Raw genomic sequence first — 461,373 nt, 5'->3', positions numbered from 1 at the left:
CACCAAAGCGTTGAACCACGCCGAGCCCGAGGTGCCCCGGATGATAATGGCCGTAATGGCCAGCACGATGAGCATGGCCGGCACGTTGACCACCCCCGACACCACGCCCCCATCGGCCAGGGTGGCCTTTTCGAAGGGCGACATCACCAGCTGGGGCGGAATGTGGAGGTTGAACTTGTCGAGCACCTTGACCAGGTACTGCGACCAGCTGATGGCCACCGTGGCCGCCCCGACGGAGTACTCCAGAATCAGGTCCCAGCCGATAATCCAGGCGAAGAGCTCCCCCATCGTGGCGTAGGAATAGGTGTAGGCCGAGCCGGCTACGGGCACCATGGAGGCAAACTCGGCGTAGCACAAGGCCGAGAAGGCGCAGCCCACGGCCGCCACCAGGAAGGACAAGGTCACGGCCGGACCGGCGTTGTTGGCCGCCGCGATGCCAGTGAGCGAGAACAAACCCGCCCCGATGATAACGCCAATGCCGATGGCCACGAGGCTAAAGCCGCCCAAACTACGCTTGAGCGTACCCGCCCCCGTTTCGGCTGCTTCGGCGCGAAGCAGCTCCAGTGATTTTTTAAGCATACAAAGTAGTAGGAACCCGCCGCGGCGGGCTCAGAAGTGAAGAGGATTCCGGCTGCGGCCTACGCGCTGCTGCAACAACGACTGGCCCGCGCAACGGCGCCGGGCCCGGCCGCAACCGGAAATAGAAAAGAGTACGAGGAAAGGGCTCCGCAGACGCGGGAGCCGGGCGGCATCTAGGCCGCAGGGGCCAGCGCCCGGTGCTTTAGCAACAGCAACAACACCGGCCCATACCGGCTACGGCCACAACGGGCACAGGCAGCACAATCACAAACGGGCAGGCGGGGGAAGCGGTCCACGGCAACTTGTTTTTATATGGGCAGGAATTGGCACCGTTCCGCCAGGGGGCGGGGGGTTGCCGGCGCTTCGCGGAGCCTGTCTCTCAGCGCCTCTGTATAAAAACAATCCTTTGGGCAAAAGAATTGATGGCGCAAAGGTAGCGCGGGCCGGGCCGGATTTGCAACCGGGGCCGTAAATTCGCCGCCACGGGCCGGTCATGATGGGTTGGCAAGCCATAAGAACGTCCTGCGGAACAGCGCACGAGCCCTGGCGAATAGAACGTCATGCTGAGCGGAGCAACGCGCAGCCGAAGCATCTCTACCGCCAAAGTAAATAGGATTACCATTGCAGTAGAGATGCTTCGGCAGGCTCAGCATGACGGTTACTAGTGCCCGCGAGATGTCTCGCCTTGCTCGACATAACGTTCTTTTTGCATCATCAACGCCGCTCGGGCTGGTTGCGGCCCGTCCAGTCCACTTGGCGCCCAGCTCAACCTAATGCAGGTAAAAGCAGTAGGTGTCGGTACGGCTTCGGCGCCGGCGTGCGGCCTGCCCTGACGGCTTAACTTCCTCCCTTCTCCTTACCGGCCGGGTGGCCGACGGCTTTGTAGGCCGCTAGGCACTCGTAGAACCCAGCCCGGCCCTTCCCCACCCTATGCACCCCGGAGTAAAAACCGCCCTGAAAGTAACCGGCTACACCCTTGGCTCCCTCGTGGGCATTGCCGGCCTCTACGTCGCCTCCTCGTTTGCCCTGTCGCGCATTCCGGTCAACGCCCAGGACCAGGACCCGGCCGAAGACGTGGACATCTACATCCTTTCCAACGGCGTGCACACCGACATCGTGACGCCGGTGCGCACCCGCTACATCGACTGGACCGAGCTGGTGCCCATCGACAACACGCCGGCCCGCGACGCGTCGGCGCAGTTCGTGGGCTTCGGCTGGGGCGACAAGGGCTTTTACCTCGACACGCCCACCTGGGCCGAGCTCAAGCCCAGCACCGCCTTCAAGGCCATGTTCCACCTGAGCTCCTCGGCCATGCACGTCACCTTCCACCGCACCATGCGGGAATCGGAGAGCTGCGTCAAAATCCGCATCAGCCAAGAAGAGTACCAGCGGCTCATTGCCTACATCAAGGCCAGCTTCGACTACGACGCCCAGGGCCGCCCCTACTACATTCAGGGCCACAGCTACGGCCAGCACGACTCCTTCTACGAGGCCCAGCGTACCTACAGCTTCCTCTACACCTGCAACACCTGGGCGAATAACGGCCTGAAGGCCAGCGGGCAGAAAGCCTGCTTCTGGACCGCCTTCGACTCGGGTATCTTCTACCAGTACCGCCGCAAAGGCCCCAACGTGGTGCGGGAAGCGGCCAAGTCGGTGGCCTGGCACAGCTACGCGGCGGCCAGACCCAGGCGCAGCCGGTAGCAGTTCATGGCCGTGGTGCTGAGCTGCTGCATGAGCTTGTAATTGGCCACCGCCCCCACCGCCGCCCCAATGACGGGCACGAGCTGGGCCAGCTTGGCCAGGTCGATATAGTCGCGGTATTCCTGCTGAAACGTGCGCCAGTCGAAGGCCTGCGGGTCGGTGGGCAGGGTCTGGCGGTAAGCGGCCCAGTCGGCCACCCGGCGGTACACCTCGTTGCGGCTATGCTGGCTGGAAAAGGCCAGCTGAAACACGTGCAGCAGGTACAGCCGCTCGGTGTAGTCGTGGGCATCGAAGCCGTAAAGGGCCGCCACTTCAAACAAGAACTTGAGCTTGAGGCCCAGCAGCAAGGGGAAGTCGGCCAGGCCCAGCAGGATGCCGCCGGCCCCGGTTACGGCCCCTTCGGCGGCGGCCGTGGTGCGGTAGTACTGCAGGTGGCGGCGCACGGCGTCTTCGCGCGCCTGCAGCGTGCCCTCGGCTACTGGCCGGCGGCTCGTGTAGCGCGAGCCCAGCAGCACGCCCCGCACCATCTGCTTAATAGCCGCCGTAATGGCCTGATGGACCTTTTCGGGCAGCAGGTTGTTGAGCCGGATCTGGATTTGGCGGGCAAAGCGGTTCAGGTACGACGGGGCCCGCTGCATCCGCTGCTGCCACTGCCGTAGTTCTTCCTTGGCCTGCTCTTCGTAGGTGCTCATGGCCCCAAGGTAGCGCGAACTTTGTAGTTCGCGCCTCCGCGCCGTTAGAGTCGTTCTGGTGCACGAGCTACAACCGAAAGCCGGCGCAGCCAAAGTTCGCGCTACGGCACTAGTAGTTATAAGAAACGCCCACCGACACGCCCGTCGACCGGCCCAGGTTGCGGCCCGACACGTACTGGCTGGCACCCAGCACCACGCCCACGCCCTTCGTAATGGGCCGGAACACGCTGGCCCCGATGCGGGCATAGTTGACGCGGGTAGCGGGGAAGTACAAGTCGAAGCCGGGCTGCAGGATGTCGGTGCCCTTGCTACTCGACTGCTGGAACGAGGCCCAGGCCTCACCGTAGAACTTCAGGCCGGCGTAGCCCACCTTGGCGTCGGCAATAAAGGCGTTGGGCACCCGGCCGGTGCGCAGGCTGTAGCCGGCCTGCCCCGTCAGGAATACGCCCGAAGCCGTTTTGAGGTGGGCAATGCCCAGGGTGTTGAATTTGGTGGCCCGGTTGCCGATGGCAATGATGTACTCCAGGCCCTTGTTCGACTGGTAGTTGCTGGCCGGCGTCGTGACGCCCACCACGCCCAGCAGATCCAGCACGCTGTTGCCGACGGTTGTGGAGTAGGTCTTGAACTTGAGCAACCCCGAAATGTCCTGCAGGCCGCTGCGGCTATTGGTATAGCCCTGCCCGTTGCCCTGCCCCTCCGACTTGATGTACGGCAGGCTGAGCACGGCTTCAACTTTGTCACTGATACCGTAGTTAGCGTACACGCTCACCGAGGAAACCTTGATTTCCCGGAAAATCGGCACCTCCCCCACGGTTTCGGGCACCAGGTACACGCTCTTATAACGCTCGGCCGTGCCGGTAAACGAAACGGAGCCGTGGCCCTTGCCCACCATGAAGCCACTGACCAGGCTTTGGGCTTGCGCCTGGGAGCCGAACAACAGGGCGGCCGAGAGCAGAAGAGAAAACGAGTAGATTTTGTGCATACAGACAGAAAAAGGCAAAAAGGGGCGGGAAGATGTGCGCGGCCCCGGAAAAACAATACTAAGCCAATATTGTTCAGCTTGCCGGAGGCCGCAAATTTACGCGGCCGGTTTGCCGCCGGATTTCCCAGCCCGGGAATTATTTTTAGGGTATTCCCAACCCGGGAAATCCAGTGGCGGAGCCGGCTCGTTTGTATGCCCTACCAAATCCCGTATCCTCGCTCTTTTACAGCCGGCTGTTGCCCATGAAATACTCTCTACCCTCCCTTACTGCCGTGCTTTTTGCCACGGCCCTCACTTTCTCCGGCTGCTCCAAGAACACCGAGGCCGACCCCTCCATTGCCGGCATTGCCGTAGCCAACGACGACTTCAGCGTGCTCGAGGACGCAGCCATTCGCGGGGGCGTGGTCGAGGTATTGTCCAATAAAAACCCGGCGGACCCCCAGGGCAATTACACCGTTTTTGCACCTAATAACGCCGCCTTTGCCCGCCTGGGTTTGCGGCAGGCCACCGATTTGCAGGCCCTGCAAACCAGCTTTCTGACCAGCACCCTGCTTTACCACGTCACGGGTGGCACCCTGGCGGGCAGCGCCCTGCAGGCTGGTTCGTCGTCGGCCTCGGCCCTAGGGCCGGTGCGCCGCATTGTGAACCGCAACGGCAGCCGCTACGTGAATGGCTCCCGCATTGTGGCCACCGACGTGAAGGCCTCCAACGGCACGGTCCACGTCATCGACAAAGTGCTGCTGGCCACCGGCGCCGACGTAGTGCAGTCGGCCGTGGCCGTCAGTACGGGTAAGGTATTCGTCAAGCCCGACCTGCAGTACCTGGTCTACGCCGTGGTGTACTGCGGCTTGGCCGGGGCCCTGTCGGAAGGCAGCCCCCAGCTTACGGTGTTTGCCCCCAACGACCAGGCTTTCAAGGACCTCTACAAGCAGTTTGGCATTACGCTTACCGAGCCCAAGGACCTGGAAAAGCTACCCAACGCCAAGGAAACCCTGACCAAAGTGCTGCTGGGCCACGTGGTGCTCGGCTCCCAGGGCGGGCAATTCACCCAGTTTACCAGTGAACTACCCGCCAATGCCACGTTGCCTACGCTGGGCGGCGGCAGCCTATTTTTCGGCGACTTTAACGGCGGCCTGCTGCCTGTGCAGGGCGAGGGCAACGGCACCGCACAGGCTAGCATGACCATTCCCGATATCCTCTGCACCAACGGCGTGGTTCACATCATCGACCGAGTTCTGCTGCCGAAGTGATAAACTGAAGTAATATTCCTACTTTTGCGGCTATATTTCACAGGTATAGCCCTATAGATCAGAAGGCCAGCCTGTTCCGTTTCCCAGTTCCTTGCTCTGCCTGCTCTCCTATTGTCACTAGGGCTATGCTTCATTCCTGAGCGTGCCGTCCCTGCTTACTTCTTTTACATGAGTAACAAATTTGCCGGCTTGCTGTGGAGCTGGCTCCTTCTGCTCGCTTTCTCGATCGGAGCCCACGCCCAGGATCAACCCCCAACCCCGGCCGCGGTGCCGGCTCCGGCCGCTCAACCCGCTCCCTCCCCGGCAGCCGCGGCGGCGGCCCCCAAAATTGTACTGGATGGGCAGTGGAAAGGCGAGCTGCCGGTTCCCGGGGGCAGCTTACCCGTCGTTATTACGGTTACGGATCTGGCGGGCGGCGGCTATTTTGCCGTGCTCGACGTGCCGGCCCAGCGCATCAGTCACGCTATTCTGAACGTGGAGCAGCGCGCCGACACGCTGCTCTTCAGCTCCGATGAGCTGGGGTGCCGCTTCACCAGCCTGCGTTCGGCCGATGGCAAGCAGCTGGTCGGCCTCTGGAAGCTCCAAACGTATCAGACTCCGCTTACCTTGGTGTTTTCGGCCAAATCGGGCCCGTCGAAAAACTTCAAGTTTCCGCCGCCTTACCGGGTCGAAGAAGTATCCTTTACCAACCCGCAGGACAATATTCGGCTGAGTGGCACGCTGAGCGTACCGCCCGGGGAAGGTCCTTTTCCGGGTGTGGTGCTCCTCAGCGACATGGGCCCCCAGGACCGCGACGCAACGCAGGGTGAATTCAAAATGTTTGGCGCCCTGGCCGACTTCATGGCCCGCCACGGAGTTGCCGTTCTGCGCCTCGACGACCGGGGCGTGGGCCAGTCGCAGGGCGACTACACGACGGCAACTACCGCCGACCTGGTACGGGATGCGCAGCTGAGCCTGAATTATCTGCGGACCCGACCCCTGATTGACTTCGGGAAGCTGGGCCTGATCGGGCACGGCGAAGGTGGCAACGTAGCGCTGCTGGCCGCGGCTCAGCCCTTGCCCCCAGCCTTCGTAGTAACGCTGGCCGCTTCGGGCGTGGCGGGAAAGGATGTACTCAGCCAACAGGCCGCGGGCTTTTTGAAGGCCGGCGAAGCGGATACGGCCCAGGCCGCGCTGGTAAAAAAGCAGTTGCTCGACCAGTGGCTGCTCGACCAGAAAATTAAGCAGCTGCGAGCCAAGGGAGCTAATTCGGCCCAAATCCAGACCCTGGAAATTCAGCACAACATGCGCAAGCGCGAAGAAAGCAAGAAGCTGCAGGAGGCTATTGCCAAGAATCAGCGGGCGGTGCTGGACGTTATTCAGCAAACCACGGACAACACCCAGGCCCAGCCGATTGTGGCTAACATGCTGGCACAGTCGAACCCCGGCCTGGATGCTCCCCAGATCCAGACGCTCACGAACGTGCTGATCAGCCGCTGGTACCGCTCCTACCTTAATTTCGATCCGCAGCTGGAGTTGGGCAAAGTGAAGAGCCCGGTGCTGCTGCTGCACGGCACGGATGACCTCCAGGTAAACGTCAACAACCTGTCGTTGTTGGAGAAAGGCCTCAAAAGCAAGGGCAATAAGCTCGTGGAAGCCCGTCGTTTGCCGGGTATCAACCACCAGTTTCAGCCCCCGGCAACGGAATGGCCGCTGATGGGCGGGGAGCCCAAGCCCGTACTTTCGCCCCTGGTGCAGCAAACCATTCTCGACTGGATCAACCTTAAAGTGGCCAAATAGGCACCTGTCCGGTCTACCTCCGAAGCTCCCGGCCCGGCGGCCAGCTCGTTCCTCGTGTGGAACCAGCCGGCCGCCGGGCCGGGAGCTTTTTCGTGCCGGGGCGGCAGGCTACTTCAGGCTGTAAATACGCTCGATAATTTCTACCACTTTCAGGCCTTCCAAGGCGTTGGTGGTGGCAAAGCCCCGCTTTTGCACGGTATCCACCACGTTTTCAATCACCTGCACGTGGTTGGCGGCGCTGCCCTGGTAGGGACCATAGTCGTTGGCGGGGTTGGTGGGCGGCAGCGCGGGCAGCTGGTAGTCGCGCAGGTGGCAGTACTCCACCTTGTCCATGTACTGCCCCCCAATGCGCAGGCTGCCGTGCTCGGCCACCACGGTCAGGGAGCTTTCCAGGTTCCGGTCCCACACGGCGGTGCTGTACTGCAACGTGCCGCTGCCACCCCGCACCAAATCGAAGGTAACCAGGCCACTGTCCTCAAACTCGGTGACCTGCTGGTGGTTGAAGTCGCGGAAGCGGGCCGAAATGTTGGTGATGTCGCCGAAAACCCAGTAGAGCAAGTCGACGAAGTGGCTGAACTGGGTGAAGAGCGTGCCGCCATCCTGGGCCAGGGTGCCCTTCCAGCCACCGGCCTGGTAGTAGCGCGCGTCGCGGTTCCAGAAGCAGTTGATCTGGACCAGGTAAATCTGCCCCAGCCGGCCCTGCTCGTAGATTTGCTTGAGCCAGGAGGCGGGTGGCGAGTACCGGTTTTGCATGACCCCAAATACCAGCCGGCCGGTTTGCAGGGCCGTGTGCACAATGTCTTCGGCGTCGGCTTTGCGCAGGGCAATGGGCTTTTCAATCACCACGTGCAGGCCGCGGCGCAGGCCGGCAATGGCCTGGGGCGCGTGCAGGTGGTTGGGCGTGGCCACGGTCAGCACGTCGGCCAGCGGGCCCTGGGCAAGGTAGTCGGTGAGGGAGGTAAAGAAGGGCACGCCGGGAAACTCGGTGCTCAGCCGCTCCTGCAGCTCGGGCCGCGCGTCAATCAGGGCCACCAGTTCGGCCGCAGAGTGGGCTTGCACGAAGGAAGCGTGGCGGCGGCCAATATGACCCACTCCACAGATAACAAAACGAACGGGGGCAGCAGCAGTAGTACTCACAGACTGCGAATGTAGCGGAATGCACCGCGTGGCAGCTAGCCCAGCCCGAAAAAGTCCCTATCCTTCGCTCGGCCGCCTAGTTGCTCAGCCAGCAAACCCGAGCTTTCAGTATCCGGCCGCCGCCATTCAGCCAGCCGGCCTGTTTGGTAGTCAGCCTGAAAATAAGTTTGGAAAGTCGTGGAGCGCCTTAGTAGTGCGCCTCACGCTGGTACTTCGGCTTTCTGCTCCTGACTCATGCCTATCCGCCACGTTTTTGCGCTGCTACAATTCCTGCTGTTAGCCCTGGCTTGCCTGGGTGGGGCCTACGCGTTTAGCCGCCACACTCCGAGTCCGGCACCCCGCCAGGCTGCTCTTGCCCTTACGTACTCGCTCGGGGCCGCTGCTACGGCCGAGTAAAGCCATCGGCTCTGGGCGCGACGATGCCCAGCGGCAGCCTCTGGCCCCAGTGCCATCAGGAGGAACGGCCGGCAAAAAACGCTCGTACGGCCGCTGCAATGTAACCCTGTTGCTCCGGCATGAGCGAGGGGTGAATAGGCAAGGACAGCACCGTGCGGCACAGCGCTTCAGCCACCGGAAACTGCCCGGCCTGGTAGCCCAGGTACTGATACGCCGGCTGCAAGTGCGTGGGCACCGGATAATACACCACGCTGGGCACGCCCTGCTCCCGCAGAAACGCCTGCAGGGCGTCGCGCTGTCCGGCTTCTACCGTAACGGTATACTGGTGAAACACGTGGGTGCTGCGCGGGTCCCGCACCGGTAGCTGCACGCCCGGCACGGCGCCCAGGGCCTCATCATAATGCGCCGCGCCGCGCTGACGGGCCGCCGTCCAAACGGGCAGATGGCGGAGCTTGACTTGCAGCACGGCGGCCTGCAGGGTGTCGAGGCGGGAATTGAGCCCGATATGCTCGTGGTAATACTTGCGGGTTTGGCCGTGGTTGGCCAGCTGCCGCAAATACGTGGCCCGGGCTGCGTCGCGGGTAAACAACGCCCCCCCGTCGCCGAGTGCGCCCAGGTTTTTCGACGGAAAAAACGACGTGGTGCCTACTTCGCCCACCGTGCCGGCAAATGCAGCCTTTCCTTCGGTGAGCTGCCAGGTGGCGCCAATGGCCTGGGCGTTGTCTTCAATCAAGGCCAGCTGGTGCTGCCGGGCCAGCGCGGTGAGGGCCGTCAGGTCGGCGCACTGCCCGAACAGGTGGACGGCAATGATGGCGCCGGTGCGGGGCGTAATGGCCGCCGCCACGGCTGCCGGATCCAGGTTGAAAGTGTCGGGCAGCACGTCGGCGCACACGGGCCGCAGCCCCAGAATGGCCACGGCTTCCATGGTAGCCACGTAGGTGAAGGCGGGCACAATGACCTCGGCCCCGGCCGGCAGCCGCAGACTCATCAGGGCCAGCTGCAGAGCGTCGGTGCCGTTGCCGCAGGGAATTACCTGGGCCCCACCCAGGTAGGCGCCCAGCTCCTGGGCAAATTCGCCCACGGCCGGGCCCTGGATGAAGGCCGCTTGGCGGAGTACCTGCTGCAGGGCGGCGTCTAGCTCGGGTTGAATGGCAGCGTGCTGGGCGGCTAAGTCCAGCAGGTGAATGGGGGCAGTAGGCGTCGGCAACGGCGGAAGGAAAAGCGGGTTCTGGTCAAAGATAAAGCCTGCCATCAAACCAGGCTGGAAAAGCTCGGCGTGCAACCTCCGCCGGAAGCCTTGCGTTAAGCGGGCCAAGCGGCTGTATTAAAAGCCCGCTATATACTTCTCCCACCAACCGTTCCCTGCCATGTTCAAGAAGCACCTATCCATACACGCCCTCTCCGCCTTTCTGCTGCTTGGTGGGGCCACGTTCACCCAAACCAGCTGCTCCCAGGCCGATAAGAAAGAGGTTTCCCAGGACAGCAACCAGGCCTACGAAGACTTTAAAACCTTCGTCACCAGCGCCGAAACCAAGGCCGACAACGTAGCCGACCAGGCCGAAGCCGATTACGAGCGGGAAACGGCCGAAATGAAAAGCGAATTCGACGCCAAAGTAACGGCCGTGGATAAGTATGCCGACCAGTACGACGATACCCGCCGCCAGGAAATCGAGCAGCTGCGCACCCGCTACACCACGGCCTTCGACAAGCGCGACATGGCCTGGAAAAACCGGCCCAACGCGGTAGCCGGCACCGCTACGGGCGGCACCACCACGCGGCTCTATGAGCCGGCGGCCGGCAAGTACGGCGCCCTGACGGCAGCCAACATCCGCGGCACCTACGAGGCTTTTACGGCCCAGATCAAGGAAAATGAAAACCGCTACGGCATTGAGGACTGGCGCGCGGTAAATGCCGACTGGAAAGCCCTCGACGAGCGGTACGACCAAATCAAGAAGGACGTCAGCACCGCCGACCGGGCCGAAATTGCCAAGGAAAAGCTCAAGTACGCTGCCTTCAAGTCGTATGACAAAACCGAAGCCCGCGTGGCCCAGGGTGCCGATGCCGTGAGCGGCGAAGCCAAGGAAGTATCGGCCGACACCCGCGACGAGCGGCAGGCTGTGGGCACGGCCGCGTCCAATACGGCCACCGATGTGAAGGACGCCGGTAAAACCGTCGGTCAGAAAATTGGCAACGCGGCTAAGAAAGTCGGCGAAAAAACCAAGGAAGGCTACAAGGAAGTGAAGTCGGAGGTAAAGAACACCGATAACGACTAACCGCCCTTAACCCCTGATGAAAAAGCCCGTCTGCTTAGTGCAGGCGGGCTTTTTTGCGCTCTACTGGCTGGCCTAGCTCCTGCAGCAGCCAGTGCAGCTTCAGCAAGTCGAAGCGGCGCAGGTCAGGGCGGGCCGAGAGTAAGTTGCGACGCAGCGCGGGCAGCAGCAGGTGCACCGAGGCCTGCACAAATTTGCAGAGCTTGGTGCGGCGCACTTGCAGGGCCAGGCGCATCAGGCGGGTGTCGGCGCCGAGCTGCTCGTGCTGGTAGAGCAAGGCCAGGTTGCGCACGGCTTGGTGGCTTTTCTCCAAAAACACGGCGGCTGGCTCCAGCCCGTCGTGCAGTACGGGGTTGTCGAGGTGGCGCACCGGCACCTGGGCCTGGCGCAGCAGCCAGCCAAACTTGGTGTCTTCGTGGCCGTAGCGGGTCAGGTTTTCATCAAGGCCAAACTGCCGGAACACGGCCGCCTGAATCAGCAGGTTGTTGAGCGTAAGCTGGGCGTAGGGCTCTTTTTGCCGCTGCCGGGCCGGTCGGGCTTCCCGGGCGCGACCGTAGCGCCAGCGCAGGCGCAGCTCAGGCTCGGCCGGGGGCAGCGGGTCGTAGGTAGTGCCCCCCACCAGCACCGGCGCCAGGGCGCGGGCCTGGGCGTAGCGGGCCAGAAACTGGTCGTCGGGCAAGAGGCTGTCGTTGTCGAGCAGCAGCAGCCAGGGGTAGCGGGCGGCGGCGGCCAGCTGGTTGCGAATGGCCGAGCGGCCCACGTTACGGGGCAGCTCCTGGTAGCGCACGGCGGGCCACACGGTCAGCAGGCGGTTGAGCTCCTGGTAGTCGGGCGAAGAAGCATCGTCCAGGCACACGATTTCGGCGGGGCCGCCCCAGTCGGGCAACTGCTCCAGCAGCGTGCTGACCAGCGTCGTTACGTTGCGGTTATATACCGGAATCAGCACGGAAAGACCGGACTCTGGCATTGGTTATTCGGGCAAAGTCACCGTGGCGCGGGCCGAGTCGAGCAGCTGCCCATTCTCGCACTTGAGAATCCGCTTCGGGTACTGGCGGATAATCTGGTAGTTGTGCGTGGCCATGAGCACAGCCGTGCCGGCGTTGTTGATTTCCACGAACAGGCGCATGATACTGTCGGCCACGTCGGGGTCGAGGTTGCCGGTGGGCTCGTCGGCCAGCAGCAGCACCGGCTCGTTGAGCAGGGCCCGGGCAATGACCACGCGCTGCTGCTCGCCGCCGCTGAGCTGGTGGGGCATTTTGCTGGCGGCCCCGGCCAGGCCCACGCGCATGAGCACCTCGGAAATGCGCTGCTGAATCTTGGCCTTGCCACTCCAGCCGGTGGCCTTGAGCACGAACAGCAGGTTTTCGGCTACCGTCCGGTCGAAGAGCAGCTGAAAATCCTGGAAGATGATACCCAGCTTGCGGCGCAGGTAGGGCACCTTGTCGGAGCCCAGCTTCTGCAGGCCGTAGCCGGCCACGGTGCCCACGCCGCCGCCCATGGGCAGATCGGCGTAGAGCGTTTTGAGCAGGGAGCTTTTGCCCGAGCCCGTGCGCCCCACCAGGTAAGCAAACTCACCCTTGTCGAGCGTGAACGAGACCTTTTGCAGAATGGTGTTGACATCCTGCATCACGTACACATCGTGGAGCTCAATAACGGGCGCGGAGGAAGTGGGCATTCTGTGGTTAAAACGTAGAGCAAAGAAGTTAGGGCGGAGAACATAGGCGACTGGGACGTAGCCGTTTTGCCGGCCTTCGCCAGCGGCGTTTAGGCCAGCTCCAGCTTCTGCAGCTTACCGAACGAGAGGCCCTCAATCACGGCGGCCAGCGCCTCTTCCTTGCCTTCCAGCCCGTAGCGGTGCAAATCCTTCAGCGGCCGGTCGGCCCGGAAATAGGCAATGAGCACGAAGTTCTCGTCGCGCAACTGAATATAATCCGGAATCTTGGCCTTGCCCTTTACTTTGATGATGTACATCTCTCTAATGTGCTAATGTGAGCAATGTGCTAATGTGTTAGAATGAATTAAGCCACGCAAGCAGGTAGTGCATAGGACGCCTAGCTTATTAGCCCATTCACCCCACATTAGCACATCAGCACATTAATTAGGAATTGACCCGCTTGTGGTCGGCTAGGAAGGTGGCTAGGCCGTTGTCGGTGAGCGGGTGCTTGAGCAGGCCGGTGATGACGTTCAAGGGGCAGGTCACCACGTCGGCGCCCAGCTCAGCGCACTGAATCAGGTGGGGCACGTGGCGCACCGAGGCGGCCAGCACCTGGGTGGGGTAGCCGTAGTTGCTGAAGATATCCACGATTTGCTGCACCAGCAGCAGGCCGTCGTGCCCGATGTCGTCGAGGCGGCCCACGAAGGGCGACACGTACGTGGCGCCGGCTTTAGCAGCCAGCAGGGCCTGCCCAGCCGAGAAAATCAGGGTGCAGTTGGTTTTGATGCCTTTTTCGGAGAAGTACTTGATGGCCTTCACCCCGTCGCGGGTCATGGGCACCTTCACCACGATGTTGGGGTGCAAATCGGCCAGCATCTCCCCTTCCCGCACCATTTCTGCGAAGTCTACGGCAATGACCTCGGCCGATACGTCGCCATCCACGATTTCGCAGATCTGCTTGTAGTGAGCCATAACGTTGTCGGTGCCCTTGATGCCTTCTTTGGCCATCAACGACGGATTGGTGGTCACGCCGTCGAGTACGCCGAGGTCCACGGCATCTTGAATATCCTTGAGGTTGGCGGTGTCGATGAAGAATTTCATGCGGGAATTGGGTTAAAAAAGAATGCCCCAAAGCTAACCGTTTGCCGGCAAATGCGGCTACGCGGAAGCGTTGGGGACAGGACAAAAAAATAGCGAGCCAAAATCGCACCGCTCAACCACTTACCCTTGCTACCTTCCGGTCCTGGGGGAGTTCAGCAGGAGCTGGTCGTTCTGACTCGCCGCTGCAAATATACGCGGCTTATTTTCCAGAAAGCACAAATGGCGTCAAGATTTTTGTCTCGACGCCATTTACTGCCAGATACTCAGGCTATTTATTTTTCCCAAAAGCCGGTTTTTAGTTCTTCCAGGCCTTGTTGGCGGCCTTGCTTTGCTTCTTGAGCTGCTTCTGGTAATTCTCAATCGGGTCGAGGCGGAAGGTTGTGGGGTGCAGCGTATTGATGGGAAGCTGCATTTCCTGGTAACCCGCGTAGCTGGCCCGCAGCACCGGCGTGGCCGCCGTCGACTGAATCATGAACTGTCCGTCGGCGTTGGTAGTAATGACTTCGCCCTTCTCGGAAATGACCGTGGCGCCGGCCAGCGGCTTGCCTTCTTCGTTGAGTACGTAGCCCGTGAGGGTTTTAACGGCGTTTTTAGCGGGAGCAGCAGACTTTTTCACTACTTCCGCAGTGCTCGGGGCCGGGGCTACGGCGGCTACTTGCTCGGCCCCCGACTTGGCTTGGGCGGGCGCGGCTTTGGGTGCCGATTGAGCGGCTACGACCAGGGGAAAAACAACGCAGGCAAGGCTGCCAACAGTACGGATCAGGTATTTCATTCAGACTGGGGTAAGATGAAAAATACTCGCCACCCGGCTGGACCGGCCGGCAAATGACGCTCTTGTACGGTAATTCAGAAACTTTGGCGGGCTGGACCGCAGATAAAATTCGGGCGTAGGCCGGCGGGGAATAAACGTCCAAAAGCCCGCGGCCGGTATGGCCGCGGGCTTTTGAGAAATACAGACGGTGGCAATCAGCTAGTGGCGGCTGCTTTTTTCCAGCTTCTTGCGGTTGGCAGCCGGGAGCAGCTGCACGCTGGCGGGCAAGAAGTTGCTGGCTTTCAGCTGCTGATCTTCGTAGCCAGCGTAACTGAAGGTGAGCGTGTGTACCCCCGTGGGGGCTTCGAGGCGGTATTCGCCCTTGGCGTCGGTGCTGGCAAAGGCCGCGGCATCCTTGATAAAGACGACCACGCCGGCCAGGGGCTTCTGGTTCTCGTCCAGAACCCGGCCCGTGAGCGTAGCCATTTCAACTGCCGGAGCGGCGCTGTCGGCGGCGGGAGTAGCGGCCGGCTCCTCCTCGGTTGTGACGGGAGCTTCCGGGGTGGCTTCGGCGGCGGGCACGGGGCGCGGGGCAGCCTGCTTTTCTACCTGGGCCGCAATCAGCGAGGCGTTGGAATTCGTCGTCTGGGCCAGGGCCGTAACGGCGGGCCCGAGCAGGCAGAAAAGCCCAAATACGCGGAGAGTGTGGGACATGGGAGAGTTTTTTTAACCGAAAATATGCTCAAAGATGCGTCAACAGCCCGGCCCAGAAAAGGCTAAACCATTGGTAGCTGTGATGTTGACAATACGGATATTACATAGTAAAAAACCTATTTTAAGCTCGGTTTTGGGCTGTTTCCGGGTCGTTTGCCGTACCCAGACTAGTGAATTGTGACATTAATATTTCAGAGCCGCTATGTTAAGCTACCGGTGAAATGATAACACCCGAGCGTTTTGCGCACGTGGCGCCGGTCCGTACCTTTGCGCATGCCTCAACAGATTTTAATTCTCGATTTCGGCTCCCAGTACACCCAGCTCATTGCCCGACGCATTCGGGAATTGAACGTTTACTGCGAGATTCATCCGTTTACCCACGCCCCGGACCTCACTGAGGATATCCGGGGCGTTGTGCTTTCAGGAAGCCCCTGCTCGGTGCGCGACCCGGAAGCGCCCAACCCCGATTTGAGCCGCTACCTGGGCAAGGTGCCGGTACTGGGCGTGTGCTACGGCGCCCAGCTGCTGGCCAACCAGAACGGCGGCGAGGTGCTGCCGGCCACCATCCGGGAGTACGGCCGGGCCCGCCTCAGCCACCTCGACAGCACCAATCCGCTGATGCGGGAACTGACCGGCGGCTCCCAGGTCTGGATGTCGCACGGCGACACAATTAAGTCCCTACCCGCGGGCTTCGAAATCATTGCCAGCACCCCGGAAGTGGACGTGGCCGCTTACCACGTGCAAGGCCAGCCGACCTACGGCATCCAGTTTCACCCCGAGGTGACGCACTCCACCGAGGGCAAGCTGCTGATGCGCAACTTCGTGGTCGACATCTGCGGCTGCGACCAAAGCTGGACGCCCGAGCACTTCGTGGATAGCATGGTGCTGGCGTTGCAAAATACCATTGGCCCCGACGACAAGGTGATTCTGGGCCTTTCGGGCGGCGTCGATTCCTCGGTGGCGGCCCTGCTGCTGCACCGGGCCATTGGGCCGCGGCTGCACGGCATTTTCGTCAATAACGGGCTGCTGCGCAAGGACGAGTTTGAGAGCGTACTGCACTCCTATAAGGACCTGGGCCTGAACGTGCGCGGGGTGGATGCCTCCGCGGAGTTTTACGCCGCTTTGGCCGGTATCAGTGACCCGGAGGGCAAGCGCAAGGCCATTGGCCGCACTTTCGTGGAAATATTCGACCAGGAAGCTCAGAAAGTAGAGGGTGCCCGGTGGCTGGCCCAGGGCACGATTTATCCGGACGTCATTGAGTCGGTGTCGGTGAAAGGGCCGGCCGTGACCATCAAGAGCCACCACAACGTGGGCGGTTTGCCGGAGAAGATGAACCTGAAAATCGTGGAGCCGTTGCGGGCCTTGTTCAAGGACGAGGTGCGGCAGGTGGGCGACGCGCTGGAGCTGCCCCACAACATTCTGCACCGTCACCCCTTCCCCGGCCCCGGCCTGGGCATCCGAATTTTGGGCGACGTGACCCCGCACAAAGTGGACTTGCTGCAGCGGGCCGACGCTATTTTCATCGACGGCCTGCGCGAGTTTGGCCTCTACGAGCAGGTGTGGCAGGCCGGCGTGATGCTGCTGCCGATTCAGAGCGTGGGCGTGATGGGCGACGAGCGGACCTACGAGCAGGTAGTAGCCCTGCGCGCCGTAACCAGCGTGGACGGTATGACGGCCGACTGGGCCCACCTCCCCTACGACTTCCTGGCCCACGTGTCGAACAAAATCATCAACCAGGTGCGCGGCATCAACCGCGTGGTGTACGACATCAGCTCCAAACCCCCAGCGACGATTGAGTGGGAATAGCGGTGAATTGGTGAGCTAGTGAAATAGTGAGTTGATTCTATTGTCCGCAAAAAGGCTGTCCTGGGGTTCCAGGGCAGCCTTTTTCTATGAACTACCGGCCCCGAAAGCCGGGTATTGGTGGCGCGCTTACCTTTGCAGGTCACCTACATCTGGACGCTGATGCTCTTTATTGCCCTGCTGGTTGGTTTGGTAAGCTTGTGGATGGCCTGGCCGGGCTTGCGGCGGACGGCCGGCACTTCGCCCGTAAGCTACGCCCTGCGCTGGGGGCTGTTTGGCCTGCTACTGGGCAGCACGCTGTTTCTGCTGTACCTGTTCTACGGGCTGAAAACCGGGGCCGGAACGCACTAGCGCGAAGCCAGCGTTACTTCGTTAGCTCCAGTAATGCCTGGCCCCGGTATTCAAATGCAGTGCTGTCCTGCCTGGTTTGACGCATCAAGTAATTCAGATAGAGATGCAGCACCGCTTGGTTTCCCCGGGCCGTGAGGGATAATTCCGAGGGCGGAAGCGGTACACCCTCGACGTTATTCTCCGTATTCTTAGCATGTTGCCGCGCCAGCGAATCGGCCAGGGCTCCGACGGGCGCAGTCAGCAGCAACTGCCACTGGCCATTGCCTTGGAGCTTTTCCAGCCGCAGTTGCCGCTGCCCGCCCGTGCTGCGAAGGCGAAAAGAGCCTTCCGCCAACTGGTATAGGCCGAGCGTATCGTTGTTGTTTTGGGGGTAGTGCTCCAGCGCGCTCAACCAATAGCGCCCTTGGCCCAGTGCCTGGGCCGTGCGCTGCTCGCTATAAAAGGAGGCTATAGTTATGCTGTTATTCGTGTCCTCGTCGCCGTAGTAAAAGCGGCTTGCCCGCTCAAGGTGGCTGAGGGCAAACAGGCGGTCAGTCTGCCAGTTTTCCTGCTCGTGACGGCTCTGCTTGAGCACGGAGTCGGGCAGCTGCAGGGAAGCGGTGAAAAAGGGCTGGAGCTGGTCCACGGCCTGCCGGTCCGTAAAAAACTCGAAGATGGATGTAAGCCGCTTCCGGGCCGCCAGCGGCAGCTTGGGTACCCGCACTCCGGCCGAATCCAGCTTGCCGTTCTGCAGCAGCTTGTACTGCGCGGCCAGGCGCAACAGTTCGTGCTGCTGGCTGCGTTCGGCCACGGCCGAGGCGCTCCAGGGCCCCAGCAGGGTAAGCAAAGCCACTACCGCCAGGGACGCCGGAATCCAGATGATGCCCCGCCCCTGTCGCCAGAGAAAATACCCCAGCATGAGGGCCAGCCACCCGGCCAGCACCAGCACGTAGTACCGCTCCTCGGTGATGCCGTAGGCCCGGATTCGGGTGTTGATGGCCACCACCAACAAGCCCAGCAGCGGCAGCAACGCCCGGTAAAACCAGCGGGAGAAAGTCCGGATCCAGGTATTTTCGGCCGCGTCGCGGATGGGGTGAATGAGCAGCAAAGCAAAGATACCGGCTACTGAAAAGGCCAGAATCAGCAACGAAACCCAGCCTTTGGGCAACTCCCACTGCACCAGAATCCGGGCCAGGTACGCGTAGAGAATTCCCAGGTACAGCACCACCAGCGGCAGGAGCACAAACTGGGTAAAAACCTTCAGGCCCTTGGGATACGGTGCTTCCTGTTCCAGGGCGGCAAAGTCCTGGGGCACGCCGGCCAGGAAAAACCAGGTGTTGAACACCGTGGCCAGCACCGTAAATAAGTAGCCGTAGATGTTGTGGGGAAGCCTGACTTCAAACAAGTTCTGGATAGCCACCAGCGCCAGGGCACAACCGGCGTACAGCACGCCCGAGTAGAGGCCGGCGGTGAGAATACGCAGAAACAGGGTTTCGTTGTAGCGCCAGAAGCCGGGCGTATCGGCCTCGCGGCGCAGCTCAGGCAGGTAGGGCACCACGGCTACCAGCAGGTGCAAGGCCACCAGCAGCACGAACAGCCGCAGCCCCCACACCAGGTCGGGCTGGGGCGGGCAGGTGGCGTACCACAGCCCCAGCAGGCTCACCGCTCCCAGCAGGGCCGCCCGCTTGCCGGGCGTGGTCCAGCGGTAACGCTCGGCGGCCAGCGCCGTGCTGAGCGTCAGCGTCAGGCCCAGCCCGGCCGTGGAGAAAAGCGGGAATAGCCAGTCGAGTTTTTGCTCCTCCCGATAATCGAGGCTGATGGTAAAGATACCCGCCCCGCACAAAACCAGGGCGCAGAGCAACGTGAGCGGAAAACGGCGCACCACCCGGTCCGCTTCGGTCACCAGGTGTTGCAGGGAAGGCAGTTTCATAGGATATACTGAATATAGGCGGCAAGAAACGGCTTTCTGCTGAGTAAACTGGACCGTGGCACCGGCTCAACGGCCTTTATTTCCGAATTGCCCAACTGGCTAGGTCTGAACTCCCGCCGGGGCGTATCTTTGCCATGGTGCCGCTTATTGGCAATCCCCCGTTGTCCCTTCTGACAAATGCTTGTGAACCCGCTCCGGGTTGGGCCCCGCGCCATTCTTACCGCGTTGCTCCTCATCTGCTGCCTTGCCACCCAAGCCCAGCACCTCTACTCCCCCGCTGCCAGCCCCACTCCCGACCGGCCCAGCACCCACGGCATGCTGATCTTCGGCACCCAGCAGGTGTTTGCCTCTCACCTACCCATGTTTCACAGTCCGCACAACTACCAGGTGGTGCTGGAACTGGAGCTCGGCGACTCGGCCCAAACGTCGTACCGGGCCAGCCGCCAGCTTTTTCCCCAGGAAACGGTGTACACCCTGGAGCCCGAGCCGTTTGTATTGCCCGAGCTGGTGCAGCAGCCCCGGCCGTTTCGGGCCACGCTCTACCGCGGGCATTTCGAGCGGGGCGGCACGCCCATTGCCCGCCAGCTTACGGTGCGCATCAAGCAGGTGCTCTACTTCGAGCAGCTCAATCCCAAGGCCCACCCCCGGCCGGCTCTGCTGCTGCTGGGCCAGGGCTTCGAGCAGTTTGTGGTACACCGCGTGGCCGGCCGGCCCGATTTCGACCAGGTAGTGCAGCTGCGGGAACAAAGCCGGGTGGGCATCCTGGGCCGGCCCGAGCCGCCGTTGCAGGTATTTTTCATAAAAGCGGCCAAGCTCCCCCTCCAAGCCGGGCAGGAACTGCGGCTGCGGCCCGCCGCGGGCGGAAAACCAAGCTCCCGCCGGGTTAGCCACAGCCTTTACCTCGAACACGACGACCTGCGCTAGCCATGCGAATTCACTGTTACCAGCACGCGGCTTTCGAAACGCCGGGCATCCTGCTCGACTGGGCGGCCCGCCACGGCCACCCCTGGACCTACACCCGCCTTTACGAGCCCGACCCACAGTTTCCCGCCCCGGCCGACTACGACTGGCTGCTGGTGCTGGGTGGGGTGATGGGCGTGCACGAGGAAGCCGAGTATGCGTGGCTACGGGCCGAAAAAGCGGGCATCCGGGCGGCTATTGGGGCGGGCAAGGTGGTGCTGGGCATCTGCCTGGGCGCCCAGCTGCTGGCCGAGGCCCTGGGCGCAACGGTGTACCGTAATCCGGACCTGGAAATCGGGTTCTGGCCCCTGGCCCCCGACCCGGCCGCTACACGGCAGCCCCTGTTCAGCCATTTCACCCAGCCCCTGACCGTGCTGCACTGGCACGGCGACACCTTCGAGCTGCCGGCGGGTGCGGGGCCCCTGGGTTCGTCGGCGGCCTGCGCCCGGCAAGGTTTCGGGTTCGACAACCGGGTGGTGGGCCTGCAGTTCCACCCCGAACTCACGCCCGACATACTGGCTCAGATGCTGCACCACGACGGCCACGAGCTGCTGCCCGGCCCTTGGGTGCAGCCGGCGGCCGAATTGCAGCGGCGCAGCGCGGAGCTGGCGGCCGGCAACGCCTTTCTCCTAGAGCTGGTGGATAAGCTGGCAGCCTTGAATCGGTAAATCAGAGCCCGGCGGAGGCTATTCGGCCGGCGTGGTGCTCAGGCGGCCCATCAGGCGCACGGTGCTGTAGCCGATGAGTAGAAAGACGCCGAAGAGCAGCGTCACGCCCCAGGTGCGCGGGTGGGCGGCCGGGTGCAGCACCCGGTTCAGAATGTCGTAGAAGAGCGTGAGCGGGTTAGTCACAATGTCCCAGCTGTTGAAGCGCAGAAACCGGCCCAGGTAGATACCGAAGCTGCTCAGCAGCAACGCCACCACCACGAACACCCAGCTGGCGGCCGCGCCCAGGCGGCGCTGCACCAGGTTTTGCATGTCGAGCAGGGAGGCGTAGGCCAGCATCAGCCCGTTCCAGGCGCAGGTCAGAATCAGGGCCAGGTCGTACCAGTAAGGCACGCCGGCCCGGGGTTCGAGGTGGAATAAGTCGGTGAGGATGTAGGGCGCGTTGGGAAAAAACAGCAGCCACACGGCCCCCACCGGCAGCAGCACCCGGGCCCGCACCGGCCCGGCGGCCAGCCCCAGCATGGTGCTCAGCCCGAAGGGCACCAAGGCCAGAAACAGGTTCCAGAGCAGGAATACGAAATATACCTGGTGGGTCAGGAACACGCGGAACACGACCAGCACCACGCTCAGCGTGAGTGAGGCACCCAGCACCAGCAGCAGGTTGAGGCGCTGGCGGAGCTCGGGTTGGGAAAAAGCAGCGGCGGAAGTAGACATACGGCTCGTAACGAAAAGGCAGGGGCGGCAGTATGGGCCGGCCGCCGATAAGGCGGGTAAAATACAACCCAAATCGGACTCCTACATCTTCCCGCCCGATCCTACGTACCTTTGCCCGAATGTTGCCGGCCGAGGGTTTGGCCGGCAGCTCCCCTTCGAACTAATTCCCCGGCCCTCTGCTATGAGGCATCTTGTTGCTTTTCGGCTGGCAGCCACGCTGCTGCTCTCTTCTTTCTACTGCGCCGCGCTGGCCCAACAGCCAACGCCCAAGCCCACCGCGCCGCGCCCAACCAGCACCGCCCCAGCCGCTAAAAAGCCGGTAGCCACCCCCGGCAAAGTCCCGGGTGCCACGCCGGCCGCCACGCCGGGCAAAACCCCGGCCACCACCACTGCTGGCCCGGCCAAGCCCGGTACCGCTACTCCGGCCAAAACCCCGGCTTCGACCACCAAACCGGCGGCCCCGACGACACCCCCCGCCGCGCCTAAGCCGGCGCCGGTAGCCCCGCCGAAGCCCCAGGTGCCGCTACCGGCCAACATGGGCTCCGCCGACCCCAAGGTGCGCTACCAAAACGGCAAAACCCTCATTGCCCAGGCCCGCTACGACCTGGCCATGCAGGAGCTGGAGCCCATTACGCCGCCCGCCGCCCGGTTCGACCGGGGCCCGGAAGCCGCTTACCTGTATGCCGTGGCCGCCACCCGGGCCAAGAAATGGGCCGAGGCCGAGCAGATGCTCAACCTGCTGCGCAACGAGTATCCTACCTGGCCCACTATTGCCGAAGCCTTTTTCCTGCAGGGCCAGGTTTCCTTCGAGCTCGGCGAGGCCGACAACGCCCTGAAAGTGCTCAGCCAGATTCCGGCCGATAAGCTCCCGGCTGAGCGCGAAGCCATGAAAGCCACCTACCTGCCCCGGGTCAAGGACAAGGTGCTGTTTCAGACCCTGCTGCAGAATTACCCCCAGGATGCCGCCGTGGGCCGGGCCTACGCCGATAAGCTCGTGACGGGCGGCTGGTACACCGAGGCCGACAAAAGCACGCTCGACCAGCTCGTGACCCAGCTCGGCCTCGACCGGACCCGCTACACGCCCCGGCCCAAGGCCCAGAAGAAAAGCTCCTACAACGTGGCCGTGCTCCTGCCCTTCGAGTTTGACGACCCGAGCTGGGAAAAGCAGCGCAAAAACCAGTTCGTCACCGACCTCTACGCCGGCATGCGCCTGGCCCAGGACTCGCTGCAGCGCGAGGGCCGCCCCATTCAGCTCTACTCCTACGACACCGGCGCCGACACGCTCCAGCTCAAGCAAGTACTGGCTTTGCCCGAACTGGCCTCAATGGATATGATTATTGGCCCGATTTACAAGTCGGGCAGCAAGATTCTGGCCCGCTACGCCCAGCAGCGGCAGATTATCTGCATCAACCCCCTCTCCCAGGACGCCGATTTGGTGCAGGACAACGGCTGGCACTACCTCTTCGAGCCCAGCACCGTGACCCAGGCCAAGCAGGCCGCCCAGTTTGCCATTACCCGCTTCGCCAGCCGCACGGCCGTGGTGCTCTACGAGGACACCAAGGACGAGGCCGCCTTTGGGCAGGCTTACAAAACGGCCTACGAAGCCCTCGGCGGCAAGGTCCTGCAATTGCGCCGCGTCAACTCCGACGTGGAAGAATCCCTGGGCGCGGGCTTCGCCGGCCTCGACCTCAAAACGGTGGGCCACCTCGTCGTGGCTTCCGACCACCGCAAGGCCGGGCCCTACACCCTGGGCGTCCTGCAGGCCCAGGGCGCCCGGCTGCCCTTGCTGACCTACGCTTCCTGGCTCGACAACTCCCGCATCAGCCTGGGCCAGCTCGACTCCCGGGACGTGTTTTTCGTGCACCCCAAGTACCTCGACAAGCTCAACCCCGGGGTGCGGCGCTTCCGCCAGCTCTACATCCAGCGCCAGAACCTGCCGCCCTCGGTGTTTGCCTTCACCGGCTTCGAGCTGCTCTACTACTTCGGCTCCCAGCTCCACCAGAACGGCCCGGGCTTCCAGCAGAACCTGGCTTCCTCGGGCCCCATTTCGGGCGCCGTGTTCCAGGGCATCGGCTACCCCGCCGGCGCCCACGACAACCAGTACGTGCCCTTTACCAAGCTCGAGCGCCTCGAAGTGGAAGTCCAGAACCCAGTTGGCTTCCGCTAGGTTATAGTACAGACCGTCATTCCGAGCAGAGCGAGGAATCTCGCGTGCTGACGTTGCAATAGTAACTGTCATGCTGAGCGAAGTCGAAGCATCTCTCCCGCCAAAGTAAACTGATTACTACTGCGGGAGAGATGCTTCGACTTCGCTCAGCATGACGTTCTTTCTACTCGTTTTTCCCTCCTTCTCTTCCCTCCGCTGCCCATGGCCCACGATTCAGCTTTGACCACCGACCTCAACCTCTCCACTTCCGACGCGCTGTTTACCCGCGCCAAAGACCACATTCCCGGCGGCGTCAACTCGCCGGTGCGGGCCTTCCGCGCCGTGGGCGGCCACCCCGTGTTCATGCAGTCGGCGAAGGGTGCCTGGCTGACCGACGTGGACGGCAACCGCTACATGGACTTCATCAACTCCTGGGGGCCTATGATTCTGGGTCACGCCCCCGACGTGGTGCTGGAAGCCGTGCAGCAGGCCATTCCTGCTTCGCTCTCGTTTGGGGCGCCCACCCGCCGCGAGGTCGAAATGGCCGAGCTGATCAAGAAAATGGTGCCCAGCATCGAGAAAGTGCGGCTGGTGAATTCGGGTACCGAGGCCTGCATGTCGGCCATCCGGGTGGCCCGCGGCTACACGGGGCGCAACAAGATCATCAAGTTCGAGGGCTGCTACCACGGCCACGGCGACGCCTTCCTGATTGCGGCCGGCAGCGGGGCCCTCACCCTGGGCACCCCCGACTCGCCCGGCGTGACCGAGGGCGTGGCCCAGGACACAATCACGGTGGCCTACAACGATTTGGCCGCCACCCGCGCCGCCATCGAAGCCAACAAAGACCAGGTAGCGGCCCTGATTCTGGAGCCCGTGGTGGGCAACATGGGCCTGGTAGCTCCCGCCGAAGGCTACCTGCAGGGCCTGCGCGAGCTGTGCACCGAGCACGGCATCGTGCTCATTTTCGACGAGGTCATGACCGGCTTCCGCCTGGCCCGCGGCGGCGCCCAGGAGCTCTACGGCATCACCCCCGACATGACCACGCTGGGCAAAATCATCGGCGGCGGCATGCCCGTGGGCGCCTACGGGGGCCGCCAGGACATCATGGACTGCGTGGCCCCGGCCGGCAAAGTCTACCAGGCCGGCACGCTCTCCGGCAACCCCATTGCCACCGCCGCCGGCATTGCCCAGCTCACCTACCTGCAGGACCACCCCGAGCTCTACACCGAGCTGGAGCGCATTACCACCCGCATTGCCGACGGCACCCGCCAGATTGCCGCCGAGCTGGGCCTCAACTACACCGTGAATCAGGTGGGCTCCATGTTCAGCGTGTTCTTTACCGACAAGCCGGTGCACAACCTGGAAGACGCCAAGCACTCCGACACCGAAGCCTTCGGCCGCTACTTCCGGGCCATGCTGCACCGCGGCATCTACCTGGCCCCCGCCCAGTACGAGGCCCTGTTCGTGTCCACGGCCATCACCGACGAGCTGGTAGACCAGTACCTGACCGCCTGCCGCGAGTCGATGCGCGAAGCCCACGGCCTGTAGCCCCGGCTTCAACGCCCGCCCCACCTCCCATAACACCGCGACCCTACCCAGGGCCGCGGCGTTTTGCTTAGCGCTAGTCGGGCCCGGAGCCCCGCATTACCCGCCGCGAGCCTCCGAAGCGCCACCGCTTCCCTCCGCAACCCCGGCAACTCCCTTCAAAGCCCGGCCGCGGGTGGCCGAAACGTCGGCAAGGGCGGTAAAAGGCGCGGCGCGAGCGGTAGGAACGTCGGCAACTGTGGTAGGAACCTCAGCGCGTGCATTCGAAACGTCGGCGCGAGCCTATGAAGCCTCGGCGCGTGCATTCTACACGTCCTCCGCTGCCTCCGACACCTTCCCGTGAGCTTTCCACACGTCGGCGCGAGCTTTCAACACCTCAGCGCGAGCCTCCTACACGTCAGCGCGTGCATTTTCCATCAGTGCGGGAGCAAGTAGCGGGGCTTGGGAAGGTCTGGAGCCAACCTTGGCGGGGCGAAAAGCAAGAGGAGCGGCCGGGCCGCCTCAGAAGCCGTCAGAACGATGTAGAGACGCAACCTTGCGTCTCGTCGTTGAACGACAATCGTTGTAACATCAGCAACGATTGAGACGCAACTATGCGTCTCTACACTCCTATGCAGCTTTCTGTTCTGAACCGCCTCCTTCCGTCTGTCATGCTGAGGCGGAGCCGAAGGACCTTCCTCACCTACCCCACTGCTGCCTGTACCAACGCAAAAAAGCCCTTTACTACGCCGGTAGTAAAGGGCTTTGTACAATTAATTAAGCGTGTCACTGAGGTGAGGAAGGTCCTTCGCTGGGCTCAGGATGACAGGCGCAACAACGGCCTACAGCTTGATGGTCTTCTGCGAAACCACTTGGCCGTTGACCGCCACCTTGGCGATGTAGACGCCGCCGGGCAGGCCGGCACCATTCACGGGCACGCTGTGGGAGCCGCTGCGGAAATTCTGCTCGGCTACCACGGTGCGGACTTTCTGACCCAGCTCGTTGAAGAGCTCCACGCTCACGTTGGAAGGGGCGGCCACGGCGAAGGATACCGTGAACTGGTCCTTGAACGGCACGGGGCTCAGCTGCAAACCAAGGCCGGGAGTGCCGGGCGTCTCGGCGCGGGCGCTGAGCAGGAGTTGCTCGAAGGTCGACAGGCCCAGGAAGTTGGCCATGATGCCGGTCAGGGCGGTGTTGTCGAGCAGGCCCTGGCCGCTGATGCGGGCGGCGTGGGAGTTGGTGTTGTCCTCGGCGCCTACCCAGATGTCCTGGGGCGTGTGGTTGCCGGGGGTGCCGCCCTGGGTAGTAGTCCCGTTGCTGGCCCGGGTGCCGTTGCCGTTGGTGAGCGGGTTGGAGCCGTACGCCACCACGATGCGGCGGCCCGTGGGCGAGGCCGGCGTGGGGTAGTCCTTGCCCTGGAAGCTGGTCATGACGTAGCTCGGGAACCAGCCCCCGGCCCCACCGTCGCCGCGCACCAGGTTGGTGGGCGTGGCGTAGCCGGCCTCGGTGGCCACCGACTTGGTAATCTGCCCCGAGTAGGTCCGGATTTTGGTACCGTTCTGCTGGGCGTCGGCCTCGTCGTGCAGGCCCGTGACGGCGAAGCCGCCGCACTCGTGGTCGGAGGTGCTGAAGATGAGGGTGCGGCCGTTACTGGCCGTGTTCATGAAGGCCCGCCCTTCGGCCACGGCGTAGTCGAAGGCCATTACTTCCTTAATCATGTAGTCGGAGGCGTACACGTTGCTGGTGCGGGCGGTGCTGGGCGTGGCGGTGTAGTTGGCCTCGCCGCCCCCCACGTAGGCGGGCTTGTCGGAATCCACGGTGTACTGGTTGCCGTTGGTGCCGGCCACCACGCTGATGCCGCCGGTGTTGGCGTGCTCCAGGTGGTCGATGCGGCCGGCTTCCACAATCAGGAAAAAGCCCTTACCGTTGCTCTTGGCCTGCAATACGCGGATGGCGGCCTGGGTCATTTCGGCCAACGAAGGCTCCCAGGGGGCGCTGGTCTGCCGGTCCTGCTCGTAGTTCACGTGCGAGGCGTTGAAGAGGCCCAGCAGCTTCTTGCCGTTGGCGCCCGAGTACTCGCTCAGATTGAGGCCATTCAGCGCGTCGCGGCTATTCACGAAGTTGTAGCCGCGCTGGGTTACGGCGTAGCTCACCAGGTCCACGTCGTCGGCCCGGCGGCCCCGGCCCAGGGTGGCGGGGGCGCTGGTAGCGGGGTCAGTAATGGGGTTGCCGGCCGCGTCCCGGATGATTTCGTAGGTGCTGGCCACGTTACGGGGCAGGAAGTGGCGGGAGCCGCCCCCGAGCACCACGTCCAGCTCCACGCCTACTTTGGGCGTGGGCAGGGCCCAGTCGCGGGCGGCGGTGTAGCGGAACGAGGCGGTGGGGCTGGAGTTGAAGATGGCCTCGTACTGGGTCTGGGAAGCGGCAATGTACTGGGCGGCAATGTAGTCTTCCAGGTCGCGGTACCAGATGTGGCTGGCAAAGGCGGCTGGGGTGGCGTGGGTAATGCGGGCCGTGCTGACGATGCCCACCGCGAAGCCCTGCTGCTTGGCCGCCTCCAGGATGGTTTCAATGGACTGGCCGGTGGCGGGGTCCAGGGAAATAACCTCGTTGTCCTGCTTGCCGCGCTTGCCGCAGGCGTACACCGAGGCGCCCGGGGCCGAGTCCGTAATCCAGGAGTTCAGCGAGTGGGTCGTGACGGTGGCGTTGTACTTAAGCTTATCCAGGGCCAGCACCTGGAAGTTGGCGTCGGTGTTGAACCGCTTGCCCGTGGAGCCCTGGCCCATGGCCATGCGGGCGGCCGTCTTGGGCGCCAGCCCGAACCCGTCGCCGATGTACATAATGACGTTGCTGGTCTGGGCCGTTTGGGCTAGAGCCGGGGCGGCCCCAGCCAGGGCCAGCAGCGCCGTGCTCAGTAGAAGTTTTGCTTTCATGGGGGATGAAAATGGGATTTGGTTGCGCTGCCGGAGGGCAGCGGTTGTGGCCGTAAAAGTGGGCGTCTGCTGTGAAGCCGAGGTTAGAGCAGTGTCACCTCTGCATTAAGGAATGCCCATATTCCCCGGTATTTGGTAACGCAATGATTACAAACAGCCTGGCCCGGGCACTCTACCTTTGGCCCCTGGTCTAGCCTGCTTGTCCCTGATGAATCCTGCCCCCATTTCCGCCCGCGTATTCCGCCCCCTGGCCCTTGGTCTGCTGCTCCTGCTGCTGACGGCGGCCCCGCCGCTGTGGGCCGGCCCGCCCCGGCGCTACGCCCTGGAAAGCCAGGAGCGGCCGGTGGCTCTGCTCAGCGCCGGCCGAACCACCTACCTTATTACCGAGCACAGCATCTACCAGCGCCAGGGCCGGCAGTTTGTGCGCCGCTACCAGAGCCCGGCCCTCATCCGCTGCGCCCTGGCCACCGATACGCTGCTGTGGCTGGGCACTCAGGAGGGTTTGCGGCAGCTGCCCACCGCTACCTGGCAGGCTCAGCCGTTGCCCGCCGCCGAAACGGCCGCCCAGGCGCCCATTACCACATTGGTGCAGGACGCGGCCGGCACCATCTGGGTGGGGGCGGCCGGCTACGGCGTGTTTCAGCTCCAGCACGGCCACCTGCTCAGCCAGCTCAGCATCCCAACCATCAACGCGGGCCTGGTCACGGCCGACAGCTCGGTGTGGCTGGCTACTAACCTGGGCCTGCACCGCTGGCAGCACCAGCGCTGGACGCGCTACAACGAGGAGGGCGTGGCCAACCACGAAATTCCCGACAACATCGTCGAGAAGCTTTTGCCCGACAACCGCGGCAACGTCTGGGTCGTCATGTCCTCGGGCATCAGCGTGTTTGCCCGTCCCGGCGCGGCCGAGGCCGGCGAGGAGCATCTGCCCACGGTGCGCTTTATCGGGCGGCCCGGCAACGATATTTACAGCGTGACCTACGTGCCCGGGCAGGGCCACGTGTTTGCCACGGCCATGGGCCTGCTGCTGCTGCCCGCCCAGCCCAGCGGGGAGCTGGCCGGCCTGGAACCCGCCACCACCACCGACAAGATTGAAACCCCGCAGCTGCTGCACGCCCTGACGCTGGCCGGCGCTGCCACGGCCCCGGGCCTGCTGCAGATGGATGCCCACCGCCACCTCTGGGTGGTGCAGGCCGGGGAAGTGAGCGAGTGGAGCACCAAGGCTTTTCGCAAGGCCACTCAGCCCGAAGGCAACGCCAGCTTCCGGCGCCCGGTAACGGCCGGGTTGAGCGCCCAGTAGCCCCGGCGCAAGATGCTGGTTTGCCTCTCAACAAGGGCTGCCGGGTCAAAATCCACAGTTTTTTCCCGGGTTTTCCGAACCACGGCGGCAACTGGTTACCTTTGCGGCGAATCTGCCTTGCCGCCATGCGCCCATTTCGCCTTCTGTTCTCCCTTGTTTTCCTGCTTGTCGCCTCCCTGGGCCCCTTGCATGCCCAGGTAGAAGCCCCGGCCGCGGCCAACAAGCGCCTCTTCGACCGTACCGTGGACGAGCTCAACTTCCGGACCATGGAAACGGTGTACGACAAGTCGTTTACCCGCAACAAGTTCCCGGTTACGCTGCGCAGCCACCAGGCTCGCAAGCAGTTCGACGGCTTCGGCGGCAACGCCAACCTGCGCAAGCTGTTTCTGAACTACAACGACGTGTCGGAGCGGTTCAAAAACCGCTTCGGCAAGGGCCGCACCGACCTGGCCGAGTTTGATAAGCAGCTCAACGCCCTGCTGATCGACAAAAACTTCGAGTTCTTTATCCGGGTCTTGCCCCGCGACGAGCGGGTGGCCCTGATTCGCTCCCTGCAGCGCAACATCAAGCAGGCCTCGGCCCAGTTCAACGCCTCCGAGGACCCCAACCCCGAGGACGTGGCCGTGGACGAAGCCGCCGTGCCGCCCGCCGACATCGACGCCATTCCCACCACGACTGCCACGGTAGCCGAAGACCCCACGCCCCAGCCCGAAACGCCAGTCGGCTCCCTGCGGGCGGCTGCCGGCCCCTCGGTGCGCCCCCTGGACATCTCCGTGCGCCACGACTGGGTCGACTACCTGGCCCTGCTGCTCTCGGCCGTGTCGACGCTGCTGCTGTTCCACATTATTGCCAACGTGCTGCCCGACCTGCGCGCCCGCCTCGACGGCCTGGCCGAGGAGCTGGAGGAGCGGCAGCCCACCGATGCCAGCCGCCCGCGCAAGCGCCCCGCCAACTCCCTACCCCAGGACCGCTACGGCGACGAAGACGACCCGGAGTAGGGCTGATTGTTAGTTGTTGATTGCTGGGAGTTGATTGTTGATTGCTCACGCCCCCGGCAGTCTTCCCTATTCGCCAATCATAACTGTCCAACAATCAACATTTAACAACCAGCAATCAACAACTTCCCCTTCCATGATTCTTACCGATCAGCAGATCCTGGCCGAGATTGAGCGCGGCAACATCGTTATTGAGCCCTACGACCCCAGCTGCCTGGGCACCAACTCCTACGATGTGCACCTGGGCCGCTACCTGGCCACCTACCGCGACAAAGTGCTGGATGCGCGCAAGCACAACGAAATCGACGTGTTCGAAATCCCGGCCGAGGAAGGCTTCGTGCTTCAGCCCGGCGTGCTGTATCTGGGCGTCACGGAAGAGTATACCGAAAGCCACGCCCAGGTGCCCTTCCTGGAAGGCAAGTCGAGCGTGGGCCGCCTCGGCATTGATATTCACGCCACCGCCGGCAAGGGCGACGTGGGCTTCTGCAACACCTGGACCCTGGAAATTTCCGTCACCCAGCAAGTGCGCGTCTACGCCGGCATGCCCATCGGCCAGCTCATTTACTTCGCCGTGCAGGGCGACGTGCAAACCTTCTACAACCGCAAGGCCAACGCCAAATACAACGACCGCACCGACAAGCCCGTGGAGTCGATGATGTGGAAAAACAGCTTCTAATGTGCTGAGGTGGAGAATGTGCTGATGCTTGGGGAATATGTCGTTGCGAAGCAATGCACCCTCGCCGCCGGTAGTCACAGCCTTTACCCAGAAAGCCCTTTCCTGTACCAAACAGGAAAGGGCTTTTCGCTTTAGGAGCCTCAGTACATTTCAAAGGACGGATTGCTTCGCAAGCTCGCCATGACACATTCCCCCTCATTCCTCACATTCAACCACATTCCCCACATTAGCCCCTGAGCACATTACCCCGAACTCCCTGGCATAGTTTTTCGTTAGTTAATGACATCTGCCGGGTGCTGGGGTGCTTGCTTCAGCCAGTTGGCAGCCTTTCATTTGTTAATCTAACCGCTTCTATACCATGAGAAATCAACTTGCCACCGCCGCGCTGATTCTGGCCGCTACGCTGGGAACTCAGGCTCAGAAGAAGCCCGCTATAGTGCAGCCGCAGGATCAAACCAAGCCTTCTGCCCGCCTCAACCCGGTGCAGGAGCGCGCCAAGCGCCTCTCCGACCAGATGGCCCGTGACCTGCGCCTGAACGGCTACCAGTCGACCCGCCTGCGGGCCATCAACGAGGACAAAGTGGCCAAGATGGCCGCCATTGAGCAGAAAAACGCCGGCAACCCCCGCCTCATCGATGAGCAGTGCGGGGCCGTGTGCCGGGAACGGGACCAGGAGTTGCGTGCCGTGCTGAGCAACTCCCAGTACAGTGCCTACTACGATTCCCGCGCCGACTTCTACAAGTACGACAAGGACTACGCCAAGCAAACCAATGCCGTGTTCGTCAAATCGGTGCAAAACCCGCTGCCGGCCAGCAGCCGCGGGGCCACCATCGGCCCGGCCCGGACTACGCCGGCCGAAACCGGCCGCTAGGTTTTGCCAGCTCCCAGGTATAGAAAAAGCCCCGCCGGATTTGTCCGGCGGGGCTTTTCTGTTATTTATTGAAACAGCATACTTGCGTCTCGTCGTTGAACGACATGTTCTCACGTCGCCTAAGTAAACAACGATTGAGACGCGAATACGCGTCTCTACATCGTTCAGGCTTAGCGCTGCTCGGCCTCCTGCTTGTTGAGGTAGTCGGTCAGCTCGCGGCAGAGGTTGCGGATCTTGGTGGCCATCTCCGTGTCGTTGGTAGCCGTTACCAGGCTTTCGGCCATGGAGCCCATGTTGTCGACGCAGAAGCGCTTCATTTCATCGACGGGCATTTCCTTGGTCCACAGGTCAATTTTCATCGTGCCCCGCTCGTCCCGGTCCCAGAGGGCAATGTTGATGGCCTTGGCAAAGTGAATATCAGGACCCGCGTCGGTAGCCGTCCAGCTGATGGCCTCGGGCACTTTCTTATCGTCGAGGGCAATGCTGAAGCGGATTTCAGATTTTTTCATCGGAAGGATGTTCTGGTAAAAAAGTGTGTCATCCTGAGCTTGCGAAGGACCTTATACCTGTTGAACGAGAGTCGTTAAACCGATTCGTTCTAGTGTGATAAGGTCCTTCGCAAGCTCAGGATGACAGATGATTTTGAGTTGGCAAATGTGAGAGGAATGTGCTGATGTGCTAATGTGGTTGAATGTGAGAAATGAATTAACTTATTCAGCACATTCCCCACATTAGCACAGCAGCACATTAATTACACGTAGTTGTTCAGCATCACCGGCATCACCAGCATCAGAATGCTCTCGTTGTCGTCGGCGACGGTGGGCATGAGCAGGCCGGCGCGGTTGGGAGTGCTCAGCTCCAGGGTGATTTCCTCGGAGTCGATGTTGGAGAGCATTTCGGCCAGGAAGCGGGCGTTGAAGCCGATTTCCATGTCCTCCCCCTCGTACTGGCAGGCCAGCCGCTCGTTGGCTTCGTTGCTGAAGTCGAGGTCTTCGGCCGAAATGGTTAGCTCGGAACCGGCCAGGCGCAGGCGTACCTGGTGGGTGGTCTTGTTCGAGTAGATCATGATGCGCTTCACCGAGTTGAGGAACTCGGCGCGGCTGATGATGAGCTTGTTGGGGTTGCTCACCGGAATTACGTTTTCGTAGTCGGGGTAGCGCTCATCAATCAGGCGGCACACGAGGCGCATCTGGTTGAAGCTGAAGAAGGCATTGGAATTGTTGAACTCGACGCGCACGGTAGTTGCCTCGGAGGGCAGGGCACCTTTCAGTAGATTAAAGGCCTTGCGCGGAATAATGAGGTTGGCCGTCTGGCCCGCGCCCACGTCGGAGCGGCGGTAGCGCAGCAGGCGGTGGCCGTCGGTGGCCACGAAGGTGACCTGGGCGTCGGCCAACTGCACGAGGATGCCGGTCATGGCCGGGCGCAGCTCGTCGGTGCTGACGGCGAAGATGGTCTTGTTGATGGCCCGCTGCAAGGACGAGGAGGGAATCTCAATCGGCGAGGAGCCTTTTACGACCGGCACGCGGGGGAAGTCGGTGGCATTTTCGCCGGCCAGCTTGTAGCGGCCGTTGGCCGAGGCAATTTCGATGGTATAGGTTTCCTCGTCCAGGGTGAAGGTCACGGGCTGGTCGGGCAGGTTCTTCAGGGTATCGAGCAGGATGCGGGCCGGGGCGGCAATGCGGCCACTCTCGCGGGCTTCCACGGGCAGCTCGGTAATCATGCTGGTCTCCAGGTCGGAGGCCGTAATCGTCAGCTTGCCATCTTCGATTTCAAAGAGAAAGTTCTCTAGAATCGGCACTACGGGGTTGTTGGTCACCACGCCGTTGATGCTCTGCAGCTGCTTGAGCAAGGCGGAAGACGATACGATAAACTTCATATAGGCGGGGTTGGCTGTCGGGTTTTGTAGAGGACAAAGATAGGAAACCCAAGCGGGGTTTTCTAGCGCCCTAGCCGGGCGGGTTTGCGGCTACTTTATCGGCTCAGGAGCCCGCCCGGCCACGGTGTGGGCCGGGGCCCGGCGTATTTTATTCCAGCTCAGCCATTGCGTGCCCGCCGGAAAGCTTTTTACTTACTTGCACTGAGCGTATTTGGATTTGCACCGCATGACTACTACCCCTCTCTACCACCTCGTTTACCAGAGCAACGTAACGGCCCCGCTGAGTGAAACCGAGCTCGAAGCCCTGCTCGTGCAGTCGCGGGCCTGGAACCACAGCCACGACCTGACGGGCGTGCTGCTCTACTGCGACGCGAACATCGTGCAAGTACTGGAAGGCCCGCAGGATGAGGTCGAGTACATTTTCGGCCGCATCGAGCGGGATTTGCGCCACTACGACGTGACCAAGCTGGCCGACGGCCCCATACAGCAGCGCAACTTCTCGCAGTGGTCTATGGGCTTCAAGTCGGTGCACCCCGAGGATTTCATGTACCTGACGGGCTACGTAAACCCAGCCGCTCCCTCCTACCCGGCCCAGCTGGTAGCCGAAACCAAGGCCTCGTCGCTGCACGAGCTGCTGGCCGCCTTTGTTACCGACCAGAAGATTCGCTACTAAGGCCGAGGGGCTTATATTCTGTAAGGTTAAAAAATAATGCGGGCCATAGTGAAACACATTTGCCTGAAACACTTTAGATTGTTTCAGGCAAATGTGTTTCAACGCGTTTTAGCTTTTTACTGATATATGGCTGATGAGATTCGGGCGAAACTGGGGCTTTCGCAACAAATGATGGGCAGTTGGCTGGGCATATCCCGCAACAGTGTAGCCTTGGCCGAGGGCGTGCACCGTTCCTGGCCACTGGGCACGGCTGGTCAACTGATTCGGCTTACCCTGGCCACGCTGGGGCTGGTGTACGACCCGGCCGGTAACCGGCCTGCTCCTCCACCGCTGCCTTTGCCCCCACCCGAACCGGAGCCGTTGCAGTCCCGCCTGGCCTACTGTGAGCACCACGCGGGCCGCCTGTGCTACGAGCTGAACCAGCTACGGCTGAAAGCGGCTCCCTATGAGGCCCGCCTCGCGGCCCTGCCCGCCCTGCGGGCCTTTACCGGCCCCGTGAAGCACCCCGCCCGCGAAGAAAACTGGTTGGCCCTGCTGGAGAGTGAGACGGAAACTGCCCTACTCTACGACTGTGGCCGGGGCCCGCAGAAGCTGCTGGAAGCGCGCATTGCCGGGCTGGAGCGGGAAGCCGAGGTGCTGCGGGAGTTGGTGGAAGAACCAGCTGAACCTACTCCCCATGCATGATCTTGCGGCCCTAGCTGCCCGGTGGCAGGCGGCCTCCCTCCAGCTGCCTGTCCCGGCCCCGGTGGAAGCACTAGAGGCATTCCGAGCCACGACCCAGCTAGTACTGCCGGATGATCTGGCCCACTATTTCCGGACGCTTAACGGGGCCGGCGCCCTGGCGGACGAGAACTTCTTTTCCTTCTACTCTCTGGAGCACTTTGAAAGTGTGGAAAGGAAGCTTGCGAACTGGCCCGACAGCTCCGGGTACCGCGACTTGCAGCACGTGCTTGTGCAGCCCCACACCTGCTACGTCTTTGCCGACTACTTTATTTCGCTGATGGAGTACGGCATCCGATTGTACCCTTACCCAACCGAGCACAATGAGATTTATACGCTGTGCGAGGGAAAATACAAAGTAGTGGCGCACTCCTTCTCTGAGTTCATCGGCCTCTACCTTGCCGACTTTGAGCAGCTATTACAATGAGTAGGGTGCTACAGTCATTTGGCTGTTACTTGATATAGCTGTGCCACAATACCCCCAGGAGCACCCAAAGCCCGCCTAGAACCCAGGCCGCCAGGAGTACAACCAATATTCCTCGTATGGCACTTTCGACCAGGGCTTTTCCCGCGTTGCCGTAGCTATTCTGGTACTCTTTCGCCAGCACCAGCCGCCACTTATCCTGCTCCCGGTAACGCAGCCGCAGATATAAGAAGCCTAAGGGCACCAGTACCACCGCCCTCCAGACAGGGCCCACAATATCTACAGGCCAAGACTCAAAGAAATCGGACATTAGGTGGGCTGGCTGGGGAAACGCTACGGGAAGGTGGGCAAGTTAGTATTTAGAACGACGCGTAGCGCCGCTTGCGGCGCCAGGCCCGCACGGCCCCGAACACGCCCAACAGCACCAACGGAGCCGCCAGGTTCAGCAGCTGCCAGCGGCTTTTCTGCTCGATGACCTTGAGCTTGTCTAAGGGGCGCAGGGTGATTTGCTTGCCGCGCACCGAAATCAGGCCGCTTTCGTCGAGCATGTAGTCCACGGCGTTGAGGACCAGCTCGCGGTTGGCGAATTCGGTGTTGGCGAGGCGGTCGAAGCCCAGGCGGTAGGGGTTGCCGGTTTTGGGGTCCAGCTCGGAGCGGATAAAGTCACCGTCGGAGATGACCAGCACTTTGGAAGGCTTGGCATTGGGCGAAGTGGCGGGCAGGAAGGTGCTGGTGCCGGGCTCGGCGCGGTTGGCGTAGAGCGACTTAAACTGGCCTTCGAGCAGGTAGCCAACCGGCTTGAAGCTTTCCTTGTAGAGCTTCTGGTTGGGCTCCAGGCGGGCGTCGTTGAAGTTGATGGGCACGGGCGCGGGCAGCACCCGGGTGTAGCGGGAAGTAAACAGCAGCGGCGTTTTGCGGATGCCGGCGGCTTTTACCGTATCAATCGTGCTGACGAACTTGGTGTACACCGCGTCGAGGTTGCGGGTGATGGGGTGCTTGCTGAAGGAGTTGATCAGCGGGTAAAACTGCCAGGGCATGGGCTCCACCTTGGGTTTGTCGCCCTCGGTGCCCGTCACCAGCGGAATGACGCCCGAGTTAAGGTCGAGCAGCAGGTCGGGGTTGACGCGCACGCCGTACTTGAAGAGCTGGTCTTCCAGGTTCAAATCCAGTGGGAAAGAGAGCATGCCGCCGCGGTTGGCGCTGTCCAGGTTCACGCGCATGGCATCCACGAAGAACAGCGCGTTGCCGCCCTGGGTAATGAACTGGTCGAGCTTGAACTTCTCGGGCTCGGTGTAGGCCGTGGCGGGCTTGGCCACGATGATGGCGCTGAGTGTGCGCAAATCCTGAGGCCGGGTTTTGCGCAAATCCACCCGAAATACGTCGTAGTACTGCTGCAAGGAGCCGATGATGTCGCCGGCTTCGGCGTTGCTCAGCTCCCCGTGGCCTTCGAGCACGCCGATGCGCTTGCGCTGGCCGGGGTTGAGCTTGCGCACGGCGCTGGCCAGCTCGTATTCCAGCCCCTCGATGCTTTGGTTGAGGCGCACGTCGGAGGGGGCGGCCTGGTTGCCGCGCAGCAACAGCACCTGCTCTTCCTTGCCGCCGGCCGCTACCGTGGCCCAGGGAAAGATGATTTTCTCAACCCGCTTGCCGTTCTCGTTGGCCCCGAGGTTGGTCGGCCGCAGCCCTTTCTTCAGCAGGGAAGCATAGTACTCATTGCGGGCCTTTTCAGTGCCAGCCGCCGAGGGGTCGACGAAGACGTAGTGCAGGTTCGTGCCGCCGTAGACCTGCATTTCATTCAGCGTTTCGCGCACGGCCTGCTGCAGGCGGCGGAAGCCGGGCGGAAAGTCGCCGTCGAGGTACACCGTCACCGTCACGGGCTGCTTCAGATTTTCGAGCAGCTGCTTGGTGGCCGGGGCCATGGTGTAGCGCTTTTCCTGGGTAAGGTCGAGGCGGAAAAAGAACTGCTGGCCCAGGAAGTTGAGCAGCAGCAGCGCCCCGACTACCGCCCCAAAACGGAGCAGGTCGCGGCGGCGGCGGGAAGCGGCGGGAGCAGAAATGTCGGGTGTAGCAGAAGCCATAGAGTGGCGGCTATTTTTTAGAGCTATTGGAGCTAGGAGAGCTAGCAGCTCCCCTCCTTCCTTTAAGGAGGGGTGGCCGAAGGCCGGGGTGGTTGGCTAGAGCTAGGGAATTAGAGTAGGTGTCGTTCGTTGAAACAACGACTGAACCACCCCGCCCTTCGGGCACCCCTCCTTAAAGGAAGGAGGGGAATTCGTTCTTACTTGGTTACCAGTTGCGGCTTTGGAGCACCAATCGGGTGGCTACGAGCAGGCCGGCAATCAGACTAAGGAAGTAGGTCAGGTCGCGGGAGTCGATGAGGCCCTTGCTGATGTCGCGGTAGTGGGCGGCAATGCCGAGCTGGCTGATGTAGTAGGCCGGGGCCCCATCAAAGACCGAGGCCAGGGAGTCGAAGCCGGAGTACACCAGAAAGCAGCCGACTACAGCTACCAGGAAGGCAATGATTTGGTCCCGGGTGATGGCCGAGGCAAAGATGCCGATGGCCGCAAACACCGCCGCCAGCAGCGCCAGGCCAATGTACGAGCCCACCGTAGCGGCCGAGTCGATGTTGCCGATGGGGTTGCCGAGCTGGTACACCGAGTAGTAGTAGAGCAGCGTGGGCACCAGGGCCAGCAAAGCCAGCAGCAGGCAGGCCAGGTACTTCCCGCCGATTATCTGCCCGTCGGTGAGCGGGCGGGTGAGCAGCAGCTCGATGGTGCCGGCCTTTTTCTCCTCGGCGAAGGTGCGCATGGTAATGGCCGGAATCAGGAACAGGAAAATCCAGGGGGCCATGTTGAACAGCGTCTGCAAATCGGCATAGCCGTAGTCCAGCACCGAACTGTCGGGAAAGACCCACACGAACAGGCCGGTAGCGACCAGGAACACCCCGATAACCACGTAGGCCACCGGGGAGCTAAGGAAGGCGTTGAATTCTTTGCGAAGGATGGCTAGCATCGGGGAATGTGCTGATTAAGTACTTCTGGTAAAAGTTGCCCGTCATGCCGAGCCTGCGAGGAATCTCGCGTGCAATGGTAATTAGATTGCTACTACAACCTCAGCACGCGAGATTCCTCGCTTGGGCTCGACATGACGTTCAGTAGAAATGCAGCATATCACTTCGTCAGCGACTGAAACACCTGCTCCAAAGACTGCTCTTCCTGCCGTAGGCCCAGCAATATCCAGTCCTGCTGAGCGGCCAGGCGGGAAATAGCGCCGCGCATATCCGTGCCCGCCGCGGCCCGGATTCGATAGCGGTTGCCGGCTTCGGCCTCCACGCCCAGAATACCGGGCAAGGCCCGCAGCGGCGCCACGTCAATGGCTTGCTCGAACTCAGCACGGATGATAGTTTCGCCGGCGGCCTTAGCGCCTAGCTCCGATACGGGCGAGTCGGCCACGAGCTGCCCGCGGTTGATGATGACCACCCGGCTGCACAGGGCCGTGACTTCGGGCAAAATATGCGTGCTGAAGATGACGGTCTTGTCCTGGCCCAGCTCCCGGATCAGGGTGCGGATTTCGCCAATCTGGTTGGGGTCCAGGCCGGTGGTGGGCTCGTCGAGAATCAGCACGCCGGGGTCGTGAATCAGAGCCTGGGCCAGCCCTACGCGCTGCCGGTAGCCTTTCGACAAGGCCCCGATAAGCTTGTTCTGCTCCCGGCCCAGCCCTACCCTATCCACCATCTGCTGCACCCGGGTGCGGCGCGGCTGGCCCTTGAGGCCGTGCACCGAGCCGATGAATTCGAGGTACTCGTGCACGTACATATCCAGGTAGAGCGGGTTGTGCTCGGGCAAGTAGCCCACCCGGCGGCGCACTTCCAGCGGGTCGGTCTGCACGTCGTAGCCTTCCAGCTTCACCGTGCCGTGGCTGGGTGGCAAATAGCCCGTGGCCATCTTCATCGTCGTGGACTTGCCCGCCCCGTTGGGACCTAGAAAGCCCAGGATTTCGCCCTTGCCCACGGAGAAGGAAATATCATTCACAGCGGCCTGGGCCCCGAAGATTTTGCTGAGCTGTTGTACTTCAACCATAGAATGAGCGTGTCATTGCGAGCAAAGCGAAGCAATCCGTCCTCTGAAATGCACCTAGCCTTCTATTCTGATACGCCCTACCACTTAGGACTGTCTGGGAGAAGAGCAGGTCGTACTGCGCAGAGGACGGATTGCTTCGTGGCACCTCCTCGCAATGACAATTCTTTATTTTTTTGGCTGCAAGGGGCGCATTTCAATGTCCACGAGGTGGAAGTTGAAGGGCGTTTCCAGCGCGTAAATGATGGTATCGGCAATATCTTGGGGCTGCATCATCGAGGCGTTGGCCTCGGTACCGGGAATATCGTCGAAGAAGTTGGTTTGCGTCGAGCCGGGATACAAACACGTGACCTTGATTCCATCGTTCCGCACTTCCTTGTACAACGACTGCGAAAAGCCCCGCACGGCAAACTTGGTGGCGCAGTAGCCGGCCATTTTCTCGATGCCGGTGGTGCCGGCAATGGAGCTGATGTTGATGATGTGGCCTTCCTGCTGCAGTTTCATCTGGGGCAGCACGGCCCGAGTGCAGTAGAAAGTGCCGTGCACGTTGGTGTCGAACATGAGCTTCCAGTCGGCGGACGAAAACCCGTCGACGTCCCCCGCAATGCCCAGGCCGGCGTTGTTGACCAGCACGTGAATTTCGGCCCCCAGCTCCCGGCGGGTATTCACGTAGGCTTCCTGCACGGCCACTTCGTCGCGCACGTCGCACTCGAAAAACTGGAACCGCTCGTGGGTCAGGCCTTCGGGCGCAGTGCGGCCCCAGCCGGCCACGATGGCGCCCTTGGCCAGCAGGGCCTCGGCCGTAGCCCGGCCTATTCCTTTGCTGACGCCCGTCAGAATGGCTATCTTGCCCGTCAGGTTCATAGCGTAAAGATGTTTCGAAGTACCATTTGGCCGCAAGTTAAGCGCCCCTGCCGGGTTTTACGTGTTGGGGCCTTTGCCGCCGGGGCCCTATTGCTGGGCGGCTGCGGGGAAGGCCACGAAACGGACTGCCTCAAAAGCACCGGCAAGGTGGTAACCGAGCGGCGGGAGCTGGCCTCCTTCGAGGTTATAACGGCCTACGACAACGTGGACGTAACGTTGGTGCAGGACGCGGAAACCTACGCCGAGGTGCGGGCCGGCAAAAATCTGCAGGAAGACATTAAGCTGCGCGTGGAGCACGGGGAGCTGGTTATTCGCAATACCAGCCGCTGCAACTGGGTGCGCACCTACGACACGCCCCGGGAAGTGACCCTGCACCTGCCCCGCATCCACGACCTGTTTGTGCGCGGCTACGGTAACCTGCGCACGGCTGGCAACTTCCGCGCCGACACGCTGTTCTGCCACCTCGTGGGCGCCGGCGACATCGACCTGGACATTACCAGCCAGTACCTGAACATGGACATGTACGAGCTCGGCGACTTCCGCCTGCGGGGCCGGGCCGACGATTTTCACCTGCTCATCGGCGGCAACGGCAGCCTCTACGCCAGCGGCCTGCAGAGCCGGGAGTGCTACTTCACCTTCAACCACGACAGCAACGGCGACGCCCACGTGACGACCACCAACTACCTCGGCGGTACGCACGCGGGCACCGGCACGCTGTTCTACCAGGGCACCCCACTTAGCACCGGTATCAGCCTCACCGGCAAGGGCAAAGTGGTGAACAACTAGACATTTAACAATTACCATTTATCATTTAACACTCCCTAGCCGCCCGGTTTGGTGCTCCTTGTTAAATGATAAATGGTAATTGTTAATTGTCAAATGTCCCCGAGTTGGGGCCGGATCAGCAGCTCTTCGATGACGGCCTGGGGCGAGAGGGAATAAGCCCCGAATACGGCTTCGGCCACGTCTTCGGCTTTGATGAACCGCTCGGCGGGCAAGTCCACCCCTTCCCAGCTGGCGGTGAGCGTGGCCCCGGGCAAAATGGCCGTCACGCGCAAATTATGCTCTTTGAGCTCCTCGCGCAGGCCCTTGGTCAGGCCCAGCAAGGCAAACTTGGCAATGCTGTAGGAGCCGCCGTTGGGGTACGCCATGATGCTGGCCGTGGAGCACATGTTGAAAATATGCCCCCGGCGCCGCGCTATCATCTCCGGCAGCAGGGCCCGGGTCACGTCGTAGGCGCTGTAGAGGTTCACGTCTATCATGTGGCGCAGCTGGGAGCCGTCGGCGGGCTCATCCTGCAACCGGCCCGGGATGAAAGCTCCCGTATTGTTGACCAGCACCTCCACGGGTACGCCCAGGCTTAGCACAAAATCGGTGAAGCGCCGCGTGTGGGCGGCCTGGCTCAGGTCGGCGGCCAAGGTGTGGAGCACGGCGCCGGGAACATCCTGCTGCACAGCGGTTGTAAGAGCCTGCAGGTCCTGTCCGGAACGGGCGCAGGTAATGACGCCAAAACCGGCCTGGGCAAAGCGCCGGACAATGGCGCGGCCAATTCCTTTCGTGCCACCCGTGACAACGATATATTTTTGCATTCCTTTGATTGACGTTTTCGTTTTTACGTAAGGTAGCCCGGGCCTAAGCTGGGCGCTGGGCGTACTGCGCCCGGCGGCGCAAGTTTGAGCTTTTATCTTTTCTCCTCCTCTTTTTATGGTTAAAACCTTCGGTGAATTTCTGCTCTTCATGCAAAGCATGCTGGTGCGGAAGGAACGGCTGGGTACGCTCTGGCAACGCACCCTCGATGAAGCCATTCTCATCGGCATCGACTCCGTCTTTATCGTGGCCATCGTTTCGGCCTTTATCGGGGCCGTTACCTGCGTCCAGATTGCCTATAACCTGGTTAATCCCCTGATTCCCAAGTCCACCATCGGCTTCATGGTGCGCGAAATGACGATTCTGGAGCTGGCTCCCACCATTACCAGCATCGTGCTGGCCGGCAAAGTCGGCTCCAGCATTGCCGGCGGCCTGGGCACGATGCGCATCACCGAGCAGGTCGATGCGCTGGAAGTAATGGGCATCAACTCGGCTTCTTACCTGGTGTTGCCCAAGATTGTGGCCGCCATGCTCATGTTTCCGCTGCTGGTTATTCTGGCCATGGTTCTCTCCATTATGGGCGGTTACCTGGCCGGCACCTTGTCGGGCGCCATGTCGGCCCAGGAGTACGTGGAAGGCATCCGCACCGACTTTGTGCCTTACAACATTGTCTTCGCCCTGATTAAATCAGTAGTTTTTGCCTTCCTCGTGTCGGCCATTTCCTCGTACAAGGGCTATTATACCAAGGGCGGCGCCCTGGAAGTAGGCGCGGCCAGCACCGGCGCCGTTACCAATTCCATCATTGCCATCCTGCTGGCCGACTACGTGCTGGCGGCCGTCCTTCTTTAGTTAATGTGCTACTGTGTAGATGTGCTGAAGTGCTAATGAACTGTTCATTAGAACCAATTGAGTCAGCACGTTAATTATTAGCACATTCAACCACATTAGCATTTGAGCACATTAGCATGATTGAAGTTCATAACGTTCAGAAGTCGTTCAACGGCAACCCCGTGCTGAAGGGCATTACCTGCACCTTCGAGACGGGCAAGTGTAACCTGCTGCTCGGGGGTTCGGGCACGGGCAAAAGCGTGCTGCTACAGTGCATCGTGGGCTTGATGAAGCCCGACTTGGGCAGCATCACCTTCGACGGGCTGGTGTTTACCAACAACAAGGTGGACATCAAGCAGGAAATCCGGCGCAAAATCGGGATGCTGTTTCAGGGCGGGGCGTTGTTCGACTCGATGACGGTGTTCGAAAACACCGAGTTTCCGCTCAAGATGCTCACCCCCGAAATGAGCAAGGAAGAACGGCGCGACCGGGTCGAGTTCTGCCTCAAGCGCGTAGGCCTGGAAAATGCCGGCAACAAGATGCCCTCCGAAATTTCGGGGGGCATGAAAAAGCGCGTCGGCATTGCCCGCGCCATTGCCCCCAACTGCACCTACCTGTTCTGCGACGAGCCCAACTCCGGCCTCGACCCGGCCACCAGCATCAAGATTGACGAGCTCATCTACGAAATTACCCACGAGTATAAAATCACCACCGTCGTCATCACCCACGACATGAACTCGGTGGTCGAAATCGGGGACCATATCATCTACCTGCACCAGGGCCGCAAGCTCTGGGACGGCAACAAGGATGAAATCCTGAACACCACGGTGCCCGAGCTCAAGGAGTTTATTTTCAGCAGCAGCCTGGTGCGGGCCGCCAAGAAGGTGGACGAGGAAACCGAAGGCGGCCTGGCCGCCGCCACCGCCGACGACGCCTACAATATCTAAGCCTGGTTGGGTTAAAGTGTAAAAGGCCGGTTCACGCGCGTGAACCGGCCTTTTGCATGGTCGTCAAGTAAGTTAGTTAAAACCCTTCCCGCCGCCGCAGCTCGGTAATGTGGGCCAAATGGTGCTGCCCGTGCCAGGCGTAGGTGGCCAAAGCATGGTCCAAGCTGATATCACGCTTGGACTCCGGGTGGTGAAAGGTGCGCAGCCACTGCGCGTCGGTAAGTTGGCGCAGCAAGATGGTCCAGCGGATGTGCAGTGCCTCCAGCAGCGCCAACGACACGGCCACGGGCGTAGCCGTCACGTCGGGCAGCTCCGCCCACGCCTGCTCATCGTAGGGACGAATAGTTGGGTTTTCCTCGGTCAGGGCCAGCCGCATCCGGGTGTAGGCGTTCAGGTGGGAGTCGGGCAAGTGGTGAATAACTTGGCGCACCGTCCAGCCCCCGGGCCGGTAGGGCGTATCGAGCTGGGCGGGCGTCAGGCCGGTAACGGCGGCCCGCACCTGGTCGGGCAGCACGGCAATGCGGGCAATCAGGGCCAGGCGCGTGCCCTGGCTCAGGGGCTCGTCGGGCAGCTGAACGTGGCCAATCGGGTAGCGAAGGTCGGGGGCGGTGGTGGTTTCCATTAGCGCGGTTTGCTTGAAAGCGGCAAGGTACTAAAACCCGTTTGCCCGGCCGCTGCTCCGCCAGTCTCCGCCGCCCGACGGGCGCTGTCACCACCCGGGCCGGTCAAAATCCATGGGCCGCAGGGGCTCGGGCCCCCGCACTTTCAGCGGCAGATAATCCTGGTTCTGCTCCCGGGGCAGCGGGTCCAGCTCCACGGAAAAATTGTTGTGGCGAATCCGTTCCTCCTTGGAGGTGGCTTTGGGAGTGCGGTGGTCAGCCGACAGGTGTTTGCGTTTCATAGCTCAGAGCATTAAGGTTGGAAAGGAATGGACACCCCAGTTCCCCAGGGCTCCTTTTCAAACGCAGATAACTCGACGGAGTCTAGCAAAACGGCCTGCAGAGCCTATAAATGCGTATTTTCCAGGAGCACTTTATCGTAGAACTACGCAGCTGCCAGCGGCCAGTACGAAGGACTGAAGCCCCCCAATCCTGCTCCTTACTGCTCCTTGTGGTGTAGCGAGGGCACAAAAAAAGGCTCCTCCGTGCTGGAGAAGCCTTTCATAATGAGGCCAAACCTTAGCCGTTGCGCTTGTTGAGTTCGTCGCGGATTTTGGCGGCCTTTTCGTAATCTTCTTTTTCCAGGGCCTGGGCCAGCATCTTGGTCAGCTCGTCCAGCGAAACCTGCCCGCTGGGGTCCCGGGGCGTGGGCTCCGGCTTGGGCGTGCCGGCACTGTCGTCATCCTCGTCCTCGTCATCCTCGTCGGCATCGTCATCAGCGTTTTCGTCGAGGTCACTGAGGATGATACCGGCTTCGCTCAGCACGCTTTCCACCGTGAAAATCGGGACGCCGAAGCGCAGCCCGATGGCAATGGCGTCGCTGGGGCGGGCATCCAGCTCGAAGGTCGTGGCCCCGTCGGTGCACACAATCTTGGAGTAGAACACGCCTTCCTTCAGATCCGAAATCAGCACTTCCAGCACGGCCACGTGCACGTGCTCGGCAAACGACTTGAACAGGTCGTGCGTGAGCGGCCGGTTGGGGTTGATTTTCTCAATCTGAATGGCAATGCTTTGCGCCTCAAACATGCCGATGATGATGGGCAAACGCCGGTTACCGGTCTTCTCGCCCAGAATCAGGGCAAAAGAGCCGGACTGCGACTGGCTGGAGGAAAGGCCCAGAATTTCGAGCTGTATTTTTTTCAAGGTATCTAGGAGCTTAGGGTCTTGGGAGCTTGGGGTCTTGGACGCGTCAGAAGGACAAAGCTAGGCTTTCTCGTTTCTGAAACCCAAGACCCCAAGACCCTAATTCAATTCCTTAACGGCCTGGGTGAGTTTGGGCAGAACTTCGAAAACGTCGCCTACGATGCCATAATCAGCAGCCTTGAAGAACGGCGCTTCCGGATCTTTGTTGATTACGACAATCACTTTCGAGGAGTTGACCCCCGCCAGGTGCTGAATAGCACCCGAAATACCGCAGGCAATATACAGGTTGGGCGAAACCGTGATACCCGTCTGACCCACGTGCTCGTGGTGAGGGCGCCAGTCGACGTCCGACACGGGCTTGGAGCAGGCCGTAGCCGCACCCAGGGCCTTGGCCAGGTCCTCAATCAGGTGCCAGTTTTCGGGGCCTTTCATGCCCCGGCCACCCGATACCACACGGTCAGCCTCGGGCAGCAGCACGCCGCCGGCCTGATCCTGCATCACCACCTGCTTGGGCGCGTCGGCGAAATCGGCATCCGAGAGGCTGGCCGAGAAGGCCTCTACTTGGGCGGTTTTGCCGGCTTCGTGCAGGGCCTCAATTGAGTTTTTCTTTACGGCCAGAATTTTCCGGTCGCCGGTCAGCACCACGTCGGCAAAGGCTTTGCCCGAGAAGGCGCCGCGCTTCACGGTGAAGCTGCCGCCGTCGTTTTTGGGCAGTTCTACTACGTTGGTGGCCAGGCTGGCCTTCAGCCGCACCGACAGGCGCGAGCCCACGGCGGCGCCAATGTTGGAGTTAGCCAGCACAATTACCTGGGCGCCTTCCTTCTCGGCGGCGGCGGCAATGAGCTTAGTGTAAGCGCCATTGACGAAATCTTTCAACCGGGGCTCCGCGTCATACAGCACCTTGCTGATACCCTGCTCGCCGAGCTGGGCCAGGTTGGCTTCGGTGGCCTCCCCTACGGCTACGGCCGTGGCCGTGGTGCCGAGCATCTGGGCTACCTGGCTCCCGTAGGAAGCCACTTCCAACGACGACTTTTTAACCTCGCCGCCATCACATTCAACTACTACTAGAACGGACATTTCTTTGGTTTTTTGAGTTTGGTTTTTGGTTTCTTGGTGTTCAACGAGCTGATTTCTTGCTAATTTGACCTAAGCCAAAAGCAAAAAACCAACGACCAAAAACCAATTAAATCACCTTGGCTTCGTTGCGGAGCAGCTTGATCAAATCCCCGGCCGACTCGGCGGGAATGAGCTTCACGCCCTGCTTCTTGGGGGGCAGCGCGTACTCGGCTACCGCGGTGCGGGCACCTTCACCTACGGGCTCCACTACTTTCAGGGGCTTGGTGCGGGCCGTCATGATGCCGCGCATGTTGGGGATGCGGGGCTCGCACATGGGCTGCTGGCAGGAAGCCACGAAAGGCGTATTTACCTCCACGATTTCCTTGCCACCCTCGATTTCGCGCTCCAGCGTGGCGGTGTTGCCGCTCATATCGAGCTTCATGGCCGGGGCCACGGTCGGGATGCCGAGCAGTTCGCCCACCATGCCGTGTACTTGGAAGCCGTTGTAGTCAATGCTTTCCTTGCCCATCAGAATCACGTCGTAGGCGCCTTCTTTGGCAATGGCAGCAATCTGCTGGGCCACGAAGTAGGCGTCCGTGGGCGCGGCGTTGACGCGGATAGCGTCGTCGGCGCCGATGGCCAGGGCTTTACGAATGTTGGGCTCGGTGTCGGCTTCGCCAACGTTGAGGACGGTTACGGTGCCGCTGCCCTGGGCTTCTTTGAGCTCAATGGCGCGGGTCAGGGCGTATTCGTCCCAGGGATTAATCACGAACTGCACCCCGGCCTTGTTGAACTCCTTGTTATCGGGCGTGAAGGTGATTTTGGTGGTCGTGTCGGGAACGTTGCTGATGCAAACGAGAAACTTCATCTACGGCTGCTTGTGGATGGGAGATAAACTACGGGAAAGCCCCTAATTTCGGGCGAAGATACAGAAAACTCCCTCCCGATGGACACTACGCCGACCCGCCTGCAGCAGCTGCTGACCTTTTACAACGAAGACCCGAACGACCCGTTCATCATCTACGCCCTGGCCACTGAGTATCGGACGACGGAGCCCCAACGGGCTATGGAGTATTACCAGAAACTTCTGGATGAGCACCCGGACTACGTGGGTACGTACTACCACGCGGGCAAGATGCTGGAGCACTTACAAAATCCAGAAGAAGCCGAAAAGGTTTACCGGCGCGGGCTGCAGGTCAGCCGCAAAGCGGGCCAGATGCACGCCGCCAGTGAAATCCAGCAGGCCCTGAACTCGCTGCTCGGCCTCGACTACGAAGACGAGTAAGCGGCCGGGGCCTTTCCGGCACCGGGCGAAAGTCAGGGAACAGTGGCGGGCATGAGGCGGAACAACAGAAAATGGGTGAGTAACAGGCGCGGGGCGAGCCACCGGGCCCGTTCCTGATCCGGAACGGGCGGGTAGTTCGCTCCGCAAAATACGCTGCATGCCGAGCATTTTCAAGCAAAAGGCTGGAATAATTGTAACCTGTTAAGAGAAATTGCGTTTTAACGAGGCTTTATAGCCGTATTCGAACGATAAAGCGGTGGCGGGTGTCAACTGGGCATGCGTAAGACCACTCTGCTGACTACCGCCGCGCTGCTGCTCGGTGGCGCCGCCCGCACCCTGGCCCAGACCACTGACCCCAGCCTCGGCAACGAAGACACGCCCTTTGTGCGCAACATTCGCCCCGACCGGCCCGGGCAGACCATTACCACCAATATGCTCAACCCGGGCCAGTTTCAGCTCGAAACCGGCATTAGCAGCCAGCCCGACCCGTTTAGCCCCGGCAGCGCCACCAGCCGCAGTTTGAGTACCGGCCTGCTCCGGGTGGGCTTCTTCAACAACATTGAGTTGCGGGTGGCCCAGCGTTATCTGGCTCCGCTGCCCCCAGCCCTGGCCACCGAGCCTGGCAGTACGGAGGTGCGGCGTCCCAGCGGCTTGACGGCCACGACGGTGGGCGCCAAGTTTCTGGCCTCGACCACGCCCAATGCCCGCTCCCAGGTGGTGGTGCTGGCCGAAATGACCCTGCGCAACGGGGACCCATCTTTGCAGCCGACCCAGTACGAGCCGGCGGCCCGTCTGCTGGTGTCGCAGCAACTCGGGGAGCGGTTTGGCCTGGAAGCCAACTTTGGCTTTCGGCAGCGGGGCTTCAAGGCCGCCGATACCAAACTGGGCACCTACTTGGGGACGCTGGCCCTGAACGGCCCGTTGACCAAGTCAGTCGGGTTCTTTGCCGAAACTTACGCCACCTGGCAGCAGCAAAGCACCCTGGCCCCCGGCGTAACCTCGGGCCTGTACTGGCGGCCCTGGCCGGGCCTGCGCCTGGACGTAAATGCGGGCAAAGCCTTTTCCGGCGCCTACAGCGGCACCACGGTAGGCGCCGGCCTGAGCTTACGGGTCGGCCGCTAAGCCTTTCCCCGAATACTATTTATTAAGACACAAAGAATTGCTGAGCCTCGACAGCAATTCTTTGTGTCTTATTATTTGGTACTAATAATAGATTTTATTATACTTGTTTTATACAAACGATTTTCCTTCTGCTATATGAAAAACTACTACGCTCCCACTTTCGGCTTTTTTCTCCTCGTCCTGACTTCAGCCCCTGCGCAGGCCCAGATTGCGCCGGACAGCAACGGCCACTACCGGCCGGCCCGTGGTTTGAGCGACCCGGAGCAGCCGGATCCACGGTATGCCGGCGCGCTGGAGGTCAGCGAGTTGAAGGAGCAAATAAAGCTGCTTACCGACGCCTACGCCCAGCTCGTGGAGCAGCACAACCAGCAAGCCGACCGCCTCCAGGCGTTGGAGCAGCTCACGCGCACGGCCGGGCCGCCTGCTCCCCGGGAGCTACCAGCTACTATTATTTCCATCCGCAAGCTGTAGCCTGCCGTTGCCGTAACCGCTTGAAAAAAACGACTTAGCCCGTATGCCTCTCTAAAGCAGAAGCCCTGACCAGCAGTTGTTGGTCAGGGCTTCTGCTTTGGGGGCCGGCCGCGCTTAGGGCCGCTGCCCCACGGCTTCGGGGTTGATGCGGGTGGGCGTCTGCTGGCCCGACACGATGCCGGCCGAGCTGCGGGCAATGGCGGTAATGACGGCCGTCATATTGGGCAGGTCCAAACTTTCAATTTCGTCGTCGACGGTGTGGTAGCGCTTATCGGTCGGAATCTGGTCGGTGCTGATGGTGTGGGCCGGTACGCCCAGGCGGGCCAGGGTAGCGTTGTCGGAGCGGTAAAACAGGTTTTGCTCGGGGTACGGGTCGGGCTCGAAGCGGAAGGGCGTGCCGGTGAGGTTGCGCTGCAGCAGCTTGCCGAAGTCCGACTTATCGAAGCCGGTAATGAAGGCCGTGTTTGGACCGAACTTGGCCTGCTTGCCAATCATTTCGATGTTGAACATGGCCGTAATCTGCTTGGCGTCGAGCTGGCGGGAGAAGTACTGGGAACCAAAGCCCCCAATTTCCTCGGCCGTGAAAGCGGCAAAAACCAGGGTGCGGGCGTTGTCGTTCTTCTTCTTAAAATACTCAGCCAGGGCCACCACGGCCGTCGTACCACTAGCGTCGTCGTCGGCGCCATTGGCAATATTGTCGCCGGCCACGGGCTCAATCAGCCCCAGATGGTCGTAGTGGGAGGAGAAAACCACCATTTCGGCGGTCCGGTCCTTGTCTTTGCCCGGCAGCACGCCCACCACGTTGCGAATCTCAATGGGGCGCACGGTAGTGTTAGCGGCCACGCGAAACTTGATGCCGGCATTCGGGGTCGTCATCAGGGCCACTACGCAGGAGTACGGGCCGGGCTTGTCGGCCGAGAGTCGGCCGCGCTTGGTGTAGTTGACCAGGCGCTGAAAATCTTCGGCCCGGGCCGGATCCAGAATTACAATCAGGTTTTCGGTGGGCTGCAGAATCTGCTGAAATACCTGCCGGGGCATGGCTTGGGCGCTAATTACCATGACGCGGGCGGCGGGGTCGTCCTCGCTGGTCCAGTTGAGCTGGGGCTGCCCCGAGATGAGCAGGGTTTTATCGGCTGGCACGTTGGTGCCGTTGATAGTCACGTAGAGGGCGGCCGTTTTGGCTTCGTACACCGGAAACACTTGCTCGTAGCCCTTCACGCCCGGTAACGACTCCAGACCAAGGCGCTGGAACTCGGCGGCCAGAAACTGGGCGGCTTTCAGGCCGCCTGCCTGGGTGGAAGCCCGCCCCTGCATGTCGTCATCGGCCAGCGCCCGGGCCACCCGTTCTACCGTCGCAGCGGCAACTCCTGGCGTGGTAGTTGTCGAGGCTGGCTTTTTTTGCGCAATAAGTGGAACCGAAAGCAGAGCGAGAAATAAGACGATGGGAGGGAATTTTTGCATAACGCAAATTAAGCCTTTTGGCAACTCATCCCGGAATGCTTGGCGGCTTTTTGGCATTTTTTCTACCATTTTCACGGTTTTCGAACCGTTTATTTCGTTTTCGAACATGATTAAGCGACTATTGCCCCTATCCAGTGCAATTCTGATTTCGTTGCTGACTGGTTGCCGGGCCTCGGCGCCAGCGCCCCTGAGCCAGGCTGCTGAGGCGACTATACCGACGGCCGAACTGCGCAACACCCGCTGGGTACTACGCTCACTACAGAATCGTGCCATACTGACTCCGACCAACGGCGAGGCGTATTTGCTGCTCCGCAACGACGAGCAGCGGGCTGAGGGCAACGCGGGCTGCAACCGGTTTCGGGGCACCTTCACAGGAGCTCAAGCCGGTCAACTGCAATTTGGCCCGCTGCTGAGCACCCGCATGGCTTGCCTCTCGGAGCAGGATAACGCTACGGAAAAAGATTTTCTGGCCGCGTTAGCCGCTACCCGCACCTACCAGATTAGCGGCGACACCCTGCGCCTGTACAGTGCTGAAGCCAGCCAGCCCCAGGCCGTGCTGCACGCAGTGTATCTGCATTAACCCAGCTTATTTAACAACACGAAAAAGCCGGTTTGCTGCTGCAAACCGGCTTTTTTTCAGGTCAGGACCATTGGCTAGGCCAGAGTCAGCACCAAGTCGTCAGCGTTGACCAGGGTGCCCTCGGGGAGCTGCACGCCCTGCACGGTGGTATCGTCGGGGGCGGTGATGGTGGTTTCCATCTTCATGGCCTCGATGATGAAGAGCGGGGTGTTGCGTTTGACCTGCTGCCCGCTTTCGACCAGCACTTTAGAAAGCATGCCCTGCAGTGGAGCGCCTACCTGGCGGGGGTTGGCCTTGTCAATCTTCTGGTTGCGCACCGTCTTGACTTCCACCGACTTGTCGCGCACTTCCAGGTTGCGGGTCTGCCCGTTGAAGGAGAAGAACACCGTGCGGCAGCCGTCGTCGTTGACCTCGCCTATTGAACGAAGCTTGACAATGACCGACTTGCCGCGGGCAATGTCGATGATGGTTTCCTGACCGGGCTTGAGGCCGTAGAAAAACACCCGGGTGGGCACCAACGATACGTCGCCGTACTGCTGGAAGTGGGCCCAGTATTGCTCGAACACCTTGGGGTAGAGCAGGTAGCTCAGCAGGTCGGTGAACTTGACGCCTTCGCCGAACTTCTCCTCGAACTTCTTCCACTCCTTCTTGAAGTCGATGGGCTTGAGATGCTCGTTGGGCCGGTCAGTAAACGGCTTTTCGTCCTTGAGAATCAGCTTTTGCAATTCCCGAGGCCAGCCGCCCTCGGGCTGCCCAATGTCGCCGCGGAACAGGCTTTGCACCGACTCGGGGAAGCTCAGCGAATGGCCTTTTTCGAGCACGTCGGTCGTGGTCAGGTTATTGGACACCATGAACAGGGCCATGTCGCCGACGACTTTCGAGGAGGGCGTCACCTTGACGATGTCGCCGAACAGCTCGTTGACCTCAGCAAAGGTCTTTTTCACCTGCTCGAACTTGTCGCCGAGGCCCAGGGCGGCGGCCTGGGGGCGCAGGTTGGAGTACTGCCCGCCGGGAATTTCGTGCTGGAATACTTCTGAGGTGCCGGCCTTCAGGCCCGACTCGAACGGATAGTAGTACTCGCGCACGGTTTCCCAGTAGTTGGAGAAGTCGTTGAGGCTGTCCTGGTCGAACTCCCGGTGCCGGGGCGTGCCGCGGAACATTTCCACCACCGAGTTGAAGTTGGGCTGCGAAGTCAGGCCCGACAAGGAGCCCATGGCCACGTCGATGACGTCGACACCGGCTTCCACGGCCTTGAGGTAGGTGGCGGGCTGCAACGACGAGGTGTCGTGGGTGTGCAGGTGAATCGGAATCTTGACCGTGTCGCGCAGGGCCGTGATGAGCTCAGTAGCGGCGTAGGGCTTGAGCAGGCCGGCCATATCCTTGATGCAGAGGATGTGGGCGCCGGCGTCTTCGATTTGCTTGGCTAGGCGCAGGTAGTAGTCGAGCGAGTATTTCTGGTTGCGCTTGGGGTCCAGAATGTCGCCCGTGTAGCAGATGCTGGCTTCGGCTAAGCCCTTGGTTTTCTTGCGCACGAAGTTGATGCAGGACTCCATGCCCGGCATCCAGTTGAGCGAGTCGAAGATGCGGAACACGTCGACGCCGGTTTCCCAAGCCTGCTGCACAAACCGCTCGGTCAGGTTGTCCGGATAGGCCTTGTAGCCCACCCCGTTGGCCCCGCGAATCAGCATCTGGAGCAAGATATTGGGCACGGCCTCCCGGATTTTGGCCAGCCGCTCCCAGGGGTCTTCGTGCAAAAAGCGCAGGGCCACGTCGAAGGTAGCGCCACCCCAGACTTCCATCGAAAACGTCTGGGGGTGCATTTTGGCGTAGCGCTCCGCCACTTTCAGCATGTCGAAGGTGCGCATGCGGGTGGCCAGCAGGCTTTGGTGGGCGTCGCGGAAGGTGGTGTCGGTGTAGTGCACCAGCGGGTCCTGGCGCAGCCACTGGGCAAAGCCTTCGGGGCCCAGCTCGGTGAGCTTGTTCTTGGTGCCGGGCTGGTAGGCCGCGTCCTGGTCGAACCGGGGCAGAATGGGCTTGCGCAGTTCCTTTTTGGGGTCTATGAGTCCCTTCACGTCGGGGTTGCCGTTGACGATGATGTCGCCGACGAAACCCAGGATTTTGGTGCCGCGGTCCTGTCGGGGCTTGAACTTGAAGAGCTCCTGGTGGTCCTTGATAAAGTCCACGTTGGCCTGCCCGCTCACGAAAGTCGGGTTGGCAATGATATTCTGCAGAAACTGGATGTTGGTGCGCACCCCGCGGATGCGGAACTCGTCCAGGGTCCGGGCCATCTTGGAGGCGGCCCCTTCCAGCGTGGGCGCATGGGCCGACACTTTCACCAGCAGTGAGTCGAAAAACGGCGAAATCTTGGCGCCCTGGTACACCGAACCCTGGTCGAGGCGGATGCCGAAGCCGCCGGCCGAGCGGTAGGCCACGATGGTGCCGTAATCGGGCTTGAAGTCGTTTTCGGGGTCTTCGGTGGTAATGCGGCACTGAATGGCGTAGCCGTTTTTCATCGGCTTCCCTCCCACTTCCAGCCCGATTTCGGGGTCGGAGAGCCGGGCGCCGTCGGCAATGTAGATCTGGGTTTTAATCAGGTCGATGCCGGTAATCATTTCCGTCACGGTGTGCTCCACCTGGATGCGCGGATTCACCTCGATAAAGTAAATCCGGTCCATTTCGGGGTTCACCAGAAATTCGACGGTGCCTACGTTGTTGTAGTTCACGGCCCGGCCCAGGCGCAGCGCGTACTCATATAATAAGTGGCGCATGTGGTCGGGCAAATTCAGCGAAGGCGCCACTTCCACCACTTTCTGGTAGCGGCGCTGCACCGAGCAGTCCCGCTCGTAGAGGTGCACGATGTTGCCGTGGGTATCGGCCACGAGCTGCACTTCGATGTGCTTGGGGTTCTCGACAAACTTCTCCAGAAACACCGTGTCGTCGCCGAAGGCTTTCAGGGCCTCGTTGCGGGCCTCGAAGAAGCCGCGCTCCAGCTGCTCATCGTCGCGGATGACGCGCATGCCCCGGCCCCCGCCCCCACTGGCCGCTTTCAACATCACCGGGTAGCCGATGCGGCTGGCTTCGCGCTGGGCCGTTTCGAAGTCGTTGAGGTCCTCGATGCTGCTTTCGATGATGGGTACCTGGCACTGCACGGCCACTTTTTTGGCGGCTACTTTGTCGCCGAGGGCTTCCATGACTTCCGGGCGGGGGCCGACGAAGATGATGCCTTCCTCCCCGCAGCGCCGGGCCAGCGTCGCGTTTTCCGACAGGAAGCCGTAGCCGGGGTGAATGGCATCCACGCCGTTGGCCTTGGCTACGCGCAAAATACCTTCAATGTCCAGATACGGCTTCAGCGGGTCGTCGTCGCGGCCAATCTGGTAGGCTTCATCGGCTTTGTAGCGGTGCAGCGAGTAGCGGTCCTCGTAGGTGTAGATGGCCACGGTGGGAATGCCCAGCTCGGTGGCGGCCCGTAATACGCGGATGGCAATTTCGCCCCGGTTGGCGACCAGCAGTTTGCGGATGTTCATAGACGACGGTAGACGGATTTGGCAGTGGAAAGAGCGTTGCGGACGGAAAGCTAGGAAAAAGGCAGGTAAACCCTAGAATTCTGCAGCGAATTTTTGCTAACTGCTGCAATTCGCAAACAAACATTCGTTATTCTGGGCATTAAGGTTACAAGATATAAACCTTGGGCAGCCGGCTCAGTTGTCAGTAGCACAACCTCGGCATTACTCCACCCATGAATTTTTCAGAGAAGAACATTCTGCTCGTCGGCGCTTCCTCGGGCATTGGCCTGGCCACGGCCCACCTGCTGCACTCCCTTGAAGCCAAGCTCTTTACCATTTCCCGCCACCTTTCGCCCGAGCTGGCCGCGCTGAACACCACTCATCTGGAAGCCGACGCCACCCAGCCCCTGCCGGCCGAGCTACTGGCCCAGCTGCCCGAAACCTTGCACGGCGTAGTCTATTGCCCCGGCAGCATCAAGCTGCGGCCCTTCGAGCGAATTCCGCTGGACGACTTCCGCGCTGACTTCGAGCTGAACGTGCTGGGCGCGGTGCAAATCCTGCAGGCCACGATGAAGAAGCTCAAAAAGGCCGAAGGCGCCTCGGTGGTACTCTTTAGCACCGTGGCCGCCACCACCGGCATGAGCTTTCATACCAGCATTGCCACGGCCAAAGCCGCCGTGGAAGGCCTCACCCGGGCCCTGGCCGCCGAGTATGCCGCCAGCAACGTCCGCGTCAACGCCATTGCCCCGTCCCTGACCAACACGCCCCTGGCCGCGCCCCTGCTCAACTCACCCGAGAAGCTTGAAGCCGGGGCCAAGCGCCACCCGCTGCAGCGCATCGGACAGCCCGAGGACCTGGCCTACATGGCGTCGTTCCTGCTTTCCGACCACAGCGGCTTTATCACCGGGCAGGTAATGCCCGTGGACGGCGGAATGGGCCGGCTGAAGTAGTGTTTTTAGTTGGTAGTTGTTGGTTGTCAGTTGTTAGTTCGTTCTGACAACTGACAACCAACAACTACCAACTAGCAATTGACAACTGTATGAAAATCGTTCTGTTCTGGCACCGGCGCGACTTACGGCAGCACGACAATGCGGGCCTGACGGCGGCTTTGCAAAGTGGCCATCCGGTGGTGCCGCTGTTTATCTACGACCGGGAAATCCTGGATTTGCTGCCTGGCCGCCGCGACGCCCGCGTCACGTTTATTTACGACGAAGTAGAACGCCTGGCTGGGCAGACCGAGCAGGCCGGCGGTACGTTTCTGGCCTTTTACGGCAAGCCGCTGGAGGTCTTTGCCCAGCTGACGCAGCACTATGACGTGGCGGCTGTATACACCAATGAGGACTACGAGCCCTACGCCGCCGTGCGCGACGGGGCCGTGGCGGAGCTGCTCCGGGCTGGCGGCACCGACTTCAAGGCGTATAAGGACCAGGTAATTTTCGCCAAGAATGAAATCCTGAGCAAGTCCGGGACGCCGCCGAAGGTCTTTGGGGCCTACAGCAAAGCCTGGCTGGCGGCCCTGCGCGACGAGCATCTGGCGCCGTTTCCTTCCCGGGAATTGTTTACCAATGCTAACCTGGCGCAACTGCCCGACGCTGCGCCGCGGCCGACGCTGGAGCAGATGGGTTTTGTGCGGTTTGAGCAAGAGGTACCCGCCGCCGAGCTGCCCGCCGAAGAGCTGGTGCGCAACTACCACAACACCCGCGACAAACCCGGCTTGGTGAACAGCAGCACGCGCCGCTCGGTGCATCTGCGGTTTGGCACCCTGAGCGTGCGGGAGCTGATGCGGCAGGCCCGGGAGCTGAACCCCAAGCTACTGAACGAGCTGATCTGGCGGGACTTCTTCATGATGCTGCTCTGGCACTTCCCCTACACCGCCACCGAAAGCTACGATCCGCGCCTGCGCCAGGTGCCCTACCGCAACAACGAGGCGGAATTCCAGGCCTGGTGCGAGGGCCGTACGGGCTACCCGCTGGTGGATGCCGGCATGCGGGAGCTGAACCAGACCGGCTACCTGCCCAACCGCGCCCGGATTGCCGCCGCCGGCTTTCTGGTCAAGCACCTGCTCATCGACTGGCGCTGGGGTGACCGGTACTTTGCCGACAAGCTACTCGACTACGACATGGCCCAGAACGTGGGCAACTGGCAGTGGATGGCCGGCACCGGGGCCGTGGCCGCGCCCTGGTTCCGGGTGTATAGCCCCCAGAGCCAGCAGGAGCAGTACGACCCCACCTTTGCCTACGTCTGGCAGTGGATTCCCGAGTTTGGCACCTGTGAGTATCCCAAGCCCATTGTCGAGCATAAGTTTGCCCGGGAACGGGCCATTGCCACGTTTCGGGCCGCGTATCAGGCCCGGGAATAAGAGCCGCTGGCCCGGGCAATTAATCCACTCCAAAAGCAACTTACCAGCTCCGAAACGGTTATAGAACCATGGATAAGGACCGCATTAAACAGGCTTACCTCGACTACGTACTGCGCAAGGGCACTCCGCCGGCGTCGGTGTACAAGCTCACCAGCAAGCTGAACATTCCGGAAGCGGAATTCTACCAGTACTACGCCAATTTCAACGCCATTGACCGGGAAATCTGGGCCGACTTTGCCCGCCAGGCCCGGCAGCGCGCCGCCACCGAGCCGGTGTGGGAGCAGTACGGGGCCCGCGAAAAGCTGTTGGGCTTCTACTACACCCTGCTGGAGCTGCTCAAGCAGAACCGCAGCTACGCCCTGAACTCGCTGCGCCGCTCCCTGCACCGCATGCCCGGCCTCACCCCGCGCGTGCTCGACGACTTCCGCCAGGACTTCGAGCAGTTCGTGCAGGATATTCTGCAGGAAGGCAAGCGCACGGAGGAAGTCGCCGTGCGCCCGTTGGTGCAGGATCAGTACCCGCGTTTGTTCTGGCAGCAGGCCCTGTTCGTGCTGGGCTTCTTTGCCAAAGACGAATCCCTGAACTTCGAGCGCACCGACGCGGCCATCGAAAAGGCCGTGACCCTGAGCTTCGACCTGGTGGGCCGCAACACCCTAGACTCGGCCCTGGACCTGGCCCGCTTTCTGGTACACCGCCGCTAATGAGCAACGAAACCTTGAAGCCCGACCCGACGGACCAAGAGCCCGCCGAGAGCCGGCAGCTGGCTTCTCTGCCCACTACGAAAGTGGCCCGGGCGGCTCGTTTTGCCAAAACCGGCCTGAAAGTCGGGGCCAACTACGTGAAGCACTACGCCAAGCGCGCGGCCGGCGTCACGAGTGAAACCCAGGACCTGCACGCGGCCAACGCCGCCGAGCTGTACGGGGCCCTGAGCGAAATGAAAGGCTCGGTGCTGAAGGTAGCCCAGATGCTGGCCATGGAGAAAAACATGCTCCCCACGGCCTATTCCGACCTGTTTGCCCAGGCCCAGTACCAGAGTCCGCCGCTGTCGGGCCCGCTGGTAACCAAGGTGCTGCGCGACGCCTTCGGCCGCTCGCCCTTCGAGGTGTTCGACGAGTTTGGTATCAACGCCCGGCAGGCAGCCAGCATCGGGCAGGTGCATCTGGCCCGCAAAAACGGTCTGCAACTGGCCGTGAAGGTGCAGTACCCCGGCGTGGCCGACAGTATTCAATCCGACATCCGGCTGGTGAAGCCCATTGCCCTGCGCGTGTTGGGCCTGGATGAGGCTACCGTACGGCCCTACCTGGAAGAAGTGGAAGCCCGTTTGCTGGAGGAAACCAACTACGCTCTGGAATTGCAGCGCGGCACTGAAATAGCCACCGAGTGCGCCCACCTGGCCCATTTGGAGTTCCCCAAATACTACCCCGAGCTGTCGACCAACCGGGTGCTGACCATGGACTGGCTCAGCGGGCAGCATCTCAATGAGTTCCTGGCCACCAACCCCAGCCAGCAGGTACGTAACCAGCTCGGTCAGGCCTTGTGGGACTTCTACGCCTTTCAGCTCCACACCCTGCACCGCGTCCACGCCGACCCGCACCCGGGCAACTTCCTGCTGCGCGCCGACCACGGCGGCACCGTGGGCGTGCTGGATTTTGGCTGCGTCAAGGAAATTCCGGCCGACGTCTACGCCCTGTTTACGGCTTTGCTCACGCCCGAAACCCTAGCCGACGAAGCCTGCCTGGCTGATTTGCTGACCCAGGCCGGCGTGCTGCGGCCCGAGGATTCCCCGGCCCGCCGGGCGTTTTACCTGCAAACCATGCAGGCCTCGCTGGAGTTGGTGGGCCGCCCTTTCCGCCAGTCCACCTTTGACTTTGGCGACCCGGCCTACCTGGCGGCGCTCTACCAGCTCGGCGACGAGCTAATGCAGGAGCCCGAGCTGCGCAAGCAGCGGGAGCCCCGCGGCTCGGAGCACTTTATCTACCTCAACCGTACCTACGTGGGCCTCTACGCGTTGCTCACCGAGCTGCGCGCTGCGGTACAGACCGGGGCACTCGTTGGAGCATAGGCTGAAAACCATTTTCCAGCCCGGCAGTTCTTAGCTTCCACAGTGGCTTTTCGCGCTTCGTTGTTCTGAAAAGCCACTTTTTTATCCTCCACACTTCCCCTACCGTTCTGCTCCATGAAAAAATTATGGACTCTGTGCGCTGCCTTGCTCAGCGTGGTTTCCGTGGCTTCGGCCCAGGTAAGCCCCAGCCCGGCCAAGCTCACGTGCTGCTCTCGCCCTTCGGCCGGCGCCAATGCCACCGAAGCCTTTGCCATGCTGGCTACCAACGAAGACTTCAGCGGCGGCCACGACGCACCTCTCCCTTACGCCTACGAGGGCCAGGGCGAAATGATTGAGTTCAAGACCACCGACGGCCAGACGGCCAAGGCTTTTGAAATTAAGAGCAACGTGCGCTCCGACAAGTACCTGTTCGTGATTCACGAGTGGTGGGGCCTCAACGACTACATCAAGAAGGAAGCCGCCACCTACGCCAATGAGCTGAAGGGCGTCAACGTCATTGCCCTCGACCTCTACGACGGGCAGGTAGCCACTACCGCCGACGAGGCCGGCAAGCTGATGCAGGCCGTGAAAACTGAACGGGCCGAAGCCATTATCAAAGGGGCACTGCTGTATGCTGGTCCCAATGCCAAGGTTTCGTCCATCGGCTGGTGCTTCGGCGGCGGCTGGTCGTTGCAGACGGCTTTGCTGGCCGGCCCCAAGGCCGTGGGCTGCGTGATGTACTACGGCATGCCCGAAAAGGACGTGGCCAAGCTCAAGACGCTGAACACCGACGTGCTGGGCATCTTCGCTAGCCAGGACAAGTGGATTAACCCCGAAGTGGTGGCCCAGTTCCAGAAAGACATGGCCGCTGCTAAGAAGAAGGTGACCATCAAAAGCTACGATGCCGACCACGCCTTTGCCAACCCTTCGAACCCCAAATACAGCCAGAAGTATTCGGCCGACGCCCATGCCGCGGCCCTGGAATACCTGCGCAAGAACTTCAAGCTGAAAGGCTAAGCAGATCTTCACTAGGCTCGACAACAGAAAAGCCACTCCCCGGGGAGTGGCTTTTCTGTCGTCGAGCTTACGCTGCACGTGGGGTCCTTCACACCGGCTGCAGTTCCCAGCCGCTCGACAAAATGGCGGCCAGTTCGGCCACGCTTTCAGTGAGTTGTTCCCAGCCGTTGAGCACGAAGTAGTGGTCCTGAAGCTGGGCCTCGCTGTAGGGCGTGTGCAGCACCGTGGCCAGGTCGAAGGGCTGACGGTTGCCCTCATCGGCAATGCAATGGTGGATTTCGCCCGACGAGGACAGCAAACCGGCGCCGTACATGCGGGTGGCGCCGTCTTCCTGTACCAGCCCAAACTGCACCGTGAAGCCGTAGAGGCGCTCCAGACGCTGCAGGGCCGGGGCATCGTGCAGGTGCTGGGCGGCTACCCGGCCCAAAAAGTGCAGAAAATCGGCGAAGGCCTGATCCATCAGCAGCGGCACGTGGCCGAAGACGCCGTGGAACAGGTCGGGCTCCTGCACGAAGTCAAACTGGGCCATGGACCGAATCCAGACCGTGGCCGGGAACTTGCGCTCGGCCAGCAACCCGAAGAAAGTAGCGTCGTCGAGCATGCCGGTGACGGGCTCCAGCTGCCAACCGGTGGCTTTCTGCAGCCGCTTGCTGACTTCCTCGAAGCGCGGCAGAGCCTGGCGGTGCAAACCGGCCTTGGTGAGGCCCTGCTCAAATACCGTGGCGGCGCGTTTGTGCAGCAAGGCCGTTTGGCGGTCAAACAAAACCTTCCAAACCAAGTGGTCCTGGGCAGTGTACTGGTCGTAGTGCTGAGTTACCATGACGAGAGGCATAAAAAAAGCCCGGCTCCTGGGGCGGAGTCGGGCTTTTGCGATTTTCAGAGGGTTAGTAGCATGAGCTTCTAGCTTCCGTTCCGGCAAAATGGCCCGACTCCGTCCACCACGGGACGAATATTTAGGCAGAAGCATTTCGCGGTTTGGTTCATCATACTGAATGCAAATATATAGAAGAATAAAAACAACTTGTGTACCTAAGGGCTATATTTTTTTAAGTCATTTCTCAATAACTCAACTATAATTACAACTACACCCCCTATTTCGAAAGGCCTATAATCATACTTACATACGTTCTTATCCTTTTATACCGTAAAATTCAAGGTATACTTATCCACAAACAGACTCTCTTGCCGGATAATGGCCTTCCGGCAGAAACCGAAGCTTTATTTGCTGAACAAGTAGGTATTCCTGGTTATAAAGGCATAACCAGGCCCATAGCTAATTTCTTTTTTGACAGACACTTGCCTGGCCATAAGCTGTAGAGTCTTACGAATCAGACAGCTTTTCCCGTTGTCTTGCCCCTCACCTTCTAGTACCAATTGCCGGCTCTGGTCGGGGAGCACCGTATTTTGCCGAACCCGCAACGCTACTCCATCCCAGGTCACGGTCTGCCCATCAGCCGACAGCTCCAGCGTATCTGCGCCCGAGACCTGCTGGCCGTTGGGTTCCTCATAGGTGAAAGCCAGCGTCAGCTGCCGGGCCCCCGACTGCCGGCCGCTCAGCTTCGTGGGGAGCGTGACGGACTGCTGGGAGCGGTAATCGAGGTAGGTGAGCGTCCCACTCCAGGGCTGGGCCAACAGCTGCAGTTGCGGCCAGGTTACCGGTTCCGGTGGGTTTTGGGCCTGTACCGGGGTTGCGGCGGCTAGAAAGAGTCCGGCAAGAAGCGCCACAGTGGCTGCGGGGCGCCATGCTGGAGTAGTCCGGGCAGGGCGGGTCAGCCAATAGTCCAGGGAGTAGCGGCCCCCGCCCAGAGCCGCAGCCAGCACAAAGGCCCAGAACAACAGCTGCTGATAATACATACCCAGCACGGGCTCGGGCTTCTCGTACCAGAGGAAAGCCACCACAAAAAACTGAAACGCCAGCTGCAAGGCATTCAGTCGGGTGAGTAAACCCAAGGCCAACAGCAGGCCGCCCCCAAATTCGCCCCATACCGCCAGCGTGGCCCAGAGGTAGGGCGAGGGAAACGTGAAGCCCAATCCGGCCACTTGCTGCACAAACCAGTCGGGGGCCGCCCCGGCGGTACCGGTAAGCTTGGCCGCTTCCGTGGCCGTGTACAGCCCCACTAGCTTCGACCAGCCGGCGCCAAGGGCAATAGACAAGCCCAGGTGCAGGCGAAACAGCAGCCAAGCAACGTCGGCGGCGCGCGTGGGCAGGGCCGCAGCGCCAAACAGTACCTTTTTCATATTCAGAAACATGGGCCGGTTACTGTTGACCGGTGGGCTCATAGTCCATGCGCAGATTCGTGTCGCCGGTAATGCGCAGCCGCACGTTGGCGGTCTGGCCCGAGCCGTTGAGCAGCACGGCCGTGGAGCCAGCTAGGTAGCGCAGCGTAGCCGTCTGCCCCGGCTGCAGGGTAGTCCGGCCGAAAATACCGCCGTTGCGAGGCCGTTCCTTGAACTCGACGGCCACGTTGCCTACGTTGCGGGCCGTTACTTTAAAAGCGCCGGGCTGCCCGCCACCCAGGGCGAATTGCTTGCCGGGCTCGATGAACAGGTCGGAGTTGAGGCTGGCTTGGCAGAGGGTGAAAGTGCCGCTGAGCGTGAGCAGCAAGGCCAGCGCCGACACAGGCCGCAGGATAGAGTAGTAACGCATAGGAATGGGGTTGAAGTGAAACGATGTTCCAAAGCAACGCCCCCGGGCAGCCCCAAACGCCCCGATTTACGGCCTGGGACGTCCCAATGTATAGTTTGCTACTACCTCCCTCCTACTTCGGCCGGGGTACTTCGCCGGGGGTAGTGCCGCGCAGCTTTTTGAAAACCCGGTTGAAAGTCGACTTCGAGTTGAACCCGGCATCTAGGGCTACGGCCAGCAGCGTGTAGTGCCGGAAGCGCGGGTTCTGCAGCCGGACTTCGGCTTCGCGCACCCGGTACTCGTTGATGAAGTCGTTGAAATTCTGCCCGCAGCCCGTGTTAATAACCCGCGACAACCAGGAGGTATTGGTGCGCAGCTGGGCGGCCAGCTCACCCAGCGTCAGCTCGGGGGCTAGGTAGGGCCGGGCCGTTTGCATGTGCGTGAGCAGGCGGGCAGTCCAGCGCGTGAGCTCAGCCTCGGCCTCTGGCGCGGCGGGTGTCTGGGCGGCCATAGCAGCGGAAACTGCCGGCTCGGGCGCGGCTCCAGCCAGAATGGGTAACTCGGGTTCCGGCACCAGCTCCGGCTCATAAAGCGTGTCAGGCTCGGAGTCGGGTTCGGGCTCCGGGGCCAGACTTTCGGTGGTGGGCTGAAAGCGCAGTCCGGCCAGCTGGTGGCCGGTGAGCAGGCCGGCAATGCTCAGGTAGTAAATCAGCAGGCCGGTAAACAGATAATCGTACCAGGCCTGGTAGTAGCTGAGCGGGGTTACGAAGCTGTTAATCACCCCAAACCCCAGCGTGACGCCCGTGCCGATGAGCACGGCCACCAGCACATTGCGCAGCCACCGAAACCGAATTTGGTCGGTATCGGAGAAGTTGTCGTTGAGGTAGCGGGCATAGGCGCGGTATTCGCGCAGGGTGCGCCCAGCGTAGATTCCGATGGACAGGTAGCTGGCCACGTCCACGACGTAGTGCAGCGGCAGCTGGTCCAGCGCGGCCGCCCACGGACCCTTGGTGCCGAAGTGCGCCGGCAAGGGCTGGCCGCGCAGGCCATACCACCAGGCTACGTCGTACAAAAAAACAACCAGGTGCCCGGCCAGCAACAGCAGCACCGGCGCGAAATGCCACCAATGCCGCTGCTCAAACCGAAACTCCTGGTTGGTCAGGCTACGGAAATAAAAGTACAGCGCGGGCCCCACCGCCAGCCAGTTGCTGAACGGAAAGTAGAACATGAAGGTCGAAAACGCGTCGTGCGAGTCGTACCAGCCCGCGAAGCCCAGCATCCACTGGGCCAGCCGTAGCGTGTGCAGCACCAGTAGCAACGCCAGCCAGGCGTCAGCGGCCGTGCCGAGGCGCCGGCTCCGCCCCAGCAGCACCCCGCTCACCACCACGCCCTGCACGAAGAACGGCAGCAGCAAGCCGCTGTAGACGCTGAAGGTGAAGGGCATGGTGGTTAGTTATTAGTTGTTGGTTGTCAGTTGTTAGAAAGCAAGAGAGCCGCGTACTAAAGGTAGCGGCTCTAGTTGCTCCAATTCATCAGGCATAAGAAAGAAGGGCGCAAAAAATATGCGCCCCTCCTGACAACTAACAACTGCCAACTGACAACTGACAACTAAATTACTCCAGCTCCTGGCGCAGGGCGTAAACTTTGCGCAGGTTGCGGATCAGACGCTCCGACTCCTGGAAGTTCAGGGTCTGGGCGCCGTCGGAGGCGGCTTCTTCGGGCTTCTCGTGGGCTTCGTAGAGAATGCCGTCGGCGCCGGCCATTACGCCGGCCAGGGCCATGGTGGGCACGTAGTCCCGGATACCGATACCGTGCGAGGGGTCGACTACCACCGGCAGGTGGGTTTTCTCCTTCAGAATGGGCACGGCGTTCAAATCCAGAGTGTTGCGCGAGGCCGTTTCGAAGGTCCGGATGCCCCGCTCGCAAAGAATCAGTTTCTCGTTGCCACCCGAAAACACGTATTCGGCCGAGGATAGCAGTTCCTCAATCGTGCCCGAAATGCCGCGCTTGATGAGCACCGGCTTATCGACGCCGCCCAGGGCATCGAGTAGATTGAAGTTCTGGGTGTTGCGGGCCCCCACCTGGAACACGTCCACGTAGTCGTGCATTTCCTCCACCTGCGACACCTGCATGACCTCCGTCACGATTTTGATGCCGCGGGCCCGGGCCATTTGGTGAAACAGCTTGAGACCATCCATGCCCAGGCCGCGGAACGAGTAAGGCGACGAGCGGGGCTTAAACACGCCCCCGCGCATCAGGCGCACATCGTTGTCGACGAGGTGCTGCATGATTTTCTCCATCTGGGCCTCACTCTCGATGCTGCACGGGCCGGCGGCAATACTCAACGAGCCTTCCCCGATGCGGACTCCGTCGCCGAGGTCGAGCACGGTGGGGCGCACCCGCCACTTGCGGCTCACCAGCTTGTACTCGTCCGAGACGCGGTGAATGTCCAGAATACCGGGCAGCTGGCCCAGGGTGCGCAGGTCCACTTCGGCCTTGCCGGTACCCACCAGGTAGCTGGCGCGCTGGGTATCCACTTCCGTGACTTTGAACTTGGCGTCCTTGACGTGGGCAATGATGTCGGCTTTCTGTTCGGCCGAAATGTTCTTTTCGAGTTGAATTATCATGGGGGCGGGGTTATTTCTATGCTGTCATCCTGAGCTTGCGAAGGACCTTCCTCATCTATCCCACTGAAGTTGATTCACTATGAGGAAGGCCTTTGCGCAGGGCAACAGAGAGCCTGGTCACGTTGAATAAGCTTTTGTCACTTATCGAAGGAAGGTCCTTGGCAAGCTCAGGATGACAGACGAAAAAATACAGGCGAAGAAAAAATCAGTTGAGAATGGAGGCAACGAACTGACGGGCCGCGGCTGGCGCGTCGGGCGCGTCTTCCAGGGCCCGAATAAAGGCCGAGCCGATGATGGCGCCGTGGGCGTGGCCGGCGGCCTTTTGGAACGAATCCTTATTGCCGATGCCGAAGCCGATGAGGCGGGGGTTGCGCAGGTTCATGCCCGCAATCCGCTCGAAGTAAGCTTCCTGCACGCCCTCAGCCTGGGTGTTGGCCCCGCCCGTGGTGCCGGGGCCCGACACCAAATACAGGAAAGCATCCGTCAGCGTGTCCATGTGCCGGATTCGCTCGGGCGCCGTCTGGGGCGTAATCAGGAAGACGGGCTGCAGGCCGTACTTTTTGAAAATAGCCTGGTACTCTTCCTCGTACTCGGCCAGGGGCAGGTCGGGCAGAATCAGGCCGTCGACGCCGGCTTCGGCCGCGGCCTGGCAGAATTTCTCCATGCCGAACTGCATAATCGGGTTCAAATAGCCCATGAGCAGCAGCGGGGTGTCGGGCACTTTGGCGCGCACTTCCCGGAGCTGCTCAAACAGCACGTAGAGGTTCATGCCGTTGGCCAGGGCCACCGAGCTGCTCTGCTGAATCACGGGGCCGTCGGCCAGCGGGTCGGAGAAGGGCATACCGATTTCGATGAGGTCGGCACCGGCTTCGGTCAGGGCCTCAATCAGGGGTACGGTGTCGTGCAGCTTGGGGTAGCCGGCCGTGAAGTACACGTTGAGCAGGTTCTGGCCTTTCTTGGCAAAGGCTTGTTGGATACGGTTTTGCATCTGTTTTTGTCTGTCATCCTGAGCTTTGCGAAGGACCTTTCCACGCTAGCACAAGTCGTTCTAAACCTGTCGTTCCTATCCTATAAGGTCCTTCGCAAAGCTCAGGATGACAGGATTGACAGGCGGGAAATAGTTACTTGAGCTTGTCGGCGTACTTCATGTAGGTTTCCAGGTCCTTGTCGCCGCGGCCGGAGAGGTTGATAACCACCACGTCGTCGGGACCCGCGCCGAGCTGGCCCAGGGCGGCCAGGGCGTGGGCCGTTTCCAGGGCCGGAATGATGCCTTCCAACCGGCTGCACTCGGCCACGGCCGTCAGCGCGTCTTCGTCCTCGATGCTGATAAACCGCGCCCGGCCCGAAGCGCCCAAATAGGCGTGCAACGGCCCGATGCCGGGGTAGTCGAGGCCGGCGGAAATGGAGTATGGCTCGGTAATCTGCCCGTGCTCGTCCTGCATCAGCAAGGTGCGGCTGCCGTGAATAATGCCTGGCGTGCCCAGCACCGAGGTAGCCGCCGAGTGGCCCGAGTGAATCCCGTGCCCGGCTGCTTCTACCGCCACCAGCTGCACCGAAGGCTCATCGAGGAAATGGTAGAAAGCCCCGGCCGCATTAGAGCCCCCGCCCACGCAGGCCACCACGTAATCGGGCAGCTCCCGGCCGACTTTCTCCAGCAGCTGCTTGCGCATTTCCTCGCTGATTACCGACTGCAGCCGGGCCACCAAATCCGGGTACGGGTGCGGGCCGACTACCGAGCCGATGATGTAGTGCGTGTCGACAGGGTTGCTGATCCAGTCCCGGATGGCCTCGTTGGTGGCGTCCTTCAGCGTCTGGCTGCCACTGGTGACGGCCACTACTTTGGCGCCCAGCAGGCGCATGCGCTCCACGTTGGGTTTCTGCCGCTCGGTGTCGGTTTTGCCCATGTAGACGATGCACTCCATGCCCATCAGGGCGCACACGGTGGCCGTGGCCACGCCGTGCTGCCCGGCGCCGGTTTCGGCAATGATGCGGGTTTTGCCCAGGCGCTGGGCCAGCAGAATCTGCCCCACGGTGTTATTCACCTTGTGGGCGCCGGTGTGGCAGAGGTCCTCGCGCTTCAGATAAATGCGGGTGTTGTAGCGCGCCGACAGCCGCTTGGCCTCAAACAGCGGCGTGGGCCGGCCCACGTAGTCGCGCAGGAGCTGCTGGTACTCGGCCTGGAACGCGGGGTCGGCCAGAATTTGCAGGTACTGGTCGCGCAGCTCTTCCACGTTGGGGTAGAGCATTTCGGGGATAAAGGCCCCGCCGAACTCACCGTAGTAGCCGCGGGCGTTGGGTTGAAATTGGGAAGTCATGGTCTGGGATTTCACGCAGGGTTTCGCAGTGGGTGGCGCAGGGTCTCGCAGTGGTCTACGGCCGTTGGTAAGTAAGGAGATAAAGTCAGGGCCGCAGGCGTTGGAACATGCGGGCCAGCTTGAGGTCGTCTTTCAGGCCGGGCTTTAGCTCAAACCGGCTGTTCAAATCCACGGCGTAGAGGCCCGGTAGCTTGAGCTGGGCCAAGGCCTCGGCGTGCTGCTCATCGAGGCCACCGGCCAGGAAGTAGGGTACGTCGAGGGGGTAATCTTGCAGCAGCTGCCAGTCGAAAGTAGTGCCGTTGCCGCCCGGCTGCTCGCCTTTCGTGTCGAAGAGGAAGTAGGTGCAGTAAGGCGCGTAGGGCCGCAGGGTTTCGAAGTCAACGTTTGCATCGAAGGAAAAAGCCTTAATAACCGGCACGCCCGCGGCTTGCAGCTCCGCGCATTGCCGGGGCGTTTCGTGGCCGTGCAGCTGCACCAAATCCAGGCCGTAGCGGGTTACCTGCTGCTGGATTACCGCCGAGGTTTCATCCACGAACACCCCTACTTTGCGGCAGCTTTCGGGCAAGCTTTTCAGCTGCCCGGCATCCAGCGAGTCGGCCACGAAGCGCCCAGACTTCGGGTAGAAGATGAAGCCCAGAAAGTCGGGCTGCAGGGCCGCCACGGCTGCCACATTAGCCACCTCCCGCATGCCGCACACTTTGATGCGCAGCGCCGGGGCAGTGTCGGAGGCTTCAATAGGTGTGGAACTGGTCATACTTGAGGAAGATTCGAATGTCATGTCGAGCCCTAGCGAGACATCTCGCGTGCCCTGGTAATCAAATCACTCTGGCAACATCAGCACGCGGAATGTCTCCTGCTGGTCGACATGACAAACGGCGCGCTTCAGCCTAAATCAGCGTAATGGGCTCGGTGGCGTGCAGCTCCTGCACAAAGGAGTAGCAGGCTTTTTCGGGGCGGCTGTTGCGCATAAATGCCTCGCCGATGAGGAAGCCGCGGTAACCAGCCTCGCGCAGCATGAGGATGTCGGCCGCCGACGTCAGCCCGCTTTCCGTCACCTTCACAAACTCCTGGGGAATCTGCTCGGCCAGCTCTTTGCTGGTGTCGAGGCTGAGGCTGAAATCGTGCAGGTTGCGGTTGTTGACGCCCACCAGATTCACCGCGTCGGGGTGCAGGGTGCGGGTCAGCTCCTCGGCGTTGTGCACTTCGAGCAGCACTTCCAAGCCCAGGCTGCGGGCCAATTGGCCGAAGCGCAGCACTTCCTCGGCCGTCAGCACGGCGGCAATGAGCAGAATGGCGTCGGCGCCGATGCTCTTGGCTTCCAGAATCTGGTACTCGTCCACCACGAAGTCCTTGCGCAGAATCGGGCAGTAGTTGAAGCGCCGGGCAATGGTCAGGTCCTCGTTCTTGCCGCCGAAAAACTCCCCGTCCGTCAGCACCGACAAAGCCGAGGCCCCGGCCTGCATGTAGCCCAGCGTGGTGCGCTCCACCGGGGCGTGCTGGTTGATCCAGCCCTTGCTCGGCGACTTGCGCTTGAACTCGGCAATAATCCCGCTCAAATCGTCGCGCAGCAGGTATTTGCGCAGCGACAAGGGCTGGTTGTGAAAATACAGGCTGCGCTCGAGCAGCGTGGCGGGCACCAGGCTCTGGCGTTCGGCCACCTCGCGGCGCTTGTGGGCCACAATTTTGTCGAGAATGGTACCGGTCGTGGGGGAAGTACTCATAATAGAAGAAGGGCGCCGGTGATTACGCGGCCAAAAGTGAATCAGAGAAAGTAGAACCGCCGAGCAGGCAAAAAGGTACCCGGCAACCTTTTATAGAGGGCTTGAAACTTGTCACACTATTGATTTTTCTGCTGAAAAATGTGACAACTGCCGTCACCTGATGGGCAGTTTTTGAAAACGTGTGACAACTCCCCTACCCCAGCAACTTGCCGAACGCCTGCCGGGCCCGGCCCGAGTCCAGCGACTCGCGGGCTTCGGCCAGGGCGTCGGCAAACGTGAGTTCGGGCCGCAGACACTGGATGCCCAGAGCCGCGTTGGCCGTCACCACGTCGCGCTGGGCGGCGGTGGCCTGGCCGTCGAGGATGCTGCGGAACAACGCCGCCGACTCGGCTACGGTGCTCCCGCCGGCCAGCTCCCGCGGGTCGTAGGTGGTCAGGCCCAGGTCTTCGGCCGTCACGAACTGCTCGCCGCGGGCGGAGCTCAGCTTGGCCGCGCCGGTCAGGCTGAGCTCGTCGTAACCGTCCAGGGCGTGGACCACGGCGTAGCTCGTGCCGCTTTGCTGAAAGAGGTAATTATACAGGCGCAGCAATTCCAGGCTGAACACGCCCGCCAGCTGGGCCGTGGGCCGGGCCGGGTTTACCAAGGGGCCCAGGATGTTGAAGAACGTGCGGACGCCCAGCTCCCGGCGCACTGGTCCGGCGTGGCGCATGGCCGGGTGAAAGGCCGGGGCGTGCAGAAAGCAGATGTTGGCCTCGTCGAGCTGCCGCCGCAACGTGTCCGACGACGCCTCGAAGTCGTAGCCAAAGTGCGCCAGAATATTCGACGAGCCACAGATGCTCGACACGCCGATGTTGCCGTGCTTGGCCACCTTGTAGCCCGCCCCAGCCACTACGAAGCAGGCCAGCGTGGAGATGTTGAACGTGTCTTTGCCGTCGCCGCCGGTACCCACGATGTCGAGCACCTCGCGGGTGCCCAGCTGCGGGTCGCGGCAGAGGTCGAGCAACGCGTCGCGGAAGCCGGCCAGCTCGGGCACCGTAATGGGCCGCATGCGGTACACGGTCATGAAAGCGGCGGTTTCGGCCGGGTTGGCCGCCCCTTGCCCCAGCTGCGACAAGGCCTCGTGGGCTTGGTCCCGACTCAGGGTTTGCTGCTCAAACAGGGTGGTGAGAAACTTTTTCAAGGGAGGATGTCTGGAAAAGAAGGATATGCAACTCCCCTCCTTGCTTCAAAGAGGGGTGCCCGAAGGGCGGGGTGGTTACTCGTTGCTGATGTCGTTTGTGCGAGACTGATTCTTCAGCGGAGCGCGAAATGATATTCTGCTGAGTCGTTCTGACGGGGTCAACCACCCCGCCCTTCGGGCACCCCTCCTCATCTGAGGAGGGAAATTTTCGTTCTGTTCTACCCTTCGAGCCAGTTTTTGAGCATCTGGTGGCCGTGCTCAGTCAGGATGGACTCGGGGTGGAACTGCACGCCGCGCACGTCATATTTCCGGTGGCGGAAGGCCAGAATCTGGCCGTTGGTGTCGCGGGCCGTTATTTCCAGCTCTTCGGGAAATCCTTCCGGCGTTACAACCCAGGAGTGGTAGCGGCCCACTTTGAACCGCTCGGGCAGCCCGTGGAAGAGCCGGTCTTCGCCGGCCACGATGTCGGCGTCGGTGGCAATGCCGTGGAGCACGGCCGGCAGGTTGTAGAGCTGCCCGCCAAACGACTCGGCAATGCCCTGGTGGCCCAAACACACGCCTAGCATCCGCTTGGTAGGCGCGTAGCGCCGGATTACCTCCGGCATCAGCCCCGCCTCCGACGGCACGCCCGGCCCCGGCGACAACATGATGGCGTCGTACTGCTCAATGTCGTCGAGGTTGATTTTGTCGTTGCGCACCACGTCGGTGCTGTCCCCGTAGCCCAGCTCGCGCAGCAGCTGCACGAGGTTGTAGGTAAAGGAGTCGTAGTTATCGAGAACCAGGATTTTCATGGCGGTTGGTGTTTATTCGTTTAAACCGTGGCCGTGAGCTTCTCGCCTACTGCTTCGGCGGCTTCCAGGGCTTTGCGCAGGGCGGCCAGCTTGTGGTGCACCTCGTTGAGCTCCGAATTGATGTCGGAAGCGGCGACTACGCCGGCGCCGGCTTGGTAGTAGAGCTGGTTGCCGGTGCTCAGAAAGGAGCGAATCATGATGGCGTGGTTGAAGTCGCCGTTGAAACCCAGGTGACCCAGGCAGCCGCCGTAGTAGCCGCGGCCCGTTGGTTCAAGCTGGTCGATGAGCTGCATGGCCCGGTGCTTGGGCGCGCCCGAGAGCGTGCCGGCCGGGAAGGTATCGGCCACCACCTGCAGGGAAGCCGCGTTGGGCGCCAGCTTGGCATTCACCTCACTCACGAGGTGAATGACGTGGGAGTAGAACTGGATTTCGCGGAACACCTTGACTTTCACCTCGTCGCCGTGGCGGGCCAGGTCGTTGCGGGCCAGGTCTACCAGCATCACGTGCTCGGCGTTTTCCTTGGGGTCGGCGGCCAGCTTCTGGGCCAGCTCGGCGTCCTGGGCATCGTGGCCGGTGCGGCGGAAGGTGCCGGCAATGGGGAACAAGCTGGCTTGGCGCCCCTTAATCAGCAGCTGGGTTTCGGGCGAGGAGCCGAAAATCTTGAAGTTGCCGTAGTCGAAGTAAAACAGGTAGGGCGAAGGATTCACGGAGCGCAGAGCGCGGTACACGTTGAACTCATCCCCCACAAAACCCTGCTGGAAGCGGCGCGACAACACAATCTGAAATACGTCGCCGCGGCGGCAGTGCTGCTGGCCGGCTGCCAGCCGGGTCAGGAATTCCTCGTCGGTCTGGTTGGTTTGCTCCTCGCCCACCAGCCCAAAGCCAAACTCGGGCAAACTCGGGTTGCGGATCAGGTTTACCAAACGGGTCAGGCCGTCGTGGTCGGTGGGCTCGTCGGTAGGCGTGTGCTCGAAGACGAACAGCTCGTTGCGAAAGTGGTTGATAGCAATGACGTAGCGGTAGGTGCCGTAGATAATGTCCGGAATCTGGCCGGCCGCTACCTTCTCCTCGTTCAGCGTCAAGTCTTCGAAGTACTGCACGCCCTCGTAGCCGATGTAGCCAAACAGGCCGCCGGTGATGAAATCGAACTCCAGCTTCTCGGTTTGAAACGAGTCGGCAAACTCCTGCAGGCGGGTCAGGGCCAGGCGGGGCTGGGCCAGCGTTTCGGTGGTCACCGAGCCGTCGACCAGCGTCTGGCGCAGCTCCCCGCGGCTCACTTCAAAGCGGGCCAGGGGCTCGAAGGCCAGGTAGCTGAAGGCGTTTTGCTGGCCGTGGTAGTCGGAGCTTTCCAGCAGCAGGCAGTTGGTGTACTGGTCGCGCAGGCGCAGATACAGGCCCACGGGCGTCACGGTATCGGCGAGCAGGCGGACGTGGCGGGTTTTGAGGTGTACTGGTTTCATCAGCGGTTCCCGCGGCGGCGGGCTGGGTTTTGAGAAGTGAAACAGAAGCGGCTGACGCGGGCGGAAATAAAAAAAGCCCGGCGGGCGGCCGGGCTTTCCTTTGATATGCTTGATGCGAGGTGGAGTAAACTACGACCTTACCGCACGCACAGGTTTTCCCGTCCGGAGTTTCGGAGAGGCCACCACCATGCTTGCTGGGTTACGTGAAAGGTCATTGTCGATAGTGTTGAGCTTTTTTGTTGGGCTCTAACGCTGCAAAGATAGAAGCGGAATTCGGACTTGCGCAACAACTTTTTGGTTTTTCTCTTGCTGAATCCGCAACCCGTCTCCTTACAAGCTATTAATTCGGCAGTAAACCCTTCGTGCCATTGCCAACTTTACTCCTTTAGTAACGCCTGACTACCCTGCTGCTTACCCGCCGTCAGCCGGAGAAAGTAGGCACCCTTGGCCAGCTTGCTTACGTCCACGGTCTGTCCGGCGCGCACCTTGCCTTTGAGTACCACCCGGCCCGTCGAGTCCAGCACTTCCAGCTTGGCTTCTTTCACCGTTTCGGGCAGCTGCACGCTCACGGCCTCCTTAGCCGGCACCGGGTAGGCGCTGAAGGCCAGGGCCGTGTGCGGAGCCTTGGCGGCCGTAACCGTAGCCGCCGGCAGCAGCCATTGGTAAGCCGCCGCAAACTCCCGTTTCCAGAACCACTCGGCGTGCTGCCCGTCGGCGCGGGTGTTGAAGCTCAGGTTGGCGGCCGGCACCCCACCGCTCTGCAGGGCGTCGCGCATCTGCTGCATCAGGGGCACCATAGTCTGGCTTTCCTGGGCGCCGCTGACGAAGTAAAACCGGGTGGCGGGGTTGGCCGGGTGCTGCTGCACGTACTGAAACAGCGGCTGCTCAGCAAACCAAAAGGCCGGCGAAAACACGCCCACTTTGCTGTATACGGCCGGGTACTTCAGGGCGGCATACACCGAAATCAACCCGCCCATGCTGCTGCCGGCAATGCTGGTGTACTCCCGGCCGGTGAGGGTGCGGTAGTTGGCGTCGATGTAGGGCTTCAGGGTCTGGACCAGAAAATCCACGTACTGGTCGCCCTGCCCACCGCCGTACTGGGGGTTGTTCCAGGGTGAATACTCGTTCAGGCGCTGTTGCCCGTCGTTGTCGACGGCCACTACGATGCTGCCGGTAGCGTCGAGGCCCTGCTGCTGAAGCTGACTCAGGGTTTCATCCACGCCCCACTCGCCCGAGAAGCTGGTGCAGTTGTCGAACACGTTCTGCCCGTCGTGCATATACAGTACCGGATAGCGCTTGGTAGTAGTGCTGGCGTAGTCGTTGGGCAAATACAGCCATACGCGCCGGGTGCGCCCGAGCTGCGGAATAGCAAAGCTGGTGGCCATTACCCGCACATTCGGGCTCAGGGCCGACGAGCTGCAGCTGCTGCCCCCGGCCAGGTCTTCCCAGTTCAGGATGGCGTGGGTGACGGTAGCCGGGCCGCTGCCGAAGGTGTAGCTGCGGTTGGGTACGGAGCCATTGGTGGCGTTGGTTTCGACCGACGACCAAGCCCCGCGGGTAAACTTATACTCGATGGTGCCCGTGGCCTGGGGCAGGGTAATCTGGTAGCTGCCGTCCAGGTTTTTGGTCAGGGTGTGGGCCGCGCTGCCGGGATTCCAGCCGTTAAAAGAGCCGGCCATATAGAGTGTGGCGTTGGCCGGCGTATTGGCCGGTACGCTGGTCAGCTGGAAGGTGACCTGGGCCTGGGCCGCTAGGCAGGGTAGCAGAACCAGCAGAGCGAGGAAATATTTCATGCCCTAAAGTACCAGAATTAGCGCCCAAAAGCAGCTAAGAACTTGGGGCGGGCCGCGGACTTACGCGCTTAAGAGCCTAGCCTTCTTACCGATACGACGTTATCGTAACTGGCTAAAAAAAGCCGGGAACGAATTGTATTCCAACTCCGCCGCGACGAAAGTAAGTTTTCGGGCACGATTTCCTGGTTTTTCGGGGGATAAAATACACTTGTTATTTAGGACGAATTTAAGGTTTGCGTTTTGCCTCCCGAGCCTCTCTCACGGGTAGTAGGTGACTGCGCACTCACTGAATTCACAGATTTGATTAGGTCCAAGCAAAATGAATAGGGCTTATTTCGGGGTTTTAGGCAGTATACAGGAGCGGTAATCGGGCTGTTTTAGCCTGTGCAAACCTTTGCACTAGAAATAGGCTGAAAACTATTTCTACGCGAACCACGCCCCGTCTTGTATTTGTGAAATTCAAAACTTTATCTTGCGTAGTTTATTAACGAGAAAGGTGATGTTGGGCAGAGCTAAAACCAGACAAAATCGTGTTCCACGAACCCGACCACATGGTCCCCTGCCCCGCCCAGCCTTAGCCCGCCGCTGGTGTATCCAGTTAAAAAATTCCCTCTCCTAACCCATTTTCAATGAAACACACTTACCTAGCGAAACTACTGTTTCTGCTACTGTTCGTTTGTGCTGGTTTCACCAGCGCATTCGCCCAAACCGGGGCCGTGAGTGGCCGCGTCTTGGACGAGAAGAGCCAAGGGGTACCAGGCGCCACCGTGCTGATTGAAGGCACCACGCTGGGTAGCTCCACCAACTCCGATGGTACGTACCTGATTCAGAACGTACCGGCCGGGGCCCAGACGCTGGTAACCTCGTTTGTGGGGTACAATGCCAAGCGGCAGGCGGTAACCGTAACGGCTGGGCAGACAACCGCCCTGCCCGACATTTCGCTGGCCGAAAACACGACCTTGCTCAGTGAGGCCGTTGTCGTTGGGTATGGTACCCAGCGGCGGCAGGACGTGACGGGCTCCATTGCCACGATTTCGGAAAAGCAGTTTGTGCAGGGCCAGGTAACCAACCCCGAGCAGCTGATTCAGGGCAAAGTGGCCGGCGTACAAATCACCTCCGGTGGTGGTGCTCCCGGGGCCGGCTCCCAGATCCGCATCCGGGGCGGTTCCTCGCTGAACGCCAACAACGACCCGCTGATCGTAATCGACGGCGTGCCCGTTGACAACTCCGAGAACAAAGGTGTGTCGAACCCGCTCACGCTGGTTAACCCCAATGATATCGAAACCTTTACGGTTCTGAAGGATGCCTCAGCGACGGCCATCTACGGTTCGCGCGCTTCGAACGGCGTTATTCTGATTACGACCAAGAAAGGACTCTCGGGCGAGAAGCTGCGGGTAAACTTCAATTCGCAAGCCTCGATTTCGCAGAAGACCAAAAGCATCAAGGTCCTGTCGGCCGACGAGTTCCGTAACCTTGTTAATACCTACGGCAACGCCTCGCAAAAGGCCCTGTTGGGCAACAGCAACACGAACTGGCAGGAGGAAATCTTCCGCAAAGCCTACACCTTCGACAACAACCTGAGCCTGATTGGCTCGGTGGGCAAAGTCCCGATTCGCGCCTCGGTGGGCAACACGATGCAGGAAGGTATTCTGCTAACCAACAAGCTGAGCCGCAACACCGGCTCAATCAGCATCACTCCCACCCTGCTCGATAACCACCTGCGCATCGACATCAACGCCAAGGGTAGCTGGGTGGATAACACCTTCGCCGACGCTGGCGCAATCGGTAACGCCGCTCGTTTTGATCCTACGCAATCGATTACGACCGGTGACGACAGCCGTTTTGGCGGCTACTACGAGTGGCTCAACGGCGACAAGACCCTGAACACGAACGGCACCCGCAACCCGGTGGCCCAGCTCAATCAGAAGCGTGACCGCAGCACCGCCAAACGGGCCATCGGTAACATTCAGTTTGACTACAAGTTCCACTTCCTGCCCGAGCTGCGCGCCAACCTGAACCTAGGTTACGACCTGCTCCGCAGCAACGGCACGACCTTCGTACCCGCTTACTCGGCCCTCGAATTTTCGAACAAAGGCGCCAACAACATCTACTCCCAGAAGAAGGACAACAAACTGCTGGACTTCTACCTCGAGTACGCCAAGCAGTTCGGTGAGCACCGCCTGACGGTGCTGGGCGGCTACTCCTACCAGGATTTTATCCGCGACCAGCCCCTGGACTCGTACCAGGCTTCGGCCGACGGCACCATCATCAAGCCGGCTTTCCCCTTCAAGACCCAGAACACGCTCGTCTCGTTCTTCGGCCGCGTGAACTACAACTTCAAGGACCGCTACTCCCTGACCGCCACGCTGCGGGAAGATGGCTCGTCGCGCTTCCCGACCGGCAACAAGTTCGGCACCTTCCCCGCCATCGGCCTGGCCTGGCGCCTGAAGGAAGAAGACTTCCTGAAGAGCTCCAGCTTGTTCTCCGACCTGAAACTGCGCGTGGGCTACGGCATCACTGGGCAGCAGGACATTGAAAGCGCCGCCGGCAACTTCCCCTACCTGGCCCGCTACACCGTGGGTGAGGCTTCGGCTTCGTACCAGTTTGGTGACCAGTTCATCAACACGCTGCGTCCTGAAGGCTACAACACCAAGCTGAAGTGGGAAGAAACCACGACCTACAACGCGGGTCTGGACTACGGCTTCCTCGACGGCCGCATCAGCGGTTCGGTAGACGTGTACCTGCGCAAAACCGACGACCTGCTGGCCAAGATTGCCCCCTCAGCCCTGACCAACTTGACCAACGAGATTATTACCAACATTGGTAGCCTCGAAAACAAGGGTATCGAGTTTGCGCTGAACACCAACCCGGTGCGCACCAACGACCTGAACTGGAACCTGAACTTCAACGCGGCCTACAACGAGAACAAAATCACCGACTTGGGTAACACCCTGCCCGACTTCACCGGCTACGCCGTAGGCGGCATCGGTGGTGGCGTGGGCAACAACATCCAGATCAACTCGGTGGGCTACTCGGCCAACTCGTTCTACGTGCAGAAGCAGGTGTACGACGCCAACGGCCGCCCGATTCAGGGCCTGTATGCCGACTTGAACGGCGACGGCAAAGTAACCATCGACGACCGGTACCGCTACAAGACGCCCGCTCCGAAAGTAACCATGGGCCTGGGCTCGAACGCCTCCTATAAGAAGCTGGACCTGGCCTTCACGCTGCGCGCCAACCTGGGCAACTACGCCTACAACAACATCAACTCCCAGCAGGCCGCCCTGGCCGGCCTGTCGACCAATGGCTTCCTGCAGAACCTGACGCCGGACATCTACAACACCAACTTTACAACCTACCAGCTGTTCTCCGATTACTACATCGAGAATGCCTCGTTCCTGCGCATGGATAACGTGACGCTGGGGTATAACCTGCGGCCGGTAGCGGAAGGAAAAACGAGTGTTCGGGTAACGCTGGCGGTGCAGAATGTGTTTACTGTTACCAAGTACTCGGGCCTGGATCCGGAAATCAACACCGGCACGTCGACTGGTATCGACAACAACTTCTACCCCCGCCCCCGCACCTTCACGCTGGGTCTCAATCTAGGTTTCTAAATCGTACGTACGTACTGCCAAAATGAAAAAGACGTTTGTAAGAGGTTTCGCTACCGTATCGGTGGCCGCTTCTCTACTGGCCCTTGCTACTTCCTGCGTTGGAGACCTCGACCGTGAGCCATTCAACGAAGTTACTTCCGAGGTAGTGTATTCCGATCCGGCCAACTATAAGCCCATCCTGGCCAAGCTTTACGCGGGCCTGGCACTGAGCGGACAGACGGGCCCGTCCGGCAAACCCGACTTGTCGGGGGTCGACGAAGGTTTCTCGAACTATATCCGCCAGTACTGGTCGATTCAGGAGCTGCCCACCGACGAGGCCGTTATTGCCTGGGGCGACGATGGCCTGCAGGACTATCACCTGATGAACTGGACGTCGAACAACCCCTTCATCCGGGCTATGTACAACCGGTTGGCCTACCAGATTTCGGCCTGCAACGAGTACATCCGCGAAACCAAGGACGACAAGCTCAGCGGCCGCAACATCACTGGTGCTAACCTGGACAATATCAAGCGCTACCGCGCCGAAGCCCGCTTCCTGCGCGCTTTGAGCTACTTCCACTCCATGGACCTGTTTGGCAACCCGCCCTTTGCCGACGAGAACTTCCTCGTGGGCTCGGGCCAGCCCAATCAGATTTCGCGCGCCGACCTGTTCAATTATATCGAGTCGGAGCTCAAGGCCATCGATACGGAGCTGGTTGATGCTCGCAAAAACGAGTACGGCCGCGTGGATAAGGCCGCCGCATGGATGCTGCTGAGTAAGATGTACCTGAATGCCGAAGTGTATACCGGTACGCCCCGCTACGCCGATGCCATTACCTACGCCAACAAGGTGATTGGGGCCGGCTACGCCCTGCAGACCCAGAACTCGTCGAAGTTTTCGGCTTACACCCGCAACTTCCTGGCCGACAACAACACGTCGCCCGAGATTATCTTCCCCGTTACCTTCGACGGTGACTTCACCAAGGGCTACGGCGGCACGACCTTCATCATCCACGCTGGCGTGGGTGGCGACATGCCCGCTGCTTCCTTCGGCATCGATGGCGGCTGGGGCGGCACCCGTACTACCAAGCAACTGGTAGCCCTGTTCCCCGACACCGCCGCCGACAAGCGCGGCCGGTTCTACACGGCCGGTCAGAAGCTGGAAATCGACAACCTGACTGAGTTTAAGGACGGCTACGCCGTGGTGAAATACCGCAACCTGAAGTCGGACGGCAAAGTGGGCAAGAACATTACCTTCCCCGACACCGACTTCCCCATGTTCCGCTTGGCGGACGCCTACCTGATGTACGCCGAAGCTACCCTGCGTGGTGGGGCCGGCGGTAACCGGGCCACTGCTCTGGGCTACGTGAACCAGCTGCGTGAGCGGGCCTACGGCAACACCGGCGGCAACATTTCCGATTCGGAACTCACCCTGGACTTCATCCTGGATGAGCGCGCTCGGGAGCTGCACTGGGAAGGTCATCGTCGTACCGACTTGATCCGCTTTAAGAAGTTCACCACGAGCTCCTACCTGTGGGCTTGGAAGGGGGGCGTGAAACCCGGTCAGGCAGTAGCGGACACACGGAATATTTTCCCAATTCCGTCTACGGATTTGGTGGCCAACCCCAATCTGAAGCAGAACGCTGGCTACTAGTAAACTTTTTTAGGCTGGTTTCCCTTTCGGGGAAACCAGCCATTTAAAGCCTCATAATTCCCGCCTTTATGAAAAATAAATTCTCACTTTTGGCCGCCGCGGCTTTTTCGCTGCTCGCCCTCGGCTCTTGCGAAAAAGACGAGGACCAGCTGGTAGCTACGATCAGCCCGGCTCCGACGCTGACGGCCAGCACGGCTAATGCTGGTGTGCTGGCTAGCCCCGACGCAACCAAGGATGCCGTGACCTACACCTGGACGCCGGTAACCTTCGCCTTCTCCGACGGCAGCAAGAATACCGTTCCCGTGACCTACACGCTGGAGTTTGCTAAAACCGGCACCAACTTCGCCACGATTGGCACGGTGCCCGCCGGCGAAAACACCAGCAGCATTACGGTAAAGGTAGCTGACCTGAACACGGCCCTGGTGAAAGCCGGCCTCACGCCTACCGTATCGGGCACGGCGGATGTGCGCCTGCGCGCTACTTACGCCGGTAACCAAACCGAGATGCTGAGCCCCGCGTCGAAAATTACGGCCACGGCTTACTCGCGCGACCTGTTCGTGTTTGGCACCAGCATCGGTGCCTTGGGCACGGGCTCGCCCTACGTGCGGGAAATAGCCGGCAAGCCAGCCCAGTATGAAGGCTATATCTGGGTTCCGGCTGCCTCGAACACGTTCAAGCTTTCGAATACGAATACGGCTTCGGGGACGATCTTCGGCAACGCCGGCGGCAACAACACGATTTCCTCGACCGGCACCACCACCGAGTTTACCCTGGCTGGTCCGAAGATGTACCGCGTACAAATCAACTTGAGCGCCGGTACCTTTAAAGCCGACGTCACGGAGTGGGGTATCGTAGGTGCCGCTACCACTAACAACGGCGACGGCTGGAGCAAATCTGTTCCAATGACGTACGACACCAAAGACAAAGTATGGAAGCTGACGGGCGTAACCCTGCCCGGCGAGGCGGGTGGCAACCTGGAGTTCAAGTTCCGCGCTAACGACGCCTGGGACATCAACTTCGGCGGTGTAGACGGCAAGTCTGGTGAGCTCAGCTACGGCGGTTCTAACCTGAAAACCTCCGGCAGCGGCAAATACGACGTGACGCTGAACCTGAACGACCCCGAGAAGTACACGTACTCGATTGCCAAGAAGTAGTGCCTGGCCGCAAGCCTAACTACACAAAAAAAGCCTCTCCACACCGGAGGGGCTTTTTTGTGTTCTTCCCCTACCCCGCCTGTACCACGGCCCCAGCCACCAACCAATCCTCACCACTCTGCAGCCGAGCTAGGCTTCATCCAAGGTGCCTTGTAGCTGACAAGGTGGCCCCACCGCAAGCAACTCGTCTGGCGCTATCTGCTGCTGCCAGCTGCCTTATAGCAGTTAACGAAGGTCCGAGGGCGCAGCCCGACCGGTGGCTTGGCAAGCGCCCATTACCGTGTAAAACTTCTTCCCTTAGCTCAGCAAAAAAGCGCAGCTGCAAATGGTGTCGTCATTAGCGGGCACAAAAAAAGGCGAACCATAAGGTTCGCCTTTTTTGCGGGAAAGCCAGAAAGCTTACTCGACTACAACTTTACGGCTGGTCAGCTGCCCACCTACTTCGAGCTTCACCAGATAAGCACCGGCGGAGAGGTTGGCCAACTTGTATTCATGGTCGCCGGCGGTTTGCTTCTCTGCTGCTACCGAGCGCACCAGCTGGCCCATGCTGTTGTATACGGCCAAAGACACGTCCTGCAAGCCGCCCTGCACGTTGTAAGCCACCGTGGTGTTGGCTTTGGCAGGGTTGGGATACACTTGGAAGTTGAGGGCTTGCGCCACTTGGTTGCGGCCGGCCAGCACGCCGGTGCCCACTACGTAGGTAGCGTTCTGGGAGCCAGGCGAGGTAGTGGCGGCGAAGTTAGGCGACGAGCCCAGGTCGGCAGTTTGCCCTACGATTTGCGGAATAACGTCGGAGCTGAAAACGCCACCGTCTTTCACGTAGGCAGCCATCAGATTGATGCGGCTGCCGGTGGTGATGCCCAGCGCGGTCATATCCAGTTCCATTTCCAAACCCGAGCCGGCCGTAGCGGCGGCCGTCACGGTAGCCGAGCTCAGGTAGGCAAACTTGGCACCCAGTACCGGGCCGCTAGTAGCCGAAGCCGTCAGTGGAGCCCCGGTTTTGGTGCTGGAGCCCTGGTAGGTATCCGGCACGGGAGCCGTGTTGCCGTTGGTGTAATCTACGTAGCTGTAGTATACATCGGCCGAGGCTGAAGGCGAAGTGGTAGCGCGGAAGCCATAGTCGGTTTCCATGTCCATAGTCGGCGTGTGCTTCAGGGGGCTGTCGCCGGCGACGCCGCCCTTCAGCTGGGTGCCGGCGGCTACGCCGGTTTTGTTGGGCACGTTCAGATACACCACGATGCCGGGATAATCGGTGGCCGATTCGGCCGAGCCCACCACCATGATGTAGAGCTTGGTTGCCGAGGTACCAATGTACAACGACTGCAGCCCCTTGGTAGCCACCGAGTGCGTGCCGGTGTAGGTGCCGGCCAGCTGGTATTTGCCGGTTCCCGTACCAATTTCAGCGGCCGTTACTTTACCGTCAACCGTAATCTGGGCCTGGGCTTCGAAAGCCAGGGAGGAAAGCAGTCCAAGCGTTGCGAGAGTAAAGAGTTTCTTCATGGGGGGTTGGTGAGAAATGGAAGGGTATGGGAGAAATGAATGATTGGGCAACGTCTGCCAAGCCCTCGGGGGTTGGTTGGAAGTAAATATACTACGCAAATTATAAAATAAAATCAGCGTGAGTTATTACTTACTATTTGCCGAAATTCTATTCAAAAAAAGCGCAACTAAGCTTCAAAATCACCGTTTCGCCCAACTCTACGCCTGGTTACGGCGGAGCTTACCAGCCCCGGCACTCCGATTAAGTTGCCCGCTACTGCCGTCGGTTTCGGCGAACCTGCTAGCTTCGCAACCGAATAGCTTGCGCGTGGTCTGGGCCACGGGGCCTGCTAGGGGCTGAAATCAGGGTGGGCGTCTTGCGGGGCGGCTCCTGGCTCAGCTACTTTCTCCACATACCATTTCTACCTACCGTATGATTCTCATTGCCGACGGCGGCTCGACCAAGAGCAGCTGGTGTCAGCTCGACGAGACTGGCAACCGGGTGTACTTCAACACTGAGGGTTACAACCCCGACTTCATGCAAACGGCCGCCATTGCCGCTTCGCTCGACAAAAACCTACCCGAGACGCTGGAGCGCGGGGCCGTGCGCGAAGTGCACTACTACGGCGCGGGCGTTTCGTCCTCGAAGAAAGCCGATGTCATTGCCCAGGCCATGCGGCAGATTTTCCCCAATGCCAACGTCGACGTGGACCACGACCTGCTGGCCTCGGCCCGGGCCCTGCTGGGCCACAAGCCCGGCTTTGCCGCCATCCTGGGCACGGGCACGAACTCCTGCCTCTACGACGGCGAGAAAATCACCTATAACGTGGATTCGCTGGGGTATTTTCTCGGCGACGAAGGCTCGGGCTCGTTCATCGGTAAGCGCCTGATGCGCGACTACCTGCGCGGCCTGCTGCCCGACGGCCTGCAGGACATTTTCCGGGAGGAGTACAAGCTCACCCGCGAGGATATCCTGGACCGGCTCTACAACCAGCCCCTGCCCAACCGGTTTCTGGCCAGCTTCGGCAAGTTTGCCTACGACCACAACAACATCAGCTACTGCCGCGAAATCGTGCTGCAGGGCTTTGAGACGTTCTTCGAGAACATTGTGCTGCACTACCCCAACTACCAGGACTACACCTTCAACTGCGTGGGCTCGGTGGCCTACAACTTCCGCGACGCCCTGTTTCAGGTGGCCCGCAGCCACGGCATGGAAGTCGGCAAAATCATCCGCTCCCCTATCGACGACCTGGTGAGCTACCACGAGGAGCAGGTGTAGCAGTGGTGCAGTGGTGAGTTCTTACGCTAGGCTTAGCAGTACTTCCCACTAGCCACCACCGGATACGAAAAGAGGCCAATTCCTTGCGGAATTGGCCTCTTGCCTTTTTACGAACTTAGGCGGAGTTCTGAGTGCTAAGCTCTTGACTTAGTGCTGCACCACCAAGCGGGTGGTCTGGGTCAGCTGGCCGGTGCTGAGGCGGATGAGGTAGATACCGTTGGCCAAATCCTGCACGGGCAGGCTGAGCTGGTAGGCACCGGTGGGCTGCTTGCTGCCCGAGCTAACGGTGCGCACGGTGGCGCCCAGCAGGTTTTGCACGGTCACGGTGACGGTGGCGGGGGTGGTCAGCTCGTAGCGGACCTGGGCCGTGCTGCTCGTCGGGTTCGGAGCGGCCGTCAGGCGCAGGGCCTCGGTGGCGCGCAGCTTGGTGCTGAGCACGGTGGCCTTCTTGAGGCGCTTCGAGGTGTAGACGGCGTACTGGCCGGGCTGCAGCGTGAGCGGGGCCGTGGTGCTCGACACCGTGATGGAGTCGTCGGTCATGTAGTTGTACCACTTGCCGGTTTGCTGAAACTCGGGGTTGATGGGCTGGGCCGTCACGTCAAAGTTGCCGAGTACCGTTACTTTGAGGTTGGCGTCGGAGAGGTGAATCGACTTGGTGGCCCCGCTCAGCTGCTGGGTGTAAGTGCCGGTTTTGAACACCGCCTGGGTTTTCTTCAGCGCAATCAGCTCCCGGTAGGTGTTGTAGAGCTTGCGGCGGTTGGCATTCTGGTAGTACTCCCAGCGGATCGGCTTATTGCCCACGCGGCCGTTTTCATCGATGCTCACGTCGTAGCCCATTTCGCCAAACTGCCAGATCATCTTCGGGCCGGGCACGGTGAAGAAGAAGGCCGCGGCGGCTTCGTTGCGGGCCAGGGCCGTGTTCAGGTCGCGCACGTTGTGGGCGGGGTTGGCCTGGTTGCCGTAGGCCAGATTCTTGAACATGAGGCGCTCCTCGTCGTGGCTTTCCATGTAGGTCACCAGGTTGGGATTCTGCCAGCCCCGGGCCCCGAAGTAGCCCGAGCTGAAGTCGGAAGTGCTGACGTAGCCCATGGTGGCCTCGTTGTAGTTGTAGTTCAGGTTGCCCCACAGCATCATGCCGTAGTCGGCCAGCACTTTCTCCTCGGAATTGTCGGCGAAGTGCTCCAGGATGCAGTACACGTTCGGGTCCACGCTCTTCATGAAGTCGTAGTAATCCTTCCAGATGTCGATGCGCGACTGGTCGTAGGCGCCCCAGGCTCCCACGTTGGTGGGGTTGTTGCGCTGGGTAAAGCCTTTGGATAAGTCGAAGCGGTAGCCATCCACCTTGTATTCCTGGAGCCAGAACTCCATCACGCGCTTGGCGAAGTACTTGGTGAACGGGCTTTCGTGGTTGAAGTCGTAGCCCACGTTGAAGGGGTGGGTAGCGTCCTGGTTGAACCAGGGGCTGTTGGCGGCGGGCTTGTCGTTCTGGAAGTAGAGCTGCACCATCGGCGACTGGCCAAATGAGTGGTTCAGAACCATGTCCAGCACCACGGCAATACCGCGGCGGTGGCACTCATCGACAAGACGCTTGAGCTCATTCTTGGGGCCGTAGTACTTATCGGGGGCAAAGTAGAACGAGGGGTTGTAGCCCCAGCTTTCGTTGCCTTCAAACTCGTTGATGGGCATCAGCTCCACGGTATTCACGCCCAGGCGCTGCAGGTAGTTGAGCGTGTCGCGCAGGGTCTGGTAGTCGTGGTAGGCCAGGAAGTCGCGCAGGTGCAGCTCGTACACCACCATATCGGTGCGGGCCGGGCGGGCGAAGGTGCTGGTTTGCCACTGGTAGGCGGCCTGGTTGGTTTGCAGCACCGACACGATGCCGGTCGTTTTGCCCGTGGGGTAAGCCTTCAGGTTGGGATACGTGCGGGCCGGAATGCCCGGGTCATTGCTGGGGTCCAGCACTTTTTCCGAGTAAGGGTCGGCCACGCGCAGGTTGCCATCCACCAAATACTGGTAGGCATATTCCTGGCCGGGGGTCAGGCCGTCGAGCTGCACCCACCAGTTGTTGCCGTCGGGGGTCTGCTTCATGTAGTTGGCCTCCACGGGCTGGAAGTTGTTGAACTCACCCAGCACGTAGGCAAACTGCTTGTTGGGCGCGGTCAGCTTCAGAATCACCGAGGTGCCGCCGTTGAGGTAGGTAATACCATCTTTAGCCCCGGCGGGCAGCGCGGCTACCGTTACGGTTGGCCGGATGATGACGATGATGGAGTCGGCAACCGTGGTGCCGCCGGCGGTAGCCGTCAACCGGATGACGTTGCGGCCGAGCTGGGTCGGCGTTACCACGCCGTTGAGCGAAGTGGTGTTGGCTTGCTGGGTAATCAGGGTTTTGTTCAGGTACAGGGCCATCAGGGAGCTGGCCGAAGCCGTGCCACCCGCATTGAGCTGGCTGCCGGCAGTCACGAACAGCGGATTGCCACCGCCGGGCGTGGCCGGGGCCTGCAGCCGCACCGACAGGGCCGAGCCCTGGGTTACGTCCACGAAAATGTCGCCGCCGCCGGTAGCCCGACCGACTACGGAACCGTCGCCATTCTTGAAAATCATGGCCAGCTTCAGAATCTGGTCGGTAGCGGGCACGCCGTAGAAGGTCCGGGGCGTGAAGGTGATGGTGTACAGGTTGGCGTTGGTGGTGCTGCGCGTGAGCAGGGCCGCCGGGTCGGGCGTGTTAAACGACGGGCTCTTCACGTACTTCCAGTCCGAGTTGGAAGTGCTCTTGTCGGTAATCACGCCGGTCCAGATGTAGACCGGGCCCGTGAAGCCGGCCAGGGCACCGTTGCCCTGAGTGGCGTCGAAGGTGAGCGTGACTTGATCCGTGTCGCGGAAAAAAGTGGGCTGGGTGGTCACGACCTGGGCCTGGACCGCCGTAATTCCGCCACTCAGGAGCAACATCAGCCCCAGCAATAGTCGAAGTATTTTCATTGAAAATGTGGGAATTGGTGGAAGTTTTCGAGTCAGGAAAAGATGAAAATATTACGCAAGTTAAACACCGGATTGCCGTGGTCAAAGGGCTTTCCAATTATACTCACCCCGGCTCCACCGAAGCCGGGGCCGGGCTTTTGTGCGTAGCTTTGCCGCGCCGCTTTTTTGGCCCGCCGGATTTTCCTGAATGAGCCTGTTCTTTCGTTTGTGCGCTGCCCTGGGCGGCCGGCTACTGCCGGTATTGCTGCTGGGCGTCAGCCTGCGGGCTTCGGCTCAACAGCCCACCGGCCTGCCCACCACGGCCCCACCCGACTCCGCGGCCCGCTTTTCCGCCGGGCGCCTGCCCATTCTGGCCGGCGGACTGGTCGTGAGCTACACCGGGGCTATGTATTTGCTGAGCCAGGGCTGGTACACGGGGCCGCGCAGCCAGTTTCACTGGTTCAACGACCTGCCCGAGTGGAAGCAAATGGACAAGGCCGGGCACTTCTGGGGGGCCTTCCACGAAAGCCGGGGCGCGGTAGACATGCTGCGCTGGGCCGGCGTGCCCGACCGGCGTGCCACCTGGTACGGGGGCTTCGTGGGGTTTCTGCTGCAGAGCCCCATCGAGCTGCTCGACGGGCGTGACCCGGCCTACGGGGCTTCGGCTACCGATTTGGCGGCCAACTTCCTGGGCTCGGCCGGCCTGCTCGGGCAGCAGCTGGCCTGGAACGAGGTGCGTATCATGCCCAAGTACTCGTTTCACACCACGCGCTACGCCCCGCTGCGGCCCAACGTGCTGGGCAAAAGCCTGGGTGAACAGTACCTGAAGGACTACAACGGGCAGACCTACTGGCTCTGCGCCGACCTGGCCGCCTGGCTGCGGCCCGAAAGCAAGTGGCCTAAGTGGCTGCAGCCCGCCGTGGGCTACGGAGCCCAGGAAATGGTGTACAACGACCCCGACGCCAACGCCGCCCTGGGCCTGCACTCCTACCGCCAGTACTACCTCAGCCTCGACGTGAACCTGCGCCGCATCCCGACCCGCAGCAAGCTGCTGAAGCGCGTATTCTACGTGGCCAGCATCTTCCACCTGCCCGCCCCGGCCCTGGAGTACAACTCCCGCCGCGGCGTGGTGCTGCACGGGCTGTATTATTAGTTGTTCGTTGATTGTTGTCAGTTGTTAGGCAGGTTAATGGTCATGTCGACTAGCGGGCGGCATCTCGCGTGCCATGGTAATCAGAGAACTATTCCACCGTCAGCCGAGCGAGGTGTCTCGCTGCGCTCGACATGACGTTCTTTTCTCTGACAATCAACAACCAGCAAATTACGGGGCAAGGGCATGGGCGCAGCTGTTGCTTTAGCCGTAAAAGGCTGCCGGGGCAATTGTGCGTACCTTGCGCGCCTACTCCTCTGGACGCCCTTGCAACTGGCCGTTGTCAATTTGCTACTAACCCAAGTAACAATGGACCAACACCAGTCCGCTTCCAACACTCAACCACCCCGCAACTAACCTTTCCGATATGAACGTAGGAGACCGGGTCCGTTTACTAACCGGCCGCGAAGAAGGCATCATCACCCGCCTGCTCGATAGTGAGCTGGTGGAAGTAGCCATTGACAACGACTTTACCATTCCCGTGCTGCGCCGCGAAGTCGTGGTGGTAGCTGCTGAGGAAACCAAAACCTTTGGCCTAAGCGCCAGCGCTGCCGCCGCCGAGAAAAAAGCGGCTTCCAGCGGGGCTTCCCGCGCGGCCAAAGCCGCCGGCGTATCTGCGCCGGCCGCCCCCGCCAAGCAAACCGAAGGCCCCGCCGCCCCGCCCGCGCCGAAGGCCGCCCCGGTGCAGAAAGGCCTGTATTTGGCCCTGGTGCACCAGTCGCCCGAGCTGCTGGCCTTGCACATTATCAACCACACCGACCGGGACGTGCTCTTCACCTACGGCGAGGAAACGGCCGGCAAGTACCGCGCCCTGTACGCCGACAAGCTCAAGGCCAAGTCGGTAAGCACGCCGCTGGGCCACTGGCACCTCAAGGACTTCGACAAGTGGCCCGCCCCGGTGATTCAGCTGCTGCCCCACCTGCTGAACGACACCACCGCCTACGAGCTGCTCACCAAGCGGGTGCAGTTCAAGGCCAACAGCTTCTACACCAGTCGGCAAACCAACGTGCCCGTATTGCAGCGCGAGGCCTACCTGTTTCAGCTCGACGAAAAGCCCGCGGCCCCGGTAGCCGTGGCGCCCGAGAAGCTGGCCGAAACCCTGCAGCAGCAGCTCAGCGGCAACGCCCCGGCCAAGCCCGCCGCCGTGGCCCCCGCTCCCGAGCCCGCCCAGGCCCTGGTGGCCCCGCCCCACGAGGTGGATCTGCACCTGGAAGCCCTGGACCCCGAAGCCGCCAAAGCCGAGCCCCCACTCAGCAACACGGCCATTCTCAAGCTCCAGCTCGAAGCCTTCGAGGACACGCTGAGCCGGGCCCTGGCGACCAACATGCACGAAATCATCTACATCCACGGCTCCGGCAACGGCACCCTGCGCAAGGAGCTCCACAAGTTGCTGAGCCGTAACAAGGACATCAAGTTCTTTGAAGATTCGCAAAAGGAGAAATTCGGCTACGGTGCCACGCTGGTGCGCCTGAAGTAGGCTCCTGCTTTTTGTCTGTCATCCTGAGCCTTGGCGAAGGACCTTATTACCGCAGAACGAGTCGTAGCCACGATTTTCGTTCTAATCCCATAAGGTCCTTCGCTAAGCTCAGGATGACAGATATTTTTTAGCTACGTCTCTAATGCCCGCCGTTTTTGCCCAATCCACGCTCGTCACCCTGCCCGACCAGCGCCGTTTGGAAATAATCCGCTACGGTGACCCGGCGCACTGGCCGGTGCTGTTTCACCATGGCTACGCGTCCTCGGGCCTGAGCATTCCGCCCAGCCCCGAGCTGCTACACGAGCTGGAATTGCAGATTCTGGCCCCCAACCGGCCCGGCTCCGGCCAGTCCGACGTGCACCGTACGATGACGCTGGAATCCTTTGCCGCCGACACGCTTTTTGCCGTGGAAGCCCTGGGCATCCGCGGGCCGCTGACGGTGCTGGGCTGGTCGGCGGGCGGCCTCTATGCCCAGGCCCAGGCGGCGCTGTATACCAGCCGCGTGGCGGCTCTGCATTTGCTCAACACCTGCCTGCCGCTGGGCGAGCCCGAAACCTACCGAAACTTGCCGCCGCGCTGGAAAACCATCAAGTTTCTTAACGATTACGCCGCCGGCCTGGCCAAACCGGCTTTCCGCCGCCTCAGCCGGCAGTGGACCCGGGAGCCCGACCGGATGATTGACCGGTTTATGAACCTGCTGGGCCCGGCCGAGCAGCAGGAAGCCGGCAACCCCGTCTCGCGCATTGTCCTGCGCGACGCGGCCCAGCACGGCTTCACCCACCAGGGCCAGGGCGTGTACTACGACGGCCAGGCCCTGTGCCGCCGCCCCGAATTTACGCTGGCCGCCATCCGGGCCCCCACCACCATCTGGCACGGCACCGCCGACTTTATCTGGCACCCCGCGCCCATCTATTACCTGGCCTCCCGCCTGCCCCACGCCACCCTGCGCATGCTCCCCAATGAAGGCCACATGCTGTTTCTCAAGTACTGGCGCCAGATTCTGGAGCAGGTGCACCGGGAGTTGCGCTAGCGGGGATTACGCCTGTCATCCTGAATGAAACGAAGTGGAATGAAGGACCTTCCTCACCTACCCCACAGAGGATTTTGCCAACCTTACACAGCCTTTCTTCCCGCTTGACAAAGGGCTTCGTACGTTGCTCAGGGTCTGTCACTGAGGCGAGGAAGGTCCTTCGCAAAGCTCAGGATGACAGCTATACGTTTGCTTCTACTTCTAACTCTATGTACGACCTGATCGGTGACATTCACGGCCACGCCGACGAGCTGCGCCGCCTGTTGGCCAAACTCGGCTACGCCGAACAACAGGGCGTGTACCGCCACCCCACCCGGCAGGTAATCTTCGTGGGCGACTTCGTGGACCGGGGCCCCTACATCCGGGAAACCCTGCGTATTGTGCGGGCTATGGTGGACGGGGGCGCGGCCCTGGCCGTGATGGGCAACCACGAGTACAACGCCATCTGCTTCTATGAAAAACACCCGCAAGGCGGCCACCTGCGGCCCCACACCCCGCGCAACATTCTCCAGCACCTGCGCACCCTGGAGGAGTTCAACGGCCGGGAGCTGTACCAGGAGTGGCAGGACTACATTCAGTGGTTTAAAACCCTGCCCCTGTTTCTGGATCTGGGCGCGCTGCGCGTGGTCCACGCCTGCTGGGACCCGCGCCACATCAGCTTTCTGAATTCCATCCTCGTCGATGGCCGCCTCACCGACGCCGTGCTGCTGCGCGCCGCCGACCGGAGCACGCCCGAGTACCTGGCCATCGAGGAAACCCTCAAGGGCAAGGAAATAACCCTGCCGCCGGGCCTGAGCTTCCACGACAAAGACCAGAACGAGCGGACCAAAATGCGGGTGCGCTGGTGGTGCAACCCCCAAAGCTGCACCTACGCCGACTACTACCTGGAAAGTATTCCCAGCCTCGACCCGCACCCGGTGGACCCCGCCGCCCTGCCCGATGCCTACCACTACGCCGAGGAAACTCCGGTCTTCTTCGGGCACTACTGGCTGCGCGGCACTCCCCAGATTCTGCGCCCCCACGCCGTCTGCCTCGATTACAGCGTGGCCCGGGGCGGGCAGCTGGTGGCCTACCGCTGGAGCGGGGAGCAAACGTTGCTGGCCGACAACCTGGTGACGGCCTAGAGCCGTTGTCACAACTTTTCTGTCGGCCATTCTTTTTGTGACAAGCTGGTGTCACACTTTTTTTCATTCGCGGAAAGTTTGTGACAGTGGCTTGCTCATCCATTCTTCACGCAGCCCCCGGCCGAACCTCGTTACTTTGCAGTAACCTATTGCTCTTCTATGCCCTTTCCGCTTCCCCGCCTGCTGGCCTCGGCCGGCCTGCTGCTCATTTCCCTGCTGGCCTCGGCCCAAACGAGCCTGCCCGTTCCGCTCAGCCTGCAACGTACCTACGCCCAGGGCACCCGCGCCCAGAACGGACAGCCCGGCCCCAAGTACTGGCAGAACACGGCCGACTACGACCTCAAAGTCAGCTTCGACCCCAAAACGCGCCTGGTGGCTGGCACGGTCAATATCAGCTACGTCAACAACAGCCCCGACTCGCTGCAGCTGCTTTGGTTTAAGCTCTACCCCAACCTCTACCAGAAGGGCGCGCCCCGCTCCACGGCCTTCAAGCCCGAGGACCTGCACGACGGCGTGAAAATCTCGGCCCTGAGCGTCAACGGCCGCAGCGTGGACGTGAGCAAGCTGCGCATCGACGCCACTAATCTGCCCGTGCCGGTGAAGGCCATTGGCCCTAAGCAAACGGCCAAGGTGGCTATTACCTACTCCTACACGCTCAACAAAGGCTCCCACATGCGCACCGGCGAAATTGAGCCCGGCGCCGACTTCGTGGCCTACTTTTTCCCGCGCATTGCCGTTTACGACGACATTGACGGCTGGAACCGTTTTGCCTACAACGGCAGCCAGGAGTTCTACAACGACTTCGGCAACTTCAAGGCCGCCATTACCGTGCCCCGCAACTTCGTGGTGTGGGCCACCGGCGACCTGAAAAATGCCGACCAGGTGCTCACCAAAAAGTACGCTAAGCGCCTGGCCGACGCCGAGCAAAAGGACGCCGTGGTGCACATCATCGACGAGGGCGACCTGAAGCGCCAGGATATTACCGCCCCCAACGCCCAGAACACCTGGCTCTTTGAGGCCCGCAACGTGACGGACTTCGTCTTCGCCACCGCCGACCATTACGTCTGGCAAGCCACGAGCTTAGTAGTAGACCCGGCTACCAAGCGCCGCACCCGCGTGGATGCCGTCTATAACACCAAGCACCACGACTACAAGGAAGTTATCCACTTTGCCCGCCGCACGGTGGAGGCCATGAGCTACACGTTTCCGAAGTGGCCCTTCCCCTACGCCCACGAAACCATCTTCGACGGCCTCGACCAGATGGAATACCCGATGATGGTCAACGACAACCCCGTGGACTCGCGCGAGGACGCCATTACGCTCACCGACCACGAGATTTTCCACACGATGTTCCCGTTTTATCTGGGCATCAACGAAACCAAGTACGGCTGGATGGACGAGGGCTGGGCCACCATCGGCGAGTGGGTTATCAGCAACATCATCGACCCCAAGCTGGTGGATGAATACGGCGTGGAACCCTACGCCCGCGCCGCCGACTCCGAAAACGATTTGCCCATCATCACGCTCAGCACCCAGCAAAACGGCACGCCCTTTTTCCTTAACTCCTACCCCAAGCCCGCCATGGGCTACTACTACGTGCGGGATTTGCTCGGCGACGAGCTCTTCACCAAAGCCCTGCACAACTACATCCGGACCTGGAACGGCAAGCACCCGATGCCCTACGACTTCTTCAACTCGATGAACGAGGGTGCGGGCCAAAACCTGAACTGGTTCTGGCAGCGCTGGTTTTTCGACGGCGGCTACCCCGACCAGGCCCTGCAAAGCGTGACCAAGGAAAGCATTGTGGTGGAAGCCAAAGGCAGCAAGCCCATGCCCGTGGATTTGCTGGTCACCTACGCCGACAACACCACCCAGAAGCTGCACCGCACCATTGCCGTGTGGCAGGACGGCAGCAAGACCGTCACGGTGCCCCTGGACGGTAAGAAAGCCGTGAAGAAAGTGGTACTGGGCAGCACCTACACCCCGGATAACAGCCGCAGCAACAACGTGTGGGAGGCCCGGTAAATGCCCCGATACCTTCCTCTTACGCTGATGTCGTTGCTGCTCACGTTAATTGAATTGACGGCGTGCAGTACCGAGACTACCAGGGTAAAACCGAGCCGGGAAGCAACACTAGTACTTGCGTACGGCGCCCCAGCGGGGCGAAACGTCGGTAGTTATAGAAGCGCAGAAAGTACCCCAGCCCCAGCGGGGCGACACACTTAAGCGCAACGAGTTGTGTCGCCCCGCTGGGGCTTTGTCCTTCTTGAGCCATCTATTTCTACCGATATTCCGCCCCGCTGGGGCTTTATCCGTCAGGTTCATTACTTTACTACCGCTATCCTCTATTTCTATGGCTAATACTTACACTCAAATCCACCTGCATATCGTGTTTGCGGTGCAGAGCCGGGCGGCGCTTATTCCGACTCACCACGCCGATACTATTTACCGCTACATTACCGGCATTATCACCCAGCAGGGGCAGAAATTGCTAGCCATTAACGGAATGCCGGATCATCTGCACCTACTCATTGGCCTGCGCCCGGATAAAGCCCTGTCCGATTTGATGCGGGAGGTGAAGGCCAGCTCATCGAAGTTTATCAACGAGCAACCATGGATGACCACAAAATTTGCTTGGCAGGCTGGGTTTGGCGCTTTCTCGTATGGAGCCTCCCAATTACCGGCTGTTGTAAGGTATATCGAGCGGCAGCAGGAGCACCACGCTACGCGCACTTTTAGCGAAGAATACCGCTTGCTATTGGAACAATTTGGAGTGGACTATAATCCGCACTACCTGTTCCGGGCAGAATGAGGCACCACGCCCTATATTCTCTAATTCTGCTGCCCCGGGTTACTTCCACCGCTTCAGCCGCATAAACGCAGCACTCACCCCCCGCCGCCATGCGTCACCTGCTCACCTGTTTTGCCCTCGGTCTGCTACTCACCAGCTGCGACGGTCCGGCGGCCCGCTTCGATACGTTTGCCGTAACCCGGCCCATAAACCTGGCGCGGCAGCTAGGCTCCGAAGTAACCCTGCTGGGCCTCCAGGACACCCTGCAGCTGCGGCTCAACTTTGACCCGGGCAGCGGCACCACGCTGGTTACCCGCGCCCAGGACAGTACGGTAGTGCTCGAAGCCCGCATTTTCGCCCGGCGCGGCCTGTATTATGCCGTCGAAGACCTTAAATCGGGCTGCTGGGTGCACGCCCTACGCATCGGCAAAGGTCAGGTTCAGGGCCTGGCTACCGGCTACAAGCAAATGGAGGACCTCTCCACGCTGGTGCAGCACGGCAGCTTTCCGGAGCTGGTGCGCTACCGCAGCCTCAGCGACGACAGTATCCGCCTGCGCTTCGAGGCCCGGCCCCTGCGCCGCTTCTACCTCGCCGAGTTGGATAGTTTCCCCACGTACCGCCTGGCCCCTGCGTCGTCTGCGGTAGCGGCGGCCAAAGCTACTGCCGCCACGGCCGAACCAGACCGCCCCAGCCTCTACCCTAACCCGGCGGCCACAACGACCACGCTGCGCTGCGCCACCGCCGCCCCCCGCACCGTGCGGGTTTACAACCATACCGGCCAACTTGTTCACACTGTTGCTGCCCTAGAAGCTTACACCACGATTCCGGTACAGGACTTGCCGGCCGGGACGTATGTAGTGCGCGTAACGCAACCCGCGCAGCCAGCTTATACGACCCGGCTGCTGGTGCAGCATTAAGGTGAGTTTCGATTCAAAAAACAAAAAAGGCCCATCTGAAGCAGAAGGGCCTTTTTTACTATGGAAGCTACTTAAATTCTTACAGGTGGGCAATGGGGTCAGCGTTGCCGTCGGGGTCGTTTTTGACGGTGCCGCTGGTCGTGAAGGCTTTACCCTTCAGCAGCAGTACGCCCGCCATGTGCGGCGTGGCCATCGAGGTGCCGCTGATGGTGTTGTAGCCTCCGCTCAGCCAGGTCGATTGAATGTTGACGCCGGGCATGCAGTAGTCTACCGGCGGGTTACCAAAGTTGGAGAATGAGGCCCAGCTGTCGGTGCTGTTCATGGCCGAGATGGTGAAGATGTTAGCGCCATTCACCCGGGCCGGCGAGTGGTTGTTGGCGTTGTCGGTTTCGTTGCCGGCCGCCAGGGCGAAAAGTACGCCGCCCGCGGAAGCCCGGAGCACGGCATCATCCAGGGCCTGCGACACGCCGCCGCCCAGACTCATGTTGGCTACGTCGCCGGCTTTGCCGTTGGCGCCCACGTAGTCGACGCCGGCAATAACGCCGGAGTTGGAGCCGCTGCCCCGGGCATTGAGCACCCGCACCGCCACTACCGAAGCGTTGGCGGCCACGCCTACCACGCCAATCGTGTTGTTTTTGGCAGCAATGGTACCCGCCACGTGGGTGCCGTGCCCGTTACCGTCGTTGGGGTTGGTGTAATCGGCACCGCTGGTCAAAAACGACTTGCTGCGGGCTACGTCCACGTTCAGGTCGGGGTGGGTCAGGTCGATGCCCGTGTCAATAATCCAGGCGGTGCGGCCGGTGCCGTCACCGGTGCCCACGCGGGCAATACCGTAGGGCGTTACCTGGGCGGGCTGGGTGGTGGTGCCCCCGCCACCGGCCGTGGCCCCGGGCTTACCCAGGGAAATAACCTGGTCCTGCTCTACGTAAGCCACCCGCTCATCGGCGCGCAGCGCATTGGCTTCGGCCGCCGAGAGGGAGGCCGAGAAGCCTTTCAGGGCGTGGCCATAGGCGTAGCCCAGGGCCTCGGCGCGGGCCCCGCGCGACTTCAGGATGCCCTGGCCTACTTCCTTCACCTTCTTTACTTTTTCCGAGTAAGATTCCCCGGCGCTTAGCTCTACGGCTCCGTCCTTGAGCACCACGATGTACTGCCCGGGAATCGCGCCTTCCTCCGCTTTGGCGTCGGCAGCGGCAACGGCGCCGCTTTGGGCTACTCCCGCTTCGGCGGGCTGGGCTTCCTCTTTCGAGCAGGCGGTAAACATCGTGCTGGCGGCCAGGGCCGAAGCACTCACTAACCAAGCAAACCGGGCATTGTGTTGTTTCTTCTGCATTCTACTGGGGGTAAAAGGTGGAAAAGAAAAGAAGGCGAAGCGGTAGTAGCGGCCCAAGGGAGGTTAACACCCCAACTCAGGTAAGTTATATTCCTGCCCGCTGCTACCGATTTGCGGATTGTACGGGGCTAACTGGGTTTTGTCACAAAGGATTCCCTGGTTCATTGAAAAATTCGCAACGATATAGGACCTAAGTAGGTACGCATATCAATAAAACCACTGATTATCTGCTATAAAGCTGGCTAAGGAGATGTTTGTATATAATTATGTCAATAGGTTAAATTATATATCAGGATACAACAAAACCCTGACCTACGTACTTGACTAGGACGGTTTAGTTCTATTACCCAAGTGTAGCCGGATACAGCCCTACCCCGGCCCAAAAGTCCGGACGGCAAGCCCTGGTACGAATTCAGTATTGGGCTTCGGCCTAGTCCCAATCCCAATCCCAGTCCCAGTCTCAGTTGGGGTATGGAAAAGCAAACTCTTGCGCGGGGTTCCGTTCTCAGGCCGCTTCCCGACTCCCTGGTTAGGCTGGCAGCCCGGGAAGTTCTACCTTTGCCCGCAGTGATGGGTCGCCCCACCGCGGCAACGGAGGCAACTCCGGCGACGAGGAAAGTCCGGGCAACGCAGAGCACCCTGCTTCCTAACGGGAAGGACTGGCGCGCGTAAAGCAACCCAGGACAGCCAGTGCCACAGAAAAGTACCGCCAGATGGCGAAGTTGTCAGTTGCTCGTTGTTAGTTGTTAGCTCGTTCTAGCAACCGAATAACGGACAACTATAAACTGACAACTTCACCTTTGGTAAGGGTGAAAAGGTGCGGTAAGAGCGCACCAGCGGCTGGGTGACCAGGCCGGCTGGGTAAACCTCAGGGGTTGAAAGACCAAATAAGCTGGTACGCACGTCCTTCGGGAGGTGCACCGGGCGGCTCGTCCGGCGCCAGCGGGTAGGTTGATGGAGCCTTTCCGCGAGGACTGGCCTAGATAAATGGTGGGGCCGCTTCTGCTCGCAGGGGCGGACAAAACCCGGCTTACAGACTCATCACCGGCTTCACAAACGGCCGCCGCAGCTTCGGGTGCGGCGGCCGTTTTGGCGTTCGGGCCCGGCCAATCAATTCCTCACGGTCTTCCAACGATTGTTTTTAAGCCCTGAGGAATCCTCCCGGTCCGCAAACAATCGTTGGAAGACCGTGAGGATTCCTCAAGGCCTATATTTTTTTGTTTTTGCCCTGTGAGGATTCCTCAGGGCCTATATTTTTTTGTTTTTGGGCCGTGAGGATTCCTCACGGCTCGAAACCAATCGTTGGAAGACGGTGAGGATTCCTCACGGCTTAAAAACAAATGGTTTCGGGCAGGGAGAATATTGCCGGCCCGGTACTACACGAGCCAGCAGCGCTACGGGGCGCTACGGTCCCTTCCTACCGTTTTTCCCGTACGTCTACACTGTGCGGCTCACTCTTTTCGTTACATTCGCTCCCCTACACCTCTTTCAACCCCATGCCCAGAATCCTGATAATTGACGACGAGAAAGCCATCCGGAACACGCTGAAGGAGATTCTGGAGTACGAGAGCTACACCGTCGACCAGGCCGAGGACGGCCCTACCGGCCTCGATATGCTCATCAAGAACAAGTACGACGTGGTGCTCTGCGACATCAAGATGCCCAAAATGGACGGCATCGAGGTGCTGGAGCGGGCCCAGATTGCCGCCCCCGACGCCGCCTTTATCATGGTTTCGGCCCACGGCAACATCGATACCGCCGTGGATGCCACCAAGAAGGGCGCGTTCGACTTCATCCAGAAGCCGCCGGACCTGAACCGCCTGCTGGTGACCGTGCGCAACGCCCTGGACCGCACCAAGCTGGTGACCGAAACCAAGACCCTCAAGAAGAAGATTGCCAAAAGCTCGGAAATGGTGGGCTCCTCGCCCGAGCTCGAAGCCGTGCGCAAGCAGATTGCTAAAGTAGCCCCCACCGACGCCCGCGTGCTGATTACGGGGCCCAACGGCGCCGGCAAGGAAATGGTAGCCCGGCAGCTGCACGAGCTCAGCAACCGGGCCTCGGGGCCGATGGTGGAAGTCAACTGCGCCGCCATTCCGTCGGAGCTGATTGAGAGTGAGCTGTTCGGCCACGAGAAAGGCTCGTTCACCTCGGCCGTGAAGCAGCGCATCGGCAAGTTTGAGCAGGCCGATGGTGGCACGCTCTTCCTCGATGAAATCGGCGACATGAGCCTCTCGGCCCAGGCCAAGGTGCTGCGCGCCCTGCAGGAAAACAAGATTACCCGGGTGGGCGGCGAAAAGGAAATTTCGGTGAACGTGCGCGTTATTGCGGCCACCAACAAGGATTTGCAGCAGGAAATTGCCGACCGCAACTTCCGGGAAGACCTCTACCACCGCCTCTCGGTTATCCTGATCAAAGTGCCGGCCCTCAACGACCGGCGCGACGACATCGGCGACCTGGTGCAGCGCTTCCTGCAGGATATTGCCCGCGACTACGGCGACAAGCCCAAGAAAATCGACGACAAGGCCCTGGCCTACCTCAAGGGCCTCGACTGGCGCGGCAACATCCGGGAGTTGCGCAACGTGGTGGAGCGCCTCATCATCATGAGCGACGACACCATCACCGAAGCCGACGCCAAAGCCTTTGCCGGCAAGTAACTAGTTTTTCAACCTCTGATTGTGAGCTACCGACCTTGCTTTGCAGCAGGTTAGTAGCTCACAATTTTATGTAGGCGGGTTGCCCGCTCTCGATGGATAGAGCTTCGAAAGCTTCGTTGGTACTCCGCTACCATTGGCTGCTGTTTGCCTTTCTACTTCTTGCCGGGATTGTAGGGCAGCTAATCAGGTATCCGTCTTCCCTCACTGACCACAGAAACAGGTATGTATTCATGGGAATACACGGGGCGGTATTCCTCCTGTTTGTGGCGGCTACCTACCTGCGAAAAAAGGAGCTTTGGTACGTAGTTATCAGCGTTATACTAGTGAAAATTATCCGCCTGTATATGTTCTTTATAATGAATAAGGATGACGTAATGTACTGGCCGTTTCATAATGAGCATTACGCTAGCTTGCTGAAGCTAGCAGGTAAGTGGGGCTACTTACTGAGTGAGCTTTTCTTTGGCAACAACATTATCAGCCTCATTTTTCTGTCGGTGCTCTACGTCTATTGGCTAAGTGGCTGTCATCTAGCGTTAGTCGACTTGGCCGAGGCCTCGCCCCGGGTTTTTGTGGGCAGCAAGACGCACCCCGACAGCTAAGACACGCGGAATTTATTTACGCAAAAGCCCCCTCCTACCGCGTGTAGGAGGGGGCTTTTGCGTAGGGAGTTCTTGCTTGTTCCTTCAGTTACAAAACTCCTTTTACTTCATAAACTTCCGGGCCAGCTCGGGGGTCATCAGCCAGCACTCGGTGGCCTGGCCCAGCAGGCGGTAGCGGTTGTTGGCCACGAGGGTGTAGCAGGCGTCACGCAGGGCCCGGGGCAGCACTACGCCCAGACTCAGCAGCTTCCAGGGGAAACCCAGCTCCCAGCCGATGCGCATCACGGCATCCGACTTGGTCCAGGCCTGCAGCTCGTCATCCACCAGCACGATGGTCGACAGCGCGGCCGGGGCCAGGCCGTGGTGGCCCAGCAGGCGCTGCCCGGTTTCGGACTGCAGCGTGGCAAAGGTGAACTGGTTGGCCGCGTCGTGCCGGATGACAAACTGCACGAAGCCATTGCAGAGGTTACAAACTCCATCGAACAGAATAACCATAGTCGGGCGCTGAAGAGGTGAGAAAATGCGGCTGAAGCTCCTGCTGCTCGGGGCTAACCGCCGCACAGCTCAGCGGCCTACCAGCCCGAGCGGGTTGGGGCTGCCGCCGCGAAAAGAGCGGTTAGGCGCTTTACCTAAAGCAACATTACATTCTTTAGTGCCGCCCGCACAGATTATTACACCAAGGCGGACTTTCTAAGGACCAACCCCCACTCTTCGGGTCTGCCGCCGGGGCTACACCATCTGGTTGCAGCCGCGCACATCCGAATTGTCGAGGCGGCCCAGCACCTCGAACGAGCCATCCGGGTACTGGCGGGCCAAATCCTTGGTTTCGATAAAGGCGCAGGAATCAACGTTGGCCAGGTCGATGACGTTGATGGCACCGTCGGGGCGGGTGGCCGATACGGCGAACGGGTCGGCGGGGTCGCGCAGCAGCACGCGCAACGGGGCGGGACAGTGGAAGCGGCCGTTACCAAGGCTGTAGGCCTGGGACAGCAGCTCGGTCATGCCGTACTCGGAGTGAATACCGGCCGGCCCGAAGGCCTGCTGCAGCTCGGCGTGCAGCTCCTCCCGAATCATTTCGCGGCGCCGGCCCTTCATGCCCCCGGTTTCGAGCACCGTCAGGCCCTGCAGCTCGGGCGCGGAACCGTACTCGGCCGCCAAGTCCAGCAGGGCATACGACACGCCAATGAGCATGACGCGGCGCGTAGGATCCTGTTTGGCCGCGGCCAGCGCCTGTAGCAGGGCGGCGTGGTCGTGCAGAAAAAAGGCGGGCTGCGCCTGGCCCGACTCCCGGGCAAAGTACTCCACCATGGCCACCAGCGACGAATGCCCCTGTTCGAGGTAGGACGGCAGCAGGGCCAGAAACGTCCACTCCCGCAGGGGCCGGCCGTACACCTGCTCGAAGATGCGGGCGGCATTGCGGCGGTAGAGCTGCGGGTCGCGCAGCAAGTGGCGGCTGCGCTGCTGCTGGGTGGTTCCGCTGCTCAGGAACACTTCCCGGGGCTCCCACTCGGCCGGCGCGGTGCGCACCTCGTGGGTTTTGAAGAACTCGATGGGCAGGAAGGGAATGTCGGTGAGGCGGGTAATGGCTTCGGGCTGGCGGCCCAGGCTCTGCAGCCACTGCTGGTAGGGCGGGCAGTGCTGGGCTTGGTGGCGAAACAGCCGCAGGGCCGCCGCCTCAAACGTGGCAGCCGTCAAGGTCGGCAGCGTCAGGATAAATTCGTCGCGGAAACTCATTGGGCGGCGGTGTGGTTAGCGAAATAGTATAACAAACCCGGCGGCACTTCGTTGAGAAGTTGTACCTTCCTGCCCTGGGTACGCCCCTCGTTTTGGACCTCTACTGCTGCTTTCTATGACCATGTTTCGTACGCTGAAAATTGGCGCTGCCGCTGCGGCAGCAGGCACCGCCGGCTTGCTGACATCTTGCTTGCAGGCGCCGGACTACCCCACCACGCCGCACATTGATTTCAAGGAGGTGCAGGCCAAGCGCTACACGTTCGGGGGGGGCCAAACGCCGGTCGATACGGTGCGCATCACGATTGACTTTACCGACGGCGACGGGGACCTGGGTCTGAGCCCCGACGAAAAGCAGGCACCTTATAACCCGGCCGACGCCAACGGCAATTATAACCGCACCACCGACAACTACTTCATTACGGCCTACAAGCGCAGCAATGCCAACCTGCCCTTCGAGCCCGTAGTGACGGGCAGCGCCCAGGGCTACAACAGCCGCTTTCCGAAGCTCTTTAGTACCGATGCCAAGCCCGGGCCCCTCAAAGGTAGCCTCACCCTGACGCTGCCCTTCTTTCTGGGGAGCCCCTTCCGCCCCGGCGACGAGGTCCGCTTCGACGTAAGCATTATGGACCGCGCCCTGAATGAGAGCAACAAGATTACCACTTCCAGCTACGTGGTCCAGAAGCCCTAACGGCGCTTGATACCCCTACAAAAAAGCCGGCCGGACGCTCAGCATCCGGCCGGCTTTTTGGTTTGCCGGGATTAGTAAATGGCCGGAAAACGCTTGGGGTCGGCCTCGTGCATGAGCTCGTAGACGGCGTCGAACACGTCTTCGGCGTTGGGTTTGCTGAAATAGTCGCCGTCGGAGCCGTAGGGAGGGCGGTGGGCCTGGGCCGCGAGGCAGCGGGGCTGGGAGTCGAGGAAGCGGTAGGCCTGCTGCTCGTCGAGCACGTGCTGCATCATGTAGGCCGTGGCCCCGCCGGGTACGTCTTCGTCGGCAAACAGCACCCGGTTGGTTTTGCGCAGGCTGTCGGCAATGACGTGGTCAATGTCGAAGGGCAGCAGGGACTGCACGTCGATAATTTCCACCGAGATACCCACTTCGGCCAGCTGCCGGGCCGCGTCCTGCACAATGCGGCACATCGAGCCGTAAGTGACGATGGTAATATCAGAGCCTTCCTGCAGGATTTCGGGCACGCCCAGGGGCAGGGTAAATTCGCCCACGTTCTGCGGAATCCGCTCCTTGAGGCGGTAACCGTTCAGGCACTCAATTACCAGGGCCGGCTCGTCGGAGCGTAGCAGCGTGTTGTAGAAGCCCGCGGCCTGGGTCATGTCGCGCGGTACCAGCACGTGCATACCCCGGATGCTACTCAGAATCATGCCAATGGGCGAGCCGGAGTGCCACACGCCCTCGAGCCGGTGGCCGCGGGTGCGCACAATCAGCGGGGCCTTCTGCCCGCCCTTGGTGCGGTACTGCAGGCAGGCCACATCGTCCGACAAAATCTGGATGGCGTAGAGCAGATAGTCCAGGTACTGAATTTCGGTGATGGGCCGCAGGCCGCGCAACGCGGCCCCAATGCCCTGCCCCACGATGGTGCACTCCCGAATCCCGGTATCCGTCACGCGCAGCTCGCCGAATTTGTCCTGCAAGCCGGCAAAGGCCTGGTTTACGTCCCCGATTTTGCCCACGTCCTCGCCGATGGCAAAGATGGTCGGGTCGCGGCGGAAATTGGCCTCAAAGCAAGCCTGCAGCACTTCCCGGCCGTCGACCTGGGGCGCATCGGGGGCAAATACGGCGGGCACGGCTCCCATATTGAGGGCCGCCTGCTCACTCTGGCTGTAAAGGTAGGAGTTGTAGCGGTCGGCGTTTTCGGCCAGGGCCTGCTCCAGGTGGTTTTGCAGGCTGCGGCGGGCTCCGCTGCGGGTGTCGCGCACCAGGCGCAGGGCCCGCTTGATGGTACGCACAATGTCGGCGCGGATGGGCGTGGGGTTGTGGCGCAGCTGCTCCACCATCTCGTGGAGGCGGTTTTCCTCCCCGGTTTCGGCCACCAGCTTTTCCAGCAGGGCCACGGCTTCGTCGCGCTCCTGCTTGATGGGGTTGAAGAAAGCATCCCAGGCGGCCACGCGGGCCTTTTTCACCACATCCTTGGTTTCGTTCTCAATCTGGTCGAGCTCCTCAGCCGTGGCGTGGCCTTCGCTGAGTAGCCACTCGCGCATCTTGAGCAGGCAGTCGTGGGCTTCTTCCCAGCTCAGGCGCTCCTTGCTCTTGTACCGCTCGTGGGAGCCGGAAGTGGAGTGGCCCTGGGGCTGGGTAACTTCCGTGACGTGAATCAGCACGGGCACATGCTCGCGGCGGCACACCTCGGCGGCCCGCAGGTACGTGTCGACCAAAGCCGGGTAGTCCCAGCCTTTGACCACGAAAATCTCGAAGCCCTGCTCGCCGGGGGCGTTGCGCTGGAAGCCGGCCAGAATTTCGCTGATGCTTTGCTTGGTGGTCTGGTACTCGGCGGGCACCGAAATGCCGTAGTGGTCGTCCCAAACCGAAATCAGCATCGGAATCTGGAGCACGCCGGCGGCGTTGATGGCCTCGAAGAACATGCCCTCCGAGGTGCTGGCGTTGCCGATGGTGCCGAAGGCAACTTCGTTGCCGTTCACCGAAAACTGGGTCAGTTCGCGCAGCTCGGGGTTTTGGCGGTAGAGCTTGGAGGCGTAGGCCAGGCCCACGAGGCGGGGCATCTGGCCGGCGGTGGGCGAAATATCGGCCGAGGAATTTTTGAGCTCCGCCAGGTTTTTGAAGTTGCCGTCCTCGTCGAGCAGACGGGTGGCGAAGTGGCCGTTCATGGCGCGGCCAGCGGTAGCGGGCTCGGCTTCCACGTCGGGGTTGGCGTAGAGTTGGGCAAAGTACTCCTGCAGGCTCAGCTCACCGGCAGCCAGCATGAAGGTCTGGTCGCGGTAGTAGCCCGAGCGGAAGTCGCCGGGCTGAAAGGCGCGGGCCATGGCCAGCTGGGGCAGCTCTTTGCCGTCGCCGAAGATGCCGAACTTGGCTTTGCCCATGAACACTTCCTTACGACCGGCCAGGGAGGCCTGCCGGCTTTCCCAGCCCAGCCGGTAGTCGCGGAGCAATTCTTCTTTGCTTAGGGCGGCGGCGGCCGCTACGAGGGGTTCAGCAGTGGGCATAGGAAAAGGAAGTAGGCGGGAATTGGAGGCAAAAAATCGGGGTGGGAACGAAGGCCGGCCGGAGCAGGCGCACAAAAGTACGGATTTGGGCGCGAGCTTTCACGAGGCAGCTTGCTGGCACCCCTACGAATCAGGCGCGTTTTTGTCTATCTTTGGCTGACGGGCCGCTCCGGTAGCCGCCCGTTTTGGCCTCGACTATACCTTACCTGCCTTACCTATGAAAAACCTCGCCTCCTTTTTCCTGGCTCTGGTGCTGGGAGCTGCCAGCTTCGGGGCCCGCGCCCAGGGCGTGATGACCTTCGAGAAAGACGCCCACGACTTCGGTAACGTGGCCGAGGGCACTATGGCCACCTACGAGTTCAAGTTTAAAAACACCGGCAACCAACCCATCGTCATTGCCAACGTGCAGGCCAGCTGCGGCTGCACCACCCCCGACTGGACCAAGACGCCGGTACTGCCCGGCAAGAGCGGCATCATCAAGGCCATGTACAGCAGCGCCGGCCGGCCCGGGATTTTTAACAAAACGGTAACCGTAACCAGCAACGCCACCACGCCCAGCACGGTGCTCAGCATCAAGGGCAACGTGCTGAACAAAGACCAGGTGAAGGCCACGCTGACCCCGGCCCAGCTGGCCCAGTCGCCCCGCCTGGTGCTGGACCGCGCCTCCCACGACTTCGGCAAGATTGAGGCCGGGCAGCAGCCCGTGGCCAAATTTACGGTGCGCAACACCGGCAAGCAGGATCTGCAGCTGGGCACCCTGACCTCATCGTGCAACTGCGTAGGCTACAAAGCCACCCCAGCGGCCATCAAGCCCGGGCAGAGCGCCACGGTGGAACTGATTTACGCCCAGCGCACCGTGGGCAATATGAGCGACGTGGTAACCATCGGCTCGAACGACCTTAACGGCGACACCAGGCTGACGCTGAAAGCCAACGTGGTGCGCGACCTGAACGCGGCCAGCATGGTCAAGGAAAGCGGCGTGGCCGTACCCTTCAAGTAGAACCGAATCTGTCGTCCTGAGACGCAGCCGAAGAGCCCTCCTCGGTTACCCCACTACGGGTTGTACCAACACGAAAAGCCCTTTACCGCACAATCGGTGAAGGGCTTTTTCGTGTTGCAGAAAGTTTGCTACTCAGGTGAGGAAGAGGCTTCACTGCGCTGCGCTCCGTTCGGGAGGAAAGTCGAGCAAAACGGTCCAAAACCGGAATAGCTGCAACCCGGCGGAACCTTCCTTGTCAATAGCCGCATTTTACACCCACGAAGCCGGCTTCTTTTGTATCTTTGCGGCCGTTTTCAGCTAGTATTTCTCCCTCCACCCACTCTTTAGCTCCTGCCATGATCATCGGCGTACCGAAAGAAATCAAAAACAACGAAAACCGTGTTGGCCTCACCCCCGCTGGCGTGGCTGAATTCCGCAAGCACGGCCACGACGTGTACGTGCAGGCTACGGCCGGCGAAGGCAGCGGTTTTCAGGATGCCGAGTACGAACAGGCCGGCGCTACCATCCTGCCCACCATTGCGGCCGTCTACGAAAAGGCCGAAATGATTGTGAAGGTAAAAGAGCCGATTAAGGAGGAATACAACCTGATCAAGGAAGGCCAGCTGCTGTTCACCTACTTCCACTTTGCCTCGGGCGAGGAGCTGACCCACGCCATGATTGAGCGCAAAGCCGTGTGCCTGGCCTACGAAACCGTGGAGCTGCCCTCGCGCGCCCTGCCCCTGCTCATCCCGATGAGCGAAGTAGCCGGCCGCATGGCGCCCCAGGAAGGCGCTAAGTACCTGGAGAAACCCCTGAAAGGCCGCGGCATTCTGCTCGGCGGCGTGCCCGGCGTGAAGCCCGCCCACGTGCTGGTGCTCGGCGGCGGTATCGTGGGTACCCAGGCCGCTAAAGTAGCCGCCGGCCTCGGCGCCCAGGTGACCATCATGGACATCAGCCTGAACCGTCTGCGCGAGCTCGACGACTTCATGCCCAAGAACGTGGTGACGCAGTACTCGAACGAGTACAACATCCGCGAAGCCATCAAAACCGCCGACCTCGTGGTGGGTGCCGTACTGATTCCCGGCGCCAAGGCCCCTCACCTCATCACCCGCGAAATGCTCAAGACCATGCGCCCCGGTACGGTGCTCGTGGACGTGGCCGTGGACCAGGGTGGCTGCATCGAGACCTGCGTGCCCACGACCCACGAAAACCCGACCTTCATCATCGACGACATCGTGCACTACTGCGTGGCCAACATGCCCGGCGCGGTGCCCTACACCTCGACCCTGGCTTTGACCAACGCCACGCTGCCCTACGCCGTGAAGCTGGCCAACCTGGGCTGGCAGGAAGCCTGCCGCCGCGACGCCTCGCTGCGCCTGGGCCTGAACGTGGTACACGGCGAAGTAGTGTACCCCGGCGTAGCCGAAGCCTGGAATCTGCCGCTGGTAAGCGTGGATACCGTGCTGGAAGGCGCTACGGCTTAAGCTTGTTCTTACCTGAAAAAAGCCTTCCTGACCTGACCGTCGGGAAGGCTTTTTTTCTGTAGCGCGACGCTCCAGCCTCGCGCTTCGTTGCACCAATTTCGGAGGCTCCCCGTTGAGATTCCGACGACTCAGGAAGCTGGAGCTTCGCGCTATTTTCATGAAAGGAATTCTGTATACCGGCTCCGAGCTGACCGATTTGGTAAGCTTTGCCCGCCTTCCCTCCTACTTGCAGGCGTTTTTGCGCGAGCAAAACGGCGTGGTAGCCTACTTCGGTGGGCTGCACCTGCGCGGCTGCGTACAAGAGCCGACCTGGCACGCCCTGCACACGGCCTGGCAGAGCGAAACGGCTTTCTGGCGCACCTACGCCCACGTACTGGAAACCGACATTCCCTTTGGCCAGGACTGCGTGGGCAACCAGTTCCTGCTGCGCGGCGACGCGGTGCTGTTTCTGGACACCGAAACCGGGGAGCTGGCTGATCTGGAAGTTGACTTCAAACATTTCCTATTTGGGGTCGAGAAGTTTCCCTTGGACGCCCTGGGCATGGAGCCGCTGCGCGCGTTTCAGCAGCGGGGCGGCAAGCTCGAGCCGGGCCAGTTGCTGAGCGTGGTGCCCCCCTTGTGCATCAAGTCGGAGGTGAAGCCGACGCTCAAGCCCGAGCCGGCGGCCGAGCGGCTGCGCTTTCTGGCCGGTTTCTACCAGCAGATCAAGGACTTGCCCGACGGCCAGAATATTCACCTCAAGCCCAGCCAGGACTAACGCCGTTGACTGCCCGCATGATTTCCCCGCTGTTGCGTTTGATGCTGCGCCGCCTGCTGCTGCTCATGGGTGCCTACGTATTGCTGCGCCTGGGCTTTTACTGGGCCAACCGGGCAGCTTTTCAGGAGGCTGGCACCGAGCAGGTACTCTGGGCGTTCTGGCACGGCTTCCGGTTCGATATTTCGGCTATTCTGCTCCAGAACGTGCCGTTTCTGCTGCTCTCCCTGGTCCCAGCTTTCGGCCGGGGCTGGCAACGGTTTCTGCGCGGGGTGTACCTGGTGCTGAATGCTCCGGCCCTGGCCGTGAACATCATCGACAGCGTCTACTTCAAATTCATCGGGCGCCGCACCTCCGATGAGCTCTTTACCATTACCGGCGACATCGAGCGGCAGGCCGGGCAGCTGGTGGGCCACTACTGGTTTCTGCTGCTGCCCTTCGGCGCGCTGTTTGGGCTTTTGTGGTACTTCTACCCCCTGCCCACGGCCCGGGACGCCGAATTTTACGCCCGGGAGCCGCGCACCATCCGCCGCTTTGGCCGCGTGGTCCTGGAAGTGGTGCTGTTGGCCGCCTTTACCGTGCTCGGCATCCGGGGCGGACTGCAGCTCAAGCCCCTGCGCACCGGCCACGCCTTTATGCAAACCTCGCCGCCCATTCTGGGCCACGTGGCGCTGAACAGCACGTTCACGTTCCAGAAAAGCTTTGGCTACGAGCCCGTGGAGCGGCGCAACTACTTCGCCACGCCGGCCGCGCTGCAGCAGGCCCTGGCCGTGCATAAGCCCAAGCCGCGGCCCGGAGCCCCGCGCGACAACGTGGTAATTCTGCTTATCGAAAGCTTTGCCTCCGAGTACAACGGCATTGAAAACGGCGGAAAAGGCTACACGCCGTTCTTTGACTCCCTGGCTACCCAAGGCCTGCTGTTTCGGGACCATTACGCCAACGGCCGCCGCTCCATTGAGTCGTTGCCGGCGGTGCTGGCGGGCCTGCCGGGTTTGATGGAAAGCCCGTTCATCACCTCCAACTTTCAGACCGACGAGCTGCACGGCCTGGGCGAGCTGCTGGGCCGCCACGGCTACTCGACTTCCGTCTTTCACGGGGCCGAGAATGGCACCATGGGCTTTAATACCTTCAGCGGCATTGCCGGCATGCAGCGCTACTACGGCCTAAATGAATACCCCGGCGGCGCCAAAAGCCCCGATTACGACGGCCACTGGGGCATTTTCGACGAGCCCTATCTGCAGTATTTTGCCCAACAGCTAGGCCAGCAGAAGGAGCCGTTTTTGTCTACCGTCTTTACCCTGACTTCGCACGAGCCGTTTCCGGTGCCAGCCAAGTACAAGGGCAAGTTCGCGCCCGGCGAGCTGCCGATTCACGCCTCCATTGGCTACACTGACTTTGCCCTGCGCCAATTTTTTAAGGCCGCCAGTAAGCAGCCCTGGTTCAACCGCACGCTGTTCATCATCCTGGCCGACCACACTTCCCAAACCCTGCGCCCGGAGTACCAAAACGTGCTGGGCTCGTTCAAAACGCCGCTGCTGCTCTACCACCCCGGCGGCCCGCTGCCGGCTGCCGACGTGCACCGCATCACCCAGCAGGCCGACGTAACGCCCACCGTCATCGACTACCTGGGCATTCCGGCCGACAAGCAGCTGCTGCCTTTCGGCTACTCGGTGTTCGACTCGACTACTACCGGCCGGGCCATTTTCCTGCGCGACAATTCCCATTTCCTCGTGCACCGCGACTTTGTGACCGAGCTGACGGCCACCAACCAGCTGCGGCTCTATCCCTACCTTACCCACAGCATGCCCGCCGAGCCCATCAGGAACCCGGACCCGCAGAAGCTCAAGCAGTACGGCGACGAGCTCAAAGCCTGCCTGCAGCTCTTTACCAACGGCTTGCTCGACAACTCCCTCTACCGTACTCAGTAAGCCAGCCTCATTCGGCACCGGGCCCGGCCAGGGCCAGCAGCTCCAGGGCCTCGGCGTAGGTCGGGATAAACGACAAGGCCTGGTTGGTGCGGTTCACCGAGTGCACCCGCCAGCAGTAGTGCTGCACGCCGTTGGTGACCAGTAGCAGCGGGGCCCCGATGGTTTGGTTGTAGGTCCCGATCTGCATGGCTACGGCGCTGGTCAGGGGCACCGATGGCCGCTTGCACTCCACCAGCAGCAGGGGCTTGCCCGTGGCGTCGAAGGCGCAGAGGTCGGTGCGCTTCTGGCGCTTGTTGTAAGCGTGACCCCGCTCGAGGCTGAGCAGACTTTTGGGATAGCCCAGGTGGTCAATCAGATAATGCACCACGTGCTGGCGCACCCATTCCTCGGGCGTCAGCACCACCTGTTTGCGGCGCAGAATATCCCAGATTAGCAAATTTTCGCCGGATTGGGTAACTTTGTACTCGAAAGGCGGCAGATTCAGTTCTTGCATCACCTACAAAGGTACGGCCCGGAGCCTCTGCTACAGCTTTTCATCCGGGTACCGTCGTACAGTTGTTCGACGGTTTTTTTGTACCCGAGCGGTGAGGTGGTGAAATGGTGAAATAGTGAGTTGCAGTTGAATTTGCGCCACTAAAACATCAACTCACCATTTCACCACCTCACCATTTCACCATATTCCTCCCATATGAAAACCAAAGCCGACATTGTCGAGAACTGGCTGCCCCGCTACACCGGCGTGCCCCTGAACGAGTTTGGCCAGTATATTCTGCTGACCAACTTTATCAACTACGTCACGATGTTCGCCGAGCAGTTCGGCGTTGAAATCCGGGGTATCGACAAACCCATGCAGACGGCCACGGCCAACAACATCACCATCATCAACTTCGGCATGGGCTCCCCCATGGCCGCTACCGTGATGGACTTGCTGGGGGCCATTAAGCCCAAAGCGGCGCTGTTTTTGGGCAAGTGCGGCGGGTTGAAAAACAAGACCAAGCTCGGGGATTTGATCCTGCCCATCGCCGCCATCCGGGGCGAGGGTACTTCCGATGACTACCTGCCGGCCGAAATTCCGGCTCTCCCCTCCTTCCGTTTGCAGCGGGCCGTGTCGTCGATGATTAAAAAGCACGAGAAAGACTACTGGACCGGCACGGTGTACACCACCAACCGCCGCGTGTGGGAGCACGACGAGAACTTTAAGGACTACCTGCGCCAGATCCGGGCCATGGCCGTGGACATGGAAACGGCCACGATTTTCACCGTGGGCTTCGTCAATGAAATTCCCCACGGCGCCCTGCTGCTGGTATCCGACAACCCGATGACGCCCGAGGGCGTGAAAACTTCGGAAAGTGACAAAAAGGTAACCTCCGACTACGTGACTTCTCACCTGCAAATCGGCATTGATTCGCTGATTGAGCTGCAGAATTCGGGCGAATCGGTGAAGCACATGCGCTTTGAGTAGTAGAAATACTCTATTTTCTATCTTGGGTTAAGTCCGCACAAATCCCCGGTACCGTAGGCACGGTACCGGGGATTTTTCGTAATCTGCGGCTTCAAATCCGCTTCTTCTCCCTTCTTTCCCGCACAGACTCGTTCCGATTATGGCCCTATTCTCTACCGCGTATCTGGAAATTACCTACGATGCCGACCGGCACGTGCTGGTGGCGAAATGGCTGCGCGGGGTGATGCCCTTCGAACTGCACCGCGGCTACCACGCCCTGCTCGAAGCGGCCGTTGAGCACGACTGCCGCTTCTGGCTGCTCGACGTGCGCCGCCGCGCCGGCATCGACTCGGCCGACATTCTCTGGACCCTCAACGACTTTCTGCCCCTGGTGCAGCCCCGCCTGAAGCGCACCACCTACCTGGCCTTCCTGATGCTGCCCCACCACCTGGCCGGCGACCTGTCGGATGGCCGCGTGCCCGACTCGGCGTACTACGACAACCGCCCCTACCGCAACGAGCGGTTTACGGACGCAGAGCCGGCCCTGGAGTGGTTGCAGCACTGCCAGAAGCACGAAACCGTGGCCCGCTAACGACTAGGCGGGAACGGCGGCCGGTGCGTACCTTCGCCGCATGACTTCCATTCGCCGCCTCGCGCTGCTGCTGCCCCTGCTGGGCGCGGTGGCCACCTCCTGCTCCACCTCCTCCCGCCAGCCCGCCGATTTGCTGGTTTACAACGCTACGGTTTATACCGTGGACTCCGCTTTTACCAAAGCTCAGGCCTTTGCCGTGCAGGACGGCAAGTTTGTGGCCGTGGGCTCGGCCGACGAGCTGCGCCAGAAGTTTCAGGCCACGCAGGAAGTCGATGCGCAGGGTCAGTTCGTGTACCCGGGCTTCTACGACGCCCACTGCCACTTCTACCGCTACGCCCTGGGCCTGCGCGACGCCAACCTGGTGGGCACCACTTCCTGGGACGACGTGCTGCAAAAGCTCCGGCAGCACCGGCAGCAGTACCCGCAGGCCGCCTGGCTCACCGGCCGCGGCTGGGACCAGAACGACTGGCCCACCAAGCAGTTCCCGACTAAAGACGAGCTGGACCGGCTGTTTCCCGACGTACCGGTGTTCCTGACCCGGGTCGACGGACACGCGGCCCTGGTCAACCAGAAAGCCCTGGACTTGGCCGGCGTCACGGCCGCTACGCCCATCAGCGGGGGCACGATTACGCGGGATGCCCAGGGCAAGCTTACGGGCTTGCTGGTAGATAATGCTACTCGACTGGTTAGCGCCAAGATTCCGGAGCCGACGCCCGCCGAGGCCGACGCCGCCCTGCTGCAGGCCCAGCAGCTGTGCGTGGCCGTGGGCCTCACCAGCCTTGCCGACGCCGGCCTCGACAAAGCCAATATCGACCGGATGGCAGCCCTGCAGCAGCAGAACAAGCTTAAGCTGCGCCTCTACGCCATGCTCAACCCGACGGCCGCCAACAAGGAGTTCTACTTCAAGAACGGCCCCGTGTTCCAGGACCGCCTCACGGTAACGTCCTTTAAAGTGTACGCCGACGGGGCCCTGGGCTCCCGCGGGGCCTGCCTGGTGGAGCCCTACGCCGACCGGCCCAAGGAAACGGGCTTTCTGCTGTCAACTGAGAAAGAATACCGGCAGTTGGCCAAGGACATTGCCGCCAGCAAGTTCCAGATGAACACCCACGCCATCGGCGACTCGGCCAACCGCATCATTCTCAACATCTACGGCGAGGCTTTGAAGGGCCAGAAAGACCGGCGCTGGCGCATCGAGCACGCCCAGGTCATCACCCCGGCCGACATGCCCAAGTTCGGGCAGTTTGGCATCGTGCCCTCGGTGCAGCCCACGCACGCTACGTCGGATATGTACTGGGCCGGCGGGCGGCTGGGTAAGGAGCGCCTGAAAACCGCCTACGCCTACCAGGAGCTGCGCAAGCAGTACGGCCAGGTGGCCCTGGGCTCCGATTTCCCCGTGGAAGACATCAATCCGCTCTTCGGCTTCCACTCGGCCGTGGCCCGGCAGGATGCCAAGAACTACCCCAGCGGCGGCTTTCAGATGGAAAACGCCCTAAGCCGCCCCGACGCCCTGCGCGGCATGACCACCTGGGCCGCCCACGCCGCCTTCGAGGATAAGCAGAAAGGCAGCATCACGCCCGGCATGGCCGCCGACTTCGTCATTCTCAACAAGGACCTGCTGCAAGCCCCCGCCACCGAGCTGCGCGGCGCCCAGGTGCAACAAACCTGGATTGGCGGTGAACAGGTGTATAAAAGGTAATGTGCTCAAGTGCTAATGTGAGCAATGTGCTATGTTTAATGTGGTTGAATATGGGAAATGAGAATAATGTGTCATTGCCAGGAAGCATGATATTGCGCGCTTCAAGCGGCGTCAATCCGTCCTCTGAAATGTACTCCGCCCTTTAAAGTGAAAGCCCTTTATCGAACTACCGATAAAGGGCTTTCTAGTAAAAGAACGAGTCGTACTGCGCAGAGGAAGGATGGCTTCGGCTATGCCTCGCAAGGACACATTCGCCCCCATTCAACCACATTTAACACATTCCTCACATTAGCACATTAACCATTAGCACATTACTTCGCCGGGCCTTCGTCGGCGGAGCTGCCGTAGATGGCGGGCACGGGAATGTCGAGCAGGCGCAGGTAGACGCTGAGCTGGCCGCGGTGGTGAATCAGGTGGTTCAGGACCAGGGTGCGGGCCACGGCGGCGCGGGGCAGCTGCATGATGGTTTGCTCGCCGCGGCGCATGGTCCACAGGGCATGGAAGGTTTCGTCATCCACGTCGCCGAGGGCCTTGTGCAGGTTCTCGCCGTTGAGGTCGAAGCGGCGCAGCACCTCGTCGGTATCGGTCGGCGACGGGGGCGCCTGCCGGGTCAGCATGTCGGTTTCGGGGCCCTGCAATGACATTTCCAGGAAGCCGACCAGGTTGGCCATGTGGGAAGCCAGGGTGCCCAGCTTCATGGACTTGGGGTGGGGCTGCCAGCCAAACTGCTCGGTGGGCACCCGCTCGAGCAGGCGGCGGGTGAGCAGCAGTTCGCGCTTGAGCTCCTGGCTCAGGGCGGCTTGCAGGGAAGGTTGGGTGGTGGCTGTCGACATACGCGTGGGGGTTTGGTGAGCGTGAGAAGTGAACTGATAAGTGAAACGCCGGCTAAAAGTTATTCCTCTCCCCTCTTTTGCACGCAAAAGCCCTGCACAGCGGCAGGGCTTTCGACAAAGTTACTTCACCGAAGCGGGCATGCCCACGTTGGGCGTGGCCGGCGGGGGGGCCAGCGTAGCATCGGCGTCCGGGGAGCCTTCCCGCAGCTTACGGCCTCGTAGCTGCAGCAGGAATATCAGTCCCAGAACGAAGAATACAATCAGGGCCAGGATGCTATAGCGCATATTGCCGTCCATAAGCTGGGATATACCGCCGAATACGATTAGCCCGATGACGATACCAACCTTCTCGGTCACGTCGAAGAAGCTGAAGTAGGCCGCCGAGTTAGGCGTATTCTCGGGAATAATCTTGGAATACGTGGAGCGCGACAAGCTCTGGACCGCCCCCATCGTCAGGCCAATGATGGCGGCCAGCAGGTAGAAGCTCCAACCAGCCTGCACGTAGTAGCCGGCTATACAAATCAGCATCCAGATAAACACGGCCCAGCTCAGGGCCCGGGTGTTGCCGATACGCTCCGAAAGCTTGGCAAACAGATAAGCACCCAGGATGCCGACAATCTGGAGCAGCAGAATGGTAATGATGAGCGACTTGCTATCCAGGTGCAGCTCTTCGTCGCCGAAGAGAGTAGCCACGTACATCACCGTTTGAACACCCATGTTGTAGGTGAAGTACGCCAGCAGGAAGCGCTTCAGATTAGGCTGCTTCTTGGTTTCTTCCCACACCTTGCCTAGCTCCCGGAAGCCGTTGAGCAGCCAGCCCGACTCGACGGCCGCCCCGGCGGGACGGCCCCGGTCGGCGGGCAGGGTAAAGAAGGGAATCTGGGCGAAACCAGCCCACCAGATGCCCGTGAGCAGGAAACTGTAGCGGGTAGCCTCGCCAGCCGTCAGCCCAAACATAGGCGTGCCCGACAGCGTGGGGCCCTGAATCAGCATCAGGCACAGGATCAGCAGCAGCACCGACCCGATATAGCCCATGGAGAACCCCCGGGCCGACAACGAGTCGAACTTTTCCTCCGAGGAAATATCCGGCAGGTAAGAGTTGTAAAACACAATGGAGCCGGAGAAGCCTACCGTCGCCATAATAAAGACAAACACGCTGATGGTGAACGTGCTGGGCTCGAAGAAGTAGAGTCCGGCGCAGGACAAGGCGCCGATGTAGCAGAAGATTTGCAGGAAGAGCTTCTTCCGGCCTGAGAAGTCGGCCAGGGCAGTGAGCAGGGGGCTAATCAGGGCAATGATGAGGAAGGCCGCCGATACGGAATAGTTCTGCAGGGAAGTGCCCGGAACGTGCATGCCCAGAAACTCAACCGGCGTTTTGCCGCTGTCAGTATTCGTAACGGCTTTTACCATAGAGCCCCAGTAAATAGGGAAGATGGAGCTGGTAATCACCAGCGGATACACCGAGTTGGCCCAGTCGTAGAAGGTCCAGCCGCGGGTAATGCGCTTGTCGTCCTTGGGAATAGCGGAGAAGGAAGCATCGGGCGCGGCGGCCGGAGCAGAGGAAACGGTCGTCATGAAAGCTAGGGGTTGGCGGTGTGGTGCTGGGCAAGATAACGGGAATTCCGGGGTGTCGTTGCCGAGCTTGCCGTTTAATGCCGGGCGAGGTGGCCCGGCCCCAAAAATAACGGGCCTGCCGGGATGCAAACTCTCAGGGGCTTTCTTTCGTGACATAGGTATGTCACCGAGGTGACATACCTATGTCACGGGCATGACATCAGGATGTCACGGTAGCCTTCTGCCGGGAGCTGTAGCAAAGCAGTAGCGCGAACTTTGTAGTTCGCGTACCAGAACGACCCTCGGCAGGGCGACTTGTTCTGGCACGCGAACTACAAAGTTCGCGCTACGGTAGTGGCGGGCCAGTAAGCTCTAGGCTCCCTTGCGCGAGGACGCTTTGACCTTGGTATTGGCCAATACGGTAGATACCCGCCGCAGGTCGGCGCCCTGCATAGCCGAGGCGAAGAGCTTACCGGGGCGGAATACCACCTTCACGTTGTCGATGAGGGCGGAGTTAAACTCCTTTTCGGAGGCGGCCCCCTGGCCTTGCAGGCTCACGGAGAAGGAGCCGAAGTCGCCGAAGCGCACGATGCGGCCGGCGGCCAGCTCCCGGGGCACGGTCTGGAAAAAGGCTTCGAGCACGGCCATCACGTCGACGGTGCTCACGGTACTCATCTCATTAATGCGGCCGGCCATGTCGCGCACACTGGTGTCGCCCTGGGAGCGGGCCACGGGATAAAACTTTTTAGCCTCGTTGGGCTTGGCGGGGTTGCCGCGCTCGGCCAGGGAATATTCGATAGGCATACTAGAATGGGTTAAGGATGAGGAAGTAATATAGTGGAGCTTGTTAACAAACTCGTTGTATTATGCTCTTTATTTTCAAATATTTATAATACCTATACAAGGCCGCCCGCACGCTGTAGAGACGCAACTTTGCGTCTCCTCGTTGAACGATTTTAGAACGATTACCTGTAAAAACGGCCCTAGCGGCGCGGACGATGAGACGCAAATATGCGTCTCTACAGCGTGCGGGCGGCGGCTAGTAGAGCCGCGTACTGCTCTGGCGTGTCCACGTCCACGGCGGCTTCGGCGAAGGGCACGGCGGCAACTAGCTCGGGGAAGCGGCGCAGCAGCTGAGCAGCCCCGGCGGCCGGGGGCAGGGCGCGCAGCATGGGCAGGGCGGCCTGGGCAAACAACACCGGTACGCCCCGCACCCCGTCGTACTCGGTGGCCACGATGGGCTGGCCGGTAGCGGTGTGCGTGGCGTGGAGCTGCCGCAGTAACTCGGGCGTCACGTGGGGCTGGTCGCAGAGCAGAATCGTGACGGAAAGCAACGGGCTGGCCGTTTCCAGGGCGCTCAGGCCGCAGTGCAGCGAGGCGCCCATGCCCTGCTCCCACTCCGGGCAGCGCACCGCCTGCACCGACAAGCCGGCTAGCTCGGGCAGCAGCTCCTCGTGCAAAGCCCCGGTCACGACGACGACCGGGGCGCCCTGGGCGGCGGCTACGGCGGTTTCGGCGGCCCGGCGCAGCAGGGTTTGGCCCTGGTAGGGCAAGAGCTGCTTGGGCCGGCCCAGGCGGGTGGAGGCGCCGGCGGCCAACACCAGCAGGGCGGGCCGGGGCAAACCGGCGGGCAGGGCTAGAGGCTGCACGAGGGGTCGGCGGCGCCTTCCACCACCAGCGGGGCGTTGGAATGCAGGGGCGGGTGAATCGGGTGGGGCGAGTCGCGCAGGAAGCCCGCGGGCCGCCCGGCCAGCACCGCCTGGATTTCGGCCACGATGGAGAGGGCAATTTCCTCGGGCGTTTCGGCGCCCAGGTTCAGGCCAATCGGGCTGTAGAGCCGGCCCCGGAGCTGGGCGGCGGCATCGGGCACGTCCTGCTCAAGGTCTTCCAGCAGCCGGTCGTACTTCTTGCGCGGGCCCAGCAAGCCGATGTAGCGGGTGGGGGCGGGCAGCAAGTGGCGCAGCACGGCCAAATCGTAGTAATAGTTGTGGGTCATGAGTAGGGCAAAGCTGCCGTCGTGCGGCTCGTCCGGCACCTGGGCCAGGGGTAGTACCCGCACGGCTTCGGCCTCGGGAAAGCGCGAAGCCTGGGCCTGGTTGGGCCGCCCATCCACGACCTGCACCCGCCAGCCCAGGCCGGCGGCCAGGCGCACCAGTGGCTGCACGTCGTTGCCGGCCCCGTACACGGTCAGGCGCACCGGGGGCCGCAGCAGCTCCAGACTCACCCGCACCGTGCCGGCCGGGGCGGGGTAGTGCCGGGTGGCGGGCTGTCCGGCGGCCAAAGCCGCCCGGGCATCGGTCAGAATAGCGTCGTACAGCTCCGAATCGGCGGGCAGACTTCCTTCTACGCTTCCCTCAGCGGTAAGCAGCAGCCGCTCGCCCATTTGAGCCGCCGCCCCGGTACCGGCCATGCTGAACACGGTGGCCACCACGGCGGGGGCCGCCACGCCCTGGGCCCAGCGCCGCAGCAGCTCCAGGGGGTTGTCGGGGTTGGCGAAGTCGAGCGGTTCGAGCAGAATCTGTACTACGCCCTGGCAGCCCAGGGCGGCCCCGAACTGCAGGTCGTCGTCGGGGTCGGTGGAGTCGTAGGTTACCACCGTGGGGCGGCCCTGCTGTATGGTTTGCCGGGCCCGGCGGCGGGCGTCGCCTTCGAGGCAGCCCCCACTGATGGCCCCGGTCAGCTGGCCTTCCTCCGTCACGAGCATGCGGGCCCCGGGTCGGCGGTAGGCCGAGCCGGCCACGTCCACCACCGAGGCCAGGGCGCAGGCCCGCCCGGCGGCGCGGTGCTCATCGTAGGCAAGAATCAGGCGTTGTAATTCAGTCATTGCAAATAAGGCGTAGCAGCTAGGTAGTACGCAGCCGAAGCCGCTGAGGGTACGTGGGCAGTGGTTAGGGCTAAGGTGCTAGGAAGCTTAGGTGTTAGGGTTAGAAAGCTTAGGTATCGGGACTAGGAAGCTAGTTCCCCTCCTTCCTTCAAGGAGGGGTGCCCGAAGGGCGGGGTGGTCTAATCGTTGAACGTCCTAAAAGAACATCACAAAAAGAACGTCATGCTGAGCTTGCCGAAGCATCTCTACCGCAATGGTAATTAGTTATTGTAGCAACGAAGCGGTAGAGATGCTTCGACTTCGCTCAGCATGACAACGACATCGTTCAACGATTGAACCACCCCTAGCCCCTCCTCATCTGAGGAGGGAACTAGCCTTCTAGTCCTGATTTCTAACTCCCCTGCCGCTTAGCTTCTGGTAAAACACCCTAAACGGCCAGGCTGTTCATCACCTTATCCGGGGTAATGGGCAGGCTGCGAATCCGCTTGCCGGTGGCGTGAAATACGGCGTTGGCCACGGCGGCGGCCACGCCCACCATCGATATTTCCCCGATGCCCTTCACGCCCATAGCATTAATATACGGGTCGTGCTCCTCAATGAACTCCACGGTCATGTTGGGAATGTCGGCGTTGACCGGAATGTGGTACTCGCCCAGGCTGGCGTTGGTGTAGCGGGCCAGGTTCGGGTCACGGAAGGTTTCCTCCATCAGGGCCGCGCCGATGCCGAAGATGCTGCCGCCGATAATCTGGCTGCGGGCCGTCTTGGCATTCAGAATCCGGCCGGCCGCGTGCACGCTCACCCAGCGCGTGACGCGCACGGTGCCCACCTCGGGGTCGACGCGCACCTCGCAGAAGTGGGCGCCAAACGAGTGCATGGAGTGGCCGGCCATATCGTCCTGGTGGCCGGAGTCGGCGGGCCCGGCCGCCAGGCCCGACTCGTAGCCGGCCCCGTACTTGCCATTACCCATGCCCTCGATGTCGGCCATTTCGTTGCGCTTCATCAGGGCCATGAAGTCCTCCCCTTTCGTCTTGTCGGCCTTGAGCACCAGGCGGTTCTTGTCCACCACCACGTCGGCCGGCTTGGCCCGGTACAGCGGCGACTTTTTATCCTGAGTCGCCAGCTTGGTCAGCTTCTGCCACACGTCCTGGGCCGCCATGTAGATAGACGACGACACGGTGCCGGCCGCCACCGAGCCGCCCGAGTTGGGAGCCGTGGGCAGGTTGGTGTCGCCCAGCTCAAAGCGGACTTTATCGGGCGCCAGGCCCAGCGAATCGGCCGCTACCTGGGTCATGACGGTGTAGGTGCCCGTGCCTAGGTCGGTAGCCCCGGTTTGCACCACGGCGTGGCCGTCGGCGTAGAGGCGCACCCGGGCCGTGCCCTGGTTGTTGTGCACCGGGTAAGAGGCCGTAGCCATGCCGTAGCCCACCAGGTAGCGCCCGTCGCGGGTGGCACCGGCCTTGGGGTTGCGCTTGCTCCAGCCGAAGAGCTCGGCGCCGCGGGCGTAGCACTGCTTCAGGCTTTTGCTGCTCCAGGGCTTGCCGTTGCTGGGGTCCTTGTCGGCGTAGTTCAGCAGCCGGACCTGGAGCGGGTCGAGACCGAGCTGGGCGGCCAGGTCGTCCATCGAGCACTCAATGGCGAAGGAACCCGGGGCCTCGCCGGGGGCCCGGGTAAAGGTGCTGGTCATCACGTTGGCCCGCCCCAGCTGGTAGGTCGATTCGAAGGCGGGACAGGCGTAGAGCAGGTTGATGATGCGGCTGTTGGGCTCGGCGTAGTTGTCCCAGGGTGAGGTCGTGGAGGTCTTCTCGTGGATCAGGGCCGTGAGCTTGCCGTCCCGGGTGGCACCCAGCTTGAGGGTCTGATGCTGGTCTTCGCGGTGGCCCATGCTGGTAAACTGCTGGGGCCGGGTGAGCGAGAGGCGCACGGGCCGGCCCACGGCCTTGGCGGCCTGCACCGTCAGGATGGTGTGGGGCCAGGTGGAGCCCTTGCAGCCGAAGCCGCCGCCGAGGTACTTGGTTATCACCCGCACCTGCTCGGTGGGCAGGCCCAGCATGGTGCTCAGCGCCTTTTGGGTGCGGGTCACGCCCTGGGTCGACTCGTAGACCGTCACCCGGTCGGGGCCTTCCCACACGGCGGTGGTGGCCCCGGGCTCCATGGGGTTGTGGTGGTTGATGGCATGCTCGTAGGTAGCGGTGAGTTGCACGGGCGAGGCGGCAAAGGCTTCCTGGGGGTTGCCGCGGCGGGTGTGGCCGGGCGTTTTGCCGTCCTGCACCTTCTCGGGGTCAAAGAGCTTGGCCTGGGGGTCCAGAAACGAGGTAAAGGGCTTTTCCACCGCGTACTGCACCTTCACCAGGGAAGCCGCGTGCACGGCCCGATCGTAGGTATCGGCCACGACCAAGGCTACGGGTTGCCCGGCGTAGTGCACCTGGTCGGAAGTGAGCGGCAGAAAGCCCATGGGCGCCCCAATGGCCTTTTTGCCTTCCGGGTCGTTGGGCGTCTTGGCCAGCTTGGGCAGGTTCAGGTGGGTCAGGATGGCAATAACGCCGGGCTCCTTGGCCGCCGCGCTGGTGTCGATGCTCTGGATTTTGCCCCGGGCAATTTCACTGGTCCGCAGCACGCCGTAGGTCAGGCCCGGCAGCTTATACTCGGCCGAGTACTTGGCCTGCCCGGTCACCTTGGCAAAGCCGTCGACCCTGTCGAGCGGCTGGCCCACTACCCCACCCGTACCGGGCCCGTTGGTTTCGAAGAAAGCTGGTTCGTTATCCATAGATACTGGGGTGTAAAGGCGCGGATTCGCGTCTCAATCGTAACTGACGCTGTACTAACCGGGTCGTTTATTTGTAAGTCGTTCATTAATAGCAACGCCAATTCGCGCCCCTATTCGCAGTTATCAAGCAACCAGCTCCTGCAGGGCCTGCACCAGGGTTTTCTGGGCCATTTCCACCTTGAAGCGGTTGTGCTCCCGGGGCTGGGCCCCGCGCACGGCCAGGGCGGCAGCGGCCCGGAAGTTCTCCTCCGTCGCAGCCTTCCCAACCAACAGCTTTTCCGCCTCCTGGGCCCGCCAGGGTTTGGTGCCCACGCCGCCCAGGGCAATCCGGGCCGCCCGGATGGTGCCGCCCTGCACGTCGAGCCCCACCGCCGCCGATACCAGGGCAAAGGCGTAGGAGGCCCGGTCGCGCACCTTCACGTAGTGCGACTTGCGGGCGTGGGCCGCGGCGGGAATGGTCACGGCCACGATAAGCTCGTCGGCCTCGATGATGGTTTCGCGCTGGGGCGTGGTGCCGGGCAGCAGGTGAAACTCGAGCAGCGGCACCCGGCGCTGCTTGCCCTTGGCGTTTTCGAGCACCACCACCGCGTCCAGAGCGACCAGGGCCACGGCCAGGTCGCCGGGGTTGGTGGCAATGCAGGCGTCACTGGTGCCCAGAATGGCCAGGTTGCGGTTGTCGCCGGTTTGGGCGGGGCAGCCCGAGCCGGGGTTGCGCTTGTTGCAGGGAAAGGCCGGGTCGCGAAAGTAGCCGCAGCGGGTGCGCTGCAGCAGATTGCCGCCAATGCTGGCCATGTTGCGCAGTTGGGGCGAGGCGCTCAGCAGCAACGCCTGGGAAACCGCCGGGTACTGCTGCACCACCAGCGCGTTTTCGCCCACGTCGCTCATCCGCTCCATAGCCCCGATGCGCAGCCCGTCACTGGTCTCCTGAATCCCCGTGAAGGGCAGCATATTGATGTCGACCAGCTGCGGATGCTGCTCCACGTTGGCCTTCATCAGGTCGAGCAGCGTGGTGCCGCCGGCAATAAAGGCCACGTCTGGTTTATCCTTGCGAATTCCACTGGCCTCTTTGGCAGTCGAGGCTTGAGTATAGCTAAAGTTATTCATTTGGTTGAGAGCTTAGAAGAGAGAACTCAGAACTTAGAAGCAAATAAGAAGAGCAGAACTTCTCAGTTCTAAGCTCTTGGTTCTGAGCTCTAACTCTTGCCTGCTACCTCGCGCACGGCGGCTACGATGTTGGGGTAGGCGCCGCAGCGGCAGAGGTTGCCGCTCATCCATTCCCGGGTCTGGTCGTCGGTGGTGGCGTGGCCTTCCCGCACGCAGGCCACGCCCGACATAATCTGGCCGGGGGTGCAGTAGCCGCACTGAAATCCGTCGTGCTTGATGAAGGCGGCCTGCATCGGGTGCAGCTCCTCGCCTTTCGCCAGGCCTTCGATGGTGGTTATTTCCTTACCCTGGTTCATGATGGCCAGGGTCAGGCAGGAGTTGACGCGGCGGCCGTCCACGAGCACCGTGCAGGCCCCGCACTGCCCATGGTCACAGCCTTTCTTGGTGCCGGTCAGGTCCAGATTTTCGCGCAGGGCGTCAAGCAGGCTCACCCGGGGCTCAGCTTGCAGGGTGCGGACCGTGCCGTTCACTTTCAGGCTCATGCTGGTCACGCCTTCCACCGTTTTGGAAAACTTCGTGAGCCGCTCAGCCTGGCTGAGCAGCGGCGGGGCCAGGGCTAACCCCAGAATGCCGCCGGCCTGCTTGATAAAGGAGCGGCGGGTGCCGTCTTCCGGGGTAGCGGCTGAATCAGCCGTAAGATCTTGACTCATAACAAACCTACATTCGAATGACCAACGGGATACATATACACGGTAGCAGGCGCACCACCACCAAGGCTCGGCACGACAAGAAACGCCTCATACAAGGCTCCGAATCAGCAGTACTTCGTTACGCTAACCACCAACTGCACGGCAGGTTTGCAGCCGCCTTCGTTTCGGCGCTGCGGCCTGCCCTACTCCAACCGGTAGCTTACGCCAGGGTACGGCTCAGGTTACGAACTCCGCAGTAAAAGCCCTAGCGGCTTGCTCACTTTGGCCGGCGGCAACTCCCTGCTGTCCAGCTAGCCTGAATAAAGCAAAAAGGGGCGCAGCTGCTCGCTACGCCCCTTTATCAGGCCTTACTGGGTATTTAAACGCCCGGCGGCAGCTCCGAAGAATCGGCGTACACCACCAGCGGCTTATGAGTAAACGGATTGATAATGATGCGCATCGAGAGGCCAAATACTTCCTCCAGCGTCTGCTCGTCCAGCTCACCGGGGTGAGGCAAGGTGCGGTGCACCCGGCCCTGGCGAATGAACACGAGCTTGTCGGCGTAGGCCAGGGCCAGGTTGATATCGTGGAGCACGGCCACCACAATGGTCTGCTGCCGGGAAAAGTCGCGGGCAATCTGCAGCAGCTGGTGCTGGTAGCGCAAGTCGAGGCTGGAGACGGGCTCATCGAGCAGTAGCACCCGGGTGCCGTGCGCGGGGGCTTCCCAGATCTGGGCCAGCACCCGGGCCATCTGCACCTTCTGCGCCTCGCCGCCCGACAACGTGGAATAGTCCCGGTCGGCGAAGTCGCTCATGCCCAGCTGGGCCAGGGTGAGGCGGGCAATATCCTGGTCCTGGGCCGAGGGGCTGCGCTGAAAGTGCGGGTAGCGGCCCATCAGCACCACGTCGGCCACGCTGAGCGGGAAGGCCAGCTGGATTTCCTGGGACAGCACCGCCCGGGACTTGGCCAGCTCGGCCGCCGAAAACGTGCTCAGCGGCTTGTCGTGGTAGAGGACCCGGCCCGCCGAGGGTTGGTACAACCCGGCTAGCAGGCGCAGCAAAGTCGTTTTGCCCGCCCCGTTGGGCCCCATGAGCACCGTAAACTCGCCCGGGCGGCATTCCACCGAAGCTTCGCTCAGCAGCACCTTATCCTGTACCCGGAAGCTGACGTTATCGGCTTTAAGCATAAAATCCGCCCCGCTGGTTGAGTTGCTGGTAGTGGGAAAGCATCCACAGAAAGACTGGCGCCCCGATAAAGGCCGTCAGCACGCCAATGGGCAGCTCGGCCGGGGCAATAATGGTGCGGGCCACGGTGTCGGAAATTATCATCAGAATGGCGCCCAGCAGGCTGGAGCCCAGAATCAGCAGGCGGTTGTCGGCAAAGCGCACCAGCCGCAGCAGGTGGGGCACCACCAGGCCCACAAACCCGATGACGCCGACGGTAGACGTAGCCACGGCCACCAGCAAGGTGTTGAGCAGCAGAATCCGGGTTTGGAGCTGCCGGGTGTTCACGCCCAGGTATTGGGCTTCGTTTTCGCCGAGCTGCAGGGCATTCAGCGCCTTGGCGAAGCGCAGGGCCAGCCCCACTCCTACTACCGTCACGGTAAGGACCATATAAAACGAGGGCCAGTCGGCGCTGCTGAAGCTGCCCAGGTTCCAGAAGGTGATGGAGCGGGCCTGCGGGTCGCGGGCAATGTAGGCCAGAAAGCCCGTGCCGCCGGCCGCCAGGGCATTGACGGCAATACCAGCCAGCAGCATCGAGGCCACCGTAACCCGGCCCTGCACCCGCGAGAGGCGGTAGACGAGGCCGGTAGCGGCCAAAGCGCCCACAAAGGCGGCCGCCGGCAGCACGAAATTGCCCAGGAAGGTCGAATTCACCCAGCTCATCGAAGCGCCGAGCACGAAAATAACGGCCGCGCCCAGCGCCGCCCCGGCGGAAGTGCCAATCAGCCCCGGCTCCACGATGGGGTTGCGGAACAAGGCCTGCATCAGGGTGCCGGATACCGACAACGCCGCGCCCACCACGGCGCAGAGCAGCACCCGCGGCAGGCGAATCTGGAAGAACACGCCCTCGTGCAGGGCCGCCGTGGGGTCGGTGCTGGCGGCGCTTAGGCCCACGCTCTGGGCCAGGTAGCCCCCGATTTCGCCGAAAGTCAGCACCACCGCGCCCAGCCGAGCCGACACGATGATGCAGACTACCAGCAGGGCCAGCAGCAGCCCAAAGTACGCCCGGACCCGGCCCGCGCTCAGCCTCACAGCTGGGGTGCGGGCTGGTGAATCAGCTCCATGAGGTGCAGCACGTTCTTGCCCGTGCGCGGCCCGAGGTACACCATATCGTGCTCCTCGACGCGGTAGATACGGTTGTTCTTGGCCGCCGGCGTCAGGGCCACGCCGGGCAGGGTCTTGAACTTCTCCAAACCGCCCATCCGGTCGTAGCCGAAGTCAGTGGCCAGGATTACGTCGGGCTGGGCGGCAGCAATCAGCTCGGGGCTGATGGGCTTCATGCCTTCGGTAGCGTCGATGGAATTGACGCCCCCGGCCCACTCCAGCATCTGGGTGCCCGTGCTTTTCTGGCCCATGGCCAGGTAAATGTTTTTCTGCAGGCCGTAGTGAATGATAACCACCTTCACGGGCTGGTCGCCAAACTGCTTGCGCTTCTCGGCGGCCGTGGCCATGTCGGCCGTCAGCTGCTGGGCCAGGCTGTCGGCGGCTTTGCGCCGGCCGAACCCGTCGCCGAGCTGCTGGAGCAGTTGGCAGGCCTCCTCGATGGTCTTGGTTTGCTTGAACTCCTTGATGGGAATTCCCACTTTTTGAAGCTGGGTCATGACGGCCGCCGGGGCCACGTTGCCGTCGGAATACACCACGGTGGGCTTCAAGGACACAATGCCTTCGGAGTTGAGCAACCGGTGGTAGCCCACGGTGGGCAGCTTTTTGGCCTCGGCCGGGAACGTGCTGCTCAAATCCACGCCCACGAGCTTGTCGCCGGCGCCGAGGGCAAAAATCATTTCCGTGAGCTGCTTCGACACCGACACAATCCGCTCCTTGCCCGGGGCGTCGGCGGCAGTTTTATCTTCGTTGCGGAACCGGTTGCAGGCCACCGAAGCCAACAACAGGGTTGCGTACAGGACTTTTTTCATTGCTTGGAAGTCTTAGAAAACGTCAAAGGAAAACAGAACGTCATTCCGCGCGGGGCGCGAAATGACGTTCTGCCTACATGCTACATTTTGAACTTCTAGAAAGTGTAGCTCAGGTTAGCGCCGCTGTACCAGTTGCGGGGCATGCCGGGGTTGTAGAAGGTCGGGGCCTTCACGGGCGTGGCCTGGTTGAGGGCAATAGACACGGCGTAGTGCTCGTCGGTGATGTTGTCGAGGCCGGCAAAGACGTCGTAGCTCAGGTGGCCGGCAACCTTACCGCGGGCCCCTACTTTGCTGTTGAACAGCCAGTAAGAACCGGCGAAGCGGTTGTTGCTGTCGGCCATTGGCGTTTTGTCGGTGTACTGCGAGGTCAGGTTCAGGTACACGCCCACCTTGGTTTCGAGGTCGAGGCCGCCGGTAAAGAGGTTCTTGAACGTGCCGGGCACCTGCTTGCCGCTGAAGTCGTTGGCGGCCAGCTGGTAGGATTTGAACTCGGCATCGGTGTAGGTGTAGCTCACGAAGGGCCGCACCTGAGTTAGCACGCCGGCTTTGTCGGCATCCACCAGGTTGCCCGACAAGGCCACTTCCACGCCCTTGTACTCCGATTCGCCCGAGTTGACGAAGTAGGTCACTTTATCGGCGTTGGTCTGCGACACCAGGCCGTTTTTGACCTGCATGCGGAAGGCCGTCACGTCGTAGTTGAGCTTGTTGCCCAGGATGCTGCCGCGGGAGCCCAGCTCGAGGTTGTTGTTGCGCTCGGGCTTCAGGTCAGGGTTAATCGGGCCGGTCGACAACGAAATCTGGCTGCTGATGGGCGGCGAGAAGCCGGTGCTGTACTGGGCAAACACCGAGAACTGGTCGTTAAAGGTGTGAATCAAGGCCACCCGGGGCGTGTGCACGGGCTTGAACTGCTTGTAGCCGGTCAGGCTCAGGGCCGGGGCCGTCTTGGGAATCAGGTCCTGAATGTCGTAGGTCACCACGTTGTAGCTGTCGCCCACGGTCAGGGTCGTGTGCTCCGTAATCGACACCTCGGCCTGGGCGAAGGTGTTGAGCTGGGTCGCGCGGATTTCCTGGTCGGAAGTAATGGCCGTCGAGGCGCCCAGGGCCGTAATGCCGTAGCGCTTGTTGTTGTCCTGGTTGGAAATGTACTCGGTGCCCACGGCAAAGCGCGTCTGCAAACCGCCCAGCTCGGGCGAGTAGGTAAACACGCTGCGCACGCCACGCTTGCCGCGCTGGGTGTGGGCAAAGTTAGGCTCCACCGGGCTCAGCGAGTACGAGGTGCTCATAAACAAGGTCGTGGTGTTCACGAAGTTACCAGTGAAGCGGTAGGTATGCGTCAGGCCCAGGCGGGTAATTTCAGCATCCACGCCCACGTCCTTCAGCTTGTAGGCCGGGGCCAGCTTGGTGTAGTTGGTGAAAAAGTCAGTGCTGTCCAGCTCCCCGGCGTAATTGTCGTGCTGGTTGGTGTAGGTGCCCAGCACGCTCACCGTCTGCTTATCACTCACGTAAAAGTCGCCGGCTACGGTCACGAAATCCTTGCGGCTGTTGGAGTGGTCTTCCCGGAAGCCGCGGGTTTCCTGGTGGCCGTAGTTCACCAGCAGGTTCACCTTATCGGTCCCGATGCCGATGCCGGTATTGGTCCGGAACAGGCCGTATTTGCCCACCACGGTGCCCAGGTTGATGCTGGTGCCGGGCGCGGCCTTGCGGGTCTGGAATGACACGACGCCGCCCAGGGTAGCCCCGTAGATGCTCGAAGCCGGGCCTTTAATAACGTCCATCCGGCCAATCGTGGTGAAATCCAGGTCGTCGAGCGAAGTCGTTCCATCGGCTTCCGACAGCGGAATACCGTTCTGATACAGCTTGATGCCGCGGATACTGAAGCGCCCGTAGGTGCTGCCGATACCGCGAATCACCAGGTTGGACTGGGAGGCGGCGCTGCGCACGTTCATCCGCACGCCGGGCACCTGGTTCAGGGTGTTCTGCAGGAAGATGGAGTTGTTGCGCTGAATGTCCTTTTCGGTTACCACGCTCAAAGCCACGGGCGTTTCGAGGAGCTTTTTCTCGGTAGCGTAGCCCACCACCTGCACTTCGCTCAGGCCCGTATTCGAGGGTTCCAAAGCAATGGTCAGGGCGTTGGTAGTACCGGCTTTAATGGTCACGTCCTGGGCCAGGTAGCCCAGGTACTGCACCTTCACGGTGCGCAGCTCTTCGGTGGAAGTCAGCTGAAACCGACCGTCCTTATCAGTGGTGGCGGCCGTAGCGGTGCTGGCCGCTACCACGGCGCCCACCAGGGGCTGGCGGGTCTGCTGGTCAACGACGGTGCCCGACGTAGTGAATTGCGCAAACGCGCTGGTGCTCAGAAAGAGGGCGCCCCAGAACAGGAGTACCCGGAATAAAAGTGGTTTCATGAAATGCGAATAGGTTGTGGCCCTGCGTTGAGTGGGGCCATGGGTTAGCTCCCTCCAGGCTAAGGCCGGCGGGGCAGGTGTCATGATGGAAAAAATGCCGCGGCTACTAGCCCGACTGCATAGTCGGCCAGTGGCGGAGCGAGGGGCTGACTGCCGCAGCCCGCCGAGTAGGCAGTAACAAACCTGACGCGCCATTCTTCAGCCGCCGGATTCGGGTCGTCTACCTACTATACTATAATGAGTGCTCCAGCACTGCAGCTCGGGTTTGTTGCGGTAGCTAAACCGGCAAAAACACCCGCCCCAGCGCCGGAGCGCCTCCGGCCCGCTCCGGCGGGGGCTGCACTACGGCGGCGGGCAAGACGGGCAGCGGGGCCCGCAGCGGCTGATAGCGCCGTTGCATCGGGAGCAGCGTGGCTACGAGCGTCGGGTAAGAGTCCGAGCTAAGCAAGGCCAGCTTAAAAAGGTGGTCGAAGAGTTTTTTAGCCGTTTTTCCGGCCGAGGCATCCGGATGAGTCAGCTGCTCTACGTGCTCCTGCAAGCCCGCCAGCAGCTTTTCCTCGCCCTGGTCGTGCCAGCACAGATAGGTAATGCTGTCGGGGGCCGCGTGCTGGCGCACCACGTCGTAGAGCTGCCCGCGCCAGCGGAATTCGTGCTCGTCCTGCCACTGTAGCGCCGGGGTAGTGGCGCTGTGCCGAGCCACCCGCACCTGCACCAGAGCGTGGTCGGGCAGCTGGGCCCGGCGCTGGTGTTCGGCCTGCTTCCGAAACTGGTGCTGCCGCCAGGTATACGCCGGATAGAATCCTACCAGGTTATACGCAAACAAGCACAGGAGCACAAGGGAAGTAAGCTGCTTCAAGGAGCAAATGGGGCCGGTTGTAAAAACAAAAATACCGCAAAAGCCCTCACCCGACCTAGCATTTTTTTAATACCACTTTAATAATAGAGAGCCCAGCCCCTGCGCCCCCACCAAAGCGCCCCGCGGCCCCTTATTCACGGGCTTCCCGGTTTTTGGCATCCAAGTTGTAAAAGTGCTACCCACCCGCCCCCGGGGGCGGGCTACTCCTCTTTCTTTCCGCAACTTCAACTTTACTGACATGCATAAGACCCTCATGCTGCTGGCCGCGTTTTCCCTGACGATAGGCGCTGCCACGGCCCAATCCACGGTGAAAAAAGCCAAAGTAAAAACCGAAGCCGCCAAGCCCAAGCACGCGCCCAAAACGCCCGAGCAGCAGGCCGACCACTTCGCCCAGCACCTGACCCAGAAGCTAGCCCTATCCGCCGACCAGACCCAGCAGGTGCGGCAGCTTAGCCTGGCTTACCATTAGGAAGAGCAGGCGCTGAAAGCCAAGTACGGCACCACCCCAAAAAGCCCGGCCAAGCACCAGGAAGTGAAAGCCGCCCGGGCCCGGTTCGAAACCCAGCTTAAGCAGGTGCTCAGCGCCGACCAAGCCGCCAAGTATGCCCAACTGCGCGAGGAAAAAATGCAGAAGCACGACAAAGGCAAAGCTAAGCTCAAGGCCAAAGGCTAGTTCACCCTAACCTTTACCAAAACAGCCCCGGCCAAAAGTCGGGGCTGTTTTTTGATACTACTGGCAGTATTATTCGAAATTATTACCAGCGTAAAACTACCTATTGCTGCCTTCCCCAGTCAACGGGCAGTGGCTGACTGCCCCAATTGTTAACTAAAGCTTATCGCGCCGCCGCTAATATCACACCGGGGGAATCCTGCGGGGCCTTCCGTTCTCACTTGCAACTTGCGTAGTTTTGCGGCTCACTAGCTACGGAAGCGTATGTCGGCTGCTACTATTGCTCCCTGGATTGCCCGTGCCCAGCAACTACCCCAGCCTAATCAGCGGGTGCTCGTTTACGTGCCTACGGCTTGGCTAGAAATAACTGTGGCCGTCTATAAGCCCAGCAACGCCTCCAAATCCGCGCATATGTTTGTCACGCCGGATCCGCACGGCGTCGACCGGTACGTGAAGGGCGTCACGCACTGGATGCCCCTGCCCGCCCCTCCACTAGCGACCTAAGGCAACCTAACAGCCGTAGCGGCGTATATAGGGCCCGCTTCCTGCCGGTACTCTATTGACCGGACGGGAGGCCACCATCACAAGGCAGAAATCCTGGCTTATGAGCGTCACAGGGCCTAAACTGTCCTGGCAGAACCGCTGATTTCCCACACTGGTTAGACAACTGAATTGCAGTTTTACTAGTCGCTAGTGCCATAATACCAGGAAATACTCCGTCTGGCCCCTCAAATTGGTCAATACAGTATCATAAGTGGCAAAGATAGTAGTGGAAATCTCTGCGCCAGCCCCCTACCTTAGTATTATAGAACAACGCACAAAAACACTGCTGCTGGGTTCTCTAGTTTGATAACCGCTCAGCTCAAATGGAGCTTTGGGATTCGGACTACATACAATACAGAAGTAACCCGTGGCACAACCGGTTTCCGGAAGCTGCTCACGGTACATTGATAAAGGATCGGACTGGCGTTGGGTGGGAATTTTCGCCGGTCACGATTCATTGAAAGGGCGTTCCGGGTGGGGCGCCTTTTTTTGTGCCCTTACTTTTTTGGCGGCTTCCTGTAGTTCTCAGCTCTGAATGACCTAGTAGCCTTTATTCTAGCAGTCCTTACCCACCAACTATGCCCTATGCGCTGACAAGCATCAGCTTAGTGGGCCGCTGGTTTTCCGGCCTCTTGCAGCTTTGGCCTACCTGATGCGCAATAGTCACTCAGCTACCTACGAGCTGGATAAAAAAACCGGCCGAACCAGTGGAACACCGGTTCGGCCGACTACAAATTTTGGGATACCGATAAGTCAACTTGCTGAGTGGGAGAGCCGGTTGATTTCTCAGTAGTACTCGCCAGATGGGGTGGGGTTCACCTGGTAAACAGAGTGTGGGAATTTTAATTATCAGCTGGCCGGGGGGATTAGCCGGCTGATAACTGGGACAATATTAAGCAAGAGGTTTTATAGTTGCACTATCGCGCTTAAAATTTTTAGTAAGTGCTTACTCACCTTTTAAGTACCGCCTTGATTTACAATATTTTACTGTTGTCTCTAAAAATAACTAAAGAAAGCAGCTTGGCTTTGGGAAAGGCCAAGCGGGCAGAAAGCCTTGGGAGCAGAGCGCCACGAAGGCTCAATTTTCAAGTTACAGCCTAAAGAAACGCCTCGTAGTTTAAGAACTTGAGCTGGTAACCGAGGGCAAAACGGGTAACCTAGATTTAGCATCCCTACCAGACCATTCTCAAGTCATCGGCCCGCAACGACGCTACCGCCAGCCTGAAACGCACGCAGTAGGGCAGTAGATAGTGAATTGTGAAGTCCTGTTAAGGCGAGCAAGGCGAAGTAATCCGGCCTCTGCCAGTGGCCAATGCCCTATTACCAGCAAGCCCTCAACCGTACCACCGATTGAGGGCTTTTCAGTTTAGGGGACTGAGCTCATTTCAGCAGAAGGGTGACTGCGCTGCATCATTTTGCCTTGCCACGATGGAGCTTTAAACACTTCTGACGTCAGCCGAACATCAACTCACCAGTTCACAATTTCACCATTTCGCCTTTCCAGACCGGGGCGCGCTGCTCCTGGGCCATAAGCAGCAGGTAGACCGCGCCCGAAACGAAGAAGCCGACAAACCAGGCGTAGTCGTAGAGTGCAATAAGGCCCGACCAGACGGCCCGCTTGTCGAGCACGCCGATGGCGGCCAGAAAGCCGGGAATGTTGGGCAGGATACCGATGATGAGGGCGGCCACCGCCCGCAGGTTATAGCCGTTGCGGTAGGCGTACTGCCCCCGGTACTGGTAGAGCTCGGGCACGTCGAGGTGCTCTTTGCGCAGCAGGTAGTAGTCGGCCAGCATGATGCCGCCGATGGGCCCGAGCAGGCCGGAGTAGCCCACGAGCCAGGTGAAAATATAGCCCGAGGGGTCGGCAATGAGCTTCCAGGGGAAAATCAGCAGGCCTAGCACTCCGGTAATGTAGCCGCCGGTCTTGAACGAAATCCGCTCCGGCGACACGTTAGCAAAGTCGTTGGCGGGGCTCACGATGTTGGCCGCAATGTTGGTAGCCAGCGTGGACAGGGCCACGGCCAGCATGGCTACGCTCACCAGCAGCTTGCTGTCGAACTTACCGGCCAGCACCACCGGGTCCCAGATGGTTTTGCCGTAAATCACGAAGGTCGCCGAAGTTACGACCACGCCCACGAAGGAAAAGACCGTCATGGAAGAAGGTAAGCCCAGGGCCTGGCCCAGCAGCTGGGCCCGCTGGCTCACGGCGTAGCGGGTGAAGTCGGGAATGTTCAACGAGAGCGTGGCCCAGAAACCGACCATGCCGGTGAGCGAGGGGAAGAAAAACGCCCAAAACGCCGCGCTGGACGTGAACTTCGAGGGTTGAGCCAGAATCGGACCCAGGCCGTGGCCGGCCGAAATGGCCCACCACAGCAGGGCCAAGGCCGCCACGGGCAGGAAAAAGGCCTTGAACACGAGCAGTTTACGAATGCTCTCCACGCCCAGGTGCACCACGTACATATTCAGCAGCCAGAACAGCACGAACGTAATGGCTGGCCCCGTGGCCAGCCCCCAGGAGGCCGGAAACACGGCCGGCAGCGTGGCCAAGCCCGGCAGCCAGAGTATACCCATCTGGTATAAGGCGTAGCCGCCAATCCAGGTTTGGATGCCAAACCAGCCGCAGGCAATCAGGGCCCGGAGCAGGGCCGGAATGTTGGCTCCCCGCACCCCAAAACTAGCCCGGGCCAGCACCGGGAACGGAATACCGTACTTGGCCCCCGCCCGGCCGTTGAGCAGCATGGGCACCAGCACGATGGTGTTGCCCAGGAAAATCGTCAGCAAGGCCTGCCACCAGTTCATGCCGCCCTCAATCAGGGAACTGGCCAGCATGTAGGTCGGGATGCACAGGCTCATGCTGATCCAGAGGGCGGCGTAATTGCCGGTTCCCCAACGGCGCTCGGCCGGCGCTATCGGGGCCAGATCTTCACTGCTGAGGCCGGGGGCGGCGCTGGGTAGAGGGCTAGTCATGGGTGGTGCGTTGTGAAATAACGTTGCTCCCACTGCCGTAATAGGCAGCGTTTTCCCCTTAAAGCTAGAAGAATTAGGCACTTGCCCGCACTCCCAACCCACTTTTTACAACATCATACCGGCTCCCGGCCGGCTGGCCCCGCGGAGCACTTACGGCACGAAGGAGCTGGTGAAGCTTTTGGCCACCAGCGCCGGCTCGGGCTGGCGCACGGAGGAGTTGCGCACCAGCAACTCGGGCCGGAGCGCCACCTGCCGGGGCGTAAACAAGGCGCCGTCGGCCGCAATGACCTCCAGCAGCAGGCGCACGGCAGCCTGGCCCATTTCCTCGCAGCGCTGGTCGATGGTGGTCATGGCCGGCTCGGTGATAAGGGTAAAGGTCTCGTTGCTGAACCCGGCAATAGCCACGTCCTGGGGCACGCGCAAGCCCTGGCGGCGGGCTTCCTGCATGGCCCCGAGGGCGCCGTAGTCGCCGGCGGCAAAGACGGCGTCGGGCGGCTCGGGCAGGGCCAGCAGCTGGCGCATGGCCGCGCTGCCCTGCTCCTGGCTCATATCGGCGTAGTAAATCAGCGACTCGTCCTCGGCAATGCCGGCCTCGCGCAGGGCATCGAGGTAGCCCTGGCGGCGATTTTTGTAGATATTCAAATGCTGGGGGCCGGCCAGGTGGGCAATGCGGCGGCAGCCCTGGCTTAGCAAGTGCCGGGTCGAAACGTAGCCGCCCTCCTGGTCGTTGAGCACCACGGCATTCACGTTGTCACCCTCCACAATCCGGTCGAAAAATACCAGCGGCAGACCGCGGCTGCGCACTTTCTCGAAGTGGCGCACGTCGAGCGTGGTGCGCGACAACGAGACGAGAATCCCGGCGACTTGGGCGCTGAGCAGGATTTCGAGGTTGCGCCGCTCCTGGGCCACGTCCTCGTTCGACTGGCAGATAATTACGTTGTAGCCCGCCTTGCTGGCCGCCGTTTCGATGCCGTGGACCACCGAGGGGAAAAACCGCCCCTCGATGTAGGGCACGATAATGCCGATAAGCTGACTTTTGCCCTTGCGCAGGGCCGAAGCCAGGCGGTTGGGCTGGTAGTTGTACTTCTTGGCCAGCTTGAGCACCTTCTGCTTCATGGCCGGCCCGATGCTGTGATGGTCGCTCAGGGCCCGCGAAATCGTCGTCATCGACACGCCCAGCTCCCGGGCCAGGTCGGCCATGGATACGGGCGTGGTGGGAATTTGGGCCGGGGCTTGTTTTTTTCGGGGCGCCATAGAGGAAGTATACTACACAATGCTTTGTGTAAAGATAGTATTATATAGTATCCGGCAACACGAAAAGGCGTTTGGGGCGTGCATTTCCCGAATTTGGGGCTGCTAAAACCTCTTATCAACTAACTACCGGGAACCATGCTCGTCCGGCTTTACAGGAAATTTTCCTCCCAAAGCAGCGCATGTTGCGAATTTCCTATTACTTTACACAAACGATTGTGCAGAACCTTTGCGTACTCTCGCCTTGCTGGCCAAGAGTAGCCGTTGGTAGCGGCTTTTCCTCTCCTTCTGCTGGCTTTCGCAGGGGCCCGCATTTTCTTCGCTCACTTCACTCCTCCCTCCCATGCCCACCTCTTCCCCCTCCCGAATCGTACGGTTCGCCAGCAGCGTAGCGCTTAGCGCACTGGGCTTAGCCCCCGCCCTGGCCCAAACCCAGCCCACGGCCGCCACTACGCTTACCGTGCAGGTCAACAAGCCCGGGGCGCCCGTGTCTAAGAACATGTACGGCCTGTTTTTCGAGGACATCAACTTTGCCGCCGACGGCGGGCTCTACCCCGAACTGGTCAAGAATAAGTCGTTTGAGATTCCCGGGCAGCACTTTATCGGCTGGAACGCCATTGGCGGGGCTGCGGCCCTGGCGGCTTACACGGTCAGCAGCGAAAAGCCGATTAGTGCCACCAACAACCATTTCGTGCGCCTGACGGCTGCTACGGCCAGCCCCGACGCGGGCCTGATCAACGAAGGATTCCGGGGCATGGGTATCAAGCAGGACGCGGAATACACCTTTTCGGTGTACCTGCGCCGCGGCCCGGGCAGCGTGAGTGGCCTGCAGGTCACGCTGGAAGAGGAAGCTCGCCGCGGCGCCGGCCCCGAAGTCGCGCCCTCGGGCCGGGTGCTGGCCCAAACCACGATTACGGGTCTGACCGGGGAGTGGAAAAAGTATACGGCCGTACTCAAGGCCTCCGGCACCGCGCCCAAGGCCCGGCTCAAGCTCACGCTGGAAGGCGCCGGCACCCTGGATATGGACGTGGTGACGCTGTTTCCGAAGGATACCTGGAACAAGCGCGAAAACGGCCTGCGCACCGACTTAGTGCAGCTGCTCAAGGACATGAACCCAGGCTTTCTGCGCTTTCCCGGCGGCTGCATCGTGGAGGGCCGCACCCTGACGGAGCGCTACCAGTGGAAGGAAACCATCGGCGAGGTGAACTCGCGCGTGCCGCTGGTCAACCGCTGGAACATGGAGTTTCGCCACCGCTCCACCCCGGACTATTTCCAGTCGTTTGGCCTGGGCTTTTTCGAGTACTTCCAGCTTTCCGAGGATATTGGCGCCGAGCCCGTCCCGATTCTGAACGTGGGCATGGCCTGCCAGTTCAACTCCGCCGAGCTGGCCCCGATTACGGCCGCCGGGGGGCCCAGCGTCAGCGAGGCCACCGGTCATAACCACGCCGACGACGACCCGACGCTGGAAACCTTTATTCAGGATGCCCTGGACCTAGTGGAGTTTGCCAATGGCCCGGCCAGCAGCCCCTGGGGCGCCAAGCGCGTGGCCATGGGCCACCCGGCTCCGTTCAACCTGAAGTACATCGGCATCGGCAACGAGCAGTGGGGCCCGCAGTATTTGGAGCGCTACGAGCCGTTTGCCAAGGCCGTGAAAGCCAAATACCCGGGCATCAACATCGTGAGCAGCGCCGGCCCGGCCCCGGCCGGCGACCTGTTCGACAAAGCCACGGCCCGCCTGCGGGAGCTCAAGGCCGAGGTAATTGATGAGCACTACTACGCCAGCCCCGAGTGGTTTCGCCAGAACGTGGGCCGCTACGACAACTACCCGACCACCGGCTCCAAGATTTTTGCCGGGGAGTATGCCGCCCAAACCGTGGGCATTGCCAGCCCCGACAACAAGAACAGCTGGGATACGGCTATTTCCGAAGCGGCCTTTATGACCGGGCTGGAGCGCAACGCCGATAAAGTAGTTATGGCCTCCTACGCGCCCATGCTGGCCCACGTGGACGCCTGGCAGTGGACGCCCAACATGATCTGGTTTGACAACCTGCGCTCCTACGGCACGCCCAACTACTACGTGCAAAAGCTCTACGCCCTGAACAAAGGCACCACCATGCTGCCCGTGCAACGCGCCGACAACGGCAAGAACGGGCAGGACAACCTGTTTAGCAGCGCCGTGGCCGACGATAAAACCGGGGAAATCGTGGTGAAGCTGGTGAACTACTCCCCGCAGGCCCGGCCGGTGACGGTGAACCTGCAGGGCGTGAAAAAGCTGGGCAAAACCGGCAAGGCTACCGTGCTGGCCAGCAATGACCTGAACGCCGTGAACAGCCTGGACCAGCCCCGCAACGTAGCGCCCAAGGATGAGTCGTTCAAGGTGGGCTCAGCGGCGGTGGTGACGTACACGCTGGCCCCGAATTCCTTCACGGTGCTGCGCATTCCCGGCAAGCATTAAGCTTCGACAGCCATGACGATACGCAAGAACCTACTGCCTGGCTTATTGCTGGCCGCCGTTCCGGCTCTGCTGCCGCTAACGGCGCGGGCCCAGGCCCGGCCCGAGCCCGTGGCCGGCAACCCCATTATCAAAGACAAATACACCACCGACCCCGCCGCCTTGGTCCACAACGGTACGGTGTACCTTTACACCGGCCACGACGAAGCCCCGGCCCGGCAGGAACGCTACGTGATGCACGAGTGGCTCTGCTACTCCTCGCGGGACATGGTACACTGGCGGGAGCACCCGGCGCCGCTGAACGTCAAGGCTTTTGCCTGGGCCAAGGACGACGCCTGGGCTTCGCAGGTAGTGGAGCGGGGCGGCAAGTTCTACTGGTACGCCGCCGTGGAGCACGGCTCGATTCCGGGCAAGGCCATTGGTGTGGCCGTGGCCGACAGTCCCACCGGCCCGTTCAAGGATGCCCGGGGCTCGGCCCTGATTACCAACGACATGACCACCGAGGCCAAAATCAGCTGGGACGACATTGACCCCACGGTGATTATGGATGACAAGGGTCAGGCCTATTTGTACTGGGGCAACACGATTTGCTACTGGGCCAAGCTCAAGCCCAACATGACCGAACTCGACGGGCCCATCCACAAGGTGACCACGCTGCCCCGATTCACCGAGGCGCCCTGGGTGCACAAGCACAAGGACTGGTATTACCTGTCGTACGCCTACCAGTTTCCCGAGAAAATTGCCTACGCCATGAGCCGCAGCATCGAGGGCCCCTGGGAGTTTAAGGGCATTCTGAACGAGGTGGCCGGCAACTCCAACACCAACCACCAGGCCATCATCGACTTCAAGGGCCAGTCCTACTTCATCTACCACAACGGCAGCATTCCCGCCGACGGAGGCTCGTTTCGCCGCTCGGTCTGCATCGACAAGCTCGAATACAACAAGGATGGCACCATGAAGCGCGTCGTGATGACCACCGAAGGCGTGCAACCGGCGCAGTAATCCCTCTTCCCCACCCTTACACACAATCGTTTATGTTTTTGAACTGGCGGCAAGGGCTCCTGCTGCTGAGCTGTTGGCTGGCAACCCGTCAGACCGAAGCCCAGACGCCCACCCCGGCCCTGATTCCGGCCCACGACCCGGTCATGATCCGGCAAAACGGCACGTACTACATGTTCGGCACCGGGCCGGGCATTGCGGTGTGGTCGTCCCGGGACCGGCAACACTGGACGCCGGAAAAGCCCGTGTTTGCCCAGGCGCCGGCCTGGGCCGTGCAGGCCGTCCCGGGCTTCAAAAACCACATCTGGGCGCCCGATATTTCCTTGCACGACGGCGTGTACTCGCTGTTTTACTCGGTGTCGGCCTTCGGCAAAAACACCTCCTGCATCGGGCTGGCTACCAATAAAACCCTGGACCCCAAGTCGCCCGACTACCGGTGGGTCGACCACGGGCGGGTGGTGCAGTCGGTGCCGGGGCGGGATATGTGGAACGCCATCGACCCCAACCTGATTCGGGACGAGGCCGGCACGCCCTGGCTCACGTTTGGCTCGTTCTGGGAAGGCATCAAGCTAGTCAAGCTGCGGCCCGACCTGACGGCGCCGGCCCAGCCCGAGCAGTGGCGCACCCTGGCCCGCCGCCCCCGGGACCCGCAGCTGAACGACTCCTTGCCCGGCGACGGCGCCATCGAAGCCCCGTTTATTTTCCGCAAAAACGGCTTTTACTACCTCTTCACCTCCTTCGACTACTGCTGCCGCGGCCCGCAGAGCACCTACCGCATCGTGGTGGGCCGGGCCAAGAGCGTGACGGGTCCCTACGTGGATCAAGCCGGCGTGGCCCTGGACCAGGGCGGCGGCACGTCCGTGTTGAGCGGCGACAAAAACTGGTTCGGCCTGGGCCACAACTCGGTGTATAGCTTCGACAACCAGGACTACCTCGTCTTTCACGGCTACGATGCCGCCGACAAGGGCCACTCCAAACTGCGGGTGGAAAAGCTGACCTGGAACGCCGCCGGCTGGCCGCTGGTGCAGCCGTAAGCGAAGTGGAACGAAGCCCGTTGCCGTAGCTTTAGCGCACACTAAGCCCGAAAAAGCCCGACCGTGACTACCACGGCCGGGCTTTTTCAGGCCTAAACAAACTCGTTACTTGCCCACCGTTACCGGTTGGGGCTGGCGCGAAATCAGGTCCACGTCGGTGAGCTGCTGGGGAAACCAGACGGTCATTTCGCCCTTGCCGCGGTTGGCCCAGGCGTAGTACGGAATGGCCGTCAGCATCTGGCGGGTGGTGCTGACAGAGGAATTGGCCGCGTCGAGCTGCACGGCGGGCACGGTGGCCTGGAGCTGCATAATGCCGTTGAGCAGCTCGGGCCGGAAGCTGGCCGTGAAGGTCGTGGCAGCGGGTACCAGCAGGTTGCTGGCCTTGCCCTGGTTGTCCTTCCACTCGGCGCAGTATACCACCGGACCGCGCTGCAGGGCCACTTTGCCCAGGTCGTCCGCCACATTGGGGTTGGCCAGCACCTGGCGCACGTCCATGGGCAGCAGCACTTCTACCACGTCGTTTTTGCGCCACTTGCGGCTGAGCACCGCGTAGCCGTTGCGGGTGGTATACTCCGTCGGCTTACCATTCACGCGGATGCTGATTTTGGGCTCGGCAGCCGGAGCAAAGTGGTACAGATCCGACGGCACGGCCTCGCCCCGGGCCCAGCCGGGCAGGCGCACGAGCAGGTTAAAATCCGCAGTAGCGGCCGAATTGACGGTGAATTTCAGCTCGCCCTGCCAGGGGTAGTTGTTGAGCTGGGTGATGCGCACCGGCTTGCTGTTGACCAGTAAGTCCGTGGTGCCGCTGATAAAGAGGTTGGCGTACACGTCGCGGCCGTTCTGGGCGTACACGTAGCCCGGCAAGGACGGCATGAGGCGGGCCAGGTTGGTGGGGCAGCACGAGCAGTCAAACCAGCCGGCGCGCTGGGGCTCGGTCTGGGGGAAGCTGGCGCTGTTCTTTATCTGCAGGGCGTTGGAGTAAAAAAACGACTTCCCATCGAGGCCCACGCCCGCAATCAGGCCGTTGTAGAGCACCTTTTCCAGCACGTCGATGTACTTGGCCTCGCCGTGGAGCTGGAACATGCGCTGGTTCCAGTACACGTTGGCCACCGCGGCGCAGGTTTCGTTGTAGGCCGTGGTGTTGGGCAGCTCGTAATTCTGGCCAAACCGCTCCCCACCCGGCACCGCGCCCGTGCCGCCGGTCACGTAGAGCTTCTTGCTGACCATGTTCTGCCAGATACTGTCCACGGCGGCCAGCAGCTGCCGGTCGCCGGTGAGGGCGGCCACGTCGGCCATGGCCGAGTAGAGGTATTCGGCCCGCACGGCGTGGCCCACGGCCTCTTTCTGGGCTACCACGGGCTTATGGTCCTGCCAGTAGGAGCCGTTGCGCCACGGGTCGTTGCTCTTGGGGTCGTACTTAAATTGACCGCGCTGGTCGAGGAAAAACTTGGCCGTGCTCAAATACTCCGGCTTGCCCGTGACGCGGTAGAGCTTGACCAAACCCATTTCCACGATTTCGTGCCCCGGCGCCACGGCCCGCTTGCCCGGCCCAAAGACGGAGCATACCAAATCGGCATTTTTGAGGGCAACGTTGAGCAGGTTTTTCTGGCCGGTGGCTTCGTAATGGGCCACGGCGGCTTCGTAGAGGTGGCCCGCGTTGTAGAGCTCGTGGCTCAGCTCCCGCTCCTTCACCCACCGCTCGGGGCCGGCCCAGTCGTGGGGGTGGGCCGGGTCGATGGTGCGGGCCGTGTAGAGGTAGCCGTCGGGCTCCTGGGCGGCGGCCACTTTGCGGATCAGCTCGTCCAGGTACTGGTTTAGCTGCGGGTCGGGGTAAAGCTTGAGCGAGTACGAGGCCCCTTCGATGGTTTTGTAGATGTCCGTGTCGTCGAAGGGAAAGATGGTGGCAAACTTACCCTGCCGGGCAGCGGCCATTTCGAAGTTCTTGACCCGGTTAGTGGCCTCGCAGCGCTGAAACGAGGCCGGAATGGTCACGTCGGTGTTGGTCTTGAGCCGGGGCAGCCAGAAGTTGTCGGCCAGCTTCACGCGGGTAAACGACACGGCCTGAATCGGGTAATCCGAGCGTTTGGCGGTTTGAGCCCGGGCTGGCACAGCCAGCAACCCAACGGCGGCAAGGGAAACGAGAAAGTATTTCATGGCAAAGGCAAGAGTTGATAACTACAATCAGAGCTAGCTCAAAATTTTTCCTTCTTCGGCAGCAAGGAACACCGTCGGCAGGCTTAGGTTCCGGCAACTAAAAAGGCGGGCTGGTACATACCGGCCACGTACTTCAAACCACTTTTACTTCTATATTTGGCCGGGCAGGCAGCCGGAGGCCTCGGCCCTTTCCCAGCCCCAGGCCTACCGGCAGATTCACCGCTGCAGCGCTTTGCACGACGCTACGGCGGCTAGCTCCGCAACACCCGCAAGCACCAAAGCCGCAAACAGTCACTAGGTAAAAACTTAGTCGAAACGTTGCAGATTCCGAGCCTTTTGTTGCGGACCAAAACCGGCGAATACTGGAAAACCCTTCCGCAACAGCCTGGCTTCAGCCCGCAACGCTTATCTACTGCAGCACAATTTTCTGGCTGTAGCTGCCCTGAGTGCTACTCACACTGAGCAGGTAAAGCCCCGTGCGCAACCCGGTTTCCACGGGTATGGCTACTCCCCCCGCGCTGCCGCGGCTATACACCGTCCGACCCTGGGTGTCGGTCAGGGTAATGGTTACGGGCGTGTTGCGGAACTCCTCGCTGAGGTCCAGGACGAAGCGGCCCTGCTCGGCCGGGTTGGGAAACACGGAAACGTTGCGGAGTGCGGTAGTCTGGGCCGCCAGCACGCCCCGGGCCGCTGGGGCCGGCACAATACCCCACTTCTGGCAGTTATTGGCCAGATAGTCGTACAAAGCCAGCTGCACGCCGGCCGTGGCGGAGCAGCCCGGCACTTCCACCACCCGGCCCCCGTTCACCGACGATACCACGTAGCTGCCCGCGTTGGTCCGCTCAATTTTGAAGCGCTGCCCGGCAATGCCGCTGTAGGCGTAGAGCTGCAGCTTGGCGCCGTTGCCGGGGTTGTTATTGACCACGTCGGCGGCTAGGCCCGCACCCACGGCCGAGGTGATTTTGTACTCGCCGTTGTTGTCGGGCGTCAGGTTCCACTGCTGGCAGGCCAGACCGGCGCTGTAGCTGCCCTGGGCAATGGCCTGACCCGAGGCCCCGGTGCAGCCCCAGGCATCCCAGACCAGGTTGCTGCTTTGGTTGCGGAGCGTGTAGCGGCCGGCGGCCAGCCAGTCGCGGGTGAGGAAGGGCCAATTGGCGCCGTCCCAGCCCATATTACCCACGCTCAGGCGGGCCCGGCCGTTCTGGTTGCTGTCGTAGTAGTGGTGGGTGAAGTAGTTGGCCCCGTTTTCCTGGTACAGGCCCACGTGCCCGGGCCCCACGTACTTGCCCTGGGTGGCCAGCAGGGTCGTGCCGCCGTTGCGGTTCAAATCCACCCCGTTTTTGTCGACGTAAGGGCCGGTGATGCTGGTGGAGCGGCCCACCTGGATGTAGTAGGTGCTGCTCGAGCCGTTGCAGCAGGCGCCCTTGTTGATAAACAGGTAGTAGTAGCTGCCGTTGCGCACGATGTAGGGCGCCTCGCTGCCGCTGTTGCTGCGGCTCACCCCATCGGCGGCCACGTTGCCGGCCAGCCAGGTGAAGCTCGTGCCGGACCGTTTGCCGGTGCTGCCATCGAGCCGGATCAGGCCGATGCCCTTGAAAAACGAGCCGTAGCTCATCCACAGCCCGCCGCTGGCATCCGTCACTACGGCCGGGTCAATGGCGTTGCAAGCGCTGCCCGCGCCGCTCGACACCACTTCGCCCTGGTCCACCCACTGGTAGCTCGGGCTCGTGGGGTCTAGCGTCACGTTGGTGGCCAGGCCGATAGTCGACACGCTGGAGCCAAAGGTCGAGACGGAGTAGTAGAGGTAGAATTTGCCGTTGCGAAACACGCACTCCGGGGCCCAGAAGTCGCCGGTGAAGCCGGGCACTTTGGTCTTGATCCAGCTTGGGTAGGCGCCGGCCGCAAACACCGGCCGCGGACCCGACTCCCACTTCACCAAATCGGTGGAGTACATGCCGTAGATGCCGGTGCCGGTGGTAAAAATCCAGTATTTGCTGCCGTCCTTGACGATGCTCGACGGGTCGTGGCAGTTGTCGTTGCCCTGCAAAGCCCAAGCGTCAGGACTCAACCCGAGCAAGCCGATTAGCAGCAGAAGCAGCAGGCGCAGCGGGCGGCCCCCGGAGTGGGCAAAGCCGGCAAAGCGCCCGACGTGTAAATCAGGCCGGAGGGTGGTAGTAAGCGTGTTTTTCATGGTTGTGGGAATTGGTTGGAAAGAAGGAAGAGCGAGGGAGCAGAAGCCAGGACGGGGACGCGAATCCTGTTCACGTCCCCGTCTTGGTGGAATCAGCGGCAACTCTAGGAGTTGCGCAGCAAGCTGGTTTTCAGCAGTTCAGCAGGCAATAGGCACTAGTGGCCGCTACCAGAACCGCACGTACAAAGCCGTGAGCAGCAGCATGGTCACCACGATGAGCGACATCGTCTGCTGGCTCACTCGGAACATGCCCGCCGGCAGGCTGATGGCGCGGGGGTTGAGTGCCGGCCCGGCCAGACTCACTCCCACCATCAGCACCATGGTCATGGCAAATGAGAGGCCCATGCAAATCAAAAAGGGTATTTCGTAGACGCCGGCGCTGTTGCGGAAAGCCGTGTAGAGCACGGTTTCGGGCCCGAGCACGGCCGGGGCGTAGTTGTTGAAGAACACCGACAAGGCAAAGCCGGCCAGAATGCCCACGATGCCAGCCGTGGCCGTGGTGCGCTTCCAAAACATGCCCAGCAGGAAAATGGCCAGGATGCCGGGCGAAATGAAGCCGGTGTACTTCTGAATAAACTGGAAGCCCCCTTCCCCCCCGATGCCCAGCAAATCCTTCCAGGTGAAGGCCACGCTGAGCACCACGGCCGCCAAGATGGTGAGGCGGCCCACCCAGACCTGCTTTTGCTCGGTGGCGGCCGGGTTGAGGTAGCGCTTGTAGATGTCGAGGGTAAAAATGGTCGAAATCGAGTTGACCTTGCCCGCCAACGAGGCCACAATGGCCGCCGTGAGAGCCGCCATGCTCAGCCCTTTCAGGCCGTTGGGCAAAAAGGTCAGGATGGCCGAGTAGGCGTTGTCGGAGTTGAAGGCGCCGGTGCTCGACATTTCGGCCTGCAGCCCGCCGTTCTTATAGAGCACGTAGGCCGCTATGCCGGGCAGCATCACGATGACCGGCATCATGAGCTTGAGCAGGCCGGCAAACAGGATGCCGGTGCGGGCCGTGTGCAGATCGGCGCCCAGGGCGCGCTGGGTGATATACTGGTTGCAGCCCCAGTAGTTGAGGTTCACAATCCACTGGCCGGCGAAGTACATGGCAATGCCGGGCAGGGCCAGGTACTTATCGACTTCCACCTGCGGAGTATTGGCCGTCGGCTTGTCGAAAATCATGTGGAAGTGGTCCGGGGCCTTGTCCATCAACGCATTGAAGCCCGCCAGCGCCCCGCCGCCCAGGCCAAACTGCTCACTGACCAGCGTCAGGGCAATGTAAGTCGTGACCAGGCCGCCCACTACCAGCACCACCACTTGCACCACGTCGGTGTAGCCCACCACCTTCATGCCCCCGATGGAAATCAGCAATGAGAAAATGGCCAGCAGTACGATGATGAGGTGGAAACTGTCGCCGCCGATGAGGTTGCTCAAGGCCAGGGCCCCGAGGTAGAGAATCGAGGTCAGGTTGACCAGCACGTAGAGAAACAGCCAGAAAATGCTCATAATCAGGCTGAGCGTGCTGTTGTAGCGCTGCTCCAGAAACTGGGGCATCGTGAAGATGTGGTTCTTCAGGTACACCGGCATAAAGAACACGGCCACGATGATGAGCACCACGGCCGCCACCCACTCGTAGGCCGCCACGGCCACGCCCACCTTAAAGCCCGAGCCCGACATGCCAATGAACTGCTCAGCCGAAATGTTGGAGGCAATCATCGAGGCTCCAATGGCCCACCAGGTCAGGGAGCCTTCGGCCAGGAAGTAGTCTTTGGTGCTTTGCTCGGCCTTTTGCTTGCTCCGGTAGATATAGAAACCGTAGGCCGAAACCCCGATTAGGTACACGAAGAAGACCAGCAGGTCGAGCGTAGTCAGGTTATTACGCATGAAAGTGGGCGGGGAATTTGGAGGTAAAGAAGCGGGTGTAAAAGGAATTCCGGGCAAAAAAGAACGTCATGCAGAGGCGTAGCCGAAGCATCTCGCTCGAATCGTTGCAGTAGTAATCAGGTTATCATTGCAACGTCAGCACGCGAGATGTCTCGCAGGGCTCGACATGACGTTCTGGTTGGTTTAGAGCAGCATAAGCCAGTCTTACCGGCCACCGAAGGCCACGTCGTTGTAGCGGAGCTCGTTTTTGAAGGTGCGCAGCTTGGTTTCGTCGTCGATGATGACGTACTCGATGCCGGCCATTTCGGCGAAGTCTTCGAGGTATTCGGCGGTCAGGTTCTGGCTGTAGCCGGTGTGGTGGGCCCCACCGGCCAGAATCCAGGCCGCCGCGCCCACGCTCAGGCTGGGCTTCACCTGCCAGAGCACCCGGGCCACGGGCAGCTTGGGCAAGTCCTGCTCGGGGGCCACGGCTTCCACTTCGTTGACCACCAGCCGGAAACGGTGCCCAAGATCCACGATGGTGGCATTCAGGGCCGGGCCGGCGGGGCAGTTGAACACCAGGCGGGCCGGGTCGGCCTTGCCACCGATGCCCAGCGGGTGCACTTCCACCCGGGGCTTGCCCTGGGCAATGGTCGGGCAGATTTCCAGCATGTGGGAGCCCAGCACCAGCTCGTTGCCGGGCTGGAAGTGGTAGGTGTAGTCTTCCATAAAGGAGTTGCCCCCGGGCAGGCCGGCGCCCATTACCTTCATGGCCCGCACCAGGGCCGAGGTTTTCCAGTCGCCCTCGCCGCCGAAGCCGTAGCCCTCGGCCATCAGGCGCTGGGTAGCAATGCCGGGCAGCTGGGCCATGCCGTGCAAATCCTCGAAGGTGTCGGTGAAGCCGATGGCCTTGGTGTCCTGCAGAAACTGCCGCAGGCCCACCTCAATCCGGGCCGCCTCGCGCAGACTCTCCCGCTGCTCCCCGCCTTCCTTGAGCGAGTCACCCAGCTCGTATTCCTGCTCGTAGGTGGCCAGCAACTCGTTTACCTGCTCGTCGGTGGCGGCGTTAATCACGGCCACCAAATCCCCGATGCCGTAGGTGTTGACCGAGTAGCCAAACTTGAGCTCGGCTTCCACTTTGTCGCCTTCCGTAACGGCCACGTAGCGCATGTTGTCGCCGAAGCGCACGATGCGGGCTCCCTGCCAGTCGGCCCAGGCGCAGGCGGCGCGGGCCCAAATGCTCAGCCGCTCGTGCACGTCGGGGCTCTGCCAATGACCTACCACTACCTTGCGCTTCAGCTTCAAGCGGGCCCCGATGAAACCAAACTCCCGGTCGCCGTGGGCCGACTGGTTGGTGTTCATGAAGTCCATGTCGATGTCCTGCCAGGGAATGTCGCGGTTGAACTGGGTGTGCAAATGGGCCAGGGGCTTCTGCAGAATCTTCAGCCCGTTGATCCACATTTTGGCCGGTGAGAAGGTGTGCATCCAGGCAATCAGACCCACGCAGTTGGGCGTCGTATTGGCTTCCTGAATCAGCTTGGTAATAGCGTCGGGGCCGGTCAGTACGTCTTTGTACACGATTTTAATCGGCAGGGCCGAGCCCAGGGCCTCAGCAATCTGCTGGGAGTGCCGGGCTACCTGCTCCAGGGTTTCGGGGCCGTAGAGGTGCTGGCTGCCGGTGATAAACCAGGCTTCGTAGGTGGAAATGTCAATCATGGTATCGGAGGTGAAAACCTTGGGTGGTTTAGAGTTATGATGGGAGTTGGCCAGCTAGAAAGCTAGTCGAGTTCCCCTCCTTCCTTCAAGGAGGGGTGCCCGAAGGGCGGGGTGGTCAGCTAGAGCTAGAAAATCGTTGGGTGAGTTGGAAGGATTAGAGCTAGTGCTTAAAAGTCGTTCAGTCGTATCAACCACCCCGCCCTTCGGGCACCCCTCCTCATCTGAGGAGGGGAACTCGACTAACTCTAAAATTCTATTTCCTAGCTCTGGCCGTAGTAGGAATGCAGGCCGTGCTTGCGCTCGTAGTGCTTCTGAATTAAAGCCTGCTTGAGGCGGGGCACGTCGGGGCGCAGGGTGCAGCTGAGGTAGGCCATGCGGGCCACTTCTTCGAGTACGGCGCTGTTGTACACGGCTTTTTCCACGGTTTTGCCCCAGGTAAAGGGCGCGTGGTTGCTGAGCAGCACCATTTCCACTTCCTCCGGCGAGAAGCCGCGGCGCTGAAACTCGTTGATGATCTGCCAGCCGGTCTGGTGCTCGTAGTCGCCGGCTATCATCTGGTCGTCCATGGGCGGGGCGCAGGGAATATCGGCCGTGAGGTGGTCGGCGTGGGTGGTACCCAGAATCGGGATGTCGAGCTGGGCCTGGGCCCAGGCCGTGGCGTAGGTGCTGTGGGTGTGCACGATGCCCCCGATATGCTCCCAGTGGGCATACAGCACGGCGTGGGTTTTGGTATCCGACGAGGGCCGCTTCTCCCCTTCCACTACCTTGCCGCTGAAATCGACGATGACAATGTCCTCGGCCTTGAGCGTGGCGTAGGGCACCCCGCTGGGCTTGATGGCAAACACCCGGTTCTGGCGGTCCACGACGCTGGCGTTGCCGAAGGTGAAGAGCACCAGCCCCAGTTCGGGCAGCTGCATGTTGGCCGCGTAGCAGGCCTGTTTAAGTTCTTGGTAGTGGCTCATAGCACTGATTTATAGCCGTTCTGGTAGGCTCAGTAGCCGGTTTATCCGGATTGACTAGGCTAGGGAGGTTGTCGGAATGACCATTTCGGTGATTCGAATCACTGTTTTGGCGATTTAAATCACCGAAATGGTCATTCGAATCGGTGTTTTGGCGATTTAAATCACCATTTCGGTCATTCCGATCGGTATTTTGGTCATTCGGATGACCATTTTGGTGATTCCGATCGGTGTTTTGCTGATTCGGATGACCGAAATGGTCATTCGAATCGGTGTTTTGGCGGTTTAAAGCACCAAAACAGTCTTTGCGAAGAACGTTTGAGGGCTTTACCGCGCTTGGCGGCGGGTGCAGCTCACCGGCTAGGCCGATACTTCGGCTTCTACCGGCTCACGTAGCGTGGCTTGCTCCACGTACTGCCCGAAGGCCTGATACTGCTCGTAGCGGCGCTGGTAATCGGCCACGCGGGCGGGGTTGGGCTCGTAGCTTTCGGCAAAGCCGTTGCCCATTGCCTTCTGTGCCGAAACCACATCGGGGTGCACGCCAGCCGCTACGGCTGCGTACATGGCCGCGCCCAGGGCCGGGGCCTGGTCCGACTCGGCTACTTTGATGGGGCGGTTGAGCACGTCGGCCAGGGTTTGCATCATGAAAGCCGATTTCTTGGCCACCCCGCCCAGCCCGATTACTTGCTTGATGGGCACGCCATTCTGCTCGAAGCGCTCCACGATTTGCTTGGAGCCGTAGCAGATGGCTTCTACCAGGGCCCGGAAAATGTGCGGGGCCGTGGTGCCCATCGTCAGATTCATCAGGGCGCCTTTCAGGGCCTGGTTGGCGTCGGGCGTGCGGCGGCCGTTTACCCAGTCGAGGGCCAGCACGGTGGTTTCGGCCGGGTCGATGGCCGCGGCGGCCTTGGTGAGCTCCACCAGCAGATTGTCGTTCATTTCCTGGCGCAGGGCCTGCTGCATGGCCGGGCTCAGCACTTTCGAGGAAGCCAGCATGGTGCTCAGCGGCCACTCAATGACCTGCCGGAACCAGGCCAGCAAATCACCCACCGCCGACTGCCCCGCTTCCAGGCCCAGCATGCCCGGAATCACCGAGCCGTCGACCTGCCCGCAGATGCCGGGCACGAGCTTGTCGCCGACTTCATCCATGGGAGCCACCACGATGTCGCAGGTGCTGGTGCCCATTACTTTCACCATCGAGTAGGCCTCGATTTCGCCGGCTACGGCCCCGGCGTGGGCGTCGAAAGTACCCACGGCCACCACGGTTTTGGTGGTGAGGCCCAGGCGGGTGGCCCATTCCTCGGAGAGGTGGCCGGCTACTTCGTCGGCCGTAAACGTGTCCTGGTACAAGTGGCCGCGCAGCAGGGTGAGCTTGGGTTCGAGCTCCACGATAAACTGCTCCATCGGCAGGCCGCCCCAGTTGTGGTGCCACATGGCCTTGTGGCCGGCGGCGCAGCGGCTGCGCTTGAAGGTGTGTAAATCGGCGCCGGTGAGCAGCAGCGTGAGCCAGTCGCAGTGCTCCATCCAGGAGTAGGCGGCCTGGGCCACGGCAGCATCCTGGCGGGTCACGTGCATGATTTTGGCCCAGAACCACTCCGAGGAGTAGATACCGCCCTCGTAGCGGGTGTAGTCGTCGCCGCCCCAGGTGCGGGCCTTCTGGTTGATTTCGGCCGCCTCGGCCAGGGCAGTGTGGTCTTTCCAGAGCACGAACATGGCGTTGGGATTCTCGGCAAATTCGGGCAGCAAAGCCAGGGCCACGCCCTGCTCGTTCACGGGGCCGGGCGTCGAGCCGGTAGTGTCCACGGCCAAACCCACGATTTGCTCGGCGGGCACGTGACTAGCGACCTGACGCACGGTGGCTTCCAGGCCTTCGATATGGTCGAGAGGGTGCTGGCGAAACTGATTTTGGGCCGCGTTGCAGTAGCGCTGCTCTTTCCAGCGGGCGTACGGGTGCACGGCCTGGGCAATTTCGGCGCCGGTGCGGGCATTCACCAGCAGGGCCCGCACGGAGTCGGTGCCGTAGTCGATGCCAATAACGTAGGAGTCGGAGGTTTGCATAGTAGGGGCGCCTGGCAGGCACCCGACATTAAGTGGATGAAATACGAAGACCGGCCCTGTGCCCGCCGCGCCCGGAAATGAGGCAGGAGTATTACTAATTCCCCTCTTCCAAGGTTGGTCTGGGGTTGCGGAAGCTTACTGCCGAAATAGGCGGCTCCTTGCAGCGGCGGGGACGGGCAACAACGCTCGGCTACGTGGTTATGGACAGGAAAAACAACGACCCGGCGCGGGCAACGCGCCCCTACCAGGAAAACCTGTAGCTGGTAGTCGACTGCAGAGTCTGGCCGGGCTGCAGCGTGGTGCTGGGGAATGTGGGCTGGTTGGGCGAATCGGGGAAGTGCTGGGTTTCGAGGCAGAAGCCCGCGTGCTTACCGTAGACCGTGCCGCCCTTGCCCGTGAGCGTGCCGGCCAGGAAGTTGCCGGTGTAGAACTGGATGCCGGGCTCGGTGGTCGTTACCGTCATGGTGCGGCCCGAGGTGGGCTCGTGCACCGTGGCCGCCGGGTGCATCCCGGTGGGTTGGTTCAGGACCCAGTTGTGGTCGTAGCCACCGGGCACCTGCGCAATCCGCTCCCCAATGGCGTGGGGCGTAGTAAAGTCGAAAGGCGTCCCCTTCACGGCGCGCAGCTCCCCGGTCGGAATCAGGTCGGCATCCACAACGGTGTATTTGTCGGCGGCCAGGCGCACTTGGTGGCCTAGCACGTCTTTGCTCTGGCCGGCGCTGAGGTTGAAGTAGCTGTGGTTGGTCAAATTGACGGGCGTGGCTTTGTCGGTGGTGGCGGTGTAGTCGATGCGCAGCTCGTCGGTCGTGGTCAGCGTGTAGGTCACCGTCACACGCAGGTTGCCGGGGTAGCCTTCTTCCCCGTCCTTGCTCAGGTAGGTCAGCTTCAGGCTCTGGCCCTGGGCCGAGGTGCCGGGCTCGGCCTGCCAGATAACCTTGTCGAAGCCCTTGAGCCCGCCGTGCAGGTGGTTGGGCCCGTTGTTCTTGGCCAGCGTATATTGCTGGCCCTCCAGGGTAAACTGCCCCTTGGCAATGCGGTTGCCGTAGCGCCCGATCAACGCGCCGAAGTAGGGCCCGGCTTTCTGGTACTCGGGGCTCTGGTAGCCACTCACGTTGTCGAAACCCAGCACGACGTCGCCGAGCGTACCGGCCTTGTCGGGCACGAGCAGGCTGGTCACGATGCCGCCGTAGGTGCTGATGGTGGCTTTCAGGCCGTGGGCGTTGGTCAGCGTGTAGAGCTGCACCTCGGTCCCGTCCGAAGTTTTGCCGAATGATGCGGAAGTGGGAGCCGCCGGTGGCGTAGCCGTCGAGTCGGCCGCGGGGGTAGACGCACCAGCGGCCGGCTGCTCGGAAGAAGTAGTTTGGTTGCAGGCGGCCAGGGTCAGCAATCCGGTCACGGCAATCATGCCCCCGAGCATTCGGCCGGCCGTATTTTTAGCGTTAGTCATGAGTGGGGAAAAAGGTAGAGCGGAAACAGAACCATGAAAACGAGCACTAGTACTCCTTAGGGACATTATTCAAAACAAAGGATTGTGCAACCCTTACCCGCGTATATCATCTTCACAGACAACACACTGCACCAACCAAAGGCTTTTCACCGGTGCGCTGTTCCGGGTTGGTGCAGCGTGATTAGGTGCGTAAAGTAGATAAAGTTTTCGGATTCACACAATCGTTTGTGCGAGTATTGTGTTCCGTCATTCTGCCTCCTTCTCTGCGGCCAGTCATCTAGTTACTGCACCATCACTTTCTGCGTTGCCGTGCGGCCGCCGCGCTCCACGCGCACTACATACAAACCAGCCGGCAAGGCCGCGGCCACCGTCAGCCGTTGCTGCTGGGCCCCAAACTCGCCCTGGTACAGAATGCGCCCCGCCACATCGGCTACGCTCACGCGCGTGGGGCCGGCTTCCGTGGTGGCCAGCGCAATGGTGAAGCCCGAACGCGGGGCCGGCACCGGGTACAGGCTCACGCCGGACAGCTGCTGGCTGCCGGCCGTAGCCAGGGTGCCGCCCACGGCCGTCAGGCTCCAGTGCTGGCAGGCGCAGCCGTTGTAATCCCACAACCCCAGCTGCTGCCCGGCCGTGGTAGCCGCGTTGGGCACCTCCACTACCCGGTTGCCGTTGGCCGAGGCCAGCACCAGGGTACCATCGTTGGCCCGGTCGATGCGGAAACGCTGGCAGTTGGCCCCGCTGTAGGCAAAGAGCTGGAGCTTGGCCCCGGCCACGGCCGAGCAGCCGGCCACGTCGGCGGCCAGCCCGCCCAGGGCATTAGTAATTTTGTACTCGCCGTTGCCCAGGGCCGTGAAGTCCCAGCGCTGGCAGTCGAGCCCGGCCGGGGTGCCCTGGGCAATCATCTGGCCCGAAGCGCCGGTGCAGCCCCAGGCGTCCCAGATCAGGTTGCTGTTCTGGTTCTTGATTTCGTAGCGGCCCGCCGTCACCCAGTCGCGGCTGACTACGGGCCAGCCGGCCGCGCTCCATGTGAGCCGGGCCAGGCTGAGCTTGGGGGCGCCGTTATCGTCGCCGTCGTAGTAGTGGTGGGAAAAGTAGCTGACGCCGCCCTCGGTGAAGATGCCCGCGTGGCCGGGTCCGATGTAGCGGCCCCCGCTGCCCAGCACCAGGGTGCCGCCGTTACTGTTCAAATCGACGCCACTCTGGTCCACAAACGGCCCGGTAACGCTACTGGAGCGGCCCACCCGAATGTGGTAGGTGCTGTTGAGGCCATTGCAGCAGGCTCCGCGGTTGATAAAGAGGTAGTAAAAAGCGCCTTGCTTGGTCAGGCAGGCGGCTTCCACGTCGCCGTTGGCCAGCGCGTAGGTGGTGGTGCCCAGGGGCTTGCCGGTGGTGGCGTGGAGCTGAGTGCTGCGCAGGCCCCCGAAAAACGAGCCGTAGGTTAGCCACACGTCCCCGTTGGAATCCTGGAAAACGGCCGGGTCAATGGCGTTGGCGGCGCTGCTGGAAGTAGAGGAAACGACCTCGCCCTGGTCTTCCCAGCGGTAGTTGGGGCTGGTGGGGTCCAGCGTCACGTTGGTAGCCAGCCCGATGGCCGACACCTTGGAGCCGAACGTGGAGCAGGAATAGTAGAGGTAGTACTTGCCGTTGCGAAACACGCACTCCGGGGCCCAGAAATTGCCGGTAAAGCCCGGCACCTTGGTGTTGATCCAGCTCGGGTAGGCGTTGTTCACGAACACGGCCCGCGGCCCGGGCGTCCAGTTGACCAAGTCGGTGGAGTACATGCTGTAAATGCCCTGCCCGGTGGCAAAAACCCAGTATTTGTTGCCTTCCTTGACGATGGTCGACGGGTCGTGGACGCCGGTGAGGCCCTGCAGAGCCCGGGCCTGGGGCCGGGCCAGCAGGGTGAGCAGCACGATAAGAAAAGTCAGCGCCCGGCCGGTATGCGGGCGAAATCGGAGTAGGGGAAAAAGCATAGCCAGTGGGAATTTGGGGAGAGGAAAAGGAAGCGGGTCGGGCGGCGGGGTTATTCGCCGCCGGGCTTGGGCAGGGCCGTGTTGATGGGCGCGGGCACGCCGAAGTTGGGGGTACCGTCGGGGTTCCAGGTAAACTTCTGCATGCGCGGGTTGCGCTTTTCCACGCAGCCCTCGTTGGGGTTGGAGTTGGCGTGGTAAATAATCCAGTCTTCAAGCCCGTCCTTCGACTTGAAGAACGAGTTGTGGCCCGTGGCGTAGGCCCGGGCGGCGGGGCTCTGGGCAAACACCGGCTTGGCCGACTTCGTCCAGGAGGCGGGCCGCAGCGGGTCGGCGGTGGCGGCGGCCGTGAGCATGCCCAGCGCGTACTGGTCGGTGCCGCAGAAGCTGGCCGAGTACACCAGAAAGGTTTTGTCGCCGTGCTTGAGGATTTCGGGGCCTTCATTGACGAAGGGCGGGCCCACATTTTCCCAGCTGTACTCCGGGTGCGAGAGTTCTACGCGCGGCCCGGTGAGCGTCCAGGGGTTGCTCATTTCGGAGATGTAGATGCGCTGCACGCCGTCCTGCCCGTTGTGGCCCGACCAGATGAAGTAGCGTCGGCCATTCTGCTCGAGTACCGTCCCGTCGATGGCCCAGAAGTCGGCCGCGGGGCTGAACAGGCGGCCTTTGTCGGTCCAGGTGCCGGTGGTGGGGTCGGCGGCCGGGTTTTCCAGCACCCAGGTCCGCTGCTGGCCCAGGTCGGGCCCGGCGGGGCCGGCCGAGTAGTAGATGTACCACTTGCCGTCCAGGAAGTGCAACTCGGGGGCCCAGAGGTTGCCCGAGGCCGGTCCGCTGGGCGGCGGGGCCCAGGCCTGCACGCTGGAAGTCTGGCCCAGGTCCGACATCTTGGCCGTTTTCCAGATGCGCAGGCTGGTATTGGTCGTGTGCAGGTAGTAGTAAAAGCCGTCTTTCTGGTACACCCAGGGGTCGGGGCCGGAGGGCAGCAGCGGGTTGGTAAAGGTGGAGGCCGTAGCCGGGGGCGGCGTGGGGCCCGAAGCAGGAGCTTCCCCGCTTGTGCAGCCCAGTCCCAGCAGCAGCAGCGCCGGCAGCAGCCGCCCCGGGTTCAGGTTCAGATTTATCATTGGCAGCAACTGGTCAGATCCATAATTCTTGTGCGCCGGCACCGGGCCCCGAAGCACGACAGCCGCTCCCAGCGCGGGGGCAGCGGCTGTCGGCCGGTGGGGTTATAGCCTCACTTGGTTAGTAGCCCGGGTTCTGCTTCACGCTGGGGTCAATGTCCAGGTCGCGCTGCGGAATGGGCAGCAGCTTGGAGATACCCAGACGGAAGTTGGTGAAGTCCGGGTCCCGGCCCTTGAGCTCGTCGATGCCGGCCTGGTTGTCCAGCAAGCCCCAGCGCAGAATGTCGAACCAGCGGGTGCCCTCGCCGGCCAGCTCCTTGGCCCGCTCACTGCGAATCAGGGGCCGCAACGATTCCCGGGTGTACGTGCCGGTCAGCGGGGCCAGGTTTACGGAAGCCCGTTGCCGCACCCGGTTCACCAACGGCAGCGCGTCCTGGGGCCGGCCCAGCTCGTTGAGAGCCTCAGCCTGCATCAGCAGCACGTCGGCGAAGCGAATCACGCGGTGGTTGATGCCGGAGGTAAAGTTCTCGTCGGTGCGGGTCCGGTCGTTGAGGTACTTGCGCCAGTACTGCTGGCTGGGGTTCCAGTTCCACTCGGCGAAGGTCTTGCCGTAGAAGCGGCCCGGGTTGCCGGCGTGAATCAGGCTGATGTCGCGGCGGGGGTCAATCAGGTGCTTGGTGCTGCTGCCGGGCGCCAGCGCCACGGTCGAGTCCTTGTACTCGTCGAGCAGCCAGCGGCGGGGCTGCACGTCGGCGAAAGTGGGGCCGGGAGGACCGAAAAAGTTGGGCCGGTCGTGGCTTTCCGAGGAGGAAGCATTGTCCTGCCCCTGCCCTACTTCCAGCACGGCGCCCGTAAACTGCACCTCGAACACCGATTCGCGGTTATTTTCGTTGGCGTCGGTGAAGTTGTCGAGGTAATTGGGCACCAAATCGTACTGCCCCGAGCTCATTATCTGGGCAAACAGGGCCGAAGCCTCGGTGTACTTGTGCTGCTGCATGTACACCTTGGCCAGCAGGGCCTGGGCCGCCCCGCGGGTGGCGCGGCCCTTCTCCGCGTCGGAGTACGACACCGGCAGGCTTGGAATGGCGGCCTGCAGGTCGGCAATAATCTGGGCCTCTACCTGCTCCGGCGGGGCCTGCGGGGCGCGGGTCGTCACGGTGGGCTCGGTCAGAATCAGCGGAATGTTGCCGAAGAAATACACCAAATCGAAGTACGACAAGGCCCGCACGAAGCGCGCCTCGCCCAGCAGCTGCTGCTTGAGCGTCTCGTCCATCGGAATTTCCGGCACGTGAGTCAGCACCTGATTCGTGCGGAAAATGGTCCGGTAATAGTCGTTCCAGGCAAAGGACGAAATGAAAAAGTTATTGTCGGGGGTAATGAAGCGGGTGAAGTTGGCCAGCTCCACGAAGGGGCTCTGGCTGTAGGACTCGTCGGAGCGGTGGGCCATAAAGTGCCAGCTGCGGTAGTAGCAGGCAAACTGCTGCAGGCCCGAGTAGCAGGCGTACACGCTTTTCACGGCATCGTCCTGGGTTTTCCAGAACTGGGCCGTCGATGGGGCGTTGGGGTTGGTTTTATCGAGCAAATCCTTTTCGCAGCCAGTGGCCACGAGCAGGCTGCCGGTGAGCAGCAGCGCGGGTAGTTTGGGGAATTTCATACGAAAGGCGAAGAAAAGTCGGGTGAGCCGGGACCGGGGGTCCCGAACAGTTTAGAAGTTGACCTGCAGGCCGCCGGTGAAGCTGCGCACGTTCGGGTAGGCGCTGTTGTCCACGCCGCGGCTGTAGAAGCCCGTGCCGGTCGTTTCCGGGTCGAAGCCGGTGTACTTGGTGAAGGTCACCACGTTGCGGCCCGTCACGTAGAGGCGCACACTGCCCAGGCCCGAGACCTTGCTGGTCAGGCTCTGGGGCAAAGTGTAGCCCAGCTGAATGTTTTTCAGGCGCAGGTAGGAGCCGTCTTCCAGCCACCGCGTCGAGTTGAAGCGGGCATTGGAGGCGGCGGCCACACCCAGGTCACCGAGGCCCCCACCCTGCAGCAGGCGGGGCGTGGTGGAGCTCGGGTTCGAGGGGCTCCAGGGCGTCACGTCGGCGTTGTAGTTGTTGGGCCCGTTGTAGCTTTCCAGGAATACCCGGGCCGTGTTATACACCTTATTGCCGGTGGCACTCTGCAAAAACAGCGAGAAGTCGAAGCCCTTGTAGGCCGCGGTCAGGTTCAGGCCCATCTGCAGCTTGGGAATGGCCGAGCCCACGTAGGTGCGGTCGGCGTTGTCAATCTTGCCGTCGTTGTTCACGTCGCGGTAGCGCACGTCGCCGGGCGAGGCGTAGGGCTGAATCACGGTGCCAGTGGCGCTCTTGTAGTTCAGCACTTCCTCTTTCGACTGGAAAATGCCCTCGAAGGGAATCAGGAAAAACTCGCCCAACGACGTGCCCAGCTCGGAGCGGGTCACACCCTCGCCGCCCTCGAAGGCGGTGCCTTTCACCGGCACGGCCGTTACCCGGTTGCGGATGGTGGTCAGGGTAAAGTCGGCGCCGTAGGTGAAGGCCTGGCGGTTTTCGTGGTAGCCCAGGGCCAGCTCAAAGCCCCGGTTTTCGATGTTACCGGCGTTCTGGTACAGAATGTCGCCGAAGTGACCCAGGTAGGTTGGCACCTGCACCGGGGCCAGGGCCTTGCGGGTTTCGGCCACGTAGTAGTCGGCCGACACGCTCAGGCGGTTGTCCAGCACGCTCAGGTCCAGGCCCGCATTCTTGGTGTAGCGCTCCTCCCACTGCAGGTCGGGGCTGGCCAGGGCCAGCTGGGTCGAGCCGTTGACGATGCGCTGGTCGGTGCCAATGACGTAGTTCACATTCTGCCCGATGATGGGCGTGGTCAGGTAGTTGCCGCCGTAGGAGCCAAACAGGGCGTCGTTGCCGTTGCCGCCGTAGCTGGCGCGCAGCTTCAGGTTGTTGACCATCGGCAGGGCGTTCTTGAAGAAGTCTTCCTCGCTGATGCGCCAGCCCAGGGAAGCCGCCCCGAAGTTGCCCCAGCGGTTTTCCGACCGGAAGCGCGACGACCCATCGCGCCGCCCGCTGAGCGAAAACAGGTAGCGGTTCTTGAAGTCGTACGTGGCCTGGGCAAAGAAGGACCGCTTGGAGTTTTCCGTCGACGTGCCGTTGATAATGCCTTTGTCGCGGCCGGCGCTGAGTTCGAAGTAGTACTGCGGCACGCTGGTAAAGCCCTGGGTGCCGGCCTGCACGTTGTGCTGCAGGTAGCGCTGCTCGGAGTAGCCCAGCACCACATTCACGTGGTGGTCGCCGAAGGCCCGGTTGAAGTTGAGCGTGTTTTCGGCCATCAAAAACACGTCGTAGCCCAGAAACTCGTTGAGCGAGGAGGTGTTGATGCGGGTATTCTGCCGGATAATGCCCGACTGCTGGGCGTCGGCGTTGCTGTAGGTGTGGCCGTCCATGGCCGCGTTGAGCCGGTAGCTCAGAAAGTCGAAGATGGACACGTCGGCGCTGACGTTGCCGGCCAGCCGGTTGTCCGACTGGGTGCGGCGCAGCAGCTGCTGGGCCCCGATGGGATTGGTGGCGAAGGTGTTGAGCGTGGGCGAGCCAATTCCGAAGCCGCCCTCGTTGGCCGGGTCATACACCGGAATGCTGGGCAGCATCGTCAGCACGTCGATAAACGGCACCCCGTTGAGCAGGGTCACGCCCAGGTGGGTGAACTGCGCGTTTTCCTGGAATTTGAACCGGCCGCGGGTCAGCCCCGAGTTCAGGCGCAGGCTGTAGCGCTTGAAGTCGGGCCCCTGCACAATGCCTTCCTGGTGGAAATAGTCGCCCGAAATCAGAAAATTGCTGGCGCTTTTATCGGCGCTGGAGCCGCCCGAAAACGTCAGGTTGTAGTCCTCGATTTTACCGGTCTGGAAAAACTCCTGTTGCCAGTCGGTGTCAATTGCGGGGTTGAAAGCTCCGCCCGGCCCCTTCACGGCCCCGGCCAGGCTGTTCTGCCCGTTGTTGAGCGGGTCCAGGCCGGCGTTCTGGTAGGCCTGCACGGCCCGGTCGGCCCAGTCGCTGGCGTTGGTCAGGTTGTAGCGCTTGTACACCTGTTCCACGCCGGTGTAGCCGTTAAAGCTAATGGAAGGCCGGCCCGATTTGCCCTTTTTGGTCGTAATCAGCACCACGCCGTTGGCCCCGCTCGACCCGTACACGGCCGTGGAGGAGGCATCCTTGAGCACGGTCAGGGTTTCGATGTCGTTGGGGTTCAGGTCCCGGATGTTGCCCGTCCACAGCCCGTCAATGACGTAGAGCGGGCCGCTGCCGGCCGCGCCCAGCGTGCCAATGCCGCGAATGGTCACCACGGGCGCGTCGCCGGGGCCGCCGGAGCTCTGCACTTGCACCCCCGACACCCGGCCCTGGATGCCCTGGGTGATGGTAGCCACCGGGGCCTTCACAGTTTCCTTCACGTCGAGGCTGCTCACGGCGCTGGTCACGTTCTGCCGGTCCTGGGTCAGATACCCCACCACCACCACTTCCGACAGGCTTTTCGCGTCGGGCACCAGACTCACGCTCAGCGGCGCCGATCCGCTGATGGGCACTTCCCGGGCCGCGTAGCCCACGAAGGAGAAAACCAACGTGCCCGTGTCGGGGGCCGTCAGGCTGAAGCGGCCGTCGGCATCGGTTTGGGTACCAATGGCGGTGCCCTTGACCAGCACGTTTACCCCGGGCAAACCCGCGCCGTTTTCATCCACCACGCGGCCGGTCACGGGAATATCCGCCGCGGCCGTTACGGCGCGGGCGGCGGGCAGAACTACCCCGGCCGCTTCTGCCAGGGCAGCGTGCAGGGGTAGGCAGCAGAGCAAAGCCGGAAGGGTAATCCGACCCATTTTGGGTACTGGCTTTTTCATAGAAAAAAGAGTGTGGGAATTGGAGAGATAGTAACACAATCGTTTGTGCGTAAATCAATTTCACAAACGATTGTGTAAAGAGGCAAAAAAAAGAGTGATGTTAGAAAACCCGTTCCTGAGCTCAGCAGAGGCCTTTTTGCTCCGCCAGAGCCGCCATCAGCCGATGCGCCGCCGAAGATTGCTGAGTAAGGTTACTGAAATCATAGCAAATAACCAACAAATTGTTGCCGCTACTTTATCCTCCTTTGGCGTCGAAGCAGCTGGCGACAACGCTGCTGGCCCTGCCGTTGCCAAGGGCGTAAACGGCAGCCGCGGGCATGAGCTACCCTACCCGCGGTTGGTACGCTTGGTGGCCGGGCCCCACTGCCCAGCTCACATTGGCGGCCGCCGCAACAAGAGTAGGAAATAACCATTTTCCTATTATATTAGACTTTACATATACTTACCCGATTCGCTTGATACCTCCTTATGAATAGCCTGCTTATTCCCAGTAATGAATCGGCCCGGCTCCGGGCCGTGGCCCGCTACCGCTGCCTGGGCAACCTGCACGAGCAGGTTTTCGACGAACTCGTGGCCCTGGCCGCCTCCCTGTGCCGGGTTCCCATTTCCTTTCTGTCCCTGGTCGAGGCCGAATCGGTGTGGTTTCGCAACACGGCGGGCTGGACCGGGGCCGAGCACCTGCCCCGTGACTACAGCCTGTGCTCGGTGGCCATTCTGCAGGACGAAGCCACGGTGTTTGAAGATCTGCGAAAGGAGCCCTGCCAGTTGATTCAATCGGCGGAAATCGAGCTGCTCAACCTGCAGTTTTTCGTCGGCATTCCGCTTAAGACTGCTGATGGCTTCAACATCGGCGTGCTGGCCATTGCCGATCATTGCCCCCAGGCGCCCAAGCCTGAAGATCAGCGGTTGCTCGAAGCCTACTCCCGCCTCACGGTCAGCCTGCTGGAACTCAACCGGGCCGAAAATCAGAGCGCGCCCATTGCCTCCGGGGTATACGAGGCCGTCGAGGATGCCATCCGCTGGATGCAAACCCTGAGCGCCACCCTGCTGCGAACCACCCTGCCTACCGTGGCCGAGGTAAGCCGGGTAAAGCAGATTATCGGGCAGGAAGCCGACGACACGGCCCGGCGCGTGCAGGATTTGCTGGGTCCCTGGCATACCTCGCCGGGAGCGGCCTAGGGCGGCCCGCCGCCTAGCTGGGCTCCACGCCGGGACGGGCATCCTGCAGCTCCACGTTCAGGTGGGCAATCAGGCGTTGCAGCACGTGGCTGGTGCGGTCAATCAGGGGCGTGAGCTGGGCCTGGTCGAAGGCGCCGCGCCAGGTATCGAGCTGCTGCACTACGGGCAGCAGCAAGTGCACCTGCAGGTGTTCCAGGCTAGGCTTGAGCTTGTGGGTGGTGGCCCGCAGCAATTCCACGTTCTGGGTTTGCTGGGCCTGGCGCAAGTCGCGCACCGCTTCTTCGGCCCCCTCGATAAAGGATTCGAGCATGAGCACCGTAAAGTCGGGGTCGCCCTGCCCAATCTGGTAAATCAGAGCCAAGTTGTAGAGCGGGGCCGTCAGGGCCGGGGCGCCCGGCTCCTGCGCGGTATTGCCCACCAGGGGCTCGCCCAGGGTCCAGTAGCTGATGACTTTGAGCAGGTCATCTTCCTGGAAGGGCTTGGACAGGTAGTCGTTCATGCCGGCCCGCAGGCATTTTTCCCGCTCCCCTTTAATGGCGTTGGCCGTCAGGGCAATAATGGGCGTGGTCAGGCCCAGCTCCTCGCGCAGCTGGGCCGTGGCCTCCAGCCCGTTCATGACCGGCATCTGCACGTCCATCAGAATCAGGTCGAAGCTTTGCTGGCGGGCCAGTTCCACGGCCACGGCGCCGTTTTCGGCTTCGGTCACGAGCAGGGCCGCGTTTTGCAGAAAACCCTTGGCAATCTGCCGGTTGAAGGCGTTATCCTCGGTGAGTAGCACCCGCTTGCCGCGCAGCCGCTCCCGGATGTCGGCGGTAATGGGGGCCTTCTGGGGCATGTCCTTTTCCGAGCCGATGGCGAGCCGCAGCGTAAACGAGCTGCGGGTGCCTTCGTTTTTGCGGCTCACAATGTCAATTTCCCCACCCATCAGGTTCACCAGGCTGCGGCTGATGCTCAGGCCCAGGCCGGTGCCCCCAAACTTGCGGGTCACCGACGAGTCTTCCTGGCTGAACTCCTGGAAGATGTTGCCCAAAAAGTCGGCGTCGATGCCGATGCCGGTGTCGGCCACGGTGAAGCGCAGCTCCACGTGCTCCGGAGTGTGGCCGACCAGCTCACAGATGATGGACACCTGCCCTTTTTCGGTGAACTTGATGGAGTTGCCGGCCAGGTTGAGCAGCACCTGGGTGATGCGGTACGGGTCGCCGAGCAGCACCGGGGGCAGGCCGGTATCGGCCTGAATCAGGAAGCGCAGGCTTTTTTCCTCGGCTTTGAAGTGCAGGCTCTTCTCAATCTGTTGGAGCAGGGCCGTCAGGCTGAAGCCGATTCGCTCGATAAAGAGCTGGCTGGCCCCGATTTTGGACAAGTCCAGAATGTCGTTGATGATGACCAGCAGGTTTTCGCCGGAGGTGGCAATGGCCCGCAGGTAGTTTTGCTGCTCGGCGTCGAGCGGAGTTTTGGCCAGCAGCTGCCCCATGCCCAGAATGGCATTCATGGGCGTGCGGATTTCGTGGCTCATGTTGGCCAGAAACAGCTCCTTGCTGCGCGCCGACTCCTCGGCGGCCTCCTTGGCCCGGCGCAGGTTGTGCTCCAGCTCCTTGCGGTCGGTGATATCGAGGGTGATGCCAATGGAGCCGTACACTTCCCGGGCGTCGTTGTAAACCGGGGCCGCACTGATCAGCAGCCACTTGCGCTGCCCGCTCTTGCTGGTAATAGTCAGCTCGTAAGTGTCGGAAATACCCTGGGCCCGGTCGGCATTCTTCTGGGTGAGCAGCTGCAGGTTATCGGGGCTGACCACGCGCTGCATAGCCTGCTGGTGCAAAAACTCGTCGAAGTCGTAGCCGGTAATATCGCAGAACGCCTGGTTGACGTAGGTAATAACCCCGTCCATGCTCGTCTCGACCAGGCCCAGCTTCATGTACTCGATGATGCTGCGGTACTTTTCCTCGCGGCGGCGCAGCTTGTCTTCGCTAATCTGCCGCTCGGTGATGTCCTGAAACTTCCACAGGTAGCCGATGTACTGCGCGTCGATGTGGATGGGCACAAAGTCGCCCTGCAGCACGCGGCCGTCCTTGAGCACGAAAGTTTCGCCCGTGGCGAGCTGCTGCTGCTGAATCAGCCGTTGGTAGCGGGCCACAAACTCCTGCTCGTCGCGGAGGCGGTTTTTGGCCTGCTCCCCAAACTGCCGGGCGTCGAGGCCCACCAGCTCCGGGCCAGTGATGGTGCTGTTGAACAGCCGGCAAATGGCCTCGTTGGCCAGCATCACCCGGTGGTCCTCATCAACCAGCAGAATACCCTCCTGGAAGTTGGCAATGGTGGTCGACAGGCGCAGGCGCGAGGCTTCCACGGCGGCATTAGCGGCCTTGATGGCCGAAATATCGGTGTGGACCCCGGTCATGATCAGAGGCTTACCCTCAGCATCGGATTTGGTGACCAGGCCGCGGGTCAGCACCCATTTGTACTCACCGTTGCGGCAGCGCAGGCGGCGCTCCACGGAGTAAATTGGCTCCCGGCCGCTTAGGTAGGCGTCGGAGGCCTGCAAGCTGACGGCAACGTCGTCGGGGTGCACGTGGGTTAGCCAGCTTTGGTGCTCCCGGGCAAATTCGGCTTCCTCGTAGCCCAGCATGGCCTGGTAGGCGGCCGAGAAATACTCCTCCCCGGTTTGATAATTAAACTCCCAGGCTCCGTCGCCGAACCGCTCCATGGCCAGCTGCCAGCGCTGCTCGTTGGCTCGCAATGCTTCTTCGGCCTGCTTCAGGGCCGTAACGTCGACCAGAATACCGCTGTGCAGGCTGCCTTCAGCATCGGAGAGGGAGCGAATGGCCGTGCCCCGAAACCAGCGCAGGGGCTGGCCCGGCACCAGCAGGCGCCCCTCGAAAGCCCAGCTGCCATCCTCCTTACCGGCTTGCTGCAGGGCAGCTTTCCAGCGCGGCCGGTCGTCAGGGTGAATAAACTCCTCGAGCTGCTTGTCGTTGTCGAGCACGATGCCGAACAGCTCCCGCAGGCGCGGACTGATGTAGACCAGGCCCGAGGGTGTGGTGTGGTTGTGGCGCCACTGAAACAATACGCCCGGCACGTGCTCGGTCAGGTAGCGAAACCGCACCTCATTTTCGGCCAGGGCCTGCTGGGTGGCGCTGGAATCGGTGAGCAGCTCCACCAGGGCCACAAAGCGGCCGGGCGCGGCCGAGGCCGGCAAGGGCTGCACCCGCACGCGCACCCACTGGGCGGAGGTATTGGAATGCTGCAGCAGCGCCTCGTAGCGGAAGGCAGCTTCGGCCCGCAGCTGCGCCTGCACGTAGGTTGCCGTCACCTGTCCGGCCCCGCTGCCGCCCAGTACCGCCCAGACGGTGCGCTGCCGCAGCTCGGCCGGCGGCTGGCCCACCAGGCTGGTCAGGCCGTCATTGCCCCACAGAATATGGCCCTGCGGGTCCAGCACGGCCACCGCGTCGAATACCTGCTGCACCAACTGCACGTCCTTCTCCCAGGGGTTGGTGGAGTTAATAGAATAGTGCTCGTTCACAACAATCGACGAATGGGAGGTGTAAGGGCAAGTAGCATAATTTTCCGGAACCCTAGGCAACGCAGCATTCAGCCCGGCGGCAGCCCTACCCCGCCGAGCTGCCCCAGCTAGGGCCCCAGCATAGTTTGCACCCGGCCCACCGCGGCAGCAACTCGTTACAGCTCAGCTCTTCCGCAAATTTACAACTAACGCTCAAAATTGGCTAAATCCGGCCTGGCCCGGCCCCGCGCTGCCCCTACTTTCGGGCCCTAAATGCGCACCGGCTTGCAACCTTTGGGCGGCGGCCTTCCTCTTCCCAGGGAACCTGCTTAGCTACTAGCTATGAAAACTTCGCTACTTAAGTTGCTGATCAGCCCGCTGCTCCTGCTGGGCGCCGCGGCCTGTGAGAAAGAATCGGCTGGGCCGGAAGTGGTGCCCGAGTTTTACGTCCGGGCCCAGAAGAACGACCAGGCCTGGGTGGTGGAAGGCACGGGCGTGTATGAGCGCGCCACCAAGAAATTCTACGTATTTGGCTACCAGAGTCAGCCCGAGGCCTACTTGCGGCTGCATTTCGACGCTCCCACCCAGAGTCCCGCGGGCCCAGCCGAGGCGGGTTGGTCGGATCTGGTGGGTGGCGACGTGCTCGTCAACAGCTATTCCTCGACCGGCGTAGCCGAGCTGCCCAGTGTGGAAATCACCCAGCTCGATACCGTGCAGCGCATTGTGGAAGGCCGCTTCCAGACCACGCTGCGCCGCGACCAGCGCTGGAGCCAGCAGGGCGAGCTGCTGCAGTTTCGCAACGGCTCCTTCCGCGTCCGGTACACCATCCCGCGCTAAGCCCGGCGCAGCCTGAGTGCTTCCTCGAAGCCCGATTCCCGGCCGGAATCGGGCTTCGGCATTTGGCCCTTTTCGTCGGCCGGTACTTAGCCGCACAGGAACAAACTCATAACGGACAGCCTTTCAGCAGTTGATTGGGGCGGGCCTAAGCTCGGGGAGCCATATTAATACCGTTCTTCGGCGCGCACTGAACTAAGCTCGATCAGATACTCGCAGGCCCGGCGAAATTTATCACCCTCGTCGGGCGACTTTCTACTGACCATGTGATAGGCGTTTGCCTGGTGGGCTTCGAGCAGCCATTGGGCCCCATCTAGCACAAAGGCGGGCTGACAACTCGGCAGCTGCCAGAACTGGGCCTGGGTCAGCAAATTTTGAAAGGCCTGGACCTGCTGCGCCGTCAGGCGGCTTGTGGTTTCTTCGGCCACTACTTGTCGGGCCCGCCGCTTCGCCTCCGCTACTTGGGCCTGGAAGGCCGAGTCCGCCATTGTTTCCTCATAGAATTTCTGGGCGCGGGCCCTTTGTTGGGGCGTAGCATCCGCCGCTAGCTGGTCGGGGTGAAATACAGTTAGCGTGTGAAAACCCGGATACTTATCCAGGAGCTGGGTGCGGAGCGTGGCCCCGTGCGCATCTTGCCGCAGCGTCAGGAGCACGGGCCGATGAAAGGAGCGCAGCCACAGGAAGCGGTAGATGTCGGCGTCCAGGTAATAATTCGACAGCACGGGCGCGTCAAAATACGTCAGGCAATACGACGCGCTTACTAACTCCGCGGTACAGTTTTCCACACGCTCATCCATAACATACTCCGCGGGCCGCTGGGCTTTGGGAATGTAGGTAGCATGCAGGGAGTCGGCGGCCGGAAAGTAAAAGACGGTGGTGTCCCGGGGACTCCCCTGCCGATCCGACAGCGCGGGATTTTGGGGATATGGCCCTTGCTGATTTTTCGGCTTCGCGCAAGCCAGTAGGGCAAGCAGCACAAGGCACCAGTTCTTCATCCCAATGTAATTCATAGCAATACGTAGGCCTACCGACTGCTACCGCTACAAGCAACGCAAGAAGCCCAGGGGCTCAATTTACTGGATTATTTCCCTGCTTTATTATTTCGCCCGGGCGGCTAACCCAGCAGCTTCTGCACCAGCGGCTACGGCCGGCGGCCGGCGCCGCGAGTTTGGGCCGGAGCCGGGCGCCACTAACCACGCGCCCACTTATGCACCTCGAAAAAGCAAAAACCCCGTTTGCGGGGTGCAAACGGGGTTTAGTGCAGAGAGGATGGGATTCGAACCCACGATGACCTTTTGGGCCATACACACTTTCCAGGCGTGCTCCTTCGACCACTCGGACACCTCTCTGGGTCGGTAATCGGGTGCAAAGTAACGGCCCTTTTTCCGGATACACAAGCCCCGGCAACTTGGAATTAGCCTAAAGATATTTCGCCCCGTAGGTCCTGGGCCAGCAAACGGGCCGTTTCGTGGGGAGCGAGGCCCAGGCCCAGCACAAACATGAGCTTGGTAATGGCAGCCTCGGCCGTGATGTCCTCGCCACCAATGACGCCCAGGTCAGTGAGTTGGGAGCTGGTTTCGTACTGGCCCTGAATTACGCGGCCCTCCTCGCACTGGCTCACGTTGAGAATCTGTACGCCGCGGGCGTGGGCGTCGCCGAGGCAGCGCAAAAACCAGGGCGCGGTGGGCGCATTGCCCGAGCCGTAGGTTTCGAGCACGCAACCGCGCAGGCCTTCCACCTCCAGCACGGCCCGCACCACCCGCTCGGTAATGCCGGGAAAGAGCTTCAGAATCACGACCTGCTCGTCGAGGTGGCGGTGTACGCGCAGGCGGGCCGAGGGCAGGTGGCGTACCTGCTGGTCGTTGAACTCGACCTCGATGCCGGCCCGGGCCAGGGGCGGGTAATTTTCGCTACGGAAGGCGTTGTACTGCTGGCTTTCCACCTTTTTGGCCCGGTTGCCCCGAATCAGCAGGTCGTTGAAGAACACGCACACTTCGGGCACGCGCACGGTGCCGGCTTTGGGGTGGCGGGCGGCGGCAATGTCGAGGGCCGTGAGCAGGTTGCGGCGGGCGTCGGTGCGGATGCGGCCCACGGGCACCTGGGAGCCGGTAAAGACGACCGGCTTGCCCAGGTTTTCGAGCAAGTAGCTCAGGGCCGCCGCCGAGTAGGCCATGGTATCGGTGCCATGCAGCACCACAAATCCGTCGTACTGCGCGTAGTTTTCCTCGATAATAGCGGCCAGCCCCAGCCAGTCGGAGGCCGTGACGTTAGACGAGTCGATAATCTGGGGCAGGCTCAGCACCGAGAGGTTCATGTTGAGCTGCCGCAGCTCGGGCATCTTCTTGCGGATTCGCTCAAACTTCATGGGCACCAGCTCCCCGCGCCGGTTGTACTCCATGCCCACCGTGCCGCCGGTGTAGATGACCAGCACCGACGTAGCGGGCCGGGCGCCGTGGCCGGCCGGCGTAATATCAACAAGGGGCAGCGTGACGGACATATTGGTTAATGTGGAGAGTGTGCGGAATGTGGGAAATGAGTCCTGGCGAGGCCTAGCCGTGGCAACCGAAGGACAGCGTAGCTAATCCGTCCTCTGCGAAGGTAGGTACACCCTTTGACCAGCAAGCTCTTTTACTTCACAACGCGTCAGGCTTGTCAAGAAGGTAGAAGGCTGAGCCCGTTTCAGAGGACGGATTGCGTTGTTTCTCGCAATGACACGCATGTTGCCCCTGCCGAACAGCAAGTTTACCATTTCACAACTTAAACAGCGCCTGGGCGTTGCGGGTGGTGGCTTCGGCAATTTCCGCGGGGTCTTTGCGCAGCAGCTCGGCTACGCGGCGGGCAATCAGGGGCAGGTAGGACGGCTCGTTGCGCTTGCCGCGGTGGGGCACCGGGGCCAGGTAAGGGCAGTCGGTTTCGAGCAGCAGGTGCTCCAGGGCAATGTCGGGCAGAAACTTGTCGGCCCCGCCGTTTTTGAAGGTGGCCACCCCACCAATGCCCAGCTTAAAGCCCAGCCGCAGCACCCGGGCCGCTTCTTCCGGGCTGCCCGAGAAGCAGTGAAACACGCCGGTGAGCGTGCCGTCCTGGGCCGCCTCGATGATATCGGCCGTTTCCTGGAAGGCGTCCCGGGTGTGGAGCACGAGCGGTAAGCCGTGCTTTTTGGCCAGCGCCACCTGCACCCGCAGGGCCTCCTGCTGCTGGGCCAGCGTGGTTTTGTCCCAGTACAGGTCGATACCGCACTCCCCTACTGCCGCAAACGGGCGCTTGCCCAGCCATTCTTCCACCAGGTATAGCTCCCGCTCGAAGTCCTTGCCCACCGAGCACGGGTGCAGGCCCATCATCGAGAAGCACTGCTGGGGAAAGCGGGCTTCGGTTTCGAGCATACCGTCGATGCTGGTGTGGTCGATGTTGGGCATAACGATGGTCGTGACGCCGGCCTCGTAGGCGCGGTGCAGGGCTTCGTCCCGGTCGGTTTTGAACTGCTCGGAGTAGATATGGGCGTGGGAATCGGTGAGCTGCATGTAGTTGTTCGTTGTTCGTTGCTAGTTGTCAGTTATTCGTTTATTGACAACCGACGGTTTTTACGCGGTAGGAAAGCTTACTTATACGCCCGGCCTTTCCAGTCGAAGGACAGCGGCAACAAGCGGAATACGCTCAGGCCGACGGTGAGGGCAATGGTGTAGAGCTCAAAGGCGGGCAGCAGGTGCCAGGACAGGCGGCGGCCGGCGCGGTGGTAGCAGGCGGCAGCCAGCAGGCCCTGGAGTAGCATTTTGCCCACCAGTACGCTTAGGGCGGCCAGCGGGCTGGCTACCCAGGCCAGCACCAGCAGCAACGGGTAAAAGCCGGCGTAGAACAGCAGCCCGCCCTGCAGCCACCACGGCAGGGCCTCCACACCCCGCAGCCAGCGCCGCCGCTGGTGCAGCAGCCGGGCCGGCGTGCTGATGGGCAGCGAAACAGCCAGCACTTCGGGCCGAAACACGTTGCGAAACGTGAAGCCCCGCCGTAGCACGGCCTCAAACAAGGCGTAGTCCTCGGTGACCGAAAACGGCAGCTGCTCGTAGCCCCCGGTGGCCTCGTAGGCCGCCCGCGTGACGAGCATGTTATTACCCATGGCCGTGACGGGCCGCCCGAAGTCGGACACGACCTGCACCAGACCCAACGACTGCAGCCAGTCGAGGCCCTGAAGCTGGTCGAACAGGCGCGGGCCCTCCACCACGGTCAGGCCCGTGACGGTGCCGACGCCGGGCTGGGCAAAGGGCAGCAGACCCTGAATCCAGCCGGTGGGCACGGCAATATCGGCGTCGGTGATACAGAAATACTCGGTGGTGGCGGCCCGGGCCAGGTGGGCCAGCACGTTGGCCTTGCCCCGGGCCAGGCCCAGCGGCTCGGTGATGGTAAGGCAGCGAAACTGGCCGGCGTAGCCCTGCATTGCGGCCTGGGCCACGGCCCGGGTCTGGTCGGTGGAGGCGTCGTCGCCGAGCAGCACCTCCACCAGCTCCGCCGGGTAGCTCAGCTGCCGGATGGCTTGCAGGCAGCGGCCAATGGCGGCTTCTTCGTTGCGGGCCGCAATGAGGATGCTGACCCGGGGCCAGGGCTGGGGCAAGGGGGCCGGAGCCGGGCGCCGCCGCACCCAGAACAGCAGCGCGGAGGCGGCCAGAACCAGAAACCAGAGGGTAAAATAGGCGGTGAGCAACAGCATTGGGGCGGGACTACAGCAGCTCGAACTGGTAGCCCTGCTCGGCAAAGTGGGCCAGGTAGCGCGGCAGCACGTAGCGCATATTGCGGCTGGCCTTGATACTGTCGTGAAACACCACCACCGAACCGGGCCGCGTCAGGCGCAGGGCGTCGCGCAGGCACTTTTCGGGGGCGTAGTCCTTGTCGTAGTCGCAGGTCAGCAAATCCCACATTACGATGCGGTACTTAGGCTCCAGCTGCCGGTTGAGGCCCGGGGTGAGGCGGCCGTAGGGCGGCCGAAAAAAGCGCGGGGCGGCTTCGTCCAGCACCGCGTCGAGGGCCTGCTGGCAGTGGGCAATGTCGGCGTGGTAGTCGGCCGCCGGAGTGCTCCAGCCGCTGAGGTGGTGAAAGGTATGGTTGCCGAGCTGATGACCGGCGGCCAGAGCCGCGCGGGCAATGTCGGGGTGGCGCTGCAGGTTGTCGCCGACGCAGAAAAACAGGGCTTTGGCGTTGAACTGGGCCAGCTGTTCCAACACCCAGGGAGTTTCCTCCGGAATCGGCCCGTCGTCAAAAGTCAGGTAGAGCGTCTTGGGCCCGCCCTGGGCGTGCGGCCCCCGCCAGATGGTATTGGGCAGCCAGCGGTGCATTACTTCGGGCAAACGGTGAAGATGCATGCGGGGACGGTGAAATGGTGAAGTGGTGAAATAGTGAGGGTTCTACCGGTTTAGCTGGCCGGCGGTGACTTCAACAATATTCTGCCAGATTTGCTCCGCGCTGCGCACCCAGGAAAAGCGCTGCACGTTGGCCAGGCCTTTCTGCACCAGCTCGGCGCGCAGCCCGGCATCGGCTTCCAGGCGGGTCAGGCCCGCGGTAATGGAAGGCACCGACAGCGGGTCGACGAGCAGGGCTGCCTCGCCGGCCACCTCGGGCATGGAGCTGCAGTTGGAAGTCAAGACCGGGGAGGCGCAGGCCTGGGCCTCGATGATGGGAATGCCGAAGCCCTCGAAGTAGGGTACGTACACCGTGGCCCGGGCCGCCGCGTAGAGCTGCACCAGCTCCACATCCGTTACGCGGCCGGTGAGGTGCACGGCCCCACGGTGCTGCATCTGCTGGTAGGCGTCGAACATGGCTCCGGCTTTCCAGGCCGTGCGGCCCACGATGAGCAGCTTGGCCCCCGAGCCGGTGCGGGTTTTGAACTCGTCGAAAGCCCGCAGCAGGTTGACCAAATTTTTGCGCGGCTGCAGGGCGCCCACAAATAGAAAGTAGGGCTTGCCGGCGCTGAACCGGTCCCGCACGTCCTGCTGCTCCTCAGCTCCCAACGGCCGAAAATGGGCGTCGGCGGCGTTGTACACCACCCGGATTTTGTCGGCCGGGGTACCGTAGGTCTTTACCAGATCCTGCCGGGTGGCTTCCGACACGGCCACGATGCGCGCCGAGGCCCGCACGAATTTCGGGGTAAAATAGTGGTAGTACTTGCGCTGCAGCCAGTCCACGTCCTGGGGGAAATGCTCGAAGGCCAAATCGTGAACCACCGTCAGGCGGGGCACTTTGGTGCGTAGCGTGGTAAAGCCGTCGGGGCTCAGAAACACGGCCGGGCGGTGCTTGCTGAGCCACGCCGCCACGGCGCCCTCAAACCAGGCCACGAACAGAAACGGGTGGCGGGCCGGGGGCAGCAGCACGTGGGGCACCACGTTGTCGGCAAACAAATAGCGCGGGTCGTAGGCCCTATCGAAGAGGAAGTGAAAGGTGTGCTCGGGGTGCTGCCGTACCAGGCGGCTGAGCGTTTCGAAGGTGAAACGGCCTATGCCTTCGAGCTTGTCGCCGGGCAGCAGGAAACGGACGTTAACGGCAATATTCAACGGCAGCGGTAGGTTCGGAGGCGCTAAGATGCCCGTTTTTTGAAAAAGATTCCGGCTCAGCGGCGCAGGGCCTTGAGCTCAGCCACCCGCACGATGCCGGTGCCAAACAAGATGACCACGAAGGCCAGCCCCGCCCCTACGGCCTCCAGCAGCCACTGATTCAGCAGCAACTGCAGGCCCCAGAACACGCCGCACAGCAGTCCAAACGCCAGCAGCAGCCGTACAATAGTAGCCCAGGGAATGGCCACGCCCGCCCGCCGGCTCACCAGCCACAGGTAACCGCCCGAGACGAAGACCACGCACAGCAGCGTGTTCAGGGCAGCGGCGGCGGCCCCGTAGCGCGGCAGCAGCACCACGTTGAGCAGCACGTTGAGCCCGATGCTGCCGGCCACGAGCCAGCTCACCGGCTTTTCGTGGTTGGTACTGGTGAGCAACGTGCTGTAGATGGCAAAAAAGGCGTGCACCAGCACGTTGACAAACAATATCTTCAAGCTGAGCGTCATCTGGCTGAGCTCCTGAGCCGAGCTGTGGGTAAACTGCCAGAACAGCACTTCCCCCCGAAACAGCACGAAGGCGCACACAAACAGCAGCGGCACCGTCACGACGCGCTGCCCGAACCAGAGCAGCTCCTGCTGCTCCTCTCGCCGGCCGGTGGCAAAGGCAAACTTGGCAAAAAACAGCGGCAGCACCGTCCAGAGGTACATCATAATGGCGTCGACCCAGCGGTAGGCCGCCGCGTAGTAGCCGGCCTGGGCCGGGGAAGCCAGTCGCTCCAGCATCAGCATGTCGACCCGCTCGTTGAGGCCGTAGACCAGCGTAATCAGGGCCAGGGGCAGACTGGCCCGGAGCAGGCGGCGGGCGTGGTCCCACCGCAGCCGGTAGCGCACCCGCCCGTAGAGCCGCGTCACCAGGGCGTAGAGCACCACGAAGGTAAAGAGCACCGCCACGGCCCGGGCGCCTACGTAGCGGTCCAGGGTAATGCCCACCGGCAGCAGGGCCAGCACCAGCCCCAGCAGCAGAGCCTTTTCCAGCACCGACAGCACCGCATCGGTGTTGAAGCGCTGGTGGGCCTGCAGGGTGCCGCGCAAAAACTGGGTGTACTGCGTTACCAATAAGGAGGCCCCGGTGAGGGCCAGCAGCGTGAGCGTGTGGCCGTGGTAGCCCAGCAGCCAACCGCTGCCCACCATTATGACCAAAAACAGCACCGACAGCCAGCCTTTCAACGGCAGCAGGGTGGGAAAGTACTCGGCCAGGAACTCCGGGGTGGCCGCTACCCGCTTGGTGGTGAGCTGAGTAGTACCGAGGTCCGACACCGAGGCCACAATCAGCGTCCAGTTGAACAAGGCCGTGAACGTGCCGAAGGCGGCGTGGCCCAGCCGGTCCTGCACCAGGTTTTCGATGACCACCCAGCCCGGCTTCACCAGCAGGTTTAGCAAGACGACAAAACTGATATTTCCGAAAAACTTTTTGATACAGCCAGGGCCTAGATGGAGGCCAAAATTACGCAAAAACCGCCGTCCGCGGCCGGTCAGCGGGCCTGGGTACGGCAATAACTGGTTTTTGCCCGATTAAACCGGTGAATTCCGCTGCCAGTCGGACGGGCAATAGCGTCGGGCTAGTTTTCGTTGGTTTCGGCGCGAAGCCGCCTGTTCAATGCGCAGAATTTGGAGTAGCTTTGCCCCAATGCAGTGTGCCGAAAACCGGTGGAACCTGCCCCAGTCGTCCTTTTACCCTTTGCATGTCATCCCGCTCTTATTCGCTACTGGGCTTGTGGCCCGTTATTAACCGGTGGAAATATTTAGTAGCTGCCGCCGTGGCGTTAGCGCTGATTATCAGCGTAGTGGTAAGCCTGGCCCTGCCGAATATCTACAAGTCGACCGCCGTATTCTACCCCACCAACCCCAACACCACCGACCCCGACCGAATTGTGTCGGACGGGGGCAAACTGGAGCTGGGCGGCCGGGCCGAAGACCTGGACCGCGTGATTACCATCGGCGAGTCGCAAACCCTGGCTGAGCTCATTATCAAGCGATTCGACCTGCACGAGCACTACAAGACCGGGGCCGCCGGCGACGATGCCGCCGATCAGGGCGCCCTGGACGAGTTCAACAGCAACTTCACCATCGTCCACAACGACCGAGACGCTATTGAAGTCAACTTCCAGGACCGCGACAAGGTGCTGGCCGCCAAGGTGGCCAACGCCATTGTGCAGGCCATCGACTCGATTAACCAGCAGCTGACGTTCGAAAACCGCCGCAAAATCATTGACCTCTACCAGGGCCGCAAGGAGTTTCTGGAGCGCGAGTACACCGCCGCCCACGACTCGCTGCTGGCCGGCCGCCGCCGCTACGGCATCTACGGCATGGAGAATGAGTCGCGCTACCTGGGCCGGGCCATTATCGAAACCGAAACCAAGCTGCGCCAGGCCGAAGGCGAGGGCAACAGCAGCAAGGCCGCCGGTTACCGCAAGGCCCTGCGCGGCCTCACCCAGGCCGAGGGCGGCAACGTGCTCAACCTGGAAAACTACGTCAAGGGCACCGACCGGATGGCCACCGCCTACGCCCGCTTCGCCGACATTCAGGGCCGCCTGATTGGGGCCCGCAATGCCTACGAAACGGCCAAGCTGGCCATCAGTGGCAAGATTTCCTCGATTTACGTGGTCCAGAAGGCCTTCCCGGCCACCAAGAAGACCAAGCCCGTGCGCTGGCTGATTGTGGTTTCGTCGGTGGTCGTGACCCTGGCGCTGTCCATTATTCTCATCACCCTGCTCGAACTCTACCGCGGCAACCTGAGCGTGGGGCGCCCGGGCTCGGAGCCGCAGTTTTAATCCGTTCTGCTAATGGCCGCTGTTGCTTCCCTTCTGGCGCGCCTGCGTCCCCAAGATTCGGCCCAGCGCCTGTTTATCGGCTTTATTCTGCTGCTGCTGCTCAGTGGCTCGGCCGCGCTCCTGCTCCAGACCCCACTGTGGCTAGCCCTGCCCTTTGCCGGCGTGGGCGTGGCCGTACTGCTCGTCGATTGGCGCTGGGTGTATTACTTACTGCTGCTCACGCTGGCCTTTTCGCGGGAAATTCCCCTGCCCGGCGGCCTGAGCATGGACGTGCCCTCCGAGCCGCTGATGCTGGTTCTGCTGGGCTGCTTCGGGGTGAGCGTGCTGCTGGGCCGCACCCAGCTCACGGCCCGCATCTGGACCCATCCGCTGGTGATTATCATGGGCCTGGCCCTGCTCTGGTCCACGGTGTCGATGCTGTTTTCGGTGAACACCATGAAGTCGGTCAAGTACCTGCTGGCCAAGACCTGGTACATCGTGCCCTTCGTGTTCGTGACGGCCTCCATCGTGCGGCGCCCGGCCGACGTGTGGCGGCTGGCGGCTTTTTACGTGGTGGGCGCCACCATTACGGTGGTGTATACCACCCTGCGGCACGCTACCAAGGGCCTGAGCTTCGACTCGATTAACTGGGCCATTCAGCCGTTTTACATCAACCACGTTATCTACGCCGTGGTGCAGGCCCTGCTGGTGCCCTACGCCTTTTACGCGGCCAAGGACAGCCAGGGCACCAAGCGCCTGCTGTGGCGCGTGGCCCTGGCGGTGCTCGTGTTCGGGGTGCTGCTGTCCTACACCCGGGCTTCCATTATTGCGCTGCCCATTGCCGGCCTGTTCTACCTGGCCGTGCGTCTGCGCCTGACCCGCCTGATTCTGGGCGCGGGGGCCATTGCGGCGGCGTGTGGTGCTTTCTACTTCATGCACCAGAACAACTACATGCTCTACGCCCCCGACTTTGAGAAGACGGTCTTCAACGGCCACAACTTCGAAAAGCACCTGGAGGCTACCTACAAGCTGGAGGACGTGTCGGGCATGGAGCGGGTGTACCGCTGGGTGGCCGCGGCCCGCATGATCAGCGAGAAGCCCATTACCGGCAGCGGCCCCAGTACCTTTTACCCCGAATATAAGCGCTTCACGGTGAAAAGCTTCCGCACCTACGTGAGCGACAACCCGGAGAAGTCCACAACCCACAACTACTTTCTGCTGCAGCTGGCCGAGCAGGGCTTTCCGGGCTTTCTGCTGTTCGTCATTCTCTTCGGCACGGCCCTGGTGATGGTGGAAAACCTCTACCACCGCAGCCGCTCAGCCCAGAACCGGCGCGTGGTGCTGGCCGCGGGCCTGTCCCTGGTCATCATCGTCTTCCACCTGCTGCTCAACGAGCTGGTCGAAGTCGACAAGGTCGGCTCCTTCTTCTACATTGCCCTGGCCCTGCTCATGCGCGCCGAAGGCTGGATAGACAGTGAGGTGGTGAAATCGTGAACTGGTGAGTTGACGGTCGGCTGGCGCGAACGGTGCGTTGCATTTGTCCTTGCGAGGAAGCATGACATTCCGCGCATTAAACGGCATCAATCCGTCCGCTGAAAGGGACTAAGCCTTCTACTATCAAAAAGCCCTTTCCCGTAACAACGAGAAAGGGCTTTCTGATAAAAGATTGTTTGGTGCTAGCAGAGGACGGATGGCTTCGGCTGCGCCTCGCAATGACGGAACTCGCCAGTCGCACCAGCCGAACGTCAACTCACCAGTTCACGATTTCACCATTTCACTTAAACCGGCAGCTGAGGATGGTGATGTCGTCGGCGAAGTGGTTTTTGGTGACGCTGAACTCCTCGATTTCGCGCAGCATTTCCTTGTGCAGAGCCCCGAGGGGCAGGTAGCGGTTGCGCCGGATAAGCTTGATAAGGCCTTCCTCGCCGTACTCAGCCCCGCTCTCGTCGAAGACTTCGGTCAGGCCGTCGGTGTAGCTGAGCAGCAGGGAATGGGGCGGAATGTCGGCCTCGCCCACGGTGAGCATGGGCAGCTTTTCCATAATGCCCAGCATCACGGTGCCTTCCTTGAGGTACTGAATCGGGCCCGAATCGGGGAGCAGAATCGGGTCGTTGTGGCCGGCGTTGACGTACTGCAGCTTCCGGGTGGCGCGGTTGTAGATGCCGAAGAAGACGGTGATGAACTTCTCCCCGCCCGAGTTGCGAAACAGCAGGTGGTTGAGCTCGTGCACGATGGTGGCCAGCTCCACATTCTGGCGCAGCAGGGTGCGCAGGCCGGCCTGGAAGTTGGACATCAGGAGCGAAGCCGGCACGCCCTTGCCCGATACGTCGGCCACGCAGAACAGGAACCGGTCCTGGTCGATGCTAACCACGTCGTAGTAATCGCCGCCGATGGCCGTGTGGGGCACGTAGCTGGCGTGCACCGCTACCTGATTGTCGTTGGGCAGCTTACTGGGAAAGAGCAGGTTCTGGACTTCCTGGGCAATTTCGATTTCCTTGCGCATGGCCGCGGCTGAAATCCGCTGGCGGTTGAGGCGGCGGTTTTCAATGGCCCCCACCAGGATGTTGCTCAGCGTTTCCAGGAACTTGATGGCCTCCTCGTCGGCGTAGTCGTCCTGCACGTTGCCAATCATGACGTAGGCCAGCACCGCGTCTTGCTGGGTCACGGGAATCACCGTATCCAGCTTCTGCCACTCCGCGCCCAGCTTCAACGAGGAAATGGAGCAGGCCCCCGCCACGCAGGTATCAATGATTTCGTCGGGCAGCTCGATCTTGCGGAAGTCGGCCAGCTGGAAGCCAAACGAGACGGTGCACTGCCAGCGCCCCTCATCCTTCACGTAGAGCACGATGCGCCGGATGTTGAGCTGCCCGAGCAGGGTAAACTGGAAGATCTTGTAGAGCGTCTCCTCGGTCGTGTCCTGGTTGATGGCCTGGGTGATTTCCAGCAGAGCGCTCAGCTCCTGCTTTTTCAGCAGCAGCACCTTGCGCAGGCTCAGAACGTCGGGGTGCACGTGGCTCGTATCAGGCATCGGTTGTTCGTTGTTAGTTGTTGGTTGCTGATTGTTGGTTGTTAGTAGTTGATTGTTGGTTGTTCTCTGAATTTTAAACAATCAACAATCAGCAACCAACAACCAGCAACTACCCTCCCAGCGGGGTTTTGGGGTCGTAGGCGTCGCGCAGGCCGTTGCCCAGCAGGTTGAAGCTAAGCACCAGCAGGCTGATGGCCAAGCCCGGCAGCAGCGTGAGCCACAGGCCGGCCTGGGTGCCCAGCAGCTGGAAGCCTTCGTTCACCATCAGGCCCCAGGACGGGGCCGGCGGCTGCACGCCCAGGCCCAGAAAGCTCAGGCCGGCCTCCAGCAGAATGGCCGCCGCAAAGTTACTGGTTGCAATGACTATCAGCGGGCCGGTCATGTTGGGTAGCAGGTGGCGGGCAATCAGGCGGCTCTGGGGCAGGCCCAGCACCCGGCCGGCTTCGACGAAGGTTTTCTCGCGCAAGCTCAGCATCTGCCCCCGCACCACCCGGGCCACGTCGACCCACATGGTGAGGCCCACGGCCACGAAGGAAGTCCAGACGCCCTTGCTATCCAGGGCCAGGGAAATGGCAATGACCAGCATGATGCCCGGAATGCTCCAGACCACGGTCATCACCCCCATCAGCACACTATCGACCCAGCCGCCCACGTAGCCGGCCACGGCCCCGATGAGCATGCCCAGGGCCAGGGAAATGAGCACCGCCACCAGGCCAATGCCCAACGACACCCGGGTACCCAGCAGCAGGCGGCTCAGCGTGTCGCGCCCGGCCTTGTCGGTGCCCAGCCAGTAGGTGCGGGTATGCGGGTCCTCGTACTTAGGATTGATGGCAATGCTTTGGGCGGCGGCGCGGGGGGCATCGGGAGCCGTCCAGGGCCGGAAGCTCACCGAGTCAAACTTCATATGCGCCACGCTACCCGTGGCAATGGGAATTTCCCTGAACTCCTGGGGCTTACCCCGGAGCCAGGTGCCGAACAGATTGGTGGCCTGGTACGAGGAATCGGGCAATGGGATGCGCAACAGCTGCACCCGCAGGCCCGGGGGCTGCTTTTGCAGCTGCACGATGCTATTGTTGGCGTCGGGCGAGTTGTCGGGCAGCACCCAGTAGCCCAGCAGGGCCACCAGGGTGCAGAGCACGATAAAGCCCAGGCCCAGCATGGCGGGCCGGTTCTGGAGCAGGCGCCGGCGCACGTAGTAGCCCGGCGGCCGGGCCGGCGGCGCGGCGGCCGGACTAAAGGAAGTGAGGCGGGTGGCCACCCTAGCGGCTGTTGTGGGCCAGCAGGCCGGGCTTGGTGGCCAGGAAGTAACAGTCGCGCACGAGGGCCCCGAAGGACGTGACTTCGTAGGCCAGCTCGGTGTCCGGGTCGGGGTAGAAGCACTTGATGTAGTCCTGCTCGAGCAGGCCGCGCAGGCTGTTTTCCAGCTCAGTGGCCGGCAGCTGGGTTTTCTCGCGCAGGGTGTTGAAAGGAGTGACGAAGTAGAGCTCGTCGAGGATGTCGTATTCGGTATCAGTCACGGGGAGCGGGGCAGGTGAAGTAAGCAAATGTAGCTCCGCGCGGCGGGAAAGGGAAATGCGGGGGCGGTTTTGGGCGGGCCTCCCCTGTTTCCCTTTCCTTTCCCTCCGCGGCCCCGAGCTGACCAGCGCCGAAAACGCGCGCCGGCGGTTTCTAGCCCAGGTCGGGAATTAGGCGAAACTGTTCCCAGGAGTATGCTCCAAACTGGCCATTGGCAGTACCAGCTCCTGAAGCGTGATATTCCTTACTAATCCTGCCGTCCAGCCGCAGAAAGACGCCCGGAAATTCTGCTGACTCTATCGTAAACGTACCATCTATAGCCGGCGTGAGGCGAAAACGCTCCCAGGCATAGGCCCCGAACTGACCGTTAACGACCCCTACTCCCACCGCATTCCGCTCCGTGATGTTGCGGCCGTCGAGTCGCAGGTAAACGCCGGGAAAAGCAATTGAGCCAATCGTGAAGGTGCCGTCGGCTTGCTTGGTGAGCATGAATTTCTCCCACTGACGGGTACCGAATTGACCGTTGGCCAGGCCTGCTCCCGCCCCAACTCGCTTAGAGAGCCGTTGGCCATCAAGGCGCAGATAAACGCCAGGGAAGGCAACTGAGCTAATGGAGCAGATAAAAGAGGTATTCAATGGGGTGTAGTTAAAGGTGAAGATCTTGCTACGATGGATGGACTGAAATGAGTTGAGAGCGGCAAGCCGCTTTCAGCACCAGGCTTTTAGGGCAACGACACGACCCCGGCAACAGCCATTGTGCCCATTCCCGACTCCACTTCAATATAGGCCATGATACTCTTGATTTCCTGGGCCGAAAGCTGGAAGCTGGGCATCTGCTGCTTCTGATACTGGTTGAAGAGCTTCACCGCGTACTCGTCGCCGCTGGCCACTACTTTACTGGAGTTCTTGACCCAGGGCACCAGCCAGGCAATGGAGCGGCGCTTGTGCACGTCTTTGAGGGCCGGACCCACTACCACTTCATTGATGGCGTGGCACTGGGCGCAGTTGGCTTCAAAGATGCTTTTCCCCTGAATGCTGGCGGTCAGGGTCAGCGAGTCGATGGCGGTGGGGGCGGCGGCCAGCTGCCGCGAGTCCAGGGGCTGGATTTGAGCGCTGTCGGCGGTGGCGAGGGAGGGCGCGGCCGCTGGGGGTACGATGGCAATCAGGCCGGCCGCACTCAGCAGCAGAGTTCCCATAGCTACGACAATAGCCAGCATACACACCGGCAACATCCAGGCAAAATCGTACTTCCGCATGAGGCTAGAGGCGTTTTACGGCCCGTTGATTCAGTAGATAAGTACGCTCCGGAATAGTGGAGAAACAACCGCCTACACCCTGTTTTACCGACTATTTCTGTCGTAGCTTGGCCGCCTTTTGCCCGGCCCCGAACGCGCAACGCCCCCGGCCTGCGGGGGCCGGGGGCGTTGGGGAAAGCACAACTAGCAGACGAATACGGGACGCCTCGTAGCGACTAGTAGCATGATCTTACTTTTGAGCTGCTTCCACCGCCCTTGAGAGCGGGGCTGTTAGTTGAGTTTTCTTTTCTGCCTTAGCGGCGGCCTTGCGGGCAGCACGAGCCGGGCGGTATGGTTCACAACCTGGCTTAGGCTGACATAATGCGTGGTTTGTGATAATCTTGACGTTCGTTTTACCACCACATCCATCAGCAATATACTCCTCTGCCTGCCCACTAAGACAGCCTACTTCATACTCTAGGCAGTTACTAATGACGGTACCCGCTGGAGGAAAGGTATTTTGCTGATAAGAAAGCGTGACTGTATGCGCCCCCATTACATTCGTAGCCATCAGCTGGGTACCGGCCAAGGTGAGCTTAGTACCATCCGGTAACGTATAAGAACCCGTCCGACTAATTCCGTCACCATCCACAATAAAGGATGAGTTAAGCGTGTAAGTGCAATTTGTCGCAGTGAAAGAAAACTTCGTATCCTCGCCGGCTACTACCTGGCTCATGTTTGAGGGAGAAGCAGACCCGCCGGCGGGGTTCGTAGCAAAGTTCACGCTTATCGGATACTGCCCATTTCGAGCGTAGTTATACGCGTACTCCTTCACCAGCTTAGCGCCCGTTGCCACGTCATCAGCGCGGTCAAACGTTTCCTTGTACACCCGGTAAAGTTTGCCGGCAGGATCGTACTGATAGCGAGTGTATAAATTTTCGTTATCCAACGTATAGGTAACCTTGTTCGGCCGAGGGTCAAATACCTGGCTGGTCATAGTGGACGTAAGCGGGCAAAACCGGAAATCGTCGAAATACACAGAGCCGCCACCGGTATTCTTGCAGCCAAACTCCATCTGTTGCCCAGCAACTACGGTCCCCGTCAGAACGAGGCGGTACCAGTCCCCGGCCTTCTTGGTCTGGGCCGACGCGACAGTGGCCTGAGCGGCTACGGTTCCATTAGCCGACGCGTAGAGCTGCGCGGCTTGGGCATTGTTCTTATGTACCCATACACTCACGCGGTAAGTCTTACCGGCCGTGAGGTCAGTACCTACGTGGGCCCGATATACAAAGCCTGATTGGTTGCTATTTAGCTGGTTACTGAATGTACCAGAGTGGGCAACCGTATTTACCTGGGTACCACCCACGGCCACTCCTCCGCCAAAATAGGCCGGGTTAGAGCCCGTTACCAGATCTTCTGCTCCGGAATACGCGAGTTCCTGGTACTTCGCGTTTGAAGCCGAAGCAATAGCCTGTGATTGGTTATAGCCCATTTTAGTAGTAGCATACAATCCATTCATGTCCTGCCCTTCCAAGGGATGAGAAAAATGGTCGTAGCGCAAAGTCTGGAAGCCTTTCAGCCACCGGCTGTCAGGAGTGCCGGCCCAGTTGAAGGCCACAAAGTCACGATACGACCCATCCGGATTCAGCACCGGGGCCTGCCACGCGTACGACGACTCTTCCCGCCACATAGGTTGGTGCGGACCGGCTTCGTCCATTGGGGCACCATTCGCATCTGTTCCTGGATAGTTGCTCCAGGTGTTTTTCCACGTTTTTACCTGTGCCGACAACATGTGCGTGGTTCGCGGATCGAACGGGTTCAGCGGGTTGTAGGCCGGGCCACCGGCTACTTCACTGTAGACATAGCTAGCCGCCTGCTGCATGAGCATGTGGCTATTGGCTGCGTCATTGCCTTTGGGCCCCATGGAGGCGTAGGCTGCAATAGTATAAGCCGGTACGGTGCGCGAATGAATGGTGGTGCCCAACGCATTCTTGGAGGAAGTTTCTAGTACCTGGCCGGTATAGAAATCGTAGAGCACATTGTTATTCTCAATGCTAATGCCATTGCGGGTACTGCGCGACGACACCATTACGGAAGGCACATATTCCTTGGTCGTTCGGTTGATGCGGTAGAAATGCAAATCGAGCAGTTCATTCGTTAGCACGCCTTCCGTATAGTGCCCTTGTTTGGCAACGCCCTCGGTATTGGCCACTTCGTTGGCATAGCCAAAATCCGTACTCAATTCCTGATGCCCGGCTTTATTATACACTGCCACTGATTTAGGACGGCCAATCAAACCTGTCTTAATCTTTACGTTGTTATCATAAAACTCGACGCTCTTACCTTTCAACTCCCTCGACCCTTTCGGCAAAGTGCCATACCCTTCCCGCAACTGGGTAGTTAGCATAGTAGAACTCGGCGTAAAAAACGCGTATACCTCGCGTTGCTCTATGTCTGATTCATCATTATTGCGGAACTGCCCACGTAGCACAGTAACCCGACCATAGATAACCGGGGTAGAAGGGTAATCGAAATTCTGCTCAAACGGGTACTCTGTTTTCTGTAGAAAGCTTGGTTCTTTGGCTAATACTCCGGAGCTATTTACGCCCGGTAACAAGTCTCCCTCTCTGGTATATTTATACCGCACCTGATATGCGTTTTTGTTCTCATCCCGGGTTGTAACGGATGCTACGCGTATGTCGCCACCAGGCCGATTAACTGCAACCAGCGCACTTACTCCTACACCTGAGGCCTCTATATCCGAACAAGTGGCATTCGGTTTTTCACCGGGCACCGGAGCATCTTCCGGTATCAATTCAATCGTATTCCCTGTAACTTCTTGAATGGTCACCTCACGGTCCTTGTATTCATCATTACAAGGGCGGGGAACATTCTCTATTTGAGGACCACTGGGATACTCCACCAATTCCTCACAATAGGAAGTATAATACGCGGCCCCGGTTACTTTTATTTTATCACCTTTTTTTAAATAATGGGTAAGGTCGCCAGCAAGACCAGCCATGCTGGCGGCGCTCACTGTCAATAATGTAGAACAGTCTCTATTAGAAAATTCGAATTTAACAGTACTAAACTCTGACACGTGTGCGTAGGTATCCCGCTCATAAGCAATTTCAACAACGCCACCCAAGGGAGAAGTTATCCGCGTAAGCGACCAAGGAGCCCCGTATCCTGATGCAGAGGGCTTATGACTAGTGGTATTGTGTGCTCCAGCAGGATTATACATGCCGAATCCATCCCATTTCTCCTTTCCGTAAGCAGGGTTGGTTTCCGCAACGGTATAGGCCTCATTATCATACCCAAATTTAAAATCCGGGATAATCTTAGTAGGGACCCTGTTAATAGCAGGCCCGAAAAAGGAGAGACTTTTAAGCGTGAGTTTGCCCCCTCTACCCTCCGAAGCCTGAGCTTCCGTCATAGGTGGTAAGCTCCAGCCAAAAGTAGGCTGGTACTGAAAAGAGTTAGGGGTGCCTACGCATAGTTCGTAGGTATAATTGAACCGAACTCGTTTGATGGCATTTGCCTCCAGGTACTCTTTAATGCGGACGTCGGCATTAATATCCTGCGCGTCCAATACCTGCGTCATGTCATCACCACAATTGCAGGAATTAGCCGTTGCGTTATTATTGGTATTGTTGCTTAAGGCAGGTATCGTATTCGCATCATTCGGTACAGAAATGCCATTTACGGTTTGTAGCCGCTTTAGTGTGGCATTGTCCAGCAGAACAATTTCATCTAAGCGCAGGGAGGAAGCAGGCATCCGCTCATCTATGCCCAAGTGAGAGACTTGGTTATAGTTATTGGGCTGAGTCCAGGTATTAGAGAAGTGGCCTCTGGCATCTTCCCGGATGCTTTTCACAAATAGAGCGGTGTGCGTGCGGGTGCTAATGGAGTTGAGGTAATACGTTTCCTTATAGCCTTCCGTAAATCCTTCGTAATCTATCGGGGTAACTTCATCGGAGTAGGAAGTACCGATGTAGGGCTGCCGCCATTTGTAGTGGGATGAGAACTTGCCGTAGCTATACTTCACCCAGCCTCCCCAGTCGCCTTCATCCACGGTACCGGAATTATTACGGTCGATATAATCCGACGAGGTTACCGCGGTGAGCAACCACGTAGTAGCATAGCCCCCGTGGGGATTATTATCCGAAGGCATTCCTTCTATCTTAATCGATTTGCCAGCCTCTCCCATGGTCACTCGCACCTCATTGCCTTCGCTGTAGGTTTTATACTCGTACATCGGCAGCGAGTAATGATAAGTCGTTCCATCTTCAGCCGTTACGGCGAAAGCACCGATACCATTTGGGGGCAATCCATACCGGAAGGTGTCTTTGATTAATTTTGCGAACTTGTTTGTAGCAATCGGCTGCTCAAAGTTTACAAAGCCATTGGTATAGCCCTGAAAGGGCAAAGTGGCCATAGCCTGTATCTCGGCGTTGCTATACCACACCACGTGTTTGCCGTGCACTAGTTTGCGCACGGCCGCGCTGACTTCCGTAAGACCTTTCCGGGTTGGCTCGATGCGCTCAGTGGGGTTCGATAAGCGAGGATCAGAAATAATAACGGCATTGCTCGCTGCATTCATCTCTAAACCCGTGCCGCTGTTACCGTTGTTAGGATCGTTCTTATGATAGTTATAGGTGTTTGACAAGTCGTTTTCGTAGCGAAACCCGACTTTGTAATTATCCTGGAAAGGAACCACCATGTACTTCTTGTGCTTGGTGCATTCGCTTCTCCCCAACTTGGGATACGCCACACTCCCCACGTCTAGGCGATATGGCCGCATTCCTCCTGATACTCCCTCACCTTGTACCTGGAAGTTGTCATGGGCAATACTTACTGGCCGCAAGCTACTGGCGTAGTAGTCGCCGTATTTCATATCCCCAAATTGGTGAATGTCGGCGGCGGTTTCGTAGGAGAAATAACCACTGCTAGCACAGTCGCGCGAGCAGCCAAACTCTGGGGCTCTGCTGCCCGGGGCAGGGTCTGTACCAGAGAGGACTTGCTGGCTCATTTTCCCGAAGTAGAGCGAGCCATAGGCATTTTCGGTCGTTCTATTATTATAGAAAACGCGCCACCACTGTTCTGCCCAGTCGGAGTATTCCTGCTGGGTAGGTTCGTTATTAAAACCCGCAACTCCGCCTTGCCGCCCGAGTCCTAGGGAGCTAATGCCAATACCTACGCCTGCACCTATGGCATTACTGATTATACCACTAATGCCCACTTTAGCTGCTACCTGGCCACCAAAAGAGCCCCCAGCTGCCACGGAAAAAGCGCTAGTAGCCTCTGCAGTGGCAACAGCGCTACCGGCAGATGCAATAGAGGCTACCGCCAAAGCCATTCGAACGGGATTGACCCCAATTCCTTGCCCGGGTTGATACCCAATACCGATTATATCACCACCAATACCATCTTTGCCCCAATTGATGCTGGCAATGCCCAGCAAGTCAACCGAGCCGCCCCGCCCATCAATGGAGTTGTTTTTATCCCGCCAAATTCCCCAGATAACCCAATGCTCATCTCCGTCAGCAATCTTCTTGTAAAAGCTGGTTTGCACCGGCTCTCCCATAGCGTCATCAGCATAGCCATTGACGGTACGGTTGATGGCGCCCGGGTTTAGCGACCAGCCCAACCCAACCCACGACGCTTCCTGTTCAAGCTGAATACCCGCTTGATAGCTCAACGGCAGTGAAACACTACGCTCGGGCCCGGGAACGTCGAGTACCGGAATACTGTAACTCATGTCGCCGGTACTCAGGTTAACCATATCGGTGCCACCCGCACTCTGGTAAGCGCTAAACTCTGGCTGGCTAGGGCCAGACATTGCCCAGCTCACTGTGGGCAGGGCAATATTGCCCAGGGTTTCGAGCAATAGAAAACAGGCCAGGACCCGCGCCACGCGGCGATTCCGAAATAACATATGCTGAATGAAGTAGAAGTTGAGTCGAAAAAGGACAGGGCTTAGTTGTATTTTAGAACAGGAAGGGCGGCTACATCGTCAGCTTTAAACACGAAGCGTGGGCTGCCCAGACCGAAGTACTGGTCGCGGAAAGTGAGTTCAAAGCCCTGCCGTATATCCCAGGTGTGCGTATCGAATACCAGCAGCAGGCTGGAGCGCCCCGTGTTTCCGTACTGGCGCGGGTAGCTGGCCGCCACGGCTGCCACAGGCTGTTGGCCCGGCCCCGTGAGCAATACATCGGCCGCAATACCCGTGTTGAGGTAGGTGACGGCCTGGGTGAAGCGGGTTTTGTCGTTGACGAATTGGTTTTCGATTTCAGTGCCCCCTAGGGATAGGTCGAGGGCAATGTAGGTCTTGCCCGCGTAGGCGCGCCGCAACGAATCCAACACCTGAGTGGTAGCCGGCAACTCGCTACTGTGCAGTTCCTGGGCCACCAGCAGTTCCGTGGGGCGGTAGGTGCAGGTAACAGTGGCGGCACCTGCTGTTGTTTGCTGGGTAAGCCCGTGCTCAGGGTCCAGGAGGTAGGCCCTGTAGGCTGGCTCATCCAGCGGCTGGGAGCAACCGGCCAGCAACAGCCCGCCGGCTAGGCCGCACGCAATGGCAGTATTCGAAACGAGGTAGCGAAGAAAGCGCATCAGAGCTTAGGGCTTCTGGGGATGGAGCGCGTCGTACTGCTTGTTGAGTCCCTCCAGGATTTCATCCGTCAGGTCGGTCCCTTCCGCAGCGTACACGATGTTGCCCTGGTTGGTAGCCCCCAGGATGAAGCGGTAGCCTTTTTCCTTGCCGTACTGCTTGATGTAGGCGTTGACTTCCTCCATAACTCCTTTAGCCAGCCGCTGATCTTCCTGCTGGGCCTGCTGCTGAATGGCATCCCGATACCGCAGTAGCTCCTGCTCTCTGTAGGCCCGTTTAGCCGAACCATCCGCAGGCAGGGCATCCAACTCCGTTTTGAGGGAGTCAATGCGCTGCTGCCACACTTTCGCTTTGGCTTGGAATACCTGTTGCTGCGCAGTAGCAGCGTGGTACTCCTGCATGAGTTTTACAGGGTTGACGTAACCTACTTTCTCTTGAGTAGAGCAAGACAAAATTAGCGTAGAGGAAACTATACTTAAAATGAAGTTAAACTTTGTCAAGGCTAAAGAAGTGAAGCGTTATACTTTATGTTAATTCACCAGAATTTATTTCTTACAGATTAAGACTATCCCTATTTCTCCTAGATAAAAAATGCAAGACTTGAACAAAACCATAATAAGGCAATCCAGCTTCAAATTTTATTATCTTCGCGGCTTTATTTATATCAATAATAGCCACTCTTGTAAATAAATTTTTATCCCTTACCCCATGTAAAAACTCTTCCTTTAAAGCCATATCAACATCAACTATATCAGCAATTTTAATCACTATTTCAAAACCTTTATTTGCACTTATTATTCTGTCGTTTGTCAAAATAGTCCAATTTAAATTGTCTTTTAAAAAAATTATTAGACCTTCTTCATTATCGTTCAAAAATGGTCTAATAAAATCTATATCATGCTTGTTATTACTGGAAATCACCCTAGTATACAATCCTTCACTCCCTTTCCTTTTAAAGATTGATAGTACTGTTGCAGAGTTTAATTTTGAATCCATTACTAAGGCTTTAAAACTTTTTGCAAGATAACTCCTTGACCCGACTCTTCAAGAGTATATCCGAGAGCAGCAGCCAGCTTAGGATTAATGATTTTAGAATTTATTACTGAAGCACCATAAATAGATATTTTTTTAGCCCCTGCTTCTACTGCTTCTTTCTCCATCGCTCCTAATAAAGACCGAACACCACCGAATGAGGGTTGGGCTGATTTTAAATAGAAAATATTCCTATTAAAGGTCTCGCCAACCAATCCTTTTGTCCCATATACTTCAACTTTTCCTATATATTCAACCCCCTTGAATAATGCTTGTTCAAAAGTTTCTTCAGCCATGGGCACTAAAGCTCTACTTGCCCTTCGCAAAGCAGCTCTTTCTAATGCTGCTACTCCTAAGCTAAGTCCGCGCTCTGCTAATCGCCCGATTGGGGGACCAGGCATAAAGTTGTGCTCCCAGAAAACTGGCTCTATACCATCCGGAGACATTCCGGCAGGGCGAGGTGGCCATGTCCCTGGTGCCCATCCTGAAGTTGGCGCTGTTACATATGCTGGAAGAGTTGTAGGAGGTTGGGTTGCCATCCAAGCGCTAACGCTACCCTGCATGGCGCTAACAATATTAGGAGCCATAGAAGCGTAATGAGTTACATGCACTTCTCCCAATAGATTTCCAACTATATGGGATGGGTCTCCTGGTCCGCTAAATCCTCCATTTGTATCTACACTATTTATAGGATCATTCCCCATGCCCACATAAGGCGAAAAGAACTGTCCGTAAGGATCAGGGGCCGTCCAGCGGCCGATGCGGCTATTGTAGAGGCGCAGTTCGAAGCTGTCGTAGCCGGTTTCTTCGTCTTGCTCGGCGTACTGGCCCTGGTAGCCGTGACGGTAGCGCTTGTTGCCTACCACATAGTTGAGGCCGGTGAGCGGGGAGCCAAACGCATACTGGTGCTGCTCCTGCACAATGGTGCTGTTGGTATGGTCAACTTCGATGTGGTCGAAGTAGCAGGTATAGTCTAAGCCTATGTTCTCCGTCGTCAGCTCGATTCGGCCAGCTTCCGGGGCGCGGAAGCCTAGCTCCAGCTTTTGCCAGGCTTCCGGGCTGCCACTGAACGGCTCTACCCCTTGGGCTTTCAGCTCGTTGTTGCTGTTGTAAAAACGGTAGCGAATCAGTATTTCCGGAGCGCCAGTTGTAGAGTTAGGTAACGGCTGCTCTTTCCCGCCAAACATAGTCAGGCTTATCCCGAAAGATAAACGGCTCAGGAAAGAAGGCTTAGTCGAACTACGCTCCGTGCCGGGAGTCGTCGATTGGCCGGGTAACGGGGCCAGGGTGGCGCCGCTGGTTATGAGAGGCATAATCCGCAAGCCGTTGCTCGCCGTTGCAGAAGCTCGGCCGCCGGTCGGCGAATAGTATAAAGCTTGAGCCGAGAAGGTAATCGTGTCTCCTTTCTCAACCGTCAGCGTCTTTTTAGGACCCTGTCCTGGCGTAAAGAGAGCAGCAACGTGGGCGCCATCGTAGGCTCGGGCTATATCCGCGTAACGCGTAGCAGGCAGGTTCTCAAAGTCCTTCTCTTCCTCGGTGGCCAGGTTCGCATTTACCGTTGCCAGGTACTTGGTGGAGGTTGGCTTGCGAAATACCACCCGAGCATTACCAAGTTGGTCATTTAGCTCATAGCGGGGCTCCAAGGTACCTGCTTCATCATCGAGGCGGGTGATGGTACCTAGCCGACTGGAGCCATATAGTGGAATTTCTGCCAGCTGCAACTCCTTGCCCGGGGCTTGCTCGTACACACTAAGCACGTTGCCGGCGGCATCGGTGACGTAATACGTGGTGTTTTGCACAACGCCAGAAGCGTTGTAGGCCACTTTGCTATTGCGGAAGCCCCGGTCGTCGTAGGCGTAGGTGGCAATTGGGTTGGTAAGGTCCGCATTCCGATACACGCCGCTTACTTTGCCCGTTACATCGTAGCGCATGTACTTCGTGCCCTTACCTTCCTCAGCCTCCCACTTCATCTGCCCGTTGAGGTCGTAATCGTAGCTCAGCACTTTCGCGCCTTCCGGCGTGTTTACGGCCTGCAGCTTATTGGTCCCGGCGAGGTACTGGTACTTGAAATTGTCACTGACGGTACCTTTGTCGTTGGTGCGCACCAGGCGCTCAATGTTGCCGTGGGCGTCGTAGCTCAAGTTGCCTTCCGCAAATTGCGGCAGCTGGCTCAGGGTGTTTGCCGCTAGCTGCCCGTAGGTTGACTGCAGCAGTTGGCCTTTGGCATCATAGGCATAAGTGTAGCCGTGGATGGTGGGCGCAGCAGCGGTTTGCCAGGTACTGGCGCGCACGGTGCCATCGTAGCGTATGTTACTCGAATTGGCGGGAGTAGCCAGGTTGGGCGCCGTGAGCTGACGGCTGCTGTAGTCGCCATTGAAGTAGTCCAGGCGCAAGCCGAACAGATCTTTCAGCACTCCGTTGGCTTTCAGGTTATCCTGTCCCGGGTCAAGGCGCTTCTCCACGTTGTTGATGCTTTTCAGCCAGCCTTGTACCGTGTAGGCGTAGTCGATGCCCTGCAGGCGGCCGGCCAGCTCTACGCGCTTAAGGGAGCCGTGCAGGTAGTAGTAGTACTGGGCCTGCAGGGTCCGGGTCAGGTCATTCCGGCTGGTATAGACCCGGTTCAGGCGCTGGTCCTTGTCGTACTCGTAGTAGTGGTAGAAGGCGTCCGGCTGCTCTTTTTGGTAGGCAACCTTCAGCACGTTGCCCGTGAAATCGTAGGTATACTCCACGGTTTTCTTGCCTAGGCCCCCAGCCTGCTGCACCATCCTGGTTATGCGGCCCAGTTCGTCGTAGCTGTACCACGTGACGTTAGTTTCGTTCCGGGTCTTGGCTACTGCGCCGAGCACAAACTCCTGGGCCGGACCGGCCAGTGTTTCGTCGGCCAGGTCATACCATATTTCATTGCGCTGCTGGCAACGGCCCACATCCAGGCCGCCGGTGCGGGTTCGGTCTTCCAGCAGGGTGAGGACGCTGTTGGTACGGGGCGTTTCGGTGAGTTGGCTTTCAAACACAAATCCGGCTAGCCCATCGGCACTCATCGTATACTCACCCGATTCTACCACCCGCCCTAACTCGTCGTAGTTGGAATACGAGAAACGGCCTTTATCATGCTGGACGGCACTTTGCGAAAAGCGAATGCGCCCATCCCGGGCGTACACATACTCCGTGCGCCCTTCGTCCGTACTCTCGGTGCTCAGCAAGGTGCCGGCACCACTGTAGGTATTGCGGGTAACGAACGAAGGATAAGCAGTGCTGGCCAGTACGACACCGCGAGATGCTACCGAGGCGACGCCCCGGCCAGCATTATCGTAGTACGAATAGCTGAAATCACCGTAGTGCGCCAAGTAAGACAACTGCTGCTGCCCGCTAATGGAAACGACCCGGTAAAAGCCCGGAACAAGGCTAATACTGGCTGGTAAGGCGGTTGCCGTCCCGGTTGGATAGGTAGTAACCGCTTCGGTCACCAGATCTATAATCTGAATACTCCCTGTGCCGCCCACGGTGACAACGGCATCACCAGCCGCCGGGATATGAATATCCTGATAGGGAGGTAAGCCGTTGGTGTTCTGCGTATTCGCATCGAGTGCGAAGCGGAGTGTTAATCCGGGATAATCCTTCCCGCTCAGACAGGAAGCCAGCAGTTTGCCATCCTGATCGGCAAAGGCAATACTTTCAATCCCATCCGGATTAACGCTGACCTGCTTCACGCCGTGGTTGTAGAGGGCAGTAGTGGCAGATGTGGCATCCACGAAATGGGGCCGCAGGCTTAGATAGTGCTCTAACTCATTGAGCAAGGGAAAGCTGCGGCTGCGCAATTCATGACCAGAGCCTATCCGGAAAGCATCACCGGGCCCTGCGCTCCGCTTGACACCTCCCAAAGGGCCGGAGTATTCCTGCTGCAAGCTAAACGGGTACTGAGTCGTTGCCGTTTGGGGCTCCAGCTCATTAGCCGGGCCGTAGTAGTACCCAACAGTACCCTTCGAGGTAGCAGCTACTGCGCTCGGACTGTTTGGGTCCGTCTCAAAGTTGGCGTAGTTGTAGTCAGTTGTCGAGCTGGCCGGCTGTAAAAACCCGTTTTTAAATTTGAACTCCTGGTTGAATGTCGGCGCGGCCAAGGTGCTCAGAACTGGCTTCCCGTCGGAGCTGTAGACTGTTTGTGTAGCCAGCACGTGCCCTTGGCTTAGGCTCTTGACCTGCGCTTGGGTTCCACGCCCGAGACCATCCGCAAAGTGCTTCGTTTCCCCGATTAGTTGATCTTCCCCACTAAATGACCGTACCAGCGACCAGTTTTTGGTTAAGTCCGGATCCGCATTGGCAGGGGGCATATCATCGACTGGCACGACCTGTACTACCAGCCCGGCCTGGGCTTCGGCACAATTCTGCCCCACGGATGCCGAAGCAATGTAGCTTGTAGTGCTGGTTGGCCGTGCTGTTACCCGGGTACCAGTCGCAGCCGATAAGGAGGTGGCCGGACTCCAGCGTATTGCCGGAGTAGCAAAAGGGACGGCAGATGCTACCCATTGCGGCAGAGAGGCGGCGGAAAAAGAACCAACAGAGGCCTTGCCTACTAAGTCAGAAACGACTGTTCCGGCCGATTCATCAAACCGATAATACCCTACTAAGCCTTCCGTGGCTTGCTGGAGCAATTGAGAGTAGCCCGTACTGATTTGTACTGGTGCCAATGCTACATTCCACCACCGCAGCTCATCTACCCGACCACTATAATAACCATAGTCGCCTCCCCCTAGAACGGGTGACAAATGCAGTTGCTTAAGGCTGGCAAGACCTGTGGCTGCCAGCTTCCCGTTTACATATAAGCTAGGAGTGCCCTGGTTGCAAACCACAGCGAGGTGCGTCCATGCCGTCAACGGCGTAGGCGATTCCCAGACCAGCAACGCGGGAGTCTCTGCGCCACTACGCGCATAGATACTAATGCCATTTGTGCCAACTGAAATCCCGAGCCCTGCATGATTGGCGCCCCACTGAGCGGCCCCATCAACAGGGTGGAGCAGATAGCGTTGCCCAGTGGCGCCACTGGTACCACTGCTTTGCTGAGCATCCACTTCGTGTACAGCAGTGGGCAGCACCCAAGCCTCCACGGTGAAAGTGTTTACTCCCTCGGAAGCTGGTTGAGGAAAGTTAACCTGGTCTTTTATTCCATCGAATTGTAAGGCATTACCTGCTACCGTCACAGTTGCCTGTAAGGTTGTGCTAGCCCCAGCGGCAATTCGCACATCTGACGAGGCCTTTATAACAAGTGGAGGACACCAGCTTAAGCTGGTTACCATCGTGGCCTTTACAATACGTGTGTACAAGACCATGTTAAGCGACGTGAAATCGTGCTTAACCCAGTCGTTGGTAATCCGCGCCCGATAGGAACCTTCATTAGCAGCTCCCGCGTGCGCAATAGAGAGAGTCGGTGAATCAGGATGAACTAAATCTTGCCATTCCTCAGTGGCCAGCCCCTCATTCACCAGTTTTTGCCACTGGTAGTGATTCCGCTCCCCTCCCATAGGTTGCGAGCTGGTCAGGGTCTCACCTTGTGAGAAAATTACCGCTTCGGGAGGAGTCGGATTAATCTGAAAGAAATAACTAAACGGGTACGGAACAGGCTGTTTAGGCCCCGAAAAGTTTGGCTCGATGGCACCAAAATCAAGGTAGTTTTCATTTACATCGATACCAGGTACCCGTGTTACTCCGGCAGCCTGCCAATTAGGGATACCCGTTAGTTTGTTACGGCTAAACCTTAAAGCATTTATATGTTTTAAAGATGTTATTTTAGAGGGCAACTCACCTTCCAAAAAGTTGTCAGAGGCATCAAATGTTGAAAGAAAGGAAGCGTTGAATACCTGCTCAGGAACTACTCCACTGAATTGATTATGAGACAGATAGCAGTAGGTGAGCTGCGACATACTTCCTATTGCAATAGGAATAGTGCCTCTAAGCTTATTATAGCTGACATCTAAAGTCGCGCATTCCTTCAAATTCTCGATGGATGCAGGTATCGTACCGCTGAGCTGATTATTATTTATCTTAATACCATACGCTGGGCTCATTTGCCCAATTGAAGCAGGTATACTTCCTGAGAACTGATTGTTAGACAGATCAAAGTAAGCAATGCCTTGGAAGCGCTCCAAATTATCCGGTAAGCTGCCAGTAAGGGCATTACCACTTAATTGCAGGTTCCAGATACTGGTAAGGTCAGTTAGAGAGGCTGGTAGCTGGCCTACTAGATTGTTGGAGGGCAGACTTAGATAATATACATCCCCCCAGGTAACATTGATCCCATACCAATTTTTAAAATCCAGGCTAGTGAATGCCGGACGCTTGGGATCATTCCATTCGCTACTAGAAGGCCAGCCTGTATGATTAGTCCAATGGTCACCATCCGTGGCTAAATAGAAGTCCCGAAGAGCTTCAACCTCTACCGCGTCAGGCACATTACCTTGGGCCTTAGCTTCTAATGAAAAATATGAAAGCAGCAGAACAGAAAGAATTCTGGTAGCCAGCAGCCATTGGCGGATCAGTAACGGTTTGGGCATAAGAAGAGATAAAAGTATTGAGTCCAGCAGGTTCGGCACCGGCTGCAATTAATCAGTAGGTAATAAGGGAAATACTATACCTTATGAAGAGAATACTTCTCCCTAACTATCTATAAGATACATTCACTTATTCTCCCAAAAATATAAAATTGGAAAATGGTATATAACCACTCTATAGACATAACATATATATTAAACAAGTGATATAGATTATTTTTTCAAGAGCATTCCAAACGTCGATAGAAACTCAATAGCCAAAAATATAGGGGCAATATCATACAAATGAGATACTAAATTATAAATATCAAATATTTTATAGCATAAATCACAAGTTCCACCCTTCCGTAATTCAATCAACAAGTAATTATAGGTGCCGCCCTTTCCACACGTAGCTCCCGCGCAGGCCCAGCAACCCCGTAGCCAGGGCATACGGTGCGTAGAGCAGCTGGAGCACCGGCAGCCACCGCCGCCACTGCGGGCGGCCCAGGAAGCGCAGTACCGGGGTCAGAAACCACCAGTCGGCGCCCAGCTTCAGGGCCCAGGCGGCCAGGGTCCAGGGCCCGAGAGCGGGCAGGAGCATAGTCAGCAGCAAGCCCAGGAACAAGGCCACATTGGCCCCGAGCACCAGCACGGCCAACTGCTGGGAGGCCAGGTGCCGGTAGTGCCGCCACTTGCTGGCCCAGCGCACCCGCTGCCGGAGCAAGGCGCCCAGCGTGGCCGGGGCGGCCGTGGACACCAGGGCGGTGGGGCTGCGGAGGAAGCGGATGCTGCCGGGAAAGGCCGCGTGCAGCTTGTGGAGCAGGAACTCGTCGTCGCCGCTGGCCAGGTGCTCGTTGCCGGCGAAGCCCTGCACGGCCGTGAAGGCGGCGCGCTGGTAGGCCAGGTTGGCCCCGTTGCACATGGTAGGGCTTTGCCGCCCGATGCCGGCCGCCCCCACGCCCACCAGCCCGGCGAATTCGAGGCCCATGAGTTGCTGCCAGGCCGTATTGGGCCCCGTCAGGAGCACCGGGCCGCTGATGAAGCGCACCGCGGCGTCGGTGGTCACCAGGGCGGCATAGGTACTGAGCCAGTCGGGGCCGAAGCGGCAGTCGGCATCGGTGCACACTACCCAGGGGGCCCGGGCGTGGTGCAGGGCGGCTTGCAGGGCGGCTTTCTTGCCGGTTCCGGCGCCGGGCAATTCCCGGAGCGCCACCAGCCGCAGCGGAAACGGGCAGTGCCGGGCCGCTTCGGCCACAAGGCGGGCGGTGGCGTCGGTAGAATGGTCGTCGGCCAGGAGCACCTCGAAGCGGCCGGGCGGCAGGCTTTGGAGGGTCAAATCGTGCAGCAGGCCCGGCAGGTTATCGGCTTCGTTGCGGGCGGCAATGAGGACGGAAAACAGCGGACCTTCGGCGGCGGGCGGCGCGGTGGAGGGCGTTACGGCCGGCTCTACTGTAGGCAAGGCCTCCCAGCCCCGGCGCAAACCCAGCATCAGTGCCGCGTACACGGCGGGCAGCACCAGTAGCGCCCCTCCCAGCCACGGCGTACTCATGGCTGCGGGGTTTTGGGGGCCAGGTCCTTCTTGCGAAACACCTTCAGGCGCAGCACGAACAGCAGGCCGGCGGCGCTGGGCAGGGCAATGTTGATGACCCACAAGCTCAGACTGGCGCTGAGCACGGGCAGGGCCGGCTCGTGGAGCAGGCCAAACAGGTGGGTGGCCGATAGTTCCCGCACGCCCACGTCGGCCAGGGCGTTGAGCGAGGGCACCAACGACTTGAGTAGAAACGTGCCGGCAATGGCCGCCAGCCCCGGCCCCACCGGCGGCGAAGCCCCGTAGGCCCAGAGCAGCAGCCCGAATTGCAAGCAGAACACCGCGTAGCGCAGCATCGAGAGGGCCAGAATCCAGTGCAGGGCCCGGGCCGGGTAGGTGGGCATCACGGCCAGAAACCGCCGGAACCGCCGCAGGGGCCGAACCACCGTCAGGGCCGTGAGCAGCAGGCGGGAGCGGTAGAGCGGCAGAATCACCCCGGCGTTAATCAGGAGGGTAGCCACCACTAGGCCCAGACCGGCGGAGGGGTAGCCCTTCAGGTAAAACGTGAGCAGAAAGTAGAGCAGGCCCCCCGTGCCGGCCACCACCGTAGCCACCAATTGGCAGTAGCGGCCCAGAAACACCGCGCCCAGCGCATCGAGGCGGCGGCTTTTGAGCTCGATGATGCGGCCGGCGTAGTCGCCCACCCGGTTGGGAGTCACGAAGCCCAGAGTGAGGCCCACGAGCACCGCCCGGAAGCAGCGCCGGAACGAGACGGGCTCCAGGTGCCGGGCCAGGCGCCACCACTTCCAGGCTTCCAGGCCCCAATTGACGGGCACCAGGGCCAGGGCGGCCAGCACCGGTCCCCGGCCCGAGCCGCTGAGCGTGGTGCTAAGCAGCTTGCGCCAGGCCGCGGCCGTGGCCCCGTCGGCGTACACCGAGTTGTAGAGCAGCCCCAGGGTGAGGGCCGTAATGAGCAGCTTGCCACCAATAACCAGCAGCCGGCGCCGGGAAGGTGCCGGTGGTTCCGGGTTTTGGACGTAGTTTTGTAAGTTGGGCGGGGGCAAAACGGCGGCGTGGTGATTAGTTTCGGCAAGTTACCGATGAAAACAGCAACGGCCCTGCTGCTCTTGTTCCGTCTTCGCCTCCTCTCCTACCTATGCTTCTGCCCCACGCCGCTTCCCAGGACCTTCTCCCCAAAATTATCATGGGCGTCGACCCCGGCACCCAGATTATGGGCTACGCCGTGATTGAGGTGCAGGGCTCCCGCGTGACGGTGCTGCGCTACGACGTCATCGACATGAAGAAGATTGGCAACAACCACGCCCTCAAGCTCAAGAAGATCTTCGAGCGGATGCTGGAGCTCATCGACGAGTTTTTGCCCGACGAGCTGGCCATCGAAGCCCCGTTTTTCGGCGTCAACGTGCAGAGCATGCTCAAGCTGGGTCGGGCCCAGGGCGTGGCCATTGCCGCCTGCCTGTCCCGCCAGATTCCCTACGTGGAATATGCCCCCACCAAGGTCAAGCAGGCCGTGACGGGCTCGGGCTCGGCCAGCAAGGAGCAGGTGGCCAAGATGCTGCGCCAAACCCTGAAGCTGCCCCCCATCGAGGAAGCCCCCAAGTTTCTGGACGCCACCGACGCGCTGGCCGTGGCCCTGTGCCACCACTACCAGAAGGGCAACAACGTGAAAGCCGGCACCAAGAGCTGGGACAAGTTCCTCACCGACAACCCCGACCGGATGGCCAGCGCCTCGGGCACGAAAAAAGCCCCGGCCAAGGCCAAGGCGAAATAGAGTTAAGCGGCGGCGCCGTTGTTCTGAGAATACGCCCGGCCCGATATCTTCTTAAAAAATATTTTCAGCAGCTCTTTTCCTACCGTAAAAAGGCCTCAATTTCGGTTAGCATCTGCGCCCTACCCCGCTCCGGTCGGTCCAGAAAAACGAAGTGGGTAGCCTGGGGCAGGGTAACGGTCTTGTGCGGAAAACCAGCCGGCAGCTCGGCCGCCAGGGCCGTCAGGTCGGCGGGGCGAGACCAGAAATCCAGCTCGCCCCGCAGGGCCAGCACCGGCAGCCGCAGCCGCCGAGCCAGCCAGTACGGCCGCCCCAGGGACTGATAGAAGGCTTCTTCCCGGTAGCCCCCAGGCACCCGCATCGTGGGCGGCTGGCGCTGCAGGGCCCCGCTGTCGGCCCGGAGGGCTGTTTGCCCATAGGCCCGCTGCACTGCCGAGTCGCGCCACTGGTTTTTATCGGCCACCGGAATAGACTGTTCCCAAGCGCTGGTGAGTGACGTGGCCGTGGCACTGCGCCAGGGGCCCAGTGCTTTGTTGTAGCGGGTAGAGTCGTGCGGATCGGCAAAGGCGGCGCGTAGGCCCCAGGGTGCCCGCACCCCGTAGAGCGAGTTTAAGCTGATGAAGTGGCTCACCCGGCGCCGGTGATGCGTGGCATAGTAGCCGCCCCAGTGCCCACCCGTGGCCCAGCCAAATAGCACCACCTGGGCCACTCCCTCCCGCCGCCGGATAGTCTGGACCACCCGATGAATATCCTGACTGGCCTGGCGGCAGCTCCCGTTGACTGGCTGGCTGGTGACCGACGGCACCACGGGGTCCGGGGACCCGCCCCACCCCCGGACATTGAGCACATACACGATAAAGCCGCGCTGCGCCAAATCGGCAGCCAGGGAGCCACCGGGTACGTCCAAATCGAACGAGGCTAGTCCGCCCGGGCCCCCGCCGTGCACCAGGACCACGACTCGCCCCGGGGCGGCCGGCCGCGCCACCCGCCGGACGGCTAGTGGGCGGTGCGCCGGGCCGCTTACGATAAAATCTGCCCGCTGCACAGGAGCCCGCGGCGGAGCCGTTTGCGCAGCGCTTCCCAAGGAAAGCAGCCCTAAGCTGATGGCAGTGCTGTAGGTCAGAAGCGGATATCTGGACATCGTAATCTACTTTGCAGTAAGCGTATTTAACTGTGCCCTTGTGGGCTCGGCCTTACTGCCCCCCGCCGGGGCGAGGGGTAGCTCCCTGAGTTCCTATCAAGCGGATGGCTACGGAGCGTTAAGATATAGCGGGAAAGACCAAGTTAGCTTCCCGTGCGCAGAGCGAAGTAAATTCGGAAAGAGTAAGCTCTACTCGCCTGGCCCTACCGGCTTGAGTGCTCGAGAGCTGCGGAATACGCTGCCCAGGACCGCTGGTATCGGCTATGCAGTGGTGCGGGGCAGGAACTCAGGCAGCGGGCGGCTATTCCGAAAAAAGACTTTATCTATGCTTTTTTACAACCCTTAAAAAAAGCTCATACTACAAATGCCGGCAGCTTATCAGGCCACGCTATCCATACTTGCAGCTCTTTGCGCTGGTGTACTCTTGGGCTGTGAATCCAAGAACACTACGCCGACTATTACGCCGACCACTGCGCCAACCGCTACGCCGCCGCGCCCTCGGCCGCCAGTACCGGCACCCAACGCAACCCTTTACAAAGACAGCACCTACGAGCTGACTGGTCCGGCACAGCATTACGCCACCATTGTTAGGAAAGGCCAACCAGACCCGCCTCCGCGGCCCGGGGCTGCCATTCTCTTTCAGAATGAGGCCCTCTACGTGCTGGGCGACACGGCCTTGCGCGGCGAGTTCGAGCTGACTCAGCGCTTCACTTACCGCCACGCGTTTGCGGATTTTCCCGCCTCGCCGGGCCGTGGCCCACACCGGCGGCCCGACTTTACAACCAACCCGCAGGCCAGGCTGTACATCACCCGGATAACGGAGGGCGCCAAGGAGCCCGCCAACTTTGCGGGTCACTACCGCCTTGTTACGTGGGGCTGCGGCAGTTCCTGCCAGATGTCGGCGCTGGTCGACCAGCACACCGGCCGCATCTACGACGTGCCGGAAACGGCCTTAGGCCTGGAGTACCGCCTCAACAGCCGGCTGCTCATCACGGATCATCTTACGGACGAAGGCTATTCCAGCACTTTTGTGGTAAACTCCATGTATCCGGCCCCGACTTTCTACCTCTGGACCGGCAAGCAGTTTCGAAAGCTGGAGTAGGCCTGTACGCCGGCAGTAAGCAGTCAAGCCTTTTGCTGCTTCGGTATCCTGGCTTCGGCTTACGCCTCACAAGGACAAAACGTCAAGCTCACCATTTCACAGTTTCACCACCTCGCCACCTCACCATTTATAAGCTTCCGACCATTCCTGGAATTCCTTGACCTCGCTCGGGTGTTGGTCGAGCCACTGCTGGGCCTCGGGCTGGCCGGGGCGGGCGGCCTGGATGAGGTAGGTGAGCGTGGGCAGGTAGCCGGCCTTTTTCAGGGTGAGGAAGTAGGGCACGTAGTAGTTCCAGGCAAAGCCCGGGTGGCTGGCCTCCTTCTGCTCTTCCAGGCTCTGGCACAGGGAAGTCAGCTTTTCGGCCAGCCGCACCGTCGCCGACTTATCCTTGTTCTTGTCGTCGTAGTCGTGGGCCGAGGCCATGGTGAGCAGCATATCGGCCTGCCCGAAGTTGTCGGGCTGGTTTTTCTTGCCGTTCACCTGCTTGAGCATATCCGGGGTCATGCTCAGGGTCACCGCTTTGTCGCCGGTTTTGCGCACGCCCTTACCCATGAGCTTATCCAGCAGCTCCAGGCCGCCGGTGGCGCGCGGGCTACGCGGCTCCAATTGCAAAAACCGCACGCAGGCAAAGACGGCCGGCACCCGGTTGCTCTGGGCCGTGAGCAGGGCCAGGGTGCGGTGGGCGCTGGCGTGACGCGGGTTTTTGCGCACGGCCAGCTGCATACTTTCGGTGGCTTCCTCGTAGCGCTGCACCCCGGCCTGGGTTACGCCCAGGTTGTAGTAGAGCAGGCCATTGTCGGGAAACTTCTTGAGGCCGGTTTGATAGATACGGATGGCTTCCTGGGGCTTTTTCAAATCGTCGAGGGCCGTGCCGTAGGTGATGTACACGTTGGGGTCGGCCGGCTCACCTTTCAGCAGCCGCTGGCAAAGCTCCACCACTTCCTCGTTGCGGCCCAGGGAGCCGTAGGTCATGGCCAGCTCGTACTGGGCCGTAAAATCATCCGGGGCCAGCTTCAGGGCCTGTTTGTAGCGCAGCACGGCCTCGTCGTACTTGCCTTCGTCGTAGAGCGTAACACCTTGCTTAATAAGGGCCTTGACTTCGTCGGGCGCCTGGGCCTGGGCCGTGGCAGTGAGGCCGGCCAAAAGAAGCACTACGAGGAGCTTGCTACTGGGGTAACGCATAAAGAGCGGGGAATAGGATGAGGAAGCAACGGGTAGCTTAAAGCTAGAAATTACCGCCAGAACACCAGTAAAAAAACACCCGTCAGGTAGCTCCAGAGCACGATAAAGGCCGCGTGTACCGTCGTTTCAAACCGTTTGCCCCGCCACAGCTCGGCCGAGTAGCCGACCAGCTGCACCACGAGCCGCACCAGCCAGAACAAACCCAGCCCCAGCGCCACCACCCGGCCCAAATGGGTGTGCACCAAGTCGGCGGCGCTGCTCAGGCACAGCAGGCCCATGAGCAGCACGGTTAGGGCAATGAACAAGGTGTGCACGTACACCATCTGCCGGTTGATGAGGCGTAGCGGTTGCAACTCCCCGGCCCAGTTGAAGTAGCGCGGAAAGCCGGCGTGCAGCAGCGCCAACCCCACCAGCAGGGCCCCAACAATCCTAAGTTGCGTTTCCATAAACCTGAAGCGTAAAGGCCGAGACGAAGGGCGTTATTTTTTGTTCCTGCACCACTTCCAGGCCCGCCGCCCGAAACACCCGCCGCCAGGTAGCGCGGGAGTAGAAATGGAAAAAACCGATGGTGTAGGCCAGGAAATTGGCCGGGTCGCGCAGGTGCTCGACGACGATAATGCGGCCCTGGGGCGTTAGGGTGCGGCGCACTTCGGCAAAGAAAGCAACCCGCTCCCGCTGCTGCCTGATTTCGTGGGCCGAGAGCAGCAGCAGGGCGTAGTCGGTGCTGGCGGCGGGCAGCGGCAGGGCCCCGGGCTGCACGGCCACGGTGCCCGGAAACGGCGGATACGCCGCCCGGGCCCGCTTAATGGAAACTTCCCGGTGCAGCTGGGGGTCGTAAAAGTCGAATACCCGCAGCTGGGCCCGGGCAAACCGCTGCTGCAGCAGGCCACTGGTTTCGTCGAAGCCGGCGTGGATGTTGACCAGGCGCCCCCGGCTGGCGGGGTCAATGGGCAGCCAGCCCAGCCGGTAGAGCTCCGACACGTCGTAGACGTAGTACGACACCAGCAGCGAGATGAGCACCGGCGCCGCGCCCAGGGCCAGCAACCCCAGCAGGTAAGGCCGCCAGGCCGCGGGGGCGAAGCCCGCCACGGCGGCCAAAACCAGCAGGCTGCCCCCGGCACCCACGTAAAAGTGCCAGTTGAAGCGCACCACGTTCCAGACTCCTTCCAGCGGCCTTCTCATGCGGGCCAGGGCTCGGTACGCCCCTTTTGCCAGCGGTAGGGAATGTCGGTCATGGTAAAGGCGCTGGCCAGCCGGCAGCCGCTCAGGCCCAGCTCTTGGATAAAGCCGACCTCCGCGGCCAGCACCCGCACGGGCTGGGGCTGCCAGGCTTCGCGCACTCCTTCCACAATGACCACCTGCCGCCGGGCCTGGTCATAGGAGAACGTGAAGGGCAGCGGGCCCGCAAACCGCCGCGCCTGCTGCCAGCTCGAAAACGGGGAGCCGGCCGGCAGGGCAGGCTCGTCGGCCGCCAGCAATTCGACGGCAATGGCCAGGTTCGCCTTGGTAGAATCAAAGTGCAACTGCCCTTCGGCGGCGGCCTGCCGGATGTCGATGGTGCTGTACCCGTAGCTGGTAAACAGGTTGCCCAGCCACTGCATTTTCACTTTGTCGGTTTGGGACTGGAGGATATACAACCCGCGCAGGCGCTTGCCGGCCCGGGTGGTGTAGCGCACAAATACCCGGTAGCCAATCAGGAAAAAGCTGTGCCCCAGCCAGGCCGGCAGGCCGGCGGGCCGCAGCTCCCGGGTCTGGACCAGGGCCACGGCCACGAAGCCCCAGGTATCGTCGAGGGTATCCAGGGTGAGGCACTCGGGAATCAGGCGCTGCAGCGCGGCGGCAGGCACGGCGTAGGTGAGCACCGTGGTGCGGGTCAGGCGGGCTTCCACGCCGAAGGGATGATGGGCGAGTAAGGCCATATCAGCGGGCCGAAGCAGGAGCGGCCGGCAGCCGGAAGCCGTAGTAATACAGCAGCAGCGCAAACAGGCCGGCAAAGACGATATTGAGCTGCTGCCAGAGCAGTAAGTCCCGGGCCAGCAGAAACTCCAGCACGTTCATGCCCAGCACCAGCGCAATCTGCAGGCCCACGCTGAGCCGCTCCCGGTACCGGCTCAGCACCCAGCCGGCCATGACGATTTCGGCCACCCCGATAAGCACCGTGAGGGGCGCGGCAAACCGCGGCCCGAGGATGCGGGCCACAATGGCTTCGTGCCGGGGCACCAGGTGCAGCACCTTGCACAGCAGCCCGTTAGCCAGCCACACGGCCGCAATACCGAAGCGCAGCCCCGTCCGCATCACCTCCCCGCCCGGCATTAGGCGCCCAGCTCAATTTCGCCCTTCAGATACGTCACCGCGTAGCCGCTCATCAGGGCCCGGTCGCCGCGCAGCTCGCACCACAGGTCGCCGCCCCGGGCCGACACCTGCCGGGCGCGCAGCTCGGTTTTGCCCAGGCGCGCGGCCCAGAACGGAATCAAAGAGGCGTGGGCCGAGCCGGTCACCGGGTCTTCGGGCACGCCCACCCGGGGGCCGAAAAAGCGCGACACGAAGTCGATGCCGTTGGTGCCGGGCGCGGTGGCAATGACGCCGATGTATTCCAGGGCGGCTACTTTGGCCATATCCGGGTGCAGGGCCAGCACATCGGCTTCGGAGTTGAAGAGCACGACTAAGTCGCGGGAGGCCAGCACTTCCAGCGGGGTGGCCCGCAGCGCGTCGAGCAGGCCGGTGGGGTGCGCGGCCAGGGGCTGCGGGGGCCGCGAGGGAAAGTCGAGGGTGAAGCGGCCGTCGGCGGCGTGGCGCACCCGCAGCGGGCCACTTTTGGAGTGGAAGGTTATTTCCTCACCCTGGAAATTGAGGTGGCGAAACAGCACGTGGGCCGAGGCCAGGGTGGCGTGCCCGCAGAGGTCAATTTCGGCCGTGGGCGTAAACCAGCGGATTTCGTAGTCGGCGCCGCCGCGGGGTACGAAGTAGGCGGTTTCGGCCAGGTTGTTTTCGGCGGCAATGGCCTGCATGGTGTCGGCCGGCAGCCATTCGGTGAGCGGGCATACGGCGGCGGGGTTGCCGGCAAACACCCGGTCGGTAAAGGCGTCGATTTGATAAATGGGAAGCAGCATGGCGGAGGGGCGCGTTGCCCGCGCCCGGCAGTTTGAAGGAGTGAGGAAGTAGGCGCTAAAGGTAAAAGAAGAACCCGAAGGCACGGTAGCGGAAGTACGGCCGAAATTGCGGTTTTTTAGAACCGGATTGCCAGGCCGCCCACCCGGCGCAAATAAATTCACCGCCCACGCAACCCTTCCCCACCGGCCGCCGGTCATGGGGGCAGAACGCTAGCTGATTCTATTTCTACCCGCTTATCTTCTGCCCTGCCTATGGCCGAATCAATTGACTCCCTCGTAGATAGCTGCCGCCGGGGCCGGCCCGCCGCGCAACGACTTCTCTACGAGCGGTTAGGCTATCAGCTCATGGGCGTGTGCTTGCGTTACTGTCCGTCCCGGGCCGAGGCCGAAGATGCGCTGCAGCTCACCTTCGTCAAGATTTTTACCCGGCTCGACCAATTCCGCAACCAGGGCCCGTTTGAGGCCTGGGCCCGGCGCATTGCCGTGACCACCTCGCTGAACCTGTGGCAGCAGCACCAGCAGCGGGGCCTGCACCTCGACGCCGAGGAAGCGGCCCACGTGCAGCACCCCGACGGCACCCCCTTCGACCAGCTTTCGGCCGATGATGTGCTGCGGCAGATGAACGCCCTGCCCCTGGGGTACCGCACGGTTCTCAACCTCTACGCCATCGAAGGCTACACGCACGCCGAAATCGGCGAGCTGCTGGGCATTTCGGAAGGCACCAGCAAGTCGCAGCTCTCCCGGGCCCGCCGCCTGCTGGAAGAACGCCTGCACCAGCAGGCTCAGACTCCTTTAGCATCATGACCGACCACGACTCAGAACAATTCTACCACGACCTGCGCCAGAAGCTCCAGGGCTACGGCAGCGCCCCGCCCGAAACGGTGTGGCGCGGCATCCGGGAGCAGGTGCCGGTGCGCAAGCGCCGCCTGCGGCCCGTGCTGTGGCTGCTGCTGGTGGGCGCCCTACTAGTGGGCATAACGGTGGGCACCCGGCAGTGGGGCCCCGCCGTGTTCGGACCCGGGACTTCGTCCCCGGCGCCCGTAGCGGAGGCCGGCCAAACTTCCGGCCGCTCTGCCGGAGCCACCGGGAGCCGAGCAGTCGGCCAGCCCAACGGCGCGGCACCCGCACCCGCACCCGCGGAGCCCCGGGCCAGCGTTACGACCCAGCCTGACAACGGCACTGGCCGCGGCAATTCGTCTTGGGCAAAAGGCAAACCGGCCGCCCCGGCGGCCGGCGCCATCAGCAGCGCCCGAAACGGGCCGGCGGCGGCAGCGGCTAAGCAGGCCGTATTGGCCAGCGTTGACACCCGCGGCAAACGGTCGGCCCGGATTGGGGCTTCCCGCCGCTCCGCGGAATCTTCGGCCCCGGCCCAGCCCGAGGAAGAAACCACGGCTACAGCTGCTTCGGCTACGGCGGCTTTCGAGTCGGCCTCGGCCACTACCACCATTACGGCCACCCGACGTAGCTCCCGCCGCCATGCCCGGCTTTCGAAGCAGCTCTTGGCCGCTACGGCGACTCGCGCCGCGGCTCTTCCGACCCGCCGGCGTACCTCGGAACTGGCCCGCCCCGCCTCGCTCGACCCGAGCCGCACGGTAGCCGCCGGCGCGGGCAGCCGCCGGCTGGGGCTGAGCCGGACTACCAGCGGCCGGCCGACTTCGACCACGCCGGCCTTGGCCGCCGCCGAATTGGGGAGCTACCCAAGCTTAGTCCGCCCCGAAAGTGCCGCCGCAACCCGGCGCGCCCGGGCCCGGCAGGCTAAGGTCAGTAATGCGCCGCTGGCCCTGCTGGTGGTGCGCCCCCGGGTGGCTGACACACCCGAGCCGGAAGTAGAAGCCGTGAAGCGTGCCCCGCGCCGCCGCCCGACCCGGCAGGAAATCAGCCTGCGCAACTGGAGCGCCCAGCTGCTGCTGGGTTCGGGGCTGACGTACCGGGCTCTGGGCGGCTCAGCTTCCCAGCTCGAACGCCTGGAACGGCCGGATGTGGGCTTTAGCGGGCAGGCCTCGGCCACCTACTCCCTGTCGCGGCAGCTGGCCGTGAGTGTGGGCCTGGGCTATTCCGAATACGCCACCAGCCTGAATTACCAATTGCAGAAAACGGCCCCGGACTCGGTTACCCGGACCCTGGTGCGCAAGGAGTTCCGGGACGTGTACCGTTTCCTGACCATTCCGCTGCAGGCCCAACTGACGCTGGCCGGCAACCCACGCTGGCGCTACGGCGTGCAGGGCGGCGGCACGGTGGCCCTGCTGGCCGATGCCAAAACAACGGAGGGCTCGGCCTGCAACTGCCAGCAGGTGCAGTGGAGCAGCTCCGCCCGTACTCAGCCCTTCAACCGGACCAGCGTGATGCTCACCGGCGGCGCGTTTGCCAGCTACCAGTTTGCCCTGGGCCAGTGGTTTACCATTAGGCCCCAGGGTCAGATTTTCCTTAACTCTCTGTCGACGGCCGCTAGTGGCCGGGCCCCGCGCCGGCCCTGGAGCCTGGGTGTGCAGGCCGGCTACAGCTGGGACCTGGACCCGCGCAAGCACTAAGCCGCCAGCCTTTTCTTCTTTTCCCTTCCCGACTTTCCTTCCCATGAATAAATTTCTGCTTTTCGCCCTTGGGGCTTTATTGCTGGCGCTGCCCGCCTGCCAGTTCGACTCCGGCGTGGTTATCTGTGAAGACGGCAAAACGCCCGGCCCCGTCGTGACGCTTCCACCCACGATCAGCGCCCTAACGGCCCAGCTTGGGGCCCCGGTCCAGACGCTGACCTACGACCCGAGCCGCGTCAACTCGTTTACCAGCCTGAAGGGCACCCGCATTACGATTCCGGCTAACGCCTTTACCAAGTACGGGCAGCCTGTGACGGCGCCCCTGGAGCTGGCCTTTCGCGAAGTATTCAGCCGGGCCGACATGGTGCTCAGCAACATGCCCACCATTGCCGGCGGCCAGCTGCTCGAATCGGCGGGGGAAGTGTACCTGCGGGCAGCCAAGGATACGGCCGTGCGCATGACCCCGGGTGCCAAGCTGGTTCTGCAGGTCCCGACGCCCGCCACGGCCTCCCGCGACTCCATGAGCCTGTTTGTGGGCGGCTGGGGCGGCGGCACGACCTCCACCTGCTTCGAGTGGACGCTCAACCGGGACACGGGCGCCTCGTCGCGGCCGTTGAACGGGGGCAACAGCAACCTCGTCACGGTGAGCAGTACGCTCTACAACGCGGGCCTGAACTGGCTCAACTGCGACAAGTTCTACACCAACCCCAACCCCACGACCACCGTGAAGGTCACGGTGCCGGGCCTCAACATTGACCCGGCTACCAACACGATGGTGTTTGCCGTGTTCCGCACCATCAACGGGGCCGTGCGCATTTGCAATTTTAAGGGCCCCAACGATTTTGAGATGCCCGGTATTCCCCAAACGATGCCCCTAAGCATTGTCGTTATCCGCACCGTGGATAGTAAGCTGTACTACGGCCGCCAGGATGCCACGGTGCAGGCCGGCCTGGTCATAACGCCGGTGCTCCAGGAAACCACGGCCGCGGCCCTGGTCGACGCCCTAAACCAGCTGTAAGCAAGCCCGCAGCGGCCCGGCTTGCTTCACCCGGTAGCCCTGGGGCCCAGCCGGAAGTGACGCCTAGTGCCGTAACCCGGCGCTTACTGCTTACTTACGAAGGCAAAAAAATCCGGAACGTAGTGCCTTCGTTGACCACGCTTGCCACTTCGAGGTGGCCATTGGCCTGGCGCACCAGCCGGTTGACCAAGTACAACCCCACGCCGGAACCGGGCACCTCGGGGTGAAAGCGGCGAAACAGCTGAAATAAATCCTGCCCGTGGCGCTGCAAGTCGATACCCCGGCCATTGTCGCGCACGGTCAGCACCAGGCCGCCGGCGGCCGGGGCCGAGCGGACCCACACCTGGGGCCGGCGCCCGGGCAGGGCGTACTTAACGGCGTTGCTGAGCAGATTGTAGAGCAGACTGTGCAGGGCCGGGCGCGGCATCCGCAGGTGGGGCACGGCCCGAAAATCGAGGCTAAAGTCGACGGCAGCGGCCTGCAGGGGCTGCAGGTTGCGGATTATTTCCTCGGTAATAGCCTGCAGCGCAATCTTTTCCCGGGGCACCTGGTCGAGCTGGCGCTGGAGCTGCACCACTTCGGTCATACCCTCGATGGTGCCCAGAATCTGGCGCAGGGCGTCGTCGAACATGGCCAGCATGGGCGCCGCTTCGGGGTCGTGAAAGGTGGCCGTGCGCTTGAGTTCCTCAAACAGGCCCTGCATGTTGCTGGCCGGCTGCTTGAGGTCGTGGGAGGCGGTATAGACGAAGTTGTCGAGCTCCCCGTTGATGCGGGTAAGCTGCTCATTCTTAGCCGTGAGCAAAGCCCGGTGGGCATCGGCTTCGGCGCGGGCCCGCAGCAGCTCCTGCTCGTACTTGCGGCGCTCGGTAATGTCGAACAGCGTGGCCCGGATGAGCAGGGGCTGCCCATCCGCGTCGCGCAGCAGCTGGGCATTGAGCAGCACCGGCAGCGTGGTGCCGTCGGCCCGCCGCAGCTGGTAGCTGATTTCACGTACTTGCCCCTGCAGCAGCAGCAGCGGGGCACAAAACGACTCGTAGTGCAGCCTTCCGCCCACGGTAAATAATTCCTGTAGGCAACGGCGGGCTACCAGCTGTTCGCGGGCGTAGCCCAGCCAGCTCAGCAGCGTCTGGTTGGTCTTGACCAGGGTTCCGTCGGGCAGGCAGGAGCAGTAGCCGCAGGGCGCCTGTTCGTACAAGTCTTCCAGGTTTTCGGCCGTGAGCCGCAGGTCGAGGGCCGGCAGCTCTTCTTCCTCAGCGGCGCTCATCGGGCGGCGGGGCAGCAAGGCCCAGAAAGTGAAACATGGCGGCCACAGTAGCCTGGGGCGCACTCAGGTGGGGGCAGTGGCCCGAGGTGTCGAGGATGACCAGCTCGGCAGCGGGCAGATGCTGCTGCAGGTAGTAGCCCACGGCCAGGGGCGCCAGCGCATCGTGGGCGCACTGCAGAATCAGGGCCGGGGTGCTGACCAGGGGCAGGTCAGCCCGGTTGTCGGCCAGAAACGTGACCCGGGCGAAGTGGCGGGCAATGGTGGGGTCGGTACGGCAGAAGCTGTTGTTGAGCTCGGCGCTGAGCTCGGGCCGCTCGGGGTGGCCCATAATAACGGGCGTAATGGCTCCCGACCAGCCCAGGTAGTTGCTGTCCATGGCCTGCAGCAGCTCGTCGATGTCGGCCGGCTCGAAGCCGCCGGTGTAGCCCGCGTCGTTGAGGTAGCGCGGCGAGGGTGCCACCAGCACCAGCCGACCAATGCGGGCCGGCTCCGCAATGGCGGCCAGCACGCCAATCATGGCGCTGACCGAGTGGCCCACGAATACCACGTCGTGCAGGTTCAGAGTTGCCAGCACCTGCAGCACATCGGCGGCGTGGGCCGCCAGCGTGTTGTAGTGGGCCGGCTCGTAGGCCGCCAGCTCCGACTGCCCCGCTCCTACCAGGTCGAGCAGCACCACGCGGTAGTGGGCCTCGAAAGCCGGGGCCACCAGACGCCACATGTGCTGGTCGCAGCCGAAGCCGTGCACCAGCACCATGGCCTGAGTTCCAGCTCCGGAAACGGTGACATTGTTGCGCCTTAAAACATCCATACGGGGCAGCTAAGGTAGTACGGGTAAGCCGGCCGACTCGTCACGTGCCGGTCTATACTCCACTTTGAAGTTAGCAGTTTCAGCCCAGGCGGCCAATTCCCGCGGCCCGGGGACCGGTTTTGGTCTTCCACAACCGCCCACTGAAAAGCTCCGTTAGCTGCCCGAGGAGTCGTATCTGGGCGGGCGGGCCGCTGCTGCCCAAGGCAAACCTGGTCCCGACCAGTACATTTACGGCTTCCGCCTTGGCCTAACTTTTTCTGCCGTGTCCGTACCCGCTGCTTTGCCCGCGTCCCACATCCTGCTGATCCGCTGCTCCGACGAGCCCGGCCTGGTGTTCAAAATCACCGGGGTGCTGTTTGCCCACGGCCTCAATATTATCCGCAACGGGGAGTTTGTGGAGCGGGCCGACAACACGTTTTTCATGCGCACCGAGTTTGCCGGGCCCTTCGAGGCCGAGACCCTGACGGGGGAGCTGCGCCAGGCCCTGCCCGCCGCGGCCGACATCCGCCTGTCCGACAACCGGCCCAAAAACATTGTGCTCATGGCCACCAAGGAGCACCACTGCCTGAGCGAGCTGCTGGTGCGCCACGCCTTCGGGGAGCTCAACGCCCGGGTGCTGGCCGTCATCAGCAACTACCCCAAGCTAGGCGACATCACCCGGCAGTTTGGGTTGCCGTTTCACCACGTCAGCCACGAGGGCCAAACCCGCGAGGCCCACGAGCAGGAAGTGCTGGCCGTGCTGGCCGGCTACCAGCCCGAGTTTGTGGTGCTGGCCAAGTACATGCGGATTTTGTCGTCGGAGTTTGTGGCCCACTACGCCAACCGGCTCATCAACATTCACCACTCCTTCTTGCCCGCCTTCGTGGGGGCCAGCCCGTATGCGCAGGCGTACGCCCGGGGCGTAAAAATCATCGGGGCCACGGCCCACTTCGTGAACGAGCAGCTCGACCAGGGCCCCATCATTGCCCAGAGCGTCATCCCGATTGACCACACCCAGAGCGCCAGCGAAATGGCCCAGGCCGGGCGCGACGTGGAGAAAATCGTGCTGGCCCGCTCCCTGCAGCTGGTTTTTGCCGAGCAGGTCTTCGTGCACCACAACAAAACCATCATCTTCGATTAAGGGGCTCTACATCAACCGAGCCCCGGCCACTTTGCCCCACCATAAATAAAGTTGCCAGCCCACGCAACGCCGGCGCCGGCCGAACGGTCATCGGGCCGTGGGCCGATGCGGAGTCGGCACTTATTGATTTTCGCCTTATTCATTTCTTTCGATGAAGTATTTACTACCCTTGGCCCTGCTCGGAGCCTTATTGAACGGCCTGACGGCCACGGCCCAAACGGGCTCCATCACGCTCACGCCCGCCAACTTCCCGGCCAGCCCCACGGCGGTAGACCGGTATCGGCCCGCGCACGGCGTTTCGCACCCGGGCTTCGTGTTGCCGCAGCCCGGCGCGGGCCGCGTGTGGGACTACAGCAGCCTGACGGCCGACTCGGCCGCGTTGGAGCAAACCTACCAGGCGCCGCCGGCCGCCGGCCCCTTCCCGACGGCGCAGCGCCGCTACGCCCTGGCCACCACCACTCCCGAGCGGTTGGCCCTGCCGCAGCACGGCCTGTGGCACAGTTTTACGGGCGAGGTTTACGAGGACGTCAGGGCCGATGGCCGGCGCCTGCTGGGTCAAACTTTTGATGAGCAGCAATTTGCCCTGCCGAGCACGAATGGCACCCCCGGCAACTTTCTGCGGGTACCGGCCCAAACGGAAACCGACTACAATTACCGCACTCCCCTGCCCCTGACGGCCACCACCAACAGCCGGAGCAGTGCCTACGAGCGGATGTTTCCGGAAATTACGCTGCGGGAGCTGGGCCTGAACGCAGTCCGGGTACGCCTGGTGCACTACACGGTCATCCAAACCGACGAGGTGGTGGGCTACGGCACCCTGCAGCTGCCCAAGCCGACAGGCGGCAGCGCGGCTTTCCCGGCCTTGATGGTGCGCACTCACCGCCAGGAAATTGACAGTGCTTACCTTCAGGGCCAGCCCGCTCCGGCCGCGGTGCTGCAGGCCCTGCAGATGGAGCAAGGCCAGCGTCAGGACGTGTACCAGACGGCTTTCTACCGCGAAAATTCGTCCCAGCCGGCTCTGCTGCTCTACCACACCGACGCTACTTTCAGCACGCTGCGCAACTGGTTTAGCATCTGGTTTTCGGGCGAAGACAACCTGAGCACCATTACCGGGGTGCGCCCGGCCCAGGCCCGCGCCGGGGCCCTGCAGGCCTACCCCAACCCCACCACGGCCGGCCAGCTGACGCTGGTATTGCCCGGGGAGCGGCAGGCCCTGCAAGTGGTGGTCCGTGACCTGCTGGGGCGGCAGATGGCCACTGCGGCGGCCGTTTCGGGCCAGCCCACGCCGGTGCTGCAAGGCCTAAGCGCCGGCCTCTACCTGGTGGAAGCTACCACCCCGGCCGGACTGCGTAGCACCGTGCGGGTGCAGGTCGAATAAAGCCGGCTCGCGCGGCGTTCCGGGGGTTGAGCTGGTCCCGGCCGGTATTGCTTTCTACTGAGCAATACCGGCCGGGACCTTGGTTTGCCGCCCCGGCTGAGGTGGCCCGCTTACCAGCCGTTTGGTCCGGGCTGCGTACTTTTGCGCGGCCTTATGCCGTACTGCTCCACTGCTGCTTTTACGCTCACCCCACCCTGAGTACTGGCCCGCTTCCTCCGTGCCGCCGCTTTCAACCGAGAGTGCGCGGCTTTTCTTTGGCCTCTTACTCAGCTGCTTATGCTTGCTACTTTCTCACTGCGGTCGTACCTGGCGCAGTATGGAGTTAATCCCAAAAATGAAATTCTGGCCGGCCTGACCACGGCTCTGGCCCTGGTGCCCGAAGTGGTGGCTTTTGCGTTGCTGGCCCATATCAGCCCGCTGGTCGGCATCGGCTCGGCTTTCGTCATTTGCCTTATCACCAGCCTTTTCGGCGGCCGGCCCGGCATGATTTCCGGCGCGGCCGGCTCGGTGGCGGTGGTCATCGTGAGCCTGGTGGTGCAGCACGGGGCCGAGTACCTGTTTGCGGCCGTGCTGCTGATGGGCCTGCTGCAGGTAATCATTGGCTTGCTGCGCTTCGGCAAGTTTATCCGCCTCGTGCCCCAGCCGGTGGTGTATGGCTTCGTCAACGGCCTGGCCCTGATTATCTTTATGGCTCAGCTCGAACAGTTTAAGGCCCCCGGCACCAGCCGTTGGCTGACAGGCCCACCCCTGCTACTGATGCTGGGCCTGGTAGCCCTGACGATGGCCATAGTGTACTTTCTGCCCAAGCTTACCAAGGCCGTGCCGGCTTCGCTGGCCGCCATTGTGGTAGTCTCGGCCCTGGTTATCGGGGGTGGGCTCGACACCAAGTCCGTGGGGGATATTGCCTCCATTGCCGGCGGCCTGCCCCAGCTGCACTGGCCCCAGGTGCCGCTTACCGGGGCCACGCTGGCGCTGGTATTTCCCTACGCCCTGATTATGGCCCTGGTGGGCCTGACCGAAAGCCTGCTGACGCTGACCGTAGTGGATGAAATGACCGATACCCGGGGCCGGGGCAACCAGGACTGCGTGGCCCAGGGCCTGGCCAACATTGCCTCCGGCCTGAGTGGCGGCATGGGCGGCTGCGCCATGATCGGGCAAACAATGGTCAACCTGGAGTCGCGGGGGCGGGGGCGGCTGTCGGGTGTGGTGGCGGCCGTAGCCCTGGCCTTGTTCGTGGTGGTGGGCGCGCCCATCATTGAGCGGCTGCCGCTGGCGGCCCTGGTGGGCGTGATGTTCATGGTTGTTATTGGCACTTTCGAATGGGCCAGCCTGCGGATTCTGCGCCGCATGCCGCGCACCGACGTGCTGGTGATGCTGCTCGTGACCCTGGTAACGGCCATTTCCCAGAACCTGGCCCTGGCCGTGCTGCTGGGCGTGGTGGTGTCGGCGCTGGCCTTTGCCTGGGAAAACGCCAAGCGCATCCGGGCCCGCAAGTACCTGGACGACGCCGGCGTGAAACATTACGAGCTCTACGGTCCGCTGTTCTTTGGCTCGGTACAGGCCTTTACCGAGAAGTTCGACGTGCAGCAGGACCCGGCCACCGTCGTCCTTGATTTCCGCGACAGCCGCGTGGCCGACATGTCGGGCATCGACGCCCTGCACAAGCTCACCGAGCGGTACCAGCGCCTGGGCAAAACCCTGCACCTGCGCCACCTCAGCCCCGACTGCCGGCAGCTGCTGCGCAACGCCGGCGCCCTGATTGAGGTCAACATTCTGGAAGACCCCGAGTACCGGGTGGCCACCAGCGCGGGCTAGGCCACGGTTTCGGGGGCCGCTTCGGGCTTGGGCGCGTAGGTCAGCACGTAGGCCGGGGGCAGGTTGAGTAGTACCCGCTCCTGCTGCAAAGGCCGAAAAAACCGCTCGAACAGCCGGACGTTCTGCAACGTGTATTGAAACAGCACGAGCTTGCCGGCGGGCTGGAGCAAAGCCCGGGTGTGCTCCAGAATGCGCCAGCCCAGGCGGCGCGACAACGACCGAAACGGCAGCCCGCACACCACGTAGTCGACCTGCCCGATGCCCAAGGGCCGCAGATATTCCCCCGTTTTATCGGCCGAACCGTGGATGACGTGCACGTGGGGGTGGGCGGCGTAGCGCTCCTGCAGCAGCTGGCAAAACCGGCGGCTGACTTCGATAAGTACAATGGCCGTTCCGGGGCGGCGCCGGGCCATGAGGATGTCGGTAAAAACGCCCGTACCGGGCCCGTACTCCACGATGCAGCGGGCCGTGGCAAAGTCGATGGGCGCCATGACCTGCTCGGTCAGCTCGCGGGAGCTGGGCACCAGGGAGCCCACGGTGGCGGGGTTGCGAAAAAACTCTTCAATAAAGGGCGGCAGCATAGCACAAAAGCGGTTGGAACGAGGCCTGAACCGGCCTGACGGCCGTTGTACGGCCACGGCGGGGGCTAGGGCTGTGGCTGACTGAGCTTCGCCGGGCCTTAGCCGTTGAAGAGCGGATGCCGCCGCAGGGGCCGGCCGCGGCGCACCTGCCAGGCGTGGTAGAGCGAAGGCACGTCGGTGGCCCAGGTGCGCAGGGTACACAAGATACCGATGATTTCGAGCCGGCTCAGCACGCCCAGGCCCACGCAGGCCCCGAACAGCCAGCTGGTGTGGCCACTCAGGATCAGCTCCAGCAGCAGGGCCGTCAGCACCAGGGTCCAGAGCTTGGCGCTGAGCGTGTGCAGGGCAATTTCCTTGCGGAAGCGCAGGTAGCTTACCACGTACGTCAGTGCCTCCAGGGCCAGCACCACGCTGATCCACAGGGCGTGCTCGGGCAAAAAGCGCGGGCAGAGCAGCACCACGCCCGCCAGCACGCAGAGCCAGAACAGGGTATCCACGCTCGAATCGAGGCGGCGCAGCGCGGGAGTAGCCACGCCCAGGCGCCGGGCAATGATGCCGTCGAAAATATCGGAAACCAGGCCCAGAACCACCAGCGCGGCCAGCAGCTGGCGCAGCGCCGTTGTGGCAGCAGCCCCGCCGCAGAGGCCGAGCACGACCAAGCCCAGCAGCAGCCGGCAATAAACGAGGGTAAGGGGCAAATAGCGCAGCATCAGAGCAGTCAGGAAGGGTGAGCAAGGCCCCAAAGTAGCGGCAGCCCGTCTGGGCACCACCCCACTTTTGCATGCACCCAGACTTTCAGGCCCGCCCTACCCGCCGGCTAACTGCTTAGCAGTAAGAATTCTACCTGCGCCAGCGCCCGACTTTTAGAACGACCACCTACTCCCTAGCGGCCACTCTTCACTTTTACCGCCCCTGAAACCGCTTCAGATAGGGGGCCGTGCGGCTTTCCCGGACCTTGGCCACGGCCGCGGGCGGACCCTGAGCCACAATCCGGCCGCCTTCGTCGCCGGCCCCGGGCCCAATGTCCAGGACCCAGTCGGAGCCGGCCACCACGCGCATGTCGTGCTCCACGACGATGACCGTGTTGCCGGCTTCGACCAGGCCGTCGAGCTGGGTAAGGAGCTTTTCCACGTCGGAGGGGTGCAGGCCGGTGGTGGGCTCGTCGAGGATGTAGAGCGAGTTGCCGCGCTGGGCCCGCTGCAGCTCGGTGGCCAGCTTGATACGCTGGGCCTCGCCCCCGCTGAGCTCAGTGGCGGGCTGGCCCAGGCGCAGGTAGCCCAGACCCACTTCCCGGAGCACCGTCAGGGCCCGGTGAATCGTGGGCTCGTCGGCGAAAAAGGCCCAGGCATCGTCCACGGTCAGGCCCAACACCTCGGCCACGTTCTTATCCCGGTAAGTTATTTCCAGGGTTTTGGCGTTGTAGCGGGCCCCCTGGCACACCGGACAGGGCGCGTACACGCTGGGCAAGAACAGCAGCTCTACCATCACGAAGCCTTCGCCCTGGCAGTTCTCGCAGCGGCCCTTCGCCACGTTAAAGGAAAACCGGCCGGCGTCGTAGCGCCGCTTCTTGGCCGCGGGTGTGGCCGCAAACAGCTTGCGCACGTGGTCGAACAGGCCGGTGTAGGTGGCCATATTCGAGCGGGGCGTGCGGCCGATGGGCTTCTGGTCCACGCGCACCAGGCGCTTGATCTGCTCCATGCCGGCCACAATCCGGCCCCCGGTCTGGGTCGGGGCGGCCTGCTCCAGCGGGTCGGTTTCTTCTTCCTCGGCGTCCACGGTTTGGCCCAGGCTTTCCGCCACCAGCTCCACCAGCACCTGGCTCACCAGGCTCGACTTGCCCGAGCCCGATACGCCCGTGACGGTGGTAAACACGCCCAGCGGAAACTCCACGGCCAGGTTGCTGAGGTTGTTGCGCGTGACGCCCTGCAGCTTGAGCCAGCCGCTGGGTTGGCGCGGGACGCGGACTTCGGCGGCAGTTTCATTGAATAGATAACGCTTGGTTTGGGATGACTCGACCTGGGCCAAACCACTCGGCACGCCGCTGTAGAGCACCTCCCCGCCCTGCTCCCCGGCGGCCGGGCCCACATCCACGAGCCAGTCGGCCTGGCGCACCACGTCCAGGTTGTGCTCCACCACGAAGAGGGAGTTGCCAGCCTTTTTCAAGGTGTGCAGGGCGTTGAGCAGGGCTTCGGTATCGGAAGGGTGCAGGCCGGCCGAGGGCTCATCCAGCACGTAAACCACGCCGAAGAGGTTGGAGTACAGCTGGGTAGCCAGGCGCAGGCGCTGCAATTCACCCGGCGACAAGGTGGGCGTGCTGCGTTCCAAGGCTAAGTAGCCCAGTCCCAGGTCGAGCAGCACGGTGAGGCGGGCGCAGAGGTCTTCGGCAATGCGCTGGGCCACGATGGTTTGCTCGGGGTGGGCCGCGTCGTGCTTTTTGCGGCCCGCGGCAGTGCCGTCGGCGTAGGGTTTGAGCAACGCCGCCACCCGCTTGAGCGGCAGCCGGGCCATATCGGCAATATCGAGGCCGGCGAATTTGACGGCCAGCGACTCGGGGCGCAGGCGCTTGCCCTGGCAGGTGGGGCACTCGGTGCTGAGCATGTACTGCAAGGCCCGCTTTTTCATCAGCGGGCTTTGGGTCGTGGCAAAGGTGTGGAGCACGTGGCGCTTCACCCCAGTAAAGGTGCCCATGTAGTTTGGCGGCTCCTTGCGCTTGAGGGCCCGCTGCGTTTCCTGGGGCGAGTAGCCGGGGTACACCGGCACCACCGGCTGCTCGTCGGTAAAGAGAATCCAGTCCCGGTCTTTCTGGGGCAAATCCTGCCAGGGCGTGTCCACGTCGTAGCCCAGGGTTACGAGGATGTCGCGCTGGTTTTGCCCGCCCCAGGCCTGGGGCCAGGCCGCAATGGCCCGTTCCCGGATGGTGAGCGTGGGGTCGGGCACCATGGTTTGCTCCGTCACTTCGTAAATCCGGCCCAGCCCGTGGCACTGCGGGCAGGCGCCCTCGGGCGTGTTGGGCGAAAACCCTTCGGCGTAGACAATGCCCTGGCCCGCGGGATAGTCGCCGGCCCGCGAATACAGCATGCGCAGCAGGTTCGACAGCGTCGTGACCGAGCCCACCGACGAGCGGGTGGTGGGCGTGCCGCGCTGCTGCTGCAAGGCTACGGCCGGCGGCAGCCCGTCGATGCTATCCACTTCGGGCACGGCCATCTGGTGAAACAGCCGCCGGGCGTAGGGCGACACGGATTCGAGGTAGCGGCGCTGGGCCTCGGCGTAGAGCGTGCCAAAGGCCAGACTCGACTTGCCCGAGCCCGAGACGCCAGTAAAGACCACCAGCGCGTCGCGGGGAATATCGACGTCGACGTTTTTGAGGTTGTGTTCCCGGGCGCCGCGCACGCGCACGAAGCCGGTAAAATCAGGGGAAGAGGAAACGGGAGGAATGGGCGGGGTGGTGGTCATGCAGCGGGAAAGGCGGTGCGTGGATATGGAGCCATTAAATACGCAAGCGGCGGTCCGGCATCCGAAACCGAGGCAAAAAAACTCAGCGGTGCGCCTATTCTGCGGTTTTTCTCTCCGGATTAATTCAGCCCCAATGCGGGCTTGTACGGAGCGAATTGAGTAGTTATCCGGCCCTTGAGCTGGCGGAAGCTCACGTATAAACCAGCCTGTAGTTCCACGCTGCTTTCCGCTACCAAACGCCCTTGCCCATGCCCACCACCCACGCTTCCGCCACCCTGGATACCGTACAGCAAATTCTCGCCCAGGGCTACCCCCTCGACCAAATTCGCCGCGACTTTCCGGCCCTGCAGCAGCAGGTCAACGGGCAGCCGCTGATGTACCTGGACACGGCCGCCTCCTGCCACAAGCCCCGGGTGCTGGTCGAGCGAATCCAGCAGCTTTACTTGGAGCAGTACGCCAAGCCCCACGAGAAACACCCGATGAGCCAGGCCATTACCGGGCAGCTGGAGCACACCCGCCAGCAGGTGGCCGATTTGCTCAACGCGTCCAAGGAGGAAATCGTCTTCGTGCGGGGCTGCACCGAGGGCATCAACCTGGTGGCTACCGGCTTCGAACGGGCCCTGCTGCAGGAAGGCGACGAGGTTATCGTGACCATGATGGCCCACCACTCCAACTACCTGCCCTGGGAGCTGGCCTGCCACCAAACCAAGGCCCTGCTGAAAGTGCTGCCCATCACCGGCTCGGGCGAAATTGACCTCAACCAGCTGGCCGACGCCATTACCGACAAAACCCGCCTGATTGCCGTGGAGCACTCTTCCCACGTGCTGGGCACCATCAACCCCATCCAGCAAATTGTGGCCCTGGCCCACAAGAGGGGCAACATTGCCGTGTTCGTGGACGGGGCCCAGGCCGCGCCCCACATGCCGGTGGATATGCGGGAGCTGGGCTGCGACTTCTATACCTTCTCGGCCCACAAGATGGGCGGCCCCAGCGGCGTGGGCGTGCTGTACGGTCGGCAGAAGTGGCTCAAAAAATTACCGCCCTACCAGCTGGGCGAGGAAATGGTGGACAAAGTCAGCATCGCGCGCCGCGTTTCCACCACCGAGTCCACGTTTCAGGACCCGCCCAAGCGCTTCGAGGGCGGCACCCCGGCTTTTGTGGAAATCATCGGCTTCGGGGCCGTCATCGACTACCTCAACGGCATTGGCCGCGCCAAAATCCAGCAGTACGAGGAAAGCCTGCTGCACTACGCCCAGGAACAGTTGGAGCCCCTGGAGCGGGTGCGCATCGTCGGCACGGCCCCGGAAAAAGAGCCGCTGGTGTCTTTTACGCTGGAGGGCATCGAGGCCACAAAGGCCGAAAGCTGGTTTAACGAGCACACCGGCATTGCCCTGCGGGCCGGAGAGCTCAGCGCCCAGCCCCTGATGAAGTCGTTGGGTTTGAAGGGAGTGCTGCGCATTTCGTTGGGTTATTTCAACACGGTGCAGGAAATCGACCAGTTTACGGACGCCCTGCAGCAGTGCATTCGGGAAGAGGGGTAACGGTCAGACGGTCAACGCTGGGCAACCGGCGGCTTAGCGGCCGGGGCAGCTTGCCGCTGCCGCTAAGCCGCTATATTTCGCCATGCATCTTTCCGTAAAATTCTTGGGGTGGGGCGTTTTGCTCGTAACGGCCTGCCAGCCGGATTCGCCGCCCGCCACTACGCCCGCGCCGCCGCACTCATCCACGTTGCCTGCGGCCACCCCGGATTCAACGCCCGCCACCCCGCCTACCGCCGCGCAGGTCCCCCTGGATTCAACGCCCGCCGCCGCCGCGGCGGCCGCCGTTTCCCTCGAGCCGCCGGCCGACGTAACGGCCGCCGATCCGGCCCTGGCAGCGTTTGTCCGGCAGCTAATGGGCTACGCGCAGCGGCGGCAGCGCGAGCAGTTACTGGCCGCGGCCGACGACAACATCGTTATTTCCTACGGGGGCGGGGTGCACGGCAAAAAGGAATTCGCGGCCTACCTGAACGACCCGGACACCAACGGCTACGGCGGCATCCGCCGGGCCCTGCAGCTGGGCGGCGCCCCGGATGACCCCGACCAGGAGCTGGCGCCCCACGCCCCGAGCTACGCCTTTCCCTACTTCCAGTCGACCCGGTACTGGAAAAATATCCAGGCCGATGAAGACGTGGACCCCTACTCAACCTACGTCGGGCTAACCGGCCGGGTCGAAGTGCACGCACGGCCTGGTGCGCAAAGTCCGGTTCGGGCGGCGCTGCGGTATCCCCTGCTGGTAGCCGCCTCCGATTCCACCTTACCGGCCCAAACCGACGACTGGCTCCTAGTGCAAACGGCCGACGGAAAAACCCGCGGGTTCGTGGCCGCTTCCACCGTGTACTGCGCCGCCAACATGAAGCTGGTCATTGCCAAAAAGCGGGGCGCCTACAAAATCCTGTCGGTAGCGCCCTTCGATTAAGCCGCCGGTTCACCCACCCGCACCAAGCTCTCGGAGTTGATGCAGTAGCGCAGCCCGGCCGGGGCGGGCCCGTCGGGGAAGACGTGGCCCAGGTGACCGCCGCACCCGTTGCAGCGTACTTCCACCCGCTGCATGTTGTACGTGTCGTCGAAGTGGTAGCTGATGGCCTGCCGGGCCACCGGCTGGGTAAAGCTGGGCCAGCCGGATATGGCGTAGTACTTCGTGCTGGAATCGAACAGCGGGCTGTGGCAGCCGGCGCACTCGTAGCAGCCGGGCTCGTAGCTGCGGCAGTAGGCGTTGCGGTAGGGCGGCTCGGTGTGGTGCTCCCGCAGCACCCGAAACTGGGCGGGCGTGAGCTGGGCGGCCCACTCCGGCGCGGTTTTTTCCACCCGCCGGAGCGGTTCGGGGTTGCCGTACTTGGCAAAAGTCAGAATGTCAATCCAGCGCAGCATACTCGGGGCAAACGGCCGCGGGCCGCTTACGGGTTCATGAGCAGGAACAGCAGGTTGTGGTAGAGAATCCCCACTTCCCCGTCGTGGCGGCCGAAAAGGCCGGCGTCTTCCAGCAGGTCTTCCACCTCTTCGTAATCCTGCACGAAGTCCAGCTCGACCTCGTCCGAGGAGTCGTCTAGGAAGGTGTAGGTCACGTAGCGGCGGCGCGTTTCCAGGGTCACGAACAGGCGCTGGCGGTGGGTCTGGGCAATGAGCAGCGCGTCGTGGGGCTCCAGGTCGCCGTCGGGCGTCTGGGTGTAAACGGTGGTTTTCTCCTCGTCGGCGGCGTGGTGAAAGAAGGTGGCGGGGTCGAGGCTCATGGGGCAAGTATACGGGTTCGGGGCCGGGTTTGCGCCACACTCCCCGGAACCCGGCCTAAAGTCACGGGCCTCGGGCGGCGGGGGCACGGAAAGCCGGTGTAGAGCCAGGGCTGCAGGTAGACGCCGGTGCCCGGCGTTTCGGCTCTGTGGTTAAAAGCCCAAAAACGACCGGCCGCCGCGCCGGGGCCCGGCCAGATTCCAGGCTTTTCTTTTCTTGCACCAGCACCGCGGCGCGCCGTGAATTCGGCCGCCCGGGTTTCGGCCTCGGGCGGTGCGGCCGCCGTATGTCCCCTTCTGTCCCGCCTCTTCTGCCCACCCCATGCAAGACTACTTCCAGCAGTTTCAGCGCCTCACGGAGGCCGGCCACTACGACGAATTGGCTCGGCTGCCCGTGCCCAAGCCCGAGTTTTTCAACTGGACCACCGACATTTTCGAAGGCCTGCACGCGGCCCGCACGCCCGATAAGGAAGCCCTGGTGCTGGTCGGGGACGACGGCACGGAGCAGCGCTTCACTTACGCCGAGCTCAGTGCCCAAGCCAACCGCCTGCTGGGTTTCTGGCGCGGGCAGCAGGTCCAAGCCGGGCAGGCCGTGCTGCTGATGGTGCCGGTGGTGCCCGAGCTGTGGCTGACTTACCTGGCCGGCATCAAGGGCGGGCAAGTCCTGATTCCGACGGCCACCATCATGGCCGTGCCCGACCTGGCCTACCGCTTCAGCCGGTTGCTGCCCACCGTAGTCATTGCCGACGCCGAAAATGCCGAAAAAATTGACCAGGCCGAAGCGCTGCACGGCCAGAAAATCCAGTTGAAGATGTTGGTCGGCCCCGACCAGCGCCCCGGCTGGGTGAGCTTCCCGGCCGCTGATGCGGCGGTGGCCGCCGCCGAGCCGGCCCCCACCCGCGCCGACGACCCGCTGTTTTTGTTCTTCACCTCGGGCACTACGGGCCTGCCCAAAATTGTGACCCACACCCACTTTTCCTACCCGGTGGGCCACCTGAGCACCGCCGCCTGGATTGGGGTTAACTCCTCGGATATTCACTGCAACATCTCCCAGGCCGGCTGGGCCAAGTTTGCCTGGAGCAGCTTTTTCGCGCCCCTGAGCGTGGGCGCCACGTTGCTCGTGTACCGCCAAACCGGCAAATTCGCCGCCCCGCCCCTGCTGCGGGCCCTGGCCGAGTACGGCGTCACCACGTTCTGCGCCCCGCCCACGGTGCTGCGCCTGCTCATTCTGGAAGATCTGACCCAGTACCAGTTTCACTTCCGGGAGTGCGTCAGCGCCGGCGAGCCGCTGAATCCGGAGGTAATTGAGGCCTGGCAGCGCGGCACCGGCCGGCTGATTCGGGACGGGTACGGGCAAACCGAAAGCACGGCCATGGTGTATAATTTGCCCGGCCGCCGGGTGCAGCTGGGCTCCATGGGCCAGCCTTCGTTTCTCTACGAGGTGGTTATTGCCGACGACGAAGGCCGCGTGCTGCCCGACACCGAGGAGGGTCACATTGCCGTGCGCCTGGATACGGGCCGGCCCAACGGCATTTTCAAGGAGTACTTCGGGGAGCCGGAGCGCGGGGCCAGCGTGTTTCGCCACGGCCTCTACTACACCGGCGACAAAGCCTACCGCACCCCCGACGGCTACCTCTGGTTCGTAGGCCGCGACGACGACGTTATCAAGTCCTCGGACTACCGCGTGGGCCCTTTCGAAGTGGAAAGCGCCCTGGTAGAGCATCCGGCCGTGGTGGAAGCCGCCGTGGTGGGCTCCCCCCATCCCATCAAAGGTCACGAAATCAAAGCCTACATCATTCTGCACCCCGATTCGGCGGCCGGGGAAGGCTTGGCCGCCGAGCTGTTTGCTTACTGCCGCACCCAGCTGTCACCCTACAAGATGCCCCGGATTCTGGAGTTTGTGCCGGAGCTGCCCAAGACCATCAGCGGCAAAATCCGGCGGGTAGAGCTGCGCGCCCAGGAAGCCCAGCGCCGCCAGCAAGGTGAGCAGGGTGCGCAGGAGTATTTTTACCGTAAGCCGCAGTAGTAGCGCGTACTTTAGCTGCGCCGACCTCCGGTTGTAGTTCGCGCAGCCTACGCTGAATCAACGACTGTCGTTCGGGCCCGCTAGACAGTTCGCGCTACTATTAGCTGTTGCTCTCGCATACATGACCATATACTTTGCTCCTCTGGCTGCTTTGCTCTTGCTGGCGCCCTTCACTTCCTCGGCCCAAAGCTTCCAGGGCCGCTCGGTAGCCGGAGAAGCGGCGGCCCGGAAGCATGTGTAGGCCGTATTGCGCACAAAGCCCGGCTTGCAAGCAGTACTGCTTCCCGACCAAGCCACGGCCGTTACGGTAGTCGAGCCCCTGCTGTTCCGAATTTACGGCAAGGACAACATCGTTCGGCAGCGGCCTTACGAGGCCTACCTGATTGATGGGTTCTGGTACGTCAGCGGCACGTTACCGAATGGCTGTGACGGCGGCGTTTTCGAAATTATTCTGAATGCCAAGGACAGCCAAGTACTCCAAGTAACGCACGGCAAATGAGCGCCGGCATAATTACTCTCATGACCAATTCTCTCGCGCTGGCAGTAGCCTTATTTAGCCTAGTCGCCTTCCCGGCTCCCGCCCAACGTTTTCGGGGCCGCCTCGTGCTCGGCGAGGAGGTGGCCCGGCAGCGCGTAGCTCAAGCCCGACTGCCGAAGCTGGCCGGTGCCTCGGCCGCAGCGCCCGACACGGCCACGGCGCTTGCCGTAGCCGAAAAAGTGGCGTTTCGGGAGTTTGGCCGGAAGAATATTATTGCGCAACGACCGTACGAAGCCTACTTGGTGGACGGCTACTGGTGCATCAGCGGCACCTTGCCCTGGGGCTACGAGGGGGGCACCTTCGTTGTCCTACTCAACGCGGCCACTTACCAGGTTGCCAAGGTCAGCCACGGCCAATAAGTAGTTTCTAGGCGGAGGCAGCTGTTTTGCGCGTAGCCCACAGCCCCAGCACCGGCCCCGGAGCCAGCAGCAGAAACAGATATTGCCCAGCCACCACGCTTTGCAAGGCCCCAAATAGTTGCAGGCTCACAATGGTCAGGGCAAAGCCCAGGCAGGTGACCAGCGTGAGGGCCGTGCCCTTGATGGCCGTCGGGGCCTGCTGGGCCACCAGAGCCGAAAACTGCGGCGAATCGGCCACCACGGCCAGGCCCCAGACCAGCACAGCGGCTATAAAGAGAAACGGCGGCAACTGGAGCAGCACCGGGCTCAGCACGCAGCACGCGCCGGACACCCACAATGCCAGCCGGGCGGGCCGCAGGGAACCCCAGCGCTGGGCCAAATAGCCACTGCCCACGCAGGCCAGGGCTCCGCTGGCAATGACCCCAAAGGCCAAGCCAGCCGGCAGCTCAGCTGGCCCAGGGTGTAATTGTCGATACACGGTCAGCAGCAGCGGCACGAAGGCCCAGAACGTGTAAAGCTCCCACATATGCCCGAAGTAGCCCAGGGCCGCGGCCCGAAACGGCGGGTGCTGCCAGATACCGCGCACGGCCCCGGGCTCCAGCCGGCTGCCGGGCCGCCGAAACGGACCGTTGGGCACCAGCAGCCAGAGCAGGATTCCACCACCCGCGGCCAGGCCCGAGGTGGCCAGCACCACCGCCGCCCAGGGCAGCCCGGTTCCGAGCCAGCGCAGACCGTGGGGCAAGGCCGTGCCCAGCACCAGCGCCCCCACCAGAAACCCCAGCGCCTTGCCCAGCCCCCCGGCGTAGTAGTCGGCCGCTATTTTCATGCCCACCGGGTAAATTCCGGCCAAACACAAACCCGTGGCAAAGCGCAGCCCCAGCAGCCCCGCCGCGGATAATTCGGGCCAGAGCAAGCCCAGGTTGGTCAGGCTACCGAGCAGGGCGCTGAGCAGAAACAGACGGGCCGGCGGCACCCGGTCGGCCAGCGTGAGCAGGGCAAAGACCAGCGTGCCGGCAATAAAGCCCAGCTGCACCGCCGACACCACCCCGCCCAGACTAGCGCCCTGCAGGCCCGGGCGACGGAGTAAGTCGGGCAGCACGCTGTTGCCGGCAAACCAGAGCGAGGTGCCGGCAAACTGGGCGAAAACAAGAACGGGCAGAATCCAGGGGCGGGGCTGGCGGGGGGCAGGTTCCAAGAAACGGGTGGGTAGTGGGTGGCACCAGCGGAGCGGGTACCCAGGGCGGATGGGAGTTCAAAGGTAGCCAACTGCACCGATGCCCGTTTCAGTTGCTTTTATGTAGTCCGTCTAGTCCTCACCTGTCATCCTGAACGCAGTGAAAGACCTTCCTCCCCTAGCTCACCGAAGATTGACCCAATGAGTAAAGCCCTTTACCAACACGCAGCAAAGGGCTTTACTCATTTACTCGGGCTTGTCGCCAAGGGGAGGCAGGTCCTTCACTCCGCTTTGCTCCGTTCGGGATGACAGGTGACATTGAAGGACGCCCGCACAACTCACTCATTCACTCATTCACTCATTCATCCTAAGCTCGGCGCTTGCGGAAGGCCAGGTAATCCAGATAATACAGCACCTTCACCGAGAGGGAATTATTGTGGGGCGTGTTGATGGTGTTGGTCAGGTTGCGGAAGTAAAGCGGGGTAAACTCGTTGGCCTGGATGTTGGGGCTGTTGGCATTTTTCCAGACCACGCTGATCTGGGAGCCGGGCGCAAACCACCAGGAATACACCGCGTCCACGTTGAAGGCGTTGTAGGTGTTGTCGCGGCGGCGCTGGTAATCAGCCGGCGTTTCCGGGCCGCCGGGCTGCAGGGTGGTGAAATCCTGGTAGCGCACGGTGCTGGTGTAGTGCCGGGTGCGCAGCGTAAACGACATGCGGTTGGTGAACGTGTAAGCCACCGACAGCACGTTGGAGACGGTGCTCACGTCGCGGCGGCCCAGCAGAATCTGGCCCCGAAACGGCTGGTCCAGCGGCTCATCGTCACTCAGCCCGCCGTTGACGTAGCCAATCTGGTTGTGGTTCTGGCTCCAGTCGAGGCTGTAGCGGAAGGTCAGGTGGTTGTTGACGCGGTAGCGCGGGTAGGCCCCGAAGCTGTAGCGGGTGCGCCGCGGCCGCCCAGGCTGCCCGCCATCCTGGGCGTAGTACTGCACGCCGGCATTGAGGCCGTAGGAAAACTGCTTGCGGGTGTCAGAATTGACGAAAGCTACAAAATCGGTGTAGGCCGGCACCCGCACGAAGTACTCGCCCAGCCGCTCGGTCCGGGGCTCGAAAAAGTCGTGGGTTTTGGCGTTGTACTGCAGGTCGTAGCCGATTTGCAGAAAGCTCTTGGTAAAGGTCGTGTTGAAGCCGTTGTAGAAATACAGGCTCTGGTAACGCGTCGGTTTGTAGAGCAGCGAATGGCCAATCTGCCCGAAAAAGGCCATGTTGTTCACTTTCCAGAACGGCTGGTACTTGCGGTACGCCACGCTGGCCGACTGGGTAATATTGTTGTTGCCGAACAGAATGCCCAGGTCGTTGGGGTTGTAGGAGTCCGACTCGATGCGGTGGTTCAGGTCCCAGGTGAAGTTGCCGCTGATTTTGCCCACGCCCACCGTGTACTTGTAGCCGTCCTGGTCGTTGATGGGCTCATCGTTGCCAAACCCCTGCCCGCGCCGCCGCGAGTACACCACGCTGCCGTCGAGGGCGTAAGCGTTTTTCTGGTCGTTGAAGCGAAACAGGCCGCCCGTCACGTTGGCGTCGTAGGTGCGGCCGGCCCGGGTTACGTTGGTGTTGATGAGCGAGACGTAGGAGTTGTTTTTCAGGCTTTGGTCGAGCACGGCAATGCTGTAGTTGCTCAGCGGCTGGGTCATTACTTCCCGCTCCTGCCCCGTCTCGGTGTTGCGAATGGTGGCGTGCATCTCCCTGGACACGGCGTTGAACACGCCCACGCCCAGCCCCTTGCTCGTGCGGCCCGATACCTTGGTGGCGTTCAGCAGCTGGCTTTCCGCGGGGTTGCGCACGATTTTCTCGTTGGCGCCGGCCTCTACGTCATAGAAGCCGATGGGCGTGGCCCCCACCCGGCGGGAGTAGAACAGGTTGCCTTTGCTGAAGAGCTCGGTGCCCTCGGTAAAGAACTGCCGGTTTTCGGCAAACTGCACCTCAAACGGGGACAAGTTCAGCACCTGGTTGTCGCTCTGCACCTGCCCGAAGTCGGGCACCAAGGTGGCGTCCAGGGTGAAGCTCTCGTTGATGCCCCACTTAATGTCGGCCCCGCCGTTGAAGCTGGTCGTGGTGCGGCGCGTGCCCTCGGCATTCAAGGGGTTGTGGTTTACGTAGCCCGAAATGTAGGGCGTCAAAGACAAGCGCAGCGGGGGCTGCACGTCCCGGATGCCGCGCAGCTCGCCCCACTGGTTCACGAAGCCATTGACGGCGGGTTTGACTTCGTTCCAGAAGTATTGGGCGTTGTCGCGCTTGCGCTGCCGGGCAAAGTTGAGCCCCCAGAGCTGCTCGGGCGCCTTGCTGAAGCGGATGGCCGAGTAGGGAATCCGCATTTCGGCCACCCAGTCGGTGCCGCGCTGGGTGGTGCGGGCATCCCAGACGGCGTTCCAGTTGAAGTCCTCGCCCCCGGCGGGCGAGTAGCGGGCGTCGAGCTGCACGCCGGCGGGCGTCACGGTGAAGTTATAGCCGTTGAGCTGGTCGTGGTAGGTGTCGAGGAAAATGCTGAACAGGTCGGAGTTGCCAAACTGGTCCCGGGCCGTCATTTCCCGCAGAATGGAGTCGGGCGAAATGTCGTGCATGATGGCTCCCACGTAGAGGTTGGCATCGTCGTAGAGGACCCGCACCTCGGTTTTGTGGCGCTCGGGCACGCCGGGGTTAGGCCGCTGCTGCACAAAATCGGTAGCCACCGGGGCCTGCTGCCACACGGCCTCGTCCAGCACCCCGTCGAGCTTGATGACTTCGGTGATGCGCTGGGCCTGGAGCTGCTTTTTGGGCGCGGCCGTGGCCGCTATGGGCGTGGCGCCCGGAGTGGTCTGGGCCCGGGCCGGAAGGGTGAGCAGAACGCACAAACCGAGCAGCAGACGGCGCAGTGTAGCAGTACAGGGCATAACTAAAGGGTTTTGGCAGAATAAGGGCGCGAACAGCAAGGGCCAGGCGGAGCCCGGCAGCCGAAAATCGGCGCGGTGCAGGCGGGGACAGCAGGTAGTACAAGGCCGGGTCCCGCTCAGGGTTGGGCGGCAGTGAAGGCGGGCAGTAGTGGGCGGAGACACTGCGGCCCGGGCGGAAGGTTACAGCGCAACTAAAAATAATTTCCCGAGCCCTGGTTGCGGGTGGCCGCAAAGCAAAAAAGCCGGGCCTCCCGGGCGGGTTGCACGACTTTTCGCGCCACGGCCGGGCGGGTAGCAGGAGGCAGCAAGTGGGCCGGGCCGCTTATTTGCCGTCCATCAGGTTATAAACAATCCAGATCAGGGCTATAACTGCCATGGCGTACCAGCCCCATTTGCTGTAGTTGTCTTGGGGAGAACCGTCCCGGGGAGGACGCATTTTCAAGCCGGGAATCTTCATACAATCAACCGCTGGTTTGCTGCGCGGGCCTATTCTATACGCATACCAGCCTGCTGATTGTTCCCACGGCCGGGCTCCCGGCCCAGCTTTACGCCGTTACTTCCTCGGCCATGAGCTCGGCCAGATCCAGCTCTTCCACCGGGGGCACGGCGGCAAAGCGGCTCTCGTGGAAGTTGGCCTCCGGAAAGCCCGGCGCCACGCCCGCGTTGTTGATTTCCTCGAGCGTGATGCCAAACCCGCGGTGGGTGTCGAAGAGGCTGCGCACGGTGTAGATGGGCCCGCGCTTGGGCGTCTGGATGGCCGGGTTCTGGACCAGCAGCAAAGTGAAGTCGTCGTTGGTGCAGACCACCGGCTGGCCGATGTGAAACAGGGGAGCATTCATAAACACAAAGATAAGGCAAGCCGGCCGCGGAAAGTCAAGGCCAACCGGAGCATTTTGCCCGCAAGGGCTCCTGCTCTACTCCAACGCCGCCAGCTCCCGCTGAATTTCGGCAAACAGCGGCCGGGCTGCCACCTGCGGACTAGCACACCGCTGCTGCAGATGCCGTAGCGCTTGCAAAGCCTCGGTAAGCGGCTCGGCAGTCTCGCAATGAGCCAGCAGCTCTGCCAGCAAACAGCCAAAGGCCCGCACTTCCAGGCGCTGCAACGCGGGGGCCGAAGCCGTGGCGGAATCGAAGAAGCTGGCGGCCCCGAAGTCGCTGAGAAGAGCTTCGCCGGCAGGGGTCGTTAGGATATTGTGGGCGTACAGGTCGCCGTGCAGAATGCCGCGCTGGTGCAGGTGAGTAGCGGCGGCAGCAATGCCCCGGGCAATGCGCAGGACAGTTTCCCAGCCGAAGCGGATGCCAGGTGCGTACACGTCGCGGGTGCAGGTCTCGAAGCTGGGCGGACCGGCCAGAATCCGGAACTCGGGCTCAATCAGCGCCAGTACCAGGCCTTCGGCTCCGGTTGGGTGATCCGCAATTTTGCCTTCTACCGTAGTCAGGCTGGGGTGGGCCCCGGCGCTGATGCAGGCCACCATTTCGCTGTGGGGCAGCCCGTCACTGGTCACTGCGCCCTTGAATACCTTCACGGCCACTTCCCGGGCCGGCGCGGACCCGGGCTGCCAGCGGGCCTGGGAAATTACGCCCGAGGCCCCTTCACCCAGCAGCCGGCCTACTTCCAGCTCGGCCCAGGCAATTTCCCGGATGGGGTGCTGAACTTCGGCCCGGGCCTGGGCTGCGTCGCAGAACGGGTTGCCGGCGTAGGCCAGCCAGCTCAGCCGGGGCAGCTCCAGCAGCCAGGCAGGCAGGCCCGGCAGGCGGTTGGCCGCCAGGCGCAGCAGCTCCAAACGGGTGCAGTAACGCAGCGTGTCGGGCAAAGCCGTGAGTTGGTTACCGGCCAGCATCAGCTTCTGCAGCTCGGTGCACTGCCCGATTTCCGGCGGCAGTTCCCGCAGCTGGTTGTCGGTCAGAATCAGCCAGCGGAGCTTGGGCGGCAGGGCTGCGCCGGGCAGGGTGTGAATCTGGTTGGCCTTGAAGCCTACCATGCTCAGCTCCGGGCACTGACCCAGCACGGCTGGCACTTCGGTGAAGCGGTTATCGGAGCAAAACAGGATGCGCAGCTTGCGCAGGCGGCCCAGGTCGGTGGGCAATGTGGAAAGCTGGTTGCCGGTCAGGTTTAGAATTTCCAGCGTGTCGGCCAGGTCGAATATTTCGCGGGGAAATTCCGTGAGGCCAGCGGCCAGGTCGAGGCGGGTGGCGCCGGCTAGCTGGCCGGCGCGCAGCTGTTCGAGGGTGTGCATGCGGGCAAAGGTCGGCAAGGGTCGCCACATCGGGCCTATCGGACCGGCTCTTTGCGTTGCCGGGCCCTGCTACTGGCCACTTTCCGGTTTCTTCCTGGCCTCGTTTGCCCGGAGTAGTTGAGCGGCCGTGGCGTAAGCAGCCAGCGCCAAGGCAATTGTTGTCCTGAGCCAGTCGACTTTTACGGTCATTTGGGGGCCAGCTTGTCGATGGAAGCCATACACAAGCCGCCAAAGAACGTCGCAAAGTTGAGGAGAAGCTTCCCGGGCACTTGCCTGACGATTGGGTTGCTGACCAGACCTCGTAATTTTTGTGGCATAGCTAAAGTGGGTATTCTCTGGCCGCGCCCCGCCAAAGCTACGCTATTTCGTTTGCCGGAACCGCGGCGGCCCGACTCTCCGGGGGTGGGCGGCAGCCGGGGGTGAAGCTTCGGCGGTCGGCCCGGCCCCAGCGGCTCCACCCGGCCTGCTACGCAACCCAAGCCATTTTTCCGTGTTATCTTCAGACTTCCAATCATCCTCCGACCGGCTTTTTGCTTATGTCCAAAATGTCCCCGTCCAGCAAGTTTTTGCTGGCCAATACCTTTCTCACTCTCAGCCTGGCTGCCTTCGTGTATCCCACTTCCAGCGTTGCCCAAACTCCGGCCTCCGCTTCGGCGGCAGTAGCCAACCCGCTGCTCATGGCCTGGGAAGGCCCCTACGGCGGCGTGCCCCCCTTCGACAAGGTGCAGGTTTCGCAGTTCAAGCCGGCCCTGGAAGCCGGCATGGCCCAGAACCTGGCCGAAATCCAGGCCATTGCCAGCTCCAAAGAGGCCCCCACGTTCGAGAATACCATTGCCGCCCTGGAACGGGCCGGCCAGCGCCTCGACGAGGTCCAGACCATCTACGGCATCTGGGCCGGCACTTTGAGCAACCCCGACGTGCAGGCCATCGAGCGGGAAATGTCGCCGCGCATGGCCGCCTTCCGCGACCAGATCAGCCAGAACGAGGCCCTGTTCAAGCGTATCGAGGCCGTGTACAACTCGCCCGACAAGAAAAAGCTCACCCCCGAGCAGCAGCGCCTGACCTGGGTGCACTACAACAGCTTCGTGCGCGCCGGGGCCAAGCTCGACGCCAAAGCCAAAACCCGCCTCTCGGCCATCAATCAGCAGCTGGCCGGCCTCTTTACCCGCTTTAGCCAAAACGTGCTGGCCGACGAAACCGACTCGGTGCTGGTGCTCAAAACGCCCGCCGACCTGGCCGGCCTGCCCACTTCCCTGCGCGACAACGCCGCGGCTTCCGCCACCAGCCGCAAGATTTCGGGCGCCGCCGGGGTCATCACCAACACCCGCTCCAGCATCGAGCCCTTTTTGACCTACTCCGACCAGCGCAAGCTGCGCGAGAAGGCCTGGCGCATGTTCTACAACCGCGGCGACAACGGCGGAACCCACGACAACAACGCCATTATCAGCGAGATTCTGCAGCTGCGGGCCGAGCGGGCCCAGCTGCTGGGCTACAAAACCCACGCCCACTGGCGCCTCGATAACACGATGGCCAAAACGCCCGAAGCGGCCATGCAGCTCATGGAGCAGGTTTGGACGCCGGCCGTGGCCCGGGTGAAGGAGGAAGTAGCCGACATGCAGGCCCTGGCCCGCAAGGAAGGCGCCGGCGCCGACTTCAAAATCGAGCCCTGGGACTACCGCTACTACGCCGAGAAAGTGCGTAAGCAGCGCTACGACCTCGACCAGAACGAAGTGAAGCAGTACCTGCAGCTGGATAAAATGCGGGAAGGCATGTTCTGGGTGGCCGGCGAGCTGTTCAACTTCTCGTTCGCGCCCGTAACCAACGTGCCCGTGTACCACTCCGACGTGAAAGTGTGGGAAATCAAGGACAAGACCTCGGGCAAGCACATCGGCCTGTGGTACTTCGACCCCTACGCCCGGCCCGGCAAACGCTCGGGGGCCTGGATGAATGCCTACCGCAACCAGGAGCGCATGAACGGCGAGGTGACGACCATCGTGTCGAACAACTCGAACTTCGTGAAGGGCAAGGACGGGGAGCCCACGCTCATTTCCTGGACCGACGCCACCACCCTGTTCCACGAGTTCGGCCACGCCTTGCACGGCCTGTCGTCGAACGTGACCTACCCCACCCTCTCGGGCACCAGCGTGGTGCGCGACTACGTGGAGTTCCCGTCCCAGCTGCTCGAAAACTGGCTGCCCACGCCCCAGGTGCTCAACCGCTTTGCCCTGCACTACCAGACCGGCAAGCCGATTCCCCAGGCCCTCGTCGACAGGATTGAGAAGGCTTCGACCTTCAACCAGGGCTTCGAAACCACCGAGTTCCTGGCCAGCGCCCTCATCGACATGAAGCTGCACCTGGCCGGCTCCCAGAAGATTGACGCCGACAAGTTTGAGCGCGAAACCCTGGCCCAGCTGGGTATGCCCCGCGAAATCGTGATGCGCCACCGCACCCCGCAGTTCTCCCACGTGTTTTCCTCGGATGGCTACTCGGCCGGCTACTACAGCTATTTGTGGTCGGTGGTGCTGGCCTCGGATGCCTACTCGGCCTTCACCGAAGCCGGTGGCCCCTACGACAAAGCCGTGGCCAAGCGTCTCACTGACAACGTCTTTTCCGTGGGCAACACCATCGACCCGGCCGACGGCTACCGCAAGTTCCGGGGCCGCGACCCGAAAATTGACGCCCTGATGAAGGAGCGCGGCTTCCCGCTGAAAACGGCGGCCAAGCCGGCCCCGGCCAAAAAAGCACCAGCCAAGAAAAGCTAGCTTTTCAGCCTAGGACCCACCAGAACGTCATGTCGAGCCTAGCGAGACATCTCGCGTGCCGTAGTAATCAGGTTACTATGGCACGCGAGATGTCTCCCGCTGGTCGACATGACGTTTTAGTTTACAGCCAGTTATTTAGACAAGCGTTTCACCTGCCTCCGGCCCATTTACTCGGGCAGCAGGCCGTGCTGAGCGGCGTATACCACCAGGCCGGCGGAGTTGGGGGCGCCGGTTTTTTCCAGCAGGTTTTGGCGGTGGCCTTCCACGGTGCGCCGGCTCAAGAACAGCTCCTCAGCAATTTCGGCGGCTTTGCGGCCCTGGCAGATGCGGTGCAGCACTTCCAGCTCCCGCGGGGTAAGCTGCACGAGGTGGGGCAGCGTGGTGGGCGTTTGGCGGGTGGGCTGCTGCACGGCCCGCATCAGGGCCCGCGAGATATTGGGCGTGAAATGGTGGCCCGTAAGCAGTACCGCCTCGATGGCCTCGCGCAGCAACTCCTGGTCGGAGTCCTTGGGCAGGTAGCTGCGCACGCCGAGCTTGATCATCTGGGTAATGAACTTATCGGCCGAAAACATCGACAGCACGATGATTTTCAACTCCGGAAACTCGGCCAGCAGCAGACGGGTGGCCTCGGCCCCGTCTACTTCCGGCATCTGCAGATCCAGCAGCAGCACGTCGGGCAGGCGCTGCCGGCACTGGACCAGCAACTCGGCAAAGGTGGCCGCCTCCACCACGGCTTCGACGTAGGGCCAGGACTGCAGAATATAGCGCAAACCCTGGCGAAACAGGGCGTGGTCGTCGAGCAGGGCAATCTGAACGGGACCCGGAATAGTAGCCATAGCACGTAAATAATTTATAGAATAATACGCCCCGGTAAACCGGGGCAAGCGCACTGCAATAGTAGCACAACAATTCGGCACTAGCTATTCCGGTCGAGCTTCGAGCTCAACAACCATGCGCGCGCCCTGCCCGGCCGCCGCCTCCCGGCTTAGGCGGCCCTGCAGCATCTGTACCCGCACCTCGATGCTGCGCAACCCCGCCCCGCGGCCCGGCGCGGCCCCGAACCCGCAGCCGTTGTCTTCCACGACCAGCGTAAGGCGGGCCCCCGTTTGCTGGAGCTGCACCAGCAGGCGGGTGGCCCCGCGGGCGTGTTTGAAGGCGTTGTGCACTAGCTCCTGCCCGATGCGGTACAAGGCCAGCTCCTGGGCCAAAGTCAGGGGCCGGGGGTAGTCGATTTCGAGCACGACGGGCAGCTGCCCGGTTTCGTTGCTCACGTCCACCAGGTGCTGCAAGGCCTCAGCCAGGCCGAAGCGGGCCAGCACGGCCGGGTAGAGGCTGTGGGAAATGCTGCGCACGTCGTGCACGGCGGTGCTCATAATCTCGCGGATGAGCTTGAGCAGGCCCTGGGCATCGTCGGCGTGGGGCGGCAGGGTTTCCAGGCGGTTGAGCAGCAGCTTGGCCGTGGAAATAGTGGACCCGATACCGTCGTGCAAATCCCGCCCGATTCGCTCCCGTTCCCCTTCCTGAGCCTCAATGATGGCCGTGAGCAGCTGCTGCTGGTGCTCGGCCTCGGCCAGGCGCAGGTGCAGCTGCTGATGGAGCAGGCGCTTCTGGTAGGTGACCAGAAACACTACCAGACTGCCCCCGGCCAGCAGCATAAAGGCAATGCCGGCGAAGAGCAGCTGTCCAAACGCTACTTCTGGGGGCGCAGCCATAACGCGTAGCTAAAGCAGCCGTGCAGCACTACGTAGAGCAGGGAATGCACGGCCCAGATGTTGTGGTTCAGCTGTCGGGAATAGTGCAGCAGGTAGTTGCTGAACAAGGCAATCTGCAGGTACCCCAGAAAGTAGATAAACAGCCCCGTCGACACCCAGAACATGGGCTCCCGGGTGGGATGGGGCACCTGCAGTTCGTTGAGCAGCTTGCGGAAGTACAGCCCCACGAAGCCCAGCACCAGCACGGCCTGCAGCACCTGCTGGCCCGGCCGAAACCGAGTCAGGTTTTCGGCCCACAGCGTATCGGCCACGGCGTACAGGGCAAAGCCGCCCACCACCCAGGGCATTAGGCGGTTGAAAAACCGGGACTGCAGCGTGTGCCGGTACACCAGCCCCAGCAGCGCGGTTTCGCCCACCATGTAAATGGGCATCAGAAACAGGTTGTTGCGGTGCAGTATTAAGAGCACGAGCCCCAGAATTTCGATGGGCAGGACAAACCACACCAACCCGGCCAGGTAGCGCAGGTTGAGGGGCAAATGACGGTAGCGGATAAAACCAATGATGCCCGCCACCAGGACGGGCACCAGGGTTAGCCGCATAAGGAGTTGCTGCAGCGTAAGAGGCATAGGAGTGGAAAGCGCGCTATGAGGCGCGGCGCAAAGAACGGCTTTTAACGAAATGAAAATCAGGTGCCGGGCGGGCAGGGCGTCGACAGATCGAAGAAGGGCGAGGTAGCCACGGCCACAATCCGGCTTTCCGTCGAACTACTGGCCGTGGTTTGGGGAATCGATAGGCGCAGCACCAGGCCAAAGGTCTGCTGCAGGGAAGTATTTTTTGCTTCCACCATGGCCGGGTAGTACTCGTGCAGCGCCAGGTCGATTCGCACGTCCATGCCGCTCATATCCCGGGCATCGAACAGGGTCTGCAGGAAGTCGTCGGCCTTGAAGGTGTAGCCTTCCAAGGTGCCAAAGCTGGTTGTAAACATGTCGGACTTCAAGTCCTTAGGCAGCACCCGCGCCCAAGCATCCGTCCAGGCGTTGACCAGCGCATAGGGCGCCTGGTCGGTAGCCATCGCCGAAACGTCGATTACCTCCGTGATGGGCGTCGTCCACCACGAGTAGGCCTGGAAGTAAGCCGAGATACGGACGCGGTTGACGTCGGCGGCGTACAGGGCAATGGAAAACTGGTCATTGCCGCCCGTTTTCGAGGGAATAACCAGAAACCGGGCCTCGATGTAGTGCACGCGCACCGTGGAGAGCAGGGAAATAATGGCGGCCATGGGAAAGCTCACGCCCGTGAGTTGGCTGCCGTTTACCTCAAACACCGTGTACGCGGTGGGGGCGGGCTGTTCAATGGTTTGCACCCAGGCCAGGGTGGCGCTCCGGTACTCCTCGGGCGCCAGCAGATGCAGATCAGTCATGGAAGGCAGAATGGTAGACATGAGTAATAGCAGAGAAGGTAAATGAGGGGAAATGAAGGGGTTGATTGGTTGCTAAAAGTACCCGGTTCGGCCACTGCTGCTGCCGCGTAGAAACACTGGAAATCTAAAATCAGGTATTTCTACCTGGTTTTTCGGCGCCCAGCCACGACCTGCTGCGCCGCGCCGGCAGGTAGAAATACCTGCTTAGCGAAATCAGGTATTTTTTCGCGTAAACTACTCCTGATCAACGCCTTCCTTTGCCTTATTCTTTCGCCGCGCCGTCCCCGAGCCTTACCGCCCCACTCCCCTTTTACTCCGTGAACCGGGGGCGGGCACTCCCACTCCTATTGGCTACTCACCTATTGCAACGCGTCCTGGTCTTATCGTTAACCCTTTCCCATTACGCCAATGCCCACGCCATCAACCACCTCCGCCGGAATCTTTGAGCTGCGGTTCCAGACTGAGCAAAGCTTCCTCCAGTTTGGCCAGCAGTACGCGCGCTGCTACGCCAACCTCGCCGTGCCCGGCCAGCTAAGCGCCCCGGCCGAAACCGGCCAGCAAACCTACTCCATCGACTTTAGCCTGGACTGCGGCTGCGACGCCGTGCTGACCGAATTTCGCCAGGCCTACGACCTGACCTTCCCGGCCCCGGACACCGCGCCGGCAGCGCCGGGACCGGGCCGCGACTGGACCGGCGAGTTGCGGCTCTGCCGGGTGGTGCCGGCCACCCCGGCGGCCCAGCGGCCAGTCCGGGACTTTACGAGCCGTATTCCCCGGGCCCCGTTTGAGAGCAGCAGCACCACGACGCTGGTGGCCGACCTGGCGGGCCAGCCCTGGCTGGATGGCTACGCCCTGGGCAAGGGCGTCAATGCCGTGACGGGCAGCCTGAGCGCCCAGGCCCTGGCCCCCTTCGCTACCACGCCGGCTACCACCACCAACTCGGCCACCAACTACTCCAACATCAACTCGACCAGCGCCGTCGACCAGTTGATTGACGTGTCGGCCAGCGGCAGCTACAACCTCGACGGGGTAACCATCAGCGCCTCGGCCTCTTACCTGAGCGAGATTAAGCAGTCGGAACTGGACATGACGATTCTGGCCACCTACCAGGTGGAGTACACCGACTACGACACGATTACCATTGCCGGCCTGCACTTTACGCCCCAGGCCCAGCAGCTTATTGAGCAGGGCAATTTTACCGCCTTTCGCAACCTCTACGGCGACTACTACATTGCCGGCACCAAGCGCGAGGCCTCGTTTCAGGCCGTCTACACCATCAGCGCCGACTCGGAGCAGACCCTGACCCAGGTGCAGGCCGCGCTCGGCGCCTCGGCCCCGGATATGTTTACGGCCCAAGGCGAGGCCACCTTCAAGCAGGCCACTTCCGCCAGCAACGTCTCGGTCAACTTCTACCTGAACATGCAGGGGATGCCGAGCAACGCCCCGGGCCGGCCCACCGCCCCCATCGGCATCGACACGGTGCAGGAGTACCTGACCTGGTTTCAGGACAACAACGTGCCCGAGCCGGCCCAGGCCGAGCTGATTCACTACAGCCAAATCAACCCCAACATTCCCAATACGCTGCCCATCAACCCGAGCGTGTTCAGCGCCGTGGGCAGTTTGTACTTTAACACCTACCTGCTCCAAATTACGCTCAACTCCCTGCCCGACAGCTGGCAGGGCTCCTACCCCCAGCAGGTAAACGCGCTGGTAAAGCAGGTAACGGCCAACCAGCAGACGATAGTAAACGACCCGGCCACGCTGCAAAGCCTCACGAGCCAGGTCAATGCCCTCTACAACGAGCTCAATAACCTGAACCAACGCTACATTTTCATCCAGAGCATTGCGGCCCTGCAAGCCTCCGAGCCGAGCGTGGGCAGCCGCCAGTCGCAAACCCTGACCTACGGCTCAATTACCTACCCCAACGCGGCCAACGACCCGGATTTCGTCATTCAGAGCACCCATCAGAACTACGCGGAAAGCGGCCACGTGGGGCACAAGGAACACGACTTCAACCTGGCACCGGGCGGCGTGATTGTGCAGTGGCAGCTGCACCAGGTATGGGCCGACGGCACCGATGGCAGCTGGTGGAAAAACAGCCAGCGCAACAACTCGAACTACATTTTGCTCAACACCAGCGCCAACGTGCACTGCGAGTCGGCCTACGACCGGGGCTTCGACAACACGCTCTGGGTCTGGTACGTGGACAGTGCCCTGCTGCCCGGGCCCGTTTCCAACACCACCCAAATGGCCGCCGCAACGGCGTAAGTCAAGTATTTTTTCCCGGTTCGGCGGGTTCTGACAAAAGATTCTTAAAAGCTCCCGGCCGCGGCCGGGAGCTTTTTTTATCGGCTTTCGGCGGCCGGGCTTTATCTGGCCTAAACAGATTGGCTTGCCTATCTTCGCCGGGCGTGCGGCCGGCCCCGGCCACCCAGGGCACGGCTCTTCCAGTATCCCGTTTTGATTTGTGTATGCTAGTTCATAAAGCCGTAGCCTTGGCGCTGGGCGCCGCCCTGACTTGCTTGAGCTTCACCAACCGGCCCGCCGCCGAGCTGCCGGCAGCTTTTCAGCGCCAACTGGCGGCGGCCCACATGCAGTTTCGGACGCCGGGCGGCACAGTGCCGGTGCCCGTGGTGGAAAATGCCCAGATGAATTACGATTACGCCGTGCGCTACCCCGGCCGCCACCTCGAAATCCGTTACGCCATCCGGCCGCTGCACGACCTATTGGCGGACTTTCGCAAATCCAAGGGCAAGAAAAACACGGTTATGGCTGACCCCAACGAACTATATCCCAGCCTGCTGACGGCCATTGCCCTCAACGTCTCCGGCGGGCAGATGCCGCAGGTCAACCAGTTTCCCACCCAGGCCGTGGGCCGGGAGTTCAACGCCGACTGGGGCGGCACCACGGTGGTACGGGCCGGGGAGGAGTTTGCCAAAGGCTACGCGGCCTGCATGGTTGTGGCCCTGCACAAAAAGAACGTGGCCGACGCCTACTGCTTTTACCTCTTTGACAAGCGCGAGGATATTGACCCGCTGCTGGTGGTGCCCACGCCCGATACGGCGGCTTTTCACGCCCTGCGGTTTCAGTAAAGTTGGCTTTCCGGCCACGGGCCGGACCTTTTTATAAGCTTCGGGCCGTTTGTTGGGCGGTTAGCTTTTTGCGTTGATGACTGAATATTCGCCTTCGTGGCCTCCCTTGGCGGAGCCGGCCGGCTCCCACCACTTTTTGCTCGCCGGCCCGCTTGCGGCCCTGAGCAGTGCCGACGTGGAGCGGCTGGCTCCCACCCTACCCCCGCCCGACCACCGCACCCTGACGGCCATTCAGCCCACCACCCTGCGACTGAACGCGGGCACCTTTACCAGCTCGTCGCCCGGCCGCGGCGGCCAGCCGTTTCCGCCTGTGGCCGTGGAGCAGCAAGCCCAGGGCGCGCTCTTGACCTGCAGCTGCCCGGCGCCCGGCGGCGCCCTGTGCGAGCATCAGGCCCTGGTGCTGCTCAGCATTCTGCAGCGCAAGGAGCTGCGCGTGTTCTTCGACGCCGCGCCGCGCCACGAGCTGCTGCGCGCCGCCGCCCGCGACTATGGCCTTAGCCACGCCACCGACCTCGACGCCCACTTCGAGCTGACCTATAACCGGCCCCAGGTGCTGATTTCGCCCCGGCAGGCGGGCCTGTTTGCCGTCACGGCCGCCTCCACCCAGGAGCTGGTGAGTCAGCTGCTGCCCGAGGCGGGCGGGGCGGTGGCTGCGGCCGGCAGCCGGCGCATCGTGGTGCTGGGGCGGCACAAGTACTACGGCCACCTCACCGTGCAGCTGGCCGAGGCGGGGCTCACGGCCGCGGGCAAGGTCAAAAACCCGGTGACGGTGCTCAACCCGCTCGACCGGCTGGGTACCAGCGACAACCTGGCCGAGCTCAGGTTCTACTCTGGCCTGGCCCGCTTTCAGCACAACTACGACGAGCAACGCTCGACGGCCACGCTGCAAGCCCTGCGCGCCATTGTCGACAACCCCGAAAACCTGCCGTTTTTTGCCCACAACCCCAGCGTGTCGGACAAGCTGACCGGCCCGGCCCTGACTCCGCTCACGCTGCGCTGCGCGCCTACTGATCTGCATTTGCACGTGAGTGAGCGGGCCGAGTTTTACGAAGTGACGGGCCGCCTGCTGCTCCACGACCAGCCCGTGGATTTGACCACCGCCCCCATCCGCTTCGAGTATTTCGTGGCCTTCAACAAGGCGCTCTACCTGCTCGAAGATTTGGCCGTGTGGCGGGTTATCCACTTTTTCCAGCGCCGCAACAACACCCTGCTCATTCACCAGAGCAAGTTTCGGGAGTTTCAGCAGCAGGTGCTGGCCAACCTGGAAGACAAGCTGCGGGTGAGCTACTCCTTCGTGCGGCCCGCCACCTCCGAGCAGCGGGTGAGCAACGGCTTCGACCAGGCCCCGGAAAAACTGCTCTACCTCTCCGACCACCGGGCCGGGGGCGTGGAAGTGCTGCCCGTGATGCGCTACGGCACCCGGGAAGTGCCGGTACTCTCGAAACGGCAGCTGCTGGGCCACGACGAGCTGGGCCGCCCCTTTGCCCTGGAGCGCGACACGGCGGCCGAGGCCAGCTTTCTGGCGGCCCTGCTGCGCCAGTATCCGGCCTGGCAGGAGCAGCTCCACCAGGGCGCTTTCGACGCGCCCCGAGCGGCATTTCTGGATGAGGAATGGGTGCTGACGGCCTTTGAGGACTGGCAGCACGCGGGCATCACGATTCTGGGCTTCAAGCAGCTCAAGGACAACACGCTGAACCCGCACCGGGCCCGGATTTCGGTGCGCGTCACGGGGGAAACCAACTGGTTCGACACCCGCCTCAACGTGCGCTTCGGCCAGCAGAAAGCCTCGTTGCGGCAGGTGCAGCAGGCTATTCGCAACCGCCGCCACTACGTGCGCCTCGACGACGGCACCCGCGGACTGCTGCCCCGGGAGTGGGTCGAGAAGTTTGCCGAATACTTTGCTGCCGGGGAGGTGGAGGAAGACCGGATTCGCACGCCCAGCGTCAACTTCCGCCTGATTCGGGAGCTCTACGACCCGGCCGCCCTCGACGAGGCTGCCCGCACCCGGTTGGCCACCTACGAGGCCGCCGTGGCCGACTTCACCGGCATTGCCCCGGTGCCCGCCCCGGCGGGCTTGCAGGCCACGTTGCGCGAGTACCAGCAGCAGGGCCTCAACTGGCTTAACTTCCTGGACAGCTTCCATTTCGGTGGCTGCCTGGCCGACGACATGGGCCTGGGCAAAACCCTGCAGGTACTGGCTTTTCTGCTGCACCAGCGCCAGCAAGTTCCCCGGCGCCCGGCCAGCCTGGTGGTGGTGCCCACGTCGTTGGTGTTCAACTGGCGGGCCGAGGTCGAGAAGTTTGCCCCGGCGCTGCGGGTACACGTGCTGCAGGGCAGCTTGCGCCGGGCCGAAGCGGCCCAGTTCGATGCCCACGACATTGTGCTGACGACCTACAACACGATGGTTTCCGACATCCGGGAGCTGCGTGGGTATGAGTTCAACTACGTATTCCTGGACGAGGCCCAGGCCATCAAAAACCCGGAGTCGCAGCGCTACAAGGCGGCCCGGCTGCTGCAGGCCCGCAACCGGGTGGTGCTGACTGGCACGCCGCTGGAAAACAACACGCTGGATATTTACGGGCTGCTATCCTTTGCCTGCCCCGGCCTGCTGGGTTCCCTCAAGCACTTCAAGGATGTGTATGCCGGGCCCATCGACAAGTTCAAGGACGAGCGGCGGGCCCGGGAACTGCAGCAGCGCATCAGCCCCTTCGTGCTGCGCCGCACCAAGGGCCAGGTGGCCCGGGAGCTGCCCGACAAAACCGAAATGGTGCTGTATTGCGAAATGGGCGCCGAGCAGCGCCGGGTGTACGAGGCCTGCAAAAAAGAGTACCACGACCTGCTGCTGGGCATTCACGAAGACGCGCCCCGCAAGGAAAGCATCCACATTCTGCAGGGCCTGACCAAGCTGCGCCAGATCTGCAACTCCCCCGCCCTGCTACCCGACGAGGCCGACTACGGCCGGGCCTCCAGCAAGCTGGACGTGCTGCTGGAAGAAGTGCGCAGCAAAGCCCCGCAGCACAAAATCCTGATTTTCTCCCAGTTCGTGACCATGCTCGACCTGATTCGGGACGAGCTGCAGGCCCACGACATTCCCTTTGCCTACCTCACGGGCCAGACCAAAAACCGGGCGGCCACCGTGGCTCGTTTCCAAATGGACGACTCGGTGCGGGTATTTTTGATTTCGCTCAAAGCCGGCGGCACGGGCCTCAACCTGACCGAGGCCGACTACGTGTACCTGGTGGACCCGTGGTGGAACCCGGCCGTGGAAAACCAGGCCATTGACCGCAGCCACCGTCTCGGGCAGGACAAGAAAGTGGTGGCCGTGCGCCTGATTTGCCCCGACACCATTGAGGAGAAAATCATGAAGCTGCAGGACGCCAAGCGCGAGCTGGCCCACGAGCTGATTCACACCGACGCCACGCTCATCAAAACCCTGAGCCGGGACGAGCTGCGGGAGCTGTTCCGCTAAGCAGCGGGGTGGAATTCAGCAGATTCGTCGGCATAAGTTTCGGGTTGTTGATTGTTAGTTGTCGGTTGTTAGTTGTTAGTTGTTAGTTGTTGGGCATCTGTCATCCTGAGCGGCGCGAAGCAGAGCGAAGGACCTTCCTCGCCTACCCCACTGCGGCTGTTGCCAACGTGCTAAAGCCTTTTCCCACACGAGCCGGAAAGGGCTTTGTCACGTTGAAGAAAGCTTGTCACTCAGGTGAGGGAGGTCCTTCGCTTTGCTCAGGATGACAGATGCCCAACAACCGACAACTAACAACTAACAACCAACAACTAACAACTAAAATCACCCCACCAGCTGCTGGTAGAGCTGCTCTAGCGTAGCGGCGGCGTTTTCGCAGAGGCCGGGGTGGGTGGGCGAGGTTTGGACGATGGTGCTACGGGTGGCCGTGAGCCAGCGGAACCGCTCGGCCAGGGCCAGACGGCCGATGGTGCCGCCTTCGGGCTTGCCCCGGCAGATTTTCTCGAAGGCCTGCAGGCGCTGACGCAGCTCGTCGAAGTCCAGCTCGGCGCCGGTAAAGGCTTGCAGGCGGGCTTCGGGCAGGTGGCAGCGGGTTTGCAGAAAGCCCTGGGCCCGGCAGTAGAGAATCACGCCGACGTTCAGAAACTCTTCGCGCTCCACGCGGGGCACTACGCGCAGCACGGCGTACTCAAACAAGTGCTTTTCGGGCATCTTCGGCTTCCTGAACAAAGGTTTCGGATGCGGCCAGGCGGTGGGCCAGAAAGCCGACGTAATTGGCGCGCTGCTCTGCGGCCGTAGCATCGCCGGCGGCAGCCTCTTCCAGCCAGGCGTCGGGCACCAGGGCCAGAATATCGTGCAGCACCTGGGTCGTGAGCCGGGGGCGGTACTCGGCATCCACGGCCCGCAGCTCGGCGGCCTGGGGCAGCAGCACGTGGTCTTTTACCTGCGGAAACGGCCGGGGGCGCGGCGTGGCCCAGCCCGGGCCGGCGTGGTGCACGTAGAGGGCCGCGCCGTGGTCGATGAGCCACAACTCCTTGTGCCACATCAGCAGGTTAGTGTTGCGGGCGGTGCGGTCCACGTTCAGGGTCAGGGCATCGAGCCACACGATTTGCGAGGCCAGCCGCGGCTCGATGGTCGTGACCAGCGAATCGAAGGTGATGGCGCCGCTGAGGTAGTGCAAGCCCAGGTTTTGGCCGGTGCTGGCTTGCAAGAGGTCCTGGATTTCCTCGTCGGGCTCGGAGCGGCCAAAGGCTACGTCGAGCTCACAGAACACCAGTTCGGGCACGCGTAAGCCCAGCACCCGGGCTATTTCACCCACGACCAGCTCGGCAATCAGGGCCTTGATGCCCTGGCCCGCGCCCCGGAACTTGACCACGTACATAAAGGTATCGTCGGCCTCGACGAGGGCCGGCAAAGAGCCGCCCTCGCGCAGTGGCGTGACGTAGCGCGTCACGTCCACGGTGCGGAGCGGGGCAATGGTTTCGGACATAGAGCAGACAGTGGAGCGGACTTAGGCCCGACAAAGAAAAGGGAATCGGGGCAGTTTACGGGCCAAACAGCCTCCGCGGCCACCGTATGCGAGTAAAGTGCCAGCTGGAAAGCTGCCCCAGGCCGCTTTGATTGTTGGTACTAACCAATAATGAACAGGTATACAATTGAAGCATAAACCGCTAATGTATACCAATGGGAGGTATACATTTATCTATGATATAAAAAACATCATACCTAATTAGAGTATACAATCAGTGCTATTAAACTGGTTTGTATACATAAAGTCAGCAACAAATTAACTGGTAAAATGAAGCTGGCGTAGCTCGGCGGCTTCGCTTTTTGAAAGCCTCTCCTGCTTATGCAAACCACGATTCTTGCACGCAGAAAGCCCTTTCCCGTTGGTACGGGAAAGGGCTTTCTAGTTAAAGGATGGGACTATCTGCGCAGAGGACGGATTAGCTGCGCTGTCCTTCGGGTGCCACGGCTGCGCCTCGCAATGACACATTCCACACAGTTCTCACATTCCACCACATTAGCACTTGAGCACCTTAAATCCCGGTGTGGCCCAGCATCGGGAAGCGGCGCTGGTGCCAGTAGGGGTAAATCGGCTCGGTGGCGCTGGCGGCGTCGAGGCGGGCAACTTGCTCGGGGGTGAGGTTCCAGCCCACGGCGGCCAGGTTCTGGCGTAGCTGCTCCTCGTTGCGGGCCCCCACCACGATGTTGACCACTGTGGGGCGCTGCAAAAGCCAGTTTAACGCTACTTGGGCCACGGTTTTGCCGGTTTCAGCCGCCACTTCGTCCAGGGCATCCACGATGCGGAACAGCAGCTCGTCGGGCACCTGCGGGCCCTGGCCCCCACCCTGGGCCAGGCGGCTGCTTTCGGGCACGGGCTGGCCCCGCCGAAACTTGCCCGAGAGCAAGCCGGCCGACAACGGGCTCCAGACGATGGTGCCCACGCCCTGGTCGAGGCCCAGGGGCAGCAGCTCCCACTCAAACTCGCGGGCGGCCAGGGAATAATAGGCCTGGTGGCCCACGTAGCGCGCCCAGCCGTGCCGCTCCGATACCGACAAGGACTTCATCAAATGCCAGCCCGAGAAGTTGGAGCAGGCAATGTAGCGCACCTTGCCGCTCTGAATCAGGGTATCGAGGGTGCGCAGGGTTTCGTCGACGGGCGTGTGGGCGTCGAAGCCGTGCATGTGGTAGATGTCGATGTAGTCGGTGCCGAGGCGGCGCAGACTGTCGTCGCAGGCCCGGATGAGGTGGTGGCGGGAGGAGCCGTAGTCGTTGGCCCCGGGGCCGGTGGGGAAAGTGGCTTTGGTGGAAATCAGCACCTCGTGGCGGCGGCCGGCCAGGGTTTGGCCCAGGATGGTTTCGGCGGCCCCGTCGGAGTAGCCGTTGGCCGTGTCGAAGAGGTTGACGCCGGCTTCGAGGCAGATATCAATCAGGTGGCGGGCTTCATCGACCTGGGTGCTGCCCCAGGCTTTGAAAAACTCGTTGCCGCCCCCGAAGGTGGCGGTACCAAAACTCAGCACGGGGATGCGCAGGCCCGAGGCCCCTAGTTGGCGGTATTCCATGGTAGTCGGAAGGGAGTAGTCAGTAGTCAATAAAGAGAGTGGGAAAGCAGCGCCGCGGCGGACCAGCGGGCGGCAGGCGGTTGGTCGTCTTTTACCGCGGGCCCGCGGCCGATGTTGCCCTGTAAGACAAGCCAGACCCGCCGAAGTTTTCGGGCGCGGCCGGTGGCGCCCGGTACGGTTAAGCTTAGGCATTTGACGCTAAAAGCTCGTCCGGAACGCTCCGGGGGCACTTTCGTAGGGTAGTAGAGCCAAGCAATTTTTCACCCTTCTCACCCATTGTCTTATGTTCGATAAACTGGAAACGCTCGACGACCTGTTTGAAATGCAGCTCAAAGACCTTTACAGCGCCGAGAAGCAGCTGGTCAAAGCTCTGCCCCTGATGGCCGAAACGGCCAAGGACGGGCGGCTGCGGCGCGGCTTCGAGAAGCACCTGCGCGAAACGGAAAACCAGGTGGCCCGCCTCGAAAAGATTGGCAAGGCCCTGGACCTCGACCTGAGCGGGCACACCTGCAAGGCCATGGAAGGTCTCATTGCCGAAGGTCAGGAAACCATGTCGGAAAATGCCACCGAGGAGGTAATGGACGCGGCCCTGATTGCGGCGGCCCAGCGCATCGAGCACTACGAAATATCGGGCTACGGCACGGCGGCCCACTTTGCCCAGCGCCTGGGCCACACCGACGCCGCCGAGCTGCTGCAGCAAACCCTGGACGAAGAGCAGCTGACCGACACCAAGCTCAACGACCTGGCCAAGAACTACCTCAACGCCAAGGCCGAGTAACCGGGGTTGAGTGAAGAAAAACGGGCCCTTTCCGCCGCGGCGGAAAGGGCCCGTTTCGTTTTTTCAGGGCGGTTTACGCCGCGCCTAATGCTTCATGTGCTCAGACTGGCCCGGGCCGAGCTGGTCGAGGGCGGCGCGGAAGCCGGCGACCAGCTGTGCGGCCGGGCCCCGGCCGTAGTAGTGCAAAAACACCATCCGGGGCTGGTCGAAGAGCATGTGGTTGTGCACGGCCACGACTTCCAGTCCGTGGGCCCGCAGCGCCCGAATCACCGGGTTGACTTCGGGCTCCAGCATGGCAATGTCGCCGGCAATGTGGGCGTGGGCCTGCTGGCCGGCCAAGGCAGCCCAGGAATTCAGCCCCATGGCGGCCGTCATGTCGGTGTTCATCATGAGCACCTGCAAGTCGGCCCGGCCGATAGTGTACTTGTAGGTTGGCCCGTTCACGACGCCCGTCGCGCCGACGACTTTATCCAGGGCGGGCAGCTCGAACTGCTCTTTGGCCGTAGCTGGGGCGGCGCTGGGCGGGGCAGTGGTGGCCGCGCCGCCGGCCGGGGCCGGAGCGGGCTGGTTGGCGGGCAGCAGCCGGGAGTTTTTCAGGGTAGCGGCAAACTTGCGGGCCAGCTCGGCCGGCGTGCCCATGCCGTGCAGGTGCATGTAGACGATGCGGGGCTCCTCGTAGAAAAAGTGGTTGTGCACGGCCCCGATTTCCAGCCCGTTGGCGTGGGCCGCGTCCATGAGCGGCGCCACTTCCTCTTGCAGCAGCACCGTGTCGCTCATCAGCATGGCCGTTGTGCCGTCCAGCGTGTGCTTGATGGCTACCCAGCCGCCGAAGCCGAAGGAAATCGGGACGGCCTCGCCTTTGATACTCACCTTTAAGTCGTTGCGGGGCAGGGCCGTGGTGTGCGTGGCCTGGGCCTCGACGTAGCTGCCTTTCTTGCCCAACGCCGCCTCAATGGCGTTGATATCGGCCGCACGCAGCGGGGGCGTTTTGGCCGCGGCCCGCGGGGCTACTCCCGCCGGGGCGGCCCAGGGGCCCAGCAGCACCGGCACCGTAGCCAGGGCCGTAGTTCTGAGCCAGCGGCGGCGGGAAAACTGGAAGTTGGGGTCAGTCATCGGAGTCGGTGGGTTAGCCCCGGAAAGGCAGCAGGGCGTAATACAGCAGGCCGATGGCGGCGCTGATGCCAATCCAGAGAATCATGTTGAGCTTGAAGCGGTACAGGGCCAGCAAAGACACCAGCAGCCACACCAGACTCGGCCAGTGCAAGTGCAGGCCGGGCCCGGCAGCAGGCCACAGCACGGCCTGGCCCAGGTACACGGCCAGGTTCAGGACCACGCCCACTACGGCGGCGGTGATAATGCTGAGCACGGCCTTAAGGCGGGCGTTGTGCTGGGTGCGCTCAATGATGGGCGCCCCGGCCAGGATAAAGAAAAAGCAGGGCAAAAAAGTGTAGTAAGTCGTCAGCAGCAACCCCAGGGCGGCCAGGGCCAAGGAGCCGCCGAAGTGGGTGTAGCCGCCCATGAAGCCCACGAAGGCCAGCACCATAATCAGGGGCCCAGGGGTGGTTTCACCCAGGGCCAGGCCGTCGAGCATCTGCCCCTGGGTAAGCCAGTGCAGCTGAGCCACGCTCACCTGGGCCACGTAGGGCAGCACGGCGTAGGCCCCGCCGAAGGTGACCAGGGCGGCCTTGGTGAAAAACCCGCTCAGGTGCTGCCAGAACGGTAAGTCGGGCCCGGTGAAAGCCAGCACCAGCAGTGGTAGCGCCCAGAGTCCCAGCGTCAGCAGCAGTTGCCCCACCAGGCGCCGGGCGCTGAAGCCCGTGCCGGACACTACCGAGCGGGTGGTCAGGAAGTAGCCTTCCTCGGCCAGCTCGGCCCGGGCCTGGGCGGCGGCCGTGGCGGCCGGGGCCGGGAAGAACCGCTGCACCAGCAGCGCCACCAGGGCTGCGCCCACGATGAGCAGCGGAAAGGGAATATTCAGCCAGAAAATACCGACGAAGCTGGCCGCCGCCACGGCGTAGTGCAGCGGCCCCAGCAAGGACTTCTGCCCAATCTTGACCAGAGCCAGCAGAATAATGGCCACCACGGCGGGCTTGAGGCCCGCAAATACGCCCTGCAGGGCCGGCAGCGTGCCCACCGTAACGTAGAGCAGGCTCAGAGCCAGCAGAATAAACACCGAAGGCAGCACAAACAACACGCCGGCCGCCAAGCCACCCCGGCGGCCGTGCAGCAGCCACCCGATGTAGGTGGCCAATTGCTGAGCCTCGGGACCGGGCAGCAGCATGCAGTAGTTGAGGGCGTGCAGAAACTTGGCGTCCGAAATCCAGCGCTTTTCCTCGACCAGCACCGTGTGCATGATGGCAATCTGGCCGGCCGGGCCGCCGAAACTGATGAAACCCAGCTTCAGCCAGAAGCGCAGGGCCTCGCCAAAACGGGGCTTGGAAACGGGCGGCAGGAGCTGGGGCATGGCTGGCAGCGGGTTGCGGGATTACGAGAAGAAAGCTACGAACCGCAATGCTACGGCCGGCCGCCGAGGAAAAATAGAACGGAATTTTCCCTTGGAAGAATCTTTACGTGGGGCGCCACTTTTTGCGGTAGGCCGACGGGCTCTGACCGGTGTGCTGCTTGAAGATGCGGGTGAAGTGGCTCTGGTCGGAAAAGCCGGTGAGGTAGGCAATTTCGGCCAGCGGATAGGTCGTGGAATCCAGCAGCCCCAGGGCCTTTTCAATGCGCAGCTTGCGGATGTACTCACCAAAAGAAAGGTTGTCGAAGTAGCGGGCAAACTCCCGGGACAGGTAGGTGGGGTTGACGTGCAGCACGTCGGCCATTTCGGTCAGGCGCAAACTCAGGTTGGTGTCGAGGTGGTCCTGAATCAGCTCCCGCAGCTGGCTGGTCCAGGCCGGGGCGGGCGAGCTGCGGCCCCGGCTTTTCTCCAGGTAGGCGGCGTACACCTGGGCCAGCAGCAACTCCTCGGGCTGCTGGGTGTGGGGCTGGTGCTGCAGGTGCCGGGCCCAGCTATAGAGGGCATCGTAGAGCACCATACCCTGCTGCAAGAGCTGCTGGTCGTCGTCAATGTTATAGGCCAAGCCCGCCGAAATTGCCCAGAGTCCGGCGGCCTGCTGGGCCAGGGCGTGGTTGTCGGTATCGGCGCCGCGGATGATGGGCGCCAGCGCGTGCAGGGCCGGGTCCTGCAGCTCGTACTTTTTGAGGAAGTAGTCGAAGGTGCACTCGGGGCCGTGGTGGGAGAATTCCACGCCGGGCACGTCGAAGGGAATGGCGCCGGTGCGGGCGGCCGTGGGCAGCACCTCGGCGGCCGGCACGTAGAGAATTTCGGCCTGGGCATCAATAAAGCGCCGGATCAGCCAAGGGCAGGCCAGGCGGTCAATCTTGGGTTTTTCGCGGGTAATCCACTGCATAGGGTCCGGGTAGTGGTGCAAAGATTAGTCGCCGCCGCAGCCGCCGCAGCCCCCGCCGCAGCCCGAGCCTCCGTCGCTGCTGCCGGAATCACCGCCGCTGGAGTCGCCACCCTGGCTGGGCGGCACCAACAGGATGGCCAGGTGATTCAGACCCAACCCGTTGAGGCTCTGCACCCCGAATAAAGCCACGCTCAGGGCCACGTACTCGGCAGAAACGGACTCGCTATGCTGCTCTTCGCCCACCACGGCCGTGGCCTCGCGCAGCACCCGGGCCCCGCGGCCGGTAGCCCAGGCCCGCTGGTGGTAGCAGTAAACGGCCACTACCACCAGCCCTAGTAGCGTGGCCACCAGGAAGCCCACGGGCCGCTCCCGGGCCAGGCCAACGACAACCTTGGCCAAGCCAAACAGGCCCAACAGCACTAGGGCCAGGATAACCGGCTTATTGAGACGGGCCCGCTCCGCTTCGGGCAGCAGCCAGCCCTGGGCTTCGAGGCCGGCATCGAGGGCCTGCACTGCTTCAATTGTGGGCTGGCTGGCCCGGCGCCGCACCGCGTCGAGGGTGGTGCCTTCGGGGGGCACCAGGCTCCAGACGGCCAGCTCGTAGGCATCGGTGGGCGGCGGGGCGTTGAGGGGGCGGCGCACTTGCTGGTCGGGCAGCAGCTCCAGCTTACCCGCGTGGGCCAGGGCCGCCAGGGCGCTGTCGGGCAGCCGCTCACCGTGGGCGGCCAAGCGCACTACTTCGTAAGTGGAGGGCCGGGCGTTGGCCGAAGCTTCTGCGGGGCCCCGGCCCCGGTGCCGCCACCACAGGACCAGGGGCAGCACGGTCAGGCACAAGAGCCAGTATAAAGCCAGAAACTCCTGCCCGTACCAGTTCAGCGGGTTCAGGGGCAGGCGGGCCGTGCAGCCGACTAGCACCAGGGCCGCCAGGATCAGGAGCCAGGCCTGCTTACGGCCCAGGTGCGGCCACTGGGGCCGGGGCAGCAGCCAGTGCCGCCGCAGATTGACGCGCCGGAAGTGGGGCGCCTCCCCGAAGCGGACGGCCGCCGGGGGCCAGATGTCGGCGGGGGGTACGGAGCCGAAGGCGGCGTAGTAGGCCTGCAGGGTTTTGGCGTACCAGTCCCGGAACTTGTGGCCCTCGGCGGCGCCGCCCTGGGTGGGACCGTGGTGCAAAGGGAAGCCCAGCACCTGCCCGCAGAGCTCGTCCCAGTACGAGCGGGTGTAGACCAGGTGCAGGTGCCAGGCCTGGTCGACTTCGTCGGAGGGCGTGACGGGGTGGTTGCAGGTGGCGGCCAGAAACACGAACTTCTTGTATTCGAGCACCACGCGCCGGGCAAAATCCGGGGGCCAGGCATTGTCGCGGGCGAGGCGGTGGGTGAAGGACAGCGGGGTGGCCGCGTCGAGGTCCAGGGCGTCGAGCCGGGACCATAATTCCGAGTGATTCGCGTGGGTCGAGTCGGGATGCATAGCGGCGGAGGCTAAACGCGAGTCAGGAAGAATGCCCCCAAGGTATAAAACCGGCTGCACTTCCCCACCTCCTTTCCCCTGAGCCGCCGGCCGATAGATTGTGCGGCTGAAGGGGGCAGGAAAATCAGTCCTCCGTCAAGGTAGAAAGTTGCTCCGTCGGGGTCGAAACCTTCTCCGTCAGGGTAGAAAGCTTCGCCGTCGTTGTTGGAACCTGCTCCGCCGGGGTCGGAAGCATCTCCGTCGGGGTGGAAAGCATCTCCGTCGGGGTTGGAACCTTCTCCGCTGGGGTTGGTAGCTTCTCCGTTGGGGTTGGAAGGTCCTCCGTCAAGGTAGAAAGCTTCTCCGTCAAGGTAAAAATCCTTTCCCTCAAGGGGAGGCGGTTCTCCGTTGGGGTTGGCAGCCCCTACCCCACGGGCGCTTAGCCGCGGTGCAGGGGCGGGGGCTGGAGCCCGAAAATGTCGCGCAGGGCCCGGCTGGCGGCGTGGTAGCCGCACATGCCGTGCACGCCGCCGCCGGGCGGGGTGGCCGAGGAGCACAGGTAGAGGCCGCGGCGGGAGGTGCGGTAGGGCGAGGCGCGCAGGGCCGGCCGGGTAAAGAGCTGGCCGATGTCGAGCCGGCCGCCGTTGATGTCGCCGCCCACGTAGTTGGGGTTGTAGGCCTCCATTTGGGCCGTGTCGAAGGTGTGGCGGCCCAGGATTCGGTCCCGGAAGCCGGGCGCAAACCGCTCGACCTGCTGCTCAATGGCCTGGGTCATGTCCTGGCGGGAGCCGTGGGGCACGTGGCAGTAGGCCCAGGCCGTGTGCTGGCCGGCCGGGGCGCGGGTGGGGTCGAAGCGGCTTTGCTGGGCCAGCAGCACGAAGGGCCGCTCGGGGTGCTGGCCCCGGCTGGTGGCTTTTTCGCCGGCCGCAATTTCTTCCAGGGTATTGCCCAAATGCACCGTGGCCGTATCGGCGCATTCGGGGGCGGTGAAGGGAATGGGCGCGGCCAGGGCCCAGTCGACCTTAAACACGCCCATGCCGTAGCGGTAGCGCCGCAGCTGCCACTGGTACACGGCCGACAAGCTGTGGCCGGCAATGCGCAGGATCTGGGCGGGCGTCACGTCGAAGAGCACGGCGCGGGCCTCGGGCAGCTCACTCAGGGACTTGACCATGGTGCCGGTTTGGACGTGGCCACCCAGGGCCCGGAAGTGGGCTACCAGGGCGTCGGCAATGCTTTGGGAGCCGCCTTTGGGCAGGGGCCAGCCCTGGCGGTGGGCGGCAATGAGCAGCACCAGGCCAATGGCGGAGGTCGTCAGGTTTTCCAGGGGCTGAATGGCGTGGGCGGCCATGCCGGCAAACAAACCCCGGGCTTCCATGGTCTGAAACCGCCGGGCCAGCAGCGTGGCCGGCTGCAGGGCCGAGAGGCCAAACTGGGCCATGTCGAGCGGGTGGCGGGGCAGCTGCAGCGGGGCCAGCACGTCGGGGGCAATGCCGGGCCACTGGGCCACCAAAGGCCGCATAAGCTGCTCGTAGGCCCGCGCATCGGGGCCCAGACTGCGGGCCGTAGCGTCCAGGGAATTGACCACCGTAGCGGCCGTGCCGTTGTCGAAGGGGTGAGCAGCGGCCACCGGCGGCGTGATATACTCCAGGCCGTACTGGGCCAGGGGCAGGGTTTGGAGGTAGGGCGAGGCGGCCGCCAGCGGGTGAATGGCCGAACAGATGTCGTGCCGGAAGCCGGGCAGCGTCAGCTCGGCCGTGCGCAGGCCGCCGCCCAGCTCGTCTTTGCCTTCGAGCAGCAATACTTGCAGCCCGGCCTGTTGCAGCACGATGGCCGCCGCCAATCCATTGGGCCCCGAACCCACCACCACGGCATCGTATTTCATTTAACAATTATCATTTAACAGTTAACAATCCAAAGCCCGCATTCCGACTCTAAACCTAACAACTAACAACTAACAACTAACAACTAACAACTAACAACTAACAACTAACAACTAACAACTAACAACTGCTTACGGCTCTAGGCGGATGATGAAGTTCTTGAGGGGGTTTTTCTTGATGATGGTGGTTAGCTGGCCGTTGGCGTAGCGGTACTCGTCTTCGCGGCCGGCCCGGGTGGCCTTGAGCTGGCCGGCGGCGGGGCGGACCAGGGTGAAAAAGTCGCCGAAGTACTCGGCGTAGGCGCGGCTGATGCCGGGGGGCTCACTGAAGAACAGGTCCGTGACGGTGCAGGTAATCGGCTGCCGCTCGGTGGCCTGGTAGTGGTGCTTGTACTGGTCGGCCACGATGTCGTAATGGTCGCCTTTCCACTCGGCGCGGGAGGCGAAGTTGCCCTGGTTGGTGTGGGCTTCCACGGTGGAGAGCAGCAACTGGCCCCGGCGGCTGCGGTTGACGACCTTGTAGTAGATCTTGAGGTGGTAGAAGAGAAAATCGACCTGCACGTCGCTGACCAGGGTGGCTACGACGTCGGCGGCGGGGTCGGGGCCGGGCTGGCGGGTGGCCGTCATGGAGCCCACGCGCAGACCGGCCACCTCAATGGCGTAGCGCCGGATTTCGGCTGGGGCCGGCCGCGTTTGGGCCGAAACTAGGCGTGGCAGGGCCAGCAGCAAAGCGGCGCCCAGTCCGGCAGAGCGGAGCCGGCTCATGGCCGGGGCCCCGCTCCGGCCCCACCGCGCCCGGCGGCCCGCTTACTGCTCATTGAGCTGCCAGTTGTAGTCCAGAAAGCTGATGGCGGCGTTTTTATCGAGCTTGGTGGTGGCGTACTTGTTTACCCAGCTCGTCACCGACTGCCCGTTTTCCGACCAGTCGCCCTTGTACCAGTCGAAGTACTTGGAGAGCTGGGCGCTGGTTTTGCCGGGCTTGTTTTTGGCCGGGTTGTTCAGAAAGTCCCGGCCCTGGTCGTCGAGCTGGTCGTCGAGCTTGGCGGCGGTGTAGGCCTCGGTGCGCAGGCGGGGGCAGGAAATAGAGGCGCAGACCAGGGCGAAGTGAATGCGCGGGTCGTTGTACTTCTTGCGCAGGATGCCGTGCTCGATGTTGTCGAGGCTCATCTTCTCGCCCCCGATGCTGAAAAACTTCGCGGCCCAGGGCGTGGTCACGAACGGAATCTGGATTTTGGTGCCGATATCCTTGATGCTTTGCAGCGGGTAGTGGTCCAGAATCAGGCGGATGGTGTAGGCGTTGTAGGCGTTGATCCAGAAGGCCATCTGCTCGGCCTTACTGGCGCCGGCCGCCGGCGGATTCTTGCTCAGCTGGGCCAGGTACTGGTTGAGCGGGCCCTGGTCGGCCTTCCAGGCTTTGTAGTTGACCAGGCCCTTTTCGGTGACGTACTTTTTCAGCAGCTTATCGAAGGCGCCGTGGTCAACGGTAGCCGCTGCCGGGGCGACTTTGGCGGCGGCAGCGGCCCGGGCGGGCAAGGGAGCGGCGCCGCCGACAAGGGCGGCCAGGGCGGCGGTGGTCAGCAGGCGGGGCAGGCGGGAGAAGCTCATGAGGAGGGGCGTTAGCCGGCATATACGGGGCCGGGCCGGGGGAAAGATTGGCGCGGGGCAAACTCTATGCCCACCGCACTTCGTAGGGTTGGCAAATTACTCGTTCTGATGCTGCTTCTCACCGCCGCCCTGCTCGGTGCCACCGCGCTGGCCCCACCCGACAGTCTGCCGCGGCGGCGCCTGACGTTGATTCCGCTGCCGCTGGTGTACTACACCCCCGAAACCCGCCTGGCCTACGGGGCCGCCCTGACGGCCACGCTGCGGTTTCGGCGGGATTCCGCCTTTGCCGAGGCCCGGCCCTCGCAGCTCACGCTGGGCGCGGCCTACACCCAAAACCGCCAGCTGCTGCTGTATGTGCCGTTTCAGCTCTTTTACGCCCGCAATACCTACTACGCCTACGGCGAGGCCGGCTACTACCGCTACAACTATTATTTCTACGGCGTGGGCCAGCAGGAAGTACCCCGGGAGCTGTACGGCGTCAATTTCCCCCGGGTGCGCCTCAACGCGTTTCGGCGGGTAGGGCCGGCATTGCGCCGGGGCAAGCTTTACGCCGGCCTGCGCTACCAGTACGAGGAGTACGACGTGACCAGCACGGCCGCCGGCGGGCTGCTGGGCAGCGGCACCGTGCCCGGGGGCCGGGGCAGCCGCCTGCGCGGGGGCGGCCTGGGGTTGTTTTTCGACTCGCGCGACAAGGTTTTCTTTCCCAGCAAAGGCGTGGTGGCCGACCTGACCTACCTGCACCGCAACCGGGCCACGGCCCCCGACGGGCCCACCACCCGCTTCAGTCGCTACGTGGCCGACGTGTCGTCGTACCACCGGCTGCACCCGCGCGCCATCCTGGCGTTGAACTACTTCGCTAGTTTCACGGCTGGCACGGCGCCATTTAATGCGTTGTCGTTGCTGGGCGGCACCCGGCGCCTGCGCGGCTACTACGAGGGCCGCTACCGCGACCAGCACGCGGGCCTGGTGCAGGCCGAGCTGCGGCTGGCCGCGTACCGGCGGCTGGGCGCGGTGGCCTTCGGCGGCGTGGGCGCTCTGGGCGACTCCGGGGCCCTGCTGCGCCTTGACAGCCCGAAAGCGGCGTACGGGGGCGGACTGCGCTTCGTGCTCAACCGGCGCGACCAGCTCAACCTCCGCCTCGACTACGCCCTGGGCCACGAATCAAGTGGCTTCTACCTGACCATCGGCGAGGCTTTTTAGCCGAAAATCTTCGTAAACTGCTTACCTAAATACCGTTCCTTCCGCTCCCTCCTCCCCTCCCCCATGGTTCTCAGCGTCATCATTCCCACCTGCAACGAAGCGGCCAACATTGGCCGCGTAATCGGGCAGCTGCGCCAATACGCTCCCGCCGGGGCGGTGGAAGTGCTGGTAGTGGATGCCGCCAGCCCCGACGGCACCGCCGAGCTGGCCCGGCAGGCCGGGGCCACGGTACTTACCGCCCCCAAGCCGGGCCGGGCCGCCCAGATGAACCACGGCGCCCACCACGCCACGGGCGAGATTCTCTACTTCGTGCACGCCGACGTGGGCATTCATCCCGACTACGTGGCCACCATCCGGCAAGCCGTGACCGAGGGCTACGAGGCCGGCTGCTACCGGTTCCGGTTCGACTCCCGCCACCCGCTGCTGCGCCTCAACAGCTACGGCACCCGCTTCCAGGGCATTATGAGCCGGGGCGGCGACCAGACCCTGTTTATCACCCGCGCGCTGTTTGATCAGCTGCAGGGCTTCGATGAGCACTACTGCATCATGGAGGACTTCGACATCATCCGGCGCATCCGGCGGCAGGCCCGCTTCCTGATTGTGCCCCAGGACGTGGTGGTGTCGGCCCGCAAGTACGAAACCAACAGCTGGCTGCGGGTGCAACTAGCCAATCTGACGGCCTTTTCGCTGTTTTTCCTCAACGTGGCCCCCACCCGCATTGCCCGCACCTACAAGGCCATGCTCAACTACCGCTGATGCTGCCCCGAGTTCTGGTAACCGGCGCCGGCGGCTTTTTGGGCCGCCACCTCGTGGAGCAGCTCCTGCGGCAGGGCTACCCGGTGCGGGCCCTGGTGCGTGGCGCGGCAGCTTCCTCGCCGTTGCCGGCGCTTTCATCCTTGCCCATCGAGGTCTGGGAAGGCGACGTTACCCAGCTTGCCACGCTGACGGGCTGTGCAGAAGGCTGCGGGGCCATACTCCACGCCGCGGCCCTGGCCCAGGTTAATCCGGCCCGGAACCCGGCCGTGTGGGCCGCCAACCTGACGGGCACCCAGAATGTGCTGCACCTGGCCCGGCAAGCCGGCGTGGGCCGCTTCGTGTACGTGGGCACGGCCAACGTTTTCGGCTTTGGCTCCCGGCAGCGGCCCGGCGACGAAACCCGGCCCTTTGCCGGCCGCCGCTACGGCCTCGACTACATGGACAGCAAATGGGCCGCCACCAAGCTGGTGCTGCAAGCAGTAACCCAGGAACAGCTGCCGGCCGTACTGGTCCACCCCACCTTCATGCTCGGCCCCGGCGACGCCAAGCCCACGTCCAACGCCCTGCTGCTGGAGCTCTACCGGGGCAAGCTGCCGGGCTACCCACCGGGCGGCAAAAACTACGTGCACGTGCGGGACGTGGCCGTGGCTACGGTGAATGCCCTGACCCGGGGCCGGGTGGGCGAATCCTACATTCTGGGCAATGAAAACCTGAGCTACCGGGACGCCTTTGCCCGAATCAGTCGGGTGCTGGGCGTGGCCCCGCCGCGCTGGCCCATTCCGGCCGGCCTGGCTACCCTCTACGGCCACTTCTGCGACCTGCAGACCCGCCTCACCCGCCGCCCGGCTCAGCTCAACGCGGCCATGGCAGCCGTGGCCAACGACGGGCATTATTTCTCGGTGCAGAAAGCCCGCACCGAACTGCACTTACCCCAGACAAACCTGGAAACGGCCGTGGCCGAAGCCCTGGCCTGGTTTAAAGCCCACCACTATGTCTGATTCCGCCCCTGCCGCCGCCACCGCTCCGGCTACTTCCGCCCCCCCAGCTGCCGCCGGACTGCCCCGGCCGGGCGCCCCCGGCGTATTCGCGGGCCAAGTGGCCATTGTCACGGGCTCCGAATCGGGTATTGGGCGCGAAACGGCCCGGCGCCTGGGCCAGCAGGGCGCCGCCGTGGTGCTCAACGGCCGCAATGCCGAGCGCCTGGCCGCCACCCGCCAGGAGTTTGAAGCGGCCGGCCTGGCCGTGGCCAGCTGCGTGGCCGACGTCACCGACTACGCGGCCTGCGAAGTGCTGGTTGACACGGCCATCCAGGCATTCGGCCGCCTCGACATCCTGATTACCAACGCCAGCATTTCCCAGCGCGCCTACTTCGCCGCCATGCAGCCCGAGGTGTTCCGCCAGGTGCTCGACAGCAACGTCTACGGCTCGGTGTACCCGCTCAAAGCCGCCCTGCCCCATTTGGTGCAGAGCCAGGGTTGCGTCACGTTTATTTCCTCGATTTCGGCTCTGAACGGTATGCCCAGCGGCTCGGCCTACTGCGCCGGCAAAGCGGCCATTGCCAACCTGGCCCACACCCTGCGCCTGGAGCTGGCCGAAACCGGTATTCACTTCGGCGTGGTCCACATCGGCTTCACCCAGAACGACCCGGAAAAGCGCGTGCTCGACGCGGCCGGCCAACCCGTGCCCATTGCCCACCGCCCGCCGCGCTGGCAAAAGTCGCAGGCCGAGGTGGCGGCCATCATCCTGAGTCACATCCGGCGGCGGCGGCAGCGTACCGTTATTTCGGCCCTGGGCCGGCTCATCGTGCTGGTCCACACCTGGCTGCCCGCCCTCGGTGACTGGATAGTGCTGCGCACCATCCGGCGGATGCGGCATTTTTACGAGTAAGATTGAAGCCCGCAGCCCTTAGAGGCATTTGTAAAAAGTCGGCTGTCCTCCTGAGCTTTTGCGAAGGATCTTCCTCGCCTACCCCACTGCGGGTTATACCAATGTAAAAAGCCCTCTACCAGCAGTTGGTAAAGGGCTTTGAGCGTTGAATCGGGTTTGTCACTCAGGCGAGGAAGGTCCTTCGCAAAAGCTCAGGAGGACAGCCGAAATAACCTGGATGCGGAATACCTTGGTCAGCGGAATACCTTAGTTAAACGAGTAGCGCAGCCCCAGCTGGCCCTGCCAGCGGGAGCTGATGGGGTCGGTTTGCCAGGGCGTGCCGGCGGGGTTCTTGAACTGGTACACCGGCCGGTTATTCTCGATGCGCACGAAGTCGAGCAGGGCGTAGCCGGAGTTATTAATGTTGGGCACGAAGTACTGCCGGCCCCAGCTGTTGCGCAGCAAGTTGCCCAGGTTGATGACGTCGAAGGTGACTTCCAGGCGCTGGGCCCCGCTGGCGGTGAGCGGCAGCTTGGCCGTTAGGCGCAAATCCAGCTGCTGGGTCCAGGGCGTGCGGGCGGCGTTGCGCTCGGCGTAGCGCCCGCGCCGGCTCGCCAGGTAAGGGTCGTTGGCAATGTAGGCGGCCAGCTGCTCGTACTGCTGCTGAGCCGACACGAGCACGGCCCCGCCGGGCCCGGTAATGTTGGCCAGGGTAATATCGGCGCTGGAGGCGGGCACAAACAGCACGTCGTTCTTAGCCGACCCGTCGCGGTTTACGTCGCCCTCGTACACGTAGGAATACGGGCTACCCGAGCGGGCAATGTAAATCAGGCTGGCGCTGAGGCTGGCCCGCTCCCGCACCTTGAGCGTGTAGTACAGGTTGCCGATAAACTTGTGGCGCAGGTCGAAGTTGGAATACGCCAAAGCCGGCGAGTTGGCCACCAGGGCCTGGTTCCACTCGTAATTGGCCGCCGGCGACACCCGCACCCCGTTCACGATGTCCTTGCTCTGGCCGTAGCTGTAGCCCGCGTAGGCCTCCAGCTTGTCGGCCACGCGCTTGGTGAGCGTGAAGGTGGCGTTGTAGTTGTAGCCCTGGCGGGTGTTGCTCATCACGAAGACGTTGGTAAAGGCCGGATCAATCTTGGCCGCGTTGCCGGTGGCGGCAAAGTAGGGTCGGTTGTCGGCGCCCTCGAAAGTGGCCTTGTTGTCCTTGAAGTTGATGGACTGAAACAGCACCCCCGCCACCACTTTCGACACCAGCCCCTCGGCCGTGAAGGTCAGCTCGTAAGGCAGCTTCACGTCGAAAGCCAGGGTGGATTTCCAGTCCCGGGGCAGCTTGAAGTCGTTGTCAATCAGGTTGATTTCGGCAATTCCGGGCTGCACCGCCTGCAGGGTCGAGAGGTCCTGGGCAATGGGCAGCGCCCCGGTGGGCCGGTAGTCGATGTTGTTGTAGCGGTTGCCGGAAATGTAGTGGGCGTAGGCGTACCACACGAACGGAATCCGGCCCGTAAACAGGCCCGAGCCGCCCCGCAGCTGCATGGTGCTGGCCTCGTTGAGCTGGTAGTTGAAGCTCAGGCGCGGGTTGAGCTGGGGCACGCCGCCAAACTTATTCTGGTACTGGCCAAACTCCGGATTCTTGAACACGGCCGGGTTCAGGGGCACCTTGTCGGGGTGCAGCTGCATGTCCAGGCGCAGGCCGGCCTGCACCGTCAGGCGGGTGCTGAGGCGGTAGTCGTCCTGGGCGTAGAGGCTCAGCAGCATAGCCCGGAAGTCGGCCGAGGGCAGGCTTTTGTTGTAGGCCGGGTCGTTGCTCTCGGTGTTGTACACGCCCCGCACCCGGTTGGGCCGGCTGTTGAGAAAGGCATCCACCGACGAGTACTGCCAGCGCCCGTTGAAGGCCGTCAGAAAGCGGTACTCAATGGCGTTCAGCTCGTTGCTGGTGCCCAGCGTGAGCGTGTGCTTGTCCCGGAAAATGGTCAGGTTGTCGGTGAGCTGGGTGGTGCTCAGGCCCGAGCCGTACACGGCCGCCTCCCGGTAAGTACCCGCGTAAATGACGGTGGAGGTGTTGTAGTTGATTTCCAGGTGCGGAAACAGTGGCCCGTCGTACGTCCGGTTTTCGTTCACCGTGTTATAGCCCACAATCAGCTGGTTGGAAACCCGGCTGGTAAACGAGCTTTTGAGCTCGGCCACCAAGCTGTTGGTGCGGCTGTGGTGCCGAAAGCCCTGGTTGCCGAAGTTGAGCACCGTCGGGGAGCGTTCCAGGTTGTCGGCAAAGCCCGTGACGTAGTTGTCGCGCAGGCTCAGGCGGTGCTTGTCGGAAATATTGTAGTCGAGGCGGAGCAGGAATTTGTCGCTGTTGCGCTTAATGGCCACGTCGCCCACGGTGCCGGGGTCGTAGCCGTACTGGGTTTGCAGAAAGTCGCTGATTTGCCGGGCCACTTCCCGGGGCACGTTGGCCCCGGCCGCGCCGGGGGCGTACGAAACCGGCTCCTCCCGGCGCTGCAGCTCGTAGTTGCCGAAGAAAAACAGCTTGTTCTTCACAATCGGCCCGCCCAGGCTCAGGCCCGACTGCACGTCGTAGTAGCTTTCAATGGGCGTGCGCAGGCCGTCCACGCTCTTGCCAGTAAGGGCCTGGTTGCGGGCGTAGCTGTAGGCGCTGCCGGCCAGCCGGTTGGTGCCGCCCTTGGTTACGGCGTTGATGTTGGCCCCGGTGAAGTTGCCCAGCGTGACGTTGAAGGGCGAAATGACCACCGATATTTCGTCGATGGCGTCGAGGGAAATGGGCTGGGTACCGGCCAGGGCCCCGGGCGTGCCGGCCGCCACCGTGCCGCCGGCCCCGCTGGCCGGTTCCTGAAACCCGAGCACGTCGTTGGTGGCCATACCGTCGATGCTCAGGTTGTTGAAGCGGTAGTTGGAGCCCCCAAACGAGTTCTTGTTGCCCTGGGGCATGAGCTTGGTTAAGTCGCCCAGGCTGCGGTTGACGGTGGGCGTGTTGCGAATGGCCTGCTGGCTGAGGTGGTAGGCCTGCCCGTTTTTGTCGGCCGTAAACGGGTCACTTTTGTCGCCGGTAACTTGCACGCCGGCCAGCTCGGTGCTGGCCTCGACGAGCGTAAAGGTTTGCCGCGTCACCTTGCCCAAGCTCAAATACAGCTCGTCCCGGGTTTGGGAAGTGTAGCCCACGAAGCTGACCACCACCTGGTAAGGGCCGCCGGGCTTGAGGTTGTTCAGCAGAAACTGCCCCCCGCCGTCGGACTGCGTGCCGCTGCGCGTGCCGGTAGGCAGGTGGGTAATGACGACGGTGGCCCCGGGAATAGCTCCGCCCGCCGCACCCACGACCAGGCCCTCCAGGGCGCTGGTCGTGACCTGGGCCCGGCCGCTAAACGACAACAAAAGAACGAATAACAGGACGGGTAAGCATTTTTTCATGCGGGGACCTGGAGGAGTTAGAGCAGGTAAGAGCGGCTGAGCCGGGGCGCCGCGTGGGCCGACCTACGTAGCGGACCGGGCCCAAGGATTTAGCCGAACGGGTGAATATAGCTGGCTCGGCAGTAGCTTCCGGGCGGCCTGGCCTGGCGCCCCGCGAAACTTCTTGCCGAACTGGCGCTTTATAAAGGCCGGCGCGGCGGGCCCGAACTCCGGCGAATGGGTTAACTTGCTTGCCAGGTCGCTTTTTTGCCCCGCCCGCTCCCGGCCCTAATCCGGAAGCCTCCTAAATTTCGTAGCTGCCCCAGGCCCCGCCCGGCTTCCACTCACTTTCTACTTCTCCCTTTTTCTCATGGAGCAACACATTCAGGCCCAGGTCCAGGACTACTACGGTACCGCGCTGCAAACCAGCCACGACCTGAAAACCAACGCCTGCTGCACCGACGACATTCCGGCGGCCCACAAGCGGATTCTGGCCCAGCTGGAGACGGAAGTGCTGGAGAAATACTACGGCTGCGGCGTGTGCATCCCCTCGGCCGTGGAGGGCCTCACCGTGCTGGATCTGGGCTCGGGCTCCGGCCGCGACGCCTATTTACTGTCCAAGCTGGTCGGCGAGCGGGGCCGCGTCATTGGCGTGGATATGACCGAGGAGCAGCTGGCCGTGGCCCGGCGCCACGTGGCGGCCCACACCGCCACCTTTGGCTACCAGCAGCCCAACGTGGAATTCCGCCACGGCTTTATCGAAGACCTGCACTCGGCGGGCCTCGAAGACAACAGTGTGGATCTGGTCGTGAGCAACTGCGTGCTGAACCTGAGCACGGATAAAGTGGCCACCTACCGCGAGATTTTCCGGGTGCTCAAGCCCGGCGGGGAGCTCTTTATTGCCGACGTCTTCTCGGACCGGCGCGTGCCCGAAACCCTGCGCCAGGACCCGGTGCTCTACGGCGAGTGCCTGAGTGGGGCCTTGTACATCGAGGATTTCCGCCGCCTGCTGCGCGAGCTGGGCATCCGCGACTACCGCCTCACGGCCCAGCGCCGCCTCACCATCGACAACGCCGAGATTGAGCGCAAGGTCGGCAACATCAAGTTCTACTCGCTCACGGTGCGGGCCTTCAAGCTCGACCTGGAAGACCAGTGCGAGGACTACGGCCAGGTGGCCACCTACCTGGGCACCGCCCCCGACGAGCCCCACAGCTTCACCCTCGACGACCACCACGTGTTCGAAACCGGCCGGCCGGTGCTCGTGTGCGGCAACACCGCCGACATGCTCACGCGCACCCGCTACGGCGCCCATTTCCGCGTGGATGGCACCAAAAACCAGCACTTCGGCTTATTCCCCTGCGGCCCTGCTCCCACGAGTACCGCTGCCGCCACCGAAACCACTGGCAGCTGCTGCTAACCCGGCCCGGCCCTCATTTCCCTTGTATTGAGCTCATGACTAAGTCCTTAAGGGCCACTGGCCACCAGCTGGCCGATTCGTCGTTCCAACTCACCGTGCTGCGCCAGGAAGTAGCCGAAACGCTGCACCTGCCCCTGTTTCACGAGAAGCTCGGCGCCGCGGGTCTGTTTCCGCTTACGCCCGTGGCCCCGGCCGTGCTCCAGATCAACGTGGGCAAGATGTGCAACCAGGTGTGTAAGCACTGCCACGTAGATGCCGGCCCGGACCGCAAGGAAATCATGACCCGGCAGACCATGCAGTACTGCCTCGACGCGCTGGCCCAAACCGATATTCCGACGGTGGACCTCACCGGCGGCGCCCCGGAAATGAACCCCGACTTCCGCTGGTTCGTGGAGGAAATCAGCAAGCTGGGCCGCAAGGTGCTCGTGCGCTGCAACCTGACCATCATCGTGGCCAATAAGAAGTACTACGACCTGCCCGAATTTTTCAAAAAGCACGGCGTGGAAGTGGTCAGCTCCCTGCCCTTCTACAGCGCGGCCAAAACCGACAGCCAGCGCGGCGACGGGGTGTTTGAGGACTCGATTCGGGCGCTGAAAATGCTCAACGCCGTGGGCTACGGACAGGCAGGTTCGGGCCTGGTGCTCAACCTGGTGTACAACCCGGCCGGGGCGTTTTTGCCCGGCGGACAGAAGGGCCTGCAGGACCAGTTTAAGCGGGTGCTGCTCAAAGACCACGGCATCGTCTTCAACGAGCTGTTTGCCATTACCAACATTCCCGTGAGCCGCTACCTGGACTACCTGATTGAGTCGGGCAACTACGCGGGCTACATGGAAAAGCTGGTCAACGCCTTCAACCCCGTGGCCGCGGCCGGCGTGATGTGCCGCAACACGATTTCGGTGGGCTGGGACGGCGGCCTCTACGACTGCGACTTCAACCAGATGCTGGACCTACACGTGGCCAGCACCGTGCAGCACATCCGCGACTTCGACGCCGCCACGCTGGCCCAACGGCCCATTGTGGTCAACCAGCACTGCTACGGCTGCACGGCCGGCGCGGGCTCCAGCTGCGGCGGTACCGTGGCCTAGCTCTTTTACGTTTTGAACCACTGCGCAGTACCCGCCTGATGGCCGACCACCTGCTACTTTTTGCCCGCCACCCGGCCCTGGGCCTGGTCAAAACCCGCCTGGCGCATACCGTGGGCGACGAGGAAGCCCTGCGCGTGTACCAGGAGCTGCTGGACCACACCCGCGCGGCGGCCGACGGCGTGGCCGCGGCCAAAACCCTGTGGCTGGCCGGCGAGCCGGCGGCAAGCCCGAATTTCTTCACCGATTGGCTTGGCTACGAGCAGCTACCCCAGCCCGCCGGGGAGCTTGGGCAGCGGATGCAGCACGCCTTCGAAGCCGCCTTTGCCGCCGGTGCCACCCGGGTCGTCATCATCGGCACCGACTGCCCGGAGCTGACCAGCACGCACTTACGGGAAGCTTTCGACCAGCTAGCCCACCACGAGGTCGTCGTGGGCCCGGCCCTGGATGGGGGCTACTACCTGCTGGGAATGCGCACGGTAGTCCCCGATTTTTTTCGGAACAAAGCCTGGAGTACTGACTCGGTACTGACCGACACCCTGGCCGACGCCGCCCGCCTGGGCCTGCGCGTGGCCCAGCTTGTGCCCCTGAGCGACGTGGACACCGCCAGCGACCTGCTGGCCTGGCAAAGCCGCCGCGGCTAACGTGTTGTTTGAACTCAAAACCCATAAAAACGCCTGCATTGCGCAGGCGTTTTTCGTTTACCGTAAAGTCAGCGGTCAGCTACACGGCTCGGGCCTCGAAGCCGGCATCCTCTACCAGGGCAATTACCTGAGCTTCGGTTAGCTCCCCGCTGATGGTCAACACCTTGTCGGGGTTAGCCGTGTCGACTTGCCAGGCGCTGATGGCCGGCTCGCCGTTCAGAGTAGGCGTTACGGCCTTGATGCAGCCGCCGCAGTTGATGTTGGTTTTGAACTGGAGGGTTTTCATAGAAGTAAAGTTGAGCCGCCCGAAACCAGACCGGGGTTGGCAGAATAAACGCCCAAAAGTACGGCGGGGTGCTGCCCGGCGGGTACAGAATTGCGCCGGCAGCTTGCAGGATTCTGCCCGCCTTCGTTTGAAACCGGCGCGTGACCAGGCCTGCCAACGGCTTGGACTTGAAGCGCGGGTTAGGCTTTCTTTTCCAGGTCCATGCCGCATTTGGGGCACTTGCCGGGGGCGTTGCTGCGGCCTCCGTCGCCCATGGGGCACTCGTAGAGGGCCGCGCCGGGCTTAATCTGGCCGGCGTGTTTCACCTGCCACACCTTGAATTGCTTGATTTCCTGCTCCTGAGCCGAAATTATTTGCTGGGCCAGCTGCTTGAGCTTGGAGTCCTGGCCGTGGGTTAGCTCCGCCTGGGCCATTGCCACGGCGCTCTGGTGGTGAGGTATCATCAGGGCGGCGTAGTCCTGGTCGACGCTGCCGCTGGGCTCGCCCAGGTTCAGCATCATGCCGTCCATTGAGGCCTTCAGCTGGCGGGTAAACGGGTCGGCCGGGTCGGTGGGCTTGTAGTTGGCCGGGGCCGCGTCGAGGCGGGTGGCTGCTTCCTGTAAAACCAGGATTTCCTGCTGCTGGTCGGCGCTGATTTTCTCGGCCATGGCCCGCAGTGTAGCGTCGGTGCCCTCTTTGAGCTCCAGGGCCGACATTTCGACGGCGCCTTTGTGGTGGGCCATCATCATTAGCGCAAAGTCGCGGTCGGTGTTGCCGGCAGGCTTAGCGCCCTCCATGTTCGTCATCATGGTGTTCATCAGTCCCTTCATGTCGGCAGTGGCCGGCCCATGGTGCATGGCCGAGTGGTCGGTGCTGGCGGTGGGCGCTTTGGGGTCGGTAGTGGTTGCGGCAGATTTTTGGTCGCCGCAACCAGTAAACAGCAACGTACCAGTGACCAGGGTGGCGAGCAGGCGGGCGGAGGAGTTCATGGAGGGGTGGGAATAAGGCCAAAGAAAAAGCGGGGGCAGCGCGTCAACCCGCTGGAAAAGACCAGCTAGCATACAAAGCCTGGGCCGTACGCTACCCAACACAACACAACGGGCCACCAGCGAGTTTGGAGCTTCTGGCAAAAGTAGAAACTCGGGGGTACAAAGGGCCGGCCGGTTTTAATCGGCGCCCACCAACCCCGGCCGCGGGTAGCCGGCCTGAATGAGCTCAAAACGTTCGGCACGGAAACCAGCGCGCCCTTTTCCCCGGTTTTACCAACGCAGTGGCCCCAGATTCAGCAAGTACGGGGCGCAATTCGGCAAGCTGGCGGCGCAAGCTGCAACTCAAATTATGCAAGAATGCGGCAGGATTCCGTACCAACTTCCGGCCGGGGCCCTTGTTCCTTTGTAGAGCCGGAAGACGAGCCGCGGCTGGCCGCCAACTGGGCCTTTTTGCTTTGTATTAGCTGTTTTGCAATGAATACGGTTGCTCCCGAAACTACTACCCTCGACATCGAAGGCATGACCTGCGCCTCGTGCGCGGCCTTTGTGGAGAAGTCCCTGACCCGTACGCCTGGCGTGCAGAGTGCGTTGGTCAACTACGCCACCGAAAAAGCCACGGTGCAGTACCTGCCCGACCAGGCCTCCCCCACCACCCTGAAGGAAGCCGTGGTAAAAGCCGGCTACGGCGTGGTGGAGCGCGCCCCCGACACCAGCGCCGCCGACCGCCAAGCCGCCCTCGACGAGCAGAAAGCCCGCACCTACCAGCAGCTCAAGCGCCGCTTCTGGGTGGCCGTGGGCTTGGCCGTCGTCATCATGCCGCTGAGCATGCTTATGCTCTGGCCCGCTTTGCTGCAGCGCGTCAACATGCAGGGGCTCAATTATATCTTGCTGCTGCTCACGCTGCCGGTGCTGCTCTACAGCGGGCGGGAGTTTTACGTCTCGGCCTGGAACGGCCTGCGCCACCGGGCTGCCAACATGGACACGCTCATTGCCGTGGGCACCGGGGCCGCGTTTGCCTACAGCCTGGCCGCTACCGTCGTACCGGGCTTTTTCACCAGCCGCGGCCTGATGCCCGAGGTCTATTACGACACCACGGCCACCATCATTGCCCTGATTTTGCTGGGTAAAGTGTTGGAGCAGCGGGCCAAAACCCAAACGTCGGCGGCCATGAAGTCCTTGCTGGGCTTGCAGGCCAAAACGGCCCGGGTGGTGCGCCCCGGCGGCCAGGAAATCGACGTGCCCCTTGAGCAGGTGCAATTGAATGACGTAGTGGTGGTGCGGCCCGGCGAGAAAGTAGCCACCGACGGCGTACTGCTGGAAGGCGCCTCGGCCGTGGACGAGGCCATGCTGACGGGGGAAAGTTTGCCGGTGGAGAAAAAGCCCGGCGACGCGGTGTTCGGGGCCACGCTCAACACAACCGGCTCCTTCCGTTTCCGCGTCACCAAAGTCGGGGCCGACACGATGCTGGCCCAGATTGTGAAGCTGGTGGAAGATGCCCAGGGCAGCCGGGCCCCGATTCAGCGCCTGGCCGATAAAGTCAGCGCCATCTTCGTGCCCACGGTCGTGGTTATTGCCCTGCTCACCTTCGTGCTCTGGTTTGATTTGGCCCCGGTGGAAAGCCGCCTGCCGCTGGCCTTGGTCAACTTCGTGGCCGTACTCATCATTGCCTGCCCCTGCGCCCTGGGGCTGGCCACGCCCACGGCCATCATGGTCAGCACCGGCAAAGGCGCCGAGCACGGCGTGCTGATTCGCTCGGCCGAAGCCCTGGAAAAAGCGTACCGGGTCGATACCGTGCTGCTCGACAAAACCGGCACCATCACCCGCGGGGAGCCCGCCGTTACCGACTTCATCGTTGCCCCCGGCCAGGATGCCCGCCGGGTGCTGCAATTAGTAGCGGCCGTGGAGCGCCAGAGTGAGCACCCGCTGGCCGCCGCCGTAGTCCGCTACGCCGAGGCACAAGATGCCGCCGCGCTGCCCGCCACCAGCTTCCGGGCCGTGGCCGGACACGGGGCTGCCGCCACCGTCGAAAGCCAAGTTGTACTTATCGGCAACCGCCGCCTGCTGCAGGAAGAAGGCGTTGTACTACCTCCGGAGCTGGAAACCCCGGCCGCAGAGTTGCTCAGCCAGGCCCAAACCGTGCTCTACGTGGCCGTAGCCGGCCGGGCCGTGGGCGTGCTGGGCGTGGCCGATACCGTGCGCAACACTTCGGCGGCGGCTATCCGGCAATTGCAGCAGCAGGGCATTGAGGTGGTGATGATGACCGGCGACAACCCCCAAACGGCCGCCGCCGTGGCCGCCCAGGTGGGCATCACCCGCTACTTCGCCGAGGTCTTGCCCCCCGACAAAGCCGCCAAGGTCCAGGAGCTGCAGGCCGAGGGCCGTACCGTGGCCATGGTCGGCGACGGTATCAACGACGCTCCGGCCCTGGCCCGGGCCGACATCGGGCTGGCCATCGGCGCGGGCACCGACGTGGCCATGGAAGCGGCCGGCATCACGCTGATGCGCTCCGACCTGCAGGGCGTGGTTACGGCCATTGCCCTGAGCCGGCAAACGATTCGCGTTATCCGCCAGAACTTGTTTTTTGCCTTTATCTACAACTCGCTCGGCATTCCCGTGGCAGCGGGCCTGCTCTACCCCGTCTTTGGCTGGCTGCTCTCGCCCATGCTGGCGGCCGGGGCCATGGCCCTGAGCTCGGTGTCGGTGCTGACCAACTCGTTGCGCCTGCGCTCTTTTCGCGCCAATTAAGCTTTGTAACTTCTGATGGATACTGCCGAAATTTTCGTGACGCTGGGCGGGCTGGGCCTGGCCGCGTTTGTCATCTGGTACTTCTTCTTTTCGGCCCGGCAAACGGCCGCCGCTGCCTCTACCGCGGGCGGCGTGCAGCAAGTCGCCATTACCGTCAAGGGCGGCTACTCGCCGGAGGTGATTGAGGTGGAGCGGGGCCAGCCCGTGCAGCTTAGCTTCTATCGGGCCGAGGAAAACAGCTGCTCCGAAGAGCTGCTGCTGCCCGATTTCAGCATCCGCCGCGAGCTGCCCGCCTTCCGGACGACGCTGATAGAATTGCTGCCCCAGCGGGCCGGCGAGTTCGAGTTTACCTGCGGCATGGGCATGCTACGGGGCCGGCTCATCGTGAAATAGCGCCGCCCCGGGCTGGGTTGGCGGCCGGGGATTAGCCACTTTTGCAGCCGCGGCCGCCGGCATCAGCGGCGGCCGCCCCCCTGCATGAACGATACTCCGACTCCGCGCTTTACCCTGCCCCCCCTGCCCGCCGTGCTGCTTGCCATTGTGAGCGTGCAGGCCGGGGCCGCCATTGCCAAAGGTCTGTTTCCGGTGCTCGGCCCGGCCGCCACGACCAGCCTGCGCATCGGCTTGTCGGCCCTGATTCTGCTGGTCACGGTGCGGCCCCGGCTGGGGCAGCTGCAGGCCGCGCAGTGGCGGGTGGTAGCGCCCTACGGCCTGGCCCTGGGCACGATGAACTTTCTGTTCTACGAGTCGCTGGCCCGGATTCCGCTGGGCCTGGCCGTTACGCTCGAGTTTATCGGGCCGCTGAGTCTGGCCCTGGTTGGGGCCCGCCGCTGGTTCGACTTCGTGTGGGTGGTGCTGGCCGCAGCGGGCATTGCCCTGATTGCGCCCTGGTCGGGGCAGGGCATCGACTTGCTGGGCATGGGCCTGGCGCTGGCCGCGGGCGGCCTGTGGGCAGTGTATATCGTGCTGGGACAACGCACGGCCGCGGCGCTACCGGGTCCGGTGGCGGTGGCCGTGGGCATGCTTTTCGCGGCGCTGCCGGTGCTGCCGTTTGGGGTGGCCAGCGGCGGCCTGCTGGCCCTGACGCCGTATTTGCTGCTGCTGGCGGGTCTGCTGGCCTTGTTTTCCAGCGTGCTGCCCTTTTCACTGGAAATGCAGGCCCTGCGCACCATGCCCACCCGCACGTTCAGCATTCTGATGAGCCTGGAGCCGGTGGCCGCGGCCGTGTCGGGCTGGCTGCTGCTGGGCGAAAAGCTAACCTTGGCCCAATGGCTGGCCGTGCTCTTTATCGTGGTGGCCAGCGCGGGTGCTACCCTGACGACCAGTCGGCCCCAGCCCGCCCACGGCGGCGAGTAAGGGGGCCGAAAAAGCTCCCCCGTTCGTTCATGGCCCGGCCTGATTTGCCGGGTCAACTATTGCCGTGGTTTTCCGGCCCGGCCGCCTACCTTTGGTTACAGCCTGATTCTTTCTGCTTTATCCGCCCCCGATGCTGCTTACCATTACCACTACCCACCAGCCCGCCACCGATTTGGGCTACCTCTTGCACAAGAACCCGGCCCGCCTGCAAACCCTGGAGGTAGCCGGCGGCCAGGTCCATATTTTCTATCCCGAAGCCACCGCCGAGCGGTGTACGGCCGCCGTGCTGCTCGATATTGACCCCGTGGCGTTGGTGCGCAACCACCGCGGCCCGGCCGGCGAAGGATTTGCCCTGGAACAGTACGTCAACGACCGGCCCTACGTGGCTTCGTCCTTTCTGAGTGCGGCCCTGATCAAGGCCTTCAACACGGCCATGAACGGCACCTGCAAGGACCGCCCCGAGCTGCCCGAGGTGCTGCTGCCCCTGCAAGCCACCGTGGCCGTGATGCCCGCCGCCAGCGCCGAGCAGCTCGTCCGCCTGTTTGCGCCCCTGGGCTACGAAGTCGAAACCGCGGCCCACGTGCTGGACCCGACGGTGCCGGAGTGGGGCCACAGCCGCTATTTCACCCTGCACCTGCGCCACCCGGCCCTGCGCCTGCGCGACCTGCTGAGCCACCTCTACGTGCTGATTCCGGTGCTCGACAACGACAAGCACTACTGGGTAAACGCCCAGGAGGCTGAAAAGCTGCTGCACCGGGGCGCGGCCTGGCTGCCCCAGCACCCCGACCGAGAGTTCATCACCCGCCGCTACCTGCGCAACCTGGCCGAGTACGTCAACCCAACGTTGGAGCGCCTGCTGGCCGGCGACGAAGCCGCCTCGGACGACTCCCTGGAAGCCGTTCTGCCGCCGGATTCCGCAGCGGAGGACGTTGCGGGCAGCACTGAACCGGCCGGACCGGACCACGCCGAGCCGGCCGCCGAAAAGCAGAAGCTCCACGACGTGCGCCTCGACCGGGTGGCCGAGGAAATCCGCCGCCTGGGTGCCAAGCGCGTGCTGGACCTGGGCTGCGGGGAAGGCAAGCTGGTGCGCCGCCTGCTCCGGCTCCCGCAGGTGGAGCACATCCTGGCCATGGACGTGTCGATGCGGGAGCTGCAGCGGGCCCACGAGCGGCTGCACGTGGCCGAAATGCCCCCGCGGCAGCGCGAGCGGCTCACCCTGGCGCAAGGCTCGGTGCTCTACCACGACCCGCGCCTGACCGGCTACGACGCGGCGGCCGTGGTCGAAGTCATCGAGCACCTCGACGAAAACCGGCTGGCGGCCTTCGAGCAAGTGGTGTTTGCCCGCGCCCAGCCCGGGGCCGTGCTCGTGACCACGCCCAACGCCGACTACAACCAGCGCTACGAGCAGCTCTCGGCCGGCGACTTCCGCCACTCCGACCACCGCTTCGAGTGGAGCCGGGCGCAGTTTCTGGCCTGGGCCATGGGCGTGGCCGAACGTAATGGCTACCGGGTGCGCATCGAGCCCCTGGGGCCGGAAGCGGCGGAAGTCGGGGCACCTTCGCAGCTGGCCGTGTTTGAGCGGTAAGGAATCTAGCATACTAAGGTACTTTAGAACGTCATGCTGAGCTTGCCGAAGCATCTCTACCGCTTCGTTGCCACAGTAATTTGATTACCAAGGCGGTAGAGATACTTCGACTCCGCTGCGCTACGCTCAGTAGGACGACCTTCTTCGCTAAGGCCTTTTTACAACCACACCCGCGGTAAATACCTCATTCTGAACCATTATTAGTCTTCTCGCTGAATCTAAGTTGACAGCCGACTTTTCAGCCTTATGACTTTCCCTATTTATGCCCTACACGAATCTTAAGCTGCCCGAACTCTCCCTAGTGTTGCTCATCGGCACGTCCGGGGCGGGTAAGTCCACCTTTGCCCGCCGCCTGTTCCGCAGCTCCGAAATCGTGTCGTCGGACCAGTGCCGGGAGCTGGTGGCCGACGACGAAAACGACCAGGCCGCCACGCCCGATGCCTTTGCCCTGCTGCACTACCTGGTGGGCTTACGCCTCAAGCGCGGCCTGCTCACGGTGGTCGATGCCACCAACGTGCAGCCCGAAGCCCGCAAAACTCTGGTCCAGATGGCCCGCGACTACCACGTGCTGCCCACGGCCATCATCCTCGACGTGCCCGACCGGGTAGCTGAGGACCGCAACCGGGCCCGGGCCGAGCGGCAGCACATGGGCCGCCACGTGGTGCCCCAGCAGCGGCAGCAGCTGCGCCGTAGCCTCAAAACGCTCAAGCAGGAAGGTTTCCGCCACATTTTCCACTTGCGCGGCCCCGAGGAAGTGGACGCCGTGCAAACCATCGTGCGCGACCCGCTCTACAGTAACCGCAAGCAGGATACCGGCCCCTTCGACATCATCGGCGACGTCCACGGCTGCTACGACGAGCTGCTGCTACTACTCGAAAAGCTGGGCTACGCCGTGGAAACCGAGCCCGCGCTGGACGCCCGCGACCTGGGCCTGCGCGTAACGGCGCCCGAAGGCCGGCGCGCGCTGTTCCTGGGTGATTTGGTGGACCGGGGCCCGGCTTCGCCGCAGGTACTGCGCCTGGTCATGAGCATGGTGCAGGGCGGGCAGGCCCTGTGCGTGCCCGGCAACCACGACATTAAGCTGCTGCGCTACCTCAACGGCAAGCAGGTTAATGACAAGCACGGCTTCGCCGAAACGGTGGCCCAGCTAAGCCTGGAATCCGATACGTTTAAGAGCCAAGTGCGGCAGTTTCTGGACGGGCTGGTGAGTCATTACGTGCTGGATGGCGGCAAGCTGGTGGTGGCCCACGCCGGCATGCGCGAAGAAATGCAGGGCCGGGGCTCGGGCGCCGTGCGGGCCTTTGCCCTGTTTGGCGAAACCACTGGTGAAATCGACGAGTTCGGCCTGCCGGTGCGCTACAACTGGGCCTCCGAGTACCGCGGCCGGGCCACGGTGGTCTACGGCCACACGCCCGTGCCCGACCCCGAATGGCTCAACAACACCATCGACGTTGACACCGGCTGCGTATTCGGCGGCCGCCTCACCGCCCTGCGCTACCCCGAGCGGGAGTTGGTGGCCGTGCCCGCCGCCCAGGTGTACTGTGAGCCGGTGCGGCCGTTGGTTGTTAGTTCTCAGTTGTCAGTTGTTAGTGACAACGGAAACCAGCAGAACGACCTAACAACGAACAACCAACAACGAACAACTAATGGCCTGACCGCCCAGCAGCAGCACGACGATTTGCTCGACATCACCGACGTGCTGGGCAAGCAGATCATTAAAACCCGTTTGCTGCCGTCGGTGACGATTCGGGAGGAAAACGCCACGGCGGCCCTGGAGGTCATGTCGCGCTTTGCCCTGAACCCGAAATGGCTGCTGTATTTGCCGCCCACGATGAGCCCTTCGGAAACCAGTGCCCTGCCCGACTTGCTGGAGCACCCGGCCGAAGCCTTCGACTACTTCCGCCGCCAGGGCCTGAGCCGGGTGGTGTGCGAGGAAAAGCACATGGGCAGCCGCGTGGTGGTGGTTTTGGCCCAGAGCGAGGACGCGGCCCGGCGCCGCTTCGGCGTAGTGGGCGAAGGCCCCGGCAAGGTGTACACCCGCACCGGCCGCAACTTCTTCAACGACCCGGCCCTGGAAGCGGCCTTCCTGACCAAACTGCAGCAGGCCCTGACGACGGCCGGCTTCTGGGAACGGTTCCAGACCGACTGGCTCTGCCTTGATGCCGAGCTGCTGCCGTGGTCGGCCAAGGCCCAGGAGCTGATCAAAAACCAGTACGCCGCCGTGGCTGCCGCCGCCACCGCCGCCCTGCCCGAAGCTGCTGCGGTGCTCACCCAAGCCGCCACCCGGGGCCTCGACGGCGTGGAAGCCCTGCTGGCCCGGACCACGGCCCGCCAAACCGCCGCCCAGCACTACGCCGAAGCCTACCGCCGCTACTGCTGGCCGGTGGAAAGCCTGGCGGATTTGCGCCTGGCCCCGTTTCACCTGCTGGCCACTGAAGGCAAAACCTACTTCGACAAAGACCACGCCTGGCACATGGAAACCCTACGCGCCCTAAGTCAGGCCGACGAAAGTCTGCTGCGGGCCACGCCCTACCGGGTAGTTCATCTGGCCGACATTGCCGACGTGGAAGCCGCTACCCAGTGGTGGACCGACCTGACGGCGGCCGGCGGGGAAGGCATGGTGGTGAAGCCCTACGACTTTATTCCCGAGGGCAAAACCCTGGTGCAGCCGGCCCTCAAGTGCCGGGGCCGCGAGTACCTGCGCATTATCTACGGCCCGGATTATTTGCTACCCGGCAACCTGGAGCGCCTGCGCGAGCGGGGCGTGAAAGCCAAGCGCAACCTGGCTTTGCGCGAGTTTACCCTGGGTGTGGAAGGCCTGGAGCGGTTTGTGGCCGGGCAGCCGCTGCGGGCCGTGCACCAGTGCGTATTCGGGGTGCTGGCCCTGGAAAGTGAAGCCGTCGACCCCCGTTTATAGTTGTTAGTTATTGGTTGTCAGTTGTCAGAAACAGCCGTCAGCACGAACTACCAACTGACAACTACCAACCAACAACTAACTATGCAGACCCGCATTGCCGCTGCTCTTACCCGGCTTGAGGCGGACCACGACATCCGCATTCTGTACGCCTGCGAGTCGGGCAGCCGGGCCTGGGGCTTCCCCTCCCCCGATTCCGACTACGACGTGCGCTTTATCTACGTGCGGCGGCCCAGCTGGTATCTTACGCTCGACGAAGGGCCCGATACGCTCAACTTCCCCGTGGATGCGGAGCTGGATTTGGGTGGCTGGGATTTGCGCAAAACCCTGAAGCTGCTGCGCGCCTCCAACGCGGCGTTGTTTGAATGGCTCCAGTCGCCGACGGTGTACCACGCGGCACCCGAGTTTCGGCCGCTGCTGCAGCCGCTGCTGGCGGGCACATTCAACCTGCGGGCCGGCCTGCACCACTACCTGGGCCTGGTGCGCCGGGGGTTGGAAACGGACCTGACCGGGGAAGAAGTGCGGCTCAAGCGGTTGTTTTACGCCCTACGCTCGTCCCTGGCCGCCCGCTGGATTCGCACCCGCCACGCGCTGCCGCCGATGGAGTTTGCCCTGCTGCGGGACGAACTGCCCACGGCTTTGAATCTAGAAATAGACGAACTGCTAATCCGCAAAGCCCAGGCTACCGAAAAAATGACCGTGCCCCGCCCGGCGGCGCTGGTCGAGTTTCTGGCGCAGGAATATGCCGCCGGCCAGGCCGCCCGCGATGCGCTGCCCGTGCCCACCGGCCCCGACCCGACGCCCCAGCTCAACGCGGTATTCCACCAGCTGCTGGCCGACTCTTTTCCCGTCTAGCGCTTTTCCCTTTTGCTTTCTTATGACTCCGAGCGACACCAGCCTGAGCATCGACTACCTGCGCCAGCACGGGCTTATCCTCTTCGAAGCCGTGAGCGGCAGCCGGGCCTACGGCACCGATTTACCCCACTCCGACACCGATTTGAAGGGCGTCTTCGTGTTGCCCGAGGCCCTGTACTACGGCCTGGACTACGTGCCGCAGGTGGCCAACCCGACCAACGACGAGGTGTTTTACGAGCTGCGTCGGTTCGTGGAGCTGCTGCTCAAAAATAACCCCACGGCCCTGGAAATCCTGGGCACGCCCACCGACTGCGTCCGGTTTGAGCACCCGCTGTTCCGGGCGTTTCGGCCCGCCCAGTTTCTATCCAAGCTCTGCCGCCAAACCTTTGCCGAGTACGCCGTAGCCCAGATTCGCAAAGCCAAGGGGCTCAATAAGAAAATCAACAACCCCGAGCCGCCGGCCCGTAAGTCGGTGCTGGATTTCTGCTACGTGACGGTGGGCGCCGGGGCCCTGCCGGCCGACAAGTGGCTAGCTCGCCAAGGCTACACGGCCGAGCAGTGCGGGCTGGCCAACGTGCCCCACCTGACGGATCTGTACGCCCTGTTCGTGGATCCGGCCGCCGTGCCCACGCTCGGTTACCGGGGCTTGGTCAAGGACGCGGAAACCTCCAACGACGTGCTGCTCTCGGCTGTGCCCAAAGGCGAAGTGCCGGAGGCGTATTTGTCGTTCAACCGCAACGGCTACTCCACTTACTGCCGCGTGTACAAGGAATACTGGGACTGGGTGGGCCGCCGCAACGTGGAGCGCTACGAAAACACGGTGCAGCACGGCAAAAACTACGACGCCAAAAACATGCTCCACGTGTTTCGGCTGCTGCGCACGGCCCTCGAAATTGCTACTACCGGCCAGCTCCACGTGCGCCGCCCCGACCGGGACTTTCTGCTCCAAATCCGCCGCGGCGAGTTTGAGTACGAGGCCCTGGTAGCCGAGGCCGAAACCCTGGTGCAGCAGGTCGAAGCCGCCTTTGCCGCCTCCACCCTGCCCGAGGCCCCCGACAAGCAACTGGCCGTGGACCTGCTGATTCAGACCCGCCGGCAATTCTACGCTGGGCAAGCCGGCTAGCGTGGTTACTGGTAAATATAAAAGCCCCGTTCAAACCCATATCTTCCCAAGAGCCAGGAGTTCAGGAAACTCATCCCAATGCTGCATTTTCTGAACTTTGCAAGGTGAACTAGTTTCTTGAACTCACTCTGGGCCGTAGGGATACTTTGCCACGCCAGTAAACGTGCATGAGCAGAAGTCCAGGAAAAGGAGCGAATTAATAGTGGCTATTGCTTACCACCCAAGCTCCCTCCCATGATGGCGGGGCCTAAGTAGGTACCGGAAGGAACGAAATCTACGGCCTCCGAGCGTTTGAGGCGGCCCGCTTTGTCATAGGTGAGCCGGGTCATCACCCGGTCCCCAGCAGCATTAGGCACTTCTTCGTTTACCAATTGCCCCTCTTTGGTATAGGCGGACACCTTAGACGCTAGGTTGCCTTGGTGGTACTGCGCCTGCACCTTCAGCGCCCCGGTGGGGTAGAATACGGCATACCGCCCTTCGAGCTTGCCGTTCTGGAACGTGGCTTGAATGGATTTCGCACCCTGGTAATAAAAGACCCAGGGCCCGTCCAACACGCCGTTTACGTAGCCGATTTCCCGCTCTAGGCGCCCTTGTTTATCGTAGGATTTATACAAGCCATGGGGCCGGCCCGCCAGAAAGGTCATCTCACGGTCTACACGCCCTGAGGGGAAATAAATAACCCAGGGGCCCTCTAGTACTCCGTTGACCCGCGTGTAGGATTCCAGCAGCCGGCCGTTTTCGTAATAGCGCCGCACCTGCCCGGGGAGCGTGTCGGCCGGTGCTTGACAATACCGACGCAACGCTGGCTTTCCGACGGCAGCCGCGTGGTGAGCTCCTGAAAGGAACCCAAGGAGGAAAAGCCCGCAGAACAGGTGCCGACAGCAATTGGCCATACTCAATTATAAAGATTGTTCACGAAAACGGTCGTTTCATTAAAATAGGATTGGTGCCGGGCCCTGGGCTATGCCTTCCGTTGTTGAGAAGTCACCACTAATTACGAACGAACAGGCCCGGCACCTACGCGGAAGGCAGCAGGGCCAGCGTGGCGCGCAGGCCGGCCACGCGGGCGGCCAGCAGGCGGCCGGCGGTGGCCGTCGCTACCGGGTCGGGGTCGGCCCAGGCCAGGTCAGCCGTCAGCTCGTCGAGCCAGCGGGCGTAGTGGGCGGCCTCGGTGGGGTCGGGAGGCGGGCTGATGGCCCGCAACAGGGCCAGCCCCCGGCGGCGGTGGGCCAGGGCGGCGGCCTGCCGCTGCAACAGAGCCAGCTGCTGCCCCAGCGTGAGCAGCTGCAGCCGGTAGCGCCGCCAGGGCTGGCGCAGGCTTTCGGCAGTGGCTGGTCCCGGTGGCGGTAGCACGGCGGGGTCGGGGGCGGGCAGGGCCGCCAGCGGGTCGAAAGGAGCGGGCGGCTCGGGTGCCGCTGGCGGGCCCTGCCCTAAGGGAGGGGGCAGCACGGGCGTGAGCCGCAGCAGACGCGGGGCCAGAGCCGGCGAGAGGCCCCGCCGCCCCGCTTCCAGGTGCGACACCAGCCCCGCCGACACGCCCAGGTAGCGGGCCAGCTGCCGCACCGTCAGCCCGAAGTGCGCCCGGACGGCGGCGGTGAGGCTCAGCAAGGGTTCGGGAGCAGGCATATAAGCAGGGACAAGGGATAGGGAAGCAGGCTGAAAGAAGGTTAGGCTTGAAACCCTCGAAAAGCCGTTGCCCAGTACTATCCCTAGGTAGACAAGTCCGGTCAATTTAGCAAGTTTGTCTACGTAACCGCGTAGACAGACTTGCTAAATTGACCGGACTTGTCTACGCATCTACGTAGACAAGAAGCATAAAAGTAAGACGTTTGTCTACGCACCTAATTCAGGCGGCTACGCTCTAACTCGCCGCGTTGATGGCTGGGCCACGCCCCGGCGGCGGGCCAGCAGTACGGCGCGGTTTTGCTGCTGGGCCAGGCGCTGCCCGTACTGCAGCAGCAGCTGCTGGCGGGCGTCGCGCAGGCGCTGGCGCAGGGGCTCAGCGGCGGGAGTGGTAGCGCCGGGCAGCTCGGTATCCTGGAGCAGCGGGTCGGGGGCCGGCAGGGGGGCCAGCGTGTCGTAGGTGGCCGATTCGGGCAGTTCGGGGGGCGCCGGCGGACCCTGGCCCAGGGGCGGGGGGCAGCAGCCCGCAACTACACGCGCTTGGCGCAACAGGCACCCTAAAGCGACACCCTAGCCACCCGTGAAGCAACTACCCTGAGTTCTGCAACAGCCACCACCGTTTACGTTAAAATGAGCAATACTTGCGACTAACCCAATTACAGTTTCCGTTTTACCAGAGGCCACCAACAATACTAAAAAAGCGTTCCGGCCATAAGCCGGAACGCTTTAGAAAATTTGGGTAAGGACCAGGCCCTAGCTAGGCCGGGGCTTTTTAGCGAATTACAGAAAGCGGGGGCGCGGGTTACTTCCAGCCGCCGCCCAGGGCCCGGTACACGTTCACCGTGGCGTTGAGTTGCTGCATCTTGGTTTCGACCAGGTCGAACTTCGATTCCAGGGCGTCGCGCTGGGTGAAGAGCACCTCGGTGTAGTCGGCGCGGGCCGAGCTGAAGAGGCTGTTCGATATCGTGCTCGACTCGTTCAGGGCCTGTACTTCCTTGGCCTTCTCACTGTAGGTTTTCTCCAGGTTGCTGATGTTGGCCAGCTGGTTGGCTACCTCGATGTAGGCGTTGAGCACCGTCCGCTCGTAGTTGTACACGGCCTGGGTCTGGCGGGCGTTAGCACTGTAGTACAGGGCTTTAATACCGTTCTTGTTGATGAGCGGGGCGGCAATATCCCCGGCCACCGACAGCAGTACCGACTCGGGTAGCGTGGCCAGCAAGCCGGGCTGGAAGGCCGCCGAGCCCACCGCGCCGGTGATGCGTAGCGAGGGGTAAAAATTGGCCCGGGCCACCTGCACGTCCAGCTTGGCGGCCACCAGGTTTTGCTCGGCCTGGCGCACGTCGGGGCGGTTTTGCAGCAGCTGGGCGGGCACCCCACCCTGAATGGCTTTCGGCACCAGGTCGTTGAAGGTGGCGTCGTTGCGCACAATGGGCTGGGGGTAGCGGCCCACCAGGAAGTTGATGCGGTTTTCGGTTTCCGTGATGCGCTGCTGAATCAGGAACTGCTTGGCTTGGGTGTTGTGCACCTGGGCTTCGAAGCGGCGCACGGCCAGCTCGGTTACCCGGGCCGCGTCCTTTTGCAGGCGCACGGCCTTCAGGGCGTTGCCCTGAATCTGCAGGTTCTGCTGGATAATGGCCAGCTGGTTGTCCAGAGCCAGCAACTCGTAGTACGAGTTGGCAATTTCGGCAATCAGGTTGGTCACCGTGAAGTTTTTGCCCTCCACCGAGGCCAGGTAGCGCGCGGCGGCGGCCTTTTTGGCGTTGCGCAGCTTGTGCCAGATATCCACTTCCCAGCTGGCGTAGGCGCCCACCTGGAAGTCGGTCAGCGGGTCGGGGGTGCGGCGCTCGGGCTTGATGTCCACGTTTTCCTCCGTGGCCCCGGGCAGGGTGTAACGGGCCGCTTTTTCGACGCCGGCCGCCGCGCCCAGGCCCACCGTGGGCAGGTATTCGCCCTTGCGGGCCCGGATTTCCTGGCGGGCAATTTCGATTTCCTGGAGCGTGATGTTCAGCTCCTGGTTGCGCTGCAGGGCCGTATCAATCAGGGCCGTCAGGTTGGGGTCGGTGAAAAACTCCTTCCACGTTACCCGGGCTATGTTGTTGGTCGAGTCGGCGGCGGCGCCGGTGAAAGTGGCGGGGACGGTGCGGTTCTCGTTTTTCTGCACCAGGGTGGGCGTTTTGCAGGCGCCCATGGCCAGGGCTAGGCAAGCTGCGCTCAGGCTTTGATAAATGCGTTTCTTAAGCATGAGTCTCAACTTCTTCTTCAACTATAACGCGGGGTTCAAACTCCGACAGGGGATTTTCGTTCTCGTCGCCAATGAGGCGGCGGCCGGCGGCCAGGGTGCCGAAAATGTAGTACAGGCCCGGCACGATGATGACGCCGAACACGGTGCCGAACAGCATGCCGCCCAGGGCCGAGGTACCGATGGTGCGGTTGCCGATGGCGCCGGCACCGGTGGCCAGCACCAGCGGAATCAGGCCGGCAATGAAGGCGAAGGACGTCATCAGAATGGGGCGGAAACGCACTTTGGCGCCTTCAATGGCCGCGTCGCGCACACTCATGCCCTCCTCGTGCTTCTGCACCGCGAATTCCACAATCAGCACGGCGTTCTTACCCAGCAAACCTACCAGCATCACTAAGCCTACCTGGGCGTAGATGTTGTTGGCCAGGCCCAGGGTTTTGATTAGCAAAAAGGAGCCGAAAATACCCGCGGGCAAGGACAGAATAACGGCCAGCGGCAGCAGGAAGCTTTCGTACTGGGCCGCCAGCACCAGGTACACGAAGGCCAGCACCACGAGGAAGATGTAGATGGCCTCGTTGCCGCGGCTCACCTCGTCTTTCGATAGGCCGCCCCAGTCGATGTCGTAGCCGCGGGGCAGGGTTTTGGCCGCCACTTCCTGCACCGCCTTGAGGGCCTCACCCGAGCTGTAGCCCGGGGCCGCGTCGCCGCGGATGGAGGCCGTGGGGTACATGTTGTAGCGGTTGATTTCGTTGGCACCCTGGCCCTTCACGATTTTCATGAAAGCCGAAAACGGCACCATCTCGCCCTTGTCGTTTTTCACCCACATGTCCAGGATGTCCTTGGGCAGACGGCGGTACTCGGGCGAGGCCTGCACGAACACCTTGAAGAAGCGCTGGTACTTGATAAAGCCCAGCTCGTAGGTCGAGCCCACCATGATGCTCAGCGTGTTCATGGCGTTGCCGATGCTCACGCCCTTCTGCATGGCCAGCTGGTTGTCGATCTGCAGCTCGTACTGCGGATAGTTGGCCGAGAAGAAGGTAAACAGCCCGGCCAGCTCCTTGCGCTTTTTGAGCTCGGCCATGAAGTCCTCGTTGACTTTTTCCAGCGCCTTATAGTCGCCGGTGCTGGTTTTGTCGAGCAACTGGAGCTGGAAACCACCCGCGGCGCCGTAGCCCGGTACTGCCGGCGGCTCGAAGAACTCGATGGTCGCGCCGGGAATTTCCTTGGCCTTTTTCTCCAGATTCTCCACGATGTCGTGGATGGATTCCTTGCGTTCCGACCAAGGCTTGAGGTTAATGAGCAGCGTACCGGCGTTGGAGCCCCGGCCCTCGGTCAGGACTTCGTAACCGGCCAGCGAGGAAATGCTCTCGATGCCGGGCACTTTCTCGGCCAGGGCCGAGAGCTGCTGCGACAGGGCGTTGGTGCGTTCCAGCGTCGAGCCGGGCGGGGTCTGGATAATGGCGTAGAGCATGCCCTGGTCCTCGGCCGGAATAAAGCCCGTGGGCAGCGTGGACGAGATGCCGAAGATGCCCACCCCGAAGGCAATCAGAATGGCGAAGGTGAACACGCGGCGGTCCACGACTTTCTCCAGGAAGGTGGTGTAGCGGCCGGTCAGGCGCTCGAAGCCGCGGTTAAACCAGTCGATGAAGCGGTTGATGGGCGTCTTTTTGCGGGGCTGGCCGTGGGTGTTCTTCAGAATCATGGCGCAGAGCACCGGCGTCAGCGTCAGAGCCACGATACCGGAAATAACGATGGACGAGGCCATTGTAATCGAGAACTGCCGGTAGAAAATACCCACCGGGCCGCTCATGAAGGCCACGGGCACGAATACGGCCGTCATCAGGATGGTAATGGCAATGATGGCGCCGCTGATTTCCCCGACTACTTCGCGCACCGCGCCGTAGGGCGAGAGGTGCTTTTCCTCCATCTTGGCGTGCACCGCTTCTACCACTACAATGGCGTCGTCGACGACAATACCGATGGCCAGCACCAGGGCAAAGAGCGTAATCATGTTGATGGTCATCCCGAAGGCCTGCATGGCAATGAAGGCCCCGACCAGAGACACCGGCACGGCAATAATGGGAATCAGCGTGGAGCGCCAGTCGCCCAGGAAGAGGAACACCACCAGGGCCACCAGGATAAAGGCGTCGCGCAGGGTGTGAATGACGTTTTCGGTGGAGGCGTCGAGGAAGTTCGACACGTCGTAGCTGATCTTGTAGTCCATGCCGGGCGGCATGGTTTTCTTCAGCTCTTCCAGCTTGGCCTTCACGCTCTTGATGACGTCGGAGGCGTTGGAGCCGTAGGTTTGCTTGAGCATGATGGCCGCCGAGGGGTAGCCGTCCAGGTTGGAGTAGATGTCGTAGAATTCCGAGCCCAGCTCCACGTTGGCCACGTCCTTGAGGCGGAGCGTCTCGCCGTTGGCGTTGGCCTTGATGATGACGTTCTTATACTCCTCCACGTCGTTGAAGCGGCCTTTGTAGGTCAGCACGTACTCCAAAGCCGAGGCTTCTTTGCCATCCGAGCGGCCAATCCGGCCCGGGGAGCCAATCACGCTCTGGTCGTTGAGGGCTTCCATCACGTCGTCGACGGACAGGTTGTAGGCCCGCATCCGGTCGGGCTTGAGCCACACCCGCATGGCGTACTGCCGGCTACCCAGGATGCTGGCCCGGCCGATACCGTCGATGCGCTGAATCTCGGGCAGCATGTTGACCCCGGCAAAGTTGAAGAGGTACCGCATGTCGGTATTCTTGTCCTTGCTGTAGAGGTTGACGTACATGAGCATGTTGGGCACCACCCGGTTTACCACCACCCCTTCGCGCTGCACCAGCACCGGCAGACGGTTCAGGATCTGGGCAATGCGGGTGTTGACGTTTACCACCGCCTGCTCGGGGTCGGTGCCCAGCTTGAAGACGATCTGAATGTTGGCTTCCCCGGCCGAAACGGCGTCGGAAGTCATGTATTTCATGCCCGGCACGCCGTTGATGGCCTGCTCGAGCGGGATGAGCACCGATTCGGTCAGCACCTTGGCGCTGGCACCCGGATAGGCCGTGCTCACCATTACCATGGGCGGCGAAATCTCCGGGAATTGGGACGTAGGCAGGGTATTAATGGCCAGAATACCCAGGAACATGATGACCACCGATATGACGATGGCAAAGACGGGCCGGCGAAGGAATCTACTAAACATAGCTGATGAGTTTAGTTGTCCGTTGCTGGTTGTCAGTTGTTAGGGTAAAAACCGCCCTAACAACTGACAACCAACAACTAACAACTATTCTGAATACACTTTCAGGTGCGAAATGACCGACTTGGGCTCCTGGTAGGTGAAGCTGATTTTGTCGCCGTCCTTCACTTTGCGGATGCCTTCGAGCATGATTTTGTCGCCCGGTTTCAGGCCCGCGGAGATGATGTAGAGGTCGGGCATTTCGGAGGCCACCGTGACTTCGGTCTGGTGCACCACGTTGTTCTTATCCACGACGTACATGAATTTCTTTTCCAGTACCTCGAAGGTGGCTTTCTGGGGCACAATCAGGGCGTTTTTCAGGGGCACGGTCATCAGTACCGAGCCGGTTTCGCCGTTGCGCAGCAGGCCTTTGGGGTTGGGGAAAGTGGCCCGGAAGGCAATGTTGCCGGTTTCGTTGTTGAAGTCGGCTTCGATGGTTTGCACAATGCCGGGGTAGTCGAACACCTCGTTGTTGGCCATGCGCAGCTTCACGTGCGGGGCGTCGTTGGCCTGGGCGTGGGCCCGGTAGGCTAGGTATTCAGCCTCGGGCACGTTGTAGTACACCCACATCTTGCTGTTGTCGGAGAGCGTAGTCAGCAGGTCGCCTTCATCGACCAAGCTCCCGAGCCGGGCCTGGAAGTGGTCCATAATACCGCTGAACGGGGCCCGGATGGTGGTAAAGCCCAGGTGAGTCTGGGCCAGGGCTACTTCGGCCTTGGCTTTTTCAAGCTTGGCCTGGGACAAGGCCAACTCGTTGGGCGACACGATGTTGCCATCGGCCAGCTTCTTGGTATTCAGGTACTCGATGTTCACGAACTTGGCCTCGGCCTCGGCTTTTTTCAGCTCGGCCTGGTAGAGCAGGGGCATGATCTGGAACATGAGCTGCCCATTTTTTACCTGCTGACCTTCATCCACGAAGATCTTCTGCAGGTAGCCTTTTTCCAGGGCCCGCACCTCAATGTGCTGGAAGGCGTGAATCTGGGCCACGTACTCCTTGGTGATGGTCGTGTCTTTTTGCAGAGGACTAGTGACCAGGAATTTAACTTGCTCTTCCTTCTCCTTTTCTTCTTTCGAGCAGCTTGTAGTGCTATACAAGACACCCAAGCTCATGGCCATGAGCAGGAACGTTCTTTTCATAAATACCGTGACAGGCAGTTGGTGATTCGAGGTAAGGGAATTAGGTCGGCAGAGCGGCGTGCGGCCCGTGGGCAGCAAAGAATTAGAACTCAATTTCAAGCGGTTAGCCCAACGACCTTTTCGTTGAGTAGCACAAAGCACTTGACTCGACATGAAGTCGATATGAAGCCAAACTTTATTTTCGCTTCAGCAGGGCTCTTTTTCCGCCGATTTTGGCGGCCCTCGGCGGCCTAAAAGTGGCTGGCTGAGCCGTTGCCGGACCGGGCTTTTTGGCGGTATTCTGCTGGCTCCAGCATCGGCCCAGCCGCATTTTCCCGGGGTGTCGCGGGCTCGGGGTTCATCCTGCACGCCGGTTGTTTCGTTTACTGTGGGTGGCTCCGCTCCTACTCAAGGGCGGCCGCTCATTTTCCCTAGCAATTCACGCCCTTGGTCATGCCGACTGTACTGCTCCATGCTCCGCTGTAAATCAGACGAATTGCCCGGGGCGGCTGGGACTTTTCTGCTTCGTCAGCGGGAATCTGGCGTCACCGCGTGCGGTGGAGGCGTATATTCACGGTTCACTTCGCGCCCCCATGCCCGCTGACTCCCCGTTCCAGGCCTTCGACCTGTTTCCCACCGAAGCGTTGCTGCCGACTCTGCTCGACCTGGCCACGAACGGCATCGTGCTCTGCACACCCATTTATGCCCCGGCGGGCACCCTGGCCGACCTGGCCCTGACCTACCTCAACCCCGCGGCGCAGCGCCTGCTGCGGCTGCCGGCGCAGCCGTCGGGCACCTTCACCCAGCTCTTTGCCGACGGCCGCCCGAACGGCAGCTGGCCGGCGCTGCACCACGCGCTACAAACCGGGGAGCCGGGTCATTTTGCCGTAATTCATGCTCTTGAGGGCACTCCGCACCACCTGCACGTCATCAGTCAGCGCGTGGGAGGCGGCTTGCTGCTCAGCTTCACCGAGGCTGCCCAGCCGCCCGAGGGGTGTGACCCGAAGCTCGGGACCGAAGCGGCCTTGCGCGACAGTGAAGCCCGGTACCGCACCCTTTTTGAGAGCATCGACCAAGGCTTCTGCCTGATTGAGGTGCTGTTTGAGGGCGCGCAGCACCCCGTGGATTACCGTTTTTTGGAAGTTAACCCCGCCTTTGAGCGGCAAACCGGCCTGCAGGAGGCCGTCGGGCGCACCATGCGGGAATTGGAGCCCCTGCACGAGCAGCACTGGTTCGACATTTACGGCCAGGTAGCGCTCAGCGGCCAGCCGGTGCGCTTCGAGCAGCGCGCCGAGCAGCTGCACCGCTGGTACGACGTCTACGCCTTCCGGGTGGGCGAGCCGGAACGGCACCAGGTGGCCATCCTGTTCAGCGACATTTCCCAGCGGCGGCAGGCCGAAGAGGCGCTGCGCCAGCGCGAGCAGCAGCAAGCTTTTCTGCTGCGGCTCAGCGACCAGCTGCGTCCCCTGGCCGACCCGGCCCATATTCAGTACCAGGCCGCCTGCGCCCTGGGCCAGTACCTGGGCGCCAGCCGGGTGGGCTACGCCGAAGACCAGGGCGACCAGGCCCACCTCGTCGTCACGTGCAACTACACCCAGCCGGGCGTGCCCAGCATCGAGGGGCGCTACCTCTACGACGACTACGGGCCGGCGCTGCTGCAGGCCTTTACCGCCGGCCGCACCGTCGTCCGCCCCGACATTGCCCACGACCCGACGCTCACCGATCAGGAGAAAGGCGCCTACGCCGCGCTGCAGCTCGGGGCCACCGTCGACGTGCCGCTGCGCAAAGACGGGCAGCTCATTGCGGTATTCTTTATCCACTATGTCCACCCCCACGCCTGGACCGACCACGAGCTGAATTTGCTCGAGGAAACTGCTGAGCGCACCTGGGCGGCCGTAGTGCGGGCCCGCACCGAAGCTGCGTTGCGGGAAAGCGAAGAGCGGTTCCGGGTTATGGCCGACGCCGTGCCGCAGATCGTCTGGATTACCGACGGGGAAGGCCGCACGGAGTTTTTCAACCGGCAGTGGAGCCGCTACACCGGCGTGCCCTACGAGCTGAGTTCGGCCGCCGCGGTGGCTACCGCGTTTGTGCATCCGGCCGATGCAGCCCACACGATGGAAGCTTTCCAGGAAGCGCGCCGCACCGGCACCGTTTTTGAAGTCGAGCACCGAATTCGGGCCGCCGATGGCTCCTACCGCTGGTTTTTGGTGCGGGCCGAGCCTTTTCGGAACCCGTTGAGCGGCCAGATTACCCGTTGGTTTGGCTCTTCCGTCGATATTCACGACCGCAAGCAGGTGGAAGAGGCCCTGCGCCGGAGCCAGGAGCGGCTGCAAAAGGCCCTTTCCATCGACACGGTGGGTATCCTTTTCTTCGACATGCAGGGCTGTATTCACGACAGCAACCCGGCCTTTGAGCGCATGAGCGGCTACGCCCACGCCCGGCTGGCCAGCAGCCAGGTGTATCTGGACACGCTCACGACGCCGGAGTTTAGTGCCGTTACCCGCCAGTCGCTGCAGGAGCTGCGCAGCACCGGCGAGAGTACGCCCCTGGAGAAGCAGTACCGGCGCCCCGACGGTACCCACTGGTGGGGCTTGTCGGCGGGCAAGCGCCTGAGCGAAACCGAATGCGTCAAGTTTGTCCTCGATATTACGGAAGCCAAGCGGGCCGAAGCCGCGCTCCGGCATTCGGAGCAGGAGCTGCAGCGCTTCAACAAGCAGCTCACGCGCACCAACCAGGATTTGGACAACTTCGTGTACGCCGCCTCCCACGACCTCAAGCAGCCCGTCAACAACCTGAGCGGCTTGTTTGAGGAGCTCTACCGCAGCATCCGGTTTCTTGATCCGGAAGAAGAGCAGGTACTGGTGCCCCTGATTCAGCAGGCGCTGCAGCAGCTGGGCAGCACCATCGACGACCTGGCCGCGCTGGGGCAAGCGCAGCAGGCCGGCCAAGCCCCCGCCGAAACCGTGGCACTGGTGGAGCTGACGGAGGAGGTGCTAACGCTGCTGGAGCCCCAGATGCGGGCCGCCCGGGCCCGCATCACCACCGACTTTGCAGCCTACCCCACCGTCACTTTTCCGCGGGTCAATCTGCGCACGGTGCTGCTCAATCTGGTGAGCAACTCCCTGAAGTACGCCGACCCGCAACGCCCGGCCCGGATTCACATTTCGGTCTGGGTGGACGACGGGCTGCCGGTACTGGTGGTGGAAGACAACGGCCTGGGCTTCGACGCCAACAAGTACGGCGAGGAGCTGTTCCACCTATTTCGCCGCCTGCACCAGCACACGGCCGGCTCCGGAGTCGGGCTGTACCTGGTCAACCGCATCGTGCAGGCCAACGGGGGCCGGATCGAGGTCGACAGCCAGGAAGGGGCCGGCGCCACATTCCGGGTGTGGCTGGGTCGGCTGCAGCCCGGGCAGTAAGCAACTCATTGAGAGCAGGATGCGGCAAGCAAGTTTCGGCTTGCAAGAATGGAAGTACGGGCCTGATTTACTCTTCTGACTGCACCACGGCGTAGTTATCGGTTTGCTTCCAGTCAATCAGCAACTGGCGCGGGTCAACGCCCACGGTAGCGGGCCGGCCGGGCAGGGCCAGCGTAATGGTCTGCCGCCCGGATTTGAGGCGGTGCTTTTGCCGGTAGAGCAGCTTACCGAGCTTCTCTCCGGCTTTGGCGGGCGCAAAAACGCCGATTTCCACCCAGTCCCGCATGGGCCGCTTCGTTTCGGTGCCGGCACTGTCCACGACTAGCTTGCGGGCCCGCAGGGTGAGCGTGACCTGCCATTTGCCCGCTCTGAGTTGTTTGGCGGTGGCATTGTCGGCGGCGAGGTCCCAGAAAGTATTGGCTGCGAACAGGTCGTGGAGCAGCGGCTGGACCGAGTCGGGCGCGGCCGCCTGCAGCTCCCGGTAGAGGTCCAACGACGTAGGCCGGGGCAGCGTGCCGGGGCGGTGTTTGGCCAGCAGCTGCCGGAGTGCCCCGTTGACCCGGTTTCGGCCCATATACTGATTCAGCGCGTACAGCGCCAGGGGGCCTTTGCGGTAGTTCTGGTACCAGTCGTCGGCCCGCAGCAGCGGCAGCGCAGCGCGGGTGCGCGGAACTTTGTTTTCTTCCCGCAGAAAATCTAAGAGCCGCCGCATGTGTTCCGGTCCGTATTGCTCCTCCAGCACGCCCAGGGCCGAATACCAGGCCAGGCTTTCGGTAATCAGGCCCGCGCCCTCCACGTAAGCGGGTTTGAGCTGGTTGCCCCACCACTGGTGTGCCACTTCGTGGGCCACCACGGCCGTTACTAAGTCAAAACCCCGCTTATCGGCCTTGGGATTCAACAGGAAAAAGCCTTCCTCCGCCGTAATGTCGATGGGCGCGGCGTGGTGGCCGAAGTCGTAGCTGGGATGGGCCACGAAGCGGAGCTGCCGGTGCGGATAAGGCCCAAACTGCCGGGTGTAGTAGTCCAGCGACGCCTGAGCGCTCCGGATCATGCGCGCGGGGTTTTGCGGCAAGCCCGGCGGATAGAAAATCTGGATGGCAACCTCCGGCCCCGGCCCGGCCGCCGGGTTGCGCCACTTACCTTCCTGCCCCGCGTAGTAGGCCGAGAAAATGGTGTATTCATTGCGAATGGGGGCCTCCGTGGCGTAGTGAAAGTAGCGGCGGCCGGCGTGGGTCCAGGTCCGGCGCAGGGTGCCCGGTGCTACTACCTGCTGGCCCGCCACCGTCCCCACCGTAGCTGCAAAGCGGATTTGCTCGGGAAACGGGGCGTAGCGGCGCGCCGCCTCGTCGTAGACCGAGGCCGTGGCGGGCCGGGGGGCCAGGCCATACGCTTGGCGGGCACCGGCCTCGTCCAGCTCCCGGTAGGGTTCGTACCCAATAACGGGCAGCCACTCGATGTTCCGGAAGCTGCTGCTTTTTTCAGTTATCTGGGCATCGGCGCCGCCGTTGGCAAAGCCTTGCGCTTTGTAGCTCACCCGAAAGCGCAGGCGCAGCGAATCCCCAGGCAATAGGGGTTTTGATAGGGTATAAATGCGGTGGCCCAGCGGCTCGTCGACCAGGGCTACCTGGGCAGGCTGGTGGAAGTGAATGGCGGTGGTTTCCACGCCCGCCCCCGTTCCCAGGTGCACCGAGTCGATGGGTACCCGGGTGTTGTTGACCAGCAGATACGTGCCCTGGATGTCCACTTTCCGCTGCTTGGGATACATTTCCACCAGCAGGTTTACCCCCGTCAGCACGGGCTGGGGCACGTTCCGGTAGCGGCGGTAGCGCTGTTCGTAGGCCGCCCGGCGCGCGGTTGCCGCGGAGGCGCTGGTGTACTCATGCAGCACGTTGGTATTATAGAAAATAAAGCCGCCGGTTGCCAAGACGCCGCCCGCTGCCGCCGCGGCTACCCAGGCCACCAAGCCCGTGAAGCGCCGCCGGGCCAGCTGCAGCCGGGCCGCCACGCTACTCTCCCGGCCCCGGCCCCAGAACAGCACCGCCACCACGGCCAGCACCAGCGCCCACGCCGCCCAGTAGCCCTTAAACCACAGCCAGGGCGCCAGCGTGGGCCCAAAGCCGGCTAGGTCGGTATACGTCCAGGGCGGACTGGCGCCGTATACCAGTAGCTTGTGCTCAACGCCCAGGCTAGGTGCAAAGGTAATGCCTGCGTAGGCCAGCAGCGCCACCAAGTGCCCCACAAACTTCTGATTTACCAGCACGTGCACGCAGAGAACCAGCAAGGCAAAAAGCAGGCAATCAACCAACTGCAGCCCGAAAAGAATTTGCAGGTACAGTCCGATTTCGGGAACAGCGCCGCCGATGGCCGCCTGCGCCATCAGGCCGGCCGTCAGCAGCAGCGCCAGCCACAGCACCAGCACTAGGGCCAGGGCCAGAAACCGACTCAGGAAGAGCACCCATTCCGGCACCGGCGCCGCGTTGGCAATGTCGCTCAGGCCGGCCTCCCGCTCCCGCCACACCAGCTCCCCGGCGTAGAAAATGGTAAGCAGGGCAATGAGGGGCCAGAAACGCTCCAGCTGCGCCAACGGCGCGGTCAGATAGTCCAGCACAAAGTCGGTACGGGGCAGCAGGGGCACGCCCCGGCCTTCCAGATTAGCGGGAATGGTCAGCCCCACGAGCAGGGCCAGCACGCCTAGCAGCGGCAAGCCGGCCTTGCTTCGGGCCAGTTGCCGGAAGGCTTGCCCGGTGAGCAGGCGCAGCTGCCGCAGCTGAGTGGCCGGGCCAAATGCGCCCCGGGCCGGTGGCAACGCAACCCCGCTGCTCCAACTCAGGCTTACCCGGGCCGGGGCAACTGGTTGTGGCAGTTGGCTGGGTTTCGGTGGTCGGGCGGTTTCGGGTAAAACAAACTGAAACCGGAAATACGTAAACGCCAACAGCCCCAGTGAAATGCCGAGCCACAGCAGACGGTTGGCAAGAAAAGGCCCTTCCAGCAGCATTAAGCGGCTATTCTTCTCCAATGGACTCCAGTCGTTGTCCATATGGCTTAGCACCGGACCCAAGCTCATCGGGTCGGCCAGATTTCCCCATTTGGCTCCTTGCTCCAGCAGCGGCCAGCAGAGGTAGGCGGCCGCAAACAGGGCTGCCCCGGCCAGATAACTGGTCAGGGCCCGGCGACTCAGCGTGGCCAGCGAGAACTGAACAGCCGTGGCGAAAAAGGCGTTGGGCAGCGCGATAAAGCCAAAAGCCGTCAGGTAGGCGGCCAGCCGGAATGGCCCGAGCAGCTCGGTTTCGATTCCGGCCCCGTACAGGGCCAGCAGCAGGCCCCCTGGAATGGCCAGCAGCACGAGCACGCTGAGGGCAAAGGCGGCCAGAAACCGCCCGCCCAGGTAAGCGGCCTTGCTGGCCGGAGCAACGTAGGTAAGCATCTGCATCCGCGTCTGCACGTCGCGGGTGCCCGCCTCGCCCGCCACGGAGGCGCCAATCAGCAGCCACTTCACGCTGCAGATAGCCGTAACGGCTGCCAGCACGATAGGCGCGTTGAGCAAGAAATACCCGTCGCGCGCATCGTCGGCATAATTGGCCACGACAATCAGAAAAGTCAGCGCCAGCAACGCGCCGAAATACAGCCAGGTAGTGACCCGGCGCAGCTGGTAGCGAAACTCCAGCGCAAAAATCCGTCGGAACTTCATGGCCCTACCTCCTCCCTCTCCAGCGGCTGCCTAGCCCGGCCAACGCAGCCCGTCAGGGCGCTGAAATACACGTCCTCCAGGTCGGGCTCCACCGGTTCGAACCCCGGGCCGGGCCGGTCGGGGCTGTACACGTGGATTAGGGTGCGGCCGCTGAGCAGCTTGGCCGAAATAATCTGGTGCTCCCGTTCCAGGGCGGGCAGGGTGTGTTTATCAATCAGCTGGCGCCAGACGTGGCCCTGGAGGGCGGCCACGGCGGCCGGGGGCTGGGCTTCGAGCAGAATCCGGCCCTGGTTGATAATGGCCATGGTGGTGCACAATTCCGCCACGTCGGCCACAATGTGGGTGGAGAGAATTACTACGCTGTTTTCGCCCAATTCACTGAGCAGATTAAGAAAGCGCACCCGCTCGGCCGGATCCAGGCCCGCCGTGGGCTCGTCCACTATTAGCAACTGGGGGTTGCCGAGCAGGGCCACGGCCACGCCAAAGCGCTGACGCATGCCGCCGGAATAACCGCCCAGCTTCTGCCGGCGCTTGTCCCAGAGGTTGGTTTGCCTAAGCAAGGCCTCGGTGGTGGCGCGGCGCACGGCCCGGTTGGTCAGGCCCTTGAGCACGGCAAAGTAGTCGAGCAGCTCCTCGGCGCGGGCGTTCGGATACACCCCAAACTCCTGGGGCAGGTAGCCCAGCGTTTGCCGCACGGCTTCTTTCTGGTGCACCACGTCGATGCCGCCCAGCAACAGCTGTCCGGTATCGGGTTCCTGCAGCGTGGCCAGGGTACGCATCAGCGTTGATTTGCCCGCGCCGTTGGGGCCCAGCAGCCCGTACATGCCCGGCGGAATGGTTAGCGACACATTAGTCAGCGCCTGCACGCCGTTTGCGTAGCGTTTCGAGACGTTGCGGATGCTCAGGCCCAGCGGCGGCTGGGCCTGACTATTGATTTGGCTGCGGTTCATCTTCGGAAACGAGACAAGCCCCGCACCTGACCGGATGCGTACTTGCTCGATGGTAGGCCGAAGCAATGGTTACCGACTTGAAAGCCGAAACCCGATATGCTACTGGGCAGAATTACTCGACCAAGCCAGTCGTTGCGGCCACCAACACCCTGGCGGGCTCGATTTCAGGACTCGTAGATCAGGACTGGCAGCTGGTCGAAACCGTGGCTTCGCCAGGGCTGGAAAACGCAACTTTGCGCAATGGAGCGAATCAAAAAAATCTTCCGGCTGGTTCACCTCTCCCTCTGGGTCTTACTCACTTTTCTGGTGGCCTTCCAGCTGGGCAGTGAAGGTGACACCCACTGGCGGAGCACCACCGCGGGGTTTATTGCCACTTGCTTGTACGTCTTTTACGCGCACTTCCACGTCCTGACGCAGTATACCGGCAAACGGAGCGACGGGGGCTATTGGCTCCGGCTGGCCGGAATTGTGCTCACCGGGCCTCTGCCTTTTATGCTGTTCTACCACAAAGAACCGGATATTGGGTACTATGGCATGCACCTGTTTTCGGTCGTCCTCTTTGTCTTCCTGAGCTGGCTGGCCCGGGTCACCGAGAATCTGGTGCTGAATACCATCCGGAAAGAGCAGCTGGAAAAACAGGCCGCGGAGGCCGAACTGCATTATCTAAAGTCGCAGATCAACCCGCACTTTCTCTTTAACACCCTCAACAACATCCATACGCTGGTTTACAAACAAGCGCCGGCCGCGCCGGAAGCCGTGATGCAGCTGGCCTCCCTGATGCGCTACATGATTTATGAGTCGAATGCGGCCACGGTGCCGCTCAGCCGGGAGCTGGACTACGTGCGGGATTATGTAAGCTTGCAGCAGCTTCGCTACAAGCCCAGTCCGGTGCTGGATTTGCACATAACCGGCAACCCCGAAGCCTGCTCCGTGGCTCCTTTGCTGTTTATTCACCTGCTGGAAAATGCCTACAAGCACAGTCCCGCCCGGCTGGAGCCCGGCGCCCTGCGGGTAGAAGTGCAAGTCCAAGCCGATACCCTGGTTTTCCGCGTGCAGAACCCCGTAGCGCGAAAACCGGCCAACCCGCTGGAAGAACCCGGGGGCATCGGGCTGCCCAACGTCCGCAAACGACTGGCGCTGCTGTACCCTGGCCAGCATACGCTGGCCATTCACGACTCCGGCCTAATTTTTACCGTCACGCTTACCCTCCACGGACTTCACTCCCCGGCTCATGAAAGACAAGCTCACCTGCTACATCATTGAGGACGAGCATCTGGCCCAGGAAATGCTGGAGGAATACATCCGCAAAGTTCCCTTCCTCGAGCTGCGCGGCACCTACACCAGCCCCCTGGAGGCCGCCGCTCAGCTACGGGCCGATAAGCCCGACCTGCTGTTTCTGGACATCAACCTGCCGGATGTGGATGGGCTCAGCTTTATTCCGATGCTCAATCCTAAGCCCCTGATTATCCTCACCACGGCCTACGACCAGTACGCGCTGCGGGCCTACGACCTGGAAGTGAAGGACTACCTGCTCAAGCCCTTCACCTTCGAGCGGTTCTACAAAGGCGTCTTACGACTCTACCAGGAGCAGAGCCGGCCGCCGGCGCCGAAGGCTGAAAAAGAGGCTCCAAAGCCCGGGCCGGAGTATATTTTCCTCAAGGTGGGTCACCGCATTCAGAAGGTGGCTATCCGGGATATTCTCTTTGTGGAGGGCATGAAAGACTATTTACGGATTCATACCCGGGACGAGAAAATCCTGACGCTGCTCAGCTTTGCCCGGCTGGAAGAGCTGCTGCCCACCCAGGATTTTGCCCGCGTGCACCGCTCCTTCCTCGTGGCCCTCGACAAAATTGACCACATCGAGAAAAACCGGATTCAGATTGCCGACCAGCTCATTCCCATCAGTGACACCTACGCCGAGGCTTTTTATAGAATGCTGAAGGGGTTGCAGTAAGCCGAGCGTAACTGGCTTTACCGCAACCCCTTCATTATCAACAAGCCCGGGCCGGGTTAGCACACCCCGGCGGCGGGCTTACTGGCCCGCGGCGTACCAGTTGCGCAGCCGGACATCAATTTTCTTGTTGGCCGCGTTTACCGTTTTCTTGAAGGTTTCCACGTCGCTCAGGCCGTTCTGCCCCCGGTAGTGGTAGGGGTACACGATGCCCGGTTTGAAGGCCAGCACGCCCTGGGCCGCTTGGTTCACGTCCATGGTGTAGGGCAGGTTCATGCACACGAAGGCCACGTCGATACCCTTCAGGGCGCGCATTTCGGCAATGTCCTCGGTGTCGCCGGACAGGTACACGTTTTTGCCGCCCAGGTTCAGCACGTAGCCATTGCCCCGGCCCTTGGTGTGCATGGCGTCGGGGGCTTCGGGCAGGTTGTACATCGGAATGGCCGACACCTGCATGCCCAGCGTATCGAGCCGCTGCCCGTTGCCCAGCACCCGGACCTGCGCTTTGTACTCGGCCGGCAGCTTATCGGCCACGGCCTGGGGCACCACCATCAGGGCCTTGCCCACGGAAAGCCCGACCAGCGTCTTGGGGTCGAGGTGGTCACCGTGAATGTCGGTAATCAGAATGACGTCGGGGGCGGCCAGGCCGGCGTAGGCCGCCGCCCCGCCGTAGGGGTCCACGTAAATAGTCTTCCCGTTCCAGGTAAGCACCACGCTGCCGTGGGTAATGGGCTGCAGCGTCAGCGGGCCTTTTTTGGTGGCAATCTGGTCGGCGGCCACGCGCGCAGGGGCCGCGGCAGGCGCCGTCTGGGCCAGGGCCGGAATAGTCAAAGCGGCCAGAGCGGCCGAGAGCATAAGGGTAGACTTCATCAAGTTGCTGTCTGTCGAGGATGAGGTATGAACGATTTTTTCAGCAGCCTAACTCCCAAAAAGTAGCCGCCACTGAAAAGCTAGACAATAACCCGCTGGCCCCTTACAAGTTTCGGCGCGAGCGGTCCACCTACCCGGCCGGGCCTAGCCGTTTAGCAACGCCCAACCTGCGCAAATCCCCGGCCCGGCTTGCCACGAGGTGCTACTGCGGCGGCTGCGCCCGCGCCTCTTCCAGTAAATGCCGCAGCACGGCCGAGTCGTCCTCGCGCCGCCACACCGAGTACACGGCCGACTGCTGGGGCAGCTCGATAAAGCGCAATCCTGGCAGCGGACTGCTGGCGTACGTCAGGGGCAACACCGATACGCCCAGGCCGGCGGCCACCAGGTGCAGCATTGTAGTGCCAAAATCGGAAGTAACGGTGCCCCGGGGCGCAAACCCGTACTGGCTGAATAGGTCGCGCAAGGTTTGCACGTAAGCCGAAGAGCCTTTCAAATCCGGCAGCACGAAGGACTCGTCGCGCAGGGCTGCCAGGGAGGTAAACGTTTCGGCCTGCGCCCAGTGCTGCTCGGGCACTACCAAGGCCAGCGGCTCCACAAACACGGGCTCCGAAACCAGGGCCGGATTGGTGGCCGGCTCCCGCCAAAAGCCCACGTCTACCTGATACGTCAGCAGCGGGTGCTCGGCCTCAGTGGCGCTGACTTCCAGCAAATCGAGGTGGACCAACGGGTAGCGGGCCGTAAAGCGGGCCAGCAGCCGCGGCAGCCACCCGTAGGCCGCCGCCCCGATGTGACCAATGCGCACACTGCCCACCTCCCCGGTACTCACCTGCCGGGCGTGCCGGTGCACGGCATCCAGCTCCCGCAGCAGCCTGGTCCATTCGGTGCGCAGCAGCTGCCCGGCCGCCGTCAGGCGCACCTGCCGCGGGGTGCGCTCCAGCAGCCGGAAGCCCAGTTCGGCCTCCAGGCGCTGCATGTGCCGGCTGAGCGCCGATTGACTCAGGGGCAGCTGCTCGGCGGTCTGCCAGAAGTGCAGCTTGTCGGCCAGCAGTAGAAAGTAGCGAATCTGGTCCAAGTTCATTGATGCAAGAAACGCATCAACCGGCGCACTATTAGCATTGGAGCGCATAAACTCGCTCCTTAGGTTTGTACCCTGAGTAATGCTGACTGCGGTAACCTATTTTCGTTCGGTAGCAGCTCGCTCTGCGGTCCGGACGCTGCGGCGCTGCCTCTCTCCTTTCCTACGGGCCACGCCGGTCTTTACCTTCCACCTTCCTTCCACCTCCCGTCCCATGAATTTTCAGCAGCAACCCTTTGAACTTGCCGTCGTCGGACTGGGCGGCGTTGGGGGCTATTTTGGCTTCAAGCTGGCTCAATACTACGCCGAATCGGCCGCGGTTCGGGTTACGTTTATTGCCCGCGGGGCCACCTATGCCGCCGTGCGCCGGCAGGGCCTCACGCTGCTCTCGCCCGAGCACACCGATTCCGTGGCCCATCCGGCGCAGGTGCTGGCCACGGTGGCCGAGCTGCCCACGGTAGACCTGTTGCTGCTCTGCGTCAAGGAGTACGACCTGGAAGACCTCTGCCGCCAGCTCCGTCCCGAGCTGCCGGCCGGCACCGTAATTCTGCCCCTGATGAACGGCGTAGACATCTACGAGCGGATCCGGCGGCAACTGCCGCAGGTCATCATCCTGCCGGCCTGCGTGTACGTGGCGTCCCATCTGCAAAGCCCGGGCGTGGTAGAGCACCGCGGCAATCCGGGCAGCATCATTGTTGGCCAAGACCCGCAGCATCCTTCCTTCAATCCTACCCCCCTGCTAAAGCAACTCACGGCCGCCGGCATTCAGCTAGAGTATCAGACGGATGCCTTTCCCGCCATCTGGACCAAGTTTTTCTTTATTGCCAGCTTTGGCTTGGTCTCGGCCCGCTACAACCAATCCATCGGTCAGGTTCACGAAAACCCAGTGCTGCACGCCCGGGCCCGGCGCCTGATGCAGGAAATAGCGGCCATTGCCCAGGCCAAAGGCATTGCCCTGCCCCCCGACCTCATCGAGCGTACGTTCCAAAAAGCCGCCACCTTCCCCTACCACACCCCTACTTCCCTGCAGCTGGACGTGCACGCGGGCAAGGCCCGCACGGAGCTGGAGTTGTTTGCCGGCGCCATCCTCTCCTACGGCGCAGCCCTGGACCTGCCCGTGCCGGAAACCCGGACCATTTACCAGGAAATTCAGGCGCAGTTGGCCGCCACAGAGCCGCCGCAGGCGCCAGTCGCGCCCAGTTAGTTGCCCCCAACGCCCGGCAAGGCAGGTTCTAGCGCATTGTAGCAGCTAGGCCAGTGCTGCAAACCCGGCGGCTGTGCTTGCCGTGGAAGACGCTGCTAATCGGCTCCTTGGCTTTGGTAACCGACAACCGGCAAGGCTTGGTGCACCAGGCCAGACCCGAAACTTTCCGGAATTGTTGCAGTTTTAGTACCGATTGGTATATTTGCTCCGATTTCAATTTTCTCATGTCCAAAGCCGAGCGCACCCGCCAGTTCATTATCGAGCAAACTGCCCCGATTTTCAACCGTCAGGGCTACGCGGGCACGTCTTTGAGCGACCTGACCCTGGCCACCGGCCTGACCAAGGGCGCCATCTACGGCAACTTTGAAAACAAGGAAGAAGTAGCCCTGGCGGCCTTCGAGCACAACCTATCCTACGTAACCAACGGCCTGCGCGCCAGCGCCGCCAAGTCGGCCTCGGCCCGCGAGAAGCTGCTGGCCGTGCCGCGCTTCTACCGGCACGCCTACGCCGAAATACGCGCCCGGGGTGGCTGCCCCATTCTCAACACGGCCGTGGAAGTCGACGATGCCCCGCCCAGCCCCCTGCGGCGGCGCGTGGAAGAAACCCTGCGCGGCTGGCGCGGCAACCTGGTGCGTATCATCGAAGCCGGGCAGCAAACTGGGGAGCTGCGCCCCGAAATCAATGCCGCGCACTACGCCACGGTCTTCATGGCCCTCATCGAGGGCGGCGTGCTGCTGGCCAACACCACCGGCGACGCCCAGGCGCTCTACACCACTCTCGACCACCTCGAGCACGTCATTGAAACGCAGTTGGTGACCTGACTTTTTTTTGCCTGTCAATATACCGAACGGTATAAAATGTTAAACAGCCATTCGCAAGCGCTTCTTCTACCATCCTTACTTCTCTGCCCATGAATGCTTACCTGCTGGATTTTGCCCGCACTCCGTTTCAGTTTGCCCGCAAAGGCGCTTTTGCGGCTCTGCCGCCGGCCGAGCTGGCCGCCCAGCTGGTGCGGGGGCTGCTGGCCCGCCAAGCCTTTGACCCGGCCGAGCTGGAAGATGTGCTACTGGGCTGCGCCTACCCCGAGGGCGAGCAGGGCGACAACCTGGCCCGCATCGTGGCCTTGCTGGCCGGGCTGCCCGACCACGTGGCCGGGGCCACCATCAACCGCTTCTGCGGCTCCTCGATGACGAGCATACACGCGGCGGCCGGCAGCATTGCCACCGGCGCCGGCGAGGCTTTTCTGTGCCTGGGCGTGGAATCGATGACCAAAGTACCCCAGGGCGGCCTCCACCCCGCGCCCAACCCGCGCCTGCAGCAGCTGCGCCCGGAAGCGTATATCGCCATGGGCCTGACGGCCGAGAACGTGGCCCGGCGCTACAATATCAGTCGGGAGGCCCAGGAGGAGTTTGCTGCCGCCAGCCAAGCCAAAGCCGTCGTGGCGGCAGCCGACGCCTTCGCCGACGAGCTGCTTCCGGTGACGCTGCCCGACGGCACCCTCGTGACCCAGGACGGCTGCCTGCGCCCGGCTACGTCGCTCGAAGGTCTGGCGGCGCTCAAGCCTGCCTTTGCCGCCGACGGAACCGTAACGGCGGGTACCTCGTCGCCGCTGACGGACGGGGCGGCGGCCGTGCTGGTAGTGAGCGAGGCGTTTTTACGGCGGCACAACCTTACGCCCCTGGCCCAGCTGCGGGCCGTAGCCGTGGCGGGCGTAGCCCCCGAGGTAATGGGCCTGGGCCCGGTGCCAGCCACGGGCAAGGCGCTGGCCCGGGCGGGGCTGGGTGTGGCCGACATCGACGTGGTAGAGCTCAACGAGGCGTTTGCCGCCCAGGCCCTGGCCTGCCAGCAGGAACTAGGCCTCGCGCCAGCCAAGCTGAACCTGGACGGGGGCGCCCTTGCCCTGGGGCACCCGCTCGGGGCCACCGGGGCCCGCATTACGGGCAAAGCCGCGAGCCTGCTGCGGCGCACGGGCGGCCGCTACGCCCTGGCCACGCAGTGCATTGGTGGCGGGCAGGGCATTGCGACGGTGCTCGAACGCTGCTAAGGGCCAGTCCTGACCGACGGCTTTTTCCTGTTATTCTTTTCCCTTCTCACTTTCTTCATGCCTGAATTAAAACGCGTAGTCATTACCGGAGTGGGCGCCGTGACACCACTCGGCAACACCGCCGAATCCTTTGGCCGGGCCCTAGTAGCGGGCGTCAGCGGGGCGGCGCCCATCACCCGCTTCGACGCGGCCAAGTTTAAAACCCGCTTTGCCTGTGAGGTTAAAGGCTTTGACCCACTCAACTTCCTGGAGCGCAGCGAAGCGCGCAAGTATGACCTCTTCACCCAGTACGCCCTGGCCGCGACGGAGGAAGCCGTGCGCCACGCCCAACTGGATTTCGACCGGCTGAACCGCAACCGTATCGGCGTCATTTGGGGTTCGGGCATCGGGGGGCTGTGCACGCTGCAGGAGCAAATCACGGAATTTGCCCGCGGCGACGGCACGCCCCGCTTCAACCCGTTCTTTATCAGCAAGATGATCGTAGATATCGCCGCTGGGGTCATTTCCATCAAGTACGGCCTGCGGGGTCTGAATTACGCCACGGTGTCGGCCTGCGCTACCTCCACAACGGCGCTGATTGACGCCTTTACCTACCTGCGCCTGGGCAAGGCCGATATTTTGATTTCCGGGGGCTCGGAAGCAACCGTGAACGAGACGGCCGTGGGCGGCTTCAACGCCTCCCGGGCGTTGTCGACCCGCAACGACGAGCCCACTGGCGCCTCCCGGCCGTTTGACGTGGGCCGGGACGGCTTTGTGCTGGGTGAAGGCGCGGGGGCCCTCGTGTTGGAAGAGTACGAGCACGCCCGGCGGCGCGGGGCACCCATCCTGGCCGAAGTGGTGGGCGGGGGCATGGCCGCCGATGCCTACCACCTGACCGGCACCCACCCCGAGGGCGAAGGCGCCTACCTGGGCATGCAGGCCGCCCTGGACGACGCCGGCCTGCAGCCCGAGCAGATTGACTACCTCAACGCCCACGCCACTTCCACCCCCCAGGGCGACACGAGCGAGCTGCGGGCCATACGCCGCCTGTTTGGTTCGGACTCGGAGCTGCGCATCAGCGCCACCAAATCTATGACCGGCCACCTGCTGGGCGCAGCCGGAGCCATCGAAGCCATTGCCTGCGTGCAGGCCGTGCGCGACGACGTGATTCCGCCCACCATCAACACGACCACCGTGGAGCCGGAATTTGCCCAGGGCCTGCACCTGACCCTGAACCGCGCCGAGCACCGGCGCGTGGACTACGCGCTGAGCAACACCTTCGGCTTTGGCGGGCACGTGGCCTGCCTGATTGTGAAGAAATATTCGACCTAACTGTGCTGGCAGCTCGCTACTTGAGTTTCGCAGCAAGTTGAAAACAGATACATTTCCGGTCACCGCCCGGTGGCGCCAGTGCTGACGGATTTTGGCCCACCTGGCTCCGGCGCCCGCCACCCGGGGCTGGACCAGACGGCCACCCTGATGCTGGGGGATTCTATCCGAAGCAAACGGCTCGGGCCCCGCTGGTAGTGTACGGGCAGCGCCAGGCGGGCAGTTGCTGGTCCCGGCCGGCAACTGTGTTGGTCGGTTAAGCTCAAAACTGCCTCTGTTTTGAGGGCCCCGCGGCCCAGATTTTTGTCGGGTTGCTGTCCATCCTGTGCCACTACTTTTCCTTTTCCCATGAGCCCCGAACAAGCCGCCGAATTTGCCCACGACTGGGTAGAGAGCTGGAATGCCCACGACCTGAACCGCATCATGGCCCACTACGCCGAGGAGCTGGATTTTTGCTCGCCGCTGATTCAGCAGCTCGGCGCCGATGCCAGCGGCACGCTCCATTCCAAAGAAGCCCTGCGCGCCTACTTTGCCACGGGCCTGGACCGCTACCCCAACCTGCGGTTTGAATTGCAGCAGGTGCTGCCCGGCGTGCAGTCCGTGGTGCTTTACTACCGCAGCATCAACGACTGGCCCGCGGCCGAATACATGGAGCTGAACGCCCAGGGCCGGGTGCAGCGGGTGCGGGCCCACTACGCCGCCCCAGCCGCCGGCCATTAATCCCTGCCCGTCTCGGTACCTTTTCAGGTGCTTATTATCCACTTCCCATTGGCCTGCCATGAACTCCACCTTGACCGTTGCTGCTGCGCCCCACAAGTACCAGGTGGTAGCCAATCACCTGGCGGCCCAGATTCGGGGCGGCGCCCTACGCCCCGGCGACAAGCTGCCTTCGGTGCGGGTGCTGAGCCGGGAGCAGGGCCTGAGCATAAGCACTATTCTGCAGGCCTACTACGCGCTGGAGGCGGGCGGCCTGGTGGAAGTCCGGCCCCAGTCGGGCTACTACGTGTGCTTGCCCGGCCGCGCCTCGGCCGCCCTGCCCACGCCCACGCGGCCCTCGGCCCAGCCGCCGGAAGCCACTGCATTCAGTGATACCGAAGACCTGATTGCCGAATACGCCGCCCACATGCACCGTCCGGATTTGTTGCCGCTTTCCCTCTCGGTGCCCCACGCCTCGGTGCTGCCCGTGGCCCGGCTGGCCGAGGCCGTACGGCGGGCCCAGCAGCAGCTGCCGCAGGCCGGCACCCGCTACGAGCCGGCGCAGGGCAACAGGCTGCTGCGGCAGCAGATTGCCCGCTACAGCGTGCTCTGGGGCGGACAGCTCACTGAGCACGATTTGCTCACCACTGAGGGTTGCATAGCGGCTATTTCGCTGTGCCTGCTGGCTATTACCAAGCCCGGCGACACGCTGGCCGTGGAAAGCCCGACCTACCTCGGCGTGCTGCAGTTGGCCCGGGCCCTGGGCCGGCAGGTGCTGGAGCTGCCCACCCACCCTGTGACGGGCATCGAGCTGGGCGCGCTGACCGAGCACCTGGCCGCGGGGCGCGTGCAGGCGTGTTTGCTTACGCCCAACTTCAACAACCCCATGGGCAGCTGCATGCCCGAGGCCCGCAAGCGTGAGTTGGTGCAGCTGCTGGAGCGCTACCAGGTGCCCCTCATTGAAGACGACCTCTACGGCGACCTGCACTTCGGCACCCAGCGGCCCAAACCCTGCAAGGCCTTCGATACCAGCGGACTGGTGCTTTGGTGCGGCTCGGTAAGTAAAACCCTGGCCCCGGGTTACCGCGTGGGTTGGGTGGCGCCGGGCCGCTACCTCGAGCAGCTCAAGCGCCTGAAACTCTACCAGCAGGTGGCCTCGCCCGGACTTACGCACCAGGCCATCGGGCACCTGCTGGCTACCGGCCGCTACGAGCTGCACCTGCGGCGGCTGCGGCGCTTCCTGCACGACAACTACCGGCGCTATGCCCGGGTCATCGAGGCGGAGTTTGCGGCCAGCAAAGTCAGCCAGCCCCAGGGCGGTTTTCTGCTGTGGGTGGAGCTGCCGGCAGCAGTTAGCGCCACGGCCCTGTTCCGCCGGGCTGCCGCCGAGGGGCTGAGCATTGCGCCCGGGCGCATGTTTACCCTGCACGAGCAGTACCACAACTGCTTCCGCCTCAGCTACGGGCTACCCCTCACGGCGGAGGTTGAAGCGGGGCTGAGACGGCTGGGCGCACTCGTGCGCGAAGCCCTTGCCCAGGCCGGCCAGCCTCCGGCCGAGGCGGAATGATGCGCCAATACGAATCTGTCCTTACCTGCTTACCTCCCTACCTCCTAATCCCACAACTGCATGGAACAACTGAAATGGTTTGAGCGCGAATTTACCCAGCCCACCGATCCGCGCCTGCTGCCTTCGCTGCTGGAACGCCTGCTGGGCACTGCGGCCCGGCTGGAAGAAAAGCTGGCCACTATTGCCCCCGAATGGCACACGACGCGGGTAGACGGCACCTGGACCATTCAGGAAAACGTGGGCCACCTCGTGGACTTAGAGCCCCTGTGGCTCGGCCGGCTGGAGGACATCGTCGAGGGCAAGGCCGAGCTGCGCCCCACCGACCTGAACAACGAGGCCACAACCCGGGCGGGGCACAACGATGCGCCCCTGGCCGCGCTGCTGCGCAGCTTCCGCCAGCAGCGCCTACGCACAGTGCAGCGCCTGCAGGAGCTCCCCGGCGACGTACTAAACCGCTCGGCCCTGCACCCGCGCATGGGCACCCCAATGCGGCCCGCCGACCTGTTTTTGTTTGTGGCCGAGCACGACGACCACCATCTGGCCCGCATCAGCGCCCTGACTCGCCAGCTGGCCGCGGCCGGGCACGTGGCTTCACCTTCCGCTTCTAGCCCCGCCCACGCATGAGCCGCCTCTTCGCTACCAAACCCCTGGCCGTGCTCCTGGGCGAGGCCAATTCCACCGGGCACGGCGCCCTGAAACGCACCCTGGGCGCGGGCAACCTGGTGGCCCTGGGCGTGGGGGCCATCATCGGCTCCGGCCTGTTTATCCGCACCGCCAACGCCGTGTCGCAGGCCTCGGGGCCGGGCGTGACGCTGGCTTTCGTGCTGGCGGCGCTGGGCTGCGTGTTTGCCGGGCTGTGCTACGCCGAGTTTGCGGCCATGATTCCCATTGCCGGCTCGGCCTACACCTACGCCTACACCACCATGGGCGAATTCGTGGCCTGGGTTATTGGCTGGGCCCTGATTATGGAATACGCCCTGGGCGCGGCCACCGTGAGCATCGGCTGGAGTGAATACCTGAATAAGCTCTTGCAGGCCTTCGACGTGCACCTGCCCTACAGCCTGACGCACTCCCCGCTGGAAAGCGCCGTACTGGACGGCGTGGCCCAGCACGGACTGATTAACCTGCCGGCCGTGCTGGTCGTGGTGGCGCTGAGCCTGCTGCTGGTGAAGGGCACCCAGGAATCGGCCGTATTCAACTCCGTGATGGTCGTGGTGAAAGTGGCCGTCGTGCTGCTTTTTATTGGAGTCGGCTGGCAGTTTATTGAGCCCGCCAACCACACGCCCTACCTGATTCCGGAAAACGCCGAGCCCGTGAAAAACGCGGCCGGGGAAGTAGTGCGCGAGTACTCGGCCTGGAACAAGCACGGCTGGGGCGGTATCCTGGGCGGGGCCGCCATTGTGTTCTTCGCCTTCATTGGCTTCGATGCAGTGAGCACCGCGGCCCAGGAAGCCAAGAACCCCAAGCGCGACATGCCCATCAGCATCCTGGGCTCGTTGGCCATTTGCACGGTGCTCTACGTGCTGTTTGGCCACGTGTTGACGGGCGTTGCCAACTGGCGCGAGTTTGCCGACCCTTCACTTGGAGCGGAAGCCTCGGTGGCCTACGCCATCCGGGCCCACATGCCCGGCTACGGCTGGCTGGCCACGGCCGTGACGCTGGCCATTCTGCTGGGCTTTTCGTCGGTGGTGTTGGTTATGCTCATGGGCCAGAGCCGGGTGTTTTTCTCCATGGCCAAGGACGGGCTGATGCCGAACGCCTTTGCCGAGCTGCACCCGCGCTACCGTACGCCCTACAAGTCCAACCTGGTGCTCATGGGCTTCGTGGGCTTGTTTGCCGCCTTCGTACCCGGCTCCCTGGCCGGTGACTTGACCTCCTTCGGTACCCTGCTGGCCTTTGTGCTCGTGTCAATTGGGGTGTGGCTGATGCGCCGCTCCCACCCCGAGCAGCCACGGCCGTTTCGGGCGCCGCTTTCCTCGCCGCGCTTTCCGCTGGTGCCTTTCCTGGGCGCTTTGCTCTGCACCTTGCTCATTGCGGCCCTCGATGCCTTTACGCTGCAGGTAGCCGCCGTCTGGATGCTGTTGGGCTTCGTGGTGTACTTCCTCTACGGCAAGAAACACTCTAAGCTGCAGCAGGGCATCGTGGTGGTGCCCACCGAACTGGAAGAGCCCGTCAACAGCTAGTCCTTCCGATTTCTGCACTTCTCCCGCTTTAGCCGGCTGCTTACGGTGGCCCTCTTGCCCATGCCCAAACCTCTGCCCCTGGCCCTGCGCGCCCTGCGCTTTTTCTATCGGTTTCTGAGCCCCGTGCTGCCGGCATTGGGGGTGCGGCTGCTGTGGCAAACTTTCCGACCCCGGCGCCGGCTGCTGCGCGCCGAGCAAGCCCAGTTTATGGCCGGCGCCGCGCCGTTTTCATTTTCCAGCACTGGTGCCCTGACCGGACAGACCATCCGGCTGCAGGGCTACCGCTGGGGCAGCGGGCCGCGCACGGTGCTACTGGTACACGGCTGGGAAGGCAGCCCCGCCGACTTTCGGGAACTGGTACCCGCCCTGCTGCGCCAGGGCTACGCCGTGGCCGCCTTCGACCAGCCGGCCCACGGCCATTCCGAAGGCGCCGAAACCAACCTGGTAGAAATGAAGCAAGCCCTGGTGGACTATACCCTCAGCGTGGGCCCGCCCTACGCCGTGGTGGCCCACTCCCTGGGCGGCACGGCTGCCGCGCTCTTCCTACGGGACGCCGCCGCACCAGTAGAGAAGTTTACGTTTGTGGCCAGCCCCTTGTCGGCCCGCGACACGTTTGAGGTGGTCTTTACTCCGCTGCAAGTGCCCCAGGCGGTGCGCAGCCGGTTTTATGAGCGCCTGGCCCGGCACCTGCGCCAGCCGGTGGAACATATTGCCTTTGCCCCCGCCGCCCAGCTAAGCGCCCACCGGGTGCTGGGTGTGTACGACGCCACCGACGAGCAGGTGGTATTCGAACGGGTGCAGCAGTACCTGACGGCCAACGCGGTGATTGAGCCGCTCGTGGTCCGTGGCGTGGGCCACACCCGGCTGCTGCGGCACGCGCCCGTGGTGCAGCGCATCGTGAATTTTATCGACGCTTAACCCGCCGCCCGCCCTAGCCCGCCGGCAACGGCTGCTTTGCTTTTATTAACTTCTTACTGAGCCGCTCATGCCCGCTACTGCCAATGCTCCTCTGCGCCGAAGCGCCCCACTCAAGCCTCTTCCGGGCCTGGGTACGCCGTCACGGGCCGCCGTGGGGCTGGCTTTTGCCGCCATCTACCTCATTTGGGGGTCGACGTACCTGGCCGCGCTGGTAGCCCTGGAAACTTTGCCGCCCTACCTGATGATGGCCGCCCGGCTGCTGGTGGCAGGCTCCCTACTGGCGGCCCTGGCCCGCTGGCGACATCCTACTGCCTCCCTGCGGGCCGGCTGGACGCGCAACGCGGCCAGTGGGGTTCTGATTCTGGGCCTGGGCAGCAGCTCCACGGTGTGGGCCGAGCAAGTGCTGCCCAGCAGCCTGGCCGCCATTCTGGCCACTACGGTACCCCTGTGGCTGGCCGTACTCGACTGGCCGCGGTGGGCCCGCTACCGGCGCGAGAAGCTGCGGCTGTTCGGGCTGCTGTTGGGCGGTCTGGGGGTGGTAGGCTTGTTTGGGAAGCAGCTGGCCGCGCCGGCGGTGCTCAGTCCCGGGTATTGGTTGGCCGTGGGCGCCATCGTGGCCGGCAGCCTGTGCACGGCCGCCGGGTCCTTGCTGGCCCGCTACCGCGCCGCACCGGGGCCGCCCCTGGCTAATGCGGCGGTACAGCTGCTGGCTGCCGGGCTGTTCTGCGGCCTGGTCAGCGCTGGGGCCGGCGAGTGGACGCACTTTACGCTGGCCCGGGTCAGTTTCCGCAGCGGCTGGGCCGTGGCTTACCTGGTTGTTTTTGGGTCGGGAATAGCTTATCTGGCTTACCTGTGGCTACTGCAAGTCCGCCCGCCGGCCGTGGTGGGCACCTACGCCTACGTCAACCCCGTGGTGGCCGTGCTGCTGGGCGCCGGCCTGGCCCACGAGGCTATTACCTTGCCGCAGGTACTGGCCCTGGCCATCATCCTGCTCGGGGTGTGGCTCATTAACCGCCCGACGGCCAGCCCCGGCCCGGCCGAAACGCAACCCTAATTGAAGTCGGCGACCCAGCGGCTTTGACGAGGATTTTCAACTCATTTTGTCCCAGGGGCGCTTCTGCGGCCTGCAAGACCATTGTTCCACCTTTACTTTCTTTCCCATGGCACCCGACTACCTCAGCAGTGTTCGAAAACAATTTGAGTACTATAAGCTGCTCGGCGACAAGACGTTTGCCCAGCTGCCCGACGACGCCCTGTTCTGGCGCTACAACGCCGAAAGCAACAGCATTGCCGTCATCGTGCAGCACCTGTGGGGCAACATGCTTTCCCGCTGGACCGACTTCCTGACCTCCGACGGGGAGAAGGAGTGGCGCAACCGGGACGCCGAGTTTGAACCGAAAATCCAAACCCGGCCCGAGCTGCTCGCCAAGTGGGAAGCGGGCTGGAGCTGCCTGTTCACCGCCCTGGACTCCATCACCGAAGCCAATTGGGACACCACCGTCTACATCCGCAACCAGGGGCACACCGTTACCGAGGCCCTCAACCGGCAGCTGGCCCACTACCCCTACCACGTCGGTCAAATCGTATTCATCGGCAAGATGATTAAGGACGGCCAGTGGAATTCACTCTCCATCCCGCGGGGAAATTCACAAGGCTATAACGCGGAAAAGTTTGCCCAGCCTAAACGGAAAGTGCACTTCACCCAGGAGTATCTACCGGGCCACAGCGCCGCTCCGGGTACTACCGAAAGTGCGGGAAGCCAACAGAAGAAAGCCGGGCAAGCTACGGCCAGGCAGCAGCAGCCAACAGCCCAGCAGGTGCACATCCTGCCCTACGAGCCGCGGTACGCCCCCGATTTCAAGCGCCTGAACGTAGCCTGGATTGAAAAAGACTTTGTGCTGGAAGAAGCCGATTTGAAGATGCTGGACCACCCCGAGGAATACGTGCTACAGCCGGGCGGCCACATCCTCTTTGCCGAGTACCAGGGGCAGATAGTGGGTACCTGCGCCCTGGTGCGCATGGGCGAAGGCACGCTGGAATTAGCCAAAATGGCCGTGGCCCCGGCTGCTCAGGGTCTGGGCATCGGTCGGCAGCTAGCCCAGGCCGCCCTCGACAAAGCCCGGCAGCTGGGCGCGCGGCGGGTATACCTGGAAAGCAATACCAAGCTCGAATCCGCCCTTCAGCTCTACCACAAGCTGGGCTTCCAAACGATTGAGCCCGACCGGCCCTCGCCCTATGCGCGGGTCAATATTCAGATGGAATTGCTTTTTGCCGACGCGCCGGCCGAGGCTCCCAAGTTCTAGCAAAGCGGTTATTTCGAACGTACCACGCGGATGGAAATCCACACCGTAGCTTCGTTTCTGGACTACCACGAAAGAATCCGCCAACGCACCGATAAGCTCGTCGCGCTGGTGCCCGCCGACCAGCTGGAGTGGCGCTGCCGGCCCGGTAGCTTCTCCATCGGCGACACTATCCGCCACATCGTCGCCATCGAGCGGTACCTGTACGCGGAAGTTGCAGCCGGCCGGCCGAGCACCTACCGGGGCTGTGGCCGGGACCTGGCCGATGGCCCCGCCGCAGTGCTGGATTTCTACTGGCGCCTACGCGCCGAATCGACCGGCATTTTCCGCGCCCTGACCGACCAGGACCTGCCCCGCAAGTGCCTTACCCCGGGCCAGGGGCCGATTGCCTTGTGGAAATGGCTTCGCGCCCTGGTTGAGCACGAGATTCACCATCGGGGCCAGCTCTACCTCCTGCTGGCCATGACCGGTGTGCCCACGCCGCCTATTTTCGGCCTTACTTCCGAAGAAGTAATTTCTTTGGGTACTCCCCGCAGCACCGGCTCAGATGCAGCTCATCCCCTCTAATAAAAACGGCTTTAACCTTAAATTACTGGCAAAACTGTTGGCAGCAAATAAAAAAGCCGCTTGCTACTAGTAGCAAGCGGGGTTTTGGTGGGCCTGAGGCGTGAAGTATCGAACTATTGGCGCCAGGATTTAGAAGCTATTGCGGCGTTTAGCCACCAGGTTGAGCTTAGCTCAATTTCTGCCGATCAGCAGGAGGACCTTGCCTAATGAAGAAGGCCTCCTCTCCCACCGCTAAGTTCTAGATCCCTAATACACCTGCTGAGATATTGACGCTTGAAAGCATTGCCTTATGGCTAAACTCATGCGAGCAGACGTCATCGACAGTTATAAGGCCAAAAAACATGTCTGCGCTAGCGACAATACATTGCCATCCAGTTCCTAACTTACTATAACTAAATAGAGCTTTTATTGGAAGTGTTTTGTATAGTTCAGCTACTTTGAGCACGCTCTGTTAGCAAAGAGCTCTTTTTATTAATCGCCAGGTACATAGGTCCCTTTTTCTTTAATCACGCATCTATGAATTCTATTCCACTAGATATAGCTGATGATGCCGCCGGCCGGCCAGCACTCGCAGTAGGTCCAGGGGCGGGGATGATAATGGCAAAACATTGTTTGCCTCAAGCTAAGGATACAATTAGGCTGGCTAGCGTATATTTTTCGTTGACAGGTTATGACTTAACGCGCCATCTTATGAGTGGCGGTGCTACGCTTCGAATACTTATTGGACAAGATGACGAACCCAAAGCCCACCGGGCAGTCCTTAAGGAAATTTTAGCGGACCTAGGTCAATGCGAACGTCCGCTAACAGAGGCGATTGAAGATTTAGTACACCGTATGGAAGCGGGCCAATTCTTTATTCGAGAAGCGAGGGGCTATACCACAAGCTATGGCTACCATTGCAAGTTTTATCTAATGGATGGGTCCATAGGCTGGCATGGCTCAACTAATTTTAGCGGACGAGGGCTGCGAGACTCGGCAGAGCAGGCCAGTTTGCTAACTGACCCTCAACAAATAGCCTTACTGGCGCGCTGGTTCGATGAAGTTGCCGCACATGGCCGTGACCTTCTGGCAGAGCTACTAGCTCGCTTACAGGCATGGTTACGAATGGCCATGCCTTTTGAAATTTACTTGAAGGTGCTAGCTGCCGTACGTCGCTTAGAGGAGCCTTCTCGCCGTCCTCAAGCAGATTTGCCAACGCATTACCAACAGTTGCTGATAAGTCGAGCAGTACGGCAGCTCACAGAGTTCAGTGGCGCTTTAGTGGTGGCAGCCACCGGATTAGGAAAAACAGTGCTAGGCGCTGAGGTGGTTGCTCATTGCCGCGCTCGGGGTTTAACTAGGCGTTGCATCGTAATAGGTCCAGCTGGGTTACGCAAGCAGTGGCTGCGGCATGTGTGCGAAGACCGTGACATCAAGGCAGACTATTTTAGTTTGGAGACATTGTTTCAACCTAATTCAGAAAATGAGGAGCATCAGATAGAATTACTCCGCCAAAAGCTGCAAACAGCAGACACACACACTTTACTACTAATTGATGAGGTGCACACCTACCGCAATCAGTGGCTACGAGAATCATTGCAAGCAGAATCGAGCCGAGTATTTACGCGTTTAGTGCCGGCAATACAGCAGCAGGGGCTACACGTATTGCTACTTACAGCTACTGTTTACGGCACTGACTTTGGGAATTTAAAAAGCCTGCTGCATATGCTACCCTTGCAGCCCAAGTCAGCTGCTCAGCCCGGCACAGAGTGGGAAGCTCGTACAGCGGCCCAGTTTGCGATGTTACCAATAGTCACCGTGTTTGGAATACCACACGTTTTGCAACTGGCCCGCGAACGAGGCGACGTAGACGAATTAGAGCGGGTGTATGTAGAATTTAACAAGCAACGCTGCTATCTACCTCCAGAACTGCATTTATATGCTCCCCGTTATCAATTGCCTTGTGAAACCGCAATGCAACGAGCATTAGATGAAGAGCGCTTCGCTTCTACTAAACACGTATTACACGCTTACTTTTCAGAACAAATGCGCCTTGAAAAGGGAACAACTAACTCCCTCTTCAATGATGCTATTGAAGCTTGGCTTAGCTCGCCATGGGCGTTGGCGCAAAACCTGGCTCGAAATTTAGCAACTCCTGGCCAGCGTGACCCGGTTCCAGATAATCTACCGGATGCTGAAGCTCCCCGACCTTACGGATACGCACTGAAGCAGAAACAATCTACACGCTATCAAGTGTTAGCACCCCTATTGGATCAGTGCACGCAGGAGAGCTATACACACAATCATAAATTCGGGTTATTGCGTACAATCGTACAGCGTGCTTGCCTTGACTATACTGGACCTTCTACAGGCAAGGTATTGGTGTTTGTAAACCGCTGGGCAACGGCAATCTATTTAGTGAAAGGGTTAGCATACATTTTCGGAGCGAATTTACGGGTTGCGAGTACTGTAATAGAGCTTGCTAATGGAACAGCTGAATTATTGTTGTCCAGCAAAAGGAATAAAATCCTGCGCGATTTTGCTCCTGTAGCGCACAAGCGGCCAGCAGGAAGCGGCTTCGATTATCATGTGCTAATATGCACTGATGCTGATGGCAAAGGTGTGAACTTACAAGATGCCGATACGCTGGTTCATTACGATTTGCCTACAGCGGCTGATGAGCTTTATCAGCGCGTCGGGCGATTATTGCGACTGACCCCTAATCCTAACCGGCGCATTTCAATATATACACTAGAGCCTGCGCTGGGTTATGCCAACCAAGGAGAGTTACTTACAGTCGCGTCAAAGTCGCAGCAGAAGATTGCAACACTACTAAACCGCCTACAGCGAAGGCATGACCATTCACAAAGCATTATGGCGACAAGTGTACGCGGACGCCAGGAATACACACAGGAGCCGCTGGAAAATGCTTCCGTAATTATGACTGTCGACTTGATGACAGACCCCACTTTTATTGAAGCTACTGATGCGCCTGCACAGGCTGAATTGCGCCATTTATCAGTGTTATCACGTTATCGTGATATAGCTAATAATCTTCCTGAGAATGGACTACATAGTGCGCGTGCATATCAGGGTAGTCAAGCACGAATTATTGTTCTGCTACTAGTGGCGGGACATTATAACCTGTTCCGCTATAACCTCAAATTAGAAAAATTAGAGAAACCAACAGAGGAAGAAATGCTGGAGCAACTTGCTTGTGAAGTAGATACTGAACGTGTAGCATTACCTACTAGCTTGGTTGAGAATAGTGCTAATGTAGCGATTCAGGTATGGTGCAGTATGAATGGATTGCCACTAGAAGGAGCTATAAAGGTTTGTGCCCTTTATTTGGACCCAAGAGGCATGATAAATCGAGGCCCCAATCGATTATTTTCCTGACTTACAAGCAAGAATAAGTACACACCATTAGATAGCCTCTGTCTGTAGTGCGGCCTGCATCCGTTAGCAAGGTAGTGGTGACGAAATTCTACCAGCAAACACGGTCTGAAGCGCAAGCTATGCGTGTACTATAATTTAGAAAACCACTGCAAGCTTAAAATTTTAGTTTGAAAAGAAACGGGAATTAACCTAGTCTCCTCTTATTCTATCCTGATGCGACATCTATGCAGCATAAACAAAAAAACCCTGTCAGCTAACTGCTAACAGGGTATTCTGTGGGCCCAACTGGAATCGAACCAGTGACCTGCTGATTATGAGTCAGCTGCTCTAACCGATTGAGCTATAGGCCCGGCTAAAACCTTCCGGAGTTGGTTTCGGCAGTGCAAACTTCGAAGTTTGCAGCCGGATTTCCAATTCTTAACCGCGGGACACTCGCCGCCAGTCACCCCTTGGCTGGCGCAGAAGCCTGCTATTGAAGCGTATGTCAACAAAAAAGCCTAACCTGCTCTTCGATTTTGGCGGGGTCATTATCAATATCAACTACCAGCTGACCGTGGACGCCATGCGCAGCCTGAGTCGGGCCAGCAGCACCATCGAGTTCAACCAGCAAAGCCAGTCGGAGCTGTTTGACCACATGGAAACTGGCCGCCTCACCCCACCGGAGTTTCGGGACGGCCTGCGCCGGCATTACGACCTGGAAGCCACCGACGAGCAGCTGGACGCGGCCTGGAACGCCATGCTGCTCGACGTGCCGGCCGAGCGGCTGGCTTTTATTGCCGAGCTGCGCGCCCAGGGCCACCAGACGGCCCTGCTCAGCAACACCAACCAGATTCACATCGAGGAAATCAACCGGCGGCTGCAGCAGCAGTACGGGCTGGTTCACGGCATTGCCGACTGCCTCGACCGGGTCTTTTACTCCCAGCAGGTGGGGTTGCGCAAGCCGGGCACCGAGATTTTTGAGCACGCCCTGCGCGAAATGAACTGGAAGGCCGAGGAAACGTTGTTTATTGAGGACAGCATCCAGCACATCGAAACGGCCCGGCGCCTGGGGCTGCCCACGCTGTTTCTGGCCCCGCCCCTTACCCTCACCGACGCCCTTCCCGCTGCCATCCGTGCCTTCCCTCCCGCTGCCTGAAGTCCCCGCCCCTGAGTCGTCGGCGCCCCTCCTGGAGTTCGACCGCTACGAGCGGCCCGAGCCCCCGCGCTGGCGCGTATACGCGCTGCACCTGCTGCTGTTTGTGCTCACCCTGGCCACCACCACCCTGGCCGGGGCTGAATGGAGTACGAACAAGTATTTTTTCACCCAGTACTCGATTGACGACCCGCGGGCCGTTTTCCGGCTCGGCGGCTGGCTGAGCCAAGCCGAAATTCTGCGCGGGCTCTGGTTTTCGGTGCCGTTTCTGGGCGTGCTGACCGTGCACGAGTTTGGCCATTACTTCACGGCCCGCTACTACCGGGTGCGGGCCACGCTGCCCTTCTACATTCCCTTTTTCACCGGCGCCTTTGGCACCATCGGTACGTTCGGGGCCGTAATTCGCATCAAGGACCGGATATTCTCCCGGCGGGAGTTCTTCGATATCGGGCTGGCCGGGCCGCTGGCGGGCTTTCTGGTGGCCGTGCCGGTGCTTATCTACGGCTTTACCCACCTGCCGGTCCTGCCCCCGCCGGGGTCGGAGCAGCTGCTCGACCATACCGACTTCGACTACGCCCTGACCCTGAGCCGGCCCCTGCTCTACCACCTGCTGGAGTTTTGGTTTGCCGACCCCACGCGCCTGCCCGCCCCCATGGACTTGCCCCAGAATCCGGTGCTGCTGGCTGGCTCCCTGGCCTTGTTTTTCACGGCCCTCAACCTGCTGCCTATCGGGCAGCTCGACGGGGGGCACATCTTGTACGGGCTACTGGGCTTCCGGCGCTTCAACCGCCTGTCGGTCATCTTCTTCGTGGGCTTTATCTTCTACGCGGGCCTGGGCTTGTTCACCTTCGAGCGGGACTGGCAAACCTGGCTCTACGGCGGGGTGCCCTACCTGATTTACCTCTACCTGGTGTTTCGCCGGGCCGTGCCCACCGTGCGGCGCACCCTGCTGCTGCTGCTGAGCGTGCTGGCCGGGCAGCTGGCCCTCACGCTGGCCGTGCCCGGCATCGTGGGCAACCCCGGCTGGCTGGTATTCGGGTTGTTGCTGGGCCGCTTCACGGGTATTTTTCATCCGCCGGCGCCCAATGAGCAGCCCCTGAGTGTGGGCCGTAAGGTGCTGGGCTGGCTGATGCTTGCTATTTTTGTGCTGTGTTTTTCGCCTTCGCCTTTTACGTTTTCCTAATCCGGCTGAGGTCGGTAGTACCTAGCGTAGCTTATGTTTATTGAACAACGCCGGTTTGGGCGCACCACGCAGCTGGCCCTGCGGCCCCACGGCTTGTATGTGTGTGAGCGCAACGGCCAGGGCCGCACCGTTCTGGAATTTGAAATGCCCTACGAGGAGGTGCTGCCCGTGCGGGTAGAGCGCACCACGACCACGCCCCAGCTTAAGTGGCTGCCGTTTGCCTTGTTCTGGGTGGCTTCCTCGGTGCTGCAACATGCTACCAAGCGCCCCGGTGGGCTGACCAACCTGGAGTGGGCCGCCGCCTTTGGGGCAGGTCTGCTGCTGATTGGCATCTATTTCTATGGGCAAAACAACTGGTGGAAGCATTTCACCCTGGGCACGGCCCGGGCCACCGTCCACCTGCTCGACCGGCCCGGCCAGCGCCCCGCCCTCGATTTATTTGCCCAGGCCCTCGACCAGCGCACCAAAGCCTACCTCAAGCAGCACTACGCGGCCGTCAACCCCCTGGGCATCATTGAGCCCCAGCTCCAGCGCCTGCACTGGCTCCGCCACCTGAACGTGGTCAGTGAGGCCGAAGCCCGGGCCCTGGCCACCCGCCTGACCGGCCAGATCGGCAGCATACCGCTTAAAAGCATGGGTCAGGAGCTGGATTCGCCCTTTGTGAATTAACAGCAACCGACTCGGACGCAAAAAGAACGTCATGCAGAGCGCGAGCGAAGCATCTCACGTGCGGATGTTGAAATAGTAATTCAACGACTCCACGCGAGATGCTTCGGCCGCGCCTCTGCATGACGTTCTACTTTTACTCAGGAAACCCCCTCGTTCTAGCGGCCTTCCAGGGCAGCTACGCCGGGCAGTTCCTTGCCTTCCATGTACTCGAGCAGCGCGCCGCCGCCGGTGGAAATGTAGGATACCTGGTCGGCGAAGCCGAGCTGGTTGACGGCCGCCGCCGAGTCGCCGCCGCCGATGAGGCTGAAGGCGCCGCCAGCAGTGGCTTGAGCAATGGCGCGGGCCACAAACTCGGTACCCACGGCGAAGTTTGACATCTCAAACACGCCCATCGGGCCGTTCCAGAGGATGGTTTTCGACTGGCGGATAATATCGGCAAACGTCTCGCGCGACTCGGGGCCGATGTCGAGGCCCATCCAGCCGGCGGGAATGTCGAGGTTGCCGGCCACGTCCACGTCGGAATCGTTGGCAAACCGGTCGGTAATCATGCTATCCACGGGCAGTACCAGCTGCACGCCTTTCTGCTTGGCCTTCTCGATGAGGTTGGCGGCCAGCTCCACTTTGTCGGCCTCCAGCAGCGAGTTGCCGATGCTGCCGCCCTGGGCCACGGCGAAGGTGTAGGCCATGCCGCCGCCGATGAGCAGGTAGTCTACTTTATCGAGCATCTGCTCGATAATGAGGATTTTGTCGGAAATCTTGGCCCCGCCCATGATGGCCGTGAAGGGCCGCTCGGGGTTGGTGAGCACCTTGTGGGCGTTGTCCAGTTCGCTTTGCAGCAGGTAGCCGGCCACGCGGTTTTCGGGGGTAAAGTACTGGGCCATAACGGCCGTGGAGGCGTGCTTGCGGTGGGCCGCCCCGAAGGCGTCGTTCACGTACACGTCGCCGAGCTGGGCGAGCTTCTGCGCAAAGCCGGCGTCGCCTTTTTCCTCTTCGGCGTAGAAGCGCACGTTGTCCAGCAGCAGGATTTCGCCGGGCTGCAAATTGGCGGCCAGCTGGGCCGCCTCCGGCCCGATGACGTCGCCGCCGAAGCGCACCGTGGTGCCGTACTCCTGCTCGAGGCGGGCCACCAGGTTGCGCAGCGAGTTCTTGGTATCGGGGCCGCCCTTGGGCCGGCCCATGTGCGAGAGCAGCACCACCGAGCCGCCGTCACTGAGGATTTTGCGGATGGTCGGGGTGGCCATCCGGATGCGGGTGTCGTCGGTGATGCGCAGGTCGGCATCGAGGGGCACGTTGAAATCGACGCGCACCACGGCCCGCTTGCCGGCAAAGTTGTACTGATCCAGAGTTTTCATGGAAAAGAATAGGTTGGAAGAGGTCTTACTACGGAGCGAATGTAAGCAGGGCCGGCATTTGGTCCTCTAATCGACCCGAATTTGCGGCCAAACGACGGCGCAGTGCCCTACAAAGGGCATTCGGCCCGTGGAAAGCCCGGCGGGCAACTACCCAACCGCTGGAATTCCGGAATTTTGCCCGTTGGGTAGTTGCCCGCCGGGCCGAAATCCTGCAAAAACAGGGTTGGGTAGCTACCCAACCGACGGAAATCCGGTAGAAAGCGGTTTGGGCAGCTACCCAAACGGCAGAATTCCGGAATTTTGCCCGTTGGGTAGTACTTCCGGGTCATCGCGAGGCGCTAGCCAAAGCAATCCGTCCGCTGCGAAGTGACAAACGCTCTGGCAGTCGCTCGGCTGTGCCGAGTGACGACTATGCTTGAGCAGCTGTGCTGCGAATTGAACCGAGCCGCTTGTTTAGTTGAGGCACGAATGGCGCGGGACGCTCGGGGCACAGCCCCTCCGCATAACGGTCACTCGGCATAGCCGAGCGACTGCGGGAGCTACGGGAGTGCGGAAAGGGCTTCGAAGGACCTTACAAATGACTTTTTACTTGCGGAAACTGGTAAGGTCCTACAAACGTCTTTTCACCTGCCAAAAGTGGTTTGTGGGGTTCTTCAACCACGTTGCGGCCTGTCAAAACTGCTCCGGGGTGCTTGTAGCGCGAACTTTGTAGTTCGCGTGGCTGAACGACTAGCGTGCAGGCCCGTGAACTACAACCGGAGGTCGGCGTAGCCAAAGCTCGCGCTTCGTTGCGCTACCACTCGGCGCGTCGTCAATCCCCCAATCACTCGTACCTTTGCCCTACGTATGAAAATAGGCATCTTCTTCGGCGGCCCGTCGCGTGAGCGGGAAATTTCCTTTGCGGGCGGCCGCACGGTATATGATAACCTGGACAAGGCTTTGTTCCAGGCCGTTCCCATCTTCGTGGACAGCCGCGGCAACTTCATTCTGCTCGACTGGCACTACATCTACAAGGGCACCATCCGCGACTTTTACCCACCCGTTTCGGCCCTGCCCGACTCCCGCCACAAGCTCCAGGTGTACCTGGAAAGCCTGGGCGAGCTGAGTTCGGACGAGCAGGACAAAATTATCAGCGAAGTAGGCCGGCGCGTGCAGCCCGCGGAGCTGCGCGAGCTGATGGACTTTGCTTTCCTGGCCTTGCACGGCCCCGGTGGGGAGGATGGCGCCATTCAGGGCCTGCTCGAATGGTACGGCATCCCCTACTCGGGCTCCGGCGTGCTGCCCTCGGCGTTTGGCATTGATAAGATTGCCCAGAAAAAGCTGCTCAAGGCCCTGAACCGCCCCACCCCCGACTACCGCGTGCTGACCGCTGAGGAATGGGACTCGGCCGCCAGCCAGCCGGCCATTCTGGACTACCTGGTGCGCGAGCTGGGCTTGCCGCTGGTGTTCAAAGCGCCGCGTCAGGGCTCCAGCATCGGTATCAGCATCCTGCGCGAGGCCAACGCCGCTGCGTTTGCCCGCGCCGTGGAGCGCAGCCTGTTCCGCAAAACCGTGACCCGCGAGGAGTGGGCCCGCCTGGGCGAGCAGGACAAGATTGCCTGGGTCCAGCACCTGACCGACATCCGCGACGGTATCGGCCTGCCGGTGGTAGTTGTTAGTTCTCAGTTGTCAGTTGTTAGTGAAGGAGTAAATCAGAACGACCTAACAACTGACAACCAACAACTAACAACTATCTACCACCCCGAGGCGCTGCTGAACACGCTCACCGAGCGGCTGCAAACGGCCGATTCGGTACTGCTGACCAACGTGGACGGCGAGGCCCAGGTGCTGGTCGAGTCGTTCGTGGCCGGCCGCGAGTTTTCGTGCATCGTGGTAGAAGACCCCAGCGGCAACCCGCTGGCCTTGCCGCCCACCGAGATTGTGAAGGGCGAGGAAATGTTCGACTACCGCTCGAAGTACCTGCCCGGTTTGTCGCGCAAAATCACCCCCATCGATCTGCCCGAGGCCGAAATTCAGCGCATCCGGGAGGCCTGCGAGGAAATGTTCCGCACCTTCGGCTTCCAGGTCTACGCCCGCATCGACGGATTCATTACTGGCACCAACCAGCACGACCTAACCACGAACAACCAGCAACCAACAACTAATATCTTCCTCAACGACCCGAACACCACCTCGGGCATGTTGCCGGCTTCGTTCTTCTTCCACCAGGCCGCCGAAATCGGCCTGAATCCGTCGCAGTTCCTCACCTACCTGATTCGTACCTCGTTGGCCGCCCGGCGCCGGGCCGGCATGAAGCCCGTGCACCTCGGCGGCCTGCTCCGGCAGCTCGACGAGGCCGTGGCCTCGCGCCAGCATGAGGAAAAGCAACGCACCAAGGTGGCCGTGATTATGGGCGGCTACTCATCGGAGCGCCACATTTCGGTGGAGAGTGGGCGCAACATCTACGAGAAGCTCAGCTCCAGCGTGAAGTACGAGCCGGTGCCCGTCTTTCTGACCGGCAACAGCCAGGAGTTCCGCCTTTATGTGCTGCCCATCAACGTGATGCTCAAGGACAACGCCGACGACATCCGGGAGAAAATAGAGTACGCCGAGGCCGGGCACGCCCTGCACCCGGTGCTGGAGCGGATTCGCCAGGAGGCCGGCGCCATTACCAGCACCTACGCCGGGCAGGCCACGGCCCAGCCCCGCCGCCTGTCGTTCGAGGAGCTGGCCCACGAGGTGGATGAGGTCTTCATTGCCCTGCACGGCCGCCCCGGCGAGGACGGCGCCCTGCAGAAGCAGTTGGAGCAGTATGGCCTGCCTTACAACGGCTCGGGTGTGGAAAGCAGCAGCATCACCATCAACAAGTTTGAGACGAACCGCCGCCTGCGCGAAGCCGGCCTGCGCGTGGCCGAGCACCGCATGGCCGCCCGCCTGGAGTGGGAAGCCGACGCCGAAAGCTTCTATCGCAGCCTGGAAACGCAGTTTGCCTATCCCTTCATTGCCAAGCCCGCCGACGACGGCTGCTCCTCGGCCGTGAAGAAAATCAAGAACCGCGCGGAGCTCGAAGCCTTTTGCCAGCTCATCTTCCGCGACCAGGAAGACCTCATGCCCGAGCCCGCCACCGTGCTGAACCTGGGCTTCAAGGAGGAATTCCCCCAGAAGGATGCTTTCCTGGTTGAAACCCTGATTTCGCGCGACGGCGCCAAGCACTTCCTGGAAGTAACCGGCGGCCTGCTCACCCACTGGAAAGAAAACGGCCAACTGGAAATCGAGGTATTTGAAGCCTCTGAAGCCCTGGCTGGCGGCGAAGTACTGAGTCTGGAGGAGAAGTTCCTGGCCGGCGAAGGTCAGAACATCACCCCCGCCCGTTACGCCCCCGAGGCCCAGGAGCGGCAGCGCATTTCCGACGAGGTGAAAGCCGAGCTCAAGCGCGTGGCCGAAGTGCTCAACATTCAGGGTTACGCCCGCATCGACGCCTTCGTGCGGGTGCGCGAAACCGGTGCCGTAGAGGTTATCATTATCGAGGTTAACTCCCTGCCCGGCATGACGCCCGCCACCTGCATCTTCCACCAAACAGCCCTCAACGGCTACACGCCCTACGACTTCATCGACCGGATTCTGGAATTTGGCAAAAAGAGAGCTGAGAACTTAGAACTCAGAGCTTAGATATATTGCGTCACTCATTTCTGCCTTCTGAGTTCTAAGTTCTCAGCTCTAATCTCTAAGTTCTAACCTCTCCAATGTCATTTCTTAAATCAGATACGCCCGTTGACGTTCTCAAGCACCTGCTGGTGATTGGGGCCGCGGGGGCGCTGCTGCTGTTCGGCTTCTTCTTCGTCTACCTGCCCATCACTACCAACCACGGCGAAACCATCGTGGTGCCCAAGATTACGGGCATGAAACAGGAGGCCCTGGAAGACTACCTCGACGAGCGGAACCTGCGCTACTTCGTCGACGACAGCAGCTACAACCCCAGCATTGCGCCCTTCACGGTGCTGACTCAGGACCCAGCCCCGGGCGAGCGGGTTAAGGAAGACCGCAAAATCTACATCTCGGTGAGCATGAAAAACCCGCCGGTGATAAAGATGCCCAAGCTGGTGGACGGCTCCCAGAAAAACGCCCAGATGATTTTGAGCAGCTACGGCCTGATGGTGGGCAAAATCATCAAGGTGCCCGATTTGGCCCAGAACGCGGTGCTCAAGCAGATGGTGAACGGGAAGGAAATTGCTCCCGGCGCCCCCATTGCCAAAGGCACCAGCGTGGATCTGGTGGTCGGCGACGGACAGGGCAACCAGGAGTTCCCGGTGCCCAACGTGGTGAACATGCCCCAGGATGAGGCTGCCACGCTGCTCGTGGGCCAGGGCCTGCAGGTAGGCGAAATTTTCTATCAGCCCGCCGAGGAAGGCCAGCTCGAAGGAACTGTGGTGAAGCAGCGGCCCGTGGCTACGCCCGGCGCCACCATCCGCATGGGCCAGCTCGTGGACCTCTGGATTGCCGGCGACGCCCCGCTCAAAACGGTACAGTAAGCCCCAACGGCAAAGAAAAACCAGTAGAAAAGACCTTTCCGGAACAACCGGAAAGGTCTTTTGCTTGTAGGCTCAGAAGGCCGCCTGGCTCATTGACCAAACGGGCGGCCCGGGCTTGAAATATTCACGCCCTTGCCCTCGTTTGGCTTCCGTAACTTGCCCGTATGACCCGTTCCTTACGTCTTTTATCAGCCCTGCTGCTCGGCGCCGGCCTATTACCCCTAACAGTACCGACGACGGCCCGGGCCCAGGTGCCCGGCGCCTTGCCCGCCGACCCCAGCCGGAGTCCGGCGCCGGGTAGCGCCCCTGCAGCGGCCCGGCCCGCCGCGCTCAGCCTACCCTTTTTCGACGACTTTTCTACCCAGCCCGAAGGGGCCCCCAGCCCGCAGCGCTGGGAAGCCGGCGGCGGCGTACTGGTCAACAACCGCTTCGTGCTGGCGCCCCCGTCGCGCGGGGCAGCTACCTTCGACGGACTCAACGCCAAGGGTTTGCCTCGGGGCAGCTTTTTCAGCGACACCGACACGCTCACCTCCCTGCCCATCGATTTGAGTGGACTCAAGACGAGCGACAATGCCTACCTGAGCTTTTTCTGGCAGGCCGGCAACATCGTGTCGGCCCCGACGACGGCCAGCAGCTCCCGGCCGGTGTTTATCCAGCTCGAATTCCTGGGCAACGGTGGGCCCGACGACTGGCAGCTGATCTGGACCCAGCGCAGCCAGGGCCGGCGCACGGGCTTCCAGCAGTTGCTCTTCCCAGTTACCGACCCGCGCTTTCTGCACGCGGATTTCCGCTTCCGATTTCATACCTCCGGCAACCAGAGCAACGTGGACAACGACGACGCCTGGAGCATCGACTACGTGCGCCTGGACCGCAACCGCTCGGCCACCGACTCCACCAACCGCGACATTGCCACGAGCCGGCCGCTGGGCAGCCTACTCAAGCGCTACACCAGCATGCCGGTGTGGCAGTACAACGCCAGCGCGAATCCCAGCGCGGAGCTGAACGACGTTATCAGCACTACCGTCAACAACCTCGGGCCCGGCCCGGCCAGCACGCCCGTCGACTGGCTCGGCACGCTGCAAGTGCTGCCCGGTGGCCCGGTAGCTACCACCGCCAAAACGGGCAAGCCCCTGGACCCCGGTAGCCGGCAGACGCCAGTGGTCGTGGATGCCCGCCCGCTGGCTATTCCGCTGACGCCGGAGGAAAAAGTGCTGCGCCACTCTATTTATCTGCTCACCGGGGAAGCCGCCACCGCCCCAACCGTGCGCAACGACACCATTTCGCGGCTTACCGAGCTGCGTAATTACTACGCCTACGACGACGGCACCCCGGAAGCCACGCTCAGCATCGAGCGGTTTTCGACCACCGGCCTGCGCTACCGGGCCCACCGCTACGACCTCAACAAGCCCGACCAGGTCCGCAGCCTGCGCCTCTACCCGATTCTGCCCGCCGCCGCCGGCCGCGTGATTACCGTCAACGTCTGGGATGACCAGGGTGGCAAGCCCGCCGCCCAGCCCAAGGCTACCCAGAGCTTCACGATTCCGGCCGCGCTGCCCGCCGGCCAGAAGTTTATGGAAATCTTCTTTGCCGCGCCGGTACCGGTATCGGGCGCCTTCTACGTGGGCTACGGGCACGGGCAGTACGGCAATTCAGTAGTGCCCTTCGGCCTGGATTTGAACAATGCCCCGCCCGAAGGCTATTTCCTCAAAAACACATTTGGAGTGTGGGAAAACGCCTCGTTCGACTTCTCCAGCGTGGGCGGCGCCCCGGCCGGGGCCGTCATGATGCGTCCGGTGATGACCAACAACGTAGCCGTCAGCGCCACCGCCGACGCCCAAACGGCCGCCGCCTACTCGCTCTACCCCAACCCCAGCCGCGGCCTAGTGCAAGTGCAGGGTAGCTACCGGCAAGCCGCCGTACTCGACGCCCTGGGCCGCACCGTCTGGACCCAGCCCGCCGCGGAACTGGGCCAGCCGGAACTGAACCTGCAGCACCTGCCCGGCGGCGTTTACGTCGTGCAGCTTACCTTGCCTAGTGGGCTGTTGGTCAACAAGCGCCTGGTGCTGGCCCGCTAACGGGCAGAATTCACCAATTCTTCAGTTGAATTGGCTATTGTTGCGGCTCAGTTGCCTTTGTTTCTTATTTACTTTTCTTTTTTATGAACGACATCACCCCCGAAGAGCTGAAGCAGCGGCAGGCCGCCGGCGAAACCCCCATTATCCTGGACGTGCGCGAGCCTTGGGAAAATGAGGAAGGCCGCATCGAAGGCAGCCAGAACATTCCGCTCGGCACCCTGCCCGATAAAATTGCCGAATTGGAAGACCACAAAGACGCCGAAATCATTGTGCACTGCAAGGGCGGCGGCCGCTCGGCCACGGCCAAGGCTCTGCTCACCCAACACGGTTTCAGCCACGTGCGCAACCTGCTCGGCGGCTACAATGCCTATAAGGCCCAGTAGGCTCCAACCACCGGTTTCTGCCACTGCCGGCTCCGCTCTTGCGGGGTCGGCATTTTTTATAGCTCATTATCAATAACATATTGGAATGAACTAAATTTAATTGTACACAATTAAACATTACACAATACAACCCGTTATACTTGCACAACCCAATGAGCAACCCCGCCGCTTCCTCTTCTTCCGCCGATGCCCTGCTGCAGCTTGATAATCAGCTGTGCTTCCCGCTGTACGCCGTGTCGCGGATGCTGACCAAAGCCTACCAGCCCTACCTGCAGGCCCTCGACCTGACCTACCCACAGTATCTGGTGTTCCTGCTGCTGTGGGAACACGACGAGCTGACGGTCAAGGAGCTGGGGGAGAAGCTGCTGCTCGATTCGGGCACGCTCACGCCCCTGCTCAAGCGCATGGAGCAGAAGCAGTGGCTCAGCCGCCGCCGCGACCCGCGCGACGAACGGTCGGTGCTTATCCGCCTCGAGCCAGCGGGCCGGGCCCTGCGCGAGCCGGCCTGCCACATTCCCGAGCGGCTGTTTCAGCACCTGGGCATGACTTCGGCTGAATTTGACACCCTGCGCGCCCAACTCAACACGCTTTTAACCCGGCTGTCGTAACCCGGCCGGCTTTTCTACCCAATTCACTTTTTTTCTCTGCTCCGATGAAAATCGAAAAAATCTTCACCGCTCAAGCCCTGGCCAAAGGTGGCCGCGACGGTCATGTAACCACCAACAACAACGTGCTGGACATCGACCTGAGCACGCCCAAGGAAATGGGCGGCCCCGGCAAGGCGGGAGCTACCAACCCTGAGCAGCTGTTTGCTGCCGGCTACGCGGCCTGCTTCGAAGGCGCCCTGGGGGTGGCCGCCCGCCAGGCCAAGGTGAAGCTGGAAGGCGTGACGGTGGAAGCTTTCATCGGCTTCGGTAAGGCCGAAGACGGCGGCTACGGCATTTCGGCCGACCTGCACGTGAACATTCCCGGTATCGAGCAGGCCCAGGCCGAGCAGCTGGTGGAAGCCGCCCACGGCATTTGCCCCTACTCGCGCGCTACCAAAGGCAACATCGAGGTAACGCTGAGCACGACGACCAACGCGTAGTTTTAGCGCAGTGCTGCCAACTGTCATTTCGGGCCGGACCACCGCCCGGAATGACAGTTTTTGGTTTCTATCCTTTCCCGCTTCCCTTCTACGTCTATGAAAACCCAAACCATTCTGCTGGCCAGCCGCCCTCAGGGCCTGCCCACGGCCGCCCAATTTCAGTTCGAAACCCGGGAGCTGCCCGCCCCGGCCGCTGGCCAGGTGCTGCTCCAGACCCGCTACGTATCCGTGGACCCCTACATGCGGGGCCGCATGAACGAGGGCAAGTCCTACATTGCGCCGTTTCAGGTGGGCGAGCCAATTGCCGGCGGGGCCGTGGCCGAAGTCATTGAAAGCCAAAACGAAGCCTTGCCGGTGGGCAGCGTGGTGGTCGGCAATCTGCCCTGGCAGGAGTTTGTTCTCTCCGACGGCAAAGGCCTGAACCGGATTCCAACCGACCAGGCGCCGGTGAGCTACTTCCTGGGGCTGCTGGGCATGCCCGGGCTGACGGCCTACTTCGGGCTGCTCGACATCTGCCAGCCCAAGCCCGGCGAAACCGTGGTGGTATCGGGCGCGGCCGGGGCCGTGGGCATGGTGGTGGGCCAGCTGGCCAAGATTCAGGGCGCCCGGGTTATCGGCACGGCCGGCTCCGCCGAGAAAGTAGCCTACCTCAAGCAGCTGGGTTTCGACGAGGCTATCAACTACAAAACCACGCCCGACATGGCCCAGGCCCTGGCGGCAGCGGCTCCCGGCGGCGTCGACTGCTACTTCGACAACGTGGGCGGTGCCATTACCGATGCCGTCTACGATTTGCTCAACAAGCACGCCCGTATTGCCCTCTGCGGGCAGATTGCCAGCTACAACGATACCGAAACGCCGGTGGGCCCGCGCCCCGAAACCAAGCTACTCAAAAGCAGCGCCCGGCTGCAAGGCTTCATCGTGGGCGACTATTACAGCCGCTGGCCCGAGGGCGTGCAGCAGCTCACGCAGTGGTACCGCCAGGGCAAGCTGCAGGCCGAGGAAACCATTACCGAGGGCTTCGACCAGATTCCGGCGGCTTTTCTGGGCCTCTTTAAAGGCGAAAATACCGGCAAAGCCCTGGTGAAAGTCAGCTAACATCTATTGCCCGCAGGGTTTCGCGCTGGTTCTGTGTCTCCAGAACAGCCACTGCGCGACCCTGCGGTTTTACCCCCCGAACCACTGCGTGAAACCTTAAACTCCCAACCTTATGAGTACTGAAGCAGATATCTATTGCGTAGCGGCCGAGTGGCTGGTGCAACCTGGGCACGAGGAAACGGTGGGCCGCCTGCTGCGGGAAGCGGCCCAAGCCGTGCGCGCCAACGAGCCCGGCAACCTGGTGTACACCGCCCATCAGTCGACCGAGGAGCCGGGGCGCTTCTTCATCTACGAGCAGTACGTGAACCAGGCCGCTCAGCTGGCCCACCGCGAAACGGCCGACTTCAAGCGTATCGTGCTGGGCCAGATTGTGCCCCTGCTGGCCGAGCGCAAAACCACTTTCTACCGGCTGCTGCTGTAAGGCCGCGCCGTTTCTTTTTCACTCTGTACCTAATTCATCATGAACATTCTGATGGTATTGACTTCCCACGACGAGCTGGGAAACACGGGCCACAAAACCGGCTTCTGGCTGGAAGAGTTTGCCGCTCCCTACTACGTTTTTAAAGACGCCGGCGCGACCCTGACCCTGGCCTCCCCCGCCGGTGGGCAGCCACCCCTCGACCCCAAGAGTGACGACCCCGGCGCCCAGACCGATGCTACCCGGCGCTTCAAAAGTGACCCGGCTGCCCAGCAAGCCCTGGCCAGCACGGTAAAGCTCGCCTCCGTATCGGCTGCCGACTACGACGCGGTATTCTACCCCGGTGGCCACGGCCCGCTCTGGGATTTGGCCGAGGACCAAAAGTCGATTGAGTTGATTGAAAGCTTTTACGCCGCCGGCAAACCGGTGGCGGCCGTCTGCCACGCGCCCGGCGTCCTGCGCCACGTGAAAGCCGCCAACTGCGAGCCGCTGGTGAAAGGCAAGCAAGTAGCGGGCTTCACCAACTCCGAAGAAGCCGCCGTACAGCTCACCGACGTGGTGCCGTTTTTGGTGGAAGACATGCTGGTAGCCCACGGTGCCAACTACTCCAAAGGCGCCGACTGGCAGCCGTATGTAGTCACCGAAGGCCACTTAATTACGGGCCAGAACCCGGCTTCCTCGGAGCCGGCTGCCGAAGAGCTGCTCAAGCTGCTGAAAAAGTAATTCCGTCAACTTTTCGAAAACAAGCCGCCCCGGCCGCCCTAGTCTCAGAGGCAGCCGGGGCGACTTGTTACTTAAACCGCACGTCAGCTTTACCCCAACCGCCCGTCGGGCGCGTAGCGCAGCTGGCCCAGCTCGACCAGCTCCCGCAGTTGCTCGGTAACTTCGGTGGCTTGCCCGGGCGCAAAATGGGTCAGCACTTCCCGGGGCGTCTGGGGCGCGGCTTTGAGCAGTTGCACGAGTTGCTCGCGCAATCCGGCCGCCGGCGCCGGGGCCTGCTGGGCTTTTTTCTGGGCCAGGCAATAGTCGCACACCTTGCAGGGGACGGCGTCCAGCTCCCCAAAATACTCCAGCAGCAGCTGCTGGCGGCAGCGGCCCCCATCAGCGTAACGAATTACCGACTCGGTTTTGTGCAGGGCTAGCTCCCGGGCCTGGTTGAGGCGCTTCTGGTCCAGGGGCAGCTTGTCGGCGTCGTAGCGGCCCGTCGTGAACAAGGCCTGGGGTGATTCGTGCTTGGGCTGGTACTGGATAATGCCCGAGCGGTGGAGGAATACGAGCATTTTGCGCACGTCCAGCACGCTTTTTTTCAGGTGCTGGGCCAGGCTGTTTTCCGAAATCCGCTGAAAGCCGGTGAACAGCTCCCCACCGTTGAAGCGCAGCAAGCTTTTGATGAGCTGGTCGTGCTGGGCATTGGCCACCTGAAAGCGGTACAAATCGGTGTGGTCGATGGGAATGTGCACCCGGGCGGGGTTGTTGACGGCCTCGTTCACCTGCACGAAGCCTTCCCGCTCCAGGGTCCGCAGGCTGTTGTGTGCGTCCAGGGCCTTGATACGGTAGGTTTCGGCAAACTGCTGCAAGTCGAAGTCGAAGGCTACCAACTCGCCACCGCCCACGGCCGTGCGCGAGAAATTAGCCAACGCCTGGTACACCCGCCGCACCGTATCGAGGGGAGGAAAGGCCTGCTGGGTGCGGCGGCGCAACTCGTCGGCATCATTGGGAGCCTGCAAGAGCACGGCAAAGGCGTACTTCTCGTCGCGCCCGGCCCGGCCCGCTTCCTGATAGTAGGCCTCCAGATTATCCGGCGCGTCGAGGTGCACTACCAGGCGCACGTCGGGCTTGTCGATGCCCATACCAAAGGCGTTGGTGGCCACAATGCACCGGATGCGGTTCTGCATCCACTCCTGCTGGGTGCGGGTGCGCTGCTCGGAGGGCAAACCGGCGTGGTAGGGTGCAGCTTTTACACCCGCCTGCTGCAGAAACGCCGCTGTATCCTCCGTCTGGCGCCGGGTGCGGGCATACACGATACTGGTTTTGTCGGCCCCCACCCCGCGCACTACTTCCTCCAGCCGCCGCAGCTTGTCTTCGGTAGCCAGCACCGAGTACGACAGGTTCGGCCGGGCGAAGCTCTGCTGAAAAACGCGGTGGTTGACCCCAAAATGCAGCTTTTCCACAATATCCTGGCGCACTTGCTCGGTAGCCGTGGCCGTGAGGGCAATGCAGGGCACGCCCGGCAGCAGCTCCCGCAGCTCGGCAATGCGTAAGTAGGGCGGCCGGAAGTCATACCCCCACTGAGAAAGGCAGTGCGCCTCATCCACGGCCAGCAAACTCACCTTCATCTTCTTGACGCGGGCCTGAAACATGTCGGTCAGCAGCCGCTCCGGACTTACGTACAGGAACTTCACCGGCCCGTACACGCAGTTGTCCAGCGTCTGGTCGATTTCAGTGTGGCTCATCCCCGCGTACACCGCTTCGGCCTTGATGCCGCGCTTGCGCAGGTTTTCCACCTGGTCTTTCATCAGGGCAATCAGCGGGGAGACGACCAGGCACAGGCCCGGCCGGGCCAGGGCGGGCACCTGAAAGCAAATGCTTTTGCCGCCACCAGTGGGCAGCAAGGCCAGGGTATCCTGCCCAGCCAGCACCGAGCGGATAATGTCTTCCTGCATGGGCCGGAAAGCCGAGTGGCCCCAGGTCTGGCGCAAGACCAGCAGAATATCGTCGGTAGGTAGGTCTGACAAAGCGTAAGAATCCGGGCTAGAATAAGGAAAGGCGAAGGTAGCGCCGCCCGGCGGGAAACGGAAGCGGCGGTTGGGCATTACCGCTCATCTGCCAGCCTTCATCTGGCGTACGCTTGCGAAGGACCCTTCTCTCCTACCCCACTGCAGTTCAGTGCCAATGTAAAAACCCTTCAATTATGCTGTTGGCAAATAGCTTTATCGGGTTGAATCAAGCTTGTCACCAAGGCGAGGAAGGTCCTTCGCAAGCGTACGCCAGATGAAGGCTGACAGCCGAGCGGGTACAAAGACAAAAAAGCCCGGCTCCATACGGAACCGGGCTTTCGATATAAATAAGGATAGATAAATCCTTAGGCGGCAGCCGACTCGCCGTTTTCACGGTCGTCGATGGCCTTCTTAAGCTTGGCAATGGCCTGGTTAGCGCGCTCTTCGTCCAGACGGTTGATGTTGAGGAGCATCTTGGTCTTTTCCTGACGGGTAATCACCGGATGGTTGAGCAAGCGGATGATTTCCTCTTTCTGCGACGCCGTGGCGTAGGCTACTGCGGGAGCAGCAGCTTCGGCTACCACTGGCTCAGCGGGTACGGCCTTCATGGCCGCGGCTACCTGGGCAGCGGGAGCTTCCTGAGGAGCCGGAGCAGCGGCAACCACCTTCGCATCGGTCGTGTTTCCGCCGTAATCCATTTCCTCAGCCGGGGTGGGCTCGTAGCCCGCCGCCCGGATAATCCAGGCCAGAATGTTACGGTAGGCCTTCCCAATAGCGCGCGTCTGAGCCATGCTCATGATGGCAAACTCCTGGTAGAACTTCTTGCCCTGCTCCTTATTCGAGCAGATGGCGAAGCCCGCGCCCACCGTGTGGCCGCTGCGCAAGTCGAACAGCGTCACTTTGGCCTGATACTTTATTTCTGTTTCGGTGCTCACATTGATGACGTGGTCCACGATGGGCACGATGCCCAGTCGGGAACCGGCATACTGCCAGCCCTCCACATTCACAAACTCTTTGCCCTGCACATTCGTGGTGAGCTTATTATCCTTGATGAACTTGGCCAAATCCGTGGCCAAGTGCAACGTCTCATCGGAGCGCGAGATGTCGTAGCTCTCGATTTTGGTCTTGTTGACCTGGGTTTTAGGGGCTTTGGTGGCTTCGTTCATGGCGGTTTCCATAAGTGTCCTGTAGTACGTTCTGTTGTTCTATTACTAAACTAAAGTACGGGGTTTTTGGTGCAAAAAACCAGGGCTTTTTTAGTAAATTTTTGTCTTGATTATCAGGTAGTTACAAAGTATTTTCAAATACCCTATTTCTAACCTGGTTAGCACAATAGCAAACGTAAGACATATACTATGTGTTCCTATTCGCTTAAACATTGGCTAAAATATTTAGCCGACTACTGAGCGTCGGCGGCCGCAGCGGCGGGCAATAAAAAAAGCTCTGCCGGACCCAACGTCCAACAGAGCCTATAACGTATTTAAGCTTAACCAGTTATCTTAGCAATCTTTGCTAGCCTGCCTAGCCTTCCCAGATGTTGCCGTCGCGCATGGTAATCTTGCGGTCGGCCATTTCGGCCAGCTGGTCGTTGTGGGTCACAATCACGAAGGTTTGACCCAGCTCTTTGCGCAGCAGAAAGAAAATCTGGTGCAGCTCCTGGGCATTCTGGGAATCGAGGTTGCCGCTGGGCTCGTCGGCGAAGATAATTTCGGGGGAGTTGATCAGAGCCCGGGCTACGGCCGTGCGCTGCTGCTCCCCGCCGCTCATTTCGGAAGGCTTATGGTCGGCGCGGCGTTCCAGGTTGAGCATACCCAGCAATTCACGGGCCCGCACCCGGGTTTCCTTTTCCGAGCGGCCGGCTAGGTAAGCCGGCAAGCACACGTTTTCCAGGGCCGTGAACTCGGGCAGCAGGTTGTGAAACTGGAAGATAAAGCCAATGTGGCGATTACGAAACCGGGCCAGGTCGGAGCGACCCAGCGAGCTGACCGAAGTACCATCGAACAGCACCTCGCCCGAGTCGGGGTTGTCCAGAGTGCCCAAAATGTGCAGCAGCGTACTTTTTCCAGCCCCCGAGGAGCCGACAATCGACACGATTTCCGACTTTTCAATTGTCAGATCGATGCCCCGGAGCACTTCCAGCGTGTTGTATTTCTTCCGAACGTTGATGGCCTGCAGCAAGGGAAAGCAGAATTGAATGGGCGCGTATTAAAAACAAATCTACGGAATGTAGGGAGTTGTCGGGTTTGAATTGCAGATTAGCCCTTAGTTGCCGACTAGCTTCCCGGCTTGCTACGCAGAAAACCCGGCTAGTGCTGCCAGCAAGCCTACTTTCTTTTTTCTCTCCTCCCCTTTCCCGACGCATGGTTGCTTCGTTTTCTGCGCGCCATTGGCTCTGGGCCGGCCCCGCAGCAGCCCTGGGTCTGCTGCTGACCGTGGCAGCGGCCTGGTGGTACTGGCCCCACTCGCCCGCCCCCCGGCCCGCAGCTGCCCCCCCGGCCCGGCCCCTGGCCGAGCTGCTGGCCGATGACCGCTTCCGGGGCGTGAGTTGGGTAGCCGGCGATTCAATTACGGCCGCCGATCTGGAGCCTCTGACCCAGGCCCACGTCACCTGGATAGCTCAAACGCCCTTTGGCTGGCAGCCCAGCGCCACGGTGCCCGCCGTGCAGCTGCATACCGGCACCCGCACCGGGCAAAGCCGGCGGCGCGGCCTCTGGGGCGAAACCGACTACGGCTTGATCTATACGGCCCAGCTGGCCCAGCAGCGCGGTATCCAGACTTTGCTAAAGCCCCACCTCTGGGTGCGGGGCCCCGGGGCTTGGCCCGGCAATATCGACATGGCGACGCCCGCCGCGTGGCAGGCCTGGTTTGCTTCCTACTCCGTTTTTATACTGCACTACGCTCAAATGGCCGAAGAAAATCACTTTGGCGCGCTTTGCATTGGTACGGAGCTGGGCAAAACTGTGAGCCACGAGAAAGAATGGCGTACTCTTATTAAAGAGGTACGCCGCGTGTATCACGGCCCGCTCACGTACGCTGCCAACTGGAGCGGCGAGTACGAGCAGGTCCGGTTCTGGGATGCGCTGGACTTTATCGGCATCCAAGCCTATTTCCCGCTGAGCAAGAACTCGAGTCCGCCCCCGGCTGAGCTGCGGGCCGCCTGGCAAGCCCACCAGGCGGCCATCGAACGGGTACGGAAGAAATACCGGAAGCCTGTAGTCTTCACCGAAGCTGGCTACCGCAACACTGCCGACGCGGCCATTGAGCCCTGGACTTGGCCCGACCGCACGGCCGTATTCTTCACTTCTGATGAGCAAACCCAGGCCAACTGCTACGCCGCTTTGTTTGAGACGTTCTGGCCCCAGCCCTGGTTCAAGGGGCTGTTTGTCTGGAAATGGTACCCCGGCCTAGCCCCCGACGGCCCCGCCCGCCGCCACGCCGATTTCACGCCCCAGCACAAGCCCGCCGAGCAGGTTATGGCCCGCTGGTTTGGGCAATAAAGCGGGTTTCAGCGTTGGGCGGCAGCAAGACGCGGGCCGAACTCCAGGACAACCGATTGTCCGGCTAACAAAACTGGGTGCTGGCGGTTGAAAGGGCAATTTTCGCCGTCTCCCGTCCGGAATCCGGGGCCTTACTCGCAATGACAGCGAATAATGCCTACTTTCGTGGCCTAGTAGAACACCACCCCGTCAACCCCCATTGAACTGACCCTCTATGAACATTCACGAGTATCAGGGTAAAGAAATCCTCAAAAGCTACGGCGTCCGCGTGCAGGAAGGCATTGTGGCCGACACCGCGGAAGAAGCTGTAGAAGCGGCCAAAAAGCTGACCGCCGACACCGGCACCAGCTGGCACGTGATTAAGGCCCAGATCCACGCGGGTGGCCGCGGCAAAGGGGGCGGGGTGAAACTCGCCAAAAACCTGGAGCAGGTAAAAGAAATTGCCGGCCAGATTATCGGCATGCAGCTCGTAACCAAGCAAACCGGTGCCGAAGGCCGCAAAGTGCACAAAGTGCTGGTAGCCCAGGACGTGTACTACCCCGGTGCTTCCGAGCCCAAGGAATACTACATGAGCGTGCTGCTCGACCGGACTTCGGGCAAGAACGTCATCATCTACACCACCGAGGGTGGCATGGACATCGAGGAAGTAGCTGAGGCGCACCCCGAGAAAATCCACAAGGAAATCATCGACCCCCGCGTGGGTCTGCAGGGCTTCCAGGCCCGCAAAATTGCCTTCAACCTCGGCACCGAGGGCGAAGCCTTCAAGGAAATGGTGAAGTTCGTAACGGCCCTTTATAAGGCCTATGACGACACCGATTCCTCGATGTTCGAAATTAACCCCGTCCTCAAAACGTCGGACAACAAGATCCTGGCCGTGGACGCCAAGGTAACCCTCGACGAAAACGCCCTCTACCGCCACAAGGACTTCGTAGCCCTGCGCGACACCAACGAGGAAGACCCGCTGGAAGTAGAGGCCTCGGCCTCGAACCTGAACTACGTGAAGCTCGACGGCAACGTGGGCTGCATGGTCAACGGCGCCGGCTTGGCCATGGCTACCATGGACATCATTAAGCTCTCGGGCGGGGAGCCCGCCAACTTCCTCGACGTAGGGGGTGGAGCTAATGCCCAGACCGTAGAAGCCGGTTTCCGTATCATCCTGAAGGACCCGAATGTGAAGGCCATCCTGATTAACATCTTTGGTGGCATCGTACGCTGCGACCGGGTGGCCAACGGTGTGGTAGAAGCCTACAAGAACATCGGCGACATCAAAGTGCCGATTATCGTGCGTCTGCAGGGTACCAACGCCGAAGAAGGCGCCCGCATCATCGACGAGAGCGGCCTGAAGGTGTACTCGGCCGTATTGCTGAAAGATGCCGCTCAGAAAGTAAAAGAAGTTTTGGCCGCCCAAAACGCTTAAGTACCAGTCGTTTCCTGACGCCAGGAAACGACAAAAAAGCCCGCCCGAATTATCGGGCGGGCTTTTTTATGTGACATAATCATGTGACCACAGCCATTAGTCTAGATTTATAACAAAATAATATTGTTATTGCAATATGATTTGACAAAAACCTAGACTAGCGAATCACGTTAGAACCCTGCCCTCACCTTTACCCTACCCCCTACTTGCATACACCTCTACCCATGATATCTAAGGCATTTGCAGGATTTGCGTTGTTTGCGGCATTAAGTAGCAGTTTTTTTGCCCCGGCCCAATTATTGGCGCCGCCGACCAAACCCCTGGAGTACTCGCAGGCGCCGGACCCAACTCCCTGCACTTTCCAATACAGCTCCGCTGATGAGCCTTACCTGGTTACGCTCCGCGAGAATTACGCCCTAAATGATATTGTGGCCGGCAAGACGACCGATCTGGACAAAGCCCGCACGCTCTGTACCTGGGTACACAACCGCTGGGTGCATGACGGCCACGTGCGCGCCAAAAAGCCCGACCCACTTTCCATTCTAAAGGATGCCGACCTGGGCCACAACTTTCAGTGCATCGAGTACAGCATCGTGCTGAGCGGGGTGCTGACGGCCATGGGAATGCCGGCCCGGGCCGTGTACCTGAAAACCGCCGACTCGGAAACCCGCCGCGAAGGCGCCGGCCACGCCGTGACGGAAGTCTGGCTGCGTGACCAGCAGAAGTGGGTCATGCTGGATGGTCAATGGGACGCGGTGCCTTTTCTGAACAACGAGCCCGTAAACCTGATTGAACTGCAGAAGGCCCTGGCGGCCAACGACCCGGGACTACGCATCGAAACCGCCTCCAACACCCGGACTAAAACCTATTTCAACTGGCTTAACCCCTACCTCTATTACTTCGACACGGTCTTGGACAACCGTTTTGGGGTGAAGACTCAGCCTAGCGGCATTATGCTGGTACCCCTGGGCGCCAAATGCCCTACCGTGTTTCAGCGTGACACGCCCATTCGCCGCATGCGCTACACCAATTCAGTAACCACGTTCTATTCCCGTCCAGTCGACTTTATGGCCGGGGAAGCCAACAAGCCCCATGCGCCCGAAGGCAGCGGTTCTTACTAAGCCAACCGAGCAGTTACCCCACAAAAAAGCCTTCCCGCCAAAACGGGAAGGCTTTTTTTATGCTCTGATCTGACTGCAGGCTAAGCGTTATCGGCTGCCACGGGAGCCGCTTGGCCGGCTACTTTCAGCTCTACTTCCATATTGCCGCGCGTACCCACCGAATACGGGCAGATCTGGTGGGCTTTGTTCACGAGCTCAAAGGCCTTTTGCTGGTCCATATCCTTCAGGTCCACATCCAGCACGGCGCTCAGGCCGTAAGCTTCGCCGTCCTGGAATAGCGTCACGGCGCATTGCACGGTGCTATCGGGGCTCAGCTTAAGGTTTTCCCGGCCGGCAATGACAATCAGTGCCTGTTGGAAGCAGGAGGCGTAGCCGGCGGCAAAGAGCTGCTCGGGGTTGGTAGCTCCCTTCTTGCCGCCTAACCCTTCCGGCACCGACATATCCATATCAATTACGCTGTCGGAGGAACGCACGTGGCCGCTGCGGCCGCCAGTAGCCGAAGCTTCGGCCGTATACAGATTCTTTTTCATGGGTAGGTGTTGGTTGACGAGTAATCGGTTGTGTATCTGTCTTAACTGACTTCCGCCGGATTTGGTTATGCTCCTGCGCCACAGAATTATTGGGCCGCCAGCATCAGCAAATGCATTTTGCGTTTGGCAGGGCATATTTTTCTCTCTACTTTTGCCCCATATCCGCTCCGGACTGGTCGCGTCGTACAACGGATAGTATAAGAGTTTCCGAAGCTCTTGATCTAGGTTCGATTCCTAGCGCGACCACCAAAAACGCCCTCACGGTATCGTGAGGGCGTTTTTCATTATAGTCAGTGGCAGTTTCAGTGGCAGATTTATCCGATTTGCTTCATTTTTGCCCCTCTTCCAGCTTGCGGCGAGGCACGCTTTCGGCCAGGCAGGTAAAAAAATTTGTACCAGCGTCCCTGCACCTTGTGCCACCGGGTGCGGTAGCGCTTCATTTTCGGTTGAGGTGCCGAGTTTACGGCGGCTACGGTACTCCCGAGCGTGAGAGCTACGGCGAGTAGAACAACGAGCAAACGTTTCATAAAATGAGGTAGAAAAGAATGAGGTCTCAAGTACCTCCCCTTTCCTACCCTCGAAAAGGACACGAAAAGACTGGCTGCTCAACCTTGTCCTTCCCCCAATCTCACCGTTCTTGCAGATTGAAAATAGAACGTGATATGCTTTACGAAACCATATTACTAGGTAGTGGTGCCGGAGCTGGCTTCCTGTCTAGCAAAGCTGGCTTGGCTCTGATCGAAAAATGCAGCGAGGCCATGGGCGGCCTGCTCAAACCTTGGCAGATAGTGCGAATGGCTAAGGCTGAGGGCCAAGCCAGCATCATTAAAGCCGAAGCGGATGAAGCTATAAAGGAACTGGCTTTACGCACGCAGAACCGCCTAATTGCTCAAGGAATGCAAGAGCAGCAAAATATTGAGACCACAATTTTAAAATCACTGCCTAATCTACAGGAGTCAGCCACCCCTGAATATATTGATCAAGATTGGTTGGCTCATTTCTTCGATAAGACCCGGCTCGTTTCCAATGAACAGATGCAAGACCTCTGGGCCCAGGTGCTAGCAGGAGAGGCAAATGCACCGGGCTGCTACTCCCGTCGAACCATTGAGTTCTTATCCACCATGTCTCAGCAGGAGGCCATGTGGTTTCGTCAAGCGTGTTCCTTTATCTGGAAAGACCTTGACACACAACAGCTATACGTAATAGCTGATCTAAGTCAAGAAGAACCATTACCAACTGGTATAACAGTTGAAAACTTTAAACACCTAGCTGATATCGGACTTTTTACTATTGCCGCTTTTGGGGCAAACGTCACCCCATATTATCTAAATAAGCCAAGCGTCAGAATAGAGAACAACGATGTTAGATTGGAAGTCAAAGCTCTTGTAGCTCTGCCTGTCGGAGATGCGCAAATGACTAATATCGGGCGTGAGTTATATACGATATGCCGCCCAGAAGCCGCGCCTGATCTCCTTGGATACACCCGCAGATACTTGAGCACGAAGTCTGCAGGTAATGTAATTTGTGAACTATAATCCCGGCTACTCGGCAGGGTTCTCTTCTTTAATGAAGTACTTGTGGACCGTACCCACCGGCACGTCGACGGCCGCACTGATTTTCCGGACGCTGAGGCCTGCTGCTTGCAGCTCTCGGATCTGGGCGACTAGCTCTGGAGCCAGGGCGCGTCGGCCGTGCACGTAAACCTCTCCTTTCTCAGTAGCCTTGAGCTTCTTCCGGGCCAAGCCCTGCTTGACGTTTTCGCTCAACCGCTCACTGTAGTAGCCGGCAGCCCAGCTGAGCACCGCTTTCATAAAGTCTTTCATTGGGCCGGCCGTATTGAGCATCGGCTCGGAGTAGCTCCAGAAGCTCACCCCGCACTGCTCCAGCAGCGACGTATACTCGAACACCTTCTCGACTCCTTCGCGGCTAAAGCGGCTTAAGTCCCACACACGCACCAGGTCGAACTTGCGCTTGCTGGCGTCGGCCAGCAGCTGCTGGAAGGCCTTCCGGCTGGACTTGCGGCCCGAGTCCTCATCGACGTACTCCTTTACGACTACGTCGCCTGCGCGCTCGGCTTCGCGGCGCAGCACCAGCAGTTGGTTTTCCGGGTCCTGGTCTTTATCCTGGGTTGATACTCGGGCATATAGGGCCACTCTCATTGATTCTCTACTCCAATGTGCTTATGGATAATGTCCTGTACTATCTGAGAAGACGTTATAATTCTCTTAGCAGAATCATCTAAAGTAGGCCGTAACTCCTTGAATTGATTTTCAAACTCCTCAAACGTGATGGCATTATTCAGGTGCTTACTTATCAACATGATAAAAGCCATGCATATATTCGAAAGCGTATCATTGAACTCAGCCAGAGGTCCTATGTCAGCAAGTGGGATAAAGAACGAAACGCATACGTAAGTACTTGTCAAGTTCTCGTGTGCGGCTAACAGCCCACCCACTAACTTTTCTAGCTTTTCATCATCAGTGTTGATTACTACTGGAAGGGTGTTTAGTCTGGCAAACATTACCCCAACAGCATTGGAGTAGTGCTTTATTTCTGTGTTGCGGATTGCTAACAACCCATTGTACCGAATCTCTTCTCGCTTAGTACGCCTGTCTAATACAATCTTCACTATGGCAACTGGAATACTTGCCAACACTACAATCTGAGACCAGTACTTAAATGCGTAATTGAACACCTCTTTTGCTGACATGGGACAAATATGTGCAATATGACAAGTATCTCTTTCAGTAGAAGAGAATCAATGCCTCATTATTGAGCATCTACCGGTGTTCAGAATACCTGTCCGAAAAAGCCCCCAAGAAACAGCGTTTTTTGGGCTTCAGGAGGGTCGCTAAAAGTGTTCAGAAAAGAACTCTAATCCGAACACCACTTAGCCGGTAATTCCGTTGCCGCGCTGGATCTGTTTCACCACATCGAGGTCCTTGTTCAGATCAACTAGGTCCTGCTGCACCACCTGCAGCTCGCGAGCCCAAGTGCCGACTTCGTTGGCATAGTGCTCTTGGCCGGCCACCAGCTGCCGGAGCAGGCTCACCACGTCGCCCGAGCCCAGCAGCTCCACGTCCGGATCCACGGCCTGGCTACTGCCCTCGGTGGTGGGGCCACCGGTGATGAAGCCCCGCTGGCGCCGGGCCTCCAGCCACTGCTCCATCTGAGCTACCTGCGGGTCAGCCCGCATCCACTCCGGAATCACGTACTCATTCTCGTGCACCACGCCGGCCACGGCGAAGCCATCCTGGTCGATGAGCTTGCCGTTGGGGCCCACCTGCAGGCCGGCCAGATCCAGAGGCCCACCCCCGCCGCTGGTGCGGCCACCGGAGCGGAAACCCATGCCCATGATTTTACCAATCTGCACGGCCGCCACGCCGCCGGCGAATAAGTTAGCCCCGATGGTATAGGCCGTGCCGATGGGAATCGACACCGGCGGGGCCATGGCCGAAATCTTGGTGCCCGTTTCGGTATTGACGGCAATCTGCTTGGCCAGGCTAATGCCGACCTCAGCCGCCGCCATGGTCTTTTGCACGACCACGGCCGCTTTATAGATGGCGGACTTCTTGCCGAAGATTTCCGCCAGCAGGTTTATCTCCCCCTCACCCAGCACCTTTTTCACGGCACTCACCAGCTGCTCCGCCTTGACCAGGTCCTGGTCGAGGTTCTTTTTCTTGGCGGCATACTCGGCCTGCTCCTTGAGCTTGTTGGCATTGGCTTTCTTATACTCGGCCGTTTCGGCCCCACTTTTCTCCTTGAGCAGCTCTAGCTCCCGCTCGTGGGCGGCCAGCTTCACGGCGTACACCGCATCCTGGTAGGCCCACTCATCCAGTACGCCGTTGGCCAGCTTCAGCTCCAGCGCTGCCAGTTGCTCCTCCGCTTCGGCCGCGGCCAGCTCCAGCTTTTTATCGATAGCCTCCTGCCGGCGTTTCTCCTCTTCCTCGGCATGCTTGTCGGCCAACTCGCGCAGCTGCAGGTCCCGCTCCTCGACGATGGCTTTCACTTGCTCCGTATAGTCCGCTTCCGAACCTGTGAGCTTCCGGACCCGGTCGGTGGCGGCATCGAAGATTTTCTGCTGCTCCAGTATGCGCCGGGCCTCCGCATCGGAGACTTCCCGTTCCCCCAGTTGGTTGAGCAGGGCATTGCGCCCTTCCATTTCCTTACCCTCAGCCTGAACGAAGCGCTTGATATCATTCAGGCGGTCCTGATCTACCTTGTCCCGCGCCTCCTTGGCTTTTTTTCGGGCTGCTTCCGCATCCTTCTCGGCCTTGGCTTTGTCCGACTCGGTCATGCCGTCGCCACCAGCCGCCTTCGTAGGGCCCTCCGGAGCCTCGGCCCCACCCGACGTCGACGTGCTGCTGGCCGCGGCACGCTTGGCCGTCGCATCGGCAAATGCCTTGGTATAGGCATCGCCGGCCGCCTTGCCGATATTCTTGAACTCGTCGGCTGCGCCGCCGAAGTCCCGGTCGAGGATTTTGCGCCAGGCCCGGCCGATGGTACCGAACGAACTCTCAGCTGCAGCGGAGAAGCCGGCGAAATACGCCGGGCCGTTGCTGAGCAGCTCAAACAGGGTGCGGATAGGCAGCGTCATCACCGTCAGCGCAGCCCGGGCCACCTCCGACGACTTGGCCCAGTCGACGAAGCCGCGCACCAGGTCGGCCACCAAGCCCCAGAGCAGCTTGGTGGGTACCATCAGGAGCCGGAACACATTGCCTAGGGCCTCGCCCATGGATTTGGCCGAGAGGCCCTCTTTCGAGACCAGGCCCAACGACTCGCCCAGCTCGACAAAGGCATCCCAGATTTCCTGCACCGGGGCAACCAGCTCCTTGAAGGTAGCCGCCAACGAACCCAGCAGCGCATAGAGCACCGTCAGGCCCTTGTTGGTCAGCGTGTCGAGCACGGTGCTGCTGCCTTCGAACTGCTTGGCCAGGTCGTTCTGCACCGAGGCCAACTCCTTCTGGCTGGCCAGTAGGACCTGCTGGCGCTGGGTGTACACGTTGGTGCTGTCGACCAGGCCGTCGACGCCGGTCGACACGTTGCGCAGGGACTTCAAGTACTCCAGGCCCGCATCTTCGCCCGGGCCGCCGAACACGTCGGCAATCACGGTTTGCAGCTGCGAGGCCGGAATCTTGGTGTCGTTCATCTGCTGCGACACCTTGCGCAGGGCCTCCACCGAGCTGAGGCTGCCGTCGTTAACGCCGTCGAGGATTTCCTTGGTGAATTCGGGCCCGAAGGCGGCATACATGGCGTCCTTGGTGGACTTGGTCTGCTCCCGGATCCGCAGGCCGAACTCTTTGACCACGTCGGCGCCCTTGTCGGAGAAGATGCCGGTGGTCACCGACTGCGAAATCACGCCGATGGCTTCGTTGGCCGAGAGGCCGGCGGCCTTGAACTGCGGCGCGTACTCCTTCACCTGGTCGAGGAACTCGCCCGAGGCGTCGGCGCCGCTCAGGAAGCCCTGCTCGATGAGCCGGATGGCCTCCTGCTGGGAAATACCCATCTGCTTGCTCAGCGTGTTGCTGGCTAGGAGCACTTCGTTGAAGTCCTTGTCGAAGGTCTTGGCCACGGCCGCCACGCTGGTGCTCAGCTCGTCGAGCTCCGCCCCAGTGGCGCCGGTCAGCGTGTTGATCTGGCTGCGCAGGTCCTCGAACTCCTTGACCGTCTGGGCAATTTCGGCGCCCATTTCCTTCACCACGTCGACGGCGGCTTCCAGGCCGACGCCGACGCCGGCGAAGGTCAGCGCGTCCTTCATCGTGAAGCCCTTCTCGGCCGTTTCGCCCATTTCCTTCTTCACACCGTCGATGCGCTTTTGCAGCTCCTGGTAGTCCCTGAGCAGCTTGGCCCGGCCCGGGTCGTCGGCCGACAACTCGTGCAGCTGCTGCTCGAGCAGCGCGCCGGCGGCCTTCATGTCCTTGAATGAGGCCGACACCTTCTGCCCATTCAGGACTACCTCCCGGTTTTCCTGGTTAAGCTTCTCGGTGGCCAGTTGCAGCTGACGCTGCTCCTCGGCCAGCTCCTCGGTCGTTTTGATAATGGTGCGCTGGGCCATGCGGGCTTCCGTAATGCGGGCCGTGAGGCGCGCAAAATCATCTTGGAGCTTGGCCCGGCCCGGGTCGTCGGCACTCATTTTTGCCAGCTGGTTGTTCATCAGGCTGGCACCGGCGGTCATTTCCTTAATGCTGGCGTTGGGCTGTACCGCATCCAGCAGGATTTTTATCTTCCGCTCTTCGCTATTGTCTGCCATGGTCTTAGAGGCTCTTGCGGCCGTTTTCTAGCTCCGAAATCTTCCGACCGACCTCCAGCAGCTCCTGCACGGACTGGTCAAACTCATCGGAGCCTACTTCGATCTGCTGCAGGTTTGTGGTCAGCACCTTCTGGGTGATGCGCAGGCTGCGCAAGGATTGGGGGTGTGGATGTTGGTTCACGACGTCACTTAAAGGTTGATGTGGGTAGTTTCAGGCAGCGCATCGGTCACGGCGCTGATCAGGATGGTGCCGTGCAGCTCACTCATCAGCTCGGCCAGGCGCTTGGTCTGGTAGGCCAGCTCCTTCGAGTACCACTTGCGGGCCTTGCGCTCGTGGCGCTTCAGCCGGCCGCGGCTGGTGCGGATCCGGTCGTAGCCGTCATCGGCCTTGCGCACGCCCTGGCCCATGCCCCGGCCCACGCCCATGTCGACGAACTTGCCATACAGGGCATAAGAGAGCTGCAGCTGCAGGCGGCCGTCCGCCGAGCCGATGACCTGCTTCTTGAAGCTGGCCAGCAGCGCACCGGTGTCCTTAATCTTGAGCTGGCGCATGTTGGCCTGGAACCGCTCGACAGTGATGTCGAGCCACTGCAGAGCCAGGGCGTGCTCGGAAAGGTGCAGATCTGGGGCGGTGCTCATAAGCGAATGGATCGGTAAGTGAAGCGGGCCGTCTCCAGCCGGCTGGCGGTGGGAATGCTCAGCGAGATTTTCTGCCAGAGGTACTTGCGCATCCCGACCATTTCCTTGCGCGCCGGCGTGAGCGTGAGCAGGTCGGCCACGTCAAACTGCATGGTGCGCTCCGACGTGCTGGCGCTGTCCAGGAAGCTCAACCAGGCTTGGTGGTGGCGCTGGTAGAGCCCTTTTGGGCCCGCCCAGTGCAGCGTATCGGTGCCGATGCTGGTACCGGCCCAGGTCTCGGCGCCGCTGGTTGCCAGCGGGTAGAGGGCCCCGGTCGAGTCGGGCTGCAGGCCGCGGTCGAAGAGCAGCATCAGGCTGGCCCGGCTCTCCGGGCTCAGCTCGTACACGTCGCCGGCGCCCGGGGCCGACACGGCCGGCGTGAGCCACTGGCGCACGGTGGGCTGGAGCAAGTCCTTGCCCTTGACCATGTGCAGAGTGCCGGCCCCGCAGTCGACGACGGTTTTGCCGGCGCCCACCTTGAAGGTGCTCCAGCTTGTGTCGAGCGTTTTATTGAGCTCGTCGTCGAGCAGCTCCAGCTTGAGCGTGAAGCCCAGGCCCTCGGCCGGCGTCGTGCGCGCTACGCCGCCCACCCGGTCGATGTAGCTGTGGTCGGCCACCACGTCGCTGAGCCGGGTGATGAGCAGCTCGTTGCGCACCGGGTTGAAGTCGTAGCCCAGGCCCAGCAGTTTCTGCAGGGCAATCAGGAATTGGCCCGGGCCCATGTCGGGCACGTGCCGATTCAGCTGCAGCTTGCCGAAGAGCGTGGGCGTGGCCACCCGGTCGGAGTACACCACCAGCTTCTGGGCCTCGGCCGAGTCCAGCCAGGGCCCGCTGACCGAGTAGCCCAGGGCCGCCATCACCCGGCGCAGCAGCGGAATCAGCCGCAAAAACGGGGTCAGAAAGTGGGCGTTCGGGTCGGTGGCGGCCAGGTAGGCGCCGTTGCGGTAATAGTTCAGATAGCCTTTGTAGAGCGGGTTTTTCTCCCCGAAAAAGGCCGTATTCTGCACTACAGGCATGGCATAGTCCGCCGCGGTGGCCGTCACCACCCAGGGCACTTCGCCCAAGTCCATGGTGGCCAGTGACAGGCCCTCGATTTTGCTTTGCAGGTCGGTGGCGTCGGCCACGAAGTGGTACTGGAGCAGCTCCTTCTCCTCGTCGAAGTCGCGGTACACCAGGCTGCCCCGACGCCAGAGCAGCTCCTCGATGAAGAACAGCACCGGCTCAGGCTCCACCTTCTGCCCCTGCTCGGCCCGGATGTGCGGGAAGTTGAGGCGGATGGCGTTGTTATCCGTGAGCGGGATGGTGAACGGGTACGTAGTGGTGCCTGGTACCGAGTCGAAGGAAAAGAAGGAATTGGCCAGCTCCAGGGTGATGCTGCCGGCGGTCAAGTCCAGGCCGCCGGCAGCCGTTTCGAGGCGAATCATAACGCGCCCGAGTCTGGCCCCACCGGCAGCACCGGCTGGCCCGCCGGCACCTGCGGCAGCAGGGGCGTGAAATAACTCTCCCGGGGCAGGTAGAACTCCAGGTCCAGCGTCTGGATGGTTTTGCCCTCCGATACGATGGGCACCTGCTTGGCTTTGAGGTAGCCGGCCACCCAGCGCGAGCCGTTGCGCAGCAGCACCCGCCGGCTGAGCAGCAAGTCCTGCAGGCCCAGCATCGTGGCCCGGGTCAGGTGCACGCCGCTGGCCAGCTTGAGCACGGGGCGCAGCTGCCGCTTCTGCACGGCCGTGTCGCCCTGTAGTGGGTCGTAGTCCAGGGCCAGGGCCAACTGGGCTTCCTCACCGGTTACCTCGGCTTCCTGGTCGGCCTCGCCGGTGGCCACGTAGGTGTTATTGCCGCCCAGCGAGTTGGCGTACAGAAGGTAGCGCCGCTGGGCCACCGGTAGCCGGTCGAGGACATAGTGCCGTTTTTCACTCAGTGGCACGCCATCTTCATCGACGACGGACACCTCCCAGCGCACGACTTGCTTGCCCAGCTTGTCGCTCAGGCCCAGCTGCTGGTAGCCCGCCGGCAGGCAATAGATTTCAAACAGCCCGGCCCCGAACACCGTGTCGAGCAGGAAGGACTCCTGGCTGTTATCGGTATAGGTCACGACGACGCGTGGGGCAAAACTGGTCACCTCAGCCGAGGGCACCAGGTAGTAGAGAAACTCGGGCTGGTCCACGGCCGCCGGCTTAGGATTGACGTCCCAGGTCAGGAAGGGCTTGACGCCACTGAAATAGCTATTGAACCAGGTGCGGGTCTGCTGCTCGGTGAAGTTGAGGCCACCCAGGGCCACGTAGTTCCGCGCCACCGTTACCGAGCCGCTGCGCACGGGCGGGTTGCCGTACACCTGCGCGTGCTTGAGGTAGAAGCGCCGAAACAGGCTGTCGGCCCGGGTCACGGTGTTCTGGCCCGGAGCCGGCACGTGCGGCTGCAGGAACTTGGCCAGCAGCTGTTGCACCTGGAAGGTCGTGCGGCCGTCGCGGTCGGCGGGCTGCTCGAGCACGGTGCCCACCAGCTCGAAGTTCTCGCTCAGATACTCCTTTTCCAGAAACACCTCACAGACAAACGAGAGGTTAGGCTTGGTGCTGGGGTTGGCCCGGTAGGCGGCGCCGGCATCGAGCTTCAGCGTGATAGGGTTGCCGCTCCAGAAGAAGTTATTCTCGATGATGGTGAACGTCACCGTCTCGGCCGTGCAGCCCTGGGCGTCGGTCACGATGCAGGCGTAGGAACCGGCGCCTAAGTCCGGGCGGTCGGGCGTGGTGGGGCCGTCGTCCCACAGGAAGCTGTAGGGCGGCACCCCGCCGGTGACTTCCACACTGGCCGAGTTCGGCGTTTTACGCAGCAGCACCAGCAGCTGCGGGCTCTGCCCGACGACCACCTGCACCGTGACCTTGCTGCTGTTGGCATCAGTCACGGTAACCACGTAGGTGCCCGCCGTGACCAGGCTGCGGTCCTTCGTCGTTGGGCCATCGGCCCAGGCATAGGTCCACACACCAGTGCCGCCGCCAGGCGTCACAGTGATGGCGCCCGTGGCGCTGCCAAAGCAGATGGCCTTGGTGGGCACGGCCGTAGCGGTGAGCACCACTTCCTGCACCGTGAAGCCGCCGGCGCCATCGTGGAAGTAGCCGTACCAGGTGGCTCCAATTGCCTCGGAGAAGAAGGGCACGTCCAGCGGCCAGCTGAAGTCCTCGGGTGGGGCTTCGCCGACGGCATCGTTCTGGAAGAAGGTGTTGCGCCCCTGATCGGTGACCTGGTTGGTAAAGAGGACCTTTTTGGAGGCCGTGTTGAACTCGTAGCGGTCGGCAATAAACTTGCTGCCGTAGTCCGCTCCGTTGTCGCCCTGCCAGGTGCCGTCGCCGAACCACTGCAGTTTTATGCGAATCATTGCCATCGGTTAGAAAGTAAAGGCGTCTGGCTTGTAAGCCAGCGCGGCCGTTGCCGGCGTGGTGAATTCAAAATCCAGGCGGGTGCCGTACCAGGTGCCGTCGCCGAGCGGGCCCAGCGACTCGCTGGCCAGGCTGCCGGGCGTGATGCGCACCTTCACCTGGCCCTGCAGGGCATGCTCGATGGCGCCCATGATTTCCTCGGCCGTCTGCTCCGTGTCATCCAGCGCCAGCTCGATGGCGTCGTTGTCGGTGGCGCTGGGCACTTGCTGGAGCACCATAAAGGCACCATGGCGCACGCGCTGGCGGTTGTCGCCCTGGTTGTCGCGGTAGTCGGTCACGCAGGACTCGGCCACGAGCACATGGCTGCCCGCCGGCGGCTTGACCTTGCCGGTGCGGCCGATGACCTTGGTCAACTCGTGCATTTCAGCCTGGCGCTGATAGGGGTCCTGCGCGACGATAATGCGGGCAAAGCGTGACAGCGCCGCCGTGTGCTGGATGCGCTTGTGAGTCATGGCCAGCTGGCGAAGCAGGCCCACGTATTGGGAGTGGCGTAGAAGCATATTCTTAGCGTTTGGCGTCTTTGAGCTGTTTTTTGTAGTCGCGGGCCGCGTCCTGCATTTCGGCCATCAGGGTGCGCAGGTGCTGGCGGGCGGTTTGCTCCAGCGTGCCGAAGGCGCCGCCACTGAGCTTGCGTAGCACCCGGCCCCAGTCGCCATCCTGCTGGGCGCCGACCTCCTGCTGCTGCACATCGAAGACTTCCGGGAACTCCAGCTCGAGCTGGGCGCGGCAGCCGCGGTACCAGGTAGTGATGGCCAGCTTCTGGTCGTCGGGCAGGCGCTGGAGCTTCTCGGCGAAGTACTCCAGGCGGTGCTCGTTAAAGGCTTCGCGCTGGTCGCCCTGCCAGCGGGGGTCGCTGGGTCCGAGCCCAGGCACGACCGGCCGGTAGAGAGCCGCCAGGAACAAGTGCAGGGCCTCAGCCGATTGGCAGGTAGCCCAGGCCCGGAAGTAGGTATCGGCGAAAATGAACTCGCCGAAAAGCACGTTGCCCAGGCTGCTCTTTGGGCCCGCATACCGGGTGACGCCCACCCGTACCACCGGCAGCAGCTGCTGGGTGAACAGCTGCTGCTCGTCGAACACGAAGTCGGTGACGCTGTAGAGCTGCACGCACTGCACGGCCGGCAGCTGGAGCAGCGTGGCTAGTGGCGCGCCGCTGAGCACGTGCAGCAGCTGCAGCGGCCGGGGCAACTTGCCCTCGGGGCCGTAGAGCACGCGCACCAGGTGCAGCAGCTGGGCCCGGGTGAGCTCATTCCAGGTGGTGGGCACTTTGTAGGTCGTGCCCCAGATTTGCAGGGTATCCATGGGGCAAAGCTGCCGCCGGCTACCTCGGGTAAAAAGGACACAAAAAAGCCCCACAGCGCGGGGCTGTGGGGCTTGTCATTAGCCAGATCTTCCGAAAAGCGAGGAGTTCACGAAACTCATCGCAACTCTAGGTTTTCTGTACTTGAAAGGTGAACCAGTTTCTTGAACTCAAACTGGGCCATAGGACCACTTTGCTATGCCCGTAAGAGTGCATGAGCAGTAGTTCAGGAAAAGGAGCGTCTGATAGTGGAATTACATAGTTACGAATAGCGAAGAAGCCCCACTATTCTTGCAGTGCAGCACTATTACTCCACTTTGTAAGAGTTGTTGTCGAACATTAAATCGACAGAATTACTCCACCAGGTCTTCTTACTATCCTTATCCTGGATGCCATGCATAGAAGAAGGAAAATAAGGGACTTCCTTAAATCCGAAGCGAACGGTACTGACAAGGCGCTTATAGGACCCTGCTGCATACGCAGCAAGCTGCTCGGCCTGGGTACGGATAAGGGCAGCGTCCTTTGATATAAACCCGTAAAAAACGAGCTTCTGATAGGGGTTGAGCTGTATTTGAGTAGGGATGTTCTTATCGCATTCACTTCCCCATAAGTATATTCCCTGCCTATTCGTTACCCAATTCTCATCCCAGCCGCAGGACATGATCCAGAACTCCCTCAGGGTGCCGGATGTGTTGCGAACGGTCAGCTTCACAAAATACCCCTCGTCCCCATAGTTTTTCTGGAACGAGAACATAGAAGATTTTCCTTCTCCCGTTATTTCTGCTGTTACAGTCAGATCTTGTGGTAGGAGTACTTGGGCTTGTATTGCCGGGGTAGATAGCCCGATGAATAGTAAGCTTAAGAGCAGCCTGTATAGGAGGGGCATTTTCATCAAATAGCGAAAGGCTTCCACTTTATGGAAAGGGTCCGCTCAAATAAACGCAAAAGCCCCGATATGCAGTTGGGCTTCTTCAGGCAGAAAATTATGTTAGCCTAAATGGTCGTTTAGATCTAAACGAGGACATCTGCTAGGCTGGGGCCTCCCCTATTCGCCCTCGTGCCGAGGCTCGTACTTATCCAAAGCCAACTCCAGAGCCGACACCACTTGCAGCAGCTTACTCTCAGTGTTGCTGAGCGGCGTCAGCGGAAAGATGTCGTAGGCTTGCAGGATTTCCAGGGCCTCTCCGTCACCCACGTAAGCTGGCACTACTCGGGGCAGCCGCAGTGGCTTGAGCACTTCTTCCGCCGCAGTAGGTTCGTCCACATCGCCGAGTGAGTACCGGAACCCGTCGCCGGTGCCGTTGGGGTCTGGATCCGGCTTGCTCTTGAAGCCGATGGGGTTACTGGTTTTCTTGGCCATGGGCGTTCAGCAGTCGGCGGCAAGCCGGGGAAATTGCTGCGAACACCAATGATTCCTAGGAACCCTAAGTATGTGGCTCATCCTGCCACTCTTCTCCCCGGCCGTATTTCGACGGCCAAAGATTCCCAGGCTTCAATCATTCATTGGTAGTTCGCGGTGCGAAGGTAGCAAAGCAAAACGCCCCAACCAGCACGGTCGGGGCGTTTATTTTAGAGCAGCCAGCGGCCGCGCAGCCACTTGTTCAGGCAGAGCAACGTGGCCAGTACTGCCAATACGATAACCAACCAGGGCAGGCCAGACTTCGTGACGGCCGCAGCCTGGGCTCCGTCGCCGGCCGCCAGGGCCCCACCCTTCTGGGCGGCCTTGCGTTGGTCGACGGCGGCAGCCAGGCTGCCGGCGGCCACCGGTGCCTTGCTCTTCCCGACGGCCGCAGCCGTGGCGCCGGCGCCGGCGGCTACGCCACTGTTCTTGGCGGTACTGACGGCCGTGGCGCCGGCGCCGGCGGCCAGCGTGCTGTGCTTGATTTTCACCGTCGTCGGCGTCACGCCGGCGCGGGCTAGGTTCCGTCGCTGTGCACGGGCCCACTTGCGCTTTTCAGCCGGAGTACTGCCCGCCGGCGCCGGCACCAGGTACGCTGGCAGCTGGGCCAGCTCGTCGAGGCTGAGCGAGTCGGTGGCCCTCGTCGACAACGTCGGCACGTCGGCCGGCCGCGGGCGACTGGTGGTGCAGCTGCTCAGCGCAGCCAGCACCATGAGCAGGAACGTAACAAAAGCTTTCATCTACTTTGAAAAGTATAGAGCCAACTCGTTTGCCCGCCGGCGCACCAGGCCGGGCGCTACCTGCTTCTCGCCGGCCTCGTCGACCAGGCCATCCTTATCATCGTCCTTGCGGTTGCGCGTGCCGTCCATCTTGTTCCAGACTTCCCAATAAGGCCGAATCACCGCCTCCGGGGCCCGCTCGTTGATTTTCTTGACCAGGTTAGAAGTGGCAAAACCCGTTGTGCCGATGTTGTAGCACATGGTCACGCAGGCATCGAACTGGTTCTGGGTCAGCGGCACCTTGATGGCGCCAGTGACGGCCGCCTCGTAGCGGGCCAGGTCCTTGGCCAGCAGCGCGGCCGCCTCGGGCTCGGTCAGCACAGCCGTTTTCAGGTGCTCCTCCCCTTTCTGAATCACGTGGCCGTAACCGATAGTCAGAATGTGGGCCGGGCAGTAGTAGGCCTTAGCCATGAACTGCTCCTCTTTTTTGATCAGGGCCAGGCCCTTTACTCCGGTTTTCATGGGGTAACTTCTTCAATGGGTGACGTAACAGTGGTGGCCGTGCTCAGGTCGGCCGGGGGCTCTTTGCTGCGGAACGAGCCAGTTTCTTCCCAGTCCGTCATGCCCTTGCGCAGGAACTTGGGCAGCGGCAGGCCCTGGCCACCGAGCCCGCGCAGGTTCTCGTCAATGGACTTGGCCTCGATGATTAGAATCATTAGGTAGATGGCGAACTTGATGCCCAGCGACATATAGTCGGCCCAGGGCACGCGGCTGCCGTCGATTTCGATGGCGCTGAAGACGTGCGCCACGACGATGCCCACGCCGTAGTCGCGCAGCTTGGTGAACATCTGCCGCATGCCGCGGCTGTGAAAGCGGCCCTGGTGGAAGCTGCGGGCCATGCCCAGCAGCGTATCAATCAGGAAGAGCACCATCAGGAAGGCCAGTGCATTCCAGTCGTTGAACACGAACTTTTCAAACAGGCCGCCGGCCGTGCGCAGGGCGTCAGGAAGTAGTAGCGAAAGCATTAGCAGGCGCGGTAAACGCGGGATTCCGCGGTATTGAGGGGAATGGGTGTCGTCGCCGGCTTGTAGATGCTGCTGGCGAAATACGTGGCGTACCGAGTGGCTGAGGCCGTGCGGTTGAGGAAGGCGCGCATCTTCTCGAGCAGGATGTCGGCCGCGCGCTGCGCCTCGAAGGCCCGGGCCTGGAGCAAGAGGTCCAGGCCGGCATCGGCTTCCTTCTCGTTGGCGTCATCGATGCGGGCCACCATCAGCTCAATGCCGTCCCCGGTCAGGCGCAGGCCCAGCTCCGGGATAGCCCGGGCCAGGGTCAGGCTGGCCAGAGCCGGGCGCATGTAGGTTTCCAGCAGCTCCTCGTTCTCCTCGCTGAGCGTGCGGGTGCGCACCTGGTCGCGCAGCTCCTGCAGAAACTCGTCGCCGAGCTGGGGGGCCAGGATGAAGAGCTCCTGCCGGCGCATCAAGGGCTTGAGGGCTTCGAAGACTGGCCAGCTGGAGCTGATGTTCTCGAAGCGGTTGAACTCCTCGACCGAGACGATGAGCTGCCGGCGCAGCGTCTGCCCCGGGCCCGCGGCCCAGGCCTGCAGTTCCGGGGAACCCTCTCGGCTTTGCTCCAGCCAGTAAAGAAGGTGGCACAAGTCCAGATAGCCCTTGCGCAGCAGCGTTTTCTCCAACTGCTTGGTCTGCCACTGAAAGGCCGTTTTGTGCGTCGTGGTGGACATTATCTGAATGCCGGTGTTGCTCACCGTCATTTGCAGCTCCACCACCACGCCGGCCACGCCCAGGCGGGCCAGCGGCGCCTGCACCACGCGCAGCAGCCGGGCCGCCAGCGAGTCGGCCTCAATGCCGGCATCGTACTGCGCCTGCAGCCAGGCCAACAGCGGGGCGCCCAGCAGGGGCCGCAGCAGCACGTTTTCCAGCCGTTCGATTTCGGGCGGCAGCACGGTAGGAAATTCGTTGTCGTCGATCTTGACGAATTGCGCCAGCTCCTCGGGGGTTTTCAATAACATGGGCCTTAGAATTTGCTGCTGGACTCAGCCGCCTGGTCCAGCGTGTTGATTTCGGTATTGAGGAAGCGGAACTCGATATCCGGGTCCCAGCCGTTGTAGTCGCGCACCAGGTTGAGCGGCTCCAGAATCAGCTGCTGGAGGTAGTAGTGCGTGGCAATGAAGGCGTTGAAGGCCACGCGCTTGTCGGAGCCCGAGCCGGCGCCCATGCCCTTGCCCGGCGAAATGCCCGAAAGCGTGGGGTCCACCTGCAGGGCGGTGTAGATGTGGCTGGCCGCCTCCTGCGAGTCCTCGATGTAAATGCCTGACTTGATCTTGTCGTCGATGGCCGTCACCTTGAAGGCCTGGATGAGCTGCCCGGGGTTTTGCGGGTCGGTGAAGGTGATGGTCAGGATGGACTTGCCCGCCCCCTCAGCGCCGGCCATGGTCTTCTCGAAGTCGGCCAGCTCGTCGCCGATAATCTGCCGGCGGTCTTCGGTCGTTTTGGTATCCCAGTCGGGATATTTCCACTTCCAGTAGCCCTCGTGGGCTTCGATGATGTACTTGAGGCTGAGCTGGTTTTTAAACAGGGCCTTCTTGAACTCGGGAATGGTCTGCGCCACGTCGAGCCAGCCCGACTTGCGGATGCTGTTCCAGGGAATGAGCTGGTAAAGGGCCTGGCCCGGGCTGGGCAGTGACAACGGGTAGACGTACTTGAAGCCCCGGGTATCGGCGCGCAGGCTCTCGGCTACGTCGAAGTAGGGGTCCAGCACCGGGATGCTGGTTGTAAAGCCGTCGCCGGGCTTGGCCTCGGGCCAGTTGGCCGAGTGGTGCAGCAGCGCCGGCACCGCCTCGCCGGGCTTCTGCACCGAGTAGCGGCAGAAGGTGGTGTCGAGCGTAGCCAGGCTCGTGATTTCGCTCCGGTCCTTGCTGAGCACCAGCTCGGGCCAGCCGTTGGCAAAGTTGACCAGGTTCTGAATCCCCTCGAAACCGAAGCGCGGGATGTTGCTGCGCCGAAAAAACGCCTTGATTTCGTCGTTTTTCTCCCGTTTGAAGATTTCGTTGCCCTTGTCGTCGTAGCCCGTAACCTTGCCGTAGACGATGCCCTTGCCGTAAATGGCCCGCGTTTTCCAGTCCAGCACGGGGGGAATGATGCTCGACTTGGAAATTTCGGCCAGCACCTGCTGCGGAAAGTCGTTGTTGGGTCCCCATAGGGCCACGTCGCCGGACTCGCCCTTAGCCACGGCCGTGGTCAGGTCGGCCCCGCCACCTTTGCCCGGGGCGCTGGTGCCGCCCTTGGTGGCGCCCATGGCCCCGCCGATTCGGAACACGGAGCCGTTCAAATACCCGACGTTGCCGCCCGAGTTGAAGATTACCTGCTGCATTTAGAGGATGACGTTGCGGCCGGCTACGGCCACGAGTAAGTAGATATGCACCTTGACCAGCTCGCCGGTGCGCGTATCGACCAGGTTGCGGGTGGCGTTTTCGTAGTGGTTAGGATTCTTAGGCGTCGGCACCGGCACGGGGCACACGTCCACGCCGGCGGCATCTTCCGCCGCAGGGGCGGCGCGCAGCACGGCCTCGGCGGTCCGTTTGCCGGTGCCTAACCGCGCGGCCGGCAGCGTGCCAAACTCGCCGGCTACTTTGGTGCGGCGGTTGGCTTTCACGTACCGAACGGCCACCGGCGCGCCGGCTTCGAGTAGTTCCAGCGCATCCTTTAAGTGAAGGGGGGCGGGTGTTTGCATAGGGGGACAAAGCTGCCCCCGCTGCGGTCCGGCAAAAAGGACACAAAACCACCCTGAGCGGGCTGAAACGAAGCAAAAACCCAATCTCACAGCCAACCGCCTACACGCGCCGGAAAGGGCGATTTTGGGCGTTCAGAGCGTTTTCCAGTCTCACCGGTGTAGCGCCGCACCCCGGCTTGCCCTGTCGCGTTTTGGCAGCTGCCAAGGCCGACTTCGGGGATATCTGTGGGCGAGACGGCTCTCAGGCGACAGCCACACAGGACACAGATGCGCTCGTGCGCACCGAAGTCGCCATCGGCAGTTTATGTGACAGGCATGTGACGCAGGCAAACAAAAAGCCCCAACGCAGGGCGCGTTGGGGCTTGGCTTGTGTGATGGTCACGTGCCTACACGACCAGGGCCCTGCTCCAGTCGATGCCGGCATTGATGACGTCGGTGCCACAGCTGAGCATGTGCAGGTCCACGTTATCGGTATAGTGGGTGGCGTGCTGCGCTGGGAAGCTCTCCTTCTTCTCGCTGGTCTTGACCTTAATGATGCGACCCTTGCTGTCCTGGCTCACCGGGGCCAGAAGCATGGCCTGCACCACGTCCTTGGTGTTGACCTTGTTGAAGCGCATGCGCAGCAGCTTGGGGTCCCGCTCACTGAGCAGGGCCTGGGCCAACTGGTAGCGCGTGGGGTGCCCTGGGATACGACCCAGGCCGAAGGGCTGCACGCGCCATCCCCGGGCCCGCAGGCCCCGCATGAACTGCTCGTTGAGCGTATAGGCGCTATCCGGGCGCCGGGCGTTGCCGTACTCCTCGTCGCTGAGGAACTGCACCTCCTTCTTCAGGTGGGGCTGGTAGTAGCGGCAGAACTCGTCCAGCAGGTCGTCGATAAAGGCGGGGTGCTTGACGTGCATGCCCTTGAGGAAGCGGTACTCCCGCTTGTCCACGTGGGGCTGCCCGACGACCAGGGTGGTAATGCGGGCACCCCAGTCCACCGACACGCGCAAGGCCTGGTGGCTGCGGCAGTCACTGTCACCCAGGCTGGTGGAGAGGTCCTTTTCAAAGCCCTTTTCGCCAAACATGGCCCCGCCGGCCTGCTTGAGCTGCTTCAGGTTCATGTCCAGGCCCAGGATAAAGCTGTCATCGGCGCACTCCTGCACGTGCACGGCCTGATTGAGCTGCGGATAGAAGCCGCCCTCGACCGTGGTGGGCCGCCGGTTCATCATCTCCACCATAAAGGTGAAGTCGGTCATGAACTTGCGCTGGTCGAGCAAATACTGCAGGCCCAGGTTCTGAATGTTGTCGAAGGCGTTGGCCTCCGAGTAGAACGTGCCCTTTTTAGGGGCCGAGGGGAAGTAGCGCACGGCCGCCATCAGCTTCATCACCTCGTCGCGCCAGATGGTCAGGCGCTCCTGGTCGGAGGTGGCATCCAGGAAGCGCACCTGGGCCTCAATCAGCGCATTCTGGCGCTCCACCAGGTCCACGCCCTCCTGCTCGTAATACCGCGACTTATCCAGCAGCCAGCGGCCCTGGTCGCCCCAGGGCATGCTGGAAAACAGAAACACGCCATGATGCTTTGGGTTTTTGCCGAAAAACTGCCCGTTACCGCGGTTGGTGGCCGACAAGTCGGCATCGAGCTTGTTTTTATCGAACAACAGGGCCTCGTCGCCGATAAAGCCGTCCACGTTCAGACCACGTGACGAACTGCCGCCGGCATCGAGCGAGACCAGGTGAAACCCCGTCCCATTCTTGAAAATGATGAAGTGGTCGTAGTTGAGCGGCCCCTCGTGGGGCCGGGGCCAGTTCAGCGTCGCCGGCGGCTTGCGGCCAATGTAGAAATCATGATTCAGGCGGTAGCCCAGCCGCTCCAGCGACGAAATGGTCGAGGGCAGCGTGCGGCTGAGCACCTGCTTGTAGGTCGAGCCCACAATGACCCAGCAGCTGCGGGGCATCGTCTGCACGATTTCGTGAATGTCCCAGGCGATGATGCTCGACTTGCCCGTCCCCCGGCCCCAGAGGCTGATGCCCTCCTTCTTGCCCCGGGCCGTGATGTAGCGCATCTGGGGCTGGTTAAATTTGAGCTTCACCTGATCAATGATCGTCATCCGGATGGGCCTCCTCGCCACGCATTAGGTTTTCCATTTGCTCCACGCCCAGCACGTTGCTGTTGACCGCTTCCTGCAGCAGCTCGTACTGCGCATCCTCGATGGCGTCGAGCTTGCCGATGTCGATGGCATGCGTTTTCGGCCCCCGGGCGCCCTGCACCGTCAGGTTGATGGTGTAGCTCGTGTTGCCGTTGCCGCCGGCGTCCTCGTAGCCCGTATCGGTCCGGTGCAGGCCCATCAGGTGGGCCTCGAACTTGGCCGCGGCCAACGCCCCGCGCACGTCGGGTGGGCGCTGGGTCAGGCAGAGCTGCTTGAGCATCTGGGCATGGCTGATGAGCAGGGCCCGGGCACCCTGCTTCTTGACCTTCTTCAAGTCGCCCATCATGTTCTGGGCATCGGCCAGGCGGCGGTAGCAGGTGGCCCGGCTGAGGCCAAATTGCTTGGCCAGCAGCGGCCAGGCCTGGTCGAAGGTGTGGTAGTTGAGCAGCAGCGCGTAGGCGGCCTCCATCTGCTGGTTGCGCAGCTTATCCGCCGGCGACAACGCCGAGAGCCCGGGGCCCGTGCCCTCGGCCTCCTCGATGGCGGCCGCGTAGATGCGCTCGACGGCCGTCGAGGTGGGCAGGCTCAGCCCGGGTACACTAGGCAGCTGCGGCGTGGACATACTCGTCGAGTTGGGCGGCAGTGAGCTCTACGCCGTTGCGGAAGATGGAGAAGGCGCGCTGGTTGTCGCGCATGAACTGGGCAAAGCGGCGCACGTGCACGTCGCAGAAGCGCGGATCCAGCTCCACGGCGTGGCAACTGCGCTGGGTCTTCTCGCAGGCAATCAGCAGCGAGCCCGAGCCGCCAAAGCCGTCGAAGACCACGTCGTCCTGCTTGCTGGAGCAATCGAGCAGGTACTCCAGGATGTCCAGGGGCTTCATGGTCGGGTGCTCGGCATTGCGGGTGGGCCGGTCGAACTTGAGCACGGTCGTTTGCTTGCGGTCGGCGTACCAGGGGTGGGCAGCTCCCTCCTTCCAGCCGTAGAGAATGGGCGTGTGCTGCTCCACGTACTCCTGCAGCTCCGAGAACCAGGGGTGCGGGCCCTCGTCCTTGTAGCCGTAGAGAATGGGCTCGTGCTGCCAGTGAAAGTCCTGGCGGCTGAGCACGAAGGCCTGCTTGACCCAGATCAGGCACTGCGAAAGCTTCAGGCCGGCCTGCTGCAGCATGTCCCGGAAGCTGGCGCCCTCACTGTCGGCGTGGAACACGTAGAGGGGCGCCCCGGGCTCCATGTGGGCGTAGGCATTGGAATAGAAGTCGTAGAGAAACGCCCGGAAGGCGGCGCTGTCCATGTTGTCGTTCAGGATGGTAAGCGCCTCCTTGGTGCCGCCCTCGTAGTTGATGTTGTAGGGCGGGTCGGTCAGCGTGAGCCGGATGCCGCGGCCCTGCAGCAGCGCCTGCAGCACATCGGCCTCGGTGGAGGAACCACACACCAGGCGGTGTGCCAAGTCGCGCCCATGGCTGCGAAACTCGTACACGTCGCCCAGCACCGTGACGGGCATTCTGGGCAGCACCGGGTCGAACTCCTGCTCCTCAGCCGGCGGCAAGGTAACGGCCGACAACGCGGCTAGCGCCTCCAGGGAGGTAGCATCCATGATGCTGGCAAGGTTCAGGTGGCTGAAGTTATCGAGCAGGCTCTGGTAGTCCCACTGGCCGGCCCCGACGTTCGAGGTGACGTTGTACTCGTCGACTTCGGCCTTGGTGAGCAGGCGGTTGGGCACGCGCACGTCGATGCGCTCGTCGCCACGGCCCAGGTCCACGAGCACGGCCAGGCGCTGGTGGCCGGCCAGCACCAGGTTGTCGGCGTTGATGGCCGGGATTTCGGCCAGGTTGAACTTAAGGATGCTGTTGGTGAGGCGCTGGCGGCCTTCCTCAGTCAGGATCCGTGGGTTGTAGTCCATCGGCACCAGGTCGCGCACCCGGCGCTCCTGCGTGCTCCACTTCAGGGGAATCAGTTGTTCAGACACGTGTAGTACGATTTAGTTTGGTTCGGATCAGGTCGATATCGGCCTCGACGCCGGGCAGCTCGCCGGCGCGCTTCTCGTTCTTGCGCAGTTTGGCGCGCAGGGCCACCAGGTTGCTCAGCCGGCGGCGCAGCTCGCCCTCGTCGGTGATGTCGGCCAGCGCCACCGGGCCGGCCGGCAGCTGGCCATGGGCCAGCACGTGGTCCTCGAGCTTGAGTAGCCGGGTCACCTCGTCGCCAATATCCAGGATCCGCAGCGCCGCAGCACCGCGGGCCTTGCGCCCCAGGGCCGTGAGCTGCGCGTGCAGCTGGCTACGCTCATCCCGCAGGGCCCGCAGTTGGGCCCGCACGACTGGTAGGTCGGGTGCGTCGACGTGGGTGGTCACTTGCGCGGCAGGTGCCGGCACTGGGGCAGGTTTCGACACTGCAGGGGCTGGTGCCATGGGCGCTGGTGGCGCCGGGTTACTGGCCAGTGCCTGCAGCTCACGTCGCAGCACCTGGCGGCTGTAGCCAGTGGTGCCGGCGGCGAAGAGTTGCTGGTACACCGGGCTGCCACCCAGCTGCGCATATAGGGCCGCACCGGCGGCAAAATCAGCCGGCTGGGCCAGCCAGGCGAAGAGTTCAGGCGGTATCATACCCCAAAGCTGCCGCCGGCTACCTCGGCTAAAAAGGACGCAAAAAAGCCCGGAGCACTGCCCCGGGCCTTTCCCTCTCCCACCGTAGTGCTCCCGCCTACGGCTCCTTATCCTACGCCTGGCGGCTGTTTTGCTTTGCGCGTCTTCTTGGCCACCAGGTAGGTAAACTGAGGGTCCTGTACCAGCTCCTCGACGTCAGCCACGGTGAGCTTGGTCATATCGATGCGCCGGCGCGGGTTGTGGAGGTCGATAACACAGGGCGGTATAGTGGCTGTGTACTTCTCGGCAACTTCGGGCCGTAGCCGCTGCTGGTACAGGGATTTCGTTGCCATGGCCTTAAACCGTTGGTGTCGGCTTATGCACCACGTTGGCCTTGTAGAGCTTGATGGCCGTGGCGTAGCACTCGCCCTTCACCATAGTGCCGCGGCGGCCACTGGAGAGCTTACCCGAGCCCCAGCTGGGCGTCAGTTCCACGGGCAGGCCCTTGGCCCCCACCTGGATGTAGGTATCGTCGGCGTCAGGCACCAGCATGATGCCGCCGATGTTCTTGACGATGTTGAGGAATTCCAGCGACTCGGGTTTGTTGCCGGGGTGGAAGCCTTCGAAGCTCACCTTCAGGCCGCGGCCGTCCCGCTCCCCGACAATCTCGGCCTTGAGCTCGTTCGAGTCCAAGGTGATGTAGATTTCCAGGAAGCCGTAGCCTTCCTGGAAGGTGTGCGGCGTGGCAATGACGGCCGACGTGCCCGGGGCTGCAGCGGCCGAGTAAGCCGGGGCCGTGGCGATGGTTTCAAACCATGACTCGGCCGCCCAGAGCACGTAGCCGCGCAGGCCGGGCGTGTTGTCGACGCCTTCCAGGCCGGGCAGTGACGTTAATTTAGACAGATCCATACGGGTGCTGTTTGACGATGGTCGAATGAGTTTAGGGGCTGCAAGGCAGCTTAGGCTTCAGCCTCCGTGCCGGCACCCGCTTTGGCCTTGGGCTTGGCGGGGGCCTTTTCCACCGGCTGCAGCAGGCCGCTGTTCTTCTCCACCAGGTACTTCAGCGACTCTTTGTCCTGCCCCAGCTCGGCGGCCTTCACCACCTTGCCGTTGATGTTGAACTGCTTGGCGAGCACGCGGTACTGCTTCTGCTCGTAGCTGACGATGGTCACCTCGGCCTGCGTCTGGGCCGCTTCGGCATTGGCAATCACCTCCGACTGCTCGGTGATGATGGTGTTCTGGTCGTCAACCAGACGCTGCTTGGCCTCCAGCTCAGCGGTGAGGCGGGCAATGGTTTGTTCGGGGGTTTCCTGGGCCATGATGGTGCCGTGAAAATGCGTTTATGGATGAAAAAAGGGGCTCACCAGCGGGCCGGCACCCTGCTGTAGGAGGCCGGCCCGGGGCGAGGGGTTAGCCCAGATCCTGGTCGTTGGTGAAGACGATTTCGGGGATGATGAAGCCGATACCCATGCTGAAGTCGGTGAAGAACTTGAGCAAGCGGTCGATGCTCTCGACCATGATCTTGGACTGGTTCTGGATGCGCTTGCGCAGCACGATGGCGTTACCCTTGGGCGTGCACCAGATTTTGCTGGTGCCGCGGTGCGAGGTCAGGCCCTGCACCGTGATGTTGGTCTTGTGGATGGTGTTGCCCAGCTCCCCACCGCCGGTGTTCTTGCCGTACTTGCGCTCCTGGCCCCGCAAAAAGGCCCGGGCCACGGCCGGCGAGGTGCCCAGGATCATGGGAATGTCCCAGTAGTCCTGGTGGATGCCATCGGCAAACTTCTCGAACTGCTCCACCAGGGCCTCGGGGTTGGTCACATCCAACGCACCGGTGATGATGGGCGTGATACGGCCGGCCGTCACGTGGCCGTTGATGGTCTTGCGCAGGCCGTCCATCGACGTGCCGGCAGCGCCGGGGGTGCCGGCAACGGGGGCCACGTACACCCCGCCGTAGATTTCGTGGTGCTCGATGTCCTGCTTGATCTGCGGAATCAGGTACACCTCGCAGTACCAGCGCACGAAGGGCCAGGTCTTGCGGTCGATGTCCGCGTCAAGGCCGTCAAGGAAGCCCAACCAGGTGGCTTCGAGCTCATCCGGATATTCCTGCGCATCGACCTTCATCTTGAACTGCTTGATCTCCACGGGCGTGAACTCCACGCCGGCCAGCGGGGTGAAGGCTTTCTGGAAGGGCTGCACCACGCGGCTGAACATCGTTTTGGCGGCGCGCCAGATGGTGTCGTCCGTGTTGATGGGCGTGAACATGCTCTCGGTATTGGTCGTCGAGCGCAGCAAGCTGTACAGGCGGGACAGGTTCTGGCCCTGGTTGAGGTAGTAGGCGCCAAACTGAGCGACGACCTGGGTGATAGTTAAAGCCATGAGTGGTAACGAATAGAAGCAAATGGGTGAAAAAATGAGGGAAGTGGCGCCGGCTTAGCTGAGCATTTCAGCGTGCAGGGCCTCGACCAGCTTCTGGTTGGCCTCGGCATCCGAGGGCTCATCGGCCAGGTCGTTCTCGCCGGGCGTGCGCACGGCCGAGGTGTGCTCGGCACCGGGCGTCTTGCCCAGTTTGTCGGCCCGCAGCTTCTGCGCGTCACGGTCCTCAGTGAGGGTTTTGTTGGCCGCTTCCAGGTCCTTGACCTTCTCGCTGGCTTGGGTAGCAGCCTGCTCAGCGGCGTCGACGCGGGCGGCCTTCTCGCTGAGCTCCTCGTAGGTGGCCGAGTTGATCAGCGCGGCACCGGTGATGTTGAGGCCCTCCAACTCCGTGTTGGCGGCTTCGGCTTCTTCGGCCGAGACGGTTTCTTTGCCCACCAGCGCCAGCATAGCGGCGCCCAGGGTCAGGGGTGTAGCGGTGGTTTTGTTCCCGAAAAGCTTCATGGTATGTGCTTGAAAAAGAGATGTATGGTTACTTGCCTGCGCCGCCGGCCTGCACCAGGCGCACGCACTCGCCAATGGCATCCGAAAAGGAGCCGATGGCGTCGATGAGGCCAATGTCGCCGGCCTGGCTGGCGAAGAAGGTTTTGCCGGCCGCGGCACCGGATTTCTCGAAAAGTTTGGTATCGAGGCGGCTGCCCCGGTTGGTGCGCACGTCGCCCAAAAAGCCCGTGGCAATGGCCGTCAGGTTGGCCTGCACGGCTTTGTAGTCGCCTTTGGCGGCCGCGGCGAAGTCGGCATTCTTCTGCTTTGACTGCTCGGCATACACCTCATGAAACTTCACGCCCAGGCTGGCCAGGTAGGGCTGCACGTCCATCCAGCTGGCCATGATGCCGATGCTACCGATGGTGCAGGTTTCGTGGGTCACGATGATGGTATCAGCCGCCGAGCCAATCCAGTAGGCAGCTGAGCACATCAGCCCGTCCTCACACAAGGCCACGACGGGTTTGCCGGCGGCCTGACAGGCCTTCACGCCATCGACGACGCTCTGGGTACCGAATACCTGGCCACCCGGCGAGTCGATGCGCAGCAGTACGGCGCTGATTTCCGTGTCGCGGGAAGCCCGCTGCAGGTCATTGGCCAGTGACATCAGGCCCCGGGGCCCGCACTCCTGGTCGGCCTTCATCAAGGGCCCATTCACGCCCATCACCCGCACCACAATGCCATCCGTGCTGCCGGCAGCGCCGCCACTGAGGCCAGCGGCCGCGCGGGCCGCGTAGCTGATGCCACCGCGGGCCCCGAGCGTGGCCACGTAATCAGCTGGAGCTGCGGCCGCCCGCAGCTCGGCCATGTTCTGGTCCGCCATCAGGGGCGCACTACCAGTGAGCAGCCCAGCCACCAATGGCAGATAGGACTGCGCGTGCTCCAGGGACATGGCCCAGGGCGAAGAAGAGAGTCGTGCGATTAAACCAAGCATCGTTCAGGAGTGAATGATGCAAAGCTGCCGGCGCCACAGCCCGGCAAAAAGGACACAAAAAAGCCCCGGCCGGGGAGGTCGGGGCTTTGGGTCAGGGGCGCAAATAGCGTCCTACGACCAGGCCGCAGCAGAAGGCCACCAGCGCTACCAGGCCGATAATAAACCAGGGGTCGAGCATCAGGCGTAGCGGCCCATGAGCATGGCCTGCTGCATGTGCAGCCGAATCAGCGCGGGTTGGGACGGCGGGTTGTGTTCGGCCAGCCATTCAAACCAGTCGCCCTGCAGCATCGTGTCCAGGGTTTGGTCGGCGGCGTAGCGGGCTACCACGGCCGCCCATTCCTCGGGGGTATGGGTCGTGCGGTAGGCCAGGATTTCGCCGCTTGGGAAGGCCACCACCGTTTCGTTGTTGCCCCGCAACAGCACGGGGTAGGTCGAAAAGCCCATGCGCTCAATGAGGCTCCCGGCCCCGTCGGCGGTGGCTTCGTGCAGACGAACTTCCGTCTGCATGACCAGGCTGAACTCGCCGGCCGGGCTCTTGGCCTGCTCCAGCTTGACAAAGCGGGCCCGGCGGCAGATGCGGGTTTCGCCCAGCACCAGGTCGGGCAGGTCAATTTCGATGGGTTGCTGTTGTTCGGCGAATAGTAGCAGGGGCATGGCTAGACGGAATAGATGGTATTGTATTGGTTGGCCACTTGCTGTAGGAGCATAATGGCCTGTTCATCACGAAGGAAGGCAGGCCACCAGCGCACGTCGGCAATGTCAAGCATCCCGCCGCCGCCCAGAATTTCGCTCCCCAGACCGATGCGCGGCTTCGCCTTGGTGGTTTGCCCGGTCTTGAGCTGGCCATAGGGCCGGGAGTTGCTGAGCTGATGGTCCTGGATGTACTGCACGCCGAGTTCCATCCCGGCCCCTTGGCCGTTGGCGGTGCTGTCGTAGCGCAGCAGCATGGGCCGCCACACAAACTCCGTCGCCGCGGGCAGCGCCGGCTGGGCGTCATTGCTGATCAGGTGAATGCCGCAGCCGATGCCGGTGTGACTGGGGTTGTCCAGGCTGCAGAAGTCGTAGCCCTCGACCGAATAAACACTCGGGTTGAGCGTGGCCACCTCCCGGCTTATGCCCACCGGGGCCCGGTAGAGGAAGAACAGCGACCTGCTGCCCGCCCCGTAGAAGCCCGCAGGCAACAGAGTCTGCAACTCGATATACCCGTAGTAACCGCAGCGCAGGGCTACCACTCCCGCCCCAAGCTCCGGGGCCGCCACGGTGCCGACCGTGTTGACGGGCAACAGCAGCTGGCCGGTGCTGACCGTCACGCTGGTCACGGCGCTGCCGCTGGTGGCCAGCGTGCTTTTGTTAGGGCCGGCCGTGGCAAAGTGCAGGTACGGCTCCGGGATGGTCAGGCCGGGGGCTGCGGGCGCGGCGGCCGTATAGTAAAAGCTGTAGAGCGTCATCCGTTCACCTCCAGGGTTACCAGCCCGCCGCCACTCGCCGCCGTGCCACTGAGCAGCAGCTGGTCATTGAGGGCCGTCGTGAAGGGGAAGTTGACGGCCACGCCGTTCTTGGTGATGGTGACCCCGCTCACGTTGAGCAGGGAGGCGGCCGTGACGGTGCCCACCTTCTCGGACCGGTTCACATGCACCTGGACCTCTTGGGGTCCCGAGAGCGAAAAGGCCACAATGAATTCCGCCTGGGTGCTGTTGCCCCCGGTGCCGGCTTCCAGGTTGTTGATATAGGTTTTGCCCGTGGTATTTTCGGGCACCGTGAAGGCTTGGCAATTAATCAACAGCACATCCTGGCAGGAGGCGGGAATCGTGTTTTGGTTGCCGCCATAAATGGCATTGCGCAGGCCCCCGGCAATCCTATTGAGAATGCCGTTCACGATGGTCCCCAGAATACCGCCTTGGATTTGGTTACCGCTTGATTCCAGGTTGTTGATAATGATATTGCCGTCTTCGGGGTCGCCGACAAAAACGGCCGCATCCTGCCCACTGGTGGCCACGTCGAATTCATCATTCACCAGGTCATAGCTGCCCAGCTCCCACAGCCCCGTTTGCGGGTTAAACTGCTTGGCCCGCTGCAAATCGAACCGGCTGTCGTCGTCCATCTCCAGCCGCACCTCCGGCTTGCCGTCGGGGCGGCGCACGAAGAAGACTTTGTGGGCCGTGCCGGCTTCCTCTTCGGCATACGTGCGAGCTACGTCCAGCGTGATGCGGCCCGTCAGGGCGCTGACGTAGTCGGCTGATACCTTCTCCCAGTTCGCATCATTCTGGTCGCCGGTCGTGGGGGCCGGGATCGTGCCGTTGGCCGGCTTCACCAGCACCTTGCGGGCCTGCACAAACTCAGTGCTGCCGTTGAAAATCCACTTGGCCAGCTCGCCCAGGGCGTAGCCGTCGAATTTGGTGGGGTTGAAAAACTTCAGGCTGGGCTGCTGGGCCTCCTTCGACCCAGCCTCTACCCACTTGACCCGGGCCTCGCTCAGGTCCAGAACGGCATCGGCTGGAATGGCAAAGCTGCCGGCTTCCCCCTCGCCAGCATAGACGAGCGTATAGGTGCGCGGGCCCACGACCTTGCCCTCGTCGTCCTCGTCGGCCGTCACGGCATTAAGCACCAGGCAGCTCGTGCCCACGGCCAGAACCGTCACGGGCAACGTGTCGCGGCGGGTCAGGTCGCGCACCAGCTTTGGGCCACCGCGTACTTTATTGGTATGAGGCTCGCCACCTTCAGAGAGAAGCTTGTCGATATCGGCCGCAAACTCGCGAAAATCGGCCTCGACAATATCGAAAGTGTCGTTGTCTTTAAATCGGCCGAGCAGGTTCGCCCATTTGGGGCCAAACTGCGCCTTGGTAATCGTACTGGGCATTAGCTAATGGTGTAAGAGAGCTTGAATCCGGATTTGAGCACCACTGTTTTGCCCGGCGTAACGGTGGCCAGTAGGCGGCCGTCCGCCGTTTTGAGCAGCACGGTGCCACTTCCGCCCTGCTGCAGCTCCACGGCGTACTCCAGGCCGCGGCCACTCACGGTCCAGGTGCCACGGTACGGGCGGGCCCGGCGCACGGTCTCGCCCTGCAGCGTCCAGTCGAAGCCGTTGCGTTGGCCGAAGGGCTCCAGGCCCGAGTCGAACACGTCGGAGAAAACCAGCGGGTGCTCGGGCGTGCCCACCAGCTGCACCTGCCCGTTCATATCGCGGTAGAGGCACACGAGCTTGCGGCCCTCCAGCGTCTCCAGCCCGCCGGCCAGCCCTTCCGTGTGTTTGGCCAGGGCCCCGGTGAACTTCTGCGTCCAGCTCTGCCCGTGCTTGCCCTGGTCCTTGGGGGTCTGCTTGTAGCGCACCGAGCGGCGCACGCTCACGAGCTGGTACCAGGTAGCCCCGGGCAGCAGCTGCAGGTCGGCTTCGATGAGCAGCGGGCCCAGGGCCGGGAAGTTGACCAGGTTGCTGGCCTCCGTGTACCAGGCTGCCTCGACGCCGGCCACGTTCTCGTCGACCCGCTGCTCGAGGTTGCGCAGGCCAAAGGAATCGGTGTTTTCAGCCACTGGACAAATGGTAAAATTTTCTGGACAAACGCTTTAGTAAAATGGACAAACGCTTTAGCGATTTTTACACGCTCATTTGCCGCAGCCCGGCGGCCGGCAGCGGGGCAATGGCGGCGATGCGCGTCAGGTTCCGCTGCAGGTCCTTCAGGGCCTTACGAGGCGTCACGGCCGGGCCTTTTTTTTTGGAAGCCTTGCGCTCCTCGACGAAGCGCTGGTAGCTCTTAAGCAGCGTGTCGTAGGCAATGTCACTTTCCTCGAAGCCGTACTTAAGCATGAAGCACTCGATGGAGTACTTCACCTGGTTGCCCATGTCGGTCATCAGGTCGACGTAGCTATGCAGATCCTGCTTGAGGAGGCTATGCACGAAGCTATTAAAGAGGTATACGGTCTTACCCGTGAGGTTTTTCAGGCCAAACTGCTGGGGCGAATAGGCGCCGTAGCTCACCACGAAGCGGCCGGTGTACTTGGCTACCAGCTCGTCTTTGCGGCTATCCGTGACGGGCCGGCGCAGCAGCCCAAACAACATCAGCCCGTAAGGATCACTCTCCGACAAGCTGTACTCAGTACCGAGGTAGAACTGCAGATATTTTAGAATATGCGGTTTAACGGGAATTTGGAGGTTTTTCACAGGGTCGAGGGATTAGCGTTAGCAAACGTACCTGCGCTACACCCCGGGCCAAAGGACTCCTGGCACGGCGCCCAGGCGGGCACCGCAACGCGTAAACGTGTTTTCATAGTTCTTAGAATTGTACAGTGTTTGCAGTCGAACAATATAGCTAATCTTCAACGCCCTGCCAAAGGTTCAAATGGGCTATACCATGGAATAAATAGAGAAAATTACTTTGTTGCTTATGCAGTAGCATGCTATATCAGTTTAGCATAAGAGTCCAACTTAGAACCATAGTATACTTTTATTTCCTAGCGTTTTCTACTGAAGCTTCTCACGGCTTAGGCTACTATGACCTTTTCCAGGCCTAAAACTTTATCTTTCCTACCACTACGCTTATGCTCAGCGGCTGCTTAGTAGAGTAAACGCCTCGCTATGGACTTTTTTATCGTTTGGCTACTCATCAGCGGTAGCTACTTTGCCCTAGTGTGGCTCTTAGCTCGCGTACTCCCTGAACGGACGTATCCACTACTGAGGCGTCTGCATTGGCTCACCTCGGGCATGTGTTTGCTCACGGCCTGCATACCACTCTTGACTTTAGGTGAATGGACCTTCAAATCATGGGGGCCACTTTTAATTTTACTGCTTGCCAGCGGCCTGCTCGGCGGTATTCGCGCACGGCTCAAACTGACGCGCTCAACGCCACTCAGTACTATACAGGCCATACTAGTAGGCATCGCTGCGCCCTTATTGATTTCCGGCCTAGATAATTCTACCCCTTCCGATGTCGCCTACTCGGATAGCAATTATACCGTTACGATTAACACCCATGAATCCTTTCAGATTGACAATCTGATCTACACGGATGTAGAACTATATCGTACACACGGGCTCCTCTTTGAAAAGCCCATGGGCAAAATAGTCCTTGAGCATACGGGCAATAATGTGCCGGAACGGATGGAGTGGTGGCACGGTGTGTCCGCGCTTTCCTTTGACCCGAGCAAAAACCGCGGGGTGGCACGGCATAATGGCCAGGATGTGCCCTTTGAGGTCAACCCGCCCTACCACAATAACGGCGTACCGCCACCAGAGCCGCCAGCCGAACCAGTAGTTGTAGCGGAGGATTCAGTAGATGACAACAAGGTCTACACCTACGTGGAGGAGATGCCTAAATTGCTCGGTTACCCGGGCAAAGCCCTGACGCTGGAAGTCGCGCAAGCCGTTCTGGTATGGCTCAAAGTGCCCCGCGATGCACAGGAGGGGACACTTTTTTTAGGCTTCGTAGTAGACAAAACAGGTGCTGTGCGGAATCTGCATATTGCAAAGGGATTAAGCGCCAGTTCCGATTCAGCAGTGCTGGCGGCGGCACGACATATGCCGTCCTTCAGCCCCGGCCGGATGAACGGAAAGCCGCTAAATGTGTCACTGACCGTACCCATACAAGTGTACAAGTCTATTGCGCGAAGGGGAAAGCGGAATAGGCATTAGCTTATCCGTGTTCAGACGATTTCAAAGAACTGCTTCACGTTGTGGGCTGCCGCGTTGACCTTGGCCAGCAGGTTCATAAACGGCACATCGTGGGCATCTTGGGCCGAGAACAGCCGGGTCTGCAGGTAGAGCGAATTGAGCAGCACCACCTCGTGCACCTGCAGGTGCCAGCGGCGGGCCTTGAGCCGGCGCATCTTGTCCCGGGGCCAACTGCCGGCGGTAAGGCGCTCGAGCTGGCGCAGCAGCCGCGCCGTGGGCTCGACGCTGAGCAGCTCCAGCACGTAGAGCGGCCGGCGGCTGCTGTGGTAGGTAAGCCAGTGGTGATACATCCGCAGCGCATGGCACAGGGCCACGGCTTCGTCCTGGTGCAGCAGCAGCACCTGGTCGTGTTGGCGCAGGTTCATCCTACCCAGACCCCGTTTTTTACCCAGACCGCCTCCTGGGCGCCCGTCTGGTTGTCATAGAGCACGGCTTCCTTGACCGTGGCCCCCATCTTCTCGACCATTTTGCGCAGGCCACGGATGCCGTACTCGCGCGGCTCCTTGACCTGGTAGCGGCCGCTGGTATCGAAGGAGGTAAAGTGCTTTTTGTTGCCGTCCTGCCACACGACCCACACCCGGGTCAGGGCCTGGCTGCGCATGTGGACGGGTGGGGCGGTAGAGCGGATTTGCTGGGTATTCATCGTAGAAAAGATGTAGGTGTAAAAAAGGTAGGTTAAGCCTCAGCGCCGACGGCCATCGTGGTGGCCAGGCCCAGCATGCTCAGGCGGGCATGGTAGAGGTAGAGTCCTTCCTCGCCCCCGATGCGCTTGACTTCGGTGCGGTGGTACCAGTGCAGGGCCAGTATATCCTTGCGCTTGGCGCGGTCCGAGGCCGGCACCTTCTCGCCCCGATCGAGGCTCTGGCGCTGGCGCAGCTCGGTCTCGGCCAACTGCAGGGCGCGGTCCAGGGCCGTGAGGCCACCCTTGGGGCGGTTTTGCTTCTTGGCCAGCCACAGGCGGGTGCCGGCAAAGCCCTTCTCGTTTTCGGCGTCGAAGTAGCCGCGGCCGCGGTGCACCATGGCATAGGGCAGCGGCAGGTAGCATTCCTGCGGATCCGGGTGGCGCTGCACGTATTCGCGCACCAGGACTAGGCGGTCGAGCAGGTACCGGTGCACCAGGTCCCACTTCGCCGGCGCCGCCGCGGTGAGGGCCGGCTTGTATTGGCCTTGCCAGATGGCGCGCAGAATCTTCTGCTTCTCGGCCTCGGTGAAGTGGTGCGTGGGATAGAGCAGCAGCTTGGCCATCGTCCAAAACTCGACGACGAACCGGTCCACCCGGGCCGTTTGCTGGGCTTCTGCCGAGGGCTCCGGCGCGGCGGCCTGCTGGGCCGCCCGGGCCGCGGCGCGCCCCCTGTGCCGAGATTTCGACGCCTGGCCGGCGTCGGCCGCCCCGTCGCGGTGGCCCTGTGGTTCCAGTAAGGGGGTTCCTGTCGGTTCCTGGCCGGGTTGGAGTGCCGACTTATCCACTGGAACGACTTTCCTTATCTGAGTTTCTAGTGTTTCAAGAACCTCAGTAGGCGGAAAATATTTACCGTTTGTGGATAAGTCGGAGGGGTTCAGGGTGCTTTTGGAATCGGCACTGAGGGCCGTTTTGGGGCTTTCCACGGGCATTTCCCACACAAGAGCAGGGTTTACCCACAGGTAGAAGCTGTGCTCTCTGCCGCGAAATTTGTAGGCCGTAATGAAGCTGTGGGCCTTGAGCTGGCGCAGGTGGTTGCGCGTGGTCCGGTCGCACACGTCGCGGGCCTCCCCTAGCTCGTGGCCGTTGACCTCGATGCGCGGGCTCAGCAGGCCCGTGTCGGTCACGAGCTGGTCCCAGAGCAGCGGCGTGGCCAGCATTTGCTGGGCGGCCGCGCGGGCCCGGGGCAGCAGCACCTCGACCAGGGTGGTCTTGGCCCCGTCGCAGATGACGCGGGGGCCGTAGCGGGCCACGGTGCGGGTGGTGCCGGCCTTGGGGCCGGTGGTATACACGCGGGTGTGGGTCTTGATGGGGCGGTGGGCATTCAGGGCCGAGACGCGCTTGTGCACGTCGAGGCGGGCATCTTTGAGGGAGCGAAGCGAGGGGAGCATTGGTACTGGAGCGTGGGTAATGGTACTTCCCCGTTGTAAGGCGGGGTCTGAAAAAGGCGATGGGGAGGCAGCGGAGGCGGGTATTCCTCACGCTGCACCATCGCCGAGCTGCGTTGCGGCAGGCCCTGTGGTTCCCTGGCTGGCCACGATGCCAGCCCTACCCAAGTGGTAGCTCTTCTGCAGGCAGGGAAAGGTGGGTTCGGAGCGGTGGGGCCAGGTGGACCCACTCCGGGGTATTACCCCTCCCCTGCTTTGACTTGCTGCAGAATTAGCTCGCCCTGCACCTGGTGCAGGCGGCGCTCGTAGCGCTGCTTGTCCTGCTGGGCCAAGGCCAAGTCGGAGGCATACAGCACCGGGTTCTGGCGGCCCTGGGCCAGGACGAACTCCACGGCCTGGAGCTGGCGGCGCAGGGCGGCGGCTTCGTGCTCGAGGCGGACGCGTTGGCGCTGGTGCGGGTCGGCCACGGGCAGCTGCTCGAGCGAGAGCACCTGCACGGGCAGGCCGGTTTTGAGGCGCAGCAGCTCGGCCGCCGTTTGGGCCTGGGGCAGCGTGGGGTCGGAGGTGTAGAGGGTGATGGTCTGGAAGTGCATAGCAGTGGCGCGCCCTACGAGGCCAGGCGCTGGGGCGGCAGGGTGGGCAGGTCGGCGGCGGTAAAGCCCATCTTGGAGCCGTAGGCCACCAGGGCGGCGCGGGGCACGCGGTAGTAGCCGTCGGAAAACTCCAGGGCGAAGAGCGTGATGCGCTTGCCCTTCAGGTCAAACTTGCCCTCGGTAATCCATTTCTTGACGGTTCGCACGCTGGTGCGCGTGGCCTTGGCCACTTCGTCCAGGGTGAGGTACTCGTCGGCGGCGACGGAGGCGGGCTGGGCGGCGGCCAGGCGCTGCTCCAGCTTGAGCAGGAGCTGTTCCAGGTCGCCCTTGGTGGCTATTTGGTTGGCATCGACGGACATGGCAGGGCAGTCGAGGAAGTGGATGAATGGGGTAGCTTGTTGGCGGTGCGCAGGCGCTGGCGGGCGGCGTCGAACTGGTCGTTGGCCAGCAAGAGCAAGCGCACCTCGCGCAGGCGGCGCACCTGGGTCGTGGCAAAGCAGACGGTGGGCACCGTGGCACCGGCTGGCAGCACGCCCATGCTGCACCCGGCCCAGTGCGCGGGGCCGGTGGCGGGATGATGGTGGGCGTACTGGAAGTGGAACTGCTCGCCGGTGAGGCCGGTCCAGGTGCCGGTGACCAGCGAGAGGCTGGGCGTGGGCGCGGCCTGCTCCCAGATGGTGAAGCCGAGCCCGCGCAGCAGCGCAGCCACGGAGGCATAGAGATTGCGGGGGCCGGGCGGGGTTTCCATCAGGCAGCCTGGGGCAAGAGCAGCCGGAACTCGCGGCGGCAGTCGGTGAGGTCGATTTCGCGGATGCCGGCGGGCAGCGCGTCCACCAGCAGCACCTCGTCCTGGGTGCGGCCTTCCTCCTGGGCCGAGCGCAGGGCCGCGGGCATGGGGCCGCTCACGTAGACGGTGAGGTGGCCCTGGCGGTAGCAGTAGCCCAGGATGGGCTCGGGCGCGGCCACCAGGGCGCTGCCGGCGGGCAGCTCCTGCACGCGCACCCGCTTGCCGGTGCGGGCATCGGTGAGCGAAACGGGCTTGGTAAACGTCTTTTTCATGCCTGCGACGCCCGTTGGGAGGTGGCTACCTGCAACTGGCCGCCGAGCTGGGCGCGGCGGCGCTCTTCGTAAGCCAGCACCAGCGGGGTTTCCTCCTGGTACTGCGGGTGGGTGGCGTCGATTTCGCGTAGGCGGCGCTTGAGCTGCTTCAGGGGCGTGAGCTGCACGATGGCCGGGGGCAGGTGATTCTGCACGAGCGTGGCCAGGTCGCGGAGGCAGGGCTTGCGGGGGCCGGCCGGGGCGTCGGTGTTGAGGCGCATGGGTATTGGCGATAAAGAGTGAAGAAATAGCAGCTATAAGTTGAGCGGCAGGGCCGCACCCACCCGGGCCGGCGCGGCTGGCAGCAGCTCGGCGGGAATCTGGAACTCGGGCAGGCCGAAGCCGATGAGCGCCACCAGGTGCTCCAGGTTCATGACCCGGCCAATGCGCACGTTGGCCAGCATGGTGGTGGGAGCCTCGTAGCCCGCCCGCACGGCCGTATCGATGGCGCTGGTGGGCAGGTCCTCGATGACAATGGACAGCAGCCGAAGGTATTTCTGACGCTCAGTCATGTTCGTGATTGGCACAATTCACCCGGCAATTGCTTTCTTGCAATAGTTCGGTACTGTACACCACACAAACATACGTCATTGCGTCAAAAAATAAACGCAAATGCTTTAAATATTTTACGTTAAAACGTTGGAAGAGCCAGAATATTCTATAAATCAACGCATTGCAGTTCTTGTTGACCTAAAAGCTAAAGGCAATAAGTCTTCGTTTGCTAGACACATTGGTGTAGCACCGAGCGTAGTAAGTGACATATTAGGCGGCAGAAAGAACAAGCCTGGCTTTGATATACTGAACAAGATAGCCTCAGCCTACAGTGACGTAAATACGTCATGGCTACTACTTGGAGAAGGTGAAATCTTCACAAGTGGCGGTGACACGCCGCTGACCCAGACAAATGTTTCCGGCAAAAAGAACGCAGTGAACATAGCTGGCGGCAAAGCCACTCAGACAAACACTACCCTATCTGACTGCGAGAAAGAGCGGGACCTCTACAGGGCCGAGCGGGACCTAGCCCAGAAGGAAGTAGCCCTACTCCGCGACCAGCTGGCCATGAAGGATGACCTCATTGCGGCCAAGGATGAAATGCTCCAGCTGCTGCGTGGTGGCTATAACCGGCCGAACTGATGCAGCCAGCTACTCGCAAGGATTACGTTTGGGCGTCGAATCTATTCTTGGCTTCTACAGCATTCTACCTCCTACCAACTCTCTATACAATCTCCAAATTGCTAGGCGCCTTTACGGCAGAGAAAAGCATAGACTATGGCATTTTCTGCGTAATGGTCCTCATATCTGCTCTTTTTATCGCCGCTTTCATTTGGCTCGGCTTGGGCATTCGCTCCGGGAAAACGTGGGCTAAAATCCTCTATTCCATCTACTTTGCCTGGGTACTCTTTGTGTTTATGCGCGAGCTACCACTGATTCTCCAGCAAAACCTTTGGAGTATAGCCCGGCGCCTATTCGCCCTTAGCACTCTGTTCGCCACTGCCTTCCTCCTATTCAAAGACCTCCTGCTCCGCAAGCCAGAGTCCCCAGATGCTGGGGTTGCGGGGGGCGGCTATGACCGGCTGAATTAGACATCCCAATATTGGAAGTTCTTCCCGTTATTAGAATACCTTACTATTTCGTGTTTATATAATGATTTCCTCTTTTTTATGCATTACTTAGCTCAACGGTATTTGTACAGTACAGTATCAGTCCAGCACATTGCCAAGCGCCGACTGTCTACACCCGTGCGGTTTTCATCGTGCTAGAAAGCGACACGGCCTTCACTACCACGAAATACCATACTCAACTAGGCACAGAAGAATCTATGGATAAGAAGTACCAAATATTCATCAGCTCAACATACATTGACCTTAAGGAAGAACGAAACCAGATCGTGAAGACCGTTTTGCGGATGGGCCACTTACCTGTAGGCATGGAAATGTTCGATGCCGCTGATGAAAGCCAATGGGAAACCATAAAGCGCCATATCGATAACTCTGATTACTACTTGCTCATCATCGCACACCGCTATGGCTCAGAAGATGCTGATGGAGTAGGCTTTACCGAGAAGGAGTATAATTATGCCTTAGAGCAAGGCATTCCTTGCCTTGCTTTCATACTAGATGGCTCCGTAAAAAACTGGAATAACGACTATGTCGATTCTGGCAAGAAAAAAACGAAGCTTAATACTTTCAAAGGCAGATTTAAAAATAGACTTGTCAACTTCTGGACATCCACGGACAACCTCGTTTTACAGGCGGCGCTTTCACTCTCAACGCTGACTACGAACAAGCCTAGAATTGGCTGGATACGCGCTAATGAGGCAACTACAAGCCCATTAGTCGCCGAAGAAATTTCACGCCTTAGTAAAGAGAATAATGAGTTGAAACTTCTAGTAGCTGCCAGCAACCCAGCTAATGACAAAGTCCAGCAGGCTTATAATATATTAGAAGGTATTCCATATGAGTTCAACTTCTTTGACCAGAAGTACACTGGAACATACTTGTCACTATTTCATGATATAAGGAGGATTCTAGTCTCTGGCACCTATATCCATATGCTTTATATGGATATTTTTGCACTTTTAACTAAAAGGGAAATGTTTGAGATAAATCATCAACCCGATAAGAATGTTTCAAAGAAAAACTCTAGTGTATGTAAGGATTTTGCAGACCGACTTACCGTCCTACTATTAGTTGAGCAGGTTCACAACAACGATTCACAGAGTGCAGCATTAATACTAACAGACAAAGGCAAAGACTTGATACTAAGAATAGAGCATCCTTACTAAGTAGTTTTCAAGTGTAATTGATAACCACTTAAAAAAAGGCACTCTGAAGCAGGAATCGAAGAACAAAACCAACTTACTATGCCTATTCTAGCTGGGTACTTAATACAAAAGAACCAACTTGAAGTTACTTCATTAGACACTAAGCTAAGTGATGCCTTTAACCTTATGGTTGAAAATCACTTCAGCCAGCTACCTATTGTAGATTCCGACAACATATTGCTTGGCATAGTAACCACAGAATCAATCACTCATGCATTAATAAATTTCAACGTTGCACCTACTGAATTAACAGTCAATGACGCCGTTGTTAAACCAAGGACAATAGAAGTTGACGAGGACCTGATGGAACTTTTGGACGACTTCTTAAACAGTGCATCGGAAGCAGTACTCATAGTAGATAAATCAAAGAAGCTATTTGGACTAATTACTCATCACGATATAACACGCTACTTACAAGAGAGGGCAGAATACAATATTCTATTGGGAGAGATTGAAAAGAGTATGAAGGACCATATTCGATTTGCATATAACTCGGATATAGAACCTCAATCTGCAGAACTGCAGCAAGCCATTGATAATCTTAACAACAATGCAGGAGGCCTACGCATTAGAGCAAAAACATTGATAAATCAGCTTGTCACAGATAAAACACTAGAATTGACAAATGACGATGTTGAGAAAAGACTTGACGTGTCCTTCCCCGCACGGGGCAAGTCAATACATTTAGACAAACTTACTCTGTCAGAGTTTATACAACTAATACAAAATAAGGATACGTGGAAAATACTATCTCCTGTATTTAGAACATCTAAGGATGGTTGGATAAAAATGATGAACGATGTTCGTGAGATTCGAAATGATTTCTCTCATTTTAGAAATAACTTCTCTTCAGAAGAGAGATACAAAGTCCGATTCTGCGCAGATTGGTATAAATCTCACCAGCCTTTACAAAACAAGGGAAAAGACGAAGCAATTAATGCAGACACTCAATCTGTAGCAGATAGCGAAAATGCAGATCTCAATATCAATAGAAATATAAATAATCTACCGACAGACAATGAAACAAGTTTCGAAGATCAAGGTAGTATTGAATATAAATTACCCAAAGAAATTCTTGCTAAAATTTGGACCAATTCTTTTAGTAGAATAGAGAAGGAGGTTGAGATATCGATTGAAAATAAATATCAGCCTTTTGTGAATTTTTTATTAAATGAATTAAAAGACTCGACAGCAATTTTCGAAACAGACATTGATTTTATAGAAGAAATAATCAGACAGCCTTTGCCAAAAGCAGCGAGAGAGCATACGGGATGGTGGACCGATTATTCTGCTCAGTCTCGTCAGTGGTTGTTAGCGGGTTGGGCTGTAAGGAGTGTGAGTTTGACCAGACAGAAAATTTCCTTTTATCGTTGGTCATATATAATCAACAAGGGAGATACAGAACAAGTCAACGTTTGGGCTCAGAAGCTAGGCATTACTGAAGAACGGCTTCTTGCAACTATAAACCAAGTGGGTGCTCAATCTTCGCTTGTTTCTTACTACTTGAACAACCCCCTCTAGGCAAATACGACAATGGCTGGCATCCCACCTTTTTTTAAGCTCTCACAAATACCAGTAACAGCTGCATCTGACAGCTGCAGCTTTAGTTTCATAACAACCCTAGCATCGCCTAATATAATGACAATACCAACACTAAAGCCTGGAGAAACATTACAAGTAAGATTTCCAGAGCCATTAAATATGGTTATAGCCGTTACAGATAATGGTGATATATGCGGCACCATTATGAGTAACATGGCGCGCATTATATTATGCCTCAAAAAAGGAATAAATTTTGAGGCAAAAATCATTAAAATCAACGGCGCTGAATGTCAAGTATTAATCCAAAACGCTTCGGCATAAATAAATGTTAGCAATTGTAGGAGGAACCTATCGTGAAGTTTGTCAAGAGCCTCATTGGAATGAGTTATACGGCTCTGGGCTACGAGCTGTAGTAGCTCTTTCTAAACATATTCCAGAGCTTCAATTTACCACATGTGTAGGTCTTGAGGATGCGGCTGACTTGGAGTTGATATGCTCCATGTATAATGTACCCTTAACGGTTACTCCTATCGAGGAGACAGTCACGTTCGAATACTCCTATCCACTGTCTCTTTCTAGCTACTCATTCAATGAATTTGAACAAAGTCGCATTCAGCTACCAGAAGTTGTGGCCGATAACATCCTGCTCTTCGATCTTATCGAGGCATCTGCTATCGTACATGGCAAACGGGTGGTATATGACCCTCAATCAGGCGCGCCCCTTTCTTTCCGCAGCACTGGCTCTACTGCCGAGCAGCTGGCGCTGGTGCTCAACAGCCGCGAAGCCCGGCATCTATTTGGTCAGCCCGATGCCGAGGACTTGGAGGCAGTGGGTCGCAACCTGCTCCTCAGTGAAGGCGCAGATGTTGTAGTCATCAAGAATGGTGCGTATGGGGCCTTGGTTATTGAGTCCTCGGGCGTGTACCGGGTGCCGGTATTTGCCACCCGCACTGTTTTCTCCATCGGTTCCGGTGATATTTTCTCTGCTGTATTTGCCTGGCAGTGGCTGCACGAACAACGCCCAGCCGCCGAAGCAGCTCTGTTAGCATCCCGGCTCACGGCACAGTATTGCCAATTTAAGTACCTGCCCCTCCCCGCTGAGCCCGACGAAACATTTCCCGCTATACAACCTAGCGCTAAGCCCAAGAAAATTTACCTGGCAGCTCCATTCTTCAATCCTGCAGAACGCTGGATGGTCAATGAGTGCCGGACAAAGCTATTGGAGTTTGGCAATAATGTCTTCTCACCCTATCACGATATTGGCCTAGGCCCAGCTGATCAGGTAGTACCTCAGGATATAGCTGCTATCGAGTGGTGCGACACTGTGTTTGCCCTGTTGGAAGGCTTCGATCCAGGCACCGTGTTCGAAATTGGATACGCAAAAGCCCTCGGCAAAAAGGTGGTAGTGTATAGCATCAACTCCCGCCCCCACGACCTAACTATGTTCCTCGGCACACACTGTGAAATCACCAGTGACCTCACCACAGCCATCTATAAAGCGTCGTGGTAAAGAATATTTTTTGACTGCACAGGAATATCGCCCGTACTTGGACTTATTGTGTATTTTGTGACATAATTCTAAACCCAAATGGCGAAGCAACTCCTCTCCGCACGAGACCTTACCGACGAAGAAGTACTTAAGGAATTTGTGAAACGATTCCAATGCGACGGCGCTGTCCTGATTTATTTAGATGAAGGTACCGAAAGCTGGTTCGGCCGCTGGCGCAACACAACCGGCCGGCATTGGGTGCATGATTTTCTAACCCGCATGAAACGGGATATGCGCCAGGCACTGTCCAGTAACGAATCAGACGAAGGCACGACTGTAGCCTTTCTGAAATAGAATTATTTCTCACTCCAACATTATAAGAATACAATGAGTAACGGTGATCGTGGAAAATTACAAGGCACTAATAAATCAAGTAACAACAAGCCCAGCACTTCCAGCAGTGGGTCTGCTCCAGGTCAAGATACTGGTAGCAGCAGTAACGCTGTAGTTGGCGGCACGGCTTCTGGTAACGCTACTTCAGTAAATGATACGAAGTTACCTACCAATGGTGGCGGTGGCGGCGGTGGATTCAGCGGTGGTGGCGGTGCTACATCCGGCGGCGGCGCTATACCCGGCGAAGGTGGGGGTGGTGGAGTAGGCGGCGGTGGCGCAGGTGGGGGTAGTGGCATAGGTGGCGGTGGCGAAGGTGGCGACACCTTAGAGGAGCCCTGCGACCAAATCAGTTTCCGAACAACATTAGCCAATCCTAATACAGCAGCACTAAGTAGTGTTAGTCCTAGAGATATTTTGACTGTGAAGTCCAATGGCACACAGCCTATCGTCGAGAACGACCGCGGCCAAATCTGTGGTGTCATCTCCCGTAAACCTGCCCGTCTAGTCCAGTGCATAAAGCAAGGATACAGGTTCATCGCAGTTGTCATTTCTGTTGATGGTGGCGCGTGCGAAGTGCGCGTTCAGAGCGCTGCCTAGTTATTCAGCCTAGTTTCTATTCTAGCATTTTCTTGATATGAAATCAGCCCTATTGCTCTCGGGTGGCATGGATTCTATTGCCATTGCGTATTGGAAAAGGCCAGCAATTGCCGTCACACTTGATTATGGCCAGTTGCCAGCGCAAGCAGAGATTGATGCTTCCAAAGCTGTAGCGGCAGCTCTCGGCATCCAGCACGAAATTGTTCAGGTTAATTGCCGTGCACTTGGCAGCGGTGACCTAGCAGGCACTACCTCGCTTTCAAATGCTCCCACTGCTGAGTGGTGGCCATACCGAAACCAACTGCTGCTCACTTTAGCAGCCATGCACCTCAGCCGTTTGCAGGTAACTGAGCTTATGATTGGCACAGTGGCCACTGATCAATCCTCTCACAAGGATGGACATGAGCACTTCGTTAGTTTAATGAACCAGTTAGTATCGTTTCAGGAGGGTGGTCTACAGATTACGGCCCCAGCCATTTCTTTAACTACGGCTGAATTAGTAAGAATTTCGGGTATCACCCGCTCTCTGCTCTGCTACGCCCATTCCTGCCAGAAGTCAAATCTTGCCTGTGGAGAATGTGGAGGTTGTGAGAAATACCGCGCTACTATGCAGGAGCTGTATGAAGCAGAGGGGTTGGTTTACTAGTCATAGCATAGTCTTCACCCATTGCTACGACGCTAAGTCCAATAGTTAGCTGCTCACTGTGATCTATGGCTGCTTCGCCCCTAGCACTACTGACTGTATGTATAGATACCTATGCTATTGCAATAAATTTTAGTAAGAGTTTGCTAAACCAGTTGAATCTTCCGTATATACGTATGGTTTTGTAGTACCTTTGCACTCCGCATATTAGGACGCTTCAATAAGTACCTAATTACCAACATCATGTACGAACGCAACATCCACACTTACGTTGAGTTAGTAATAGAACATGCTAAAAAAAATGGCATTGAACTAACCCCGCTAAAGCTCCAGAAAGTCTTGTACTATCTGCAGGCATGGAGCCTTGCATTCTCAGGCGATGATCTTTTTGATGATGTTCCCCAGGCGTGGGTACGTGGACCGGTATATCCAGCAGTATATACCCGTTTTTGCCAACTCAAAGCAACACCAATTGTGCATGCAAATGCAACAGTCAATACTGCTGCATTATTGGCTTTCCCACAAACTGAGTTTACTATCAGTGCGTTGCGTGACCAGGAACAAGTACTAGAAGCAGTCCTTCACGAGTATGTGCCAAAAACGGCCGAATGGCTTGTACGCCAGACTCATTGCGAAAAGCCTTGGCTTGAGGCACGCGCTGGGTTAGATTCTGTTGAACCCAGTTCGAAAGAACTTTCTAAAGAGACCATGAAGACCTACTATTCAAGTAGTATTCATCAACACCAGCCGCTGAACCCTTTCGCTTCTCAAGACGTGTCTGCCTCCGATTTTGCCCTTGAATCACCCCTTGCCGAACTTCAACAGCAATGGGAAAATAAAGCTGAGTACTTCACTGGTATCTCCAAAGAAGAAGTAATGCAACGCGCTCAGCACTTGATGATGACAATGCAGTCATTAAAGCCTAGTATGTTCATTGTAAGCCTCACATATGACCATGACCTGTATGTGCGTGCAGAGATTGCTGGTGGGCGTAGCTTACACGCTAGTGTAACATTTGGTGAAGACTCAGACCCTGAGGATGATACTTTCCTTGCTATGTTTTTGAATGGAGAAGAGCAATGGAATGTGAGTTGTGCTTTTCATCAAACGAATGAAACAATCTACTACCAATTAGTCCCTACAGAACTAGTAGCATAGTATCAATGTCATCTCCTTCTTACCCAGGCTATATCTTGCCTGATACAGATTACCTAGATCTATCTGACGGCACCATAAAGACTTTTGAGAATGAGTGGTTACTGCGCTACGTAAATGAGCCAGTTCACCCGCATGTTGACGCTAGTGGAAAGCTCGCAGCTGACATCTTGACGAAGCCTCAAACAGATCACATCGCCAAACGGATGTCTGTAAGCTTGTTTGGATTGTTTCAAGGGTCAGACATCGCATGGCGGCCAATCAAAGGAATTAGCAACTCAGATGAAGTTCATAAAGAGTGGAAGCCAGGTGATGCTGGTCGAATGCCAACTGCATCTGAATATCAATACGAAGTAGGTGTAGGATACTGGCGTATTCCTATCAAGCATTTGAATGGCAAGGAGATTAAAATTGATGACATTACTTACTCCTGCTCAATAAAGCATCAGCCTACTGTCTGCAATTACTGGCATTTTGAACTTCATGTCTGTGATCCGAGCGGCAACCATTTGATAGGAAAGGACAACGATGAGGATAAGCAGTTTCAGAAGCTTAGAAAAAAAGTTGCTAAACTGATACTGCCGACACTTATAGAACAAGCCAAATCAGAGGTACCTCCTCCTGCTCCGGTTAACTATCCGGAAGATATGTACAAGCAGAGTATAGGTACTTCTGTAGAGGAGGAAAAAGAAGATATCAGTACAGCTATTCTGGAGACAAGTAGTGAACCTAAGGCACTTAAAGAAACATAGTAAAAAGGCTTTGCTGCAACAGCAAAGCCTTTTTACTTTTTAACTAGAGCCAATCCTGTTGTATCAGTGTTATGAAACTTTGATCAGCTATGAAGATCACTCGTCAACTTCGTAAGGACCTACTCAACCAAACAGGCTTCGCCCCCATCCAGGTTACGATCTGTTGGCAGGGCAACCGCCTGCGTATCAGCTCCGGCCAGCTGTGTCGGCCGGAGTTTTGGGATGAGGCCGAGTCGAAGGTGATGCCCAAAAAGGGCAGCCACTACAACCACATCAACCCGGTGCTCAACAGCATCTCCGAAACGGCCGAGCAAGCCCTGTTCACGGCCGAGCAACAGCGGCGCCGGCTGGACAAGGCCGAACTGGACGGCATCCTGAAGAACCTGCTGCAGCTACCACCTGAGGCAGCCCCTGCCACCCCAGTTACCTCAGGCAACGAGTCCCCGGCGGAAGACGAGAAGTCGTACTTCTTTCAGCTCATGGCCCAGTGGGTTGAGGCCCACGAGCGCAAGGTCAACCCGCTTACCTTCCGCAAGATTGCCAAGAGCACTATCGACGGACTGCACGCCACGATGGCCCGCTTCGAGGCCTATGCCCAGGACCGCGGCGTGGAGCTCACCCTGGAGGGCATGAACACGGCCTTCTACAACGACTTCCGCACCTACGTGCTCGACGAGCTGGGCCAGGAAGTCAATACCTTTGGCAAGCATATCAACCGGCTGCGCAGCTTTCTGGCCTGGTGCGAGGATGAGCAGGAGCTGGACGTGAACCGCAAGTACCGCAAGTTCACGGCGCCCTCGCAGTACGTGGGCGTCGACGCACTGACCGAGCAGGAGTTGCGGCGCATCTACAAGATTGACTTCCGCTCCCTGGCCGTGCAGGAGCGCCTGCTCGAGTTGCGCACCCAGAGCCACTCCAAGGGCATGGATCTGGAGCTTCCCTCCTTCCAGGCCTGGGCCGCGCACGTGGAGCTGGCCCGTGACAAGTTCCTGGAGTGCGCCTACACGGGCCTGCGTATCAGCGACGCCGAGCTTTTGGGATGGAAGCACGTCAAGGGCCAGATGATCCACATCAAGGCCGGCAAGAACCAGCACGAGTGCTACATTCCCTTCTACGATGATGACCTCTTCCACCTGGTAGAGCTGGCCCATAAGTATGAGGATCGGGCCCCCGATGGGCTGCTGCTGCCCACCTGTTACCGGGTCAATGAGTTTTTGAAAATCGTGCAGCAGCTGGCCGGCATCACCCGCCTCACACTCAGCAGCAAGCTGGGCCGCAAAACCTTCGTAACTTTGAAGCTGTACCAGGGCGTACCCACGCGCCTAGTGATGCAATCCACGGGCCACACCACCGAGCGCAGCTTCAACCATTACGTCGGCGTCGACACGCTCAAGCTCCTGCAGGAGTACGCCCGTCGCTCGCCGGGCATGCCGCGGTCAGTGGCATAAATGAGTGGCAGATTTTGAGGAATTGCCTTCCAACGGCTTCCAGTGCTTACCGTAGAAATTGCGTTTCCAGGCTGTAGAGGCCCATTGATTGGAAGCGAATGGAAACCAAAACCACATTTTAAGTCCTAGCGCGACCACCAAAAACGCCCTCAGGTTACTCTGAGGGCGTTTTGTTTTAACCCGTAGCTGATGACAGATAAATCCAGCCCAAGAATACATCTATAGACGTTGAATGAGAGCCTGTCCCTAACCGAGGACAGCTCGAACGCACCTATCAATAATAGATGTTGTCCGTAAGCCTGAAGCGCCAGATGTAGGGGCTGTGGGCGGCAGCTACAACCGGCCGAACTGATGCCTCCTGCTATTCACAAGAATTACGTTTGGGCTTCGAACCTATTCTTGGCTTCCACGGCATTCTATCTTCTGCCGACTATCTATATTTTCCTCAAACCGCTAGCAGCTATTACCATAGCACAAGGGAAGGATTATGGCAGCTTTTGGGCAATAGCCATCATGTTTGCGGTTATTCTTGCCGCTTTCATTTGGGTTGGCTTAAGTATGCGCTCCGGAAAAACTTGGGCGAAAGTGCTTTTCTCCATCTATTTTGCCTGGTCACTTTACTTGTTTGCGCGGGAGCTACCCATTCTGCCTCAACGAGGCTCCTGGGATATTGGCCGCAACTTGCTGGCCCTTTGCTTTCAACTCTCTATTGCCTTCTTTCTATTCAGAAACAAGCTCCGAAAGCCAGAGTCCCCAGATGCTGGGGGCAGTTATGACCCACCTAACTGATGCATCCAGCTGCTCGCAAGGATTACGTTTGGGCTTCGAATTTATTCCTGGCTTCCACAGTATTTTACCTCCTACCAACTCTCTACACAATCTCCAAATTGCTAGGAGCCTTTACGGCAGAGAGAAGCATAGACTATGGCATCTTCTGCGTAATGGTCCTCATATCTGCTCTTTTTATCGCCGCTTTCATTTGGCTCTGCTTGGGTATTCGCTCCGGGAAAACGTGGGCTAAAATCCTTTACTCCATCTACTTTGCCTGGGTACTCTTTGTGTTTATGCGCGAGCTACCACTTATTCTCCAGCAAAACCTTTGGAGTATAGCCCGGCGCCTATTCGCCCTTAGCACTCTGTTCGCCACTGCCTTCCTCCTATTCAAAGACATCCTACTCCGCAAGCCCGAATCCCCAGATGCTGGGGTTGCGCGGGGGCGGTTATGACAGACCGAACTGATAATTAAAAGCTATGGGTGTAACTATCCGCAAAAACGACGTCAAAGCGTCCAATCTTCTCTTGGTGAGCCTGGTGCTCGGCACTGTAGGGCAAGCAGTACAATTTACCCCTGCTTTTTCCTCGCGCTTCTTTGGCACACTTGTCTTTATGATATTCAACCTGCTGCCCGGCCTAGCATTCGCCTGGCTTATTCGACAGGGGTATCATTGGGCCAAGATATTCTTCCTTTTCCTGGTAATAGTTGGTGTGTTCTTTTACTTACCCAAGCTACTCGAGCAGAAGGATCCTTTCACTATCCTCGTCATCGGGGCTTGCGCTGTCCCACAAGTCTGGATGGTTTTCATTCTCCTCAGAGACCTACTTCGCAAGCCAGAGTCTCCTGATGCCGGGGCTGCGCGGGGCGGTAGAAACTGAATAAGCTTATGAAGCCACTGCTTCTCTTGACGGCTTGGCTAATACCGGCAAGGGGCTGGGCTCAAGCGCCCCGGCCACCTGGGAAAGTGCCCGTACTGCAGCCGATTACTACTGGAATAGCACTACGCCCAGTGGGTCCACAAGGCTATCAGCTTGCTTCTGCCGGCGTGCTGTATCGTCAGCTGCAAGATACCCTTGCCAGCTACCCAGCTATCCTTCTTCAACCCGGGGATGCAGTAATTATCCGGCAGGAGTATCCGCGCTGGATCAAGGTAGTCCGGGGTACGAGGGACTGCCTGAATTTCTCCGCCGATACAGCCACTTACTACATGCCAGCAGCGGGAGCCCTTGGCGCGAGGATGTTCGGCTTTATGTAGAAACTACTACTTACCGGCTACCAAGCGTCCGTGGAGATGCTGATAGTTCCGGCGGGCAGCTGTCAGCTATTTCACCGGAATGTAGGCCTTGGTACAGTTCTACTAAACTGTTGGTTTCTTAAGTTCGTAGCTTCAGCTTCAGTTAGCTACTTCGGTTTATGGCCCCTACTCCTTTCGTGCCCGATAATGAATCTGAGCGGTTACGCAGCCTGCGGGCTTACGATGTGCTGCCCACACTTATCGAGCCGATCTTCGATGAATTCGTAGCCCTCACGGCCCAAGTTTTCAGCCTGCCCATCTCCCTTATTGCCGTAGTAGAAGAAGCTGAGGTGTTCTACCCCGCCAACCACGGCATGCCCGGCAACGACCGGCAGCGGCGGGCCGAGGCTCTGTGCTCCACGGCCATCGAAAAGGCCCGCGCCGTAGTTTACCACGACCTGCTACTCGAAACCGCGGCGACCATCCCGGCCGAGGCGGCCCTGGCGGCCCAGCAAAACGAGCTGCGCTTCTACGCCGGCGCCCTGTTGCGCCTGCCCGATCAGTCGCCGCTGGGTACGCTGTGCATTATTGACCGGCAGCCGCGCACGTTCAGCGCCACCGAGCAGCAAGTGCTCGACCAGCTGGCCGCCCTGGTCAGCCAGGCCATTGCCGTCCGCCACGCCTGCCTGTATCAGTCGGCCGACGGGCTGGAGCAGTGGGAACAGCTACGAACTCAGCTCCAGGAAGAGCTGCGCGAGCTGACGGCGTTGGTGCGCTACCTCTTCACCCGGCACGGCGTTCAGATTCCGGTGCCCGCCGAACTACTGGCCCAGGTGGAGCGCCGCCTGCACGACTTTCGGGCCTTGCTCGATGAGCACCAATGCTCCTAGCGGCGGCCAGCCGTTTACCAGTGCGTATTCGTTCCACGAAAAGGGGGCAGAAACTGCGGTTTCTGCCCCCTTTAACACCCTATTAGCTCCAACCGAATACGACCACCTTAGCGCAGCAAGGGCGCCACACGCGTACCCAGCAGCTCAATGGCCCGCAGCAGCTGGGCGTGGGGCAAGGTGGCCACGTCCATCTGAAACGTGACGCGGGTGATACCGCCCAGGGCCTCACTGTGCCGCCGGATTTTGGCCGCCACGTCTTCCGGGCTGCCCACCAGTAACGCGCCGGTGGGGCCAGCCTGGGCGTCGAACTGCGGACGGGTAACGGCTGGGCCGCCCCGCTCCCGGGCCCGGGCGCTGAAGGTGCGGGCGTAGCCGGGGTAAAAACTTTCCAGGGCTTCCTGAGTCGTTTCGGCCACGTAGCCCAGGGAATGCAACCCCACGGGCAGCTGCTCGGGGGTGAAGCCCGCCCGGCGCCCAGCCTCCCGGTACAAGTCAATTAAAGGGCGGAAACGGTGGGTTTCGCCCCCAATAATGGCTACCATCAGCGGCAAGCCCAACGCTCCGGCCCGGGCAAAGGACTGGGGCGTACCGCCCACGCCGAGCCAGATGGGCAAGCGGCTCTGCATGGGCCGCGGGTAAATACCTTGCCCGGTCAGCGCGGGCCGAAACTTACCCGCCCAGTGCAGCTGCTCCTTCTCGCGGATGGCTAGCAGCAGCTCCAGCTTTTCGGTGAACAAGGCGTCGTAGTCGTCGAGGTCGAAGCCAAATAGGGGAAAGGCCTCGATGGAGGAGCCGCGGCCTACCACCATTTCGGCCCGGCCCTGCGAAATCAAATCCAGGGTGGCAAACTGCTGAAACACGCGGACGGGGTCGGCAGCGCTGAGCACGGTTACGGCGCTGGTCAGGCGAATTCGGCGGGTGCGGGCCGCCGCTGCGGCCAGAATCACGGCCGGGGCCGAGTCCAGATACTCAGCGCGGTGGTGCTCCCCGATGCCGAATACATCCAGCCCGACCTGGTCGGCCAACTCAATCCGGTCGAGCAGCTGGCCCATGGCCTGGGCCCCACTCAGCCGCGTGCCGGTGCCGTCATCAAGCAGCAACGCGGCAAAACTGTCTATTCCTACTTCCATCGGTTTTCCTGAGTAAATCGGAGTTGCCCCGCATTTGTTTGCCCCGCGCCAGGGTCGTTGCGGTGTCCATCCCTACTGCGGACCGGGGCGGCCATAAGCCAGCAGCGCCGTTGACTCACGGCTAGCGGGTCGGGAAATTAAGCTAAACGGTAGGACTTATCATTTTCGCATCATGTTGCCGAGCTAGGTTTGATTCATACCCTTCCAACCTAACCTCGTGTTGCCATGAAAAAGATAATTTTCGCCCTGGCCGCCCTGCTTTGCACCTTTGCGGCCCAGGCCCAGGCCCAGGCCCAGAAGCCAGTATCAAACGCGGAGCGCGCCACGCCGGCCAACGGCTACGGGCAGCAGCCTGCGGAGCTGAAGCGCCAGGATCAGGATGAGCGCAACGCGGAGAAAGTAGCCGCGCCGGCAAACCACGGCCAGACCGTGCAGGCCGTAGCCCAGAGCACCCCGCTAACGGGCAGCGCCAAAGGAGCCGCCGTGAGTGCCGTGGCCAGCGGCGGCCGCTCGGCCCAGCGCGCTCGGCCCACCCGGACGGCCCGGGGCACCCGCAGCCACGACTCGCACCAAGCGGGCGGCTCGTCGGCGCCGCACGGCCACGCCGGTGGCAACGGCCACCGCACGGAACGCTAATCCCGGGCTCTCACTGCTTGGTCGTCGGCCACATTTCTGACTAAATCAGGGTGTGGCCGGCACTGTTTCTTAGCTCAGGCGTGTTTGCCTGCTTGAAATGCCGTTAGTTGCTGCGGCCCGCTTATTTTTGCCTTCTTCATGACTATTCTGATTCGTTTGCTTTGCGCAATGCTGCTGCTGACGGCCACCCTACCCAGCCAGGCCGGGCAGGGCGACAAGCCCCGGGGCGGCGCGGCCACACCGCCGGTGAAGGTAGTGCCCCAGACTCAGCGCCAAAGCAAGCCGCAGCGCGTGGAGGGCAGCAGCTGGTTTGCCCGCGCCACCAGTCGTTCCACCGACCACTCGGCCCGCAGCAGCCAGCCCGAACGTACGGCGCGCAGTGCTCGTAGTAGTCGAGGAGCCGAAGGCGGCCGCAGTGCTCGTAGCAACAGCAGTGGCGGCAGCCGGGGAGCTGCTGCCGGTGCGGGCCGGAGCCACGGCCGCGGGCACTAAGCACTACTGATTGAGCGTATATGGCTTTTTTACTTGGTCGACCCCGCTTGCTGGGGCTGTTGGTTTTCACGGCGCTGCTGAGCTTGGCCGGAACCGCAGCCGGCCAGCGTGCGGGCACCGGTACTCCCAAACCCGGTACTACTAAGAAGGCCCCGCCGAAAAAAAAGGTATTGCCCGCGCCGCCGGTCAAAGCGCCAGTTGTCAAAGCTCCGATAACAGCACCGGTGCAAGCACCCGTCAGGCCCGTAGTAGCTCCGCCACCGGCTCCTGCGCCGTTTCCGGATGAGCCCCGGGGCAGCTTCCGGGCCGAGCTGAGCCTGGGCAGCAACTCCTCCTTCTTCGGCCGCACCCAGACCACGCGCTACCCTTACACGGCCGGGGAGCTGAGCTATACCAGCCGCTACGGCGTCTGGGGCTCGGTGGTGAGCTACAACCTGTTCGACACGTCCAGCTTTATCGACGAAACCGATTTGGCCGTGGGCTGGGACGGCGACCTATCTAAAACGGTGGATGCCTCGCTGAGCTACTCCCACTTTTTCTTTGCCCCGAACAGCCCGCTGATCAAATCCAGCGTCAACAATTCCGTCGATGGGTACCTGGGCTGGGACTGGGGCTACGTGTATTCGCGCCTGAATGCGGCCTACCTGTTTGGGGACAGCAACGACTTTTTCCTGACCCTGGACAACTCCCGCTACTTCGAAGTCGACAAGGTGTTTACGCCCAAGGCCTACCTGGCCATTGAGCCCCGCCTGAGTGCCACGGCCGGCACCCAGCACTTCGTCGAAACCAGCATCGAGCAGCAGATTCTGCGCGGCAATAGTAACGGCAAGGGCAAGGGAAAAGGCGGCGGGGGTGGCACCACGACCGTGACGACGACAACCGACACGCCCGTGACGCGCTTTCGGATGCTGAGCTACGAGCTGCGCCTGCCCCTGACTTACCACCTGGGCGCGGTGGCCGTGCAGGCAGCCTGGCGCTACGCAATTCCGGTTAACTTGCTGCCCGACGACGTGAGCCACGCCCGCTCCTACTTCACGACCAGCGTTGCTCTGACCCTGTAACCTTGCCGCCTTTCAACCTGCCATGACCGTTCTTATCGTGGAAGATGAGCGCACCCTGGCCCGCGAGCTGGGCATCTTCCTGCACCAGCAAAACTTTACCTGCACCGTGGCCCGCACGGCCCGCGAGGCCCGAACCCAGCTGGCCGACACGCCCTTCGACTTCGTGCTGCTGGACCTGGGCCTGCCCGACGGCGACGGCCTGGAGGTGCTGGCCGAGGCCAAGCAGAACGACTTGACGGCCGCCGTCATCATTCTCACGGCCCGCAGCGCGGTAGAAGACCGGATTGGCGGCCTGGAGCTAGGCGCCGACGACTACCTGGCCAAGCCCTTTTCTTTGCCCGAGCTGCTGGCCCGCATGCACGCCATTACCCGCCGCCGCTTTGGGCTGCACAAGCCGCTGGTCAGCTGCGGGGCCTTCGAGTTGGACTTGCAGGCCCGCCGCTTGCTGCACCAGGGCCAGGAAGTGAGCTTGTCGGTCAAGGAATTCGACGTGCTCAGCTACCTCGTGCTGCACAAAAACCGGGTCATGACCCGCCTGCAGCTCACTGAGCACATCTGGGGTAACCTGCCCGAAGCCGGCTTCGACTCCAACTACATCGACGCCCACATCAAAAACCTGCGTAAGAAGCTCGGCCTGCTGGCCGACGTGGAGTGGCTCGAAACCGTGCGCGGCGTGGGCTACCGGGCCCGGCTGTGAGGGTAAACGCTTACTGGTCTTCTTCGGCTGTCATCCTGAGCAAAGCGAAGGACCTGCCTCGCCTACCCCACTGCCGCTCTTGCCAACGTCCGAAAGCCCTTTCCTGCGCATAAAGTTGAAAGGGTTGGTACATTGACTTGTCTTTGCTACCAAGGCGAGGAAGGTCCTCCGCCTGTGCCTTAGAAGGACAATTAAAACACTACTAGTCTACTTCCCGCTTGAAGCTCAGCACCAAATTCACCCTCTTCAATGGCCTTTCGAGGGTCGTTATTCTGCTGCTGCTGGTGGGCGTGCTGCCACCGGTAATGAGCCGCCTGGCCCTGGTTTCGACCGACAGCCGGCTGGCCCAGAAGAAGGAAAAGGTGCTGCGCCTGATTCGCCGCAACGGCATTTCGACTTTTATCGAGGGCGACCAGTCGTCGTACGGCAGCTACAACCTGCTCAAGGAGGAGTTTATTTCGCTGGAGGAAATTCCGCCCGGCCCCCGCATCGACGTCATTGAGGACTCGAAGCGGGCCGTGGAAGACGAAATCGTGGAGTACCGGGTGCTGAGCTATTCCTTTGCCCAGGGCCCCAAGTACTACCTGCTCGAAATCGGGCGCAGCACGGGCAGCATCGACGAGACGGAGCGCAACTTCCGCACCTACGCCTTTTACATTCTGCTGGTGGCCGTGGCCCTGACGACGCTGGCCGACCTGGCCTTTTTCCGCTACCTGCTCGAGCCCTTTTACACCATCATCCGGCAGCGGCTCAAGAATGCCCACCACCCGGCAGCCTTCAACTTCACGCCCATCCCGACCAGCACCGACGACTTCCGCTACCTCGACGAGAGCCTGCGCGAGATGATGACCACCATTCAGGCCTCGTTTTCCAAGGAGCGCAAATTTATTGCCGACGCCTCCCACGAGCTGCTCACCCCGCTGGCCGCCCTGCAGTACCGCTTCGACAACATGCTTTCGGACGAAAGCCTCTCGGACGAAAACCTGCTGCGGGTGGTGGAGTCGCAGCGCACGGTGCACCGGTTGCGCACCATCATCAAGTCGCTGCTGATGATTTCCAAAATCGAAAACGACCAGTTTCCGCGCACCGAAACCGTGTCGTTGGCCCAGCTCGTGGCCGAGGTCAGCGAAGAGGTGCAGGACCGCCTTTCCGTCCTCAACCTGACGTTGACCCAGGAAGTAGCGCCCAATTTTGTGGTGCAGGCCGCCAACCGCGGCCTGCTCTTTACACTGCTCTTCAACCTGGTCAGCAACGCCATCAAGTACAACCGCGAGGGTGGGCAGATCATGCTGCTGGGCCGGGCGGCACCGGACGGCTACGTGCTGGAAGTGCGCGACACCGGCCAGGGCATCCGCAAGGAACAGCTGCCGCGCCTGTTTCACCGCTTCGACAAAGGCAGCACCACCGACCCCGACAGCTACGGCCTGGGCCTTTCCATTGCCCGCACCATTGCCGACCTGCACGGCATCCGGATTGAGGTCAACTCCATCGAGGGCCTGGGCACTTCTTTTCTACTTTCTTTTCCGGGGCACTAAAAGCCGGCCGGCCGCTTCTCAGGCCTAAAAAAAGGGGCTACCAGCTTGGCTGGCCGTCCGGGCGGAGCGTCGTTTATCATATTCGCATCATGTTGGGGTAGTAGCGTTGTGGACTAACCTGCAGTACTGCAGTGCTGCCCGACCTTCACCTAACGCCTGCGCTATGCGTGCCCTGTCCTCTATTTCTACCCCTGCTGCCCACGTTCTCGACAGCGTTGCCTCCTGGTGGAGCCACGCGCTGATTTTGCTCGGCCTGCTGCTCATGTCGCGCGCGAGCCGCGCCCAAGGCCCTGACGCCGACCAACTAGCCTTCTCCGAATCGGCCGGTGGTGCCCCGACGACCCTTAGCGCGGCCTTCGCCTACGACGGCGGCAGCCGCTGCGCCGGCACGGTGGGCCAGCTGGTGCCCGCCTGGGCCAACGGTGCGCAGGCCGGCACGTTTTCAGCCAGCCCGGTGGGCCTGAGCCTCAACCCTACCACCGGCGTCGTGGACCTAGCCCGCAGCCAGGCCGGCGCCTACACTATTACTAATCAATTGGCGGCCGGCGGAGCCGCGGGAGTAGCGGCCAGCACGTTTCTGGTGCTGCACACCCTGCCCAGCCCGGTGCTGACGGCCAGCGGACCTACCACTTTCGGGGCCGGCGGCGCCGTCCGGCTCACGGCCAGCGGCGGCACCGAAGGAGCCACGTACCAGTTTTTCAACAACGGCCAGCTGATTCGCGAGGCGACGAGCAACACCTACACTGCCACCAAGAGCGGGTCGTACACGGTGCTGGTTATCAACCCCGGCAGCTGCGTGGCGGCCTCCGCGGCCGTGCCCGTGACGGTGGCGCCGGCCAAAACCGCCCCGGAGCTCAGCATTGCCCCCAACCCTACCCCGGCCCATTTTACCATCTTCACGGGCGCGGCGGCCCCGGCAGCCCGGATTTCGGTGCGCAACGGCCGCGGCGAGGAAGTACAGACCGGGCTGGTGCCGGCCGGCGTGCCCTCCTACGATGTTGACTTAAGCTCCCTGGCGGCTGGCACCTATATGCTGCAGGTAACCACGGCCACGGGCCGTGTTATGCGGCGCGTGGTGCGAGAATAATCCGGGGCTTCCTTGCTGCCTAGTAAGCTCGACTGCAGAAGGGATTTTCGGGCCGTGCCGGGCGGCGAAGAATAGTGCGCAGTTTCAAACCGTAATGCTTCTTTTTCCGGATGGTGTTTACGTATATTGGAGTTCCGCTTTCGACCGACTCCTGGATGGAAATCCTCTACGATACGCCTTCCCTGTCCATCACCTACGACGACCTTAACCAGTGGCTGTACGTGGAGTGGAAAGGGCAGCACAACGAGGTATCGGCCGTGACGGGTGGCGACCTGGTGCTGCGTTTGCTGCAGCAGCACCCCTGCGCGAAGATGCTCAACGATAACAGCCAGGTCACTTCCGACTGGGATAAGGGCGCGGCCTGGGTAGGCGGCCACTACTACGAGCAACTGGCGAATCGGGGCGTACGGTACGTAGCCTGGGTGTATCCGCCCCACTGGCAGGCCCGCAAGTCCATGGACAAGGCCATGCAGTTTGTAACCCGGCCCATGGTTGTGACTTTCGACGACGTGGCCACGGCTTATGAGTGGCTGCGCACTACCCCCTAATATTCTTCCCTTTTTTGCCAACAGAAAGGGCCGACGCTGTTGTAGTGTCGGCCCTTTCTGTTGGCAAAGAATACGTTTACCGGGAAGATGTTTGTTTGGGCATAGCTCAGAAATGGAGGGCAAAAAACGGAGGCCCTTACGCGGCCTGTTCGCGGGCATCCGCCGGCGTCCGCAGGTGCAGGGCCTGCAGGTTGGTTTGGTTGTCTTGTACTAAGGATAAGGCCACGCCGCCGTGCTGCCCGAAGAAGACTTCGATTTGGTGCAGCAACTGCGACGGATCATCCGAATCGAGCTCGGCCACGATTTGCGTCATTGAGGAAACATTCTCGCAGGTGGTCAGCATGTAGCCGGGCTCGTGCAGCCAGGAGTACACGAACAGCGTGGCCCCATCCTGAGCCGTGTAGATATGCTGGTACCGCACATCCGTCGGGGGAATGTAGGCGCCTTCGCCGCTACGGCTGGAATGGAACAGGGAATAGCTCGGGACCAATGGCACAAAGCCGAGGTTGTGCAGATATGTGTCTTTCATGGCAGTCGTCTTTTAAAGGCTCTACTCGTGGAGGCGGGTAGTTAGAACGCTTCCAAGATTGCCGACTTCTGACCGGATAGAAAGGAAAATTTAAGAGCAGTTGTGACATCCAGCTAACGGATTATTGCCGCACTTTCCCGAGTTAACAATGCCTTAACAGCTTTCTAAATGCAATTCTCTAGAACAACTACTACCAAATTGTGACATGATTTTAGACCGAATTCGTTTTCTCAGTCCGGTGATTTTCAGTGGGTCGGTGGACTTTGCGGGCGTAGTTCGGCTCGGGTAGCCGCCGAAAGCTTAGCCCGGAGGAATATATAATTTTTTACATATGAAGGCCTCCCGGGCTTCTATCCCCCTGCCTATGGCCCCACCTGCCGTGGTGCCTAAAGGGCTTCAAAGAAGTACATTCGGACCTGGCCAGGCACTTCTGCTGGTGACCTGGGGCCGGGCCCATATTACTGCGCTAGGGGTGGTAGGCCTAAACGAAAAGCTCACGCCCCGGGCGGCCGAGGGTACTACTCTTAATTAAAGTTGGCACCTTGGGCCTGATTTGGAGCTAGGGCCTGGACTGTTCCCTACGGCCGGGAAACCGCCGCACCTAGCCCAGCCGTACCCCGGGGCCGCGCCACCCTTGGCCCGGACCAGCCCGTATAGCGCCACCACATTCACTGCTTTTCCCATGCCCAAGCTTTTCCTCTCGTCCCTGGCCCTGCTCACCACTTTGCTTACCATGAGCCTGCCCGGCACGGCCCAGAGTCAGCCGCCGGGCAAGACGAAGTCGGATGCCAACAAAGTCAAAACCAGGCAGGGCGGCGCGGTAAGCAAAGCCAAGGTGGCCCCGGAGGGCAAAACCAAGGTCAAGGCTAAGAGCCCGGCAGGCAGTAAGCTCAAGGCAAAAGCGAAGCCCGCAGCCGCCAACAAGATAGCGCCCGGCGTGCTGGTGGGCGGCAACCTGATGATGCCCGACCAGGATATCGTCGAAAACGCGGTGAATTCAACCGAGCACACCACGCTGGTATCGGCCCTGCGGGCCGGGGGGCTGGTCGAAACGCTCAAGGGTCCGGGCCCGCTGACCGTGTTTGCGCCCACCAATGCCGCGTTTGACAAGCTGCCCGCCGGCACGGTAAACACGTTGGTAATGCCCGAAAACAAGCAGCGCCTGGCCACCATGCTGGCCTACCACGTGGTATCGGGCCGTTTGCTGGCCAATGACCTCAAAGACGGGCAGCAGCTGACTACGCTCGAAGGCGAAACCCTAACGGTGGTACGCAAGGGCACCGCCGTGCTGCTGCGCGACGTGCGGGGCGGCACCGCCACCGTCACCATTGCCGACGTATTGTCGCGCAACGGCGTGACCCACGTAATCGACACGGTGCTGCTGCCCAACAAGTAGCCCGGATAGCGTCCCCAGCTGGCTGCCAGTCAGGCAGTTAATTATACTTTTCCAATAGCAATAAGCATTCTTTTGCCCTGCGAAGGCTCGTGGAATACTCTGCGGGCCTTTTTGCTGCCGCAGCTCAGCTGCGCGCCGCAGAATACGCTGGGGCTACCAAATGATTTTCGGATATTTGCTGTCTTCCGTTGTCTTCCCCATTCTGTTTTTGTTCTTTTTCTTTCTTCGCATGAAACACCTCTTCGCATGGGCTGTGGCCGCTGCAATGAGTTTGAGCACGGCCGTGACGGCGCAGGTAATGCCCCCGGCTCCGCCTTCCAACTTGCAGGGGCAGCAGCTAAAAGACTGGCTGCGCACCAACTGGTACGACGGTAAACGCATCGACCTGGGCTACGACCAGGCCCGTGGCAAAATGTACAACTACGTGGACGTGTTCGACGGCCGCCTGGTGTGCGTGTACTCGGGCTACTCGGTACCCAAAACCATCGACTCGACGGCCACCAGCACCGGGGGCGTGGGCTTGATCAACTGTGAGCACACCATTCCGCAGTCGTGGTTTAACGAGGTGAGCCGGATGAAATCCGACATTCACCACCTCTACCCCACCTACACCCAGTGGAACTCGAACCGCAGCAACGACATGTTTGCGGATGTGCCCGACAACCAGACCCAGATCTGGATGCGCAACACGACCAGCCAGAGCACGATTCCAACCTCGAACATCGACGAGTGGAGCGAGGATGGCGGCTCGCTGTTTGAGCCCCGCGAAGACCACAAGGGCAACTTGGCCCGCTCGGCGTTCTACTTCTACACCATGCACCAGGGCCAGACCTTTGACCCGGGCAAGGACGTAATTACCGGCCTAGCCGACCTGCAGACCCTCTACCGCTGGCACCTGGCCGACCCAGTGGACGCCCACGAGCGGGAACGGAACCGCCGCGTGGCCAAAAGCCAAGGCAACTTCAACCCCTTTATTGCCTATCCCGAGCTGGTAGCCCGCGCCTACGGCCTGATTGCCCAGCCCACCTTCGCCTTCACCACGGCCACCGGCTCGATTGAGGAAGGCAACAGTGGCACCAAAACCTACACCGCCACCATCAGCGTGGACCCGGCACCCACCTCGACGCTGACCGTGCAGGTTAGCGCCGATGCGGCCAGCTCCTCGGCCCTGAGCCCGGAAGACTACACCTTCACGACCCAGACGCTGACCTTTGCGGCCGGCGAAACCTCCAAGACGGTAACCGTAACGGTGAACGGCGACACCAAGCCCGAAGCCGATGAAGTAGTGCAGCTCAAGTTGACCAACGCCAGCACCGGTAGCACTACCGGCAGCGTATCGACCCACTCGCTGGTGATTACCAACGACGACGGGGAGCCCACCACGGTGAAGTTTGCGTCCGCTGCAGGCTCCCTCACTGAGGGCAACGCCGGCACCCAGACCTACACCGTGAACGTGACTCTGACCGGCACCGTGAGTGCCACGGCCGTGACGGTACCGGTGAACGTGGTGGCCGGCTCGACCAGCGCCAACGCTACCGACTACACGCTGAACACGACTTCGCTGACCTTCGCGGCCGGCCAGACCAACCAGACCCTGCCCGTGACCATCACGGTGAACGGCGACGTGACGCCCGAAGCCAATGAGACGGTGTATCTGAGCCTGGGCACGCCTTCGGGGACGGCCGTTATTGGCAACCCCGGCGCCCACTCCTTCACCATCATCAACGACGACCAGCTGCCGGCCGGCGCCCCCTGCACCAAGCTGTTCTTCTCGGAGTACGTGGAAGCCAGCACTGGCAACACCAAGGTGCTGGAAATCTACAACCCTTCGCAGTTCACCGTGGAGCTGACCGGCATGCGGGTTGACCTGTTTGCCAACGGCGCTACCACGCCCACCACGCAGGCTTTGTCGGGCAGCATTGCCCCCGGCGGCGTCTACGTTATTGCCAACGCCGGCTCGGTGCCGGCCGTGCTGGCCAAGGCCAACATTACGTCGGCCGTGACGTTCTTTAACGGCGACGACGCAGTAGCCCTGTTCGATGGCACTGATACGCTCGACGTAATCGGCGTAATCGGGCAGCGGCCGGCCGCTACCGGCTGGGTTATCCCCGGCGGCGGCACCACCACCGACAACACGCTGGTGCGCAAAGCCACGGTGACCCAGGGCGAAGCCCGCTGGTCACGCGGGGCGGCCACCTGGGAAGCCAAAGGTGCCGACGTGTACACCAACATTGGCGCCCACACCTCCTCCTGCATAATTCTGGGCACCAAAGCGGCCTTGGTAACCAACAAGCTGGAAGTATACCCCACGCCGACCACGCACCTGCTCCACGTGCGCCTGCCCGAAGGCTCGACCCGCGCGGCAGCCACCATCAGCCTGCTCAACGCCCTGGGCCAGCAGGTCCTGACCCGGCAGCAGACGCTGGGCGGCGCCACCGAGGCTACGCTGGACGTGCGCACCCTGCCCGCCGGCCTTTACACCGTACGGGTCGCCTTGGATGGCACTACCTACACCAGCCGGGTGGTAGTACAGCCCTAAGCGGCTCTGTGACTGGCTTATTAAAAAGCCCTGGCTTCCGCGGAAGCCAGGGCTTTTTTCTTGGTCTGCCACACCAGTGCGGCCGGGTAAGCCAGCTTGGCTAAAATTTGTGACCAGCCGGCGTCGAAATGGCCTGATTAGCACGGATATCTCGCGCCGCCGCTGTATTTTTGCAGGTAAAACTATTGGCAGGTGGTCCAGCAGATAGATGAATCTATTGTCTTGGCGGGCCGCCCGCCGCTTTAGCTAGGATTCTTTGCCCTATGCCCATTCTTACGCCCAGCGAAACGCTCTACTTCTCAAATGCAGCCCTGAACCTGAGCTATGACTCAGCCGGGTACCTGCGCCTGCGCTGGACCAGCGCCGGTGGGACGGAGGATGAGTTACGCAAGGCCTACCTGCAGGTGCGGCAGGCTATGCAGCACTTCCGGACGGGCAAAACGATGAGCATCCACCACCAGCGCCCCCTGATTCCGGTGGCCGTGCAGCAGTGGCTCAGCACCGACTGGATTCCGGGCTGTGTGCGGGAAGTAGGCTACAGCCACTGCGCCATTGTGGAAAGCCACAACCCCATGGCCCGACTGGCCTCGCAGGCCGTGAGCCTGGGTGCTCCCTCGGCCCTGGCGTTCCGCCACTTCCCCACCGAGGCCGCCGCCGACGCCTGGCTGCGCCTGCCAGTCTAAAACCTTCGGTCGCACCAGCCTAGGCCCGCAGGCTCTCGTACTCGGGGTGGCGCTCCACGTAGGCCTGCATAAAGGCGCAGCTGGTTTTGATGCGTAGTTGCTGGGCCTGGGCGTACTGCAGGCCCGCTACGGCCAGGGCTTCGCCCACGCCCTGCCCGCGCAGATTCTCATCGACGAAGGTGTGGGTAAAGTCAATGACGGTATTGCTGGGAAGGCTGTAGGCCAGTTCCGACTCGTAGCCGTGCACGGTGGCGTAAAAGGCCTGGTCTTCTTCGTTGTGGGTGATGGTTGGTTTCATAAAGGAAAAGCGTACGTAAACAAGCTGCATACGCAGCCGGCAGCCGCGGGGAGGTAGTAGGCCGGTTTTGCGGATGCGCTGCCCCGCCGACCAGCGCATGCGTAGTGCTGGTGGGACCGGCCGCCGGCTCCCGGCGTGATTTTGCCCGCGACTGTAGCCAAATCCGGTTCGGCTGCGTACAGCAGGGAAGCGCACCACGTTGGTGCCCCCACCCTAACTACTCTTCTTTCCGCCATGCAAAATCATCCTAACGACGGCAGCAACGATAATCCGGACGAATTCAGCGAGTTTCGCAAGGACGATAACCGGATGCCCGAAAACCACCGTGAAGGTGCTGCCCGGGCCGGTAATTCCGCCGAAAACGGGGCTGACGTGCCTAATTCTCCCAAGCCTAATACGTTTGCCAGCAACACGCCCAACTACGGCGAATTTGGCGGCGTAACGAATAATAACACCACCGCCGGTACCAATGACGTGTACTCCCACTCGGCCGGCAACAACCCCGGCGGCGTGGCGGCCCCCAACGTAACCGAGCCCGACCAGCGTGGGGCAGCCCCGCAAAACCGGGCTACCGGCACGGTGCTCAACAACCTGGATTCGGACGATGAGGTACGCCGGGAAGCCAACAAGGAGGACGACCCACGCTACGGCAGTGGCACCCGTAACTGGGCCACCAACGAGCCCGCCAACCGCAGTACCGGCCCGGAAGACCCCAACGACACTGCCCTGAGCTAAGCCCCTTATTCCTGACGTATGGCTACCAACAACAAGAAATCCGCGGCTTCCAACGAGCCCCAAGCAGACGGCGGCAAGATGAGCCCCGAGCAGCAGAAGCACCACGACGAGCTGTATAGCTACAAGCGCGACGAGGAAGGCACCCTAGACACTTCGGCCCAGCTGGAGCAGGAAACCCTGGGTATTCCGGATGACACGACCGTACCCGGTGCCACCGGCGACCTGGCCGCTACCGGCGACAAACGGGACGACATCATCATCGAGTCAAACAATAACTTCGACAACGACAACAACCGCTAACCCAGTCCCGGCTGCCCTTTACCAGGTGCTACCGCTGACGTTGGATTTCGGCAAAAAGCCGTTTAGCCGCTGGGTTAAACGGCTTTTTTTATGAGTTGCCGGTACTATAGCTAGCCTGTCTTGCCTGTGCTTTAGCCCGCGGCACGGCCTTGCCTCCGTCCTTAGGCAACAGCTTACCGCCGGGGCAGTATACAGTAAGATCGTACCCGCTAACCGTCCTTTCGTATGCCCGCTCCCCTGCTTGTGCTGACCGATTTTACGCCCGCCGCCGACGCGGCCCTGCGCTACGCGGCGGCCTTAGCCGCCGTGCTGCACGTGCCGCTGGTATTGCTGCACGTCAACCGCAACTCGGTTTTTGACCCGGAAACATTCACCGGTAAGATCCCCCACCGCAGTGAGGGCGAAATTGCCGTGGCCCTGAATGAGCGGGTGCAAAATATGCCCGTGCCCGTAATACCCGCTCTGACGGCCGGCCGCTCTACCCGGGCCATCCGGGAAGTTGTGGAGCAGCACCGGCCCGCCCTGCTGATTCTGGGCCGGCCCAGCGTGGCCGAGCTGCCCGATGAGCTGGTCAGCACCACGTCCCTGGATTTGCTGGCCGAGCTGCAGTACCCGTTGCTTATTGTACCCGCCGGCACTGCCCCGCAGGTGCCGCAGCGCATAGCCCTGGCCGCTGATGGCAACCCGTTTCAGCTGGCCGCTCCGGCCCGGGCGGTACCAGAGGTGCTGGGCACGCTGCGGGCGGCCGTGACCGTGGTGCACGTGGCCGAACCCGAAGACGACGATTCCTGCCGCCCCTCCCTGGTCAGCGTGCAGCAAGCCGGCCTGCTCACCGACGGCCAGAACCCGGTGTCGACCCACGGAACCCGCCACCTGGACGTACCCCGGGGTATTGAGCAGGCCATGCAAGCCACCCGCGCCGAGCTGCTGGTGCTTATTGCCCGCCGCCACAACGTGCTGGGCCGGCTGTTTCACCGTAGCGTCACCGCCCAGATGATCCGGCAGGCCCAGTTGCCCGTGCTGGTGCTGCCTACCACGGGGTAATGTGCTAATGCGTGGGAATGGGCTACCTGTGGAAGAGTGTGAGAAATGTAAGGACTCGTGTCCTTGCGAGCTTGCGAAGCCATCCGGCCTCTGCTAATGCCTAGCAGCCTTTTACCAGAAAGCCCCTTGCTACATGTGTAGCAAAGGGCTTTTTCAGTTAAGAACGCTCCGCACGTTTCAGAGGATGGATGGCCACGGCCCTCGGCCTCGCCCTGACAGGAAAGCAAGGGCTTCTGGATAAAAACGGGTTGTACGGCGGTACGAACAGGTGGCCGCGGCGCTATTTCGCACGCAGAATGCTGGCCACACCAAGTAAGAGCGGGTTACCAGCGCCAGCCGAGCGTGGTGCCGCCGTAGAAGTTGCGGCCGGGGGCGGGCTGGTAGTAGCGGCCCCCGAAGGCGTTCAGGTCGTTGCCGAGGCTATAGCGCCGGTTCGTAGCGTTTTCTACGCCCGCAAACACGTCGGCTTCCAGGTGCGCGAATAGCATTTGGCGCCAGCCGGCCCGGGCCGCGAAGGTCCAGTAGCCGGGCGCATACACGGTATTGGCATCATTGAGCGGCAGGCGGGCCTGGTGGCTCAGGGTCGGGTTCAGGTAGAAGCCCAGCGGAATAGTGGCATCGAGGCCGGCGCTGAGCGTGTGCGGGGCGGTGCCGGTGAGGCGGTTGCCGCTGAAGTTGTCGGCGTTCTGTTGGTAGTCCTGAAAGCGGAAATGGTTGTATGCGTAGCTGGTCCAGGCGCGCAGGCCGGGAGTAGCCCCGCCGACGCCGACCGGAGCCAAAGTCGGGGCTGAGGGCCGCCAAAGCCAGCCGCTCAGGGCTACCTCTACGCCCCGCTGCCGGGTGGTGCCGGAGTTGGCAAACAGCTGGGCACCCAGCTCATTGGTACGGGTCACGATGGTCTGGCGCAGGCCAAAGTCGAAGGCGGCCACATCAAACTGCAGCCACTCGCGCAGGGCTTTGCCGCGCAGGCCCACTTCGTAGCTCGTGCCCCGCTCGGCCTGCAAACCGGTGTTCAGGCTGCCGTCGGAAGGCCGGATTTCCTCCTCAGTGGGCGGCGAGAAACCGCTGCTCACGCTGGCGTAGGCCGAAATCAGGGGGGTAATTTCCTTGAGCAACGCCACCCGCGGCGACACTTCGGGTCGGAAGCGGCGCTCCACCTCGTAGCCCGCCGGGTTGATGGTGCCGCCCGCCACCCGGGTAATGTCGTAGGTCAGGCGGTTGTAGCTGGCGCCTACCGTGGCCAGCAGGCCGGCGGGTAGCTCCAGCTCGGCCTGGGCAAAACCGAAGCCGGTGCTGGTGCGAATGTCGTCGTCGTAGCGCAGGGCGCCGGTGCTGCCGCGGCGGTTTTCGTAGTTGCGGGCATTTTCCTGGCTGCTTTGCCACTCCCCGCCCCCGCTTAGGCGCAGCAACCGGCCGCCTACCACCGCTCGGTACGTGAATACCGTACGCCCGCCCCAGCCCACGGCCGTGTTGCGCTCATAATCCACCAGATAGGGCGTGCGGATGACGGTGCCGGTAGCGTAGAGTGTGGTTTTGTTGGTGAAAGCCGGGTTGAAGCGGTACTCGTGCGAGAAACCCACCAGCGCCGTGCGCGAGGCGTAAGCCGCCTGCTGCTCCACCGTGCCGGGGCTGGTTACCACCCCAGCACTGTTCACGGTGCGGGGCCGGGCCTGGCGCGGGTCCTGGTCGAATTGAGCCCGGGTCAGGCCGCCGGGCAGCTGGTACGAGAGGTCAGTGTAAAGCACGTGAGCGGCCAGGGTTTGCTTGTCGGAGGCGCGCACTTCTCCGTCGAGGGTCAGCACGTCGCGTAGGGCGGCGCTGTTTTGGCGGTAGCCGTCCAAACTTTGGTGCACGTACTGGGCCCGCAGGGCGCTGCTGGCCGTAGCGGTTTCGGCCAGGGCCGAGTAGCGCCGCAGCCCGAAGCTGCCCGCCGTGAAGCCCACCTGGGCCCGGGCCTCGCCGGGCAGGGCCTGCCGGTTGCTGAGCAGAATGGCCCCGCCCGTGCCGGCCCCGTACACGCTGGCCGCCGGCCCTTTGATGACTTCAATACGCCCGATGGTAGCGGGGTCGAGCAGGTTGAAGGGCGTGCTGCCGCTGGCTTCGGTGAAGGGAATGTCGTGGTAGTACACCTTCACGTTGCGGACCCCAAACGGGGAGCGGAGCGTGCTGCCCCGCACGCTGATGCGGTAGCTGGCCGTGGCCCGCTCCTCCAGCCGCACCCCCGGCAGGGTATTGACGGCCGCCGCCAACGAGGCCTGATTGAACCGCTCGATGCCCGCGGCATCCAGCACGCTCACCCCGCCCGCCGTGCGCCGCAGGGGCAAGTTGGTGCCGTAGCCCACTACCGTGGCCTCGGGCAGCCTTACGACGCGGGTAGTGTCGGCAGAGTCGGGAGTTTGGGCCAGCGTTGCCAGTGGCAGCAACCCAAGCGGATAAAGCAGTAATAATCGAGCGGCCATACGAACAAGACGGGTCAGTGCTTGTGCAAACGGCTAAGCCCGCGGGGATGTTTGGAGCACAAATGCCCGGGGCTGCTTACCTTGGTTTCGCGCCGGCTGGCGTTAGATTATTCTAGCCGCTGCTGCCTCCTATGTACGTTATCCGCCGCCACCGTCGCCACTTGCTGTTTCCGCCGGGTTTGCTGGCGCTGGCGTTTCTGCTGCTGCTGGGGTGTCAGGTGCTACGGCCCTGGTATGGAGTACTAGGCCCCCACTACGTTCTTTCGCTAACCTTACCAGCTCGGCCGGTATCTGACGTCATTTATCCTTATCCGGATATTGCTCTTTTTAAGCAGGTTAGGATTGGAGAATCCGAGCATTCTTCTCAGGAACAGCTGGAGCTCTTTTCCCAGCTTCCCTACTTCCGCCATTGGCAAGACTTTACCTTCACTGGTGAGCAAGTAGCCAGGGGGGCAACAGCGGAAAAGGCCCGACTTGCCTTTCAGGCTATGCGCACAGATACAACTCGGGCAAAAGGCATACGCATACGATTTACCGAACAAGCCTCTTACACTAGTTTGGTCCAGATTCTGGATTGGGCACAGTCCGCTACTGGTGATAATTACTTGCTCGACATCTATCAGGGCCCAGTCACGTTGTATGCTTTTACGAATGCCTACAGGCCCCCGGCTATAGATGTTGATCGGCTTTTTCCTGATGGAAACGCTATAATAGGCTGTTCACTCTGTAACGATTTTTACCCCTACAGCCCACCCCCAGCTTCTTTTTGGGAGCAAATGAAAACATGGGTCACTCAGTGCAAGCTCATTTGGAAGCAGGCTCTTTTATCGTCCGAGTGGTTAGCGTCTTTAAGTTTGCTTTGCGCTATAATGCTAACAACTATGCGGAAAATGGCGCGTCGGTGGCACACCGCGTAGATTTTGCGTGTTTCCTTGGTCTGACCTAGAACCTTCTAATGCCCGCCCTTTCCCCCGACCTGCGCAAAGCCCTCTTCAACTTACCCCAAAAGGAAAAAGACCAGCTCCTGGCCCGCCTCGTGGCCCAGGATTCGGTCCTGACCGAGCAGCTGGCCTTTCGCCTGCTCGAAGGCCCCGACGCGCTGGAAGACCGCCGCGCTCAGCTCCGCACCCAGATCGACGACCCGGTGCGCGGCTACCACCAGACTCCCAACGATTTGCTGGTCATCGTGCGCCAGCTCCAGGCCCGCATCGGCTACCACGCCCGCATCACCGAGGACGCCTTCGGGGAAGTGGAGCTGACCTTGCGCCTGCTCAACCGCGTCTTTGAGCACCAGCCCCAGCTCGTGGCCAAGCTGCACGGCCCCACCCAACCCCTGCTCCAGCACCTGGCCAAGCGCACCCACGAGGCGCTGCGCCAAACCGAAAAGCTCCACGCCGACTACCACCTGGAGCTAAGCAGTGCCATCCAGGAGCTGCTGCCCCGCCTCTGGCAGTCCGGCGCCGCCCCCCTGGCCCGGGAGTTGGGCGTGCCGAAGGAGTTTAGTTGTTAGTTGTTGGTTGTTAGTTGTTGGTTGTTGGTTGTTAGGACTGTCATCCGGAGGCACAGCCGAAGGACCTTCCTTACCTAAGTGACAATCTTCGTTCGATGCAGAAAGCCCTTACCCACTAGTTTGGGAAAGGGCTTTCTACTTTGGCAGAAACGGCAGCGGGGTAGGCGAAGAAGGTCCTTCACTCCGCGTTGCTGCGTTCAGGATGACAGTCCTAACAACGGACAACCAACAACCAACAACTAACAACTAACCTACTCTAACGCCCGAAATACAATAGGCAAGGTGTATACCACCTTCACGGGCTGGCCCTGAATTTTGCCGGGGCTCCACCAGGGCATGATGCGGACCAGGCGCAGGGCTTCCTCATCGAGGCCGAAGCCCAGGCCTTTCACCACTTTAGGGTCGAGAATGTGGCCCTGCTCATCCACGATAAAGCTCACGTGGACCTTACCCGAGGTGCCGTGGTTGAGGGCCGCCGCCGGGTACTGAATTTTGGCCCGCAGGAACTTGGTAAAGGCCGCCTCGCCGCCCGGAAAGCTGGGCATTTCTTCGGCCACGAGGTATACCATGGGAGCCGCGGCGGCCGGGCCCGGGCTCACGCTGCTGCCGCTGTCGGTGAGGGCCGCAGCCAGTTGATTCTGAGCCTGAGCCTGACCCAGAAGGAGCGAAAAGCACGAAAGCACGAGTAAGAATCGGAGCATAGCGGTAGTGGTATCAGGCAGACACACAAAGCTATGCGTCCGGCCGGTGGCGGCCGTAACGCCACGGTTATGGTTGTGTTGCCGTTATGTTGGTAATACAAGAGTATCCTTTGCCCGCAAAAATCAGTACAGTATGACTAACCGCCACCTTCAGCGCTTTTTCCTGGCAGTAGTCTAGCTTTTACCACTATGTCGTACACTCCCCACCCCGAAAATATGCGCGTGCCCCAGCACCTGAGCGAAACGGAGCTGCACCAGGCTCTGGACGAGCTGGACGCCAAGATCAAAACCCTGCGCAACCGCGCCCACGCCACCACCGTCAACTCCGAAAACACCTACCACGAGCACATTGCGGCCCTGGAAGTGAAGCGCGCCAAGCTGGCCGACCTCGTGGGCCCCGCCGGCCGCACCGCCGAGCGTCCGGCCAGCACCTGGGACGAAATCCGCCGGGGCATCGACACGCTGCGCGAGGACTTACGCAACATCATTTAGCCCGCTCCCGATGAGAATATTCGTTCCGCTGCTGGCCCTGGCCGCCACGCTGCTCACCGGCTGCACGGCCCAGGAAAGCTTTCAGAATGCCGAGAACTGCACGAAGGTGCAAGTCGGGATGAGCCAGCAGCAGGTGCGCGGCATCATGGGCGCCCCCACCGGCGAAGACGCGGCCGAGGGCGGCGGCAAAACCTGGTCCTACCTGTTTGGCAGCGCCACCGACACCCAGCCCATCCGCATTCAGTTCGACGCCAGCGGCAAAGTTTCGTCTGCTACCTGCGCCCCGGAAGCCTCGGGCTCGGAGCGGCCCACGGGCAACTAACGATTCCGATTTATATCAGTAGCGCGGCCCCGGCTCCTTCGTGAGTCGGGGCCGCGTGGCGTTTTACGCCGGGCCGGGCCGCGCCATTCGGCCGGGTTAAAAGCAGGTCGGCGGCCGAATTGACCGTTCGCCCAAAACTCGTTTCGTTCGGCGGCGGCCCGCGCTAGGTTTGAGGCATCATTCACTTCCAACCTCACTCCTCCGCTGATGAACTTCGCCGCTACCGTCCGCCCCATCCTGGCCGCCCTCCTGCTGGCCGCCGCACCCCTGGCCGCTACCCATGCCGGCCCCGCTCCGGCTGCTACTGCCGTTACCGATAATGCCGCGGCCCACCCCAGCTTCACGGTACGCGTAGTGGGCAAAGGCCAGCCCATGTTGCTGATTCCAGGCCTGACCTGCCCCGGCGCGGTGTGGGACGCCACCGTGGCCCACTACCAGAAGCAGTACCAGTGCCACGTGGTGTCGTTGGCCGGTTTCGGCGGGCAGCCGGCCGCAGCCAACACCACGGCGTTTTTGCAGGGTGTGCGCGACCAGCTGCTGGGTTACATCAAAACCCAGAAGCTCAACAAGCCCGTGGTGGTGGGCCACAGCCTGGGCGGCTTTATGGGGTTGTGGCTGAGCACCACCCAGCCCGAGGCCGTGGGCCCGTTGGTAATCGTTGATTCGCTGCCGTTTATGGCGGCCGTGCAAAACCCGGGCCTGACGGCCGCAGCGGCCAAGCCCATGGCCGAGGGCATGCGCCAGCAAATGAGCCAGGGCCACCTGCCGATGGCGGCCCAGCGCCAGATGGTGAGCAGCCTGGTAACCGACTCGGCCCGCGTGACCCAGCTGGCGCGTTGGGGCCAGGCTTCCGACCCGGCCACCGTGGCCCAGGCCATGTACGATATGATGACCACCGACCTGCGCGCCGACCTGAGCCGCGTGCAGCAGCCCGCCCTGGTGCTGGGCGCCTGGGCTGCTTACCAGCAGTTCGGCTCGACCAAGGAAAGCACCCGCGCCATTTTTGCCCAGCAGTACGCCAAGCTGCCCCAGGTGCGCATTGAAATGTCGGAAGCCGGCCGCCACTTCCTGATGTACGACGACACCCAGTGGTTTTTCACCCAGGCCGACGCGTTCCTGAAGCAGCAGGCGGTGGCCCGCAAGTAGGAATATTAACCGGCGCGGCCCATTTTCGGCGACTAATTCCTGACGGGCCGCGCCGGGCCTTCTTTTCCCACTCCTCAACATGCCCCCCATGTCTGCTCAGCTTAACCTCGACGCGCTGCGCCGGGAACTCTCGGTGAAAGCCAAAAACGGCCTCGACTTCATTGTGGCAGCCAGCCTGATCTGGTCGGTTATTACCCTGATCTGGCTGCTGCCCAACAGCCCGGGCCGCAACGGGCTCTATACCTTCTGCATGGGCGGAGTGATGCTGCCCCTGGCCCTGCTGTTTTCCAAGGTTTTCCGCACCACCTGGACCATCCCCGGCAACCCGATTCAGCCCCTGGGACTGTGGCTCAACTTCGCCCAGCTCTTCTACTTCCCGATTCTAATTTTTATGTATATCAAACACCCGCAATACTTTATAATGACCTACGGCATTATTACCGGGGCCCATTTCTTTCCCTACGCCTGGTTTTACAACACCAAGTCCTTCGCCGTCATGGCCGGCGTAATTTCCCTGGGCTGCCTGCTGCTGGGCACCCGCCTGCCGGTGGAGAAGCTGTATTATATTCCCGGCTTCATTGTGGGCAGTTTGCTGGTGCTGGCCGGCTGGCTCTACCTCGATTACCAGGCAAAGCGCCAGCCGGCGCCAGAGCTGGCGGCCGTGGCAGCCTAAGGCTCTTTTTCTTTCTTCGCTCATCGTTTTTGCCGCTTATGCGCCCTTTCACCCGCCGCCGGCTGTACTGGCTGCTGCAAGTCACCTGCTGGGGGCTGTACGCCCTGCTGGGCATCACCATTTTCAAGGTGATGGGTCAGCTGACGGTCAACTACGCGCTGGCCCAGCTCTGCATCGTGGCAATCAACATTGGCGCCAGCCACCTGCTGCGGGCCATGATACGGCGCGGGGGCTGGCTGCGGCTGCCGGTGCTGGCGGTGGTGCCCCGGCTGCTGGTCGTCAATTTCCTGTTGTCGCTGGTTACTCAGTCGCTCATCTCGCTGCTGATGATGTACGTGGTGCACATCTTCACCCCGGCGCAGTTCAGCTGGACGGCCCTGCTGCTCTACACCCTGTACGGCAATTTCGTGTTCTGGCTCTGGGCCGTGCTCTACTTCGGCCTGCACTACCTCGACAGCTACAAGCGGGCCGAGGTGGACAAGTGGAAGCTGGCGGCGGCTGTGCAGGAAGCCGAGATGCGCATGCTCAAGGCCCAGATCAATCCGCACTTTATGTTCAACGGGCTCAACAACATCCGGGCCCTGGTAATCGAAGACCCCGCCCGGGCCCGCGACATGATAACCCACCTGTCGGACTTGCTGCGCTACTCCATCCAGCTCAACAGCACCGAGAAAGTAACCCTGGCCCGGGAAGTGGAAATTGTGGAGCACTACCTGGCCCTGGAAGCCATGCAGCTGGAAGAGCGCCTGGAGTACTCGCTCGACGTGGCCCCCGACACCCTGGGCGTGCTCATTCCGCCTATGACCCTGCAGCTGCTGGTCGAAAATGCCATTAAGCACGGCATTGCGCCCCGGCCCGACGGCGGCCGGATTACGCTCACGGCCCGGCTCAGCGGGGCCCGCCTGCTCATCACGGTGTGCAATACGGGTCAGTACCAGCCCCGGCCGGACCACGAGGGCGTGGGCCTGCGCAACGCCCGGGAGCGGCTGCAGTTACTTTTCGGCCCGGCGGCCAGCCTGCAATTGGCCAACGACCCCGCCGCGCCCGACACGGTAGTGGCCGAGCTGCACCTGCCGGCCGGGCCGCTGCCCCAGCCCGCGGCCACCGCCGCCGCTGCTGTTTCAGCCTAGCTTGGCGGCCCCCGACCCGTTCTTTTACCGCCCGTTTTCTTTCGCCGCTGCCTGCCCTATGAATGCCCTTCTGGTTGACGATTCCCGCCTGGCCCGCACCGAGCTGCGCCACCTGCTCCAAACTTTTCCCGACGTGACGATTGTGGGTGAAGCCCGGCACGCGGCCGAAGCCCGCGCCCAGCTCGCCCAGCTGCGCCCCGATCTGCTCTTTCTCGACATTCACATGCCCGGCGAAACGGGCTTTGAGCTGCTGGCCTCGCTGGACACAGCCCCGCAGGTGATTTTTACCACGGCCTACGATGAGTACGCGCTGCGGGCTTTCGAAGTCAACGCCCTGGACTACCTGCTCAAGCCCATCGGGGAGGCCCGGCTGGCAGCGGCCCTGGAAAAAGCCCGGGCCCAGCTTCTGGCCCCTGCCCCGGCCGTGCCCACGCTGCCCGAGGAGCCCGCCCCTACCCCGCTCACGGCCCAGGACCAAGTATTTGTGAAAGACGGGGAGCGGTGCTGGTTTGTACGCCTGGCCGACATCAAGCTCTTCGAAATCAACGGCAGCTACACCCAGATTTACTTCGAGCAGCACCGCCCCCTCATCCCGCGGACGTTGCAGCACCTGGAGGCCCGCCTTGACCCGAAAGTGTTTTTCCGGGCCAACCGCCAGCAGATCATCAACCTAAAGTGGATTGAGAGCATCGAGCCCTGGTTTAGCAACACGCTCAAAATCAAGCTGCGCGAGGGGCCGGAGGTGGAAGTTTCGCGCAAGCAGTCGGTGCTGTTTCGGGAGCTGCTGAGCCTGTAGAAGACCCGGCCCGGCTGGCCGGGGGCGGTTGGGTGGAGCCAACCACTCGCCAGTCGAATTCGCGCATCTTTTCCACCTGATTATTAGTATACAACAGCGCAATAATCCAGTGCCGCCAAATGGACTGGTTTCAATTGCCTGTCCCGATGAAAAAACTCCTACACATATGTGCGCTGGGCCTGCTGATTACGGGCGCAGCTTGTTCCCAGGACACCGTCCGCCAGGGCGGCAACCCCAAGAAGTACAAGGCCTACAGCGAGTCGTCGCGCCACCCGAATGACAAGTCCAAGTTCAAGAAACGGCGCAGCCCCGGCTTCGGCGTCGACCTGAACGCCCGCAACCCCTACAAGTCCGGCACGGTGTCAGCACCCAAGGAATACAAGTTCGACAAGAACCCCGGCCGGTAGTATTCTTCCCGGCTACCCGTTCGGTATCCGGCAAAAAAGCCTCGCTGAAGCAACTTCAGCGAGGCTTTTTGTTTGTTAGCCGGTTGGCGCACTTCTTACTGCGGCCCCACTAGCTAAGCTGGCAGCGGCTCCCGGAACCCGACCCAGGTGAAGCGCTTAATCACGAATTCGGGGTTAGTAAAGGAAGCATTGCCGGCCGGGTTGCCGCCCGTGACGTGGAAGTCGGAGAAGCCCGCGTTCTGGTTCACGTAGATGCCGCCGGTCAGGTTGAAGCTCACCGGGGTGCCGGCCAGGCTCATCTGGTCCATAATCTGCTCCTTCACCTGCTCGTCGGTGGTGTAGGCCCCGCAGCTGATGGCCCCGTACTCCCGGGCCAGCTGAGCGGCCAGCCGGATGCTTTCCTGCGTGTCCTGAGTTTTGATGACCAGCATAATGGGCCCGAACAACTCCTGGCTGAACTGCTCAACCCGGCCGGCCTCCACCTCGTGAATGCAGGGCGAGCAGGTGCGGGCATTTGCGTACTGCGGGTGGGGCACCGGGCCGTAGGGCAGGATGCTGCGGCCCCCGTCGAGGGTGAGCTGCTGCACCCGGGCGTAGGTGGCAGGGTTCTGAATGGCGCCCAGCACGTGGGGGCCGGCCTTGGGGTTGGTAGCCAGCCCGGTTACGGCGGCGGCCAGCTTCTGCACCACGTCCTCGTAGGGCACCAGCTCGTCGCCGACCCGCACGCCGCCGGCCGGAATAAAGAAGTTCTGGGGCGCCGTGCACATCTGGCCCGAGTACAAACTCACTGAAAACGCCAGGTTCTGGGCCACTTTGTCGAGGTCGTCGCAGGAGTCGAGGATAACGGAATTGACCCCGGTTTTCTCGGTAAACACGGTTTTGCCCTTCAGGTTCTCCAGGTAATTGCCAAACTCCGCGCCGCCGGTGTAGTCGATGAGCTTCACGGCGGGGTGCTCGGCCAGGTCCTGGGCAATGAGCCGGTCGGCGGCGTCCACGGCCAGCTGGCAGATGTTGGGGTCCAGGTCGTAGGCAGTTAGCACTTTCTGGACCTCGGCCACGATAATGGCAATCGGCAGCACGGCCCGGGGATGGGGCTTTACCAGCACCGGGTTGCCCGTCACGAGGGAGGCAAACATACCCGGCACCGAGTTCCAGGTCGGGAACGTGGAGCAGCCGATAACCAGGCTCACGCCCTTGGGCACGGCCCGCCAGGTTTTGAGCAGCGCCAGGTTATACTTGCCCATGGGCTTTTCCCAGCGGGTTTCCTCCGGAAAGCGGGTTTGTTCCTCGTAACCGGCGGCAATGGCTTCCAGGGCCCGGTCGGCGGCGTGCGGCCCGCTGGCCTGAAAGGCCATCATAAACGCCTGGCCGGTGGTATGCATGGTGGCGTAGGCAATTTCAAAAAACCGGTCCTTGATGCCGTCCAGGGCTTCGGTAAGCAGGGCTGCGCGCTGGGCGGGCTTGAGCCGGCGCCAGGACTCGAAGCTGGCCTGGGCCCGCTCGACGAGCGTGGCGGGCTCAAAAAACGGGTATTCGACGCCCAACGGCTGCTGCTCGTAGGGCGACTCCTCCAGCCCGACCCAGTGCGTGGCCCCAGCTTGGAGCAGCTCCGAAAAACGGCCGTGGCGGTGCCGCTCGAAGGCTTCCCGGCCCAGCCGGTCGGCGTCGGCCCCGTAGATTTCGGGGGAAGGACTTTCGGGAAAAGCGGCGAAAAACGTCCGGCCGTGCAGGGCCCGGATGGCAGTATCAATCGTGTCCTGGTGCTTTTGGGTGGGCAGCGTCATAAAAACTTGGGAAAGAGAAGGAACGGCGGTTGGCGGGGAATTTGACCGGGTTAAACGAAAAGTACCGGCCCAAGCTCGGCTTCTACGCCTGCTTGCGGTTAAATTTACGTACCTAACCGCGAACCGTCGAATTCCTGCGTATGCCCCGACTGCTACATTTTCTCGTTTTGCTGGCGTTGCTGGCCGGCGTCCGGCCGGGCTGGGCCCAGACGACGGCCCAGCTGCCGGGCACGTTGGTCTTCAAGCTCAAGCCCGAATTCAAGGGCTTAGCCACCACCGACTATATTGCCCTGCCCGAGTTGCAACGGGTCCTGGAGCAGGTGGGTGCCACTAAGCTGCGCCAGAAATTTCCGCGCACCCTGCCCGCCAGCTCCGAACTTCCCGGCTCGGTGGACTTGCAGCTGGTGTACCAGATAAACCTGAAAACCAACGTTCCGGTGGCTAAAGCCTGCCGGCTACTGGAGCAAACCGGCCAGCTCGAATACGCCGAGCCGCTGAACGTGCGCCCCCCGCTCTACCTGCCCAACGACCCGCTGGCCGACTCGACCAACGCCGACGGGCAGTTCTACCTGAAAAACATTCAGGCCTACCGCGCCTGGGACGTGACCAAGGGCGACACAACCATCGTCATCGGCGTCACCGACACGGGCACGCGCTACAGCCACGAGGATTTGCGCAACCAGCTCAAGAAAAACTACGCCGACCCCATCGACGGCATCGACAACGACAACGACGGCTACGTAGACAACTTCCGCGGCTGGGACATGGCCGATAACGACAACGACGCGTCCATCAACATGGCCGTGTTTCAGCCCGTGCACGGCATCTTGGTGGCCGGCTGCGTGGCGGCTCAGCCCGACAACGGCGTGGGCCTGGCCGGCGTGGGCTTCAAGTGTAAGTACCTGCCGCTCAAGATTTACCCCAACACGGCCACTGGCAGCTTCGCCGGCTTCGAAGCCATTGTGTACGCCGCCGACCATGGCTGCCAGGTCATTAACGCCAGCTGGGGCAGCCCGGGCAGCCGCTCCCAGTTTGAGCAGGACGTGGTGACCTACGCCGCCGTGAACCGCAACGCGGTGGTGGTGGCCGCCGCCGGCAATACCAACGCCGAGCTCGACTTTTACCCGGCCAGCTATGACCACGTCATTTCGGTGGCCGCCCTGGCCCCGAACGACGAGAAATCGGGGCCGGCCACCTACAGCACCCACGTGTCGTTGGCGGCCCCGGGCGAGAATATCCTGACCATCCTGGGCAACAACGACAGCGACTATTTCCCGGTGAGCGGCTCCTCGTTTGCCTCCCCGCTGGTGGCCGCCGCCGCCGCGCTGGTGCGCAGCCGTTTCCCGCAGTTTTCCGCCGACCAGGTAGCGGCCCAGCTGCGCCAGACGGCCGACGACGTGTACGGGCTGCCGGCCAACTCGGGCCTGCGCGGCAAGCTGGGCACGGGCCGCCTCAACGTGCATCACGCCGTGCGCTTCACCGACCGGCGCGAGGCCCGCATCATCAGCACCCAAGCCCAGCCCAGCCGCCAGGCCTACCAGCCCAACGACACGCTGCAGGTGGCCATTACGGTGCAAAATCTGCTGCAGCCCGTCAGCGGCCTGACCGTGACGCTGACTTCGCTCTCGCCCTACGTCACGGTGCGGCAGGGCTCGTTTGCAGTCGGCAATCTGGTGACGCTGGCCCGGGCCGATAACTCGGCGGCGCCCTTCCGGCTGGTGGTAGCCGGCAGCGTGCCCATCAACACCCGGGCCCAGCTGCGCTACCGCCTCACGGCCGACAACGGCTACCAGACCGACGAGTTCCTGACCCTGACGCTGAACCCCGACTACGTGGTGCTCGACGCCGGCGACCTGCACCTGACGCTCACCAGCCGCGGCAACCTGGGCTACGACGGCCTGGGCTCCGACCTGGGCCAGAGCGTGACCTACAAAGGCAGCGCGCCCCTGCTCTACGAAGGCGGCCTGCTGGTGGCAACCTCGGCTACGCGCGTGGCCGACCGGGTCCGCAACGAGCGGAATGCCCCCGACCAGGACTTCTTTGCCCTGAGCCAGATTCAGCTGAGCCGCCAGCCGCTGCGGGTCACCCAGGAAGCCACCGGCGTATTTCAGGACTCGGTACCCACGACCAAGCGTCCCGGCTCGGTGGGCATCCGCATTCGGCAGCGGGGCTACGCCTGGGCCTCGGCTCCCGACCGGGACTACGCCATTGTGGAATACCACCTGCGTAACATTACCCCCGACACGCTCAAGCCCCTGTACGCCGGGCTATTTATGGACTGGGACGTGCTGCCCGAGGCCGGCCGCAACGCTGCCGCCTGGGACTCGGTGCGGGCCCTGGGCTACGCCTACGACCGGGAAAATCCGACGGTGTACGTGGGCGTGAAGCTGCTCAGCGACGGAGTGCCGGCCTGCTACGCCATTAACAACAACGCCGGGGCCGGCACGCCCGTCCGCCTCGCCGACGGGTTTAGCAGCGCCGAAAAGTTCTTGACCCTGAGCAATAAGGCCCGGCAAAGCAGCGTGGGCCTTACCGTGGGCACCGATGTGTCGCAAGTGGTGGGCGCGGCCCTGCGCCGCCTGGCCCCCGGCGACTCCACCGTGGTAGCTTTTGCCGTGCTGGGGGCTCCTACCCTGCCAGCCTTGCAGGCCGCTGCCGACGCCGCCCAGCGCCGCTACGCGCTGGCGCTGCCTACCCGGGCCCCGGCGGCGGCCGTAGCGTGGCAAGCTTACCCCAACCCGGCCCGCACCCAGCTGCGGGTGGAAGTGCCGGCCGGGCTGGGCCTGCACACCCTGCGGCTCTTTACCAGCGTGGGCCGGCTAATGCGGCAGCAGCCCCTGGCTGGTACCCGCACCGAACTGGACGTGCGCGCCCTGCCGGCCGGTATTTACCTGCTGCAGGTGCAGGGCCCCGGCCAAGTTTTGTCGCGCCAGCTTGTCATTGAATAGCCAAAGCTGCCTGGGTTGCATGCCTCAGCGCATTGGCCTTTTCCGGTAGCGTAGCACCGGGCCAGGAAACCGCTCTTCCGTCAGCAGTTGCCCGTGGGCGCCGCGCAGAAAGGACGGTTTCGGTTTTTTCCGGTGGCAGCCTGCAGTAAGGTCAACTGGCTTAAAAACTAGCCGTAGACTGCTCAAGAGGCTTATTTCCGGGGATTATGGGCGGCGGCCGGATGGCACTGGGCCGGGCTAGCTGAATTTTTACGCCTATATTACCCCCGTTATATATCAGTACGACTAGGTTCCGCCCGTATAGGCTGCGGTAGTATCACATCTTCACAGCGCATTGTTATGGCATCATTTCATGCTGAACTGTATATCGAGGAGCAGGTGTACCCCGTGTTGTGGTGCGCCCTGGAATTCCGCCAGCAAATCCAGGAGCGGGGTCGGGTTTCGGCCCGGGTGCGCCAGGGTCCCTTGCTGCTGCTGCTCGACGTAGCCCAGGACGACGACACGCTGGTGAGCTGGGCGGCCACGCCCCACAAAAAGCTCAGCGGCCACCTGATTTTCTTCGACACCGCCCAGCTCAGTCCCCACGAGTCCATTCACTTCGAGGAAGCTGAGTGCGTAGGTTACCAGGAAAGCTTCGACGTGCTGCAGGGCGAAAATGGCTCCTATACCTGCAGCCTGACCATCACGGCCCCGGAGTTTGCCTTGGGCACCGGGGCAACCGGCGGGGCAGCGGGTCTTAGCAGCATGCTGGCGGCCGTAACTCCCGCCCTGCCCAGCGCCAACCTGGCCGCCAAAGCCCTGGAAGTCGTCGAATCGAAGGTGGAGCGCTACCAGAAGCGCCTGCGCCTGCTGCAGTCGGGCCGCAGTAAGCTCACGGATATGGACCAGCTCATTAGCGCGGCTGGACCGGCCACTTCGTCTGCGGCCGCGCCGACCAGCAAAAGCCCACTCGGCCGCCTGGGCTCCCTGCTCGGCTCGGGCCCCAGCGCGGCCGTGGCCGAAGCCGGGCCGGGCCCACTCCCCCTGGTGAATGACCGCAACATTCTGCAAAAAGCCGTCGACCGGCTGACTTTCAACAACGTAGCCGTGGAGCGGGCCCGGCTTAGCCAGCACGCCTACCAGTTTACGACCACCGCCGACCCCAGCGGCCTGTTGCTGCCCACCTTTACGGAGGAAGTACCCGAGGGCTGGCAGGCCCTGCAAGTCTGGGACGACAAGCAGACGGGCTTTGCCGCGGCCCTCTACGACAGCGACTTCGAGCAGCCCAACCGCAAGGTGCTGGCCTTCCGGGGCACCAACCCCACCGAGTGGGGCGACATTAAAGCCGACCTGACCCAGGCCCTGGGCATCCCGACTAAGCAGTACGACCAGGCCATTCAGTTGGCCCAAAACCTGAAGCAGCAGTACGGCGGCCTCGACATCGTGCAGGACGCCGGCCTGGACATGACCGGCCACTCCCTGGGCGGAGGCCTGGCTGCGGCGGCCAGCACCGTTACCGGGGCCAAGGGGTACACGTTTAATGCCGCCGGCCTGCACCCCCGCTCGGTGAAGCCCTACGGCATTTCCAAGGAAGCCATGCGGGCCGCCGCCCCGGGCCTGATTGACAACGTGTATTCCAACCGTGACCCGCTCAACGGCCTGCAAAACCACATGGGCGGCCTGATTCCCAAGTCCGTCGGCACCCCGCACGTGCTCGACAAGGCCGGCTTCCACCCCATTGGGGCCGTGGTCAATGCCATTGAGGCCGAAAAGGATGCCGACACGGCTACCATCAAGCACTTCACGGCCCAGCCCTAAGCCCATGCCCGGCTGGAAACTCTGGTACCTGCCCCTGCTGGCCCTGAGCTTCTCGGCGGGCTTGCCCGCGGCCTGTTCCCAACCTTCTCATCGTCCGTCCCCTTCTTCGCCCACGATGCCAACCAAGTCCCCCGAAACTTATTTCCAGGCTCCCGAGCTGGCCGCCGCCCAGGCTATTTACCGCGGCGACGCGGCCGGGCTGCGCCAGGCCGTAACCACGCAGCATGTCAATCTTGCCTACAGCAGCCCCCAGGGCATGACGCTGCTGCTCTTTGCGCTGGCCAATCAGCAGAAAGCCTGCGTGCGGGAGCTGCTGGCCCTGGGCACCGACCCCAACCAGGTTTCCCTGCTCAACGGCCGCGAAAAAGTGCAGCCCGTGGCCCTGGTGGCCGGCGGCGAAGACCAGGAGCTGGTGAAAATTCTGCTCGACCACCGCGGCAACCCCAACAGCACCATGCACGACGCGGTGGCCGGTGACGAGCCCGCCGTGTTTCAGGCCATCCACGCCCGCCGCTTCGACACCATGCGCCTGCTGCTCGACCACGGCGCCGACCTCAACGCCACCGACGGCTTGGGCAACACCGCCCTGATTTTGCTGGCCACCTTTAATCAGTTTGAGCAAGTGGCTTATCTGCTGGGCCGCGGCGCCGACTTCCGCAAAGCCTCCCACTCGGGCGGTACCGTGGCTTTTCTGGTGCAAGACCACCAGCTCGCCGACCCCGCCAGTGAGGCTTACCAGTGGCAGCAGAAAGTACGCCGGATGCTGGAAGAGCGGGGCGTGCAGTTTCCGGTACCCGACCCGGCCGTGGCCAACACCCAGCAGCGCACCGCCGTAGATACCTACCGCAAGCAGTGGCTGCAAACCGAGGACGGCCGCCGCTGGAAAACCCGGATTAGCACCGCCCCCAACAGCACCGACAATTTCCGCCTGCGCCTGGAAGCCCAGCAACACTTCCGCGCCTGGCTTAAAGCTCAGCTGCCCGCCGACAGTCCCGCCCTGCAGTACGAACTGAGCCCGGCCCGGGCCGGCGGCATTGAGGGCTTTTAGGCGGCTTCCGCACCTTATGTACCCGCGCATATCCTTCGTTCTTACACCCGGAGGCCGCCCCGGCAGCTTCCAAATTCCTCTCTAGCTTATGTCTTTTCACGCTGAATTAAACCTGGAAGGCCGTACCTACGTGGTGCGCCGCTTTGGCTGGTCTATCGGGCAGAGCACCGACGCCGTGGGCCGCCCCGAAGCCCGCGTACATGGTGGCCGCCTGCAGGTGGAGCTCGACTCTCAACCCGACGACCTGATCCACCACTGGGCCCTGGACGACACCAAGAAGATGAACGGCTCCATCAGCATCTTTCACTCCGACGTGCGGGCCGTGCGCAAGACGATTACCTTCGAAGACACGTTCTGCGTGGGCTTGCGCAAGGAGTTTAGCGCGGCCAAATCGTCGCAGAACATGACGATGAGCTTGTCGTTGTCGGCCAACCGCCTCACCATCGGCTCGGTTGAAATAGACAATAAATGGCCCGCTTAAGGCCTTTTTTCGCCTTTTCAACCCATCTTCCGCTATGGCTTCCTTCAACAGCGCCCTGCTTCTCGAGGGCCACGTGTTTCCCATCGAGAACTGCAGCTACGAGTTTTTGCAGCACGCCGACAGCCGGGGCCGGGCCTCGGCCAAAGTCCGCAGCGGCCTGATTTCCCTGAGCTTGGTCGTCCCCGAGAGTGAGGCCCTGATTGCCTGGGCCGCCGACCCCGAAAAAAAGATGAGCGGGGCCATTCTCTTCAACGGCATCGACCAGCCCCTGGCCCACGAGGAGCTCACCTTTGAGGAAGGCCTCTGCGTGGCTTACGAAGAAGTTTTCAGCTCCGACGACGATGATGCGCCGGCAGCTTACTACTGCATCCTGCAAATTGCCGCCGCCAAACTGGCCCTGGGCACTACCACCAAAGACAGCAACTGGGAGCTGACCCGGTAAGCCATAACCGGCTTTACTCCTTCTGTCCATGATTCAGAGCCTGCCCAGAAACTGGAAAAGGCAACTTCTTCCAGCCATTTCCCGGGCTAGTCTGAATACTATCGGGAATGGCTACGGTAAAGTACCCAGTGCTGAGGCCCGGATTTAAGGTGTCGTACTCAACTACAAACCGAGCTCCGTTGTCCGTATTCATAGCCTCTTTCCGGGTGTCGGTAGCCTCATACTCCTGGCCCTGCACCTGGTAGCGCTTGCCACTCTTGGGGGTGTAGTATTCGCCTGTCAAATAGCCAATCGTGAACCGGGACCGGGTATGCATAATCTGCTTACGGCGCATACTCCACTAGCCGCCGAGCAAGCCCCCAGCCAGTATGAGGTAGGCTCCATACTTTTTTAGTTGGGCGAAAGAAGACCTTAGATTGTCCATTGCAGGAATATTGAACTAGGTCTTTACTCTTCTATACAGCTGCTTGGAGGAGCTATTTAGAGCATATAGCAGTCAATTCAGAGTAGGCCTATGCGGGCATCTCTATTCAGCCGCCGTTTCTTCGTCCCGGCCATAATTCAGGTCTTTTGCAGAAACGGGGAAGGGTGGGCTAGGCCACCCATTCGCGGGAATCCGCTGGATACTATCGGGAATGGCCAGGGTGAAGTGTCCGGAACTCTCCCCTGGGTCCAGAGTATCGTACTCCACTAGAAAACGGGCCCCGTTGTCAGAATTCATATCTTCTTCTCGCGTATCCGTAGCCTCATACTCCTGGCCCTGCACCTGGTAGCGGTAACTGTAGCGCTTACCGCTTTTGGGCGTGTAATAACCTCCCGTCAGGTAACCAATCGTAAACCGGGACCGGGTATGCATTATTTGCTTGGCGCGCATACCCCACCAACCACCGAACAAGCCCCCAGCTAGGACTAAGTAGGCGCCATATTTTTTAAGCCAACCAAGAAAAGTCATCGTTTCGCTGGTAGTATAGGGCGGGTGGAAGGTGCCGTTTTCTTTTTGGCTGCTTCTGCCTTATCAACATTATAATTCTCCCAGAGTTTTTTAGTACTCTCCAATAGCCCGCCTATTTCATAGCTCAACACAGCCACCATTTTCTGATCTACTGCTTTTATAGCCGTCTTGACAGGCACCAGATTATGCCGAATTGCCGTGAGCATCCCCATCGTATTAGGAGTGTTGCGCATGGATTTCTCTATCCAGGGAGCCCCGTATTCTTTCAGCTGATCGAATACAGTTCCTGCAATTATATTGATAACAAATTCTTTGCTCTCCTTTTCTTTGGTAAAATCTACAGCGTGGCCAAAACTCTTGTAGGCATCTACGTTACTAAACTTTGTGGTATAGTAGTTCGTGGTAGCCGATGAGCCAAGAGCAACCAAGGCTTTAGCCCACCATTTAAGTCCTTCTGAATTTACAGCGGCCGCTCCGGCTACCGAAGTCCAGTTCACATCTGTGAAGGATGTTTTAAATCGGTTTCCCCAACTGCCTTTGCCCGTTACAGCTCCAACGCCAAGTTGCGTGGAAAAATCTACCATAGCCCGTATACTAGCTCCTTCCGAGGCCTTTACCACGTACCCCCGAATAGCGGTACCCACTACCGCCGCGCCCTCTACTTCGTAGGCCAGGCCGCCGGTGAGCATGCCGGCACTGATAGCCAGGAAGCCTTTTTCCATGTAGCCGCCCGCTACCCCAGTGCCGGCCGCAATGGTGCGGAACCGGTCTTTTTCCGACATGTACGTGCGCTTGTCGCGGGCAATGCCCCGTTCGGGCGTGAAGGATACCAATACCTTCGTCTGCGTATTATAGACCCAGTAGACCCGCGTGCCGAAGGCATCGTTCAGGGTGCTGGCAAACACCCACAGCTGGCCCACGGCGTAGCGCTCCTGCCCCATTGGCTGGCCGTACTCGTCCGCCACGTCAGTCTTGTAGCGCTTGTCAATCCGGTTGGCGTCGTAAAGGCGGTGGGGCATGGCTTCCATGCGCCGGCGGAGCTGGGCGTCCGAGTTCATCCGCCACACCTCCGCTTTGGAGAGTTCCACGACCTGATCGACAGTCCGCTTCAAGTGCGCGTGCTCGGCGTTTACGGCCGCCGCCCGGCGCGCCGACATGGGCTGGGGCCCCTGCCGCACGGTTTGCCCGGCCTGGTGCGCGTGCTGGGCGGCCCCGGGGGCGGGCCGCCGGCTCAGCGGACTAGCGTGGCCCGTGTTGGCCAGCGAGGCGACGGCATTGGTCCGGGGCCGGCGGCCGTCCTGAAAAGCTGGGTTCATAGTAGTATTATTCGTTTAACGCAGTGATAATCTAAGTACAAAACTCTGCCCTAAACTACGGTGAACGAGGCAAATTGCCCCCCTATGGCAGACCTTTCGACCGCAAGCTAAGCTAATTACGTAACGTCAGTTCAATTATTCGGTTACTTTTACGCTGGTTCCATCGTAATCTTCATATACTTTCTAAATGTCATATCCAGTTAATGCAAGCGTTCATGTAGACGGCGGCCTGGCCTTGACCGACTACAATCGACTAACGCTCAGTCAGCACGTGCTGACCCACCACACCTTCGCCCTCGACTTTTCGTTTGAGGCGCTGGGTAAGGCCCTTGGACTCAAGCCGGAGGCCCTGTTTGCGCAGGCCCACGAACGGCTGAGCGGAAAAAACATTGCCATCAGCTGGACGGGCGCCCTGCCCAACGACTCGGGGCGCTCCTTCCAGTTTAAAGGCATTATCACCCACATCAGCATCCAGACCGACGCCGACCTGGTCAACTACTACCACGTCAGCGGCTACAGTCCTTCCTTCCTGCTGGAAGACGGGACCCAGAGCCGAACGTTTGTCAAAAAGTCTATTCAGGACATCTTCTCCAGCGTGCTGGGCCCTTACGACGGCAACGCCCTGAAAAAGCAGCTCAAGGCCCAGCACCAGGAGGTACTGCCCTACACGGTGCAGTACAACGAAACCAACTTCAACTTTTTGAGCCGCCTGGCCGCGCACCAGGGCGAATGGTTCTACTACGATGGTCAGACCCTGCAATTGGGCCGGGGCGCGGGCAAAACCATTCCCTTCAAGAGTAGCAGCGCCCAGATGTTTACCCTCTCCATGCACTTGCAGCCGGGCAAGACCGAGGGTGCCCACTACAACTACCGCACCCACAAGCCTCTGAAGACCAAGGCCGCCACTCCGGCCGCTGGCCACCCGCTCAGCCAGTTTGCGGTGCAGAAGTCGGACGACCTGTTTACCCAGCCCCACCGCTTGCTGGCGGGCACGCAGGTGAGCGACCAGGCCCAGCTGCAGCGCAGCCTCGACGGCCTGGCAGCCAAACGAGCGGCCAATCAGGTGAGCCTGGAGGGCAGCGGGGAAGCCTATGATATTACCCCCGGCTGCGTGCTGGCCGTGCAGGATGCCACCGGCCAGGATTATGGCAAGTTCCGGGTGCTGGCCGTCCGCCACGAAGTAGACGGCGACGGCAACTACCAGAACCACTTCGAGGCCATGCCCGAGTCGTCGGAAGCCCCGCCGCCCAACCCGCTCTACGCCGCCACCGACGCCCAGCCCGAACTGGCCGAGGTGATTGATTTGCAGGACCCACGCAATCTGGGCCGTATCCGGGTGCGCTATTACTGGCCCGTGGCCCAGCCCACCGAGGCCGAATCGGCGTGGCTGCGGGTAAGCACGCCCTACTCCGGCGACGGGAAAGGCCAGCTCTTTACGCCGGAGGTGGGCTCCCAGGTCCTGATTGGCTATGAGCATGGACTGGCCGAGTTTCCGGTGGTGCTGGGCAACATGTTTCACCCCCAGAACAAGCAGAGCGCCAAGTATACCAACCCCCAGAACAACCTGAAGGGCCTGCAAACGGCCGGTGGCAACAAGTTTGTCATGGCCGACGGCCAGGGCGAGCAGCGCATCCTGATTTCCAACTCCAACAACAAGGGTACGGCAGTGGAAGTCGGCTTTAAGGGTGACGGCAGCATTACCATCAAAAGCAACGGCCCGGTAACGGTGCTGGGCTCCACCATTACCCTGGAAGCCGGCGACAAAGGGGAAATCATGATGCACGCCAAGAACATTACGATGGAAGCCGAGGAGGAAATCAAGGTCACGTCGGCCTCGAAAAGCATTGCCCTTAAGGCTGAAAAGGATATTACCGCCGATGCCACGGCCAAAATGGCCTTTAGTGCCAAGGAGAAAACCGTATCGACGACGGGCAAAATGGAAATCAGCAGCGGCTCGACCGTCGATATTTCCGGCAGCACCGTCAAGATTAACGGCTAAGGCCGTGCGTTTCCCTGGTTGTACTTTAGGCCCTTTCTATGACTTTGGCGTTTCCGCTGCTGCCGACCTCCCAAGACTACACCGTCACGGTTCAGACGACCAACCTGCTGGGTAATCTGCTCTACGAGAACACCCGGCAGACGACGTTTCGCAAGCAGCCCCTGCAAAAAACCGCGGCGGGCTGGCTCTACGAGGTAACGGTGCTCAGCTTCCAGCAAACCGAGAATCAGGGTCTGGCCCAGCTCGACGCCGATACGGCCCAGCTGCGGCGGCGCCTGCTCATTGAAACCGACGCAGCCGGCGCCCTGGAGCGCATTGCCAATAAGGAAGAGCTACGGGCGCAGTGGGCTAAGCTGGAGCCCGAGCTGCTGCGCAAGTACCGCCGCTCCGACCAGATAACTCCGGGCATGGTCTCGGGCCTGGGCCAGGTGCTGCACGGCGACGGGTACTTAGAAGATGTGCTGCGGCGCGGCTACGAGTACGGCACGCTGTTTCCGGCCTTCTACGGGCAAACCTACGGGGAGCACCCTGTGCCCGGCCCGCCCCGCACTATTGCCCGCTTCCTGGGCAACCTGGATTTGCCCCTTACCACCCAGATCAAGCGCCGGACCGAAACCCTGACCGACGTGGAGCTGGCCCTGGTAGTCGAAGGCCAGGTAGACCAGGAAACCTACCCCGCCGAAGCCGTGCGCCAGGGCCTGCGCACCATGACCGACCAGTACGACCTGGACACTACCCTGAACAGCCAGCATGTGGAAAGCTACGAGTTTGACCACCGCTCGTCTCTGCTCAATGCGGCCCAGTTCACGGTATTTGGCGTGCAAGGCGTGTTTATGAGCAAGACGCTCTGCACCCTGCAGCCCGCTGGGGCGTAGTCCCCAGCCTTATTTCTCCTATTGTTTTTCGAGGGTTTAGTTCGACTACTTATGGCTAAGAAATATGTTCCCGCCGGCGTGTTCCTGACCTGTGACAAAGGCACCCTGCCCGCTACGCTCAACGTCACTTTCAACGCCTTCACGTCAATCTACGGCCAGAATCTGGCCACTGATAAGGACATGATACCCCTGGTCAACATCCCGCCCATGGGCGTGTGTAGCGTGACCAAAATGCCGTGCGTCTTCCTGCCTTCCACGCCTTGGTCACCAGTCAAAAATGATGTGCAGCTGGGCATGGGGCACCCGCTGCTCGAAGACTCCAAGCTCCAATGCAGCGCCAGTGGCCGCATTGGTATTCATTTCACGATGGCGGCCGCTCAGGCGGCCTGTGCCCCGCCGCCGGCCCCGGAGAAAAGCCTGGCCGATCAGGCCGATGATTATCTCAAAACCCTGGGCCCGCTGGGTGCCTACGGCCGCTTCCAGCTCGGCGTGGCCGAGGGCGTATGGGAAGGCGGCAAAGGCCTGGCCGAGGGCTTGTGGGGCATGGCCAAGGGTGGCTGGAACGCCGTAACCCACCCCGTCGACACGGCCAACGCCATTGCCGAAGGCGCTACCAGTGCCTACAAGTGGGCCGGCGACTCCCAGAACTGGTCCAACGCGGCCCACAGCGCCGGACAGGGCATTAGCAACGCGGCCGACTGGGCCAGCCACGGCGAGAACTGGCAGAAAGTCGGTGACAAGCTGCAGAATATGTCGCCCCGGGACTGGGGCAACGTCACGGGCCAAGTAGCCTTCGAAGTAGGCCTGACGGTGGCTACCGCCGGGGCCGGTACGGCCCTGAACGCAGCGGCCAAGACCAGCCGCGTGGCCCGCATGGCCCTGCGCGCCGCCCGCATTGCCGACGTAGAGGGCCACGCTATGAGTTTGGCCAGCCGGGCAGCCCGCTCAGCCGCCGGCCGCATGAAAACGCTGGGCAAGGTGCTCACCGGCGCCAAAAAGGCGAGAAAAGCCGAAAAAGCCGCCGCTAAAGCCGGCAAAAAAGCGAAGCAATTAGCTGCGGTAACAGACTGCGCCGGGCCGAAGAAATGTACCCGCGTCGGCCACCCCGTCGATGTCGCCGCCGGCCTGGTCTTCACCGAGGCCGTCGACTTCGAGCTCCCTGGCCCGATTCCCTTCGTGTGGGAGCGAATCTGGTATTCGCGCTCCACCCACCAGGGAGCCCTGGGCCACGGCTGGCACCACCGCTACGACCTGGCCCTGGCCGTGGAAGAGGATGGCTCCCTGGCCCTGCGCCTGGCCGATGGCCGCCTGGCTTTGTTTGCGCCTCCCGCCGGCAAGGCCGGCAGCTTCAACCGCCCGGAGAAGCTCGAAGCCTTTGGCCCTGCCGACCAGGGTTACCGTATCTGGAACAAGGACGAGCGACTGTGGTATGTTTTTGCCCCAGAGGCAGTCAACGAAGTGTATTTGCTCCAGGCCGTCGAGGACAACAATGGCTTTGCCATTCGCTTTGCCTATACCCCGCAGGGCTTCCTGAGCAGCATCACCGACAGCGTCGGCCGCCAACTACGGGCCGACACCGACCCGCTCGGCCGCCTGACGGCCCTGCACGCGCCGCTTCCCGAGCCCGGGGCCGAAGGCAGCTTCGTAATCGTGCGCTACGAGTACTCGGAGGCCGGCGACATGGTCCGGACCACCGACGCGCTGGGCCACGCCATGACCTTTGTCTACGAGCATCACCTGCTGGTGCGCGAAACCAACCGGCTAGGCCTGAGCTTCTACTTCCGCTACGACAGCACCGGCCCCGAGGCCCGCTGCCTGCGCACCTGGGGCGACGGGGGCATCTACGACACCACGCTGCGCTACGAAAGCGCCGAGCATACCGTCGTTACCGACTCGGTGGGCTATACCAAGCACTACACGCACCGCCACGGACTGGTGGTGGTGATGCTTGATTCGCTGGGGGCGGTGCGCCAGTGGACCTACAACGAGGATACGGACCTGACCCTGGAGCGCGACCCGCTGGGACAAGCCACCAGCTACGAGTACGACGCCCGCGGTAATCAAACCTTGGTCACGTATCCGGATGGGGCAAAGATCCAGACGCAATACAACCCACAAGACTTGCCGATCCAGGCAATAGATGCCAATGAGCAAGTGTGGCAATGGACATACGACGAAGCAGGAAATTTACTTCGTCGTATCAATCCTGTCGGGGCTAGTACGGAGTATAGTTATGACGCGCAGGGTCGCCTAGTCGGGGTCGCCGATAATCTGGCCCAAACCTTACGCTTGCGCTATGATGCACATTATAACATCGGTGAAGTACTTGCTCCGAACGGACAGGTCAGCTCCAATCAATACGATTTTCTGGGCCGTGTTATTCGCACATCAGATTTCAGAGGGAATGTTCGGCAGTATCAATACGATATCCTGGGTAGAATACTATGGCTGCGTGAACCCGATGGAGCAGAACGAACCTTTACGTATGATGCCGTTGGGAGCGTACTTCGGGAGCAAGATCCACATTCAACGACCCAGTATACGTACACAAGTACAGGGCTCCTAGCCGCACGAGACCAGGCCGGCGCCCGAGTTTCCTTTACCTACGATACGGAAGGGCGCTTGACGAGCCTCTGCAACGAGCACGGGGAAGTGTATACGCTCGTCCTGGATGTTGCGGGTCAAGTTGTAGAGGAAGTAGGATTCGACGGACTTACCCGTCGCTACTATCGGGATTTGGCTGGCCGAGTCACCACTTTGCAACGCCCAGCCGGCCGCTCGACTCAGTATGCTTACGACGCCGTTGGACGCTTAACGGAAGTGCTGCACCACGATGGCACCCAAGCGCAGTTTGTGTATCGTCCAGATGGCGAGCTAGTAGAAGCCAACACCCCTCAGCACAGTGTCCGTCTAGACAAAAATGCGTTAGGTCAAGTCGTACGGGAAGTCCAGGGTCAGCATGTAGTCGAGTCCGACTATGATATCCTTGGGCAGCGTCTGGGGTTACGCTCATCCTTGGGTGCTGCCGCTCAAATGCAACGTAGCCTCTCCGGGCAACTAGAGTATGTGCGCACCGACCAGTGGCAAGCCAAGTTCACTTATAATGCCTTTGGTCAGGAAATAGAGCGTGTGCTCGAAAGCTTGCAATTGTCCTGGCAGCACGATGTCCTTGGTCGACCAGCGCGGCAGACAATTCACACGGAACGCGCGACGAAGAGTCATCAGCGGCGCTACCATTGGTTGACGCCGAGCAGGCTGTCAGAAATCGATGCTACTGCCATAGGTCGTACCTCATTCACCCACGATGAGCAGGACAACCTTGTATCCACTCGGTATGCCGACGGGGTCCAGGAAATTCGCCAGCCTGACGCAATAGGCAACTTATTTCGCACGCCCAGCCGCACCGACCGTCAGTATGGCAAAGGCGGGCAGCTCCGGGAAGCCAACGGCACGCGCTATTACTACGATGCGGAGGGCAACCTGGTGCGCAAGCGCCTGTCCAATGGTCAGCAGTGGCATTACGACTGGGACGGGGCCGGCCAGCTAACCTCTGTGACCCGTCCGGACGGCTATGCTGTCACCTTCACTTATGATGCTTTGGGCCGGCGCCTGAGCAAACGCTTCCGGGGCCGGGTCACGCGCTGGGTCTGGGACGGCAACCAGCCCCTGCACGAGTGGCAGGAGCTGGAAGTCGGACCCGGCGCTGGCAGTGTGCAGGATTTGACGACTTGGCTCTTCGAAGATGCCTCGTTTGCGCCCATGGCTAAGCTTACGGCCCAAGCCGCTTACAGTGTGCTCGTGGACCACTTGGGTACCCCACTGGAACTCTATGACCAGCAGGGCACCAAGACCTGGCAGGCCCAGCTCGACAGCTACGGCCAAGTACGGGAAGGAAAAGGCAAGCCCCAGGACTGTCCCTTCCGCTACCAGGGCCAGTACGAAGACGTCGAAACGGGGCTCTACTATAACCGCTTCCGCTACTACGACCCTGAAGCTGGGCGTTATATCAGCCAAGACCCCATCGGGGTACTAGGGGGCATGAACCTGTACAGCTACGTAGCCGACCCCACCACGTGGATTGATCCGTTTGGCTGGTATTCGGATCTAAACCACGATGGCATGGGCCACCACTTGTTTCCCCGGAGTGTGGCCGGCAAGCTCCAACTGCCCAAACTTGACAAACCCGGCTCCATTGCCTGGTACCCGGATGACCCCACTGGTACAGCCGACCTGCACAAGCGACTGCACCGGGCCTTGATTGATGAGGGAGTCCCCTTCCACGGCTCGAAGTACACCGGGTCGGTGGATGACTTCTTCGACAAAGGTAAAAAAGCGTATGCCGGCTTCCCCGAAAAAGGGTTCTTAAAACTGCCCGGCACTAATCAAATTCTATATCGCAACCTGACTCCAGGCGAAGCGTTAGAAAAACTACAGGAGCTCCATAAAGCTGGCAAAATACCATGTCCGAAGTAAAAAACCCCAAAGCGATGAGCGAAAAAATAGTTGATGTAAGCGGCTATGGTCTGTATTGTTTATCCATAGAAAGTTTCACATCTTTTCTCAAAAACCATAATATAAAAACCAAAAAACTAAACAGCTTTTTTGATAAAAATCGCAATATTTTAGAGGAAGCCATAAAAGATGGCTACCTTCTACCTATTGCAACCATTAATTCAATTGCTTATTACATTGAGGTAAAACACTTGTCAGAAGCAGTAGAATTAGGTGAAGAATGGCAGGAAGTATTAACTATTGAGAATTGTAATTTGCGTGTAGGAACCGATTCAGCCATCTGGATAGGCACGCTCGACACTTTGGATAATTGGAACCCTGCTGATTTTAAAGAACAAGAGAGTATATCTTACGAAACCCTGGACGGTGAAACATTACATAGCTCTCAAAAATTCACCATCACTCCAGCCGATTACAAAGTAAAATTGCTAGGATTCAAGCGCAAAAAAATATTGCCTTATCCGACGGCAAACTTTGGATTCGTATTTGAGTTGCGTGAGACATCCAGCTTTGACAGCTTTACCAACCCGTTGGTGGAAAACGTTAATATTGCCAAAATGTAATAGCAACCGGTCTGCTATTGGTAGGGCCAGTAGCAGACCGGCCCATATACTCACCAAAATTGAGGACAGCCGCAGCGGACTACTGCGCGAGGCCAACAGCACGCGCTATTACTACGGTGCGGAAGCCACATCGGTGCACAAGATCTTGCCCACCGGCTAGCAGTGGTATTACTAGCGGCAAGAAGCCGAGCAGCTGATTAGTGGCCGCCCCGCTCACCCAGCTCGACACTTTCGGTCTAGGTGAAGGCAGCACGGTGAGCAAACCCCATGGTCAAAGCCAAGCGCACCCCTGGCATCACTGATTACGTTAAAAACGGCTTCCGAGCCCACCACGTCCTTGCTCACAAAGCGTGGGTAGACAACCAAAAGTTCTTCGATGATAGCGGCTTAGGGAAGAAGTCCGGCCGCAAGGGCAAAACCCAAAGATGCCGCCGCATAAAACAGCCTCTGACTCCCTACCTCGTCAGCTGGTGGATTCTCACTGCCAGAAATGGTTTCGGCATGGGTGCAATAATGCAGATGATTGAGAAGACAGGAATGGCTAGTTAGAATATACTCCCTTAGCTGAAGGTCACAAAAAAGCCCCCGCGGCAGACGTCGCGGGGGCTTTTTGCGAGGGTTAGCACCAGGTGCTTATACCCACTTATTGTCCAGAACAGCGCCGTTGGCGTTGATCTTGTTGGCCGAAATAGTCAGGCTCAGGGTCATGGAGGTGTTGGTGTCAGCACCACGAGCGTCGAAATGCTCGGCGTAGCTTACGCAGTAGGCTTCCTCGAAGGAAATCTCCTTCAGGGTCGAATCCTGGTCGATACGCTTGAAGATGATCTTGCCGCTCTCGCGCTTGTACGGGTCCAGCATCCAGCTGGTCAGCGAAGCGCTGTCGGTCGAGACAATGGTAACCTTGATGGTACCACCTTGCACTTTAGACGAAGGACGACCTTTGTCGTCAATTGCCTGGTCGAAGGAGTAGCTGCAGCTTACTACTTCACAGTCACCGCTGCCAGCGGCGTTGAAAAATGCACTAAATGATGCCATGATAAAGGAATTAGGGGGGTGAAAAATGAAGAATTAATAAAGGCACTACAACTTTTACTGATCTGCAACAGCTACTGCCACCTCACAACTCACTTCACGTTACTGCTGCTTGTACTCGGCATTCCAGTCGCGGCCCGGAGCGTCCGGATCGTCGCCTTTGGTGCCATCCAGGGAAACCAGGAAGGTTTTGGCCGGGAAGTAGGGCACCATGTGAATGTCGAGCAGAATGCGGTCCTTCTGATTGGGGTCCCGCTCAAACTTTTTGATGGAAAATTTCTCGATGAGCTTGCCCGGGCCAGCAATACCATCCAGGAACCGTACAATCTGGCTCTGAATGTCCATACGCACGTTGTGGTCCCAGTTTTCGAAGGCTCGCCGGTTGAGGAAGTCAATGAGCACCTTGGTCACGTGGTCGAACACGCGCACCACGGAGTAGGTCTGCAGGCCGATGTTGTCGCCGTTGAACAGGGTTTTGGCCGAGAAGGCCATTACCCGGCCGTACTCGTTGACCATCGGCACGAGGCCAATTTTCTCCATGTTGGCAATTTCACTCTTGCGCAGCGGGAAGCGTACGCCGTCCACCTCGTTGAGCGTGCCGTGCTTGCGGCCAGCGGTTACCTGCGAGGCCAGCGTGCTGTAAATCCGACCGGCCAGGGCCGAGGACGGGGGTACGAACAGGTCTTCCTCCTCGCCTACTTCCTCCAGCTTGCCGCGGCCCACGAGCCAGTTACAGGCCATGATGACGTTGGACTTGTGCGACTCGGCGCCAGTGAGGTTGGCTTCGTCGAAGAGTTCGATGACGTCGTCGGGCGAGTCGTAGTGCTCGAAGTCGGTGACCATCATCACCTTGTTCTTGTGCGCAATTTTGGCCCACTTGTCGATAACCTTGTTGGAGCCCAGGTACCCCGGAATGACCAGCAGCGAGTAGTTGTCGCGCAGGTCGAGACGGTCGTAGTTCTGCTCCAGCTCGTCCGACACGGCGTCGATGAAGGTGGTATTATCCAGGTCCTGCAACTGCTCTTTGTCGGCGTTGAGGATGGAAATGTTCTTGATTTCGTTCTGGTCGGTGTTGCGGTAGAATAGCGTGACCGAACGATAGGCCTGCTCCAGGTCGTGGGTGGCTTCGATGGCCTTTTTGAGGTTGTCGGTGAGTTGGTTTTTAGCCGACTCTACCTTTTCCTCGCTTTTCTGCACGGCATCGGCTACCGAGTCGGACTCGCTGAGCACCGAATGCCACAAGGCCAGACGCTTTTTGAGCTGCTGCCGGTCGGCTTTCTTGCTCTCTTCGGTGAGGAAGATCTTTTTGCGGGCTTTCTTCTCCGGGTTCAGGTTAGAAGCGCCGTCGATGGTGGTTTCGAGCAAATCGAAGCCGCCGAACTTGGCCAGAGCCTGGGCATTCTGTTCGAGGCGCGGGGCCAGTTCCCGTTCCCGGGCGGCTCCGGCGGTGGAGGTAGTATCTTGGTTTTCGGTGGCCATGGGTGGTTCCCTACTGAGGATAAAGCGTGAAGAAATCAGCGGCGGACTAGTCCAGCTCGCTTATCATGGCTTCGATAGCCGCCAGAAACGCCGCTTTGGTTTCCGGATTTTCCAGGGCCGACTTCAAAATCTTGTTCGACTTAAGCTGGCGCAGCAACTTTTGCAGGTTGTCGGCCTCGGTGTCGAGGCTTTGCAGGAAGTTGCTCTGGTTGATGATGCCCTGCTTGCCAAAGTCGCCCAGGGTTTCGAATTGTAGTTTCTCTGGTATTACCGAGCCGTCCTCCTTCTCGAACTCCACGGCCACTTCGGGCTTGAAGTGGGCGAAAACGGCCTCGGGCGTCCGCAGGCCTTCTACAATTTTGGCCCGCAGGGGCGGGTCGGCCGTGAGCTTTTGTACCAGCAAAGTCCGATTCAGCGGAATATCCGAGATGGACTCCTGTGCATTGTCAAGCTTGCGCTCTTGCCCGCCGATTCCGTAGTTGAACATAGAAACAGTTTTATGACTAAATGATGAATATCAATCCGTTAGACGATTTCCATACGGCCTACTTGAGCCGAAAGGTACATTAATTCAGGAAATACAATACTTTAACGCCACTCTTTTTTGAGCTGGGCTCCGGTACTGTCGAGTCCTCGTCCAGGACCTTGCACTATTCTCCGGATATTTACGATTTCCGATATTGAATAGTTCGAAATAGTTCAGGTTCGACAGTTTTCTCCCAGTGTAATAAGCTGTTAGAAAGACATCCTGGGGCCGCAAACGCCAGGACCACGGGGCCTTACGTATGCAGCTGACGGCCCAGGTTCCGATTCTGGCTCAGCTACTTTCCTAGTCATTCTTCTACCCTATTATTTTTTTCCGTGTCTTACTCCGACGAACTAAAACGCACCCTGCACATTGCGCAGGCCGTGGCCCACGAATACCGCCACGAGTATTACGCCGCCCCCCACGTGCTGACGGCCCTGCTGCACAATGAAATCGGGCTGGCCTCGTGGCTGGCCATTGAGCTCGACAAGGACATTCACTACCTGCGCGAATGGGCCGAGGTGCGGCTGGAAGGCCTGCCGAAGTCGACGCGGCCGCCGGAAATGCCCGGGCAGGACGCCCAACTCAAGCCCGTGCTGGAAGTAGCCGACCTGGTGGCCCTGCAGCTGGCCAAGGAGCAAACCGACCCGCTGAGCTTGCTGGCGGCCCTGCTGCGGCCAGGCCTAGCCTTCACCGAGGAGCAGCTCAAATCCCTGCCCCTCACCCAGCGGGAGGTGATGAGCGCCGCCGAGCCCGAGGCCCTGCAGCCCCTGGCCGTGGGCGCCGACGGGCAAACCAGCGCCCCCCTCACCGACCGGGCGGCGCCCGGTGTTAAGGCTGGCGCACTGGCTACGTATTGCGTGAACAAAACCGAAGAAGCCGCGGCCGGCAAGCTGGACCCCATCGTGGGCCGGGACCGGGAAACCCGGCAGATGGCCGAAATTCTGGGCCGCCGCACCAAGCCCAACGTGCTGCTGGTCGGGGAGCCCGGCGTGGGCAAGTCGGCGCTGGTAGAGGGCTTTGCCCAGCAGATTGTGCAAAAGAAGGTACCGACTCATTTGCAGCAGGTGGTGCTCTTTGAGCTGGACTTGGGCACGTTGGTGGCCGGCGCCTCCTACAAAGGCGAGGTGGAGGACCGAATTAAGAGCGTGCTGACCGAAATCAAGCAGTACACCCGGGCCATCCTCTTTATCGACGAAATCCACGTGCTGCTGGACCCCAAAGGCTCGGCCGGGGCCGGCATTGCCCAGCTGCTGAAGCCCGAGCTGGCCCGGGGCGAAATTACCGTCATCGGGGCTACCACCAACGACGAGTACCGGCAGTACGTTGAGGCCGATGAGGCGTTTAACCGCCGCTTCGACGTGCTGCGGGTAGAAGAGCCCAGCGTGGTAGTGGCCGAGCGGATGCTGGACAGCGTGCTGCCCCACTACGCCGCCCACCACGGCCTGAGCATCGGTGAGGGCACCGTGAGTGAGGCCGTGCGCCTGGCCAAGCGCTACATCAAGGACCGGCAGCTACCCGACTCGGCCATCGACCTGGTGGACCGCACCATGGCCGCCATCCGCATGCTCGACAGCCACGCCGAGGCCGAGCTGCAGCAGCTGCAGCAGGATTTTGAGGCCCTGGCGGCCCGCGGCCCGGAGCTAGAAGAAGCCGAGTACATGAAGGAGCTGCGGTGGTTTTTGTACCAGGTCCAGAACCAGGTGAGCCACCTCTGGCTCAACCAGCTCGACCAGGAGCAGCAGCCCGACACGCTCGAAACCTCGGAGCCGCTGGAAGCCTACATCCGGGACTTGCTGGTGGCGGTAATTACCCTGTCGGCCACTAAGAAGGACAGCGTGGAGCGGGCCGACGTAGCGGCCGTGGTGGCGGGCAAAACCGGCATTCCGCTGGGCAAGCTGCAAAGCAACGAGCGGGATAAGCTGCTCAATATGGACCAGACCTTGCAGCAGCGCGTCGTGGGCCAGAACCACGCGGTGAAGGCCCTGTGCGAGGCCATTCTGGAGTCGCGCTCCGGTTTGATTAAAGCCGGGCAGCCCATCGGCTCGTTCTTTTTGCTGGGCCCTACCGGCACGGGCAAAACCGAACTGGCCAAGTCCCTGGCCGACTTCCTGTTCAACGACGAATCCTTTTTGATTCGCTTCGACATGTCGGAATTTAAGGAAGAGCACTCGGCGGCCCTGCTCTATGGAGCGCCTCCCGGCTACGTAGGCTACGAGGAAGGCGGCATGCTGGTCAACAAGATTCGGGAGAAGCCCTACTCTGTGGTGCTCTTCGACGAAATTGAAAAGGCCCACAGCTCGGTGTTCGACATCTTTTTACAGATTCTGGACGAAGGCCGCCTGCACGACCGGCTGGGCCGGGAAGGCGACTTTTCCAACGCCGTTATTCTCTTCACCTCCAATATTGGCAGTGAGCAGATTATCAAGTCGTTCGGGGAAGGCCAGATTCCGGCTACCAACACGCTGATGGAAACCATGAGCCGGCACTTCCGGCCCGAGTTTTTGGCCCGCCTGACGGAAATCGTGCCCTTCGCCCCTATTTCGGAGGAAAACGTGGTGCAGATTTTCGACATCCATTTGCGGCCCTTGCAGGAGCAGCTGCGGCGGCAGGGCATCACGCTGGAGCTTTCCGACGAGGCCCGCACCCACCTGGCATTGTCGGGGTTCACGCCGCGCTACGGGGCCCGGCCCATCAAGGGCGTTATCCGGCAGCAGCTGCGCCGCCCGATTTCGCGCATGATTATTTCCGGGGAAGTGGGTAAAGGCTCGGTCATTGCCCTCAGCAAAGCGCCCGAAGCCGAGGAGCTGACCTGGGAAACCACGGCCGCCGCGGCCGTGGAGCAGGTGTAAACGGTACGAGTTTAGCCAACTGGAAAAGGGCCGGCAGTATTGCCGGCCCTTTTTTGCTGTAACGGAAGCTCCTCCCCTACGGCGTCTTAACCAGCACCTCGTAGGGCAGGTTCATGGCCGACTGGCTGGCCAGCGTAATTTGCAGGTCTTCGGCCGTTTGCTGCCATTCGGGACCCGACAGGCGGCTGATGGCGGCCGGCGTAAGCGTTACGCGGATGCAGCGCACGAAGCCGGCCCCGGGCGTGGCGCCGTTGCGGAAGCCTTTCTCGACCTGCACCTGAGCCAGCTGGCTGCCCAGCTCGGCCCAGCAGGCGGCTTTGATGTCTTCCAGCGTCACGATACGGTTGCGGCTGAGCAGGTTTTTGCGCAACGTGTGCACCCGCTCCTCGGGCCGGGGCCGCTCCTGCCCCCCAATGGTGGTGGTCAGCAGCTGCACGTCGTCGAGGTACTGCCCGTCGTAGACCTGTAGGCGGCTGCCGGGCGCCAGGCGGTTGGCCGCGGCCCCGTCGCTCGACCAATATTCCAGAAAGACGCTGTCATTCACGTCGTGGGGGCGCAGCAGCACGTAGGGCGCGGTATTCTGGGCGGCGGCGTCGCGGCCGAGCCGCTCTTCCAGGCGGGCCAGGTTCTGGTTCAACTCCCGCAGCGTGGAGGAAATAAAGTCGGTACCGGTGGCGGTGAAGGCCCGGCTTTCGTCGCGTAGCAGCTCGAGCAGCTGCATCAGGGCCTGCTTGCCGGTGCGGGCGTCGAAGCGGCCCACGCCGTGGGAACGGAGCGTGTAAGTGTCGGTTTGGGAGTCCTGCAGGCCGGTCAGGGACGTGGAGCGGTACACCACGTTGTTGAGGCTATACACCTCGCGCATGGCCAAAAACGGCTCCTCCGAGTCGAGCGGGAAGATGTTCAGGGCCTGCTGCAGCCGAAACAGGCGCTTGTGCAGGCGGCGGTTGAGGACCGGAAAGCAGTTGGTGGCGCAGAGCAGATTGGTGAGGGCCTCGGGCGGCAGAGCGTGGGAAAAGCGCACTTCCAGCCACACCAGGGGCTGGGTAAGCTGGGCCAGCGCGGCGGCCGGCAGCTGGGCGGCCAGCCCCGCTGGGTAAGGCCGGGGCACGTAAGCCGTCAAATCGGCGGCCGGGCCGCCGCCGACGCGTATGAAATGGGGCGCGTACACGGCCCGCACGTGTTGCTCGACGCGCTGCAGAAAGTCGTACTCCTGGTGCAGGAAGGTTTCCTCAGCACCATCTTCGTGCAGGCCGGGCTCCACGGTCAGCACTGTTTCGTCGAGGCGCCAGGAGTCGCCCGGCAGAAACGAGGTAAAGGTGGGCCGCTGGGGCTCGTTGGCCCAGTCCAGGTAAAAGCTCAGATTAGCCAGGGACGTTACTTCCGGGGCCAGCTCCAGGCCAATCCACAGGCGGCGGTGCTCGGTGGGCAGGGCTACGGGGGCCTGAGCCACCACCCGCTTCTGCAGGCTCGATTCCAGCTGCCAGAGCGTGGTATCGGTGGCCAGGTAGCGCACCCGGCCCTGGGTCAGGCTCGTGTTTTGGAGCGGAGAAAAGAACACCGGATGCGTAGTGACCTGGCGGCCGGCGGCCGGGCGCTGGTACACAAACTGAGCGTCGGCGGGCAGAATGGCCTGGGCTTCGCGGGGCGAAGCCTGCGCCACGGCATGGGCCGGGCGCGGGGCATCCACCACGTCGGGGTTGAGCAGGCTGGCCAGCCGATCTACGAGGCGGTGCTGGGTACTGTGAATTTCCTGCCCAATCTTTTCCAGCTCCACGGCGCAGGCTTCCATGAGCATCTGCACCAGCGGATCAAACCCCTCCATTTCGGCCTCGCTGTAGCCCCAAAGCTCGGCGGCTTTGTGAGTGAGGCGGGTCTTGATGGCAGATTTGGTGAAATCGTCGGCAGAAGGCGTCATGCGGGCACTGAATTAAATACGAAAGGATATTTAGCTAACCGATAAAGGCGCCACAAACAGGCTGGCGCGGAAGCCGAACGGTTCGTTGGTGCGGTGCAGCACGGCTTTGACCGTTACTTCGAGCCGTTTTCGGATCCGCTGGCTCACACCCTTCATTTCGAAGTCGTCGACGCCGACCAGCACTTTCACCTGCTCCAGGCGGGGCTCGTGGCTGCGGATGGTTTCCTCCACGGAGCGCTGCACGGCATCTTTCCAGCGCATGTTGGTCATGGCCTCAAAATCCTGCTCCCAGACCAAGCAGCCGAAGGTGGGGTCGAAGCGCGACTCGCCGAAGTAAGTGGTCAGCATCAGGTACAGATGCTGGGCAATGGACTCCTCCTCCGAGCAGCGCGGCAGGGCGCGGCGCTGCAGCAGGGTTTCGAAGTCGAGGGGAAGACGGTAGTACTCGTTGCTCATAGCGGGCCGGAAATGACTGCCCACCCCGCGGCCAGGGCGGCAGCCGCTTAGTTGAAAATGCCTTTTTTCAGTTCCTGGTCAATAACCTCCACCATTTTCTCCACCGTTTCCTTCATGTCGCCGGAGCTGGGGTTCTGCAGAATGGTCAGGTACGACTTGCGGGCCTGCTCCAGCATTTCGCGGCGGCGCTTACCGCCCACGGCGGCAGCCCGCAGGCGCAGGCAGTCGGCGTTGGCAAAGGTCACCTTGTCTTCGAGCAGGCTGACCTGCTGCTGGGCGTCGAGCAGGTTGCGCTGGAGCTCGGCCGTGCGGGCACTGCCCCCGCCGCCCCCGCTGCTGCCTCCGCCGCCCCCACCGCCGCCGCCCCCGGACGGCATGGGAGCAGGCCGGTTGGCCGCGGCGGCCTGATAGGTGGCCAGCAGCTGCTTGGTCTGGGCCAGTTCGGCGGCCATTTGCTCCCGGCCCGACACGTCGATGCCGCGCTTGTCGAGCGACTGGCGCAAAAAGTCGATGGTGCTACGGTTGTTGCGGAATAGGTCGAAGTCGCGCAGCACGTTCTGGGCAATGCGTTTGTTGGCCACCATCTGCATCCGGGCCGAGTCGCGGCGCAGCTCGTTCAGGGACAGTGCAATGGAGTTCATATAGTCCTGGGCGCGCTTATTGAGCTCTCCCACGACCAGGTCGTTGCCTTCGGAGCGCAGCTGCCGGTCGGTGAAGTCAATGCGCTGCAGGTGCTTGGTGAGCGTGTCCATCTGGGTCAGCAGGCGGCGCTGCTCATCCTTGGTTTGGGTCAGCTCCTGCTTCAGCCGGGCGTTTTCCGCGGCGACGGTGCCATCCGAAAACAGGAAGTAGCAGGCTGTCACCGGAATAACCAAGGCCAGCAGATACAGCAAAGCAAATTTCCACAGGCGGGTGGTGCGTTCAGCTTGGTTGAGGGGTTTCATGAAAGAACGAGGAAGGTCGGGAAAGGAAGGGGGCTAGAATGGGTTCCAGCGGGTGGCGGGCTTTTCGGGTGCCGTAGAAGCCGCCACCGGGTTTTCGTTGATGAAGGTTTTCCAGCCCTCCTTGTTTTTGCCAATGTACTCGAGCTGGCTGAGCTGGCGGAAAATGGTGGCCACCAGCTGCCACAGCGCGTAGTGCTGCTGCAGGCTGCCGTGCACGTTCAGGGGGTCGTAGGTGGCGGTGGTGGCTTCCTGCAGGGAGTTGAGCAAGGTGGCCGGCAGAATCTCGGACCACTGCTCAAAGTACTTTAGTAGCTCTTCCCGCTCGGCTTCGGTGAGGCAGTACAAACCAGTCTTAAACTGCTTGGCCAGTCGCATCAGGGTGCTGAGCAGCTCCACGGGCGGCTGCTGGGCGGCGGTGAAGTGCAGGCCGGTCAGCTCCTGGGCTAGGGCCGTTACCAGCCGCTCGGCCACCAGGTGCACCAGCTCGCTGAGGTTGTTTTTCTTGTCGGGCCGCATGCGCACCTTGTGAATCACCCGGAAAGCTTCCGTCTCGATTTCCTGCAGCAGGTGCTCGGTTTGGTGCAGCCACTTGAGCAGGGCCGGGTGGCTGAGCACCGCCATGCTGGGCGGAATAAACTGCGCCACGGGCCGCAGGGCGCCTTCCTGGTACACCAGCTCGCCCACTACCAGGTGAAATGAGCTGACCTGGGTGGAGTTGAGCTGCAGGGCCGGCACCACGCTGAGCTGATATTCGGGCGTGGTATACGGGTGGCGGGGCGGAATTTCTTCGGGGGCCGGGGCGCCCATCGGAATCCGCACGTAGGGATTCACCGACACCACCACGTGGAAGCGCAGCTGCTCGGTGGCCGTCAGGTTGAACTCGCTCAACAGCTGGGCCAGACTCGTGCGAAACGTGAGCGGCTCGGCCGCGCCGGTCAGCTCGATGCGCGCCCCGCCGGCCGTGACGGCCCGGCAGTGCGTGAGTCGCGCCGTCACGGCCTGCTGGTGGTCGACGCTGAGCAGCAGCTCGAAGGACGACGGGCCCTGCGCGTCGGCGGGCAGCAGGCCGTAGCGGTGGGCACTCAGGCCCAGGGCCGTGGCGTCGCGCAGGTGCTCGGTAGTAAATTGCTCAAGCTCAGTAAAATGCCGACGGGAAATTTTCATACCGTCGACCCAGTTGACCGGGTAATGCTTGATTTCGGGTAACATAAGGAAGCCGCGAGGAAAGGAAAGAGAATACAGAAATAGCTATTGGCCGATACGAGGCCGCCGCAAATTAGCCAAGCGCCGCCAGATTACGCGGCTCCGGCCCCTTACGAAGGCCGCTTAGCTCTGCACCGCGACGCGCTTGGCCACAATAATATTTCCCTGTTTAATGAAATTATCCCGGAATGTGTAATCCGGGTCGTAGTAGCGGCGGGGCTTCCACCAGGGCTGCTTGGCATAAAAAATCCAGCCGTAGGAGTGCCCGTCGTTGTCCAGGTACTGAATGGCCTGCTCGGGCTTAATTAGGTTATAATCGGTCAGAAAGATGTGAAACAGGTCACTGAAGCGCATTTCGTAGGGCGCCTTCGACGAGAAATCGTGAAACAGCGACTCCCCGTAGCGCCGCGACATCCAGAAGTGAATCACCATGAAGTTGCTCAAATCCATGCGCGAGAGGTCGGGGCCGGCGGCGCTGGGCTGGTAATACCACAGCTTGTACTGCTTGACCGGAATCTGCCGCCAGGCCTGGTAGGAAGCCAGGAAAAAATAGGGCACGGCCACGGGAATGGCGGCCGTCACGAAGGCCAAGGACGGGGTGGCGGGCGTAAACCAGGGCACCCAGCTCGAGGCAGCCAGGCCCAAACTAGCCGCCAGCCAGGTCAGCAGCGTCAGCAGCGGGCCGTGCCAGGTGGCCTCGGGGTCGTACCAGGTCAGCCAGCGCGGCATGGCCCGCACATGGGCCCAGCCCAGCAGCAGAGCCACGAGCTGCACCAAGAAAAAAGTAAGTTTGTAGGACCACGGACTGTAGGCCGCGCCCAGCCCGACCACCGCGAAGATGGCTACCACTGTCAGCAGGTAGAGCAGCGTACTAATGATGGTTGGGTTGCGCTGCACGCTGGAGCGGGCATTCGACAAGGCCGTCGAGACGCCGCTACGCGCCTGCGCCTGAGGATTGGGAGTAAGCATATATCAGCAATATTTGCCGAACTACGGACCAGCGCCGGCCCAAGTTCAACAAGCAGTAATAGTTTGGGTACTCTTTCGGACCAGAAGCAAGCCGGCGCAAACCGCTGTGTGTATATCTTGCCCGAGCTATAATCGGGTGTAAGTTGTCAGAAAAAATATACTATGCCAAAATCCAGCCCTGAACTCGTCTCGCCCGAGGTACGGCCCGCGGCTCCCGCGGCCCGGCCGGTTTCCACGTTGCAGCAGCTGTTTACCCAGCTTCGGCGCCGCCCCATCGACCTGCGGCTGGAAGTGGTGCTGGCCGATTTGCTGGCCCACGGCTACCAGTTCGACGACTTTATTATCCGGCCCCTGAGCCTGTTTGCCCGCCGCTACCGCCGCGACCTGGGCGCCACCACCGAGGAGCAGACCAACCGCTGGAGCTCCCCGAAAACAACCGTCGAGGTGCATCGGGAAGGTCTTTACGATGCCCTGCCCCAGGAGCTGTTTCACCACCCCTCCGACCCCACGCCCCGCCCCGGCGTGCAGCCTATGGTGGAAGAAATCCAGACCCAGCGCCGTAAGGAAAAAGCCGCCCGCCGGTTCTTTTTGCCGCTGGAGCAGGAGTTTTACCGCTTCCGGGTGCTGCTCGAGCAGGAGGAGCGGCGCTACATGACCAACTTGTCGGCCGAGTGGTACAACGAGGTGCTGGCCCGCTTCTGGAACCTGGAAGGCCAGCTGCCCGCCCGCCAGGTGACGGCCCTGCTCTACCTGCTGCCCCTGGCCCACCGCATCACCGGCGACCTGGAGCTGACCCGGCGCTGCTTCGAGAGCGTGCTGGAAACGCCCGTGGTGCTGCGCACGGTGGCCCCGCTGCGCTTCGCAACGCCAGCTCCGGCCGCTCCGGCGGCCAGCAGTGGCGGCCTGAGCCTGGGTAACCTGGAGCTGGGCCGGCAGTTTGTGCTGGGCGGCCTGTACCAGGAAACCCTGCCCGCGCTGGAAATTAGCTTGCCGGACCTGACGACGGCCGCCCTGGAAAGCTTCCTCTCGGATACCTGGCAAGCCCGGGCCCTGCAGCTGCTCTGCCAGTATTTCATTGCCTTCGAAACCGATGTGGTGCTGCGCTACGAGGTAGCCCAGGAGGAGCCAGCCTTTGTGCTAGCCGACGCCGATGGCGAAGCGCCCGTGCTGGGCTACACCACGGCCGGTATTTAAAATAGGAACCTGGCAAAAAGCAACAGCGGCCCGGTAGCTTACCGGGCCGCTGTTGCTATAGTAAGGCAGGAGCGGTTGTTACAAAGCCAGAGCCAGCCATTCCTCGTCGGTCAGGCCGTAGTCGGCGGGGTTGGCACGCAAGAGCTGATGCCGGTCGAGCAGTTCGGCCACGGGCCGGGGTACCACTAGGTAGTTGCGGGCAATGCTTTCCAGGGCTTGGCGGCCGCGCCGAATCCAGAAGGTGCCGCGGGCGGGATGAACCTGTACGGTAGGGTCTACGACCAGGGCCGCCTGCAGCCATTCATCGGCGGGGGCTACGGCCGTGTGGTGACTGCCGCCCAGCTCCTGGCGCAGAAACTGAACAAAGCGGCTTTGCAAGGCCGCCGGCAGCGAAGAGAATAAGCAAGGTGCGGTGGTATTCATAGTGGAGCAGACTATACAAAGAGGCAGGATACTACCCGATACGTAGGCGGGCGCTTTGGGATACGGGAAAATAGCGACTATCTACATAGAAAGTCAATAATATTCACCGGGTTAGCCAGGAAAAATTATGGCGGCTCGTAACCGATGCTGCTAGATGCAGAATTTAGGACTCAGCTGCATCTAGTTGACTAACAATTGTTAGCAAAACGACGACCTTGTTCAGCTAACATATTTAGCAAATTCCAGGTAATAAGTTCCCAAAAAGTTCCTACTCCCTAAAATTTACTCTGGGCAATATTTTCTTTAATATAATTTTAATCCTAGCCCAAGTCCGATAACCAGATACTTTTCTTGCTTTTTTTCTACCTAATATTATTAGCTTAAGAATAATATTCTTATTTTTGGATATGCGCAGAACGAAGAAGACCAGCCTTCCTTTTCCTCTCCCCATGCAGCAGTACGCCCGCTGCATTGACGCCACCCGCCGGCCCACCGACCACATCGGGGACTGGCCCGAAACGGGTACGGTATACCCGGTACAGTATCGTCCCAACGCCCGCACCGGCCAGCTGCAGGTGCACGTCCTGGGTTTTTACGCCGAGCGGCCTTACGGGGCCTTCAACTGCCAACGGTTTGAGCCCGTAGCCCAGCTCTGGCTTAACTAATGTCCGGCCGGGCCTAGTCCACGGCTCGGTCATGTATTACTGCAGGAGCCACCCACTTGGGTGGCTTTTTTGTTGTCCGTTCTTTTCTCGCTCTGCGCAATGAGAATTCTGCGGCGGGGTCCGCTATTTTTGCAAGCTCCGCCTATTTCTGCCCTATGTCCCAGTCTGCCGATCCGCTTTACAGTATTCCGGCCCCCTACCGCCGGATGGAAAACATGCACATTCTGTTCTGGCTGCTCAAGGACATCGGCTGGTGCATGATCTGGAAGCCCCTGGGCCTGACCATGATTTTCCCGACGCTCCTCATTGCGGTGCTCATCACCTGGCGCACCCGCGACATCAAGGCCGAGCTGGCGCACAATCTGGCCATCGTATTCTGGATTTCGGCCAACTCCTACTGGATGATCAGCGAGTTTTTCGGTTTCGATACGTTCCGCGTCTGGGGTAGCGTCACGGGCAAACACCTGGCCCTGCTCCCCTTCCTGACCGGCCTATTGATCCTGCTCTATTATTACCTGGTACAAAAGCCCCGGGAAACCCGCGCCGCCCAAGTCGCCACGCTCTAGCTCCGGATTTCGGAAACCGTACCGTTTGATTCAGCCCCAGCAGCCCGCCGGTGCGGTCAGCAGCGGTCCTATTGAGTTAATAACTGCTCCACCAGCGCCACGGCGCGGGCCAGGCGTTGCACCCAGCTGCCGCTCAGCTCCTCCGGGGCTACGTTATGGCGCTGCAGCATTTGCCGGTGCGAGTGGTCCAGGCGCTGCCGCTCAGTGGCCGACAGGCGGGTGCCATCCTGCACAAAGGGCACGTCGGCGGCCAGATACAAATACAAATCGGCGCGGTGGGTGGCGTATACGGCGGGGCTTACGGCCAGCTCCCGGCCCCAGGTCAGGTGGGCGTACGACTGGGTAATGTGCACGTCGGTATCGATGATAACCAGAGCCTGGCCGCCCCGCACGGCCTGGGCAATGCGGCGAGTGTGCTCGGCTACGACTTGCTGCAAGTCGTCGGGGGTGAAGTGGTTGGAGTCGGCAATCAGGTCCCGGGCGGCTTCCAGCACCAGCGTGGCCCCGAAATGAGCGGCCAGCTCAGTTGCCAGCGTGGTCTTGCCCGTCGACTCCGCCCCCAGGATTACCACTTTGCGGCAGTAGTAGGGCCGCACGCTGGCGGGCAGAAACGGCCAGTACCGCTGCCGGTCAGCCCGAATGAGGGTAGCCGACACGGGCACCTGCCGCCGGGCCACATCGAAGGCCACGTGCCGGATGCCCATGCGGGCCGCCACCAACTCGCCGTAAGGTTCGGAAGTCACGACCAGCGTGCAGTTGGGCAACAGCTGCCGAAACCGGTCGGCCCAGATGGTGGCCACCGGTAAGGAGGTTTCGGAGGTGTTGGGCAGCTCACTTTCCTGGTATTCCAGCAGCTGCACTCTCACGCGGGGCTCAGTAGCAAAGGTTTCCTGAATCCACTGCTGGCGAAGCGGGCCGGGCACGGTTTCCTGGTCACTGGCGCACACCAGCACCGTGAGCTGGTCGCAGTGCCGGAGCGCGAAGCGGATGAGCTGTTCGTGCCCGCGGTGGAAAGGCAGAAATTTGCCGAAAACAAAGGCCTTGGTCATGCGGGCAAGCAGCAGAAAGCCGGGCTAGAAACGGTACTGGACGCTGAGGTAATAGTTGCGGGGAGCCTGCACGAAATACTTGCGGGTGCCGTCGGCCTCCACGCTGCCGTTGTTGAAATACTTGGTGTTGGTCAGGTTGTTGGCAAAAGCCGTGACCTGGTAGTGCCGGCTGCTGTATTCTAATCGGGCATTGAGCAGGGCGTACTCCCCTATCGTGGCCGAGTTGGCAAAATCAACAAAAGAGCGGCTCTGGTAGCGGCCCGCCACGGTGGCGGCCCAGGGGCCAGTTTGGTAGGCTACTTCCTGGTTCAGAATCAGGCCCGGAGTTAGGATGGGGCGAAACTCCTCGGTCTGCTCCCGGATGCGGCTGTAGTTGAAGGCCGAGTTGTTCAGCAACGACCAATGCCGAGACGCCTGCCAGCGGGCCGTGGCTTCCAGGCCGGTCCGCACGCTGCTTTTTACGTTGTTGGTCAGGGCCAGGCCGTTGGGTCCAAACTTACCGTTGAGCACGATTTCGTTCTTAAAATCCATGTAGTAGCCATTCACCCCGATTTCAAGTTGGCTCCGCTGGTAGCGTAGGCCCAGCTCCTGGTCCAGCACGTACTCGGCCGCCGGGCTCGTAATCAGGGCCTGGCCGTCGGCGTCGGCCAGCAGGTCGTCGCTGCCCCCGAACAGGTCGTTGCGGGTGGGTTCCCGGCCGGTGCGGCCCAGGCTGTAGTAGAGCGTAGCATGGTTGGAAGCGGCAAAGCTCACCCCGGCTTTGGGGTTAAAGAATTGCCAGTCTAACTTACCCAGCGGCACCGCGCCATCGTACTCAAAAGCCACGGTGCGGCCCTGCACGTCGGCAAACAGGGTAAAGCGCTGCACTTCGTACTCGAGCTTGGTAAAGGCGCTGGCCTCCCGCTTGCGGCCGGTATTCTGGTAGAGCTGGCCCAGAGCCTTTTCGCTGCCGGTATGCTGGCGGTGGTAGGTGTTGGCGTGCAGGCCGCTGGTCCAGGTCAGGCGGCCGAGCTGGCGGGAATACGAGGTGTAAGCGCCCCAGAAGCCCGATTGGAAAGCGTAGTTATAGAGCTCAGCGGTGGAAGGCAAACCCAGAAAGCTGTTGAGGTCGAAGTCATAGTTGCCCTTCAGAAACGAGGCGTACACGCTGGTATTCACCACGGTGCCGGCCGCGGGCTGCCAGGTATTCTGCAGCTGCACTAAGGCCTGGTCGAACCGGTCATTTTCGGGGCCGTTGACGTTGGCCCGGCGGTTGACGGCCAGCACCGAGTCGGGCACTCCCAGCCAGGCCAGCTGATTCTGCTGGTGCCCGGCCAGCACGTTGAGCTTCCAGGTGGTTTTGTCGTAAAACAGCCCGCCGCTGATAAAGACCGAGCGGGACGTGTTGGCCGAGCGGTCCTTGTAGCCGTCGGAGTGCAGCTGAGAGGCCCGCACGTAGAGCGCCTTGCGGCCATGCAGGCCGCTGGCGTACTCCCCGAACGCCCGGTAGCTGTTAAACGAGCCGTAACCCAGCCCCACGGTGGCCGAAGCCGAGTCCTGGCGCAACGACGGCGAAAACAGTTGAATACTGCCCCCAAAGCTGGCGCTGCCGTTCTGGCTGGTGCCCACGCCCCGTTGCACCTGCACTTTGCTGATGGAGTTGAGCAGGTCGGGGTAGTTGGAGAAGTACGCGCCCTGGTCTTCCGGCTCGTTGAGCGGCACCCCGTTCAGGGTGGTATTGATGCGGGTCTGGTCGATGCCGCGCATGCGAAAGTAGGCGTAGCCCTGGGTGCTGCCCGCGTCGGAGTAGGCGGTAATGGCGGGCGTTTCGGCCAGCAGAAAGGACGGCTCCTGCCCCACGCTTTTGCGGGCCAGAGCCCGGCCACTCAGGTCCAGAAACGTGACGGGGGTGCGGCGCTCAGCCTGGTAGGTAACCTGCACTTCGGGCAGGGTCCGGGACGTATCGGCTGGGGTGGCAGACTGGGTTTGGGCTTGGCTAACGGGCACTACAACGACACTAATTGCCGCCAACCATATAACTCGTTTCATACTACTGACTAATTCCAGGAGCCGGGTCCAGCGGATTTGCCAACCTCAACCGCCCGCCAAATGTAGCGTTCTGCCCCGGGACGCAAACAAAAAGGTCGTTTCCCATCGGCGGGAAACGACCTTTTCAATAGGCTCCGGCAGCCCGAAGCTACAGCTGCTTCACTTCCAGTTCCACCGTTACCTGCTCCCCGGCGGCCAGCTTGGGCACCAGCGCATGGTAGGTGATATTGGGAGCTTCGGCGGTCAGGCCCTGGCTAAACGTGACGTGCAGCGTAGGCCGGTTGGTCGTGCAGTCGCGCTGGTAGGCGTAGGCAATGCCGGAATTGCCACTGCTCAGGCCCTTTTTGCCGATAATTAAATCGTAGGCGCTGAAGTCAATCAGCGGGTGGCAGGGCCCGGTGACCAGCCGGTCGAAGTCGGCCTGGGAGCGGATGACGGTGTAGGTCTGGTCGAGGTTGATTGCCAGCTGCCGGCGGGTATCCTGGCAGCCGTACTCCGCTTCGAGGCTTTTCACCGGCACTGGCGCGCTGCTGCACGGCTCCACGCCGCACTTGGTGGCGCAGCCCGGCAAGCTGGCTACCGTCAGAATCAATCCAGCAGCGTAAACAAGTGGTTTCATACCCAAAACATAGGTCGTGGAACATATTCCTTCTCCTTTCTGGATTCAGCCTTGACCAGAAAGGTTGCAACAAGCCTGAGCAATACAAAAAAAGGCCACCTCAAACGCTGAGGCGGCCTTTTTTACAAACTTAAGTCCGAATTACTTCTGCGACAACTGCGCCTGGCCCGACTCTTTCAAGCGGATCAGGTTCAGGGCCGAGCCGGCTTTAAACCACTCAATCTGACCTGCGTTGTAAGTGTGGTTCAGATAGATGAGGTCCGTGTCGCCGTCGGTGTGGTGCAGGCGGGCCTGCAGGGGCTGACCGGGCGTGAACGAGGTCAGACCGAGGATGTCGATGGTGTCGCCTTCCTCAATCAGGTCGTAGTCGGCCTTGTTGGCGAAAGTCAGCGCCAGCATGCCCTGCTTCTTGAGGTTGGTTTCGTGAATCCGCGCGAAGCTCTTCACGATAACGGCGCGCACGCCCAGGTGGCGGGGCTCCATGGCGGCGTGCTCCCGCGACGAACCTTCGCCGTAGTTCTCGTCGCCCACGACTACCGTGCCGATACCCATCGACTTGTAGTTACGAGCCACTTGAGGCACCGTGTTGTAGGTATCACCCTGGGCCACGAAGTCCCGAACCTTGTTGGCTTCACCGTTGAAGGCGTTGGTGGCGCCGATGAGCATGTTGTTCGAGATGTTGTCGAGGTGGCCGCGGTACTTCAGCCAGGGGCCGGCCATCGAAATGTGGTCGGTGGTGCACTTGCCCTGGGCCTTGATGAGCAGCCGCAGACCCATCAGGTCCACGCCTTCCCAGGGCTTGAAGGGGTCGAGCAGCTCCAGACGGTCGGAAGCGGGGTCAACCAGTACCTGCACGCCCGAGCCATCGGCGGCGGGAGCCTGGTAGCCGGCATCTTCCACGGCGTAGCCCTGGGGCGGCATTTCCACGCCGCGGGGCTCGTCGAGCTTCACTTGCTGGCCGTCCTTGGTGGTCAGCGTGTCCACCAGCGGGTTGAAAGTCAAGTCGCCGGCAATGGCGAAGGCCGTCACGATTTCGGGCGAGGCCACGAAAGCGTGGGTGTTCGGGTTGCCGTCGTTGCGCTTGGCGAAGTTGCGGTTGAACGAGGTGATAATCGAGTTCTTGCGCTTGGGGTCGTCGGTGTGGCGGGCCCACTGGCCGATGCACGGCCCGCAGGCGTTGGCCAGCACCACGCCGCCCATCTGGGCGAAGGTGTCGAGCAGCCCGTCGCGCTCCACGGTGTAGCGCACCAGCTCCGAGCCGGGCGTTACGGTGAACTCGGCATTCACGGTCAGGCCTTTGGTAACGGCTTGCTCGGCGATGGAAGCGGCGCGGGTGATGTCCTCGTAGCTGGAGTTGGTGCACGAGCCGATCAGGCCTACTTCCAGCTTCTCGGGCCAGCCATGCTCGCGCACGGCGGCAGCAAACTGCGAAATCGGCCAGGCGGCGTCCGGCGTGAACGGACCGTTCACGTGGGGCTCCAGTTCGGAGAGGTTGATTTCGATCAGCTGATCGTAGTAGGCTTCGGGGTTGGCGTAGACCTCGTCGTCGGCGCGCAGGTGCTGGCGCACGCCGTTGGCCAGCTCGGCCACCTCGGCCCGCTCGGTGCCGCGCAGGTACTCGGCCATCTTCTCATCGTAGCTGAATACCGAAGTCGTAGCCCCGATTTCAGCGCCCATGTTGCAGATGGTGGCTTTACCGGTGCACGACATGTTTTCAGCCCCTTCGCCGAAGTATTCAACGATAGCGCCGGTGCCGCCTTTTACGGTCAGGATACCGGCTACTTTCAGGATTACGTCTTTGGGAGCCGTCCAGCCGTTGAGCTTGCCGGTCAGCTTTACGCCAATCACCTTGGGGAACTTCAGCTCCCAGGCCATGCCCGCCATTACGTCCACGGCATCAGCGCCACCGACGCCGATGGCCACCATGCCCAGACCGCCGGCGTTGGGCGTGTGGGAGTCGGTGCCGATCATCATGCCGCCGGGGAAGGCGTAGTTTTCGAGCACTACTTGGTGAATGATACCGGCGCCGGGCTTCCAGAAGCCGATGCCGTATTTATTGGAAACCGAAGCCAGGAAGTCATATACTTCGCGGTTTTCGTCGTTGGCCACGGCCAAGTCCTCGTTGGCACCGTCGCGGGCCTGGATGAGGTGGTCGCAGTGTACGGTGCTGGGCACGGCCGCCTGGGGCTTGCCGGCTTGCATGAACTGCAGCAGCGCCATCTGGGCGGTGGCGTCCTGCATTGCGACACGGTCGGGGGCAAAATCGACGTAGGAAACGCCCCGCTCGAACGACTGAGTTACGTTACCGCCATACAAGTGCGAGTACAGGATTTTCTCGGTCAGCGTGAGCGGGCGGCCAACAGCGGTGCGAGCAGCTTCAATCCGCTGGCCCATACCGGCATACACGGCCTGAATCATTTCTAAGTCAAACGCCATAGTCAGGAAGGGAAAAAGTGAAATAGTAAGGCTCCGAAGAGCAGGTACGCAAATATAGGCGGCAGTCGTTGCCCTACCCAAAATTTATCTTAGCCGCCTATCTTTAAAACCAAGTCGGCCCGTTGGTAGTTTTGGGCCGAATACCTTTTTCTACTTTCTATGTCCTCTCCTATTTCTTTTCGCGCTGCTGCCGCCGGCCTAAGCCTGGCGCTAGCCTTGGGTGCCTGCCAGTCCAATTCGAAGCCGGATGCGGCGCGGCAAGGGGTGCCCGAACCCGATGCCAGCGGCCTGCCCGCCGGACTCAAGCCCGGCACCTGGCGCGGGGTGCTCACGGCCCAGGGCCAGGAAATCCCGTTTTTGTTTGATGTAAGCACCGCCGACAACGGCCAGAAGCCCACCGTGACCCTGCGCAACGGCGAGGAGCGCCTCAAGCTCGACGAAACAACCACGGCCGGCGACTCGACCACCATCCGCCTGGGCGTGTTCGACGCGGCCCTGGTAGTGCGGGCCGTTGGGGAGGATGGTCTGAAAGGCACCTGGGTGAAGTACGATGGCAAAGAGCCCTACCGGGTGCCGTTTGCGGCCTTTAGAACGCCAAACAACGATAACCTGTTCGTTGGTGATTCCAAGATGGTTCCGATCTACGGCGACTTGGTGAAGGGCGCGACTTTCCGGGTGGAATTCAAAGGGGATGATGGCGAAACCTACCCCGCCGTGGGCCTTATTCAGCAAGACTCGGCTAATGACCACATGCTCACCGGCACCTTCTTGACCACTACCGGCGACTACCGTTACCTGGCCGGCAACATCGTCAACAAAAAGGATGGGGAGCACCTGCTGCTCTCGACCTTCGACGGCAGCCACGGCTTTTTGTTTGATGGCAAGGTGAGCAAGCCCGGCAACATCAACAGCATCACCGGCGACTTCTACTCCGGCAAATCGGGCCACGAAACCTGGACGGCGGTGCTGGACGGCAACGCCAAGCTGCCCGACGCCAACACCCTGACCGGCATGAAACCCGGCCAGAAAAAGCTCGCCTTCAAATTCCCTAACATCTACGAGGGCGGCAGCATCTCCCCCATCGACCCCAAGTACCAGGGCAAGGTGGTCGTGCTCCAGATTCTGGGCTCCTGGTGCCCCAACTGCATGGACGAAACCAACTTCCTGGCCCCCTGGTACGAGAAGAATAAGGGCCGCGGGGTGGAAATCATCGGCCTGGGCTACGAGCGGACACCCGACCAGACCCTGGCTTCCCAGAAGCTCATCAAGATGAAGGAGCGCATGAACGTGGGCTACGACCTGGCCGTGGCCGGCGTGGCCAGCAAGGACTCGGCCAGCAAGTCCTTGCCCCAGCTGGCGGGCGTGCTGGCCTTCCCCACCACCATTTTCCTGGACAAGAAAGGCGAAGTCCGCAAGGTGCACACCGGCTTCTCGGGCCCCGGCACCGGCAAGTATTACCAGCAGGAAATTGCCGAGTTCAACAAGACCGTGGACATGCTGCTGAAAGAGTAGTTTGTAATGTGCTACTGATTAATGTGCTGATGTGCTCAGGTAAGCCTGTCCTTAGGAGGCGCAGCCGCAGCCATTCGTCCTCTGCGCAGAGTCCTGGCCTTTACCCAGAAAGCCCTTTCCTACTGCGGTAGGAAAGGGCTTTTCGCGTTAGGGAGCTTGCCACGGCCTAGAAAGGCGTGACGGATATCCGTAACGGCCATTTCGGTATCGAATTGCCCACTTAGGGAATCCTCATTGACCATTCTGGTACCAAATTGCCTGCGCAGGATTTCCTACCGCACCGGCCAGGCAAACACTACTGCAGGCTAAGCTGCACCGCGAAGTCGCCCTTGGGGCGCAGCGTAATCAGGGGCTGGGTGGGAATGGCGGGCAAACCGGCCGGCAGTGCTACGTCGAAGTGGCGCAGCAGCTCCAGGGTCACGAGCTGCATTTCGGTGAGGGCGAACTGCATGCCGATGCACAGGCGCGGGCCGCCCCCGAAGGGTAAATACGCCCCGGGCGTTACCGGTCCCTGCCCGGGGGCAAACCGCTCAGGCCGAAACTCGGTGGGGCGCTGCCAGTGCTTGGGCGCGTTGTGCAGCCCGTAGATATAGAGTGAAAACAGCGTGCCTTTGGGGATGGGCAGGCCCTGGTACTCGTCGTCGGCCAGGGCCACGCGGTCCACCATCCAGGCCGGCGGATACAGGCGCATGGCTTCCTGCACGGCATAAAGGGCCCGGCCCAGGCGGGGAAGTTCTTCAAAGGCAAACAGTCCGGCTGCCTGTTCCGGCCCGCGCGAAGCCAGCACGGCGGCAGTTTCGGCCCGGATGGCCTGAGCTTCCTGCGGGTGCTGTCCTATTAAGTAGAGCAGCCAGGTCAGGGCGTTGGCGCTGGTTTCGTGGCCGGCAATGAGCAGAATCAGGGCCTCGTCGAGCACCTGCTCGTCGGTCATGGGCAGGCCGGTATCCTCGTAGCGCACGTCGAGCAGCATCTGCAGCAGGTCGTCGGGCGGGGTAATGGCCTCGGGCATCTCGTTTTCCCGGCGCCGCCGGGCAATGTAGCTGCCCAGCAGGGTGCGCAGCTCCTGGGTGAGCTGGTCGTGGTAGCGGAACTGTACCCGCAGCCGAAACCACGGATTGAGGTAGGGCTGGCGGATGGTGCGCACGTAGAACGCCTGAATTTCGGTAATGAGCCGGGCCACGTGGTTGAGCTCGGCGGCCGAAAAGTTGGTACTGAACACCGAGCGGGCAATAATGCGGAACGTCAGCTCGGTCATCAGTTCGTGGGCGGGCACCGTTACCGTGCCGTCGTTGGCCGCGGCCTGCGTGCGCAGCGGGGCTATGGTTTCGGCAATGATTTCCTGCATCAGCCCGGTGAGGCCCGCCACCCGCTGCCGGTGAAAACCGGGCTGAATCAGGCGGCGCTGCCGCAGCCAGTCGGCGCCCTCGTTGGTGAGCAGGCCGTGGCCGATGTAGCGCGCAAAACCCTGGGTGAACTTGGACTTGGAGTAGTTGCGGTGGTTTTTCTGCAGAATGTGGTTGATCAGGCCCGGGTCCTGGGTCAGGATGGAGGGCTGCACCCCGCCGATATAGAGCCGCACCGTGTCGCCGAACCGGCTCAGGGTCTGGTTTAGAATGGGCAGCGGATCTTTGGCCAGGGCAAAGGACCGGAGCATGGATTGCCAGCGCGGCACCTGGGGCAGGTGCGGGCCGGCGGTAGTAGCTGGGGAAGCAGGGGAAGCAGGGGAAGTAGCCATAGGATTAGGAGCCTAACAACGGGCCGCAGCCAAAAGTAACCGCGCGGGCGCAGCGGGCCATCCGGCCGGGTTTATCTTTTTTCGGGGTAGCCTCGTAAGCTACGGCAGGGCTCCGGCCCTACTCCACCCTTGTTCCGACTCTTTCCAAACCAAACCCCTCACCTTATGTGGATTCAGCAAAAAGCCAATACCCCCGCCCCCGTCGATGAACTGCAGGGCCGCACCGTCGGACTTAAATTCGAGTGCAACCAGTGTCAGACGGAAGTATTCACCGACCTGATCGGCGTGCCGGCTCCCGACCACCTGGCCAACTCTATGGAAGACGATGGACAGTTCGAGAAAGAGGAAATCAAGTGCCCGGGCTGCGACATGACCCACGAAATAACCGTAAAAAGCACCTTCGACGGCGTTATGTTCGACGTCTCGGATGTCAAGCCCGAAAGCGTAGCCTACCAGGTAGCGGCGGAGTAATTCCCGGCTTACTTTTTACCAAAGCCCCATTGGCCGGCGCCAATGGGGCTTTTTGTGTCCGGCGCCAAAGCAGCCGGCACGGCGGGGGAGCGAAATACCCATAAGTGGGTATTGTAGGCGGCAGGGCGAAGCCGGAGCTTTGCAAGAGGAAAACTCCCGGAACCTTGGGGTCGGACCACCGCTCACACTTCTTCACTCTCGCTCTATTGCAATTATGACTTTACCTTTTCTCACCAATCGGCTGGCCCTGCTAGCTCTCGGCCTCACTACTTCCCTGGGCCTGGCCTCCTGCTTCGAAGACGGCAAGGAAAACGACCCTTCGCCTTCGCAAACGGTTAGCGAAAGCCTACACTTTGCCTTCAAAACGCCCGACTGGGAACGGCACATCGACTGCACGGCTCTGAACCTGGGTTTTAGCACCGTGAGCACCAAAGTGGCTTACGTGGGGGCTACTTCCGCATCCACGAGTGCATCTTTCTACTTTACGTATCCGGCCGACAGCTCCACGCTGGTGCAGCCCTCGGCCCTGGGCAAATACGCCATTGGGGAATACCAGGACAACTCCGGCGCCTACGAACTGTCCCACAAAGTGCCCACTACCGACGGGAGCAGCGGCCGCCTGGTGAGCCTGGCCGGCAAGGCCGACAACTCCTACAACGAAATCCTGGCCGTGAAATACGTGGGCCACGAAGGCAAATACTCGCTCTTCGAAATCAAAGCCCGCTACCAGATGCAGATGCAGGAAATTCTCAACGGCACGCGCGGCGTTATCAAGCCCGTATCCGGCTCCTTCAAATTCCGCGTCCGCGCCAACGCCAAATAATGTGCTGATGCGGGGAATGTGCTGAGGTGCTAATATAAAGGACGTGTCCTTGCGAGGCGTGCGCCGAAGCAATCCGTCCTCTGAAATGTACTGAGCCTTCTCACGTGAAAAGCCCTTTCCCACGCAAGTAGGAAAGGGCTTTCTGGTAAAAGGGCGGGTCGTGCTGCGCAGGGGACGGATGGCTTCGCGTTGCTCGCAAGGACACATCAGCACCTGAGCACATTCCTCCACATTAGCACATTACAAATTACTTCTCCCGCTCGATGGTGAAGTTGATGAGCTGCTCCAAGGAGGTGCGGGACGGGGATTCGGGGAAACTGTGCAGAATGCTCAGGGCCTCGTCGCGGTAGCGCTTCATGACAGTAATGGCGTAGTCGAGGCCCCCGGATTTTTTGACGAAGTCGATGACGGCCTGGACCCGGTCGCGGCGGCCCTCGTTGTTTTTCACGTTGAAGATGACGCGGCGCTTGGTGAGCCAGTCGGCCTGCTGCAGGGCGTAAATCAGCGGCAGAGTCATCTTTTTCTCCTTGATGTCGATGCCCACGGGCTTGCCGATTTCGTCGGTACCGAAGTCGAACAGGTCGTCTTTGATCTGAAAGGCCATGCCCACTTTCTCGCCGAAGAGCCGGGCCCGCTCCACAGTAGCTTTGTCGGAACCGGCCGAGGCAGCGCCCACGGCGCAGCAGGACGCAATCAGGGAGGCCGTTTTCTGCCGGATGATGTCGAAGTACACGTCCTCGGTGATATCGAGGCGGCGGGCTTTTTCGATTTGCAGCAGCTCGCCTTCACTCAGCTCCCGCACGGCGTTGTTCACGATTTTGAGCAGGTCAAAATCGTCGTGCTCCAGGGCCAGGGCCATGCCGCGCGACAACAGATAGTCGCCCACGAGTACGGCAATCTTGTTTTTCCAGAGGGCATTGATGGAAAAAAAGCCCCGGCGGTAGTTGCTCTCGTCCACCACGTCGTCGTGTACGAGCGTGGCCGTGTGCAGGAGCTCAATCAGGGCTGCGCCGCGAAACGTGGCTTCGGGCATGGGGTCGCCGCCGCTGATTTTGGCCGTGAAAAACACGAACATCGGCCGGATCTGCTTGCCCTTGCGCTTGACAATGTAGCCCATGATTTTGTCGAGCAGCAGCACATTGGTTTGCATGGAAGCGCGGAATTTGCGTTCAAATTCCTCCATTTCGGCCGCAATGGGGGCCTGTATGACATCCAGGGTACTTTTCATGCAAGGGCTTGAGCAACTCAAAGCGGCCAAGAAGCCGCCGTGGCAGCTCAAAGCGCTGCAATGATACGGGGCGCCGCGGCGGTTTCCTAACCAAGAGCGGTGCTGAAGAGTTTTTGCCAGCTACTTTGCCCAGGCGCGGCCGGCAACGCAAACTTGGGCGCCGACTGTTACCTTGCCGCCAAACCATTTTGCCATGCCGACCTCCGCTCCTATTCACATCGAGTTTCTGCTCACCTCGCCCCACCATACCCGGCCCTTTGCCGCCGATGCCCGCTTCCGGCCGGATGGGCGACCCAAGCCGGTGGTGGTGTTCGTGCACGGGTTCAAAGGCTTCAAGGACTGGGGCCACTTCAACGTGCTGGCCGACTACTTTGCCGCCCACGGCTTCGTGTTTGTAAAGCTGAATTTGTCGCACAACGGCGTGGTGCCCGGCGGCAGCGGCGACCTGGAGGATATGGAAGCTTTCGGCCGCAACAACTTCAGCCTGGAGCTCAACGACCTGGGCACCCTGCTCGACTACTTAACCAACCCCGGCTCTTCGGTGCTGCCCGCGGCCGAAGTCGACCTAGGCCGGATCTACCTGATAGGTCACAGCCGCGGCGGGGGTATCGTGCTGCTCAAGGCCGCCGAAGATGCGCGGGTGACGGCCGTGGCCACCTGGGCGGCCATTAGCAGCGTGAATCCGCGCTGGCCCGAGCCAGTGATGCAGCAGTGGCAGCAAAGTGGCGTGCAGTACATCGAAAATGCCCGCACCAAGCAGCAAATGCCGCTCTACTACCAGCTCGTGGAAGACTACTACGCCAACCAGCCCCGCCTCGACATTGCGGCCAACGTGCGCGACAAGCTCCGCCAGCCCCTGCTCATTCTGCACGGCGACCAGGACGAAACCTTGCCGGTGCAGATGGCCCACGAGCTAAAAAGCTACCAGCCCGCCGCCGAGCTGGGCGTGGTACCCGGCGCGGGCCACATGTTCGGCGGCAAGCACCCTTGGGAGGAAGACCAGCTGCCGGAGCTAGCCCAGCTTATTGCCGACAAAACTATTGCGTTTTTCCGGGGCTTACCGGCCATTACGTAGCCCCACCAGGGCATTCCTGGCCTCAACCTAGTTTGGAGCATATTTTTAAGATTTTAGAAAATATGCTCCAAACCCTTCTGCCCACTCTACTGCTGCCTTATGCCTACCGCCTACCTTTTGCTCGGCTCCAACCTCGGCGACCGGACCGCCACCTTGCAGGCGGCCGTGCAGCGGTTGGCAGCAACGGCCGGTACCGTGGCAGCCGTATCGGGGCTGTACGAAACGGCCGCCTGGGGCCTTACCGACCAGCCAGCCTTCCTCAACCAGGCCGTGCAGCTCGATACGCCGCTCTCCCCGCTCGATTTGCTGGCCGCCTGCCTGGCCGCGGAGCAGCTGGCCGGCCGCGAAAGGCGTATCCGCTGGGACGCCCGCACCCTGGACGTGGACATTCTGCTCTATGACGACCTGGTTCTGGATTTGCCCGAGCTGCAGGTGCCCCACCCCCGCCTGCCGGAACGCCGCTTCGCGCTGGTGCCGCTGGCCGAAATTGCAGCGCAGGTACTGCATCCCGGGCTGAATAAAAAGGTGGCGGAGCTGTTGGCGCAGTGTGCGGATGAGCTGCCCGTCAAGAGGGCAGCCGACTAGTACCAGAAGCTTCGACTCAATTCGTCCGGGAAATTTTGCCTACTTTGGCTTAGTTGCTACGACCTTTTTCTGGTCGGCAATTCACATTGCTACGACTTTTCCCTCTCCCACTCAGCGCTTAATAATATGCCCGAAACCGGTGTAGTAAAATGGTATAACGATTCTAAAGGATTCGGTTTCATTACCAGTGATAATAAAGGAGAAGATGTATTTCTGCATCATAGCAACATCCGCACTCCCGGCTTCAGGGGCATTCACGAGGGTCAGCGGGTCAGCTTCGACGTGGTATCGGGCCCGAAGGGACTGACGGCAGAAAACGTAGACAGCCAGACCTAATAGAGGCTGTAAGACTCTTGCCGCCGTGGGCAGCCCCTGCTACCGGCATAGAAAAAGCGCCTTGTGGAAGACTTCCCACAAGGCGCTTTTTCTTGGACAATTACAAATGATTACCCCGCAGCCGAGCTGCCCGCCGCTTCCGGCGCTATCTTCTTGACCAAACCCAACAGCACTTTGCCCGGGCCACACTCCACAAATTCGGTGGCGCCGTCCTGCACCATGCGCTGCACGCTCTGGGTCCAGCGCACCGGGGCCGTGAGCTGGCGCACCAGGTTCTGGCGAATTTCGTCCGGGTCGCGGTGCGGGGCCGCGTCCACGTTCTGGTACACGGCACACAGGCCGGCCGCAAACTGGGTCCGCTCAATGGCCTGGGCCAGGGCAGCCTCAGCCGACTGCATCAGGGGCGAGTGGAAGGCACCGCCCACGGGCAGCGGCAGGGCCCGCTTGGCCCCGGCGGCCTTAAGCTGCTCACAGGCCAGCTCGATACCGCGCTGAGAACCGGAAATGACCAATTGGCCCGGGCAGTTGAAGTTGGCGGCTACTACCACGTTGCCGGCCTGGGTTATTTCCTGGCAGATACGCACCGTGGTGTCGTCGTCGAGGCCGAGGATGGCGGCCATGGTACCGGGCTGCTCCTGACAGGCGGCCTGCATGGCCTGGGCGCGCCGGGCTACCAGTTGCAGGGCATCCTCAAACTTGAGCACCTGGGCCGCTACCAGCGCCGAAAACTCCCCCAGGGAGTGGCCCGCTACCATATCGGGGCGCAGGTCGGGCAGCGTGGCGGCCAAAGCCACGGAGTGCAGGAAGATGGCGGGCTGGGTTACATCCGTGCGGCGCAGGTCCTCCTCGGAACCGGTAAACATGACGTCGGTGAGGCGGAAGCCCAGGATTTCGTTGGCTTGGTCCATGAGCCGGCGGGCGGCGGGCTGCTGCTCGTACAGGTCGCGGCCCATGCCAGTAAACTGGCTGCCCTGGCCGGGGAAAACAACTGCTTTCATACTATAAAGGAGGTGAAGGCGGGAATGAAGGAGTGAGGAAAGTTCAGTGGGGTAATTGGGCCGACAAGATACGGGAATAAAAAAACCCGCTTCCAAGCCTGGAAGCGGGTTTCTCTGCGGCAGTGGATTACGCTAGTGCGTTATTTCCACCCAGCCTTTGTAAGTAATTTTGGTCGAGTTGTCGTCGGCAAACTCCACTTCGGCCAAGTAGTAGTATACCCCGTCGGGCACCTGTACACCCTTGCCCCGCTCGCCGGAAGTAGCATTACCGGTCCAGTTGATGTTGGGGTCCGCGTCGCCGTCGAATACTTTCACGCCCCAGCGGTTGAAGGCCTGGAAGTGCACTTTGCGCAGCGGCGAAGCCACCCGGGGCCGGAACGTGTCGTTGATTCCGTCGCCGTTGGGCGTGAAGATGTTGGGCAACTCGAATACGACGCAGTTTTCGGCGCAGGCTTCGGCACTCAGCGCGCTACGGCGCCCACCTAGCCGTCCCACCGACTGCACTTTATAGCAGCCCCCACGCTCGGTCAGGTTCTGGTGTAGGTAGGTATTGACGGGGCCGCTGGTAGAGTCAATCAGCACAAAATTTTGCTCGCCAGAACGCCGGTAGAAGATGCGGAAATAGACAATATCGGTGCTGCAGTCCGGCGTGCCTTTGCTGTCAACCGTCCATTTGAGGGTGTGGCTAAACCGGTCGGTTTCGTTGGGGAAGTAGCCAGGGCGGTTCAGCACCCGGTTCTTGAGTTCCTCGCAGTCACTTTGCACCGTCACCACGGGCGGGCAGGGAATGGGCGTTACCAGCACCGGTACTTGCTGGCTCAGGTTCAGCAGCGTGTCCTTGATGGATGGCGAGCTGTAGCTGCCGTTGGTTCGCACATAGTAGTAATATACTTGTCCGGGCACCAGGGGCAGCTTCTTACCATCGTCTACGTACGACGTATCCCGGGCCGGCACCAGATCCAGCTGGGCAAAGGCGCCCGTGGGCCCAGTGCGCCGATAGACAACGGCGTTGCGGCCGGGCAGCCGGTTATTCCAGGGCACTTTATAGGTCCAGTTCAGCAGCACCTGGGTACCGGTAGCGTTCGACTCGCCGAACAGGCGCACTGTACTAGCCGGGCCCGACCGTTCCACTATCGGAGTGGAAGGGTTGGAGGGGTCCTGGTAATAATGCTCCAGCCGGTAGGTAAACAGACTATCCGCAGTGTTGCGGTTCTGATCCACAAAGACGGTATCGACCAGATTAGCGGTAGTGTGCACCAGTTTGGACTGCGCCTGGGTGGCGCTGCGGCCCGGGCCCCGGTAGAGCCGGTAGCCGGTGGGCGTTGGGAAGTCGCCAATTATTTTGGGCTGGGTCCAGCGTACCGTAACCTGCCCCTTGGCGCGGTCCGTCACGTCGATAGTGGCGTTGGTCAGTACGGCCGCCCGACCTTCCATCGTTACGCAGGCTTCCAGCGAGGCCAGACTGGCACCGCCGGCAGGCAGCGGAAATTCGGCGTAAATACGGTAGCTATAGGTGCGGCCACGCTGCAGCTTGGAAATGCTCCCATTGTCGAGGTAAGACTGCAGCGACACGTCGGTGAGCACGGCAATCTGCTCGTAGCCCGACTCGGCCGGAATACCCGTCTGGCAGGTGTCGGTTGCGGCAGTGGTACAACCTTCTTTACGGAAAATCAGCAGCCGACTCGCGTTCTGACACGCGTAACGGTCCCAGGTGAGCAGCACGTTATTCTGGTTCTGTCGGGCCCGCACGTTGCCCGGCCGGGGGCCCACTACTCTGATCCGCAGTATCTTTTCGTCGATGAGGGCCACCTTAGGCGACTCGGGCTGGTCGGTGGCCTTGAATACAATCTGGTAAGGCTGGGCAGCGACGTCGGTGCACTCTGGCGTCCAACGCAGAATACCTTCGGCCACCGGGACCGGCCCCCGCCCTCTTTGCACAAAAGTAGCCGGGGCTACTTTGCGACCAAAAAGGTCACTGTAGCCTTCAATAATTACCGGGTTGTTGTCAGGGTCAGTGGCCGTAATTTTCTTGCGCACCTCTACCCCGGCCACAACGCAGATATC

Annotated in this window: 391 protein-coding genes, 3 tRNA genes, 2 other RNA genes and 1 riboswitch (2 of these 397 running past the window's edge); of the genes, 181 read left to right on the top strand and 215 right to left on the bottom strand. The window is 61.3% G+C overall.

Annotated elements, in window-relative coordinates; genetic code table 11:
- Positions 1-579: the start of an amino acid permease gene (locus CLV45_RS05750; RefSeq protein WP_100335427.1), read on the bottom strand. 870 nt of this gene lie to the left of the window's left edge; only the first 579 of its 1,449 coding nucleotides appear in the window; it begins with the start codon at positions 577-579; the stop codon falls past the left edge of the window.
- 305 nt (positions 580-884) lie between these two features.
- Positions 885-978, bottom strand: a riboswitch (SAM riboswitch).
- 531 nt (positions 979-1,509) lie between these two features.
- On the opposite strand from CLV45_RS05750, the gene CLV45_RS05745 reads away from it, so the two are divergent.
- The gene (locus tag CLV45_RS05745; protein ID WP_100335426.1) at positions 1,510-2,280 is read left to right on the top strand and encodes a TIGR02117 family protein; all 771 of its coding nucleotides are present in this window, start codon (positions 1,510-1,512) and stop codon (positions 2,278-2,280) included.
- Here the strand turns inward: CLV45_RS05745 and CLV45_RS05740 are convergent.
- Together CLV45_RS05740 and CLV45_RS05735 are read right to left on the bottom strand one after the other, a co-directional pair.
- Positions 2,247-2,972, bottom strand: coding sequence for an EcsC family protein (locus CLV45_RS05740; protein WP_100335425.1), 726 nt, complete (start codon positions 2,970-2,972; stop codon positions 2,247-2,249). The two genes, CLV45_RS05745 and CLV45_RS05740, sit on opposite strands and share 34 nt — an antisense overlap.
- Positions 2,973-3,081: 109 nt before the next feature.
- On the bottom strand, positions 3,082-3,954 hold the full coding sequence (locus CLV45_RS05735) for a hypothetical protein (RefSeq protein ID WP_100335424.1): 873 nt from the start codon (positions 3,952-3,954) through the stop codon (positions 3,082-3,084).
- Between the two features lie 242 nt (positions 3,955-4,196).
- On the opposite strand from CLV45_RS05735, the gene CLV45_RS05730 reads away from it, so the two are divergent.
- Together CLV45_RS05730 and CLV45_RS05725 are read left to right on the top strand one after the other, a co-directional pair.
- Positions 4,197-5,204: a fasciclin domain-containing protein gene (locus tag CLV45_RS05730; RefSeq protein WP_100335423.1), complete on the top strand. Its 1,008-nt coding sequence runs from the start codon at positions 4,197-4,199 to the stop codon at positions 5,202-5,204.
- Positions 5,205-5,372: 168 nt separating this feature from the next.
- On the top strand, positions 5,373-6,983 hold the full coding sequence (locus tag CLV45_RS05725) for an alpha/beta hydrolase (RefSeq protein WP_100335422.1): 1,611 nt from the start codon (positions 5,373-5,375) through the stop codon (positions 6,981-6,983).
- A 108-nt stretch (positions 6,984-7,091) separates the two neighbouring features.
- Here CLV45_RS05725 and CLV45_RS05720 read toward each other — a convergent pair whose 3' ends face one another.
- Positions 7,092-8,120 carry a Gfo/Idh/MocA family protein gene (locus CLV45_RS05720; protein WP_100335421.1) on the bottom strand — a complete coding sequence of 343 codons (1,029 nt, stop codon included), beginning with the start codon at positions 8,118-8,120 and terminating at the stop codon, positions 7,092-7,094.
- 234 nt (positions 8,121-8,354) lie between these two features.
- On the opposite strand from CLV45_RS05720, the gene CLV45_RS24830 reads away from it, so the two are divergent.
- Positions 8,355-8,516, top strand: coding sequence for a hypothetical protein (locus CLV45_RS24830; protein ID WP_157807314.1), 162 nt, complete (start codon positions 8,355-8,357; stop codon positions 8,514-8,516).
- Positions 8,517-8,571: 55 nt separating this feature from the next.
- Here CLV45_RS24830 and CLV45_RS05715 read toward each other — a convergent pair whose 3' ends face one another.
- A complete protein-coding gene (locus tag CLV45_RS05715; RefSeq protein WP_245882701.1) occupies positions 8,572-9,723 on the bottom strand; it encodes a DegT/DnrJ/EryC1/StrS family aminotransferase in 1,152 nt (383 codons plus the stop codon).
- A 160-nt stretch (positions 9,724-9,883) separates the two neighbouring features.
- On the opposite strand from CLV45_RS05715, the gene CLV45_RS05710 reads away from it, so the two are divergent.
- A complete protein-coding gene (locus CLV45_RS05710; protein ID WP_100335419.1) occupies positions 9,884-10,789 on the top strand; it encodes a hypothetical protein in 906 nt (301 codons plus the stop codon).
- Between the two features lie 34 nt (positions 10,790-10,823).
- Here the strand turns inward: CLV45_RS05710 and CLV45_RS05705 are convergent, their stop codons facing one another.
- From CLV45_RS05705 to CLV45_RS05675, 7 genes are all read right to left on the bottom strand, one after another.
- Positions 10,824-11,753 carry a glycosyltransferase family 2 protein gene (locus tag CLV45_RS05705; protein ID WP_100335418.1) on the bottom strand — a complete coding sequence of 310 codons (930 nt, stop codon included), beginning with the start codon at positions 11,751-11,753 and terminating at the stop codon, positions 10,824-10,826.
- Between the two features lie 3 nt (positions 11,754-11,756).
- Positions 11,757-12,461, bottom strand: a complete 705-nt coding sequence (locus tag CLV45_RS05700) for a cell division ATP-binding protein FtsE (RefSeq protein ID WP_100335417.1) — start codon at positions 12,459-12,461, stop codon at positions 11,757-11,759.
- Positions 12,462-12,550: 89 nt separating this feature from the next.
- The gene (locus tag CLV45_RS05695; RefSeq protein WP_100335416.1) at positions 12,551-12,757 is read right to left on the bottom strand and encodes a fructose-6-phosphate aldolase; all 207 of its coding nucleotides are present in this window, start codon (positions 12,755-12,757) and stop codon (positions 12,551-12,553) included.
- Positions 12,758-12,884: 127 nt separating this feature from the next.
- Positions 12,885-13,541 (bottom strand): fructose-6-phosphate aldolase, encoded by a 657-nt coding sequence (gene fsa, locus CLV45_RS05690; RefSeq protein WP_100335415.1) that lies wholly within the window; start codon positions 13,539-13,541, stop codon positions 12,885-12,887.
- A gap of 86 nt (positions 13,542-13,627) precedes the next feature.
- An RNA gene (gene ffs, locus CLV45_RS05685) (signal recognition particle sRNA small type) lies at positions 13,628-13,724 on the bottom strand.
- Between the two features lie 112 nt (positions 13,725-13,836).
- Entirely contained in the window at positions 13,837-14,313 is a 477-nt protein-coding gene (locus tag CLV45_RS05680) for a carboxypeptidase-like regulatory domain-containing protein (RefSeq protein WP_100335414.1), read from the bottom strand.
- Positions 14,314-14,511: 198 nt separating this feature from the next.
- Entirely contained in the window at positions 14,512-15,006 is a 495-nt protein-coding gene (locus CLV45_RS05675) for a carboxypeptidase-like regulatory domain-containing protein (RefSeq protein ID WP_100335413.1), read from the bottom strand.
- Positions 15,007-15,279: 273 nt separating this feature from the next.
- Here CLV45_RS05675 and guaA point away from each other — a divergent pair, with 273 nt between their 5' ends.
- Both guaA and CLV45_RS05665 read left to right on the top strand, forming a co-directional pair.
- Positions 15,280-16,812: a glutamine-hydrolyzing GMP synthase gene (guaA, locus tag CLV45_RS05670; protein ID WP_100335412.1), complete on the top strand. Its 1,533-nt coding sequence runs from the start codon at positions 15,280-15,282 to the stop codon at positions 16,810-16,812.
- A 132-nt stretch (positions 16,813-16,944) separates the two neighbouring features.
- Positions 16,945-17,160, top strand: a complete 216-nt coding sequence (locus CLV45_RS05665) for a hypothetical protein (RefSeq protein WP_170061815.1) — start codon at positions 16,945-16,947, stop codon at positions 17,158-17,160.
- A 13-nt stretch (positions 17,161-17,173) separates the two neighbouring features.
- Here the strand turns inward: CLV45_RS05665 and CLV45_RS05660 are convergent, their stop codons facing one another.
- Complete coding sequence (locus tag CLV45_RS05660; RefSeq protein ID WP_100335410.1) at positions 17,174-19,069, bottom strand: DUF4153 domain-containing protein; 1,896 nt, start codon at positions 19,067-19,069, stop codon at positions 17,174-17,176.
- Between the two features lie 183 nt (positions 19,070-19,252).
- Between CLV45_RS05660 and CLV45_RS05655 the strand changes: the two genes are divergently transcribed.
- Both CLV45_RS05655 and CLV45_RS05650 read left to right on the top strand, forming a co-directional pair.
- The gene (locus tag CLV45_RS05655; protein ID WP_157807312.1) at positions 19,253-19,993 is read left to right on the top strand and encodes a hypothetical protein; all 741 of its coding nucleotides are present in this window, start codon (positions 19,253-19,255) and stop codon (positions 19,991-19,993) included.
- Between the two features lie 2 nt (positions 19,994-19,995).
- Positions 19,996-20,697: a type 1 glutamine amidotransferase gene (locus CLV45_RS05650; RefSeq protein WP_100335408.1), complete on the top strand. Its 702-nt coding sequence runs from the start codon at positions 19,996-19,998 to the stop codon at positions 20,695-20,697.
- Between the two features lie 18 nt (positions 20,698-20,715).
- On the opposite strand, the gene CLV45_RS05645 is transcribed toward CLV45_RS05650, so the two are convergent.
- The gene (locus tag CLV45_RS05645; protein ID WP_100335407.1) at positions 20,716-21,408 is read right to left on the bottom strand and encodes a DUF1361 domain-containing protein; all 693 of its coding nucleotides are present in this window, start codon (positions 21,406-21,408) and stop codon (positions 20,716-20,718) included.
- Between the two features lie 181 nt (positions 21,409-21,589).
- Between CLV45_RS05645 and CLV45_RS05640 the strand changes: the two genes are divergently transcribed.
- Together CLV45_RS05640 and hemL are read left to right on the top strand one after the other, a co-directional pair.
- Entirely contained in the window at positions 21,590-23,575 is a 1,986-nt protein-coding gene (locus CLV45_RS05640) for an ABC transporter substrate-binding protein (RefSeq protein WP_100335406.1), read from the top strand.
- Positions 23,576-23,776: 201 nt separating this feature from the next.
- Entirely contained in the window at positions 23,777-25,102 is a 1,326-nt protein-coding gene (hemL, locus tag CLV45_RS05635) for a glutamate-1-semialdehyde 2,1-aminomutase (protein WP_100335405.1), read from the top strand.
- An 818-nt stretch (positions 25,103-25,920) separates the two neighbouring features.
- Here the strand turns inward: hemL and CLV45_RS05630 are convergent.
- Entirely contained in the window at positions 25,921-28,011 is a 2,091-nt protein-coding gene (locus CLV45_RS05630; protein ID WP_100335404.1) for an alkaline phosphatase, read from the bottom strand.
- Between the two features lie 208 nt (positions 28,012-28,219).
- On the opposite strand from CLV45_RS05630, the gene CLV45_RS05625 reads away from it, so the two are divergent.
- The 4 genes from CLV45_RS05625 to CLV45_RS05610 all read left to right on the top strand — a co-directional run bounded on the left by CLV45_RS05625 (position 28,220) and on the right by CLV45_RS05610 (position 31,853).
- The gene (locus CLV45_RS05625; protein WP_100335403.1) at positions 28,220-29,311 is read left to right on the top strand and encodes a hypothetical protein; all 1,092 of its coding nucleotides are present in this window, start codon (positions 28,220-28,222) and stop codon (positions 29,309-29,311) included.
- Positions 29,312-29,436: 125 nt separating this feature from the next.
- Entirely contained in the window at positions 29,437-30,309 is an 873-nt protein-coding gene (locus CLV45_RS05620) for a hypothetical protein (protein ID WP_157807311.1), read from the top strand.
- Positions 30,310-30,442: 133 nt separating this feature from the next.
- Positions 30,443-30,982, top strand: a complete 540-nt coding sequence (gene dcd, locus CLV45_RS05615; protein WP_100335401.1) for a dCTP deaminase — start codon at positions 30,443-30,445, stop codon at positions 30,980-30,982.
- Positions 30,983-31,340: 358 nt separating this feature from the next.
- Positions 31,341-31,853: a hypothetical protein gene (locus tag CLV45_RS05610; RefSeq protein ID WP_100335400.1), complete on the top strand. Its 513-nt coding sequence runs from the start codon at positions 31,341-31,343 to the stop codon at positions 31,851-31,853.
- 170 nt (positions 31,854-32,023) lie between these two features.
- On the opposite strand, the gene gldC is transcribed toward CLV45_RS05610, so the two are convergent.
- Both gldC and dnaN read right to left on the bottom strand, forming a co-directional pair.
- Entirely contained in the window at positions 32,024-32,362 is a 339-nt protein-coding gene (gene gldC / locus CLV45_RS05605) for a gliding motility protein GldC (protein WP_100335399.1), read from the bottom strand.
- 242 nt (positions 32,363-32,604) lie between these two features.
- Positions 32,605-33,729, bottom strand: a complete 1,125-nt coding sequence (gene dnaN, locus CLV45_RS05600; RefSeq protein WP_100335398.1) for a DNA polymerase III subunit beta — start codon at positions 33,727-33,729, stop codon at positions 32,605-32,607.
- Between the two features lie 226 nt (positions 33,730-33,955).
- Here dnaN and CLV45_RS05595 point away from each other — a divergent pair, with 226 nt between their 5' ends.
- The 3 genes from CLV45_RS05595 to CLV45_RS05585 all read left to right on the top strand — a co-directional run bounded on the left by CLV45_RS05595 (position 33,956) and on the right by CLV45_RS05585 (position 35,549).
- On the top strand, positions 33,956-34,402 hold the full coding sequence (locus tag CLV45_RS05595; protein ID WP_100335397.1) for a BLUF domain-containing protein: 447 nt from the start codon (positions 33,956-33,958) through the stop codon (positions 34,400-34,402).
- 222 nt (positions 34,403-34,624) lie between these two features.
- Positions 34,625-35,086, top strand: a complete 462-nt coding sequence (locus CLV45_RS05590; protein ID WP_211289905.1) for a hypothetical protein — start codon at positions 34,625-34,627, stop codon at positions 35,084-35,086.
- On the top strand, positions 35,079-35,549 hold the full coding sequence (locus CLV45_RS05585) for an SMI1/KNR4 family protein (RefSeq protein ID WP_100335395.1): 471 nt from the start codon (positions 35,079-35,081) through the stop codon (positions 35,547-35,549). Before CLV45_RS05590 ends, CLV45_RS05585 begins: the two co-directional genes overlap by 8 nt.
- 25 nt (positions 35,550-35,574) lie before the next feature.
- Here CLV45_RS05585 and CLV45_RS05580 read toward each other — a convergent pair whose 3' ends face one another.
- The 5 genes from CLV45_RS05580 to CLV45_RS05560 form a co-directional block, all read right to left on the bottom strand.
- Positions 35,575-35,856 carry a hypothetical protein gene (locus CLV45_RS05580; protein WP_100335394.1) on the bottom strand — a complete coding sequence of 94 codons (282 nt, stop codon included), beginning with the start codon at positions 35,854-35,856 and terminating at the stop codon, positions 35,575-35,577.
- 49 nt (positions 35,857-35,905) lie between these two features.
- Positions 35,906-37,624 carry a gliding motility-associated ABC transporter substrate-binding protein GldG gene (gene gldG, locus CLV45_RS05575; protein ID WP_100335393.1) on the bottom strand — a complete coding sequence of 573 codons (1,719 nt, stop codon included), beginning with the start codon at positions 37,622-37,624 and terminating at the stop codon, positions 35,906-35,908.
- Between the two features lie 205 nt (positions 37,625-37,829).
- A complete protein-coding gene (gene gldF, locus CLV45_RS05570) occupies positions 37,830-38,555 on the bottom strand; it encodes a gliding motility-associated ABC transporter permease subunit GldF (RefSeq protein ID WP_100335392.1) in 726 nt (241 codons plus the stop codon).
- A gap of 158 nt (positions 38,556-38,713) precedes the next feature.
- Positions 38,714-39,622: a gliding motility-associated ABC transporter ATP-binding subunit GldA gene (gene gldA / locus CLV45_RS05565; protein ID WP_100335391.1), complete on the bottom strand. Its 909-nt coding sequence runs from the start codon at positions 39,620-39,622 to the stop codon at positions 38,714-38,716.
- Between the two features lie 165 nt (positions 39,623-39,787).
- Positions 39,788-40,483 (bottom strand): SDR family oxidoreductase, encoded by a 696-nt coding sequence (locus CLV45_RS05560; RefSeq protein WP_100335390.1) that lies wholly within the window; start codon positions 40,481-40,483, stop codon positions 39,788-39,790.
- 9 nt (positions 40,484-40,492) lie between these two features.
- Here CLV45_RS05560 and CLV45_RS05555 point away from each other — a divergent pair, with 9 nt between their 5' ends.
- Positions 40,493-41,269 carry a head GIN domain-containing protein gene (locus CLV45_RS05555; RefSeq protein WP_100335389.1) on the top strand — a complete coding sequence of 259 codons (777 nt, stop codon included), beginning with the start codon at positions 40,493-40,495 and terminating at the stop codon, positions 41,267-41,269.
- Positions 41,270-41,358: 89 nt separating this feature from the next.
- On the opposite strand, the gene CLV45_RS05550 is transcribed toward CLV45_RS05555, so the two are convergent.
- Entirely contained in the window at positions 41,359-42,072 is a 714-nt protein-coding gene (locus tag CLV45_RS05550; protein WP_100335388.1) for an SDR family oxidoreductase, read from the bottom strand.
- 115 nt (positions 42,073-42,187) lie between these two features.
- On the opposite strand from CLV45_RS05550, the gene CLV45_RS05545 reads away from it, so the two are divergent.
- Both CLV45_RS05545 and CLV45_RS05540 read left to right on the top strand, forming a co-directional pair.
- On the top strand, positions 42,188-42,919 hold the full coding sequence (locus CLV45_RS05545) for an MlaE family ABC transporter permease (RefSeq protein ID WP_100335387.1): 732 nt from the start codon (positions 42,188-42,190) through the stop codon (positions 42,917-42,919).
- Between the two features lie 116 nt (positions 42,920-43,035).
- On the top strand, positions 43,036-43,845 hold the full coding sequence (locus CLV45_RS05540; RefSeq protein ID WP_100335386.1) for an ABC transporter ATP-binding protein: 810 nt from the start codon (positions 43,036-43,038) through the stop codon (positions 43,843-43,845).
- 76 nt (positions 43,846-43,921) lie between these two features.
- On the opposite strand, the gene CLV45_RS05535 is transcribed toward CLV45_RS05540, so the two are convergent.
- The 5 genes from CLV45_RS05535 to CLV45_RS05515 all read right to left on the bottom strand — a co-directional run bounded on the left by CLV45_RS05535 (position 43,922) and on the right by CLV45_RS05515 (position 47,571).
- Positions 43,922-44,467, bottom strand: a complete 546-nt coding sequence (locus tag CLV45_RS05535; RefSeq protein WP_100335385.1) for a YfiT family bacillithiol transferase — start codon at positions 44,465-44,467, stop codon at positions 43,922-43,924.
- An 87-nt stretch (positions 44,468-44,554) separates the two neighbouring features.
- A complete protein-coding gene (locus CLV45_RS05530) occupies positions 44,555-44,746 on the bottom strand; it encodes a hypothetical protein (protein WP_100335384.1) in 192 nt (63 codons plus the stop codon).
- 277 nt (positions 44,747-45,023) lie between these two features.
- Complete coding sequence (locus tag CLV45_RS05525; protein ID WP_100335383.1) at positions 45,024-45,647, bottom strand: bifunctional nuclease family protein; 624 nt, start codon at positions 45,645-45,647, stop codon at positions 45,024-45,026.
- A gap of 99 nt (positions 45,648-45,746) precedes the next feature.
- A complete protein-coding gene (locus CLV45_RS05520; protein WP_100335382.1) occupies positions 45,747-46,724 on the bottom strand; it encodes an electron transfer flavoprotein subunit alpha/FixB family protein in 978 nt (325 codons plus the stop codon).
- Between the two features lie 106 nt (positions 46,725-46,830).
- Positions 46,831-47,571 carry an electron transfer flavoprotein subunit beta/FixA family protein gene (locus CLV45_RS05515; RefSeq protein WP_100335381.1) on the bottom strand — a complete coding sequence of 247 codons (741 nt, stop codon included), beginning with the start codon at positions 47,569-47,571 and terminating at the stop codon, positions 46,831-46,833.
- A gap of 78 nt (positions 47,572-47,649) precedes the next feature.
- Here CLV45_RS05515 and CLV45_RS05510 point away from each other — a divergent pair, with 78 nt between their 5' ends.
- The 3 genes from CLV45_RS05510 (at position 47,650) to CLV45_RS05500 (ending at position 49,581) form a co-directional block, all read left to right on the top strand.
- A complete protein-coding gene (locus tag CLV45_RS05510; protein WP_100335380.1) occupies positions 47,650-47,988 on the top strand; it encodes a tetratricopeptide repeat protein in 339 nt (112 codons plus the stop codon).
- 276 nt (positions 47,989-48,264) lie between these two features.
- Positions 48,265-49,110 carry a transporter gene (locus CLV45_RS05505; protein WP_100335379.1) on the top strand — a complete coding sequence of 282 codons (846 nt, stop codon included), beginning with the start codon at positions 48,265-48,267 and terminating at the stop codon, positions 49,108-49,110.
- Between the two features lie 135 nt (positions 49,111-49,245).
- Complete coding sequence (locus CLV45_RS05500) at positions 49,246-49,581, top strand: hypothetical protein (protein WP_100335378.1); 336 nt, start codon at positions 49,246-49,248, stop codon at positions 49,579-49,581.
- Positions 49,582-49,695: 114 nt separating this feature from the next.
- On the opposite strand, the gene CLV45_RS05495 is transcribed toward CLV45_RS05500, so the two are convergent.
- Complete coding sequence (locus CLV45_RS05495; RefSeq protein ID WP_100335377.1) at positions 49,696-51,042, bottom strand: M20/M25/M40 family metallo-hydrolase; 1,347 nt, start codon at positions 51,040-51,042, stop codon at positions 49,696-49,698.
- Positions 51,043-51,148: 106 nt separating this feature from the next.
- Here CLV45_RS05495 and CLV45_RS05490 point away from each other — a divergent pair, with 106 nt between their 5' ends.
- On the top strand, positions 51,149-51,622 hold the full coding sequence (locus tag CLV45_RS05490) for an META domain-containing protein (protein ID WP_157807310.1): 474 nt from the start codon (positions 51,149-51,151) through the stop codon (positions 51,620-51,622).
- A 74-nt stretch (positions 51,623-51,696) separates the two neighbouring features.
- Here the strand turns inward: CLV45_RS05490 and CLV45_RS05485 are convergent, their stop codons facing one another.
- Positions 51,697-55,146 (bottom strand): pyruvate carboxylase, encoded by a 3,450-nt coding sequence (locus CLV45_RS05485; protein WP_100335375.1) that lies wholly within the window; start codon positions 55,144-55,146, stop codon positions 51,697-51,699.
- Between the two features lie 212 nt (positions 55,147-55,358).
- Between CLV45_RS05485 and CLV45_RS05480 the strand changes: the two genes are divergently transcribed.
- The 5 genes from CLV45_RS05480 to CLV45_RS05460 all read left to right on the top strand — a co-directional run bounded on the left by CLV45_RS05480 (position 55,359) and on the right by CLV45_RS05460 (position 60,542).
- Entirely contained in the window at positions 55,359-56,075 is a 717-nt protein-coding gene (locus CLV45_RS05480; protein ID WP_100335374.1) for an SDR family NAD(P)-dependent oxidoreductase, read from the top strand.
- Positions 56,076-56,164: 89 nt separating this feature from the next.
- Entirely contained in the window at positions 56,165-57,484 is a 1,320-nt protein-coding gene (locus CLV45_RS05475) for a cryptochrome/photolyase family protein (RefSeq protein WP_100335373.1), read from the top strand.
- A 68-nt stretch (positions 57,485-57,552) separates the two neighbouring features.
- A complete protein-coding gene (locus tag CLV45_RS05470) occupies positions 57,553-58,185 on the top strand; it encodes a TetR/AcrR family transcriptional regulator (RefSeq protein WP_100335372.1) in 633 nt (210 codons plus the stop codon).
- Positions 58,185-59,546 carry an ABC1 kinase family protein gene (locus CLV45_RS05465; RefSeq protein ID WP_100335371.1) on the top strand — a complete coding sequence of 454 codons (1,362 nt, stop codon included), beginning with the start codon at positions 58,185-58,187 and terminating at the stop codon, positions 59,544-59,546. The genes CLV45_RS05470 and CLV45_RS05465 overlap by 1 nt, the downstream gene beginning before the upstream one ends.
- Positions 59,547-59,660: 114 nt before the next feature.
- On the top strand, positions 59,661-60,542 hold the full coding sequence (locus CLV45_RS05460; protein ID WP_170061814.1) for a dienelactone hydrolase family protein: 882 nt from the start codon (positions 59,661-59,663) through the stop codon (positions 60,540-60,542).
- Positions 60,543-60,630: 88 nt separating this feature from the next.
- Here CLV45_RS05460 and CLV45_RS05455 read toward each other — a convergent pair whose 3' ends face one another.
- From CLV45_RS05455 to CLV45_RS05395, 13 genes are all read right to left on the bottom strand, one after another.
- Complete coding sequence (locus CLV45_RS05455) at positions 60,631-61,374, bottom strand: phenylalanine 4-monooxygenase (protein WP_100335370.1); 744 nt, start codon at positions 61,372-61,374, stop codon at positions 60,631-60,633.
- Between the two features lie 386 nt (positions 61,375-61,760).
- Positions 61,761-62,780, bottom strand: coding sequence for a DoxX family protein (locus CLV45_RS05450; protein ID WP_157807309.1), 1,020 nt, complete (start codon positions 62,778-62,780; stop codon positions 61,761-61,763).
- A 19-nt stretch (positions 62,781-62,799) separates the two neighbouring features.
- Entirely contained in the window at positions 62,800-63,189 is a 390-nt protein-coding gene (locus tag CLV45_RS05445) for a hypothetical protein (RefSeq protein ID WP_100335368.1), read from the bottom strand.
- Between the two features lie 112 nt (positions 63,190-63,301).
- A complete protein-coding gene (locus CLV45_RS05440; protein ID WP_100335367.1) occupies positions 63,302-64,612 on the bottom strand; it encodes a helix-turn-helix domain-containing protein in 1,311 nt (436 codons plus the stop codon).
- Between the two features lie 169 nt (positions 64,613-64,781).
- Positions 64,782-65,795 (bottom strand): 3-deoxy-7-phosphoheptulonate synthase, encoded by a 1,014-nt coding sequence (gene aroF / locus CLV45_RS05435; RefSeq protein ID WP_100335366.1) that lies wholly within the window; start codon positions 65,793-65,795, stop codon positions 64,782-64,784.
- Positions 65,796-66,000: 205 nt separating this feature from the next.
- Positions 66,001-66,783, bottom strand: a complete 783-nt coding sequence (gene trpA / locus CLV45_RS05430; protein WP_100335365.1) for a tryptophan synthase subunit alpha — start codon at positions 66,781-66,783, stop codon at positions 66,001-66,003.
- Between the two features lie 133 nt (positions 66,784-66,916).
- Complete coding sequence (gene trpB, locus CLV45_RS05425) at positions 66,917-68,110, bottom strand: tryptophan synthase subunit beta (protein ID WP_100335364.1); 1,194 nt, start codon at positions 68,108-68,110, stop codon at positions 66,917-66,919.
- A gap of 85 nt (positions 68,111-68,195) precedes the next feature.
- Entirely contained in the window at positions 68,196-68,864 is a 669-nt protein-coding gene (locus CLV45_RS05420; protein WP_245882694.1) for a phosphoribosylanthranilate isomerase, read from the bottom strand.
- 133 nt (positions 68,865-68,997) lie between these two features.
- Positions 68,998-69,831: an indole-3-glycerol phosphate synthase TrpC gene (trpC, locus tag CLV45_RS05415; protein WP_100335363.1), complete on the bottom strand. Its 834-nt coding sequence runs from the start codon at positions 69,829-69,831 to the stop codon at positions 68,998-69,000.
- 193 nt (positions 69,832-70,024) lie between these two features.
- Entirely contained in the window at positions 70,025-71,011 is a 987-nt protein-coding gene (gene trpD / locus CLV45_RS05410; protein WP_100335362.1) for an anthranilate phosphoribosyltransferase, read from the bottom strand.
- A 218-nt stretch (positions 71,012-71,229) separates the two neighbouring features.
- Complete coding sequence (locus tag CLV45_RS05405; RefSeq protein WP_100335361.1) at positions 71,230-71,802, bottom strand: anthranilate synthase component II; 573 nt, start codon at positions 71,800-71,802, stop codon at positions 71,230-71,232.
- Between the two features lie 20 nt (positions 71,803-71,822).
- Positions 71,823-73,262, bottom strand: a complete 1,440-nt coding sequence (locus CLV45_RS05400; RefSeq protein ID WP_100335360.1) for an anthranilate synthase component I family protein — start codon at positions 73,260-73,262, stop codon at positions 71,823-71,825.
- 377 nt (positions 73,263-73,639) lie between these two features.
- Positions 73,640-75,055: an alpha/beta hydrolase-fold protein gene (locus CLV45_RS05395; RefSeq protein ID WP_100335359.1), complete on the bottom strand. Its 1,416-nt coding sequence runs from the start codon at positions 75,053-75,055 to the stop codon at positions 73,640-73,642.
- 629 nt (positions 75,056-75,684) lie between these two features.
- On the opposite strand from CLV45_RS05395, the gene CLV45_RS05390 reads away from it, so the two are divergent.
- From CLV45_RS05390 to CLV45_RS05380, 3 genes are all read left to right on the top strand, one after another.
- Entirely contained in the window at positions 75,685-78,669 is a 2,985-nt protein-coding gene (locus tag CLV45_RS05390; RefSeq protein ID WP_100335358.1) for a SusC/RagA family TonB-linked outer membrane protein, read from the top strand.
- A 22-nt stretch (positions 78,670-78,691) separates the two neighbouring features.
- Entirely contained in the window at positions 78,692-80,302 is a 1,611-nt protein-coding gene (locus tag CLV45_RS05385; protein WP_100335357.1) for a RagB/SusD family nutrient uptake outer membrane protein, read from the top strand.
- Positions 80,303-80,370: 68 nt separating this feature from the next.
- On the top strand, positions 80,371-81,456 hold the full coding sequence (locus tag CLV45_RS05380; protein WP_100335356.1) for a SusE domain-containing protein: 1,086 nt from the start codon (positions 80,371-80,373) through the stop codon (positions 81,454-81,456).
- Between the two features lie 399 nt (positions 81,457-81,855).
- Here CLV45_RS05380 and CLV45_RS05375 read toward each other — a convergent pair whose 3' ends face one another.
- Positions 81,856-82,956 carry a T9SS type A sorting domain-containing protein gene (locus tag CLV45_RS05375; protein WP_100335355.1) on the bottom strand — a complete coding sequence of 367 codons (1,101 nt, stop codon included), beginning with the start codon at positions 82,954-82,956 and terminating at the stop codon, positions 81,856-81,858.
- A gap of 412 nt (positions 82,957-83,368) precedes the next feature.
- Between CLV45_RS05375 and CLV45_RS05370 the strand changes: the two genes are divergently transcribed.
- Positions 83,369-84,214: an N-acetylglucosamine kinase gene (locus CLV45_RS05370; RefSeq protein ID WP_100335354.1), complete on the top strand. Its 846-nt coding sequence runs from the start codon at positions 83,369-83,371 to the stop codon at positions 84,212-84,214.
- Between the two features lie 147 nt (positions 84,215-84,361).
- On the opposite strand, the gene CLV45_RS05365 is transcribed toward CLV45_RS05370, so the two are convergent.
- A complete protein-coding gene (locus CLV45_RS05365) occupies positions 84,362-87,187 on the bottom strand; it encodes a DUF4961 domain-containing protein (RefSeq protein ID WP_170061813.1) in 2,826 nt (941 codons plus the stop codon).
- A gap of 187 nt (positions 87,188-87,374) precedes the next feature.
- Between CLV45_RS05365 and CLV45_RS05355 the strand changes: the two genes are divergently transcribed.
- The 7 genes from CLV45_RS05355 (at position 87,375) to CLV45_RS05325 (ending at position 95,655) form a co-directional block, all read left to right on the top strand.
- Entirely contained in the window at positions 87,375-88,319 is a 945-nt protein-coding gene (locus tag CLV45_RS05355) for a DUF2279 domain-containing protein (protein ID WP_157807308.1), read from the top strand.
- Between the two features lie 364 nt (positions 88,320-88,683).
- Positions 88,684-89,793 carry a Smr/MutS family protein gene (locus CLV45_RS05350; RefSeq protein WP_100335352.1) on the top strand — a complete coding sequence of 370 codons (1,110 nt, stop codon included), beginning with the start codon at positions 88,684-88,686 and terminating at the stop codon, positions 89,791-89,793.
- 142 nt (positions 89,794-89,935) lie between these two features.
- Complete coding sequence (locus CLV45_RS05345; protein WP_100335351.1) at positions 89,936-90,823, top strand: alpha/beta hydrolase; 888 nt, start codon at positions 89,936-89,938, stop codon at positions 90,821-90,823.
- A gap of 209 nt (positions 90,824-91,032) precedes the next feature.
- Positions 91,033-91,947: a metallophosphoesterase gene (locus CLV45_RS05340; protein WP_100335350.1), complete on the top strand. Its 915-nt coding sequence runs from the start codon at positions 91,033-91,035 to the stop codon at positions 91,945-91,947.
- A gap of 159 nt (positions 91,948-92,106) precedes the next feature.
- Entirely contained in the window at positions 92,107-93,972 is a 1,866-nt protein-coding gene (locus tag CLV45_RS05335; protein ID WP_100335349.1) for a M1 family metallopeptidase, read from the top strand.
- Positions 93,973-94,300: 328 nt separating this feature from the next.
- Positions 94,301-94,759: an IS200/IS605 family transposase gene (gene tnpA, locus CLV45_RS05330; protein ID WP_100335348.1), complete on the top strand. Its 459-nt coding sequence runs from the start codon at positions 94,301-94,303 to the stop codon at positions 94,757-94,759.
- An 89-nt stretch (positions 94,760-94,848) separates the two neighbouring features.
- Entirely contained in the window at positions 94,849-95,655 is an 807-nt protein-coding gene (locus CLV45_RS05325; RefSeq protein ID WP_100335347.1) for a T9SS type A sorting domain-containing protein, read from the top strand.
- A gap of 79 nt (positions 95,656-95,734) precedes the next feature.
- On the opposite strand, the gene CLV45_RS05320 is transcribed toward CLV45_RS05325, so the two are convergent.
- A complete protein-coding gene (locus CLV45_RS05320) occupies positions 95,735-96,985 on the bottom strand; it encodes a S8 family serine peptidase (RefSeq protein ID WP_245882692.1) in 1,251 nt (416 codons plus the stop codon).
- A 567-nt stretch (positions 96,986-97,552) separates the two neighbouring features.
- Here CLV45_RS05320 and rnpB point away from each other — a divergent pair.
- The 3 genes from rnpB (at position 97,553) to CLV45_RS24825 (ending at position 100,238) form a co-directional block, all read left to right on the top strand.
- An RNA gene (gene rnpB, locus CLV45_RS05315) (RNase P RNA component class A) lies at positions 97,553-98,034 on the top strand.
- Positions 98,035-98,481: 447 nt separating this feature from the next.
- Complete coding sequence (locus CLV45_RS05310) at positions 98,482-99,639, top strand: sigma-54-dependent transcriptional regulator (RefSeq protein WP_100335346.1); 1,158 nt, start codon at positions 98,482-98,484, stop codon at positions 99,637-99,639.
- A gap of 344 nt (positions 99,640-99,983) precedes the next feature.
- Positions 99,984-100,238 carry a hypothetical protein gene (locus tag CLV45_RS24825; protein WP_157807307.1) on the top strand — a complete coding sequence of 85 codons (255 nt, stop codon included), beginning with the start codon at positions 99,984-99,986 and terminating at the stop codon, positions 100,236-100,238.
- Positions 100,239-100,340: 102 nt separating this feature from the next.
- Here CLV45_RS24825 and CLV45_RS05300 read toward each other — a convergent pair whose 3' ends face one another.
- Both CLV45_RS05300 and CLV45_RS05295 read right to left on the bottom strand, forming a co-directional pair.
- Positions 100,341-100,733: a thiol-disulfide oxidoreductase DCC family protein gene (locus tag CLV45_RS05300; protein WP_100335344.1), complete on the bottom strand. Its 393-nt coding sequence runs from the start codon at positions 100,731-100,733 to the stop codon at positions 100,341-100,343.
- A 234-nt stretch (positions 100,734-100,967) separates the two neighbouring features.
- On the bottom strand, positions 100,968-101,972 hold the full coding sequence (locus CLV45_RS05295; protein ID WP_100335343.1) for a long-chain-fatty-acid--protein ligase: 1,005 nt from the start codon (positions 101,970-101,972) through the stop codon (positions 100,968-100,970).
- A gap of 121 nt (positions 101,973-102,093) precedes the next feature.
- Here CLV45_RS05295 and CLV45_RS05290 point away from each other — a divergent pair, with 121 nt between their 5' ends.
- Positions 102,094-102,660, top strand: coding sequence for a hypothetical protein (locus CLV45_RS05290; RefSeq protein ID WP_157807306.1), 567 nt, complete (start codon positions 102,094-102,096; stop codon positions 102,658-102,660).
- A gap of 71 nt (positions 102,661-102,731) precedes the next feature.
- Here the strand turns inward: CLV45_RS05290 and CLV45_RS05285 are convergent, their stop codons facing one another.
- The gene (locus CLV45_RS05285) at positions 102,732-105,146 is read right to left on the bottom strand and encodes an alpha-ketoacid dehydrogenase subunit alpha/beta (protein ID WP_100335341.1); all 2,415 of its coding nucleotides are present in this window, start codon (positions 105,144-105,146) and stop codon (positions 102,732-102,734) included.
- Between the two features lie 217 nt (positions 105,147-105,363).
- On the opposite strand from CLV45_RS05285, the gene CLV45_RS05280 reads away from it, so the two are divergent.
- The 4 genes from CLV45_RS05280 (at position 105,364) to CLV45_RS05265 (ending at position 110,291) form a co-directional block, all read left to right on the top strand.
- Positions 105,364-106,146, top strand: a complete 783-nt coding sequence (locus CLV45_RS05280; RefSeq protein WP_100335340.1) for a DUF1573 domain-containing protein — start codon at positions 105,364-105,366, stop codon at positions 106,144-106,146.
- Positions 106,147-106,481: 335 nt separating this feature from the next.
- Entirely contained in the window at positions 106,482-107,609 is a 1,128-nt protein-coding gene (ald, locus tag CLV45_RS05275) for an alanine dehydrogenase (protein ID WP_100335339.1), read from the top strand.
- A 157-nt stretch (positions 107,610-107,766) separates the two neighbouring features.
- The gene (locus CLV45_RS05270; RefSeq protein ID WP_100335338.1) at positions 107,767-108,366 is read left to right on the top strand and encodes an SMI1/KNR4 family protein; all 600 of its coding nucleotides are present in this window, start codon (positions 107,767-107,769) and stop codon (positions 108,364-108,366) included.
- Between the two features lie 17 nt (positions 108,367-108,383).
- Entirely contained in the window at positions 108,384-110,291 is a 1,908-nt protein-coding gene (locus CLV45_RS05265; protein ID WP_100335337.1) for an LTA synthase family protein, read from the top strand.
- 7 nt (positions 110,292-110,298) lie between these two features.
- On the opposite strand, the gene CLV45_RS05260 is transcribed toward CLV45_RS05265, so the two are convergent.
- Positions 110,299-110,784 carry a type I restriction enzyme HsdR N-terminal domain-containing protein gene (locus CLV45_RS05260; protein ID WP_100335336.1) on the bottom strand — a complete coding sequence of 162 codons (486 nt, stop codon included), beginning with the start codon at positions 110,782-110,784 and terminating at the stop codon, positions 110,299-110,301.
- Positions 110,785-110,979: 195 nt separating this feature from the next.
- On the opposite strand from CLV45_RS05260, the gene CLV45_RS05255 reads away from it, so the two are divergent.
- The 3 genes from CLV45_RS05255 to CLV45_RS05245 all read left to right on the top strand — a co-directional run bounded on the left by CLV45_RS05255 (position 110,980) and on the right by CLV45_RS05245 (position 114,020).
- Positions 110,980-111,753, top strand: a complete 774-nt coding sequence (locus CLV45_RS05255; protein WP_100335335.1) for an AMP nucleosidase — start codon at positions 110,980-110,982, stop codon at positions 111,751-111,753.
- Positions 111,754-111,892: 139 nt separating this feature from the next.
- Positions 111,893-112,324: a hypothetical protein gene (locus tag CLV45_RS05250; protein ID WP_100335334.1), complete on the top strand. Its 432-nt coding sequence runs from the start codon at positions 111,893-111,895 to the stop codon at positions 112,322-112,324.
- 40 nt (positions 112,325-112,364) lie between these two features.
- Positions 112,365-114,020, top strand: a complete 1,656-nt coding sequence (locus CLV45_RS05245; protein ID WP_100335333.1) for an amidohydrolase — start codon at positions 112,365-112,367, stop codon at positions 114,018-114,020.
- 311 nt (positions 114,021-114,331) lie between these two features.
- Here CLV45_RS05245 and CLV45_RS05240 read toward each other — a convergent pair whose 3' ends face one another.
- From CLV45_RS05240 to CLV45_RS05180, 13 genes are all read right to left on the bottom strand, one after another.
- On the bottom strand, positions 114,332-114,853 hold the full coding sequence (locus CLV45_RS05240; protein WP_100335332.1) for a DinB family protein: 522 nt from the start codon (positions 114,851-114,853) through the stop codon (positions 114,332-114,334).
- A gap of 120 nt (positions 114,854-114,973) precedes the next feature.
- Positions 114,974-116,428: an MFS transporter gene (locus CLV45_RS05235; RefSeq protein WP_100335331.1), complete on the bottom strand. Its 1,455-nt coding sequence runs from the start codon at positions 116,426-116,428 to the stop codon at positions 114,974-114,976.
- A gap of 351 nt (positions 116,429-116,779) precedes the next feature.
- Positions 116,780-117,211, bottom strand: a complete 432-nt coding sequence (locus tag CLV45_RS05230; RefSeq protein ID WP_100335330.1) for an HU family DNA-binding protein — start codon at positions 117,209-117,211, stop codon at positions 116,780-116,782.
- A 215-nt stretch (positions 117,212-117,426) separates the two neighbouring features.
- Positions 117,427-118,056: a nucleotidyltransferase family protein gene (locus tag CLV45_RS05225; protein WP_211289904.1), complete on the bottom strand. Its 630-nt coding sequence runs from the start codon at positions 118,054-118,056 to the stop codon at positions 117,427-117,429.
- Positions 118,044-119,231 carry an XdhC family protein gene (locus tag CLV45_RS05220; protein WP_100335329.1) on the bottom strand — a complete coding sequence of 396 codons (1,188 nt, stop codon included), beginning with the start codon at positions 119,229-119,231 and terminating at the stop codon, positions 118,044-118,046. Before CLV45_RS05220 ends, CLV45_RS05225 begins: the two co-directional genes overlap by 13 nt.
- 427 nt (positions 119,232-119,658) lie before the next feature.
- Entirely contained in the window at positions 119,659-121,995 is a 2,337-nt protein-coding gene (locus CLV45_RS05215; RefSeq protein ID WP_100335328.1) for a xanthine dehydrogenase family protein molybdopterin-binding subunit, read from the bottom strand.
- A gap of 123 nt (positions 121,996-122,118) precedes the next feature.
- Entirely contained in the window at positions 122,119-123,099 is a 981-nt protein-coding gene (locus tag CLV45_RS05210) for an FAD binding domain-containing protein (protein ID WP_100335327.1), read from the bottom strand.
- A gap of 89 nt (positions 123,100-123,188) precedes the next feature.
- Positions 123,189-123,809 (bottom strand): (2Fe-2S)-binding protein, encoded by a 621-nt coding sequence (locus CLV45_RS05205; RefSeq protein WP_100335326.1) that lies wholly within the window; start codon positions 123,807-123,809, stop codon positions 123,189-123,191.
- 358 nt (positions 123,810-124,167) lie between these two features.
- Entirely contained in the window at positions 124,168-124,974 is an 807-nt protein-coding gene (locus tag CLV45_RS05200; protein ID WP_100335325.1) for a heme ABC transporter ATP-binding protein, read from the bottom strand.
- Positions 124,967-126,043 carry a FecCD family ABC transporter permease gene (locus tag CLV45_RS05195; RefSeq protein ID WP_100335324.1) on the bottom strand — a complete coding sequence of 359 codons (1,077 nt, stop codon included), beginning with the start codon at positions 126,041-126,043 and terminating at the stop codon, positions 124,967-124,969. The genes CLV45_RS05200 and CLV45_RS05195 overlap by 8 nt, the downstream gene beginning before the upstream one ends.
- The gene (locus CLV45_RS05190; RefSeq protein ID WP_100335323.1) at positions 126,040-126,924 is read right to left on the bottom strand and encodes a heme/hemin ABC transporter substrate-binding protein; all 885 of its coding nucleotides are present in this window, start codon (positions 126,922-126,924) and stop codon (positions 126,040-126,042) included. The genes CLV45_RS05195 and CLV45_RS05190 overlap by 4 nt, the downstream gene beginning before the upstream one ends.
- A gap of 95 nt (positions 126,925-127,019) precedes the next feature.
- Complete coding sequence (locus CLV45_RS05185) at positions 127,020-129,329, bottom strand: TonB-dependent receptor (RefSeq protein ID WP_170061812.1); 2,310 nt, start codon at positions 129,327-129,329, stop codon at positions 127,020-127,022.
- 277 nt (positions 129,330-129,606) lie between these two features.
- Positions 129,607-130,164 (bottom strand): hypothetical protein, encoded by a 558-nt coding sequence (locus CLV45_RS05180; RefSeq protein ID WP_157807305.1) that lies wholly within the window; start codon positions 130,162-130,164, stop codon positions 129,607-129,609.
- Positions 130,165-130,423: 259 nt separating this feature from the next.
- On the opposite strand from CLV45_RS05180, the gene CLV45_RS05175 reads away from it, so the two are divergent.
- From CLV45_RS05175 to CLV45_RS05170, 3 genes are all read left to right on the top strand, one after another.
- A complete protein-coding gene (locus CLV45_RS05175) occupies positions 130,424-130,654 on the top strand; it encodes a hypothetical protein (protein WP_100335320.1) in 231 nt (76 codons plus the stop codon).
- Positions 130,655-130,717: 63 nt separating this feature from the next.
- The gene (locus CLV45_RS24820) at positions 130,718-130,858 is read left to right on the top strand and encodes a hypothetical protein (RefSeq protein WP_157807304.1); all 141 of its coding nucleotides are present in this window, start codon (positions 130,718-130,720) and stop codon (positions 130,856-130,858) included.
- 261 nt (positions 130,859-131,119) lie between these two features.
- Positions 131,120-131,359, top strand: a complete 240-nt coding sequence (locus tag CLV45_RS05170; RefSeq protein ID WP_100335319.1) for a DUF551 domain-containing protein — start codon at positions 131,120-131,122, stop codon at positions 131,357-131,359.
- A 1,515-nt stretch (positions 131,360-132,874) separates the two neighbouring features.
- Here the strand turns inward: CLV45_RS05170 and CLV45_RS05165 are convergent.
- Complete coding sequence (locus CLV45_RS05165) at positions 132,875-134,365, bottom strand: NCS1 family nucleobase:cation symporter-1 (protein ID WP_100335318.1); 1,491 nt, start codon at positions 134,363-134,365, stop codon at positions 132,875-132,877.
- Positions 134,366-134,515: 150 nt separating this feature from the next.
- The gene (locus tag CLV45_RS05160) at positions 134,516-135,619 is read right to left on the bottom strand and encodes a LacI family DNA-binding transcriptional regulator (protein ID WP_100335317.1); all 1,104 of its coding nucleotides are present in this window, start codon (positions 135,617-135,619) and stop codon (positions 134,516-134,518) included.
- A gap of 340 nt (positions 135,620-135,959) precedes the next feature.
- Between CLV45_RS05160 and CLV45_RS05155 the strand changes: the two genes are divergently transcribed.
- From CLV45_RS05155 to CLV45_RS05145, 3 genes are read left to right on the top strand one after another with little or no spacing between them, the layout of a single operon-like run.
- On the top strand, positions 135,960-138,071 hold the full coding sequence (locus CLV45_RS05155) for an alpha-L-arabinofuranosidase C-terminal domain-containing protein (RefSeq protein WP_100335316.1): 2,112 nt from the start codon (positions 135,960-135,962) through the stop codon (positions 138,069-138,071).
- A 12-nt stretch (positions 138,072-138,083) separates the two neighbouring features.
- A complete protein-coding gene (locus CLV45_RS05150) occupies positions 138,084-139,070 on the top strand; it encodes a glycoside hydrolase family 43 protein (RefSeq protein ID WP_100335315.1) in 987 nt (328 codons plus the stop codon).
- A 32-nt stretch (positions 139,071-139,102) separates the two neighbouring features.
- Positions 139,103-140,101, top strand: a complete 999-nt coding sequence (locus tag CLV45_RS05145; protein ID WP_100335314.1) for an arabinan endo-1,5-alpha-L-arabinosidase — start codon at positions 139,103-139,105, stop codon at positions 140,099-140,101.
- A gap of 105 nt (positions 140,102-140,206) precedes the next feature.
- Here CLV45_RS05145 and CLV45_RS05140 read toward each other — a convergent pair whose 3' ends face one another.
- The 11 genes from CLV45_RS05140 to CLV45_RS05090 all read right to left on the bottom strand — a co-directional run bounded on the left by CLV45_RS05140 (position 140,207) and on the right by CLV45_RS05090 (position 160,432).
- Positions 140,207-142,255 carry a glycoside hydrolase family 127 protein gene (locus CLV45_RS05140; RefSeq protein WP_100335313.1) on the bottom strand — a complete coding sequence of 683 codons (2,049 nt, stop codon included), beginning with the start codon at positions 142,253-142,255 and terminating at the stop codon, positions 140,207-140,209.
- 409 nt (positions 142,256-142,664) lie between these two features.
- Complete coding sequence (locus tag CLV45_RS05135; RefSeq protein ID WP_100335312.1) at positions 142,665-144,446, bottom strand: family 43 glycosylhydrolase; 1,782 nt, start codon at positions 144,444-144,446, stop codon at positions 142,665-142,667.
- A gap of 165 nt (positions 144,447-144,611) precedes the next feature.
- Positions 144,612-146,312, bottom strand: a complete 1,701-nt coding sequence (locus CLV45_RS05130) for a sodium:solute symporter family transporter (RefSeq protein ID WP_100335311.1) — start codon at positions 146,310-146,312, stop codon at positions 144,612-144,614.
- Positions 146,313-146,516: 204 nt separating this feature from the next.
- Positions 146,517-148,007: an L-arabinose isomerase gene (araA, locus tag CLV45_RS05125; protein WP_100335310.1), complete on the bottom strand. Its 1,491-nt coding sequence runs from the start codon at positions 148,005-148,007 to the stop codon at positions 146,517-146,519.
- 260 nt (positions 148,008-148,267) lie between these two features.
- Positions 148,268-148,969, bottom strand: a complete 702-nt coding sequence (locus CLV45_RS05120) for an L-ribulose-5-phosphate 4-epimerase (protein ID WP_100335309.1) — start codon at positions 148,967-148,969, stop codon at positions 148,268-148,270.
- A gap of 357 nt (positions 148,970-149,326) precedes the next feature.
- The gene (locus CLV45_RS05115) at positions 149,327-151,024 is read right to left on the bottom strand and encodes a ribulokinase (protein ID WP_100335308.1); all 1,698 of its coding nucleotides are present in this window, start codon (positions 151,022-151,024) and stop codon (positions 149,327-149,329) included.
- A 241-nt stretch (positions 151,025-151,265) separates the two neighbouring features.
- Positions 151,266-152,471 (bottom strand): aldose epimerase family protein, encoded by a 1,206-nt coding sequence (locus tag CLV45_RS05110; protein WP_245882684.1) that lies wholly within the window; start codon positions 152,469-152,471, stop codon positions 151,266-151,268.
- Between the two features lie 281 nt (positions 152,472-152,752).
- The gene (locus tag CLV45_RS05105; RefSeq protein WP_100335307.1) at positions 152,753-154,444 is read right to left on the bottom strand and encodes a family 43 glycosylhydrolase; all 1,692 of its coding nucleotides are present in this window, start codon (positions 154,442-154,444) and stop codon (positions 152,753-152,755) included.
- A gap of 50 nt (positions 154,445-154,494) precedes the next feature.
- The gene (locus CLV45_RS05100) at positions 154,495-155,562 is read right to left on the bottom strand and encodes a glycoside hydrolase family 43 protein (RefSeq protein ID WP_100335306.1); all 1,068 of its coding nucleotides are present in this window, start codon (positions 155,560-155,562) and stop codon (positions 154,495-154,497) included.
- A 118-nt stretch (positions 155,563-155,680) separates the two neighbouring features.
- Complete coding sequence (locus CLV45_RS05095) at positions 155,681-157,213, bottom strand: RagB/SusD family nutrient uptake outer membrane protein (protein ID WP_100335305.1); 1,533 nt, start codon at positions 157,211-157,213, stop codon at positions 155,681-155,683.
- Between the two features lie 51 nt (positions 157,214-157,264).
- Entirely contained in the window at positions 157,265-160,432 is a 3,168-nt protein-coding gene (locus tag CLV45_RS05090; RefSeq protein WP_100335304.1) for a SusC/RagA family TonB-linked outer membrane protein, read from the bottom strand.
- A gap of 468 nt (positions 160,433-160,900) precedes the next feature.
- On the opposite strand from CLV45_RS05090, the gene CLV45_RS05085 reads away from it, so the two are divergent.
- Complete coding sequence (locus CLV45_RS05085; RefSeq protein WP_100335303.1) at positions 160,901-161,611, top strand: GAF domain-containing protein; 711 nt, start codon at positions 160,901-160,903, stop codon at positions 161,609-161,611.
- 13 nt (positions 161,612-161,624) lie between these two features.
- On the opposite strand, the gene CLV45_RS05080 is transcribed toward CLV45_RS05085, so the two are convergent.
- Positions 161,625-165,125, bottom strand: a complete 3,501-nt coding sequence (locus tag CLV45_RS05080; RefSeq protein WP_157807303.1) for a PAS domain S-box protein — start codon at positions 165,123-165,125, stop codon at positions 161,625-161,627.
- 321 nt (positions 165,126-165,446) lie between these two features.
- Between CLV45_RS05080 and CLV45_RS05075 the strand changes: the two genes are divergently transcribed.
- On the top strand, positions 165,447-165,941 hold the full coding sequence (locus CLV45_RS05075; RefSeq protein WP_100335301.1) for a hypothetical protein: 495 nt from the start codon (positions 165,447-165,449) through the stop codon (positions 165,939-165,941).
- Between the two features lie 164 nt (positions 165,942-166,105).
- On the opposite strand, the gene CLV45_RS05070 is transcribed toward CLV45_RS05075, so the two are convergent.
- The 8 genes from CLV45_RS05070 to CLV45_RS05035 form a co-directional block, all read right to left on the bottom strand.
- Positions 166,106-166,723 (bottom strand): hypothetical protein, encoded by a 618-nt coding sequence (locus CLV45_RS05070; protein ID WP_157807302.1) that lies wholly within the window; start codon positions 166,721-166,723, stop codon positions 166,106-166,108.
- A 476-nt stretch (positions 166,724-167,199) separates the two neighbouring features.
- A tRNA-Ser gene (locus CLV45_RS05065) sits at positions 167,200-167,287 on the bottom strand.
- Positions 167,288-167,352: 65 nt separating this feature from the next.
- Positions 167,353-168,435: an asparaginase gene (locus CLV45_RS05060; RefSeq protein ID WP_100335299.1), complete on the bottom strand. Its 1,083-nt coding sequence runs from the start codon at positions 168,433-168,435 to the stop codon at positions 167,353-167,355.
- Positions 168,436-168,688: 253 nt separating this feature from the next.
- Entirely contained in the window at positions 168,689-169,456 is a 768-nt protein-coding gene (locus CLV45_RS05055; protein WP_100335298.1) for a TatD family hydrolase, read from the bottom strand.
- Positions 169,457-169,533: 77 nt separating this feature from the next.
- A complete protein-coding gene (locus CLV45_RS05050; protein WP_100335297.1) occupies positions 169,534-170,634 on the bottom strand; it encodes a glycosyltransferase in 1,101 nt (366 codons plus the stop codon).
- Positions 170,635-170,644: 10 nt separating this feature from the next.
- Complete coding sequence (locus tag CLV45_RS05045) at positions 170,645-171,283, bottom strand: polysaccharide deacetylase family protein (protein WP_245882678.1); 639 nt, start codon at positions 171,281-171,283, stop codon at positions 170,645-170,647.
- 42 nt (positions 171,284-171,325) lie between these two features.
- Positions 171,326-172,468 carry a glycosyltransferase family 4 protein gene (locus CLV45_RS05040; RefSeq protein WP_100335295.1) on the bottom strand — a complete coding sequence of 381 codons (1,143 nt, stop codon included), beginning with the start codon at positions 172,466-172,468 and terminating at the stop codon, positions 171,326-171,328.
- A 56-nt stretch (positions 172,469-172,524) separates the two neighbouring features.
- Positions 172,525-173,976, bottom strand: coding sequence for an oligosaccharide flippase family protein (locus CLV45_RS05035; protein ID WP_262496862.1), 1,452 nt, complete (start codon positions 173,974-173,976; stop codon positions 172,525-172,527).
- Positions 173,977-174,206: 230 nt separating this feature from the next.
- Here CLV45_RS05035 and CLV45_RS05030 point away from each other — a divergent pair, with 230 nt between their 5' ends.
- Together CLV45_RS05030 and CLV45_RS05025 are read left to right on the top strand one after the other, a co-directional pair.
- Complete coding sequence (locus tag CLV45_RS05030) at positions 174,207-175,295, top strand: GumC domain-containing protein (RefSeq protein ID WP_100335293.1); 1,089 nt, start codon at positions 174,207-174,209, stop codon at positions 175,293-175,295.
- Between the two features lie 12 nt (positions 175,296-175,307).
- Positions 175,308-176,768 (top strand): O-antigen ligase family protein, encoded by a 1,461-nt coding sequence (locus tag CLV45_RS05025; protein WP_100335292.1) that lies wholly within the window; start codon positions 175,308-175,310, stop codon positions 176,766-176,768.
- A 280-nt stretch (positions 176,769-177,048) separates the two neighbouring features.
- On the opposite strand, the gene CLV45_RS05020 is transcribed toward CLV45_RS05025, so the two are convergent.
- The 12 genes from CLV45_RS05020 to CLV45_RS04970 all read right to left on the bottom strand — a co-directional run bounded on the left by CLV45_RS05020 (position 177,049) and on the right by CLV45_RS04970 (position 197,807).
- A complete protein-coding gene (locus tag CLV45_RS05020) occupies positions 177,049-178,302 on the bottom strand; it encodes a PP2C family protein-serine/threonine phosphatase (protein WP_100335291.1) in 1,254 nt (417 codons plus the stop codon).
- A gap of 109 nt (positions 178,303-178,411) precedes the next feature.
- Entirely contained in the window at positions 178,412-179,560 is a 1,149-nt protein-coding gene (locus CLV45_RS05015) for an ABC transporter permease (protein ID WP_245882671.1), read from the bottom strand.
- A gap of 1 nt (position 179,561) precedes the next feature.
- Complete coding sequence (locus tag CLV45_RS05010; RefSeq protein WP_100335290.1) at positions 179,562-179,819, bottom strand: hypothetical protein; 258 nt, start codon at positions 179,817-179,819, stop codon at positions 179,562-179,564.
- 151 nt (positions 179,820-179,970) lie between these two features.
- Positions 179,971-180,453 carry a fascin domain-containing protein gene (locus CLV45_RS05005; RefSeq protein WP_211289903.1) on the bottom strand — a complete coding sequence of 161 codons (483 nt, stop codon included), beginning with the start codon at positions 180,451-180,453 and terminating at the stop codon, positions 179,971-179,973.
- An 86-nt stretch (positions 180,454-180,539) separates the two neighbouring features.
- Entirely contained in the window at positions 180,540-181,013 is a 474-nt protein-coding gene (locus CLV45_RS05000; protein WP_100336952.1) for a c-type cytochrome, read from the bottom strand.
- A 289-nt stretch (positions 181,014-181,302) separates the two neighbouring features.
- Positions 181,303-186,942, bottom strand: coding sequence for a hypothetical protein (locus CLV45_RS04995; protein ID WP_100335289.1), 5,640 nt, complete (start codon positions 186,940-186,942; stop codon positions 181,303-181,305).
- An 89-nt stretch (positions 186,943-187,031) separates the two neighbouring features.
- A complete protein-coding gene (locus CLV45_RS04990) occupies positions 187,032-187,664 on the bottom strand; it encodes a hypothetical protein (protein ID WP_100335288.1) in 633 nt (210 codons plus the stop codon).
- 6 nt (positions 187,665-187,670) lie between these two features.
- Positions 187,671-188,114: an OmpH family outer membrane protein gene (locus CLV45_RS04985; protein WP_157807301.1), complete on the bottom strand. Its 444-nt coding sequence runs from the start codon at positions 188,112-188,114 to the stop codon at positions 187,671-187,673.
- A gap of 100 nt (positions 188,115-188,214) precedes the next feature.
- Entirely contained in the window at positions 188,215-188,658 is a 444-nt protein-coding gene (locus tag CLV45_RS24815; protein ID WP_157807300.1) for a hypothetical protein, read from the bottom strand.
- Positions 188,659-188,660: 2 nt separating this feature from the next.
- Positions 188,661-195,236 carry a LamG-like jellyroll fold domain-containing protein gene (locus CLV45_RS04980; RefSeq protein ID WP_100335286.1) on the bottom strand — a complete coding sequence of 2,192 codons (6,576 nt, stop codon included), beginning with the start codon at positions 195,234-195,236 and terminating at the stop codon, positions 188,661-188,663.
- A 364-nt stretch (positions 195,237-195,600) separates the two neighbouring features.
- Positions 195,601-196,764: a glycosyltransferase gene (locus CLV45_RS04975; protein WP_100335285.1), complete on the bottom strand. Its 1,164-nt coding sequence runs from the start codon at positions 196,762-196,764 to the stop codon at positions 195,601-195,603.
- Complete coding sequence (locus tag CLV45_RS04970) at positions 196,761-197,807, bottom strand: lysylphosphatidylglycerol synthase transmembrane domain-containing protein (RefSeq protein ID WP_100335284.1); 1,047 nt, start codon at positions 197,805-197,807, stop codon at positions 196,761-196,763. Before CLV45_RS04970 ends, CLV45_RS04975 begins: the two co-directional genes overlap by 4 nt.
- A 92-nt stretch (positions 197,808-197,899) precedes the next feature.
- Between CLV45_RS04970 and ruvC the strand changes: the two genes are divergently transcribed.
- Positions 197,900-198,532: a crossover junction endodeoxyribonuclease RuvC gene (gene ruvC, locus CLV45_RS04965; protein ID WP_100335283.1), complete on the top strand. Its 633-nt coding sequence runs from the start codon at positions 197,900-197,902 to the stop codon at positions 198,530-198,532.
- Between the two features lie 79 nt (positions 198,533-198,611).
- Here the strand turns inward: ruvC and CLV45_RS04960 are convergent, their stop codons facing one another.
- Positions 198,612-199,670, bottom strand: coding sequence for an alpha/beta hydrolase (locus tag CLV45_RS04960; protein ID WP_100335282.1), 1,059 nt, complete (start codon positions 199,668-199,670; stop codon positions 198,612-198,614).
- 424 nt (positions 199,671-200,094) lie between these two features.
- Here CLV45_RS04960 and CLV45_RS04955 point away from each other — a divergent pair, with 424 nt between their 5' ends.
- A complete protein-coding gene (locus CLV45_RS04955; RefSeq protein WP_170061809.1) occupies positions 200,095-200,772 on the top strand; it encodes a hypothetical protein in 678 nt (225 codons plus the stop codon).
- A 120-nt stretch (positions 200,773-200,892) separates the two neighbouring features.
- Here CLV45_RS04955 and CLV45_RS04950 read toward each other — a convergent pair whose 3' ends face one another.
- From CLV45_RS04950 to CLV45_RS04925, 6 genes are read right to left on the bottom strand one after another with little or no spacing between them, the layout of a single operon-like run.
- Positions 200,893-201,954, bottom strand: a complete 1,062-nt coding sequence (locus CLV45_RS04950) for a tetratricopeptide repeat protein (protein WP_100335280.1) — start codon at positions 201,952-201,954, stop codon at positions 200,893-200,895.
- Between the two features lie 50 nt (positions 201,955-202,004).
- Positions 202,005-202,400, bottom strand: a complete 396-nt coding sequence (locus tag CLV45_RS04945; RefSeq protein ID WP_100335279.1) for a hypothetical protein — start codon at positions 202,398-202,400, stop codon at positions 202,005-202,007.
- On the bottom strand, positions 202,384-203,136 hold the full coding sequence (locus CLV45_RS04940) for a class I SAM-dependent methyltransferase (protein ID WP_100335278.1): 753 nt from the start codon (positions 203,134-203,136) through the stop codon (positions 202,384-202,386). Before CLV45_RS04940 ends, CLV45_RS04945 begins: the two co-directional genes overlap by 17 nt.
- Positions 203,133-203,873, bottom strand: coding sequence for a DUF2071 domain-containing protein (locus CLV45_RS04935; protein WP_100335277.1), 741 nt, complete (start codon positions 203,871-203,873; stop codon positions 203,133-203,135). The genes CLV45_RS04940 and CLV45_RS04935 overlap by 4 nt, the downstream gene beginning before the upstream one ends.
- Position 203,874: 1 nt before the next feature.
- Entirely contained in the window at positions 203,875-204,249 is a 375-nt protein-coding gene (locus CLV45_RS04930; protein WP_100336951.1) for a DoxX-like family protein, read from the bottom strand.
- 17 nt (positions 204,250-204,266) lie between these two features.
- Positions 204,267-205,064 (bottom strand): PhzF family phenazine biosynthesis protein, encoded by a 798-nt coding sequence (locus CLV45_RS04925; RefSeq protein WP_100335276.1) that lies wholly within the window; start codon positions 205,062-205,064, stop codon positions 204,267-204,269.
- Positions 205,065-205,316: 252 nt separating this feature from the next.
- Between CLV45_RS04925 and CLV45_RS04920 the strand changes: the two genes are divergently transcribed.
- From CLV45_RS04920 to CLV45_RS04910, 3 genes are read left to right on the top strand one after another with little or no spacing between them, the layout of a single operon-like run.
- On the top strand, positions 205,317-205,868 hold the full coding sequence (locus tag CLV45_RS04920; protein WP_100335275.1) for an RNA polymerase sigma factor: 552 nt from the start codon (positions 205,317-205,319) through the stop codon (positions 205,866-205,868).
- Positions 205,865-207,592, top strand: a complete 1,728-nt coding sequence (locus CLV45_RS04915) for an outer membrane beta-barrel protein (RefSeq protein WP_100335274.1) — start codon at positions 205,865-205,867, stop codon at positions 207,590-207,592. The genes CLV45_RS04920 and CLV45_RS04915 overlap by 4 nt, the downstream gene beginning before the upstream one ends.
- Positions 207,593-207,635: 43 nt before the next feature.
- Positions 207,636-208,610 (top strand): hypothetical protein, encoded by a 975-nt coding sequence (locus CLV45_RS04910; RefSeq protein ID WP_100335273.1) that lies wholly within the window; start codon positions 207,636-207,638, stop codon positions 208,608-208,610.
- Positions 208,611-208,704: 94 nt separating this feature from the next.
- Here the strand turns inward: CLV45_RS04910 and CLV45_RS04905 are convergent, their stop codons facing one another.
- Together CLV45_RS04905 and CLV45_RS04900 are read right to left on the bottom strand one after the other, a co-directional pair.
- Entirely contained in the window at positions 208,705-209,892 is a 1,188-nt protein-coding gene (locus tag CLV45_RS04905; RefSeq protein ID WP_157807298.1) for a sensor histidine kinase, read from the bottom strand.
- Entirely contained in the window at positions 209,861-210,682 is an 822-nt protein-coding gene (locus CLV45_RS04900; RefSeq protein ID WP_100335271.1) for an alpha/beta fold hydrolase, read from the bottom strand. The genes CLV45_RS04905 and CLV45_RS04900 overlap by 32 nt, the downstream gene beginning before the upstream one ends.
- A 262-nt stretch (positions 210,683-210,944) precedes the next feature.
- On the opposite strand from CLV45_RS04900, the gene purU reads away from it, so the two are divergent.
- The 3 genes from purU to CLV45_RS04885 all read left to right on the top strand — a co-directional run bounded on the left by purU (position 210,945) and on the right by CLV45_RS04885 (position 214,995).
- Entirely contained in the window at positions 210,945-211,802 is an 858-nt protein-coding gene (purU, locus tag CLV45_RS04895; protein ID WP_245882655.1) for a formyltetrahydrofolate deformylase, read from the top strand.
- A 151-nt stretch (positions 211,803-211,953) separates the two neighbouring features.
- Positions 211,954-213,180: a T9SS type A sorting domain-containing protein gene (locus CLV45_RS04890; protein WP_100335269.1), complete on the top strand. Its 1,227-nt coding sequence runs from the start codon at positions 211,954-211,956 to the stop codon at positions 213,178-213,180.
- A gap of 276 nt (positions 213,181-213,456) precedes the next feature.
- The gene (locus CLV45_RS04885; RefSeq protein ID WP_100335268.1) at positions 213,457-214,995 is read left to right on the top strand and encodes a SulP family inorganic anion transporter; all 1,539 of its coding nucleotides are present in this window, start codon (positions 213,457-213,459) and stop codon (positions 214,993-214,995) included.
- Here CLV45_RS04885 and CLV45_RS04880 read toward each other — a convergent pair.
- The 3 genes from CLV45_RS04880 to uvrA form a co-directional block, all read right to left on the bottom strand.
- Positions 214,992-215,576, bottom strand: a complete 585-nt coding sequence (locus tag CLV45_RS04880) for a class I SAM-dependent methyltransferase (RefSeq protein WP_100335267.1) — start codon at positions 215,574-215,576, stop codon at positions 214,992-214,994. The two genes, CLV45_RS04885 and CLV45_RS04880, sit on opposite strands and share 4 nt — an antisense overlap.
- Before the next feature lie 98 nt (positions 215,577-215,674).
- Positions 215,675-216,286: a CDP-alcohol phosphatidyltransferase family protein gene (locus CLV45_RS04875; RefSeq protein ID WP_100335266.1), complete on the bottom strand. Its 612-nt coding sequence runs from the start codon at positions 216,284-216,286 to the stop codon at positions 215,675-215,677.
- Positions 216,287-216,479: 193 nt separating this feature from the next.
- Positions 216,480-219,029, bottom strand: a complete 2,550-nt coding sequence (uvrA, locus tag CLV45_RS04870) for an excinuclease ABC subunit UvrA (protein WP_100335265.1) — start codon at positions 219,027-219,029, stop codon at positions 216,480-216,482.
- A 248-nt stretch (positions 219,030-219,277) separates the two neighbouring features.
- On the opposite strand from uvrA, the gene CLV45_RS04865 reads away from it, so the two are divergent.
- Together CLV45_RS04865 and CLV45_RS04860 are read left to right on the top strand one after the other, a co-directional pair.
- Positions 219,278-220,570 (top strand): aminotransferase class V-fold PLP-dependent enzyme, encoded by a 1,293-nt coding sequence (locus CLV45_RS04865; protein WP_100335264.1) that lies wholly within the window; start codon positions 219,278-219,280, stop codon positions 220,568-220,570.
- Between the two features lie 82 nt (positions 220,571-220,652).
- Positions 220,653-221,486, top strand: a complete 834-nt coding sequence (locus CLV45_RS04860; protein WP_157807297.1) for a hypothetical protein — start codon at positions 220,653-220,655, stop codon at positions 221,484-221,486.
- Here CLV45_RS04860 and msrB read toward each other — a convergent pair.
- Both msrB and CLV45_RS04850 read right to left on the bottom strand, forming a co-directional pair.
- The gene (msrB, locus tag CLV45_RS04855) at positions 221,483-221,938 is read right to left on the bottom strand and encodes a peptide-methionine (R)-S-oxide reductase MsrB (RefSeq protein ID WP_100335262.1); all 456 of its coding nucleotides are present in this window, start codon (positions 221,936-221,938) and stop codon (positions 221,483-221,485) included. The two genes, CLV45_RS04860 and msrB, sit on opposite strands and share 4 nt — an antisense overlap.
- A gap of 26 nt (positions 221,939-221,964) precedes the next feature.
- Positions 221,965-222,297 carry a hypothetical protein gene (locus CLV45_RS04850; protein ID WP_100335261.1) on the bottom strand — a complete coding sequence of 111 codons (333 nt, stop codon included), beginning with the start codon at positions 222,295-222,297 and terminating at the stop codon, positions 221,965-221,967.
- Between the two features lie 319 nt (positions 222,298-222,616).
- On the opposite strand from CLV45_RS04850, the gene CLV45_RS04845 reads away from it, so the two are divergent.
- From CLV45_RS04845 to CLV45_RS04835, 3 genes are all read left to right on the top strand, one after another.
- On the top strand, positions 222,617-224,320 hold the full coding sequence (locus CLV45_RS04845; protein WP_100335260.1) for an acyl-CoA synthetase: 1,704 nt from the start codon (positions 222,617-222,619) through the stop codon (positions 224,318-224,320).
- 265 nt (positions 224,321-224,585) lie between these two features.
- The gene (locus CLV45_RS04840) at positions 224,586-224,819 is read left to right on the top strand and encodes a YbbC/YhhH family protein (RefSeq protein WP_157807296.1); all 234 of its coding nucleotides are present in this window, start codon (positions 224,586-224,588) and stop codon (positions 224,817-224,819) included.
- Between the two features lie 20 nt (positions 224,820-224,839).
- On the top strand, positions 224,840-225,217 hold the full coding sequence (locus CLV45_RS04835; RefSeq protein ID WP_157807295.1) for an NTF2 fold immunity protein: 378 nt from the start codon (positions 224,840-224,842) through the stop codon (positions 225,215-225,217).
- 7 nt (positions 225,218-225,224) lie between these two features.
- Here CLV45_RS04835 and CLV45_RS04830 read toward each other — a convergent pair whose 3' ends face one another.
- From CLV45_RS04830 to CLV45_RS04815, 4 genes are all read right to left on the bottom strand, one after another.
- Positions 225,225-226,412, bottom strand: coding sequence for an MFS transporter (locus tag CLV45_RS04830; protein WP_100335257.1), 1,188 nt, complete (start codon positions 226,410-226,412; stop codon positions 225,225-225,227).
- A gap of 346 nt (positions 226,413-226,758) precedes the next feature.
- Positions 226,759-229,317, bottom strand: coding sequence for a DUF5916 domain-containing protein (locus tag CLV45_RS04825; protein ID WP_100335256.1), 2,559 nt, complete (start codon positions 229,315-229,317; stop codon positions 226,759-226,761).
- 545 nt (positions 229,318-229,862) lie between these two features.
- Complete coding sequence (locus CLV45_RS04820; protein ID WP_100335255.1) at positions 229,863-230,156, bottom strand: hypothetical protein; 294 nt, start codon at positions 230,154-230,156, stop codon at positions 229,863-229,865.
- Positions 230,157-230,231: 75 nt separating this feature from the next.
- Positions 230,232-231,554, bottom strand: coding sequence for a leucine-rich repeat-containing protein kinase family protein (locus CLV45_RS04815; RefSeq protein ID WP_100335254.1), 1,323 nt, complete (start codon positions 231,552-231,554; stop codon positions 230,232-230,234).
- 536 nt (positions 231,555-232,090) lie between these two features.
- Between CLV45_RS04815 and CLV45_RS04810 the strand changes: the two genes are divergently transcribed.
- Positions 232,091-234,316, top strand: a complete 2,226-nt coding sequence (locus tag CLV45_RS04810) for a M3 family metallopeptidase (RefSeq protein WP_100335253.1) — start codon at positions 232,091-232,093, stop codon at positions 234,314-234,316.
- Between the two features lie 167 nt (positions 234,317-234,483).
- Here CLV45_RS04810 and CLV45_RS04805 read toward each other — a convergent pair whose 3' ends face one another.
- The 4 genes from CLV45_RS04805 to CLV45_RS04790 form a co-directional block, all read right to left on the bottom strand.
- Complete coding sequence (locus CLV45_RS04805) at positions 234,484-235,152, bottom strand: response regulator transcription factor (RefSeq protein WP_100335252.1); 669 nt, start codon at positions 235,150-235,152, stop codon at positions 234,484-234,486.
- A gap of 84 nt (positions 235,153-235,236) precedes the next feature.
- Complete coding sequence (locus CLV45_RS04800; RefSeq protein WP_100335251.1) at positions 235,237-236,028, bottom strand: sensor histidine kinase; 792 nt, start codon at positions 236,026-236,028, stop codon at positions 235,237-235,239.
- Complete coding sequence (locus CLV45_RS04795) at positions 236,007-236,654, bottom strand: hypothetical protein (protein WP_157807294.1); 648 nt, start codon at positions 236,652-236,654, stop codon at positions 236,007-236,009. Before CLV45_RS04795 ends, CLV45_RS04800 begins: the two co-directional genes overlap by 22 nt.
- 59 nt (positions 236,655-236,713) lie before the next feature.
- Complete coding sequence (locus tag CLV45_RS04790; RefSeq protein ID WP_100335249.1) at positions 236,714-237,469, bottom strand: hypothetical protein; 756 nt, start codon at positions 237,467-237,469, stop codon at positions 236,714-236,716.
- 387 nt (positions 237,470-237,856) lie between these two features.
- On the opposite strand from CLV45_RS04790, the gene CLV45_RS04785 reads away from it, so the two are divergent.
- The 3 genes from CLV45_RS04785 to CLV45_RS04775 all read left to right on the top strand — a co-directional run bounded on the left by CLV45_RS04785 (position 237,857) and on the right by CLV45_RS04775 (position 244,009).
- Entirely contained in the window at positions 237,857-239,716 is a 1,860-nt protein-coding gene (locus CLV45_RS04785; protein ID WP_100335248.1) for a hypothetical protein, read from the top strand.
- A gap of 203 nt (positions 239,717-239,919) precedes the next feature.
- Positions 239,920-240,540 (top strand): hypothetical protein, encoded by a 621-nt coding sequence (locus CLV45_RS04780; RefSeq protein ID WP_100335247.1) that lies wholly within the window; start codon positions 239,920-239,922, stop codon positions 240,538-240,540.
- Positions 240,541-240,616: 76 nt separating this feature from the next.
- Positions 240,617-244,009 (top strand): DEAD/DEAH box helicase, encoded by a 3,393-nt coding sequence (locus CLV45_RS04775; RefSeq protein WP_100335246.1) that lies wholly within the window; start codon positions 240,617-240,619, stop codon positions 244,007-244,009.
- 321 nt (positions 244,010-244,330) lie between these two features.
- On the opposite strand, the gene CLV45_RS04770 is transcribed toward CLV45_RS04775, so the two are convergent.
- From CLV45_RS04770 to CLV45_RS04760, 3 genes are all read right to left on the bottom strand, one after another.
- A complete protein-coding gene (locus tag CLV45_RS04770; RefSeq protein ID WP_100335245.1) occupies positions 244,331-244,717 on the bottom strand; it encodes a DUF3037 domain-containing protein in 387 nt (128 codons plus the stop codon).
- Complete coding sequence (locus tag CLV45_RS04765) at positions 244,695-245,495, bottom strand: HipA family kinase (protein WP_100335244.1); 801 nt, start codon at positions 245,493-245,495, stop codon at positions 244,695-244,697. Before CLV45_RS04765 ends, CLV45_RS04770 begins: the two co-directional genes overlap by 23 nt.
- Before the next feature lie 550 nt (positions 245,496-246,045).
- Positions 246,046-247,071: an aldo/keto reductase gene (locus tag CLV45_RS04760; protein WP_100335243.1), complete on the bottom strand. Its 1,026-nt coding sequence runs from the start codon at positions 247,069-247,071 to the stop codon at positions 246,046-246,048.
- Between the two features lie 283 nt (positions 247,072-247,354).
- Here CLV45_RS04760 and CLV45_RS04755 point away from each other — a divergent pair, with 283 nt between their 5' ends.
- The gene (locus tag CLV45_RS04755) at positions 247,355-247,849 is read left to right on the top strand and encodes a YciE/YciF ferroxidase family protein (RefSeq protein ID WP_100335242.1); all 495 of its coding nucleotides are present in this window, start codon (positions 247,355-247,357) and stop codon (positions 247,847-247,849) included.
- 84 nt (positions 247,850-247,933) lie between these two features.
- Here the strand turns inward: CLV45_RS04755 and CLV45_RS04750 are convergent, their stop codons facing one another.
- The 7 genes from CLV45_RS04750 to CLV45_RS04715 all read right to left on the bottom strand — a co-directional run bounded on the left by CLV45_RS04750 (position 247,934) and on the right by CLV45_RS04715 (position 256,189).
- On the bottom strand, positions 247,934-248,962 hold the full coding sequence (locus CLV45_RS04750) for a DUF1259 domain-containing protein (RefSeq protein WP_100335241.1): 1,029 nt from the start codon (positions 248,960-248,962) through the stop codon (positions 247,934-247,936).
- A gap of 13 nt (positions 248,963-248,975) precedes the next feature.
- Entirely contained in the window at positions 248,976-250,313 is a 1,338-nt protein-coding gene (gene chrA, locus CLV45_RS04745) for a chromate efflux transporter (RefSeq protein WP_100335240.1), read from the bottom strand.
- 103 nt (positions 250,314-250,416) lie between these two features.
- Positions 250,417-251,262: a chromate resistance protein ChrB domain-containing protein gene (locus CLV45_RS04740; RefSeq protein ID WP_100335239.1), complete on the bottom strand. Its 846-nt coding sequence runs from the start codon at positions 251,260-251,262 to the stop codon at positions 250,417-250,419.
- A gap of 24 nt (positions 251,263-251,286) precedes the next feature.
- Positions 251,287-252,726, bottom strand: a complete 1,440-nt coding sequence (locus CLV45_RS04735; RefSeq protein ID WP_100335238.1) for a TIGR04222 domain-containing membrane protein — start codon at positions 252,724-252,726, stop codon at positions 251,287-251,289.
- Positions 252,727-253,144: 418 nt separating this feature from the next.
- The gene (locus CLV45_RS04725; protein ID WP_100335236.1) at positions 253,145-254,587 is read right to left on the bottom strand and encodes a phytoene desaturase family protein; all 1,443 of its coding nucleotides are present in this window, start codon (positions 254,585-254,587) and stop codon (positions 253,145-253,147) included.
- A gap of 129 nt (positions 254,588-254,716) precedes the next feature.
- Complete coding sequence (locus CLV45_RS04720; RefSeq protein WP_245882650.1) at positions 254,717-255,349, bottom strand: DUF6134 family protein; 633 nt, start codon at positions 255,347-255,349, stop codon at positions 254,717-254,719.
- Positions 255,350-255,391: 42 nt separating this feature from the next.
- Complete coding sequence (locus tag CLV45_RS04715) at positions 255,392-256,189, bottom strand: DUF547 domain-containing protein (protein ID WP_100335235.1); 798 nt, start codon at positions 256,187-256,189, stop codon at positions 255,392-255,394.
- 108 nt (positions 256,190-256,297) lie between these two features.
- Here CLV45_RS04715 and CLV45_RS04710 point away from each other — a divergent pair, with 108 nt between their 5' ends.
- From CLV45_RS04710 to CLV45_RS04695, 4 genes are all read left to right on the top strand, one after another.
- A complete protein-coding gene (locus CLV45_RS04710) occupies positions 256,298-257,389 on the top strand; it encodes a BamA/TamA family outer membrane protein (protein ID WP_211289901.1) in 1,092 nt (363 codons plus the stop codon).
- Between the two features lie 63 nt (positions 257,390-257,452).
- On the top strand, positions 257,453-258,145 hold the full coding sequence (locus tag CLV45_RS04705; RefSeq protein WP_100335233.1) for a TIGR04283 family arsenosugar biosynthesis glycosyltransferase: 693 nt from the start codon (positions 257,453-257,455) through the stop codon (positions 258,143-258,145).
- Positions 258,145-259,143 (top strand): NAD-dependent epimerase/dehydratase family protein, encoded by a 999-nt coding sequence (locus tag CLV45_RS04700; RefSeq protein ID WP_100335232.1) that lies wholly within the window; start codon positions 258,145-258,147, stop codon positions 259,141-259,143. Before CLV45_RS04705 ends, CLV45_RS04700 begins: the two co-directional genes overlap by 1 nt.
- Positions 259,136-260,032 carry an SDR family oxidoreductase gene (locus CLV45_RS04695; protein ID WP_100335231.1) on the top strand — a complete coding sequence of 299 codons (897 nt, stop codon included), beginning with the start codon at positions 259,136-259,138 and terminating at the stop codon, positions 260,030-260,032. Before CLV45_RS04700 ends, CLV45_RS04695 begins: the two co-directional genes overlap by 8 nt.
- A 246-nt stretch (positions 260,033-260,278) precedes the next feature.
- On the opposite strand, the gene CLV45_RS04690 is transcribed toward CLV45_RS04695, so the two are convergent.
- Positions 260,279-263,437 (bottom strand): TonB-dependent receptor, encoded by a 3,159-nt coding sequence (locus tag CLV45_RS04690; RefSeq protein ID WP_100335230.1) that lies wholly within the window; start codon positions 263,435-263,437, stop codon positions 260,279-260,281.
- A 349-nt stretch (positions 263,438-263,786) separates the two neighbouring features.
- Here CLV45_RS04690 and CLV45_RS04685 point away from each other — a divergent pair, with 349 nt between their 5' ends.
- The 3 genes from CLV45_RS04685 to CLV45_RS04675 are packed head-to-tail and all read left to right on the top strand — an operon-like array spanning position 263,787 to position 266,559.
- On the top strand, positions 263,787-264,833 hold the full coding sequence (locus CLV45_RS04685; RefSeq protein WP_100335229.1) for a methyltransferase domain-containing protein: 1,047 nt from the start codon (positions 263,787-263,789) through the stop codon (positions 264,831-264,833).
- Between the two features lie 35 nt (positions 264,834-264,868).
- Positions 264,869-265,918, top strand: a complete 1,050-nt coding sequence (arsS, locus tag CLV45_RS04680) for an arsenosugar biosynthesis radical SAM (seleno)protein ArsS (RefSeq protein WP_100335228.1) — start codon at positions 264,869-264,871, stop codon at positions 265,916-265,918.
- A 38-nt stretch (positions 265,919-265,956) separates the two neighbouring features.
- Entirely contained in the window at positions 265,957-266,559 is a 603-nt protein-coding gene (locus CLV45_RS04675) for a TIGR04282 family arsenosugar biosynthesis glycosyltransferase (RefSeq protein WP_100335227.1), read from the top strand.
- 79 nt (positions 266,560-266,638) lie between these two features.
- Here CLV45_RS04675 and CLV45_RS04670 read toward each other — a convergent pair whose 3' ends face one another.
- Both CLV45_RS04670 and CLV45_RS04665 read right to left on the bottom strand, forming a co-directional pair.
- Positions 266,639-266,845, bottom strand: a complete 207-nt coding sequence (locus CLV45_RS04670) for a heavy-metal-associated domain-containing protein (RefSeq protein ID WP_100335226.1) — start codon at positions 266,843-266,845, stop codon at positions 266,639-266,641.
- Positions 266,846-267,024: 179 nt separating this feature from the next.
- The gene (locus CLV45_RS04665; protein ID WP_157807293.1) at positions 267,025-267,813 is read right to left on the bottom strand and encodes a DUF305 domain-containing protein; all 789 of its coding nucleotides are present in this window, start codon (positions 267,811-267,813) and stop codon (positions 267,025-267,027) included.
- 474 nt (positions 267,814-268,287) lie between these two features.
- Between CLV45_RS04665 and CLV45_RS04660 the strand changes: the two genes are divergently transcribed.
- The 7 genes from CLV45_RS04660 (at position 268,288) to CLV45_RS04630 (ending at position 278,391) form a co-directional block, all read left to right on the top strand.
- The gene (locus CLV45_RS04660; RefSeq protein WP_100335224.1) at positions 268,288-270,558 is read left to right on the top strand and encodes a heavy metal translocating P-type ATPase; all 2,271 of its coding nucleotides are present in this window, start codon (positions 268,288-268,290) and stop codon (positions 270,556-270,558) included.
- A gap of 15 nt (positions 270,559-270,573) precedes the next feature.
- Positions 270,574-270,951 carry a cupredoxin domain-containing protein gene (locus CLV45_RS04655; protein ID WP_100335223.1) on the top strand — a complete coding sequence of 126 codons (378 nt, stop codon included), beginning with the start codon at positions 270,574-270,576 and terminating at the stop codon, positions 270,949-270,951.
- Between the two features lie 84 nt (positions 270,952-271,035).
- Positions 271,036-271,914 (top strand): EamA family transporter, encoded by an 879-nt coding sequence (locus tag CLV45_RS04650; protein WP_100335222.1) that lies wholly within the window; start codon positions 271,036-271,038, stop codon positions 271,912-271,914.
- A gap of 130 nt (positions 271,915-272,044) precedes the next feature.
- Positions 272,045-273,499 carry a 3' terminal RNA ribose 2'-O-methyltransferase Hen1 gene (locus tag CLV45_RS04645; RefSeq protein WP_100335221.1) on the top strand — a complete coding sequence of 485 codons (1,455 nt, stop codon included), beginning with the start codon at positions 272,045-272,047 and terminating at the stop codon, positions 273,497-273,499.
- 262 nt (positions 273,500-273,761) lie between these two features.
- Complete coding sequence (locus CLV45_RS04640) at positions 273,762-276,416, top strand: polynucleotide kinase-phosphatase (RefSeq protein WP_100335220.1); 2,655 nt, start codon at positions 273,762-273,764, stop codon at positions 276,414-276,416.
- Between the two features lie 81 nt (positions 276,417-276,497).
- Positions 276,498-277,268 carry a nucleotidyltransferase domain-containing protein gene (locus CLV45_RS04635; protein WP_100335219.1) on the top strand — a complete coding sequence of 257 codons (771 nt, stop codon included), beginning with the start codon at positions 276,498-276,500 and terminating at the stop codon, positions 277,266-277,268.
- Positions 277,269-277,290: 22 nt separating this feature from the next.
- Positions 277,291-278,391 carry a DNA polymerase beta superfamily protein gene (locus tag CLV45_RS04630; protein ID WP_245882643.1) on the top strand — a complete coding sequence of 367 codons (1,101 nt, stop codon included), beginning with the start codon at positions 277,291-277,293 and terminating at the stop codon, positions 278,389-278,391.
- A gap of 206 nt (positions 278,392-278,597) precedes the next feature.
- On the opposite strand, the gene CLV45_RS24810 is transcribed toward CLV45_RS04630, so the two are convergent.
- The 6 genes from CLV45_RS24810 to CLV45_RS04600 form a co-directional block, all read right to left on the bottom strand.
- Entirely contained in the window at positions 278,598-279,284 is a 687-nt protein-coding gene (locus tag CLV45_RS24810) for a toxin-antitoxin system YwqK family antitoxin (protein WP_157807292.1), read from the bottom strand.
- A gap of 124 nt (positions 279,285-279,408) precedes the next feature.
- The gene (locus CLV45_RS04620; protein WP_100335217.1) at positions 279,409-280,017 is read right to left on the bottom strand and encodes a helix-turn-helix domain-containing protein; all 609 of its coding nucleotides are present in this window, start codon (positions 280,015-280,017) and stop codon (positions 279,409-279,411) included.
- A 228-nt stretch (positions 280,018-280,245) separates the two neighbouring features.
- The gene (locus tag CLV45_RS04615; RefSeq protein WP_100335216.1) at positions 280,246-280,563 is read right to left on the bottom strand and encodes a hypothetical protein; all 318 of its coding nucleotides are present in this window, start codon (positions 280,561-280,563) and stop codon (positions 280,246-280,248) included.
- Between the two features lie 253 nt (positions 280,564-280,816).
- A complete protein-coding gene (locus tag CLV45_RS04610; RefSeq protein ID WP_100335215.1) occupies positions 280,817-282,256 on the bottom strand; it encodes a TolC family protein in 1,440 nt (479 codons plus the stop codon).
- Positions 282,249-285,440, bottom strand: a complete 3,192-nt coding sequence (locus CLV45_RS04605; RefSeq protein ID WP_100335214.1) for an efflux RND transporter permease subunit — start codon at positions 285,438-285,440, stop codon at positions 282,249-282,251. The genes CLV45_RS04610 and CLV45_RS04605 overlap by 8 nt, the downstream gene beginning before the upstream one ends.
- Before the next feature lie 84 nt (positions 285,441-285,524).
- Positions 285,525-286,613, bottom strand: coding sequence for an efflux RND transporter periplasmic adaptor subunit (locus CLV45_RS04600; protein ID WP_100335213.1), 1,089 nt, complete (start codon positions 286,611-286,613; stop codon positions 285,525-285,527).
- Positions 286,614-287,185: 572 nt separating this feature from the next.
- Between CLV45_RS04600 and CLV45_RS04595 the strand changes: the two genes are divergently transcribed.
- Complete coding sequence (locus tag CLV45_RS04595) at positions 287,186-290,011, top strand: PAS domain S-box protein (RefSeq protein WP_100335212.1); 2,826 nt, start codon at positions 287,186-287,188, stop codon at positions 290,009-290,011.
- Between the two features lie 67 nt (positions 290,012-290,078).
- Here CLV45_RS04595 and CLV45_RS25435 read toward each other — a convergent pair whose 3' ends face one another.
- Both CLV45_RS25435 and CLV45_RS04585 read right to left on the bottom strand, forming a co-directional pair.
- Positions 290,079-293,699, bottom strand: a complete 3,621-nt coding sequence (locus CLV45_RS25435; RefSeq protein WP_100335211.1) for an ABC transporter permease/M1 family aminopeptidase — start codon at positions 293,697-293,699, stop codon at positions 290,079-290,081.
- On the bottom strand, positions 293,696-294,649 hold the full coding sequence (locus CLV45_RS04585) for an ABC transporter ATP-binding protein (RefSeq protein WP_394338476.1): 954 nt from the start codon (positions 294,647-294,649) through the stop codon (positions 293,696-293,698). Before CLV45_RS04585 ends, CLV45_RS25435 begins: the two co-directional genes overlap by 4 nt.
- 240 nt (positions 294,650-294,889) lie before the next feature.
- Between CLV45_RS04585 and CLV45_RS04580 the strand changes: the two genes are divergently transcribed.
- Entirely contained in the window at positions 294,890-295,912 is a 1,023-nt protein-coding gene (locus CLV45_RS04580) for a sensor histidine kinase (protein WP_100335210.1), read from the top strand.
- Entirely contained in the window at positions 295,881-296,603 is a 723-nt protein-coding gene (locus CLV45_RS04575; protein ID WP_100335209.1) for a LytR/AlgR family response regulator transcription factor, read from the top strand. Before CLV45_RS04580 ends, CLV45_RS04575 begins: the two co-directional genes overlap by 32 nt.
- 78 nt (positions 296,604-296,681) lie before the next feature.
- Here the strand turns inward: CLV45_RS04575 and CLV45_RS04570 are convergent, their stop codons facing one another.
- Positions 296,682-297,470: an MBL fold metallo-hydrolase gene (locus tag CLV45_RS04570; RefSeq protein ID WP_100335208.1), complete on the bottom strand. Its 789-nt coding sequence runs from the start codon at positions 297,468-297,470 to the stop codon at positions 296,682-296,684.
- Between the two features lie 202 nt (positions 297,471-297,672).
- Positions 297,673-298,548 (bottom strand): LysR family transcriptional regulator, encoded by an 876-nt coding sequence (locus CLV45_RS04565; RefSeq protein ID WP_170061808.1) that lies wholly within the window; start codon positions 298,546-298,548, stop codon positions 297,673-297,675.
- 211 nt (positions 298,549-298,759) lie between these two features.
- On the opposite strand from CLV45_RS04565, the gene CLV45_RS04560 reads away from it, so the two are divergent.
- From CLV45_RS04560 to CLV45_RS04500, 13 genes are all read left to right on the top strand, one after another.
- On the top strand, positions 298,760-299,749 hold the full coding sequence (locus CLV45_RS04560) for a ketopantoate reductase family protein (RefSeq protein WP_100335206.1): 990 nt from the start codon (positions 298,760-298,762) through the stop codon (positions 299,747-299,749).
- A 224-nt stretch (positions 299,750-299,973) separates the two neighbouring features.
- Complete coding sequence (locus CLV45_RS04555) at positions 299,974-300,570, top strand: TetR/AcrR family transcriptional regulator (RefSeq protein WP_100335205.1); 597 nt, start codon at positions 299,974-299,976, stop codon at positions 300,568-300,570.
- A gap of 89 nt (positions 300,571-300,659) precedes the next feature.
- Complete coding sequence (locus CLV45_RS04550; protein WP_100335204.1) at positions 300,660-301,793, top strand: thiolase family protein; 1,134 nt, start codon at positions 300,660-300,662, stop codon at positions 301,791-301,793.
- Positions 301,794-301,850: 57 nt separating this feature from the next.
- A complete protein-coding gene (gene fabF / locus CLV45_RS04545) occupies positions 301,851-303,104 on the top strand; it encodes a beta-ketoacyl-ACP synthase II (protein WP_100335203.1) in 1,254 nt (417 codons plus the stop codon).
- A 345-nt stretch (positions 303,105-303,449) separates the two neighbouring features.
- Positions 303,450-303,821, top strand: a complete 372-nt coding sequence (locus CLV45_RS04540; RefSeq protein WP_100335202.1) for a nuclear transport factor 2 family protein — start codon at positions 303,450-303,452, stop codon at positions 303,819-303,821.
- A 58-nt stretch (positions 303,822-303,879) separates the two neighbouring features.
- Positions 303,880-305,364 carry an aminotransferase-like domain-containing protein gene (locus CLV45_RS04535; RefSeq protein ID WP_100335201.1) on the top strand — a complete coding sequence of 495 codons (1,485 nt, stop codon included), beginning with the start codon at positions 303,880-303,882 and terminating at the stop codon, positions 305,362-305,364.
- Between the two features lie 60 nt (positions 305,365-305,424).
- Entirely contained in the window at positions 305,425-305,988 is a 564-nt protein-coding gene (locus CLV45_RS04530; RefSeq protein WP_100335200.1) for a DinB family protein, read from the top strand.
- Positions 305,985-307,547: an amino acid permease gene (locus CLV45_RS04525; RefSeq protein ID WP_100335199.1), complete on the top strand. Its 1,563-nt coding sequence runs from the start codon at positions 305,985-305,987 to the stop codon at positions 307,545-307,547. Before CLV45_RS04530 ends, CLV45_RS04525 begins: the two co-directional genes overlap by 4 nt.
- A gap of 60 nt (positions 307,548-307,607) precedes the next feature.
- Positions 307,608-308,465 carry an alpha/beta hydrolase gene (locus tag CLV45_RS04520; RefSeq protein ID WP_157807291.1) on the top strand — a complete coding sequence of 286 codons (858 nt, stop codon included), beginning with the start codon at positions 307,608-307,610 and terminating at the stop codon, positions 308,463-308,465.
- 67 nt (positions 308,466-308,532) lie between these two features.
- Complete coding sequence (locus CLV45_RS04515; RefSeq protein WP_100335197.1) at positions 308,533-309,519, top strand: EamA family transporter; 987 nt, start codon at positions 308,533-308,535, stop codon at positions 309,517-309,519.
- A gap of 106 nt (positions 309,520-309,625) precedes the next feature.
- Positions 309,626-310,768: a GNAT family N-acetyltransferase gene (locus CLV45_RS25580; RefSeq protein WP_100335196.1), complete on the top strand. Its 1,143-nt coding sequence runs from the start codon at positions 309,626-309,628 to the stop codon at positions 310,766-310,768.
- Positions 310,769-310,798: 30 nt separating this feature from the next.
- On the top strand, positions 310,799-311,332 hold the full coding sequence (locus tag CLV45_RS04505) for a DinB family protein (RefSeq protein ID WP_100335195.1): 534 nt from the start codon (positions 310,799-310,801) through the stop codon (positions 311,330-311,332).
- A 516-nt stretch (positions 311,333-311,848) separates the two neighbouring features.
- On the top strand, positions 311,849-314,710 hold the full coding sequence (locus tag CLV45_RS04500) for a helicase-related protein (RefSeq protein WP_100335194.1): 2,862 nt from the start codon (positions 311,849-311,851) through the stop codon (positions 314,708-314,710).
- Positions 314,711-314,986: 276 nt separating this feature from the next.
- On the opposite strand, the gene CLV45_RS04495 is transcribed toward CLV45_RS04500, so the two are convergent.
- Positions 314,987-315,060 (bottom strand) — tRNA-Ile (locus CLV45_RS04495).
- Between the two features lie 131 nt (positions 315,061-315,191).
- Between CLV45_RS04495 and CLV45_RS04490 the strand changes: the two genes are divergently transcribed.
- Genes CLV45_RS04490 through CLV45_RS04480 form a run of 3 tightly spaced genes read left to right on the top strand, consistent with a single transcriptional unit; the run spans position 315,192 to position 317,694 of the window.
- Positions 315,192-315,845, top strand: a complete 654-nt coding sequence (locus tag CLV45_RS04490) for an HAD family hydrolase (RefSeq protein WP_100335193.1) — start codon at positions 315,192-315,194, stop codon at positions 315,843-315,845.
- Positions 315,823-317,025, top strand: a complete 1,203-nt coding sequence (locus CLV45_RS04485; protein WP_245882634.1) for a site-2 protease family protein — start codon at positions 315,823-315,825, stop codon at positions 317,023-317,025. Before CLV45_RS04490 ends, CLV45_RS04485 begins: the two co-directional genes overlap by 23 nt.
- A 33-nt stretch (positions 317,026-317,058) precedes the next feature.
- On the top strand, positions 317,059-317,694 hold the full coding sequence (locus tag CLV45_RS04480; protein WP_100335192.1) for a hypothetical protein: 636 nt from the start codon (positions 317,059-317,061) through the stop codon (positions 317,692-317,694).
- 155 nt (positions 317,695-317,849) lie between these two features.
- On the opposite strand, the gene CLV45_RS04475 is transcribed toward CLV45_RS04480, so the two are convergent.
- A complete protein-coding gene (locus CLV45_RS04475; protein WP_100335191.1) occupies positions 317,850-319,046 on the bottom strand; it encodes a phosphoglycerate kinase in 1,197 nt (398 codons plus the stop codon).
- 846 nt (positions 319,047-319,892) lie between these two features.
- Between CLV45_RS04475 and CLV45_RS04470 the strand changes: the two genes are divergently transcribed.
- The 9 genes from CLV45_RS04470 (at position 319,893) to CLV45_RS04430 (ending at position 329,335) form a co-directional block, all read left to right on the top strand.
- Positions 319,893-322,694, top strand: coding sequence for a D-alanine--D-alanine ligase family protein (locus CLV45_RS04470; protein WP_100335190.1), 2,802 nt, complete (start codon positions 319,893-319,895; stop codon positions 322,692-322,694).
- 74 nt (positions 322,695-322,768) lie between these two features.
- Positions 322,769-323,554 (top strand): PASTA domain-containing protein, encoded by a 786-nt coding sequence (locus CLV45_RS04465; RefSeq protein ID WP_100335189.1) that lies wholly within the window; start codon positions 322,769-322,771, stop codon positions 323,552-323,554.
- A gap of 164 nt (positions 323,555-323,718) precedes the next feature.
- Complete coding sequence (locus CLV45_RS04460) at positions 323,719-325,629, top strand: T9SS type A sorting domain-containing protein (protein ID WP_157807290.1); 1,911 nt, start codon at positions 323,719-323,721, stop codon at positions 325,627-325,629.
- Between the two features lie 83 nt (positions 325,630-325,712).
- Positions 325,713-326,012 (top strand): rhodanese-like domain-containing protein, encoded by a 300-nt coding sequence (locus CLV45_RS04455; RefSeq protein ID WP_100335187.1) that lies wholly within the window; start codon positions 325,713-325,715, stop codon positions 326,010-326,012.
- A gap of 152 nt (positions 326,013-326,164) precedes the next feature.
- Positions 326,165-326,620, top strand: coding sequence for a MarR family winged helix-turn-helix transcriptional regulator (locus CLV45_RS04450; RefSeq protein WP_100335186.1), 456 nt, complete (start codon positions 326,165-326,167; stop codon positions 326,618-326,620).
- Between the two features lie 44 nt (positions 326,621-326,664).
- Positions 326,665-327,099 carry an organic hydroperoxide resistance protein gene (locus CLV45_RS04445; RefSeq protein WP_100335185.1) on the top strand — a complete coding sequence of 145 codons (435 nt, stop codon included), beginning with the start codon at positions 326,665-326,667 and terminating at the stop codon, positions 327,097-327,099.
- 96 nt (positions 327,100-327,195) lie between these two features.
- Complete coding sequence (locus tag CLV45_RS04440) at positions 327,196-328,194, top strand: NADP-dependent oxidoreductase (protein WP_100335184.1); 999 nt, start codon at positions 327,196-327,198, stop codon at positions 328,192-328,194.
- Between the two features lie 112 nt (positions 328,195-328,306).
- Entirely contained in the window at positions 328,307-328,615 is a 309-nt protein-coding gene (locus tag CLV45_RS04435; protein ID WP_100335183.1) for a putative quinol monooxygenase, read from the top strand.
- Positions 328,616-328,654: 39 nt separating this feature from the next.
- A complete protein-coding gene (locus CLV45_RS04430) occupies positions 328,655-329,335 on the top strand; it encodes a type 1 glutamine amidotransferase domain-containing protein (RefSeq protein WP_100335182.1) in 681 nt (226 codons plus the stop codon).
- 89 nt (positions 329,336-329,424) lie between these two features.
- On the opposite strand, the gene CLV45_RS04425 is transcribed toward CLV45_RS04430, so the two are convergent.
- From CLV45_RS04425 to CLV45_RS04415, 3 genes are all read right to left on the bottom strand, one after another.
- Positions 329,425-331,347 (bottom strand): RecQ family ATP-dependent DNA helicase, encoded by a 1,923-nt coding sequence (locus CLV45_RS04425; protein ID WP_245882627.1) that lies wholly within the window; start codon positions 331,345-331,347, stop codon positions 329,425-329,427.
- 347 nt (positions 331,348-331,694) lie between these two features.
- The gene (locus CLV45_RS04420) at positions 331,695-332,507 is read right to left on the bottom strand and encodes a hypothetical protein (RefSeq protein ID WP_245882626.1); all 813 of its coding nucleotides are present in this window, start codon (positions 332,505-332,507) and stop codon (positions 331,695-331,697) included.
- Positions 332,508-332,850: 343 nt separating this feature from the next.
- Positions 332,851-333,507, bottom strand: coding sequence for an ABC transporter ATP-binding protein (locus tag CLV45_RS04415; RefSeq protein WP_100335180.1), 657 nt, complete (start codon positions 333,505-333,507; stop codon positions 332,851-332,853).
- Positions 333,508-333,689: 182 nt separating this feature from the next.
- Here CLV45_RS04415 and CLV45_RS04410 point away from each other — a divergent pair, with 182 nt between their 5' ends.
- The 3 genes from CLV45_RS04410 to CLV45_RS04400 all read left to right on the top strand — a co-directional run bounded on the left by CLV45_RS04410 (position 333,690) and on the right by CLV45_RS04400 (position 337,364).
- Positions 333,690-334,826, top strand: a complete 1,137-nt coding sequence (locus CLV45_RS04410) for a glycoside hydrolase family 113 (protein ID WP_100335179.1) — start codon at positions 333,690-333,692, stop codon at positions 334,824-334,826.
- 214 nt (positions 334,827-335,040) lie between these two features.
- Complete coding sequence (gene sucC, locus CLV45_RS04405; protein ID WP_100335178.1) at positions 335,041-336,243, top strand: ADP-forming succinate--CoA ligase subunit beta; 1,203 nt, start codon at positions 335,041-335,043, stop codon at positions 336,241-336,243.
- A gap of 299 nt (positions 336,244-336,542) precedes the next feature.
- Positions 336,543-337,364, top strand: coding sequence for a transglutaminase-like domain-containing protein (locus tag CLV45_RS04400; RefSeq protein ID WP_157807289.1), 822 nt, complete (start codon positions 336,543-336,545; stop codon positions 337,362-337,364).
- Positions 337,365-337,444: 80 nt separating this feature from the next.
- Here the strand turns inward: CLV45_RS04400 and CLV45_RS04395 are convergent, their stop codons facing one another.
- Positions 337,445-337,894, bottom strand: a complete 450-nt coding sequence (locus CLV45_RS04395) for an organic hydroperoxide resistance protein (protein WP_100335176.1) — start codon at positions 337,892-337,894, stop codon at positions 337,445-337,447.
- A 174-nt stretch (positions 337,895-338,068) separates the two neighbouring features.
- On the opposite strand from CLV45_RS04395, the gene CLV45_RS04390 reads away from it, so the two are divergent.
- Positions 338,069-338,143: transfer RNA gene (locus tag CLV45_RS04390), tRNA-Arg, on the top strand.
- A 413-nt stretch (positions 338,144-338,556) separates the two neighbouring features.
- Positions 338,557-339,429 carry a DUF2806 domain-containing protein gene (locus CLV45_RS04385; RefSeq protein WP_157807288.1) on the top strand — a complete coding sequence of 291 codons (873 nt, stop codon included), beginning with the start codon at positions 338,557-338,559 and terminating at the stop codon, positions 339,427-339,429.
- Positions 339,430-339,435: 6 nt separating this feature from the next.
- On the opposite strand, the gene CLV45_RS04380 is transcribed toward CLV45_RS04385, so the two are convergent.
- From CLV45_RS04380 to CLV45_RS04235, 32 genes are all read right to left on the bottom strand, one after another.
- Positions 339,436-340,053, bottom strand: a complete 618-nt coding sequence (locus CLV45_RS04380; RefSeq protein ID WP_100335174.1) for a recombinase family protein — start codon at positions 340,051-340,053, stop codon at positions 339,436-339,438.
- Complete coding sequence (locus CLV45_RS04375) at positions 340,050-340,604, bottom strand: hypothetical protein (protein ID WP_100335173.1); 555 nt, start codon at positions 340,602-340,604, stop codon at positions 340,050-340,052. Before CLV45_RS04375 ends, CLV45_RS04380 begins: the two co-directional genes overlap by 4 nt.
- 180 nt (positions 340,605-340,784) lie before the next feature.
- Complete coding sequence (locus CLV45_RS04370) at positions 340,785-344,144, bottom strand: phage tail tape measure protein (RefSeq protein WP_100335172.1); 3,360 nt, start codon at positions 344,142-344,144, stop codon at positions 340,785-340,787.
- Positions 344,145-344,148: 4 nt separating this feature from the next.
- Complete coding sequence (locus CLV45_RS24805) at positions 344,149-344,325, bottom strand: hypothetical protein (protein ID WP_157807287.1); 177 nt, start codon at positions 344,323-344,325, stop codon at positions 344,149-344,151.
- An 8-nt stretch (positions 344,326-344,333) separates the two neighbouring features.
- A complete protein-coding gene (locus CLV45_RS04365; protein WP_100335171.1) occupies positions 344,334-344,783 on the bottom strand; it encodes a hypothetical protein in 450 nt (149 codons plus the stop codon).
- Positions 344,780-346,246 carry a hypothetical protein gene (locus CLV45_RS04360; RefSeq protein WP_100335170.1) on the bottom strand — a complete coding sequence of 489 codons (1,467 nt, stop codon included), beginning with the start codon at positions 346,244-346,246 and terminating at the stop codon, positions 344,780-344,782. The genes CLV45_RS04365 and CLV45_RS04360 overlap by 4 nt, the downstream gene beginning before the upstream one ends.
- Positions 346,243-348,192: a SprB repeat-containing protein gene (locus CLV45_RS04355; protein ID WP_170061807.1), complete on the bottom strand. Its 1,950-nt coding sequence runs from the start codon at positions 348,190-348,192 to the stop codon at positions 346,243-346,245. Before CLV45_RS04355 ends, CLV45_RS04360 begins: the two co-directional genes overlap by 4 nt.
- Positions 348,193-348,201: 9 nt before the next feature.
- Positions 348,202-348,753, bottom strand: coding sequence for a hypothetical protein (locus CLV45_RS04350; protein ID WP_157807286.1), 552 nt, complete (start codon positions 348,751-348,753; stop codon positions 348,202-348,204).
- Positions 348,754-348,757: 4 nt separating this feature from the next.
- On the bottom strand, positions 348,758-349,552 hold the full coding sequence (locus tag CLV45_RS04345) for a hypothetical protein (protein WP_100335167.1): 795 nt from the start codon (positions 349,550-349,552) through the stop codon (positions 348,758-348,760).
- Between the two features lie 305 nt (positions 349,553-349,857).
- Positions 349,858-350,436 carry a hypothetical protein gene (locus tag CLV45_RS04340; protein WP_170061806.1) on the bottom strand — a complete coding sequence of 193 codons (579 nt, stop codon included), beginning with the start codon at positions 350,434-350,436 and terminating at the stop codon, positions 349,858-349,860.
- Between the two features lie 159 nt (positions 350,437-350,595).
- Positions 350,596-350,910 (bottom strand): hypothetical protein, encoded by a 315-nt coding sequence (locus tag CLV45_RS04335; protein WP_100335165.1) that lies wholly within the window; start codon positions 350,908-350,910, stop codon positions 350,596-350,598.
- A 209-nt stretch (positions 350,911-351,119) separates the two neighbouring features.
- Positions 351,120-351,689 (bottom strand): hypothetical protein, encoded by a 570-nt coding sequence (locus tag CLV45_RS04330; protein ID WP_100335164.1) that lies wholly within the window; start codon positions 351,687-351,689, stop codon positions 351,120-351,122.
- Complete coding sequence (locus tag CLV45_RS04325) at positions 351,690-352,190, bottom strand: lysozyme (RefSeq protein WP_100335163.1); 501 nt, start codon at positions 352,188-352,190, stop codon at positions 351,690-351,692. It abuts the gene before it with no gap.
- The gene (locus CLV45_RS04320) at positions 352,187-352,693 is read right to left on the bottom strand and encodes a phage holin family protein (RefSeq protein WP_100335162.1); all 507 of its coding nucleotides are present in this window, start codon (positions 352,691-352,693) and stop codon (positions 352,187-352,189) included. The genes CLV45_RS04325 and CLV45_RS04320 overlap by 4 nt, the downstream gene beginning before the upstream one ends.
- The gene (locus CLV45_RS04315; RefSeq protein WP_100335161.1) at positions 352,693-353,694 is read right to left on the bottom strand and encodes a DUF6712 family protein; all 1,002 of its coding nucleotides are present in this window, start codon (positions 353,692-353,694) and stop codon (positions 352,693-352,695) included. The genes CLV45_RS04320 and CLV45_RS04315 overlap by 1 nt, the downstream gene beginning before the upstream one ends.
- A 5-nt stretch (positions 353,695-353,699) precedes the next feature.
- Entirely contained in the window at positions 353,700-355,055 is a 1,356-nt protein-coding gene (locus CLV45_RS04310; protein ID WP_100335160.1) for a hypothetical protein, read from the bottom strand.
- A complete protein-coding gene (locus CLV45_RS04305; protein ID WP_100335159.1) occupies positions 355,056-355,415 on the bottom strand; it encodes a hypothetical protein in 360 nt (119 codons plus the stop codon).
- 386 nt (positions 355,416-355,801) lie between these two features.
- On the bottom strand, positions 355,802-357,505 hold the full coding sequence (locus tag CLV45_RS04300; protein WP_100335158.1) for a hypothetical protein: 1,704 nt from the start codon (positions 357,503-357,505) through the stop codon (positions 355,802-355,804).
- Positions 357,492-358,166 carry a hypothetical protein gene (locus CLV45_RS04295; RefSeq protein WP_100335157.1) on the bottom strand — a complete coding sequence of 225 codons (675 nt, stop codon included), beginning with the start codon at positions 358,164-358,166 and terminating at the stop codon, positions 357,492-357,494. The genes CLV45_RS04300 and CLV45_RS04295 overlap by 14 nt, the downstream gene beginning before the upstream one ends.
- On the bottom strand, positions 358,144-359,508 hold the full coding sequence (locus tag CLV45_RS04290; protein ID WP_211289900.1) for a DNA modification methylase: 1,365 nt from the start codon (positions 359,506-359,508) through the stop codon (positions 358,144-358,146). The genes CLV45_RS04295 and CLV45_RS04290 overlap by 23 nt, the downstream gene beginning before the upstream one ends.
- Positions 359,501-360,139: a hypothetical protein gene (locus tag CLV45_RS04285; RefSeq protein WP_100335156.1), complete on the bottom strand. Its 639-nt coding sequence runs from the start codon at positions 360,137-360,139 to the stop codon at positions 359,501-359,503. The genes CLV45_RS04290 and CLV45_RS04285 overlap by 8 nt, the downstream gene beginning before the upstream one ends.
- 107 nt (positions 360,140-360,246) lie before the next feature.
- Positions 360,247-360,471, bottom strand: coding sequence for a hypothetical protein (locus CLV45_RS24800; protein ID WP_157807285.1), 225 nt, complete (start codon positions 360,469-360,471; stop codon positions 360,247-360,249).
- A gap of 4 nt (positions 360,472-360,475) precedes the next feature.
- Complete coding sequence (locus tag CLV45_RS04280; RefSeq protein ID WP_100335155.1) at positions 360,476-361,027, bottom strand: hypothetical protein; 552 nt, start codon at positions 361,025-361,027, stop codon at positions 360,476-360,478.
- A 50-nt stretch (positions 361,028-361,077) separates the two neighbouring features.
- Positions 361,078-361,437: a hypothetical protein gene (locus CLV45_RS04275; protein WP_100335154.1), complete on the bottom strand. Its 360-nt coding sequence runs from the start codon at positions 361,435-361,437 to the stop codon at positions 361,078-361,080.
- 91 nt (positions 361,438-361,528) lie between these two features.
- Positions 361,529-362,494, bottom strand: coding sequence for a hypothetical protein (locus CLV45_RS04270; RefSeq protein WP_100335153.1), 966 nt, complete (start codon positions 362,492-362,494; stop codon positions 361,529-361,531).
- A 54-nt stretch (positions 362,495-362,548) separates the two neighbouring features.
- Positions 362,549-362,992, bottom strand: coding sequence for a hypothetical protein (locus tag CLV45_RS04265; protein ID WP_100335152.1), 444 nt, complete (start codon positions 362,990-362,992; stop codon positions 362,549-362,551).
- 28 nt (positions 362,993-363,020) lie between these two features.
- Positions 363,021-363,923 (bottom strand): S49 family peptidase, encoded by a 903-nt coding sequence (locus CLV45_RS04260; protein WP_157807284.1) that lies wholly within the window; start codon positions 363,921-363,923, stop codon positions 363,021-363,023.
- A 219-nt stretch (positions 363,924-364,142) separates the two neighbouring features.
- Positions 364,143-364,619 (bottom strand): hypothetical protein, encoded by a 477-nt coding sequence (locus CLV45_RS04255; protein ID WP_100335150.1) that lies wholly within the window; start codon positions 364,617-364,619, stop codon positions 364,143-364,145.
- 2 nt (positions 364,620-364,621) lie between these two features.
- Positions 364,622-365,413 (bottom strand): hypothetical protein, encoded by a 792-nt coding sequence (locus CLV45_RS04250; RefSeq protein ID WP_100335149.1) that lies wholly within the window; start codon positions 365,411-365,413, stop codon positions 364,622-364,624.
- The gene (locus CLV45_RS04245) at positions 365,410-366,822 is read right to left on the bottom strand and encodes a hypothetical protein (protein WP_100335148.1); all 1,413 of its coding nucleotides are present in this window, start codon (positions 366,820-366,822) and stop codon (positions 365,410-365,412) included. The genes CLV45_RS04250 and CLV45_RS04245 overlap by 4 nt, the downstream gene beginning before the upstream one ends.
- Positions 366,822-367,493 (bottom strand): hypothetical protein, encoded by a 672-nt coding sequence (locus CLV45_RS04240; protein ID WP_100335147.1) that lies wholly within the window; start codon positions 367,491-367,493, stop codon positions 366,822-366,824. The genes CLV45_RS04245 and CLV45_RS04240 overlap by 1 nt, the downstream gene beginning before the upstream one ends.
- Positions 367,494-367,557: 64 nt before the next feature.
- Positions 367,558-368,121 carry a hypothetical protein gene (locus CLV45_RS04235; protein ID WP_100335146.1) on the bottom strand — a complete coding sequence of 188 codons (564 nt, stop codon included), beginning with the start codon at positions 368,119-368,121 and terminating at the stop codon, positions 367,558-367,560.
- A gap of 570 nt (positions 368,122-368,691) precedes the next feature.
- Here CLV45_RS04235 and CLV45_RS04230 point away from each other — a divergent pair.
- Entirely contained in the window at positions 368,692-369,588 is an 897-nt protein-coding gene (locus CLV45_RS04230) for an energy transducer TonB (RefSeq protein ID WP_211289899.1), read from the top strand.
- Positions 369,589-369,599: 11 nt separating this feature from the next.
- On the opposite strand, the gene CLV45_RS04225 is transcribed toward CLV45_RS04230, so the two are convergent.
- From CLV45_RS04225 to CLV45_RS04185, 9 genes are all read right to left on the bottom strand, one after another.
- A complete protein-coding gene (locus tag CLV45_RS04225; RefSeq protein WP_100335144.1) occupies positions 369,600-369,992 on the bottom strand; it encodes a hypothetical protein in 393 nt (130 codons plus the stop codon).
- Positions 369,989-370,270, bottom strand: a complete 282-nt coding sequence (locus CLV45_RS04220; RefSeq protein ID WP_100335143.1) for a hypothetical protein — start codon at positions 370,268-370,270, stop codon at positions 369,989-369,991. The genes CLV45_RS04225 and CLV45_RS04220 overlap by 4 nt, the downstream gene beginning before the upstream one ends.
- A 32-nt stretch (positions 370,271-370,302) precedes the next feature.
- Positions 370,303-371,697, bottom strand: coding sequence for a hypothetical protein (locus CLV45_RS04215; RefSeq protein WP_100335142.1), 1,395 nt, complete (start codon positions 371,695-371,697; stop codon positions 370,303-370,305).
- Positions 371,698-371,933: 236 nt separating this feature from the next.
- Positions 371,934-372,287, bottom strand: a complete 354-nt coding sequence (locus CLV45_RS04210) for a hypothetical protein (protein ID WP_100335141.1) — start codon at positions 372,285-372,287, stop codon at positions 371,934-371,936.
- A gap of 14 nt (positions 372,288-372,301) precedes the next feature.
- On the bottom strand, positions 372,302-372,646 hold the full coding sequence (locus CLV45_RS04205; protein ID WP_100335140.1) for a helix-turn-helix domain-containing protein: 345 nt from the start codon (positions 372,644-372,646) through the stop codon (positions 372,302-372,304).
- Positions 372,622-373,035 (bottom strand): hypothetical protein, encoded by a 414-nt coding sequence (locus CLV45_RS04200; RefSeq protein WP_100335139.1) that lies wholly within the window; start codon positions 373,033-373,035, stop codon positions 372,622-372,624. Before CLV45_RS04200 ends, CLV45_RS04205 begins: the two co-directional genes overlap by 25 nt.
- Positions 373,035-373,346 carry a hypothetical protein gene (locus CLV45_RS04195; protein ID WP_100335138.1) on the bottom strand — a complete coding sequence of 104 codons (312 nt, stop codon included), beginning with the start codon at positions 373,344-373,346 and terminating at the stop codon, positions 373,035-373,037. The genes CLV45_RS04200 and CLV45_RS04195 overlap by 1 nt, the downstream gene beginning before the upstream one ends.
- A complete protein-coding gene (locus tag CLV45_RS04190; protein ID WP_100335137.1) occupies positions 373,343-373,606 on the bottom strand; it encodes a hypothetical protein in 264 nt (87 codons plus the stop codon). Before CLV45_RS04190 ends, CLV45_RS04195 begins: the two co-directional genes overlap by 4 nt.
- Before the next feature lie 33 nt (positions 373,607-373,639).
- Positions 373,640-373,897 (bottom strand): hypothetical protein, encoded by a 258-nt coding sequence (locus CLV45_RS04185; protein WP_100335136.1) that lies wholly within the window; start codon positions 373,895-373,897, stop codon positions 373,640-373,642.
- Positions 373,898-374,024: 127 nt separating this feature from the next.
- On the opposite strand from CLV45_RS04185, the gene CLV45_RS24795 reads away from it, so the two are divergent.
- The 3 genes from CLV45_RS24795 to CLV45_RS04165 all read left to right on the top strand — a co-directional run bounded on the left by CLV45_RS24795 (position 374,025) and on the right by CLV45_RS04165 (position 377,730).
- Entirely contained in the window at positions 374,025-374,519 is a 495-nt protein-coding gene (locus tag CLV45_RS24795; protein WP_157807283.1) for a hypothetical protein, read from the top strand.
- A 685-nt stretch (positions 374,520-375,204) separates the two neighbouring features.
- Positions 375,205-376,170 carry a DUF4062 domain-containing protein gene (locus CLV45_RS04170; RefSeq protein ID WP_157807282.1) on the top strand — a complete coding sequence of 322 codons (966 nt, stop codon included), beginning with the start codon at positions 375,205-375,207 and terminating at the stop codon, positions 376,168-376,170.
- Positions 376,171-376,248: 78 nt separating this feature from the next.
- The gene (locus CLV45_RS04165) at positions 376,249-377,730 is read left to right on the top strand and encodes a CBS domain-containing protein (protein WP_100335132.1); all 1,482 of its coding nucleotides are present in this window, start codon (positions 376,249-376,251) and stop codon (positions 377,728-377,730) included.
- Here the strand turns inward: CLV45_RS04165 and CLV45_RS24790 are convergent.
- Positions 377,727-378,020 (bottom strand): hypothetical protein, encoded by a 294-nt coding sequence (locus tag CLV45_RS24790; RefSeq protein WP_157807281.1) that lies wholly within the window; start codon positions 378,018-378,020, stop codon positions 377,727-377,729. The two genes, CLV45_RS04165 and CLV45_RS24790, sit on opposite strands and share 4 nt — an antisense overlap.
- A 56-nt stretch (positions 378,021-378,076) precedes the next feature.
- On the opposite strand from CLV45_RS24790, the gene CLV45_RS04160 reads away from it, so the two are divergent.
- The 9 genes from CLV45_RS04160 to CLV45_RS04110 all read left to right on the top strand — a co-directional run bounded on the left by CLV45_RS04160 (position 378,077) and on the right by CLV45_RS04110 (position 387,127).
- The gene (locus CLV45_RS04160) at positions 378,077-379,261 is read left to right on the top strand and encodes a PfkB family carbohydrate kinase (RefSeq protein ID WP_100335131.1); all 1,185 of its coding nucleotides are present in this window, start codon (positions 378,077-378,079) and stop codon (positions 379,259-379,261) included.
- A 78-nt stretch (positions 379,262-379,339) separates the two neighbouring features.
- Positions 379,340-379,594 (top strand): hypothetical protein, encoded by a 255-nt coding sequence (locus tag CLV45_RS04155; protein WP_100335130.1) that lies wholly within the window; start codon positions 379,340-379,342, stop codon positions 379,592-379,594.
- A gap of 673 nt (positions 379,595-380,267) precedes the next feature.
- Positions 380,268-380,876: a 7-cyano-7-deazaguanine synthase gene (locus CLV45_RS04145; protein WP_100335128.1), complete on the top strand. Its 609-nt coding sequence runs from the start codon at positions 380,268-380,270 to the stop codon at positions 380,874-380,876.
- A 240-nt stretch (positions 380,877-381,116) separates the two neighbouring features.
- Positions 381,117-382,031, top strand: coding sequence for a Panacea domain-containing protein (locus tag CLV45_RS04140; RefSeq protein WP_100335127.1), 915 nt, complete (start codon positions 381,117-381,119; stop codon positions 382,029-382,031).
- A gap of 35 nt (positions 382,032-382,066) precedes the next feature.
- Positions 382,067-382,780 (top strand): hypothetical protein, encoded by a 714-nt coding sequence (locus tag CLV45_RS24785; protein ID WP_157807279.1) that lies wholly within the window; start codon positions 382,067-382,069, stop codon positions 382,778-382,780.
- Positions 382,781-382,869: 89 nt separating this feature from the next.
- A complete protein-coding gene (locus tag CLV45_RS04135; RefSeq protein ID WP_100335126.1) occupies positions 382,870-384,228 on the top strand; it encodes a tyrosine-type recombinase/integrase in 1,359 nt (452 codons plus the stop codon).
- A gap of 351 nt (positions 384,229-384,579) precedes the next feature.
- Positions 384,580-385,017, top strand: a complete 438-nt coding sequence (locus CLV45_RS04130; RefSeq protein WP_100335125.1) for a hypothetical protein — start codon at positions 384,580-384,582, stop codon at positions 385,015-385,017.
- A 462-nt stretch (positions 385,018-385,479) separates the two neighbouring features.
- The gene (locus tag CLV45_RS04120; protein ID WP_100335123.1) at positions 385,480-385,881 is read left to right on the top strand and encodes a hypothetical protein; all 402 of its coding nucleotides are present in this window, start codon (positions 385,480-385,482) and stop codon (positions 385,879-385,881) included.
- Between the two features lie 535 nt (positions 385,882-386,416).
- Positions 386,417-387,127 carry a GAF domain-containing protein gene (locus tag CLV45_RS04110; protein WP_100335121.1) on the top strand — a complete coding sequence of 237 codons (711 nt, stop codon included), beginning with the start codon at positions 386,417-386,419 and terminating at the stop codon, positions 387,125-387,127.
- 107 nt (positions 387,128-387,234) lie between these two features.
- On the opposite strand, the gene CLV45_RS04105 is transcribed toward CLV45_RS04110, so the two are convergent.
- Complete coding sequence (locus CLV45_RS04105) at positions 387,235-388,257, bottom strand: Atu2307/SP_0267 family LLM class monooxygenase (RefSeq protein ID WP_100335120.1); 1,023 nt, start codon at positions 388,255-388,257, stop codon at positions 387,235-387,237.
- 225 nt (positions 388,258-388,482) lie between these two features.
- Between CLV45_RS04105 and CLV45_RS04100 the strand changes: the two genes are divergently transcribed.
- From CLV45_RS04100 to CLV45_RS04070, 7 genes are all read left to right on the top strand, one after another.
- The gene (locus tag CLV45_RS04100) at positions 388,483-388,893 is read left to right on the top strand and encodes a hypothetical protein (RefSeq protein WP_100335119.1); all 411 of its coding nucleotides are present in this window, start codon (positions 388,483-388,485) and stop codon (positions 388,891-388,893) included.
- 138 nt (positions 388,894-389,031) lie between these two features.
- Complete coding sequence (locus CLV45_RS04095; protein ID WP_157807278.1) at positions 389,032-389,385, top strand: hypothetical protein; 354 nt, start codon at positions 389,032-389,034, stop codon at positions 389,383-389,385.
- A gap of 224 nt (positions 389,386-389,609) precedes the next feature.
- The gene (locus CLV45_RS04090; protein ID WP_157807277.1) at positions 389,610-390,446 is read left to right on the top strand and encodes a hypothetical protein; all 837 of its coding nucleotides are present in this window, start codon (positions 389,610-389,612) and stop codon (positions 390,444-390,446) included.
- A 22-nt stretch (positions 390,447-390,468) separates the two neighbouring features.
- Positions 390,469-391,143 carry a response regulator transcription factor gene (locus tag CLV45_RS04085; protein ID WP_100335116.1) on the top strand — a complete coding sequence of 225 codons (675 nt, stop codon included), beginning with the start codon at positions 390,469-390,471 and terminating at the stop codon, positions 391,141-391,143.
- A gap of 218 nt (positions 391,144-391,361) precedes the next feature.
- Positions 391,362-392,678, top strand: coding sequence for a sensor histidine kinase (locus CLV45_RS04080; protein WP_100335115.1), 1,317 nt, complete (start codon positions 391,362-391,364; stop codon positions 392,676-392,678).
- Between the two features lie 163 nt (positions 392,679-392,841).
- On the top strand, positions 392,842-393,765 hold the full coding sequence (locus tag CLV45_RS04075) for a T9SS type A sorting domain-containing protein (RefSeq protein WP_100335114.1): 924 nt from the start codon (positions 392,842-392,844) through the stop codon (positions 393,763-393,765).
- Between the two features lie 110 nt (positions 393,766-393,875).
- Positions 393,876-394,313 (top strand): STAS/SEC14 domain-containing protein, encoded by a 438-nt coding sequence (locus CLV45_RS04070; protein WP_100335113.1) that lies wholly within the window; start codon positions 393,876-393,878, stop codon positions 394,311-394,313.
- A gap of 136 nt (positions 394,314-394,449) precedes the next feature.
- Here CLV45_RS04070 and CLV45_RS04065 read toward each other — a convergent pair whose 3' ends face one another.
- Positions 394,450-394,842 carry a hypothetical protein gene (locus CLV45_RS04065; protein WP_100335112.1) on the bottom strand — a complete coding sequence of 131 codons (393 nt, stop codon included), beginning with the start codon at positions 394,840-394,842 and terminating at the stop codon, positions 394,450-394,452.
- 682 nt (positions 394,843-395,524) lie between these two features.
- On the opposite strand from CLV45_RS04065, the gene CLV45_RS04060 reads away from it, so the two are divergent.
- The 3 genes from CLV45_RS04060 to CLV45_RS04050 all read left to right on the top strand — a co-directional run bounded on the left by CLV45_RS04060 (position 395,525) and on the right by CLV45_RS04050 (position 399,460).
- Positions 395,525-396,238, top strand: a complete 714-nt coding sequence (locus CLV45_RS04060) for a fasciclin domain-containing protein (protein ID WP_100335111.1) — start codon at positions 395,525-395,527, stop codon at positions 396,236-396,238.
- Positions 396,239-396,467: 229 nt separating this feature from the next.
- A complete protein-coding gene (locus CLV45_RS04055; protein WP_170061805.1) occupies positions 396,468-398,777 on the top strand; it encodes an endonuclease in 2,310 nt (769 codons plus the stop codon).
- Positions 398,778-399,040: 263 nt separating this feature from the next.
- Positions 399,041-399,460: a hypothetical protein gene (locus CLV45_RS04050; protein ID WP_100335109.1), complete on the top strand. Its 420-nt coding sequence runs from the start codon at positions 399,041-399,043 to the stop codon at positions 399,458-399,460.
- Between the two features lie 19 nt (positions 399,461-399,479).
- Here the strand turns inward: CLV45_RS04050 and CLV45_RS04045 are convergent, their stop codons facing one another.
- Entirely contained in the window at positions 399,480-399,758 is a 279-nt protein-coding gene (locus tag CLV45_RS04045) for a GNAT family N-acetyltransferase (RefSeq protein ID WP_157807276.1), read from the bottom strand.
- Positions 399,759-399,992: 234 nt separating this feature from the next.
- Between CLV45_RS04045 and CLV45_RS04040 the strand changes: the two genes are divergently transcribed.
- The 3 genes from CLV45_RS04040 (at position 399,993) to CLV45_RS04030 (ending at position 401,837) form a co-directional block, all read left to right on the top strand.
- Positions 399,993-400,493, top strand: a complete 501-nt coding sequence (locus CLV45_RS04040) for a hypothetical protein (protein WP_100335107.1) — start codon at positions 399,993-399,995, stop codon at positions 400,491-400,493.
- An 18-nt stretch (positions 400,494-400,511) separates the two neighbouring features.
- On the top strand, positions 400,512-400,793 hold the full coding sequence (locus tag CLV45_RS04035; RefSeq protein ID WP_100335106.1) for a hypothetical protein: 282 nt from the start codon (positions 400,512-400,514) through the stop codon (positions 400,791-400,793).
- Between the two features lie 225 nt (positions 400,794-401,018).
- Positions 401,019-401,837: a universal stress protein gene (locus tag CLV45_RS04030; RefSeq protein ID WP_100335105.1), complete on the top strand. Its 819-nt coding sequence runs from the start codon at positions 401,019-401,021 to the stop codon at positions 401,835-401,837.
- Positions 401,838-402,160: 323 nt separating this feature from the next.
- Here CLV45_RS04030 and CLV45_RS04025 read toward each other — a convergent pair whose 3' ends face one another.
- A complete protein-coding gene (locus CLV45_RS04025) occupies positions 402,161-404,260 on the bottom strand; it encodes a TonB-dependent receptor family protein (RefSeq protein WP_170061804.1) in 2,100 nt (699 codons plus the stop codon).
- A gap of 991 nt (positions 404,261-405,251) precedes the next feature.
- On the opposite strand from CLV45_RS04025, the gene CLV45_RS04015 reads away from it, so the two are divergent.
- On the top strand, positions 405,252-405,806 hold the full coding sequence (locus CLV45_RS04015) for a hypothetical protein (RefSeq protein WP_100335102.1): 555 nt from the start codon (positions 405,252-405,254) through the stop codon (positions 405,804-405,806).
- Positions 405,807-406,057: 251 nt separating this feature from the next.
- Here CLV45_RS04015 and CLV45_RS04010 read toward each other — a convergent pair whose 3' ends face one another.
- Positions 406,058-406,507, bottom strand: a complete 450-nt coding sequence (locus CLV45_RS04010; RefSeq protein ID WP_100335101.1) for an energy transducer TonB — start codon at positions 406,505-406,507, stop codon at positions 406,058-406,060.
- Between the two features lie 189 nt (positions 406,508-406,696).
- Between CLV45_RS04010 and CLV45_RS04005 the strand changes: the two genes are divergently transcribed.
- The 7 genes from CLV45_RS04005 (at position 406,697) to CLV45_RS03975 (ending at position 411,473) form a co-directional block, all read left to right on the top strand.
- Positions 406,697-406,999, top strand: a complete 303-nt coding sequence (locus CLV45_RS04005; protein ID WP_100335100.1) for a sll1863 family stress response protein — start codon at positions 406,697-406,699, stop codon at positions 406,997-406,999.
- A gap of 10 nt (positions 407,000-407,009) precedes the next feature.
- Entirely contained in the window at positions 407,010-407,321 is a 312-nt protein-coding gene (locus tag CLV45_RS04000) for an outer membrane protein assembly factor BamE (protein WP_100335099.1), read from the top strand.
- Between the two features lie 207 nt (positions 407,322-407,528).
- Positions 407,529-408,467, top strand: a complete 939-nt coding sequence (locus CLV45_RS03995; RefSeq protein WP_100335098.1) for an alpha/beta fold hydrolase — start codon at positions 407,529-407,531, stop codon at positions 408,465-408,467.
- An 88-nt stretch (positions 408,468-408,555) separates the two neighbouring features.
- Complete coding sequence (locus CLV45_RS03990) at positions 408,556-409,140, top strand: DUF7010 family protein (protein WP_100335097.1); 585 nt, start codon at positions 408,556-408,558, stop codon at positions 409,138-409,140.
- A 38-nt stretch (positions 409,141-409,178) separates the two neighbouring features.
- The gene (locus CLV45_RS03985) at positions 409,179-410,270 is read left to right on the top strand and encodes a sensor histidine kinase (protein ID WP_100335096.1); all 1,092 of its coding nucleotides are present in this window, start codon (positions 409,179-409,181) and stop codon (positions 410,268-410,270) included.
- A 58-nt stretch (positions 410,271-410,328) separates the two neighbouring features.
- Complete coding sequence (locus CLV45_RS03980) at positions 410,329-411,066, top strand: LytR/AlgR family response regulator transcription factor (protein ID WP_100335095.1); 738 nt, start codon at positions 410,329-410,331, stop codon at positions 411,064-411,066.
- 146 nt (positions 411,067-411,212) lie between these two features.
- On the top strand, positions 411,213-411,473 hold the full coding sequence (locus tag CLV45_RS03975; protein ID WP_100335094.1) for a hypothetical protein: 261 nt from the start codon (positions 411,213-411,215) through the stop codon (positions 411,471-411,473).
- 113 nt (positions 411,474-411,586) lie between these two features.
- On the opposite strand, the gene paaN is transcribed toward CLV45_RS03975, so the two are convergent.
- On the bottom strand, positions 411,587-413,257 hold the full coding sequence (gene paaN, locus CLV45_RS03970) for a phenylacetic acid degradation protein PaaN (protein WP_100335093.1): 1,671 nt from the start codon (positions 413,255-413,257) through the stop codon (positions 411,587-411,589).
- A gap of 140 nt (positions 413,258-413,397) precedes the next feature.
- Here paaN and CLV45_RS03965 point away from each other — a divergent pair, with 140 nt between their 5' ends.
- From CLV45_RS03965 to tssD (CLV45_RS03945), 5 genes are all read left to right on the top strand, one after another.
- Entirely contained in the window at positions 413,398-416,205 is a 2,808-nt protein-coding gene (locus CLV45_RS03965; protein ID WP_100335092.1) for a S8 family peptidase, read from the top strand.
- 339 nt (positions 416,206-416,544) lie between these two features.
- Entirely contained in the window at positions 416,545-418,002 is a 1,458-nt protein-coding gene (tssD, locus tag CLV45_RS03960) for a type VI secretion system tube protein TssD (protein WP_157807275.1), read from the top strand.
- Between the two features lie 4 nt (positions 418,003-418,006).
- Entirely contained in the window at positions 418,007-419,050 is a 1,044-nt protein-coding gene (locus CLV45_RS03955; RefSeq protein WP_157807274.1) for an ankyrin repeat domain-containing protein, read from the top strand.
- 88 nt (positions 419,051-419,138) lie between these two features.
- On the top strand, positions 419,139-419,531 hold the full coding sequence (gene tssD / locus CLV45_RS03950) for a type VI secretion system tube protein TssD (RefSeq protein ID WP_100335089.1): 393 nt from the start codon (positions 419,139-419,141) through the stop codon (positions 419,529-419,531).
- Between the two features lie 34 nt (positions 419,532-419,565).
- Positions 419,566-419,973, top strand: a complete 408-nt coding sequence (tssD, locus tag CLV45_RS03945) for a type VI secretion system tube protein TssD (RefSeq protein ID WP_100335088.1) — start codon at positions 419,566-419,568, stop codon at positions 419,971-419,973.
- Between the two features lie 526 nt (positions 419,974-420,499).
- Here the strand turns inward: tssD (CLV45_RS03945) and CLV45_RS03935 are convergent.
- Both CLV45_RS03935 and CLV45_RS03930 read right to left on the bottom strand, forming a co-directional pair.
- A complete protein-coding gene (locus CLV45_RS03935; RefSeq protein WP_100335086.1) occupies positions 420,500-420,925 on the bottom strand; it encodes a hypothetical protein in 426 nt (141 codons plus the stop codon).
- The gene (locus tag CLV45_RS03930) at positions 420,922-422,013 is read right to left on the bottom strand and encodes a hypothetical protein (protein ID WP_157807273.1); all 1,092 of its coding nucleotides are present in this window, start codon (positions 422,011-422,013) and stop codon (positions 420,922-420,924) included. The genes CLV45_RS03935 and CLV45_RS03930 overlap by 4 nt, the downstream gene beginning before the upstream one ends.
- Positions 422,014-422,428: 415 nt before the next feature.
- On the opposite strand from CLV45_RS03930, the gene CLV45_RS03925 reads away from it, so the two are divergent.
- The 5 genes from CLV45_RS03925 to CLV45_RS03905 all read left to right on the top strand — a co-directional run bounded on the left by CLV45_RS03925 (position 422,429) and on the right by CLV45_RS03905 (position 430,739).
- A complete protein-coding gene (locus CLV45_RS03925; protein WP_100335084.1) occupies positions 422,429-424,240 on the top strand; it encodes a type VI secretion system Vgr family protein in 1,812 nt (603 codons plus the stop codon).
- Positions 424,241-424,278: 38 nt separating this feature from the next.
- Positions 424,279-425,115, top strand: a complete 837-nt coding sequence (locus CLV45_RS03920) for a hypothetical protein (protein ID WP_100335083.1) — start codon at positions 424,279-424,281, stop codon at positions 425,113-425,115.
- Between the two features lie 51 nt (positions 425,116-425,166).
- Positions 425,167-429,588, top strand: coding sequence for an RHS repeat-associated core domain-containing protein (locus CLV45_RS03915; protein ID WP_100335082.1), 4,422 nt, complete (start codon positions 425,167-425,169; stop codon positions 429,586-429,588).
- Positions 429,576-430,190, top strand: a complete 615-nt coding sequence (locus tag CLV45_RS03910) for a hypothetical protein (RefSeq protein ID WP_100335081.1) — start codon at positions 429,576-429,578, stop codon at positions 430,188-430,190. Before CLV45_RS03915 ends, CLV45_RS03910 begins: the two co-directional genes overlap by 13 nt.
- A 267-nt stretch (positions 430,191-430,457) precedes the next feature.
- Positions 430,458-430,739, top strand: a complete 282-nt coding sequence (locus CLV45_RS03905) for a hypothetical protein (protein WP_100335080.1) — start codon at positions 430,458-430,460, stop codon at positions 430,737-430,739.
- Between the two features lie 84 nt (positions 430,740-430,823).
- On the opposite strand, the gene tssD (CLV45_RS03900) is transcribed toward CLV45_RS03905, so the two are convergent.
- From tssD (CLV45_RS03900) to CLV45_RS03890, 3 genes are all read right to left on the bottom strand, one after another.
- Entirely contained in the window at positions 430,824-431,225 is a 402-nt protein-coding gene (gene tssD / locus CLV45_RS03900; RefSeq protein WP_100335079.1) for a type VI secretion system tube protein TssD, read from the bottom strand.
- A gap of 99 nt (positions 431,226-431,324) precedes the next feature.
- Complete coding sequence (locus tag CLV45_RS03895) at positions 431,325-432,701, bottom strand: DUF5458 family protein (RefSeq protein WP_100335078.1); 1,377 nt, start codon at positions 432,699-432,701, stop codon at positions 431,325-431,327.
- Between the two features lie 46 nt (positions 432,702-432,747).
- The gene (locus CLV45_RS03890; RefSeq protein WP_100335077.1) at positions 432,748-433,188 is read right to left on the bottom strand and encodes a hypothetical protein; all 441 of its coding nucleotides are present in this window, start codon (positions 433,186-433,188) and stop codon (positions 432,748-432,750) included.
- Positions 433,189-433,562: 374 nt separating this feature from the next.
- On the opposite strand from CLV45_RS03890, the gene CLV45_RS03885 reads away from it, so the two are divergent.
- Complete coding sequence (locus tag CLV45_RS03885) at positions 433,563-436,079, top strand: ATP-dependent Clp protease ATP-binding subunit (RefSeq protein WP_100335076.1); 2,517 nt, start codon at positions 433,563-433,565, stop codon at positions 436,077-436,079.
- A 76-nt stretch (positions 436,080-436,155) separates the two neighbouring features.
- Here the strand turns inward: CLV45_RS03885 and CLV45_RS03880 are convergent, their stop codons facing one another.
- The 5 genes from CLV45_RS03880 to CLV45_RS03860 all read right to left on the bottom strand — a co-directional run bounded on the left by CLV45_RS03880 (position 436,156) and on the right by CLV45_RS03860 (position 441,566).
- A complete protein-coding gene (locus CLV45_RS03880) occupies positions 436,156-437,994 on the bottom strand; it encodes a type VI secretion system baseplate subunit TssF (RefSeq protein WP_100335075.1) in 1,839 nt (612 codons plus the stop codon).
- A 30-nt stretch (positions 437,995-438,024) separates the two neighbouring features.
- Complete coding sequence (locus CLV45_RS03875) at positions 438,025-438,450, bottom strand: GPW/gp25 family protein (RefSeq protein WP_100335074.1); 426 nt, start codon at positions 438,448-438,450, stop codon at positions 438,025-438,027.
- Positions 438,451-438,497: 47 nt separating this feature from the next.
- Positions 438,498-439,394 (bottom strand): hypothetical protein, encoded by an 897-nt coding sequence (locus CLV45_RS03870; RefSeq protein ID WP_100335073.1) that lies wholly within the window; start codon positions 439,392-439,394, stop codon positions 438,498-438,500.
- A gap of 33 nt (positions 439,395-439,427) precedes the next feature.
- The gene (locus tag CLV45_RS03865) at positions 439,428-440,558 is read right to left on the bottom strand and encodes a hypothetical protein (RefSeq protein ID WP_157807272.1); all 1,131 of its coding nucleotides are present in this window, start codon (positions 440,556-440,558) and stop codon (positions 439,428-439,430) included.
- Between the two features lie 162 nt (positions 440,559-440,720).
- On the bottom strand, positions 440,721-441,566 hold the full coding sequence (locus CLV45_RS03860) for a TssN family type VI secretion system protein (protein ID WP_157807271.1): 846 nt from the start codon (positions 441,564-441,566) through the stop codon (positions 440,721-440,723).
- 162 nt (positions 441,567-441,728) lie between these two features.
- On the opposite strand from CLV45_RS03860, the gene CLV45_RS03855 reads away from it, so the two are divergent.
- Entirely contained in the window at positions 441,729-442,760 is a 1,032-nt protein-coding gene (locus CLV45_RS03855; protein WP_157807270.1) for a type VI secretion system baseplate subunit TssG, read from the top strand.
- 78 nt (positions 442,761-442,838) lie between these two features.
- Here the strand turns inward: CLV45_RS03855 and CLV45_RS03850 are convergent, their stop codons facing one another.
- Positions 442,839-443,183, bottom strand: a complete 345-nt coding sequence (locus CLV45_RS03850) for a hypothetical protein (protein WP_157807269.1) — start codon at positions 443,181-443,183, stop codon at positions 442,839-442,841.
- A gap of 449 nt (positions 443,184-443,632) precedes the next feature.
- On the opposite strand from CLV45_RS03850, the gene CLV45_RS03845 reads away from it, so the two are divergent.
- Both CLV45_RS03845 and CLV45_RS03840 read left to right on the top strand, forming a co-directional pair.
- On the top strand, positions 443,633-443,848 hold the full coding sequence (locus tag CLV45_RS03845) for a hypothetical protein (RefSeq protein ID WP_100335068.1): 216 nt from the start codon (positions 443,633-443,635) through the stop codon (positions 443,846-443,848).
- 155 nt (positions 443,849-444,003) lie between these two features.
- Positions 444,004-444,414, top strand: a complete 411-nt coding sequence (locus CLV45_RS03840) for a hypothetical protein (protein ID WP_211289898.1) — start codon at positions 444,004-444,006, stop codon at positions 444,412-444,414.
- Positions 444,415-444,482: 68 nt separating this feature from the next.
- Here CLV45_RS03840 and CLV45_RS03835 read toward each other — a convergent pair whose 3' ends face one another.
- From CLV45_RS03835 to CLV45_RS03820, 4 genes are all read right to left on the bottom strand, one after another.
- Complete coding sequence (locus CLV45_RS03835) at positions 444,483-445,463, bottom strand: AAA family ATPase (RefSeq protein WP_100335067.1); 981 nt, start codon at positions 445,461-445,463, stop codon at positions 444,483-444,485.
- Positions 445,464-445,487: 24 nt separating this feature from the next.
- The gene (locus CLV45_RS03830) at positions 445,488-447,491 is read right to left on the bottom strand and encodes a TonB-dependent receptor (RefSeq protein WP_100335066.1); all 2,004 of its coding nucleotides are present in this window, start codon (positions 447,489-447,491) and stop codon (positions 445,488-445,490) included.
- A gap of 148 nt (positions 447,492-447,639) precedes the next feature.
- The gene (locus CLV45_RS03825) at positions 447,640-448,110 is read right to left on the bottom strand and encodes a hypothetical protein (RefSeq protein WP_157807268.1); all 471 of its coding nucleotides are present in this window, start codon (positions 448,108-448,110) and stop codon (positions 447,640-447,642) included.
- A gap of 141 nt (positions 448,111-448,251) precedes the next feature.
- Complete coding sequence (locus tag CLV45_RS03820) at positions 448,252-450,546, bottom strand: aconitate hydratase (protein WP_100335064.1); 2,295 nt, start codon at positions 450,544-450,546, stop codon at positions 448,252-448,254.
- A 159-nt stretch (positions 450,547-450,705) separates the two neighbouring features.
- Here CLV45_RS03820 and CLV45_RS03815 point away from each other — a divergent pair, with 159 nt between their 5' ends.
- Positions 450,706-452,058 (top strand): TlpA disulfide reductase family protein, encoded by a 1,353-nt coding sequence (locus CLV45_RS03815; RefSeq protein WP_100335063.1) that lies wholly within the window; start codon positions 450,706-450,708, stop codon positions 452,056-452,058.
- Between the two features lie 295 nt (positions 452,059-452,353).
- On the opposite strand, the gene CLV45_RS03810 is transcribed toward CLV45_RS03815, so the two are convergent.
- The gene (locus CLV45_RS03810) at positions 452,354-453,793 is read right to left on the bottom strand and encodes a cytochrome P450 (RefSeq protein ID WP_100335062.1); all 1,440 of its coding nucleotides are present in this window, start codon (positions 453,791-453,793) and stop codon (positions 452,354-452,356) included.
- Positions 453,794-453,958: 165 nt separating this feature from the next.
- Between CLV45_RS03810 and CLV45_RS03805 the strand changes: the two genes are divergently transcribed.
- Both CLV45_RS03805 and CLV45_RS03800 read left to right on the top strand, forming a co-directional pair.
- Positions 453,959-454,264 (top strand): hypothetical protein, encoded by a 306-nt coding sequence (locus tag CLV45_RS03805; RefSeq protein WP_100335061.1) that lies wholly within the window; start codon positions 453,959-453,961, stop codon positions 454,262-454,264.
- A gap of 214 nt (positions 454,265-454,478) precedes the next feature.
- Positions 454,479-455,087 carry a hypothetical protein gene (locus tag CLV45_RS03800; protein ID WP_100335060.1) on the top strand — a complete coding sequence of 203 codons (609 nt, stop codon included), beginning with the start codon at positions 454,479-454,481 and terminating at the stop codon, positions 455,085-455,087.
- A gap of 247 nt (positions 455,088-455,334) precedes the next feature.
- Here CLV45_RS03800 and CLV45_RS03795 read toward each other — a convergent pair whose 3' ends face one another.
- Positions 455,335-456,315 carry a polyprenyl synthetase family protein gene (locus CLV45_RS03795; RefSeq protein ID WP_100335059.1) on the bottom strand — a complete coding sequence of 327 codons (981 nt, stop codon included), beginning with the start codon at positions 456,313-456,315 and terminating at the stop codon, positions 455,335-455,337.
- A gap of 193 nt (positions 456,316-456,508) precedes the next feature.
- Between CLV45_RS03795 and CLV45_RS03790 the strand changes: the two genes are divergently transcribed.
- From CLV45_RS03790 to CLV45_RS03780, 3 genes are all read left to right on the top strand, one after another.
- Entirely contained in the window at positions 456,509-457,390 is an 882-nt protein-coding gene (locus CLV45_RS03790; protein WP_100335058.1) for an alpha/beta hydrolase family protein, read from the top strand.
- Between the two features lie 99 nt (positions 457,391-457,489).
- Positions 457,490-457,975 (top strand): 2-amino-4-hydroxy-6-hydroxymethyldihydropteridine diphosphokinase, encoded by a 486-nt coding sequence (folK, locus tag CLV45_RS03785; protein ID WP_100335057.1) that lies wholly within the window; start codon positions 457,490-457,492, stop codon positions 457,973-457,975.
- 126 nt (positions 457,976-458,101) lie between these two features.
- Positions 458,102-458,311: a cold-shock protein gene (locus CLV45_RS03780; RefSeq protein WP_100335056.1), complete on the top strand. Its 210-nt coding sequence runs from the start codon at positions 458,102-458,104 to the stop codon at positions 458,309-458,311.
- Between the two features lie 110 nt (positions 458,312-458,421).
- Here CLV45_RS03780 and fabD read toward each other — a convergent pair whose 3' ends face one another.
- Positions 458,422-459,309 (bottom strand): ACP S-malonyltransferase, encoded by an 888-nt coding sequence (gene fabD, locus CLV45_RS03775; RefSeq protein ID WP_100335055.1) that lies wholly within the window; start codon positions 459,307-459,309, stop codon positions 458,422-458,424.
- Between the two features lie 132 nt (positions 459,310-459,441).
- On the bottom strand, positions 459,442-461,373 hold the 3' portion of the coding sequence (locus CLV45_RS03770; RefSeq protein WP_100335054.1) for a T9SS type B sorting domain-containing protein. Its footprint extends 948 nt past the window's final position; the window shows 1,932 of its 2,880 coding nt (coding positions 949-2,880); the start codon falls outside the window, past its right edge; the stop codon is at positions 459,442-459,444.

Origin of the sequence: Hymenobacter chitinivorans DSM 11115, assembly GCF_002797555.1 — a bacterium.
Lineage (GTDB): Bacteria > Bacteroidota > Bacteroidia > Cytophagales > Hymenobacteraceae > Hymenobacter > Hymenobacter chitinivorans.
The sequence above is the reverse complement of the archived record's forward strand: the minus strand, read 5'-3'. Positions and strand labels throughout refer to the sequence as shown.

Coding starts and splice junctions, on each gene's coding strand:
- CLV45_RS05745 (WP_100335426.1), top strand. CDS start 1,510: ATGCACCCCGGAGTAAAAACCGCCCTGAAAGTAACCGGCTACACCCTT.
- CLV45_RS05740 (WP_100335425.1), bottom strand. CDS start 2,972: ATGAGCACCTACGAAGAGCAGGCCAAGGAAGAACTACGGCAGTGGCAG.
- CLV45_RS05735 (WP_100335424.1), bottom strand. CDS start 3,954: ATGCACAAAATCTACTCGTTTTCTCTTCTGCTCTCGGCCGCCCTGTTG.
- CLV45_RS05730 (WP_100335423.1), top strand. CDS start 4,197: ATGAAATACTCTCTACCCTCCCTTACTGCCGTGCTTTTTGCCACGGCC.
- CLV45_RS05725 (WP_100335422.1), top strand. CDS start 5,373: ATGAGTAACAAATTTGCCGGCTTGCTGTGGAGCTGGCTCCTTCTGCTC.
- CLV45_RS24830 (WP_157807314.1), top strand. CDS start 8,355: ATGCCTATCCGCCACGTTTTTGCGCTGCTACAATTCCTGCTGTTAGCC.
- CLV45_RS05710 (WP_100335419.1), top strand. CDS start 9,884: ATGTTCAAGAAGCACCTATCCATACACGCCCTCTCCGCCTTTCTGCTG.
- CLV45_RS05705 (WP_100335418.1), bottom strand. CDS start 11,753: ATGCCAGAGTCCGGTCTTTCCGTGCTGATTCCGGTATATAACCGCAAC.
- CLV45_RS05700 (WP_100335417.1), bottom strand. CDS start 12,461: ATGCCCACTTCCTCCGCGCCCGTTATTGAGCTCCACGATGTGTACGTG.
- CLV45_RS05695 (WP_100335416.1), bottom strand. CDS start 12,757: ATGTACATCATCAAAGTAAAGGGCAAGGCCAAGATTCCGGATTATATT.
- fsa (WP_100335415.1), bottom strand. CDS start 13,541: ATGAAATTCTTCATCGACACCGCCAACCTCAAGGATATTCAAGATGCC.
- CLV45_RS05680 (WP_100335414.1), bottom strand. CDS start 14,313: ATGAAATACCTGATCCGTACTGTTGGCAGCCTTGCCTGCGTTGTTTTT.
- CLV45_RS05675 (WP_100335413.1), bottom strand. CDS start 15,006: ATGTCCCACACTCTCCGCGTATTTGGGCTTTTCTGCCTGCTCGGGCCC.
- guaA (WP_100335412.1), top strand. CDS start 15,280: ATGCCTCAACAGATTTTAATTCTCGATTTCGGCTCCCAGTACACCCAG.
- CLV45_RS05660 (WP_100335410.1), bottom strand. CDS start 19,069: ATGAAACTGCCTTCCCTGCAACACCTGGTGACCGAAGCGGACCGGGTG.
- CLV45_RS05650 (WP_100335408.1), top strand. CDS start 19,996: ATGCGAATTCACTGTTACCAGCACGCGGCTTTCGAAACGCCGGGCATC.
- CLV45_RS05645 (WP_100335407.1), bottom strand. CDS start 21,408: ATGTCTACTTCCGCCGCTGCTTTTTCCCAACCCGAGCTCCGCCAGCGC.
- CLV45_RS05640 (WP_100335406.1), top strand. CDS start 21,590: ATGAGGCATCTTGTTGCTTTTCGGCTGGCAGCCACGCTGCTGCTCTCT.
- hemL (WP_100335405.1), top strand. CDS start 23,777: ATGGCCCACGATTCAGCTTTGACCACCGACCTCAACCTCTCCACTTCC.
- CLV45_RS05630 (WP_100335404.1), bottom strand. CDS start 28,011: ATGAAAGCAAAACTTCTACTGAGCACGGCGCTGCTGGCCCTGGCTGGG.
- CLV45_RS05625 (WP_100335403.1), top strand. CDS start 28,220: ATGAATCCTGCCCCCATTTCCGCCCGCGTATTCCGCCCCCTGGCCCTT.
- CLV45_RS05620 (WP_157807311.1), top strand. CDS start 29,437: ATGCGCCCATTTCGCCTTCTGTTCTCCCTTGTTTTCCTGCTTGTCGCC.
- dcd (WP_100335401.1), top strand. CDS start 30,443: ATGATTCTTACCGATCAGCAGATCCTGGCCGAGATTGAGCGCGGCAAC.
- CLV45_RS05610 (WP_100335400.1), top strand. CDS start 31,341: ATGAGAAATCAACTTGCCACCGCCGCGCTGATTCTGGCCGCTACGCTG.
- gldC (WP_100335399.1), bottom strand. CDS start 32,362: ATGAAAAAATCTGAAATCCGCTTCAGCATTGCCCTCGACGATAAGAAA.
- dnaN (WP_100335398.1), bottom strand. CDS start 33,729: ATGAAGTTTATCGTATCGTCTTCCGCCTTGCTCAAGCAGCTGCAGAGC.
- CLV45_RS05595 (WP_100335397.1), top strand. CDS start 33,956: ATGACTACTACCCCTCTCTACCACCTCGTTTACCAGAGCAACGTAACG.
- CLV45_RS05585 (WP_100335395.1), top strand. CDS start 35,079: ATGCATGATCTTGCGGCCCTAGCTGCCCGGTGGCAGGCGGCCTCCCTC.
- CLV45_RS05580 (WP_100335394.1), bottom strand. CDS start 35,856: ATGTCCGATTTCTTTGAGTCTTGGCCTGTAGATATTGTGGGCCCTGTC.
- gldG (WP_100335393.1), bottom strand. CDS start 37,624: ATGGCTTCTGCTACACCCGACATTTCTGCTCCCGCCGCTTCCCGCCGC.
- gldF (WP_100335392.1), bottom strand. CDS start 38,555: ATGCTAGCCATCCTTCGCAAAGAATTCAACGCCTTCCTTAGCTCCCCG.
- gldA (WP_100335391.1), bottom strand. CDS start 39,622: ATGGTTGAAGTACAACAGCTCAGCAAAATCTTCGGGGCCCAGGCCGCT.
- CLV45_RS05560 (WP_100335390.1), bottom strand. CDS start 40,483: ATGAACCTGACGGGCAAGATAGCCATTCTGACGGGCGTCAGCAAAGGA.
- CLV45_RS05555 (WP_100335389.1), top strand. CDS start 40,493: ATGTTTCGAAGTACCATTTGGCCGCAAGTTAAGCGCCCCTGCCGGGTT.
- CLV45_RS05550 (WP_100335388.1), bottom strand. CDS start 42,072: ATGCAAAAATATATCGTTGTCACGGGTGGCACGAAAGGAATTGGCCGC.
- CLV45_RS05545 (WP_100335387.1), top strand. CDS start 42,188: ATGGTTAAAACCTTCGGTGAATTTCTGCTCTTCATGCAAAGCATGCTG.
- CLV45_RS05540 (WP_100335386.1), top strand. CDS start 43,036: ATGATTGAAGTTCATAACGTTCAGAAGTCGTTCAACGGCAACCCCGTG.
- CLV45_RS05535 (WP_100335385.1), bottom strand. CDS start 44,467: ATGGAAACCACCACCGCCCCCGACCTTCGCTACCCGATTGGCCACGTT.
- CLV45_RS05530 (WP_100335384.1), bottom strand. CDS start 44,746: ATGAAACGCAAACACCTGTCGGCTGACCACCGCACTCCCAAAGCCACC.
- CLV45_RS05520 (WP_100335382.1), bottom strand. CDS start 46,724: ATGTCCGTTCTAGTAGTAGTTGAATGTGATGGCGGCGAGGTTAAAAAG.
- CLV45_RS05515 (WP_100335381.1), bottom strand. CDS start 47,571: ATGAAGTTTCTCGTTTGCATCAGCAACGTTCCCGACACGACCACCAAA.
- CLV45_RS05510 (WP_100335380.1), top strand. CDS start 47,650: ATGGACACTACGCCGACCCGCCTGCAGCAGCTGCTGACCTTTTACAAC.
- CLV45_RS05505 (WP_100335379.1), top strand. CDS start 48,265: ATGCGTAAGACCACTCTGCTGACTACCGCCGCGCTGCTGCTCGGTGGC.
- CLV45_RS05500 (WP_100335378.1), top strand. CDS start 49,246: ATGAAAAACTACTACGCTCCCACTTTCGGCTTTTTTCTCCTCGTCCTG.
- CLV45_RS05495 (WP_100335377.1), bottom strand. CDS start 51,042: ATGCAAAAATTCCCTCCCATCGTCTTATTTCTCGCTCTGCTTTCGGTT.
- CLV45_RS05490 (WP_157807310.1), top strand. CDS start 51,149: ATGATTAAGCGACTATTGCCCCTATCCAGTGCAATTCTGATTTCGTTG.
- CLV45_RS05485 (WP_100335375.1), bottom strand. CDS start 55,146: ATGAACATCCGCAAACTGCTGGTCGCCAACCGGGGCGAAATTGCCATC.
- CLV45_RS05480 (WP_100335374.1), top strand. CDS start 55,359: ATGAATTTTTCAGAGAAGAACATTCTGCTCGTCGGCGCTTCCTCGGGC.
- CLV45_RS05475 (WP_100335373.1), top strand. CDS start 56,165: ATGAAAATCGTTCTGTTCTGGCACCGGCGCGACTTACGGCAGCACGAC.
- CLV45_RS05470 (WP_100335372.1), top strand. CDS start 57,553: ATGGATAAGGACCGCATTAAACAGGCTTACCTCGACTACGTACTGCGC.
- CLV45_RS05465 (WP_100335371.1), top strand. CDS start 58,185: ATGAGCAACGAAACCTTGAAGCCCGACCCGACGGACCAAGAGCCCGCC.
- CLV45_RS05460 (WP_170061814.1), top strand. CDS start 59,661: ATGAAAAAATTATGGACTCTGTGCGCTGCCTTGCTCAGCGTGGTTTCC.
- CLV45_RS05455 (WP_100335370.1), bottom strand. CDS start 61,374: ATGCCTCTCGTCATGGTAACTCAGCACTACGACCAGTACACTGCCCAG.
- CLV45_RS05450 (WP_157807309.1), bottom strand. CDS start 62,780: ATGAAAAAGGTACTGTTTGGCGCTGCGGCCCTGCCCACGCGCGCCGCC.
- CLV45_RS05445 (WP_100335368.1), bottom strand. CDS start 63,189: ATGCGTTACTACTCTATCCTGCGGCCTGTGTCGGCGCTGGCCTTGCTG.
- CLV45_RS05440 (WP_100335367.1), bottom strand. CDS start 64,612: ATGCCCTTCACCTTCAGCGTCTACAGCGGCTTGCTGCTGCCGTTCTTC.
- aroF (WP_100335366.1), bottom strand. CDS start 65,795: ATGATAATTCAACTCGAAAAGAACATTTCGGCCGAACAGAAAGCCGAC.
- trpA (WP_100335365.1), bottom strand. CDS start 66,783: ATGCAAAACCGTATCCAACAAGCCTTTGCCAAGAAAGGCCAGAACCTG.
- trpB (WP_100335364.1), bottom strand. CDS start 68,110: ATGACTTCCCAATTTCAACCCAACGCCCGCGGCTACTACGGTGAGTTC.
- CLV45_RS05420 (WP_245882694.1), bottom strand. CDS start 68,864: ATGACCAGTTCCACACCTATTGAAGCCTCCGACACTGCCCCGGCGCTG.
- trpC (WP_100335363.1), bottom strand. CDS start 69,831: ATGAGTACTTCCCCCACGACCGGTACCATTCTCGACAAAATTGTGGCC.
- CLV45_RS05405 (WP_100335361.1), bottom strand. CDS start 71,802: ATGAAAATCCTGGTTCTCGATAACTACGACTCCTTTACCTACAACCTC.
- CLV45_RS05400 (WP_100335360.1), bottom strand. CDS start 73,262: ATGAAACCAGTACACCTCAAAACCCGCCACGTCCGCCTGCTCGCCGAT.
- CLV45_RS05395 (WP_100335359.1), bottom strand. CDS start 75,055: ATGAAATATTTCCTCGCTCTGCTGGTTCTGCTACCCTGCCTAGCGGCC.
- CLV45_RS05390 (WP_100335358.1), top strand. CDS start 75,685: ATGAAACACACTTACCTAGCGAAACTACTGTTTCTGCTACTGTTCGTT.
- CLV45_RS05385 (WP_100335357.1), top strand. CDS start 78,692: ATGAAAAAGACGTTTGTAAGAGGTTTCGCTACCGTATCGGTGGCCGCT.
- CLV45_RS05380 (WP_100335356.1), top strand. CDS start 80,371: ATGAAAAATAAATTCTCACTTTTGGCCGCCGCGGCTTTTTCGCTGCTC.
- CLV45_RS05375 (WP_100335355.1), bottom strand. CDS start 82,956: ATGAAGAAACTCTTTACTCTCGCAACGCTTGGACTGCTTTCCTCCCTG.
- CLV45_RS05370 (WP_100335354.1), top strand. CDS start 83,369: ATGATTCTCATTGCCGACGGCGGCTCGACCAAGAGCAGCTGGTGTCAG.
- CLV45_RS05365 (WP_170061813.1), bottom strand. CDS start 87,187: ATGAAAATACTTCGACTATTGCTGGGGCTGATGTTGCTCCTGAGTGGC.
- CLV45_RS05355 (WP_157807308.1), top strand. CDS start 87,375: ATGAGCCTGTTCTTTCGTTTGTGCGCTGCCCTGGGCGGCCGGCTACTG.
- CLV45_RS05350 (WP_100335352.1), top strand. CDS start 88,684: ATGAACGTAGGAGACCGGGTCCGTTTACTAACCGGCCGCGAAGAAGGC.
- CLV45_RS05345 (WP_100335351.1), top strand. CDS start 89,936: ATGCCCGCCGTTTTTGCCCAATCCACGCTCGTCACCCTGCCCGACCAG.
- CLV45_RS05340 (WP_100335350.1), top strand. CDS start 91,033: ATGTACGACCTGATCGGTGACATTCACGGCCACGCCGACGAGCTGCGC.
- CLV45_RS05335 (WP_100335349.1), top strand. CDS start 92,107: ATGCCCTTTCCGCTTCCCCGCCTGCTGGCCTCGGCCGGCCTGCTGCTC.
- tnpA (WP_100335348.1), top strand. CDS start 94,301: ATGGCTAATACTTACACTCAAATCCACCTGCATATCGTGTTTGCGGTG.
- CLV45_RS05325 (WP_100335347.1), top strand. CDS start 94,849: ATGCGTCACCTGCTCACCTGTTTTGCCCTCGGTCTGCTACTCACCAGC.
- CLV45_RS05320 (WP_245882692.1), bottom strand. CDS start 96,985: ATGCAGAAGAAACAACACAATGCCCGGTTTGCTTGGTTAGTGAGTGCT.
- CLV45_RS05310 (WP_100335346.1), top strand. CDS start 98,482: ATGCCCAGAATCCTGATAATTGACGACGAGAAAGCCATCCGGAACACG.
- CLV45_RS24825 (WP_157807307.1), top strand. CDS start 99,984: ATGTTCTTTATAATGAATAAGGATGACGTAATGTACTGGCCGTTTCAT.
- CLV45_RS05300 (WP_100335344.1), bottom strand. CDS start 100,733: ATGGTTATTCTGTTCGATGGAGTTTGTAACCTCTGCAATGGCTTCGTG.
- CLV45_RS05295 (WP_100335343.1), bottom strand. CDS start 101,972: ATGAGTTTCCGCGACGAATTTATCCTGACGCTGCCGACCTTGACGGCT.
- CLV45_RS05290 (WP_157807306.1), top strand. CDS start 102,094: ATGTTTCGTACGCTGAAAATTGGCGCTGCCGCTGCGGCAGCAGGCACC.
- CLV45_RS05285 (WP_100335341.1), bottom strand. CDS start 105,146: ATGCCCACTGCTGAACCCCTCGTAGCGGCCGCCGCCGCCCTAAGCAAA.
- CLV45_RS05280 (WP_100335340.1), top strand. CDS start 105,364: ATGAAAAACCTCGCCTCCTTTTTCCTGGCTCTGGTGCTGGGAGCTGCC.
- ald (WP_100335339.1), top strand. CDS start 106,482: ATGATCATCGGCGTACCGAAAGAAATCAAAAACAACGAAAACCGTGTT.
- CLV45_RS05270 (WP_100335338.1), top strand. CDS start 107,767: ATGAAAGGAATTCTGTATACCGGCTCCGAGCTGACCGATTTGGTAAGC.
- CLV45_RS05265 (WP_100335337.1), top strand. CDS start 108,384: ATGATTTCCCCGCTGTTGCGTTTGATGCTGCGCCGCCTGCTGCTGCTC.
- CLV45_RS05260 (WP_100335336.1), bottom strand. CDS start 110,784: ATGCAAGAACTGAATCTGCCGCCTTTCGAGTACAAAGTTACCCAATCC.
- CLV45_RS05255 (WP_100335335.1), top strand. CDS start 110,980: ATGAAAACCAAAGCCGACATTGTCGAGAACTGGCTGCCCCGCTACACC.
- CLV45_RS05250 (WP_100335334.1), top strand. CDS start 111,893: ATGGCCCTATTCTCTACCGCGTATCTGGAAATTACCTACGATGCCGAC.
- CLV45_RS05245 (WP_100335333.1), top strand. CDS start 112,365: ATGACTTCCATTCGCCGCCTCGCGCTGCTGCTGCCCCTGCTGGGCGCG.
- CLV45_RS05240 (WP_100335332.1), bottom strand. CDS start 114,853: ATGTCGACAGCCACCACCCAACCTTCCCTGCAAGCCGCCCTGAGCCAG.
- CLV45_RS05235 (WP_100335331.1), bottom strand. CDS start 116,428: ATGACGACCGTTTCCTCTGCTCCGGCCGCCGCGCCCGATGCTTCCTTC.
- CLV45_RS05230 (WP_100335330.1), bottom strand. CDS start 117,211: ATGCCTATCGAATATTCCCTGGCCGAGCGCGGCAACCCCGCCAAGCCC.
- CLV45_RS05220 (WP_100335329.1), bottom strand. CDS start 119,231: ATGACTGAATTACAACGCCTGATTCTTGCCTACGATGAGCACCGCGCC.
- CLV45_RS05215 (WP_100335328.1), bottom strand. CDS start 121,995: ATGGATAACGAACCAGCTTTCTTCGAAACCAACGGGCCCGGTACGGGT.
- CLV45_RS05210 (WP_100335327.1), bottom strand. CDS start 123,099: ATGAATAACTTTAGCTATACTCAAGCCTCGACTGCCAAAGAGGCCAGT.
- CLV45_RS05205 (WP_100335326.1), bottom strand. CDS start 123,809: ATGAGTCAAGATCTTACGGCTGATTCAGCCGCTACCCCGGAAGACGGC.
- CLV45_RS05200 (WP_100335325.1), bottom strand. CDS start 124,974: ATGCTTAAAGCCGATAACGTCAGCTTCCGGGTACAGGATAAGGTGCTG.
- CLV45_RS05190 (WP_100335323.1), bottom strand. CDS start 126,924: ATGAAAAAAGTCCTGTACGCAACCCTGTTGTTGGCTTCGGTGGCCTGC.
- CLV45_RS05185 (WP_170061812.1), bottom strand. CDS start 129,329: ATGAAACCACTTTTATTCCGGGTACTCCTGTTCTGGGGCGCCCTCTTT.
- CLV45_RS05175 (WP_100335320.1), top strand. CDS start 130,424: ATGCATAAGACCCTCATGCTGCTGGCCGCGTTTTCCCTGACGATAGGC.
- CLV45_RS05170 (WP_100335319.1), top strand. CDS start 131,120: ATGTCGGCTGCTACTATTGCTCCCTGGATTGCCCGTGCCCAGCAACTA.
- CLV45_RS05165 (WP_100335318.1), bottom strand. CDS start 134,365: ATGACTAGCCCTCTACCCAGCGCCGCCCCCGGCCTCAGCAGTGAAGAT.
- CLV45_RS05160 (WP_100335317.1), bottom strand. CDS start 135,619: ATGGCGCCCCGAAAAAAACAAGCCCCGGCCCAAATTCCCACCACGCCC.
- CLV45_RS05155 (WP_100335316.1), top strand. CDS start 135,960: ATGCCCACCTCTTCCCCCTCCCGAATCGTACGGTTCGCCAGCAGCGTA.
- CLV45_RS05150 (WP_100335315.1), top strand. CDS start 138,084: ATGACGATACGCAAGAACCTACTGCCTGGCTTATTGCTGGCCGCCGTT.
- CLV45_RS05145 (WP_100335314.1), top strand. CDS start 139,103: ATGTTTTTGAACTGGCGGCAAGGGCTCCTGCTGCTGAGCTGTTGGCTG.
- CLV45_RS05140 (WP_100335313.1), bottom strand. CDS start 142,255: ATGAAATACTTTCTCGTTTCCCTTGCCGCCGTTGGGTTGCTGGCTGTG.
- CLV45_RS05135 (WP_100335312.1), bottom strand. CDS start 144,446: ATGAAAAACACGCTTACTACCACCCTCCGGCCTGATTTACACGTCGGG.
- CLV45_RS05130 (WP_100335311.1), bottom strand. CDS start 146,312: ATGCGTAATAACCTGACTACGCTCGACCTGCTGGTCTTCTTCGTGTAC.
- araA (WP_100335310.1), bottom strand. CDS start 148,007: ATGATTGACATTTCCACCTACGAAGCCTGGTTTATCACCGGCAGCCAG.
- CLV45_RS05120 (WP_100335309.1), bottom strand. CDS start 148,969: ATGAGCCACTACCAAGAACTTAAACAGGCCTGCTACGCGGCCAACATG.
- CLV45_RS05115 (WP_100335308.1), bottom strand. CDS start 151,024: ATGCAAACCTCCGACTCCTACGTTATTGGCATCGACTACGGCACCGAC.
- CLV45_RS05110 (WP_245882684.1), bottom strand. CDS start 152,471: ATGACTAACGCTAAAAATACGGCCGGCCGAATGCTCGGGGGCATGATT.
- CLV45_RS05105 (WP_100335307.1), bottom strand. CDS start 154,444: ATGCTTTTTCCCCTACTCCGATTTCGCCCGCATACCGGCCGGGCGCTG.
- CLV45_RS05100 (WP_100335306.1), bottom strand. CDS start 155,562: ATGATAAATCTGAACCTGAACCCGGGGCGGCTGCTGCCGGCGCTGCTG.
- CLV45_RS05095 (WP_100335305.1), bottom strand. CDS start 157,213: ATGAAATTCCCCAAACTACCCGCGCTGCTGCTCACCGGCAGCCTGCTC.
- CLV45_RS05090 (WP_100335304.1), bottom strand. CDS start 160,432: ATGAAAAAGCCAGTACCCAAAATGGGTCGGATTACCCTTCCGGCTTTG.
- CLV45_RS05085 (WP_100335303.1), top strand. CDS start 160,901: ATGAATAGCCTGCTTATTCCCAGTAATGAATCGGCCCGGCTCCGGGCC.
- CLV45_RS05075 (WP_100335301.1), top strand. CDS start 165,447: ATGAAAACTTCGCTACTTAAGTTGCTGATCAGCCCGCTGCTCCTGCTG.
- CLV45_RS05060 (WP_100335299.1), bottom strand. CDS start 168,435: ATGTCCGTCACGCTGCCCCTTGTTGATATTACGCCGGCCGGCCACGGC.
- CLV45_RS05055 (WP_100335298.1), bottom strand. CDS start 169,456: ATGCAGCTCACCGATTCCCACGCCCATATCTACTCCGAGCAGTTCAAA.
- CLV45_RS05050 (WP_100335297.1), bottom strand. CDS start 170,634: ATGCTGTTGCTCACCGCCTATTTTACCCTCTGGTTTCTGGTTCTGGCC.
- CLV45_RS05045 (WP_245882678.1), bottom strand. CDS start 171,283: ATGCATCTTCACCGTTTGCCCGAAGTAATGCACCGCTGGCTGCCCAAT.
- CLV45_RS05030 (WP_100335293.1), top strand. CDS start 174,207: ATGTCATCCCGCTCTTATTCGCTACTGGGCTTGTGGCCCGTTATTAAC.
- CLV45_RS05025 (WP_100335292.1), top strand. CDS start 175,308: ATGGCCGCTGTTGCTTCCCTTCTGGCGCGCCTGCGTCCCCAAGATTCG.
- CLV45_RS05020 (WP_100335291.1), bottom strand. CDS start 178,302: ATGCCTGATACGAGCCACGTGCACCCCGACGTTCTGAGCCTGCGCAAG.
- CLV45_RS05000 (WP_100336952.1), bottom strand. CDS start 181,013: ATGGGAACTCTGCTGCTGAGTGCGGCCGGCCTGATTGCCATCGTACCC.
- CLV45_RS04990 (WP_100335288.1), bottom strand. CDS start 187,664: ATGCGCTTTCTTCGCTACCTCGTTTCGAATACTGCCATTGCGTGCGGC.
- CLV45_RS24815 (WP_157807300.1), bottom strand. CDS start 188,658: ATGGATTCAAAATTAAACTCTGCAACAGTACTATCAATCTTTAAAAGG.
- CLV45_RS04980 (WP_100335286.1), bottom strand. CDS start 195,236: ATGCCCAAACCGTTACTGATCCGCCAATGGCTGCTGGCTACCAGAATT.
- CLV45_RS04975 (WP_100335285.1), bottom strand. CDS start 196,764: ATGAGTACGCCGTGGCTGGGAGGGGCGCTACTGGTGCTGCCCGCCGTG.
- ruvC (WP_100335283.1), top strand. CDS start 197,900: ATGCTTCTGCCCCACGCCGCTTCCCAGGACCTTCTCCCCAAAATTATC.
- CLV45_RS04960 (WP_100335282.1), bottom strand. CDS start 199,670: ATGTCCAGATATCCGCTTCTGACCTACAGCACTGCCATCAGCTTAGGG.
- CLV45_RS04950 (WP_100335280.1), bottom strand. CDS start 201,954: ATGCGTTACCCCAGTAGCAAGCTCCTCGTAGTGCTTCTTTTGGCCGGC.
- CLV45_RS04945 (WP_100335279.1), bottom strand. CDS start 202,400: ATGGAAACGCAACTTAGGATTGTTGGGGCCCTGCTGGTGGGGTTGGCG.
- CLV45_RS04940 (WP_100335278.1), bottom strand. CDS start 203,136: ATGAGAAGGCCGCTGGAAGGAGTCTGGAACGTGGTGCGCTTCAACTGG.
- CLV45_RS04935 (WP_100335277.1), bottom strand. CDS start 203,873: ATGGCCTTACTCGCCCATCATCCCTTCGGCGTGGAAGCCCGCCTGACC.
- CLV45_RS04930 (WP_100336951.1), bottom strand. CDS start 204,249: ATGCGGACGGGGCTGCGCTTCGGTATTGCGGCCGTGTGGCTGGCTAAC.
- CLV45_RS04925 (WP_100335276.1), bottom strand. CDS start 205,064: ATGCTGCTTCCCATTTATCAAATCGACGCCTTTACCGACCGGGTGTTT.
- CLV45_RS04920 (WP_100335275.1), top strand. CDS start 205,317: ATGGCCGAATCAATTGACTCCCTCGTAGATAGCTGCCGCCGGGGCCGG.
- CLV45_RS04915 (WP_100335274.1), top strand. CDS start 205,865: ATGACCGACCACGACTCAGAACAATTCTACCACGACCTGCGCCAGAAG.
- CLV45_RS04910 (WP_100335273.1), top strand. CDS start 207,636: ATGAATAAATTTCTGCTTTTCGCCCTTGGGGCTTTATTGCTGGCGCTG.
- CLV45_RS04900 (WP_100335271.1), bottom strand. CDS start 210,682: ATGGATGTTTTAAGGCGCAACAATGTCACCGTTTCCGGAGCTGGAACT.
- CLV45_RS04890 (WP_100335269.1), top strand. CDS start 211,954: ATGAAGTATTTACTACCCTTGGCCCTGCTCGGAGCCTTATTGAACGGC.
- CLV45_RS04885 (WP_100335268.1), top strand. CDS start 213,457: ATGCTTGCTACTTTCTCACTGCGGTCGTACCTGGCGCAGTATGGAGTT.
- CLV45_RS04880 (WP_100335267.1), bottom strand. CDS start 215,576: ATGCTGCCGCCCTTTATTGAAGAGTTTTTTCGCAACCCCGCCACCGTG.
- CLV45_RS04875 (WP_100335266.1), bottom strand. CDS start 216,286: ATGCTGCGCTATTTGCCCCTTACCCTCGTTTATTGCCGGCTGCTGCTG.
- uvrA (WP_100335265.1), bottom strand. CDS start 219,029: ATGACCACCACCCCGCCCATTCCTCCCGTTTCCTCTTCCCCTGATTTT.
- CLV45_RS04865 (WP_100335264.1), top strand. CDS start 219,278: ATGCCCACCACCCACGCTTCCGCCACCCTGGATACCGTACAGCAAATT.
- CLV45_RS04860 (WP_157807297.1), top strand. CDS start 220,653: ATGCATCTTTCCGTAAAATTCTTGGGGTGGGGCGTTTTGCTCGTAACG.
- msrB (WP_100335262.1), bottom strand. CDS start 221,938: ATGCTGCGCTGGATTGACATTCTGACTTTTGCCAAGTACGGCAACCCC.
- CLV45_RS04850 (WP_100335261.1), bottom strand. CDS start 222,297: ATGAGCCTCGACCCCGCCACCTTCTTTCACCACGCCGCCGACGAGGAG.
- CLV45_RS04845 (WP_100335260.1), top strand. CDS start 222,617: ATGCAAGACTACTTCCAGCAGTTTCAGCGCCTCACGGAGGCCGGCCAC.
- CLV45_RS04835 (WP_157807295.1), top strand. CDS start 224,840: ATGACCAATTCTCTCGCGCTGGCAGTAGCCTTATTTAGCCTAGTCGCC.
- CLV45_RS04825 (WP_100335256.1), bottom strand. CDS start 229,317: ATGCCCTGTACTGCTACACTGCGCCGTCTGCTGCTCGGTTTGTGCGTT.
- CLV45_RS04820 (WP_100335255.1), bottom strand. CDS start 230,156: ATGAATGCTCCCCTGTTTCACATCGGCCAGCCGGTGGTCTGCACCAAC.
- CLV45_RS04815 (WP_100335254.1), bottom strand. CDS start 231,554: ATGCACACCCTCGAACAGCTGCGCGCCGGCCAGCTAGCCGGCGCCACC.
- CLV45_RS04810 (WP_100335253.1), top strand. CDS start 232,091: ATGTCCAAAATGTCCCCGTCCAGCAAGTTTTTGCTGGCCAATACCTTT.
- CLV45_RS04805 (WP_100335252.1), bottom strand. CDS start 235,152: ATGGCTACTATTCCGGGTCCCGTTCAGATTGCCCTGCTCGACGACCAC.
- CLV45_RS04800 (WP_100335251.1), bottom strand. CDS start 236,028: ATGGCTGCGCCCCCAGAAGTAGCGTTTGGACAGCTGCTCTTCGCCGGC.
- CLV45_RS04795 (WP_157807294.1), bottom strand. CDS start 236,654: ATGCCTCTTACGCTGCAGCAACTCCTTATGCGGCTAACCCTGGTGCCC.
- CLV45_RS04790 (WP_100335249.1), bottom strand. CDS start 237,469: ATGTCTACCATTCTGCCTTCCATGACTGATCTGCATCTGCTGGCGCCC.
- CLV45_RS04785 (WP_100335248.1), top strand. CDS start 237,857: ATGCCCACGCCATCAACCACCTCCGCCGGAATCTTTGAGCTGCGGTTC.
- CLV45_RS04780 (WP_100335247.1), top strand. CDS start 239,920: ATGCTAGTTCATAAAGCCGTAGCCTTGGCGCTGGGCGCCGCCCTGACT.
- CLV45_RS04775 (WP_100335246.1), top strand. CDS start 240,617: ATGACTGAATATTCGCCTTCGTGGCCTCCCTTGGCGGAGCCGGCCGGC.
- CLV45_RS04770 (WP_100335245.1), bottom strand. CDS start 244,717: ATGCCCGAAAAGCACTTGTTTGAGTACGCCGTGCTGCGCGTAGTGCCC.
- CLV45_RS04765 (WP_100335244.1), bottom strand. CDS start 245,495: ATGTCCGAAACCATTGCCCCGCTCCGCACCGTGGACGTGACGCGCTAC.
- CLV45_RS04760 (WP_100335243.1), bottom strand. CDS start 247,071: ATGGAATACCGCCAACTAGGGGCCTCGGGCCTGCGCATCCCCGTGCTG.
- CLV45_RS04755 (WP_100335242.1), top strand. CDS start 247,355: ATGTTCGATAAACTGGAAACGCTCGACGACCTGTTTGAAATGCAGCTC.
- CLV45_RS04750 (WP_100335241.1), bottom strand. CDS start 248,962: ATGACTGACCCCAACTTCCAGTTTTCCCGCCGCCGCTGGCTCAGAACT.
- chrA (WP_100335240.1), bottom strand. CDS start 250,313: ATGCCCCAGCTCCTGCCGCCCGTTTCCAAGCCCCGTTTTGGCGAGGCC.
- CLV45_RS04740 (WP_100335239.1), bottom strand. CDS start 251,262: ATGCAGTGGATTACCCGCGAAAAACCCAAGATTGACCGCCTGGCCTGC.
- CLV45_RS04735 (WP_100335238.1), bottom strand. CDS start 252,726: ATGCATCCCGACTCGACCCACGCGAATCACTCGGAATTATGGTCCCGG.
- CLV45_RS04725 (WP_100335236.1), bottom strand. CDS start 254,587: ATGAAATACGATGCCGTGGTGGTGGGTTCGGGGCCCAATGGATTGGCG.
- CLV45_RS04720 (WP_245882650.1), bottom strand. CDS start 255,349: ATGAGCCGGCTCCGCTCTGCCGGACTGGGCGCCGCTTTGCTGCTGGCC.
- CLV45_RS04715 (WP_100335235.1), bottom strand. CDS start 256,189: ATGAGCTTCTCCCGCCTGCCCCGCCTGCTGACCACCGCCGCCCTGGCC.
- CLV45_RS04710 (WP_211289901.1), top strand. CDS start 256,298: ATGCTGCTTCTCACCGCCGCCCTGCTCGGTGCCACCGCGCTGGCCCCA.
- CLV45_RS04705 (WP_100335233.1), top strand. CDS start 257,453: ATGGTTCTCAGCGTCATCATTCCCACCTGCAACGAAGCGGCCAACATT.
- CLV45_RS04700 (WP_100335232.1), top strand. CDS start 258,145: ATGCTGCCCCGAGTTCTGGTAACCGGCGCCGGCGGCTTTTTGGGCCGC.
- CLV45_RS04695 (WP_100335231.1), top strand. CDS start 259,136: ATGTCTGATTCCGCCCCTGCCGCCGCCACCGCTCCGGCTACTTCCGCC.
- CLV45_RS04690 (WP_100335230.1), bottom strand. CDS start 263,437: ATGAAAAAATGCTTACCCGTCCTGTTATTCGTTCTTTTGTTGTCGTTT.
- CLV45_RS04685 (WP_100335229.1), top strand. CDS start 263,787: ATGGAGCAACACATTCAGGCCCAGGTCCAGGACTACTACGGTACCGCG.
- arsS (WP_100335228.1), top strand. CDS start 264,869: ATGACTAAGTCCTTAAGGGCCACTGGCCACCAGCTGGCCGATTCGTCG.
- CLV45_RS04675 (WP_100335227.1), top strand. CDS start 265,957: ATGGCCGACCACCTGCTACTTTTTGCCCGCCACCCGGCCCTGGGCCTG.
- CLV45_RS04670 (WP_100335226.1), bottom strand. CDS start 266,845: ATGAAAACCCTCCAGTTCAAAACCAACATCAACTGCGGCGGCTGCATC.
- CLV45_RS04665 (WP_157807293.1), bottom strand. CDS start 267,813: ATGAACTCCTCCGCCCGCCTGCTCGCCACCCTGGTCACTGGTACGTTG.
- CLV45_RS04660 (WP_100335224.1), top strand. CDS start 268,288: ATGAATACGGTTGCTCCCGAAACTACTACCCTCGACATCGAAGGCATG.
- CLV45_RS04655 (WP_100335223.1), top strand. CDS start 270,574: ATGGATACTGCCGAAATTTTCGTGACGCTGGGCGGGCTGGGCCTGGCC.
- CLV45_RS04650 (WP_100335222.1), top strand. CDS start 271,036: ATGAACGATACTCCGACTCCGCGCTTTACCCTGCCCCCCCTGCCCGCC.
- CLV45_RS04645 (WP_100335221.1), top strand. CDS start 272,045: ATGCTGCTTACCATTACCACTACCCACCAGCCCGCCACCGATTTGGGC.
- CLV45_RS04640 (WP_100335220.1), top strand. CDS start 273,762: ATGCCCTACACGAATCTTAAGCTGCCCGAACTCTCCCTAGTGTTGCTC.
- CLV45_RS04635 (WP_100335219.1), top strand. CDS start 276,498: ATGCAGACCCGCATTGCCGCTGCTCTTACCCGGCTTGAGGCGGACCAC.
- CLV45_RS04630 (WP_245882643.1), top strand. CDS start 277,291: ATGACTCCGAGCGACACCAGCCTGAGCATCGACTACCTGCGCCAGCAC.
- CLV45_RS24810 (WP_157807292.1), bottom strand. CDS start 279,284: ATGGCCAATTGCTGTCGGCACCTGTTCTGCGGGCTTTTCCTCCTTGGG.
- CLV45_RS04620 (WP_100335217.1), bottom strand. CDS start 280,017: ATGCCTGCTCCCGAACCCTTGCTGAGCCTCACCGCCGCCGTCCGGGCG.
- CLV45_RS04610 (WP_100335215.1), bottom strand. CDS start 282,256: ATGCTTAAGAAACGCATTTATCAAAGCCTGAGCGCAGCTTGCCTAGCC.
- CLV45_RS04605 (WP_100335214.1), bottom strand. CDS start 285,440: ATGTTTAGTAGATTCCTTCGCCGGCCCGTCTTTGCCATCGTCATATCG.
- CLV45_RS04600 (WP_100335213.1), bottom strand. CDS start 286,613: ATGAAAAGAACGTTCCTGCTCATGGCCATGAGCTTGGGTGTCTTGTAT.
- CLV45_RS04595 (WP_100335212.1), top strand. CDS start 287,186: ATGCCCGCTGACTCCCCGTTCCAGGCCTTCGACCTGTTTCCCACCGAA.
- CLV45_RS25435 (WP_100335211.1), bottom strand. CDS start 293,699: ATGAAGTTCCGACGGATTTTTGCGCTGGAGTTTCGCTACCAGCTGCGC.
- CLV45_RS04585 (WP_394338476.1), bottom strand. CDS start 294,649: ATGAACCGCAGCCAAATCAATAGTCAGGCCCAGCCGCCGCTGGGCCTG.
- CLV45_RS04580 (WP_100335210.1), top strand. CDS start 294,890: ATGGAGCGAATCAAAAAAATCTTCCGGCTGGTTCACCTCTCCCTCTGG.
- CLV45_RS04575 (WP_100335209.1), top strand. CDS start 295,881: ATGAAAGACAAGCTCACCTGCTACATCATTGAGGACGAGCATCTGGCC.
- CLV45_RS04570 (WP_100335208.1), bottom strand. CDS start 297,470: ATGAAGTCTACCCTTATGCTCTCGGCCGCTCTGGCCGCTTTGACTATT.
- CLV45_RS04565 (WP_170061808.1), bottom strand. CDS start 298,548: ATGAACTTGGACCAGATTCGCTACTTTCTACTGCTGGCCGACAAGCTG.
- CLV45_RS04560 (WP_100335206.1), top strand. CDS start 298,760: ATGAATTTTCAGCAGCAACCCTTTGAACTTGCCGTCGTCGGACTGGGC.
- CLV45_RS04555 (WP_100335205.1), top strand. CDS start 299,974: ATGTCCAAAGCCGAGCGCACCCGCCAGTTCATTATCGAGCAAACTGCC.
- CLV45_RS04550 (WP_100335204.1), top strand. CDS start 300,660: ATGAATGCTTACCTGCTGGATTTTGCCCGCACTCCGTTTCAGTTTGCC.
- fabF (WP_100335203.1), top strand. CDS start 301,851: ATGCCTGAATTAAAACGCGTAGTCATTACCGGAGTGGGCGCCGTGACA.
- CLV45_RS04540 (WP_100335202.1), top strand. CDS start 303,450: ATGAGCCCCGAACAAGCCGCCGAATTTGCCCACGACTGGGTAGAGAGC.
- CLV45_RS04535 (WP_100335201.1), top strand. CDS start 303,880: ATGAACTCCACCTTGACCGTTGCTGCTGCGCCCCACAAGTACCAGGTG.
- CLV45_RS04530 (WP_100335200.1), top strand. CDS start 305,425: ATGGAACAACTGAAATGGTTTGAGCGCGAATTTACCCAGCCCACCGAT.
- CLV45_RS04525 (WP_100335199.1), top strand. CDS start 305,985: ATGAGCCGCCTCTTCGCTACCAAACCCCTGGCCGTGCTCCTGGGCGAG.
- CLV45_RS04520 (WP_157807291.1), top strand. CDS start 307,608: ATGCCCAAACCTCTGCCCCTGGCCCTGCGCGCCCTGCGCTTTTTCTAT.
- CLV45_RS04515 (WP_100335197.1), top strand. CDS start 308,533: ATGCCCGCTACTGCCAATGCTCCTCTGCGCCGAAGCGCCCCACTCAAG.
- CLV45_RS25580 (WP_100335196.1), top strand. CDS start 309,626: ATGGCACCCGACTACCTCAGCAGTGTTCGAAAACAATTTGAGTACTAT.
- CLV45_RS04505 (WP_100335195.1), top strand. CDS start 310,799: ATGGAAATCCACACCGTAGCTTCGTTTCTGGACTACCACGAAAGAATC.
- CLV45_RS04500 (WP_100335194.1), top strand. CDS start 311,849: ATGAATTCTATTCCACTAGATATAGCTGATGATGCCGCCGGCCGGCCA.
- CLV45_RS04490 (WP_100335193.1), top strand. CDS start 315,192: ATGTCAACAAAAAAGCCTAACCTGCTCTTCGATTTTGGCGGGGTCATT.
- CLV45_RS04480 (WP_100335192.1), top strand. CDS start 317,059: ATGTTTATTGAACAACGCCGGTTTGGGCGCACCACGCAGCTGGCCCTG.
- CLV45_RS04475 (WP_100335191.1), bottom strand. CDS start 319,046: ATGAAAACTCTGGATCAGTACAACTTTGCCGGCAAGCGGGCCGTGGTG.
- CLV45_RS04470 (WP_100335190.1), top strand. CDS start 319,893: ATGAAAATAGGCATCTTCTTCGGCGGCCCGTCGCGTGAGCGGGAAATT.
- CLV45_RS04465 (WP_100335189.1), top strand. CDS start 322,769: ATGTCATTTCTTAAATCAGATACGCCCGTTGACGTTCTCAAGCACCTG.
- CLV45_RS04460 (WP_157807290.1), top strand. CDS start 323,719: ATGACCCGTTCCTTACGTCTTTTATCAGCCCTGCTGCTCGGCGCCGGC.
- CLV45_RS04455 (WP_100335187.1), top strand. CDS start 325,713: ATGAACGACATCACCCCCGAAGAGCTGAAGCAGCGGCAGGCCGCCGGC.
- CLV45_RS04450 (WP_100335186.1), top strand. CDS start 326,165: ATGAGCAACCCCGCCGCTTCCTCTTCTTCCGCCGATGCCCTGCTGCAG.
- CLV45_RS04445 (WP_100335185.1), top strand. CDS start 326,665: ATGAAAATCGAAAAAATCTTCACCGCTCAAGCCCTGGCCAAAGGTGGC.
- CLV45_RS04440 (WP_100335184.1), top strand. CDS start 327,196: ATGAAAACCCAAACCATTCTGCTGGCCAGCCGCCCTCAGGGCCTGCCC.
- CLV45_RS04435 (WP_100335183.1), top strand. CDS start 328,307: ATGAGTACTGAAGCAGATATCTATTGCGTAGCGGCCGAGTGGCTGGTG.
- CLV45_RS04430 (WP_100335182.1), top strand. CDS start 328,655: ATGAACATTCTGATGGTATTGACTTCCCACGACGAGCTGGGAAACACG.
- CLV45_RS04420 (WP_245882626.1), bottom strand. CDS start 332,507: ATGGAAACCGCCATGAACGAAGCCACCAAAGCCCCTAAAACCCAGGTC.
- CLV45_RS04410 (WP_100335179.1), top strand. CDS start 333,690: ATGGTTGCTTCGTTTTCTGCGCGCCATTGGCTCTGGGCCGGCCCCGCA.
- sucC (WP_100335178.1), top strand. CDS start 335,041: ATGAACATTCACGAGTATCAGGGTAAAGAAATCCTCAAAAGCTACGGC.
- CLV45_RS04395 (WP_100335176.1), bottom strand. CDS start 337,894: ATGAAAAAGAATCTGTATACGGCCGAAGCTTCGGCTACTGGCGGCCGC.
- CLV45_RS04385 (WP_157807288.1), top strand. CDS start 338,557: ATGCTTTACGAAACCATATTACTAGGTAGTGGTGCCGGAGCTGGCTTC.
- CLV45_RS04380 (WP_100335174.1), bottom strand. CDS start 340,053: ATGAGAGTGGCCCTATATGCCCGAGTATCAACCCAGGATAAAGACCAG.
- CLV45_RS04375 (WP_100335173.1), bottom strand. CDS start 340,604: ATGTCAGCAAAAGAGGTGTTCAATTACGCATTTAAGTACTGGTCTCAG.
- CLV45_RS04370 (WP_100335172.1), bottom strand. CDS start 344,144: ATGGCAGACAATAGCGAAGAGCGGAAGATAAAAATCCTGCTGGATGCG.
- CLV45_RS04365 (WP_100335171.1), bottom strand. CDS start 344,783: ATGAGCACCGCCCCAGATCTGCACCTTTCCGAGCACGCCCTGGCTCTG.
- CLV45_RS04360 (WP_100335170.1), bottom strand. CDS start 346,246: ATGATTCGCCTCGAAACGGCTGCCGGCGGCCTGGACTTGACCGCCGGC.
- CLV45_RS04355 (WP_170061807.1), bottom strand. CDS start 348,192: ATGATTCGCATAAAACTGCAGTGGTTCGGCGACGGCACCTGGCAGGGC.
- CLV45_RS04350 (WP_157807286.1), bottom strand. CDS start 348,753: ATGCTTCTACGCCACTCCCAATACGTGGGCCTGCTTCGCCAGCTGGCC.
- CLV45_RS04345 (WP_100335167.1), bottom strand. CDS start 349,552: ATGGATACCCTGCAAATCTGGGGCACGACCTACAAAGTGCCCACCACC.
- CLV45_RS04340 (WP_170061806.1), bottom strand. CDS start 350,436: ATGCCCCTCCTATACAGGCTGCTCTTAAGCTTACTATTCATCGGGCTA.
- CLV45_RS04335 (WP_100335165.1), bottom strand. CDS start 350,910: ATGGCCAAGAAAACCAGTAACCCCATCGGCTTCAAGAGCAAGCCGGAT.
- CLV45_RS04330 (WP_100335164.1), bottom strand. CDS start 351,689: ATGAAAGCTTTTGTTACGTTCCTGCTCATGGTGCTGGCTGCGCTGAGC.
- CLV45_RS04325 (WP_100335163.1), bottom strand. CDS start 352,190: ATGAAAACCGGAGTAAAGGGCCTGGCCCTGATCAAAAAAGAGGAGCAG.
- CLV45_RS04320 (WP_100335162.1), bottom strand. CDS start 352,693: ATGCTTTCGCTACTACTTCCTGACGCCCTGCGCACGGCCGGCGGCCTG.
- CLV45_RS04315 (WP_100335161.1), bottom strand. CDS start 353,694: ATGTTATTGAAAACCCCCGAGGAGCTGGCGCAATTCGTCAAGATCGAC.
- CLV45_RS04310 (WP_100335160.1), bottom strand. CDS start 355,055: ATGCAGCAGGTAATCTTCAACTCGGGCGGCAACGTCGGGTATTTGAAC.
- CLV45_RS04305 (WP_100335159.1), bottom strand. CDS start 355,415: ATGCAAACACCCGCCCCCCTTCACTTAAAGGATGCGCTGGAACTACTC.
- CLV45_RS04300 (WP_100335158.1), bottom strand. CDS start 357,505: ATGACGATCATTGATCAGGTGAAGCTCAAATTTAACCAGCCCCAGATG.
- CLV45_RS04295 (WP_100335157.1), bottom strand. CDS start 358,166: ATGTCCACGCCGCAGCTGCCTAGTGTACCCGGGCTGAGCCTGCCCACC.
- CLV45_RS04285 (WP_100335156.1), bottom strand. CDS start 360,139: ATGATACCGCCTGAACTCTTCGCCTGGCTGGCCCAGCCGGCTGATTTT.
- CLV45_RS24800 (WP_157807285.1), bottom strand. CDS start 360,471: ATGGCAACGAAATCCCTGTACCAGCAGCGGCTACGGCCCGAAGTTGCC.
- CLV45_RS04280 (WP_100335155.1), bottom strand. CDS start 361,027: ATGGATCTGTCTAAATTAACGTCACTGCCCGGCCTGGAAGGCGTCGAC.
- CLV45_RS04275 (WP_100335154.1), bottom strand. CDS start 361,437: ATGGCCCAGGAAACCCCCGAACAAACCATTGCCCGCCTCACCGCTGAG.
- CLV45_RS04270 (WP_100335153.1), bottom strand. CDS start 362,494: ATGGCTTTAACTATCACCCAGGTCGTCGCTCAGTTTGGCGCCTACTAC.
- CLV45_RS04265 (WP_100335152.1), bottom strand. CDS start 362,992: ATGAAGCTTTTCGGGAACAAAACCACCGCTACACCCCTGACCCTGGGC.
- CLV45_RS04260 (WP_157807284.1), bottom strand. CDS start 363,923: ATGTCCCTGGAGCACGCGCAGTCCTATCTGCCATTGGTGGCTGGGCTG.
- CLV45_RS04255 (WP_100335150.1), bottom strand. CDS start 364,619: ATGCCCCTGCTACTATTCGCCGAACAACAGCAACCCATCGAAATTGAC.
- CLV45_RS04250 (WP_100335149.1), bottom strand. CDS start 365,413: ATGACGCTCTACAGCTTTTACTATACGGCCGCCGCGCCCGCAGCCCCC.
- CLV45_RS04245 (WP_100335148.1), bottom strand. CDS start 366,822: ATGCCCAGTACGATTACCAAGGCGCAGTTTGGCCCCAAATGGGCGAAC.
- CLV45_RS04225 (WP_100335144.1), bottom strand. CDS start 369,992: ATGAACCTGCGCCAACACGACCAGGTGCTGCTGCTGCACCAGGACGAA.
- CLV45_RS04220 (WP_100335143.1), bottom strand. CDS start 370,270: ATGAATACCCAGCAAATCCGCTCTACCGCCCCACCCGTCCACATGCGC.
- CLV45_RS04215 (WP_100335142.1), bottom strand. CDS start 371,697: ATGCTCCCCTCGCTTCGCTCCCTCAAAGATGCCCGCCTCGACGTGCAC.
- CLV45_RS04210 (WP_100335141.1), bottom strand. CDS start 372,287: ATGCACTTCCAGACCATCACCCTCTACACCTCCGACCCCACGCTGCCC.
- CLV45_RS04205 (WP_100335140.1), bottom strand. CDS start 372,646: ATGTCCGTCGATGCCAACCAAATAGCCACCAAGGGCGACCTGGAACAG.
- CLV45_RS04200 (WP_100335139.1), bottom strand. CDS start 373,035: ATGGAAACCCCGCCCGGCCCCCGCAATCTCTATGCCTCCGTGGCTGCG.
- CLV45_RS04195 (WP_100335138.1), bottom strand. CDS start 373,346: ATGAAAAAGACGTTTACCAAGCCCGTTTCGCTCACCGATGCCCGCACC.
- CLV45_RS04190 (WP_100335137.1), bottom strand. CDS start 373,606: ATGCGCCTCAACACCGACGCCCCGGCCGGCCCCCGCAAGCCCTGCCTC.
- CLV45_RS04185 (WP_100335136.1), bottom strand. CDS start 373,897: ATGACTGAGCGTCAGAAATACCTTCGGCTGCTGTCCATTGTCATCGAG.
- CLV45_RS04170 (WP_157807282.1), top strand. CDS start 375,205: ATGGATAAGAAGTACCAAATATTCATCAGCTCAACATACATTGACCTT.
- CLV45_RS04165 (WP_100335132.1), top strand. CDS start 376,249: ATGCCTATTCTAGCTGGGTACTTAATACAAAAGAACCAACTTGAAGTT.
- CLV45_RS24790 (WP_157807281.1), bottom strand. CDS start 378,020: ATGATTTTTGCCTCAAAATTTATTCCTTTTTTGAGGCATAATATAATG.
- CLV45_RS04160 (WP_100335131.1), top strand. CDS start 378,077: ATGTTAGCAATTGTAGGAGGAACCTATCGTGAAGTTTGTCAAGAGCCT.
- CLV45_RS04155 (WP_100335130.1), top strand. CDS start 379,340: ATGGCGAAGCAACTCCTCTCCGCACGAGACCTTACCGACGAAGAAGTA.
- CLV45_RS04145 (WP_100335128.1), top strand. CDS start 380,268: ATGAAATCAGCCCTATTGCTCTCGGGTGGCATGGATTCTATTGCCATT.
- CLV45_RS04140 (WP_100335127.1), top strand. CDS start 381,117: ATGTACGAACGCAACATCCACACTTACGTTGAGTTAGTAATAGAACAT.
- CLV45_RS04135 (WP_100335126.1), top strand. CDS start 382,870: ATGAAGATCACTCGTCAACTTCGTAAGGACCTACTCAACCAAACAGGC.
- CLV45_RS04130 (WP_100335125.1), top strand. CDS start 384,580: ATGCCTCCTGCTATTCACAAGAATTACGTTTGGGCTTCGAACCTATTC.
- CLV45_RS04120 (WP_100335123.1), top strand. CDS start 385,480: ATGGGTGTAACTATCCGCAAAAACGACGTCAAAGCGTCCAATCTTCTC.
- CLV45_RS04110 (WP_100335121.1), top strand. CDS start 386,417: ATGGCCCCTACTCCTTTCGTGCCCGATAATGAATCTGAGCGGTTACGC.
- CLV45_RS04105 (WP_100335120.1), bottom strand. CDS start 388,257: ATGGAAGTAGGAATAGACAGTTTTGCCGCGTTGCTGCTTGATGACGGC.
- CLV45_RS04100 (WP_100335119.1), top strand. CDS start 388,483: ATGAAAAAGATAATTTTCGCCCTGGCCGCCCTGCTTTGCACCTTTGCG.
- CLV45_RS04095 (WP_157807278.1), top strand. CDS start 389,032: ATGACTATTCTGATTCGTTTGCTTTGCGCAATGCTGCTGCTGACGGCC.
- CLV45_RS04085 (WP_100335116.1), top strand. CDS start 390,469: ATGACCGTTCTTATCGTGGAAGATGAGCGCACCCTGGCCCGCGAGCTG.
- CLV45_RS04075 (WP_100335114.1), top strand. CDS start 392,842: ATGCGTGCCCTGTCCTCTATTTCTACCCCTGCTGCCCACGTTCTCGAC.
- CLV45_RS04070 (WP_100335113.1), top strand. CDS start 393,876: ATGGTGTTTACGTATATTGGAGTTCCGCTTTCGACCGACTCCTGGATG.
- CLV45_RS04065 (WP_100335112.1), bottom strand. CDS start 394,842: ATGAAAGACACATATCTGCACAACCTCGGCTTTGTGCCATTGGTCCCG.
- CLV45_RS04060 (WP_100335111.1), top strand. CDS start 395,525: ATGCCCAAGCTTTTCCTCTCGTCCCTGGCCCTGCTCACCACTTTGCTT.
- CLV45_RS04055 (WP_170061805.1), top strand. CDS start 396,468: ATGAAACACCTCTTCGCATGGGCTGTGGCCGCTGCAATGAGTTTGAGC.
- CLV45_RS04050 (WP_100335109.1), top strand. CDS start 399,041: ATGCCCATTCTTACGCCCAGCGAAACGCTCTACTTCTCAAATGCAGCC.
- CLV45_RS04045 (WP_157807276.1), bottom strand. CDS start 399,758: ATGAAACCAACCATCACCCACAACGAAGAAGACCAGGCCTTTTACGCC.
- CLV45_RS04040 (WP_100335107.1), top strand. CDS start 399,993: ATGCAAAATCATCCTAACGACGGCAGCAACGATAATCCGGACGAATTC.
- CLV45_RS04035 (WP_100335106.1), top strand. CDS start 400,512: ATGGCTACCAACAACAAGAAATCCGCGGCTTCCAACGAGCCCCAAGCA.
- CLV45_RS04030 (WP_100335105.1), top strand. CDS start 401,019: ATGCCCGCTCCCCTGCTTGTGCTGACCGATTTTACGCCCGCCGCCGAC.
- CLV45_RS04015 (WP_100335102.1), top strand. CDS start 405,252: ATGCCCGCCCTTTCCCCCGACCTGCGCAAAGCCCTCTTCAACTTACCC.
- CLV45_RS04010 (WP_100335101.1), bottom strand. CDS start 406,507: ATGCTCCGATTCTTACTCGTGCTTTCGTGCTTTTCGCTCCTTCTGGGT.
- CLV45_RS04005 (WP_100335100.1), top strand. CDS start 406,697: ATGTCGTACACTCCCCACCCCGAAAATATGCGCGTGCCCCAGCACCTG.
- CLV45_RS04000 (WP_100335099.1), top strand. CDS start 407,010: ATGAGAATATTCGTTCCGCTGCTGGCCCTGGCCGCCACGCTGCTCACC.
- CLV45_RS03995 (WP_100335098.1), top strand. CDS start 407,529: ATGAACTTCGCCGCTACCGTCCGCCCCATCCTGGCCGCCCTCCTGCTG.
- CLV45_RS03990 (WP_100335097.1), top strand. CDS start 408,556: ATGTCTGCTCAGCTTAACCTCGACGCGCTGCGCCGGGAACTCTCGGTG.
- CLV45_RS03985 (WP_100335096.1), top strand. CDS start 409,179: ATGCGCCCTTTCACCCGCCGCCGGCTGTACTGGCTGCTGCAAGTCACC.
- CLV45_RS03980 (WP_100335095.1), top strand. CDS start 410,329: ATGAATGCCCTTCTGGTTGACGATTCCCGCCTGGCCCGCACCGAGCTG.
- CLV45_RS03975 (WP_100335094.1), top strand. CDS start 411,213: ATGAAAAAACTCCTACACATATGTGCGCTGGGCCTGCTGATTACGGGC.
- paaN (WP_100335093.1), bottom strand. CDS start 413,257: ATGACGCTGCCCACCCAAAAGCACCAGGACACGATTGATACTGCCATC.
- CLV45_RS03965 (WP_100335092.1), top strand. CDS start 413,398: ATGCCCCGACTGCTACATTTTCTCGTTTTGCTGGCGTTGCTGGCCGGC.
- tssD (WP_157807275.1), top strand. CDS start 416,545: ATGGCATCATTTCATGCTGAACTGTATATCGAGGAGCAGGTGTACCCC.
- CLV45_RS03955 (WP_157807274.1), top strand. CDS start 418,007: ATGCCCGGCTGGAAACTCTGGTACCTGCCCCTGCTGGCCCTGAGCTTC.
- tssD (WP_100335089.1), top strand. CDS start 419,139: ATGTCTTTTCACGCTGAATTAAACCTGGAAGGCCGTACCTACGTGGTG.
- tssD (WP_100335088.1), top strand. CDS start 419,566: ATGGCTTCCTTCAACAGCGCCCTGCTTCTCGAGGGCCACGTGTTTCCC.
- CLV45_RS03935 (WP_100335086.1), bottom strand. CDS start 420,925: ATGACTTTTCTTGGTTGGCTTAAAAAATATGGCGCCTACTTAGTCCTA.
- CLV45_RS03925 (WP_100335084.1), top strand. CDS start 422,429: ATGTCATATCCAGTTAATGCAAGCGTTCATGTAGACGGCGGCCTGGCC.
- CLV45_RS03920 (WP_100335083.1), top strand. CDS start 424,279: ATGACTTTGGCGTTTCCGCTGCTGCCGACCTCCCAAGACTACACCGTC.
- CLV45_RS03915 (WP_100335082.1), top strand. CDS start 425,167: ATGGCTAAGAAATATGTTCCCGCCGGCGTGTTCCTGACCTGTGACAAA.
- CLV45_RS03910 (WP_100335081.1), top strand. CDS start 429,576: ATGTCCGAAGTAAAAAACCCCAAAGCGATGAGCGAAAAAATAGTTGAT.
- CLV45_RS03905 (WP_100335080.1), top strand. CDS start 430,458: ATGGTCAAAGCCAAGCGCACCCCTGGCATCACTGATTACGTTAAAAAC.
- tssD (WP_100335079.1), bottom strand. CDS start 431,225: ATGGCATCATTTAGTGCATTTTTCAACGCCGCTGGCAGCGGTGACTGT.
- CLV45_RS03895 (WP_100335078.1), bottom strand. CDS start 432,701: ATGGCCACCGAAAACCAAGATACTACCTCCACCGCCGGAGCCGCCCGG.
- CLV45_RS03890 (WP_100335077.1), bottom strand. CDS start 433,188: ATGTTCAACTACGGAATCGGCGGGCAAGAGCGCAAGCTTGACAATGCA.
- CLV45_RS03880 (WP_100335075.1), bottom strand. CDS start 437,994: ATGACGCCTTCTGCCGACGATTTCACCAAATCTGCCATCAAGACCCGC.
- CLV45_RS03875 (WP_100335074.1), bottom strand. CDS start 438,450: ATGAGCAACGAGTACTACCGTCTTCCCCTCGACTTCGAAACCCTGCTG.
- CLV45_RS03870 (WP_100335073.1), bottom strand. CDS start 439,394: ATGAAACCCCTCAACCAAGCTGAACGCACCACCCGCCTGTGGAAATTT.
- CLV45_RS03865 (WP_157807272.1), bottom strand. CDS start 440,558: ATGAAAATTTCCCGTCGGCATTTTACTGAGCTTGAGCAATTTACTACC.
- CLV45_RS03860 (WP_157807271.1), bottom strand. CDS start 441,566: ATGCTTACTCCCAATCCTCAGGCGCAGGCGCGTAGCGGCGTCTCGACG.
- CLV45_RS03855 (WP_157807270.1), top strand. CDS start 441,729: ATGCCAAAATCCAGCCCTGAACTCGTCTCGCCCGAGGTACGGCCCGCG.
- CLV45_RS03850 (WP_157807269.1), bottom strand. CDS start 443,183: ATGAATACCACCGCACCTTGCTTATTCTCTTCGCTGCCGGCGGCCTTG.
- CLV45_RS03845 (WP_100335068.1), top strand. CDS start 443,633: ATGCAGCAGTACGCCCGCTGCATTGACGCCACCCGCCGGCCCACCGAC.
- CLV45_RS03840 (WP_211289898.1), top strand. CDS start 444,004: ATGTCCCAGTCTGCCGATCCGCTTTACAGTATTCCGGCCCCCTACCGC.
- CLV45_RS03835 (WP_100335067.1), bottom strand. CDS start 445,463: ATGACCAAGGCCTTTGTTTTCGGCAAATTTCTGCCTTTCCACCGCGGG.
- CLV45_RS03830 (WP_100335066.1), bottom strand. CDS start 447,491: ATGAAACGAGTTATATGGTTGGCGGCAATTAGTGTCGTTGTAGTGCCC.
- CLV45_RS03825 (WP_157807268.1), bottom strand. CDS start 448,110: ATGAAACCACTTGTTTACGCTGCTGGATTGATTCTGACGGTAGCCAGC.
- CLV45_RS03820 (WP_100335064.1), bottom strand. CDS start 450,546: ATGGCGTTTGACTTAGAAATGATTCAGGCCGTGTATGCCGGTATGGGC.
- CLV45_RS03815 (WP_100335063.1), top strand. CDS start 450,706: ATGTCCTCTCCTATTTCTTTTCGCGCTGCTGCCGCCGGCCTAAGCCTG.
- CLV45_RS03810 (WP_100335062.1), bottom strand. CDS start 453,793: ATGGCTACTTCCCCTGCTTCCCCTGCTTCCCCAGCTACTACCGCCGGC.
- CLV45_RS03805 (WP_100335061.1), top strand. CDS start 453,959: ATGTGGATTCAGCAAAAAGCCAATACCCCCGCCCCCGTCGATGAACTG.
- CLV45_RS03800 (WP_100335060.1), top strand. CDS start 454,479: ATGACTTTACCTTTTCTCACCAATCGGCTGGCCCTGCTAGCTCTCGGC.
- CLV45_RS03795 (WP_100335059.1), bottom strand. CDS start 456,315: ATGAAAAGTACCCTGGATGTCATACAGGCCCCCATTGCGGCCGAAATG.
- CLV45_RS03790 (WP_100335058.1), top strand. CDS start 456,509: ATGCCGACCTCCGCTCCTATTCACATCGAGTTTCTGCTCACCTCGCCC.
- folK (WP_100335057.1), top strand. CDS start 457,490: ATGCCTACCGCCTACCTTTTGCTCGGCTCCAACCTCGGCGACCGGACC.
- CLV45_RS03780 (WP_100335056.1), top strand. CDS start 458,102: ATGCCCGAAACCGGTGTAGTAAAATGGTATAACGATTCTAAAGGATTC.
- fabD (WP_100335055.1), bottom strand. CDS start 459,309: ATGAAAGCAGTTGTTTTCCCCGGCCAGGGCAGCCAGTTTACTGGCATG.